Source organism: Lentzea alba, from assembly GCF_011067745.1.
Taxonomy (GTDB): Bacteria; Actinomycetota; Actinomycetes; order Mycobacteriales; family Pseudonocardiaceae; genus Lentzea; species Lentzea alba.
This window is the reverse complement of the sequence record NZ_JAAMPJ010000006.1, coordinates 225,019-579,675: the sequence shown is the minus strand read 5'-3', so window position 1 is coordinate 579,675 and position 354,657 is coordinate 225,019. Positions and strand designations below refer to the sequence as shown.

The 354,657-nt window shown below is 68.4% G+C and carries 351 protein-coding genes, 1 tRNA gene, 1 pseudogene and 1 riboswitch; of the genes and pseudogenes, 168 read left to right on the top strand and 185 right to left on the bottom strand.

Translation table 11 applies throughout. The annotated features are described in order from the left end of the window. Nucleotides 1-123 precede the first annotated feature (123 nt). On the bottom strand, nucleotides 124-795 hold the full coding sequence (locus G7043_RS24925) for a DUF4241 domain-containing protein (RefSeq protein ID WP_166049308.1): 672 nt from the start codon (nucleotides 793-795) through the stop codon (nucleotides 124-126). A 120-nt stretch (nucleotides 796-915) separates the two neighbouring features. On the opposite strand from G7043_RS24925, the gene G7043_RS24920 reads away from it, so the two are divergent. The 6 genes from G7043_RS24920 to phoU all read left to right on the top strand — a co-directional run bounded on the left by G7043_RS24920 (nucleotide 916) and on the right by phoU (nucleotide 8,362). After that, complete coding sequence (locus G7043_RS24920) at nucleotides 916-1,419, top strand: macro domain-containing protein (protein ID WP_166049306.1); 504 nt, start codon at nucleotides 916-918, stop codon at nucleotides 1,417-1,419. 77 nt (nucleotides 1,420-1,496) lie between these two features. Then, nucleotides 1,497-2,621 carry a tRNA dihydrouridine synthase DusB gene (gene dusB, locus G7043_RS24915; protein WP_313888053.1) on the top strand — a complete coding sequence of 375 codons (1,125 nt, stop codon included), beginning with the start codon at nucleotides 1,497-1,499 and terminating at the stop codon, nucleotides 2,619-2,621. Continuing rightward, nucleotides 2,614-3,066, top strand: coding sequence for a hypothetical protein (locus tag G7043_RS24910; protein ID WP_166049303.1), 453 nt, complete (start codon nucleotides 2,614-2,616; stop codon nucleotides 3,064-3,066). Before dusB ends, G7043_RS24910 begins: the two co-directional genes overlap by 8 nt. Nucleotides 3,067-3,207: 141 nt before the next feature. After that, on the top strand, nucleotides 3,208-4,056 hold the full coding sequence (locus tag G7043_RS24905; protein ID WP_166049301.1) for a GGDEF domain-containing protein: 849 nt from the start codon (nucleotides 3,208-3,210) through the stop codon (nucleotides 4,054-4,056). A gap of 301 nt (nucleotides 4,057-4,357) precedes the next feature. Continuing rightward, nucleotides 4,358-7,624: an LCP family protein gene (locus G7043_RS24900; protein ID WP_166049299.1), complete on the top strand. Its 3,267-nt coding sequence runs from the start codon at nucleotides 4,358-4,360 to the stop codon at nucleotides 7,622-7,624. Nucleotides 7,625-7,696: 72 nt separating this feature from the next. Further along, a complete protein-coding gene (phoU, locus tag G7043_RS24895; protein WP_166049297.1) occupies nucleotides 7,697-8,362 on the top strand; it encodes a phosphate signaling complex protein PhoU in 666 nt (221 codons plus the stop codon). Nucleotides 8,363-8,368: 6 nt separating this feature from the next. On the opposite strand, the gene G7043_RS24890 is transcribed toward phoU, so the two are convergent. The 7 genes from G7043_RS24890 to G7043_RS24860 all read right to left on the bottom strand — a co-directional run bounded on the left by G7043_RS24890 (nucleotide 8,369) and on the right by G7043_RS24860 (nucleotide 15,290). Next, nucleotides 8,369-9,529 (bottom strand): hypothetical protein, encoded by a 1,161-nt coding sequence (locus tag G7043_RS24890; RefSeq protein WP_166049295.1) that lies wholly within the window; start codon nucleotides 9,527-9,529, stop codon nucleotides 8,369-8,371. A 10-nt stretch (nucleotides 9,530-9,539) separates the two neighbouring features. Continuing rightward, nucleotides 9,540-10,316 carry a phosphate ABC transporter ATP-binding protein PstB gene (gene pstB, locus G7043_RS24885; RefSeq protein ID WP_166049293.1) on the bottom strand — a complete coding sequence of 259 codons (777 nt, stop codon included), beginning with the start codon at nucleotides 10,314-10,316 and terminating at the stop codon, nucleotides 9,540-9,542. A gap of 10 nt (nucleotides 10,317-10,326) precedes the next feature. Then, nucleotides 10,327-11,241, bottom strand: coding sequence for a phosphate ABC transporter permease PstA (gene pstA, locus G7043_RS24880; RefSeq protein ID WP_166049291.1), 915 nt, complete (start codon nucleotides 11,239-11,241; stop codon nucleotides 10,327-10,329). Then, nucleotides 11,238-12,302 (bottom strand): phosphate ABC transporter permease subunit PstC, encoded by a 1,065-nt coding sequence (pstC, locus tag G7043_RS24875; protein ID WP_166049289.1) that lies wholly within the window; start codon nucleotides 12,300-12,302, stop codon nucleotides 11,238-11,240. The genes pstA and pstC overlap by 4 nt, the downstream gene beginning before the upstream one ends. A 33-nt stretch (nucleotides 12,303-12,335) precedes the next feature. Next, nucleotides 12,336-13,448: a phosphate ABC transporter substrate-binding protein PstS gene (pstS, locus tag G7043_RS24870; RefSeq protein WP_166049287.1), complete on the bottom strand. Its 1,113-nt coding sequence runs from the start codon at nucleotides 13,446-13,448 to the stop codon at nucleotides 12,336-12,338. Nucleotides 13,449-13,648: 200 nt separating this feature from the next. Then, nucleotides 13,649-14,524, bottom strand: coding sequence for a mycothiol synthase (gene mshD / locus G7043_RS24865; protein WP_166049285.1), 876 nt, complete (start codon nucleotides 14,522-14,524; stop codon nucleotides 13,649-13,651). 10 nt (nucleotides 14,525-14,534) lie between these two features. Then, nucleotides 14,535-15,290, bottom strand: a complete 756-nt coding sequence (locus G7043_RS24860; RefSeq protein ID WP_242642579.1) for a response regulator transcription factor — start codon at nucleotides 15,288-15,290, stop codon at nucleotides 14,535-14,537. Nucleotides 15,291-15,466: 176 nt separating this feature from the next. On the opposite strand from G7043_RS24860, the gene G7043_RS24855 reads away from it, so the two are divergent. The 11 genes from G7043_RS24855 (at nucleotide 15,467) to G7043_RS24810 (ending at nucleotide 24,332) form a co-directional block, all read left to right on the top strand. After that, on the top strand, nucleotides 15,467-16,189 hold the full coding sequence (locus G7043_RS24855; RefSeq protein ID WP_242642578.1) for an alpha/beta hydrolase family protein: 723 nt from the start codon (nucleotides 15,467-15,469) through the stop codon (nucleotides 16,187-16,189). Then, nucleotides 16,186-17,004 carry an LmeA family phospholipid-binding protein gene (locus G7043_RS24850; RefSeq protein WP_166049281.1) on the top strand — a complete coding sequence of 273 codons (819 nt, stop codon included), beginning with the start codon at nucleotides 16,186-16,188 and terminating at the stop codon, nucleotides 17,002-17,004. Before G7043_RS24855 ends, G7043_RS24850 begins: the two co-directional genes overlap by 4 nt. Then, a complete protein-coding gene (locus G7043_RS24845; protein WP_166049279.1) occupies nucleotides 17,001-17,417 on the top strand; it encodes a thioredoxin family protein in 417 nt (138 codons plus the stop codon). The genes G7043_RS24850 and G7043_RS24845 overlap by 4 nt, the downstream gene beginning before the upstream one ends. Nucleotides 17,418-17,496: 79 nt before the next feature. Then, nucleotides 17,497-17,574, top strand: a complete 78-nt coding sequence (locus tag G7043_RS50430; RefSeq protein ID WP_352235731.1) for a putative leader peptide — start codon at nucleotides 17,497-17,499, stop codon at nucleotides 17,572-17,574. 71 nt (nucleotides 17,575-17,645) lie between these two features. Beyond that, nucleotides 17,646-18,089: a DUF4395 domain-containing protein gene (locus G7043_RS24840; RefSeq protein ID WP_166049277.1), complete on the top strand. Its 444-nt coding sequence runs from the start codon at nucleotides 17,646-17,648 to the stop codon at nucleotides 18,087-18,089. 30 nt (nucleotides 18,090-18,119) lie between these two features. Continuing rightward, nucleotides 18,120-18,965: a sulfurtransferase gene (locus G7043_RS24835; protein WP_166049275.1), complete on the top strand. Its 846-nt coding sequence runs from the start codon at nucleotides 18,120-18,122 to the stop codon at nucleotides 18,963-18,965. Between the two features lie 5 nt (nucleotides 18,966-18,970). Then, nucleotides 18,971-19,270 (top strand): DUF1416 domain-containing protein, encoded by a 300-nt coding sequence (locus tag G7043_RS24830; protein WP_166049273.1) that lies wholly within the window; start codon nucleotides 18,971-18,973, stop codon nucleotides 19,268-19,270. Between the two features lie 265 nt (nucleotides 19,271-19,535). Beyond that, the gene (locus G7043_RS24825) at nucleotides 19,536-20,168 is read left to right on the top strand and encodes an FABP family protein (RefSeq protein WP_166049271.1); all 633 of its coding nucleotides are present in this window, start codon (nucleotides 19,536-19,538) and stop codon (nucleotides 20,166-20,168) included. A gap of 109 nt (nucleotides 20,169-20,277) precedes the next feature. After that, nucleotides 20,278-20,865, top strand: coding sequence for a 5-oxoprolinase subunit PxpB (gene pxpB, locus G7043_RS24820; protein ID WP_166049269.1), 588 nt, complete (start codon nucleotides 20,278-20,280; stop codon nucleotides 20,863-20,865). Further along, on the top strand, nucleotides 20,862-21,713 hold the full coding sequence (locus G7043_RS24815) for a 5-oxoprolinase subunit C family protein (protein WP_166049267.1): 852 nt from the start codon (nucleotides 20,862-20,864) through the stop codon (nucleotides 21,711-21,713). Before pxpB ends, G7043_RS24815 begins: the two co-directional genes overlap by 4 nt. 84 nt (nucleotides 21,714-21,797) lie before the next feature. Further along, a complete protein-coding gene (locus G7043_RS24810) occupies nucleotides 21,798-24,332 on the top strand; it encodes a glycosyl hydrolase family 18 protein (RefSeq protein WP_166049265.1) in 2,535 nt (844 codons plus the stop codon). 59 nt (nucleotides 24,333-24,391) lie between these two features. On the opposite strand, the gene G7043_RS24805 is transcribed toward G7043_RS24810, so the two are convergent. Next, nucleotides 24,392-25,234: an aminodeoxychorismate lyase gene (locus tag G7043_RS24805; RefSeq protein WP_166049263.1), complete on the bottom strand. Its 843-nt coding sequence runs from the start codon at nucleotides 25,232-25,234 to the stop codon at nucleotides 24,392-24,394. Between the two features lie 71 nt (nucleotides 25,235-25,305). Between G7043_RS24805 and G7043_RS24800 the strand changes: the two genes are divergently transcribed. From G7043_RS24800 to G7043_RS24780, 5 genes are read left to right on the top strand one after another with little or no spacing between them, the layout of a single operon-like run. Beyond that, nucleotides 25,306-25,695: a Fur family transcriptional regulator gene (locus G7043_RS24800; RefSeq protein ID WP_166049435.1), complete on the top strand. Its 390-nt coding sequence runs from the start codon at nucleotides 25,306-25,308 to the stop codon at nucleotides 25,693-25,695. Further along, nucleotides 25,692-26,753, top strand: coding sequence for a CAF17-like 4Fe-4S cluster assembly/insertion protein YgfZ (ygfZ, locus tag G7043_RS24795; RefSeq protein WP_166049261.1), 1,062 nt, complete (start codon nucleotides 25,692-25,694; stop codon nucleotides 26,751-26,753). The genes G7043_RS24800 and ygfZ overlap by 4 nt, the downstream gene beginning before the upstream one ends. A 19-nt stretch (nucleotides 26,754-26,772) precedes the next feature. Beyond that, a complete protein-coding gene (locus G7043_RS24790; RefSeq protein WP_166049258.1) occupies nucleotides 26,773-27,597 on the top strand; it encodes a BKACE family enzyme in 825 nt (274 codons plus the stop codon). A 60-nt stretch (nucleotides 27,598-27,657) separates the two neighbouring features. Continuing rightward, nucleotides 27,658-28,227 carry an RsiG family protein gene (locus G7043_RS24785; RefSeq protein WP_166049256.1) on the top strand — a complete coding sequence of 190 codons (570 nt, stop codon included), beginning with the start codon at nucleotides 27,658-27,660 and terminating at the stop codon, nucleotides 28,225-28,227. 57 nt (nucleotides 28,228-28,284) lie between these two features. Continuing rightward, nucleotides 28,285-29,466 carry an MFS transporter gene (locus G7043_RS24780; protein ID WP_166049254.1) on the top strand — a complete coding sequence of 394 codons (1,182 nt, stop codon included), beginning with the start codon at nucleotides 28,285-28,287 and terminating at the stop codon, nucleotides 29,464-29,466. Here the strand turns inward: G7043_RS24780 and G7043_RS24775 are convergent. Beyond that, on the bottom strand, nucleotides 29,409-30,269 hold the full coding sequence (locus G7043_RS24775; protein WP_166049252.1) for a hypothetical protein: 861 nt from the start codon (nucleotides 30,267-30,269) through the stop codon (nucleotides 29,409-29,411). The two genes, G7043_RS24780 and G7043_RS24775, sit on opposite strands and share 58 nt — an antisense overlap. Nucleotides 30,270-30,442: 173 nt before the next feature. Between G7043_RS24775 and G7043_RS24770 the strand changes: the two genes are divergently transcribed. After that, on the top strand, nucleotides 30,443-30,631 hold the full coding sequence (locus G7043_RS24770) for a DUF3073 domain-containing protein (protein WP_086665537.1): 189 nt from the start codon (nucleotides 30,443-30,445) through the stop codon (nucleotides 30,629-30,631). 72 nt (nucleotides 30,632-30,703) lie between these two features. Here the strand turns inward: G7043_RS24770 and G7043_RS24765 are convergent, their stop codons facing one another. The 10 genes from G7043_RS24765 to G7043_RS24720 all read right to left on the bottom strand — a co-directional run bounded on the left by G7043_RS24765 (nucleotide 30,704) and on the right by G7043_RS24720 (nucleotide 41,062). Next, nucleotides 30,704-31,699, bottom strand: a complete 996-nt coding sequence (locus tag G7043_RS24765; RefSeq protein WP_166049250.1) for an NADH:flavin oxidoreductase/NADH oxidase — start codon at nucleotides 31,697-31,699, stop codon at nucleotides 30,704-30,706. A 107-nt stretch (nucleotides 31,700-31,806) separates the two neighbouring features. Further along, on the bottom strand, nucleotides 31,807-33,660 hold the full coding sequence (gene iolD, locus G7043_RS24760) for a 3D-(3,5/4)-trihydroxycyclohexane-1,2-dione acylhydrolase (decyclizing) (RefSeq protein ID WP_166049248.1): 1,854 nt from the start codon (nucleotides 33,658-33,660) through the stop codon (nucleotides 31,807-31,809). Further along, nucleotides 33,657-34,544 (bottom strand): 5-deoxy-glucuronate isomerase, encoded by an 888-nt coding sequence (iolB, locus tag G7043_RS24755; protein ID WP_166049246.1) that lies wholly within the window; start codon nucleotides 34,542-34,544, stop codon nucleotides 33,657-33,659. The genes iolD and iolB overlap by 4 nt, the downstream gene beginning before the upstream one ends. Further along, complete coding sequence (locus G7043_RS24750; RefSeq protein WP_166049244.1) at nucleotides 34,541-35,446, bottom strand: Cgl0159 family (beta/alpha)8-fold protein; 906 nt, start codon at nucleotides 35,444-35,446, stop codon at nucleotides 34,541-34,543. The genes iolB and G7043_RS24750 overlap by 4 nt, the downstream gene beginning before the upstream one ends. Beyond that, nucleotides 35,443-36,375 (bottom strand): 5-dehydro-2-deoxygluconokinase, encoded by a 933-nt coding sequence (iolC, locus tag G7043_RS24745; protein WP_166049242.1) that lies wholly within the window; start codon nucleotides 36,373-36,375, stop codon nucleotides 35,443-35,445. Before iolC ends, G7043_RS24750 begins: the two co-directional genes overlap by 4 nt. Continuing rightward, on the bottom strand, nucleotides 36,372-37,142 hold the full coding sequence (locus tag G7043_RS24740) for an ATP-binding cassette domain-containing protein (protein ID WP_166049240.1): 771 nt from the start codon (nucleotides 37,140-37,142) through the stop codon (nucleotides 36,372-36,374). Before G7043_RS24740 ends, iolC begins: the two co-directional genes overlap by 4 nt. After that, entirely contained in the window at nucleotides 37,139-38,128 is a 990-nt protein-coding gene (locus G7043_RS24735) for an ABC transporter permease (protein WP_390827926.1), read from the bottom strand. Before G7043_RS24735 ends, G7043_RS24740 begins: the two co-directional genes overlap by 4 nt. Before the next feature lie 75 nt (nucleotides 38,129-38,203). Next, nucleotides 38,204-39,187, bottom strand: coding sequence for a sugar ABC transporter substrate-binding protein (locus tag G7043_RS24730; RefSeq protein ID WP_166049236.1), 984 nt, complete (start codon nucleotides 39,185-39,187; stop codon nucleotides 38,204-38,206). Between the two features lie 14 nt (nucleotides 39,188-39,201). After that, nucleotides 39,202-40,062: a TIM barrel protein gene (locus G7043_RS24725; protein ID WP_166049234.1), complete on the bottom strand. Its 861-nt coding sequence runs from the start codon at nucleotides 40,060-40,062 to the stop codon at nucleotides 39,202-39,204. A 4-nt stretch (nucleotides 40,063-40,066) separates the two neighbouring features. After that, complete coding sequence (locus G7043_RS24720) at nucleotides 40,067-41,062, bottom strand: Gfo/Idh/MocA family protein (protein ID WP_166049232.1); 996 nt, start codon at nucleotides 41,060-41,062, stop codon at nucleotides 40,067-40,069. A 135-nt stretch (nucleotides 41,063-41,197) separates the two neighbouring features. Here G7043_RS24720 and G7043_RS24715 point away from each other — a divergent pair, with 135 nt between their 5' ends. The 5 genes from G7043_RS24715 (at nucleotide 41,198) to G7043_RS49965 (ending at nucleotide 45,382) form a co-directional block, all read left to right on the top strand. Next, a complete protein-coding gene (locus G7043_RS24715) occupies nucleotides 41,198-42,199 on the top strand; it encodes a LacI family DNA-binding transcriptional regulator (protein WP_166049230.1) in 1,002 nt (333 codons plus the stop codon). Continuing rightward, complete coding sequence (locus G7043_RS24710; protein WP_166049227.1) at nucleotides 42,196-43,689, top strand: CoA-acylating methylmalonate-semialdehyde dehydrogenase; 1,494 nt, start codon at nucleotides 42,196-42,198, stop codon at nucleotides 43,687-43,689. The genes G7043_RS24715 and G7043_RS24710 overlap by 4 nt, the downstream gene beginning before the upstream one ends. 174 nt (nucleotides 43,690-43,863) lie before the next feature. Then, complete coding sequence (locus G7043_RS24705) at nucleotides 43,864-44,226, top strand: helix-turn-helix domain-containing protein (protein WP_166049225.1); 363 nt, start codon at nucleotides 43,864-43,866, stop codon at nucleotides 44,224-44,226. Between the two features lie 383 nt (nucleotides 44,227-44,609). Then, the gene (locus tag G7043_RS24700) at nucleotides 44,610-44,876 is read left to right on the top strand and encodes a hypothetical protein (RefSeq protein WP_166049223.1); all 267 of its coding nucleotides are present in this window, start codon (nucleotides 44,610-44,612) and stop codon (nucleotides 44,874-44,876) included. Beyond that, on the top strand, nucleotides 44,873-45,382 hold the full coding sequence (locus G7043_RS49965) for a BTAD domain-containing putative transcriptional regulator (protein WP_166049221.1): 510 nt from the start codon (nucleotides 44,873-44,875) through the stop codon (nucleotides 45,380-45,382). Before G7043_RS24700 ends, G7043_RS49965 begins: the two co-directional genes overlap by 4 nt. Nucleotides 45,383-45,421: 39 nt before the next feature. Here the strand turns inward: G7043_RS49965 and G7043_RS24690 are convergent, their stop codons facing one another. From G7043_RS24690 to G7043_RS24680, 3 genes are read right to left on the bottom strand one after another with little or no spacing between them, the layout of a single operon-like run. Next, entirely contained in the window at nucleotides 45,422-46,939 is a 1,518-nt protein-coding gene (locus tag G7043_RS24690) for a tripartite tricarboxylate transporter permease (RefSeq protein ID WP_166049219.1), read from the bottom strand. Next, complete coding sequence (locus tag G7043_RS24685) at nucleotides 46,940-47,458, bottom strand: tripartite tricarboxylate transporter TctB family protein (protein ID WP_166049217.1); 519 nt, start codon at nucleotides 47,456-47,458, stop codon at nucleotides 46,940-46,942. After that, nucleotides 47,455-48,423, bottom strand: a complete 969-nt coding sequence (locus G7043_RS24680) for a Bug family tripartite tricarboxylate transporter substrate binding protein (RefSeq protein WP_313888060.1) — start codon at nucleotides 48,421-48,423, stop codon at nucleotides 47,455-47,457. Before G7043_RS24680 ends, G7043_RS24685 begins: the two co-directional genes overlap by 4 nt. 130 nt (nucleotides 48,424-48,553) lie before the next feature. On the opposite strand from G7043_RS24680, the gene G7043_RS24675 reads away from it, so the two are divergent. Then, complete coding sequence (locus tag G7043_RS24675; RefSeq protein ID WP_166049212.1) at nucleotides 48,554-50,092, top strand: sensor histidine kinase; 1,539 nt, start codon at nucleotides 48,554-48,556, stop codon at nucleotides 50,090-50,092. Then, nucleotides 50,089-50,760, top strand: a complete 672-nt coding sequence (locus G7043_RS24670) for a response regulator (RefSeq protein WP_166049210.1) — start codon at nucleotides 50,089-50,091, stop codon at nucleotides 50,758-50,760. Before G7043_RS24675 ends, G7043_RS24670 begins: the two co-directional genes overlap by 4 nt. Here G7043_RS24670 and arfB read toward each other — a convergent pair. The 6 genes and pseudogenes from arfB to G7043_RS24640 all read right to left on the bottom strand — a co-directional run bounded on the left by arfB (nucleotide 50,743) and on the right by G7043_RS24640 (nucleotide 56,249). Beyond that, the gene (gene arfB, locus G7043_RS24665) at nucleotides 50,743-51,165 is read right to left on the bottom strand and encodes an alternative ribosome rescue aminoacyl-tRNA hydrolase ArfB (RefSeq protein WP_166049208.1); all 423 of its coding nucleotides are present in this window, start codon (nucleotides 51,163-51,165) and stop codon (nucleotides 50,743-50,745) included. The genes G7043_RS24670 and arfB overlap by 18 nt on opposite strands. Before the next feature lie 736 nt (nucleotides 51,166-51,901). Next, a pseudogene (locus tag G7043_RS50425) lies at nucleotides 51,902-52,309 on the bottom strand (SigE family RNA polymerase sigma factor); the annotation flags it as partial. Between the two features lie 113 nt (nucleotides 52,310-52,422). After that, nucleotides 52,423-53,484 carry a phosphoribosylformylglycinamidine cyclo-ligase gene (purM, locus tag G7043_RS24655; RefSeq protein WP_166049204.1) on the bottom strand — a complete coding sequence of 354 codons (1,062 nt, stop codon included), beginning with the start codon at nucleotides 53,482-53,484 and terminating at the stop codon, nucleotides 52,423-52,425. A gap of 29 nt (nucleotides 53,485-53,513) precedes the next feature. Then, a complete protein-coding gene (purF, locus tag G7043_RS24650) occupies nucleotides 53,514-55,019 on the bottom strand; it encodes an amidophosphoribosyltransferase (protein ID WP_166049202.1) in 1,506 nt (501 codons plus the stop codon). Between the two features lie 145 nt (nucleotides 55,020-55,164). Next, nucleotides 55,165-55,503, bottom strand: coding sequence for a hypothetical protein (locus G7043_RS24645; protein WP_166049200.1), 339 nt, complete (start codon nucleotides 55,501-55,503; stop codon nucleotides 55,165-55,167). Beyond that, nucleotides 55,503-56,249 (bottom strand): maleylpyruvate isomerase N-terminal domain-containing protein, encoded by a 747-nt coding sequence (locus tag G7043_RS24640; RefSeq protein ID WP_207311601.1) that lies wholly within the window; start codon nucleotides 56,247-56,249, stop codon nucleotides 55,503-55,505. The genes G7043_RS24645 and G7043_RS24640 overlap by 1 nt, the downstream gene beginning before the upstream one ends. A 97-nt stretch (nucleotides 56,250-56,346) precedes the next feature. Here G7043_RS24640 and G7043_RS24635 point away from each other — a divergent pair, with 97 nt between their 5' ends. Further along, the gene (locus G7043_RS24635) at nucleotides 56,347-56,670 is read left to right on the top strand and encodes a type VII secretion target (protein ID WP_166049198.1); all 324 of its coding nucleotides are present in this window, start codon (nucleotides 56,347-56,349) and stop codon (nucleotides 56,668-56,670) included. After that, nucleotides 56,667-58,703: an alpha/beta hydrolase gene (locus G7043_RS24630; RefSeq protein ID WP_166049196.1), complete on the top strand. Its 2,037-nt coding sequence runs from the start codon at nucleotides 56,667-56,669 to the stop codon at nucleotides 58,701-58,703. Before G7043_RS24635 ends, G7043_RS24630 begins: the two co-directional genes overlap by 4 nt. Here the strand turns inward: G7043_RS24630 and G7043_RS24625 are convergent. Next, nucleotides 58,700-59,047 (bottom strand): sterol carrier family protein, encoded by a 348-nt coding sequence (locus tag G7043_RS24625; protein ID WP_207311693.1) that lies wholly within the window; start codon nucleotides 59,045-59,047, stop codon nucleotides 58,700-58,702. The two genes, G7043_RS24630 and G7043_RS24625, sit on opposite strands and share 4 nt — an antisense overlap. A gap of 88 nt (nucleotides 59,048-59,135) precedes the next feature. On the opposite strand from G7043_RS24625, the gene G7043_RS24620 reads away from it, so the two are divergent. Continuing rightward, nucleotides 59,136-60,602 (top strand): hypothetical protein, encoded by a 1,467-nt coding sequence (locus G7043_RS24620; RefSeq protein ID WP_166049192.1) that lies wholly within the window; start codon nucleotides 59,136-59,138, stop codon nucleotides 60,600-60,602. Beyond that, a complete protein-coding gene (locus G7043_RS24615; RefSeq protein ID WP_166049190.1) occupies nucleotides 60,599-62,233 on the top strand; it encodes a hypothetical protein in 1,635 nt (544 codons plus the stop codon). The genes G7043_RS24620 and G7043_RS24615 overlap by 4 nt, the downstream gene beginning before the upstream one ends. Here G7043_RS24615 and G7043_RS24610 read toward each other — a convergent pair. The 5 genes from G7043_RS24610 to G7043_RS24590 form a co-directional block, all read right to left on the bottom strand. Further along, nucleotides 62,228-63,871, bottom strand: coding sequence for a glycosyl hydrolase family 28-related protein (locus tag G7043_RS24610; protein ID WP_166049188.1), 1,644 nt, complete (start codon nucleotides 63,869-63,871; stop codon nucleotides 62,228-62,230). The two genes, G7043_RS24615 and G7043_RS24610, sit on opposite strands and share 6 nt — an antisense overlap. A gap of 50 nt (nucleotides 63,872-63,921) precedes the next feature. Continuing rightward, nucleotides 63,922-64,728 carry an ESX secretion-associated protein EspG gene (locus tag G7043_RS24605; RefSeq protein WP_166049186.1) on the bottom strand — a complete coding sequence of 269 codons (807 nt, stop codon included), beginning with the start codon at nucleotides 64,726-64,728 and terminating at the stop codon, nucleotides 63,922-63,924. Beyond that, nucleotides 64,725-65,963, bottom strand: coding sequence for a PPE domain-containing protein (locus G7043_RS24600; RefSeq protein WP_166049185.1), 1,239 nt, complete (start codon nucleotides 65,961-65,963; stop codon nucleotides 64,725-64,727). The genes G7043_RS24605 and G7043_RS24600 overlap by 4 nt, the downstream gene beginning before the upstream one ends. A 15-nt stretch (nucleotides 65,964-65,978) precedes the next feature. After that, nucleotides 65,979-66,350 carry a transcriptional regulator gene (locus G7043_RS24595; protein WP_166049183.1) on the bottom strand — a complete coding sequence of 124 codons (372 nt, stop codon included), beginning with the start codon at nucleotides 66,348-66,350 and terminating at the stop codon, nucleotides 65,979-65,981. A gap of 121 nt (nucleotides 66,351-66,471) precedes the next feature. Continuing rightward, nucleotides 66,472-67,065: a DUF3558 domain-containing protein gene (locus G7043_RS24590; protein WP_166049181.1), complete on the bottom strand. Its 594-nt coding sequence runs from the start codon at nucleotides 67,063-67,065 to the stop codon at nucleotides 66,472-66,474. Between the two features lie 150 nt (nucleotides 67,066-67,215). Here G7043_RS24590 and G7043_RS24585 point away from each other — a divergent pair, with 150 nt between their 5' ends. After that, nucleotides 67,216-69,861 (top strand): glycosyl hydrolase 2 galactose-binding domain-containing protein, encoded by a 2,646-nt coding sequence (locus tag G7043_RS24585; RefSeq protein WP_166049178.1) that lies wholly within the window; start codon nucleotides 67,216-67,218, stop codon nucleotides 69,859-69,861. Here the strand turns inward: G7043_RS24585 and G7043_RS24580 are convergent. The 3 genes from G7043_RS24580 to G7043_RS24570 are packed head-to-tail and all read right to left on the bottom strand — an operon-like array spanning nucleotide 69,854 to nucleotide 74,706. Beyond that, nucleotides 69,854-71,647, bottom strand: coding sequence for a glycoside hydrolase family 15 protein (locus tag G7043_RS24580; protein ID WP_207311600.1), 1,794 nt, complete (start codon nucleotides 71,645-71,647; stop codon nucleotides 69,854-69,856). The genes G7043_RS24585 and G7043_RS24580 overlap by 8 nt on opposite strands. 20 nt (nucleotides 71,648-71,667) lie before the next feature. After that, nucleotides 71,668-73,833, bottom strand: coding sequence for a putative bifunctional diguanylate cyclase/phosphodiesterase (locus tag G7043_RS24575; RefSeq protein ID WP_207311599.1), 2,166 nt, complete (start codon nucleotides 73,831-73,833; stop codon nucleotides 71,668-71,670). 60 nt (nucleotides 73,834-73,893) lie between these two features. Then, nucleotides 73,894-74,706 (bottom strand): SAM-dependent methyltransferase, encoded by an 813-nt coding sequence (locus G7043_RS24570; RefSeq protein WP_166049175.1) that lies wholly within the window; start codon nucleotides 74,704-74,706, stop codon nucleotides 73,894-73,896. Between the two features lie 90 nt (nucleotides 74,707-74,796). Here G7043_RS24570 and G7043_RS24565 point away from each other — a divergent pair, with 90 nt between their 5' ends. Further along, on the top strand, nucleotides 74,797-75,723 hold the full coding sequence (locus tag G7043_RS24565; RefSeq protein WP_313888052.1) for a hypothetical protein: 927 nt from the start codon (nucleotides 74,797-74,799) through the stop codon (nucleotides 75,721-75,723). Nucleotides 75,724-76,603: 880 nt separating this feature from the next. Here G7043_RS24565 and G7043_RS24555 read toward each other — a convergent pair. Continuing rightward, nucleotides 76,604-77,497: a LysR family transcriptional regulator gene (locus G7043_RS24555; RefSeq protein WP_166049173.1), complete on the bottom strand. Its 894-nt coding sequence runs from the start codon at nucleotides 77,495-77,497 to the stop codon at nucleotides 76,604-76,606. A 78-nt stretch (nucleotides 77,498-77,575) separates the two neighbouring features. Here G7043_RS24555 and G7043_RS24550 point away from each other — a divergent pair, with 78 nt between their 5' ends. Both G7043_RS24550 and G7043_RS24545 read left to right on the top strand, forming a co-directional pair. After that, entirely contained in the window at nucleotides 77,576-78,415 is an 840-nt protein-coding gene (locus tag G7043_RS24550; RefSeq protein WP_166049171.1) for an aldo/keto reductase, read from the top strand. Between the two features lie 42 nt (nucleotides 78,416-78,457). Next, nucleotides 78,458-79,261 carry a lysozyme gene (locus tag G7043_RS24545; protein WP_166049169.1) on the top strand — a complete coding sequence of 268 codons (804 nt, stop codon included), beginning with the start codon at nucleotides 78,458-78,460 and terminating at the stop codon, nucleotides 79,259-79,261. A gap of 64 nt (nucleotides 79,262-79,325) precedes the next feature. Here G7043_RS24545 and purL read toward each other — a convergent pair whose 3' ends face one another. The 4 genes from purL to G7043_RS24525 all read right to left on the bottom strand — a co-directional run bounded on the left by purL (nucleotide 79,326) and on the right by G7043_RS24525 (nucleotide 83,302). After that, nucleotides 79,326-81,581 carry a phosphoribosylformylglycinamidine synthase subunit PurL gene (gene purL, locus G7043_RS24540; RefSeq protein ID WP_166049167.1) on the bottom strand — a complete coding sequence of 752 codons (2,256 nt, stop codon included), beginning with the start codon at nucleotides 81,579-81,581 and terminating at the stop codon, nucleotides 79,326-79,328. Beyond that, nucleotides 81,578-82,249 (bottom strand): phosphoribosylformylglycinamidine synthase subunit PurQ, encoded by a 672-nt coding sequence (purQ, locus tag G7043_RS24535; protein ID WP_166049165.1) that lies wholly within the window; start codon nucleotides 82,247-82,249, stop codon nucleotides 81,578-81,580. The genes purL and purQ overlap by 4 nt, the downstream gene beginning before the upstream one ends. Next, nucleotides 82,246-82,485 (bottom strand): phosphoribosylformylglycinamidine synthase subunit PurS, encoded by a 240-nt coding sequence (gene purS, locus G7043_RS24530; protein ID WP_030465889.1) that lies wholly within the window; start codon nucleotides 82,483-82,485, stop codon nucleotides 82,246-82,248. Before purS ends, purQ begins: the two co-directional genes overlap by 4 nt. A gap of 232 nt (nucleotides 82,486-82,717) precedes the next feature. Next, the gene (locus G7043_RS24525; protein ID WP_207311598.1) at nucleotides 82,718-83,302 is read right to left on the bottom strand and encodes a hypothetical protein; all 585 of its coding nucleotides are present in this window, start codon (nucleotides 83,300-83,302) and stop codon (nucleotides 82,718-82,720) included. Nucleotides 83,303-83,371: 69 nt separating this feature from the next. Between G7043_RS24525 and G7043_RS24520 the strand changes: the two genes are divergently transcribed. Then, complete coding sequence (locus G7043_RS24520) at nucleotides 83,372-84,352, top strand: NAD-dependent epimerase/dehydratase family protein (RefSeq protein WP_166049163.1); 981 nt, start codon at nucleotides 83,372-83,374, stop codon at nucleotides 84,350-84,352. Here G7043_RS24520 and G7043_RS24515 read toward each other — a convergent pair. After that, nucleotides 84,336-85,472 (bottom strand): trypsin-like serine peptidase, encoded by a 1,137-nt coding sequence (locus G7043_RS24515; RefSeq protein WP_166049161.1) that lies wholly within the window; start codon nucleotides 85,470-85,472, stop codon nucleotides 84,336-84,338. The two genes, G7043_RS24520 and G7043_RS24515, sit on opposite strands and share 17 nt — an antisense overlap. A gap of 66 nt (nucleotides 85,473-85,538) precedes the next feature. On the opposite strand from G7043_RS24515, the gene G7043_RS24510 reads away from it, so the two are divergent. Continuing rightward, nucleotides 85,539-86,162 (top strand): MBL fold metallo-hydrolase, encoded by a 624-nt coding sequence (locus G7043_RS24510; RefSeq protein ID WP_166049158.1) that lies wholly within the window; start codon nucleotides 85,539-85,541, stop codon nucleotides 86,160-86,162. Here the strand turns inward: G7043_RS24510 and G7043_RS24505 are convergent. Then, the gene (locus G7043_RS24505) at nucleotides 86,125-86,775 is read right to left on the bottom strand and encodes a DUF2334 domain-containing protein (protein ID WP_166049156.1); all 651 of its coding nucleotides are present in this window, start codon (nucleotides 86,773-86,775) and stop codon (nucleotides 86,125-86,127) included. The two genes, G7043_RS24510 and G7043_RS24505, sit on opposite strands and share 38 nt — an antisense overlap. 50 nt (nucleotides 86,776-86,825) lie before the next feature. Continuing rightward, nucleotides 86,826-87,701 carry a phosphoribosylaminoimidazolesuccinocarboxamide synthase gene (locus tag G7043_RS24500; RefSeq protein WP_166049154.1) on the bottom strand — a complete coding sequence of 292 codons (876 nt, stop codon included), beginning with the start codon at nucleotides 87,699-87,701 and terminating at the stop codon, nucleotides 86,826-86,828. 92 nt (nucleotides 87,702-87,793) lie between these two features. Between G7043_RS24500 and G7043_RS24495 the strand changes: the two genes are divergently transcribed. Continuing rightward, nucleotides 87,794-88,228 (top strand): hypothetical protein, encoded by a 435-nt coding sequence (locus G7043_RS24495; RefSeq protein WP_166049153.1) that lies wholly within the window; start codon nucleotides 87,794-87,796, stop codon nucleotides 88,226-88,228. Here G7043_RS24495 and G7043_RS24490 read toward each other — a convergent pair. The 7 genes from G7043_RS24490 to G7043_RS24460 are packed head-to-tail and all read right to left on the bottom strand — an operon-like array spanning nucleotide 88,225 to nucleotide 93,649. Then, a complete protein-coding gene (locus G7043_RS24490; RefSeq protein WP_166049151.1) occupies nucleotides 88,225-89,022 on the bottom strand; it encodes an MOSC domain-containing protein in 798 nt (265 codons plus the stop codon). The genes G7043_RS24495 and G7043_RS24490 overlap by 4 nt on opposite strands. After that, nucleotides 89,019-90,437: an adenylosuccinate lyase gene (gene purB, locus G7043_RS24485; protein ID WP_166049149.1), complete on the bottom strand. Its 1,419-nt coding sequence runs from the start codon at nucleotides 90,435-90,437 to the stop codon at nucleotides 89,019-89,021. The genes G7043_RS24490 and purB overlap by 4 nt, the downstream gene beginning before the upstream one ends. 25 nt (nucleotides 90,438-90,462) lie before the next feature. Beyond that, nucleotides 90,463-91,215, bottom strand: coding sequence for a hypothetical protein (locus tag G7043_RS24480; RefSeq protein WP_166049147.1), 753 nt, complete (start codon nucleotides 91,213-91,215; stop codon nucleotides 90,463-90,465). Beyond that, a complete protein-coding gene (locus tag G7043_RS24475) occupies nucleotides 91,212-91,745 on the bottom strand; it encodes a SigE family RNA polymerase sigma factor (RefSeq protein ID WP_086661295.1) in 534 nt (177 codons plus the stop codon). Before G7043_RS24475 ends, G7043_RS24480 begins: the two co-directional genes overlap by 4 nt. Before the next feature lie 57 nt (nucleotides 91,746-91,802). Then, the gene (locus G7043_RS24470; RefSeq protein WP_166049145.1) at nucleotides 91,803-92,387 is read right to left on the bottom strand and encodes a TetR/AcrR family transcriptional regulator; all 585 of its coding nucleotides are present in this window, start codon (nucleotides 92,385-92,387) and stop codon (nucleotides 91,803-91,805) included. A 27-nt stretch (nucleotides 92,388-92,414) separates the two neighbouring features. After that, complete coding sequence (locus tag G7043_RS24465) at nucleotides 92,415-93,095, bottom strand: hypothetical protein (protein WP_166049143.1); 681 nt, start codon at nucleotides 93,093-93,095, stop codon at nucleotides 92,415-92,417. 35 nt (nucleotides 93,096-93,130) lie between these two features. Beyond that, nucleotides 93,131-93,649, bottom strand: coding sequence for a SigE family RNA polymerase sigma factor (locus G7043_RS24460; RefSeq protein WP_166049141.1), 519 nt, complete (start codon nucleotides 93,647-93,649; stop codon nucleotides 93,131-93,133). A 183-nt stretch (nucleotides 93,650-93,832) separates the two neighbouring features. On the opposite strand from G7043_RS24460, the gene G7043_RS24455 reads away from it, so the two are divergent. Together G7043_RS24455 and G7043_RS24450 are read left to right on the top strand one after the other, a co-directional pair. Continuing rightward, complete coding sequence (locus G7043_RS24455) at nucleotides 93,833-94,774, top strand: threonine aldolase family protein (RefSeq protein ID WP_242642640.1); 942 nt, start codon at nucleotides 93,833-93,835, stop codon at nucleotides 94,772-94,774. A gap of 1 nt (nucleotide 94,775) precedes the next feature. Further along, nucleotides 94,776-95,378, top strand: coding sequence for an HAD-IA family hydrolase (locus tag G7043_RS24450; RefSeq protein WP_166049137.1), 603 nt, complete (start codon nucleotides 94,776-94,778; stop codon nucleotides 95,376-95,378). On the opposite strand, the gene G7043_RS24445 is transcribed toward G7043_RS24450, so the two are convergent. The 9 genes from G7043_RS24445 to G7043_RS24405 form a co-directional block, all read right to left on the bottom strand. After that, nucleotides 95,322-96,047 (bottom strand): potassium channel family protein, encoded by a 726-nt coding sequence (locus tag G7043_RS24445; protein WP_166049135.1) that lies wholly within the window; start codon nucleotides 96,045-96,047, stop codon nucleotides 95,322-95,324. The genes G7043_RS24450 and G7043_RS24445 overlap by 57 nt on opposite strands. Nucleotides 96,048-96,086: 39 nt before the next feature. Then, nucleotides 96,087-96,236 carry a hypothetical protein gene (locus tag G7043_RS24440; RefSeq protein WP_166049133.1) on the bottom strand — a complete coding sequence of 50 codons (150 nt, stop codon included), beginning with the start codon at nucleotides 96,234-96,236 and terminating at the stop codon, nucleotides 96,087-96,089. A 13-nt stretch (nucleotides 96,237-96,249) separates the two neighbouring features. Beyond that, complete coding sequence (locus tag G7043_RS24435; RefSeq protein WP_166049129.1) at nucleotides 96,250-97,380, bottom strand: pyridoxal phosphate-dependent aminotransferase; 1,131 nt, start codon at nucleotides 97,378-97,380, stop codon at nucleotides 96,250-96,252. A gap of 21 nt (nucleotides 97,381-97,401) precedes the next feature. Then, nucleotides 97,402-98,568 (bottom strand): transglycosylase SLT domain-containing protein, encoded by a 1,167-nt coding sequence (locus G7043_RS24430; protein ID WP_390827862.1) that lies wholly within the window; start codon nucleotides 98,566-98,568, stop codon nucleotides 97,402-97,404. A 1-nt stretch (nucleotide 98,569) separates the two neighbouring features. Beyond that, nucleotides 98,570-98,875, bottom strand: coding sequence for a hypothetical protein (locus G7043_RS24425; RefSeq protein WP_166049125.1), 306 nt, complete (start codon nucleotides 98,873-98,875; stop codon nucleotides 98,570-98,572). A 124-nt stretch (nucleotides 98,876-98,999) separates the two neighbouring features. Further along, entirely contained in the window at nucleotides 99,000-99,737 is a 738-nt protein-coding gene (locus G7043_RS24420) for an ESX secretion-associated protein EspG (RefSeq protein WP_313888051.1), read from the bottom strand. 22 nt (nucleotides 99,738-99,759) lie between these two features. Beyond that, on the bottom strand, nucleotides 99,760-101,055 hold the full coding sequence (locus tag G7043_RS24415) for a hypothetical protein (RefSeq protein WP_166049122.1): 1,296 nt from the start codon (nucleotides 101,053-101,055) through the stop codon (nucleotides 99,760-99,762). A 9-nt stretch (nucleotides 101,056-101,064) separates the two neighbouring features. Then, nucleotides 101,065-101,652, bottom strand: coding sequence for a DUF3558 domain-containing protein (locus G7043_RS24410; protein WP_166049120.1), 588 nt, complete (start codon nucleotides 101,650-101,652; stop codon nucleotides 101,065-101,067). Nucleotides 101,653-101,654: 2 nt separating this feature from the next. After that, nucleotides 101,655-102,029: a hypothetical protein gene (locus tag G7043_RS24405; protein WP_207311597.1), complete on the bottom strand. Its 375-nt coding sequence runs from the start codon at nucleotides 102,027-102,029 to the stop codon at nucleotides 101,655-101,657. A 264-nt stretch (nucleotides 102,030-102,293) separates the two neighbouring features. On the opposite strand from G7043_RS24405, the gene G7043_RS24400 reads away from it, so the two are divergent. After that, entirely contained in the window at nucleotides 102,294-103,172 is an 879-nt protein-coding gene (locus tag G7043_RS24400; protein WP_166049116.1) for an ABC transporter ATP-binding protein, read from the top strand. Beyond that, nucleotides 103,169-103,954, top strand: a complete 786-nt coding sequence (locus tag G7043_RS24395) for a hypothetical protein (protein ID WP_166049114.1) — start codon at nucleotides 103,169-103,171, stop codon at nucleotides 103,952-103,954. The genes G7043_RS24400 and G7043_RS24395 overlap by 4 nt, the downstream gene beginning before the upstream one ends. 9 nt (nucleotides 103,955-103,963) lie before the next feature. On the opposite strand, the gene G7043_RS24390 is transcribed toward G7043_RS24395, so the two are convergent. Further along, nucleotides 103,964-104,608, bottom strand: a complete 645-nt coding sequence (locus tag G7043_RS24390; RefSeq protein WP_166049113.1) for a hypothetical protein — start codon at nucleotides 104,606-104,608, stop codon at nucleotides 103,964-103,966. A gap of 102 nt (nucleotides 104,609-104,710) precedes the next feature. On the opposite strand from G7043_RS24390, the gene G7043_RS24385 reads away from it, so the two are divergent. Next, a complete protein-coding gene (locus G7043_RS24385) occupies nucleotides 104,711-105,559 on the top strand; it encodes an AraC family transcriptional regulator (protein WP_166049111.1) in 849 nt (282 codons plus the stop codon). Here G7043_RS24385 and G7043_RS24380 read toward each other — a convergent pair. The 5 genes from G7043_RS24380 to G7043_RS24360 all read right to left on the bottom strand — a co-directional run bounded on the left by G7043_RS24380 (nucleotide 105,549) and on the right by G7043_RS24360 (nucleotide 110,983). Further along, a complete protein-coding gene (locus G7043_RS24380) occupies nucleotides 105,549-106,457 on the bottom strand; it encodes an ADP-ribosylglycohydrolase family protein (RefSeq protein WP_166049109.1) in 909 nt (302 codons plus the stop codon). The genes G7043_RS24385 and G7043_RS24380 overlap by 11 nt on opposite strands. Next, the gene (gene purD, locus G7043_RS24375) at nucleotides 106,454-107,710 is read right to left on the bottom strand and encodes a phosphoribosylamine--glycine ligase (RefSeq protein WP_166049107.1); all 1,257 of its coding nucleotides are present in this window, start codon (nucleotides 107,708-107,710) and stop codon (nucleotides 106,454-106,456) included. Before purD ends, G7043_RS24380 begins: the two co-directional genes overlap by 4 nt. A gap of 16 nt (nucleotides 107,711-107,726) precedes the next feature. Further along, nucleotides 107,727-108,704 (bottom strand): TAXI family TRAP transporter solute-binding subunit, encoded by a 978-nt coding sequence (locus G7043_RS24370; RefSeq protein ID WP_166049421.1) that lies wholly within the window; start codon nucleotides 108,702-108,704, stop codon nucleotides 107,727-107,729. Further along, nucleotides 108,694-110,583, bottom strand: a complete 1,890-nt coding sequence (locus G7043_RS24365; RefSeq protein WP_166049423.1) for a TRAP transporter permease — start codon at nucleotides 110,581-110,583, stop codon at nucleotides 108,694-108,696. The genes G7043_RS24370 and G7043_RS24365 overlap by 11 nt, the downstream gene beginning before the upstream one ends. A gap of 139 nt (nucleotides 110,584-110,722) precedes the next feature. Then, nucleotides 110,723-110,983: a UBP-type zinc finger domain-containing protein gene (locus G7043_RS24360; RefSeq protein WP_166049105.1), complete on the bottom strand. Its 261-nt coding sequence runs from the start codon at nucleotides 110,981-110,983 to the stop codon at nucleotides 110,723-110,725. Nucleotides 110,984-111,012: 29 nt separating this feature from the next. On the opposite strand from G7043_RS24360, the gene G7043_RS24355 reads away from it, so the two are divergent. Together G7043_RS24355 and G7043_RS24350 are read left to right on the top strand one after the other, a co-directional pair. Further along, on the top strand, nucleotides 111,013-112,578 hold the full coding sequence (locus tag G7043_RS24355; protein ID WP_207311595.1) for a Na+/H+ antiporter: 1,566 nt from the start codon (nucleotides 111,013-111,015) through the stop codon (nucleotides 112,576-112,578). An 84-nt stretch (nucleotides 112,579-112,662) separates the two neighbouring features. Beyond that, nucleotides 112,663-113,745 carry a glycerophosphodiester phosphodiesterase gene (locus G7043_RS24350; protein ID WP_166049101.1) on the top strand — a complete coding sequence of 361 codons (1,083 nt, stop codon included), beginning with the start codon at nucleotides 112,663-112,665 and terminating at the stop codon, nucleotides 113,743-113,745. On the opposite strand, the gene G7043_RS24345 is transcribed toward G7043_RS24350, so the two are convergent. Genes G7043_RS24345 through G7043_RS24330 form a run of 4 tightly spaced genes read right to left on the bottom strand, consistent with a single transcriptional unit; the run spans nucleotide 113,735 to nucleotide 117,306 of the window. Next, nucleotides 113,735-114,856 (bottom strand): LLM class flavin-dependent oxidoreductase, encoded by a 1,122-nt coding sequence (locus G7043_RS24345; protein WP_166049099.1) that lies wholly within the window; start codon nucleotides 114,854-114,856, stop codon nucleotides 113,735-113,737. The two genes, G7043_RS24350 and G7043_RS24345, sit on opposite strands and share 11 nt — an antisense overlap. Continuing rightward, entirely contained in the window at nucleotides 114,853-115,821 is a 969-nt protein-coding gene (locus G7043_RS24340; RefSeq protein WP_449279971.1) for an ABC transporter substrate-binding protein, read from the bottom strand. Before G7043_RS24340 ends, G7043_RS24345 begins: the two co-directional genes overlap by 4 nt. After that, complete coding sequence (locus tag G7043_RS24335; protein ID WP_166049096.1) at nucleotides 115,805-116,506, bottom strand: ABC transporter ATP-binding protein; 702 nt, start codon at nucleotides 116,504-116,506, stop codon at nucleotides 115,805-115,807. Before G7043_RS24335 ends, G7043_RS24340 begins: the two co-directional genes overlap by 17 nt. After that, nucleotides 116,491-117,306 carry an ABC transporter permease gene (locus G7043_RS24330; RefSeq protein ID WP_166049094.1) on the bottom strand — a complete coding sequence of 272 codons (816 nt, stop codon included), beginning with the start codon at nucleotides 117,304-117,306 and terminating at the stop codon, nucleotides 116,491-116,493. The genes G7043_RS24335 and G7043_RS24330 overlap by 16 nt, the downstream gene beginning before the upstream one ends. Nucleotides 117,307-117,450: 144 nt before the next feature. On the opposite strand from G7043_RS24330, the gene G7043_RS24325 reads away from it, so the two are divergent. Beyond that, nucleotides 117,451-119,895: a M48 family metalloprotease gene (locus tag G7043_RS24325; RefSeq protein ID WP_166049091.1), complete on the top strand. Its 2,445-nt coding sequence runs from the start codon at nucleotides 117,451-117,453 to the stop codon at nucleotides 119,893-119,895. Here G7043_RS24325 and G7043_RS24320 read toward each other — a convergent pair. Continuing rightward, complete coding sequence (locus tag G7043_RS24320; protein WP_166049089.1) at nucleotides 119,888-121,177, bottom strand: adenylosuccinate synthase; 1,290 nt, start codon at nucleotides 121,175-121,177, stop codon at nucleotides 119,888-119,890. The two genes, G7043_RS24325 and G7043_RS24320, sit on opposite strands and share 8 nt — an antisense overlap. Nucleotides 121,178-121,287: 110 nt before the next feature. Between G7043_RS24320 and G7043_RS24315 the strand changes: the two genes are divergently transcribed. The 3 genes from G7043_RS24315 (at nucleotide 121,288) to G7043_RS24305 (ending at nucleotide 122,881) form a co-directional block, all read left to right on the top strand. Then, nucleotides 121,288-121,896 (top strand): hypothetical protein, encoded by a 609-nt coding sequence (locus G7043_RS24315; protein WP_166049087.1) that lies wholly within the window; start codon nucleotides 121,288-121,290, stop codon nucleotides 121,894-121,896. 104 nt (nucleotides 121,897-122,000) lie between these two features. Then, a complete protein-coding gene (locus G7043_RS24310) occupies nucleotides 122,001-122,630 on the top strand; it encodes an HNH endonuclease family protein (protein ID WP_166049085.1) in 630 nt (209 codons plus the stop codon). Further along, on the top strand, nucleotides 122,630-122,881 hold the full coding sequence (locus G7043_RS24305) for a hypothetical protein (protein WP_166049083.1): 252 nt from the start codon (nucleotides 122,630-122,632) through the stop codon (nucleotides 122,879-122,881). The genes G7043_RS24310 and G7043_RS24305 overlap by 1 nt, the downstream gene beginning before the upstream one ends. Here G7043_RS24305 and G7043_RS24300 read toward each other — a convergent pair. Beyond that, nucleotides 122,790-123,950, bottom strand: a complete 1,161-nt coding sequence (locus G7043_RS24300; protein ID WP_166049081.1) for an FUSC family protein — start codon at nucleotides 123,948-123,950, stop codon at nucleotides 122,790-122,792. The genes G7043_RS24305 and G7043_RS24300 overlap by 92 nt on opposite strands. 6 nt (nucleotides 123,951-123,956) lie before the next feature. Next, on the bottom strand, nucleotides 123,957-124,367 hold the full coding sequence (locus tag G7043_RS24295; RefSeq protein WP_166049079.1) for a DUF3151 domain-containing protein: 411 nt from the start codon (nucleotides 124,365-124,367) through the stop codon (nucleotides 123,957-123,959). 250 nt (nucleotides 124,368-124,617) lie between these two features. On the opposite strand from G7043_RS24295, the gene G7043_RS24290 reads away from it, so the two are divergent. After that, on the top strand, nucleotides 124,618-125,733 hold the full coding sequence (locus G7043_RS24290; RefSeq protein ID WP_166049077.1) for a hypothetical protein: 1,116 nt from the start codon (nucleotides 124,618-124,620) through the stop codon (nucleotides 125,731-125,733). Nucleotides 125,734-125,793: 60 nt separating this feature from the next. On the opposite strand, the gene fbaA is transcribed toward G7043_RS24290, so the two are convergent. Continuing rightward, entirely contained in the window at nucleotides 125,794-126,828 is a 1,035-nt protein-coding gene (fbaA, locus tag G7043_RS24285) for a class II fructose-bisphosphate aldolase (RefSeq protein WP_166049075.1), read from the bottom strand. Between the two features lie 126 nt (nucleotides 126,829-126,954). Beyond that, nucleotides 126,955-127,758, bottom strand: a complete 804-nt coding sequence (locus G7043_RS24280) for an LLM class F420-dependent oxidoreductase (protein WP_166049073.1) — start codon at nucleotides 127,756-127,758, stop codon at nucleotides 126,955-126,957. A 38-nt stretch (nucleotides 127,759-127,796) separates the two neighbouring features. On the opposite strand from G7043_RS24280, the gene G7043_RS24275 reads away from it, so the two are divergent. After that, nucleotides 127,797-128,723, top strand: coding sequence for an aldo/keto reductase (locus G7043_RS24275; protein ID WP_166049071.1), 927 nt, complete (start codon nucleotides 127,797-127,799; stop codon nucleotides 128,721-128,723). Between the two features lie 44 nt (nucleotides 128,724-128,767). Then, nucleotides 128,768-129,619 carry an SDR family oxidoreductase gene (locus tag G7043_RS24270; protein WP_166049069.1) on the top strand — a complete coding sequence of 284 codons (852 nt, stop codon included), beginning with the start codon at nucleotides 128,768-128,770 and terminating at the stop codon, nucleotides 129,617-129,619. Here the strand turns inward: G7043_RS24270 and G7043_RS24265 are convergent. Next, nucleotides 129,609-129,893 (bottom strand): YciI family protein, encoded by a 285-nt coding sequence (locus G7043_RS24265; protein ID WP_166049067.1) that lies wholly within the window; start codon nucleotides 129,891-129,893, stop codon nucleotides 129,609-129,611. The two genes, G7043_RS24270 and G7043_RS24265, sit on opposite strands and share 11 nt — an antisense overlap. Before the next feature lie 40 nt (nucleotides 129,894-129,933). On the opposite strand from G7043_RS24265, the gene G7043_RS24260 reads away from it, so the two are divergent. The 7 genes from G7043_RS24260 to G7043_RS24230 all read left to right on the top strand — a co-directional run bounded on the left by G7043_RS24260 (nucleotide 129,934) and on the right by G7043_RS24230 (nucleotide 135,593). Further along, a complete protein-coding gene (locus G7043_RS24260; RefSeq protein WP_086661329.1) occupies nucleotides 129,934-130,497 on the top strand; it encodes a SigE family RNA polymerase sigma factor in 564 nt (187 codons plus the stop codon). A gap of 149 nt (nucleotides 130,498-130,646) precedes the next feature. Next, nucleotides 130,647-131,558, top strand: a complete 912-nt coding sequence (locus G7043_RS24255) for an ROK family protein (protein WP_313888050.1) — start codon at nucleotides 130,647-130,649, stop codon at nucleotides 131,556-131,558. Continuing rightward, the gene (gene nagA / locus G7043_RS24250; protein WP_166049065.1) at nucleotides 131,555-132,706 is read left to right on the top strand and encodes an N-acetylglucosamine-6-phosphate deacetylase; all 1,152 of its coding nucleotides are present in this window, start codon (nucleotides 131,555-131,557) and stop codon (nucleotides 132,704-132,706) included. Before G7043_RS24255 ends, nagA begins: the two co-directional genes overlap by 4 nt. 4 nt (nucleotides 132,707-132,710) lie before the next feature. Continuing rightward, nucleotides 132,711-132,905: a hypothetical protein gene (locus tag G7043_RS24245; RefSeq protein WP_166049063.1), complete on the top strand. Its 195-nt coding sequence runs from the start codon at nucleotides 132,711-132,713 to the stop codon at nucleotides 132,903-132,905. Between the two features lie 17 nt (nucleotides 132,906-132,922). Further along, on the top strand, nucleotides 132,923-133,648 hold the full coding sequence (locus G7043_RS24240) for a DedA family protein (protein WP_313888049.1): 726 nt from the start codon (nucleotides 132,923-132,925) through the stop codon (nucleotides 133,646-133,648). Nucleotides 133,649-133,658: 10 nt separating this feature from the next. Continuing rightward, the gene (locus G7043_RS24235) at nucleotides 133,659-134,093 is read left to right on the top strand and encodes a protein-tyrosine phosphatase family protein (RefSeq protein WP_166049061.1); all 435 of its coding nucleotides are present in this window, start codon (nucleotides 133,659-133,661) and stop codon (nucleotides 134,091-134,093) included. Nucleotides 134,094-134,156: 63 nt separating this feature from the next. Continuing rightward, entirely contained in the window at nucleotides 134,157-135,593 is a 1,437-nt protein-coding gene (locus tag G7043_RS24230) for an amidohydrolase family protein (protein WP_166049059.1), read from the top strand. Nucleotides 135,594-136,058: 465 nt separating this feature from the next. Here the strand turns inward: G7043_RS24230 and G7043_RS24225 are convergent, their stop codons facing one another. Further along, nucleotides 136,059-137,435: an FAD-binding oxidoreductase gene (locus tag G7043_RS24225; protein WP_166049057.1), complete on the bottom strand. Its 1,377-nt coding sequence runs from the start codon at nucleotides 137,433-137,435 to the stop codon at nucleotides 136,059-136,061. Between the two features lie 156 nt (nucleotides 137,436-137,591). On the opposite strand from G7043_RS24225, the gene G7043_RS24220 reads away from it, so the two are divergent. Both G7043_RS24220 and G7043_RS24215 read left to right on the top strand, forming a co-directional pair. Further along, a complete protein-coding gene (locus G7043_RS24220) occupies nucleotides 137,592-138,260 on the top strand; it encodes a DedA family protein (protein ID WP_166049055.1) in 669 nt (222 codons plus the stop codon). A 46-nt stretch (nucleotides 138,261-138,306) separates the two neighbouring features. After that, a complete protein-coding gene (locus G7043_RS24215) occupies nucleotides 138,307-139,296 on the top strand; it encodes a right-handed parallel beta-helix repeat-containing protein (protein ID WP_166049052.1) in 990 nt (329 codons plus the stop codon). On the opposite strand, the gene G7043_RS24210 is transcribed toward G7043_RS24215, so the two are convergent. Both G7043_RS24210 and G7043_RS24205 read right to left on the bottom strand, forming a co-directional pair. Further along, entirely contained in the window at nucleotides 139,293-139,928 is a 636-nt protein-coding gene (locus G7043_RS24210; protein WP_086661337.1) for a nucleoside/nucleotide kinase family protein, read from the bottom strand. The genes G7043_RS24215 and G7043_RS24210 overlap by 4 nt on opposite strands. After that, nucleotides 139,892-140,740 carry a PfkB family carbohydrate kinase gene (locus G7043_RS24205; protein ID WP_207311594.1) on the bottom strand — a complete coding sequence of 283 codons (849 nt, stop codon included), beginning with the start codon at nucleotides 140,738-140,740 and terminating at the stop codon, nucleotides 139,892-139,894. Before G7043_RS24205 ends, G7043_RS24210 begins: the two co-directional genes overlap by 37 nt. 33 nt (nucleotides 140,741-140,773) lie before the next feature. Here G7043_RS24205 and G7043_RS24200 point away from each other — a divergent pair, with 33 nt between their 5' ends. Both G7043_RS24200 and G7043_RS24195 read left to right on the top strand, forming a co-directional pair. Continuing rightward, nucleotides 140,774-141,751 carry a LacI family DNA-binding transcriptional regulator gene (locus G7043_RS24200; RefSeq protein WP_166049050.1) on the top strand — a complete coding sequence of 326 codons (978 nt, stop codon included), beginning with the start codon at nucleotides 140,774-140,776 and terminating at the stop codon, nucleotides 141,749-141,751. Then, on the top strand, nucleotides 141,745-142,476 hold the full coding sequence (locus tag G7043_RS24195) for a sugar phosphate isomerase/epimerase family protein (protein WP_166049048.1): 732 nt from the start codon (nucleotides 141,745-141,747) through the stop codon (nucleotides 142,474-142,476). The genes G7043_RS24200 and G7043_RS24195 overlap by 7 nt, the downstream gene beginning before the upstream one ends. Here the strand turns inward: G7043_RS24195 and G7043_RS24190 are convergent. Genes G7043_RS24190 through pyrE form a run of 4 tightly spaced genes read right to left on the bottom strand, consistent with a single transcriptional unit; the run spans nucleotide 142,466 to nucleotide 145,202 of the window. Beyond that, nucleotides 142,466-143,563 carry a glycoside hydrolase family 76 protein gene (locus G7043_RS24190; RefSeq protein WP_166049046.1) on the bottom strand — a complete coding sequence of 366 codons (1,098 nt, stop codon included), beginning with the start codon at nucleotides 143,561-143,563 and terminating at the stop codon, nucleotides 142,466-142,468. The two genes, G7043_RS24195 and G7043_RS24190, sit on opposite strands and share 11 nt — an antisense overlap. A gap of 25 nt (nucleotides 143,564-143,588) precedes the next feature. Beyond that, entirely contained in the window at nucleotides 143,589-144,254 is a 666-nt protein-coding gene (locus tag G7043_RS24185; RefSeq protein ID WP_313888048.1) for a TrmH family RNA methyltransferase, read from the bottom strand. Further along, nucleotides 144,226-144,594, bottom strand: coding sequence for a DUF2784 domain-containing protein (locus tag G7043_RS24180; protein ID WP_166049044.1), 369 nt, complete (start codon nucleotides 144,592-144,594; stop codon nucleotides 144,226-144,228). Before G7043_RS24180 ends, G7043_RS24185 begins: the two co-directional genes overlap by 29 nt. A gap of 59 nt (nucleotides 144,595-144,653) precedes the next feature. Next, complete coding sequence (gene pyrE, locus G7043_RS24175) at nucleotides 144,654-145,202, bottom strand: orotate phosphoribosyltransferase (protein ID WP_207311677.1); 549 nt, start codon at nucleotides 145,200-145,202, stop codon at nucleotides 144,654-144,656. A gap of 71 nt (nucleotides 145,203-145,273) precedes the next feature. On the opposite strand from pyrE, the gene G7043_RS24170 reads away from it, so the two are divergent. After that, nucleotides 145,274-145,825 carry a hypothetical protein gene (locus tag G7043_RS24170; RefSeq protein ID WP_166049042.1) on the top strand — a complete coding sequence of 184 codons (552 nt, stop codon included), beginning with the start codon at nucleotides 145,274-145,276 and terminating at the stop codon, nucleotides 145,823-145,825. Here the strand turns inward: G7043_RS24170 and G7043_RS24165 are convergent, their stop codons facing one another. The 5 genes from G7043_RS24165 to G7043_RS24145 all read right to left on the bottom strand — a co-directional run bounded on the left by G7043_RS24165 (nucleotide 145,826) and on the right by G7043_RS24145 (nucleotide 149,464). Further along, a complete protein-coding gene (locus G7043_RS24165; protein ID WP_166049040.1) occupies nucleotides 145,826-146,278 on the bottom strand; it encodes a hypothetical protein in 453 nt (150 codons plus the stop codon). Beyond that, complete coding sequence (locus tag G7043_RS24160; RefSeq protein ID WP_166049037.1) at nucleotides 146,275-147,192, bottom strand: WXG100 family type VII secretion target; 918 nt, start codon at nucleotides 147,190-147,192, stop codon at nucleotides 146,275-146,277. Before G7043_RS24160 ends, G7043_RS24165 begins: the two co-directional genes overlap by 4 nt. After that, entirely contained in the window at nucleotides 147,189-147,503 is a 315-nt protein-coding gene (locus tag G7043_RS24155) for a hypothetical protein (protein ID WP_166049035.1), read from the bottom strand. The genes G7043_RS24160 and G7043_RS24155 overlap by 4 nt, the downstream gene beginning before the upstream one ends. 37 nt (nucleotides 147,504-147,540) lie before the next feature. Then, nucleotides 147,541-148,314, bottom strand: coding sequence for an SDR family NAD(P)-dependent oxidoreductase (locus G7043_RS24150; protein ID WP_166049033.1), 774 nt, complete (start codon nucleotides 148,312-148,314; stop codon nucleotides 147,541-147,543). 415 nt (nucleotides 148,315-148,729) lie between these two features. Next, a complete protein-coding gene (locus tag G7043_RS24145; RefSeq protein ID WP_166049030.1) occupies nucleotides 148,730-149,464 on the bottom strand; it encodes a hypothetical protein in 735 nt (244 codons plus the stop codon). An 88-nt stretch (nucleotides 149,465-149,552) separates the two neighbouring features. On the opposite strand from G7043_RS24145, the gene G7043_RS24140 reads away from it, so the two are divergent. Beyond that, entirely contained in the window at nucleotides 149,553-150,716 is a 1,164-nt protein-coding gene (locus tag G7043_RS24140) for a cytochrome P450 (RefSeq protein WP_166049028.1), read from the top strand. On the opposite strand, the gene G7043_RS24135 is transcribed toward G7043_RS24140, so the two are convergent. Then, nucleotides 150,699-151,097, bottom strand: a complete 399-nt coding sequence (locus G7043_RS24135) for a hypothetical protein (protein WP_166049025.1) — start codon at nucleotides 151,095-151,097, stop codon at nucleotides 150,699-150,701. The genes G7043_RS24140 and G7043_RS24135 overlap by 18 nt on opposite strands. 38 nt (nucleotides 151,098-151,135) lie before the next feature. Then, complete coding sequence (gene clpB / locus G7043_RS24130; protein WP_166049023.1) at nucleotides 151,136-153,718, bottom strand: ATP-dependent chaperone ClpB; 2,583 nt, start codon at nucleotides 153,716-153,718, stop codon at nucleotides 151,136-151,138. A 147-nt stretch (nucleotides 153,719-153,865) separates the two neighbouring features. On the opposite strand from clpB, the gene G7043_RS24125 reads away from it, so the two are divergent. Next, nucleotides 153,866-154,249, top strand: coding sequence for a VOC family protein (locus G7043_RS24125; protein ID WP_166049022.1), 384 nt, complete (start codon nucleotides 153,866-153,868; stop codon nucleotides 154,247-154,249). Here the strand turns inward: G7043_RS24125 and G7043_RS24120 are convergent. The 3 genes from G7043_RS24120 to G7043_RS24110 form a co-directional block, all read right to left on the bottom strand. Beyond that, a complete protein-coding gene (locus G7043_RS24120; protein ID WP_242642576.1) occupies nucleotides 154,147-155,805 on the bottom strand; it encodes an MDR family MFS transporter in 1,659 nt (552 codons plus the stop codon). The genes G7043_RS24125 and G7043_RS24120 overlap by 103 nt on opposite strands. Before the next feature lie 176 nt (nucleotides 155,806-155,981). Further along, nucleotides 155,982-156,371 carry an HIT family protein gene (locus tag G7043_RS50420; protein WP_207311593.1) on the bottom strand — a complete coding sequence of 130 codons (390 nt, stop codon included), beginning with the start codon at nucleotides 156,369-156,371 and terminating at the stop codon, nucleotides 155,982-155,984. 65 nt (nucleotides 156,372-156,436) lie between these two features. Then, on the bottom strand, nucleotides 156,437-156,991 hold the full coding sequence (locus G7043_RS24110) for a pyridoxamine 5'-phosphate oxidase family protein (RefSeq protein ID WP_313888047.1): 555 nt from the start codon (nucleotides 156,989-156,991) through the stop codon (nucleotides 156,437-156,439). A gap of 402 nt (nucleotides 156,992-157,393) precedes the next feature. On the opposite strand from G7043_RS24110, the gene G7043_RS24105 reads away from it, so the two are divergent. Then, nucleotides 157,394-158,497 carry an FAD-binding oxidoreductase gene (locus tag G7043_RS24105; protein ID WP_086661358.1) on the top strand — a complete coding sequence of 368 codons (1,104 nt, stop codon included), beginning with the start codon at nucleotides 157,394-157,396 and terminating at the stop codon, nucleotides 158,495-158,497. A 5-nt stretch (nucleotides 158,498-158,502) separates the two neighbouring features. Further along, a riboswitch (ZMP/ZTP riboswitch) is annotated at nucleotides 158,503-158,587 on the top strand. Nucleotides 158,588-158,600: 13 nt separating this feature from the next. Next, nucleotides 158,601-159,818: a serine hydroxymethyltransferase gene (locus G7043_RS24100; RefSeq protein WP_166049016.1), complete on the top strand. Its 1,218-nt coding sequence runs from the start codon at nucleotides 158,601-158,603 to the stop codon at nucleotides 159,816-159,818. Here G7043_RS24100 and G7043_RS24095 read toward each other — a convergent pair. After that, nucleotides 159,801-160,376 carry a TetR/AcrR family transcriptional regulator gene (locus G7043_RS24095; RefSeq protein WP_166049014.1) on the bottom strand — a complete coding sequence of 192 codons (576 nt, stop codon included), beginning with the start codon at nucleotides 160,374-160,376 and terminating at the stop codon, nucleotides 159,801-159,803. The two genes, G7043_RS24100 and G7043_RS24095, sit on opposite strands and share 18 nt — an antisense overlap. A gap of 82 nt (nucleotides 160,377-160,458) precedes the next feature. Here G7043_RS24095 and G7043_RS24090 point away from each other — a divergent pair, with 82 nt between their 5' ends. Beyond that, complete coding sequence (locus tag G7043_RS24090) at nucleotides 160,459-161,358, top strand: SDR family oxidoreductase (RefSeq protein ID WP_166049012.1); 900 nt, start codon at nucleotides 160,459-160,461, stop codon at nucleotides 161,356-161,358. A gap of 392 nt (nucleotides 161,359-161,750) precedes the next feature. On the opposite strand, the gene G7043_RS24085 is transcribed toward G7043_RS24090, so the two are convergent. From G7043_RS24085 to G7043_RS24050, 8 genes are all read right to left on the bottom strand, one after another. Continuing rightward, a complete protein-coding gene (locus G7043_RS24085) occupies nucleotides 161,751-162,179 on the bottom strand; it encodes a heat shock protein transcriptional repressor HspR (protein WP_166049009.1) in 429 nt (142 codons plus the stop codon). A 5-nt stretch (nucleotides 162,180-162,184) separates the two neighbouring features. Continuing rightward, a complete protein-coding gene (gene dnaJ, locus G7043_RS24080) occupies nucleotides 162,185-163,345 on the bottom strand; it encodes a molecular chaperone DnaJ (RefSeq protein WP_166049007.1) in 1,161 nt (386 codons plus the stop codon). A gap of 183 nt (nucleotides 163,346-163,528) precedes the next feature. Next, the gene (gene grpE, locus G7043_RS24075) at nucleotides 163,529-164,170 is read right to left on the bottom strand and encodes a nucleotide exchange factor GrpE (protein ID WP_166049005.1); all 642 of its coding nucleotides are present in this window, start codon (nucleotides 164,168-164,170) and stop codon (nucleotides 163,529-163,531) included. After that, nucleotides 164,167-166,035, bottom strand: coding sequence for a molecular chaperone DnaK (dnaK, locus tag G7043_RS24070; protein ID WP_166049003.1), 1,869 nt, complete (start codon nucleotides 166,033-166,035; stop codon nucleotides 164,167-164,169). Before dnaK ends, grpE (G7043_RS24075) begins: the two co-directional genes overlap by 4 nt. A 185-nt stretch (nucleotides 166,036-166,220) precedes the next feature. Further along, nucleotides 166,221-167,063 (bottom strand): DUF4097 family beta strand repeat-containing protein, encoded by an 843-nt coding sequence (locus G7043_RS24065; protein ID WP_166049001.1) that lies wholly within the window; start codon nucleotides 167,061-167,063, stop codon nucleotides 166,221-166,223. 90 nt (nucleotides 167,064-167,153) lie between these two features. Next, the gene (locus G7043_RS24060) at nucleotides 167,154-167,708 is read right to left on the bottom strand and encodes a hypothetical protein (protein ID WP_166048999.1); all 555 of its coding nucleotides are present in this window, start codon (nucleotides 167,706-167,708) and stop codon (nucleotides 167,154-167,156) included. Between the two features lie 4 nt (nucleotides 167,709-167,712). Next, nucleotides 167,713-168,303, bottom strand: a complete 591-nt coding sequence (locus tag G7043_RS24055; RefSeq protein WP_166049406.1) for a TetR/AcrR family transcriptional regulator — start codon at nucleotides 168,301-168,303, stop codon at nucleotides 167,713-167,715. Further along, complete coding sequence (locus tag G7043_RS24050; RefSeq protein ID WP_166049404.1) at nucleotides 168,300-168,623, bottom strand: DMT family transporter; 324 nt, start codon at nucleotides 168,621-168,623, stop codon at nucleotides 168,300-168,302. The genes G7043_RS24055 and G7043_RS24050 overlap by 4 nt, the downstream gene beginning before the upstream one ends. Before the next feature lie 144 nt (nucleotides 168,624-168,767). On the opposite strand from G7043_RS24050, the gene G7043_RS24045 reads away from it, so the two are divergent. Next, the gene (locus G7043_RS24045) at nucleotides 168,768-170,987 is read left to right on the top strand and encodes a (Fe-S)-binding protein (RefSeq protein WP_166048997.1); all 2,220 of its coding nucleotides are present in this window, start codon (nucleotides 168,768-168,770) and stop codon (nucleotides 170,985-170,987) included. A 59-nt stretch (nucleotides 170,988-171,046) separates the two neighbouring features. Here G7043_RS24045 and G7043_RS24040 read toward each other — a convergent pair whose 3' ends face one another. From G7043_RS24040 to G7043_RS24025, 4 genes are all read right to left on the bottom strand, one after another. Further along, complete coding sequence (locus tag G7043_RS24040) at nucleotides 171,047-171,427, bottom strand: phage holin family protein (protein WP_166048995.1); 381 nt, start codon at nucleotides 171,425-171,427, stop codon at nucleotides 171,047-171,049. A gap of 34 nt (nucleotides 171,428-171,461) precedes the next feature. Further along, nucleotides 171,462-172,745, bottom strand: a complete 1,284-nt coding sequence (locus G7043_RS24035) for a hypothetical protein (RefSeq protein WP_166048993.1) — start codon at nucleotides 172,743-172,745, stop codon at nucleotides 171,462-171,464. 25 nt (nucleotides 172,746-172,770) lie between these two features. Beyond that, nucleotides 172,771-174,021 (bottom strand): hypothetical protein, encoded by a 1,251-nt coding sequence (locus G7043_RS24030; protein ID WP_166048991.1) that lies wholly within the window; start codon nucleotides 174,019-174,021, stop codon nucleotides 172,771-172,773. Between the two features lie 158 nt (nucleotides 174,022-174,179). Further along, complete coding sequence (locus G7043_RS24025) at nucleotides 174,180-174,731, bottom strand: MarR family winged helix-turn-helix transcriptional regulator (RefSeq protein ID WP_166048989.1); 552 nt, start codon at nucleotides 174,729-174,731, stop codon at nucleotides 174,180-174,182. Between the two features lie 235 nt (nucleotides 174,732-174,966). On the opposite strand from G7043_RS24025, the gene G7043_RS24020 reads away from it, so the two are divergent. Continuing rightward, nucleotides 174,967-175,941, top strand: coding sequence for a cation diffusion facilitator family transporter (locus tag G7043_RS24020; RefSeq protein ID WP_166048987.1), 975 nt, complete (start codon nucleotides 174,967-174,969; stop codon nucleotides 175,939-175,941). On the opposite strand, the gene dcd is transcribed toward G7043_RS24020, so the two are convergent. Continuing rightward, the gene (dcd, locus tag G7043_RS24015; protein WP_166048985.1) at nucleotides 175,938-176,519 is read right to left on the bottom strand and encodes a dCTP deaminase; all 582 of its coding nucleotides are present in this window, start codon (nucleotides 176,517-176,519) and stop codon (nucleotides 175,938-175,940) included. The two genes, G7043_RS24020 and dcd, sit on opposite strands and share 4 nt — an antisense overlap. Nucleotides 176,520-176,613: 94 nt before the next feature. Here dcd and G7043_RS24010 point away from each other — a divergent pair. Both G7043_RS24010 and G7043_RS24005 read left to right on the top strand, forming a co-directional pair. Then, nucleotides 176,614-176,684 (top strand) — tRNA-Gly (locus G7043_RS24010). A 276-nt stretch (nucleotides 176,685-176,960) separates the two neighbouring features. Next, nucleotides 176,961-177,455, top strand: a complete 495-nt coding sequence (locus G7043_RS24005; RefSeq protein ID WP_166048983.1) for a DinB family protein — start codon at nucleotides 176,961-176,963, stop codon at nucleotides 177,453-177,455. Here the strand turns inward: G7043_RS24005 and G7043_RS24000 are convergent. Next, nucleotides 177,441-177,857, bottom strand: a complete 417-nt coding sequence (locus G7043_RS24000; protein ID WP_207311591.1) for a hypothetical protein — start codon at nucleotides 177,855-177,857, stop codon at nucleotides 177,441-177,443. The two genes, G7043_RS24005 and G7043_RS24000, sit on opposite strands and share 15 nt — an antisense overlap. A 118-nt stretch (nucleotides 177,858-177,975) precedes the next feature. Here G7043_RS24000 and G7043_RS23995 point away from each other — a divergent pair, with 118 nt between their 5' ends. Then, nucleotides 177,976-178,314, top strand: a complete 339-nt coding sequence (locus G7043_RS23995; protein WP_166048980.1) for a hypothetical protein — start codon at nucleotides 177,976-177,978, stop codon at nucleotides 178,312-178,314. Here the strand turns inward: G7043_RS23995 and G7043_RS23990 are convergent. Then, nucleotides 178,304-179,815: a sodium:solute symporter family protein gene (locus G7043_RS23990; protein ID WP_166048978.1), complete on the bottom strand. Its 1,512-nt coding sequence runs from the start codon at nucleotides 179,813-179,815 to the stop codon at nucleotides 178,304-178,306. The two genes, G7043_RS23995 and G7043_RS23990, sit on opposite strands and share 11 nt — an antisense overlap. 242 nt (nucleotides 179,816-180,057) lie before the next feature. On the opposite strand from G7043_RS23990, the gene G7043_RS23985 reads away from it, so the two are divergent. Both G7043_RS23985 and G7043_RS23980 read left to right on the top strand, forming a co-directional pair. Then, nucleotides 180,058-180,702 (top strand): response regulator transcription factor, encoded by a 645-nt coding sequence (locus G7043_RS23985; protein ID WP_166048976.1) that lies wholly within the window; start codon nucleotides 180,058-180,060, stop codon nucleotides 180,700-180,702. 300 nt (nucleotides 180,703-181,002) lie between these two features. Then, complete coding sequence (locus tag G7043_RS23980) at nucleotides 181,003-182,838, top strand: acyl-CoA dehydrogenase (protein ID WP_166048973.1); 1,836 nt, start codon at nucleotides 181,003-181,005, stop codon at nucleotides 182,836-182,838. 58 nt (nucleotides 182,839-182,896) lie between these two features. Here the strand turns inward: G7043_RS23980 and G7043_RS23975 are convergent, their stop codons facing one another. From G7043_RS23975 to G7043_RS23955, 5 genes are all read right to left on the bottom strand, one after another. Beyond that, complete coding sequence (locus G7043_RS23975) at nucleotides 182,897-183,622, bottom strand: DUF1206 domain-containing protein (RefSeq protein ID WP_166049402.1); 726 nt, start codon at nucleotides 183,620-183,622, stop codon at nucleotides 182,897-182,899. Nucleotides 183,623-183,731: 109 nt separating this feature from the next. Continuing rightward, the gene (locus tag G7043_RS23970) at nucleotides 183,732-185,516 is read right to left on the bottom strand and encodes a VanW family protein (protein ID WP_390827917.1); all 1,785 of its coding nucleotides are present in this window, start codon (nucleotides 185,514-185,516) and stop codon (nucleotides 183,732-183,734) included. 282 nt (nucleotides 185,517-185,798) lie between these two features. After that, nucleotides 185,799-186,092, bottom strand: a complete 294-nt coding sequence (locus tag G7043_RS23965) for a GroES family chaperonin (protein ID WP_166049398.1) — start codon at nucleotides 186,090-186,092, stop codon at nucleotides 185,799-185,801. A gap of 36 nt (nucleotides 186,093-186,128) precedes the next feature. Further along, a complete protein-coding gene (locus tag G7043_RS23960) occupies nucleotides 186,129-187,994 on the bottom strand; it encodes an NHL domain-containing thioredoxin family protein (RefSeq protein ID WP_166049396.1) in 1,866 nt (621 codons plus the stop codon). Next, nucleotides 187,994-188,845, bottom strand: a complete 852-nt coding sequence (locus tag G7043_RS23955; protein ID WP_166048971.1) for a pentapeptide repeat-containing protein — start codon at nucleotides 188,843-188,845, stop codon at nucleotides 187,994-187,996. Before G7043_RS23955 ends, G7043_RS23960 begins: the two co-directional genes overlap by 1 nt. Before the next feature lie 119 nt (nucleotides 188,846-188,964). Between G7043_RS23955 and G7043_RS23950 the strand changes: the two genes are divergently transcribed. Beyond that, nucleotides 188,965-189,984 carry an NAD(P)-binding domain-containing protein gene (locus tag G7043_RS23950; RefSeq protein ID WP_166048970.1) on the top strand — a complete coding sequence of 340 codons (1,020 nt, stop codon included), beginning with the start codon at nucleotides 188,965-188,967 and terminating at the stop codon, nucleotides 189,982-189,984. Here G7043_RS23950 and G7043_RS23945 read toward each other — a convergent pair. Together G7043_RS23945 and G7043_RS23940 are read right to left on the bottom strand one after the other, a co-directional pair. After that, entirely contained in the window at nucleotides 189,981-190,649 is a 669-nt protein-coding gene (locus G7043_RS23945) for a dienelactone hydrolase family protein (RefSeq protein ID WP_166048968.1), read from the bottom strand. The two genes, G7043_RS23950 and G7043_RS23945, sit on opposite strands and share 4 nt — an antisense overlap. Nucleotides 190,650-190,683: 34 nt before the next feature. Continuing rightward, the gene (locus G7043_RS23940) at nucleotides 190,684-191,478 is read right to left on the bottom strand and encodes a pentapeptide repeat-containing protein (protein WP_166048967.1); all 795 of its coding nucleotides are present in this window, start codon (nucleotides 191,476-191,478) and stop codon (nucleotides 190,684-190,686) included. Nucleotides 191,479-191,667: 189 nt separating this feature from the next. Between G7043_RS23940 and G7043_RS23935 the strand changes: the two genes are divergently transcribed. Continuing rightward, nucleotides 191,668-192,441 carry an HAD hydrolase family protein gene (locus tag G7043_RS23935; protein ID WP_207311590.1) on the top strand — a complete coding sequence of 258 codons (774 nt, stop codon included), beginning with the start codon at nucleotides 191,668-191,670 and terminating at the stop codon, nucleotides 192,439-192,441. 4 nt (nucleotides 192,442-192,445) lie between these two features. On the opposite strand, the gene G7043_RS23930 is transcribed toward G7043_RS23935, so the two are convergent. From G7043_RS23930 to G7043_RS23910, 5 genes are all read right to left on the bottom strand, one after another. Continuing rightward, nucleotides 192,446-192,790, bottom strand: coding sequence for an NYN domain-containing protein (locus G7043_RS23930; protein ID WP_166048965.1), 345 nt, complete (start codon nucleotides 192,788-192,790; stop codon nucleotides 192,446-192,448). Between the two features lie 14 nt (nucleotides 192,791-192,804). Further along, nucleotides 192,805-194,172 carry a S28 family serine protease gene (locus tag G7043_RS23925; RefSeq protein ID WP_166048963.1) on the bottom strand — a complete coding sequence of 456 codons (1,368 nt, stop codon included), beginning with the start codon at nucleotides 194,170-194,172 and terminating at the stop codon, nucleotides 192,805-192,807. A 52-nt stretch (nucleotides 194,173-194,224) separates the two neighbouring features. Further along, entirely contained in the window at nucleotides 194,225-195,076 is an 852-nt protein-coding gene (locus G7043_RS23920; protein WP_207311589.1) for an NAD(P)-dependent oxidoreductase, read from the bottom strand. Between the two features lie 228 nt (nucleotides 195,077-195,304). Next, nucleotides 195,305-195,451 (bottom strand): hypothetical protein, encoded by a 147-nt coding sequence (locus G7043_RS23915; RefSeq protein ID WP_166048959.1) that lies wholly within the window; start codon nucleotides 195,449-195,451, stop codon nucleotides 195,305-195,307. 158 nt (nucleotides 195,452-195,609) lie between these two features. Continuing rightward, nucleotides 195,610-196,803 carry an ATP-binding protein gene (locus G7043_RS23910; RefSeq protein ID WP_086661392.1) on the bottom strand — a complete coding sequence of 398 codons (1,194 nt, stop codon included), beginning with the start codon at nucleotides 196,801-196,803 and terminating at the stop codon, nucleotides 195,610-195,612. A 154-nt stretch (nucleotides 196,804-196,957) separates the two neighbouring features. On the opposite strand from G7043_RS23910, the gene G7043_RS23905 reads away from it, so the two are divergent. Next, entirely contained in the window at nucleotides 196,958-197,572 is a 615-nt protein-coding gene (locus G7043_RS23905) for an SIMPL domain-containing protein (RefSeq protein WP_166048957.1), read from the top strand. On the opposite strand, the gene G7043_RS23900 is transcribed toward G7043_RS23905, so the two are convergent. The 4 genes from G7043_RS23900 to G7043_RS23885 all read right to left on the bottom strand — a co-directional run bounded on the left by G7043_RS23900 (nucleotide 197,569) and on the right by G7043_RS23885 (nucleotide 201,066). Continuing rightward, on the bottom strand, nucleotides 197,569-198,369 hold the full coding sequence (locus tag G7043_RS23900) for a hypothetical protein (protein WP_166048947.1): 801 nt from the start codon (nucleotides 198,367-198,369) through the stop codon (nucleotides 197,569-197,571). The two genes, G7043_RS23905 and G7043_RS23900, sit on opposite strands and share 4 nt — an antisense overlap. Before the next feature lie 138 nt (nucleotides 198,370-198,507). Beyond that, nucleotides 198,508-198,759: a hypothetical protein gene (locus G7043_RS23895; RefSeq protein WP_166048945.1), complete on the bottom strand. Its 252-nt coding sequence runs from the start codon at nucleotides 198,757-198,759 to the stop codon at nucleotides 198,508-198,510. Nucleotides 198,760-198,821: 62 nt separating this feature from the next. After that, nucleotides 198,822-199,802 carry a serine hydrolase domain-containing protein gene (locus tag G7043_RS23890; RefSeq protein ID WP_166048943.1) on the bottom strand — a complete coding sequence of 327 codons (981 nt, stop codon included), beginning with the start codon at nucleotides 199,800-199,802 and terminating at the stop codon, nucleotides 198,822-198,824. Nucleotides 199,803-199,860: 58 nt separating this feature from the next. Beyond that, nucleotides 199,861-201,066 (bottom strand): acetyl-CoA C-acetyltransferase, encoded by a 1,206-nt coding sequence (locus tag G7043_RS23885; RefSeq protein WP_166048941.1) that lies wholly within the window; start codon nucleotides 201,064-201,066, stop codon nucleotides 199,861-199,863. Between the two features lie 53 nt (nucleotides 201,067-201,119). Here G7043_RS23885 and G7043_RS23880 point away from each other — a divergent pair, with 53 nt between their 5' ends. After that, nucleotides 201,120-202,355 (top strand): 3-oxoacyl-ACP reductase, encoded by a 1,236-nt coding sequence (locus G7043_RS23880; RefSeq protein WP_166048939.1) that lies wholly within the window; start codon nucleotides 201,120-201,122, stop codon nucleotides 202,353-202,355. Continuing rightward, nucleotides 202,355-203,113: a MaoC family dehydratase gene (locus G7043_RS23875; protein WP_166049392.1), complete on the top strand. Its 759-nt coding sequence runs from the start codon at nucleotides 202,355-202,357 to the stop codon at nucleotides 203,111-203,113. The genes G7043_RS23880 and G7043_RS23875 overlap by 1 nt, the downstream gene beginning before the upstream one ends. Here G7043_RS23875 and G7043_RS23870 read toward each other — a convergent pair. Beyond that, a complete protein-coding gene (locus tag G7043_RS23870; protein ID WP_166048937.1) occupies nucleotides 203,102-203,740 on the bottom strand; it encodes a TetR/AcrR family transcriptional regulator in 639 nt (212 codons plus the stop codon). The genes G7043_RS23875 and G7043_RS23870 overlap by 12 nt on opposite strands. Nucleotides 203,741-203,838: 98 nt before the next feature. On the opposite strand from G7043_RS23870, the gene G7043_RS23865 reads away from it, so the two are divergent. Both G7043_RS23865 and G7043_RS23860 read left to right on the top strand, forming a co-directional pair. Further along, the gene (locus G7043_RS23865) at nucleotides 203,839-204,468 is read left to right on the top strand and encodes an SCP2 sterol-binding domain-containing protein (RefSeq protein WP_166048935.1); all 630 of its coding nucleotides are present in this window, start codon (nucleotides 203,839-203,841) and stop codon (nucleotides 204,466-204,468) included. A 15-nt stretch (nucleotides 204,469-204,483) separates the two neighbouring features. After that, a complete protein-coding gene (locus G7043_RS23860) occupies nucleotides 204,484-205,698 on the top strand; it encodes an acyl-CoA dehydrogenase family protein (protein WP_166048933.1) in 1,215 nt (404 codons plus the stop codon). A 39-nt stretch (nucleotides 205,699-205,737) separates the two neighbouring features. Here G7043_RS23860 and G7043_RS23855 read toward each other — a convergent pair whose 3' ends face one another. Further along, complete coding sequence (locus tag G7043_RS23855; protein ID WP_166048931.1) at nucleotides 205,738-206,133, bottom strand: hypothetical protein; 396 nt, start codon at nucleotides 206,131-206,133, stop codon at nucleotides 205,738-205,740. 111 nt (nucleotides 206,134-206,244) lie between these two features. Here G7043_RS23855 and G7043_RS23850 point away from each other — a divergent pair, with 111 nt between their 5' ends. Both G7043_RS23850 and G7043_RS23845 read left to right on the top strand, forming a co-directional pair. Next, nucleotides 206,245-206,976: a thermonuclease family protein gene (locus tag G7043_RS23850; RefSeq protein WP_207311585.1), complete on the top strand. Its 732-nt coding sequence runs from the start codon at nucleotides 206,245-206,247 to the stop codon at nucleotides 206,974-206,976. 94 nt (nucleotides 206,977-207,070) lie between these two features. Continuing rightward, on the top strand, nucleotides 207,071-207,490 hold the full coding sequence (locus G7043_RS23845; protein WP_166048927.1) for a hypothetical protein: 420 nt from the start codon (nucleotides 207,071-207,073) through the stop codon (nucleotides 207,488-207,490). Here G7043_RS23845 and G7043_RS23840 read toward each other — a convergent pair. From G7043_RS23840 to pdhA, 6 genes are all read right to left on the bottom strand, one after another. Then, nucleotides 207,487-207,813, bottom strand: coding sequence for a hypothetical protein (locus G7043_RS23840; protein ID WP_166048925.1), 327 nt, complete (start codon nucleotides 207,811-207,813; stop codon nucleotides 207,487-207,489). The two genes, G7043_RS23845 and G7043_RS23840, sit on opposite strands and share 4 nt — an antisense overlap. Before the next feature lie 72 nt (nucleotides 207,814-207,885). Beyond that, a complete protein-coding gene (locus tag G7043_RS23835; protein ID WP_166048923.1) occupies nucleotides 207,886-208,806 on the bottom strand; it encodes a helix-turn-helix domain-containing protein in 921 nt (306 codons plus the stop codon). A 44-nt stretch (nucleotides 208,807-208,850) separates the two neighbouring features. Beyond that, nucleotides 208,851-210,356 carry a carboxylesterase/lipase family protein gene (locus G7043_RS23830; RefSeq protein WP_166048921.1) on the bottom strand — a complete coding sequence of 502 codons (1,506 nt, stop codon included), beginning with the start codon at nucleotides 210,354-210,356 and terminating at the stop codon, nucleotides 208,851-208,853. Between the two features lie 66 nt (nucleotides 210,357-210,422). Beyond that, nucleotides 210,423-211,799, bottom strand: a complete 1,377-nt coding sequence (locus G7043_RS23825) for a dihydrolipoamide acetyltransferase family protein (RefSeq protein ID WP_166048919.1) — start codon at nucleotides 211,797-211,799, stop codon at nucleotides 210,423-210,425. Between the two features lie 14 nt (nucleotides 211,800-211,813). Further along, nucleotides 211,814-212,839 (bottom strand): alpha-ketoacid dehydrogenase subunit beta, encoded by a 1,026-nt coding sequence (locus G7043_RS23820; RefSeq protein WP_166048917.1) that lies wholly within the window; start codon nucleotides 212,837-212,839, stop codon nucleotides 211,814-211,816. Next, nucleotides 212,839-214,035 carry a pyruvate dehydrogenase (acetyl-transferring) E1 component subunit alpha gene (gene pdhA / locus G7043_RS23815; protein WP_166048915.1) on the bottom strand — a complete coding sequence of 399 codons (1,197 nt, stop codon included), beginning with the start codon at nucleotides 214,033-214,035 and terminating at the stop codon, nucleotides 212,839-212,841. Before pdhA ends, G7043_RS23820 begins: the two co-directional genes overlap by 1 nt. Before the next feature lie 355 nt (nucleotides 214,036-214,390). Between pdhA and G7043_RS23810 the strand changes: the two genes are divergently transcribed. From G7043_RS23810 to G7043_RS23775, 8 genes are all read left to right on the top strand, one after another. After that, nucleotides 214,391-215,809 (top strand): M20/M25/M40 family metallo-hydrolase, encoded by a 1,419-nt coding sequence (locus tag G7043_RS23810; RefSeq protein WP_166048914.1) that lies wholly within the window; start codon nucleotides 214,391-214,393, stop codon nucleotides 215,807-215,809. Between the two features lie 87 nt (nucleotides 215,810-215,896). Further along, on the top strand, nucleotides 215,897-218,551 hold the full coding sequence (locus G7043_RS23805) for an MGH1-like glycoside hydrolase domain-containing protein (protein ID WP_166048912.1): 2,655 nt from the start codon (nucleotides 215,897-215,899) through the stop codon (nucleotides 218,549-218,551). Between the two features lie 241 nt (nucleotides 218,552-218,792). Further along, nucleotides 218,793-219,605 (top strand): basic amino acid ABC transporter substrate-binding protein, encoded by an 813-nt coding sequence (locus G7043_RS23800; RefSeq protein ID WP_166048910.1) that lies wholly within the window; start codon nucleotides 218,793-218,795, stop codon nucleotides 219,603-219,605. Between the two features lie 81 nt (nucleotides 219,606-219,686). After that, nucleotides 219,687-220,487, top strand: a complete 801-nt coding sequence (locus tag G7043_RS23795; RefSeq protein WP_166048908.1) for an amino acid ABC transporter permease — start codon at nucleotides 219,687-219,689, stop codon at nucleotides 220,485-220,487. Beyond that, complete coding sequence (locus G7043_RS23790) at nucleotides 220,484-221,251, top strand: amino acid ABC transporter ATP-binding protein (protein WP_166048906.1); 768 nt, start codon at nucleotides 220,484-220,486, stop codon at nucleotides 221,249-221,251. The genes G7043_RS23795 and G7043_RS23790 overlap by 4 nt, the downstream gene beginning before the upstream one ends. Nucleotides 221,252-221,255: 4 nt before the next feature. After that, a complete protein-coding gene (locus G7043_RS23785) occupies nucleotides 221,256-223,364 on the top strand; it encodes a hypothetical protein (protein ID WP_207311584.1) in 2,109 nt (702 codons plus the stop codon). A 51-nt stretch (nucleotides 223,365-223,415) separates the two neighbouring features. Then, the gene (locus tag G7043_RS49960) at nucleotides 223,416-225,593 is read left to right on the top strand and encodes an NEW3 domain-containing protein (RefSeq protein WP_166048902.1); all 2,178 of its coding nucleotides are present in this window, start codon (nucleotides 223,416-223,418) and stop codon (nucleotides 225,591-225,593) included. Continuing rightward, the gene (locus G7043_RS23775; RefSeq protein WP_166048900.1) at nucleotides 225,586-226,476 is read left to right on the top strand and encodes an ROK family protein; all 891 of its coding nucleotides are present in this window, start codon (nucleotides 225,586-225,588) and stop codon (nucleotides 226,474-226,476) included. Before G7043_RS49960 ends, G7043_RS23775 begins: the two co-directional genes overlap by 8 nt. A 9-nt stretch (nucleotides 226,477-226,485) precedes the next feature. Here the strand turns inward: G7043_RS23775 and G7043_RS23770 are convergent, their stop codons facing one another. Beyond that, complete coding sequence (locus G7043_RS23770) at nucleotides 226,486-227,265, bottom strand: LamB/YcsF family protein (protein WP_166048898.1); 780 nt, start codon at nucleotides 227,263-227,265, stop codon at nucleotides 226,486-226,488. 93 nt (nucleotides 227,266-227,358) lie between these two features. On the opposite strand from G7043_RS23770, the gene G7043_RS23765 reads away from it, so the two are divergent. From G7043_RS23765 to G7043_RS23745, 5 genes are all read left to right on the top strand, one after another. Further along, nucleotides 227,359-228,045, top strand: a complete 687-nt coding sequence (locus tag G7043_RS23765) for a GntR family transcriptional regulator (RefSeq protein ID WP_207311583.1) — start codon at nucleotides 227,359-227,361, stop codon at nucleotides 228,043-228,045. Nucleotides 228,046-228,150: 105 nt separating this feature from the next. After that, nucleotides 228,151-228,417 (top strand): DUF3311 domain-containing protein, encoded by a 267-nt coding sequence (locus tag G7043_RS23760; protein WP_166048896.1) that lies wholly within the window; start codon nucleotides 228,151-228,153, stop codon nucleotides 228,415-228,417. After that, nucleotides 228,417-230,051 (top strand): monocarboxylate uptake permease MctP, encoded by a 1,635-nt coding sequence (mctP, locus tag G7043_RS23755; protein WP_166048894.1) that lies wholly within the window; start codon nucleotides 228,417-228,419, stop codon nucleotides 230,049-230,051. The genes G7043_RS23760 and mctP overlap by 1 nt, the downstream gene beginning before the upstream one ends. Before the next feature lie 71 nt (nucleotides 230,052-230,122). After that, entirely contained in the window at nucleotides 230,123-231,373 is a 1,251-nt protein-coding gene (locus G7043_RS23750; protein ID WP_313888046.1) for a hypothetical protein, read from the top strand. Further along, complete coding sequence (locus G7043_RS23745) at nucleotides 231,370-232,212, top strand: septum formation family protein (protein WP_166048892.1); 843 nt, start codon at nucleotides 231,370-231,372, stop codon at nucleotides 232,210-232,212. Before G7043_RS23750 ends, G7043_RS23745 begins: the two co-directional genes overlap by 4 nt. A gap of 286 nt (nucleotides 232,213-232,498) precedes the next feature. Here G7043_RS23745 and G7043_RS23740 read toward each other — a convergent pair whose 3' ends face one another. From G7043_RS23740 to G7043_RS23725, 4 genes are all read right to left on the bottom strand, one after another. Continuing rightward, nucleotides 232,499-232,711 (bottom strand): hypothetical protein, encoded by a 213-nt coding sequence (locus tag G7043_RS23740; RefSeq protein ID WP_166048890.1) that lies wholly within the window; start codon nucleotides 232,709-232,711, stop codon nucleotides 232,499-232,501. Nucleotides 232,712-232,825: 114 nt separating this feature from the next. Next, entirely contained in the window at nucleotides 232,826-234,637 is a 1,812-nt protein-coding gene (locus tag G7043_RS23735; RefSeq protein ID WP_166048888.1) for a phosphoenolpyruvate carboxykinase (GTP), read from the bottom strand. A 314-nt stretch (nucleotides 234,638-234,951) separates the two neighbouring features. Beyond that, entirely contained in the window at nucleotides 234,952-235,638 is a 687-nt protein-coding gene (locus G7043_RS23730) for a hypothetical protein (protein WP_166048886.1), read from the bottom strand. A gap of 43 nt (nucleotides 235,639-235,681) precedes the next feature. Continuing rightward, a complete protein-coding gene (locus tag G7043_RS23725) occupies nucleotides 235,682-235,915 on the bottom strand; it encodes a hypothetical protein (RefSeq protein WP_166048884.1) in 234 nt (77 codons plus the stop codon). A gap of 101 nt (nucleotides 235,916-236,016) precedes the next feature. Here G7043_RS23725 and G7043_RS23720 point away from each other — a divergent pair, with 101 nt between their 5' ends. The 3 genes from G7043_RS23720 (at nucleotide 236,017) to G7043_RS48490 (ending at nucleotide 237,326) form a co-directional block, all read left to right on the top strand. Next, entirely contained in the window at nucleotides 236,017-236,874 is an 858-nt protein-coding gene (locus G7043_RS23720; protein WP_166048882.1) for a helix-turn-helix domain-containing protein, read from the top strand. After that, complete coding sequence (locus G7043_RS23715) at nucleotides 236,871-237,050, top strand: DUF397 domain-containing protein (RefSeq protein WP_166048880.1); 180 nt, start codon at nucleotides 236,871-236,873, stop codon at nucleotides 237,048-237,050. Before G7043_RS23720 ends, G7043_RS23715 begins: the two co-directional genes overlap by 4 nt. A 78-nt stretch (nucleotides 237,051-237,128) precedes the next feature. After that, nucleotides 237,129-237,326 (top strand): DUF397 domain-containing protein, encoded by a 198-nt coding sequence (locus tag G7043_RS48490; RefSeq protein ID WP_166048878.1) that lies wholly within the window; start codon nucleotides 237,129-237,131, stop codon nucleotides 237,324-237,326. Between the two features lie 12 nt (nucleotides 237,327-237,338). Here G7043_RS48490 and G7043_RS23705 read toward each other — a convergent pair whose 3' ends face one another. From G7043_RS23705 to G7043_RS23675, 7 genes are all read right to left on the bottom strand, one after another. After that, nucleotides 237,339-237,914 (bottom strand): cupredoxin domain-containing protein, encoded by a 576-nt coding sequence (locus G7043_RS23705; RefSeq protein WP_166048876.1) that lies wholly within the window; start codon nucleotides 237,912-237,914, stop codon nucleotides 237,339-237,341. Then, entirely contained in the window at nucleotides 237,914-238,783 is an 870-nt protein-coding gene (locus G7043_RS23700; protein WP_313888045.1) for a cupredoxin domain-containing protein, read from the bottom strand. Before G7043_RS23700 ends, G7043_RS23705 begins: the two co-directional genes overlap by 1 nt. Before the next feature lie 21 nt (nucleotides 238,784-238,804). Then, a complete protein-coding gene (locus G7043_RS23695) occupies nucleotides 238,805-239,677 on the bottom strand; it encodes a copper resistance D family protein (RefSeq protein ID WP_166048874.1) in 873 nt (290 codons plus the stop codon). Then, the gene (locus G7043_RS23690) at nucleotides 239,674-240,255 is read right to left on the bottom strand and encodes a hypothetical protein (protein WP_166048317.1); all 582 of its coding nucleotides are present in this window, start codon (nucleotides 240,253-240,255) and stop codon (nucleotides 239,674-239,676) included. The genes G7043_RS23695 and G7043_RS23690 overlap by 4 nt, the downstream gene beginning before the upstream one ends. Before the next feature lie 227 nt (nucleotides 240,256-240,482). After that, complete coding sequence (locus tag G7043_RS23685) at nucleotides 240,483-242,303, bottom strand: dynamin family protein (RefSeq protein ID WP_166048872.1); 1,821 nt, start codon at nucleotides 242,301-242,303, stop codon at nucleotides 240,483-240,485. After that, nucleotides 242,300-242,665, bottom strand: a complete 366-nt coding sequence (gene grpE / locus G7043_RS23680) for a nucleotide exchange factor GrpE (protein WP_166048864.1) — start codon at nucleotides 242,663-242,665, stop codon at nucleotides 242,300-242,302. The genes G7043_RS23685 and grpE (G7043_RS23680) overlap by 4 nt, the downstream gene beginning before the upstream one ends. After that, a complete protein-coding gene (locus G7043_RS23675) occupies nucleotides 242,662-244,164 on the bottom strand; it encodes a dynamin family protein (RefSeq protein ID WP_166048862.1) in 1,503 nt (500 codons plus the stop codon). The genes grpE (G7043_RS23680) and G7043_RS23675 overlap by 4 nt, the downstream gene beginning before the upstream one ends. A gap of 54 nt (nucleotides 244,165-244,218) precedes the next feature. Here G7043_RS23675 and G7043_RS23670 point away from each other — a divergent pair, with 54 nt between their 5' ends. Then, nucleotides 244,219-244,656 (top strand): hypothetical protein, encoded by a 438-nt coding sequence (locus G7043_RS23670; protein ID WP_166048861.1) that lies wholly within the window; start codon nucleotides 244,219-244,221, stop codon nucleotides 244,654-244,656. Here G7043_RS23670 and G7043_RS23665 read toward each other — a convergent pair. Both G7043_RS23665 and G7043_RS23660 read right to left on the bottom strand, forming a co-directional pair. Next, nucleotides 244,641-245,009, bottom strand: a complete 369-nt coding sequence (locus G7043_RS23665; RefSeq protein ID WP_166048859.1) for a GntR family transcriptional regulator — start codon at nucleotides 245,007-245,009, stop codon at nucleotides 244,641-244,643. The two genes, G7043_RS23670 and G7043_RS23665, sit on opposite strands and share 16 nt — an antisense overlap. After that, nucleotides 245,006-245,686: a hypothetical protein gene (locus G7043_RS23660; protein ID WP_166048857.1), complete on the bottom strand. Its 681-nt coding sequence runs from the start codon at nucleotides 245,684-245,686 to the stop codon at nucleotides 245,006-245,008. The genes G7043_RS23665 and G7043_RS23660 overlap by 4 nt, the downstream gene beginning before the upstream one ends. Nucleotides 245,687-245,801: 115 nt before the next feature. On the opposite strand from G7043_RS23660, the gene G7043_RS23655 reads away from it, so the two are divergent. Together G7043_RS23655 and G7043_RS23650 are read left to right on the top strand one after the other, a co-directional pair. Continuing rightward, a complete protein-coding gene (locus G7043_RS23655; RefSeq protein ID WP_313888044.1) occupies nucleotides 245,802-246,977 on the top strand; it encodes a sensor histidine kinase in 1,176 nt (391 codons plus the stop codon). A gap of 9 nt (nucleotides 246,978-246,986) precedes the next feature. After that, nucleotides 246,987-247,643, top strand: coding sequence for a response regulator (locus G7043_RS23650; protein WP_086661435.1), 657 nt, complete (start codon nucleotides 246,987-246,989; stop codon nucleotides 247,641-247,643). A gap of 7 nt (nucleotides 247,644-247,650) precedes the next feature. On the opposite strand, the gene G7043_RS23645 is transcribed toward G7043_RS23650, so the two are convergent. Genes G7043_RS23645 through G7043_RS23635 form a run of 3 tightly spaced genes read right to left on the bottom strand, consistent with a single transcriptional unit; the run spans nucleotide 247,651 to nucleotide 249,555 of the window. Further along, entirely contained in the window at nucleotides 247,651-248,565 is a 915-nt protein-coding gene (locus G7043_RS23645; RefSeq protein WP_166048855.1) for an SDR family oxidoreductase, read from the bottom strand. Next, a complete protein-coding gene (locus G7043_RS23640; RefSeq protein WP_207311581.1) occupies nucleotides 248,549-249,028 on the bottom strand; it encodes a pyridoxamine 5'-phosphate oxidase family protein in 480 nt (159 codons plus the stop codon). Before G7043_RS23640 ends, G7043_RS23645 begins: the two co-directional genes overlap by 17 nt. After that, complete coding sequence (locus tag G7043_RS23635; protein ID WP_166048853.1) at nucleotides 249,028-249,555, bottom strand: TetR/AcrR family transcriptional regulator; 528 nt, start codon at nucleotides 249,553-249,555, stop codon at nucleotides 249,028-249,030. The genes G7043_RS23640 and G7043_RS23635 overlap by 1 nt, the downstream gene beginning before the upstream one ends. A gap of 48 nt (nucleotides 249,556-249,603) precedes the next feature. Here G7043_RS23635 and G7043_RS23630 point away from each other — a divergent pair, with 48 nt between their 5' ends. Continuing rightward, nucleotides 249,604-250,392 carry an HAD family hydrolase gene (locus G7043_RS23630; RefSeq protein WP_166048851.1) on the top strand — a complete coding sequence of 263 codons (789 nt, stop codon included), beginning with the start codon at nucleotides 249,604-249,606 and terminating at the stop codon, nucleotides 250,390-250,392. Here the strand turns inward: G7043_RS23630 and G7043_RS23625 are convergent. After that, complete coding sequence (locus G7043_RS23625) at nucleotides 250,389-250,823, bottom strand: PPOX class F420-dependent oxidoreductase (protein ID WP_166048849.1); 435 nt, start codon at nucleotides 250,821-250,823, stop codon at nucleotides 250,389-250,391. The two genes, G7043_RS23630 and G7043_RS23625, sit on opposite strands and share 4 nt — an antisense overlap. A 132-nt stretch (nucleotides 250,824-250,955) precedes the next feature. Here G7043_RS23625 and G7043_RS23620 point away from each other — a divergent pair, with 132 nt between their 5' ends. From G7043_RS23620 to G7043_RS23610, 3 genes are all read left to right on the top strand, one after another. Continuing rightward, nucleotides 250,956-251,867: an ABC transporter ATP-binding protein gene (locus G7043_RS23620; protein WP_166048847.1), complete on the top strand. Its 912-nt coding sequence runs from the start codon at nucleotides 250,956-250,958 to the stop codon at nucleotides 251,865-251,867. Between the two features lie 6 nt (nucleotides 251,868-251,873). After that, entirely contained in the window at nucleotides 251,874-252,629 is a 756-nt protein-coding gene (locus G7043_RS23615) for a hypothetical protein (RefSeq protein WP_166048845.1), read from the top strand. A gap of 94 nt (nucleotides 252,630-252,723) precedes the next feature. After that, entirely contained in the window at nucleotides 252,724-253,626 is a 903-nt protein-coding gene (locus G7043_RS23610) for an ATP-binding cassette domain-containing protein (protein ID WP_166048842.1), read from the top strand. Here the strand turns inward: G7043_RS23610 and mycP are convergent. Then, the gene (gene mycP / locus G7043_RS23605; RefSeq protein WP_166048840.1) at nucleotides 253,592-254,743 is read right to left on the bottom strand and encodes a type VII secretion-associated serine protease mycosin; all 1,152 of its coding nucleotides are present in this window, start codon (nucleotides 254,741-254,743) and stop codon (nucleotides 253,592-253,594) included. The genes G7043_RS23610 and mycP overlap by 35 nt on opposite strands. A gap of 155 nt (nucleotides 254,744-254,898) precedes the next feature. Between mycP and G7043_RS23600 the strand changes: the two genes are divergently transcribed. The 4 genes from G7043_RS23600 (at nucleotide 254,899) to G7043_RS23585 (ending at nucleotide 258,817) form a co-directional block, all read left to right on the top strand. Next, nucleotides 254,899-255,411 carry a hypothetical protein gene (locus G7043_RS23600; RefSeq protein WP_313888043.1) on the top strand — a complete coding sequence of 171 codons (513 nt, stop codon included), beginning with the start codon at nucleotides 254,899-254,901 and terminating at the stop codon, nucleotides 255,409-255,411. A gap of 68 nt (nucleotides 255,412-255,479) precedes the next feature. After that, nucleotides 255,480-256,124, top strand: a complete 645-nt coding sequence (gene trmB / locus G7043_RS23595) for a tRNA (guanosine(46)-N7)-methyltransferase TrmB (protein WP_242642614.1) — start codon at nucleotides 255,480-255,482, stop codon at nucleotides 256,122-256,124. Between the two features lie 132 nt (nucleotides 256,125-256,256). Continuing rightward, nucleotides 256,257-257,363, top strand: a complete 1,107-nt coding sequence (locus G7043_RS23590) for a nitric oxide synthase oxygenase (RefSeq protein ID WP_313888042.1) — start codon at nucleotides 256,257-256,259, stop codon at nucleotides 257,361-257,363. A 299-nt stretch (nucleotides 257,364-257,662) separates the two neighbouring features. Then, nucleotides 257,663-258,817 (top strand): sensor histidine kinase, encoded by a 1,155-nt coding sequence (locus tag G7043_RS23585; protein WP_166048832.1) that lies wholly within the window; start codon nucleotides 257,663-257,665, stop codon nucleotides 258,815-258,817. Between the two features lies 1 nt (nucleotide 258,818). On the opposite strand, the gene G7043_RS23580 is transcribed toward G7043_RS23585, so the two are convergent. Further along, nucleotides 258,819-259,025, bottom strand: a complete 207-nt coding sequence (locus G7043_RS23580) for a hypothetical protein (protein WP_166048830.1) — start codon at nucleotides 259,023-259,025, stop codon at nucleotides 258,819-258,821. Between the two features lie 221 nt (nucleotides 259,026-259,246). Between G7043_RS23580 and G7043_RS23575 the strand changes: the two genes are divergently transcribed. Further along, nucleotides 259,247-260,551 carry an amidohydrolase family protein gene (locus G7043_RS23575; protein ID WP_166048828.1) on the top strand — a complete coding sequence of 435 codons (1,305 nt, stop codon included), beginning with the start codon at nucleotides 259,247-259,249 and terminating at the stop codon, nucleotides 260,549-260,551. Between the two features lie 673 nt (nucleotides 260,552-261,224). On the opposite strand, the gene G7043_RS23570 is transcribed toward G7043_RS23575, so the two are convergent. Beyond that, nucleotides 261,225-261,902, bottom strand: a complete 678-nt coding sequence (locus tag G7043_RS23570; protein ID WP_166048826.1) for an SDR family oxidoreductase — start codon at nucleotides 261,900-261,902, stop codon at nucleotides 261,225-261,227. 14 nt (nucleotides 261,903-261,916) lie between these two features. Between G7043_RS23570 and G7043_RS23565 the strand changes: the two genes are divergently transcribed. Continuing rightward, entirely contained in the window at nucleotides 261,917-263,092 is a 1,176-nt protein-coding gene (locus tag G7043_RS23565) for an MFS transporter (protein WP_166048824.1), read from the top strand. Here the strand turns inward: G7043_RS23565 and G7043_RS23560 are convergent. The 4 genes from G7043_RS23560 to G7043_RS23545 form a co-directional block, all read right to left on the bottom strand. Further along, nucleotides 263,065-263,511, bottom strand: coding sequence for a DUF3455 domain-containing protein (locus G7043_RS23560; protein WP_242642574.1), 447 nt, complete (start codon nucleotides 263,509-263,511; stop codon nucleotides 263,065-263,067). The genes G7043_RS23565 and G7043_RS23560 overlap by 28 nt on opposite strands. A 227-nt stretch (nucleotides 263,512-263,738) precedes the next feature. Continuing rightward, nucleotides 263,739-265,832 carry a PhoX family protein gene (locus G7043_RS23555; protein ID WP_166048820.1) on the bottom strand — a complete coding sequence of 698 codons (2,094 nt, stop codon included), beginning with the start codon at nucleotides 265,830-265,832 and terminating at the stop codon, nucleotides 263,739-263,741. A gap of 129 nt (nucleotides 265,833-265,961) precedes the next feature. Next, a complete protein-coding gene (locus tag G7043_RS23550; protein ID WP_166048819.1) occupies nucleotides 265,962-267,986 on the bottom strand; it encodes a PhoX family protein in 2,025 nt (674 codons plus the stop codon). Between the two features lie 56 nt (nucleotides 267,987-268,042). Then, a complete protein-coding gene (locus G7043_RS23545) occupies nucleotides 268,043-269,209 on the bottom strand; it encodes an MFS transporter (RefSeq protein WP_166048817.1) in 1,167 nt (388 codons plus the stop codon). Between the two features lie 67 nt (nucleotides 269,210-269,276). On the opposite strand from G7043_RS23545, the gene G7043_RS23540 reads away from it, so the two are divergent. Further along, nucleotides 269,277-269,906, top strand: coding sequence for an HAD family hydrolase (locus G7043_RS23540; protein ID WP_166048815.1), 630 nt, complete (start codon nucleotides 269,277-269,279; stop codon nucleotides 269,904-269,906). Here the strand turns inward: G7043_RS23540 and G7043_RS23535 are convergent. After that, on the bottom strand, nucleotides 269,855-270,430 hold the full coding sequence (locus G7043_RS23535; protein WP_166048813.1) for a hypothetical protein: 576 nt from the start codon (nucleotides 270,428-270,430) through the stop codon (nucleotides 269,855-269,857). The genes G7043_RS23540 and G7043_RS23535 overlap by 52 nt on opposite strands. A gap of 94 nt (nucleotides 270,431-270,524) precedes the next feature. Here G7043_RS23535 and G7043_RS23530 point away from each other — a divergent pair, with 94 nt between their 5' ends. Further along, entirely contained in the window at nucleotides 270,525-271,259 is a 735-nt protein-coding gene (locus tag G7043_RS23530; RefSeq protein ID WP_166048811.1) for an SDR family NAD(P)-dependent oxidoreductase, read from the top strand. A 40-nt stretch (nucleotides 271,260-271,299) separates the two neighbouring features. On the opposite strand, the gene G7043_RS23525 is transcribed toward G7043_RS23530, so the two are convergent. Beyond that, nucleotides 271,300-272,385, bottom strand: coding sequence for an inositol-3-phosphate synthase (locus tag G7043_RS23525; protein ID WP_166048809.1), 1,086 nt, complete (start codon nucleotides 272,383-272,385; stop codon nucleotides 271,300-271,302). Nucleotides 272,386-272,415: 30 nt separating this feature from the next. Then, entirely contained in the window at nucleotides 272,416-272,952 is a 537-nt protein-coding gene (locus G7043_RS23520) for a PadR family transcriptional regulator (protein WP_166048807.1), read from the bottom strand. A 165-nt stretch (nucleotides 272,953-273,117) separates the two neighbouring features. Here G7043_RS23520 and G7043_RS23515 point away from each other — a divergent pair, with 165 nt between their 5' ends. From G7043_RS23515 to G7043_RS23475, 9 genes are all read left to right on the top strand, one after another. Further along, nucleotides 273,118-273,516, top strand: a complete 399-nt coding sequence (locus tag G7043_RS23515) for a DUF5318 domain-containing protein (RefSeq protein WP_166048805.1) — start codon at nucleotides 273,118-273,120, stop codon at nucleotides 273,514-273,516. Nucleotides 273,517-274,045: 529 nt separating this feature from the next. Next, the gene (locus G7043_RS23510) at nucleotides 274,046-276,394 is read left to right on the top strand and encodes a transglycosylase domain-containing protein (protein ID WP_242642610.1); all 2,349 of its coding nucleotides are present in this window, start codon (nucleotides 274,046-274,048) and stop codon (nucleotides 276,392-276,394) included. Between the two features lie 532 nt (nucleotides 276,395-276,926). Continuing rightward, nucleotides 276,927-280,193 (top strand): golvesin C-terminal-like domain-containing protein, encoded by a 3,267-nt coding sequence (locus G7043_RS23505; RefSeq protein WP_166048801.1) that lies wholly within the window; start codon nucleotides 276,927-276,929, stop codon nucleotides 280,191-280,193. A gap of 7 nt (nucleotides 280,194-280,200) precedes the next feature. Beyond that, on the top strand, nucleotides 280,201-281,232 hold the full coding sequence (locus G7043_RS23500) for a S8 family serine peptidase (protein WP_166048799.1): 1,032 nt from the start codon (nucleotides 280,201-280,203) through the stop codon (nucleotides 281,230-281,232). Next, nucleotides 281,126-285,142, top strand: coding sequence for an SGNH/GDSL hydrolase family protein (locus G7043_RS23495; RefSeq protein ID WP_166048797.1), 4,017 nt, complete (start codon nucleotides 281,126-281,128; stop codon nucleotides 285,140-285,142). Before G7043_RS23500 ends, G7043_RS23495 begins: the two co-directional genes overlap by 107 nt. Beyond that, a complete protein-coding gene (locus tag G7043_RS23490; protein ID WP_166048795.1) occupies nucleotides 285,139-285,612 on the top strand; it encodes a hypothetical protein in 474 nt (157 codons plus the stop codon). Before G7043_RS23495 ends, G7043_RS23490 begins: the two co-directional genes overlap by 4 nt. 22 nt (nucleotides 285,613-285,634) lie before the next feature. Further along, nucleotides 285,635-286,138: a hypothetical protein gene (locus tag G7043_RS23485; protein WP_166048793.1), complete on the top strand. Its 504-nt coding sequence runs from the start codon at nucleotides 285,635-285,637 to the stop codon at nucleotides 286,136-286,138. A 30-nt stretch (nucleotides 286,139-286,168) separates the two neighbouring features. Continuing rightward, entirely contained in the window at nucleotides 286,169-286,597 is a 429-nt protein-coding gene (locus G7043_RS23480) for a hypothetical protein (RefSeq protein ID WP_166048791.1), read from the top strand. A gap of 98 nt (nucleotides 286,598-286,695) precedes the next feature. Then, nucleotides 286,696-288,285: a glycosyltransferase family 87 protein gene (locus G7043_RS23475; RefSeq protein ID WP_166048789.1), complete on the top strand. Its 1,590-nt coding sequence runs from the start codon at nucleotides 286,696-286,698 to the stop codon at nucleotides 288,283-288,285. Here the strand turns inward: G7043_RS23475 and G7043_RS49955 are convergent. From G7043_RS49955 to G7043_RS23460, 3 genes are read right to left on the bottom strand one after another with little or no spacing between them, the layout of a single operon-like run. Beyond that, the gene (locus G7043_RS49955) at nucleotides 288,197-289,204 is read right to left on the bottom strand and encodes a GDSL-type esterase/lipase family protein (RefSeq protein WP_166048787.1); all 1,008 of its coding nucleotides are present in this window, start codon (nucleotides 289,202-289,204) and stop codon (nucleotides 288,197-288,199) included. The genes G7043_RS23475 and G7043_RS49955 overlap by 89 nt on opposite strands. A gap of 18 nt (nucleotides 289,205-289,222) precedes the next feature. Then, the gene (locus G7043_RS23465) at nucleotides 289,223-290,599 is read right to left on the bottom strand and encodes a glycosyltransferase family 87 protein (RefSeq protein WP_313888041.1); all 1,377 of its coding nucleotides are present in this window, start codon (nucleotides 290,597-290,599) and stop codon (nucleotides 289,223-289,225) included. Between the two features lie 23 nt (nucleotides 290,600-290,622). Then, nucleotides 290,623-291,393, bottom strand: coding sequence for a deoxyribonuclease IV (locus tag G7043_RS23460; protein WP_166048783.1), 771 nt, complete (start codon nucleotides 291,391-291,393; stop codon nucleotides 290,623-290,625). A 132-nt stretch (nucleotides 291,394-291,525) separates the two neighbouring features. Here G7043_RS23460 and G7043_RS23455 point away from each other — a divergent pair, with 132 nt between their 5' ends. The 7 genes from G7043_RS23455 to G7043_RS23425 all read left to right on the top strand — a co-directional run bounded on the left by G7043_RS23455 (nucleotide 291,526) and on the right by G7043_RS23425 (nucleotide 297,219). Beyond that, complete coding sequence (locus tag G7043_RS23455) at nucleotides 291,526-292,467, top strand: hypothetical protein (RefSeq protein ID WP_166048781.1); 942 nt, start codon at nucleotides 291,526-291,528, stop codon at nucleotides 292,465-292,467. 101 nt (nucleotides 292,468-292,568) lie between these two features. Beyond that, nucleotides 292,569-292,877 carry a 30S ribosomal protein S6 gene (gene rpsF, locus G7043_RS23450; RefSeq protein WP_086666963.1) on the top strand — a complete coding sequence of 103 codons (309 nt, stop codon included), beginning with the start codon at nucleotides 292,569-292,571 and terminating at the stop codon, nucleotides 292,875-292,877. Between the two features lie 29 nt (nucleotides 292,878-292,906). Further along, on the top strand, nucleotides 292,907-293,413 hold the full coding sequence (locus tag G7043_RS23445) for a single-stranded DNA-binding protein (protein ID WP_065915547.1): 507 nt from the start codon (nucleotides 292,907-292,909) through the stop codon (nucleotides 293,411-293,413). 58 nt (nucleotides 293,414-293,471) lie between these two features. After that, nucleotides 293,472-293,711, top strand: coding sequence for a 30S ribosomal protein S18 (gene rpsR / locus G7043_RS23440; RefSeq protein ID WP_030465683.1), 240 nt, complete (start codon nucleotides 293,472-293,474; stop codon nucleotides 293,709-293,711). A gap of 18 nt (nucleotides 293,712-293,729) precedes the next feature. Further along, entirely contained in the window at nucleotides 293,730-294,185 is a 456-nt protein-coding gene (gene rplI / locus G7043_RS23435) for a 50S ribosomal protein L9 (RefSeq protein WP_166048779.1), read from the top strand. A gap of 562 nt (nucleotides 294,186-294,747) precedes the next feature. Then, on the top strand, nucleotides 294,748-296,901 hold the full coding sequence (dnaB, locus tag G7043_RS23430) for a replicative DNA helicase (protein WP_313888040.1): 2,154 nt from the start codon (nucleotides 294,748-294,750) through the stop codon (nucleotides 296,899-296,901). A 54-nt stretch (nucleotides 296,902-296,955) separates the two neighbouring features. Beyond that, complete coding sequence (locus G7043_RS23425; protein ID WP_166048775.1) at nucleotides 296,956-297,219, top strand: hypothetical protein; 264 nt, start codon at nucleotides 296,956-296,958, stop codon at nucleotides 297,217-297,219. Here G7043_RS23425 and G7043_RS23420 read toward each other — a convergent pair. Together G7043_RS23420 and G7043_RS23415 are read right to left on the bottom strand one after the other, a co-directional pair. Next, the gene (locus G7043_RS23420; RefSeq protein ID WP_166048773.1) at nucleotides 297,191-298,105 is read right to left on the bottom strand and encodes a MerR family transcriptional regulator; all 915 of its coding nucleotides are present in this window, start codon (nucleotides 298,103-298,105) and stop codon (nucleotides 297,191-297,193) included. The genes G7043_RS23425 and G7043_RS23420 overlap by 29 nt on opposite strands. A gap of 10 nt (nucleotides 298,106-298,115) precedes the next feature. Then, the gene (locus G7043_RS23415) at nucleotides 298,116-299,093 is read right to left on the bottom strand and encodes a helix-turn-helix transcriptional regulator (protein ID WP_313888039.1); all 978 of its coding nucleotides are present in this window, start codon (nucleotides 299,091-299,093) and stop codon (nucleotides 298,116-298,118) included. Nucleotides 299,094-299,152: 59 nt separating this feature from the next. Here G7043_RS23415 and G7043_RS23410 point away from each other — a divergent pair, with 59 nt between their 5' ends. The 3 genes from G7043_RS23410 (at nucleotide 299,153) to G7043_RS23400 (ending at nucleotide 300,441) form a co-directional block, all read left to right on the top strand. Next, complete coding sequence (locus tag G7043_RS23410) at nucleotides 299,153-299,509, top strand: VOC family protein (protein ID WP_166048771.1); 357 nt, start codon at nucleotides 299,153-299,155, stop codon at nucleotides 299,507-299,509. A 17-nt stretch (nucleotides 299,510-299,526) separates the two neighbouring features. After that, nucleotides 299,527-300,003, top strand: coding sequence for a GNAT family N-acetyltransferase (locus G7043_RS23405; protein WP_166048768.1), 477 nt, complete (start codon nucleotides 299,527-299,529; stop codon nucleotides 300,001-300,003). A gap of 69 nt (nucleotides 300,004-300,072) precedes the next feature. Then, on the top strand, nucleotides 300,073-300,441 hold the full coding sequence (locus G7043_RS23400; RefSeq protein ID WP_166048766.1) for a hypothetical protein: 369 nt from the start codon (nucleotides 300,073-300,075) through the stop codon (nucleotides 300,439-300,441). A gap of 72 nt (nucleotides 300,442-300,513) precedes the next feature. On the opposite strand, the gene G7043_RS23395 is transcribed toward G7043_RS23400, so the two are convergent. The 3 genes from G7043_RS23395 to G7043_RS23385 form a co-directional block, all read right to left on the bottom strand. Beyond that, entirely contained in the window at nucleotides 300,514-303,543 is a 3,030-nt protein-coding gene (locus G7043_RS23395) for a chaplin family protein (protein ID WP_166048765.1), read from the bottom strand. Between the two features lie 191 nt (nucleotides 303,544-303,734). After that, nucleotides 303,735-304,505, bottom strand: a complete 771-nt coding sequence (locus G7043_RS23390) for a hypothetical protein (RefSeq protein ID WP_166048763.1) — start codon at nucleotides 304,503-304,505, stop codon at nucleotides 303,735-303,737. A 161-nt stretch (nucleotides 304,506-304,666) separates the two neighbouring features. Beyond that, on the bottom strand, nucleotides 304,667-306,844 hold the full coding sequence (locus G7043_RS23385) for a hypothetical protein (RefSeq protein WP_313888038.1): 2,178 nt from the start codon (nucleotides 306,842-306,844) through the stop codon (nucleotides 304,667-304,669). A gap of 77 nt (nucleotides 306,845-306,921) precedes the next feature. On the opposite strand from G7043_RS23385, the gene G7043_RS23380 reads away from it, so the two are divergent. Next, complete coding sequence (locus G7043_RS23380; RefSeq protein ID WP_166048761.1) at nucleotides 306,922-308,073, top strand: AI-2E family transporter; 1,152 nt, start codon at nucleotides 306,922-306,924, stop codon at nucleotides 308,071-308,073. A gap of 85 nt (nucleotides 308,074-308,158) precedes the next feature. On the opposite strand, the gene G7043_RS23375 is transcribed toward G7043_RS23380, so the two are convergent. Next, nucleotides 308,159-309,355 carry a GGDEF domain-containing protein gene (locus G7043_RS23375; RefSeq protein WP_166048759.1) on the bottom strand — a complete coding sequence of 399 codons (1,197 nt, stop codon included), beginning with the start codon at nucleotides 309,353-309,355 and terminating at the stop codon, nucleotides 308,159-308,161. 124 nt (nucleotides 309,356-309,479) lie between these two features. Here G7043_RS23375 and macS point away from each other — a divergent pair, with 124 nt between their 5' ends. The 11 genes from macS (at nucleotide 309,480) to G7043_RS23320 (ending at nucleotide 319,561) form a co-directional block, all read left to right on the top strand. Continuing rightward, entirely contained in the window at nucleotides 309,480-310,640 is a 1,161-nt protein-coding gene (gene macS / locus G7043_RS23370; RefSeq protein WP_207311708.1) for a MacS family sensor histidine kinase, read from the top strand. Continuing rightward, a complete protein-coding gene (locus G7043_RS23365) occupies nucleotides 310,637-311,299 on the top strand; it encodes a response regulator (RefSeq protein ID WP_086665946.1) in 663 nt (220 codons plus the stop codon). Before macS ends, G7043_RS23365 begins: the two co-directional genes overlap by 4 nt. Before the next feature lie 20 nt (nucleotides 311,300-311,319). Further along, nucleotides 311,320-311,829, top strand: coding sequence for a DUF1707 SHOCT-like domain-containing protein (locus G7043_RS23360; RefSeq protein ID WP_313888037.1), 510 nt, complete (start codon nucleotides 311,320-311,322; stop codon nucleotides 311,827-311,829). A 36-nt stretch (nucleotides 311,830-311,865) separates the two neighbouring features. Then, nucleotides 311,866-313,305: an SDR family oxidoreductase gene (locus G7043_RS23355; protein ID WP_166048752.1), complete on the top strand. Its 1,440-nt coding sequence runs from the start codon at nucleotides 311,866-311,868 to the stop codon at nucleotides 313,303-313,305. Between the two features lie 48 nt (nucleotides 313,306-313,353). Beyond that, nucleotides 313,354-314,385 (top strand): L-threonine 3-dehydrogenase, encoded by a 1,032-nt coding sequence (gene tdh / locus G7043_RS23350; protein ID WP_166048750.1) that lies wholly within the window; start codon nucleotides 313,354-313,356, stop codon nucleotides 314,383-314,385. Then, a complete protein-coding gene (locus G7043_RS23345; protein ID WP_166048748.1) occupies nucleotides 314,385-315,563 on the top strand; it encodes a glycine C-acetyltransferase in 1,179 nt (392 codons plus the stop codon). The genes tdh and G7043_RS23345 overlap by 1 nt, the downstream gene beginning before the upstream one ends. A gap of 47 nt (nucleotides 315,564-315,610) precedes the next feature. Further along, nucleotides 315,611-316,105 carry an RNA polymerase sigma factor gene (locus G7043_RS23340; RefSeq protein WP_207311575.1) on the top strand — a complete coding sequence of 165 codons (495 nt, stop codon included), beginning with the start codon at nucleotides 315,611-315,613 and terminating at the stop codon, nucleotides 316,103-316,105. Further along, on the top strand, nucleotides 316,090-317,088 hold the full coding sequence (locus G7043_RS23335; RefSeq protein ID WP_166048746.1) for a hypothetical protein: 999 nt from the start codon (nucleotides 316,090-316,092) through the stop codon (nucleotides 317,086-317,088). Before G7043_RS23340 ends, G7043_RS23335 begins: the two co-directional genes overlap by 16 nt. A gap of 131 nt (nucleotides 317,089-317,219) precedes the next feature. After that, a complete protein-coding gene (locus tag G7043_RS23330; protein ID WP_166048744.1) occupies nucleotides 317,220-317,564 on the top strand; it encodes a hypothetical protein in 345 nt (114 codons plus the stop codon). Nucleotides 317,565-317,678: 114 nt separating this feature from the next. Next, the gene (locus G7043_RS23325; protein ID WP_166048742.1) at nucleotides 317,679-318,722 is read left to right on the top strand and encodes an alpha/beta hydrolase; all 1,044 of its coding nucleotides are present in this window, start codon (nucleotides 317,679-317,681) and stop codon (nucleotides 318,720-318,722) included. After that, nucleotides 318,719-319,561, top strand: coding sequence for a LysR family transcriptional regulator (locus G7043_RS23320; RefSeq protein WP_166048740.1), 843 nt, complete (start codon nucleotides 318,719-318,721; stop codon nucleotides 319,559-319,561). The genes G7043_RS23325 and G7043_RS23320 overlap by 4 nt, the downstream gene beginning before the upstream one ends. Here G7043_RS23320 and G7043_RS23315 read toward each other — a convergent pair. Next, complete coding sequence (locus G7043_RS23315; RefSeq protein WP_166048738.1) at nucleotides 319,548-320,000, bottom strand: MarR family winged helix-turn-helix transcriptional regulator; 453 nt, start codon at nucleotides 319,998-320,000, stop codon at nucleotides 319,548-319,550. The two genes, G7043_RS23320 and G7043_RS23315, sit on opposite strands and share 14 nt — an antisense overlap. Nucleotides 320,001-320,073: 73 nt before the next feature. Here G7043_RS23315 and G7043_RS23310 point away from each other — a divergent pair, with 73 nt between their 5' ends. After that, entirely contained in the window at nucleotides 320,074-320,481 is a 408-nt protein-coding gene (locus G7043_RS23310) for a Rid family hydrolase (RefSeq protein WP_166048736.1), read from the top strand. Here G7043_RS23310 and ptsP read toward each other — a convergent pair. Together ptsP and G7043_RS23300 are read right to left on the bottom strand one after the other, a co-directional pair. Beyond that, nucleotides 320,478-322,109, bottom strand: coding sequence for a phosphoenolpyruvate--protein phosphotransferase (ptsP, locus tag G7043_RS23305; RefSeq protein WP_166048734.1), 1,632 nt, complete (start codon nucleotides 322,107-322,109; stop codon nucleotides 320,478-320,480). The two genes, G7043_RS23310 and ptsP, sit on opposite strands and share 4 nt — an antisense overlap. 48 nt (nucleotides 322,110-322,157) lie before the next feature. Beyond that, entirely contained in the window at nucleotides 322,158-323,003 is an 846-nt protein-coding gene (locus G7043_RS23300) for a Dyp-type peroxidase (RefSeq protein WP_166048732.1), read from the bottom strand. Between the two features lie 47 nt (nucleotides 323,004-323,050). Here G7043_RS23300 and G7043_RS23295 point away from each other — a divergent pair, with 47 nt between their 5' ends. Together G7043_RS23295 and G7043_RS23290 are read left to right on the top strand one after the other, a co-directional pair. Then, nucleotides 323,051-324,265 carry a right-handed parallel beta-helix repeat-containing protein gene (locus G7043_RS23295; protein WP_166048730.1) on the top strand — a complete coding sequence of 405 codons (1,215 nt, stop codon included), beginning with the start codon at nucleotides 323,051-323,053 and terminating at the stop codon, nucleotides 324,263-324,265. Continuing rightward, entirely contained in the window at nucleotides 324,262-324,909 is a 648-nt protein-coding gene (locus tag G7043_RS23290) for a hypothetical protein (protein ID WP_166048729.1), read from the top strand. The genes G7043_RS23295 and G7043_RS23290 overlap by 4 nt, the downstream gene beginning before the upstream one ends. Nucleotides 324,910-324,954: 45 nt before the next feature. Here G7043_RS23290 and G7043_RS23285 read toward each other — a convergent pair whose 3' ends face one another. From G7043_RS23285 to G7043_RS23265, 5 genes are read right to left on the bottom strand one after another with little or no spacing between them, the layout of a single operon-like run. Further along, the gene (locus tag G7043_RS23285) at nucleotides 324,955-325,830 is read right to left on the bottom strand and encodes a ribokinase (RefSeq protein ID WP_166048726.1); all 876 of its coding nucleotides are present in this window, start codon (nucleotides 325,828-325,830) and stop codon (nucleotides 324,955-324,957) included. Continuing rightward, nucleotides 325,827-326,744 (bottom strand): substrate-binding domain-containing protein, encoded by a 918-nt coding sequence (locus G7043_RS48475; RefSeq protein ID WP_166048724.1) that lies wholly within the window; start codon nucleotides 326,742-326,744, stop codon nucleotides 325,827-325,829. The genes G7043_RS23285 and G7043_RS48475 overlap by 4 nt, the downstream gene beginning before the upstream one ends. 29 nt (nucleotides 326,745-326,773) lie before the next feature. After that, nucleotides 326,774-327,679, bottom strand: coding sequence for an ABC transporter permease (locus tag G7043_RS48470; RefSeq protein WP_166048722.1), 906 nt, complete (start codon nucleotides 327,677-327,679; stop codon nucleotides 326,774-326,776). Then, nucleotides 327,676-329,085: a sugar ABC transporter ATP-binding protein gene (locus G7043_RS23270; protein WP_166048721.1), complete on the bottom strand. Its 1,410-nt coding sequence runs from the start codon at nucleotides 329,083-329,085 to the stop codon at nucleotides 327,676-327,678. The genes G7043_RS48470 and G7043_RS23270 overlap by 4 nt, the downstream gene beginning before the upstream one ends. Continuing rightward, a complete protein-coding gene (locus G7043_RS23265; RefSeq protein ID WP_207311643.1) occupies nucleotides 329,082-330,047 on the bottom strand; it encodes a LacI family DNA-binding transcriptional regulator in 966 nt (321 codons plus the stop codon). The genes G7043_RS23270 and G7043_RS23265 overlap by 4 nt, the downstream gene beginning before the upstream one ends. A 102-nt stretch (nucleotides 330,048-330,149) precedes the next feature. Between G7043_RS23265 and G7043_RS23260 the strand changes: the two genes are divergently transcribed. Together G7043_RS23260 and G7043_RS23255 are read left to right on the top strand one after the other, a co-directional pair. After that, nucleotides 330,150-332,174, top strand: a complete 2,025-nt coding sequence (locus G7043_RS23260) for a DUF2339 domain-containing protein (protein ID WP_166048717.1) — start codon at nucleotides 330,150-330,152, stop codon at nucleotides 332,172-332,174. A 79-nt stretch (nucleotides 332,175-332,253) separates the two neighbouring features. Further along, nucleotides 332,254-333,336 carry a YncE family protein gene (locus G7043_RS23255; RefSeq protein WP_166048715.1) on the top strand — a complete coding sequence of 361 codons (1,083 nt, stop codon included), beginning with the start codon at nucleotides 332,254-332,256 and terminating at the stop codon, nucleotides 333,334-333,336. Here G7043_RS23255 and G7043_RS23250 read toward each other — a convergent pair. Beyond that, complete coding sequence (locus G7043_RS23250; RefSeq protein ID WP_166048713.1) at nucleotides 333,267-335,390, bottom strand: MMPL family transporter; 2,124 nt, start codon at nucleotides 335,388-335,390, stop codon at nucleotides 333,267-333,269. The two genes, G7043_RS23255 and G7043_RS23250, sit on opposite strands and share 70 nt — an antisense overlap. Before the next feature lie 112 nt (nucleotides 335,391-335,502). On the opposite strand from G7043_RS23250, the gene G7043_RS23245 reads away from it, so the two are divergent. Further along, nucleotides 335,503-336,213 (top strand): TetR/AcrR family transcriptional regulator, encoded by a 711-nt coding sequence (locus tag G7043_RS23245; protein ID WP_166048711.1) that lies wholly within the window; start codon nucleotides 335,503-335,505, stop codon nucleotides 336,211-336,213. Between the two features lie 38 nt (nucleotides 336,214-336,251). Beyond that, nucleotides 336,252-336,989: a hypothetical protein gene (locus tag G7043_RS23240; RefSeq protein WP_207311573.1), complete on the top strand. Its 738-nt coding sequence runs from the start codon at nucleotides 336,252-336,254 to the stop codon at nucleotides 336,987-336,989. Between the two features lie 21 nt (nucleotides 336,990-337,010). Here G7043_RS23240 and leuS read toward each other — a convergent pair whose 3' ends face one another. Continuing rightward, complete coding sequence (leuS, locus tag G7043_RS23235; protein WP_166048709.1) at nucleotides 337,011-339,788, bottom strand: leucine--tRNA ligase; 2,778 nt, start codon at nucleotides 339,786-339,788, stop codon at nucleotides 337,011-337,013. 251 nt (nucleotides 339,789-340,039) lie between these two features. Between leuS and G7043_RS23230 the strand changes: the two genes are divergently transcribed. Next, nucleotides 340,040-340,444 carry an SdpI family protein gene (locus tag G7043_RS23230; protein ID WP_313888036.1) on the top strand — a complete coding sequence of 135 codons (405 nt, stop codon included), beginning with the start codon at nucleotides 340,040-340,042 and terminating at the stop codon, nucleotides 340,442-340,444. 29 nt (nucleotides 340,445-340,473) lie between these two features. Here the strand turns inward: G7043_RS23230 and G7043_RS23225 are convergent, their stop codons facing one another. Further along, nucleotides 340,474-341,046, bottom strand: coding sequence for a YqgE/AlgH family protein (locus G7043_RS23225; protein ID WP_166048707.1), 573 nt, complete (start codon nucleotides 341,044-341,046; stop codon nucleotides 340,474-340,476). A gap of 237 nt (nucleotides 341,047-341,283) precedes the next feature. Here G7043_RS23225 and G7043_RS23220 point away from each other — a divergent pair, with 237 nt between their 5' ends. Beyond that, the gene (locus tag G7043_RS23220; RefSeq protein WP_313888035.1) at nucleotides 341,284-342,624 is read left to right on the top strand and encodes an MFS transporter; all 1,341 of its coding nucleotides are present in this window, start codon (nucleotides 341,284-341,286) and stop codon (nucleotides 342,622-342,624) included. On the opposite strand, the gene G7043_RS23215 is transcribed toward G7043_RS23220, so the two are convergent. Beyond that, entirely contained in the window at nucleotides 342,553-342,807 is a 255-nt protein-coding gene (locus tag G7043_RS23215; protein ID WP_166048705.1) for a LuxR C-terminal-related transcriptional regulator, read from the bottom strand. The genes G7043_RS23220 and G7043_RS23215 overlap by 72 nt on opposite strands. A gap of 95 nt (nucleotides 342,808-342,902) precedes the next feature. Next, complete coding sequence (locus tag G7043_RS23210; protein ID WP_166048703.1) at nucleotides 342,903-344,339, bottom strand: CCA tRNA nucleotidyltransferase; 1,437 nt, start codon at nucleotides 344,337-344,339, stop codon at nucleotides 342,903-342,905. Between the two features lie 42 nt (nucleotides 344,340-344,381). Here G7043_RS23210 and G7043_RS23205 point away from each other — a divergent pair, with 42 nt between their 5' ends. From G7043_RS23205 to G7043_RS23165, 9 genes are all read left to right on the top strand, one after another. Further along, complete coding sequence (locus G7043_RS23205; protein WP_166048701.1) at nucleotides 344,382-344,897, top strand: NUDIX hydrolase; 516 nt, start codon at nucleotides 344,382-344,384, stop codon at nucleotides 344,895-344,897. Then, on the top strand, nucleotides 344,894-347,188 hold the full coding sequence (locus G7043_RS23200; RefSeq protein WP_313888034.1) for a DUF6049 family protein: 2,295 nt from the start codon (nucleotides 344,894-344,896) through the stop codon (nucleotides 347,186-347,188). Before G7043_RS23205 ends, G7043_RS23200 begins: the two co-directional genes overlap by 4 nt. Next, the gene (gene murJ, locus G7043_RS23195) at nucleotides 347,185-348,825 is read left to right on the top strand and encodes a murein biosynthesis integral membrane protein MurJ (RefSeq protein WP_313888033.1); all 1,641 of its coding nucleotides are present in this window, start codon (nucleotides 347,185-347,187) and stop codon (nucleotides 348,823-348,825) included. The genes G7043_RS23200 and murJ overlap by 4 nt, the downstream gene beginning before the upstream one ends. Nucleotides 348,826-348,862: 37 nt before the next feature. After that, nucleotides 348,863-350,383, top strand: coding sequence for a protein kinase family protein (locus G7043_RS23190; RefSeq protein ID WP_166048699.1), 1,521 nt, complete (start codon nucleotides 348,863-348,865; stop codon nucleotides 350,381-350,383). A gap of 67 nt (nucleotides 350,384-350,450) precedes the next feature. Beyond that, complete coding sequence (sigM, locus tag G7043_RS23185; RefSeq protein ID WP_166048697.1) at nucleotides 350,451-351,068, top strand: RNA polymerase sigma factor SigM; 618 nt, start codon at nucleotides 350,451-350,453, stop codon at nucleotides 351,066-351,068. Then, nucleotides 351,065-351,802: a hypothetical protein gene (locus G7043_RS23180; RefSeq protein ID WP_166048696.1), complete on the top strand. Its 738-nt coding sequence runs from the start codon at nucleotides 351,065-351,067 to the stop codon at nucleotides 351,800-351,802. Before sigM ends, G7043_RS23180 begins: the two co-directional genes overlap by 4 nt. Before the next feature lie 77 nt (nucleotides 351,803-351,879). Beyond that, nucleotides 351,880-352,860: a thioredoxin-disulfide reductase gene (trxB, locus tag G7043_RS23175; RefSeq protein ID WP_166048694.1), complete on the top strand. Its 981-nt coding sequence runs from the start codon at nucleotides 351,880-351,882 to the stop codon at nucleotides 352,858-352,860. Between the two features lie 26 nt (nucleotides 352,861-352,886). Continuing rightward, nucleotides 352,887-353,216 (top strand): thioredoxin, encoded by a 330-nt coding sequence (gene trxA / locus G7043_RS23170; protein ID WP_086664891.1) that lies wholly within the window; start codon nucleotides 352,887-352,889, stop codon nucleotides 353,214-353,216. Nucleotides 353,217-353,436: 220 nt separating this feature from the next. Further along, nucleotides 353,437-354,576: an N-acetylmuramoyl-L-alanine amidase gene (locus G7043_RS23165; protein ID WP_166048692.1), complete on the top strand. Its 1,140-nt coding sequence runs from the start codon at nucleotides 353,437-353,439 to the stop codon at nucleotides 354,574-354,576. Nucleotides 354,577-354,657 lie beyond the last annotated feature (81 nt).

The window sequence follows — 354,657 nt, the reverse complement described above, 5'->3', positions numbered from 1 at the left end:
AGACATCCGCGCCTGGATCGCCGACTGGAACACCCACCCACGGCCGTTCATCTGGACCAAGACCGCCGAAGAGATCCTCGAGTCACTCGCACGCTTTTGTAGGCGAATTTCTGGCGCAGGACACTAGCCTCTTTTAATCACAAAGAAATCAGTGACGAACGCGACCGGGTCGCCCGCTGTGTTGCGGCCGACCCAGGTCGGGTAGACGCCATCACCCCATCCGGTCGAGAACGCCACGACGTTCAGGCCGGACTCGAAGTCCGTGACGTTGGCGGGACCGCGGCCGCCGCCGACCTTGCCGAGCGCGTCGATGAGGTCGCAGTTGCCCACCTCGTCGTCGCTCGCCAGCCGGTCCACCGCCGGGGCGGCGGCGAGGTCGAAGAACGCGCCGGTGCTCGACTTCACCTCGTAGCCGAACTCCTCGTGCATCGGCACGAGCTGGCCGGGCAGCACGGCCGGGGTCCACGAGTACGCGGGCTCGTCCAGAACCGTCACCTTCGCCGCGGCGACGCGATAGCCCTGGCGGAGATCCGGGAACCCGTCGCCGTCGACCCACGAGACGAGGGAGACCGACACCGGGTACGTGCCGGGCTCGACCGCGTCCGTGAACGCCTCGGCGTCCTCCGGCCACACCACGAACGGGTCTGCCGCCACGAGTCTGCCGGTCGGCAGGGCGAGCTCTCCCACCTGTTGCACAGCCACGACCTGCTGCTCACCACCGCCGGTCGGCTTGCCGACGGGCCCGTCGACGAAGAACCGCTCGAACCCGGACCTGATCAGTTGAACCGCCCCCACGCTTAGGCACCTCCAAGGGCATGTTGGCAGAAGGGTCTGACACCCGATCGGGGCACCGGGTCTGTTCGCGTTGCGTGAAGTCCGCCCGGACGCAACCGCGCAGGTGCCAGGCTTGCGGGCATGGGGACGATCGAAGTGGTGCTGGGCGACATCACCGCGGAACGGGTGGACGCGATCGTCACGGCCGCGAACGAGTCGTTGCTCGGTGGCGGCGGCGTGGACGGGGCGATCCACCGCGCGGCCGGGCCGAGGCTCGCCGAAGCCGGGGCGGAGCTGGCGCCGTGCGAACCGGGGAAGGCGGTGGCCACGCCCGCGTTCGACCTCGCGCCGGTGCGGTACGTGATCCACACGGTGGGGCCGGTCTGGGAGGGCGGCGACCAGGGCGAGGACGAGGTGCTCACGAGCTGCTACCTGACCTCGCTCCACCTGGCTGCGGAACTCCACGTCGAGAGCATCGCTTTCCCCGCCATCGCGACCGGGATCTACGGCTTTCCCACCGAACGGGCGGCACAGGTGGCGACCAGGGCGGTGCGATCGTTGCCGATCATCGACCTGATCCGGCTGGTGGCGTTCGACGAGGAGACCTGCCGGGCGCTCACCGCCGGACTGGCTGAACCGGCGTGACGAACGTCGCAGCCGGGACCTGGCAGCGGTCGCTCTCGGCGAAGATCGCGGCTGGTCAGTGCCGTAACCTGAAGGGCGTGTCCGTTCCCTCCACCCTCAAGATCGGCCCGTTCGCCGTCGACCCGCCCGTTGTGCTCGCCCCCATGGCCGGCATCACCAACGTGGCGTTCCGGCAGCTGTGCCGGCGGTACGGGGCCGGGCTGTACGTGTGCGAGATGATCACGGCGCGTGCGCTCGTCGAGCGCGACCCGATGACCATGCACATGATCACGTTCGACGAGGGTGAGAACCCGCGGTCGATGCAGCTCTACGGCGTCGACCCGCGCAACGTCGGCGAGGCCACGAAGATGATCGTGGACGAGAACCTCGCCGACCACATGGACATGAACTTCGGCTGCCCGGTGCCCAAGGTGACGCGCAAGGGCGGCGGGGCGGCGTTGCCGTACAAGCGGGAGCTGTTCCGGCAGATCGTGCGGGCCGCCGTCAGGAACGCAAAAGACATGCCGGTCACCGTGAAGTTCCGCATCGGCATCGACGACGACCACCTCACGTACCTCGACGCGGGCCGTATCGCGGCGGACGAGGGTGCACAGGCCGTGGCACTGCACGCGCGCACGGCGTCGCAGCGGTACTCCGGCAAGGCCGACTGGTCGGCGATCGCCAGGCTCAAAGAGGCCGTGACCAGCGTTCCGGTGCTGGGCAACGGCGACATCTTCAGCGCCCAGGACGCGCTCGACATGGTGGCCCAGACCGGCTGCGACGGCGTGGTCGTCGGACGTGGCTGCCTCGGCCGGCCGTGGTTGTTCCGCGACCTGCAGGCGGCGTTCCGGGGTGAGCCGGTTCCCGCGGGGCCGACGCTGGGCGAGGTCGCCGAGGTGTTGCGCACGCACGCGGAACTGCTCGCGGCGCACGACGGTGAGGACAAGGGCCTGCGCGACCTGCGCAAGCACATGGCCTGGTACTGGCACGGTTTCCCGGTGGGCGGCGACACGCGCAGGGCGTTCGCGATGGTGTCGAGCCTGCAGCAGCTGGACGATCTGATCGGCACGCTCGACAAGAGCGTTCCCTTCCCCGAGCACGCCGAAGGGCCGCGCGGGCGGCAGGGGTCGGCGGCGAAGGTCGTGCTGCCGGAGGGCTGGCTGGACGACCCCGAGGACGCGACGGTTCCGGCCGGTGCGGACGTGATGCACTCCGGTGGCTGAACGCGTCGCGGTCCTCCTCGCCTCGCTCGCGCTTCTCGCGGGCTGCGCCGGTCCGGTCGCGGGCACGGCACGACCGGTCCAGCTCAGCGACGGCGACAAGGCGAAGTTCAAAGCGTTCTACGAGACCCTCAACAAGGCGGGCGACGAGGGTGCGGCGCAGCAGCAGAAGCTGTTGAAGGACACCCAGCACCCGGACTTCCGGCAGAAGACGTGCGATCTTCGCGGGGCCACCATCAAGGTCGAACCGACCTGGTCGACGCTTCGGATGGACGCCGACTGGGCACCCCCCGGCGAGAAGGCTCATCCCCGCGGGGACGTCTACGTCGTCGCGGTCACCGTCACGCTGCGGCAGGAGGACACGGTGATGGGCAGCCAGATCGGATCGCTGCACGTCGTACTCCTCGACGACGAGGTGTACGGCTTCGCGCCCTGTCTCGGTGGCTGAGCGGGTTGTTGATCATTCAAGCTCACTGGATCGGAGCAGCTGACGGTCAACCGGACGGGGGAAATCACCCCTCGACGCGTCCTACTTGCTCAAGCGCCGCCTCCAAGGGGACGACACCTGGCAAGTAAGGAGGTGACCGCGATGACCGCGCTGCGACCCGAGATCGCAGAGACCCAGCAGGCCGACGCCAGCGTCGACAGGCAGGGTCCCGGGCTGATCGGCCTGCACGAGTCCATCGCGACGTTGCTCGCCTCCCGCGGCCAGTGGCGCCAGGCGTACCAGCACCTGCGTTCCGCTCTCGACCTCGTCCACGCCGACCAGGACGAGGAACCGCACGTTCCGGAACAGCTGCGCCGCGAGGTCGACCGGCTGCGCCGGGAGCACGCCGAGGCCCGCGAACAGAGCCTGCGCGACAGCCTCACCGACTCCTACAACCGCCGCTACCTCGACCAGCGGCTGATGGACCTGCTGACCGAGCACGGCGCGTGTCGGCACGGGCTCGCGATCGCGTTGATCGACCTCGACTGGTTCAAGCAGGTCAACGACAACTTCGGCCACCTGCTGGGCGACCGCGTGCTGCAGCGCGTGGTCGAGCTGCTGCAGCAGGGCCTGCCGGAGGGCGCCTTCTGCGCCCGCTACGGCGGCGAGGAGTTCGTCCTCGTGCTGCCGCGGGTGGACGCCGCCACGGCCGTGGAGATCGCCGAGGCGGCCCGGGAACGTGTCGAGCGTCACGCCTGGCAGGAGATCGCGCCGGGGTTGCGCGTCACCGTCAGCGCGGGCCTCGCCTACGAACCGCCCGCGGACGAGGCTCCGGAACGCCCGCCGGTCGGCGCCGAGCAGCAACTGCTGCGCGCCGACAGCCTCCTGTACACGGCCAAGCAGTCGGGACGGAACGCGGTGGCGTACCGTGCGGACGGGCGGGTCCGCCTCGCAGGCGAGGCGTCTGGTCGGCGTGCCATCACCGAGACACGTGTTCTCGGTTACTACTGAGTGAGCTGGCTCACCCGTTCAGGGCAAGCGGACTGCGCGTAATCGCGTACAGCTCAAACCCGTATCACCCGGAGTGGTCGTCAGAAGTCGGCTACATCCGTAGTATCGCGGGCGCAACTGACACGCCGGTGATGCAACCCTTGTGTCCCGGGCGTCGTCACTTCGTAATGACGAACCGCTATTTGAGCTTCTGACCCAGAAGGGAGATTGGGTGCCCGACGACCCCCGACGTGGCGGCCCCTCTTCCCGTGGTGATCAGGATCCCCAAGACCAGTCGACGACCGGCCGTAGACGTCGCTCGATGGAAGGCTCTGGGGGCCTGAGCGTCTCGGACCTCATCGAGCAGCACAGCAGGACGAACATCCCCCGACCCGTCCCGCCAGGCTCGCCCGACGTTCCCACGACAGGCAGGCGCGCCCTGCCCGATCCACCTGCGACTCCACCTGCGACCGGCAGGCGTGCTCTTCCCGACCCGCCGGCCCCGCAGCAACCGCAGGCACAGCCTCAGCAACCGCGGCAGCAGCCGCCCGTCGCCCACCGGCCTGGTGAGCAGACGGGTACGCGCCCGCGGCCGCCGCTGGCCGATCCGCAGAACTTCACCGGTGACCAGACGGGCAGGCGCCGCAGGCCGGACGCCCCCGCCGAACAGACCGGTACGCGGCCCAGGCCTGCCCAGAACCCGGCCCAGAACCCCACGCAGACCGGGGCCTACCAGGTGCCCGGCGAGCAGACCGGACCGCGCCCGCGACCGGACGCGACCGGGATGCAGCGCCGACCTGAGCCGCCCGGCGTCCGACGCCCGGAAGCGGACTCGACCGGCACGAGGCGTCGTCCCGCACCTGGCGAGCTGGGTCCCAACGGCGCACCGCCGCGCAGGGAAGCACCTCCGGCCAACGGCATGCCGCCGTCGAACGGGATCGCGCGCTCTCTGGGCGGCGAAGCACCCTCGCAGACCGGCATGCCCAGGCCACCCGGTGCGGACCCGCGCCGGATGCCGCCTGGTGACGCGCCGTCGTCCAACGGCATCCCCCGGCGTCCCGGGCCCGAGGCGAACGGCATGCCCAGCGGCACCGTGCGCCGACCGGCTCCCGACGCAGGCGGCGTGCCCCCGCGCAGGCTCGGTCCTGGCGACGCGCCCTCGTCGAACGGCATCCCGCGCCCGGACGCGGCCGCCAACGGCATGGTCCGCCCGCCGGCACCCGACGTGAACGGCGCACCGCCGCGCAGGCCCGCTCCCGGTGACGCACCGCCGTCCAACGGCATCCCGCGCCCGCCTGCACCGGACACCGCCAACGGAATGCCACGTCCGCCCGCTCCGGGTGACGTGACGTCGAACGGTCTACCCAGGCCGCCGGCACCCGACGGCAAGACCAACGGGATGGCACGGCCGCCGGCACCCGACGCGACGACCAACGGCGTCCCGCGTCCCCCCGCGCCCGGAGGGACGCCGGAGCCCGGCGCACCCCGCCGTCTGCTCGCGGGTGAGGCACCGTCGTCGAACAGCATTCCGCGCCCTCCCGCCCCCGGCGAGGGCCCGGAACCGACCGGCCGCCGTCCCGTGCCCCCGAACGGGGACCTGACCGGCCGGCAGCCCATGCCGTCGCGCGCGGAGTCCAGCGGACCCCGGCCGATGCCTCGTCCCGCCGCGGCAGGTGGTGGCGCGGCCATCTCCAACCGGCTCGGCGCCACGCCGGACGCCCCGGCCGAGGAGCCCAAGGCCGACGCGCCCGGTCCCGAGGCCACCCAGATCGCCTCGGCGGCTGGGGTGGCCAAGGTCGAGAAGCGCGAAGACATGGACCCGATGTGCCTCACCACCGAGATGGAGGCCATCGGCGACGACGTCAAGAAGCGCCGCGAGGTGGACCACACCCTCGCGCGGTTCTCCGCGGTGCACGACGAACTGCTCGAGCAGGAGCGCCAGCGCAAGGAGCGGCGCGCCAAGCTCATGCCGTGGGTCAAGGACGAGGACGAGAACGAGGAGGCGACCCAGTTCGCCGACCCGGTCGTCCTCGGCGAGAGCGAAGAGGACGGCGAGAAGAAGGTCGTCGGCCGCACGCCTCAGCAGCGCAAGTTGATGCGTGGCGCCAAGGTCACGGCGATCGCGGCCGCGGCCGCGGTGTTCGCGTCGACCGGCATCGCCTGGGCCGCGACGCTGTGGGCCGACTCCAAGTTCACGAAGATCGACGCGCTCGGCGGCAACTCGCAGGCCGTGCAGCAGGCGGAGAAGCAGCTCGGTGACGAGAACTTCCTGCTCGTGGGCTCGGACACCAGGGCGGGCGCGAAGGCCGGGGACAACGTCGGCACGCAGGCCCAGGAGGGTGGCGCGCGCTCGGACGTGATCATGCTCGCGCACATCCCCGCGGACCGGAAGCGCATGGTCGTCGTGTCCCTGCCGCGGGACGTGCGGGTCGACCGACCGGCGTGCCGCAGCTGGAACCCGGACACCGGTCAGTACGCCGGACCTCTCGCACCCGAGAAGCAGGTCATGGCGAACTCCATCTACAACGACGGCGGGCCCGAGTGCGTCGCCAACATGATGACCCAGCTGTCCGGCCTCAAGATCAACCACTTCGTGAGCATCGACTTCGTCGGCTTCCGCGAGATGTCGACGGCGATCGGCGGTGTGCAGATCTGCTCGCCCACGGCGATCGTGGACGGCGAGCTCGGTGTCATCCTCGACAAGCCGGGCAAGTACACGCTCAAGGGCGACCAGGCGCTGCAGTACGTGCGCGCCCGCAAGGTCCAGGCCAAGGGCGACACCGGCACGGACTTCGACCGGATCAAGCGGCAGCAGGGCTTCCTGTCGGCGATGCTGCGCCAGGCGCTGTCCAACGAGGTGTTGCTGAGCCCGTCGAAGCTCAACAACTTCATCAACGCGCTCACGAAGTCCACGGCCGGCGACAACATCGACGTGGCGTCGCTGCTGGAGCTCGCGAACTCGTTGCAGAGCCTCGACGCGGGCCGCGTCTCGTTCGTGACGATGCCGCACGAGACCGACGACAACAAGTTGATCGACATCCCGGACGACAACATCGAGCGGCTGAAGGACGACGAGGTCAGGGCGCTGTTCCAGACGATCATCGACGGAACGCCGCTGCCGAACGAGAAGCCCGTCGAACCCAAGCCCGGCGAGCAGCCGGCGAACGCCCCGGTCCAGCCCGGCACGCTGGTCGACCCCAAGACCGTCAGCGTCCAGGTGTTCAACGGCGACCCGACGAACGGCGGCGCGGTCGCCAGGACGTCGAACGAGCTGCAGCAGCACGGTTTCGCCGTCGTCCGGAAGGACAACGCGCCGAGGTCGGCCAAGACGACCATCCAGTACGCGAAGGGCAACGAGAACAAGGCCGCGACCCTCCTGGCCGCGGTGCCCAGTGCGGAACTGGTGGAAGGGTCGGCGGACCTGGGAGGCGCGATCGTCCTGACGATCGGCGCGAACTTCGACGACAAGATCCAGGCACCGACGGCAGGTGGCACCCCGAAGGGCAACAACACCCCCCAGAACCAGGGACAACCCTCAAGCGATCTGTCCATTGTGAACGCGGCACAGGACCCCTGCGCGGCGAAGTGATTCGCCTGGGGTTCATCTCGGGTTCATCCTGGCATGTCGCTGCCGCGATGGTCGGGACGTAGGCTGAGCGCCATGCGCGAGGCCTACCACGACCAGCTAGAAGAGCTCGCCGGCCGACTTGCCGACATGACCGGCATGGTCGCCGAGGCGATGCAGAACGCGACCGCCGCCCTGCTGCAGGCCGACCTCGGCCTCGCGGAACAGGTCATCAGCGGTGACCAGAAGGTCGACGACGTCCGCTCCAGCATCGAGGAGCAGTCGTACGCGCTGCTCGCGTTGCAGGCACCGGTCGCGACCGACCTGCGCACCGTGCTCGCGGTGATCCACGCCGCCGAGAGCGTCGAGCGGATGGGCGACCTGGCCCTGCACGTGGCCAAGGCCGCGCGGCGCCGGCACCCGGCGTCGGCGGTGCCGGAGGATGTTCAGCCGTACTTCGCCGAGATGGGCCAGATCGCGGTCAAGCTCGCCCGCGAGGCCGCGGAGATCATCCGCAACAAGGACGTCGACCGCGCGCGCAACCTCGAGGACGAGGACGACGCGATGGACGACATCCACCGCCACCTGTTCTCGGTGATCATGGACAAGGAGTGGCAGCACGGCGTCGCCGCCGCGGTGGACACGACGCTGCTCGGCCGCTTCTACGAGCGCTACGGCGACCACGCCGTGTCGGTCGCCAAGCGCACGGTCTTCGTCGTCACCGGCCGGATGCCCGGCTACGGTGGCGACGAGAACCTCTGAGTTGTTTCAGCGAAACTGCCCATCGCGTTCTGCCGCGAGCTCCGGATCGGCGTAAGCCTCGGAGAACTCGGCGAGCACGGTGGGCATTTCTTCGTCCCACGCCGCCCGCGCCTCGTCACGCGGCAGGTCCCGTGCGTCGACCGTGAAGTACGCCCACGCGCGCACGATCTCGGGCAGCAGAGCCAGATCCGCGTCCGACACGTGCAGTCGCGCGGCTACGTTCAGGATCAGCACGGCCGTGAGCGACGCCGGTCCGTACACGACGGGATCGCGGTTCTGTTCCACCGCAGCACCGACGACGATCTCGGCGAACGCCCGGGCCGCCTCGACATCGGCGATTCCGTGCTCTGAAGCCAGGAACGCCGCGACGACCTCGTCCGTCCTTTCCGGACTGATGACCGGGATCTCGTACTCGGTGGGCACCAGAACGCTCACGCGGGCGTCGGCGAGCGCGATCAGCTGCACCGGGTGCCGCACGTCCTCGTCGCCCATCAGGCCCTCTTCGGCCTCCTCGTCCGGGCCGTCCTCCCAGAACTGCACGACGTCCGGCCACACCCGGTCGTAGACGCCGGTGGCGCTCAGCGGCGTGATCTCGTCCCGGAACGCGTCCGGCGTGGAGGCGATCATGTCCTCCAGCAACGCCTTGGTGCCCTCGTCCGGCGTCGCGAACAGCTCGATGGCGGTGGCCCCGAGCACCGGCTGACGCATGAACAGGACGGTCTCGCCGACACCGGCGCGTTCCTGGGTGAACGCGACGACCTCCACGTCTCCCAACAGGTTCGTGACCAGGTAGGCGTCGCGGAAGTCCGGCTCAATGCCCGGGACGTACCAGGACGGTTCGGCGGCACCGCGGGCCGCAACGGTTTCCGCGGCCTCGAAGGCGGCCGTCCGGTGCTCCGCGGAGCCCACCCCGGACAGGGCGCGCAACGCGGTGAGCGCCGCGGGGTCGTCCATCGCGGCGAGCGCGTCGATCAACGGCGCGTGGCCGGATCCGGCGAGCCAGAGCGTGGCGTACAGCTCGCTCGCCCAGGCGTCCGCGAGCAGCCAGGACTCCGAACGCAGCGCGGCCGCCGACTCGAGCAACGCCCCGTACGGGGAGTTGTTCTCGGGCCGGCGGCCGGGTGCCTTGCCTTGCTTCTTCTTGCGGCTCTTGCTTTGCGGGCTCACCCGCAGCAATTTAGCCGAACCGGCCCGAGATGTAGTCCTCGGTCGCCTTCTGGCCGGGGTTGGAGAAGATCTTCTCCGTGTCGTCCACCTCGATGAGCTGCCCGGGCTGACCGACACCCAGCAGGTTGAAGAACGCGGTCTGGTCCGACACCCGCGCGGCCTGCTGCATGTTGTGAGTCACGATGACGATCGTGTACTCCTTCTTCAGCTCCGTGATCAGGTCCTCGATCGCCAGCGTGGAGATCGGGTCCAGAGCCGAACAGGGCTCGTCCATCAGCAGGACGTCCGGCTGCACCGCGATGGCACGCGCGATGCACAGACGCTGCTGCTGACCACCGGAGAGGCCGCCGCCCGGCTTGTCGAGCCGGTCCTTGACCTCGTTCCAGAGGTTGGCGCCGCGCAACGAGCGCTCGGCCACCTCGTCGAGCTCCTTCTTGTTCTTCACGCCCGCGAGCTTCAGGCCCGCCACCACGTTGTCGCGAATGGACATCGTGGGGAACGGGTTCGGCCGCTGGAACACCATGCCGATGGTGCGGCGCACCTCGACCGGGTCCACAGTGGACGCGTAGATGTCCTCGCCGTCGAGCAGCACCTTGCCCTCGACGCGCGCGCCGGGCGCGACCTCGTGCATGCGGTTGAGCGACCGCAGCACGGTCGACTTGCCGCAACCGGAGGGGCCGATGAACGCGGTCACGTTCTTCGGCGGCACCGCGAGCGAGACGTTCTCGACGGCGTGGAACTTGCCGTAGAAGAGGTTCAGGTCCTTGATGTCGAGTCGCTTGGCCATGTCCGCCCGCTCACTTCGTCTTCGGCGCCAGCGCCCGCGAGATCACGGTCGCCAGCAGGTTGAACAGGGTGATGAGCACGACGAGCGTGATCGCCGCACCCCAGATGCGCTCGAAACCGGCCTGCGTCGGGTTGTTGCGCTCGTTCACCATCATCAACGGCAGCGAGGCCATCGGGCCGTCGAACAGGTTGTAGTTGATGAACGGGGCGTACGCGGCGAGCACGAGCACCGGTGCGGTCTCGCCCATGACGCGGGCGAGGGCCAGCATGATGCCGGTCAGGATGCCGGACAGCGCGGTCGGGATGACGATCTTGACGATCGTCTTCCACTTGGGGATGCCCAGCGCGTAGGAGGCCTCGCGCAGCTCGTCCGGGACGATCTTGAGCATCTCCTCGGTCGTGCGCACGATGACCGGCACCATCAGCAGCACCAGCGCGAGCGACACGGCGAGCGCGCTGCGGCCGAGGCCGAAGTACGTGATCCAGACCGTGTAGACGAACAGCGCCGCGACGATCGACGGGACACCGGTGAGGATGTCGACCATGAACGTCGTCGACTTCGCCAGCCGCGAACGGCCGCCGTACTCGACGAGGTAGATGGCGACCATGATGCCGATCGGCACGGAGATCACGGCGCAGACGAGGCCCTGGACCAGGGTGCCGTAGATCGCGTGGTACGCGCCGCCACCCTGCTGGCGGGCCAGCAGGCCCGACATCGACTTCTGCCACCAGTCACCGTCGAGGATGACCGGGAAGCCGCGCTGCAACACCGTGTAGAGCACCCACACGAGCGGGATGATCGCGATCAGGAAGGCGCCCCACACCAGTCCGGTGGCGAGGCCGTTCTTGATCCGGCGGGAGAGGCTGACCGACTGGAACGTCGGCGGCGTCGCGAGGCGCGTGGGGTCCGCGAGGTTGGTGCTCACTCGTACTCCTTGTGGCCGGCGACGATCGAGCGCGCGATGGCGTTCACGACGAAGGTCAGCACGAACAGCACCAGACCGGCAGCGATGTAGGCACCTGCCGAGCGCGGGTCGTTGAACTCGGGCGCGGCCAGCGCGATCTTCGAGGCGAACGTCGAACCACCGTCGAACAACGACCAGCCGAACGACGCGGTCGCGGTGCTCAGGATGATCGCGACGGCGATGGTCTCACCGAGCGCGCGGCCGAGGCCGAGCATCGAGGCGCTGACGTAACCGGCCTTGCCGAACGGCAGGACGGTCGTGCGCACCACCTCCCACTTGGTCGCGCCGAGCGCGATGGCGCCCTCGACGTGCATCGTGGGCGTGCGCTCGAAGACCTCGCGGCTGACGGCCGTGATGATCGGCAGGATCATCACGGCGACGACGATGCCCGCGGTGAAGACGGTGCCGCCGAGCTGCACGTTCACGTTGCCCTTGGCGAACAGCGGGAACCAGCCGAGGTTCTCGATCAGCCACTCGGAGAACGGGTACAGCACCGGTCCCAGCACGAACAGGCCCCACAGCCCGAAGACGATCGAGGGGACCGCGGCGAGCAGGTCGATGACGTACGCGAACGGCCGGGCGAGGTTGCGCGGCGCGTACTGGGTGAGGAACAGCGCGATGCCCAGCGCGATCGGCATGGCGATCAGCAGTGCCACCAGCGCGACGACGACCGTGACGAGCGTCAGGTCGAGGATGCCGAACCGCAGGTTGGCCGGGTCGGTGGTGTTCCACTCGCGACTGGTCAGGAAGTTGACGTTGTCCAGCCCGAGCGACGGGATGGCCTGCAGGATCAGGAACAGGCCGATCGCGCCGATGAGCACGACGATGAAGACACCGGACCCCGTCGCCAGGCCGCGGAAGATGCGGTCACCAGGCCGGACGTGAGGTGCCTTAGCGGTTTCTGGAGCTTCCGGTGTCGGGGGAATCGGAGCCTCCGAGGCGGTGGGAGCAGCCGCAACGCCCCGCTCCGCTCCGGATGCACCGGAGCGGGCGGGGCGCTTGGCCACGACGGGATCGTTCATCGCGTCAGCGTTGCTCGAAGTTTCGCATCAACCTCAGGCGATCGCCTTCACGGCGGTCAGGAGCTTGTCCTGGAACGCCTTGGGCAGCGGCACGTAACCGGCCTCGGCGAGCTGGGCCTGACCGGTGGTGGCGGCAACCGTGAGGAACGCCTTGACGGCCTTGGCGGTGTCGGCGTCGTAGCCCTTCGAGCACACGATCTCGTAGGTCGCGAGCAGCAGCGGGTATGCACCGGCGGCCTTGGAGCCGTAGATCGAGTCGAGGTCGAGGATCAGGTTGTTGCCCTCGCCCTTGATCTTCGCACCGTCGATGGCCTTGCCGGCGGACTCGGCGGTCAGCTCGACAGCGCCGGCACCGGAGTCGATCTTGGCGATCGAGAGCTTGTTGTCCTGGGCGAAGGACCACTCGACGTAGGTGATCGCACCGTCGATGGAGCCGACGGCCTGCGCGACACCGGCGGACTTCTCCTTGCCCTCGCCGATGCCACCCTTGAACTGCTTGCCGTCACCCTTGGTCCAGCCGCCGGCGACCTTCAGGTACTTCTGGAAGTTGTCGGTGGTGCCCGACTCGTCCGAGCGGTAGATGACCGCGATGTCCTTGTCCGGCAGGTTCGCGGAGCCGTTCAGCGCCTTGATGGCCGGGTCGTTCCACTTCTTGACCGCACCGGAGAAGATCGCGGCGGTGGTCTTGGCGTCCAGCACGAGGCTGTCGACGCCGGTGACCTTGTAACCGATGGCGACCGGGCCGAAGACCAGCGGCAGGTTCCACGCCGGGTTGGTCTGGCAGCGCTTCGCGGCGGCCTCGGTCTCGGCGCCTTCCTTCAGCGCGGAGTCCGAACCACCGAAGTCGACCTGGCCCGCGTTGAAGTTCTTCACGCCCGCGCCGGAACCCGACGGGTTGTACGCGAGGTCCACGCCGGGGCAGGCGGCCTGGTAGGCCTGCACGAACGCGTCGACCGCGTTCTTCTGCGCGGAGGAGCCCTCGGCGTTCAGCTTGGTCTTGCCACCACACTCGACAGGCACAGAGGCAGCGTTCGAGGTGGTGTTGCCACCCGCGGCGCCCGTGTTGTTGTCGGAGCCACACGCACTGAGCAGAAGCGCGCCGGCCGCGACGAGGCCGAGCACGGCGCCGTGCCGCTGGATCTTCACCTTGGTCCTCCACCTTGCGGAAGCGATTCAAGCGGTTCGCGACGGACGTCGCCGCTCGCTACGGAAGGTAGGTAGCCAGAGTGGACAGACCGCCTAGACAGGGTGAACGACAGGTGAACACCGAACGGGAAGTGACGGGTCACACCACCAAAAGAGTGACGGCGTGACCAGCGCGTATGCGTTTTGTGACGGTCCGTTGACTACCGGCCGTACTGGACGTCGGCGTCCCAGAGGGTGAATCCGAGCTTCGTGTAGACGCGGACCGCGGCGGCGTTGTCCGACTCGACGTAGAGCATGACTTCCTTGACGCCCTGTTCGCGCAGGTGACGCAGGCCGGCCAGGGTCAGCGCCTTGCCGAGACCGCCGCCCTGCCTGCTCGGGTCGACGCCCACGACGTACACCTCGCCCAGGTCGGGCGTGTGCACCTTCGTCCAGTGGAAGCCGGCCAGCTTCTCGTCGGCGTCGAACGCGAGCAGGAAGCCCTCCGTGTCGAACCAGTCCTCGTCCTCCTTGGCGCGGACGTCCTCGATCGACATCGAGCCCTGCTCCGGGTGCCAGTCGAACGCGCGGTGGTTCACGTAGACGACCGCGGCCTCGTCCTTGCCGGGGACGAACGGCCTGATGGTGATGCCCTCAGGCAGCTCGGCCTCGGGAAGGTCGCTCTCGACCCGCAACCTCATCCGGAGCAGCTCGCGGACCTTGCGGAAGCCGAGCTTCGCGGCGAGCTTCTCGGCGTCCGGGTGGCCGCCGTGCGCCCAGATCCGCAGGGACTCCTGCGGGAGCGCCTTCACCAGTGCCTCGCCGACGCCCTGGTGCCGGTGCTTCGGGTGCACGGCGAACTCGGCGACCTGGTGGCCGCCGGAGTCGCCGATCAGATCGACGTGCGCGTACCCGGCGAGCTCGCCGTTGAGGTGCGCGAGGAGGTGCCTGCTGCCGGTGGCGCCGGGACGCATCCGCAGTCGCACGGCCTCGCCGACCGGGGCCACGCCGTCGGTGCTCTCGGCAGCCGCCAGCAGCTGCCCGACCTCAGCGGCCAGGTCGGTCGTCAGCTCGTCGTACCAGCTCAGTTGCGCCACACAGGCGAACCTACCGCGCGATCAGGTGCTCATCCAGAACACGGGCCGAGTCGTCGAGCTCGGTGACCTCGGCGGGACGGCGCGCGGAACCGGGACGCGGCGGCCGGACGAACTTGTAGCCGACGTTGCGCACGGTACCGATCAACGCCTCGTGCTCGGGACCGAGCTTGGCGCGCAGCCGTCGCACGTGGACGTCGACCGTCCGGGTGCCGCCGAAGAAGTCGTAGCCCCAGACCTCCTGCAGCAGCTGGGCGCGGGTGAACACCCGGCCGGCGTGCTGCGCGAGGTACTTGAGCAGCTCGAACTCCTTGTAGGTGAGGTCGAGCGGGCGGCCCTTGAGACGCGCGGTGTAGGTGGCCTCGTCGATCACGAGGTCGCCGAGCTGCAGCGCGCCGTCGCCACCGGGCTGGGTCGTGCCGCGGCGCGAGCGGACCAGCCGCAGGCGGGCGTCGACCTCGGCGGGCCCGGAGTTCGGCAGCAGGATCTCGTCGACCGACCAGTCGGAGTTGACGGCGACCAGACCGCCCTCGGTGACGACCGCCACCACGGGCACGTCCACGCCCGACGAGTCGAGCAGGCGGCACAGCGAGCGCGCGCCGACGAGATCGGTGCGGGCGTCGACCAGCACGATGTCGTGGGGACCTGCTTCGAGCAGTGCGGAGACCTCGGGGCGCAGCGGGCGCACGGCGTGCGGGAGCAGCGCCAGCGCGGGCAGAACCGCCTCCGGGTCCGAGTCTGTCGTCAGCAGCAGCACGTCGATGCTCATCGCGGCGCCCTCCTAATCGGCCGTGGTCTGGTCACCTCTGACCAGCACACGGGCGTACGGTGACCGGGCCCCGTTGCCTGCGGATGACGGAGACAATACCTGTGCAACCCCAGAAAGTCCCAGGTCAAGAAGCCGTGCTCACAGTTGTTTCCACAAGCGTCACGCCTGTTACATCCATGTCACATGACGGAGTGCGCCTGCACGGCGTCCACTACAAGAGTGAAAACGACCTCGCTTTCGTTGTGGGACACGGGTTCACGAACAACGTGACCAAGCCGTACGTCTCTCGGGTGCTCGCCCGTTTGGCCACGCACGGCGGTGTCGTCGCGTTCGACTTCCGCGGCCACGGACGCTCCGAAGGACGCTGCACGGTCGGCGCGGACGAGATCCACGACGTGGAAGCCGCCGTCCGAACGGCTCGGTCGCTGGGCTACCGCAAGATCGCCACGGTCGGGTTCTCGATGGGCGCCTCGATCGTCATCCGCCACGCGGCACTGGGGGAGACCAGGCCCGACGCCGTCGTCTCGGTGAGCGGACCGTCCCGCTGGTGGTCCCGCGAGACCGCGCCCATGCGCCGGGTGCACTGGCTGCTGGAGCAGCCACACGGGAAACTGGCGGCACGAGCGATGGGGGTTCGGCTCGGCGACAGCTGGGTACAGACGCCGGAGAGTCCGCTGGAGGTGGTGGCACGCATCACACCCACCCCGCTGCTGATCGTGCACGGTGACCTGGATCACTATTTCAGCGTGGAACACGCCATGTCCCTGCACCGCGCGTCCTTGGGACATGCCGAGCTGTGGATCGAGAGCGGCATGCGGCACGCGGAATCAGCCGCGACTCCAGACCTGGTAGACCGGATGGCGGCATGGATCGCCGGTGAAGTCGAGGACGAGGAATGACTGCGCACACCCCTGCACGGCCGCGAAAGAAGAAGTCCCGGCGCGGCAAGTTCCTCATCATCACCGTGCTGGTGCTGGGCGTGCTGCTGGTGGCGGCGGACTTCGCGCTGGCGGCGGCCGGCGAGTACCAGATCGCCCAGCGGATGCGCGAGAAGCTGCAGCTCAACGAGGACCCGAACGTCCGCATCAACGGGTTCCCGTTCATCCTGCAGGCGTTGCGCGGTGACTACACGCACGTCCGGATCGACGCGCTGGGCGTGCCGATCAAGGACGAGCAGCAGGGCGTCGACCTGCGCGACCTCGACATCGGCGCCGACCTCCGGCACACCCGCGTCGAGCTCGCGGACCTGTTGGCGGGCAACGTCTCCAAGGCGACCATCGACGAGGTCGAGGGCAGCGTCAAGATCAAGGCACCGGACCTGAACCGGCTCGCGAACCAGGTCACGCCGTTCGACAAGCTCTCGATCGAACCGGACAACCGCGTCGCCACGCCGACCCCGGCCGACCCGCTGGCGCCCAAGACCACCGCCGCGATCAAGCTCTCCGGCCAGACCAACGTCGCCGGCAAGGTCGTCACGCTCACCGCGTACGGCCAGATCGCCCTGGTCAGCGGCGCCATCCAGATCAACATCGCCAACATCGAGCTGGACGACATCTCGCTCAACCAGATCGTCCCGCAGCTGCGCCAGGCACTCGCGATCAAGATCGACCCGGGCAAGCTCCCGTTCGGTGTGACGCCTACCGCCGTTGAGGTGGAGAGCGGTGCGTTCAAGCTCACCGGCAAGATCACGGATGTACCGTTGGTCCAACGATGACTGGTGTGTGGGCGCTGCTGGGCGCGCTGGCCGTGGCCGGCGCGATCGGTGTGCTGTTCAAGGTCCGCGAGGGCCGCATCTCCCGCCGGGACTCCTCGGCCGACTCGATGGACCTGCCCGTCCCCGTGCGCGACCTGCTCGCGCCGGGGGTGACGCTGGTCCAGCTCTCCACCACGTTCTGCGCGCCGTGCCGCCACGCGAAGGTGATCCTGCGCGATCTCGCCGACCGCACCGACGGCCTCACCCACGCCGAGTTGGACGTCACCGACCTCCCCGACGTCGCCGCACAGCTCGGCGTCATGCGCACCCCCACGACGTTGGCGCTGACCGCCGACGGCACCGAGGTGTTGCGAGTCGGTGGCGTGCCTAAACGCGACTCGTTGCTGGCGGCCCTGCAGCCGCATTTGCCCTAATCCGGTCGAGTGAACCTGCGTTGTTCCACCAGATGGACATACCTCCCGGACCGAGGGATTGAGGGCTACCCTCGCTGGCATGACCATGCTGCTCACGAAGCGACGCGCGGTTGACCTGTGCCGCGTGCGCAGCAGCCTGTGTCGCACGACGAGCTGATTGGGCTGCTTGACGCCCACAGCTACCTCTGACGGACTGATTTCTCCTCGTCCGAATGCCCGGAGGTCGTCGTGCCCAAAGATGCCCCAGTAGACCCGCGCGGACCGCGCTTCTCCGCCTGGATGACCACCGTCGTCCTGGCCGTCGTGCTGCTCACCGGTTGGTGGCGACTCCTCGCCGCCCAGACGGTGCTCTTCGCGATGTGCGCGTTCATCTCGCTGAAGCTCAACCCGTGGGGTCACGTCTACCGCTACGCGATCCAGCCGAGGATCACCCCGACCACCGAACGCGAAGAGGCCGCACCACTGCGCTTCGCCCAAGGCGTCGGCTTCGTCTTCGCGCTGGTCGGCACCCTCGGCTACGCCACGGGCCTCACCACTCTCGGCATGGTCGCGACCGGCTTCGCACTGATCGCAGCGCTGCTCAACGCCGCGCTCGGCCTGTGCCTCGGGTGCGAGATGTACCTGCTGCTGCGCCGGTACGCACCCGCCCTCGCACGTCCGCAATCGCAATAACGCCCAGTACTACAACAGGAGCAACTTCCCATGAGCCGTGAGAACGTGCTGGTCTCGGCCGCCTGGTCCGAGGAGAACCTCCAGACGCCCGGCGTCGTCTTCGCGGAGGTCGACGAGGACACCACCGCGTACGAAGGCGGTCACATCCCCGGCGCCGTCAAAATCGACTGGAAGAACGAGCTGCAGGACCCGATCCGCCGCGACTTCGTCGACCGCGAGGGCTTCGAGAAGCTGCTCTCCGCCAAGGGCATCTCCAACGACGACCAGGTGATCCTCTACGGCGGCAACAACAACTGGTTCGCCGCCTACGCCTACTGGTACTTCAAGCTCTACGGCCACACCAACGTGAAGCTCCTCGACGGCGGCCGCAAGAAGTGGGAGCTCGACGGCCGCCCCCTGGACAAGGAAGAGGTCACCCGCGCCGCCACCTCTTACCAGGCCCAGGAACAGGACCTCTCGATCCGCGCCTTCCGCGACGAGGTCGTCGACGCCATCGGCAACAAGAACCTGGTCGACGTCCGCTCCCCCGACGAGTTCTCCGGCAAGCTCCTCGCCCCGGCCCACCTCCCGCAGGAACAGGCCCAGCGCGGCGGCCACATCCCCTCGGCCGTGAACGTGCCGTGGTCGAAGGCCGCCAACGAGGACGGCACCTTCAAGTCCGACGAAGAACTCCGCGAAATCTACGCCGAGGCAGGCTTCGACGGCTCCCGCAAGACCATCGCGTACTGCCGCATCGGCGAGCGCTCCTCGCACACCTGGTTCGCCCTGCGCGAGCTGCTCGGCCACGAAGACGTCAAGAACTACGACGGTTCTTGGACGGAGTACGGCTCGCTCGTCGGCGTGCCGATCGAACTCGGTTCCGGCAAGGAGGCCTGATCATCATGACCAACGGCTGCGGCGCGCCCGCCCAGGGCGGCACCATCGAGTCCGACACGACCGAAACGGTCCTGGAGGGCAAGGTCCTCAACGAGGGCACCCCAGTGGGCGGCGCCTTCGTGCGCCTGCTCGACTCGACCGGCGAGTTCACCGCCGAGGTGGTCTCCTCCCCGGAGGGCGACTTCCGCTTCTTCGCGGCCCCCGGCACCTGGACCGTCCGCGCACTGCACCGCACCGGCAACGGCCAGGCCGACGTCTCGGCGTCCGGCCCCGGCGTCCACGCCGTGGAAATCGCGGTCGCCTGACCCAGCAGGTAAAACGAAGCCCCCGCCGGTGAAACCGGCGGGGGCTTCCGCGTATGCGGCGAAATCAAGCCGATGGCGAAGCCCGAGGCGCTCTTGCCTGAAACGGAGGTCCCGGTGTCCTCCACCACCACAACCCTGCACGTCATCCCACCCGAGATATCCTCTACGCCGTGGAACACATCTTCACCGGACTCCTGGTCCTAGTGACAATCGCGGTCATGTGGTTCGCGGCCTACGTCGTGTACCGCCTCTACTCCGACCAGCGATGACCAGCACCCCGACCCCGGGCAGCGGCGACGAGGCCATCCGCCTGGCCGAAGAACGAGCCGCCTCGACCCGCGAGCGCAACCTCCCGCAGTTCACCGACATGCCCATCCAGGGCGACACGGCGAACCTGCGGGAAGGCGCCGACCTCAACGACGCCCTCCTGGGAGTCCTCCCTCTGGTGGGGGTCTGGAGAGGCGAGGGAGAGATCGTCTACCCGACGATCGAGGGCCCGTTCCGCTTCGGCCAGCAGATCACGTTCGCCCACGACGGCCGCCCGTTCCTCATCTACGAGGCCCGCTCGTGGCTGCTCAACGAGGCCGGCGAAGTGATCCGCCCTGCGGCACGCGAGCAGGGCTTCTGGCGTCCCCAGCAGGACGACACCATCGAGCTGCTGCTGACGCACAACACGGGCATCGTCGAGCTGTACTACGGCAAGGTGCGCACGCAGACGTCGTGGGAGTTCGAGTCGGATGCGATCATCCGCTCCGCCACGGCCAAGGACGTCCAGGCTTCGCAGCGCCTCTACGGCATCGTCAACAACGGCGACCTCGCGTACGTCGAGGAGCGCGCGATGGTGGGCCAGCCGTTGCAGCCGCACGCGTCCGCGCACCTCAAGCGCGTCGTCGGCTAGTTCGTTCGCACCCGATTGTTCAACGATCCTTCGATCCACGGTAAGGATTGTTGAACGATCGGTGTGTCGGATTGTTCAACAATCCCACGATTCCCCGTAGCATGTGCCCATGCTGCTACGGCGCTGCGGAACCGATGCGCTCCTGGTCGAGGTCGACTCGCTGACCGAGGTGGCGGCCGTCCGCGCAGCCCTCCAAGGAATCCACGGCGTCGAGGAACTGGTGCCGGCCGCCCGGACAGTGCTGGTCAAGGGCGCTCTTCAACAGGTCAGGGACGCCCTCAAGGACATCGACCTCACCAAGGCGCCGGCAACGCACCCGCGCGAGATCACCGTCCCCGTCATCTACGACGGCCCGGACCTCGACCTGGTCGCGGAAACAGCGCAGACAACACCGGACGGGGTCGTGAAGCTCCACACCGAGGCCACCTACGAAGTGGCGTTCTGCGGCTTCGCCCCGGGATTCGCGTACCTCACAGGGCTGCCGAAGCAACTCCAGCAGCCACGCCTCGACTCCCCGCGCACGAAGGTCCCGCAGGGCTCGGTCGGCATCGCGGGCGAGTTCACCGCCGCCTACCCCAGGGCGACACCGGGCGGCTGGCGGTTGATCGGCCGGACCGAGATCGCCCTGTTCGACCCCAAGGCCGACGTCCCCGCGTTCCTGCAGCCCGGTGACCAGGTCAGGTTCGTGATCGCATGACCAGAACCGTCACGATCCTCCGCACCGGTCCGCAGGCCCTGATCCAGGACCTCGGCCGGCCGGGCAACGCGCACCTCGGCGTCCCGCCCTCCGGCGCGGTGGATCCGCACTCACTGACCCTGGCCAACCGGCTCGTCGGCAACGACGAAACCGCGGCCGGGCTCGAGCTCCTGCTGGGCGGCGCCCACATCCGCGCCGAGGTGTCCTGCACGATCGCCGTCACCGGACCGGGTGTCGAGGTCCGCATCGACGGCAGGCTCGCCGATTCACACCAACCGTTGCACCTGAAGCAGAACGCCACCCTGGAGATCGGCACTCCCGACACCGGACTGCGGACGTACGTGGCGATCTCCGGCGGCATCCAGACCCCGGAAGAACTCGGCAGCCGCTCCACCGACCTGCTCTCCGGAATCGGTCCAGACCCGTTGCGGGACAACGACGTTCTCACGCTCGGCCCACCGAAGCCGGCGAACGGCGCGGACGTGGTGCCACCGATCCGGATCCTGCAAACGTTGGTCATCCCGATCAGGCTCGGCCCACGCGACGACTGGTTCGACGACGCGGAAACCCAGCTGCGGCAAGGAAGTTGGACCGTGTCCGACCGCAGCAACCGAGTCGGCGCACGACTGCAGGGCACGAAGCTGAATCGTCGCGACGGGGAGATTCCCAGCGAGGGGATGATCACCGGCGCGGTTCAGGTGCCGCCGGACGGGCAGCCCGTGGTCTTCCTGAACGATCACCCGACGACCGGCGGCTACCCCGTCATCGGGGTCGTCGACTGCGATCACCTGCGGTTTCTCGGCCAGGCCCGGCCTGGCACGCGCATCCGGTTCCGCCCGATCGACTGAGGGCCAGAGCGTTGACGGAAGTGGTCCAGACCAAATAACGTAACCGGCAGGCCGCCGCGGACCTCTACCAATCTGGAGTTCCGCATGCGCCGAATCCCTGCCCTGCTGGCGGTTTTGGTCGCTGTGCTCGCCCTGGCGGTCCCCGCACGGGCTGCCACGGGCATCACCGCGACCTTCTCCCGCACCGGCACGAGTGGCAAGTTCGTGGTCGCCAACGCGTCCACGACCGCGCTCAACGGGTGGTCGATCAAGTTCGACCTGCCGGCCGGTGTCACGGTCGGCAACGTCCAGAACGCGACGACCACCCAGAACGGCACGCGAGTGACGCTCACTCCGGCCTTCTACATCAACAACCTTCCGCCGGGACGCAACACCGAGCCGTACAGCCCGACGTTCACGTTGAGCACCGCGGCCGACCCGACCACCTGCACGATCAACAACATGGCCTGCGACGGCAGCGGCGATCCACCGCCCGCGCCGACCGGTCTCACCGCTGACTACTCGGTCACCGGCGGCACGGCGAAGTTCATCGTGCGCAACCACACCACCGCCGCCATCACTGACTGGTCGATCACCGTCACGCTGCCCAACAGCGTGACGGTCGGCAACGGCCAGAACGGCACGGTCAGCCAGAGCGGCAACCAGGTCACGGTCACCCCTGTCCACTACAACAAGACCGTGGCCGCGGGTGGCAGCACGGAGCCCTACAGCCCGACGTTCTCGATCAGTCAGAACGTCGACCCGGTGACCTGCCGCATCAACAACGCGAACTGCGACGGCAGCGCGGACACTCCGCCCAGCGCCCCAACGGGTCTGGCCTCACCGACCAAGACCACGCGCACGGTGTCGTTGCAGTGGAACGCCTCCACGGCAGGCTCGCTGCCGATCGCGGATTACGAGGTCTACCACGGCTCCACGCTCGCGACGAGCAGCACGACCACGTCCGCGATCGTCGCCGGCCTGAACCCGAACACCTCCTACTCGTTCACCGTGAAAGCCAAGGACACCAAGGGAACCCTGTCCGCGGCCAGCGCGGCACTGAGCGTCACGACCAACAACCCCGCCGACGACACCACGCCACCCACCGCACCGGGCAACCTGCGCGCCACAGCGAAGGACGCGGGCAGCATCACGTTGGCCTGGAACGCTTCCACCGACAACCGGGGCGTCGCGAACTACGACGTCTACGTCGGCTCGACCGTGAAGACGACGGTCTCCGGCACGTCGACAACAGTGAGCGGCCTCGCGCCGTCCACGAGCTACACCTTCACCGTCAGGGCGCGCGACATCTACGACAACGTGTCCGCAGCGAGCAACGCGTTGACCGAACGCACCAGTGACATCGTCGGCGGCTACGCCCGTGTCGGGTACTTCGTGCAGTGGGGCATCTACGGACGCCAGTACTTCGTGAAGGACATGGACGCCGCGAAGCTGACCCACGTCAACTACGCGTTCGGCAACATCGATCCCGTCAACCTGACGTGTCTGCACGGCGTCACGAAGGGCACGAGCCCGAACCCGCAGGACCCGAACCAGGGTGACGGCGCGGGCGACGCCGAAGCCGACTACAGCAGGCCGATGAGCGCGGCGCAGTCCGTCGACGGGGTCGCCGACAGCGGCTGGGAACCGTTGCGCGGCAACTACAACCAGCTCCGCAAGCTCAAGGCGAAGTTCCCGGCCCTCAAGGTGCTGATCTCGCTCGGCGGCTGGACGTACTCGAAGTACTTCTCCGACGTCGCGGCGACCGACGCGTCCCGCAAGAAGTTCGTGTCGTCGTGCATCGACATCTACCTCAAGGGCAACCTGCCCGTCTACAACGGCGCGGGCGGCCCCGGCACGGCGGCGGGCATCTTCGACGGCTTCGACCTCGACTGGGAATGGCCGGGAGCGGAAGGCCACGCGGGCAACCACTTCGGCCCCCAGGACAAGGTCAACAACTCCCTGTTGATCGAGGAGTTCCGCCGGCAGATCGACGCGTACGGCGCCACGACCGGCAAGCGCTACCAGCTCACCGCGTTCACCCCGGCCGACCCGGCCAAGATCGCGGCGGGCTGGGAGCTCGCGCGGGTCGCGCAGTCGATGGACATCTTCAACGTGCAGGGCTACGACTTCCACGGCTCCGGCAGCGACAACTCGTGGGAGCCGAACCGCACCGGCCACCAGGGCAACCTGTACCCGGACCCGGACGACCCGTACCCGTTCCACTTCAGCGTGGAGAACACGGTGAACGAGTACCTCGACGCCGGGGTGCCGTCGCGCAAGATCACGCTCGGGCTCGCGTTCTACGGCCGCGGCTGGCAGAACGTGACCAACGGCGGCAAGAACGGTGAGTGGCAGGCCGCGGGTGGTGCGGCGCCGGGCCAGTTCCCGGAGGAGGCGGGCACGCGCGGGTACGCCAACCTCGTCGCGTCCGTGCCGAACTGCACCGTCTTCCACGACGAGGTGGCCGTGGCGACGTCCTGCTACACCGGCAACCAGTGGTGGACCTTCGACGACGCGTGGTCGATCCAGCGCAAGACCGCGTGGCTGAAGTCGAAGAACCTGCTGGGCGCGATGTTCTGGGAGATGTCGGGTGACCGCGGCCCTCTTATGGCCGCGGTAGACGCCGGACTCCGCTAAAAACTGCCATGGGGGGCACATTCATGGACCTGAGGTCCATGAATGTGCCCCCCATGGACTCAGTACTCGGACTCGTAGAGGCCCTGGAGTTCGGTGAGCAGGGTGGAGGAGTCCGGGAGTTGCTTGCCGTCCAGCGTGTGCACCCGCGTGATCTTGCGGACGCTGGACGCGAGGAACACGCCCTCGGCGTCGTAGAGCTCGCTGGTCTGAATCGGCTCCACGAGCACGGTCCAGCCGGCGCGCTCGGCGGCGCGGAACAACGCGTACTGGGTGGTGCCGGGCAGGATGCCGAGCTTCGACGGCGGCGTCACCAGCGTCTTGCCGCGGACCAGAACCACGGTCGAGGTCGGGCCCTCGAGCACCGACCCGCTGGAGGTCGTGAAGATGACCTCGACGGCGCCGCGGCGCTCGGCCTCGCGAATCGCGGCCATGTTGATCGCGTACGACAACGACTTGGCGCCCAGCAGCAGCCACGGCGCCCGGTCGGCGAGGTCCGGCTCGATGCCGCGGTCCAGAGTCACCGCGGACAGGCCCTCAGCGCGCTGCTTGAGCACCTTCGCGCCGATCTCCATGCCGAGCGCGAACCCGGTGCCGGTGCCGTCGCCGCCCTCGATGCCGCGGGTGTAGACGAGCTTGAGGGCGAACTCCCGGCCGCCGGCCCAGTTGCCGATGACGAGCTCGACCGCGCGCTCGAACTCCGCGCGCGGCGGTGCGGGCATGTCGAGCATGGCCGCGGACCGGTCGAGCCGGTCCAGGTGCGGTGTGAGTTCGCGGGGCTTCCCGTCGACCACGAGGATCGTTTCGAACACGCCGTCACCGCGCATGAGCCCGAGGTCGTCGACGCGGATCAGCGGCGAGTCGGGGTCAGCGAGGGTTCCGTCGAGCAGTGCCAGCACGCGCATGCGACGAGCCTACTAACATCGGTGATGTGGAGACCGCAAGAGGCCTGCGCAAAACGCTGCACGACCGCGGCATGCGGATGACGCCGCAGCGCCAGCTCGTGCTGGACGCGGTCAGGTCGCTGGAGCATTCGACGCCCGAGCAGATCTGCCAGCGCGTCCAGGAGACCGCGCCGACGGTCAACATCACGACGATCTACCGCACGCTCGACCTGCTGGACCGGCTCGGGCTGGTGCGGCACACGCACCTGGGCCACGGCGCGCCGAGCTACTCGGTCGACGACCACCAGCACGTGCACCTCGTGTGCCACGTGTGCGGTCGGATCGACGAGATCCCGTGTGAGCTTCTCGACCCGTTGGTCGGAACATTGCGGGCGCGTGACGGGTTCGAACTGGATGCAAGCCATCTCGCGCTGTCCGGCACGTGCCGCGACTGTTTGAAGCAGGAGCAGGAGACCGAGTGACCCTCCCAGGAGCCGTCCCGCCGCCAGACGATTCCACCGATGCCGGCGTCGCCTGGCACTACGGAGACCCGTTCGCCGAACAGCGTTCGGCCGCCCGTTCGGTGGTGGTCGTCGACCGCTCGAACCGCGGCGTCATCGCGGTCCCTGGCGAGGACCGGCTCACGTGGCTGCACCAGCTCACCAGCCAGCACTTCGAGCAGCTCGGCGAGAACGCGCACACCGAGGCGCTGATCCTCGACGCGCAGGGCCGGCTCGAACACCACATGGTCGTCGCGAACGTCGGCGGCACGGTGTTCCTGGACGTCGAGAAGGTCGACGACCTGCTGGCGTACCTGAAGAAGATGGTCTTCTGGTCCAAGGTCGAGCCGCGCGACGCCACGGCCGAGTTCGCGCTGTTGTCGATCGTCGGACCGGACGCGGTCGCGCTGCTGGAGAAGCTGGACGTCCCGGTGCCCGCCGCCGTCGAGCCGCTGGGTGACGGGTTCGTGCGCCGCACGTCGTGGCCTGGTCAGAGCTCGTTCGACCTGCTGGTGCCGCGTGCCGAACGCGAGCAGTGGTGGCAGCGGATCACCGACGCGGGCGCGCGGCCGGCGGGCAGCTTCGCGTTCGAGGCGCTGCGGGTCGAGGCACTGCGGCCGCGCCAGGGCGTCGACACCGACGAGCGCACGATCCCGCACGAGGTCAACCTGATCGACCCGGCCGTGCACCTGAGCAAGGGCTGCTACCGGGGCCAGGAGACGGTCGCGAAGGTCCACAACGTGGGCCGTCCGCCGCGCCGGATGCTCCTACTCCACCTGGATGGTTCTGCGGACGCCCAGCCGGAGACCGGTGACCCGGTCACGCTGGACGGGCGCGCGGTCGGCCGGGTGGGCAGCGTGGTGCTGCACCACGAGCTCGGCCCGATCGCGTTGGCGCTGGTCAAGCGCTCTGTGCCGGTGGATTCCGACCTCGTCGCCGGGGCCCCGGAAAGGGAAGTTCAGGCACGAATCGACCCCGACTCGGTGCCGCCGGACACCCCCGGTCTGGGCCGGGAAGCCGTTCGCAACCTGCGGGGATGAACCCCTAGAGTCCCGAGCTATGTCCTTGGGCACTCTCATCACGGTCGCTCCCACCGGAGCGGAGCACGCCAAAGCCGACGTCCCGCAGCTTCCAGTGACCCTGGAAGAGCTGGTCTCGACGGCGCAGAGCTGCGAGCAGGTCGGCGCGGCGATGATCCACGTCCACATCCGCGGCGAGGACACCAAGCCGTCGCTGGACCTCGGTCGGCTGAAGGCCACCGTCGAGGCTCTGCGCTCCGAGACCAACCTCGTCGTGCAGCTCTCGACCGGCGGGTCGGTGCACGACCCTGAGGAGAACCGGCTGCGCGTGCTCGACGCGATGCCGGACTCGGCGTCCTGCACGATGGGCACCGTCAACTTCGGTGACGACGTGTTCATGAACCGCTGGGAGTTCATCGTCTCCCTGCACAAGGGCATGCAGGAACGCGGCATCGTGCCGGAGTACGAGATCTTCGACATCGGTCAGCTGGCGTCGTTGAAGCGCCTGCTGGACCAGCACGGCCTGCCCGCGGGCGGGCACGTGCACGTCGACTTCGTGATGGGCGTGCCCGGCGGCATGCCCGGCGACGCCGCCACTCTGGTCGCAGCAGCGAACGCTCTGCCAGAAGGGGCAACCTTTTCCGCCACCGGGATCGGCCGGACCACTTTGCCGGTGATGTTCACCGCACTGGGTGCGGGTGGCCACCTCCGAGTGGGTATGGAAGACACGATCAGTTACTCACGTGGTGTGCCCGTGCGGGACAACGCACAGCTCGTAGCGCGCGCGGCAGGTCTGGCGAAGATCGCTCAACGGCCTGCTTTGTCGCCAGATGAGACGCGGAAGCTCCTGGGCGTGCACATTTGAGACACGTTTGGTGCATGGGATGTGTTGGCGGGTGAGGAGGATCTACCGCAGGATGGACACGTGATCGAGGTGCGTCCTGGCGGGCGCCGCCGAATCGACCGGGTGCTCGCCCCCGACTACACGGAGGGCGTCGAGCAGCGCCCGCTCGTCGAGGTGCGCGAACTCCGCGACGAGGCAGCGCAGGAAGAGACCGACCTGTCTTACCTGCGGCGGCTGTTGCACGCGCGGATCGACATCGTGCGGGCGGAACAGGAGCGCCGCAGTTCCGGCGGTTCGGCGGTGGTCGAGCAACTGGCCACGATCCTGTCCACGAACGCCGTTGGGCCGGCGACCGGTCTGGGCCGGTACCAGACCCATGAGCCGTCACGGGCTGATGCACACCAACGGCACGTCGAGGCGCTCGTCTCCGACGTGGACCTCTCCGACGTGAGCAAGTTGTCCGACGATCGCCTCGGCGAGGCGTTGGAGATCTTCATCTCGGAAGAGGCCTCGGTGTCGGTGCGGCGCCGTGAGGTGCAGGTGGTCGTGGACAAGCTCAACGCCGAGATCGCCTCGCGCTACCAGCGCGGGAGCGCGTCGGTGGACGAGCTGCTGGCGGCCGAGCGCGGACACCACCGCAGGAAGAGCTGACTCCCACATTCTGGGACGGTCGTTCCACTTTCTGAGCAGCGGACCTAGCGTGCCCTCATGGGGTATCGCTGGGTCGTGCTGTCCGTCGGAGCCTTGGCGCAGGGCACGAACGCGGCCGTCTTCCTCGGTCTGCCCGCGATCAGCCCTCAGCTGCAACAGCACTTCTCGCTGACGTTGCCCCAGGTCGGGTTGCTTCTCGGTGCCGTCAACCTGGGCACGATGATCGCCCTCGTGCCGTGGGGAGTCGTCGCGGACCGACGCGGTGAACGGCTCGTCATGACCATCGGTGGCCTCGGGGCCGCCGTCTGCCTGCTCGCCGCCGCGTTGGGCAACGCCTGGATCGCCGGACTCGCGCTGCTCGGCGCCGGGTTGTTCGGAGCGAGCGTCAACGCGGCCAGCGGCCGCGCGGTCATGTCCTGGTTCAGCAAGGGGTCACGCGGCCTCGCTATGGGCGTCCGCCAGACGGCGACCCCACTTGGAGCAGCCCTGACCGCGGCCTTCCTGCCCGGCATCGCGATCACGGCCGGCGTCCCCACCGCGTTCGTCGTGCTGGCCGGCGTCACGGCGTTCGTGGCGCTCGCCGTGGCGGTGCTCGTCCGCGAACCACCGGGTGCGGTCCGGGCGAGTTCCGAGCACGGTCTGGTGCTCAAGGACCCCAAGCTGCTGCGGCTGTCGGTCGCCAGCGGGCTGCTGGTGGTTCCCCAGTTCACCGCCACCGCACTGCTGGTGCCCCTCCTGCACGAGCACCGCGGCATGAGCGTCACGGCGGCCGCGGCGGTCTTCGCCATCGCCCAGGTGCTCGGCGGGGCCGGGCGGCTGGCGGTCGGCGTGTGGTCGGACCGGGTGCGCAGCCGGACCGGGCCACTCAAGATCGTGTCGATCATCACAGCAGCTGGGTTCGTGCTGGTCGCGGCGCTGGATCAGGCGCCGTTGCCGCTGCTCATCGCCGCACTGGTACCGACCAGCATGTTCGCCCTGTGCTGGAACGGGCTGGCGGTCACCGAGGCCGGTGAGCTCGCGCCGGACGGTCGCAGCGCCACCGCGATCGGGATGCAGAACTCGGCGAACTACCTCAGCGCCGCGACGACCCCGTTCCTCGCGAGCTTCGTCGCGGTGCACGTGGCCTGGCCTGCGGCAATGGTGCTGGCAGCGGCGGCGGCCGTGACCGCCCGCTTGCTGCTTCAGCCGTGGCGTTCCCGGCGGGCCAGCTCGCCCCAGAACTCGCGCAGCGTCTCGTAGCGCAACGCCACCTCCTCGGCGTCGCCCGCCTCGAGCGCGTCGACGATGGCGTTCACGTCGGCCGCCGAGGAGTCCTCCAGCAGGTCCTTGTCCTCCAGCAGCTGCACCAGGCCGCCGTAGTCGAGCTCGACCGCCGAGTGCGGGTGGAAGTGCTCCAGCCAGCGGCCGGTGTCGGCGAGGACCGTGGCAGGGCCCTCGTCGCCCAGCGAGTTCTTCACGACCTTGAGCGCCCGTGCGACACGGCGACGGGCGTCGGCCATCGCGACGCGCCACGACACCTGGCGTTCCGGGTCGTCCTGGGCGCTGGCCAGCACCACGCGGCGCTGGGCCGGGTCGACGAGGGCGAACCACGGCAGCGGCACGGTCCAGGTCGTGGAGATGACGTGGACGGCCCCTGCCGACAGTTCCGCCATCACGGCTGACGCGCGCGCTCGGACCGTTTCGGGAGCAACGTTGAGGGCCTCGTCCTGGAGGATCGGCGGAGCAGAGGCCAGGAAGCCCACCAGAGCCGCCGCGGAGCGCGCCCTGAGGTCGAGGGGGCAGACGAGAGGCCCTGGGCCGACACGCGCGGCGTCAGAGGTCGGAACCTCGGCGGGGCTGATCGTCATCACGTCGAACGACTCGCCCGGGAGGAGCTTTTGTCCCAACTGTGATCGCAACCACAGCTCGCGTTCCCAGTCGCCGACCTCCGCACGGGGGACAGGGCCGTTTTCCAGGGCTTTTCGGACCTTGTCCGCTAGCGGTGCGTCCAATACCGATAACGGTTCGTACACCCGTAGGTAGGCGACGAACGGTCTGGGCACCTGTGCATCCTTCCACGCGGGGGCGGCTGCGAGATTTGGCGGTACGTGTCACGCCTACCGCGTCGCGAGGAACCCCATCGGCACGGTACGGTAGTTACCAGGAACTAGTTGTCGAGACGAGTGGGGCCGCCGTTCCCCCGGCCGCCCCCGTCCCTGTGCGAGGGGGTCGAGCCATGGGGCGCGGCCGAGCGAAGGCCAAGCAGACGAAGGTCGCCAGGGAGCTCAAATACAGCTCTCATGAGACCGACTTCGCTGCGCTGCAGCGCGAGCTGTCTGGTGACGAAAGGTCGCCGAACGGGAGTAGTGGTGGCGATGAGCCACGCGACGACCCGTACGACGATTACGACGACTACCGTCGCTGAATTCAGCCTGAAGAGTTCAAGGGTTGGGCAACCGGATCATCGGTGCCCAGCCCTTGAACTCTGAGGGCGCTTTCAGAACGCCCTGGCGTACTGCCTCGGCGCGTTGACCTCCACACCCAACTGCTGTGCCGCGTGCAGCGGCCAGTACGGGTCGCGGAGCAGCTCGCGCGCGAGCAGGACCAGGTCAGCGGATCCGTCCGTCAACACTTGTTCGGCCTGCTTCGCCTCGGTGATCAGGCCGACCGCACCCGTGGGCACGTCTGCCTTGCGTCGCACCGCTTCGGCGAGCGGCACCTGGTAGCCGGGCCCGATCGGGATGTCCGCCTGCGCGGTGTTGCCACCGCTGGACACGTCGATCAGGTCCGCACCCGCGGCCTTGAGCGCCTGTGCCAGCACAACGCTGTCGTCGACGGTCCAGCCGTTGTCGACCCAGTCGGTGCCGGAGATCCGCACGATCACCGGCACGTCCGGGCCGACCGCTGCCCGCACGGCGGCGGTGACCTCGACGGGCACGGCGATGCGTTCCTCGATGCTGCCCTCGTTCGTGAGCGGCGAGTAGTACTCGTGGAGCAGGTAGCCGTGCGCGGCGTGGATCTCGACGATCCGGAAACCGGCCTCGATCGCCCTCAGCGCGCCGTCGACGAACGCCTTGACGATCTCGTTGTGGTGCGTCAGCTTCTCCGGCTGGTTCCCACCGGGGAACGGCTCGGTCGTGGGCGCCACCGGCACCCAGTCGCCGATCGCCTTGCGCCCGGCGTGCGCGAGCTGGATGGCCGGCACCGAGCCGTGCTCCTCGATGAACCTCGTGATCGGCTTCCAGGCCTCGACCTGCTCGTCGTTCCAGATGCCGACGTCCTGCGGGGAGATCCTGCCGCGCGGTTCCACGGCCGTGGCCTCGGCCATGACGAGACCGGCACCTCCGACCGCGCGGGAGCCCAGGTGGACGAGGTGCCAGTCGGTCGGCACGCCGTCTTCCTTGGTCACCGAGTACTGGCACATCGGGCTGACCGCAATGCGGTTGGGCAGCGTGACCGAGCGCAGGGTCAGCGGGGAGAACAGCAAGCTCACGGGGAAGCTCCCTTGAACAGTTCGTAGACCTAACCAACTGTTCAAGGGGTCATCGGCGGCGTGTTGTTCCCGGTTGTGAGGTCGTCCCAGTCACTGAACGGTGACGCTCAGCTCAGGTAGCGGACCTGCTTGGCCTTGCCTTCCAGCACTTCCTCGCGTGCCGACGCGATCTCCGGACGGTGCGAGACCTCCGGCACGCCGACCTCCCACCACGCCCCTGCCTCGGTCCACGACGACGGGTGCGTGCGGATCACGACGACGGCCGGGCGTTTCTCGCCGGTCGCCACCTCGCGGGCCTTGCGGTAGGCGCCTTCGAGGTCGGTCAGCGAGTCGGCCGGAAAGACCGCGCAGCCCATCGCGGCCGCGTGGGCGGCGAAGTCGGTGCGGGGTGGTTCGGGATGACTGGTCGTGCAGTCGGCGTAGAGGTTGTTGAAGCCCGCGCCGCCCTGGCCGGTCTGGAGGCGGTGGATCACCGCGTAGCCGTCGTTGTCGCAGACGACGGCCACGAAGCCGTGGCCCGCGAAGGCGGCGGAGAAGAGCTCGGAGTTCAGCATCAGGTACGAGCCGTCGCCGAGCAGGGTGGTGACCACGCCGTCGGTGTGGGCGATCGCGGCTCCCCAGGCGCCGGCCAGTTCGTAGCCCATGCAGGAGAAGCCGTACTCGACGTCCATGGTGGCCTCGCCCGAGGCGCGCCAGCCGCCGATCAGCTCGCCGGGCAGACCGCCGGACGCCGTCATGACGTAGTCGGTGGGGCCGCTCACGTCGTTCACGACACCGACCACCTGGGCGTAGGTGGGCAGGCCGTTGCCGGGGGTGCGCAGCGCGGTGATGTGCTGGTCCCACTTCGCGCGTTCGCTCTGGGCGCGGCGGGCCCAGTCGGGCTGGGCCTGCCAGGAGCCGAGCGCGTCGGTCAGTTCGCGCAGGCCCTCGTCGGCGTCGGCCACCAGGGCGAACGAGCCGTGCTTCACGGCGTCGAAGCGGGCGGCGTTGAGCGAGACCAGATGCACGTCCGGGGAGAAGACGGTCCAGGACGCCGTGGTGAAGTCCTGCAGGCGGGTACCCACCGCGATGACCAGGTCGGCTTCTCCGGCCAAGACGTTGGCCGACGTCGAGCCGGTGATGCCGAGCGGGCCGGCGTGCAGCGGGTGCTCGTGCGGGACCAGCGTGCGGCCCGCGGTGGTCTCGGTGATCGGGATGCCGTGTTGTTCGGCGAACCGCAGTGCGCGGCCGGCGGCACCCGAGTAGCGGACGCCACCGCCCAGGACCAGCAACGGCCGGGAAGCCGAACGGATCGCGCGGGCGGCCTCGGCCAGCGCGGTCAGGTCCGGGCGCAGGCGCAACGGACGGTGCACGACCTCGGCGAACAACGACTCCGGGAAGTCGTAGGACTCGGCCTGGACGTCCTGCGGCAGCGCCAGGGTGACCGGGCCGCAGTCGGCCGGGTCGGTCAGGACGCGCGCGACCTGCGGGAGCGTCGAGAGCAGCTGTTCGGGACGGGTGATGCGGTCGAAGTAGCGGCTGACCGCGCGGAACGCGTCGTTGACGGTCGCGCCGGGGTCGTGGAAGTGCTCGACCTGCTGCAGCACGGGGTCGGGCGCGCGGCCGGTGAAGGTGTCGCCGGGCAACAGCAGGAGAGGCAGGCGGTTGGCGTGGGCGACGCCGGCCGCGGTGACCATGTTCAGCGCGCCGGGGCCGATCGACGACGTGGCGACGCCGACCTGGCGGCGGTGCGAGGCCTTGCCGATGCCGACCGCGGCCAGGGCCATGCCCTGCTCGTTGTGGCCGCGCCACACCGGGATGCGGTCGCGGACCTCCTCCAGGGCGTTGCCGAGGCCGAGCACGTTGCCGTGGCCGAAGATCGCGAACACGCCGGGGAACAGCGGCGCGTGCGAGCCGTCGAAGAGTTCCGTGCGCTGGGCCAGCATCCACCGGACCAGTGCCTGCGCGGTCGTCAGCTTCAATTGACTCGCCCCTCAGCAGTCGTGACCGGACAACGCGGGTCCAGTTCCTGCGTCACCCAGCTGTCGCGAACCCAGGTGTGCGCCGGGTCGTCGCAGAACGCCATGGAACGTTCGTCGCCAGGACCGGCGAGGACGTTCAGGTAGTACATGGGATATCCCGGCGCCGCGACGCACGGACCGTGGTAGCCGCGCGGGATCAGGAAGACGTCGCCGTCCCGCACGGTCACGTCCTCGTCGATCGTGCCGTCGTCGGTGTACGTGCGGTGGAACCCGAAACCGGTGCGGGAAGGCGTGATCTGGTCCCAGTCGGCGATGCGGAAGTAGTAGATCTCCTCGTTGTCCACCTCGCACGGCTCCGAGGAGTCGTGCTTGTGCGGCGGGTACGAGGACCAGTTGCCGTCCGGGGTGATCAGCTCGCACGCGTTGAGCTTGTCCGCGTGGTCCCACACGCCCGGCACGCCGAAGTTCGTGACCTGACGGGTGGCGTTGCCGGAACCGCGCACCTCGACCGGCACACCGTCGGCTGGACCGTACTTGGGCGTCAGGCGGTTCTCGCAGCGCGCCATCGGCAGAGCGACTTCACATCCGTCCACAGAGGACAACCGGACCGAGGCGTCCCGAGGCACGTACGCGAAGTCCGTGACGCGGGTGAACACCGAGTCACGGCCCTGCAGCTCGTACCGCTCGTCGTCGACCTCGACCACGAGAGACCCGGCCAGCGGCAGAACGAACGCCTCGAACTCACCCGTCTCGATCGTGCGCACCCAACCGGCCTCGATCCGCAGCACGCGCAGACCGGTGTAGGTCCAGCTCGCGTCCTCCGGCGTCAGGTGGATGACGTCGGTGGAGGTCGAGAGCGTCCCGAGTGGACGGTGCAAGGTCATACCGTGATTCCCTTCGCGGTGCGCAGGATTTCGGCGGCGGCAGCAACGGCAGCGGCGACATCACCGTCCGGCGGGTAGAGCAGTGCACGTCCGACGACCAAGCCGCGCACGGTCGGGTGGCGCAGCGAGCGGCCCCACGACGCGAGGTCGTCCTCCGGATTCGCCGACGGCACACCGCCGAGCACCAACGCGGGCAACGCCGTGGTGTCCAGCACGACCTCCGGCTCGTTCGGCGCGGGCAGCTTCAACCACGTGTAGGCGGAGGTCGCGCCGAGCCCGGCAGCCACCGCCGAAGCACGCGACAGGGCCGCGGCGTCCTTCTGCAGCACCAGCTTGTCGTTGTGATCACGCTTGTACGGCAACGGTTCGACCATCGCCATCAGGCCGTGCTCGGCGAGTTCGGTGACGGCTCGCGCGCAGCCTTCCAGCGTCGGGATCGTGCCGGGGTCGGAGTCGACCAGGCGCAGCAGCATCTTGCCGCCGTCCAGCCCGAACGTCGCGATGGACGACGCGTCGTACGCGGTGAACCTGTCGTCGATCTCCCAGTCCGCGCCGGCGAGGCCGCCGCGGTTCATCGAGCCGATGACCACGCGCTCGTTCAGGCCGTCCAGCAGCAGCAGGTCCTCGATCACGTCCGGTGTGCCGAGCACGCCGTCGACCGCGGGGTTCGCCAGTGCCGTCAGCAACCTGTCGAGCAGCGATCGCCGGTCGGCCATCGCCAGCGGGTCGCCGCCGACGCCGAGCGCACCCCGCGCCGGGTGGTCCGCCGCGACCAGGAACAGCGTGGACTTGCCGTTCAGCAACGAATTGCGCCGCTTGCGCGACTGGTAGGCCCGCCTGATCGAGCCGGGGTCCTCGGCCCGCCGCCACAACAGTTCGCGCCACTGCCCGTCAGTGATCACAGCAGGTCCTCGATCTCTTTCTGGTCCGGCATCGCATCCGCACAGGCCAGCCGGGACGCCACGATCGCGCCCGCCGCGTTGGCGTAACGGGCGATCTTCACCGGGTCCCAGCCGGACAGCAGGCCGTGCACCAGCGACCCGCCGAACGCGTCGCCGGCGCCGAGCCCGCAGACGACCTCGACCGGGTTCGGTTCCACGGTCCAGCGACCCTCGGGAGTGGCCACGAGAACGCCCTCGGCGCCCTTCTTGATCAGCGCCAGCGAGATCCCGCGGGCCAGCAGCCGGTCTGCGGCCTCGTCGGGGTCGGAGGTGCCGACCGCGACCTCGCACTCCGTCCGGTTGCCCACGGCCACCGTCACGTAGTCGAGCATCCAGCTGATCTCGCGGCGCGCGGTCTCGACGTCCGGCCAGAACATCGGCCGGTAGTCGAGGTCCAGCACCGTGTGCCCCAACCGGGCCCGGCTGCCCAGCATCGCCCGTTGCGAACTCCGCGCGGGCTCGGCGGACACGCCGGTGCCGGTGACCCACAGCAAGGGCACGTCCCGCACGACGTCCCACGGCACGTCGTCCTCGCTGATCGTCAGGTCCGGCGCGATCGGCAGCCGGTAGAACAGCAGCGGCGGGTCCGCGGGCGGGTTGAGCTCGCAGAACACCACCGGTGTCAGCAGATCGGGCGAGGTGCCGACGTGTTCCGACGACACCCCGAAGCCTTCCAGTGCCTGCCGGACATAGGTCCCGAACCCGTCCGGCCCGACCTTGGTGAGCACACCGGCCCGGCGTCCGAGCCGCGCGGCGGCGACCGCGACGTTGGTCGCGGTGCCGCCGAGCGACTTGGCGAAGGTGCTGACCTCGGCCAGCGGCACGCCGGACTGCTCCGGGTAGAGGTCGACACCGACCCGGCCGACGGTCAGCACTTCCAGCGACGTCACGCCTCGACACCCCGCAACTCGTGAGCCAGTGCTTCCAACTCGGCGCCGCCGGCCATCTGGCGCGTCAGCTCCTCGAGGTTGATCTCCGACTTCTCGTACGAGCCGAGCGGCCGGCCGCGCTTGAGCAGCAGGAACCGGTTGCCGACCGGGAAGGCGTGGTGCGGGTTGTGCGTGATCAGCACGACGCCGAGGCCGCGATCACGCGCCTGGGCCACGTACTTCAGCACGACACCGGCCTGCTTCACGCCGAGAGCCGCGGTCGGTTCGTCCAGGATCAGCACCTTGGCGCCGAAGTGCACCGCGCGGGCGATGGCGACGCACTGCCGTTCGCCACCCGACAAGGTGCCGACGGGCTGTTCCACGTCCCGCAAGTCGATGCCCATGTCGGACAACGCCTTCTTGGTGATCTCCTTGCCCTTCTTGCGGTCCAGGAACCCGAACTTCGTCGTCGGTTCCGAGCCGAGGAAGAAGTTGCGCCACACCGACATCAGCGGCACGACCGCGAGGTCCTGGTACACGGTCGCGATGCCGTGGTCCAGGGCTTCGCGCGGCGAGGAGAACTTGATCTCGTTGCCCTCGACCTTGAACGAGCCCTGGTCGTGCTGGTGGACCCCGGCCAGGATCTTGATCAGCGTCGACTTGCCGGCGCCGTTGTCGCCGAGCACGCAGGTGACCTCACCGGCGTTGACCACAGTGGACACATCGCTCAGCGCGATGACGCTGCCGTAGGTCTTGCCGATGTTCTCGACCTCGATCAGTGACGTCATCGCTTCACCCTTTCCGCGCGGCGCCGCAGCATGTTGTTCACCAGCACGGCGGCCAGCAGCATCACGCCGAGGAACAGCTGGAACCAGTCGCTGTTCCAGCCGGCGTAGACGATGCCCTGCCGGGCCATGCCGAAGATCAGCGCGCCGATCGCCGCGCCCACCGCGGAACCGAAGCCACCGGTGAGCAGGCAGCCGCCGATCACCGCCGCGATGATGTACTGGAACTCCAGGCCGATGCCCTGGTTCGCCTGCACGCTCGCGTACCGCAGGATGTTGATCGAGCCGACCAGCCACGCCGCGAACGCCGTGGTCATGAACAGCAGGATCTTGGACCGCACGACCGGCACACCGACCGCGCGGGAACTCTGCGCGGCACCGCCGATCGCGAAGATCCAGTTGCCGAACTTGGTGCGCATCAACACCGTCGACGCGACGACGGTGAACAGGACCCACCAGATGATCGACACGTAGAAGCTGGTGCCGCCGATCTGGAACGTCGACGCGAACAGGAACCCGGCCGACTCGTAGCCGACCGTGTCGCGCATGCCCGACACCTGCACGCTGCCGGTGACCAGGCGCGTGACGCCGAGGTTGAGGCCCTGCAACGCGAGGAAGCTGCCCAGCGTCACGATGAAGCTCGGCAGGCCCGTGCGCATCACGAGCCAGCCGTTCAGCGCGCCCACCGACAACGCAAAGGCGAGCGACACCAGCAACGACAGCCAGACGTTGAGTCCCAGCTGAGTGGCGAGGAGAGCCGTGACGAGCGCGGTGGACGCGGTCATGACACCGGCGGACAGGTCGAACTCGCCGCCGATCATCAGCAACGCCACCGCGACCGCCATGATGCCGAGCATGGAGGCGTCGTCCAGCCAGGTGGCCGCGCCACCCATGCTCAGGAACTGCTCGGTGACCACGGAGAAGAACAGGAACACGAGCAGTGCGCCGAGCATGGCGCCGATCTCCGGGCGCTTGATCAGCTGATCCATCACCCTGGGCTTGCTCAGCCGTTCGTCGGCAGCCGGTGGAGCTGTGGCCGTCACGGTCATCTCCCCGCCTCCTCCTTACCTCTTGCCGTTCTTGGCGTACTCCGCGACCTTGTCCACGTTGGACTTGTCGACGAAGCCGGGACCGGTCAGCACGGGCTTGCCGCCACCGAGGGTGTTGGCGTTGTCCTTGAAGAGCTTCAGCATCACGATCGGCAGGTAGCCCTGCTCGTACTGCTGCTGGTCGACGGCGAACAGCACGTCGCCCGCCTTGATCGCGCTGACCACGTCCGCGTTCAGGTCGAAGGTCGCGACCTGCGCCTTCGAGCTCGCACCCTTGATCGCGGCGGCCGCGTTCACGGCGACCTGCGGGTTCAGCGCCAGCACACCGTCGACGGCGGTGTCGGACTGGAGCTTGGCCTTGATGCGGGCCTCGACGTCGGTCGGGTTGGAGATGTCGACCTGGAGGTTCTCCACCGCGCCGCCGAAGCCGGTGCGGGCACCGTCGCAGCGCTGGTTGAGGCCCGTGTTGCCGGCCTCGTGGATCACGCACAGCAGCTTGGTCTTGCCGGCCGCCTTGAGCTTCTTGCCGGCTTCCTCACCGGCGATCGTCTCCTCCTGGCCGACGTGCGCCATGGCACCGAACTCGGCGCTCTTCGCGCTGCCGGAGTTGATCGTGATGACCGGGATGCCGGCCTTCACCGCGGTCTCGATGGAGGTCTTGAGCGCGTCCGGGTTCGCCATCGACACCACGATGCCGCCGACCTTCTGCGACACGGCGTTGTCGATCAGCTTGGCCTGGGCGCCGGGGTCTCCGTCGGAGTTGTAGGTGACGCCGACGCCGAGCTGCTTGCCCGCGTCCTCGGCGCCGACCTTCACCACGCTCCAGAACGCGTCACCCGCGGTGCCGTGCGTGATGACGGCGACCTTGAGGTCACCCGTCGTCGGTGCGCTGTTGTTCTGCGTGCTCTGGTTGTTCGTTCCAGTGGGACCGCTACAGGCGGCGAGTAGAGCAACACCGGCGAGCGCGACGCCCGCACGGATGACCAGACGAGACTTCATCGTCTCCAGTCCCTTCAGAGGATCTTGCTGAGGTGCGCGAGGCTGCGCCCGGTGTCCTTCAGTGGCTTGTCCACTGGACTTCCGTCCTTGAGCTGGGTGTCCTGCTCAAGCACGAACCAACCGGTGTAGCCCGCCTCCTGAACGAGCTTCACCAGCGCTTCCACGTCCACGTCGCCGTCCCCGAGCGGCACGTAGATGCCCTGTTCCACGGCATCGGTGTAACTGAGCTCGCCGCTGCGCACCTTCGCCGCGATCTCGTCACGCACGTCCTTGAGGTGCACGTGACCGATCCGGTCCGGGTAGCGGCGCGCCAGCTCGACCGGGTCCGTGCCACCGATGAGGAGGTGGCCGGTGTCCAGGCAGAGCTGGAGATCGGAGTCCGCGAGGAACCTGGTGACCTCCGCCTCCCGCTCGACGTGGGTGCCCACGTGCGGGTGCAGCACGGTGCTCAGACCGTGCTCCGCGGCGATCTCCCGGATCTTCGCGCAGGTGTCGACGAGGGTGTTCCACTCGTCGTCGGTGAGCTGCGGCGTCTCGTCGTAGCCGTCCAGGCCCGTCGCGGCGGCGAGCACGAGCACCTCGGCGCCACCGGCCTTGAGGATTCCGGCCACCCGGTCGGCTTCGTCCAGAGTGGACTGGACGTCGGTGTGCAGCGTGACCGCGAGGAACCCGCCGACCAGCGTCAGTTCGAACTCGCTGAGCAGTGCCTTCAACGAGGCGGGGTCGGCGGGCAGGTAGTCGGGCGGGCCGAGCTCGGTGGCCGTGAGACCCAGCTCGTTCATCTCGCCCAGCACGGTGGTCGCGGGCAGGACGTTGCCCCAGCCCGGAACCTCGCACACGCCCCAGGAGATCGGTGCCCCAGCGATCTTCGCCATGTCCTCAGTTCCCCTCGATCTTCACCGGTGCGCCGCTGCGACGCGACTGCTCACACGCTTCGGCCAGGCGAAGGCTGATCAAACTCTCCCGCGCCGGCGACGGGTTCGCGACCTCGCCCTTGATGACCTGCGTGAACAGGTTCATCTCGTTGACGTACGCGCGGTGGAAGCGCTCCGGGAAGCCGGGGTAGGCGTCCGGTCCGGCCACGTGACCGCCGGGCTCCAGCGAGTTCAGCGGGGTCTTCGGGTCGACGCCGGCGACCAGGGAGTCCTTGCTGCCCAGCACCTCGATGCGGTGGTCGTAGCCGACCGGGTCGTGCCGCCCGCCCGCCAACGTGGCGTGCGCGCCACCAGCGAACTTCAGCATCACGACGGCGTTGTCGACGTCGTCAGCGTCCGCGAACGCCTGGTGCACCAGCACGGAACCGCTCGCGTAGACCTCGACGACCGGCTCGCCGACCAGCCACGGCACGCAGTCCAGGTCGTGGATCAGCAGGTCGCGGAAGATGCCGCCGGAGGCGGGCAGGTAGGAGAAGTCCGGCGGGTTCGCGTCGTTGCCGACGGCCCTGACCAGGTAGATGTCGCCGACCTCGCCCGCGCGGATGCGGCGGTTCAGCTCGTAGATGGCCGGGTCGAACCGGCGCTGGAAGCCCACCAACACCTCGACGCCGGACTTCTCGACGTCCTCGACCAGCGCGGTCATCGCGGCGAGGTCGCTCGCGATCGGCTTCTCGCACAGCGTGGGGACCCCTCGCCCGATCGCCGCGCGGAGCATCTCGGGGTGGGTGTCGGTCGGCGTGGCGAGCAGGACGCCGTCGACGTTGCCGAGCAACGTGTCGAGGTCGTCCACCGCCTTGGTCCTGCTCAGCTCAGCCGACGCCTGCGCAGCACGACCGGGCACCGGGTCGAAGAGAAGCACCTCGTCGACTCGATCCAGTGCGGCGAGGTTGGTCGCGTGCATGGTGCCGATCCTGCCGACACCCGCTACTCCGATCCGCATCGCAGGTTTCCCCTGTTCATCGCCGGTGATGTGTTAGAGCGCTCTATTGGTTGGAGCGCTCCAATGCTGTAGCTTCGGTCACACGGGTGTCAAGGGCGGGTTTCCTGCTCGTGACGTGAGGGGAGGTGGTTCCAGGTGGTCAGGCCGACGATGGAAGACGTCGCTCTGCGGGCGGGCGTGTCCCGTGCACTGGTGTCACTGGTGATGCGCGGTTCACCCAAGGTGAGCGAGATGCGACGCACCGCTGTGCTGAAGGCCGCCGAGGAGCTCGGGTACTCGCCGCACGCCATGGCGCGTTCACTGGCCTCGCGCACGTCGACGGTGCTCGGCGTGATGGTTTCGGACCTGCACAACGCGTTCTTCGCCGAAGTCGTGGACGGCATCGACGAGGTGGCACGCGAGCAGGGGTTCGACATCATCATCAACACCGGTGGCCGCTCGCCCGCTCGCGAACGCCGAGCCCTGGAATCGCTGCTGTCCTTCCGCCCCGCCGGTTTGATCCTGCTGTCGCCCGTGGTGCCCGCGACGGCCATCGGCAAGGCCGCCGAACAACTCCCGATCGTGCTCGTGGCCCGTTCGTCGCGGGTGTCCACTGTGGATACCGTGAACGACGACGGCGAGCAGGGCGCGCGACTGGCCGTCGACCACCTGGTGTCGTTGGGGCACAAGCGGATCGCTCATTTGGACGGTGGTGAAGGCACTCAGGCCGGACCTCGTCGGCGTGGGTACGTCACCGCCATGGAGGCGCACGGGTTGGCGCCTCAGGTCGTCTCCTCCGAGTACACCGACGCGGCCGGCGCACGCGCGATCCGTTCGTTGATCGCTGATGGTTCGTTGCCCACGGCCATCCTGTCCTGCAACGACTTCAACGCCGTGGGTGCCATTTCGGCGTTGGAAGACGCGGGTTTGCGCGTTCCGGCCGATGTTTCCGTCGTGGGGTACGACAACACGTCGCTGGCGGCGCTCCGCCACGTCTCCCTGACCACGATCGACCAGCCCCGTGCCGAGTTCGGCCGGTTGGCAGCTCTCGCTCTGCTGCAGCGAGTTCGCGACGAGCGCACCGACCCCGTGCGCCATCTCCTCAATCCCTCTCTCGTCGTTCGGAACACGACCGCCCCACCAGGAGGCTTGCGTTGAGCACCATCCCCCACTGGATCGACGGCGCCCGCACCACGGGGGTGTCGTCCCGCACGTCCGACGTCTTCAACCCGGCCACCGGCTCCGTCGCCGCGCAGGTCGTGCTGGCCGAGCAGGCCGACGTCGACCTGGCCGTCGCCTCCTCCCTGAAGGCCGCGCAGTCCTGGGCCGAGTCGTCGTTGTCGACGCGTTCACGGATCCTGTTCGCCTACCGCCACCTGCTGCACGAGGCACGCGACGAGCTCGCCGCGATCATCACGTCCGAGCACGGCAAGGTGCTGTCCGACGCCGCCGGCGAGGTGCAGCGCGGGCTTGAGGTCGTCGAGTTCGCGTGCGGCATCCCGCAGCTGCTGAAGGGCGAGCACTCCGAGCAGGTCTCGCGCGGTGTCGACGCCTATTCGCTGCGGCAGCCGCTCGGTGTCGTCGCGGGCATCACGCCGTTCAACTTCCCCGTGATGGTGCCGATGTGGATGTTCCCCATCGCCATCGCGACCGGAAACACGTTCATCCTCAAGCCTTCCGAGCGCGACCCGTCGGCATCGGTGCGGCTGGCCGAGCTGTTCCAGGAGGCCGGCCTGCCCGATGGCGTGCTGAACGTCCTGCAGGGCGATGCCTTCGCGGTGAACGCGCTGCTGGACCACCCGGACGTGGCCGCGGCCTCGTTCGTCGGCTCGACCCCGATCGCCCGGCACGTCTACACCCGCGGCACGGCGGCCGGGAAGCGCGTGCAGGCGCTGGGCGGCGCGAAGAACCACATGGTGGTGCTGCCGGACGCCGACCTCGACGTCGCTGCCGACGCCGCTGTTTCCGCTGGTTACGGCTCCGCCGGCGAGCGCTGCATGGCGATCTCCGTGGTCGTGGCGGTGGGCGAGACCGGCGACGAACTGGTCGCCAAGATCGCTGCGCGGACGCGGGACCTGCACCCGTCGGTGCTGCCCGGCACGGATCCGTCCGCCCAGATGGGCCCACTGGTCACCGGCGTGCACCGGGACAAGGTCCGGTCCTACGTGGACGCGGGCGAGGCCGCCGGTGCCACGCTGGTGGTCGACGGCCGCGGCTACGCGCCGGAGGGTCACGCCGACGGCTTCTGGCTCGCGCCGACGTTGTTCGACCACGTCTCCACGGACATGACGATCTACACCGACGAGATCTTCGGCCCGGTGCTGTCGGTCGTGCGCGCCGAGACGTTCGAGGACGCCCTCGAACTGGTGAACAGCAACCAGTACGGCAACGGCACCGCGATCTACACCGGTGACGGCCTGGCCGCCCGCGAGTTCCAGCGGCGGGTGCACGTCGGCATGGTCGGCATCAACGTGCCGATTCCCGTACCGATGGCCTACTACTCGTTCGGCGGTTGGAAGGATTCGTTGTTCGGCGACACGCACGTGCACGGCGCCGAGGGCGTGAAGTTCTACACCCGCGCAAAGGCGATCACGGCTCGGTGGCCGCAGCAGCACGGCGTGAACCTGGGCTTCCCGACGCACGGCTGAGCAGGCGCAGTCTCCAACGGCCGTCCCGAACAGGGGCGGCCGTTTCTGGTTGGTACGAACCAATTCTCAGTTCGCCGATCATGGAATATCGCCACGCGCATCACGGTTCGACGTAGAAGCTGGACACATCGGTATTATCGGCGCTCACAAAACAGCGCAGGAGGACCGAACACGATGTCGCTCAGCGAGGACGACAGTCCGTTCGCGACGGCATGCCGCGCCACCGCACGTGCCGAATTCGTTCAAGCACTGAACCAGCTGCGGAAGTGGAAAGGACTCTCGTACCAGCAGGTCGCGGACAACAGCGGCGACCTGATGTTGCCCAAGAGCACGGCGCACGCGATGTGCACGATCACGTTCCCGAAGCAGGAGGGCACGCTGCGAGCGTTCCTGACCGGATGCAGGGAGACGCCGGAGGCGCTGGAGGCCTGGGTGGAGCAGTGGCGGCGCGTGGCGGCCTCCTGCGCCAACAGAAGGCCGCACCCCGCTGCTCAGCTGGTCCAAAGCTCGGCCAGGGGTTTCTCACCGCCGGAATGAATCCGGCACGTTCGCAACCCTAACGGTCCGCAGAACCACCGGCCAGACGGTTGGACGGCATTGGACGGTGTCAATACGACCAATTGACCATCGGGTGGTCAGGAGCGTCGGCAAAGATGACAAAAGCTGGACAGTTGGACTTCGTTGGACGGATTCGGACGCCGTTGGGCAGGGACATGAAAAACCTGGACGGCGATTCAGTTGGCAATCACCCGTCTGAGTGACATGCTCGTCTTCGAGCCGCTATGCCGCAAAGTCCCGCGGCAACGCCAATAAACCGCGGGGACGCTTTCCGCACATCCGGCTTGTCGCTGTTCCGCAATCAGCTGGTCCCCCGGCGCACGGTGCCGCCCTGCGCCGGGTCCCCCCATCCAGGAGTTCTCATGACCACCCCACCGCACTCGCGCAGGCGTTGTTCGTCGTCCGGTCCCAGCTCCGTCCTGCTCGTGGTGACCGCGTTCGTCTTCACCGGCTGGATGCTCACGCAGGGCCACACCCCGGTCGTCGCCGTGGCCACCACCGGTGCCGTGATGGCCGTGACCACCACGTTGAGCAGGAGCCGGCTGATCGGCATCCGGCCGTTCAGCGCGCGGTTCGGCGTGCTGCCGCCGTCCGACCCGCCGGTGATCTGGCAGGAGAACGAGCGATGACCTGTCCCGACGGCGATCCGCTCGAGCGCCTGAACCGCCTGTGGTCGCAGCTCATGCTCGCGCTGCCCAGATCGGGCCGGCGGGCCGAGGCGCTCGCGGTCTACCGCGAGGTGCGCGTGATCCTGGGCACCGAGCTGGGCATCGACCCCGAGCCCGCGCTGCCGTTGCTCGCGACCTCGACCGCCGAGCTGCGGGCGGCGACGGCGGCCGAGTTCATCGACCTGCTGCGGACGATCCAGGTGCGGTCGGGCCTGACCCCGTCGGAGATCTCCCGCAAGGCCGGTCAGGTGCTGCCACGCAGCCAGATCTACTCGCTGCTCAAGCGCGGCAAGCTGCCGACGAAACCCGAGCAGGTGCGGGCGTTCGTGACGATCTGCGGACTGCCCGAGCCGCAGGTGGCGCGGGTGATGGAGCTGTGGGCGACGTTGCGCGAGCAGACCGAGCTCGCGGTCAGCGGCCCGGAGAACGACAAACCGTTCGCGATCCTGATCGTGCGCAGCGCGTGAAAAAGCCCCCGCCGGGAGAGCGGGGGCTTTCTCGCGCGATCAGGCGTCGACCTTCTCGCGTTCAGGGGCCGGAGCCGCAGGAGGCGTCGGCTTCGGCAGGAACTTCTTGATCAGCGGGAAGAACAGGATCACCAGGACGACCACGTAGACGATGATCGACATCGGCGTGTTCACCAGGCCGGTCAGCGAACCGTCGGAGAGCTGCAACGCGCGGCGCATCTGCTGTTCCGCGGCCGGGCCGAGGATCACGCCGATGATCGCCGGCAGCACCGGCAGGCCGTAGCGGCGCATCGCGAAGCCCAGCAGGCCGATCACGAACATCAGCAGCAGGTCGAAGATGTCCGCGTTCACCGCGTAGGCGCCGACCGAGGCGAAGAACAGGATGCCCGCGTAGAGGTACGGCCGCGGGATCCGCAGCAGCTTCGCCCACAGCGGCGCCAGCGGCAGGTTCAGCACCAGCAGCAGCGTCAGGCCGATGAACAGCGACGCGATCAGCGCCCACACCAGGTTGGCTTCCCGCTGGAACAGCAGCGGCCCGGGCTGGATGCCGTACTGCTGGAACGCCGCCAGCATCACGGCCGCGACCGCGGTGGTCGGCAGGCCCAGCGTCAGCATCGTGACCAGGGTGCCGGCGGCGGACGCGGACGCCGTCGACTCCGGGCCCGCGACGCCTTCGATGGCGCCCTTGCCGAACTCGTCCTTGTGCTTGGAGAGCCGCTTCTCCGTCACGTACGACAGGAAGGTCGGGATCTCCGCGCCACCGGCCGGAATCGCACCGAACGGGAACCCGATCACCGGGCCGCGCAGCCACGGCTTCCAGGTGCGCTTCAGATCCGCGCGAGACAGCCACGGGCGGCCGACCGGGATCGGTTCGAACGGCTTGCGCCGCAGGTGGGCCGCGACCCACAGGGCCTCGCCGACCGCGAACAACGCCACCGCGACGACGATGATGTCGATGCCGTCGGCGAGGTGCAGCGAGCCGAACGTGAGGCGCTGCTGACCGGTCATCTCGTCCAGGCCGACCAGGCCGAGCGTCAGGCCGATGAGCAACGAGGCGAACCCGCGGATCCGCGACGCACCCAGCACCGAGGTGACGGCGATGAACGCCAGCACCATGACCGCGAACAGGTCGGGCGCGCCGATGTCGACAGCGTGCTTGGCCACGAACGGCGCCAGCAGGACGATCAGGATCGTGCCGATGATGCCGCCGGTGAAATGGCCGATGGCAGCGGCGGCAAGCGCTTGCGCACCACGACCCTTGCGGGCCATGGGATTGCCCTCGAAGGCGGCGACGACCGCGGCGCTCTCACCCGGTGTGTTCAGCAGGATCGACGTCGTCGAACCGCCGAACATGCCGCCGTAGTAGATGCCCGCGAACATGATGAACGCGCCGGTCGGCTCCATGCCGTAGGTGACGGGCAGCAGCAGCGCCACCGCCATGGCCGGTCCGATGCCCGGCAGGACACCGATTGCGGTGCCCAGCAGTACGCCGACAGCGGCGAGCAGCAGGTGTGTCGGCGTCAGCGCTGTCGCGAAGCCGTTGAGCAGTTGTTCCACCTAGAACACCTCCATCAACGGGCCACCGGGGAGCGGGACACCGAGCAGGTTGTTGAACACCAGGAACGTCAGGATCGACAGACCGGCCGCGATCAACGGGTCGCGCACCAGGTTGCGGCTGCCGAGCGCGTAGGCCGCGCCCCAGAACAGGATCGCGCCGGAGATCGGGAACCCGACCACCCCGATCAGCACGGCGTTGGCGAGGAAAGCTCCGCACAGCAGGAGAACCGTGCGCCAGTCGGCGGGCGCGGACAGGTCGACGTCCTCGCCGCCCTCCGCCTCGCCGCGACCGCCGCGCAGCACGTCGCGGGCCAGCAGCGCGGCGACGAGCAGGAGCAGCGAGCCGACCAGGATCGGCACCGCCTTCGGGCCGACCGGGCCGCGCTGGGCGAAGTCGGTGGGGATGCGCAGCGCGTCGGTCAGCACCAGCACGCCGAGCACGACCAGCAGGGCGCAGATGCCCAGCTCAGAGCGTTCGCGAAGCCAGTTCCGGGGCCCCGTCTTCGTCTCGGACGTCATGCCAGCCCCAAGTCCTTCAGCACCGTTGCCACCCGCTTGTTCTCGTTTTCCAGGAAGGTCCTGAACTCGTCTCCCGGTGCGAAGGCGTCGGTCCAGCCGTTGCGCTGCAACGCTTCCGCCCACTGCGGCGTCTGGTGAAGCCGCCCGAACAGGTCGACCAGCTTGTCGCGGTCGGTCTGCGTGATGCCCGGCGGCGCGATGATGCCGCGCCAGTTGGTGAACTCGACGTCCACGCCGGCCTGCTTGAGGGTCGGCGCGTCGATGCCCTGGATGCGGTCCTTGCTCGTCACCGCGAGCACCCGCAACGTGCCGGCCTGGATCTGGTCGCGGTACTCGCCGACGCCCGAGACGCCGAACGCGACCTTGCCGCCGAGCACCGACGCCAGCAGCTCGCCACCACCGTCGAACGGGATGTAGTTGACGGTCTTCGGCTGCAGGCCGACCGCCTTCGCGATCAGCATCGGCGCCAGGTGGTCCGGGCCGCCGGGAGCCGAGCCGCCGCCCACGGTCACCGTGCCGGGGTTCGCCTTCCACGCGTCCACGAGTTGTTGCATCGACGTGTACGGCGAGTCCTTCGCGACCACGACGATGTCCGGTTCCTCGATCAGCTTCGCGATCGGGGTGGTGTCGAGCAGCGAGTTCGGCGACTTGTTCGTGTACACCGCACCGACGACGCCCAGACCCATCGACATGATCAGCTTGCCGTTGCCGCGCTCGCCGACCGTCCGGCCGAGCCCGACCGTGCCGCCGGCGCCGGGGAGGTTGAACACCTCGGCGTTGCGCAGCAGGTCAGCGTCCTCCATGGCCTTGGCCGCGGTCCTCGCGGTGATGTCGTACCCACCGCCGGGAGCGTTCGGCACGAGCACGCGCAGCGCCCTCACCTGGTTCGCGTCGCCGCTGTCCGCACCCGGCGTCAGCAGCGGTGGCACCAGCAGGACGGCGAGCAACGCCGTCGCCACCGCCACCCACACCTTCACCGACACTGTGATCCCCGCCTCTCGTCCGCGTGGTTCGACATGTTGCTCTGGTGTAAACCTTGATGTCGCTCTTGCGCTTCTAAGGTTTCTTTCGGTCTTTCTGGTCACGGGAGGTTTCATGCGCCGCCGCCGTTCCCTGGCCAGTCAACTCCTCGTGTGGCAACTCGTAGTCGTCACGTTGCTACTGTGCGCCGTCGGCGCGCTGACCGTCGTCCAGACGGGGAGCAACTTTCGCTCCAACGAGGAACGCCGCATGCTGTCGGTCGCGGAGACGGTGGCCGCGAACTCGCTGGTCCAGGAGCAGATGGGCAACTGGCGCCTGCTCGCCGCGCCCGCCGAGACGGGCCGCAGCCTGTCCGGGGCCTCCTACGTGCTGATCCTCGACGACAAGCGGCTCGTGATCGCCTCGCCGGTCCCGGACCAGATCGGGTCCACTCTGGACACCCGGACCACCGCGCTCGAGGGCAGGTCCTGGACCGGGACCGTCGGCGACTCGATCGAAGCGCACGTGCCGGTGTTCGACCCGGTCAGCCGCAAGGTGAACGGCATGGTGATCGCGGGCGCGGAGGACCAGGGAGTCTTCGCCGGCGTGCTGCAGCAGCCCGTCGACGTGCTGCGCTACCTGGCGATCGCGCTGATCATCGGCGTCACCGGGTCGTTGCTGCTGGCCCGCCGGGTGAAGAACCAGACGCTCGGGCTGGAGCCGCACGAGATCACCGCGCTGGTGGAGAACCGCGAGGCGTTGCTGCACGGCATCAAGGAGGGCGTGGTCGGCCTCGACGGGCAGCACCGGATCACCCTGGTCAACGATCACGCGAGCGACCTGCTGGCGTTGCCGGAGGACGCGGTCGGCCGTTCGGTCGAGGAATTGGAGCTCAACGAGCGGCTGCGCGACGTGCTGACCGGCCGCGCGACCGGTGTCGACCAGCTGGTGCTGCGGCAGGGCGTGGTGCTGACGTTGAACCGCATGCCGATCGAGGGCGGCGAGGGCGCGGTCGTGACGTTGCGAGATCGCACCGAACTCCTTGCGCTGCAACATGAACTCGACGCGTCACAACACGCGACGGACACGTTGCGGGCGCAGGCGCACGAGTTCGCGAACCGGCTGCACACCATCGCCGGGCTGATCGCGTTGAAGGAGTACGACGAGGTCACCAACTACATTCACCAGATCAGCTCGGCACAGGACCAGTGGCGGGCCGAGGTCAGCTCGTCGATCGGCGACCCCGCCGTGGCCGCGCTGCTGATCGCCAAGGCGTCGCTCGCGGCCGAACGCGGCACGGAGCTGCGCATGGGCCCGGACAGCGTGCTGGGCCGCGTCGACGAGGCCTTGTCCGCGGATTTGGTGATGGTGCTGGGAAATCTCGTCGACAACGCGTTGGATGCACTGAGCTCGCCGAGTGCCAACGGAGCCGGCAAGTGGATCGAGGTGGGTGTGATGCAGTTGGACGACGAGGTCCAGGTCGTGGTGCGCGACTCGGGTCCCGGGGTGGCGCCGGAACTGGCCGATGAGGTGTTCCGGCACGGCTTCACGACCAAGGCGGCGTCGCACGGCGAACGCGGCATCGGGCTCGCGCTGATCCGGCGGGCGTGCCTGCGGCGTGGTGGTTCGGTGAGCGTGTCGGGCTCGGTCTTCACCGCAAGGCTCCCCTGGTGATCCGGGTGCTCGTCGTCGACGACGACTTCATGGTGGCCAAGGTGCACAGCGGCTATGTCGCGCGCACCGAGGGTTTCGAGGTCGTCGGGGTCGCGCACACCGGTGGAGACGCGTTGCGGCTGGTGTCGTCGTTGAAACCGGATCTGGTGCTGCTCGACATCTACCTGCCCGACCAGAGCGGGCTCGACGTGCTGAAGTCGTTGCGCGCCAACGAGGACGTGGACGTCATCGTGATCACCGCGGCGACCGACGTCGAGACCGTGCGCAGTGCGATGCGCGGTGGCGTGCTGCACTACCTGATCAAGCCGTTCGACTACTCGGCCCTGCGCGACCAGCTCGCGCACTTCGCGTCGTTGCGGGAGAAGCTGCACCGGCTGGACTCGGCCGCGCAGGCTGACGTGGACCAGGTGTTCGGCGCGCGGCCTACTTCGAAACCGTTGTTGCCCAAGGGTTTGACGCCGGAGACCGCGCGGCTCGTGGAGGGTGCGCTGCGGTCACGTCCGGACGGGCTCTCGGCTTCGGAATGTGCTTCGTCTACCGGTGTCGCTCGGGTGAGTGCGCGGCGGTACCTGGAGCACTTCGTGTCCACCGGACGGGCCGAGGTTCGGTTGCGGTACGGCGGAACCGGGCGTCCGGAACGGATCTACGCGTTAGTCCCAGGAGCCTGAGCGGCCGCGTTTGGTCTCCGCGCGGCGCTTCTTGCCGGCGATGCGGCGTTCCTTCGACCCCTTGGTGGGCTTGGTCGGCTTGCGCATCGGCGGTGGCGGGGCGGCGGCACTGCGCAGGATCGCGGCGAGGCGTTCGCGGGCGGCGGCACGGTTCTGCAGCTGCGCGCGGTGCTCGGACGCGGCGATCGTGAGCACGCCGTCGACCAGCCGGTGCTCCAGGCGGTCGAGCATCCGGCGCTTGAGGTGCTCGGGGATCGACGGCGAGGCAGCCAGGTCGAACGAGAGCTCCACGCGGCTGTCCGCCGTGTTCACTCCCTGCCCGCCCGGCCCACCTGACCTGGAAAAACGTTCGCGCAACTCAGACGCCGGCAGCACCAGCGTCCGAGTCACGGTCACGTCGTTCATGCCTCCCAGGCTACGGAGTGAGGCCTGGGATTGTCGCGATCTTTATCAGCTCCTCGCGGTCGAGCACGACGTTCGGCCGCCCTGGCGTCCTGCTGTACCCCGGGTCGCCCCAGGTGCCGTCGTCGAAGGCACCCATGTTGTCGCTGGAGACGCTGACCATGGAGCCATCGGGATGGATCGCCTCGGCGTACATCCTCAGCATCTCGGGCTCGCCGGCCTGGGTGGGGGACGGGTACTGGGAAATGCGGACCCTGATGCCGTTGCGCTCTTCGATCGAGCAGTAGATGTCGTCGTCTCGACACGTGACCGTGCCCCCTGCGGGCATGGGTTTGAGCGCGATCGCGACACCGCCGACGCCCTGCGCGTCCCGCACCCTGGCCACCGCCCGCCGCAGGTTGTCGGGGGTGTTGGTGTTGGTGCGCGTGAAGAACACGAACGCCTTGGCGTTGATCTCGGGGACGTCCTCGGCGGTCTTGCCGGCCGGCAGTTGGTACGACTTCCGGAGCAGCTCGGTGAGCTGGGCGTTGCGGTCGGGCGCCGGTGCCACCCCGGAGTCCGCCGAGGTCACGCTCGTCGTGGAGGCCAACCGCGGAAGCGCCAGGTATCCGGCCGTGCCCAGTCCCGCGATCAGCACGAAGGCCAACGCGGCCGCCACTGCCGCCCGCCTCCGGGTCAGCTTGGTCTTGCCCTTCCGGATCACGTCGGAGGCGTAGATCCGCGATTCCGGCTCGTCCACCAGCAGGTCGCGCAACGCCGCGAGCCCCTTGGACGCCTGACTCTTCACCGTGCCCTCCGTCCTGCCGAGGATGCGGGCGGTCTCGGTGATGCTCAGGTCCTCCCAGTACCGCAGCACGACGACGGCGCGTTGCCCCGGTGGCAACGCGTCCAGCGCGAGCTTGAGGTCCAGGTCGGTCGAGTGGTCCGACACGGCGTGTTCGGGCACGGCGTCCGTCGTACGTTCACGCTGGAAGAAACCGCGCCGGCCCTCGTCGATGGCGGTGCGCACCAGCACCTTGCGCGCGTAGGCGTCCACGCTGTCCTTGCGCACCCGTGCCCAGGCCACGTACAGCTTGGTCAGCGTGGTTTGGACGATGTCCTCTGCGCGGTGCCAGTCGCCGCACAGCAGGAACGCCGTGCGGCGCATGACGAGAGCGCGTGCGTCGACGAACTCCCTGAACTCGCGGTCGCGGTCCAAGTCCCCTCCTCGGTCGCCGCTTTATACGCAACGACGACCGGGGAAGGTTGCCAACGAGTTTTCTAGAACCTGGGGTGGTCGCCGACGAGCGCGGCGCCGCCCTCCGGGGACTTGGTGATCTCGCCCAGCACCCACGCCGGCACGTGGCGCGCGGTGAGCACGGCCAGGGCGCGGTCGACGTCCTCGGGCGCGACGACGGCGACCATGCCGACGCCCATGTTGAACGCCTTCTCCATCTCCTCGCGCTCGACGCGGCCGCGCTGGGCGATGAGCTGGAACACCGGCGCGGGCGTCCAGGTGCCGCGGTCCAGCGTGGCGTGCAGGCCCTCCGGCAGCACGCGGGCCAGGTTCGCGGCCAGGCCACCACCGGTGACGTGGGAGAACCCGCGGACCTCGGTCTCGGCGATCAGCGCGAGGCAGTCCTTGGCGTAGATCTTGGTCGGCTCCAGGAGCTCCTCGCCGAGGGTGCGGCCGAACTCCTCGACGTGACCTTCCAGCGGCATCCGCGCGATCTCCAGCAGCACGTGCCGGGCGAGCGAGTAGCCGTTGGAGTGCAGGCCCGACGAGCCCATCGCGATCACGACGTCGCCGTCGCGCACCCGGTCCGGGCCGAGCAGCTTGGACTGCTCGACCACGCCGACGCCGGTGCCGGAGATGTCGTAGTCGTCGTCGCCCATCAGGCCGGGGTGCTCGGCCGTCTCGCCGCCGAGCAGCGCGCAACCGGCCTGGACACAGCCCTCGGCGATGCCCTTGACCAGCGCCGCGATCTTGTCCGGGACGACCCGGCCGACCGCGATGTAGTCCTGCACGAACAGCGGCTCGGCACCGCACACGACCAGGTCGTCCACGATCATGGCGACCAGGTCGATGCCCACGGTGTCGTGCTTGTCGAGCGCCTGCGCGACCGCGATCTTGGTGCCGACGCCGTCCGTGGAGGACGCGAGGATCGGCTCCTTCCAGCGGTCGAGCTTGAGCTGGAACAGCCCGGCGAACCCGCCGATGCCACCGAGCACCTCGGGCCGATGCGCCTTGGCCGCCCACGGCTTGAGCTTCTCCACCGCCTCGTCACCTGCGGCGATACTGACTCCGGCGGCGGCGTAGGTGGCCTTGGCGCTGTCGGTCACGTCAACTTCTTCCACTTGATCTGGAGGCCTCAGGGACGACGCAGTGCGTCCTCGGCACCATAGCCGTTGGCCAGGACGGGGGCGGCTGAGCCCGCCACGCCCTTGAGGCCTTCGAGCAGGTGCTTGCCGATGAGCGCGTCCGGCGGCAGTTCGATCGGGTACTCGCCGTCGAAGCACGCCGAGCACAGCCGCGTCTTGGGCTGCTCGGTCGCGGCGATGAGCTGCTCGAGCGACACGTACCCGAGCGAGTCGGCGCCGACCGAGCGGCGGATGCCGTCGTCATCCAGCCCGTTCGCGATGAGCTCCGCGCGGGAGGCGAAGTCGATGCCGTAGAAGCACGGCCACTTGACGGGCGGCGACGCGATCCGCACGTGCACCTCGAGCGCACCGGCCTCGCGCAGCATGCGCACGAGCGCGCGCTGGGTGTTGCCGCGCACGATCGAGTCGTCCACGACGACCAGCCGCTTGCCGCGGATGACGTCCCGCAGCGGGTTCAGCTTGAGCCGGATGCCCAGCTGACGGATGGTCTGCGACGGCTGGATGAACGTCCGGCCGACGTAGGCGTTCTTGACCAGGCCCGACCCGTACGGGATGCCGCTGGCCTGCGCGTACCCGATCGCGGCCGGCGTGCCGGACTCGGGCACCGGGATCACCAGGTCGGCCTCGACCGGGTGCTCCTTGGCGAGCCGGCGCCCGATCTCGACGCGCGTGGCGTGGACGCCGCGCCCGGAGATCGTCGTGTCCGGCCGAGCCAGGTAGACGTACTCGAAGATGCAGCCCTTGGGCTCGGGGGTGGCGAACCGGGTGGACCGCAGCCCGTCCTCGTCGATCGCGATGAGCTCACCGGGCTCGACCTCGCGCACGAAGCTCGCACCCACGATGTCGAGCGCCGCGGTCTCGCTGGCCACGACCCAGCCGCGGTCGAGCCGGCCGAGCACCAGCGGGCGGACACCGTGCGGGTCACGCGCCGCGTACAGCGTGGACTCGTCGGAGAACGTGAGGCAGTACGCGCCCTTGACCGTGGGAAGCAGCTCCAGCGCGGCCTGCTCGATGCCCTTGTCGGCCGCCGCGTGCGCGAGCAGACCGCAGAGGATGTCCGAGTCGGTGGTCGCGCCGTTGCGCTCGACGATGCCGAGCGCCTTGGCCTTGTCGAGCAGCTCGGCGGTGTTCACCAGGTTGCCGTTGTGACCGAGGCTCAGGCCGCTTCCGGCGGCGGTGGTGCGGAACGTCGGCTGGGCGTTCTCCCAGGTCGTGGACCCGGTGGTGGAGTAACGGCAGTGCCCGACGGCCACGTGGCCCTTCAAGCTTTGCAGGACCTGCTCGTCGAAAACCTGGCTGACGAGCCCGAGGTCCTTGAAGACGACGACCTGCGCCCCGTCACCGACCGAGATGCCCGCTGCCTCCTGGCCGCGGTGCTGCAGGGCGTAGAGCCCGTAGTAGGTCAGCTTGGAGACGTCTTCACCCGGAGCCCAGACGCCGAAGACGCCGCACTCCTCACGGGGTTCCTGTTCGGACTGGGAATGGTCGGCGACCACCGAATTGGCTCCCTCACGACGGGGCTGGCTGCAACCCGAGTGTAAGTGGAGCAGGGGGCCAACTACCCCCTTCGCACCCCCGGTGAGGTGACCAAACTCATGCCTTGAGACGCAGAAACGGCTCGGTGGAGATCGAGTTGGCGCGTCAGGCCTTCTTACACCCGCTGAGGTCGGTTTCGATGGAGTTGGCCTGCACGGCGCCCATCGTCTTCTGTTTCGCGGTGCAGATGACTTCGTCGCCCACCTTGACGTCGCCGGAGACCTTGTCCAGGGGCACGCCCGACCCGGTGAAGTTCTTCCGCTCCAGAGCGTCCTCCGGCATCTCGCCGATCAGGTCCAGGTGCACCCACATGGTGCCTGGCTGATCCGGATGCCCCTTCTTCTCCTCCAGCTCGGTGACCTTGAACCGCAGGTCCGCCTGCCAGTCCGAGGCGCACCCGGCGAGCACGAGACAACCGAGCAGTGCAGCAGCGATCTTGCGCATCAGTGGCCCTTCCCGACCTGGAGCACCTGCAGCAACTGGGAGTCACCGGACGCGGTGTTGATCGTCATCCGGTTCCACAGCCAGTAGTAGAGCAACTCGGCCTCGCCGCTGACGGAGGCAGTGCCTTCCTCACCGGGTGCGGCCGCGCGCACCTCGGGCATCTCACCGGGGCTGAAGGCGACGTGCCACGACTCGGGCACGTCGGACGGCCGCACCACGGCAACCCCGGAAGCCGTGTTGGGCACGTCGCTGTCGAGCTTCGCGGCAACGATGGTGGTGAGCACCTCGTCGATGCCGTCCGCCGCGAGGTCGGGGCTGGTCGGGACGAGCTGGCGCAGCGTCGCCTGCACGTCGAACCGGCGCAGCGTCATCTCGTGGGCGATCCGCCGGTGCCACACCCACGCGAGGTCCGGCGCGGCGGGCGAGAACGTCCACACCGGCCGGTTGCCGGGGACGGCGGGCATGATCTCGTTCGCCGCGGTGAGCTGCAGGTCGAGGTACTCCAGGGGCGACAGGGTGCCGGGAACGGGCGGCGGTCCCATCTGAACTCGGCTGCCGGTGCGCAGGTAGCCCGTGGCGGTCTCCAGGAAGCGGGCGACGTGCACCACCAGGTCCTGCAGCGTCCACCCGATGCGGGTCGACACGGCCGTGGTGAGGTCGGCGTCACCGACCGCCTTGCGGAACATGTCTGCCTGCTCCGCGAACACCTCGGTCCAGCGCTGCGCGGTCCATCCTGTCTGCACCATGCGCGACATCGTGCCCGAAACGGATCACGCATGCGGGTGGAACCGTCCATGATGTGACTGCGTCGCAGGGATCAAGGACCAACAGTGGGGGGTGGCGATGTTCGGCGTTGAGCCCGAGTTGCTGCGCAGCGCGTCCAAGGAGTTCGGCAACGGCTCAGACGCGGTGCGTGAGGCGGCAGAGATGATCTCGATGCTCAAGCTCGACGCCGGTGCGCTCGGCGAGGTCGACGCGGCCGCCGAGTTCGCCGACGCGCTGTCGAAGTTCGTGGGCACGCACGCGCAGGACCTGCAGCGCGGTTCCGCCTGGATCACCGACGCCGCGGAAGGCCTCGTGTCGAACGCCGACGCCTACCAGCGCACGGACGACGACCACGCGTCCGCGCTGACGAAGCTTCTGCAGGGACTTGGGGGCGGCAAGTGAGCTACACGGATCCCGAGAGCCTGTACGGCAAGCTCGCGGCAGGAGACGTCGGCCGGATCGCCGCTGCCGCCGACCCGATCACCGGTGCGATGAGCGCGGTCGGCCGGGCCGGTGAGTCGGTCGCCAAGGGCGGCAAGGCCGCGGTCAGCAACTGGACCGGCACCACCGCGCAGAAGTTCACCGCACGCGCCGACCTCTCCGCGACGGCCGCCAAGGCCGCCGGTGAGCGCCTGGGCGCGGGCGCCGAGATCGTCCGAGCAGCGTCCCAGGCCTACGGCCAGATGCGCACCGCCGCCGATCAGGCGATCAGCGTGTGGCGCAGCCGTCCGCCGGGCATGGACGAGGAGCAGACGCGCACGCTCGCCAACCAGGTCAACGACTCGCTGACCAAGGTCAAGTCGGGTTACGAGAACGTGCTGCGTTCCTACGCGGGCGCTCTCACCAAGATCCCTCCGGGCTTCGAGGAGTCCGCGCGCACCGACTGCGGCTGGGGTCGCGCCGCACAGGGTCGTGCCGCCGGACCGCAGGTGCCGGGACCGAACACGGACCCGAAGGCCGTCGCCGCGTGGTGGAAGTCGCTCACGCCAGAGCAGCAGCAAGCTTTGCTGCGCGACCGGTTCCAGGAGCTCGGCAAGCTGCGCGGTCTGCCGTCGGACGTGCTCGACACGGCCAACCGCAGGCGCATCAACGACGATCTCAGCAAGGCCAACGCCACGATCGACCAGTCGACGAAGGCGATCAACGAGCGGGCTGCCCAGCTCGGGCTGGACCCGAACAACGAAGCCGCGCTGCGCAACAGCAACGACCCGCAGCTGGCGAAGCTGCTGGACGAGCGGCTGGCCGCCACGAACATCAAGGAGAACTGCGAGAAGGCCAACAAGAGCCTGGACGAGGCCGACGAGAAGTCGCGGGAGAAGTTCAACGGCGAAAACGCCCGTGTCATGGCGTGGGACCCCACCGGACCACGTGGCGACGCACAGATCGCGGTGGCGTTCGGCAACCCCGACACCGCGAAGAACCTCGCGGTCTGCGTGCCGGGTACCGGCTCCGACGTGGGTGCTTTCAGCTGGAACCAGGCGGCCAACCTGCGTGAGGAAATGGGCGGTGGCCCGGACAACGCCACCATCCAGTGGCTCGGCTACGACGCGCCCGGCTGGTCGCCCGGCGAGGTCGACAACCCGGCACAGGCTCGCGAGGGCGGCCAGAACCTGGTGAAGGACGTCGACGGCTACCGCGCCGCCGGTCCCGAGGGCCAGCACCTGACCGTGATCGGCCACAGCTACGGCAGCGCCACCGTCGGCCACGCGGGCATGAACGGCCTGAAGGCGGACGACATCGCGTTCGTCGGTTCGCCCGGCGTCGGCGCGTCGAACGTCAACCAGCTCTCCGCCGGACCCGGCCACGTGTACGTCGGCGGCACCGAGCACGACCCCGTCGTGCAGGGCACCAGCTCGAACTGGTTCACCGAGGACGGTTCGTCCACCGGCCCGTACGACAAGGAGTTCGGCGGCACGCACTTCGGCACCACGGAGTCGAAGGGCATCGCCGAGGCCCACTCCGCCTACTACGACGAGAACAGCGAGTCGCTGGAGAACCTCGGCAAGATCGCGACCGGTCGCGGTGGCGAGGTCAGCAGCGACCCCTGGTACGACCGTCCGACCTCACCGAACCTGCCCGGCTCGGACCTTCCCGGGGTCGGCCCGGTGCTCGACTGGGGCAGCGGTGTCGTGAAGGAGGGCGTCGACGTGGTCGGCGACGTCTACCAGGGCGGCAAGCAGGTGGTCGGCGACATCGGCCGAGGCGACTGGGGTTCGGCCGGCGACCACGCCTGGGGCACCGCCAAGGAGGTCGGCAGCGACGCGCTCGACGCCACCGTCGACACCGTCGGCAAGGCGGCCGAACTCGGGCGCGACGTGTACGAGGGTGGCAAGGCCGTCGTCGAGGGCGGCGTCGACATGGCCAAGGACGCCGGCAACGCCGTCAAGGACGGCGCGAAGTCGGCCTACGACAACACGATCGGCCGGATCTTCTAGAAACGCACCACCGGCAGCAGGTGGGAGAGGTCGGCTCGGGTCCCGGACGCGGTGACCCGAGCGCCGTCCAGGGCGTCGGACCAGGCCAGGTCGCCGGTCGCCAGTTCCAGCCAGGTGCGGGGGTCGGTCTCCACGACGTTCGGGGGCGTGCCGCGGGTGTGGCGCGGGCCCTCGACGCACTGCACGGCGGCGAACGGGGGGACGCGGACCTCGACGCTGCGGCCCGGTGCGATCTGTTCGAGGGTGCGCAGGCTCAGGCGGACGGCGGCGGCCAGTTCGGGGCGGGAGGGCTGGTCGGCCTCGCCTCGCAGCCAGGGGAGCACGGCCTGCACGGCGGCTCGCATCTCGGCTGGATCGACGGCTTTGGCTGGCACGTCGCCCACATTAGCGAAGGGGCAGCGGCGGTCCGGGCGCTGTTGGTATATGTGGGCGGTGATCAGGAACTTCGCCGTCGTCGGTCCCGGGCAGGCGACCAGGGAGCGGTTGACGGCCGCTCTCGCGGCCGCGCCGGACACGGCGGTCTACCGGATCGGGCGGGGCGCTGACCCGTTGCCGGTGGCGGCCACGTTCGATCCGTCCGACCAGCCCGGCTGCCGGAGTCTGCTGGACTGGTTCGAGCGCGGGGCGCCGTCGGGGGCGGTGTTGCTGGTGGACGACTGGGCGTTGTGCGCCGGGCAGGACCCTGAGCTGGACCGGACCGTGGAGTGGATCGCGGCTTTGGGGCCCGCGCGTGGGGTGCAGGTCGTCGTCACGGCGCGGAAGTGGGCCGACCTGCCGGACCGGTTGCGCAGGCACCTGCTCGGCGAGCCGACGGACTTCCTCGCGCTGCACGGCATCGAGGCCGATCTGAGCAACATGTGGCAGCGCGACGACCTCAAGGCCGCCGCCGGTGTCGACGACCGGGGCTGGCCGGTCCACGTCGAGATCACGCTGGGCAGCGCCGTGCACCGCGGCACACCGGCCCAGTTGCAGAGCGCGCTGCTCGGCCTGATGGTCACGCACTCGGCCGACCACGTGCAGTACCTCTTCGTCGACGGTGACGGCAGCGGCGTCTTCGACCCGCTGGCGTTCGTGGACCAGGTCGCGTTCACGATCACGCCGGCGGCGGACGACGCGATGGTCGTCCGGCTGCTGGACGCGTTCTACGGTGAGATCAACCGGCGGCAGGAGATCGTTCACACGGAAGGGAACCGCGTCCCCGAGCTGATCATCTGCGTGTCCGGGGCGGAGGCTTTCCTGGCAAGGGAACCGAAGTTCCTCGCGGCGCTGTTGATGGCCATGCGCGCCGGTCGCTCACTGGGCATGCACGTCGTGTTCGCAGGCCAAGTGCCCCAAGGGATTCCGTACGAGCTGCCGGAGTGGCCGCTCGCCAACCCGACCCACGACTTCGCCGAGGCGCTCGACGACCTGCCGGACGTCACCGGTGGCGGACTCGCCTACGAGATCGTGCTGCCACCGCTCGAGGAACCGCTGACCCTGGGCATGCTCCCGCCCGGCGCCGTCGGCCTGCTCGACAAGCCGTACGAACACCGCCGCGACCCGTTCGTCCCGCACTTCACGACCGAGCTGCGGCACGGCGCCATCGTCGGCGCGCCCGGCAGCGGCAAGTCCACGGCGTTGCGGACCCTCGCCGCCGCGCTCGGCGATCTCAGCGCGTTCCAGCTGCTCGACGGGCCCGGCGAGCCCCTCGACCCGCAACGGCACATCGTCGTCACCGCGCACACGTGGGACCAGGTCCCGCAGTTCATCAAGGACAGCCTGGCGTTCGGCATCGAGCTCCGGCTGGACGACCCGAACACGTCGTTGATCAACGCCCGCAGCGCCTCGCACGTGCCGGACCAGCCCGGCATGGGGCTTTCCGTGCACGACAAGACCGCCGTCCAGATCGCGGCGCCGTGACCGGGCAGGTCTACCGCATCGGCCGCGGCACGCCGGCCGAGCCGGTCAACGTCTCGTTCGACCCCGCTGACCAGCGCCGCTGCCAGAACCTGCTGACGTGGTTCGAACGCGGCGCCGAGCCCGGTGCGACGCTGCTGATCGACGATTGGAAGCTCTGCGCGGCAAGCGATCCCGGGCTCGCCGAGGCCGTTCGGTGGATCACCTCGACGGCACGGGACGTCCGGGTGGTCATCACGACCGGCACGCTGACCGACGTGCCGAAGCACCTGCGATCGTTGGTGCGGATGGACTTCCTCGCCCTGCACGGCCTGAGCACCTTCACCAAGGCGCTCGCGTGGAAGGGCCGGTGGTGGAAGGTCCCGATCGGCATCGACAGCACCGGTGAGCCGGTCGTCGTCGAGCTCACCCACTTCGTGGACGGCAAGTGGCGCACGGGATCGCACCTCAGCGTCACCGCGCCGGCAGCGTTCCGGAGTCTGGTGCTGGGCCTGATGACGACGCATTCGCCCCGGCTGTTCCACACGATCTTCATCGACGCGCACGACACGGACGCGTTCGCCGGACTGGACCAGGCGCCGCACGTGCAGGCACATCACCGCAACGCGACGAAGAACCCCGCACGGATCGCGGACGTCCTGCTGGCCGAGTCCGAACGACGGCTGGAGATCGTCGGCAACACCTGGACGATCTTCGACCACCGCGGCCTGCACCAGGTGCTGCCTCAGCTTCTCATCTGCGTCACCGGTTTCCGGGACGTCGAAGCCACGGAGCTCGGCACCGCCCTCGCCGCCATCGCCCAGGACGTCGGCAGGTCCGGGATGCAGCTGCTGCTGGACGCCCCGCACGAGTCGGCGAACGTTCAGATCGACGACTGCACCACGCCGGCGAACCTGGACCAGCACGCCGGCGAGTTGCCCCGCCTGATGCGCGAGGCCGAGCCACCGCCGGACTTCTTCACCCTGCACGACATGCCGAAGTTCGACACGACGCACGGATGGCGGCCGCGTCCGGTCAAGTTGCGGTACCGGACAGCGGTGGGCGTGGACGAACACGGTCAGCCCGTCGAGATCGACATCAAAGCCGGTCTCACCGAGGACGGGATGGGTCCGCACGGCGAGGTCGTGGCGCCTCCAGAACGACGTGCGGACGCGCTCAAGGCGCTGATTCTCGGCCAGATGCTGTGGCACTCGCCGGACGAACTCCAGGTCGTCCTCATCGACTTCCACCGCACTGGTGCGTTCGCGGGTCTGGAGCACGCACCACATGTGCAACCACACGATCTGAAAGACGACCTCGAACAACGCATCAGGATGCTGGCGGATGGCGCCGCATCGCCGCGGCTGCTCGTCTGCGTGGACGGCGTGCACGGCCTGGCAGCAGCAAGGCCGGCGTTCTTCGCCACGCTGCAGACCCTCACCCAGGTAGGACGCACGTACGGCCAGCACCTGCTGCTGTCCGATTCGACGCCACCCAGCGACCTGCCCCAGCTGCACACCTCATACCGCCTGGAACTCACCGAGAACGGCTGGGTGCGCCGCATCGGCAGATCGGTGGAGAGCTTCGTGCTCCCCACCGATCTCGACTCGGTCGCACGGTCACTGCCAGTCGCGATGTACGCCGTCAGCTCATGAGCGACGCAACTTTCGTTGCGCGTCATAGAGGTTGCGCGGCGTGACGTCCGTGGTGCCGTAGAGCTCCAGTCGCGAGTTCAACGGCCCGGCGAAGTCCGGCTTGTCGACCTGACCGAAGTCGCGCACCTCGGAGATCGCCACCGTGGCACTGCACGGGGCCACCTGGTCGATGCGGACGTTGCCGGCGCGTTGGTTCGTCACCGTGACGTTCCAGTGCGTGAACCTGGCGCCGTACAACGGACCCGCGTTCGCGCTGCCGCCGTGCGCACCGACGTTGTTGATGGTGATCTCGGTGCGGACGTTCCCGAACGGCAGACCGCGGTGGGTGTCGAAGACGTCGTGGTCCATCCTGCCGCGAGTCCAGACGTTGCCGCAGGACAAGCCTTCGACGTTCAACCCGTGGTTGCCCGCGCCGGCCTGGGACGGCTCTGAAGGTGCCTCGATCACGAACCCGTCGGTGAGGTTGTCGTGGGACTGCTCGCGCGTCGCATACGCGTGGTGGTGACCGCGGCCGGACACCCGCGTGTTCAGCAGCGAGATTCCCTTGGCGGACACCAGCAGGAACCCGTTGTCGACGTCCTGCACGTGCACGTCGTCGGCCCAGCAGTCCCACGCGCACTGGAACGCGAGACCGTTGTACCCCTTGTCCTGCAGGTGCTTCGGCGTCGGCACCCGGAACATCTCGATCTTGATGCCCTCGACGCCCGCACCCGTGACGACCGGCGCCATCGTGGTCAGGCGCGCCTTCCACTCCGGTCGGATCTCCAGCGGCAACGGCTGCGCGAGCTTGACCCTGTTGCCGCGCACCCACTCCACGCGCACCGGCCACAGGAACGGGAAGTACGACAGGAGTTTGTCCTTGTCGTCCCACTTGTAGGACGAACAGCCGGGAAGGTCACCGCACATGTGTATCGGCAGCGAGTACTCGAAGTCGTCCAGCCGCAACAACACGCGCTGACCGGCGCGCAGCTTCCGTCCGTTCTCGACGGTCACGACGAACGCACCGCGCGCCGCCGAGCCGGTGACGCCGGTCAGGGTCGAGCCCTGCTCCAGCTCGTTGCCCGTCCAGCCCTCGAAAGGCCACTTGCGCGCCTTGATCGCGTCGATGAGAGACTTGCTGCGGTCGCGGTGACACACCCACACCAGACCGCCCGACCAGCTCCACGCCGAGTTCTCCGAGCCGTAGCGGCTGCGGTTGATGCCGACGATCTCCTCCAGCGACCGGGTCGCCCAGAACGTCGTCTTCGTGCTGCCCGCACCGCGCAGCACCACGTTGTCGTAGCCGATGCGGATGATGTCGTCGATCCGGTAGCGACCCGGTGGCACGAAGACGGTGCCACCACCCAGCCTGCCCACGAACTCGATCGCCCGGTTGATCGCCACCGAGGCGTCGGCCGAGCCGTCCCGGCGTGCGCCGAAGAACAGCACGTTCGCCAGCACAGGCCTACGAGCGGGCCTTTCACCGGTCCGGTAGCCGGCGTAAGCGATGTTCGGGATCTGCGGGTGGTTGTACGGGTTCGCCACGAACTCCTGCCAGAGCGAGGGGGAGGGCGCTGCGGACGCACTCCCCGTCATCGCTGACGAGCCGACCAGCGCGACTCCTGTAGCCAGCAGGAATCGTCGTCTGTCGATGTTCATTTCGCCGTCTCCAAGGGGACACGGCGGCGGTGCTCAGATCAAACCAGACATCAGGCGCTTGCGGAACGAACCGCCTCGGAGATCAGCTCGTCCACCTGGTGCATCATCCGGCGGGCGTCGGTCGGCGTGAACGTGCTCCACGGCGGCTGGCCGTTCGAGGCACGGCGTTGCTGCAGGTAGCGGCCTTCTTCGGTGTCGAAGAACGCGACCACGCGCTCGGGTCGCCACCGCTTGCCGTACTTGTCCCGGCACGCCGCACCGAAATTGCCCGTGTGCACCAGCCCGGTGAACATCTTCACCAGCGCCTTGGCGTCGTCCTCGCGCAGGCCGATGCCCCGGAACGCGGCCTCCATCGACTTCGGCGAACCGTCGGTCTGCGAGATCGCCTTCTCGATGTCCGCGCTGGGCAGCGTCACCGACAGCCCCGTGCCGGCCGGATGGGACGGCAGCACCGAGAGCACCGCGGAGGCGAGCCCGGAGCCCGCCCACGGCTGGAACGTCAACTGGTCGTCGCGCAGCGTCGCCAGCGCGCCGAAGTCACCGTTCGCGACGGCGAGAACGCGCAGGCTCCTGCCCAGCCAGAGGCGGCCGTCCGCCTCCCGCTCGGGCTTGACGAACATGCGCAGCAGCCCGTCCAGTTCGGACGACAACCCGCGCGAGTTGCCCAGGCGGCGGTGGTCCAACTGCTGGTAGACGCGGTTCTCGAGCTGGATGCGCTCGTCCCGCGTCTTGCCGGGCGTGGGAACTTTGAGCACGAGCGGCATGGGGCCGACGTTCATGCGTTCCCACAGCACGTCGAACTCCTCGGCGGAGAGAGTGATCGGCTCCCTCTCCGCCGTACCGCCGAACAAGCTCATTCCGAGAAGCCGCCGATGACGGGCGGCGCCACCATCCGGTCGTCACCGAACACGTCGTCGGTCTCGACCAGGTAGTCGGCGGCCTTGTGCTCGATGTCGTCCTCGCCCTCGCCCTTCTGGCCGTGCGCGCCACCACCGGCACCAGCACCGGCAGCACCGCCCTTGCCGGCGGCACCCGCACCGGAGCCCATGGCCCCGCCGCGCATGCCCTCGGCGCCGCCCATGCCGGGCAGGCCGCCGGGCTTCATCGGGCCCTGCTGGCCGGACGAGCCGAGCGAGCCGGACATCGGCCCGAACGCCTTGCCACCACCGAGCTGACCACCGCGAACGTTGCCGGACTGGCCACCGCGGCCGCCACCGGGCACGTCCGTGGAGGGCCGGGTGAACACCGGTCCACCAGGCGTCGGGGTCGGCTGCGGCGTCGGCTGCGGGAAGCTCGTCGGCGGCGGGGTGTGAACCGGCGGAGGCGGAGGAGGCGTCGGCGGCTGCGTCCACGACACGTGCGTGGTGTCGGTGGGCGGAGGCGTCCACCCTGTCGACACGTGCTGCTGGGTCGACGGCGGCGTCGCCCACGCCGGGTTCGTCGTGCCGGTGTTGCCCGACGGCGACGGCGCGCCGGTCGGGGTGTAGCCGACGCGCGTGCTGCCGGTGCCGGTGTCGGCGGGCGGCGGCGTGTCGATCACGACCTGCGGCGGCTGCGGGAACTCACCGAGCGTCGAGGAGTTCCAGCGGCTGTCCGACTGGTAGTCCTCCATGACCTTGACGGCCTGGGCGGCGGCGTTGTCCGCGGCCGCTTCCTGCTTCTCGTGGTCCAGCTGCTGGCCGACGACGTGCGCCATGCCGACCGGACCGGTCAGCGCGCCGACCGCCATGTCCATGAAGCCGGGCTTCTCGGTCGTGACCGGGACGACCTCGGGCATCTTCTTGCGCGCGTCGGCGATGTACTCGCCCTGCAGCCGCGCGGAGCTCTCCATGGTCGTGGCGCCCTGCTCGGCGAACCCGGCCCACTGGGCGAGCGGCGACAACGCGCCCTGCGCGGCGTCGGCTGCGTCGGACTCCCAGTCCGCGCCCATCTTGCCGAGCGCCTGGTGCAGGTCGCCGTCGATCTGGGCGAGCGTGGCCGCGATCGTCTTCCAACCCTGCTCCACCGGGATCGAGGCGGAGACGCCGGGACCAGAGTTGATCATCTTGTACAGCTCGGGGTGTCCGTACCCCTGAAAGCGGTGGTCAGTCATCGGTCAGTCCCCCTCTCAGCCTCGGTCTCGCAGGTGCTTGCCCCACATGGCCTCGTTGTCGCCCTCGGTCAGGCGGTACTGCTGTTCGATGCGGGTCAACTGGGCGATCACGCCGACGAGCTGCTCCTTGTAGACGTTCAGGGCAGCCAGCGCCTTCTCCGACGTCTGGTCGTTGAACGCCTTCGAGGTCTCGCTGCTGATCGGGTCCTGCGCCCAAGGCTTCGTGGGCAGGTCGTGCACGGCCTGCGCGATCTTGTTCTCGAACTCCGACAGCGCGTGCTCGAACGCCTTCCGGGCCTGCGGAATCGCCGAGGGATCGACCTTCAGCTTGCGCTGCCCGAACTCCGGAGGCGTCGAACCGCCACCGCCACCGTCCGCGAGATACACGGCACACCCTCCTCGGTACGGCCCCCCAGTTGGGCCGCGTGTGCATTTGGAACGACTTTAGCTCTGATGCATGACGCAGTGGACCGGTTCCCGGTAAAAGCGGAGTAGTTCTACTCAACCTTCACTTGGTCGCGAGCACGGTGCCGACGGCCTCGGCGAGCGCCTTGGCCCGCTCACACGCACCGTCCACAGTGGCAGTCGACTCACCCATCCCGGCGATTCCCGTTACCAGCAACAACTGCCCGTCATGGGCATCGACGTAAACCTCGCAGGCCCCAGCAGTTCCCGGCGACTCGGTCTTGGTGAGGTAGGCCGGGTAGCCGGCGATCTGCACCGAGGTGAGCTTGGCCTCACCGGTCGTCTGCTTCAGCCTGTCCACACCGCCGTTGAGCAGCGTGTGGATGTTGGCGATGTACTTGTGATCCGCATAGCTCTCATTGCACCGCTTGCTGCCCTCGCCGTACTCGGGCAGCGGGGTGCCCGGCTGCACGCTGCTCAGACCGAGTGCGGTCCTGGCCTCTGACGTGATCAGGGAGCACGGGTCGACGGTCTTCAGATCCACGGCCTTCGGCCTGTTCACCGGGGCGGTTCCGGCCGAAGTTCCGGTCGTCGGCGCCGCGCCGGTCTGGTTCCCCGCGGAGGGCGTCCCCGCTTCCTGCGAAGAACACCCGGTCAGGACCGCTGCCAGCACGAACGGGACGGCAAGTCGAAGCATGACGGCCAACGTATCGGATCGTCGCGCACGGAGGGTGGCGAACGGTGTGTCCCGCGTCACCCAGAAGGCGCATTGCCCGTGACCCCACTAAAAGGAAACCTTCTTTACGATACCCCGAAGCGCCGCCGCCCCGATGCGTCGAGGAGCGACATGCTGCGCAACCGACCACTGCCGACATTGGTCGTGGCCGCGGTGGGCCTGGCCCTGCTCGTGCCAGGCACCTCAGCCAACGCGGGCCCCGTGCCCGGCACGGGAGCGGCGCTCGAGGTGGCCGCGAGCCCCGGAAAGACCTCCACGATCCCGGACTGGCGCCTGCAGAGCAGCACCAAGGCCACGCAGGCCGGTGACGTGATCTCCGGACCGGCCTATTCGGACTCCGGGTGGATGACGGTGCCGGCGCGGTCCACCGTGATGGCCGGCCTGATCGCCAACAACAAGTACCCGGACGTCCGGTACTCCGAGAACCTCAAGCAGGCCAACCCCAACGACTTCAAGGTGCCGTGGTGGTACCGCAAGGTCTTCCAGGCGGACCCGCAGCCGGGCGTCAACACGTTCCTCAAGCTCAACGGCGGCATCATCTCGCGCGGCGAGATCTGGTTGAACGGCACCAAGGTCGCGGGCACCGACACGGTCGTCGGCGCGTACCCGACGCACGAGTTCAACGTGACCTCGTTGCTGCGCAAGGGTGACAACGCCCTGGCGATCAAGGCGTCGCCGTCCGACCCGCAGAACGACCTGCTGATCCACTTCATCGACTGGGCGCAGCTGCCGCCCGACCGCAACCAGGGCATCTTCCGCGACGTGCAGTTCACGCCGAGCGGCCCGGTCTCGCTGCGCAACCTGCGGGTGGACTCCGATCTGCCGCTGCCGAGCCTGAGCAGCGCGAAGATCACCACCAAGGTCGACGCCCGCAACAACACCGGTTCCTCCGTCACCGCCGAGGTGACCGCGACCGTCGCCGGTCAGGTGTTCAAGCAGCAGGTGCAGCTGAACGCGAACCAGACCAAGACCGTCACGTTCACCCAGGACCTGCAGAACCCGCAGGTGTGGTGGCCGTTCCAGATGGGCGCGCAGCCGCTGTACCTCGCGACGCTCGCCGCGAACGTCGGCACGACCGAGTCCGACACGGCGAAGACGACCTTCGGCGTCCGCGAGGTCACGTCGAGCATCCGCGGCAGCGGCCGGCAGTTCACCGTCAACGGCAAGCCGTTCCTCGTGCGGGGCGGCGGCTGGGCGTCGGACCTGTTCCTGCGCACCGATCTGCGCTACATCGAGGACCAGCTCGACCTCGTCAAGGCGATGGGCATGAACACCATCCGCCTCGAAGGCAAGCCGGAGAACGACGAGTTGTACGACCTGGCCGATCGCCTGGGCATCATGCTGCTCACCGGCTGGGAGTGCTGTTCCAAGTGGGAGAAGTACGATTCGTTCGACGCCGAGGACAACCGGGTCGCCGGTGCGTCGGCGGAGAGCGAGGCCAAGCGCATCCGCAACCACCCGAGCATGATCGGTTTCATGATCGGCTCGGACGCCGCCCCCGGCGCGGGCCTGGAGAAGATCTACCTCGACGCGCTGAAGCGGGCCGAGTGGAACCTGCCGGTGATCTCGTCGGCGAAGAACATCAGCTCGCCGCAGCTCGGCAACCCCGGCATGAAGATGGACGGCCCGTACTGGTGGGAGCCGCCGGTCTACTGGTTCACCAAGCAGAAGGGCGGCGCGGCGGGCTTCGCGTCCGAGATCGGCCCCGGCGCGACCATCCCGGAGATGGACGAGCTCAAGAAGTTCCTGTCGCAGGGCGAGATCGACAAGCTGACGAACTACAACGCGACGCAGTACCACCTGTCACCGTCGTCGACGTTCAACAAGCTCACCTTCTGGGGCACGGCGCTCGACAACCGCTACGGCAAACCGTCCGGGGTCGAGGACCTGGTCCGCAAGGCACAACTCGCGAACTACGAGACGAACCGCGCGCAGTTCGAGGCGTTCGGCGACAACTTCAACGACTCCAGCAACCCGTCGACCGGCGTCATCTACTGGATGCTCAACAACGCGTGGCCAACGCTGTACTGGCACCTGTACGACTACTACCTCGCCACGGCGGGTTCGTACTTCGGCGCCAAGACCGGTCTGCGGCCGCTGCACGCCCAGTACTCGTACGACGACAAGTCGCTGGCCGTGATGAACACTTCGCTGCAGAACGCGAACGGGCTGAAGCTCCAGGTCACGCTGTTCAACCTCGACGGCACGCAGAAGGCCGACGAGACGCGCAACGTGAACGCGACGGCCAACGGTCCCACCAAGGTGGGCTCGCTGCCGCAGCCGTCCGGGCTGTCCACGACGTACTTCGTGCGCCTGCTGCTGAAGGACGCGGCCGGCAACGTGGTCGACCGCAACGTCTACTGGCTGTCCACCAAGGCCGACACGCTGAACTACGGCGGCTCCACCTGGTACCACACGCCGCAGTCCGGCTACGCGGATCTCAAGGGCCTCAACACGTTGAAGCCCGGCACGGTGTCCTCCACGGTGGCCACCTCGCCGGTCGGTGACGACAAGCAGGTGACCACGGTGACGCTGAAGAACACCGGCAACACCGTGGCGTTCTTCGTGCGGGCGTCGCTGCGCAAGGGTCAGGGCGGCGCCGAGGTGCTGCCGACGCGGTGGAGCGACAACTACGTGACGCTGTGGCCTGGCGAGACCTTGACGCTCAAGGCCGAGTACCGGTCCTCGTCGCTCGGCTCCGCGCAGCCGGTCGTGGAGGTCTCCGGTCACAACGTGGCGAAGAAGTCGTTCAGCTGAGATAGCGATCCGCCACGACGGACGGTCGCTCGACCGGCGCACCCCGGTCGAGCGACCACGCCAGCCGCACGTACTGCGCGTGCGTCCAGGCGAGCGGAGTGGCGGAGGTGGTGCCGCGGCCGTTCCACACCTGTTCGGGCAGCATGAGACCGCTGTTGGCGGTGGCGGCGATCTCCTTCAGGCGTTGGGCGGCGTTGGCCTTTTGGTTGAGGAGCAGCTCGTACTCACCGCGTTCGCCGCTCAGCAACGGCCACAGGCGCCCGTAGGTGCGGACCGGGTTCGGCACGTTCCACGGCCCGCCATCTTTGGTCTCGCCGTAACCGTCCTGCGTGAACCGGTGCCAGTAACCCTGTTCCTTCAGCTGCTGGTCGACGACGGTGACGGTGTTGCGGACGGTCGGGTCGTCGGCGCGCTTGACGCCGAGCCGGACCAGTTCCAGGAAGCTCGGGTCCACGACCGCGCGTTGGTCGATGTCGGCGGGGTTGTTGTCGCCGAGGTTGTACTCGGTGCCCGCGTCGGGCTTTCCGTCCTTGGTGAGCCGCAGGTAGTACGGCTTGGGCTCGTACGGGCCGGTCTTCGTCGCGGTCCAGCTCTCCACCTGGCGCTGCCACGCGTCGGCGGCGTTCAGGTATTCGGCGGCGTCCTCTCCGTTGCGCTGCAACAAGTCCGCGAAGCACACCAAGCCGGCGACGACCGAGGCGATCGTGGCGGGCGAGTAACCGCTCTGGTTCTCCCACCGCTCCTGCTCGCTGAACGGCGCGTTCGGGTAGCTCAGCAGGTAGTCGGCGGCTCGGCGCAGTGAGTCCACAGTGGACTTGTCGCGCCGGTCCAGTTGCCAGGCCAGCAGCAGCGGCGCGGCGGTCTCGTCCAGCTGGACGCTCTGCCAGAACGGCGTGCCGTCGACCTTCGTGTTCTGCGGCAGGTGACCGTCCGGCTGCTGTTGTTCTCGCAGCATGAAGTCCAGCGACCGCTGAGCGAACCCGGTGTCTCCGGCCGCGATCATCGCCGTGGACACGTGGTAGAGGTCGCGCGGCCAGACCAGCGCGTACGGGCCGAGCTCCGGTGCCAGTTCCCGGTCGAACCCGAAGGCCCACGGGAAGCTCGGCGACGCGATCGACGCGCCGGGGTTGGCCTTGTCCTCCGTCGCGGCCAGCACCATCACGGACATGTCGTAGAGCCGCCGGTCTGCCGACTTCGGCCGCTTCAGACCGTCGAGGTAGGTGTGCCAGCCGCGCGCGTACTCCTTCGCGGTGGCGTGGAATCCGCGGTCCAGCGCGGCCTGGGCGACGCCGGCACCGAACCCGACCGCGAACGTGCCGCGCGCCTGCCGCACCGGCTGGGTGGGCAGAGTGCTCCTGACCTCGCTGGAACCCTTCATCGGCACGTGCTCGACCGACAACCGGACCGGGCGGTGCGCCGTGACCGTGACGTCCGCGAGCACGGCGGCCCGCTGTGGATCGGTGACGTAGGTGATCTCGGCTCGCCAGCCGTCGCCCCGCAGCCGCTGCCGGAAGGTCAGCGACCGGTCGTCGGCAGGTTCGGTGTACGCCTGACCTGGCTTTCCGTCGACCAGCAGCCGGGTCTCGCGGGTCGCGGGCGTGCTGAGGTCCGGGTGGAAGATCTCGGACAGGCCCTGGTGGCCGAGCGTGAACCACACCGGACTGGCTTTGGACCTGGCCGTGCCGAACGCCTGTTTGTCGGCGGGCAGCGGCACGACGTCAACAGCGGCGCGGACGACCGGAGTCATGGTGACGAGCAGGAGCACGACCAGGGCCAATGACTTCATGACCCAAGGTGTTCCCCGAGCTAGAGATCACCACGCAGCAAGCTGTCGATGTTCTCCGGCGGACCCGGCCGGGCGAAGAACCAGCCCTGGCCCGTGTCACAGCCGAGTCGCAACAACCGGGCGGCCTGAGCCGGCGTCTCCACGCCTTCCGCCGTGACGCCCAACGAGAGTGCGTGCGCGAGCTGGACCAGGGTTGCCACGATCTGCGAGTCGACCGGGTCCTCCTCGTTCTCCGCCCGCAGCCCCTCCATGAACGAGCCCGCGATCTTCAGCTCGTGCACGGGCAGGTGCTTGAGGTAGGCCAGGTTCGAGTAGCCGGTGCCGAAGTCGTCGATCGCGATGCGCACACCCATGTCGCACAACGCCCGCAGCGCTTCCAGCGGCTCGTCGGCGGTGCCCATGATCGCCGACTCGGTCAGCTCCAGCTGCAGGTGGTGCGGCGGCAGGGCGCACTCGTCGAGGATGCGCTTGACGTCGCGCACCAGTTCGGGGTCGCGGGACTGGCGCACGGCCAGGTTCACCGACACGAACGGGGCCGCGTCGCCGAACTCGACCAGCCAGCGCCGGGCCTCCTCGCACGCCTTGCGGAGCACCCACCGTCCTAACGGGACGATCAGGCCGGTCTCCTCGGCCAGCTCGATGAACCGGTCCGGTGCCAGGCGGCCGAACTCCGGGTGTTGCCAGCGCACCAGGGCTTCCACGCCGGTGACCGTCGAGTCCTCCAGCCGCACCAGCGGCTGGTACTCGACGTAGAACTCGCCGCGTTCCAAGGCACGCGGCATCGTCGCGGACAGCGTGAACCGCGCGACCTCACGGGCGTTGCGCTCCGGGTCGTACAGCGCCCACCGCGCCTTGCCGTCGGCCTTGGCCCAGTACAGCGTGATGTCCGCGTCGCGCATGAGGTCGGCCGACGTCGTGCTCGACAGCTGCCGTTCGACGATGCCGATGGACGCCGAGACCGACAGCTCGTGGCCGGCGATGCGGATCGGCGCCTCCAGCTCGGTCAGCACGCGCTCGGCCACGTCGACGATGTCCTGCTCGCCGGACGAACCCTCGACCAGGATCACGAACTCGTCGCCGCCCATGCGCGCGACCAGCTTGCCCTCGCCGGACACCGAGTGGTCGAGCCTGCGGCCGACCTCGACCAGCAGCTGGTCGCCCGTGTCGTGGCCCAGCGAGTCGTTGATGACCTTGAAGCCGTCCAGGTCGAGGTAGCAGAGGCCGGCTCGGGCGTGCTTCGCGCGGTTGCTGAACACGCGGCCGAGGCGTTCGAGGAACAGCGCGCGGTTCGGCAGGCCGGTCAGCGGGTCGTGCAGGGCCTGGTAGCGCAGGCGGTTCTGCAGCAGGTGGCGGTCGGTGACGTCCTCGATCATCGCGACCTGGTACTGCGGTTCGCCGTGATCGTCGCGGACCAGTGACAGCGTCAGGTGCGTCCACACCTGCTCACCGTCGGCCCGGTGGAAGCGCTTCTCGGCGCGGTAGTGGTCGCACTCGCCCGCGATCAGCTGGTCGTAGAGCCGCCACACGCTGCCCGCGTCCTCGGGGTGCATGAGGTCGCGCACGTTGTACTGGCGCATCTCCTCGACGCTGAACCCCAGCATGTCCTGCAGGGCCTGGTTGACGTCCAGTATCCGGCCCTCGATGTCGGCGATGCCGATGCCGATCGCGGCCTCGGTGAACATCGCGCGGAACCGGGCCTCGGAGGCCCGCAGCATCGCCTCGGCCTGGTCGCGGGCGTCCAGGACGGCCGCCCTGATCGCCTCCTGCTCGGCCAGCGTGCGTTCCCGCAGGGCGCGGGCGTAGCCGGCCGACAACGCACCCTGCAGAGCCGCCAGGCGGGACTGCAGGCGTTCGTCACCGGCGGCACCCAGCTCGCCCAGCAGGTCGTCGCCGAGGAGCTGGACGGTGCGGCCCAGCGTGTCCGTGCCGGTGAAGTGCGCGTCGACCAGCCGTGAGCCGATCTCGTAACCGGGTGCCGTGCGGAACGGGCTCGCGTACAGCGCCTCGACCAGCATCTCGGTGAGGTCCTGGAGGTGCTGCGCGACCTCGGCCCTGGTCATCGGGACGTAGCTCGACCCGATCACGGCCGTGGCCCAGCTGCGCGCGAACGACTCGGCACCGGCCAAAACGGCCGGGTCCAAAGGAGAACGGTCGTCACGCACCCGGTGGTCAACCCGATCGGTCATCTGTTCGGCCCTAACGCCACGAACGCGCAGCATACGGCCGGTCGCCCTGCGCAGTCATCTCTAAGCCTTTCGGCCTACCGCGGCGAACCCCGGGAATGCCCTGTCCGCGATGCCCTCGTCGTCCGGACCCTCGGGGCGCCACGCCGGCAGCCGCACCACACCGGGTTCCACCAGCTCGAACCCCTCGAACAACTTGGTGAACTCGGCGCTGTTGCGCAACGTCGTCCGCGTGACACTCCGCTCGTAGACGCGGCGCGCCGCGCGTATCTCGGGCGTTTCCTCGTCCGCCTCGAAGCCGGCGTGGGACAGCGCGAGGAAGCTGCCGGGAACGAGACGGTCGCGGTAGCCGGCGAGGATGCCCAGCGGGTCCTCCTCGTCCGGCACGAAGTGCAGGACCGCGATCATCAGCACCGCGATCGGCTCGTCGAAGTCGAGCAGGTCGTTCACCTCCGGGGAGGCGAGCACCGACGCCGGGTCGCGCACGTCGGCCTGCAGCACGTTCACCTGCTCGTTGCCGTCGAGCAGCGACCGGCTGTGCGCGACGGCGACCGGGTCCAGGTCGACGTAGACGACCTTGGCGGCCGGCTGGACGGCCTGGGCGATCTCGTGCACGTTGCCCACGGTCGGGATGCCGGAACCCAGGTCGAGGAACTGCCGGACGCCCCTGCCCACCAGGTAGCGCACGGCCCGCCGGAGGAACGCGCGGTGTTGGAGGGCGCCGGCGCGCACCTCGGGCATCATCTCGAGGGTCTTCTCCGCGACCGCCCGATCGGCGGCGAAGTTGTGCGCGCCGCCCAGCAGGTAGTCCCAGACGCGCGCGACGCTCGGCCGTTCCAGGTCGATGTCCCCCGGCGCCCACTGCGGCCGTTCCACCTGCTCACCTCTGTTCGTGTCGGCCCGTTCACCCATCATCGGCCAATCAGCCCGCGCGGTGTAGGTCCTGCTTGGCAGAATGCCGATCTCGTGAGGTTCCTGCCGGCCGCCGGTGCGCGCAAGCACCGCCGCGCGAAAAGTCTGCTGCTCCTGACCGTGCTCGCGTCGCTCGGCGCGTTCGCGCTGGTCGGCGGCGCTCTGCTGCTCATCGATCCCGGCGCGCCGAAGCACGAGGCCATCAAGACCGGTGGCCTCGCGGGCGGCGCGATCGTGGCGCTCTACGCGTTGTGGCTCAACGACCGGCGCCGCAAGGTCGAGGAGGCCCGCCAGGAGCTCGAGAGCCAGCGCATCGAGCACGACAGGTCCCGCGTGGCGGACGAACGGTTCGCGCGCGCCGTGGAGCTGCTGGGCCACGACGCGGCACAGGTCCGGGTGGGCGCGATGCACGCGCTGGCCGGGCTCGCGAAGTCCCGGCCGGAATACACGCAAACCGTGCTGGACATCCTCTGCGCCTACCTGCGCCGGCCGTTCAAGCGCGCCGACGACGACCTGGAGGACTTCGACGCCGAGCAGAACGAGATCGAACTGGAGGTCCGGCTCACCTCGCAACGGCTGATCGAGGACCTGCTGCCGCGGGTCGAGGAGAAGGACCCGGTGCGCTACGACCTCAACCTCACCAAGGCGCACCTCGAGTACATGGACCTGTCGTACCGGCACGTCGGCGACCTCGTCCTGCGGGTCGCGCACCTCAAGGAGTCCAACGCGTTCCACCACATGGTGATCCACGGCTCCCTGTACCTCACCGAGGCCGAGGTGGCCGGCCGGTTCTACCTGCACCACACCGAACTGCGCGGCAAGGCGTGGTTCAGCCGGTTCAAGGCGCACGGGCTCGCGGTGTTCACCGAGTCGAAGTTCCTGGGCGAGACCAAGTTCACGGGCTCGGAGTGGGCGGACGTGAAGGCGGACGGTTGTACGTTCGCGGTGGAGCCCGACCTGCCGGAAGCGTGGAGGAACTGACGTGCGTGCACCCTGGCTGGTGGCGGTCTTCGCCGCGCTCGTCACGACGGCGGCGACGGGGGTGGCGCTGTGGCTGGTGAAGGCACCTCCGGTCGAGATCGTGAAGACGGCAGGGGTCGCGGGTGGCGCCGTGGTCGCGCTGTACGCGTTGTGGCTCAACGACAAGCGGCGCCGCACCGAGGAAGCCCGGCACAACCTGGAGAGCGAGAAGGTCGCGGACGAACGGTTCGCCCGATCCGTCGAGCTGCTCGGCAACGACGCTGACCAGGTCCGGGTGGGCGCGATGCACGCGTTGGCGTGGCTGGCGAGGTCCACGCCGCGCTACCGCCAGACCGTCATCGACGTGCTGTGCGCGTACCTGCGCCGCCCCTTCGAACACCCGGCTCACCAAGCGAAGCCGGAAGACCCGGACCAAATGTTCATGGATGTCGACCAGGACATCCGGTTGGAACATCAGGTCCGCCTCACCGCACAACGGCTGATCAAGGACACGTTGTCGTGGGGCGATCACCAGGAACACGACCACCTGAACCTGGACCTGACCGGTGCCGTGCTGGAGTACTTCTCGCTGGACGGCAGGCACGTCAACAGGTTCGTCGCCCGGCGTGCGCAGTTCTACGGCATCACCAACCTGCGCAACATGCACGTGCAGAAGCCCGCGCTGTTCTCCGGCGGCGCGTTCCACGGCAGGCTCGATCTGACCAACGGGCGGTTCGAGGGCGGGATCTCGTTCCAGGAGACGAGCTTCGCGGGGCTGGTCGAGCTCAACGCGGAGGTCGGCACCTTCATCCACCCGTCGGCGCGACGGCCGGCTCAGCTCTCGGGTGAGCTGAAGGTGCTGCCCGGCACGCAGTTCCGCGGGCTCGTGAACGACTGGCCGCTAACCGGCAGCACGGAGGCGGCCGGACTTGGCCTCGGCGACCATGTCGAGCAGGACGCTCGCGGCGGCGCTGACGGTGTTGCTCGTGACGACAACGGTCTCGGCAACGGGAAGATCCCCGCGCAGGCCGACGAAGCACGCGCTGGTCGTCTTGACGGCGAAGGACTGCGGGACTAGCGCGACGCCGAGGCCGAAGCCCACGAAGTCGAGGAGTGAGTGCACGTCGTTGACCTCGACGGCGACGTGCCGCTCGACCCCGGCCGCGGCGAGCGTGCGGTCGACCTCGTCCCGGGTGCCCCAGTCGGCGTTGAAGTCGACGAACGACTGACCGGCCAGCTCGGACAGTTCGACGGAATCCCTTGCGGCAAACGGGCTTCCCAGCGCGCACGCCAGCACCAGCGGTTCGCTGGCCAAAGTGGACACTCGCAGGTCGTCCGCCATCTTCGGCGGACGCGTGACGAACGCTAGGTCGAGCCGGCCCGCCCGGACCTCCTCGACCAGCTCCGCGTTGCCGGACTGACGCATCCTGATCTCCACGCCGGGGTGGAGCTCGTGGAACCGCGCCAGCACCGCGGGCAGGTGCACCACGTGCAGGCACTGCAGACTGCCGACGGACAGCGTGCCGCGCAGCAGTCCCTGCACCGCGGCGACGGCGTCCCTCGCCGACTCGACGCTGCTCAACGCCCGGCGCGCTTCGGGCAGCAGGGCGCGGCCGGCCTGGGTCAGCTCCACCTGACGGGTGGTGCGCAGGAACAGCGGCGCGCCGAGTTCCACCTCCAGCGCCCGGATCGACGCCGACAGGCCCGACTGGGAGACGTGCATCCGGCGCGCGGCCCTCGTGAAGTGGCATTCGTCGGCGACCGCGAGGAAGTGCTCCAGCTGTCTGAGTTCCACGATTCATCACCCGCAGTGCTCAATGAGATCACTTCTTTGCGTTGGACAGCTTAATCCAGAGGGTCCAGAGTGGAGTTCATGCAGAAGCGTCGTATCGGAGAAGTGGAAGTCAGCGCCATCGGCCTGGGCGGCATGCCCGTCTCCGTCCAGGGGAGGCCGGACCGCGCACAGGCGATCGAGACCATCCACGCCGCGCTGGACGCGGGCGTGACGTTCATCGACACCGCCGACGCCTACTCGCTCGACGACACCGACTTCGGCCACAACGAATCGCTGATCGCCGAGGCGTTGCGCGGCCGGTCCGAAGAGGTGTTCGTGGCGACCAAGGGCGGGCACACCCGCGTGCCGGGCGGTGGCTGGGGCCTCGACGGACGGCCGGAGTACCTGCGTCGCGCCGTGGACGGTTCGTTGCAACGGCTCGGGGTCGACCAGATCTTCCTGTACCAGTTCCACCGGCCGGACCCGAAGACGCCGATCGCGGAGTCGGTCGGCGCGCTGAAGGAGCTGCTGGACAACGGCAAGATCCGCTACGCGGGCGTGTCGAACTTCAACCCGGACGAGATCGTGCAGGCCAACGAGGTCCTGGGTGGACGGCTCGCGGCCGTGCAGAACCAGTTCTCGCCGCTGTTCCGGTCGAGCGAACCCGAGCTGGAGCTGTGCGCGAAGCTCGGCATCGCGTTCCTGCCGTGGAGCCCGTTCGGGGGCATCGGCAAGGCGGGTGCGTTGGGCGGGCCGTTCAAGGAGGTCGGTGACGCGCACGGCGTCAGCGCGCACCAGGTCTGTCTCGCGTGGATGCTGGCGAAGTCCGAAGTGGTGGTCCCCATTCCGGGTGCTTCCCGGCCCGCGAGCATCCGGGATTCGGCCTCGGCCACCCACCTGCAGTTGACCGAGGAGGAGCTGACCCGCCTGGACGGGTGACCCCAGTGGCAAATTAGGACAAATGGTCGCACGATCTAGTCCATGCGGACCTTGATCAGCATCGTGGCGATCGTCGCCGGCCTCTCGCCGGCCCCCGCGTCCGCGGCGCCCTTGCCCGAGGGCTCCGCGGACCACACGGCGGGTTCCCAGATCCTCAAGCACGAAGGCACCGGTGACCTCGGGGGCGGCCTCCGAACAGCGGAGGACCCGCCGACAGAGGGCAAAGTGCCCGGCATGGACGTCAGCAGCCACCAGGGTGACGTCGACTGGAAGTCCTCTTGGGACAAAGGAGCCCGGTTCGCCTACGTCAAGGCGACCGAGGGCACCCACTACCGGAACCCGAAGTTCACCCAGCAGTACAACGGTTCCTTCAACATCGGCATGATCCGCGGCGCGTACCACTTCGCGCTGCCGGACCGTGCCGACGGCGCGGCGCAGGCGAACTTCTTCGTCAACAACGGCGGCGGGTGGTCACCCGACGGCAAGACGCTGCCGCCCGCGCTCGACATGGAGTACAACCCGTACGGCGAGACTTGCTACAACATGAGCCAGGCCGCCATGACCGCCTGGGTGAAGGCGTTCAGCGACACGGTCTTCGCGCGCACCAAGCGGTACCCGACGATCTACACGTCCACGAGCTGGTGGAACAGGTGCGTCGGCGGCTCGGTGAAGTTCGGCGACAACAACCCGCTGTGGGTCGCGCACTACAACTCGCAGCTGGGCCCGCTGCCCGTGGGTTTCGACTTCCACACCATCTGGCAGTGGCAGGCCGCCGGCCTCTTCCCAGGCGACCAAAACCTTTTCAACGGCAAGTTCGACCAGCTACAACGCATCGCCGCCAGCTGACGGCACGCGGGGCCCTTCCGTACTGTCTGATAGTACGAAAGCGCCCCGCGTGCGGCTGAAACAGCTAGTCGAACAGGGCCGGGAGGGTACCCTCCCAGGCCTCGCGGAGCTCGGGCAGTGGGAGAGAGCCGAGGTCCTGGATCTCCAGGGCGTTCGACTCCGGGTCCACCACACCGACCTTGCGCCACGGCAGGGCGCGCGCGGTGCACATGTCGGTGAACCGCTGCTCCTCCGTGCGAGGCACGGCGACCAGGACGCGACCGGCCGACTCGCTGAACAGCGCGGTGAACAGGTCGCCCTCGAGGAAGACCCGCGCACCCGTCTCGCCGATCAGGCACGTCTCGACCAGCGCCTGGGCCAGGCCGCCCTCGGCGAGGTCGTGCGCGGCGGAGACCATGCCGTCGCGGGAACCCGCGACGAGGACCTCGCCGAGCAGCTTCTCGCGCTGCAGGTCGGCCTTCGGCGGCAGACCGCCGAGGTGGCCGTGGACGTGGTGTGCCCACTCCGAGCCGCCGAACTCGGCCTTCGTCTCGCCGAGCAGCAGCAGCGTCTCGCCGGCCTCGGCCCCGATCCCGGTGGGGATGCGGCGCCGCACGTCGTCGATCACGCCCAGCACACCCACGACCGGCGTCGGCAGGATCGCCGTGGAACCGGTCTGGTTGTAGAAGCTGACGTTGCCGCCGGTCACCGGGATGCCGAGCTCCACGCAGCCGTCCGCGAGGCCCTTCACGGCCTGCTCGAACTGCCACATGACACCGGGGTCCTCGGGCGAGCCGAAGTTGAGGCAGTTCGTGACGGCGACCGGCGTGGCACCGGTGGCCGCGACGTTGCGGTACGCCTCGGCGAGCGCGAGCCGTGCGCCCTCGTACGGGTCGAGCTTGGTGTAGCGGCCGTTGCAGTCCGTCGAGAGAGCGACACCGCGGTGCGTCTCCTCGTCGATCCGGATCATGCCGGAGTCGCTGGGCTGCGCCAGGACCGTGCCACCGCGCACGTACCGGTCGTACTGGTCGGTGACCCACTTCTTGGAGGCCAGGTTGGGGCTGGCCGCCATGGTCTTGATGAGCTCCAGCAGGTTCTCCGGCCTGGGCAGGCTGTCCGGCGTGTTCGCCTGCAGCTCGTCCTGGTCGGCCGGGCGCTGGATCGGCCGGTGGTACACGGGGCCCTCGTGGGCGACGGTGCGCGGCGGCACGTCCACGACGACCTCGTCGTGGTACGTGATCACCAGGCGGTCGCCGTCGGTCACCTCACCGATCTCGGTGGCGATGACGTCCCACTTCCGGCAGACCTCCATGAACGCCTCGACGTTCGCGGGCTCGACGACCGCGCACATGCGTTCCTGGGACTCGCTGGAGAGGATCTCGGCCGGGGTCATGCCGGTGGCCCGCAGCGGCACGCGGTCGAGCCACACGTGCATGCCGCCGTCACCAGCGGACGCCAGCTCGCTCGTCGCGCAGGACAGACCCGCGCCGCCGAGGTCCTGGATGCCGACGACGATGCCCTTCTCGAAGAGCTCCAGGGAGCACTCGATCAGCACCTTCTCGGTGAACGGGTCGCCGACCTGAACGCTCGGCAGCTTCTTGCGCTTGCCCGCGGAGTCGTCGAACGTCTCGCTCGCGAGGACGGACACGCCACCGATGCCGTCGAGGCCGGTGCGCGCGCCGTAGAGGATGACCTTGTTGCCGGTGCCCGACGCGTGCGCCAGGTGCAGGTCCTCGACCCGCATGGCACCCACGCACAGCGCGTTGACCAGCGGGTTGCCCTGGTACGACTCGTCGAACACGACCTCGCCGCCGATGTTCGGCAGGCCGAGGCAGTTCCCGTAGCCACCGACGCCCGCGACGATGCCGGGCAGCACCCTGCGCGTGTCCGCGGCGTCCGGCTTGCCGAACCGCAGCGGGTCCATGACCGCGAGCGGCCGCGCACCCATCGCGAGGATGTCGCGCACGATGCCGCCGACACCCGTCGCCGCACCCTGGTAGGGCTCGACGTAGGACGGGTGGTTGTGGCTCTCGGCCTTGAACGTGATCGCCCAGCCGTCACCGATGTCGACGACGCCGGCGTTCTCGCCGATGCCCGCGAGCATCTTGCTGCGCATCTCGTCGGTCGTGGTGTCGCCGAAGTACTTCAGGTGCACCTTGGACGACTTGTAGGAGCAGTGCTCGCTCCACATGACCGAGTACATCGCGAGCTCGGCGTCCGTGGGACGGCGGCCGAGGATCTCCTTGATGCGCGCGTACTCGTCGTCCTTCAGGCCCAGCTCCTTGTAGGGCTGCTCCTGGTCGGGCGTGCTTTCGGCGTTCTTGACGGTGTCGATGCTCATGCCTTCACCACCGTGTCGAGCAGGGACAGGAACATCCCGAGACCGTCGTCGGTCGGGCCGGTGAGCGCGTCGATGGCGTGCTCGGGGTGCGGCATGAGGCCGACGACGTTGCCCCTGGCGTTGGTGATGCCCGCGATGTTGTTGCGGCTGCCGTTCGGGTTCTCGCCGACGTACCGGAAGACCACCCGGTTCTCGCCTTCGAGCTCCTTGAGGGTTTCCTCGTTGGCCTGGTAACCGCCCTCACCCGACTTCAGCGGCACGAGGATCTCGGCTTTCGCGTCGTAACGCGTGGTCCAGGCGGTGGTGTTGTTCTCGACGCTGAGCCACTGGTCGCGGCACACGAAGTGCAGCTTGTGGTTGCGGACGAGCGCGCCCGGCAGCAGATGAGCCTCGGCGAGGATCTGGAAGCCGTTGCAGATGCCGAGCACCGGCATCCCCTTGTTCGCGGCCTCGATCACTTCCTGCATGACCGGCGCGAACCGCGCGATGGCGCCGCACCGCAGGTAGTCGCCGTAGGAGAACCCGCCGGGCACGATGACCGCGTCAACGCCCTTCAGGTCGTGGTCGCCGTGCCAGAGCGGCACGGCCTCCCCGTCGGCGTACTTCACGGCCCTTTGCGCGTCGACGTCGTCGAGCGTGCCGGGGAAGGTGATGACACCGACCCTCATGCCTCGACCCTGCGCACGGTCCAGTCCTCGATCACGGGGTTGGCGAGGAAGGTCTCAGCGATCTTGGCGAGCGTGGCGTCGTCGACGTCGTCGGCGACCTCCAGCTCGAAGTGCTTGCCCTGGCGGACGGCGGTGATGCCGTCAAACCCAAGGCGCGGCAGCGCGTTCGCCACCGCCTGGCCTTGCGGGTCGAGAATTTCGGGCTTCGGCATGACGTCGACGACGACTCGGGCCACGACAGACTGCTCCCGGGTTTGAGGGGGCTGGCGGTACTCGGGGAGCCTACCTGACCTGGGTGTTCATCAACTCGACAGGTGTGCGGAGGCACATCTTCACGTGGCCTCACCATCGGGTGAACCGCCTTGTCACGGTCCGACGGTTTGGTATTCTTGCCCTAGCTTCGGCCCGTAAGCCGGAGAAGTGAGCACGGTGCCCGTCCGGACGGTCGGCCGCCGTGCTTCGCGCTTTCTAGGGCGCTCTCATGTCGATGACGTCGCCCATCAACGGCTGAACCCTCCGCAACCAGTCACCGCCGGCGCCGTAGCACCACGCCACGATGTCCGCGATCCACAGCAACGGATCGTTCTCGCTGGGCAGGTGCTCGTAGAACAAGCCCGTGCCCCATGCGGACTTGCCGAGAGCAGTTCGAATGGTCAGCAGATCGTGGTCGTCCCGGACCTCGCGACTGTCGAACACCAACCGCGTCACGCCGGCTTTCAGCACTTCATCGGTCAGCCGAGCCACACAGTTCTGCCTTGCCCGCTCTTCACCCCTCCGACAGCATGCGAGGTAGATGTCGACGTGGACCGCGGCCGGCGTCAAGGCGGACAAGATCTGTTTGCGGCGGGCCGGTGTTTCCTTCTTGAAATGCAACTCGCGCTGGTTCGGCATGCGCAGCCCCATGAGCAGCTTGCGCAGCTTGGTCAGCTCACCCGGATCAACGATCGCCGCGGCAAGCAGATAGGTGTTGTTTCGCCGAGACTCGTCGACGAAGGCGTGCAGACTCACGAAACGTTCATCTGCCGGACCCGAACGATAGTTGATCAAAGCCATCGCAACGAGGTATTTCGCCGACAGCGAGACCGCTGGCAGCCGAGCCCGATCGGACGGATGCTGGAGATCATGAAGATCCTGGTGCTCGGCGGAACCGTGTTCCTCAGCAAGGCCATCACGGCGGAGGCGGTGCGCCGGGGCCACGACGTGGTGTGCGGCGCCCGCGGCGCGTCCGGTCAGGTGCCGGACGGAGCCAGGCTGATCTCGATCGACAGAAACAAACCCGGCGCGTTCGACCAGCTGGCCGGCGAGCAGTTCGACTCGGTGATCGACGTGGCGAAGTACTCGGTGAACTGGGTGCGGGACGCGTTGGAGGCCTTCGGCGCGACCACGCCGCACTGGACGTTCGTGTCCAGCATCTCGGTCTACGCGGACCACGCCACGGGCAGCGACGAGCTCCTCCCGCCGCTGGAGGACGACCCGGCGGCGGAGTTCACCTCGGAGCGCTACGGCAGCGTCAAGGTGGCCAGCGAGAACGCCGTGCTCGAGACGGTCAGGGGGCGCGAGTTCATCGTGCGCGCCGGGCTGGTCACCGGGCCGGACGACCCCTCGGACCGGTTCGGGTACTGGCCCGCGCGGCTCAGCCAGGGTGGACGGGTCGTCGTGCCGGACAGCCCTGACCTGAGCTTTCAGCACATCGACGCGCGCGACCTCGCGGAGTGGATCTTGCTGGCCGCCGAGGAGCACATCACGGGCACGTACGACGCGGTAGGGCCGGTGATGCCGTTCCAGATGGCGATCGGGGAGATCGCGGGAGCGGTCGCGCCGCAGGGGACGCAGCTCGTGTCGGTGCCGGAGAGCGTGCTGGAGGAGCTCCAGGTCAACCCGTGGGGCGGGCCGCGGTCGCTTCCGCTGTGGCTGCCGAAGGACTTCGCGAAGATGACCAGCCGTGACGTCAGTGCGGCGCTGGCCAACGGGTTGAGGCAGCGGCCGCTGGCCGAGACCGCGCTCGACTCGCTGGAGTACGAGCGCGGCCTCGGGCTGGACCGGCCTCGCAAGGCCGGACTCACGGCTCAGGAAGAGCAGGAAATCCTCACAGCAGTGAGTTGATCTGCGCGGCGACGAGGTCGATGCGCACGCCCTGGTTCGGGCAGCCGCCGAAGTGGTGGAGCCCGATCACCTTGTGCGTGCGCCTCGACAGCACCGGCGAGCCGGACGAGCCGCCTTCGGTGTCGCACATGTAGCTGATGTCGGACTGCGACACGTTGCCGGTGACGCGCACCGCGCGCACGACGCAGTAGCCGCCGCCGTTGCTGTTGTCGCGCAACGACAACTTCTTCAGCTTCCCGGCCGGGTGGCCGACGATGTACATCTCTTCACCCACGGCCGGAACGCGCGCGTCCAGCTCGAGGTAGCCGAACGAGCTGATGGCCGTGAAGTTGTTCACGGTGAAGAGGGTGTAGTCCAGGGGAGCGTTGGTCTTGAGGACCTGGGCCGCCAGCACCTTCGTGACGGTGGCCGAGTTGGTGCCGCCGCAGGTCGGACACTGGTAGTTGAACCACACCTCGATGCCGCTGACGCTGGTGAAGCAGTGGTTGTTGGTGAGCATGCGGTTGTTCGGGCCGACCCGCCACGCCGTGCACAGCGAACTGCCGTTGCGCAGCAGTTTCGCGACGGAGGCGGTCTTGCCCCACTCGGTCGGGTTGCTGGACTGGTAGCAGACCGCGTCCTTGTAGTCGTTCGTGCCGCAGATGCTCTGCACCGACAGCTGCGAGTCCATCTCGGCCTCGGTGTAGCCCCGCGTGATCTTGTCGATCCGCACGCGGCTGAGCGGGTTCTTCAGCGACACCACGGCCTTCTCGCCGGTGATCGACATGGCCCAGAAACCGGTCCGGTCGGGCGTGGCCGTCAAAGACGAACGAAGATCCCGCGTGTACGTGTACTTCTCGGTGCCGTCAGGGTTCGACACCGTCAGCACGTCACCGGGCAGGATCCGGAGGTCCGTGAAATGGATCTTGACGTAACCGGATCCAGGCCGTTCGATCGTGGTGGAACGGTTGTTGCCACCCACTCGGACCGAGAGCGATTCCTCGGTGCCGATTTCCTGCGACTGTGACGCGTCTTGGGGCGACGCGGCCTGAGCAGGAGTAGAGGTGGTGGTAGCAGGGACGAAGGACGTCATCGGCAGGGCAAGTGCCAGTGCCGTGAGGAGTTGCAGGGTTTTCCTCATGCCTTTTGATACTTCCGACGTCACCTGACCGTGTCAGCCCGCCGAACGTCGGTAATGGAGGAATCCATGCAAGTTGTCCATTTCGGTCATGCCTGTGTGCTGCTGGACACCGGGTCGACGCGCATCCTGATCGATCCCGGCACGTTCTCCACTGGGTTCGAGGACGTGCAGGACCTGGACGCCGTGCTCATCACGCACCAGCACTTCGACCACCTGGACGTCGAGAAGCTGCCGAAGCTGCTCGCCGCCAACCCCGGCGCGCAGCTGATCGTGGACGAGGGATCAGCGCCCAGCGTCGAGAACCCGACCATCGCCCGGCCGGGTGACGTGCTCAAGGTCGGCGACACGACGGTCAAGGTCGTCGGCGGGCAGCACGCCGTGATCCACGAGGACATCCCGGTCATCCCGAACACCGGTTACGTGGTCGGCGACGGCGCGTTCTACCACCCCGGCGACGCGCTCTTCGTGCCCGACGAGGACGTCGACGTGCTCGGTCTGCCCTCCGGCGCGCCGTGGATGCGCACTGGTGAGGCGGTCGACTTCATGCGGGCGGTCAAGCCGCGCGTGGCCGTGCCGATCCACGAGGCGGTCCTCGCGATGCCGGAGATGGCCTACCGCCACTTCGAGAACCTCAAGCCGGCGGGCACCGAGGTCAGGCCGCTGAAGCGTGGCGAGGAGACGGCAGTCTGACGTACGTGGTCGGCGCGGCGTCGTGGGCGAGGGCGATGTCCACGGCGTCGAGCACGGCCTGTCGCGCACCGGGCCGGTGCAGGTCACGGGCATCGACGGTGATCCGGGTCAGGCCACCTCGGCGTGCGGACCTGGCCGCCGCGTAGACCAGCGCGAGCGACCGCAGCTCACCGAAGCTGCTGCGCTCGGTCAGCGCGTGCAGGCGGCCGATCGTCGCGAGCCCGGTGCCCAGGTCGCGGACGGCGTGCGCGTCGGCGCAGCGGCTGAACTGGTGCTTGGCGAGCGCGAGCAACGTCCCGGGCGACGCGACACAACGCCGGGGCGCGAACGTGTCGGCGTTGAGCCCGATGGCTTCCATCTGGACGCGCGCACCGGTGAGCAGCAGCCCTGCCTCGTAGGCGGGCAACCGCCGTTGGCCCAGGCCGTGCAACACGACCGCATCGCCGAGCGCGGCGCGCTGCCGCACCCATTCCTGCGCCCTGCCGAGCTCGCGAGGTATCACGAGCAGCGACAACGGCACCTGCCGCGGGTCGAGGGCCGCGGCGAGATCAGCGCATCGGTCGAGTGTCTGCGGACCGATGCCGGACAGTGAGACCACGAGCTGTGAGTGCACGCTTCGAGTGCGCCATGCCGTGGTGACATCCGCGTGAAACCGGAGCTAACTCACGCGAGCCAGTCGGCGAAAGACCGGCCGGTGAGCCGTTCGTAGGCCTCGACGTACCTCTGCCGGGTCGCCTCGACGACGTCCGCGGGCAGCGGAGGCGGCGGGGTGTCGCTCTTGCGGTCCCAGCCCGACTCGGAAGACGTCAGCCAGTCACGCACGTACTGCTTGTCGAACGACGGCTGCACACGACCGGGCTCGTAGCCCTCGGCCGGCCAGTACCGCGACGAGTCCGGTGTGAACACCTCGTCGGCCAGGATCAGCTCACCGGCGGCGTCCAGCCCGAACTCGAACTTCGTGTCCGCCAAGATCAGGCCACGTGTCAACGCGTACGCGCGCGCCTCGCTGTACAGCTCGATCGTGCGGTCACGCAGCTTGGACGCCAGCTCCTCACCGTGCTTCGCGGCGATGACGTCGAACGACACGTTCTCGTCGTGCGCCCCGATCTCGGCCTTCGACGCGGGCGTGAAGATCGGCGGGTTCAGCTCGGAGGCCTCGACCAGCCCGGCCGGCAGCTCGATCCCGCACACCGCACCGGTCGCCGTGTAGTCGGCCATGCCGGAACCGGTCAGGTACCCGCGCGCCACGCACTCGACGTCGACCATCTGCAGCTTGCGCACCAGCAACGCCCGGCCGCGGACCTCGGCGGGGATGCGCGGGTCGTCGTGGGCGACCAGGTGGTTCGGGGTGAGCCGCTCGAACCAGAACACGCTCATCGCGGTGAGCACGCGGCCTTTGTCCGGGATCTCCGTGCTCAGGATGTGGTCGAACGCGGAGATGCGGTCGGACGCGACGAACAGCAGCAGCTCGTCGTCCACGTCGTACAGGTCGCGAACCTTGCCGCGGGCGACGTGCTGGTAGTCAGCGAGCGTTGGCACGCCGGTCAGCCTACGTGCCCCGGGTTCCGGAAAACCGGCCTACACCCCCTCACCTCTACAGATCAAGCCCGACGGGCCTTAAGGTGCACCCCGTGCTCACCCGAAAGGCGTTGTGGATCCCGGCATTGGCCAGCCTGGGACTGCTCATCGTGCTGGGCGTGGCCGGGTGGGGCATCGACTCCACCCCGATCTCGTCCCCTCAGCCGGGCTCTCCGAACACGAGCACGGCCCAGTCGGTCAGCATCGTGCCGACCCCGGACGTCGCCGACATCACGGTGAAGACCGCGTCCTCCGAAACGACGACCACCACGACGACGACCACGCGGCCCAAGCCGCCACCCGTGCAGGCTCCTCCGCCCGCTCAGCAGCCCACGACGACCACGACACCCCCGCAGCGGGGACTGCTGGTCAACGAAGGTGCGCGGTGCGATCCCGAAGGCGCGCAGGGCGTCGGCCTGCTCAACGAACCGCTGGTCTGCCGCAAGGACCCCCAGCGCGGCGACCGGCTGCGCTGGCACAAGGCCTAGCCGGCGGCCCACTCCAGGACGTCGATCTTGTCGCCGACGGCGATGGTGCCGGTGCGCACGACCTGCGCCTTCATCCCGAAGGTCACCCCGCCGTCGCCGTCCCGCCGGTAGGTCGAGAGAGAACGGATCGGCTCCGGGCCGTCCTTCAACCCGGTCTCCTGATCGACCATCGGCACCGCGCACCGCACGCAGTCCTTGGCGTAGCCCAGTTCCACGTCGCCGATCACCGCGCGCCGCACCCGGTCCTCCGTGTGCGGTTCCGGCCACCCGGACACCACCACGTTCGGGCGGAACCGGTTCATCGGCACGGGTTCGCCGCCGCGCTCCAGGATCCGCTCGTTCAACCCGTCCAACGAGGACAGCGAGAGCACCAGCAACGCGTTGCCGTCCGCGTAGCCGACGACGCCGATGGTCGCGCCGGTCGTCTCCCTGCGCAGGTCCGGTGGCGTCCGCACGAGCCGCACCGACTTGCCCAGCAGGTCGGAGAAGTGAGCGGCGGCGGCGTCGCCCTGGTCCACTCCGGACCCGTTCCAGGTGTGCAGGACGACCGGCACCCGAGGCCCGTCGGCGACGATCGGGAACGACTTCCCGCCGATCGACAGCGACGAGTCCACGAGCGAGGGTCGCAGGGCGGCCATCGCGGGCACCTTGCGCTGCGACAGGAACACGCCCTCGTCGTCCACCAACATCATCATCCGATCGCCGCGCAACCCCGTGAGGTCCACGGCCGAGGACGTGACGGAGTACCCGCCACACCCCTTGATCGGGTAGACGACCAGATCGGAAACGATCACAGAATCGGCTCCGGCTCGTAGGCCGGGTACTTCTCGACGACCGCGGCGACCTGCTCGACGACGGACGCGACCTGCGCCGACGCCACGCCGGTGAACGACAGGCGGTCGGCCAGCAGCGCGTCCAGCGCGGCCCGGTCGAGCGGCAGGCGGGAGTCGGCGGCCAGCCGGTCCAGCAGGTCGTTCTGCGCGAGGCCCTGCTCGCGCATCGCCAGCGCGACGGCCACCGCGTTCTCCTTGATGGCCTCGTGCGCGGTCTCCCGGCCGACGCCCGCCCGCACCGCCGCCATCAGCACCTTCGTCGTGCCGAGGAACGGCAGGTAGCGGTCCAGCTCCCGCGCGACCACGGCCGGGTAGGCGCCGAACTCGTCCAGCACCGTCAGGAACGTCTCCAGCAGCCCGTCGAACGCGAAGAACGCGTCCGGCAGCGCGACCCGGCGGACCACCGAGCACGACACGTCGCCCTCGTTCCACTGGTCGCCCGCGAGCTCGCCGACCATCGACAGGTAACCGCGCAGGATCACCGCGAAGCCGTTCACGCGCTCGCACGAGCGGGTGTTCATCTTGTGCGGCATCGCGCTGGACCCGACCTGACCGGGCTTGAAGCCCTCGGTCACCAGCTCGTGGCCGGCCATCAGGCGGATGGTCTTCGCGACCGACGACGGCGCCGCCGCGAGCTGCACGAGCGTCGACACGACGTCGAAGTCGAGCGAGCGCGGGTAGACCTGGCCGACGGACGTCAACACCCGCTCGAAGCCGAGGTGACCGGCGACCGTGCGCTCCAGCTCGGTCAGCTTCTCCGGCGTGCCGAGCAGGTCGAGCATGTCCTGGGCGGTGCCGACTGGGCCTTTGATGCCGCGCAACGGGTACCGCGCGATCAGCTCGTCCAGCCTGCTGAACGCCACCAGCAGCTCGTCCGCACCGGTCGCGAACCGCTTGCCCAGCGTCGTGGCCTGCGCGGCCACGTTGTGCGAACGGCCGGCCATCACCAGGTCGGAGTGCTCCGCCGCGAGCCGCGCGAGGCGTCCGAGCACCGCCGCGACCTTGGACCTGATCAGCTCCAGCGACCGCAGCACCTGCAGCTGTTCGACGTTCTCGGTCAGGTCTCGCGAGGTCATGCCCTTGTGCACCTGCTCGTGACCGGCGAGCGCGTTGAACTCCTCGATGCGCGCCTTCACGTCGTGCCGCGTGACCCGCTCACGCGCCGCGATCGACTCCAGGTCGACCTGCTCCAGCACGCGCTCGTAGTCGGCGATCGCGGTCGCCGGCACCTCGATGCCGGCGGCGGCCTGCGCGCGCAGCACGGCGAGCCACAGCTGGCGCTCCAGCACGATCTTGTGCTCGGCCGACCAGAGCGTCGCGAGCGACGTGGAGGCGTAGCGACCTGCGAGGACGTTGGTGATGCGCGGCTTGGTCACGCCCCTCAGGCTAGTGCACCCGCACTCACTCCCAGCGCACGTCCGGGTCCGTGACCAGCGCTGTGAGCACGTCCACACGCACCGGCACCATCTGCCTCAGTCCGCTGCCCGTGGCGGGGTTGGCGTTGTAGCTGGAGATCTGCGCGTAGTACCCGCTCGGGAACTTGCGCAGCGTCACCGACCGCGTGATCTCCTGACCTTCGACGAACTCGGCCTCCATGACGGACGATCCGTCCTTCTGCGGCACGTCCCGGCACGTGGTCGCGCTGACGCAGATGTACTCCTCGATCGACCGGTTCTTGGTGAGGACCACCTGAAGCGAAGTCGGTCCGATGTCGTCGGTGAGGTACACGAAGCCGGACAGCTCGGGGTCGTTCGCTCGTCTCGGCGGGGTCGTCGGCGAGGACGGCTGGTAGGCGTACACCCCGGCTTCGAAGTGCGCGTAGACGTCTTTGAGGTTCGGCATCTTCAGGTCGAGCTTCTCGGCGAGCTTGTCCCCGAGGCGCTGGGCCTTCTTCTCCACCGGCTCGCTCGGGGGCGCGGACGAGGACGTCGGGTTGTCCGAGGCGAGCTGGCCGTCGTTGCCACGGGGCAGCAGGCCCGGCAGCGCGAACGACACCACGGCGATCATCGCCGTAGCCACGCCCACACCGACCAGCGCTCGGCGACGACTTTTTTTCTGTTCGACCCGCTTGATCAGGGTGTCGGGGTCGAAGTCGAGCGGCGGCTCGTCCCAGACGGCCAGCAGCATTCCCTCGCGGATCTCCTGCTCACTCACGACGCGACCCTCCCCGAACTGCTGTCGAGCTTCTCCACGATGGCGCGCAACGTCGCGAGGCCGCGCGCCGTCTGGCTTTTGACCGTTCCCTCGGTGCACCCCATGGCCACCGCCACCTCGGCGACCGACAGGTCTTCGAAATATCGCAGCACCAGCACCGCTCGTTGCCTCGGCGGCACCTGCAGCAACGCGGTGTGCACCAACTCACGTGCCCACAGCTTCGCGCTGGTCGTGTCGGGATCCACGGTGGCGTCCGCGGCGTCCGGCAGCTCCCCGTCGCGCTGCTCGGCTCTGCGCCACGGCCTGCGCTTCTCGTCCAGCCAGGTGCGCAGCAGCACCTTGCGGGCGTAGGCGATCAGGTTGTCCAGGTCCTTGATGCGCTTCCAGGCGATGTACATCTTCATCAGGCTCGACTGCATCAGGTCTTCTGCCGTGTGCCAGTCGCCACAGAACAGATACGCAGTGCGTCGCAAAGACGCGGCATTGGCTGCCGCGAACTCGCGAAAGCCCTGCTCATCGGCCTTGCGCATGCGATCCCCTCTCGCGTCCTCAAACAGGGGAACGCGTCAGGGGAACGCGAGGTTGCATCACGCCTGACGCGAAAGAGCCGAACGGAGCATCCTGGCCGCGACGCCGCGGGGATCGGGCTTCAGCTCGATGAACGCGTTCACCATCGAACCGTCGACCAGCGCGATCAACTCCTCGACCCGGTCCGGTGCGATGTCACGGCCGGAGCGGGCGAAGATGTCGGCGATCAGTTCGTGCAGCTGCGTGGACAGCACGCGCATCAACGGCCGCAGGTACGGGCGGCGGCCGGTCGCGACGAGGCGTTCGTAGCGCAGCAGCATCGTCTCGGTGTCGGTGACGTCCTGGCCGACCAGCAGGTCGAGGACCAGTTCGACGAGCACGTCGTCGTCGGTCAGCCGGTCCGAGATCGTCCTCAGCCGTTCGCGGCAGCTCGCCAGCTCCGCGTGGCCGTGGAACTCGACGGCCGCGGTGATCAGCTCGTCGAGCGAGTCGAAGTAGTAGGTGGTCGACGCGAGCGGCAGACCTGCGCGTTCGGCGACCGCGCGGTGCCTGACCGCGTCGAATCCGCCCTGCACGAGCAGTTCGGACGCGGCCTCGACGAGAGCCTGCCGCCTGCGCTCGCCTTTGGGGGTTGCTGCCGTCATAGTCGCGCCAGGGTACTTGGCGGACGGTCAGAACCTGGGGGCCAGTGCGGTCGCGATGGGCTTGGCCTTGCCCTTCAGCTCCCCGTCGCCCTGCGTGAAGACGTAGAGGTCCTGGTTCGCCGCGGTCTCCGTCTTTTCCACCTGCGCGCCGGCGGGGGGATCGAACGCCTGTGGCGTGACGATCGCGGTGATGGTCAGACCGTCGATCTTGAACGCGGCCGAGCGGGAGTCCGGTGAACACGTCACCGTCGGCGGGATCGCGAATTCCGGTGGAACCGAAAGCTCTCCGGCGAGGGCGACGGCGAGCTCTCGGTCCACACCTGCGCAGCCCTGCACTGCGCGCACGCCGGGCGTAAGGCCGGCGCTTCCCTGTGACGTCGCGTCCCCCTGCTTGGACGTTTCGTCCTTCGGGAAGTCCTTGCGCTGGTCCTGTTCCAGCGGAGTCATCGGCGATTGTGCCGCGTTGTTCTCCTGCTGCCCAGGACCAGCCACGCTCGAGTTGTTCTTGTCCTGCGCGATCCAGTTGGTACCCGCCACGGCACCGCCGAAACCGAGCACCACGGCCAGGGTAGTGCCGGCCGCGATCGAGTTGCGCCTGCGCACCGTGGCGCGTCGCGAAGCCGTGCGGACGTCACTCGCGTCGAAGGACGCCGGTGGCGCGTCGTGCGCGGCGTCGCGGAACAGGTCCGCGAGCTTCTGCTCGTCCATCTACGTCCTCCTCTCGCTCGTGTTCACGAGGCTGTTCACGACGCCGGTCGCAGGTCGTCGATGGCGTCACCGAGAGCTTCCCGCAACGCGGTCAGCCCGCGGGCGGTCTGACTCTTCACAGTTCCTTCCGAGCACTTCAGCACCTCGGCCGTGGCCGTCACGTCGAGGCCCTCGAGGAACCTCAGCACGAGCACGGCCCGTTGCCGGGGCGGGACTCTGCGCAGACCCTTCATCAACGCCTCGCGCGTCGCGACCGTCTCACCGATCTCGTTGTCCGTCGTCGGTGGTTCCGGCATCTCGTCGGTGAACTTCTCGCGTCGCCACGGACGACGCGACTCGTCGATCACCGCGCGCACGACGGTGCGCCGGACGTAGGCGTCGAGAGCCTGCTTGTCCCGGATCTTCCGCCACCTCCTGTGCACCGCCACGAACGCTGTCTGCGCGAAGTCGTCAGCGCGATGCCAGTCGCCGCACAGCAGGTATGCCGTTCGGCGCACGGCCTCACGGCGAGCCACGAAGTACTCCGCGAACTCCTGCTCGTCGCGCTGATCCACGCGGACTGCTCTCCGCTCGTTCCTCGAGTTGCACTTACCGGACGGAATCTGAGGCACCAACGGTTGCACGAACCACCGGGGAGAGCTACATCACCCCCTCGGTCGTTCACCGGATGTGATGTGATCGGGGTCGTGACCCCCATTGACCTGCGCTCGGACACCGTCACCCAGCCGGACGAGGAGATGCGTCGTGCGATGGCCTCGGCCGAGGTCGGCGACGACGTCCTGGATCACGACCCCACCATGGCGCTGCTGGAGGAGCGGGTCGCCGAACTGCTCGGCGTCGAAGCCGCCCTGTGGGTTCCGTCCGGGTCGATGGGCAACCTCATCGCGTTGTTCCTGCACCTCGAGCGCGGTGACCGGTTCCTCGCTCCGCTCGGCGCGCACGTGCTGGACGCCGAGCTCGGGACGGCGGCTTGGCTGGCGGGCGGGATGCCGCACGCGCTGCCGGTCATGACTCCCGAAGCCGTGGTGGCCGCAGGTGGTGCCGAGTCTCCTTACTACGGGCTGCGCACGACGTTGTTGTGTCTGGAGAACACGCACAACGCTTCCGGTGGCACCGTGACCACTGCCGATGAGCACGCCTTGCTGGTGTCGGCAGCCCGGTCCGCCGGGCTGGCCGTGCACCTGGACGGTGCCCGGTTGTGGAACGCGTCGGTCGCTCTCGGCGTGCCGCTCACCGCGTTGACCGCGGGGGCGGACACCGTGCAGGTGTGCCTGTCGAAGGGGCTCGGGGCGCCGGTCGGGTCGGTCGTGGCCGGGTCCGCGTCGTTCGTCGTCGAGGCTCGGCGCGTGCGGAAGATGCTCGGTGGCGGGGTTCGCCAGGGTGGCGTGCTGGCGGCCGCCGGTCTGGTCGCGCTCGACCGGATCTCGCGGCTCGCCGACGATCATTCGAATGCTTCGGCGCTGGCCGCCGGGCTGCGCGCGGTGGGCTGGGACGTGCCGGAGCCCGCCACGAACATCGTGCTGGCCTCCGTGCCGGAGCCGGACAAGACCCTGTCGTCGTTGCGCGACGTCGGGGTGCTCGCCAGTCCGATGTCCGGCAAGGTCCGGTTCGTGACGCACGGCGACGTGGACTCGTCCGACATCGCCGAGGTGCTGCGCCGACTGCGAGAGGACGCCTGAGATGCGCTGGATCGTGTTCGACTTCGGCGAGGTCATCAGTCAGCGGAATCCGGCGCTGCCCGCGATGGCCGCACGGCTCGGGGTGCCGGTGGAACGCTTCGAGGGCGCCTACTGGGACCGTGACGCCTACGACCGCGGCGGGTCGGATGCCGACTACTGGTCGTTGATCGGGTCGTCGCTGGGGCTTTCATTCGACGACGACGCCGTGCGCGAGCTGACCGCGCTCGACAACGCCGGGTGGCTGGACGACCCGGTGGCGGACACCGTTGCGCTGATCGAGGACCTTTCGGCGGCGGCGGTGCCGCTGGCGTTGCTGTCGAACGCACCGGTGACGTTCGCGCGGCTCGCCGAGAAGGTGCCGTGGGCCGAGCACTTCCGGCACCTGATCTTCTCCGGCGACCTCGGGTGCGCGAAGCCGGACGTGGCGATCTGGGAGCACCTGTGCGGTGTGCTGGGTGCCGCGCCCGCAGACCTGATCTTCTTCGACGACCGCCGGACGAACATCGACGGCGCGCTGGCCTTCGGGATCGACGCGAGGTTGTGGACGTCAGCCGCCGCTGCGCGTGTTGAGCTCCGCGCGGAGTTCGGCGATCTCGGCGCGTAGGTTCCGCAGCTCCTGCGCGGTCTCGAGTTCGGCCTCCTCGACGCCGCGCAGCTTCTCCACGAGCCAGCTGGCGATCGTGCCGGTGATGACACCGAGCAGGGCGATCCCGCCGACCATGAGCAGCCCCGCCACCAGCCGTCCCTCGACCGTGACGGGGAAGCGGTCGCCGTAGCCGACCGTCGACATGGTGGTGAGCGTCCACCACAGCGCGTCGCCGAACGTCGTGATGCTCGCGTTTTCCGCGTGCCTTTCCGCGTCCAGCACGGCGAGGCTCGCACAAAAGACGACGATCAGCGTCACGCCACCGACGTAAATGCTGACCCGCTGCCGGATTTTGTGCTGGAACTTCTTGTTCAGCAGCGTGATGACGGTGATCAACCGGAGCACCCGGAGTTGCCGCACCATCGGCAGCACGACCGCGGCGAGATCGAACAGGTGCGACTTCAGAAACTGGATCTTGTTGTTCGCGAGCGTCAGCCTGGTCACGTACTCCGCCGCGAACACCGCCCAGACCAGCCACAACACGATTTCGAGAGCGAAATGCATGCTGCCGTGATCATCGAAGACCTGCCACGCGTACGCGACGAGGAACAGCACGGCGAGAGCCGTCAGCGGCCACTCGACCTTTCGCTCCCACCGCTCAAGGCGGGCCTCGTTGGACTGCAACACCGCTTCATGGTGAGCGGTGTGTCCCGTTTAGGCCAGGGGTCATCGCTTGGATTTGATCGCACCGTAAGCGGCCGTGCCTGCGAGGAGTAGTCCTCCAATCACAGCGAGCCAGAAAAGGCCTTTCACGACGGCCCCGACGACGGCCAGCACGATCCAGATCGCCACCAGCCACCCGATGATCGCCCACATGGTTGTCTCCCCTTCAAAGCCACGCCTTCAGACGTACCAACGCTTCTTCGACGTCCTGTGTTGCACCGGCGAACGACATCCGGACGAAGTGGTGGCCGTCGACCGGGTCGAAGTCGATGCCGGGGACGATCGCGACGCCGGTGTCGTCGAGGAACCGGCGGCAGAACGCCATCGAGTCGTCGGTCAGGTGCCGGATGTCGGCGTAGACGTAGAACGCGCCGTCGGCCGGTGCGAGCTTGTCGATGCCGAGGTTCGTCAAGCCTTCGAGGAGGAGGTCCCGGTTGGTTTTGTACCTTTTCAGGTGTAGTGCGGTTTCCGCGTAGGCATCCTCGTGAAAGGCCTCGACCGCGGCGTATTGCGCCAACGCGGGCGGGCACAGCGTGAAATTGCCGGTCAGGCAGTCGACGGCCCTGCGGAGTCGTTCCGGGAGAAGCATCCAGCCGAGCCGCCAGCCCGTCATCGCGAAGGCCTTGGAGAACGAGTTGACGACGACGGCTTCTCGCGAGGTCTCCCAGGCGCAGTGCAGCGGTTCGCCGTAGCTGATGCCGTGGTAGATCTCGTCGCTGATCAGCTGCACGCCGTTGCTCTGGCACCAGTTCGCGATCGGGCCGATGTCCACTGTGGTCCCGGTCGGGTTGGCCGGGCTGGCGACGATCAAGCCCTTGAGGTCGGTGCCGAGCATCTCGACGGTGGGCTGGAAGCGCGTTTCCGGGCCGCACGGCAGCTCGACGACCTCGCATCCCAGCGCTTTCAGGATGTTGCGGTAGGCGGGATAGCCGGGCCGTGCCAGGGCGACCTTGTCGCCGGCGTCGAACGCGGCCAGGAACGCCAGCGTGAACGCACCCGACGACCCGGTGGTGACCACCACGTCGTCCGCCGTGACGTCGAGGTCGTACTCGCGCTGGTAGTGGCCGGCGATGGCGTGACGCAGCTCGGGGATGCCGAGCTGCTCGGTGTAGCCCAGGGCGTGGTCGTTCAGCGCTTTCGCGGCGGCGTCCCGCACGGGTTTCGGCGCCGGGCTCGAAGGCTGCCCGGCGGCCAGTGAGATCACGTCACCGTGCGTCCGCTGCCGTTGCGCGGCAGCGGAAAGCACGTCCATGACGTGGAAGGGCGGGACGTCGGCGCGAGCAGCCACGGTGAGCATGCCCTGAGGCTAACTCCCAGGTCAGTAGCCCTGGTAGCCGCCGCCCTGTGCCATCGCCTTGAGACCGGGGTGGCCTTCGAAGCCGCCGTAGCGCGAGAACGTGTACCGGACGCCGGCGATGATGTTGTCCACCGGGTTCCAGATGTCGTCGTGACCGGGCAGCTTGTGGGCGTTGAACGTCGAGTCGATGCACTGCATCAGGCCCTTGGACGGGTGCCCCGCCTGGTAGTTGGAGTCCCAGAGGTTGATGGCGTGCGGGTTGCCGCTCGACTCCTTCTCGATGATCTTCCAGATCTCGTCGATGTTCGCGTCGGTGACCGGGATGCCGTTGGCCTGCAGGATCTTGATGGCCTCGCGGATCCACTCCTCGACGTTGCCGGGAGGCGGGCTGCCGGAGGGCGGGCCGCCGCTGGGGCCCATGCCGCCTCCGCCGCCACCACCGCCGCCGCCTCCGGAGTTGCCACCTCCGCCGCCGCCACCACCGCCTTGGTGCTGGGCGGGAGCTGGTTGCTGCTGCTGTTGCTGCTGGGGCGGAGAGTCCGAAGAGGACGTTTTGGTCGAGTCGTCGGGCGGCGCACTCGGTGCCCACTCGATCGGCTTGCCCGGTGCCGGTGTGAAGGACTGCGTGTTCGGGTCCTCGACGGACGAGAACTTCGGCGACAGCGCGCCAGGACGGCCCTTGAGCGTGCCTGCGGCGGCGTTCACGGCGTTTTCCGCTTGGGAGATAACAGGTTTCGCGTCACTCGTGGCCTCGGCGCAGTAGCCGCGGATGATGCTGTCGACGTCCTCCTGCGGCTGGTTGTGCAGCTGCTGGCGCGTCTGCCGAGCGCGGCTCAGCAGGTTCTCGCAGATGCTCGTCATCGAGGTCTTCGCGGACTCCAACGCGTTCGCGGCCGCCTCCAGGTCGGCCGCGGCGCCGCCCAGCGCGTCGGTCATCGAGGTGCCGGCCTTCGTGACGTTGCCCATGTAGGCGACGAACCCGTCCGCCGACTTGCCCTCCCAGGCGCCGTCGAGCTGACTGACCGACCGCTGCAGGGCGTTCGTCTGGTCACCGCACTTGCCCGCCGCCTGCTTCCAGCGGTTCGCGATGTCGCGCACGGCCTGCGGTTGCGCGGTCTCGATCTTGTCCGCGAGCGCGGCCAGCTCAGCCCCTCCCGGCAGCGCCGCGACCTCGTCCATCGCGCTCACGTCAGACCGCCTTCATGGAGTTCTTGTTGACGTCCTCGACGTCCTGCACGCTGGTCTGAACGGCGTCGAGCGCGCTTTCGACCTTGCGCAACACTTTCTCGGCCGCCTCGAATTCCTGCGCGCCCGCCTGATCCATTGCGGTCACCGCGCCCGAGATGGCACCGGAAGCGCTGAGTTTTCCGAAAATGTCCGGATTGCCGTACTGATTGGAAAAGCCGTCACCGATCGCGCCGAATTGTCCGGCCTGGCTGCTCACGGTCGTGCGGCACTGTTCCATGGCTTCGCTGTTGAACTTCGCCACAGCCATGCGCGCCTACCCCCTCATGTCTCCTCGAAGACCTTAGAACGAATCGTGCCGAGCAGGGCGCCGATTCGCTCTTTCGTGCCCGCCCCTCAGGTTCGACGGGCGGGCACGCTCAGGGGTTCCGCGATCAGACCTCTTGCAGGAGCTCCCAGATGGAAGCCGCGAGGCGATGGTTGTCGACCGGCGTGATGGTGCACCACTTGCGCCCGTCACTGCTCGGCTTGAGCTGGCGCAGATAACGCCCGTTGTGCGTGTCGTGAAAAGAAACGACCCGCCCGGCCCTCCGCCCATTGCGCTGCACACCGAACTGCCCGCGCGTCGAGGTGCCGTCGAGCATTCCAGCGAGCTCTTGCGCGTCGCCGAGCCGCATTCCCTGCCGCTCCAACGTGGTGATCATCCGCTGAGCGTCCAGCCCGACGTCCTTGGCCGCGGCCACCAGATCGTCGTAGGGCAGGCTGATCGACCGCCCGTACCCGGCCGGCATGTCCCCGGCGACCGACACCGCGGCCTCGGCGAGAGCGGTCCCACGGGCCTCGATCAACCACATCTCGTCCCGATCCTGCACCGCCAGGATCGCCTCGTCCCCGATCGCCGCCGCGAGCCCGCTGATCTGCCGGTCGGCCCAGATCCACAGGTCGATGGCGGTGGTCGAGTTGGCCAGCAAGGCAAAGCCGTCAGCCAACTCGGACACCACCCGCCCGTTGTTCGCCAGCCCGCGCGCCTCCAACGACTCCCAGGCCCGCTTCACCACCTCGGCCTTCTCGGTGTGGGTGATGGAGGGAATCCGCGTGTCGAGAGCAACGTGCGCGGCCGGGAGGCGTTGCGCCTCCCAGACCACGGCGAACTCCACTGTGGACAAAACCACAGAACCTGGTGAGCTCAAGGGATTACTGGTCCTTCGGGTCTTCGCCGATGACGGACTGCACCACCATACGATCATCACCGAACATCTCGTCGGAGTCGACGCCGTACTTGCGCACGTGCTCGCCGTCCTCCTCGCCCTCACCCTTGGCCGCACTGGCCGCAGGCGACATGAGCGACCCGGATCCCTTACCGCCGCCAACACCACCCTTGCCGGCCGCCGCAGCCCGGTTGGCCTCGGGCCCGACGCCAGTGGCGCCACCAGGCGTGACCGTGCCCTTGCCGGCAGCACCGGTCGTGCCGGGTCCTCCAGCACCCGCCGCACCACCCGGGCCTGCGCCCGGACCTCCCTTGCCGGCGCCCGCGCCGATCGTGCTCGGGGCACCCTTCGGCCCGGCAGGCGCGATCGGAGTCTTCGGCGCCTGGCTAGGCCCACGCCCACCACCCACGACCTGCGCACCCTTCGCCGCACCCGCCGTGCCGGCGAGACCGCTGGCCGCAGCCGTGGCCGCGGTGAGGCCGATCGACGGGACGCCGAACGGCTTGGGCAGGCCGGGGCCGGTCGCGACGGGGGTCGGGGTGCCGGTGCCGGGGATGACGCCGGTGGCGTTGCCGGGGATGTTCGGGGTGGGGCCGACCGGGACGCCTGGGGAGCCGGGGCTGCCCGGAGAGCCGGTGAAGGCGGGGCCGCCTTGGATGCCGGGCGTGCCCGCGGTCGGGGTTCCGACGGGAGGACCGACGGGAGTGGCTACCGCGGCGCTGGTCACCACGATGTCCGGGGCCTTGTCAGGGGCGCGGAAGCCGTCGAGGGAGCCCTGGCTGTTCGACACGTAGCCGTTGAGGCTGTCGATGGCCTGCTGACGCGCGCGGTTGGTCGCCTCGACCTCGGCGGCGTGGTCGGTCTCGATGCCGAAGAAACCGCCGACCTTGTCCTTGAAGTTCTGTTCGGTGTCGCCGCGGAGATCCTGCTCAGGAGGCGTGCTGTAGCGGGCGGTGCTGGTGCTCTCGCCCTGCTGCGTCATCGCGTCCGAGTTCTGCTGCGACGCCTGGCTGCTGTCGTCGATGCCCTTGGCGACCACATCGGTGTGCTCGTGGCTCTTCTTACCGGCCTCGCCACCCCAAGCGATGTCGAGTTCGGTCAGCTGCGCACGAATCGTCTGGTCGATGGACTCGAGTGAGTTGGCCAGCGTGCGCAGTGCCTCCGAAGCCTCACCGAACTTCGATGCGATCGTGCTGCCCGCGAGCTTCTGGACCTCGTCCGCGAGTTGCTGGTTGGACCAGCCGTCGAAGTTCCAGTCATTGAGCTGCCGATAACCCGACATGGCTCCCCCTCACTTCAATGTCTTGAGCGTCGAGAGCGCGAGACCAGCGGCCTTCTCAGCCTTCCCGCACAGGACGGACTGGTCCTTCTCCTTCGTGGTGGTCGGGATGTAGCTGACCATCAACTGCTGACCGTCAGCGACGTCGACCGCCACCGAGCAATCGAATCCGGACCCACCTTTGAGCTGGACCTGCACCGCACCGTAGTCGCCAACCTTGATCACCTTCGAATCAACGTTGCCGCCGCTCTGCAGCCAGTAGGAAACGCCGTTGTGGGTGACCGCCCCGACCTGGTAACCGAACCCACCATCGCTGCTGTAATCACAGCTGGGTGACTTCTTGCCGTCAACCAGGTCCAGCTGCACCGGATCAGCGGAGACGACGTCGATCTGCTTCCTCTGCTCTGTCGTGAGAAGCTTGCAGGTGTCCACCGAATCCAGCTTGAGAGCCTGCGGACGGTCGGGCAGCTTGCTCCCCGAATCGCTGTTGGAAGTGCCGGTCGACGGCGCAGGAGTGGGGTTCCCCTTCTCGCCGCTAGTGGTACAAGCCGAAACGGCCGCCGCGATGACAACCACGGCAGCAAGCTTGGATATGCGCATCGTCACTCTTTCGACTTGCTGAACACGGCAGCAACCTCGTCATCGGTGTAGCCGTACTGCTGCGCCGACTCCTTCAGCTGGTCGGAAAGATTCCGCAGCTTCTCCATGTAGAGGGCGATTCTGTTGGCGTAGGAGTCATCGTGGAAAACCAGCCGGTCATTCCAAGCTTTTACGATGTCCTCGGTGATCTGGTCGTCACTGGACGGGATCCGCAGCTTGGGGACGTTGGTCTTGTACGCCGTCTCCAACAGGCTGAGCTGGTCGTGAATGACCTTGCCCGCCCTCATGACGGTGTCCTTCTCCACGTGGAACTGCTGACTCGACGGACCAGCAGACAGTCTGTCCATCATCGACGACGCGGCCTTGAACGCGCTCACCGCTCCAGCGATCGCCCCGCCGGCCACACCCGCGACGGCACTGAGAGCGGCATCCGCCCCCGCGCTCTCCTGTGTCACGACGTCCTACCCCCGTACGGTTGGTAACGGTTCGGTCCCGCTTCGCAGGCTACCAACGCCTGCGTAAGACGTACCTGTGGTTGGACGAAGACCACCCGGCCACGGTTCCACCGCATTTCCGCGACACGTCCGGCAACGAGACGAATCAAACCGGCGACGCACGGTGACCATCGCTACGGTGAGTTGGTGTTGACAGCGTGGGGGCTGACCAAGGCCTATGAGGGCCGCACGGTCGTCGATCAGGTGGGCTTCGAACTCCAGCCCGGCACGGTGACCGCCTTTCTCGGGCCCAACGGTGCCGGCAAGTCGACGACGCTGCGGATGATCACCGGCCTGACTCGGCCGGACCGCGGGCAGGCGACGATCGCGGGGCGCCCGTTCACCGCGTGGCCCAACCCGTCCCACGTGGCCGGGGTGCTCCTCGACGCGGCCGCTGTCCATCCTGGGCGCAGCGGCCGAGGTCACCTGCGGATGGCTGCCACGTTGTCCGGCGTGCCCGGCCGCCGGGCGGACGAGGTGCTGGAGATGCTCGGGCTGGCCGACGCGGCCACGCGCAAGATCGGCAAGTACAGCCTCGGCATGCGCCAGCGCCTGGGCATCGCGCACGCCCTGCTCACCAACCCGCCGCTGCTGGTGCTCGACGAACCCATCAACGGTCTCGACCCGGAGGGCATCCGCGCGGTGCGCACGCTGTTGCGAGGACATGCTGCCCGAGGCGGCACCGTGCTGCTGTCCAGTCACGTTCTGTCCGAAGTGGACCAGACCGCCGACCGGGTGCTGGTGATCGGCAACGGCCGGATCGTGGCCGACGGTCCGCTGGCCGGCCTGACCAGTTCTTCCCGTTCTCTGGTGCGCGCCAAGGACATGAACCGCCTGGCCGAGGCGCTGCAGCGGGGCGGCATCGCCATCCAGCCCGCACCGGACGGTTTCATCGCCGCGCACGCGCCGGTCGAGCAGGTCTCTACCGTTGCCTTCGCCGCGGGGATCCCGCTGCTGGGCCTGCGTGAGGAGCAGATGAGCCTGGAAGACCTGTTCTTCCGTCTCACCGGCGGAGGTCGGGCATGACTCTCGGCCACCCGCCGGTGCAGCAGGCACATGTTCCGTGGGCCGTCCGCGCGAACCAGTCCTCGTCGTTCTGGCGGCTGGTCGCGGTCGAGGCGCGCAAACTCGTCGGCTCCCGGTCGGACAAGATCGTGATGGCCTCGGCCCCGCTCTTCCTGATCGGCCTGATGCTGCTGTTCACGCTCCCGCAGTCGAACCTCGCCAGCGCGGGCAAGCAACTCCAGCCGATGCTCGTCGTGGTTCAGCTGGGCCTGCTGCTGGTCTTCGCGACCGTGATCAAGCTCGTCGCGGGCGAGTGGCAGTACAAGAGCGTGCAACCCACGCTGCTGGTGCAGCCCTCCAGGATGCGCTACCTGCTGGCGCAGGCCGTCGTGCTCGCCGGCGTGTGGGTGGTGTGCACGCTGGTCACGTTCATCCTGTACCCGGTCCTGATCAAGATGGCCGCGAACGGGCTCAACCACGACTACCTGCTCGGCAACCGGCCGGGCTGGGTGCTCGGCGTGGCCATGCTGTCCACCGCACTGGTGCTGCTCACGGCGCTGATCGTCTCGCTGCTCATTCCCAACACGGGCGGCTCGCTCACGGTGTTCTTCATCGTGGTGCCGCTGCTGGCCCTCGCCCGGATGCTGCTGCCCGACGTCTTCGGCCTCATCTACCCGCTCGAACCGGCCTGGCACCTGGCAGGCAGCGGCGCGGGGTGGCCGCAGACCATCTCGTCGCTGGTCGTGTGGCTGACCCTGCTCGGCATCTCGCTGCTCGTGCTCAGCCGGCGCGACGCGGGCTGAGCCGCTCACTCAGCGGGCCCGGCTGCCCCCGTTCTCGTCGATCAGCGGCAGCACCTTCTCCGCCACCTCCGTGGCTTTGGGGCAGTACTCGCGCAGAGCCCGGTCGATCGGCTGGTCGACGTCCTGAGCCCGCAGCGCGACGGCCTCGTCGAAGCCCATCGCGGCTTGGACCTCGAACGGGCGCTCAGCACCGGTGTCGACCGTGACGGTGCAGTACTCGTTCACTTCGCCGGTGATCACGGTCGTCGCGTAGTAGCGGTCCAGCAAGATCGATCGCTGGAAGTATCGACCGGCGCCGCTGTCCCCGTTCCAGACGTCGACGAAGTGCTGGGCCTTCGACTTGCGCGCGGCGCCGGGGCTGAACAGCTCGATGGAGAGGCGGCCCCAGTCCTCCTGCGCGTGGCAGCCGCCACCGACACCCGTGTTCGGCTTCTTGCCAAGGCCTATCAGCGACTGGAGGTTCGACGGCAGGCCCTCGCACGTGTTGTCGAAGACCTCCGGCCGCGACCGGTTGAAATCGAGGTTGTCGTAGGCGATCGCCTCCGGGTCCAGCTTCGGCCCCGGTGAGCCCATCGGCGGCTCCGGCGGCGTGGTGCAGGCGGACATCGCCGTCACGGCCAACAGCGCAGCGACCATCCGCTTCACGATCAACACGCGAACGACCATAGCGGCGGCTTCCGGACCTCGCTGGGAACCCGATCGAACGGGGCACAGGAAGTCGGGTGAAAGCCCGCCTGGCCCCATAGCGTTGAGCACGTGCTGGAACGACTCAACGAGGCCATGGCCCGCATCGAGGACGACCTCGCCGGCGAGGTCGACGTCAAGCTGCTCGCGCGGATCGCGGGCACCAGTGAGTACCACTTCAGAAGGATGTTCAGTGCGCTCGCCGGGATTCCGCTGAGCGAGTACATCCGCAGGCGCAGGTTGACGAAGGCGGCCGGCGAAGTCCTCAGTGGACACGACTCGCTGCTCGACATCGCGACGAGGTGGGGCTACGGGTCCAACGAGGCCTTTGCGCGGGCGTTCAAGGCCATGCACAAGGTGGGGCCGCAGGAGGCTCGGGCCGAGAAGAAGGCGTTGCAGTCACAGCAGATTCTCACGTTCAGGCTGGTTGTCGAAGGGAGCACGAACATGGAGTACCGGATCGTGGAGAAGGACGAGTTCCGCGTTGTCGGGCGGGGGACGCGGGTGCCGTTGGTGCACTTGGGGATGAACCCCGCGATCGTCGAGTTCGTCAAGGGCATCGGCATGCCGACGTTGGAGCGGATGAAGGAGTTGAGCGACGGGGAGCCGGGTGGGCTGCTCGCGGTCACCTCCAACCAGGAGGGGGTCGAGGAAGGCGATCATCTCGACTACTTCCAGGGGGTGGTGACGAGCAAGGAGGCGCCGGACGACATGGAGACCATGACGGTGCCCAGGAACACGTGGGCCGTGTTCAAGACCGAAGGGCCTTATCCCGAGACGATTCAGTACATGTGGCGGGACGTTTACACGCAGTGGTTCCCGTCGAACAGCTACCAGAGCGTTGAGGGGCCGACGATGTTGCGCACGCAGATCGACGGCGACACGGCCAAGGCCGAGCTGTGGATTCCGGTCACCAGCTGAGTGCCAGGCGTTCGATCACGTCTCGCAGTTCCAGCACGGAAAGCCAAGAATCAGGAATCACGGCAACACCATCGCGGGCGCCCAGGATGTTGCCGCAAATCGAGCCGGTCGAGTCCGAGTCGCCTGAGTGATTGACGGCCAGGCGCAACGCGGAAGCGAAGTCGGCGCCGACCAGGGCGGCGTGCAGGCCGATAGCCAGGGCTTCTTCGCCCACCCAGCCGCCGCCGAGGGACGACTCGATCTCTTCCGGGGTGAGCGGGCCCAGGCTGATCGCCTTGTCCAGCAACGAGGTTTGTTCCTCGTGACCGTCCCAGCGGACCAGCTCGGCGCGCGCCACGGCCACCGCCGCGAGCAGATCGGTACCGCCCAGCAATGCCTGCACGATCACTGCCAGCACGCCTGCGGACAGGTAGCCGCTGGGGTGGTGGTGGGTCAGGCGTGCCGTCTCCGCCGCCAAGCCGAAGACCTCGCGCGGGTCTCGGGACCACACGGCGACGGGGGCGGCGCGCATGACGCCGCCGCAGCCCTTGGAGTTGTTCTTCTCGTTGTGCTTCAAGGCGGTGATGCACGTGTGGCCCGGCGCCCGCCGTGAGTGCAGGCGCCGGTCCGCCATCAGCCAGCCGTCATCGGCGACGACGGGGCCGCCTTGCGTGTGCAGCCAACGCAGGTAAGCCGCGTGCACAGCCGGAACCGGGGCAACCCCGCGGTCACGGGCGAGCAGCAGGCCCTCCAGCGTGAACAGCGTCATCTGGGTGTCGTCGGTGATCTCCAGCTGAGGGAGATCGACAACGCCAGCCTCACCGTAGAGCCGTCGGATCACGTCGATCGACGAAAACTCGATCGGCGCGCCCAGAGCGTCACCGACGGCACCGCCCAGCAGCGATCCGAGCAGGCTCACGGCACCGTGATCGTGCCGTCGACCGCCTTCGACGCGATGTCCGTGCGGTGGTGCGAGCCGGTGAGGTGGATGTCCGCGATCCGCTTGTAGGCGCGCTCGCGGGCCTTGGCCAGCGACTTGCCGGTGCCCACGACCGACAGCACGCGGCCGCCGGCGGACACCACGGCGCCGTCCTCGCGGCGGCGGGTGCCGGCGTGCAGGACGCCCTCGGTCTCGGAGCCGGTGATCACGTCACCGGTGCGCGGACGGCCGGGGTAGCCCTCGGCGGCCACGACCACGGTCACGGCGTAGCCGTTCTCCCACTCCAACGGCGCGAGCGAACCCAGCGAGCCGGTCGAGGCCGCCAGGAACAAGGAAGAGATCGGCGACTTCAGCAAGGCGAGCACCGACTGCGTCTCCGGGTCGCCGAAACGGCAGTTGAACTCGATCACCTGCACGCCGGACGAGGTCAGCGCCAGACCGGCGTACAGGAGGCCGACGAACGGCGTGTCCCGCGCGCGCAGCTCGTCGACCACGGGCTGCACGCAGCGCGTCACGATCTCGGAGACCAGGCCCTCTGGTGCCCACGGCAGCGGTGCGTAGGCACCCATGCCGCCGGTGTTCGGGCCGTGGTCTCCGTCACCCACGCGCTTGAAGTCCTGCGCCGGGATCAGCGGAACGACGGAAACACCGTCGGTGACGCAGAACAGCGACACCTCGGGACCGTCCAGGAAGGACTCGAGCAGGACCGGGTGCCCGCCGTCGAGCAACGTCATCGCGTGCGCACGGGCCAACGCCAGGTCCGAGGTCACCACGACGCCCTTGCCGGCGGCCAGGCCGTCGTCCTTCACGACCCACGTGGGTCCGAAGCGGCCCAGAGCGGCGTCCAGGCGGGCCGGGTTGTCCACGACCTCGCTGTGCGCGGTCGGCACCCCTGCCGCGTTCATGACGTCCTTGGCGAACGCCTTGGACCCCTCGATCCGGGCCGCGGCCTTCGACGGCCCGAAGCACGGGATGCCCAGTGCTCTGACCGCGTCAGCGGCCCCGACGACCAGCGGTTGTTCGGGGCCGATGACGACGAGGTCGGCCTTCCACTCCTTCGCGAGAGCGGCGACCGCCGAAGCATCTTCGACGTCCACGCCGTAGATCTCGGAGTGGCCCGCGATGCCTGCGTTGCCCGGCGCGCACGCCAAAGCCGTCAGCTGCGGGTCGCGCGACAACGCGAGGACAAGGGCATGCTCACGGGCTCCAGACCCGATGACCAGGACGCGCACGATGGCCCAGCGTAGTTCAGCCGAGCGCCTGCTTCGCTCCAGGGTGCAGCGGAACGGGGTCGGTGGCTGACGCCTTGGCCTTGTCGATGTCCTTCACGGCCGGGTGCACCTTCTCCAGGTCGGTCTTCTTGTCGAAGATCAGCTTGGTCACCGCGCACGCGTTGTTGGCCGCGAAGTCCTCACGCACGAGGAGCAGGTTCGGCACCACGATCGTGGAGACCTCGGCGACCCCGTAGGTCGCCGCGGGGATCGGGGCGGTGTCGTAGACCGGGCTGATCTTCTTCATCTCCGGCAGCAGCGGGGTGATGTCGATGAACTTGACCTTGTCCTTCAGCGACGTCGTGATGTCGGTGATCTGCGGCGTCGGCAGCCCGCCGGACCAGATCAGGCCGTCGATGCTGCCGTCCTTCATGCCGTCCGCGGTCTTGGTCAGGTCGAGGCGCTGGGCGGCGACGTCGGAGTCGATGTTGAGACCGGCCGACTTCAGCAGGCGGCCCGCGATCACCTCGGTGCCCGACTTCGGCGACCCGGTCGAGATCCGCTTGCCCTTCATGTCCGCGACCGAGTTGATCCCGGAGTCCGCCCGGACGAGCACCTGCGTGTAGTTCGGGTAGATCCGCGACAGCGCCGCGATCTTCTCCTTCTTGCCGTTGAACGCCCCGGCGCCGTTCACCGCGTCCGCTGCCGTGTCGGCCAGCGAGAACGCGATGTCGTAGGTGCCGGACACGAGCTGCTGGATGTTCTGCACGGACGCGCCGGTCTCGGCCGACGACGCCTTGAGCTTCGAGTTGTCGGAGATCAGCTTCGCGAGCCCGCCGCCGACCACGAAGTACACGCCACCGGAGTTGCCGGTGGCGATCGTGATCCGGCCGTCGGACGCCTCACAGGACGCGCCACCGCCCGACGCGTCCGGGGTCGTGGGCGTGCGTTTGCCGCCACACCCGGAAACCACGAGCGCCAAAGCGATCGCGCCGATCGCGTACTTACGCAGCATCACGAACCCTCCCACGGGTCACCAGGTGGACCGCGACGGCCACCACGAGGAACCCTGCCCCGATGGCGATCGTCAACGGCTGCAGGTAGAGCAGGAACAACGCCGCCGGCACGCACAGAATCCGTTCCGGCCAGCGCGCGGGACCGAACAACCAACCGCCGGTCAGGACGGCAAGAGCGGCTACCCCCAGAGCGGACGCGCCGAACGTCCACACCGAGTCGAGCAACGGCCCGCGCAACAACAACCCGGCACCGTTGTCGGTCAGCACGAACGCCAGCGGCACCAGGAACGCCGGCAGCGTGTACTTCCACGTCTGCCACATCGTCTTCATGACATCGCCGCCGGTCAGCGCGGCAGCGGCCACCGCGGCCAGCGCCGTCGGCGGCGTCACCTCGGACAACACCGCGTAGTAGAAGATGAACATCGCGGTCTCGGCCGGCTCCACGCCGAGCGTGATCAACGCCGGCCCGATGACGACCCACGAGATGATGAACGACGCCGTCACCGGCACCGCCAGCCCGAGCACCGACACCGCGACGGCCGCGAGCACCGCCGTCAGCATCAGCACGACCACCGGTGACGAGGAAATCGCCGAAGCGAGGTCCACGAGCGACCCCGCAAGCGCTTGCCCCAGCCCTGTCTTGGTGATCGTCGACGTGATCACACCCGCCGCCGCGCACACCGCGATCACCGGGAACGCCGAGCGCACTCCGATCGACAGCGCGTCGGCGACCAGCCGGAACCACTCCCGCCGGTGGTTGATCAACGCGAAGAGAGCCGCCACCCCCGTCGCGTACACGACCGCGCGGTAGACGGGGATGTCCAGCGCCAGGAACACGATGATGATCCCGAGCGACAGGAAGTGGTACCAGCCGAGCTTGAACACGTCCCAGAACCGCGGCGCGTCCACGTCGACCGGCTGGGCCCCGAACCGCCGCGCGTCGGCCTCGACCGCGAGCGCGATGCCCAGGTAGTAGAGCAGCGTCGGGATGATCGCCCAGATCAGCACCGACAGGTACGAGACCTGCAGGTACTCCGCGATGATGAACGCCGCCGCGCCCAGCGTGGGCGGCGACAGGATCGCCCCGATGCCGGACGCCGCCAGCAGCCCGCCGGCGTTCTCCTTCGGATAACCGGCCTTCTTCAGCATCGGCCACGTCACCGCGCCCAGCGACACGGTCGTCGCCGTGCCGGACCCGGACACCGTGCCCAGCAGGAACCCGGCGGTCGCCGCCGTGCGCCCAGGAGCCGTCCGCGACTTGCGGAACGCGGCGAAACTGACGTCGACGAAGAACTTGCCGGCGCCGGACGCGTTCAGCACCGCGCCGTAGATCGTGAACAGCACGATGTAGGTCGCCGCCACGTCCAGCGGCGTCCCGTAGAACCCGCTGGCGTCGTTGAAGAACCCGTTGATGATCTGCGGGAAGTCGACGCCGGAGTGCGCGATCGACCACGCCGGCGGCAGGAACCCGCCGTAGTAGGCGTAGGCGATGAACGCCAGGCACACCACCGGGAGCACCCAGCCGGTCGTGCGCCGGCACGCCTCCAGGATCAGCAGGAGCAGCAGCGAGCCCGCGACGACGTCCAGCGCGGTGAGCTGACCCTGCCGGTTCAGGAACTCGTCGAAGCCCCCGAACAGCGGATACGCGCCGACGACGAACGCGACGACCGCCAGCACCCAGTCCCACCAGGGAGGCGCGTGGCCGCGACCGTACGACAGGAACACGAGCGGCAGCGTCACCGCCAGGAAGATGATCAGGTAGTACTGGCTTCCCTTGGCGAACGGGAAGAACACCTGCTTCAGCACAAGAAGCGCGATCAGCAGACCGGCGATCCACAGTGCTCGCTCCCACCGGGGTGAGAGCGAGCGCGACGGCATCTCCTCGTCGTGCTCCGCGACGATGCGGGCGAGGTCCGGGTTGGCCACGATCGCACCGTACTGTGGGGCCGATCACATGCGTAGAGGATCAATCCAAAGGGATTGCAAAGTCCTCAGAGCGCCGTGGCCCGGCGCCCACTCAGACGATGGCACTGTCCACATAGCACCAGCGCCAGTCCTCGCCCGGCTCGAACGAGCGCATGACCGGATGCTGGGACGAGCCGAAGTGCGCGGTCGCGTGCTTGCCGGGGCTCGAGTCGCAGCACGCGACGTGCCCGCAGGACAGGCACATCCGCAGGTGAGCCCAGTTGCGCTCACCCAGAGCGAGACAGTCGACGCAACCTTCGGCCGACTCCGGCGCCACCGTTGCGGACAGCGCTCCCACGTGCGAACAGGTCATGCGGTCCATCTTTACGCAAAATGAGCGGCATGGTCGGGCCTGAACTTCTGCTGCTGTTGCTCGGGGCGCTGGTCGTCACCTCCATCGCGCGCCGCCTGAACTGGTCGGCGCCGCTGGTGCTGGTCGCGGTCGGGCTCGTGGTCTCGTTCATCCCGGGCGTGCCGGAGTTCGCGCTCGATCCGCACCTGATCCTGGTGCTGGTGCTGCCGCCGCTGCTCTACAGCGCCGCGCTGGACAGTTCGTACCTCAACATCCGCGCGAACATGCGGGCGATCGGCCTGCTCGCGGTCGGGCTGGTGCTGTTCACGACGCTGGTGGTCGGCGTCACGGCGCACCTGGTCTTCCCCGACCTGCCGCTGGCCGCCGCGCTGGTCCTGGGTGCGGTGGTGGCGCCGCCGGACGCCGTCGCCGCGGTCGCGATCGGACGCAAGCTGGGCCTGCAGCGCCGGGCGATGACGCTGCTGGTGGGCGAGAGCCTGATCAACGACGCCACGGCGCTCACCGCGTTCAAGGTCGCGGTGGCGGCCGCGGCGGGCACGGCCATGCACCCGGTCGCGAGCATCTGGATGTTCCTGTACATCACGGCAGGTGGCATCGCGGTCGGCCTGGTCGTCGGCGTGCTGGTCAGGTTCCTGCGCAAACGGCTCTGCGAAGGCGTGCTGGAGAGCGCGCTCGGCCTGCTCGTGCCGTTCGGTGCCTACCTGCTCGCCGAAGAGGGACTGCACGCCTTCGGCATCCAGTTCTCCGGTGTGCTCGCGGTCGTCGTCGCGGGCCTCTACGTCGGCCACCACTCACCGCGCGGCACCTACTCGACCCGGTTGCAGGACGCGGCCGTGTGGCGCTCGGCGGACGTGCTGCTGGAGGCGTTCGTCTTCGCGCTCATCGGGCTGCAGGTGTCCACGATCATCAGGAACGTCGAGCTCGACGCGGGTCTGCTGCTGGGCGCCGCGGCCGTGCTGCTGGCCACGATCCTGGCGCGGTTCGTGTGGATGTACCCGGTCACCTACGTGCCGAGAATCCTCTTCCCGAAGATCAAGGAACGCGAGGACCGGCCGCCGCACCTCGGCCAGGTGACGGTGATCTCGTGGGCCGGCATGCGGGGTGTGGTGACGCTCGCCGCGGCCGCCGCGATCCCGGAAGACGTGCCGGGACGCGACATCATCCTGTTCTGCGCCTTCATCGTCACGGTCTCGACCTTGCTGCTGCAGGGCACCACGCTGCCGTGGTTGATCAACAAGATCGGCTTCGAGGGCGACGACGCGCGCAAGGACGCGCTGGCCGAGGCGCAGGTGCAGCACCGGGCCGCGCAGGCGGCCGTGAGCAGGCTCGACGAGGAGATCGAGGACGTTCCCGAACACGTGCGCGACCAGCTGCGCTCGCTCGCCGAGCACCGGGGCAACGCCGCGTGGGAACGGCTCGGGCGCCAGGAGGAGGAGAGTCCCGCGGCGGCCTACCGGAGGTTGCGCAGGGTGATGCTGAGCGCGGAGCGTGACGAGTTCATCAAGGCGCGGGACAAGGGCGAGATCGACGACGAGGTCCTGTTCCGGGTGCTGCGCGAACTGGACCTGGAGGAAGCCGCCCTGTCACGTGAATAGACGCTGCCTCGTGAGTAACCGTTCACCTGCTTTTCGTGTTGCGATGCTTGGGTGCGCTCTCAACACAAAACGGGAGGTCGAACGATGTATCGGAGAGGTCTTGCCGCCGTGGTCCTCGTGTTCGCGGGTGCGGTGGTGGCGTCCCTGCCCTCTGCCTCCGCACACGACGACAAGGGTCCGATCGTCATCGGGCACCGGGGCGCGTCGGCGTACCGGCCCGAACACACGCTCGCGGCGTACGAGCTCGCGGCCCGCATGGGTGCCGACTTCGTCGAGCCCGACCTGGTGTCCACGAAGGACGGCAAGCTGGTCGCCCGGCACGAGAACGAGATCGGCGGCACGACCGACGTCTCGACGAAGCCGCAGTTCACCGACCGCAAGAAGACCAAGGTCATCGACGGCACCCCGGTCACCGGCTGGTTCACCGAGGACTTCACGCTCGCCGAGCTGAAGACGTTGCGCGCCAAGGAACGCATCCCGGCGATCCGCCCGCGCAACACGCTCTACGACGGCCGCTTCGAGGTGCCGACGCTGCAGGAGGTCATCGACCTGACCAAACGCCTGTCCCGCGAACTGCACCGCGAGATCGGCATCTACCCCGAGACCAAGCACCCGACGTACTTCCAGGAGATCGGACTCGCGTTGGAGCCGAAGCTCGTCGACGTGCTCAACCGCAACGGCCTGAACCGCCGCAACGCCAAGGTCTACGTGCAGTCGTTCGAGGTGGCGAACCTCAAGGAGCTGAACAGGTCGCTGCGGGTACCGCTGGTGCAGTTGGTCAACGCTTCCGGCGCGCCGTACGACTTCGTCAAGGCCGGTGACAAGCGCACGTACGCCGACCTGGTAACCCCGACCGGGCTGCGGGAGATCCGCTCGTACGCCGACGGCGCCGGCCTGAACAAGGACCTGATCATCCCGCGCGACGCCGGCGGCTTCCTCAAGCAGCCGACGAACGTCGTCGAGGACGCGCACAAGGTCGGCCTGGTCGTGCACTCGTGGACGTTCCGCAACGAGAACTCTTTCCTGCCCGCGGACTTCCGGTCCTCGACCGACCCGGCCGCGTACGGCCGGGCCTTCGAGGAGTACGACCTGTTCTTCAAGCAGGGCATCGACGGCCTGTTCGCGGACAACCCGGACACGGCCATCGAAGCCAAGGTCAAGCGCTGAGCACCAGCGTGCGGTCCCCGTCGAGCAGCCCGCGCTGCTTCAGCAGGGGCCGCACGCCCTCGCCGAACCAGTAGGCCTCTTCCAGGTGCGGGTACCCGGACAGGACGAACTCGCTGATGCCGATGGAGTGGTACTCCTCGATCAGATCGGCGACCTCGGCGTGCGAGCCCACCAACGCCGTTCCCGCGCCACCGCGAACGAGTCCGACGCCCGCCCACAGGTTCGGGTAGATCTCCAGACCGCGCACGCCACGGCTGAGGTCACCGCCGTGCAGCGCCACCATCCGTTGCTGGCCAACGGATTCCGATGTCCGCAGCTCTTCCTGCGCCTTCGCCACCGTGGCCGGGTCCAGCGCGTCGAGCAACCTGGCGGCTGTCGCCCACGCCTCGGCCGAGGTGTCCCGGCTGATCGTGTGCAGCCGGATGCCGAACCGGATCGGCCGATCCGTCAGCGCCCGCACCCGTGCGATCTTCTCGGCCACATCGGCAGGTGGTTCGCCCCAGGTCAGGTACACATCGGCCCGCGCGGCCGCCACCGGCAGGGCGGCGTCCGACGAGCCACCGAAGTAGATCGGCGGGACCGGGTTCGGTGCGGCCAGCACGGTGGCGCCCTCAACCTGGTAGTGCCTGCCCTCGAACGAATACGGCCGGCCACTCCAGACGCCGCGCACGATCTGAAGGAACTCATCGGTGCGCGCGTACCGCTGGTCCTTGTCCAGCCAGTCGCCGAAGCGTTGCTGCTCAACGGCATCGCCGCCGGTGACGACGTTCAACAGCAACCGTCCGCGCGAGATCCGCTGGCACGTCGAGGCCATCTGCGCCGCCAGCGTCGGCGACAGCACGCCGGGCCGGAACGCCACCAGGAACTTGAGCGTCGTGGTCTGGCTGATCAACGCGGCCGTGGTCAGCCAGGCGTCCTCGCACCACGTGCCGGTCGGTGTGAGCACACCGGTGAACCCGACCTGCTCGGCCGCGCGCGCGATCTGCGCGAGATAGTCGATGTCCGCCTCGCGGCGCGATCCCGCGGTGTTCGCACGGCTGGTGTGGAAGTGCCCCACAACCGTTCGCCCGTCGCCGGAGGTCGGCAGGAACCAGTGCAACGTGATGCTCATGCCAGATCTCCCTGGAACCTCGTGTCGACGAACTTCGCGAAGTCGACCTTGCCCGGCAACGTCTTGTCCTCGGTGAACGCATCCGCCAGGTGTTGCTCGGAGGCGATCAACGCGTCGTCGATGCGCACCGGCAGGTCGCCGCTGCGGTTCACCGAGGCGAGTGCGACCTCGTACTTCAGGCCCGTCTCGGCGGCCCACGCCTTCGCCCACTCCTCGCGGTGCGTGTCGGCCCACTTCTGCGCCTTGTAGTAGCGGACCAGGTACTCCTTGAGCGCCGGGTTCTTCCCCTTGTCGTCCAACGCCTTGCGGCCCGCGACCTGGAAGCCGTACCCGTTCGCCTGGCCCTTGCCGTCGGTCAGCACGCGCGCTTTGGCCTCCTGCTGTGCCTGCGCGGTGTAGGGATCCCAGACCGCCCAGGCGTCGACCCTGCCCTGGGTGAACGCGCTGTACGCGTCCGAGGGTTGCAGGAAGTTCAACGTGACGTCCTTGGTGCTCAGACCGTTCGCGCGCAGCGTCAGCAGCACCTGGCCGTGTGCCGAACTGCCCTTGGCCACCGCGATGTTCTTGCCCTTCAGGTCCGCGACGCCACGCAGTGGCGAGTTCTCCGGCACCAGGATCGCGTCGGAGTCGACCTGCCCCTTGGACGCGCCGATCGCGGCGATCTTGGCGTTCGCGGCGGCGGCGAAGATCGGCGGTGTGTTGCCGACGCCACCGATGTCGATCGCACCGGCGGACGCGGCTTCGAGCAGCGGCGGGCCGGAGGTGAAAGTCGACCACTCCAGCTTGTACGGGAAGTCGTTCAGCAGACCGGCGGCCGTGAGCAGCGCCTTCGCCCCGCCCTTCTGGTCGCCGACCTTCAGCACGACCTCGCTCGGCGGGGTGTCCTGCGGGGTCGCGGCACATCCGGTCGTGAACAAGATCGCCGCGAGCAGGCTGAGCCATGTACGGCTAGGCAGCTGTTTCAACATCCACTCCCAGATCGGCGAGCACGCGGGTGCGTTGCTCCACAACGGAAGCCCGGCGACGCGGGCGGGGCAGGTCGACGTGGTGGGTGGCGACGATCCGGCCCTCGTCGAGCACGAGAACCCGGTCGGCCAGCAGCAGTGCCTCGTCGACGTCGTGCGTCACGAGCAGCACGGCGGGCTGGTGCCTGGTCCACAGGTCTTCCACCAGGTGGTGCATGGCCAGCCGGGTCAACGCGTCCAGCGCGCCGAACGGTTCGTCGAGCAGCAGCACGTCGGGTTCGCGCACCAACGCCCGTGCGAGCGAGACCCGTTGCGCCTCACCGCCGGACAACGTCAGCGGCCACGCGTCGGCGTGATCCTGCAGGCGCACTTCCGCCAACGCCTTCAACGCGACCTCGCGACCGTCCGGCCGGTGCAGGCCCAGCGCGATGTTCCGCCAGACCTTGCGCCACGGCAGCAGCCGGGGCTGCTGGAACGCGACCGACACCGTCCCGGGAACCGTTGCGGTGCCGTCGAACTCGCTGTCCAGCCCGGCGAGGATGCGCAGCAGCGTCGACTTCCCGCAGCCGCTGCGCCCCAGCAACGCCACGAGCTCGCCGGGCGCGATCTCCAGGTCGATCCCGTCCAGCACGGTCCGCGGGCCGAAAGCCTTGCGCAGTCCCTTGATGCTCACCGCGCTCGCCATCGCAGGATCCTCCTCTCCAGCAACCGCACGAGTCCGTCGGTGGTGAGGCCGAGCAGCGCGTAGACCACGAGGCCGACGACCACGACGTCGGTGCGGAGGAACTCACGGGCGTTGTTGATCAGGAAGCCGAGCCCGGCGTCCGCGTTGATCTGCTCGCCGACGATCAGCGACAGCCACGCGGTGCCGAGCGCGATCCGCAGTCCCACCAGGGTTTGCGGCACGGCGGACGGCAGCACGACGTGCACGACCCGTTCGACTCGGGTGTAGCCCAGCACGCGGGCGGCCTCGACCAGGCCGGGATCGGTCTGCCGGATGCCCGCGTGCAGGTTGAGATAGAGCGGGAACGCCACACCGGCCGCGACCAGCGCGAGCTTGGGCTCCTCGCCGATGCCGAGCCACAGGATGAACAACGGGATCAGGCCGAGGTGCGGAAGCGTCCGCAACATCTGGACGGGCGGATCCAGCAACGTTTCACCCCACCGGGAAAGGCCGGAAACGAGTCCGAGAACAACACCGAGCAGGCCACCGATGAGGAATCCGAAGAAGACGCGCGCGATTGACACGGCGAACGCCTCGCCCAATTGGCCATCCGCAATCAACTCACCGGCGGACTGCGCGACGGTGACGGGAGAAGCGAGCTTGTCGGGCGACAGCACACCCGTTGAGCTGGCCAGTTGCCACAGCAGGACCAGCGCCACCGGGCTGATCCAGCGCAGCGGCAATGTCAGTTTTCGCCTGATCGCCAATTGTGGCGGCGCGGTTTTCGGCCGCGCGGCCACACCTGCCATGGACAAGGTCATGAACAGGAAGTAGAGGCGAGCGGAACTCGTGAGTCAACGACGCCCAAATCGTGAAAAAGCGTCGGACGGCGAGATAATCGGTCGCGGCGGTTTCCTGCCAACGGCCGAGTGACAACACGGGGATCCAACGATCACCATTCGGACATGAACGAGGGGGAGAGATCCAGGGTGCCCTCCGGCACCACGCTGCGGTTCGCGTCGCTGGTGCTGCTGGCGGTCGCGACCACGTTGCAGATCTTCGGCCAGTACGCGTCCACGTGGCCGGTGGCCACGTCGTTCGACAGAGCCCGTTGTCAGGTGCAGTCCGGCCTCTACCTCACGTCGAAGCTGGAGGTCGAGCCCGATCAGTCCAAATGGGACGGTTATCGGGCGTGCATGGCGACGTTCCTCGGCGGCCGTGCGGCGTGGCTCCTGGGCGGACTGGTGCTGCTCTTCGGCGTGGCTCTGCTGATCTACCTGTTGCGGCCGGCGTGGTTGCGCCGCCGGCGGGACCTGGTTCCCGTTCCCGACGAACTGGTGGAGCCGCTCGCCGAGCTGGTCGAGGAAGCCGGACTCACCAAGGCGCCGACGTTCCTGCTCGACCGGACGAACCTCCGCGCGGGCGGAGTCGCGTTCGGCACGCACCGCCGCAAATACGTCGCGCTGAACGTCGGCATGGTGGCGTTGCGCCGCATCGAACCCGAGTCGTTCCGCGCGATCGTGCTGCACGAGCTCGCCCACGTCCGCAACGACGTCACGATCACCTACGCCACGCTGGCGATCTGGCGCGCCTTCGTCATCGCGGTGCTCACGCCGTACGTGCTCACGCTGTTCAACCCGATGCTGCTGTCGCTGACCCCGTGGCGGCTGCCGTCGTTGCCCGGCGACTGGTTCGCCCCCAACGTGCTGTGGCGGGTGATCGCGCTGGTGCTGCTGGTCTTCGCCGCGCGCGTCGCGGTGCTGCGGGCGCGGGAGAAGCACGCCGACGCGCTGGTCGTGCGGTGGACCGGCGACCCGGACCCGTACCGGCTGCCGCCGACGACCAGCCGGGTGCGCCGATGGCTCGGTCACCACCCCGCACCCGCGAGCCGTCAGGCCGTCATGCGGGATCCGAAGTCGTTGCTGCGGCCCGGTTTCTGGGAGACGCTCGGGAGTGCGCTGGCCGTGCAGATCGCGTGGTGGCACACGATCACCGGGCTGCGCGACCTGACCTGGTACCGCGAGGGCAACGAGTCGTTCCTGGTCATGCGCGTCGTCTGGGCGATCCCGGTGGCGGCGCTCATCGGGCTGGTCGCCTGGCGTGGTGCGGCTTTCGGCCCGCGGCGCGGCACGTTCGCGTGGCCCGGTCTCGCCATCGGACTCGGTCTGGTGCTCGGCGACCGGCTGGACACGCAGACCGTCATCCCGCTCGGTCCGCACAGCGTCATCGGTGCGGCAGCGCTGGCCGGCACCGCCGTGCTCGTGACGATCTGGGCCGGACACTGCGCGACCCTCGTGCGCACCCGGTGGCACGGCTGGTTCCTCGGGCTGTCGATCGCCGTGGTCGCCTACACCCTGCTGGGCTGGTTCCCCGAGGTCCGGATAGCGGACGCCCTGTGGCGCAACAACATGGTGCCGGTGCTGGACCTCCTGCACGGCTACGCGCGGACGTTGCCGAACGAGATCGGCCTGAAGGCCGTGGCGATCCCGTTCCTGATGAACTTCAACCGGGTGCTGACCGTGGTGTCGCTGGCGCTGCTGTGGCTCGTGCCGTTGTTGCTGCGGCGGGAGTTCCCGCGTTCCGCCGCACTGGCCGGCGTGATCGGCTGCGCACCGGCCGTCGCCGCGGTCGCGCTGCTCGGATCCGCCGGAACGCCACTGGTCGCCACGGCCTGGCAGATCCTGGCCGTGATGGCCGTCCAGCTCGTCGTGGTGCTGGTGGCCCGCGTGGATCGCGTGGGCGCGCTGCTCACGACCTGGCTGATCGGGTTGGCCGCGACGGCGGCGATCTGGCTGACACACCTGAACGGCACCGAGGTCGACAGCGTTCTGGCGACGCGCCCGCACCAGGTCCTGCCCGTGCTGGGAACGCTCGCCGCCCTGCTCGCGGGCGGACTCGGCCGCACCGGCCGGTACGTCCGGTCACGACCGATCTGGGCGGCCGGAATCGCCGCGCTGGGCGTGGCGGTGGCGACGTGGTGGCCGCCTGCGGGATCGAGTGCGATGACGCTGCAGCCGCCGACACCCGCGGGCGCCGCGGTGAACACCGACGAGGCCATCGCGATCTGGGTCTACGGGGGCGGCCAGGACCGGGTGACGACCGTGATCCAGGCGAACGACAAGGTGTTCGCCGGTGTGCGGGCCGCCGACCCCGCGGCGATCGCGGCAGGGTGCGAGGCGCTCGGTCCGGTGGTGCGGGAGAGGTTCCCCGACCCACCGGACGCGCAGATCGCCGCGACGTGGACGGAGGCGTTGCGGGCGCTGGAAAGCGGCGCCCGCTCGTGCCTCGTCGTCTTCCGCGACTCCGGCACCGACGACGGCTCGATGACGAAGGAGTTCCTGAGGGGCATCGACCAGCTGAAGGTCACGCAGAAGGCGCTGGTCGAGGCCCAGGAACGAGCTGTCAGCTGAGGACGTCGTGGCGGACGATCGTCTGGTCGCGGCCGGGGCCGACGCCGATCGCCGAGACGCGGGCGCCGATGATGCCCTCCAGGTACTCGACGTACGCCTTGGCGTTGGCGGGCAGCTCGTCGAACTCGCGGCAGCCCGAGATGTCCTCGAACCAGCCCGGCAGCTCCTCGTAGACCGGCGTCGCGTGGTGCACGTCGGTCTGCGTCATCGGCATCTCGTCGACGCGGCGACCGTCCACTTCGTACGCGACGCAGACCGGCACCTTCTCCAGGCCCGACAACACGTCCAGCTTGGTGAGGAAGTAGTCGGTGATGCCGTTGACGCGCGAGGCGTAGCGGGCGATCACCGCGTCGAACCAGCCGGTGCGCCGCGAACGTCCGGTGGTGACACCGAACTCGCCGCCCTGCTTGCGCAGGTACTCGCCCATGTCGTCGTTGAGCTCGGTCGGGAACGGACCGGAGCCCACGCGGGTCGTGTAGGCCTTCAGGATGCCGATCACGGTGCTGATCCGGGTCGGGCCGACGCCGGAGCCGACCGTCGCGCCACCCGACGTCGGGTTCGACGACGTGACGAACGGGTAGGTGCCGTGGTCGACGTCGAGCAGGGTGCCCTGCGAGCCCTCCAGCACGACGATCTCGTCGCGGTCCAGCGCCTGGTTGAGCAGCAGGCGGGTGTCCGCGATGCGGTGCACGAAGTGCTGACCGCGCTCCAGCACCTGGTCGACGACCTGGTCGGGGTCGAGCGCCTTGCGGTTGTAGACCTTGACCAGCACCTGGTTCTTGAAGTCCAGGGCGGCCTCGACCTTCTGCCGCAGGATCTTCTCGTCCAGCAGGTCCTGCACGCGCACGCCGACGCGGGCGAGCTTGTCCTGGTAGGCGGGGCCGATGCCGCGGCCGGTGGTGCCGATCTTCGCCTTGCCGAGGTACCGCTCGGTCACCTTGTCGATGGCCACGTGGTACGGCATGATCAAGTGCGCGTCCGACGAGATCAGCAGGCCGCTGGTGTCGACGCCCTTCTCCTCCAGCCCCGCGAGTTCCTCGAGCAGCACGCCGGGGTCGACCACGACGCCGTTGCCGATCACGTTCTTCACGCCGGGGGTCAGGATGCCGGACGGGATGAGGTGCAGGGCGAACTTCTGACCGCCCGGGAGGACCACGGTGTGACCCGCGTTGTTGCCACCCTGGTAGCGGACGATCCACTGGACACGCTCACCGAGGATGTCGGTGGCCTTGCCCTTGCCCTCATCGCCCCACTGGGCACCGATCAGCACGACGGCCGGCATGTGAAACTCCAAGCGCTTGGACTGGTTCGAGCGAACGCCGGTAAGCGAGGGTAGACCAGGAGATGACCGTGCACGGAATCGTGTTGGCCTGCGGAAACCCGCAGTTGCCAATGATCACTCAACGTGACGACACCCACGTGGTGCCCGCGCGCCCCGGCAAGGACCACGTCGATCAGCATCTGGACGCCGAACGGCTCGTCGTCGTGGGTACCGACGCCGACCTCGCGGCGGTCGGGGTTCGGTTGCTGCGCAAGGAGAAGCTCGGTTCGATCACGCTCGGCTACGTCCCCGTGGGCGATTCGCCCGTTGCCGCCCTGTGGGGGCTTTCGACCGATCCCGCACGGGCGCTCGACATCGCCCTGAACGGTGACGTAGATCCCGTTCCGTTCGTGCGCGACGACGTCGGCGGTGTCCTCATGGGACTCGGCGTGTTGTCGCCGGTTCGTGGCGTTGGTTACAGCGACGCGGACAACGTGCTGCGCGGCCAGGCCTCGCGGGTCGAGTGCACGCCGGACCCGGAAGGCGGCTTGGGCCTCGTGGTCCGAATTGTTAACAAACGGCTGATCGGGTCGAAGGTCCGGGAAAGCCGGCCACGCGCTTTCCAGCTCGGCTGCCTGCCCACGACCGCCGTTCTCGATGGTCACAAGCACCCGCGGCCGGTCGACAAGTGGACCTGGTACCGGCACACCGAGGACTTGAGGCTCGTACGAGGCGTCTAGTCGTGCGCTTGTCATTCACTTGAGTGTCACCCAAAGGTATTGCCTAATTTCATACCGTCACTAAGGGTATGTCCCGATCACTTCCAACAAGGAAGGTCGGGACGATGTCAAAAGTTAACCGAACCATTGGTGTTCTCGTTGCCGCGGCAACTCTCACCTTTGGTTTTGTTTCCCCTGCACTCGCGACACCGCCGAACATCCCCTCCGTCGACACCGCCAGGACCGAACTGGCCAGCCTCACGGTCGCCAGCGAAAGCTCGAGCACGGGCTACTCGCGCGACCTGTTCCCCCACTGGATCACCCAGTCGGGGAGCTGCAACACCCGTGAGGTGGTGCTGAAGCGCGACGGCACCAACGTGGTGACCGACTCGTCTTGCGCGGCCACCTCCGGCACGTGGAAGTCGCCGTACGACGGCGGTACCTGGACCTTGGCCTCCGACGTGGACATCGACCACATCGTGCCGCTGTCGGAAGCCTGGAAGTCCGGAGCGTCGTCGTGGACGACGTCCCGGCGCCAGTCGTTCGCGAACGACCTGTCGGGCCCGCAGCTCATCGCGGTCACCGACAACGTGAACCAGGCCAAGGGCGACAAGGACCCGGCCGCGTGGAAGCCACCGCTGACGTCCTACCACTGCACGTACGCCAAGATGTGGGTTCGCACGAAGAAAAACTGGGGACTCACCCTGCAAAGCTCGGAAAAGACCGCACTGACCGGGATGCTCAACACCTGCTGATGACCACACTCTCCTCGCCTTTCGTGGCCGGCCCTGGTGGCGTGATGACCGACGAGGTCGGCGTCGTCACCGGGGACCTGGAGCTGCGCACAGAGCTGTCCGACGACGGAAAGCTGCGTGCGCAGGTCCGCTACGAGGGCGCGGAGGAGTGGTACGCCATCACGGGTGGTTCGTGCGCCCTGGCTGATCCTCGCGATCACGAGCCGGTTCACTCGCTGCTGCTGGGCCTGCTGAACCGGCCGGAGGGGTGAGGGGCGGCAACGCCTCCATCGCCTCGCTCCGGCTCAACCCGGTCGCCTGCAGCAGGTCCACGGCCACGCTGCGGATCTGCGCCAGCACGACCTTGGACGAGAACCCGTCCCCACCGAGACGCCGCGCGGTGAGATGCCGCGCGGCGTCTCGCACGGCCTCCCTGGTGTCCTTGGGTGTCCGGCCCTTCTCCAGCTCGCCCTTGAGGCAGTCGACGGCGTCCGCGTAGTCCTTCAGCACGTCCGGCACGCCGTCCGGGATCTGCTCGTCCGCCTTGAGCGCCGCCATGGTCCGGCGCGCGAGCACGCGGGTGTTGCGGATCGCGTAGTCCACCGGCCCGGCCGCGGTCTGGTACCGGCTGAGCTCGTCCTTGGCGCGCCACCGGATGGGAGCGATCTTCGCGATCTCGCTGCCGGTCTGCAGTGCCGACTTGTAGTCGTCGATCGTGGCCTGGCTGGTGCGCAGCTCGGCCAGCACACCCGCGGCCTTGACCGCGTCCTTCTCGGTGAGGGCCTCGGCGAGGTTCCGCAACGCGCCGCTGAGCGTGTTCGTCAATGCCCTGAGTTGCCGTTGCGCCACGGTGACCGGGTTGGCCGGCAGCAACGCCGCCACCGCGAGCCCGACCAGGCCGCCGGTCAGCGCGTCGATCATGCGGTCGAACCCGCCGCCCGCGCTCGGCGGCAGCAGCGTCGCGACCAGCACGGCGGACGAGCCGGCCTGCAGCGCGATCACCGAGCCGCCGTCCAGCAGCACGGCCGCCGACATCGCGAGCCCGACGACCAGCGCGATCTGCCACGGACCGCTGCCGATCCAGCTGATCAGCGCGTCGCCCACCCCGACGCCGACCGAGACGCCGACGACGAGCTCACCGACGCGCCGCAGCCGTTGCCCCAGCGAGACCCCGAGGCAGACGACCGCGGCGATCGGCGCGAAGAACGGGTGCTGGTGCCCGATCACCAGGGTCGCCACGACCCAGGCGAGACCGGCGGACAGAGCACTTTGGACGATCGGCAGCGCGGCCCCGCGCCACCGCGTCAGCCCGCGCCCGACCGCTTCCCGGACAGCACCCACGTCAGGTCAGACCAGACCCAGCGCGGCCGGAGCCTTGGGGTCGGACTCGGCCAGGAACTTGCTGCAGCGCTCCCACTCCTCGTCCTCGCCGATCTCGCGGGCAGCCCTGGCCAGCGCGGCGAGCGCGCGCAGGAAGCCCTGGTTCGGCCGGTGGTCCCACGGCACGGGTCCGAAGCCCTTCCAGCCGGAACGACGCAGCTGGTCAAGGCCGCGGTGGTAGCCGGTGCGGGCGTAGGCGTAGGCGGCGACGGGGTCACCGGCGTGCAGCGAGCGTTCGGCCAGCAGTGCCCAGGCCTCGGAGAAGTCCGGGTACGCCCGCACGATCTTGGCCGGGTCGGTGCCACCGTCCGCGGCGGACTGCGCCTCAGGGCGGTCGGGGAGACGGGTCGGCTCGGGCCCGAGGAGGTTCTCAACCATGCGGCCCATCGTGCCGCACGAACGCGTCTCAGGAGATGAAGACCCTCATGACAGCGGCCACAACGGCCAGCAGCAAAGCGGTGACGAGCACTCCGGCGACGATCTTCTTGGCCATGGCCGAGAACCCTGCCGCGCTGGGCCGAAGAGATCAACGTCGTTCACCCGGTCGTGCACCCGAATGAGAAACATCAGGGTAAAACCAGGGGGCCCCGGTCTTCCTGGAAACCAGAACGCCGCTCATGATGTTCGGATGATTCAGGGGGTAAGGCAGTTCCGCGATCAGTACTGGGAGCGAGGCGTGCCGGGCAGGGAGACACCGGCGAAGCTCACGAAGCAGCTCTACCAGCTCTGGCTCGTAGGTCTGCTGTTGAAGCTGATCGGGTCGTCGTGGGACGTCTCGTGGCACTTCAAGTGGCTGCGCGACGACCTCGCGCCGCCGCACCTGATCAACACGGTCGGCACGGTGATCGTGGTCGGGCTGACGTTGTTCCACACGTTCACCGGCTACGGCGTCGACAAGCTGACGCTGCGGCTGATGCAGATCGGGTGCGGGATCTTCCTGGTCGCGCTGCCGATCGACGTCATCAACCACCGCATCAACGGGCTCGACATCACCTCGTGGAGCGGCTCGCACGCGCTGCTGTACCTCGGCACGGCCGTGATGCTGGCCGGCGCGATCCGCGGGTGGATGAAGTACTTCCCGCTCGGCACCATGCGCACGTTCGGGCTCGTCGCGCTGTGGTTCTTCTTCCTGGAGAACGTCTGGTTCCCCAACCAGCACCAGGAGTACGGCGTGCGCGCGCTGCAGGCCTACGACAACGGCAGGGCCGAGGCCGAGCCGATCCTGATCCAGTTCGCCGCGGACCAGCTCGGCGTGCCGATCGGACGTGAGGCGGTGGTGCACTTCGCGCTGCCCATCGCGGACTGGGTGTACCCGGTGTGGGGCCTGGTCGCGGCCGCCATCGTGCTGGTGATCGCCCGGCGCACGATCGACAAGCCCTGGGCGGCCACGGCCGTCGCCGGTGGCTACGTCGCGTACCGGTGCCTGATCTGGCCGTTGCTCGCGGGCATCGACTTCCCGAAGTCCGCCGTGCCGCTGTTCCTGATCCTCGTCGGGCTCGCGATCGACGCGGCGCACGTGATCAAGATGCCCACGCCGGCCGCGGCCGTGCTGGGCTCTGCGGCCGTCACGACGGTCGGGTACGTCGGCATCTGGTTCCAGCAGGAGTACCTGTGGGGACCGCCGATCTCGTTCTCTTCAGCGGCCGTCACCGCCGTCCTGCTAGCGGTTCTCTGGACCGCGGGCGACCTGCTCATCCACCGCCCAGAAGCCCAACTGCTAGCTGCGCGCCTCAAACTCAGCTAGAGGTTGATGAGGGGAGCTTTCACAAACCTCAGGTTTATGAAAGCTCCCCTCATCAAGCAATCAGCCTGCGATCATGCGGCCGGACGACTTCAGGTGCTCGCACGCCTGGGCGATGCGGGCAGCCATGGCCTGCTCGGCTGCCTTGAGGTAGCTGCGCGGGTCGTAGGTCTTCTTGTTGCCGACCTCGCCGTCGATCTTCAGCACGCCGTCGTAGTTCGCGAACATGTGCGCCGCGATCGGGCGGGTGAAGGCGTACTGCGTGTCCGTGTCGATGTTCATCTTGATGACGCCGTACGACACGGCCTCGTGGATCTCCTCGAGCAGCGAGCCGGAGCCGCCGTGGAAGACGAGGTCGAACGGCTTCGAGCCGGCCGGGAGGCCCAGCTTCTCGGCCGCCACGTCCTGACCCTGCTTGAGGATCTCCGGGCGCAGCTTCACGTTGCCCGGCTTGTAGACGCCGTGCACGTTGCCGAAGGTCGCGGCGAGCAGGTAGCGACCCTTCTCACCGGCGCCGAGCGCGTCGACGGTCTTCAGGTAGTCCTCGGGCGTCGTGTAGAGCTTGTCGTTGATCTCGTTGTCGACGCCGTCCTCCTCGCCACCGACGACGCCGACCTCGATCTCGAGGACGATCTTCGCCTTGGCGGAGAGGTCGAGCAGCTCGCTCGCGATCTGGAGGTTCTCGTCCAGCGCGACGGCCGAGCCGTCCCACATGTGCGACTGGAACAGCGGGTTGCCGCCCTTGTCGACTCGCTCCTGGCTGATGGCGATGAGCGGACGCACGTACCCGTCGAGCTTGTCCTTCGGGCAGTGGTCGGTGTGCAGCGCGATGTTCACCGGGTACTTCGCGGCGACCACGTGCGCGAACTCGGCGAGCGCGACAGCGCCGGTCACCATGTCCTTGACCTTGGTGCCCGAGGCGAACTCGGCACCACCGGTCGAGACCTGGATGATGCCGTCGCTCTCGGCCTCGGCGAATCCGCGCAGAGCCGCGTTGAGAGTCTCCGAAGACGTGACGTTGATCGCGGGGTAGGCGAACTCGTTCGCCTTGGCCCGGTCAAGCATCTCCGCGTAGACCTCGGGAGTTGCGATGGGCATCGGTCGTCCTCCTCAGGTGCCCTGAACGCCGTATCAACGGCATCCTACGAGGCGGTGTCAGGGGGCCACACCGGCGGCCGACCCGGCGACATGATCGTTCAAGGAGTGGAACGTCCCAGCTCGGAGCTACTGGCCGGTACGGACGAGGCCCAGCGCGGCGGCCAGCTCCGCGTACCTGCCGTTCAACGACTGGACGGCCACGTGGTCGGCGCCCGCGTCGAGGTGCGCTCGCAGCTTCGCCGCCACCTGTTCCGGGCTGCCGTGCGCCACCAGTGCGTCGATCAGCCGGTCCGAGCCGAGACCCGCGACCTCCTCCTCGCTGAAGCCCCAGCGCTGCCAGTTGCTCGTGTAGTTGGTCAGGCTGAAGTAGTACGAGAGCTGCTCACGGGCGATGGCCCGCGCGGCCTGAGGGTCCTCCTCCACGACGACGGTGACCTCCGGCGCGAGGATCTTGCCGCCGAGCACCGCGCGTGCGGCGGCGGTGTGCTCGACCGGCACCAAATATGGGTGCGCACCGGCGGTGCGGTCAGCGGCGAGCTTGAGCACCTTCGGGCCCAGCGCCGCGAGCAACACCCGTTCGGCGGGTACGTCCAGCCGGTCCAGGTACGAGACGAGCTTGTCGTAGGGCTTCTCGTAGGCCTGGTCGATCTGCTTGTGGCCGACGCCGACGCCGAGCACCAGCCGGTCGCTGCCAATGCGGTGGAACGACGCGGCGACGTCCTCCGGCTCGGTCTGCCAGACGTTGACGATCCCGGTCGCGACCGTGATCGACTTCGTGGCGTCGAGCAGCCGCTCGACCAGGCCGAGGTCCGATTCGGGTGAGCTGCCCAGCCAGAACGTGCCGTAGCCGAGCGCCTCCAGCTCGGCGACCTCGTCGACGCGGTCGGCCCACAGGTAGCGCGAGCCCCAGACTCCGAACGTTCCCAACATGCGAACCCCAATCGTCACGGCGGACTACCTTTCGCAGTATGCCGATCTTGAGCACCACTGACCTGAACGTGTCCAGGCTGTGCCTGGGCGGCAACGTCTTCGGCTGGACCGCCGACGAGGACCAGTCGTTCGCCGTGCTCGACGCCTACGTCGCGGCGGGCGGGAACTTCCTCGACACCGCCGACGTGTACTCGGCCTGGGGCGAGGGCAACTCCGGCGGCGAGTCGGAGACGATCATCGGCAGGTGGCTGGCCAGGCGTGGGACCCGCGACGACGTCGTGGTCGCCACCAAGGTCGGCATGCTCGCCGGGTTCAACAACCAGAAGCGCGACACCGTCCTCACCGCCGCCGAACGGTCGCTGAAGCGGCTCGGCGTCGACCACATCGACCTCTACTACAACCACCTCGACGACGCGGACACGCCGCTGGAGGAGACGCTGGCCGCCTACGACCAGCTCGTCCGCGACGGCAAGGTCCGCTACATCGCGGCGTCCAACTTCTCCGCCGAACGGCTGGCGAAGGCGCTGGAGATCCAGGAACGCGAGGGCTTCGCGAAGTTCGTGGCGCTGCAGCCCGAGTACAACCTGGTCAGCCGCGCGGAGTTCGAGGGTGATCTGCAGAAGGTCGTGCAGGACAACGGCCTGGCCACCGTGCCGTACTGGTCGCTCGCGAAGGGCTTCCTGACCGGCAAGTACCGGCCGGGCGTGGAGGTCCGGAGCGCGCGGGCCGGCGCGGCGTCCAAGTACCTGGACGAGCACGGCCTGCAGGTGCTGGAGGTGCTCGACGAGCTGGCCGAAACGTACGAGACGACGGTCGCCTCGGTCGCCCTGGCGTGGCTCGCCCAGCAGCCGACGGTGGCCGCGCCGATCGCGTCCGCGCGCACGTTGGAGCAGCTCAGCGACCTCGTGCCACTGCTGAACCTGGAGCTCACCCAGGCCGAGGTGGACCGCCTGAGCGCAATTTAACTTGCCAGTAGCTTACCGGGAGTAGGTTGCGTTACCGTGGCGGCATGGACGTCACGGGCAAGGTGGTACTGATCACCGGCGCGGCCAGGGGCATCGGCGCCGAGGTGGCGAGGCAACTGGCCGCGCGCGGGGCTCGCCTCGCGCTCGTCGGGCTCGAGAAGGCCCAGCTCGAAGAGGTCGCCCGGCAGACCGGCGGCAAGGCGTGGGAAGCCGATGTCACGGACTGGGAGGTGCTCGAACGCGTCACGACCGAGGTCGCCGAGCACTTCGGCGACATCGACGTCGTGGTGGCGAACGCGGGCATCGCGGCCACCGGGTTCGTGCGCTCCATGGACCCCAAGGCGTTCGAACGGGTCATCGAGGTCAACCTGCTCGGTGTGTGGCGCACGGTCCGCACGGCGCTGCCGCACCTGATCCGCAGCCGCGGCTACTGCCTGGTCGTGTCGTCGCTGGCCGCGATCGTGCACATCCCCGGCAACGCGGCCTACTCGGCGGCGAAGGCGGGCTGCGAGGCGTTCGCGGACAGCCTGCGGGCCGAGGTCCGGCACCTGGGCGTGGACGTCGGCACGGCGTACTTCTCGTGGATCTCCACGGACATGGTCAACAGCGCCGACGAGCACCCGGTGTTCGGCAAGCTCCGCCAGGGCATGCCCGGCGTGGCCGGCAAGAAGTACCCCGTCCGCAACGTCGGCAGGGCCGTGGTCAGGGGCATCGAGAAACGTGCGAAGGCGGTCCACGTCCCCGGCTGGGTGGGCGCGCTGAAGTACTTCCGCGCGTTCACGCCGATGGTCGTGGACCGCCAGGCGGTCGAGGAGGTGGCCGACGCCGACCGGCAGATGGCCGCGAGCGACACGTCAGGACTGGTCGGGCCGGGCGGTCAGGCCGCTAGTCGGTGAGCCAGGAGCCGAGGAGCGCGTTCCAGGCCCGGATCTCCCACTTCGCGACGACGTTCGCGGGCGTGTACGGGTCGTTGGAGATGATCTCCTTCAACGCCGCCTCGTCCGCGGCTTCGTAGATGATCAACGCGCCGGTGTCGTCCGCGTAGGGTCCCGCGGCGAGGACCACGCCTTTCTCGGACAGCGAGGCGATGTACTCGCGGTGTGCCGGGCGCACAGCGAGGCGCTTCTCGTTGTCGGGACCGAACACCAATTCGACTGCAAAGCGGGCCATGCGACCACCGTAGCGACGGTGACCGGTACCGTCCTACCTTGTGGTTGGCGAAGAAACCCCGCGCACCGTGCAGGACACCCTGACCAACCTGCGAATCAAGGACGGCGTCGCAGGACCTCCCACAGGGCCCCTCACGCTCGAAGACCTGTACAAGCAGCACCGCATGCGTCTCGTGCGGCTGGCACTGCTGCTGGTCGACGAGCCGTCGACGGCCGAGGACGTGGTGCAGGAGGCGTTCGCCGGGCTGCACCGCAACTGGAAGGGCCTGCGCGACGCACAGGCGGCCGTGGGCTACCTCCGCACGGCCGTGGTCAACGGCTCGCGCAGCGTGCTGCGCCGGCGCAAGACCGCCCGCGACTACACCCCGCCGCACGTCGCGAACGCGCGCTCGGCCGAGTCGCTCGCGATGCTGACCGCCGAGCACCAGGCCGTGGTCAAGGCTCTGCAGCAGTTGCCGCCGCGCCAGCGCGAGGTGCTCGTGCTGCGGTACTACGGCGACCTGTCCGAGGCGGAGATCGCCGAGGCCACCGGCATCTCGAAGGGCACCGTCAAGTCGACGGCCTCGCGGGCGCTGGACGCCCTGCAGAAGATCATGGCCGGCTGACTCGGACGTATTGATCAGTTAGCAAACTTGACAGTCTTTCCAGTTGAGCCGTTTTGCCCGTTGCGGACGGTTTCAGCTCGTAAGACCACACGCCGAAATCGCCACTTGGTATAGACCAATAGGGCTTCGATGCCGCAGGATCAGTCCTCGTGGCACGCAGACACGTGGTCGCCGTCGACATCGGTGGCACCGAAACCAAGGCGGCGCTGGTCGCCGGCACCCCTGACGAGGTGGCGGCTCAGAAGCACGCCCGCCGGTCGACCCCGGCAGAGCTGGAACCGCTGCTCGGGGTGATCGCCGAGCTCGTCGACGAGCTCCGGCAGGCCTCCGAGCACGCGATCGACGCCGTGGGGATCGTGGCGCCGGGCATCGTGGACGAGGCCAACGGCGTCGGCGTGTACACGACGAACCTGCCGTGGAGCCAGTTCCCGTTCAGCACGGTCCTCACCGAACGACTGGGCGTCCCGGTCGCGTTCGGCCACGACGTGCGCGCCGCCGGCCTCGCCGAATGCCGGATGGGTGCCGCCAAGGACCTGCGCAACGCGGTGATCATGCCGATCGGCACCGGGATCGCCGGCGCGCTGCTGCTCGACGGGAAGATCTTCAGCGGCGACGGCTACGCGGGTGAGATCGGACATGTGAACGTCGGCCACGGCGTGCCTTGCGCGTGTGGCCAGATCGGCTGCGTGGAGACGGTGGCGTCCTCCGCGGCGATCGCCCGCCGGTACACCGCGCGTACCGGCACCCCCGTCAACGGCGCCGCTGATGTCGCCCGAAGGGTGAAAGACGGAGAACAGGACGCCGTCGCCGTGTGGCACGAGGCCGTGGACGCGCTCGCCAGGGGGATCCTGGTGCTGGCAACGCTGCTCGGTCCGGAGGCCGTGGTGCTCGGCGGCGGGCTCGCACTCGCAGGGGACCTGCTGGTGGAGCCGTTGCGGGACAGGCTGGACGGGCTGATCGCCTTCCAGCGCCGACCGGAACTGCGGCTCGCCGCGCTCGGCGACGAGGCGGGCTTCCTCGGCGCGGCGCTGCTGGCCATCGACATGCTGGAGGCGTCATGAGCACGTGGGGTGGACCTGTCGACGTGACCCTGACCAACGGTCGGGTCGTCACGCCGGACAGGGTGCTCGAGAACGGGTGGGTCAGCATCTCCGACGGCCGGATCGTCGCGGTCGGTCAGGGCGCCGCGCCCGACGGCCCGACGACCGACGTCGGAGGCGGCACGATCGTGCCGGGGTTCGTCGACATCCACTGCCACGGCGGTGGCGGTGACGCGTTCACCAGCAGCGACCCGGTGAAGATCCGCAAGGCCGCGTCCGCGCACCGCAGGCACGGCACCACGACGTTGCTCGCGTCGCTGGTCTCCCGCCCGGTGCCGGAACTCGCCGACCAGGTCTCCGCGCTGGCCGAGCTGGTCCAGGAGGGTGTCGTCGCCGGCATCCACCTCGAAGGACCGTTCCTCTCGGCGGCACGGTGCGGCGCGCACGATCCGGCGATCCTGTGCCCGCCGGAGCAGACCGCGGTGACGAAGCTGCTCGACGCGGGCAAGGGCACCGTCCGGATGGTCACCATCGCTCCCGAGCTGGAGGGCGCGGTCCAGGCCGTCCGCCAGCTCGTGGACACGGGCGTCATCGCCGCCATCGGCCACACCGACGCGACCGAGGCGCAGGTCCGCCCGGCCGTCGACGCGGGTGCCACGGTGGCGACGCACCTGTTCAACGGCATGCGCCCGTTGCACCACCGCGAGCCCGGCCCGATCGGCGCGCTGCTGGACGACGAACGCGTGACCGTCGAGCTCATCTGCGACCTCGTGCACCTGCACCCGACCGCCGTCCGCCTGGCCGCGCACCACGCCGGCCTGAAGCGCACGGTCCTGATCACCGACGCCATCGCGGCCGCCGGTGTCGGTGACGGCGTGTACGACGTGGGCGGGCTCGAAGTCCGGGTCGTCGACGGCGTGCCGACGCTGGCGGGCGGTGCGGCGCTGGCCGGCAGCACGCTCACGATGGACATGGCGTTCCGCAACGCCGTCAACTCCTGCGGCCTGTCGCTCGTGGAGGCCGTGCACGCCACCTCGACCCGTGGCGCGGAGCTGCTCGGTCTGGACGCAGGGAAGCTCCAGCCGGGCTGCGCGGCCGACATCGTGGTGCTCGATGCAGAATTGAAGCCGAGGGACGTGTTGGTCAGGGGCGAGTGGGTCAAGGACTAGGGGCATGGCGGACGATCCGGAACGGCTGGTGACCGACGCGCTGCGAGCGCAGGCGACCAGCACCAATGCCGGATTTGCCGTGTCCGTCCCGATTGCAGAAGAACGCCCAGGTCCGCTGTCGGTGTGGTGGGTGCTGGGCCTCGCGCTGCTGTTGGGCCTGGCAGCGGGCACGGTGGCCGCAGTGATCACGCTCAGCTGACCTGTACCGTTGTGCCCGTGACGATTGCATTGGGCCCTGACTGGCTGGACCCCACCGTTCTGCTGAACGGGCTTGGCCCGTACATGCTCATCGGGCTGTGCCTGATCATCTTCGCGGAGTGCGGGCTGCTCGTCGGTTTCTTCCTGCCGGGTGACTCACTGCTGTTCACGGCAGGTCTGTTCGTCGCGGCGGGCACCATCGACACCCCGCTCTGGCTCGTCTGCGTGCTGCTGACGATCTGTGCGTTCGTCGGCAACGTCGCCGGCTACTACATCGGGCACAAGGCCGGCCCGGCGCTGTTCAGCAAGCCGGAGTCGAAGATCTTCAAGAAGGAGTACGTCGACAAGACGCAGGAGTTCTTCGACAAGTACGGCGCGCGCGCCATCGTCCTCGCCCGGTTCGTGCCGATCGTCCGCACGTTCATCACGGCGATGGCCGGTGTCGGCAAGATGGATCCGAAGAAGTACTTCACGTACTCGGCGATCGGTGGCGTGGCGTGGGCCGCGGGCCTGACGATCCTGGGCTACTTCCTCGGCCAGGTCTCCTTCATCAAGGAGAACCTGGAGATCACGCTGCTCGCCATCGTGTTCCTGTCGATCGTGCCGATCATCATCGAGGTGATCAAGGCCCGCAAGGAGAAGAAGTCGCTCCTGCAGGAAGAGGCCGACGACATCACCCAGGTCATGGAGGCGCAGATGCGCCAGGACGACTCGACGCAGATCATCCCCCGCGTCGAGCGCTGAGCGGGCTCGAATGACGAACGAGACGTGGAGCGCCGACACGCCAGGGGTCCTGCGCCTGCCCTCGGGACGGTTGATCCGCGGCCGAGGGCTGCGCAACCCTCTTCCCCCAGGCCAGAAGCCCGAGTTCGGGGTCTATCTGCAGGGGAAGGAGCCCGCTCCGGTCGAGTGGGAGAGCAAGTGGGTCAAGTGGACGGACTTCTGGCTGCCGGCCGATCGGGCGGCTTTCGTCGAGACGCTGCGTGAAGTGCTGAAGCGGTCCGAGACCGAGCGCGTCGAGATCGCCTGCAGCGGCGGTTACGGCCGGACCGGAACCGCCATGTCGTGTCTCGTCACGCTGGACGGAATCCCGAACAGCGAGGCGCTCGCGTACGTGCGCGAGAACTACAACAAGCGCGCCGTCGAGACGCCTTGGCAGAAGCGGTTCATCGGCCGTTTCTCGGGCTGAGCTGAGGTACGGCGCTGGAAAGCGTTTGAGTCTCACGCAACGTCAAGGTGTTGGTTGAACGGCATGACTGACACCACTCGACGTGAAGTGCTGGGATGGCTGGCCGGGCTCGGTGCGGCAGCGGGCGTGGGCCTGCTCGCACCGGGCAGGGCCGGCGCCTCCGTGAGCGTCACCGCCCTGCGCGGCGTCACGATCGTCGACTCCGCCGGCACTCGCCCCAACGCCACCATTGTGCTGGCGGACAACAAGGTTCTCGCGGTCGGGTCGTGCGACCTGCCGTTGCCGCGCGGCTGCACGGTGCTGGACCTGGCGGGCAAGTTCGTCATCCCCGGCCTGTGGGACATGCACGTGCACGGCGCCTACCTGGAGCGGATCACCCTGCCGTTGTGCCTGGTGAACGGCGTGACCGGGATCCGCGAGATGTGGGGCGTCCCGCAGCTCTACGACCTGCGCGACCGGATCGCGCGCGGTGAGGTCTTCGGGCCGCGGCTGACGGTCGCCAGCACGATCATCGACGGGCCGCACTCCACGCTGCCGTTCGCCCTGATCGCCGGTACGCCGGAAGAAGGACGACAGGCCGTCCGCGACGCCAAGGCCCAGGGCGCCGACTTCGTGAAGGTCTACTCGTACCTCGACCGGGCCACGCTGACAGCGATCGCGGACGAGTGCGCGAAGCAGGACATCACGTTCGCCGGGCACTGTTCGAACCACGTGCCGCTGGGCGACGCGAGCGACCTGGGACAGCGCACGTTCGAGCACATGTACGGCTTGTCGCTGGCGACGAGCTCGGCGGAAACCGAGCTGCGCCAAGCGATCGCGGACCTGCCGCTGGATCCGGCGAACTCGTTCGCGTGGTTCAAGCAGGTGCTGGAGTTCGAACGCCGGGCAACGTTGACGCACCGCCGATCCAAGGCGATTCAGCTCGCGAAACGGTTGCGGCGCAACAACTCCGCGCTGTGCCCGACGATGGTGGCGATGCGGGTGTACGCGAGCCCGGCGGACCGGTTCGCGAACGACCCGCGGCTGAAGTACCTGCCGGCGTTCTACCAGGACTTCTGGCGGGACGGGCTCAAGCCGTGGGCTCCGGTGACGCCGGAGGAGATCAAGCAGCAGGCCGAGTTCTTCAAGCGCCGCATGGACCAGGTCGCGGAGATGCACGACCTCGGCGTGGAGGTGCTGGTCGGCACGGACGCGGGCAACCCGTACGTGTTCTCCGGTTTCTCGGTGCACGACGAGCTGGAACTGCTGGTCGAGGCGGGCCTGTCGCCCAAGGCCGCCCTGAACGCGGGCACCCGCAACGGCGCGGTGCACCCCGGCGCCGACGCGAACCTCGTGGTGCTGGACGGCAACCCGCTCGGCAACATCCGCAACACGCAACGGATCCACACCGTGCTGACGCGGGGCAGGGTCCTCGGACCGGCGGAACGACGGCAGCTGCTGGCCGACGTGGAGAAGGCGGCGCAAGAACCGATTGGCGCTGTCCAGGCCCGGTGCTGCTGAGCAGCGTCGAGCTCAGACCCGGTGACTGGGGACCTTCGCATGCCGCGGACACGACGATGACCTTCTACAGCACCACTTCCGCGTACACCGATCTGCGTGAAAGACCAGCCGCTGCTGACCGGAGGCTTCGACCGGCTCAGTGCGGAGATCACCGACCCGGACGGCTGACAGGGACTGAGCGGCCGGATCGAGCTGTGGAACGAGAGCAACCCGGCCGAACGGCTCGCGCGTGAGGCCTGATCACGCTGCCCGTCCCGCTGTCGTTCCTGCGCGTCGACCAGACCTGCTCGTGGACGGCGACGGCGATCGACGGTGACCTGCGCAGCACGCCGAGCAAGCCGTGCCGGTTCATCACCGACCTCACCGCGACCGTGACGATCCCGCACGGACCAGGTGCGCACACCGTGTGGGTGCGCACCTTTGGCGCACCTGGCATCGAGTCCGAGCACGGCTCGTCGAGCTGGGTCAGAGACTGAACATCGAGCCGGGGTTGAACAGGTTCTCCGGGTCCAGCGCGCGCTTGATGTCGCGGTGGACCCGGAGGCCGACCGGGCCGATCTCCCTGGCCAGCCACTCGCGCTTGATCTTGCCGATGCCGTGCTCGCCGGTCACCGTGCCGCCCAGCGACAACCCCACCGCGAGGATGTCGTCGAACGCCTTCTGGGCCCGTGCGAACTGATCGGCGTCCGCGGGGTCGTAGACGATCGTCGGGTGCATGTTGCCGTCACCGGCGTGGCCGACGACGGCGATCTTGAGGCCGACCTCCTCGGCGATGTCCTCGCAGCCCTGGATGAGTTCGGCGATGCGCGTGCGGGGCACGCACACGTCGTCGGTCAGCCACGAGCCGTAGACCTCCAACGCGGTCAGCACGGCCCTGCGCGCGGTCAGGAGGTCACGGCCCTCGTTGACGTCGTGCGTCGCGTAGACGAGGTCGGCTTCGGAGCAGATCTCCTCGATCTTCTGCAACTCGTGCCGGGCCTGCTCACCGCCCGCGTCGGACTGGCAGATCAGCAACGCGGCACAGCCCGGACCGGCGCCGAGCTCGGTCTTGAGGTACTGCTCGACGGCCTCGATCGAGGTGCGGTCCATGATCTCCATCAGTGACGGCACCAGGCCCTCGCGGACGATCCGGCTGACCGCGGCTCCGGCCGTGGCGGTGCTGCCGAACGCGGCGACCAGCGTGGCCGGGGCCTGCGGGAGCGGTTTCAGCGCCAGGGTGGCCTTGGTGATCACGCCCAGCGTGCCCTCGGAGCCGATGAACAGCTTGGTGAGGTCGTAGCCCGCGACGCCCTTGACCGTGCGGCGGCCCGTGCGCAGCACCTCGCCGTCGGCCAGGACCACCTCGAGGCCCAGCACCGAGTCGGTGGTCACGCCGTACTTCACGCAGCACAGGCCGCCGGCGTTGGTGGAGAGGTTGCCGCCGATCGTGCACCAGTCGTAGCTGCTCGGGTCCGGCGGGTAGAACAGGCCGTTCTTCTCGACGGCACCGCGCAGGTCGAGGTTGATCACGCCGGGTTCGACCACGGCGAGGCGGTTGTCGGCGTCGATCTCGACGATCGCGTTCATCTTGGTCGTGACCAGGACAACGCAGCCGTCGATGGCGTTCGCGGCGCCCGAGAGGCCGCTGCCCGCGCCGCGCGGGACGATGGGGACCTGATGGCGCGCGCAGGCTCGCACCACCGCCTGGACCTGCTCGGTGTCCAGCGGGAACACCACGGCCAGCGGACTGCCGTGCGGCGCCAGCGGCATCATGTCGCGCTGATAACTCGCGGTGACATCGGCGTCCGTGAGCACACCGGCGTCACCCAGTGCGGTGCGGAGTTCGGCGAGCAAGGTCTCCATACCCGTCACGCTAGCCCGGTTCGACTGCTTCACTCGAAGGTGATTCCAGCCGGAGGGAGTTCACGTGGTCACCGAGTGTGCTCAATCAAGATTTCGTCATCCCGTTAGACCGATGTCGCCGTACCGCCGGCGCAGCACGACGTAGGCTGGCTCACCGTGGCGCATGCTTTCGCCTCGCTGGAGACCGCGGGTCCGCTGGCCGTGTGGGTCATCGTGCTGAGCTTCATCTTCATCGAGTGCGCATTCATCTTCGGGTTGTTCCTGCCCGGTGACTCGCTGCTGTTCGCCGCTGGTGTCGTGCTGGCGACGCACAACAGCGAGCTGTCGGCGTGGGCGTTGTCCCTCGCGGCTCTGATCGTGGCGGTCGTCGGCAACCAGGTCGGTTACTTCATCGGCCGCGGCACCGGCACGCGCGTGCTCGCGCGCAAGGGCGGCAAGGTGCTCAACCGGCAGAACCTGAAACGCGCGGGCGACTTCCTCGACCGGCGCGGCTTCTGGGCCGTCGTGCTGGCCCGCTGGCTGCCGTGGATCCGCACGCTGGCGCCGATGATCGCCGGTGCCGCGCGGATGGACCTCCGCCGGTTCACGCTGGCCACCACGCTCGGGGCCATCGCCTGGGTGCCGACGCTGGTGCTGGCCGGCTACTACGGCGCGGGCATCCTGCAGCAGCTGCCGTGGCTCGAGACGGCGGCGCTGGTCGTCAGCGTCGCGTTCTTCCTCGGCGGCACCGGATGGGGCATCTGGCGCTACCGCCAGGAGATGCAGAAGCCGGTCGACGAGAACAGCGACGACCTGGAACACCTCAGCGAGCACCACGCCGGCTGAAAATCTGCCACCCTGACCTTTCACGTAAAAGGCGGGGAGGCCTGGCATGCGAATACTGAGTGCATTTGTCGCGTTAATTGCACTGTTCGGCGCAGTAACACCGGCCCAAGCAGCAGCGATGCCGCAATGCGGTGACACGCTGAGACAAAGCGTCACGTTGACGGCTGATCTGGAATGTCCGGGAACGGCCGGACTGATCGTCGGGGCCAATGGGGTGACGATCAACCTCAACGGACACAAGCTGAGCGGTTCTCCCGCGATCAGCATGACCGACGTGGACGGCACGATGATCCGCAACGGCACGGTGGCCGCCATCAACATCGTCGCCGACAACGCGACCAACACCAGGTTCGTCGACGCGACCGTCGGCAACATGAACGGGACCTACCTGTGGAACGGCACGACGTCGGTGACGTTCGTGCGCAGCAGGATCGACGCGTGGCGGCTCTTCTGCGGTGCCCGGTGTCACCTGCTGAACAGCACGTTCACCATGAACCAGATCTACGCCGACCACCTCCTCATCCGGGGTGACCAGGGCACGATGAACGGCATCAACCACATCGGCGCCATCGAGGCCGACATCGTCAACACCAAGCTGAACCCCTTCTCGGTCGGCGGGTCGCAGCGGCTGACCATCCGCGACAGCGAGCTCGACGGGTTCGAGCTGATCGCGACCGGCCGGATCGAGCTGCTGCGCAACACGTTCAGCGGCGGCAACTGGGTCGGTGTCCACCGGCCGGTCAACGGCGTCATCCGCGGCAACAGGTTCGAGAAGATGCGCTCGGCCGGCCTGTTCGTCGACCCGAAGGAAACGCTCAGCGGCCCATTGGTGATCGAGCGCAACACGTTCGCCGAAAACGTCGGCGACGGCCTTCGCATCGACGTTCCCATTCCACTCGACATCACCGTTCGCAAGAACACGAGCGAGAACAACGGTCAACACGGAATGTGGGCGACAGCGGGCGCCGTGACCGACGGCGGTGGAAACGTGTCCACCAACGACGCGCTCGGCTGCTTCACCATTGTCTGCGCTTAAAGCACCTCGGTGATCAGCAGGTCCGCTGATCCCTTCGACGAGTTCACCATCAACGCGTTGACGTGGTCCGTGCCGTGCAGCACCCGTTCCTCCGCCTCCGACAAGGTGCGCCCGTACCGCAGGTGGCGGTCGATCAGGCGCTGCACGCGCACGTCCTCGTCGATGAACAGGAACCACGCCTCGTCCAGGATGATCCGGACGCGCTTCCACTTGTCGTAGTTGAGCAGCAGGTAGTTGCCCTCGGTGACGACGAGCGGGACGTCCGGGTGCACCGGCACCGCGCAAGCGACCGGTTCCTCGATCTCGCGGCGGAACTGCGGCGCGTAGATCATGTCCGGCCCGCACGCCTTGATCCGGCCGAGCAGGTCCACGTAGCCGGGGATGTCGAACGTGTCCGGCGCGCCCTTGCGTTCGACCAGCCGCAGCCGTTCGAGCTCGCTCTGCGCGAGGTGGAAGCCGTCCATCTCGACGAGCACCGCCTGGCCGTCGAGGGCCTCGACGAGCCGCCGCGCGAGTGTCGACTTGCCCGAACCGGGTGCGCCACCGATGCCGAGAATCTTGCGCTCGCCCTGATCGGTGAGCACCCGAGCCCGCTCTAGCAGCTCGTCGAACCTGACCTGCTGTCCTGCCACCGTGCCAGCCTCTCAACCCAGTCCCCGACCGCGCCGACGCGAACAGCGGCCGCTTGCGACGCGAAGCCGATCGCCTCCGCCACCGGGTACGCGCCCGACGCCAGCGCGTAGGCGTACGCGCCGTGCCAGACGTCCCCGGCACCGTTCGTGTCCTTCACCTCCACCGAGGGCACGGGCACCTCTCCGGTCGAGCCGTTCCGCGACCAGGTCACCGGGGCCGCACCCTGCGTGCGGATCACCAGCGGCACTCCGAAGGCGTGCACCTCGGCTGCGGACCGCTCGAACCCCGAAGCGCAGGCAGCCACGTCCACCAGCGGCAACAGGTGATCGAGGACAGGTTTCCAGCTCCCGGCGTCCAGCACCACAGGCAATCCCATCGCTTTCGCCCGCCGGGCGACGGGGAGCACCAGTCCGTCGTGGTGTCCGTCCAAGAGCACGACGTCCGCGGCGGCGAGCAGATCGGACAGATCGGGCGCGACGACCGGCACCGCGGCGTTGCGCGAAACCACCGTGCGCTCCCCATCTGCGTCTCTGACGACGACCATGCTGACCGGCGTCGTACCCGCCACCGCGGTGACTTGGACCGGGGCCAAGGACGCCCGGACGAATTCACCCAGTGCGTCGGCACCCAACGCGGTGAGCAGTGCCGACTTCCCGCCGAGCGCGGCGACCGCACGGGCCGCGTTCGCCGCCGGACCGCCGGGCGAGAGCTCCGCGCCGAGTGAGCGGATCTTCTGCCCAGGATCCGGGAAAGCGTCCACCCGTTGAGTCACGTCGAGAGTTGTGAGCCCGACACACAGCACGGCTGCCATCTGGGCTTCCTCCAAACGGGTAAGGTCCCGGCCATGGTCACCATGCGGGATGTCGCGGCTCTCGCGGGGGTCTCCATCACCACGGTGTCACACGTGATCAACGAGACGAGACCGGTCGCCGGGGACACGCGCGAGCGCGTCCAGAAGGCGATCGACGAGACCGGGTACACGGGCGACGCCATCGCGCGATCGCTGGTCATGGGCGGCACGAAGTCGCTGGGCCTGGCCGTGTCACTGGTCTCGCACCCGTACTTCGCCGAGCTGATCGCCGCCATCGAGTCCGAAGCGACCCGCAACGGCTATTCGCTCGTGCTGATCGACACGAGAGACACCCCCGAGTCCGAGCAGACAGCGGTCCGGATGCTGCGCTCCAGACGGGTGGACGGCCTGCTGCTGACCCCGTCGGCCGGCGCCGGGGCGAGCCTCGTGCTGCCGGAACTCAAGAAGCTCGGCATCCCGACGGTGCTGGTCGACCGGCTGACCGTGGCCAAGGACATCGACCAGGTCGGGCCGGAGAACGTCCAGGCCACCTCGGGTCTGGTGAAGCACCTCGCGGAGCTGGGTCACCGGCGGATCGGCATCGTCTGCGGCAAGGCGGGCGTGGCGACGACCGAGGAGCGCATCCTCGGCTACCGGCTCGGTCTCGGCCGCGCGGGCCTGAAGTGGGACGAGGCGCTGGTGTCGCAGAGCGGCTGGCTCGCGCCGCTGCTCGACCAGGACGACCCGGCGACCGCCGTCGTGGCGGCCGACCACCTCGTCACGGTCGGCATGCTGCACGAGGCCCGTGCCCGCGGTCTGAAGCTCGGCACGGATCTGGCCGTCGTCTCCTACGACGAGGTCGAGTGGGCGACGCTGATCGAACCGCCGCTGACCACGCTGGCCCAGCCGGTCGAGGAGATCGGCAGGACCGCGGTGAAGCTGCTGCTGTCCCGGATCGCCGACCCGACGAGGCCGCCGGAGACCATCCGGCTCTCGCCCTCGCTGATGCACAGGCAGTCCTGCGGATGTTGATCCCCGGCCTCGTCTCGGTGACGTTCCGGCAGCTGACGATCGAGCAGATCGGCGAGCTGGCGACCGAGTGCGGGCTGCAGGCCGTGGAGTGGGGCGGCGACGTGCACGTGCCGCCCGGCGACTTCGCGGCAGCGCGGCGGGCGCTGGACACCGGGTTGAAGGTGGCCGCGTACGGGTCGTACTACCGCGCCGGGGTGTCCGATCGAGCCGACCTGGCGGCGATCCTGGAGACCGCGGCCGAGCTGGACGCGCCGTTGGTCCGCGTCTGGGCCGGAACCGCCGGGTCGGACGAGTGCCCGGACCGCGCGCCGGTGATCGAGGCCCTGCAGCACGCCGTCGAGCACGCCGACGCGATGGGCACGAAGATCGCGTTGGAGTACCACCGGAACACGCTGACGGACACGCTGGACTCGACGGTCCAGCTGCTCGACGAGGTCGACGGCGTGGTGCCGTACTGGCAACCGCGCGGGGGGCAGGACGTGTTCTCCGCCGTGCACGAGGTGCGAACGCTGGAACCCGTGACGGCGCACGTCTTCTCGTGGGGTCCCGGTGGGTACGAGGACCGGCTGCCGCTGTCCGCGCGCCGCGACCTGTGGCGGCCGGTGCTGACCGAGCTCGCGCGGGACGGCATCGAGCGCAACGCGTTGCTGGAGTTCGTGCTCGACGACTCGCCGGAGCAGTTCCGCGAGGACGCCAAGACCCTGTTGAGCTATCTCAAGCCGTAGTCACGTCGAGGCCGTGCCGCTCCAGCAGTGCCGCGGCCTCCAGGCACATCCAGCCGCCGAGCTGGACGGACAGGTCGCGCCCCTCTCGCTCGTCCGCCGGGACCGTCCACTCCGGACCGAACAACGGCCCGCTCACCGCCATCACGCGGTTGAGCCACGCCGCTTCCGCCGACTGGACCACGAGTTCCCGCGCCAGGTCCGCGGTCTCGTGCCGGTCCGGGTCGAGGTCGGGGATCGTCAGCGCGGCCTGGGCGAGGTAGCGCGTGAGGATGCCGGCGAACAGACCGCCGTCGCCGCCGCCCTGACCCTTGATCACGCCGTTGGTGGCCAGGTCGTCGTGCACCGCGGTGATCGTGCGGGCGGCCTTCTCGAGCCACTTGTCCGGCTGGCCGTGCTTGGCCAGCTCGACGCACGCGCCGATCAGAACTCCTTGGCAGTACGTGTAGATGTTCTTCTCGTACTCGCGGATCTCGCCGTTGGGGTGGACGTGCAGACCGTCCCAGGCGAGGCCGCTGCCGGGGTCGACCAGGTTGTCCTCGATCCAGTCCACTGTGGAGCGTGCGCGGGCGAGATCGGTGCGTTCGTTCTGCCGCGCCAGGAAGATCGCGGCCGGTCCGTTGGCGGGCACGTTCTTGAAGTCGTCCTTGCGCTTCCACCAGATGCCGCCGCCGGCGTGGTCGGTCCAGCCGTCCCGCAACCGGTCCGCGATGGCGGCGAGCGCCTTGGGCTTCGCGACGCCGACCTCCTGCTGGGCGCGCTGCAGGGCCAAGCCGAGCCACGCGATGTCGTCGTAGAAGTCGTTGGTCCAGCCGAGGACGTTGCGCACCCGGATGCCCCGCACGACCTTGGTGATCGCCGCCTTGCGCAGTTCGTTGGGCGAGCGCAGATACCCGTCGATCATGCAGTCGAGCAGGTGCGCCTGCCACCAGTAGTTGAAGCTGGAGTGCAGCTTGTCCCGCAGGAGCGGGGGCCACGCCCGCGCCCCGAGGAGCGTGCCCGGCACACCCCAGACCCGCCGCAGGTGCCTGGAGTACACCGCGCGCTCCGCGACACCCGCGCGTGCCGCCAGCAGTTTCGCGATCACCACTGGGCCATGGTGAGTGCTTGACCGGTCAAGAAGCTCGGTGAATCGCCCAGTGGTAGAGACCCATCGCCACAGAAGTTGTCAGGTTGTAACTGCTGACCTTGTCCCGCATGGGAAGCCGGACGATCCGGGTGGCCTTCTGCCGCGCTTCGGCCGACAGCCCGTGGCGTTCCGACCCGAACGCCAGCACGGCGTTGTCCGGGATCGGGCCTTTCAGCAGATCGCCGTCGGCGTCGAACGCGATGAGCTCGCCGTCGAAGTCGAGGCTCTCCGCCCTGGCGACCGGCAGGGCGAAGTGCAGGCCCGCCGACCCCCGGAGAACGTTGGGGTGCCACGGATCGACGTCACCGGTGGAGATCACCCCGCCCGCGTCCAGGCCGGCCGCCACCCGGATGGCCGCACCGAAGTTGCCGAGGTTGCGCGGGTTGTCGAGCAGCACGACCGGAGCGTTGCGGTCGAACGGCAGCTCCGGCCGGTCCGCGAACCCGGCCACGCCGGTCGGATGGGTGCGGCCGACCTCCCTGACGAACGTGGCCCGGTCGACCTCGCTGGCCTGCTCGAAGGCCGCCACGAGGTCCGGCGCGTGCGACTCGGCGAGCGCGACCGCGTCGGCCAGGTTCGTGGTGAGCAACGGGCGCACCTCCGCGCCGAAGCGCAGGGCGTGCTTAACCGTGTGAAAGCCTTCGAGCAGCACGTGTGCCAGCGTAGAACCCGATCCACGAGACGATCACGATCGACCCCAGCACCAGCTGGACCAGCGTCGACGCGCTCTCCGGGAACCAGACGCCGTCGATGTAGTGGTCGATGAACCCGGTGCCCAGCGAGGGCATTCCGGCCTGCGCGCGGAAGTACTCCTCCGCGGTCGTGAGCGGGCACGTCACCGGCATCAACAGACTGAGGATCGCCCACGCACCGATCACCAGATGCGCGTAGATCACTCCGCGCCACCGCCACGCCAAGAACCCGCCCACGAGCAGGAACGCCAGCACGGCGAAGTGCAGAACCATGACCGCTTCGGCGAAGAACCTGGCCATTCGCACCACCCCGCCTTCCAGACTAAGACGGGGTGGCTCGAAGCGCTCTCGATAAAACCTCAGGCGAGCCCGAGATCGTTCAGGTCGAGCAGGTACCGGTACTTCAGCCCCTCGGCCTCGATGGCCTCCTTGGCACCAGTGCCGCGGTCGACCACGGTCGCGACACCGATGACATCGGCACCGTGCTCGCGCAGCGCGGAAACGGCCGTGAGGACCGAACCGCCCGTGGTGGAGGTGTCCTCAACAGCGAGAACGCGCTGGCCGCGCACATCGATGCCCTCGATCTGCCGCTGCATGCCGTGCGCCTTGCTCGCCTTGCGCACGACGAACGCGTCGAGCACGTCACCGTCGATGGCGGCGGAGTGCATCATCGCGTAGGCGACGGGATCGGCCCCGAGTGTGAGACCGCCGACAGCGACGAAGTCCCAGTCGCTGGTGAGCTGCCGCAACAGCTTGCCGATCAGGGGAGCTGCCGCGTGGTGGAGCGTCGCCCGCCGCAGGTCGACGTAGTAGTCGGCTTCCTTGCCGCTGGAGAGGGTTACTTTGCCGTGCACGACGGCCAATTCGCTCACGAGACGAGCGAGTTCCGACTTCGCGTTCGAGTCCAAGACCACTTCAGTTCGCACGGGTCGCTAGCTTCGCACACACGGGCCGCCGCTGCCTCGTACCCTGCATCACCGTGAGCACCCTCTACGTGGAACAGCCGTGGACCTTCATGAGCCTGTTGGCCCGGCCGCAGTACCGGGTGGAGGTGTTCGACGAGCACGACGTGCCGATCGCGGTGGTCCGGGAGCGAACCGGCCCTGGCCTGCAGCGCCCGCTGCGGCACACCGGGTTCTCCGGCTGGACGACGTTCGACCTCGACGTCGTGGCACCGAACGGCCAGCCGATGATGCACATCAGCAAGGGCTTCGGCCGGCGGCCGCACGTGCGGGTCAGCACGCCACAGGGGCAGCTGATCGGGACGATCAAGACGCACGGCGCCTGGAAGCAGTCGCTGCACGACGCGAACGGTCAGCAGCTCTGCTTCTTCGGTGACATCGCGCGGATCGAGACCGGCGCACGCGCACAGCGCAACGGCAAGCGCGTCCGCCGCGACCGCGTCCAGATCAACCCGCAGGTGACCGAGCCGCTGCGCTCGTTGGCGACCGCCTGCGCGGTCGCCTTCGACGTCGTTCGCGGTACCGGGACCAGCCACGTCAGTGGTGGCGGCGTGGACTGGCCCGCCTGATCACCAGGCGTCCTCGCGGAAGTGGCTCGGGCCGTCGTCCTCGTCGTCGTCATCACGACGCGCACGCGGCGGCTGCTGGGCCGCCGGGTTGCCCGAGGTGATGATGTCGTCGATGTCCTGACCCTCCTCGATCGCGCGGTAAGCGCGCTGGAGGTCGGGAACGCCGACGGCGAGCGCCTTCTGCACGCCCTCGTCGTTCAACGCACGACCCTCGGCGACGTCGGCCCAGGACATCTCGCCGGCGTCCACGCGCCGTTGGAGATCCTTGAGCTCCTTCGGCGCGCCCGGCGACTTCGCGAACCGTTCGATCTCGGCGAGGTCCTGCTCGGACAGCCCGCGCGACCGGCGCTGCACCTGCGACGCGGCCGCCGCGACCTTCCCGAGATCGTCGATCTTGGAGTCCACGCCGTCGAACAACGCCTGCAGTCGCGCCTGGTCGTACGGGAACGTCATTGCTGACCACCACTGGGAGCCGGAGCCGGAGCGGGAGCGGGGGCGCCGGAGCCACCACCCGAGCCGGAACCGCTGCCCGAGCCGTGACGGCCCGAGGCAGCGGTTCCGGCCTTGCCGAGACTGTAGGCACCGAGACCGACACCGATCGCACCGGACTTCGCGGCGGCCACACCGTTGTCGTACTTCTGCTTGCCGTCCTGCACGCCGTCGACCACGTCGAGGAAGTCGTTGACGTCCTTCACGTCCTTGAGCTTCATCAGCGCCGTGCCCATCGCCACGATGCCGTCGACCATGCCCTTGACGCCCTCGATCAGCGTCATGATCGACTGGATGATCTTGCGGATCGCGTCGACGATCTGGATCGCGTCGTAGACCATCCACACCGCGCGGCCCCAGCCGACGACCGGGATCACCGCGGTCATGGCGGCCTCGAGCAGCATGGTGCAGAGCTTGTCGAGCAGGAACAGGGCGATCTTCGTGGCCGACCGGCACGCGGACGCCATGGACTGGAACTTGTTGCCGATGATCCGGGCGACCTGGGAGTCCGCCTCGATCGCGACGACCCACATGGTGTCCATGCGGCGTTCGAACGCCTGCGCGGCAGCACCGTTCCAGTGCGGGTTGAGCTGGCCGACGCCGTCGCCGACGTTGTGCCGCACGGAGTCCAGGGCCTTGGCGACCTGGTCCCACGCGTTGGCGTTGGCGTCGATCTTCTCGAAGTCACCGACCAGCGGGCTGATCAGCGACTCGATCAGGTTCTCGCCGGTGACCTTCTCGTAGATCCAGTTGACGCCCTGCAGCTTCCACCCGGCAGCTTCGATGAGCTCCTTGGTGGTCTGCCGGCCAGGGCGGTCCTCGGCGGCGGCGTTGAGCGCGGCCGAGGGGTCCTGGACGTCTGCGTACGCCGTGGTCATCGGCCACCTCCGGCCTTCTGCATCAGCTGGACGCCGTGAAGGTCGACCTTCTCGTAGGAGTCTGCGGTCTTCTTGAGCGCGCCGGAGTCCTTGAGCATCATCTTGTTCGCGAAGTCCAACGTCTCCCCGTAGAGGTTCGCGACACCGGTCACGACGGGGTGCAGCAACGTCAGCAGGCCGGTGAACCCGCTGGTGTCACCGCCCTTGGAGATCGCGTGGTCCTTGATGGTCAGGAAGTGCTGGGCGTTGCGGTCCAGCAGCTCGCTGTACCCGCGCAGCTCGTTCGGCACGACATGGAACTGTTCGCTCACATGCGCTCCGACGCGCCGTTCGGCCGAACGGTTCCGCTCAGGTGCGTCCGCGGCCGCCGGCGAAGCGCGACGCCATCTTGCGCGCGAGGGGTCGAGGGAGCAGTCGCGTGATGGTGACGATGGCCTTGTACTGCAGGCCGGGGATGGACAGCGGCTTGCCGCGGCGCAGGTCGCGCAGGGCCTCGTGGACCAGCCGGTCGGCGTCGACGTAGAGCCAGTTCGGCGTCTTGGACATGTCGATGTCGGCCCGCTTGTGGAACTCGGTCCGCACGAAACCGGGGCACAGCGCCATGATCCGCACGCCGGTGCCCTCGGCCGCGAGGTTCATGCCCTCGGAGAACGTCGTCACCCACGCCTTGTCGGCGCTGTAGCTGGTGCCGCGGCCGGGCAGGAAGCTCGCCACGCTGGACACGTTGATCACGTCGCCCTTGCCGCGGTCGATCATGCCGGGAATGGCGGCCCTGGACAGGCGCAGCACCGTGGCGACGTTGACGTCCAGCTGGGCCTGGAGCTTCTCGATGTCCGCCGCGAAGAACTCGCCGGTGTTGGCGAAACCCGCGTTGTTCACGAGCAGGTCGACCGGCGACTCGGCCAGCCGCGCCTCGACCTTGGCGCGCTCGCCGTGGTCGCTGAGGTCGGCGGGCAGGACGTCGACGTGGACGCCGTGACGATCGCGCAACTTCTGCGCGAGTTCCTCCAGTGCGGACGCGGTGCGCGCGACCAGCACGAGGTCGTATCCCTCAGCCGCGAGCCTGCGGGCGAAGGCGGCCCCGATCCCGACGGTCGATCCGGTCACCAGTGCGGTTGGCATGCCACCGAACGGTAGTCGGAAAATCGCCGGGGTCGAAGGCCGCCGATGATCAAACGTCGTGTTTCGCCGGGCGACGAAGAACGACCAGGCGCAGTGCGAGGCCCGAAACGACCAGAGCGACTCCGCCGAACAGCAACCAACCGACCGAAGCACCCGTGTTGGCCAACGTCACAACGGACGCCGTGCCGGCCACAGCCGCGGGCGGAACTACCTTTCCTCCGTACATCGTGCTTTCCTCCGGGGGGGTTCGGGGACACGACGCCTTACGCACGGAGTATCTGAATCACCTGCGAATGTTTTACACAGAGTGAAGTGTGACGTAGATCACACCACTTTGGGTACGGTCTGGAATACCGCTGGCAGGCGTGGGACGACAGACGGTACATACAACCGCCGCTCACCCAGCGTTACCAGATCAGGGCTGCTTGCGACCGAACGAAGGCCGGTAGACCTCGCCGCCGTCGTCGTCCTCCGCCACCGGCTCCTCGCGCTCGGAGGGGTCGGGGTCGAACGGGTCGATGACGTCCGCGAGCTCACCGACGTCGCGCAGCAGCCGCTCCAGGCGCGCGGGCGACGAGTTCGGCGGCGCGGCGGCCAGCACCCAGTCGTTCTCCATCCAGACGACCGTGACGTCGCCACCGATCTCCTCGGCGGCGTCGATCAGGTCCGGCGTGATGATCTTGCGGGCGGCCGGGACGTCCGTGACGAACGCGTAGCGCGAGCCGACCGGGCCGAGGAGGTCCGGCATCGGCATCTTCTCGTTGTCGCGCTGGAACGGGACCGTCGACAGCCACAGTTCGATGACGACCGACAACGCTCTGCGGCAGCGCACGCCGACCAGCACCGAGTTGACCTTGCCGCCGGTCTCGTGGTCGAGCACGTAGACCTGGCGCCGGCCGTCCGCGGTGAAGGTGGAGCCCGCGACCACGTCCCGGGCGAGCCCGGTGCCGTAGTACGCGATGGCGCCCGCTTCCCAGCGTGTCGGCAGCACGTGGTCTGTTTCCTCGAACTGCCAGCCGCGCAGCGCAGCCCAACGGCGTCGTTCACGATTACGCGCGGTTCGTTGCGCCCGGTCGGTCGCGAGCAGGGCGAACCCCGCCACACCCGCCACCGCGGCGACGGTGAACCAGACCCACGCCGGTATGCCCACAGGAGAAGCCTAGTGGGTCCGGCGCGTGGAACGAAGATCACTTCCGCGCGTCGCGACCCTGGCGTGCCGATTCGACGTGGATGAGGGCATGCCTGCCTCGTTCCCCTTCACCACGCCACGGTCGCTGGACGACGAACCAGAGGCCCAGGAACTGCTCGCCTCCGGCGGCTCCGTCGTCCCCGCCTCGATGGGCCCGATCACCATCTGGCTCGCGCTTTCGTACGCCGCCTGCAGACAGGTGCTGACCGATCCGCGCTTCAGCCGCGAGGAGGCCACCCGTCCCGGCGGCCCGGTCACGATCCCGTCCGGCGCGAACCCGCTGGTCCTCACCTCGATGGAGGGCCGCAAGCACGCCCGCACCCGCAAGCTGGTGGCCGCCGCGTTCAGCCCGCGCATGGTCGCCACGCTGGAACCGCGCGTCCAGGCGATCGTCGACTCGCTGCTGGACGCGGGGCCCACCGACCTGGTCGCCGGCCTGTGCGTCCCGCTGCCCACGACGGTGATCTGCGAGCTGCTCGGCGCGCCCTACTCCGACGCGCCGGACATCCGCCGCTGGACCGGCCGCCTGATGACCGCGCGTCTAACGCCGGACGAACTGCGCGAGGCCGAGCACGACATGCAGGGCTACCTCGCCGACCTCGTGGAGTTCAAACGCCTGCAGCCCGACGACAAGCTGATCACCGCTCTGGTCGCCGTCCACGACGAGGGCGGTCACCTGACGTCGGCCGAGCTGCTCGCGAACCTGCAGCTGCTGCTGGCCGCCGGGCACGACACGACCGTCAACCAGCTCGGCAACTCACTGCTGACCCTGCTGCGCCACCCCGCGGAGATGCGGCGGTTGATCGACTCGCCCGCGTTGATCGACACGGCCGTCGACGAACTGCTGCGCTTCTCGCGGCTGATGGCGGCGACCCTGCCGCGGGTCACCACGGAGGCCGTCGAGCTGGACGGGGTGCGGCTCGACGCGGGGGCCGCCGTGCTGCCGATCATCTCCGCGGCCAACCGGGATCCGTCGGTGTTCCCGGATCCGGATCGGCTCGATCTGGGGCGCGCCGACGCGGCGCCGCTGGCCATGGGGTTCGGGCCGCACTACTGCCTGGGGGCGCAGCTCGCGAAGCTGGAGCTGCGGGTCGCGTTGACGTCGGTGCTGAAGCGGTTCCCGGGGTTGCGGCTGGCCGTTGACGAGTCGGAGCTGACCTACCGGATGGAGACCAACGTCCGTGCGCTGGTCTCGTTACCCGTGGCTTGGTGATCGCGGCACGACGACGACCTGGTCCGCGTCCTCGTAGATGACGCGGCCGGGGTCGTCGGACTCCAGTCGGCGCCACTCCACGCCATGTGCGTCGAGGATCGCCAGGTAGCCCGGGACGCGGTCCAGGAGGTGCGTCGCCGCGACCTTGAACCACGCGGCGGCGCCGGGGTTGATCGTCCGGTCGTAGACGGTCGGATCGACCTTCGACGGGTCCGCGTAGGCCGCGTCGTACCAGGCGTTGTTGGTGCGCCGGAACGCTTCCTGCTCCACGGTGAGCTGTCCGCGCCGGGCCAGACCGTTGAACAACCCGAAGATCCCGGTGAAGTTCCCGTTGGCGTTGGGCTCGACCGCCTGGTAGCGCACATAGCGAAAATCCCCCACGAGACCGAACCTACAGGTCTCGCAGGGGATTCTGCGTGTCAGGCGCTGCGGCCCACGATCAGGCCCGTGTTGTCGTCCAGCACGTCCACCCGAACCGCGTCGCCGTCGCGCACCTCACCGGCCAGCAGCTCCTTGGCGAGCTGGTCACCGATCGCCGACTGCACCAGCCGGCGCAACGGCCGCGCCCCGTACACCGGGTCGAAACCGTTCAGGGCCAACCAGTCGCGGGCCGAGGCGGTGACGTCCAGCGTCAGCCGGCGAGCGGCCAGGCGGTCCGCCAGGCGAGCGATCTGGATGTCCACAATGGACGTCAGTTCCTCGGTGGCGAGCGCGTGGAACACCACGACGTCGTCGAGCCGGTTCAGGAACTCCGGCTTGAAGTGCCGTTGCACCACCGCCAGCACGGCGTCCTTGCGTTCCAGTTCGGTCAGCGACGGGTTCACGATGGTCTGCGAGCCCAGGTTCGAGGTGAGCACCAGGATCGTGTTGCGGAAGTCCACCGTGCGGCCCTGGCCGTCGGTCAGGCGACCGTCGTCCAGCACCTGCAGCAGCACGTCGAACACGTCCGGGTGCGCCTTCTCCACCTCGTCGAGCAGCACGACCGAGTACGGGCGGCGGCGGACCGACTCGGTCAGCTGGCCGCCCTGGTCGTAGCCGACGTAGCCGGGAGGCGCGCCGACCAGGCGGGCCACCGAGTGCTTCTCGGAGTACTCGCTCATGTCGATGCGGATCATCGCCCGCTCGTCGTCGAACAGGAACGCCGCCAGCGCCTTGGCCAGCTCGGTCTTGCCGACGCCGGTCGGGCCGAGGAACAGGAACGATCCCGTCGGGCGGTCCGGGTCGGCGACGCCGGCACGGGTGCGCCGGACCGCGTCCGACACGACTCGCACGGCTTCGGCCTGGCCGACGACGCGGCGGCCGAGTTCGTCCTCCATCCGCAGCAGCTTGGCGGTTTCGCCTTCCAGCAGGCGGCCGGCCGGGATGCCGGTCCACGCCGACACGACGTCGGCGACGTCGTCCGGGCCGACCTCCTCCTTGAGCATCGCGGCGTCCTGAGTGGACTCCGCGGCGCCTTCGAGTTCCTTCTCCAGCGCGGGGATCCGGCCGTAACGCAGCTCGGCGGCGCGGCCGAGGTCGCCGTCGCGCTCGGCCCGTTCGGACTCGCCGCGCAACGACTCCAGCTGTTCCTTCAGCGTGCGCACGCGGTCGATGGAGCCCTTCTCGTTCTGCCACCTGGCCGTCAGGGCGGACAGCTCCTCGCGCTTCTCGGCCAGCTCGGCGCGCAACGCCGACAGCCGCTCCAGGGAAGCCGCGTCGGACTCCTTGGCCAGCGCCATCTCCTCGATCTCGAGCCGGCGCACGGCGCGTTCGACGGTGTCGATCTCGACGGGCCGCGAGTCGATCTCCATGCGCAGCCGGGACGCGGCCTCGTCGACGAGGTCGATCGCCTTGTCCGGCAGGAAGCGCGCGGTGATGTAGCGGTCCGACAACGTGGCCGCGGCGACGAGAGCTGCGTCCGTGATGCGCACACCGTGGTGCACCTCGTAGCGCTCCTTGAGGCCGCGCAGGATGCCGACGGTGTCCTCCACCGACGGTTCGCCGACCAGCACCTGCTGGAAACGGCGCTCCAGGGCGGCGTCCTTCTCGATGTGCTCGCGGTACTCGTCCAACGTGGTCGCGCCGACCATCCGCAGCTCGCCGCGGGCCAGCATCGGCTTGATCATGTTGCCGGCGTCCATGGCCGACTCACCGGTCGCGCCGGCGCCGACGATCGTGTGCAGCTCGTCGATGAACGTGATGACCTGGCCGGCCGAGTCGGTGATCTCCTTCAGCACGGCCTTGAGCCGCTCCTCGAACTCACCGCGGTACTTGGCGCCGGCGACCATCGAGCCGAGGTCCAGGGACACGACCCTCTTGCCGCGCAACGACTCCGGCACGTCACCAGCCACGACGCGCTGCGCCAGGCCCTCGACGATCGCCGTCTTGCCGACGCCGGGCTCGCCGATCAGCACGGGGTTGTTCTTGGTGCGCCGGGACAGCACCTGGACGACCCGGCGGATCTCGGCGTCGCGGCCGATCACCGGGTCGAGCTCGCCCTTGCGAGCGCGTTCGGTGAGATCGACGCCGTACTTCTCCAGCGCCTTGTAGGTGCCCTCGGGGTCCGCCGACGTCACCCGCGCCGATCCGCGCACCTTCGCGAACGCGTCCTTCAACGCGTCCGGCGTCGCACCGTGCCGGCGCAGCAGGTCGGCCACCTGGCCACCGTGCTGGGCCAGCCCGACGAGCAGGTGCTCGGTGGACACGTACTCGTCACCCATCTCGGTGGCGAGCTCCTGCGCCTTGCCCAGCACCCGCACGGCGTCGCGCGAGAGTTGCGGCGCGGAAACCGTCGAGCCGGACGCGCTGGGCAACGAGCGGGAGAGCTGCTCCAGTTCCTTGCGCACCTGCGTCGGGTCGGCGCCCACCGCCGAGAGCAACGGCGCGGTCAACCCGTCCGTCTGCGCCAGCAGTGCGCTGAGCAGGTGCGCGGAACCCACGTCCGGGTTTCCGTTGAGCGTCGCGGCCTGCACCGCCGCGGACACCGCCTGCTGCGTCTTGGTCGTCGGGTTGAAAGCGTCCATTCCTCCACCTCGTGGTCAGCGTTCAGCATGGACCATCATCCCGCACAACGTCAGAAAAGTTGAGCGTGTTCCGCTCAACTATGAGAACGTGACGACCGTCCCGAAAATCGCACGTCAGCTGACCAGGGCTACGCGAAGATCAGCACCATGACCTCAATCATCCACAACATCACCGTCGATGCCCGCGACTCCTACGAGATCGCGTCGTGGTGGGGCCAGGTGCTCGGCCTGCCGCTCGACCCGGAGGACAACCCTGGCGACCCGGAGTGCCTGATCCACCTGCCGAGCGGCATCCGCTACCTCTTCATCAACGTCCCCGAGGGCAAAGAGCTCAAGAACCGCCTGCACATCGACCTGCAGCCGACCGACGGCACCCGCGACCAGGAGGTCGAGCGCCTGGTCGGCATCGGCGCGACGATCTTCGACGATCAGCGCCGCCCCGACGGCACCGGCTGGGTCACCATGCGCGACCCCGAGGGCAACGAGTTCTGTGTGGAACGCAGCGCAGCCGAACGCGCCGCGACCTCCTGACCACCGTCACTCGAAAGCACCAACAGCTTGTCCACAGCGGAGACCGACTTATCCACAATCCGCTGTTCAGTATCCACAGGTGAATCAAGTTCAGTGGCGACCGTCTGTGCACCAGAACCCGTTGGGGTGACATCCACAGACTCCCGCAACGGCTGCTCCTTGATCAGCAGCACCGCGATCACCGTGAACACCGCGAGACCAGCGGCGATCAGGAACAACTCACCCATCGCGTCGCCGTAGGAGTCCCGCACCACCGGGGAGAGGGAGCCGCGGTCGAGCGTCTTCGTACTCACCTGGGCCGCCAACACGGCCCCGAGCACCGAGACGCCGGCCGTCCCGCCCAACGACCGCAGGAACGTGGCCGTGGAACTGGCCGCACCGAGATCGGCCAGGTCCACACCGTTCTGCACGGCCAGCACGAGGTTCTGCATGGTCAGCCCCACCCCGACACCGACCAGCGCCAGGTACGCCCCCATCAACACGAGATTCGTGCCGTGGTCGATCGTCCCGAGCAACGCCAGCCCGATGACCAGTGAGAACGCACCCCAGACCAGGTAGCTCTTCCACTTGCCGCTCCTGGCGATGAGCTGCCCGCTCACCGTCGACGAGATGCTCAACCCGAGCACCAGCGGCACCGTCAGCAACCCGGCCTTGGTAGGCGAGAACCCGCGCGCGATCTGGAAGTACTGCCCCATGAACACCGACGCGCCGAACATCGCCGTACCCACCGCGACGCCACCGAGCATCGCCAGCACCACGGTCCGGTTCCTGAACAGGTGCAACGGGATGACCGGCGCACTGGCCCGCCGCTCGACGAAGTAGGCACCCACCACGGCCAGCACCGCACCACCCACGAACAGCGCGCTCTTCCCGCTGATCCAGTCGAAGTTCTTGCCCGCGAACGACACCCACATCAACACGAGGCTCACCCCACCCGTGATGAGCGTGGCGCCCAAGTAGTCGATCTTCACGTGCTGCTTCTTGGTCGGCAGGTGCAACGTCTTGTGCAGCACGGCCAACGCCACCAGCGCCAACGGCACACAAACGAAGAAGCACCACCGCCACCCGGGCCAGTCGACGAGGAACCCGCCGACCAACGGCCCACCGACGGTGCCCGCCGAAATCACCATGCCCGTGTACCCGCTGTACCGCCCGCGCTCACGAGGACTGAGCAACGCCCCGACCACAACCTGGCCGAGCGCCTGGACCCCACCCATCCCGAGCCCCTGGACCACCCGGAACGCGATGAGCTGTTCCATGTTCTGACTGAGCCCGGACAACACCGAGCCGATGACGAACAACACGATGCTGACCTGCAACAACATCTTCTTGTCAAACAGATCCGAGAGCTTCCCCCACAACGGCGTGCTGGCGGTGGACGCCAGCAACATCGCCGTGATGACCCACGTGTACTGGGTCTGCGTGCCTTTGAGCTCGGCCAAGATCGTCGGGAGAGCGTTCGAGACGATGGTGGAGCTGAGGATCGCGACGAGCAGCGCCACCCAGATGCCGGACAGCGCTTCGAGGATCTCCCGATGCGACGAGGGCCGGTTCAAGCACACCTCCAGTAATTAGTTGATGTCATACAACTATATCTGGAGATAGTTAGCTAGGCCAACTAATCCGGTGGCTGATGAGTCACACCCAGGAACGCGCACCCCAGACGATCAGCCGGGGGCACCCGACCTACGAAACAGCAAGCCGCCCAACGCAAGGTCGAGCCCCAGGCCACCTATCCGACGATCGCGTCCCTCAACGCGCCCGCCAAATCCCCCTCAACCCGCCGCCCAGAAGCCTCAGGCCAAGCGAAGTACTCGTCATCCTCCCAATGAGGAACAACGTGAAAGTGCAGGTGAGGCACACTCTGCTCAGACCCAGGCCCACTGGCGTTCAACACGCAGACCCCGGAAGCCCTCAGCGCGACCTCCATGGCCAACGCAACCCGCTGAATCAGCTCCCCAGCAGCGGCAAAGGCCGCGGGCGAAGCATCCTGCACCCCGACCGAATGCTCACGCGGCACCACCAACGTGTGCCCAGGAGCGAGCGAGCCGGACGCCAGCGGCAAGAACGCAACGGCGTCCGGCGCCTGCGCCACCCAGTGAGCGGGCAGGCCACCGGACATGATCGAACAGAAGACGCACGCCATCCCGTCATGTGATCAGAGGTGCGACCTGCCGTGCGACCGGATCAGTCGTTCCCGTTGCTCGTCTTGCCGGCCTTGACCCCGAAGAAGTCGCCACCCTTCTTCTTCACGTCATCGGTCCCCCAGTGCCGAACCCGATCCACCGGCACCATCCGCGGGATGTGCTTGCGACAGTGCACGTAAGCCTCCTGCACCGTCACCACCACCCACCGCTCCACCTTCTTGTCCTCACCCGAGGCCGAGGCCAAGGACTCGAACTCCTCAAAAGGAGCGATCCGGGCGCGACCGTTCACGTGCAGCCCGATCAGGTCGTCAGCGAAGTCCACCATCAGCATCCCGACGTGCGGGTTCTCCATGATGTTGCCCAAAGACGCCATCACGCCGTTCCCCCGGTACTCGGGGTACACGACAGTCCGCGAGTCGATCACCCGCAGGAACCCCGCCGCCCCGGCCCGCAGCGTCGAGTCGCACTCCCCGTCGGCATCAGCGGTCGAGATGAAGGCCATCTCCATCCGGCCGACGAACTCGGCCATCGCGGGGTTCAGGTGGTCCAGGACCTGGTCCGAGTAGAAGCGTGTGGCGCGATCGGACGTCTCCAAGGCACATTGGAGGAAGTGCTCACCACGTGAGCCAGGCAGTGCGTCGGATCGCTCAACACCGTCGAGTGAGGTGGTTTCAGTCAACTCAGGCAGGGACACGCGGCCAACCCAAGCACGCAAGCACGCAACCCGGTACAGACGGGCCCTCACATTCACACTGTTGCGGTAACAACTAGTTGCGTACAGTAATCGGACTTCGCTCGAAGGTGGCATCAAGGAGTCAAACAGCCCGATCAGGGGTTACTGTCCACCCTGTCGGGGGACGGATGCTTGACGAGGACGACAGCGCCTTGCTGGCGCCAATGAGAACGTGGAGACTGCGCGCGGACCATGACTGCGAACGCTGTGCTGAGCCCCATCCCTACCCCGCCCCACCGAGAACCTCCGCCTGGTGTCACCGCGATGGTGCGGATGATCCGGGAGAGCTTCGCGGTGGTGGAGCCGCACTCCGAAGAAGTGGCGAAGTTCTTCTACGGAATGCTCTTCTCGCTCTCGCCTGCCACACGCGAGATGTTCCCCGCGAACATGGAGGTGCAACGCAGCCGCCTGCTGCGCGCCCTCGTGCACGTGGTGCAGATGGTCGACCGCCCGGACGATCTCATCCCGTTCCTCCGCCAACTGGGCCGTGACCACCGGAAGTTCGGTGTCATCAACGTCCACTACGAGGCCGTCGGGACCGCACTGCTGTCCGCCGTGAAGAAGTTCTCCGGTGCCGCCTGGACCCCCAAGGTCGAGATGGCCTGGGCCGAGGCGTACACGCTGATGGCGCGAGCCATGCAGGAGGCGGCCGACGCCGACAACGGGCCCGCTTACTGGCACGCGACGGTGCTGGAGCACCAGCGCGTGTCGTGGGACCTGGCGGTCGTGCGGCTGCAGCCCGACCACCCGGTCAACTACAAGGCCGGTCAGTACGTCAGCGTGGAGACGCCGCAGCGCAAGCGGTTGTGGCGGTACTACTCGCCGGCGAACGCCCCGCGTGAAGACGGCATCATCGAGTTCCACATCCGGTCCGTCGACGGCGGCTGGGTGTCGCGCTCGGTGGTCGGTCACACGCAGGCCGGTGACACCTGGCGCATCGGACCGCCGATGGGACGTCTCTCGGTCGACCGCACGGCCGGGTCGGACATCCTGATGGTGGCCGGTGGCACGGGCGTCGCGCCGATGCACGCGATCATCGACGAGATGGCGCAGTACGGCGAGAACCCGCGCGTGCACCTGTTCTACGGCGGCCGCACCCGCGAGGACCTCTACGACCTGGACAACCTGCAGCGCATCGCGACCACGAACCCGTGGCTCACGGTCGTGCCGGTGCTGGAGTCGGATCCCGGTGTCCGGGGTGTCGAGCAGGGCAGCCTGGCCGACGTGGTCACCCGCTACGGCGCGTGGGAAGAGCGTGACGTCCTGGTCTGCGGCAGCCCCGCCATGATCAGGTCGACCGTGTCCCGCATGCTGGTCGCCGGAACGCCGCTGGACCGGATCAAGTACGACCCGTTCACGCTGGACTAAACTCGGCACGTCGAAGCGACTGGCGTGCCGAGGGTGGAACTGACCACCGGGAAGCGACGGCCGAGCGCACCGAACGCCTGGGTGCCCGGCACGGAGTGATGCCGTGCTGCACGAAGTCGATCCCGAGATCGCCACCCTGATCCAGGCCGAGCAACGTCGTCAGGCCAGCAAGCTGCGCATGATCGCGTCCGAGAACGACGTGTCCGCCGCCGTGCTCGAAGCGACAGGCTCGGTGCTGACGAACAAGTACTCCGAGGGCTACCCCGGCAAGCGGTACTACGAGGGCCAGCAGATCATCGACCAGGTCGAGCAGCTCGCCATCGACCGGGCGAAAGCGCTGTTCGGCGTGGACCACGCGAACGTCCAGCCGCTCTCCGGCGCACCCGCGAACCTCGCCGTCTACCTGGCGTTCCTGCAGCCCGGCGACACCGTGATGGGCATGTCGCTCCCGATGGGCGGCCACCTCACCCACGGCTGGGGCGTCTCCGCCACCGGTAAGTGGTTCCACGCGGTGCAGTACGACGTCCGCAAGGACACCGGCGTCGTCGACATGGACGAGGTCCGCGCACAAGCCCTTGCCGAACGCCCGAAGGTGATCTTCTGCGGCGGCACGGCGATCCCGCGCACGATCGACTTCCCGGCCTTCGCGGCGATCGCGAAGGAGATCGACGCGGTCCTGGTCGCCGACATCGCGCACATCGCCGGCCTGGTCGCGGGCGGCGCACACCCGTCGCCGGTCGGACACGCGTCGGTGATCACGACGACCACGCACAAGACGCTGCGTGGCCCGCGTGGCGCGATGATCCTGTGCGACGCCGAACACGCGAAGGCGATCGATCGCGCCGTGTTCCCCGGACTGCAGGGCGGCCCGCACGACCACACGACCGCCGCGATCGCCGTGGCGCTCAAGGAGGCCTCGCAGCCGGAGTTCCGCGAGTACGCGCACACGATCGTCGCGAACGCCAAGGCGCTCGCGGACGCGTTGCTGGACCGCGGCTTCGACCTGGTGTCCGGCGGCACCGACAACCACCTGATCCTCGTCGACCTGACGTCGAAGCAGATCGGCGGCAAGCCGGCGGCGCACGCGCTGGACCGCGCGGGCATCGAGCTGAACTACAACGCCGTTCCGTACGACACCCGCAAGCCCTTCGACCCGTCCGGCATCCGGCTGGGCACGCCCGGCGTCACCACGCGCGGCCTCAAGCCGGAGCAGATGCCGTTGATCGCGGACTGGATCGACCGGGCCATCACCGCCCACGACAACGACCAGGCGCTGGACCGCATCGCCGCCGAGGTCGAGGAGCTACTCAGCACCCTCTAGCGCGGCAGCCACGATCCGAACTTCATCGAGTGCCCGGCGGGCGACTTCCGCGAAGTCCCCGCCGGCCTCCAGCCAGCGACCGTAAGCGACCCGGAGCGCCACCACGCCCAGTTCGACGGCAACGGCCGCGTCGAGCTCCGGTACCCCGCGCCGCCGCAGCGCCTCCTGCATCACGCTGGAAAATCCGGCCATCTTCATCGCGTCGCGTTCGCGCAGCTCGTCGTTGGCCGCGATCACCGCGAGCCGCCGCGGCCCGTTCGCCCGGCGCTCCTCGGTGAACGTGACAGCGATCGCCACGAGCGCCCCCTCGACCGCCGCCAGCGGTCCTGCGGACTCGGGCGTTCCGGCGATCCCTGCGACGAGCAGCTCGACCAGCTCGTCCTGACCGCCGAACAACACCTCGCGCTTGTCGCGGAAGTGCCGGAAGTACGTGCTCTTCGTGAGCCCCGCGCGTTCGGCGATCTGCGCGACCGCCGTGTTCTCGTAGCCCTGCTCGTCGAACAGGTCGAGTGCGGCGCGCACCAACCGATCCCGCGCGTCCGGTTCCCATCGACCCATGGCTCACATCATAAGTGATGGGACTTGGTCTCATCACTCTGCTACGGTTGATGAGACCAAGTCCCATCACTTGAGGAGTGACATGAAGGTCTTCGTCACGGGCGCCAGCGGCCACGTCGGCTCGGCCCTGGTCCCGGAACTGCTGCGCGCGGGCCACCAGGTCGTCGGGCTGGCCCGCTCGGACGCCTCAGCCGCGAAGCTCGACTCCCAGGGCGCCGCGGTCAGACTCGGCGATCTCGACGACCTGGACGGGCTGCGCAAGGGCGCGGCCGAGGCGGACGCCGTGATCCACCTGGCGTTCAAGCACGATGAGATGTTCGCGGGGAACTACCAGGGCGCGTCCGACGCCGATCTCGCGGTGGTCGGCGCGTTCCTCGACGAACTCTCCGGCACCGGCAAGGCGCTCGTCGGCACCGGTGGCACGCTGTCGTACTCCGGCCTGGGCCGCACCGCCACGGAGGAGGAGCGGGTGCCCGACGACCACAGCCGCGGCACCGCCCGAAACCTGATCGTCGACGCGCAGGACGTGCGCGGTGCGGTCGCGGTGTTGCCACCGACCGTCCACAGTGAACTGGACAGGGCCGGTTTCATCCCGCTGCTGGTCAGGGCCGCCCGCGCCACAGGTGTTTCCGGCTATCCCGGCGACGGCACGAACCGCTGGTCCGCCACTCACACGCTGGACGTGGCGCGGCTGTACCGGCTGGCCGTGGAGAAGGCGCCCGCGGGTTCGGTGCTGCACGCGGTCGCCGAAGAAGCCGTGACCATGCGGGAGATCGCCGAGGCCATCGGACGACAGCTGAACGTGCCGGTTGAAAGCGTTCCGCTGGAACGGGCCCAGGAGCACTTCGGTCCGCTCGCGAACATGGTCGCGCGCGACGCACCGACGTCCGGTGCGCGCACGAAGGCGTTGCTGGGCTGGGAACCGCAGGAACCCGGCCTGCTCGCGGATCTGGAGGCCGGGTTCTACTTCGAAGCGCGGTGAGTCAGCGGCTTTCCCGCCCGCGCAACCACTCCGCGAGGTGTTCGCCGGGAGCGTTGTCGCCCGTGCACTCCTCGACGAGGGCTGCACCCGACCTGTCGTGAGCCAGGCCCGGGCTTGCTCATGCGAGTCGCACTTCGCGCAAGGCTCGAACATCAGGCGGAGCCAGAAGAGCGCGTTGAACTCGCTGATGCCCATCATGCGGGAAGCGGTAGCGCACGAGGTTCTCGTCGCCGATCGTCCCGGACTTCAGCCAATACTTCTCGACAGGCCGGAAGTCATCTCACGCAGCAGAGCGTCGCTGAACGGCGCGATGTGCCGCTGCCACGCTGACGCAGGGGTACCCCCAACTCGGGAACCCCTACATCTCAACGTACTCAGAGGGTCCGACAAGATCACTTGCGCGGCTTCGGTTTCCACACCACGAGCGCGGTCTCCTGCCGGATCGGGACCAGGTCCCGCCGGTAGGAGGCGTGCACCGCGGCGGCCGCGGAATCGGCTGCTGCCAACGCGTTCGCCAGTTCCTGGGTCAGTTCGGTGACCCGCTGACGCAGCGCGTCGACCTGGTTCTCCAGGTCGATGATCCGCTTTATGCCCGCGAGGTTCACGCCCTCGTCCTGCGAGAGACGCTGAACCTCGCGCAGCAGCACGATGTCGCGCATCGAGTACCGGCGCCCACCACCGGAGGTGCGCCCGGGAGAAACCAGGCCCATCCGGTCGTAGGACCGCAGCGTCTGGGCGTGCAGCCCGGACAGCTGGGCCGCCACCGAGATCACGAAGAACGGTGTGTCCTCATCAGTCCCGGGAGGGAAGGGAAAACCCACCGAACTCACCGCCCTTCAAGGAGTGCGTTCAGTTCACCGCGCGGGTCGTGGTCCTTGGTCACGTCCGCGTACGCCTCGAGGGCCTTGCGGGCCTCGGACGACATGTTGTTCGGCACCGTGACCTCCAGGGTGATCAGGAGATCGCCCGCGGTCCCGTCCCGCTTCGTGATCCCCTTGCCCCTGGCCCGCAGCACTCGCCCGGAGGCGGTGCCGGCGGGCACCTTCAAGGTCACCTTGCCGTCCAGCGTCGGCACGGTCAACGTCGTGCCGAGAGCCAGCTCGGCGAACGTCATCGGTGCCGAGAGCGTCAGGTCGTTGCCCTGACGGCCGAACACGCTGTGCGGGTTGACGTGCACGCGCACGAACAGGTCGCCGGACGGGCCGCCGTTGCGGCCTGGTTCGCCTTGTCCCGCAAGGCGAATCCGCTGGCCGTCGTCGACGCCCGACGGGATCCGCACGGTCAGCGTGCGGGTGCGGGTGCTGACGCCGTCGCCACCGCACTCGAGGCACGGGTCGTCGATGATCCGGCCGGTGCCGCGGCAGTCGCGGCACGGCTCGCTGAACGCGAACGCGCCCTGCGACCGCGTGACCAGGCCGGAACCCGAACAGGTGGCGCAGACGTGCGGTGTGGTGCCCGGCTTGGCGCCCGAGCCGCCGCACGTCGTGCAGGCGGCGGGGGACGACAGGCGCAGCGGCACCGTCGCTCCCCTCACCGCCTCGGTGAAGTCGATGCGGACGTCGGTCTCGACGTCCTCGCCACGGCGCGGTCGCGTGGCCGAGCCGGCCGAACCGCCGCGCCGGTTGAACAGGCCGCCGAGCAGGTCGCCCAGGCCGCCGCCACCGGTGCCCTGGGCGGCCCGGCCGAACAGGTCGTTGACGTCGAAGCCGCCGGCGCCACCGCCGAACCCGCCGGGGAAGCCACCGCCGCCCGCGAACAGGCGGCGGGCCTCGTCGTACTGCTTGCGCTTGGCCGGGTCCGACAGCACGCCGTAGGCCTCGGACACCGCCTTGAAGCGGGCCTCGGCCTTGGCGTCACCGGGGTTCGCGTCGGGGTGCAGCTCGCGGGCGAGCTTGCGGTACGACTTCTTGATCTCATCCGCCGACGCGTCGGAGGAGACACCCAGTTCGCGGTAGAAGTCCTTTTCGATCCAGTCCCTAGCACTCACCGGACGTCTCCTCCTTTCCAGTGCCGTGGCCGTCGGGCTTTGCCTCGTATTTCGCCGGTCAGACGGGTGGATCGCGGTGCCGGCCCCGCGTCCTCATGCTGGACCGCATGGGGGCGCGGGGCCGGTGCCCCGAGCCACCCTGCTGAGCGCCGAAAGACGCGGTGAAGACCGGCGGCCACGGCGCTAGCTCTCTTCGGCCTGCGGTGCCGCCGGCGCGGGCTCGTGGTCGGTCACCGCGACGAGCGCGGGCCGGACGAGCTTCTCGCCGAACCGGTAGCCGCGGCGCAGGACGGCGGTGACCGTCGGTCCGTCGACGTCCGGGGACGTGCTGTGCTGCACGGCCTCGTGCACCGACGGGTCGAACGCCTCGCCCTCGTGCGCGAACGGCTCCAGGCCGGTCTTGGCCAACGTGGAGACGAGCTTGTCCGCCACGGCCTTGAACGCGCCGGTCAGGTCGCCGTGCGCGGCGGCCCGTTCGACGTCGTCCAGCACCGAGAGCAGCTCGCCGGCCACGGACGCCTTCGCGTTGTTGATCACCGATTCCCGGTCGCGTTCCACCCGCTTGCGGTAGTTCGCGTACTCGGCGGTGAGCCGCTGGAGGTCGGCGGTGCGCTCGTCGAGCTGGGTCTTCAGCTCGGCGGCCACCTCGTCGACGACCTCAGCGACCAGGGGCTCGTCGGCCGGAGCAGTGCCTTCTTCCGGGCTTCCCTCGGCAGTGTGGGCCGGCGGCCGGACCTCACCCGTTTCGGGGTCGATCCGGCGCCGGTCGTTCACGACCACCTGAGGCTGCTCCTCGTCAGGGGCTGCGTGCCTCGGCTCGGTCACTTCTTCTCGTCCTCGTCCACGATCTCGGCGTCGACGACGTCGTCCTGGCCGGCCTTCGCACCGGCACCGGCGCTCGCACCCGGCGCGTCGGCACCAGGAGCCTCGGCGCCCGCGGCACCCGGAGCGTTGGCGTAGATGGCCTGGCCGATCGCCTGGGACTCGGTCGCGAGCTTCTCGACCGCCGTCTTGATGGCGTTGATGTCGGTGCCCTTGAGCGCCTCGTTCGCCTCGGCGATCGCGGCGTTGACCTTGTCCTTGATCTCGGCCGGGAGCTTGTCGTCGTTCTCCTTGACGACCTTCTCCGTCTGGTAGACGAGGGTCTCCGCCTGGTTGCGGACCTCGGCCTCCTCGCGGCGGCGCTTGTCCTCCTCCGCGTGGGCCTCGGCGTCCTTGACCATGCGGTCGATGTCGTCCTTCGGCAGCGCGGAGCCACCGGTGATCGTCATCGACTGCTCCTTGCCGGTGCCGAGGTCCTTCGCCGACACGTGGACGATGCCGTTCGCGTCGATGTCGAAGGTGACCTCGATCTGCGGCACGCCACGCGGGGCGGGCGGCAGGCCGGTCAGCTCGAACATGCCGAGCTTCTTGTTGTGCGCCGCGATCTCGCGCTCGCCCTGGAAGACCTGGATCTGCACGGACGGCTGGTTGTCGTCGGCCGTCGTGAAGGTCTCGGAGCGCTTGGTCGGGATCGTGGTGTTGCGCTCGATGAGCTTGGTCATGATGCCGCCCTTGGTCTCGATGCCGAGGGACAGCGGGGTGACGTCGAGCAGCAGGACGTCCTTGACCTCGCCCTTGAGGACACCGGCCTGGAGAGCCGCGCCGACAGCGACGACCTCGTCCGGGTTCACGCCCTTGTTGGGCTCACGGCCGCCGGTCAGCTCCTTGACGAGCTCCGCCACGGCGGGCATGCGGGTCGAGCCACCGACGAGCACGACGTGGTCGATGTCGCCGACGGAGATGTTGGCGTCCTTGATCACGTTGTTGAACGGCGCGCGGGTGCGCTCGAGCAGGTCGTTCGTGATCCGCTGGAACTCGGCGCGCGACAGCGTCTCGTCGAGGAACAGCGGGTTCTTGTCCGCGTCGACCGTGATGTACGGCAGGTTGATCGAGGCGTTGCTGGAGCTCGACAGCTCGATCTTGGCCTTCTCCGCAGCCTCGCGGATGCGCTGGAGGGCCATCTTGTCCTTGGTCAGGTCGATGCCGTTGGCCTGCTTGAACCGGTCGACCAGCCAGTCGACGATGCGCTGGTCCCAGTCGTCGCCACCCAGGTGGTTGTCACCGGAGGTCGCCCGGACCTCGACCACGCCGTCGCCGAGCTCGAGCAGCGAGACGTCGAACGTGCCGCCACCGAGGTCGAAGACCAGGATGGTCTGCTCCTTCTCGCCCTTGTCGAGGCCGTAGGCCAGCGCGGCGGAGGTCGGCTCGTTGACGATGCGCAGCACGTTGAGGCCCGCGATCTGGCCAGCCTCCTTGGTGGCCTGGCGCTGCGCGTCCTCGAAGTAGGCCGGGACCGTGATGACGGCGTCGGTGATCTCCTCACCCAGGTACGCCTCGGCGTCGCGCTTGAGCTTCATCAGCACGCGCGCGCTGATCTCCTGCGAGGTGTACTGCTTGCCGTCGATCTCGTCGGTCTTCCACGTGGTGCCGATGTGGCGCTTGACCGAGCGGATGGTGCGGTCGACGTTGGTGACGGCCTGGTTCTTCGCGGGCTGACCCACGAGCACCTCGCCGTTCTTGGCGAACGCGACGATGGACGGGGTCGTCCTCGAGCCCTCCGAGTTGGCGATGACCGTCGGCTCACCGCCCTCGAGAACGGCGACGACGGAGTTGGTCGTCCCCAAGTCGATGCCGACTGCACGCGCCATTGGAGTTCCTTCCGCTAGTACTTGTTGAGCGATGCTGGCTCAAGTTTGCCATCCCACCCAACCTTGAGCCTAACCGACTCAAGCTTTCTGACTGACCCAACGGCCGAGAAGATCTGGTTGTTCCCTCACAACGCGCCGAGGGCCACCCCTTGTGGAGTGGCCCTCAACACATCCCCCGATCGAACTCAGACCCCGAGCACGTCCACCCGTCCCGAGCCGGTGGTGACCTTGAGCTCCAGCGTCGCGTTCGGATCCGTCGGCACGTTGATCCTGCGTTCATCGCCGCTCGACGACCCGCTGACCTTGTACGGACCTCCTGGCACCTTCACCTTGACGTCGCCGGAGCCGGTGTCGACCCGCACCGACTTGGCCGCGGTCAGGGCCAGCTCGATCCGGCCGGAGCCGGCGTCCGCGGTCACCTCGTTCTCCAGCGCGGTGCCGTCGATGTCACCGGAGTCGGTGCTGACCAGCACTTTGCCCTTCACCGAGTCGAGCTGGATGCGGCCGGAGCCCAGGTCGGCGGTCACGGCGCCGTTGACCCTGGTGGCGGTGAAGTCACCGGATCCGGCCTTCGCCTTGACGTCCCCGGAGATGTCGCGGGTGGTGATCCTGCCGGAGCCGGTCCGGAAGTCGACGGAGGCCAGCCCCTCCACGGTCACGTCTCCCGAACCGGTGTCACCGATCACCGAGATGTCCGCGGACGGGACCACGACGTCGTAGTTGATCTCGCAGTCCCTGCCGCAGCCGTCCAGCACCAGCGTGCTGCCCTCGACGCGGTGCGCGATGCCCGAAGGCTTGTTGTCCCTCGCGTGCTCGACCTTGCGGTGGATCTTCGTCTCGGTAAGCCCCTGCTGGTACCGGATCGACACGTTCCCCGAGCCGTCTTCGCCACGCACCTTCACCGACGTGACCTTTTCCGAGACGACGTTGTCGTCCTCGAACTCGTACTTCATGATGCGAATGCCACAGGACGACAGCACTGTGAGCACCGCCCCCGCCACCAATGCCACCAGCGCCGTCCTCATCATGAGCACAAAAGTAGAGGTGGTGGCACTCAGCTACACGGCAGACAACCCCCGAAGGCGGGGTGGGGTTGTCCCTACCTGTGTCGAACAGATTCAGACCAGGTCTTCGAGGACCGCGCGCAGGGCCGGAGCGGTGCGGGCGGGGTCGTTCAGGAACCGCGTCGACGCGAGCACGTGGGCCGGCGCGATCCGTTCCCACAGCAGGCCGTCGACCGGCACCTCGACGATGTGCAGTTCCACGCTCTGCGCCCACCGGCCGATCCGCGACTCGATGCCGCGCAGCACGTCGCCGATCGGCAACGCCGCTGGGCTCTGCACGCGGTGCAGCTGTTCGATGCCGGGCTTCAGCGCGAGCACCGCGGCCCTGCTGGCCGGCCGGGTCAGCAACGCCTCGGCGTCCTCCGGCGTGGGCGGCTCGGCTCCGCGCGTGCACGCGTCCAGCGCGTCGGCCCACCAGCCCGGCCACTCGGCGGTCACGGCGGCGCGGTCGACGCCCGCGGGCACCTGCACCGGCAGCGGGGGCTCCAGGCCCGGCACGTGCGGCTCGACGTCGACCGACAGGGCCAGGGCGTCCCGCACGTAGAGCGCTGCCAGCAGCCCCAGGCTCACCCCGTGGCTGATGCCGGACACCTCTCGCGCGAACTTCATGACCTCATTGTTCCCTCGTCGCGGCCGGGAAATCGTCGCGGCCGCAGATCAAGAAGGACACGATTGGCTCCAGCTCCTCCTCGTTCGGAGCAACATCGGCTATCAGGCCCTGGATCAGCAGCCCGTCGACGGCCGCGAGGAACGCGCGGAACGCCACCGGGTCCGCCGGCCGGACCGCCTCCACGGCCAGGTCGAGCCACCGGCGCGCAGCCGCCTTCAGCTCGGGACGCCGACCGGCCAGCAGGTACAGCTCGTACTCGGCGAGCGTGCGGCCTCGGTTCTCGTTCAGGGCCTTGGCCAGGCTCGCGGCGATCGCACGGGCGGTGCCACCACTCGCGACGACCTTCAGCATCTCGTCGCACAGCGCTTCGGTGGACCACAGCAGCGTCGCGATCAACAGGTCGTCGAGCGACGCGAAGTAGTAGGTCGGCGCCGTCGTCGGCACGCCTGCTTCGCGGGCCACGCTGCGGTGCGTCACACCGGCGATGCCGTCGCGTTCGATCACGCGCAGGGTGGCCTCGACGATGGCCTGGCGCTTCTTCTCGCCACGCGCCCGGCGGCCGTCGATCTTCGGACTGTCTGCGACTGTGGTCAGTGCGTCCTCCCGAGTTCGAGCGTCACCACGCCTCCGATGATCAGGGCCAGCCCGATGACCATCGTGGGGTTGAGGGTCTCGCCGAGGAACTTCCAGCCGATGATCGCAACGGCTGCAACACCGACAGCTGACCACACGGCGTATGCGACGCCTACGGGCATACCCAACTTCAACGCGCGCGAAAGGGCCGTGAAGGCGATGGCGTAACCGACGACGACCACGACTGACGGCCACAGTCTGCTGAATCCCTCGGACAGCTTCAACGACACGGTGGCGGCGATTTCACCCACGATCGCCGCAGCGAGATACAGGTACAACACGGCGACCTCCGGCAGCTCAGGGCAACTACTTGAACGATTGTTCCATAAGTTTTTGATCAAGTTCCGGATACTTGACCGGTACGCGAGGAGACACCGGCCACGTCCAAGTGGTTACTCACCAGTAACGTGGCCTAGACTCCCGCCATGACCCTCCAGCTGGTTCTCGGACTCGTCGCCGTGGCGGTGAGCGTCGTCGCCTGGGGCGTGTTCGTCGCCGCCGTGCTGAAGCAGATCAAGATCATCCGGCTCGGCCAGCCGGACGGGACCCGCTTCGGGCCGTTCGGGCCGCGGCTGAAGACGATGATCGTCGAATTCGTCGCGCACACCAGAATGGCGAAGTTCCGTTCGGTCGCCCCGTGGCACTGGATGGTGATGTGGGGCTTCCTCATCGGCTCCGCGGTGCTGTTCGAGGCCTACGGCGAGGTGTTCGACCCGCACTTCCACTGGCCGATCATCGGCACGTGGTCGGTCTGGCTGCTGCTCGTCGAGCTGCTGGGGCTCGGCACCGTCGTCGGTGGCGTGGCGCTCGCGATCATCCGCCAGCGCAACCACCCGCGCCGTGCCGACCGGGTCTCCCGCTTCCAGGGTTCCGACTTCAAGTCCGCCTACTTCGTCGAGGCGGTCGTGATCATCGAGGGTGTCGGCATCCTGATGGTCAAGGCGTTCAAGCAGTCGAGCGGCCTCGAGGTCGCGCCGCTGTGGACGTCGTTCGTGTCGCAGCCGCTCGCGCAGATCCTGCCCGCCGCGCCCGTCTGGGTGTCGGTGATGGCGCTGGTCAAGCTGCTGAGCGGCATGATCTGGCTGATCGTGGTCGGCCGGAACCTGACGATGGGTGTCGCCTGGCACCGGTTCTCGGCGTTCTTCAACATCTACTTCAAGCGCGAGGACGACGGCGGCGTCGCGCTCGGCGCCCTGAAGCCGATGATGTCCGGCGGCAAGGTGCTGAACCTGGAGGAGGCCGACCCGGACAAGGACGTGTTCGGCGTCGGCAAGGTCGAGGACTTCACCTGGAAGGGCGTTCTCGACTTCTCCACCTGCACCGAGTGCGGCCGCTGCCAGTCGCAGTGCCCCGCGTGGAACACCGGCAAGCCGTTGTCGCCCAAGCTGGTCATCACGCAGCTGCGCGACCACATGTACGCCAAGGCGCCGTACCTGCTGGCCGGCGGCTCGCGCGACATGGCCGGTGACGAGGTCGGCCTGACCGAGGACAAGTACGAGGACTACAAGAAGCGCCTCGAGTCCATCGACGTGCTGGCGATGGCGGAGTCCGAGCGCCCGCTGGTCGGCGGCCCGGACGAGCTGGGCGTCATCGACCCCGAGGTGCTGTGGTCCTGCACCACCTGCGGCGCGTGCGTCGAGCAGTGCCCGGTGGACATCGAGCACGTCGACCACATCGTCGACATGCGCCGCTACCAGGTGCTGATCGAGTCGAACTTCCCGACCGAGCTCGGCGGCATGTTCAAGAACCTGGAGAACAAGGGCAACCCGTGGGGTCAGAACTCCAAGGACCGCCTGGCGTGGACCGACGGCCTCGAGTTCGAGGTGCCGGTGTTCGACGGCGAACTGGGCGACGCCGAGTACCTGTTCTGGGTCGGCTGCGCCGGTGCGTTCGAGGACCGCGCGAAGAAGACCACCCGCGCCGTCGCCGAGCTGCTGCACACCGCCGGGGTCAAGTACACCGTGCTCGGCCCGGAGGAGACCTGCACCGGTGACCCGGCCCGCCGCGCCGGCAACGAGTTCCTCTTCCAGATGCTCGCGCAGCAGAACGTGGAAGTCCTGAACTCGGTCTTCGAGGACCGGCCTCTTGGCCAGCGCAAGATCGTTGTCACGTGTGCGCACTGCTTCAACACGCTGGCGAACGAGTACCCGCAGGTCGGCGGCACCTACGAGGTCGTGCACCACACGCAGCTGCTGAACAAGCTGGTGCGCGAACGCCGTCTGGTGCCGGTCGCGCCGGTCACCGAGGACGTCACCTACCACGACCCGTGCTACCTGGGCCGTCACAACAAGGTCTACGAAGCACCGCGTGAGCTCATCGGGGCGTCCGGCGCGAAGCTGCGCGAGATGCCGCGGCACGAGGAACGCTCCATGTGCTGCGGTGCCGGTGGCGCCCGCATGTGGATGGAGGAGCGGATCGGCAAGCGCATCAACGTCGACCGCGTGGACGAGGCGCTGTCCACCGCGCCGTCGAAGATCGCGACCGGCTGCCCGTTCTGCCGCGTGATGCTCACCGACGGCGTGACCGCCCGTCAGTCCGACGGCCAGGCGGGCGCGCACGTCGAGGTCGTGGACGTCGCGCAGATGCTGCTGGAGTCCGTGAAGCGCGGCCAGCCGGCGCCGGCCGCCGAGGACGCCAACGCCTGATCCAGGCCAGAGAAATGCCCTCGGTCCGCTGTGGACCGAGGGCATTTTCCGTTGGTGGGTCAGTCCTTGTCTGTGATCTTGTCGTAGATCACGTTCAGCACCCAGCCGGTCAGGGCGACGATGATCGCGCCCCAGAAGGCCGGCCAGAAGCCGTCGACGCGGAACGGGAGGTCCAGCTGCTCGGCGATCCACCCGGTGAACATGAACAGCAGCGCGTTCACCACGAGCCCGATCAAGCCGAGCGTGACCAGGTAGAACAGGCAGCCGAAGAACTTCACGAGCGGCTTCACGACCGCGTTCACCAGGCCGAAGATCACCGCGACGCCGATCAGCGTGAGGATTCTCGAACCGGTGGTGCCCTCGCCCAGGTCGATGCCGGGAAGGGCGGTCGACACCCAGACCGCCACGGCGGTCAGCAGCACATGCACCAAGATGCCCATGCCGCGCAGACTAGCCGTGACGGGTCCTAAGTGGTCAGGAACGTCGGCGGCGCGCCACGAAGAACGCACCCGCACCGGCCGCGAGCAGCAGTGCGCCGAGGCCCAGGAAGCCGAGCGGCGACGCGCCGGTCGACGCGAGACCCGACTTGTTGCCCGCCTGCGTCACGGCCGGCGTGGTCGTGGTGGTCGGCGCGGCGGTCTGCGAGGTCGAGGACGGTGCGGACGGCGCGCTCGTGACGGCCTTCTCGACGACCTTGATCTTCGTGCTGACCACGTTGTTCTTGTGGTCGACGTCCGGCAGGCCGCCGCTGTGGATGAAGCGCACCATCGCGTGCACCTCGTCGTACTTGATGTCGTCCAGCTCGATCTTCAGAGCGACCTCGATCTGCTGACCGGGGAGGATCTTGTTGATGACCCTGAAGTCGTCGTCGGTGCCCGGCTGCACCGTCACGTTGTCGCTGTGGGACACGAGCTTCGCGAAGAAGCTGCCCAGGACGACCTCCGGCGCGACCGGCACGTCGCCCTTGTTCGACAGCGTGAGCTTGAGGTCGATCTGCTCGCCGCGGGTGTAGACGTCCTCGAGCGGCGTGATCGCGGACGCGATGGCGATGTCGGCCTTGGCTTCGAAGTAGCGCAGATCGATTCGCTGCGTGCGGTCGTTGAGGTTCGGCGACACCGCACGCGTGCCGGTCAGCCAGTCGACGTCGTAGTCGGTCTTCGGCTTGGCCAGCGCCAGGCCGCTCTTCTTGATCTCCGGCGCGATGACGGTCAGGTCGCCGATGGGGAGGTCGAGCAGGTAGGAACCGTCCGCGGCGGCCTCGGCCTCGACGTTGAGGTCGGCACCGGTCTGCGTCTTGCCGGTGACCTTGACCTTGCCGCCGTGCGTCTTCTCGGTCTCCTGCTTCACGCCGTCACCGTTCGCGTCGACGAAGGTGAAGCCGTTGAGGAAGGTGCCGCGCAGCGGGAAGTTGGCGTCCGACTTGGACTCCGACGTTTCGTAGCCCAGCTTGGTGGTCGTGAAGTCGTACATGTCGTTGTTGTTGACCGCGTACTTCGGGCCCTTCGGCAGGACGGCCTTGAACTTGCCGTCCGCACCGGTCGGGAAGCTCCCGACCAGTTCGTTGGTGCCCTCGACGTAGATCCGGACGCCGTTGCCGTTGGCGCGGACGCTCTCACCTTCGGTGAAGGTGTTGTCGCCGTTGCGGTCGAGGAAGAACAGACCCTCGATGGTGATCTTGTCCTCCTGCGCGAGGGCAGGAGTGCCCGCCGCGGTCAGGGCGAGGCCTGCGGTCAGTACGACCGCGAGGTGCTTCTTCACGTTGTCCCCCAAGGACATTGGTATGTCAGGAACGGCGGCGACGCGCGACGAAGAACGCCGCGGCGCCGGCCGCGAGCAGCAGTGCGCCGAGGCCCAGGAAGCCCAGCGGCGAGGCGCCGGTCGAGGCGAGGCCGGAGCTGTTGCCCGCCTTGGCCACGGCCGGAGTGGTCGTGGTGGCCGGCGCGGCGGTCTGCGAGGTCGAGGACGGCGCGCTCGGCTCGGTGGTGGTGCTCTTCTCGACGACCTTGATCGGCAGGCGCACGACGTTGTTCTTGTGGTCGACGTCCTTGAGGTTGCCGAAGTTGAAGCGCGCGATCGGCCACACCTCGTCGAAGGTGACGTCGTTCAGCTCGACCTTCAGCGTGACCTTCACCTGCTGTCCGGGAAGGATCTTGCTGACGGTCTCGAAGTCGTCGTCCCTGCCGTTGAGCATCTTGATGTTGTCGCTGTGGGACAGCAGCTTCGCCATGAACTCGGCCATGACCACGGACGGCACGATCGGCACGTCACCCTTGTTCGTGAGCGTCAGCTCGACGTCGATCTGCTCGCCGAGGACGTAGGAGGCCTTGGCCGGCACGACCGCGGCCGCGACGGCGATGTCCGCCTTGGCCTCGAAGTACAGCACCTCGAGTGGAGCCGGCCCCTCGAACTCGCCGAGCGTGAACTCGAGAGTGCCGGTGGCCCAGTCGATCGGGTGCGTGCCGGTCGGCTTGACCAGCGCCAGGCCGCGCTGCGTGTAGTCGGCCGCGACGAACTCGTACTTGCCGAACGGCAGGTCGTCGACGCTGAACTGACCGTCCTCGCCGGGCATGCCGATCGGCTTGCCGTTCAGCGTCCCCGGCGACAGCAGTTCCTCGCCGGTCTGCCGGACACCGTCCCGGTTGCGGTCGTGGAAGGAGTGACCCGCGATGCCTTTGCCGCGCACGCCGAAGTCGACGGTCCCCCCTTCCGACGTGACGGTCCGCGAAGTGGTGGGCGTGTACCGCGCGCCGGACACCTGCACGTCGTACTTGCCGGTAGGCAGATCCCGCGCCGCGTAGCGACCCTTGTCGTCGGTCGCGTACTCGCCGACGACGTCACCGCCGCCGTGCTTGCTGATCTTCACGATTTTCGTCTCGCCGGCGAGCACCGCTTCACCGTCGAACTTCTTGTCACCGTTGCGGTCGAGCCAGACCAGGCCCTCGATGGTGATCTTCTCGTCCTGCGCCGCGGCCGACGTGGCCGCGGCAGGCAGCACGAGAGCAGCCGTCATCGCGACGGCGAAGAACTTCTTCACTGATCCCCCAGCGTTCGATTGCTCCACTTAGGACATCGGAACACCGGGGGTTCAGCGTTGCATGATTCCCGTCACTCGGACAGTGGATAGCCGCCCATGTCGTACCCCTCCCTCTCGCGCCAGTTAGCACGATATCGGATAGTACGAGTTCGTAGCAATTACTCCTTGCTGTCGAGCGCGAGCCTGGTGCGACGGTGCGCGGGCCCCAGTTCACCGCTCAGCACTTCCATCACCTGACGCAGCAGGTCGCGCAGGTTCTCCAGATCGCCGCCGGGCAGCGCGGTGAAGAGGTCTCGCTCCCGTTCGGCCTGGCCGGCGACGATCTGCAGGAAGATCTCGCGCCCGGCGTCGGTCAGCGTGGCGGGCAACGACCGGCGGTCACTCGGGTCGAGCTCGCGCAGGACGAGCCCCGCCTTCTCCAGCCGGTCGAGGCGGCTCGTGATCGTGGTGGCCGGGCTCAGCGTGCCGTTCGCGAGCTGCTTGGGCGTGAGCCGGTGCGGCGGCCCGATCCAGAAGAGCCGGGCGAGGATCTCGTAGTCGGCGCGGTTGAGCCCGTGCGGCGCGGCGATCTCCGTGGCGAGGAAGTCGAGGTACTTGCTGATCTGGTGCACCCGGTCGACCACGCCTTCGACCACCGGATCGATCGCCGGAACCATGGCCCTCCACGACTCGACCTCGGCATCGGTGTCGTCCGCACCACGCTTGCCCATCCCACGATGGTAGTTGCGCTGGTTAGGTCGCCCCGACATGCAGAACGGCCCGCGCCTCTCCCGAACGCGGGCCGTTCCGTCTTACCCCCTGGTGATCAGCGTTCCCCCCGGTGCAGATCCCAGCCTTAAGACACCGCAGACCTTCCAGATGTTGCCCCGGGATTGGAATGTCACTCGAATGGCCTAACCACTCGCTGCCGCGCCCGGCGCCCGGCGCCCGCCTAGGCTGATCGTCATGAGCGAGAAGCCGCAGGGCTCAGGCGAAAGCACACTCACCGTCGTACTCGCCCTGCTGGTGAATCTGGCGATCGCGATCATGAAGGCCATCGCGGGCGTCCTGACCGGTTCGGCCGCCATCCTCTCCGAGGCCGCGCACTCGGTCGCCGACACGTTCACCGAAGCGCTCCTGCTGACGGCGCTGCGCCGTTCCGACCGTCCCGCGGACCGCCGCCACCCGTTCGGCTACGGCAAGGAGCGCTACTTCTGGTCGTTGCTGGCTGCCGTCTCGATCTTCGCCTCGGGCGCGATGTTCGCGTTCTACGAGGGCTTCCGCACGGTCTTCGGCGAGCCGGAGGAACAAACCCGCCCCCTGGTCGGCTACCTCGTGCTGGGCCTGGCCTTCGCCATGGAAAGCGTGTCGTGGACCCAGGCGTTCCGGCAGGTCCGCTCCGAATCCGCCGCGCACGGCCGCGGTTTCTGGGACTTCCTGCGAGTCTCCGACGACCCGACCGTGAAGACGGTGTTCCTGGAGGACTCCGCCGCCCTGATCGGTCTGCTGCTCGCCTTCGCGGGCCTCGGCCTGCACCAGCTCACCGGCTCGTCGCTGTGGGACGGCCTCGCCTCGCTGGCGATCGGCGTGCTACTGGCCCTGGTGGCGTACGTGCTGGCCCGCACCAACAAGGGCCTGCTGATCGGCCGGCAGGCAGACCCGGTGATGGTGAAGGCGATCTGGCACCAACTGGCCGAGGCGCCCGAAGTGGACGCCGTGGTCGACGTGCTGACGATGCTGATCGGCACCGACCGCGTGCTGCTGTGCGCGCGACTCGACTTCACCGACACCCTGACGGCGTTCGAACTGGAGAACGCGTGCGTGCGCATCTCCGCCGAACTGCGTTCGTCGTTCCCGGACCTGGACGAGATCTTCCTGGAACCCGTACCGCGCACAGACCCCGACCTGCGCCGCCGCGTCCTGGAGCGCTACGGCTTCTAACGTCGCGTGTCGGTGCGGTGGAAGTTGAGGTAGGCCCGGCTCGGCGTGGGCCCGCGCTGCCCCTGGTACCGGCTGCCGGCCTGCTTCGACCCGTACGGGTGCTCCGCCGGGCTGGACAGCTTGAACAGGCACAGCTGCCCGATCTTCATGCCGGCGTGCAACGTGATCGGCAGGTTCGCGACGTTCGACAACTCCAGCGTGATGTGGCCGGAGAAGCCGGGGTCGATGAAGCCGGCCGTGGAGTGCGTCAGCAGCCCGAGCCGCCCGAGGCTGGACTTGCCTTCGAGCCGCCCTGCCAGGTCGTCCGGCAGCGTGACCAGCTCGTAGGTGGACCCGAGCACGAACTCGCCGGGGTGCAGCACGAACGGCTCACCCTCCGGCGTCTCGACCAGGCTCGTGAGGTCGTCCTGCTGGATCGACGGGTCGATGTGGGTGTACTTCGTGTTGTTGAAGACCCGGAAGAACCGGTCCAGCCGGACGTCGATGCTCGACGGCTGAATCATCTCGACGTCGAACGGGTCGAGGTGGAGACGGCCGGACTCGACCTCTTTGCGCAGATCCTGGTCACTCAGCAGCACCCCGACAGGCTAACCGAGTTGGCTCCGTTGGCCAGCCGGGACGGTGGGACGTCACGCTGCCACTCTGTGTATGATCGGCGACGAGCTTGCTCATGCGGGTGTAGTTCATTGGTAGAACGACAGCTTCCCAAGCTGTAGAGGCGGGTTCGATTCCCGTCACCCGCTCGAAACCGGTGACCGGCGTGTGTCCGCGAAAAGCGCGGACCTCGCCGGTTTCGGTGTTTTCTGGGGGCCAAGCCCCCAGACCCCAGCCGGCGGGCGCCGCCCCCGGACCCCCGTCCCAGGTCGGTCGACCTGGGCCCTCGTTGTGATGTTGCAAGCACGTCACGGCATGTTCATCGCCGTCGAGGTGCTTGTCAGCTGTACGGCTTCGGCGGCGGCAATGTGGGGTCAAGCGGACGCTATCGCTGCTTCTCTCGTTTCACCGGTAGGTTCGGGACCGTGGCTGACTCCCGACGCGACCTGCTGCGCTGGCAGTTCGAGATGACCTGGTCGCTGTTCGAGTACCACCTGGAGCTGCTCGACCCGGCCGACCTCCTCTGGGAACCCAAGAGCCCGCACGTCTTCACCATGCGCCACAACGGCACGACCTGGGACAGGGACTGGCCGACTCCCGAGCAGGAATCCGTCGGGGTGGCGACGATGGCGTGGCTGACGTGGCACATCGGCTGGTGGTGGGCGGGTGCGATCGACCACGTGCAGGAGAACCAGCCGCGTGAGGTCACCTGGCCAGGCCCGGAGCAGGCGATCGGCTGGCTGCGCGGTCTGCGCGAGGAGTGGCTCGGCACGCTCGAAAGCGCGGACCTCGACGCGGAGGCCACCTTTCCGTGGCCTGACGGGTCCATGACGGTGGCGCACACCGCGGCGTGGGTGAACGCCGAACTGATGAAGAACGTGGCCGAGATCGGGCAGCTGCGACGTCTAGTCGACCGGTAGGCCCCACGGCCGGCGGTCCAGCTCCACCCAGCCGCCCCCACGAGCCAGCGCCGCCCGCACCCCCGCCACGTGGTCAGCGAACGACGCCAGATCCCCGTGCAGCAGCTCAGCGCGTTCAACATCCAGCGGATGCGTGTCGTCGTGCCACAGATCAACCGCGAACGAGGCCACGAACGACATGGACTGCAGCAGCTGCAACAGGGCCACGGAAGGCCGTGCGGTCTCGGCGAGGTACGAAAGCCGGATGTCCTCGCACACCGCCAGCAGCGCGCGCACCTGACGGATGGCGTCGGCCGGGGTGCCGTCCCACGACGGGTCCGGCCACACGCGGTCGCTCAGCTCCAGCCAGAGCCGCCACCCCGTGGCCAGTTCCGCGTCGTCTGCAGGACACCACTTACCCATGCATCCACTGTGCATGCGAAAGAGCGCATAGGTCTCGTGACGATGACGCACGCCACGGGAACCGACGGGTGACATATACGTCCTGTAACGCATGACGCGTGCCTGGCAAGGACAAAGCGTGAAGAGCCTCGCGTTCGGGCTCGGGATCGGCGCGGTTCTCACACTGCTCGCGCTACCTGCGCTCAAGTACGAGGCGGCTGACCACGCCAATCTCGCCACCCGGATCCTGGCTTACGGCTTCCTGCTCGTGCCCATCGCCGTGGTGACGGTGCTGCGGAGTTCGTTCCCCGTCACGCACACGACCGGGCTCGTGGCGGGTGCTACCACCGTGCTGGCGCTGAGCACGATGACCTACACCGGCACGCCCATGCCCTACGTCTGGCTCGCGGCGGCGACCCTGTTCGGGTGCGCCGCCGCGAGGATCAGGCAGAACGAACGCGCCGCGATTACGCCTTGACGGCTGCCACGTCGGGCTCGTCGGACTTCAGCGAGTCGATGAGCGCGTCGCGTTCGGCGGTGGGTTCCGGCTTCAGGAAGCCGACCGCCAGGTACAGGACCAGCGAGACCAGCAGCGGCGTCGAGACGATCAGGGCCTGCGAGACGACGAAGTCCTTCAGGAACTGCTGTTCGACGTAGAGGAAGATCCAGGTGCTGAGGCCACCGATGGTCGACGTCAGGGCTGCCGTCGGGCCGATCTTGCGGAACCACGGGAGCAGGCCGAGCATCAGCGGGATCGCGATCGGGCCCATCGTGGCCGCCACCAGGGCGATCACGACCTTCAGGACAAAGCCCTTGGTGTCCGCGGTCAGTGCGATGGTCATCGACAGGCCGATGAACAGGAACGTGGTGATCCGCGCCAGCTTCAGCTGTGCTTCCGCGGTCATCTCACGGGCGCCCTTCCAGATGCGCGGAAGGATGTCGCGGGTGATGACGGCGGTGATGACGTTGGCGTCGGAGGAGACCATCGCCATCGTGTGCGAGAAGAAGCCGGCGAGGACGAGGCCCACCATGCCCGCGGGGAGCATGGCCTTGCCCATCTCGACGTAGGCCTGCTCGGCGTTGGCGCCCATGCCCGGGACGATCAGCGGGGCCGCCCACATCGGGAAGAACAGGATGAGCGGCCAGACGAGCCACAGGGCGGCGGACAGCAGGGCCGAGCGCTTCGCCGCGAAGCCCGACGGGGCCGCCATGTAGCGCTGGGCCAGGTTCCACATGCCGCCGTTGTACTCAAGCGTCTTGATCAGGAAGAGCGCCATGAAGAACGTGAGGGTGTAGGGGCCGGTCAGCGGGTCGCTGTGGCTCGGCGGGAGCTGGTCCCAGATCGTCCACATGAAGTTGATGCCGCCGAAGTGCGACGCCACCGCGAAGAACATCGCGAAGCCGGCGAGGCCCTGGATGATGAACTGGCCGAAGTCCGTCAGGGCGTCCGCCCACAGACCGCCGAGCACCGAGTAGACCATCGTGACGACGCCGACGAGCGCGATGCCCCAGAAGATCGGGACTCCGGCGAAGCCCTGCAGCAGCAACGCGACGGCGACCCACTTGGCCGCGATGTCGACGACCTTCAGGCCTGCGCCCGCCCACGCCATGAGCTGCTGCGTCGGCACGTTGTAGCGGATTGCCAGGTACTCGAGCGGCGACTTCACGTCGTGCTTGGCGCGCAGCCGGTTCCAGGCGGGCGCCCAGAGGAACGCGCCGATCCCGACACCGATTCCGATCGTCAGCGACCACCAGATGTAGACCGTGAGGCCGAGCCGGTACGCCTCCGCCGCGAACGCGACGAACATGACGGCGCTGTATCCGGACATGTGGTGCGAAATCCCTGACAGCCACCACGGCATCTTGCCGCCTGCGGTGAAGAAGTCGGCGATGTTCCTGATCCGCCCTCGGGACCAGAGCCCGATGCCGACCATCACCACGAAGTAACCGGCGACCACGATCCAATCGAGGGTGCCCATGTGACCTCCTTGCGTGCACACACGTGTGCCCGCGAGAGCACCAGGCCTCATGGCGGCGGAACCTGGCACATCCGCACGGGATATGTGACGTAGGTCTTACGAGACTGTTGCCCCGCGGCGGAAGACCTTCAGCTGTCTTGAATCACATTCGTGATCCTTGTTCACCCACGTGAACCGGCTATTCCGCGTCACACGTCCGAGGGAACGACGTCTCTTCTGCGGAAGCACGAACGGAGGTGCTGATGCTCTCGTCTGGCCGGCCTGCTCCCGGCGTCGCGCTGATCGACCCCGTGCCGTTGTACCGCGAAGGCCTGTCCGCCCTGATCAGGCGGACTCCGGGGCTGCGCTGGCTCGGTTCCACGGGCGATCTGCACGCGGCCGTTCGCCTGCACGAACGACTGCGCCCCGACGTGCTGCTCATCGACTCCGTGCTCGATCCGGTGGGCCACCTGGCCCGGCTGCTGGTCGAGCGCGACCCGACTTTGCTGATCATCGGACTGGTCCGCGACGCGCACTCGCACGCGAACTACGTGACGAGCGTGCTGGAGGCGGGGGTGCACGGCGTCGTGCCGCGAAGTGCCCAGCCCGAGCAGATCGTGCGGGTCATCGCCGAGACGTGCAGGTCACGCGGTTACGTGCACCCCGACCTGCGCCCGAAGGAACGGCCGACGCTCACCCGGCGCGAGTACGAGGTGCTGACGCTCATCGCGGACGGCTTGGAGAACCAGCAGGTGGCGGACGAGCTCATCGTGTCCGTGGAGACCGTGCGGACCCACGTGAAGGGCATCCTGCGCAAGCTCAGCGCCCGCGACCGGACGCACGCGGTGTCGCTCGCGTACCGGTCAGGGCTGCTGATCGGCACCGCGCGCACGCCAGGCGTCGAGTAGGAGGGCACCCAGCACCGCCAGGCCCGCACACGCGCCCGGAAGCCTCGATCGGACCTCGGGATCGACGTACTCGCGCATCTCCGCACGCTGGCCCCGGCAGTGCCCGCTGAAGTCGCTGTCGCGATCCCGAGCGCCCGATACGCGCCTGACCGGCTCTCATGCCCGATTCAGGTCCCCGAGAGGACTGTCTGTTTCGCCACCAGTGGGTGGTCGCCCTTGCCGGGGTTACTGTCGGGTAATACTCTGTTGTTACCGGTCAGTAGGCGACCCCGCCGCGACCCTGAGGAGTGAGCTGACGAGATGGGCCACTACAAGAGCAACGTCCGGGATCTCGAATTCAACCTGTTCGAGGTCTTCAACGTGCAGGACCACCTCGGCAAGGGGCCGTTCGAGCAGTCCGACGAGGACACCGCGCGCGGCGTTCTGTCCGAGATGAAGACTCTCGCGGAGGGTCCGCTCGCGGACTCGTTCGCCGACGCCGACCGGAACCCGCCGAAGTACGACCCGGCGACGTTCTCGGCGACCCTGCCGGAGTCGCTGAAGAAGTCGTACCAGGCGATCTGGGACGGCGAGTGGTACCGGATGTTCCTGCCCGAGGCGCTGGGCGGCTTCGGCACGCCGCCGTCGGTCGCCTGGGCCGCGTCCGAGATGATCCTCGGCGCCAACCCTCCGATCTACATGTACCTGGCCGGCCCGAGCTTCGCGACGGTCGTCTACAACAACGGCACCGAGCGCGACCAGCACTGGGCGCAGCTCATGATCGACCGCGGCTGGGGCGCCACGATGGTGCTGACCGAGCCGGACGCCGGTTCCGACGTCGGCGCGGGCCGCACCAAGGCGATCAAGCAGGACGACGGCTCCTGGCACATCGAAGGCGTGAAGCGCTTCATCACGTCCGGCGACCAGGACCTCACCGAGAACATCATGCACATGGTGCTGGCGCGTCCCGAGGGCGAAGGCATCGAGGCGAAGCCCGGCACCAAGGGCCTCTCGCTGTTCCTCGTGCCGAAGTTCCACTTCGACCCGCAGACCGGTGAGCTGGGCGAGCGCAACGGTGCCTTCGTGACCAACGTCGAGCACAAGATGGGCATCAAGGCGTCCACCACGTGCGAGCTGACGTTCGGCCAGCACGGCGTCCCTGCCCAGGGCTGGCTGCTGGGCGAGGTGCACGACGGCATCGCGCAGATGTTCGACGTCATCGAGTACGCCCGCATGATGGTCGGCACCAAGGCCATCGCGACGCTGTCGACCGGCTACCTGAACGCGCTGTCCTACGCCAAGGAGCGCGTGCAGAGCGCCGACCTGACGCGCATGACGGACAAGACCGCCCCGCGCGTCACCATCACCAACCACCCCGACGTGCGCCGCAGCCTGATGCTGCAGAAGGCGTACGCCGAGGGCCTGCGCGCGGTGTACCTGTACACCGCGACGTTCCAGGACAAGGTGATGCTCGGCGGCGAGGACGCGGAGCTCGCGGCGAAGGTCAACGACCTGCTGCTGCCGATCGTCAAGGGCGTCGGCTCCGAGCGCGCGTACGAGCAGCTGGCGCAGTCGCTGCAGACCCTGGGCGGCTCCGGCTTCCTGCAGGAGTACCCGATCGAGCAGTACATCCGGGACTCGAAGATCGACTCGCTGTACGAGGGCACCACGGCCATCCAGTCGCTGGACTTCTTCTTCCGGAAGATCATCCGCGACAAGGGCCAGGCGCTCGCGTTCATCAACGGCGAGATCCAGTCCTTCCTCGACAACGAGGGCGGCAACGGTCGCCTGAAGGAGGAGCGCGCGCTGCTCAAGCAGGGTCTCGAGGACCTGCAGGGCATGCTCGGCTCGCTGGTCGGCTTCCTGACTTCGTCGCAGGAAGACGTCCGCAACCTCTACAAGGTCGGCCAGAACTCGGTCCGCCTGCTGATGACCGCGGGTGACGTGCTCGTCGGCTGGCTGCTGCTGCGGCAGGCCGAGGTCGCGCTGCAGAAGCTCGACGGTGCGCCGTCGGCCAAGGACAAGGCGTTCTACGAGGGCAAGATCGCCGTGGCGTCGTTCTTCGCGAAGAACGTGCTGCCGGAGCTCACCGCCCGCCGCAAGATCGCCGAGACGACCGACAACGCGCTGATGGACATCGACGAGAGCGTCTTCTAAGCGCTGCAACGGAAAACGGGTCCGCTCACCTCCTGCCCGAGGTGAGCGGACCCGTTTCTCATTCCTTGAGTGCGCGTGCGGCGACGAAGCAGTAGACGCCGAACGCGGCGATGCCGATCGCGACCGCGGTGAGCAGGAACATGCCGTAAGGCTGTGCTGCCAAGGTCTTCAGCGCCTTGTCCATGCCGCCGGCCTGCTGCGGGTCCGCGTTGATCGCGGCGAGTCCGATGAGGACACCGATCACGCCGTACGCGAAACCCTTGCCGATCCAGCCGATCCGCCCGACAGGTTCGATCCACGACGGCGCGCGGCTCATGTCGAGGTCCTTCTCGAACGACTTCTTGAAGCCCTTGTAGGCGATCACGCCCGCCGTGACGATCACGCCGATCGCGATGGCGCCGACGATGAACTGCCCGCCTGGCAACGAGAGCACCTGCGCGGTGAGTTCCTGCTGCTGCTGGTTCTGGTTACCGGAACTGCTACCCGTCGCGTACTTGAAGGCACCGAGCGCGATGCCGATCGCGGTGATGGCGCGCGCCACGGAGCCGATCCGTTTGGAGATGCGCTTTCGCTTCTTCGGCACGTAGGTGTAGCCGACGCAGGCGAGGATCAGTTGCCACAGGGCGAAGAACACGAGCCCGATGGCGATCGTCCACAGCAGCCAGGCACCGGCCTGCGCCAGGTCGCTCAACGCGCCTTTCGAGTCGGCCTGTTCGGAGTCACCGAACGCGACCTGGATCGCGAGCCACGCCACGAGGACGTGCACGCCGCCGTAAATCACCATCCCCACCCGCCCCAGCGTCTGGACGGCGGGGTGTCTTCGCGCCTCATGCGCAACAGTGGCCACGAACGGGTGAATACCCGCGCGTGGCCACTGTGAACCAGAGTTTGTCTCAGCCGCCGGGCGGCGGCTCACAGATGATCTTGAACTGCGGGTCGTAACGAACCGTGCGCGACTCGCTGCGGGTCTGGCCGGTGCGGCGGTCCTTGATCGTGCGGGTGTCCGTCACCGAGAAGCCCGGGGCGCCGTTGCTCGGCGAGCACCCTTCCTTGCTGACCTTCTTCTCCTGCGGCTGGGTGGGGTTGAACTCACCGCTGGTGGAGCCGGTGACGTCGTAGTTCTTGGTGCCCCAGAGCCTGATCGTGATCGACGAGCCGGTCCAGATCGTCTGGATGGCGACGCCCGTGTCGTCCGGGTTCGTGAACGCGATGTCGATCAGGCTGTTGCCCGCGCCGTCCATGAACACGGTGGCCTCACGGCCCTTCGGGTACCGCGTGATCCAGTAGCTGTGCTCCTTGTGGCCCGCGTCCTTCATGCCCGCGTAGTAGTACGCGTTGTAGAGCGTGGTCGCGAACTGCGAGATGCCGCCACCGACCGCCTTGCCGGGGATGCCGTTCTCGATGATGCCCGCCTCGACGTAGCCCTGCGCGGTACCGCGGGGACCCGTGTACTTGTTGAGGCTGAACGTCTCCTTGGGCTTCACGATCGCGCCGTTGACCTTCTCGGCCACGACCCGGATGTTGACGCCCGAGGCGGGGGCGAAGCCACCGGTCTGGAACTCGCCGATGACCTCCTTGATCCCCATCTTGTTCGCCTGCTCGGTGGTGACCTTCGCGGGCGTGTGCTTGTACTCGAACTTGATCTCGCGCGCGTCGGTCTTCTTCAGCGTGTCGAAGTAGGGCTGGAGGTTCTTGTCCCAGTCGAGGTCGAGGCCGTCCACCGACGGCTTGACGGTCGGCTTGCCGCCCTCGAAGACGATCTCGGCGTCCTTGCCCTGCTTGACCGTGTCCTTGAGCTGCGGCGTGGTCACCTCAGCGAGCTTGTCCTTGTTCGGCGCGACGGTCAGCGCACCGCCCTCGCCGGGAGCGAACGCCAGCGTGGCGAAGATCTGCTCCGGCGTGAGCGTCGCGTCCTTGCCCTCGCCCTTGATGACGACCGGGCCGGAGACCGCCGTCTTGACGATCTCGTTGAGCGCCTTCTCGACGCCCTCCTTGGTCGTCTTCACCGGGGTGAAGTCCATCGGGACCTCGACCGGGTTGCCGGACGCCCAGTTCGCGACGACGGCGCGGGAGGCGTCTTCGGTCTTGAGCTTCTGGCCGGCGTGCGGGTCGACGGCGACGGCCGCGGCGTTCTCGAACTTGATGGTGCCCTCGAGCGGCTCGTGGTCGAGCTTCGGGCGCATCGCCTCGAGCGCGGCGGTGACCTTCGCGTCGTCGGCCTTCGTCGCGACGCCGACCTCGCGGCTGGTGAAGAACGAGGTCACGCGCGTGATCGGGCTGAGCGGCTGGCTGCCGGCGCGGTCGATCGTGCCGTTCCAGTCGAGCTCCAGGCCGGCCGCCGCCGGGTCGAGCTCGGCGTTGACGTCACCGGCCTTGAGCGCGACCGGCTTGCTCAGTCGCGGGCCGATCTCGTCGCGCAGCTTCTTCTCGGCCTCGCCGTGGCTCATGCCACCGACGTCCACACCGGCCACGGTCACGCCGCGGGGCACGTTGCCACTGGACACGAGGATGTCGAGCCCGTAGAGCAGCCCGAACGCGCCGACCACGGCCGCGGCCACGATCAGGGCCTTCTTCCGGCCGTTCTTCGGCTGTTCCTCGTCCTCGCCCGGCTCGATCATCACCGGCCCGTAGACGCCCGAGTCCTCCGGCTGCGGCAGTGGCGGAGCCACCGGCGCCATGTACTCGGTCGCGGCGTCGGCGGCCGGGAAACCGACACCCGGCACGGCCGCGGTGACGGTCGCCTCGTTGTCCGGTTCCTCCGAAGGCCACGCGTCGGTGGCCGCGCCGGTGGTGACCGGGCCGATCTTCGCCGTTTGCTCGGAGGCGGTGCCTCCGGGGTTGACCGGCGGCATCGCTCTCGTCTTGTCAGCGTCGTACGGCACAGCTCTCCCCATTGCCCTGTCTCTCGCGAGGCGGCATATGTGTGTGTAGCTATCAGGCGCAGATCACGAACCGGCGGCTCATAGGTACAGACCAGTACCGTGCTCGGTGAGCTCGCTGGCCACAGCGTGCAGGTCGCGTTCCCTCATCACGAGATACGTGGTGCCGTGCACCTCGACCTCAAGCTGATCTTCCGGGTTGAACAGAACCCGGTCGCCCACCTTCACGTGCCGCACGCTGGTACCGACCCCGAACACATCGCCCCACGCCAACCGCTTCGCCATCTGGGCCGTCGCGGGGATCACGATGCCACCGCTGGATCGCCGCTCGCCGTCCTCCGGCGAGATGCGCACCATGACACGGTCGTACAGCATCTGGATCTCGAGCTTGACATCAGGCACCAGCAGAGTCTACGTGGCCGCTGGACCAGCCTCGTCCATGCCGCCCATCAGCAGGGGCAGACGGGTAGGTGCATCGGCAACAACTTGAACTGGCACCCCCCAGTCCTGCCTGGTCAGGCGACAGACCGGGTGTTCGTCGGAAGGATCGTCACTGCAACTGGCGGCCTGCGCTACGACATGCAAAACGCCGTTCGTGACCTGATCGTTGATCCGCAACGCCCGTACCAGTTCGGTGCCGACCCCCGCGCCCTCGAGAATCAGCTCGGGCGGCGAGCTGGTGATCTCCAACCGAGTGGACGGTCCGTACCTTTCGTCCAGTTTGGTCCCGGTCGGCGGCGTGAAGACGACCGCCAGCTCCAGCGCTCCGGGCGCGATGTCGGTGGACGGCCGCTTGACCGCGTGCTCCACGCCGTCGATCTTCGTGGCGGCCGCGGAGAACCGTTCGAGCCGGTGGGCCGCGCTGGCCACGACGACCAGTTCGTTGTGGACGACGAGGGCGTCGGACGGTTCGGCGATGTCCGTCGCGATGGTGGTCAGCGTGTTCGTCTCGGGGTCGAACCGCCTGATCGCGTTGTTGTAGGTGTCCGAAATGGCCAGCGAGTGGTCATTCAGGACGGTCACGCCGAGCGGGTGCTGCAGGAGCGCCTCCTCCGCGTCGCCGTCCTTGTGTCCGAACGCGAACAATCCCTTGCCGATGACGGTGCGGACCTCACCGTTCTCGAGGTACCTGAGCGCGCTGGTCTCGGAGTCGACCATCCACAACCGGTCGCCGTCCGCGGCGAGCCCGGACGTCTGCGCGAAGAAAGCGCCTTCCGCCGGACCGTCGTTGATGCCTTCGACCGTGGTGCCCGCGAGCCTGCTGACCGTGTTCGTCGCGGGGTCGAAGAAGCCCAGCGTGTGGTTGCCGGCCATGGCGATGGCCACGCCACCGTTCCACCACGCGACGTCCCACGGGCTGGTCAGGTCGATCTTGTCGGCCGGCCCGTCGGTCTCGCCGTCGCGCCACTGCTCACCGGTGCCCGCGAGCGTCGTGACCTCACCGGTTTCCAGGTTGAGGCCGCGGAGCAGGTGGTTGACGGTGTCCGCGATGACGACGTCGTAGCCGTGGGTGTTGGGTACTTCTGCGAGACCTGCGGGCTCCGAGAAGGTGGGCGTGAGGCCGTCTTCCCTGCCTCGTTCGCCGGTGCCGATGCGACGGATGACGGTCTCGCCGTCCGCTTCGAGCTCAACGATGCTGTGGTGGGCGGAGTCGCTGACCAGGATCGTGCCGCTCGGCGTGACGATCGCCTTGGCGGGGAACCTGAGCGTGGTGTTCGCCGGTTCGGGAGCCTTGTACGGGCCGGAGCCGCGGTGCAGCGTGCCCTTGGCGTCGTGCTCCTCGATCAGCTCGCCGATGATGGTCCGCAGGGCCTCGACGTGACCTTCACCGGCGGCGACGTGCACGACGTAACCCTCGGGGTCGACCAGGGTCAGCGTCGGCCATGCCTTCACGGCGTAGTGCTGCCAGGTGGTGAGCTCCGGGTCGTCGAGGACCGGGTGATGCACCTCGTAGCGCTCGACGGCCGCCTTGAGCGCCTCGGCGTCGGCCTCGTGCACGAACTTCGGCGAGTGCACGCCGATCGTGACGAGGACGTCCTCGAACTCCTTCTCGAGGGGGCGCAGCTCGTCGAGGACGTGCAGGCAGTTGATGCAGCAGAAGGTCCAGAAGTCGAGGAGCACGATCTTGCCGCGCAGGTCCTTGAGGCTGACCTGTTCTCCGCCGGTGTTGAGCCAGCCGCGTCCTACCAGCTCAGGGGCACGGACACGGGCACGGCGCTGCACAGTCGTCACGACCGTATCCAACACGGTGGGACAGTTTCGTGTTCCGGCGTCCATCATGTGGACGGCAGCTTGAGCCCCGGCTTGTCGCCCTCGTCGAACACCGGCATCACGGTGATCTCCGCCTCCGACAGATCGACCTCACCGCCGGTGAACCGAGCCCCTCGGAACGACACCTCGCCGCCGTTGAACTCCGCGCCCTCGAACCGCACGCGACCGGCGGCGAACTCGGCCCTGTCGAACGTCACCCGCGCCCCTTCGAAGGTCGCGCCGCCGAACCACACCTCGCCGCCACAGACTTTCATGTCGTCGAACGAGATCCAGCCGCCGGGAAAGCGCGCCAGGCTGAGGAAGAACGTGCCGGACGACATGCGGATGCCGGAGAAGTCGGCGGCTCTCAGCACCGCGCGCACCAGGTCGAAGTCGTGGCCCTGCCAGCTGACCGGGGCGCCGTCGCGGAGGTGGCGGGCGATCAGGCTGGTGATCGCCAGGCGCACCTCGGACTCGGCGTCGTGGTACCACTCCGAGTCCAGGGCCGGCTCGTACGCGATGCGCAGGTAGGAGCAGAGCACGTCGATGCAGACCTGGCGTTGTTCCGGCCACTCGTCGGCCAGTGCGGCGAGGGCGTAGACGCCTGCCAGGCGGACGGTCGGGGCCTCGTTGCCGATCTGGTTGCAGGCGGCGCCGAAGCGTTCGTTGAGCAGTTTGATCCGCTCGCGGGTCTCGGCGGACTCGCTGACGCGTTGCTTGCGGTAGGCGACGACCAGGGCGACGACACCGCCGACGCCCGCGACGACGGTCAGGGCGACCTTGATGATGTCGAGCCTCGCGGCCGACGCGGTCGGAAAGCCCAGTGCGGCCCACAGAAGTGCGGCCGCCAGGGCGAAAACCGTTACACCGATCAGCACAACGAGACTGATGTGCCTTTTGACTGACCACAGCAGGCCGGAATCCACGATGATGGACGGTAACCGCCGGTTTGAACCTTTGCGCCGTGTTTGGCGTAGAGGACGCCGGGAGGTGCGTGATGGTGGAGTACCTGGTGATCGGTGCGGGTCCGGCGGGCCTGCAGATGGGGCGGTTCCTGCACCGGGCGGGCCGCGACTACCTGATCGTCGAGGCGGGGCCGGAGCCGGCGAGCTTCTTCCGGGTCTTCCCTCGACATCGGGTGCTTTCGACGGACGACAACTCGTTGTTCGAGGGAGCGCCGTTTTCCCGCTACAGCAAGCGGTCCTTCCCCAACGCGGACGACCTGGTGCGCTATTTGGAGGACTTCGCGGCGCCCTTGAACATCCGCTACAACACGCCTGTCACCGACCTGGCGCAGCACCGGGCGCGGCACGTGATCATCGCGACCGGCAAGAAGGCCCACGTGCCAAGCATTCCGGGCATCGAGCACGCCGAGACGTACGCCAGCGCCAACACCGACCCGACCGAGTACGCGGGCAAGCGGGTGCTGATCATCGGGCGCGGGCGCAGCGCGTTCGAGACGGCGGACAACATCTCGGCGACGGCGCGGGTCACGCACACGGTCGGGCGGACCGTGCAGCGGATCGTCAAGGACGGCAACGAGTTCGTCGCGACGATCGACGGCACCGGCGAGCTGCGGTACGACAAGGTGATCGTGTGCGCGGGCTTCCGCAGGGACACCGCACTCGACGTGCCGCACGCGCACGTCGTGACCGGTGACTCGATCAAAGCGATCAGGCACTCGGCGCGAGCCCTGCACCGAACGCTGGAGGCCCAGCACCACGGCGTGCCGTGGCCGCACCGCAAACTGCGCAACCGCCCGGACTCGCTGGCCGCGACCGTCGCCATGCGTGCCACCGAGATCCCGGACGGCCTGGCGGACGTCGTTGTCCCGCAAGGCCAGCACGCGCTGCTCTACGACGAGATGCCCACGACCGAACGCCACGGCTTCGTGGTCACGCGCACCCAGATCAGCCACTACCGGCGCAACGAGCTGATCGCCGTCGAACACCGCCTGCACCGCAAGCCGCTGGAGAAGTTCTTCTCGCAGCAGCTCGCGGTGCCCTGCATCGCCTAGGCCGGCAGCGTACGAGCGAGGAACTGCGCGGTGAGGTCCCACGCGCGGTCAGCGGCGTCCTCGTCGTACCAGGGAGCGAGGTGGTTGAGGAACGCGTGGCCCGCGGGCTCCAGGTGGATCTCGGCGTTGGGCCGGTCCTGCACCGCGTCCACGACCTTCTGGTACCCGGTGATGAACGAGTCCTCGGTGCCGAAGTGGAACAGAATCGGGCAGGACACCTGGTCCAGCGTGCCGATCTGGTCCGGCACGCCCGAGCCGTAGAACGACACGGCCGTGTCCGGGTCGGAGGCCGCGGCCGCCGCGTACGCCAGGGTGCCGCCGAGGCAGAAGCCGAGCACGCCGACGCCACCCGTCACCTCGGGCAGGCCGCGCAGGTACTGCACCGACGCGACGACGTCCTGCACGGCGAGCGGGAAGTCGAGGTTCCCGACGACCTCCATCGACTTCTGGATGCCGGCCTCGTCGTGCGTGCCGACCCAGCCGGGCTGGAAGCGGTGGAAGAGCTCCGGGACGGCCACGACGTAGCCGAGCGCGGCGAGCTTCTCGGCGATGCCCTGCAGGTACCCGTCCAGGCCGAAGATCTCCTGGATCAGCACGATGCCGGGGCCGGAACCGGACTCCGGGAACCAAACCGGCAACGGCATGTCGTCAACTCGATGGGTCATAAGACGATCCTGCCTGAGAGAGCGGGGCGGCGGATCACCAAGCGGGCGCCTGCGCGTAGTTGTCCGGCGGCGCGCAGAAGATCTTCGTTGTCGTCGCCCGGCTGACCCCGTCTTCCTGCTCAGGCGTCAACACGACATCGGTCATGGTGGCGAAGCTGAGATTCACCTGCCACAACGTCGTGTTCTGAAAGTTGGGCGCCATCAACTCGGCACCTGTCATGTCGGTGGCGACGAGCGTGGACTCCGAGAAGTTCGCCAGCACGATCGAAGCGCAAGTGAAGTCGGCTCGCATCAGGAACGAGCGGCTGAAGTTCGTCCGCATCAGATAGGCGCCCGCGAACCGAGTGCCGTTCAGCAGGGCTCCGCTGAGGTTCGATCCTCCGAGGTCAGCCCTGTCGAAGGTGTGACCTGACAGGTTCGCCCCCTGGAGACAGGTCGAGCGCAGGTTCAACGCATAGCCTGGAGAATCCTTGCCGGGCGACCGATAGTGCTTGCCGATCGAGTCCAACGCTGCCTGGATGTCCGGCTTGACCGTGCCTGGGGTGTCACAGGCCTTCGCGGGTGCCTGCTCTCGGACAAAACCGGCGAGCATGCCCACCACCGATTCCCGGAACCCGGGAGAGTCGTTCACCAGACGATCGAAGGACATGATCGCACCAAGTCGGACTTCCAGAGCCGTCTGGTTGCCCAGCCTCTCCACGGCTCGATCGAACCTGTCCTGATGTTGACCTTGCTCGGTCAGGTCGGCCTGCCGGTCCGAGACCTGGAGGTTCCAGTACCCGACGAGCGTGGCGACAACCGCGGTGACGGCGGACACCAGCGCGATCATGGTGGTGCCTCTGTTCCGCTGGACACCCGCCGACTCGTTCTGTTCACGTGACGCCCGTCGATCTCTCGACCGATTGCGCTTTCTGCCGTTCCTGCTCATCTCTCCTTGCGGTCCCGCTCTCTTCGTTGATTTGTGACCGAACAGATTACTCCTTCGTGCCCACGAAGGGTCCTGCCCGATAATCGGCCGATGATCAGACTGATCGCGACCGACCTCGACGGCACGTTGCTGCAACCGGGCGGAGTGCTGAGCGACCGCACCCGCGCCACGCTCGACGCCGTCGATGCGGACGTCGTGGTCGTCACCGCGCGGCCGCCGCGGTTCGTGCAGGACCTGGCGCTGACCGGCACGGCGATCTGCGCGAACGGCGCGATGATCTACGACCTGACGAGCCGAGAGGTCACGCACGCGCAGACGGTGCCGCTCGATGTCGTGCGGAAGGTGGCGGACGCGCTGGCGGGCGTGATCCCGAACGTCGGCATCGCCGTCGAGACGGGGCTGGAAGTCCTGTCGGAGCCCGGTTTCCTGGGCTTCGGCCAGAAGTTTCCACACAGGACGCTCGAGCTGCTCGATCACGTCGTCGAGGAGGCGCAGCAGGTGGTGCAGATACTCGCGTGGGCGCCGGACAGCGAGGCCGACCACATGATGGAGGTCGCCAGAGCGGCGGTCGGACAACACGTCACGGTCACCCACTCCGGCGGGATCGGTCTTCTGGACATCAGCCCGCCTGGTGTCACGAAGGCGGCGACGCTCGAATCCCTCTGCAACGCCAGGGGAATCGGCAAGCACGAGGTGATCGCGTTCGGTGACATGCCGAACGACCTGTCGGTGCTCGGGTGGGCCGGCACGGCGTACGCGATGGGCAACGCGCATCCGTTGGTCAAACAAGCGTGCAACAACCACGCGCCGCCGAACACCGAGGACGGGGTGGCGCAGGTGCTCGAAAGGCTCTTCGGGATCTGAGGGGCTAACGGCGCGGCACCGAGGTGGGGCCTGTCACCTCGGCACCGAGCGCCGTCACCCGCCGGCGCAGTTCCCGGTCGGCGGTCACCACGACCACGCGACGTCCGGGGCCCTCGGCGCGGACCACCTCGACGATGGTGTCGTCGCCGTCGCCGGCCGCGGAGACCACGCGGACTTCGGGGATGCTGGAGACGTTGCGCGCCTTGCCTTCCACGACGAGGACGACCTCTTCGTCGCGGCCCTGCAAAGCGTCGCGGAGACGTTCGGCCGCTGCCGCTCTGTCGTGCCACCAGCCGTCGGGCACCGATCCGACGACGTTGGCTGCATCGACCACGAGCAACGGCTTCACGAACCCAGGGTGCCTCAGCCCCGGCGTGCTCGCAGTGCGTCCAGGGAGTCGGGGTCGTCGCCGACCGCGAGAGACGCGACCGAACCGGAGACACCGGCCCAGCGCTGCACGGCGGCGGTTGCGGCCAGGCGCTCCTTCTCCGGCAGCTTCGCGATGTTGGAGCCGTGGTTGCCGCCGGGCACCGAGAACGACAGCGAGTCGCGCGTGCCTGGGCCGAGGCGGAACGGCTCGGCGCTCCACGGGTCGTTCTGGCCGTTGACGAACAGCAGCCGCGAGCCCTGGTAGCGCACCCACGAGTCGATGTCACGCATCGCGAACCGGTTGAAGCGCGGGAACGAGATCTCCGGCGACACCATCGTGCGCGGCACCGAAACGCCGGGGTAGCGCAGCAGGTCGCGCACGGCCGACTCGTCGGCTTCGGGCCAGCCGAGCTGCGTGCCGGCTTGGTAGTAGTACGGCGCGTAGGGCGCGACGCCCGCGTCGGTGTAGAAGTCCCAGCCGACGGTCTTGTCCATGAACGTCCACAGGTCGTCCACGGAAGCACCCGCACCGGGAACCAGTGCGCACTGCTCCTGGGTGCCGTACTGCCAGAACGTGAACGGCGTGTCGAGCACCAGGACCTCCAGCGCCCGGTGCGCGTTGCCGAACTGCTTGTACGTGTAGCCCTTGGCTTCCAGGCGCGTGACGATCTCGTCGCGGTGCTGCAGGATCTGCCGCTGCACGCCCTCCAGCCGCCGGTTGCACGTCGGGTCGTTGCCGACGTTGCGGATGAATTCGCCGTAGACGTCGCGGTCGTTCACGACGTCGTTCGGTGCGACGTACGCGATGGTCGCGTCGACGTCACGCGGGAAGAAACGGCGGTGGTAGATCGACGTCATGCCGCCCTTGCTGGCGCCGGTGGAAAGCCAGCGAGAGTGGTAGATCTTCTTGAACGCCAGCACGATCCGGTGGTGGTCGTTCGCGGCCTGCCAGATGTTCAGGTCGTCCCAGTCGGCCGGCGCCGGACGCGACGGCTTGAAGAACCGCTGCTCCACGCTGAGCTGGTTGCCGTCGACGAGCCGCGCCGGTTCGGACGCGCTGATCGTGCCCGGCAGGTTGTAGCCGGTGGTGTGCAGCACCATCGGCTTGGAATCGTCCTTGTGCAGCAACGAGAACCGCTGCTCGAACCGGGTACCGCGCGGCTTGCGGTGGTCCGCCGGTTGCTGGATGCCGAGCACGAACGTCCGCGCGGTGCCGGACGTTGTTTCGCTGATGATCCGGACACCGGGCAGCGCGGCGATCCGGTCCTTGATGTCGGGGGCGGCGGAGACGACCGAGGCGACAGCCAGAACCTGCGAGGATGCCAGGCCGAACGCCAGCAGGGAGCGTACGAGTCTGTTCACTCAGCCAAGCTATTGAGCCCGCACGCCCTGCCGGACCGGCCGATCGTCGGGCTTATTTGTAGCTGGCGTAATAAGACGCGGCCATGTCTTCGTCGCCGTGCCCCTTGGTGACGGCGCGGTTCAGCCGTGCGCTCGACGCCTGCGCCACGTCGAGGTGAACATTGGCGTGCACCGCGGCCTCGTTGACCAGCAGCGCGTCCTTCAGGGCGTTCTGCACGGTGAACGCGGGCGGGAACTCCCGCGCGATGATCGCGTTGCCCTTCATCTGCAGGTACGGGCTGTCCATCGCACCGCCGGAAACGGCTTCCAGGAACAGCTTCGGGTCGAGCCCGGACGACTCGGCCAGCGCCACGGCCTCGCCCACCGCGGCGGTCAGGGCCAGCACGTAGCTGTTCGCGACGAGCTTCAGCCGTGACGACGCACCGGCCTCGCCGACCCACATGGTGCGCGCGCCGATCACGTCGAACACCGGCTGCACGCGATCGCGCAGTTCTTCCGAACCGGAGGCGAGCACGACGAGCTTGCCCTCGGTCGCCGGCTGCACGCTGCCCAGCACCGGGGCGTCGACGAACTCCAGGCCGAGCGAGCGGGCCAGCGCGATGTGGTCGTCGATCGCGTCGACACCGACCGTGGACACCTGGATCCAGACCGCGTCGTGCGGCAACGCGTCGGCGGCCGCCTGCATGGCCGAGGTGACCGCGAGGCCGTCGTTGAGGACCGTCATGACGACGTCCACACCCTCGACGGCGAGTGCGGGCGTGTCGGCGACGACCGCGCCCCGAGCGGCGAGCGGTTCGGCTTTGGCGCGCGTGCGGTTCCAGACCCGGACCTCGTGTCCGGCTGCGGCGAGATTGGCTGCGATGGGGGCACCCATGAGGCCGGTGCCGAGCACGGCGATCTTCATGTTCCCCAGCAAACAAGAAACCTCGCGGTGCTGCCAGGTCGGGGGTCCGACAGCACCGCGAGGTCAACAGTGACATCGGCGGACCGACGTGCGCTGTTACAACGCCATCATACTGTGGCGCGGATCACGTTTAACAGAATGAAACCCCTGGAGCGCGGGAGGTGCTCCAGGGGTTTCCGTTTGGGGAGGCACTCGCGACGGGGCGCCGTGCGAGTGCCGGGTCAGAAGTCAGCGCAGGGTGGTGACCTGAGCCTGGGCGATGGCCATCAGCTCGTGACGCATGGACGGGGTGGTCGCCATGTCGATCGCGCGAGCCACGGCCTTCCGGTTACGCGCCTGGGCACGACGGGCGCGGAGCTTCGCTGCGAAGTTCATCTCGGTCTGCACTTCCCTCTGTGAGGTCTGTTTGGTTGGTGACTTAAGTATGCACCTTCCTACCCGCGAACGCACGCGATTATCCGGTGAGTTGGGGCACAGGCCGATGAATCACCGGCCGACAACGTGAACGACCGGACAACGACCGGTGCCCCGCGTCACTCCTCGCGACCGAGCAGGAACCTGCCGAAGTGCGGCACGGTGAAGGCGATCTGACCCCGTTCCGCGCTGTAGACCAGGCCTTTCTTGATGAGCGAGTCCCGCGCGGGCGACAGCGACGAGGGCTTGCGACCCAGGTGGTCGGCCACCTGGGCGGTGTTGACGCCCGCATCCTTTCCGTCGGTCAACTCGGCCATCGACCGGAGATACTCGCGTTCAGCGGGCGTCGCACGCTCGTATCGGGAGCCGAAGAAGCCGACGGCGAGCTCCGCGTCAGCCTCCGGAGCGGCCACGGACACGTCCAGCGCGCTGATCGGATCGGCCGGCGCGGCGTCCCAGGCGGCCTTGCCGTAGGCCTGGATGAAGTACGGGTAGCCCCCGGACGCGTCGAACAACGCGTCGAGCGCCTCGTCGGTGATGCCCGCGTCCTCCCGTTCGACCGGAGCGAGCACCGCGCGGTCGGCGTCCTCGCGGCTGAGCCGGTCGATGCGGACGTACCGGAAGAGCCGTTCCGAGTACGACTTGCTCGCGCTGAGCACGGCGGGCAGGTGCGGCAGGCCGGCACCGACGACCACGAGCGGCGCGCCGAGCTGCGAAAGCTCGTGGCACGCCGCGCACAACGCGCTGATGTCGTCCGGCTTGAGGTCCTGCATCTCGTCGATGAGCAGCGCGACGCCCGTGCCGACGTCCTGCGCGAGCTCGGCGACGTCCGTGAACAGCTCGACCAGGTCGATCTCGATGTCACCGGAGTCCGCGCGCCCGCTCGCCGCCGGCACGTCGATGCCGGGCTGCCAGCGGTCGCGCAGCTTGGCGCCGTCCGGAGCGGCCCTGAGCGCGAAGGCTTTGAGTATGCCGAGGATGGCCTCGACCCGGTCCGGCGCGCGGTGCCGGACGGCGAGGTCCCTGATCGCCCGGTGCAACGCTGCCGAAAGCGGTCGTCGCAGGTCAGCGTCGGGCCGCGCCTCGACCTTGCCCGCACCCCAGCCGCGTTTGACCGCCATGGACCGCAGCTCGCCGAGCAACACCGTCTTGCCGACGCCGCGCAGTCCGGTCAGCACGAGGCTGCGTTCGGGACGGCCGCGGGCCACGCGTTCGAGCACCACCTCGAAGGCGGCGACCTCCTTGTCCCGGCCGGCGAGCTCAGGAGGCCTCTGGCCTGCACCGGGGGCGAACGGATTGCGCACCGGGTCCATGCCTCGCACCGTATCCGCGTTTCTAGAGCCGGTCCTAGAGACGCGCAGACGAACCTCGAAGTGGCTCCAGATGCCCGCGTATTCAGCTTTCTAGTGATTGAGCAATAGAGCGCAATAGTTGCGGATGAACCGGAGCACCGGTTGGCTGAGCCACGTGGCTGAAGTCGTGACGAAGGGGACCGGTGAGGTCGAGCGAACCGCCGACCGCGCCCAGGTGGACGTGACGTTCGAGGCGCTCGGCGCCGAACGCTCCGAGGCGGTGAGCACGCTCAACCAGCGCATTTCCGCCGTCGAACCGTTGCTCGAGAACTTCGAGGTGCGGTCGCGGCAGCTGTCGGTGCACGACAACTGGGACAACAACCAGCGCGTCGGCAGCCGCGCTCAGCAGCAGTACGTGATCTGGGTGTCCGACCTCGACAAGCTCGACGGGCTGCTCGCGGAACTGGTGCAGGCCGAGCCGTCGTGGATCAACGGGCCGTCGTGGACGCTCGTCGACGACACCGAGGCCATCCGCGAGGCGCAGCGGGAGGCCGTGGCGGACGCGTTGCGACGCGCCGAGGGCTACGCGTCGGCGCTGGGGCGGCGGCTCGGGCCGTTGCTGCGGATCGGCGACACCGAGGGCGGTGCGCACTATTCACCTCGGATGATGAGCGGCGCGGCGTCGTTCGAGATGGCCGGTCCGGCGGGGATGGTCGACCAGCTGAACCTGAAGGCGCAGCAGATCACCGTGTCCGCGTCGTGCACAGCCGCGTGGTCGTTGCTCGATTAGTTCCAGGTGATGCCGTAGAAGAAGAACCGGCCGCCGCTGGACGGAGAGCTAGGCAGCACCTGCACCTCCAACGACGCGTACCGGCCCACGCTGCTGCGTCCACACAGCTGGCTACCCACATGTAGCTCGCTGAAGTCCACCCGGAGCCGCCACGTCGTCACCTTCGAGCAGCGGTCGCGGTTGGCCAGCGGGGTGTCCGCAATGACGGCGAGCGCGGCGCCGACCGCGGTGTGGACGCCCTTGGCGTCCATCTGCACCTCGCCGGGTTGAGCCGGGTCCTGCCGCCAGTATTCGATGTCGACCCAGTTGCCGCCGGTCTGCGGAACGAGCTTGACGACTCGCTGCTCCTGGACACCTTCGTAGCGCCCAGGATCCTCGGCCGGCGGTTTGGGGCCGTCGGAAGTTTGCGTCGTCGTGGTCACCGGCGGCTGACTGGTCGACGGGCGTGGGCCTGTCGTCGAGGTGGGCTGCGGACCGCTGGTGGCCGAGGTCGCGGACGGGCCTGAGGAGCTGGTCTCCGCCGTCGTGGGCACCGTCGTCACCGAACTGCTCGGTCCGGCAGAGGGCGCTGCCGGCACGCCGACCACGTCGTACAAGACGAGCGTGACGGCGGCCAGTGCGAGCACGCCGGCCGTCGCGACGAGCACCTCCACCCGTCTCCAGATCGGTCTTCGCGGTGGTTCCTCGGGGGTCTCCGCCTCCTGCTCCGCCGACACGGAAGGCAGACCGCGGAACGATGCGCGCACCCGCACGCCGTCCTGGTTCCGCGATTCTTTTTCGCCACTCTCGGCAGTCACGGACAAAAGCGTAGGAGATCCACCAATCTCCTCGGCGGCCACTACCCGTATACGCCCTGACCTGCTAGAAGTCGCGTTGACCATTGGTCAACAAAATCGCTTCCAGGTCAATTCCTGACGAGCCGTGAAATTGTTCGTCTAGCTCGCCTGGAGTGCCACCACGGCCGCCTGCACGGCAGCCGCGTCGCAGTCGTCGGGCCTGGCTTCGCGCCACTTGGTCAGCCACACGTCCCGTCGCGCGGCCGCCGCGGCCAGGGTCAGGACGATGTACGTGCGGCGTTCCCACTCCTTCGCGGACGCCATCGCGTCGGCGGCCGGCCGCCACTCGTCGCGCAGGGTGCCGACGAGGGCGCGAGCCAGCACCGGGTCTTTCTCGGGATCAACGTTCATCAGTCCCACCCCCAGCACCGCCACGTCGCGGTGCTGGAAGTGTGCATGATTGACCGTTCAATTTACATAGCTTCGCTCGCGGCGTACCGCCAGAAGTCGCGCATGATCTCGGTCGGGGTGGGACCGGTCATGGCGGTGCGGGTGAGCAGAACGGCGACCATGTCCTGCGACGGCACGACGTGCGAGGTGGTGCCCGAACCGCCGACCCAGCCGTAGCGGCCGCGGACGTTCCACGGGTCGATCTCGGCGATGTCGACGCTGCCGCCGAAGCCCCAGCCCTGGCCTTCGAGGAAGAGCTGCCCGGCCTCGCGCTCCTCGGCCGACGTGGTGTCGACCGCGAGTCGCGAAACCAGATCACTGGACAACAGGTAGCGGTTGAACGCCAGCAGATCGTCCACAGTGGAGTTGAGGCCGCCGGCGCCGGACGGAAGAACGTCGCTGATGAAGGCGGTGTTCGTCATGCCGGCCGGTGCGCAGAGGTGTTCGGTCAGGAAGTCCGGGAGCGAGCCCGTGGCGCGGTGCAGCAGCACGCCGAGGACGTCGTAGGACGTGTTGTAGGTCCAGCCGTCGCCGGGCTGGTGCAGCAGCGGCACCTGGGCGAGGTGCTTGAGCCATTCCTCCGGGGCCGGGAGATCCGGGCGGCCGTGCAGGTGCGCCTCGTCGAAGAGCTTCCTGGTGGCGGGCAACGAGAAGTCCGCGGTGAAGCCCCAGCCGGAACGGGACGCCAGCAGGTGCCGGACGGTGATGGGCCTGGCCGCGGGGACGACGTCGTCGATCTCGCTGGCCGGCGTGCGGACGACCACCGGGTTCGCCAGTTCGGGCAACCAGTCCGCGATCGGGTCGTCGAGACCGATCTTGCCGTCCCGCACCAGGAGCACTGCCGCCGTGGCGACGATCGGCTTGGTGACCGAGGCGATCGGGAAGACCGACTCGCGGGTGTCCTCGCCGATCGCCGCGAACTCGACGTCGTCGCCTCGGGCGATGAGCGCGACCGCGGTGGGCACGGCCTCGCGGTGAGCGTCCAGCACTTCCTGCAGCGTCATGATCGCCATCCTTGTCCTGATCGGGTTCGGATGGGTTGACTTCAGGAGTTCGCGAAACTCATCGCTCCAGGATCGCCGTGATTCCCTGACCGCCCGCCGCGCAGATCGACACGAACCCGCGCCCGCTTCCCTTCTGGTGCAGCAACTTCGCCAAGGTCGCCACGATTCGGGCACCGGTGGCGGCGAACGGGTGGCCGGCCGCGAGCGACGAGCCGTTGACGTTCAGCTTGGTCCGGTCGATCTCGCCGAGGTCGGTCTCCCAGGCCTTCAACGTGGCGAGCACCTGGGACGCGAACGCCTCGTGCACCTCGTAGAAGTCGAACTCCTGCAGCTTGAGGCCCGCCTTGTCGAGCATGCGCGGCGCGGCGTGCACCGGGGCCATCAGCAGGCCCTCTTCGCCGTGCACGTAGTCGACGGCGGCGGTCTCGGCGAACGTCAGGTAGGCCAGCACCGGGAGTTTGCGCGCACGCGCCCACTCCTCGGTGGCCAGCAGGACCGCGGAGGCACCGTCGGACAGCGGGGTCGAGTTGCCGGCGGTCATGGTGTCGCCGAAGACCGGCTTCAGCTTGGCGAGCTTCTCGACGCTGCTGTCCGGGCGGAGGTTCTGGTCGCGGGTCAGGCCGAGGTAGGGCGTGACCAGGTCGTCGAAGAAGCCCTCGTCGTAGGCGCGGGCGAGGTTCTGGTGGCTGCGGGCCGTGAGCTCGTCCTGGTCCTCGCGCGTGACGCCGTACTTGGCCGCGGTGATGGCCGCGTGCTCGCCCATCGACATACCGGTGCGCGGTTCGCCGTTGCGGGGCAGGTGCGGCACGACGTGGCTCGGGCGGAGCTTCGTCAGCAGGCTGACCTTGCGGGTGCGGTTGAACTCCAGCAGGAGCTTGCGGAAGTTCTCGTTCACGCCGATCGGGGCGTCGCTCGTGGTGTCGACGCCGCCCGCGATGCCCGCCTCGATCTGGCCGAGCGCGACCTTGTTGGCCACGGCGATGATCGCCTGCAGCCCGGTGCCGCACGCCTGCTGCAGGTCGTACGCGGGCGTGTCCGGGCTGAGCTTGCTGCCGAGGACGGACTCGCGGACGAGGTTGAAGTCGCGCGAGTGCTTGAGCACGGCGCCGGCGACGACCTCGCCGAGGCGTTCGCCCTGCAGGCCGAAGCGGCTGACCAGCCCGTCCAGCACCGCGGTGAACATGTCCTGGTTCGAGGCGGTGGCGTACGGGCCGTTCGAGCGGGCGAACGGAATGCGGTTGCCGCCGATGATCGCTACTCGCATGCCGACATACTACCTACTAGCGGGTAGACTTACTAGCGAGTAGGTTGTGTGACGTGGACAGGTACCAGAAGTTCGCAACGTCGGGGCTGGGTCGCCAGCTCGTCCGCAGGCTCGGCCTGCCGAACCCGCATCCGCTCCGGCGCGACGCCGCGCTGGCCACACCCGTGCTGACCGGCGGCGCTTCCCGGCTGCCCTTTCTCAAGCAGCTCGAAACAGGATCCGCTCCCTACGGCGCGTTGGTGTTCGACGCGTCCGAGATAACGACGGTGAGCGAACTGCGGCAGCTGCACGACTTCTTCCACCCGGTGATCACGCAGCTCGGGCCGTGCGGACGGGTGATCGTCATCGGGCGGTCGCCGGACTCCGTGGCGCAACGGGCGCTCGAAGGCTTCGTGCGGTCGGTCGGCAAGGAGCTGCGGCACGGCGGCACGGCGAACCTTCTCTACGTGGCGGACGGCGCCGAGGACGGGGTCGAGTCGACCCTGCGGTTCCTGCTGTCCGGACGGTCGGCGTACGTGTCCGGCCAGGTGATCCACGTTTCCGACAACGCTGCCACCGGCACGATGGAGGGCAAGGTCGCGCTGGTCACGGGTGCCTCCCGGGGCATCGGCGAGGCGATCGCCTCCACCCTCGCCCGCGACGGCGCGCACGTGGTGTGCCTGGACGTGCCCGCGGCAGGGGAAGACCTGTCCAAGGTCGCGAACGCCATCGGCGGGTCGGCGCTGCAGCTCGACATCACCGGCGACCCGGCGAAGCTGACCTCGTACCTGCTGGAACGGCACGGCGGCGTGGACGTCGTCGTGCACAACGCGGGCATCACGCGCGACAAGACGTTGGCGCGCATGGACTCCTCGCTGTGGGACTCCGTGCTGGAGGTCAACCTCGCGTGCCAGGAGCGGATCAACGACGCACTGCTGAACGGCGACGTGCTGCGTTCCGGCGGACGGATCGTCGGGGTCTCGTCGATCGCCGGCATCGCGGGCAACGTCGGCCAGACCAACTACGCCACCTCGAAGGCGGGCGTGATCGGGATGGTTCGCTCGCTGGCGCCCGTGCTGGCCGCGCGCGGCGCGACGATCAACGCCGTGGCGCCCGGTTTCATCGAGACGAAGATGACCGCGGCGGTGCCGTTCGCGACGCGCGAGGTCGGCCGCCGGATGAACAGCCTGTCGCAGGGCGGTCTGCCGGTCGACGTGGCGGAGACGGTGGCGTGGTTCGCGTCGCCGGGTTCCGGTGGCGTGAACGGCAACGTCGTGCGGGTGTGCGGCCAGATGCTGCTGGGGGCGTGATGTTGGTGCGCGCCGCCCTGACGTCGTTCCGGCGCGGGCAAACCCTGGCGGCCCAGCCGGTTTCGGCCACTGTCGACGTCTCACTGAGGCATCTCACGACCTACAGCTCGGTGTGCGGGTTCGGGTTGCGCGACGCGTTGCCGCTGACCTACCCGCACGTGCTGGGCTTTCCGTCGCAGATGAAGCTGATGACGGGCGCGGGGTTCCCGTTCCCGTTGCCGGGTCTGGTGCACATCGCGAACCGGATCACCCAGTCGCGGCCGCTGACCCTGGACGAACCGCTGGAGATCACTGTGACCGCGCGCGATCTGCGGCCGCATCCGCAGGGCACCCAGGTCGACGTGGTGACGTCGGTTTCCGGTGTCTGGGAAGGCGTGTCGACCTACCTGCGGCGGACCGGATCGGGGCCGTCGTCGGGCGAGGAGCTGGAACGACCGGTCGGTTCGGCGGTGTGGCGCGTGCCCGCGGACATCGGACGGCGCTACGGCGCGGTGTCCGGTGACCGCAACCCGATCCACCTGTACCCGTTGAGCGCCAAGCTGTTCGGCTTCAAGCGCGCGATCGCGCACGGGATGTGGACGAAGGCGCGCTGCGTCGCGTCGCTGGAAGGCCGGCTGCCCGAGGCCGTCACCGTGGACGTGAAGTTCAAGAAGCCGCTGCTGATCCCCGGTCGCGTCGAGTTCTCGGCCGTCGAGAAGGACGGCTGGGAGTTCGCGGTGTGGGGCAAGGGGCCCCATCTGCTGGGGTCAGCGGCGTGACGGTGGATGCCAGACGTTGCCGTCGACGAGGTCGCCGAAGCCCATCCAGACGAGGTTCATGAGACGGGCCGCGACGACGCCGGCGGGTTCCTCGGGGTGGTCGAGCCACCACTCCGCGAGCGACTCGCCGGCCCCGACCAGCGCGGCGGCCAGCGACTCGGCCTCCAGCTTGGTCGCGGGTGCCTTCGTGGACTGGGTGAGCAGCGCCGCGACCAGCGACACCGCTCGGCTGCGCATGTCCGTGAGCTCGACCGCGAACGGCCCGCCCTGGGTCGACGCCTGCCGGTGCAGCACCATCCAGCTCGTCCGGTTCTCGCCGACGAACCCGAAGAACGCTCTGAGCCCGCTCCACAGCTGCACGTCGGGTTCCTGGTCGGGCTCGACGCCGGTCGCGATCGCCTCCATCATCCGGGTGGCCTCACGCCGGATGCAGGTCGCGAACAGCTCTTCCTTCGAGCCGAGGTAGGCGTAGAGCATCGGCTTGGAGATGCCGGCGACCTCGGAGATCTCGTCCATCGACGCCGCGTGGAAGCCGAGCCTCGAGAAGACGTCCACGGCAGCGTCCATGATCTGCCGCTCACGCACCGCGCGTGGCAAGCGCTTGGCTCGACCTTCTGTGCGCATCATTACCCCTCGGTTCGGAGCAACAAGATTATCCGATCGGCTTGCCGCCCAATCTACTCGCCAGTAGTCTTACTCACGAGTAGGTATCAGGAGGTGTGTCAATGACGCTCGACCTCACCACCGAGGCGATCGCGAAGCTCAGTCCGACTGAGCTGATCAGCACTTTGCAGCAGATCTCGCCGGACGACCCCGCTCTGGCCGACGTCGACATCGACGTCATCGCCCGCGGCATCGACCCCAAGAAGCTGGGCAAGGACGACTTCGCGGCGTTGCTGAACGCGCTCGGCGAACTCGCCGACGGAGGCGCGGACCTCGACCTCTCGAAGATGGACCCGTCCAACTTCGCCCGCATCATCTCGCGCGCCTCGAAGGACCAGATAGAGGGCGTCGTGTCCGATGCCGCGCTGCGTTCGCGCGTGCTCGACGAGGTGTTCCGCCGCATGGAGGTCCACTTCCGCGCGGACCGGGCGGGCGCCACCCGTGCCGTCGTGCACTTCCACGTGCTCGAAGACGTCTACGAGGCGATCATCGAGAACGCGACGTGCACCATCAACAAGGGCGTGACCCGCGAGGCCCGTGCCATCGTGACGCTCACCCCGGCGGATTTCCTGAAGCTCGCGACCGGCAACGCCTCCGCCCCCGTGCTGTTCATGACGGGCAAGCTGAAGGTGAAGGGCGACCTGGGGTTCGCGGCCGGGTTCATGAGCCTGTTCAACATCCCGAAGGCCTGACGGAGAGGTTTTGCAGTGGGTGGCTTCTCGCTCGAACTGAACGAAGACCAGACCGACCTGCGCGACTGGGTGCACGGTTTCGCTCGCGACGTGATCAGGCCGGCGGCCTCCGAGTGGGACGAGCGCGAGGAGACGCCGTGGCCGGTGATCCAGGAGGCCGCGAAGATCGGCCTCTACGGCTTCGAAGCGCTCGCGACCTGGTTCGCGGACCCGATCGGGCTTTCTCTGCCGATCGCGACCGAGGAACTCTTCTGGGGTGACGCGGGCATCGCTCTCTCGCTGATGGGCACCGGTCTCGCGGTCGCCGGCATCTTCGCGGGCGGCGAGCCCGAGCAGCTGGCCGAGTGGGTGCCGGAGTGCTTCGGCGACGAGTCGGACCCGAAGCTCGCCGCGTTCTGCGCCTCCGAACCCCAGGCGGGCTCGGACGTCGCCGGCTACCGGACGCGCGCGCGGTACGACGAGGCCACCGACGAGTGGGTGCTGAACGGCCAGAAGGCCTGGGCCACCAACGGCGGCATCGCGAACGTGCACGTCGTGACCGCCGTCGTCGATTCTTCGCTGGGTGCCCGCGGCCAGGCGGGCTTCATCGTGCCGCCCGGAACGCCGGGGCTGTCGTCGCCAGGAAAGATCAAGAAGCACGGCATGCGCGCTTCCCACACCGCCGACGTCTTCCTGGACGACGTGCGGGTGCCCGGCCGTTGCGTGCTGGGCGGCCGCGAGCGCCTGGAGGCACGACTGGCTCGGGCACGCGAGGGCCTGAAGGCCGGCGGCCAGGCCGCGATGGCGACGTTCGAGACGACCCGCCCGACCGTGGGCGCGATGGCCGTGGGCGTTGCTCGTGCCGCGTACGACTACGCGCTGGAGTACGCGAAGGACCGCGAGGCGTTCGGCCGCAAGATCATCGAGAACCAGTCGATCGCGTTCGACCTCGCGAACATGCGGATGGAGATCGACGCGTCGCGGCTGCTGGTGTGGCGCGCGGCGTGGATGGGGCGCAACAACGTGCCGTTCACCGCGGGTGAGGGCTCGATGTCCAAGCTCAAGGCGTCCGAGGTGTCGGTGTGGGCGACCGAGCGGGCGATCCACATCCTCGGTGGGGCCGGGTACACGCGGGAGCACCCGGTGGAGCGGATGCACCGGGACGCCAAGATCTTCACCATCTTCGAGGGCACTTCGGAGATTCAGCGGCTCGTGGTGTCGCGGATGATCTCGGGGATGCAGATCAAGTGACGTCTGGCGGGCCGGGGCTTCGTGCCCCGGCCCGTTCGTTCAGCAGGACGAGCCGCTGCGCCCCTTCAGCGCTTCCTCGCCGATCTGCATGGTGGCCTCGGCCGCCGTGCACTTGTCGTTCAGCGCCTTGCTGAACGTCCACACGTCGCGCTGGCCCCGTGCGCCCTGGGTCGGCGGGGTGAACGAGCCTCCGCCGACGAGGCGGATCGACGCGCGGAACAGGTTCACGCCCTCCACGCGGACGTGGCCGTACTTGCCACCGCAGCCTTCGAACTGGGTGATGGTGGCCATCAGCTCGGTGCCGCGCTTGATGACACCGGTCGAGCCGATCTGCACCGCGCTCGGGCAGCTCGGCGGGGTCGGTACTGCTGCTTGCGCTGTTCCCCCGAGGAGCAGGGCCACGCCGGTCGTGACGATTCCCAATTTGATCAGCACGGACGTGAACCTAGGTCGCGTTGGTTAGCCGACGGTAAATCGTCGAACGCGTGCAGTAACGCCCTGTCCCGCTGCTCCGATCAGCCCAGTAGATCGGCGTGAGGGGGAATCGTGATGCTCCCGAATGTGTTCGTGATGGCTGCCGCGGTCCTGGCCGGTGCCGCGAGCAGTGCCTACGTCGTGACGGTCGTGGAGCGTCCGAAACCGGTGGTGGTGAGCCAGGTCGTGCGCGTGGTCGACGCGGAGACGGTCGAGGTGCGCGAGGGTGGTCGCGTCGGCCTGATCAAGCTGGTGAACGTTGCCGCGCCCGCTGCGGGCGAGTGTCTGCACGAGGAGTCCACGAAGCGGCTCAGGGAGTTGCTGCCGGAAGGAACGGCGGTCACCGTCGTGAAGGAAGGACAGTTGGCCGCTCTGTCCACACAGGACGGGAAGCTGGTCAACGCCGAGCTGATCGCGGCCGGGCTGGCGGTGCCCACGGTGAACGGGACGCGCTTTCTCAGCCAGGCCAAGACGGCGAACGCCGAGGCGGCCCAGCAGCTGAAGGGCTTGCACTCGCCGGAGGTGCCGTGCACGTTGCCGGGGCAGGTCAAGGTGATCACCGAGGCCGCGGCGGTGGTCGAGGCGCAGCCGTTGAAGGCGAGCAAGACCGAGTTGACGGTGGCGGCGGACACGGCCAAGACCGCGATCGGGCTGGTGGACCAGCTGGCCAAGCCCGGCGGGCTGACGTGGGACGCGGTGGCGCCGGTCGATCAGACGGTGTTGCTGGCGAAGGTCACCAAGGCGGTGCCGACGTTGTACCGCAAGGAAGCCGAGCTGCGGAACGTCGTGAATGGTTTGAAGTGATGGCCCGCCGTACCCCTGAGCCGGCGGGCCGGTCACAACATCGCGTTTTGCGGTTATGGGACGGTAAACGTCCTGGTGGACTTATCCTCCGGTGGTGAAGCTCTTGCCGCTGCAGTGGGCTGCCGTCGTGGTCATCGTGATCGACGCGATCGTCGTCGTGACGGGTGCGGTGACCGGTGCCGCGCTGTTGGCCGCGCAGGCCAACCTCGTGCTGGTGCTGGCCGGGGTGGCGCTGCTGGTGATGTTGCTGGTGCAGACCGGCGGCGGGTTCAGCGTCGACGGGTCTTCGGCGCTGCGGCTGCTGCGCGAGACCTTGCCGAAGTGGGCGATCGCGCTGGCCGCGGTCGCGTTCTACGGCGGCTGGCTCATCGCGGTTCTGGGCCTGGTGACGGGCAGCGTGGAGACCGGCGGCGAGGCGGCGATCCAGCGCGTGTGGGCCGGGTTCAGCGTCGCGTTCGCCGGTGCTGTGCTCGGGTTCGCCGGAATCGCCCGCAGGATCAAGAAAACCGACTAGAGCGGCAGCGTCAGGACAGCGCCCACGCGCTTGAGCTCGCGGCGGTGCACGGCCAGCAGCACCACGTCGGTGGCGCGGCGGAAATGCAGCACCACGAAGTTCGGGTGCGGCGGGTCCTGGTCGACGATCTGCTCCACGCGGCCCTCTGCGTCGCTGAAGACGATGCGCTCGGCCCAGATGATCTTCGTGGGACCGAAGAACAGCTCGCCCTCCTGCCATTCGCCGTCCAGGAAGACGTCGCCGTCGCCCCGCGAGTTGTCTTCACCACTGGGCCCGAAGGCCTCCGCGAGCACGCCCCCGAGCATCTCGAACAGAACAGACATGACAATCCCCCTTCGTTGCCACAGGAACGAGCTGGGCGCCCAGCTGGTTCCCGCAGTGCACTTCGGAGTGATCTAGCCGAACGGCTGACCGGCCTCGCGCAGCCAGGCGCGCTCAGCTGAGTGGTCCGGCATCGCGGGCCAGCCGTTGACCTTCGCGATCAGCACCCAGTACCGCTCGGCACGCGGGTCCGCGAAGTCGGAGAGTTCGCGCAACCGCTCGACGAGCCGTTCGTCGTTCGGCAGGTTCAGCGCCTGGGCCCAGTTGGCGTTCACGCGGTCCACGACCTCGCGAGCCTCGGCGGCCCCCGGCGCGATGCCGGCGTCGAGAGCCGCACGGGCCTGAGCGATCGCGAAGTTGAACGCCTCCATCTGGTTGTCCCCAGGAGGGCTCATGTCCGCGCCACCGCGGCGCTGTTCCTCGTGCTGCTGGGACATCCGCTTGACCGCCGCGCGGAAGTCCGGGTCCTGCACGAGCTTCGCGAGCTCGACCCACGCCTCCAGCTGCTCGGTCGTCGGGTCGTCCGGCAGCTCGACCCGCACGGACCGCATGTGCTGCTCGAACTGGGGATCCAGCTCGTACGGCCCGAACACCTCCTCGAAGAAGTCGTCGAGGATGCGCTGACGCTCCTCGTCCGACATCCGTGCCAACTCGTTCATCAGTTCCATCTCCCCTCCCTTGGCGACGGCGCGCAAGACGGCACGGCGCAGCCGCAACGTCTTCATCTGCGCGTCGATCGCATCCGCATGAGCACGCGCCACGTCGGTCACCGTCACCTCGCGGGCGAGTACCCGTCCGGCGGTCGGCAGGTCCACACCCAGATCTCGCAGGGTGCGGACGAGCTTGAGCTTGGCGACCGCCTCACCGTCGTACGTCCGGTAACCGCCGACCGTTCTCGCTGTGGGCGGGATGAGGCCCTGGTCGGAGTAGAACCGGATGGTTCGGACGGTGAGGCCGGTCATCCTGGCCAGCTCGCCGATCTGGTAGCGCGTCACGGGGACAACTCTGAACCCTCCAGTGACTGGAGAGTCAAACCCGATTAACCGATCGAGTTCCAGAAGGAGCAGTTGTGCCTGGTCAGGCCGTTGATCTGACCGATCTGGCCGAGCGAGTACTCCTGGACGTCACCCGTCGAGTACCTCGGCCAGCCGGGCTTGCCGGTGCGGGCGAACGTCGTCCAGTCGCGGATCATCGTGGATGCGAGCCGCTGCTGGGCCGGGTTGAGGTCGAAGGTCGGGATGTCGAAGAAGTAGGCGAGCTCGAACGAGTGCGGCGCGCCGGCCGGGAAACCCTCGGAGAAGAGGTTCTTGAACCACCCCATCGGCGCGGTGCGGTCGGCGAACTCGTAGCCGTACGTCGGCGTGTAGCGGGAAAGCAGCCGATCATCGGCCAGCTGGTTGCACACCCACACGCCGTCAGTCAGCACAGCGCCGTACGCCAGCCTCGCGTTCCCGTACGCGCTCACCGGGTACTCGGCAGCGATCCTCGCGGCCTTCTCCGCACCGAACCCCTGCTCCAGCAGCCCCTGGTAGTCGAACGGCTCCGGCACGGTCGCGGACGTGAGCCTGCCCTCGTCACGGGTGTTGCCCCAGATCACCGGGACGCGGTTGAAGCGGCCGGACCTCAGCGCGTCGACGGGGTTCACCGGCAGCACCCGGTTGCCGGTCACCACCGGGGTCGCGCCGCGGTCGATGGCCGTGAAAGCCGTGGGAGGCAACGCACGCAGGCACGCGATGTCCGAACAGCCGAGCTGCGCGGAGATCGCCACCGCGTCGGACTCGGCCGCGGACTTCGTGATCCAGGGGGCGCCGGCCGGCTTGTCGTGGATCACGCCGTTGGCGCCCCACGTCGTGGAGCAGCCACCGCTCTGCGCGATGGCCTTGTGGAACAGCCCTCGCGACAGCGGTGACGTCACGTGCGCACACACGTCGAACGCGCCGCCGGACTCGCCGAAAACGGTGACGTTGCGCGGATCCCCGCCGAACGCGGCGGCGTTGCGCTGCACCCACCGGAGAGCCGCCTGCTGGTCCTCGATGCCGTACGCGCCCGAGTTCGGCAGGTCCGGATGCCCGAAGAAACCGAAGAAGCCCAACCGGAAGTTGATGGTCACGACCACCACGTCGCCCTGCACGGCCAAGCGATTCGTGCCGAACCCGGCGCCGGACAGATAGCTGTTGCCGCCGCCGTGCACGTACACCATGACCGGCTTTCGCCCGTGCCGCGAAGGCGTGGTGACGTTGAGGTACAGGCAGTCCTCGGTGCTGCTCGGCGAACCGGCGCCGTCCGCCTGAGCACAGGCCGGGCCGGGCTTGGTGGCGTCACGGGGTGTCGTCCACGGCGTGACGGGTTGCGGTGAACGCCAGCGCAGCTCGCCCACGGGCGGCGCCGCGTACGGAATTCCCTGGTAGAGCTGGTGATCAGCGAGAACGGTGCCGCGCACCGGACCGGAGTCGGTCCGCACCAGGCCGGGCTCGGCCGCCTGTGCCACACCGATCGGGCTCGCCAGCAAGGCTGCGGCGATCAACAAAGACAGTCGCTTGTTCATGCATAGGCGTCGAAGAAAGGGCCCGCGGATCGACATCCGCGGGCCCCTCGCATACCGAACTGTCTGTCAGTAGGTCATCGCGAAGCCGGGGTCGGCCAGCAGCGCGCCGACGTCGGCCAGGAACTGCGAGCCCTGCTGGCCGTCGACCACGCGGTGGTCGAACGACAGCGCGAGCTGGCAGATCTTGCGAATCTTGATCTCGCCGTCTACCACCCACGGCATGTCGCGGATCGCGCCCAGCGCGAGGATCGCGGACTCGCCGGGGTTGAGGATCGGCGTGCCGGTGTCGACGCCGAAGACGCCGACGTTGGTGATCGTGATCGTGCCGTTCATCATGTCGGCCGGGGCGGTCTTGCCGTCCCTGGCGACGGTGGCGAGCTCGTCCAGCGCAACCGCGAGTTCCTTCAACGACATGCGGTCGGCGTCGCGGACCTTCGGCACCACCAGGCCGCGCGGGGTGGCGGCCGCGATGCCCAGGTGGACGTAGTCCTTGTAGACGATCTCGTTCGCCGCGCTGTCCCACGTCGCGTTGACGTCCGGTGTGCGGCGTGCGGCCAGCACCAAAGCCTTGGCGCAGAACGCCAGCGGCGTCAGCTTCACGCCGCGGAACTCACGGTCGTTCTTCAGTCGCGCGCGCAGCTCCATCATCGGCGTCACGTCGACCGTCAGGAACTCGGTGACGTGCGGTGCCGTGAACGCGCTGTCCACCATCGCCTGCGCGGTCGCCTTGCGGACGCCCTTGATCGGCACCCGGCGCTCCCGCGAGCCGTTGTCCACAAAGGACAAGGCCGACGGGGCAGCGGGGGCGGAGACGGCGCTTTCGACGTCCTCGCGGGTGATCACGCCGTCCGGGCCGGAGCCCGTCAGCGCGCGCAGGTCTACGCCGAGGTCCTTGGCCAGCTTGCGGACCGGCGGCTTGGCCAACGGCACGTAACCGCCGGGAGCCTGGACCGGAGCCGGAGCAGTGACAGGCGCCGCAACCGGAGCAGGAGCAGGCGGAGCCACGACGGCGGCAGGCGCAGCGGCCGGAGCCGGAGCGTCCTTGCGGGCACGACGCTTGGCCGCACCGGACTTCGGGCCGTAGCCGACGAGCGTCGCGATGCGCCCGCCCGGCATCTCCTCGCCGATCTTGCCGGACGAGGTGCCGTTGGACTCGGCAGCGGCCGGAGCCGGCGCGACCGGTGCGGCCGCGCCACCGGGGTCGGTGTCGATCGTGATGATCGGGACGCCGACCTCGACGGTCTGGCCGGGCTCCGCGAGCAGCTCGGTCACGACGCCGGCCCACGGGCACGGCAGCTCGACGGCGGCCTTGGCCGTCTCGATCTCGACGATGATCTGGTTGACCGTGACGGTGTCACCCGGCTTGACGTGCCAGGTCAGGATGTCTGCCTCGGTCAGCCCCTCTGCCGTGTCGGGCAGGGGGAATTGCTTGTACTGCGGCATTTCCGTTGTTCCCCTTACCAGGCGAGAGAGCGGTCGACGGCGTGCAGCACCCGGTCGAGGTCGGGGAGGAACTCCTCCTCGAGCTTCGACGGCGGGTACGGGGTGTCGAAACCGGTCACCCGCAGCACCGGCGCCTGCAAGGAGTAGAAGCACTCCTGCTGGACCTTGGCTGCAATCTCGCTGGCGATCGAGGACTCGGACGGCGCCTCGGACACGACGACCAGCCGGCCGGTGCGGCGCACCGACTCGAACACGGGCGCGAGGTCCAGCGGCGACAGCGTGCGCAGGTCGATGACCTCCAGCGACGTGCCGTCCTCGGCGGCCGCACCCGCAGCGTCCAAAGCCGTGCGGACCATCGGGCCGTACGCGACCAACGTGGCGTCCGTGCCGGAACGCAGCACCCGCGACTGGAACAGCGGGCCGGGCTGGGCCGTGGTGTCGACCTCGCCCTTCTCGTAGTAACGGCGCTTGGGCTCGAAGAACAGCACCGGGTCGTCGCAGTCGATCGCCTGCTGGATCATCCAGTACGCGTCGGCCGGGTTCGAGCACGAGACGACCTTGAGGCCGGCGGTGTGCGCGAAGTACGACTCGGGCGACTCCGAGTGGTGCTCGACGGCACCGATGCCGCCACCGAACGGCACGCGGATCACGATGGGCATCTTGATCTTGCCCTGCGTGCGGTAGTGCAGCTTCGCGACCTGCGACACGATCTGGTCGAAGCCGGGGAAGATGAAGCCGTCGAACTGGATCTCGCACACCGGGCGGTAGCCGCGGATCGCGAGGCCCACGGCGGTGCCGATGATGCCGGACTCCGCGAGCGGCGTGTCCAGCACACGCTGCTCACCGAAGTCCTTCTGGAGACCGTCGGTGATTCGGAAGACACCGCCGAGCTTGCCGATGTCCTCGCCCATCATGATGACCTTGGGGTTGGCCTCCATGGCCGCCCGCAGGCCCATGTTGAGCGCCTTGGAGATCGTGAGCGTCTGCACCGGGGTCGCCGGAGCCGCGGCGGTCGAACGATCCATCGTCGGAGCAGCCATCAGTGCTCACCTCCAGCAAAACCCGAGACGTAGTCGAGGAACTCATCGCGCTGCGCTTCGAGGACGGGGTTCCCCTCGGCGTACACGTTGCTGAAGATCCGTTCAGCGGGCGGATCGGGCATGTTCGTGCAGAACTCCCGCAGCTCCTCGCCCAGCTTGTCGGCGTCCGCCTCGACGCTCTCGAAGAACTCGCTGTCGGCCCACTGCTGGCGGACCAGGTAGACCTTGACCCGCTCGATCGGGTCCTTGAGCTTCCACATCTCCAGCTCGTCCGACAGCCGGTAGCGCGTCGGGTCGTCGGAGGTGGTGTGCGCGTCCATCCGGTAGGTGAACGCCTCGATCAGGATCGGTCCGTTGCCGTGGCGGCACTCGTCCAGCGCCCACTTGGTGACGGCCAGCGTCGCGAGGACGTCGTTGCCGTCGACCCGGATGCCGGGGAAGCCGTAGCCGCGGGCGCGCTGGTACAGCGGCAGGCGCGACTGGCGTTCGGTGGGCTCGGAGATGGCCCACTGGTTGTTCTGGCAGAAGAAGACGAGCGGCGCGTCGTAGACAGCCGCCCACACGAAGCCCTCGTGCACGTCGCCCTGGGAGGTCGCGCCGTCGCCGAAGAAGCACATGGTGGCTTCTCCCTCGTCGTCGCCGACCTTGCCGTCGAACTTCTGGCCCATCGCGTACCCGGCCGCGTTGAGGACCTGGTTGCCGATGACGATCGTGTACGGGTGGAAGCGCTTCTCGACCGGGTCCCACGTGCCCTGGTCGGTGCCGCGGAAGATGCCGAGCAGCTCCGTCGGGTTGATCCCGCGGGTCCACGCGATGCCGTGCTCGCGGTAGCTCGGGAAAGCCATGTCGGTCTCACGCATCGCGCGGCCGGCGCCGATCTGCGCCGCCTCCTGGCCGAGCAGCGGCACCCAGATGCCGAGCTGGCCCTTGCGCTGCAACGCGTTCGCCTCGCGGTCGACCCGGCGGATCAGGACCATGTCGCGGTACAGGCCGCGCAGTTCCTCCGGCGTGATGTCGATGTCGAAGTCGGGATGCGTGACGCGCTCACCCTCGGGGGTGAGGAGCTGCACCAGGTCGGCGCCGCCCTCGTCTGTCGCTCGCAAGCCTGCGATCACCTGTTCCGCTGTCGGTTTTGCGGCAGTGGCGGCCGGCGCTGCGTCCGGCTCAGGGTGCGTCCATTGCTCAGGGGACGACATGCGCCTTCTCCTCTGTCTTCTCCGACCGCCTGATCGCTCGTGACGACCTCGTGCGGCGACGTCGGCGGTCGCCGCCAACCCTGTGGGGCCGGAGGCAGCCGTCGACGGTGACGGTGGCTTACGACCACATCCTGACACGGCCTCACCCGTGTTGGTGAGACCCGTCCCACTTCGTAACACACGAGTCAACGTTCTGATCAGCGACAACAGTCGGAGGTTCGACCTTTTGTCCTCCGAGTACGCCGTCCGATTATCGGACGGTGCTGTCCCGGTTACCGATCGTTAACTTCTGGGGAGGCCTCCTGGTAAGAGGCTAAGGACGCGAGCAGAGGCGGAGTCGTGACAGGATCGAGAGGTGGACCGCTCCGTTGTGACCAGCACCGTCCGGACGCTTTGGGACGAGAACATCGTCCCGAGCTTGTCTCAGCTCGTCGCCGTGCCGGCGATCTCGCCCGCGTTCGACCCGGCGTGGGAAGAACACGGCGAACTGGCCGCCGCGATCGAGCACGTGCGCGGGTGGATCACCTCGCGGGAGATCCCGGACGTGACGCTCGAAGTCGTCCAACTGGCGGGACGCACGCCACTTCTGGTGGTCGACGTCCCGGCGTTCGGCAACTCGGGCGACGACACGGTGTTGCTCTACGGACACCTGGACAAGCAGCCGCCGGTGGGCGGTTGGGGTGAAGGACTCGGCCCGTGGACCCCGGTTCTGCGTGACGGACGTCTCTACGGTCGCGGCGCGGCGGATGACGGTTACTCCGGATATGCCGCGATCGCCGCGATCGAGGCCGTGCGCGCGGCGGGCGGCTCGCACTCCCGGTGCGTCGTGCTGCTGGAGACCGGCGAGGAGTCGGGTTCGCCCGATCTGCCGGCGTACCTGGAGCACCTGTCCTCGCGTCTGGGCCGCGTGTCGCTGGTCGTCTGCCTGGACTCGGGCGGCTCCGACTACGAGCGCATGTGGCTGACCACGTCGCTGCGCGGGCTGGTGCAGGTCACGATGACCGTGCGGGTGCTGGAGGGCGGCCTGCACTCGGGCATGGCGTCCGGCATGGTGCCGTCGTCGTTCCGCATCGCGCGCGTGCTGCTGGACCGGCTGGAGGACTCCGTCACCGGCGAGATCCTCGTGCCGGAGATGCACGTCGAGATCCCCGCGCACCGGCTGGCCGAGGTCCGCGAGGCCGTCGAGGCCGCACCGGGTGCGCTGTGGGGTCCCGTACCGCGGGTCGGCGACCTGCAGCCGATGTCCTCCGACGAGGTCGAGCAGGCGCTGGGCACCGGCTGGCGGCCGACGCTCTCGGTCACCGGTGCCGAGGGTCTGCCGCTGCCGGACGACGCCGGCAACGTGCTGCGGCCGTTCACCTCGCTGGTCCTGTCGTTCCGGCTGCCGCCGACGGCGTCCGCTTCGGCCGCCCTGGAGGCGGTCAAGGAGAGGCTGACCACCGACGTGCCCTACGGCGCGACCGTGGAGCTCTCGCGCGTCGAGTTCGCCGACGGCTGGAACGCGCCGGAGCTGGCGCCGTGGCTGTCCGCGACGCTGGACGACGCCGGCAAGGAGGTCTTCGGATCGCCGTGGCGGACCGTCTCGCTCGGCGGGTCGATTCCGTTCATGGGGCTGTTGCACGAGGCTTACCCGGAGGCTCAGTTCCTGGTCACGGGCGCGGTCGGGCCGGACTCCAACTGCCACGTGCCGGACGAGTGGCTGCACGTCGCGCACGCCACTCGGGTCACCGAGGCGGTGGCGCTGGTGCTGGAGGCGCAGTCCAGGCAGGGCTGAGCTCTTCCACCCGTCTTTTAGTGAGGAACAACTCAGACCTGACCTGGGCGCAACCAGGCATGCGACGAGGTGTCCCACACTGGGCCGATGGGCGAACAAGCGGAACGGGCACGTCTCGCGGAGTCGGAGAACCCGACTTCGCCGTGGCGGCTGTGGGGGCCGTACCTGTCGGGTCGCCAGTGGGGCACCGTCAGGGAGGACTACTCGCCCGAGGGTGACGCGTGGGCGTCGTTCCCGTTCGACCACGCGCGAGCGCGCGCGTACAGATGGGGTGAGGACGGCATCGCGGGCATCTGCGATGTGCACGGGTTCATGAACTTCGCCGTTGCACTGTGGAACGGCAACGACCCAATCCTCAAGGAACGGTACTTCGGCCTCACCAACAACGAGGGCAACCACGGTGAGGACGTCAAGGAGCACTGGTGGGTGACCGACGGGACACCCACCCACTCCTGGATGCAGGTGCTCTACCGCTACCCACAACGCGAATTCCCCTACGGCCAGCTCAGAGAGATGGCGCGCAACGCGGGGCGGGAGAACCGCGAGCCCGAGCTGAGCGACACCGGGGTGCTCGACGAGAACCGGTTCTTCGACGTCCAGGTCACCTATGCCAAGGCCGACACGGACGACATCTGCATCGAGATCAAGGCGACCAACCACGGGCCTGAGGACGCGCCGCTGCACCTGCTGCCGCAGTTGTGGTTCCGCAACACCTGGGCGTGGGGACGCGACCAACGGCCGTGTCAGCTCGTTGCGAGCACCACGAGCGGACGCAAGGTCACGGCGGATCACGGCAACCTCGGCCGGTACACGCTGCACCTGGACGACTCGCCGTCGATGCTGATGACGGACAACGAGACCAACGAGATGGCGTTGTTCGGGGCTGAGCGCAACCCGTCGCCCTGGACCAAGGACGGCATCTGCGACTACGTGGTGCGCGGGTCCACGTCCACGTGCCAGGTGGTCGGGCCGGACGACGCCGGTGCGGCGGGCACGAAGTTCGCGGCCTGGTACTCGTTCGACCCGGTGGAGCCGGGCGAGACGGTGACGATCCGGCTCAGGCTGATCGGTGGCGACGGGCACGTGGACCCGTTCGGGCCGAGCTTCGCGGAGACCATGAGCGCGCGCAAGCTCGAGGCCGACGAGTTCCACGACGACATCGCGCCCAACAGCAGCCCCGAGCAGAAGCACGTGCTGCGGCGGGCGCTGGCCGGGTTGATGTGGACCAAGCAGCACTACCGGTTCCGGACGCGCGACTGGCTCGACGGCGACCCCACCAAGCCCGAGGCGCCTTCGTCCCGCAGAACACCCGAGGCGCGCAACGTGCACTGGCGGCACCTCGACGTGGCCGACGTGATCTCCATGCCGGACGAGTGGGAGTACCCGTGGTTCGCGGCGTGGGACCTCGCGTTCCACACGATTCCGTTCACGTTGGTCGATCCGGCGTTCGCCAAGGAGCAGCTGCTGCTGTTCTGCCGTGAGTGGATGATGCACCCGAACGGCCAGATTCCCGCCTACGAGTGGGAGTTCGGTGACGTCAACCCGCCCGTGCACGCGTGGGCGGCGTTGCAGGTCTACCGCGCGGACGGCAGCAGGGACCGGCAGTTCCTCGCGAAGGTCTTCCACAAGCTGCTGCTGAACTTCTCGTGGTGGGTCAACCGCAAGGACGCGGACGGCAGTTACCTGTTCGAGGGCGGGTTCCTCGGCATGGACAACATCGGGCCGGTCAACAGGTCCGAGCCGATGCTGGGCGAGTGGCGGCTGGAGCAGTCGGACGCCACGTCGTGGATGGCCGCCTACAGCCTGCACCTCATGCAGATGGCGCTGGAACTGGCGCGCGACGACGAGTCCTATGAGGACGTCGCGACGAAGTTCGTCGAGCACTTCCTGTCGATCGCGGAGGCGTTCACGCACTTCGGGTCGCACGGCGGCGGCATCTGGCACGACGAGGACGGTTTTTGCTACGACCGGGTCTCGCGACGGCATCCGGACGGCTCCGTCGAGTCCGAGCCCGTGCGGGTGCGCTCGATGGTCGGCCTGATCCCGTTGCTGGCGAGCGCCGTCCTCGAACCGTGGGTGCTCAGCGAGTTGCACGGGTTCACCAGCCGGTTGGAACACCTGCTCAAGCGGCGGCCGGAGCTGCGGCAGTTCATCACGTTCCACTACGAGCGCGGCGCGTTCGTGTCGTTGCTGGACGAGCACAAGCTCAAGCGCGTGCTGCACCGGATGCTCGACGAGCACGAGTTCCTTTCGCCGCACGGAATCCGCTCGCTGAGCGCCGCTCACCGCGAGGGCCTGGAGGTCAACGTCGCGGGCCAGGACCACCGGATGGGGTACGAGCCCGGCGAGTCGCACACACCGATGTTCGGCGGCAACTCGAACTGGCGCGGACCGATCTGGCTGCCCACCAACGCGCTCCTCGTCGAGGCGCTCCGCACGGTCTGCGCGTTCCACGACGGCGTGTTCCAGGTCGAGATGCCGACGCACTCGGGCCGCTGGGTCACCGCCGGTCAGGTCGCCGACGAGTTGTCCGACCGGCTCATCGGGCTCTTCCTGCCCGACCACGACGGGCGCCGGCCGTCCGACGGCAAGCGGATCGAGGCCTCGGAGTCACCGCTTTGGCGCAGGCACGTCACGTTCAGCGAGTACTTCGACGGCGACACGGGCGAGGGCCTCGGCGCGACCCACCAGACCGGGTGGACCGCCCTGGTGGCGGGTCTGCTGACCGAACGCACGCGCTGAGCAGCGGCGTCGTGATCAAATCCTGATCAAGGACACGCTCGCAGATGGTTATCATTCGAGTGCAATACGTGAAGACGTTGTGTGATCTTGCCTATTTCGCGCAATATTTTGCGGCTTATCACCGCATTTGACGCAAAGTTGTTGCAACGCAGTGGCCTGTAACACGCACGTGCTGTCCACCACGTCACCCGAGTGGCAGGATCCCGTTCACTCGTCCGCGACAGTTACGAGGAGTGACGCAGTGGCTAGTCGAACCAGGCAGTTGATGGCCATGATCCCGGCCTTGGGACTGGCCGTGATGGCAGCATCGGGCTGCGCGACTCCCGTGAACCAGGGCGCCGGCGACTCGGGTGTTCCGCTGGTCCAGAGCGGGAAGCTCGTCACCTGCACGCACCTGTCGTACAAGCCCTTCCAGTTCAGCGAGGGCGACAAGACCGTGGGCTTCGACGTCGACCTCGTCGACCTGGTCGCCAAGGACCTGGGTGTCACCCAGCAGATCTTCGACACCCCGTTCGAGACGATCACCTCGGGCACGTCGTTCAACGCGAACCAGTGCGACCTGGCCGCCGCGGGCATGACGATCACCGACGAGCGCAAGCAGGCGATCGACTTCTCCGACCCGTACTTCAACGCCGAGCAGGCGCTGCTGGTCAAGAAGGGCTCGAACATCAAGGCCCTGGCGGACCTCAAGGGCAAGAAGCTCGGCGTCCAGCAGGACACCACGGGTGAGAAGTACGCCAACGACAACGCGGCCGCCAACGGCTACACCGTCGTGCAGTTCGAGGACCTCCCGCTGTCCGAGACGGCCGTGCGCACCGGCGCCGTCGACGCGGTGATCAACGACAACGGCGTGCTCTACGACTACGCCAAGGAGTTCCCGGACACCGAGGTCACCACGGAGTTCCCCACCAACGAGAAGTACGGCATCGGCGTCAAGAAGGGCAACACCGCCCTGCTGACGAAGATCAACGACGTGCTGAAGAAGGCCAAGGAGAACGGCGAGTACGACAAGATCTACGAGAAGTGGTTCGGCAAGAAGCCGACGTCCAAGTAGTCGCTTCTCCGGGGCCGGCGCGCCGTTAGCTCGTCGCGCCGGCCCCGCCGCTTGTCCGCACCACATTCGCTAGGAGCCGCAATGGCCATGTCCAAGCGCAAGCGCGCGGAATACATCCGCTACGCGCAGTACGGCATCTTGCTCGTCGTGGTCGTCCTGGTCGCCGTCCTGGCCGACTGGGGCCAGATCCAGCGCGCGTTCTTCAACGTGGACATCGCGAAGTCGATGTTCCCCAGCGTGATCACGGTCGCGTTGAAGAACACGATCATCTACACCGCGCTCGGCTTCGGGTTCGGTCTCGCGCTGGGTCTCGTGCTGGCGCTGATGAAGCTGTCGTCGGTCGCCCCGTACCGCTGGATCGCCACCGTCTACATCGAGTTCTTCCGCGGTGTGCCCGCGCTGCTGGTGTTCATCGGCATCTACTACGGCGTGCCGATCGCGTTCCAGATGCAGTTCCCGCCGCTGACCACGGTCATGCTGGCGCTCGGTGGCGTCGGTGCCGCGTACATGGCCGAGACGATCCGCGCCGGCATCCAGGCCGTGCCGAAGGGTCAGGTCGAGGCCGCCCGCTCGCTCGGCATGTCGCAGAGCCGCGCCATGATCACGATCGTGATCCCGCAGGCGTTCCGGATCATCCTGCCGCCGCTGACCAACGAGCTGATCCTGCTGACCAAGGACTCCTCGCTCATCTACATCCTCGGCCTGTTCCGCGAGCAGTACGAGCTCACGAAGTTCGGCCGGGAGACGCTGAGCCGCAGCCCCTCGCTGACGCCGATCCTCATCGCGGGTCTCTGCTATCTGATCATCACGCTGCCGCTCGGTTACCTCTCGCGGTACCTGGAGCGGCGCGGCACCAGCGGTAGGAAGAAGGTGTCCGCATGAGCGACTCGTTCGTCGAGATCACCGGACTGAAGAAGTCGTTCGGCCCGCTGGAGGTGCTCAAGAACATCGACCTGCAGGTCAACCGCGGTGACGTGGTCTGCATCATCGGCCCGTCCGGTTCCGGCAAGTCGACGTTGCTGCGCTGCGTGAACCTGCTGGAGGAGCCGAACGACGGCAAGATCGTCGTCAACGACGTCGAGCTGACCCATCCGGACGTCGACATCGACACCGCGCGCACGAAGATCGGCATGGTCTTCCAGAGCTTCAACCTGTTCTCCCACCTCAACGTGCTGGCCAACCTCACGGTGGCGCAGCGCAAGGTGCTCAAGCGCTCCGAGGAGGAGTCGCGCCGGATCGCGTTGCACAACCTCGACCGCGTCGGGTTGAGCGACAAGGTCCACTCGATGCCCGCTCAGCTCTCCGGTGGCCAGCAGCAGCGCGTCGCGATCGCCCGCGCGCTGTCGATGGACCCCGAGGTGATGCTGTTCGACGAGCCGACCTCGGCGCTCGACCCGGAGCTCGTGGGTGACGTGCTGGGCGTGATGCGCCAGCTCGCCGACGAGGGCATGACGATGCTGGTCGTGACGCACGAGATGCAGTTCGCCCGCGAGGTCGCCGACAAGGTGATCTTCATGGACGGCGGCTACATCGTCGAGGAGGGTCCCGCGGCCGACGTGATCGGCAATCCGCAGGAGGAGCGCACCCAGTCGTTCCTGGCTCGTGTGCTCGACCCGACGCACCACGGTCCGAAGGACCCGGAGTAGCCAGGTGGCCAGGGGGAAGGTCGCCGCGGCGGACGTGCTGCGGGGGCTCTTGGGGGAGAACGACAACTCAGGTGGTGGCGGGTGGCGGTTGCCTCGACGCAAGCCGAGCACCCCGCCCGTCATCCGCGTGGTGGACCGGCTGGTCACCGATGTGCTCGACCTGCGGGCGGTCGAGGTGCCGTACGTGCTGGAGTTCGAACGCTGCCAGTTCGAGGCGGCGCCGGACCTGCGGCAGGCGAACCTCGCCGGCGTCTCGTTCACCGACTGCGACCTGCCCGGTCTGGAGGCTCGCAACCTCAGCAGCAGCAACGACGTCTCGTTGCTCGGCTGCCGGGTGTCCGATCTCGTCGACCTGACCGACGCCGAGATCGCGGGCTCGGTCCTGTTGCGGGACAGCAGGTTCAGCGTGCCCGGCGGGCTGTGCGTGCACGGCGACCGGCTGACGGTGGCGGGCGCGCTGCTCGCGTTCGGCGTCCACACCGAGGGCGAGGTCCGGCTCGCGGGCGCGCGCATCGGCGGCAACGTCAACCTCGGCAGCGCGGTGCTGGAGAACCCCGACGGCTACACGTTGAACGGCAACGGCATGCAGGTCGGCGGCAACTTCCTCGCCACGTTCACCTCGCACGGCGTGATATTCCTGGCCAATGCTCGGATCAGCTCGGCGCTGTCGTTGCGCGGGGCGATGCTCTCGCGCGGTGAGAGGCTCGACGAGACCAGCGACCCGCACGCGGACCCGTCCGTGACGCTGATCCTGGACCGCGCCGACGTCTCCGGTGACCTGGAGCTCGACCGCGGCTTCACCAGCGCGGGCACCGTCCGGGCTGTGAACACGCGCATCGGCGGCACGTTGTCGCTGGCAGACGCCGTCCTGGACGCCGTGTCACCGCCTGCGGTCGGCACCGACCCGACCGGTTCGGGCCGCGCGCTGCACGTCGACGGCGCGGAGATCGGCGGTGACGTCGTCGGCCGCGGCGTGCGGATCAAGGGCCAGCTGCGCATGGTCGACACCCACGTGCGCGGCAGCATCACGATCGAACGGGCCACTGTGGACAATCCGGCCGCGGACGCCGTGCTGGCCAACCGTTCGCAGATCGGCAGCAACTTCGTGGTGCGCGAGTCGAACATCTCCGGCGGCCTGGAGCTGCGCGGCATCACCGTGGGCGCGAACCTGGACCTGCGCGGCAGCCGCCTGATCAAACCGGGCAAGTACCGCCACCAGCCGCGCGAGAAGCCGTCACTGGACATCGGTGGCGCCACGATCGGCCGCGACCTCATCTGCGCGCGCGGCGACAAGGAGTTCGTCGCGCACGGCGGTGTGCGGTGCCGTCGCGCGACGATCGGTCGCATGGCGAACTTCAACGGCGCGGTGCTCGGCTACAAGCTCGACAGCCACGCGCTGAACGCCATGGGCATGCAGGTCCATGAGCTCATGCTCAACGTCGTGTCGCCGCCCAAAGGCCTGGTGACGTTGCGCCAGGCGCGCTGCACGTCGTTGGACGACAACGAGAACTTCTGGAACGCCACGGGGTTCATCGACCTCGACGACTTCCGCTACGACTCGCTCGCCTATCCGATCGACGTGCGCGACGACGCCCAGGTCCAGCAACGGCTGCGCTGGCTGCGGCAGGCCATGCGGCGCAGCTACCACCCACGCCCGTACGACCACTTCGCCGAGATGCTGACCGCGGCCGGCAACGAGGAACACGCCTCGACCGTGCTGATCGAGAAACAGCGGTTGCGCTACCGCGCGGTCGCCGAGGGCATGCGGTTCTTCGGGCCTTTGGTGCTGGTGTGGAGCTTCCTGCAGCGCTCGATGGTCGGCTACGGCTACCGCCCGGCGCGCGCCCTGGGGTGGCTGATCGCGGCGTGGGTCGTGGGCAGCATCTGGTTCCACTTCAAGGGGCCGCTGATCGAGATCAACGACGACGACCACCTGCCGTGGAACGCGTGGCTCTACACGATCGACCTGGTGGTGCCGATCGTCGACTTCGGCAACAAGAACCGCTGGCAGACGCCCGGTGCGTCGCAGTGGATCGCGTCCGGGTTGATCGTGACCGGCTGGATCCTGGCGACGACCGTGGCGGCCGGCCTGACACGAATGTTGAAACGATGACACCACCATCGGGGTATTTCGTCTGGTGGTGAACGATGGTGCGATCGTTCGGTGATCGCCGCCGAGTCCACCGAGCTCTTCGTCGGGCCTCGGACCGCGCTGCTGCAGGTGGTGCGGCTGACCTCGCCCACGTTGGCGGGCCCGGTGCACGCGCACGTCTCCGGTCCCGGCCTGCACTCGCCGCGCCACGGCGGTTCGCTGGTCGCGGGGCCGTTCGGGTACGAGGTCGGTGTCGACGTCTCGTCGCACTCGCCTGGTTCGGTGGTGCCCGCCCAGGCCGTCGTCCGGGCTGACTCGGGCGAGGAGACCTGCACGTTCTCGCTGGTGGTGGGCTCACCGGGGTGGACGGTGCACCTCATCGGACACGTGACCGGCGACGCGCCGTTCGCCGTGTTGCGGGCCCATCTCGACCTGGCGCTGACCGATCCCGCCTACCGGTTCGCGGTCACGTCGGTGGAGTTGCTGCAGCCGTACTGGGACACGTTCCCGCAGCACCGCTCGCTGTTGTTGCGGCTGATCTCCGAGGGACGCGTCGAGGTCGTCGGCAGCGAGTCCAATGTGGTCGGTGTGTCGCCGTTGCTCTCGTCGCTGCCCAACGGTTCGTCGCTGGCTGTCTCGTCGTTGGCCGAGGCCGAGCGTTCGGTCTACTCGTCGTTCCTGGAGTTGCGTGGTAGAGCGCGTGCACCGCACGTGATGCTGCCCGTCGGCTCCTCACGTTCCGCGCCCAACCCTTGGGTAACCGCGATCCACCACGACTGGAGCGCGCGCTACACGTGGCCACGCGTCGTCTGCTCGTTGCCGCGCGACTACTACGTGCGCGGTTCTGTGCCCCTGCCTCCCGCTCCTGCAGACGAATCCCCAGCCGCCGTGTTCGCCTCACACGCGGCTCGGCTGACCGGCGCGACCTTTCCCGCTACGGCTTTGGCCCGTGCCGCCGCGGCACATCCGCGCGAAGCCTTCGACCTGCACTCGGACATCGTCGCGCGTTCGCTGGCCGCCCTGACGTCCACTGTGGACTCCTCGGTCGTCGTGTGGAACCCGCTGCCGTCGCCGTGCACCGACATCGTCTCCGTGCACCTGCCTGCCGCGCGGAACGTGCACGTGGAGTTCGAGGGAGAGGTACTGCCGACGTTGGTCGACGGGTCGACCGTGACCTTCCTGGCGCGTGATGTGCCTTCTTGTGGTTGGCGCACCTACTCGTTGGTCGAGGACAACATCGACCACGGCTGGAAACGCGGCTACGGCACGGAGATCGCGTCTACTCACTACGTCCTGTCGTACGACCCGATCGCTTCTCTGGTCGCTGTCGACGGCCCGGCGCTGCAACCGCCCAAGCTGACCGGCCCGGTGACCGTCTGGCACAGCGAGGTCGGCGAGAAGATGGTCGGCTCCACGACCTTCACCTTGTGGCACGAGGTCGGCCACCTGGGCCCGTCGGAACTGGTGGGCGTGCTCGGCACCCGCACGCCGACGTCCGGCACCCTGCCTGCCGTGGCCGCCCGCCTGTCGTTGGCCGGGCCGCCGCTGGGCCCTGTCTCGCCCACCGTCACGCCGGTGTTCGCGCGGTACTGGCTGCACGAGCCCGCGCCGTTGGGCGGCCTGCCCGCGAACGTGCACCTGGAAGTGCTCGGCCCGACCCGGCTGCGGGTGGTCGCCGTGTCCGACGGTCCGGCGTTCGACGGCGTCGTCCGGTTGTCGCTGCCCGACGGCTGGTCGGCGTCCTGGGACTCGCTGCCGGTGTCGCTGCCCGCGGGCGGTTACGTGTCGGCCGACGTGCACCTGACGCCGCCGCGCACTCCCGGCTGCCACCCGGTCCGCGCGACTTTGCACGGCCTGCCGTTCGAGGTCTACGACATCGCGCTGCTGACCGTGCCGGAGTGGGACGGTGAGGACCCGGTCGAGGTTCTTTGGGTGGCCTCGGTTGCGCCGGTCGTCTCGGTGGCTCCCGGATCGTCCGCTTTGCTGCGCGTGGTCATGGCGTCCGGCGCACACGGCGACCTGCCGCTGCAGGCCCGCGTGCTCTCGCCCCGTGACACGTGGGAGTTGGTGGGCCCGTTCTGCGTCAGCGGCGTTCTGCCTGCTCAGGGTCGTACGTCACTCGATTTCACGGTCTCCGCGCCTACCTGGGCTCTTGCCGGGTCGTGGCCGGTGGTCGTCCGGGTGACGGCCGGCCCGCTGGTGCGGACCACTCCGGTGATCCGCCTGGTTACCATGGCCCACCGTGACTGATCTGGTGCTGGCACTGGACTTCGGCGGCACCAAGATCGCCGCTGCCCTCGTGGACCGTTCCGGCGCCGTGGTGCGCTCCTCGAGGGTGCCCACACCTTCTCTTGATCCGTGGGACGCCGTCGTCTCGGTGGTGTCCACAGTGGTCCGGGGCGATGTCGTCTCGGGAGTCGGCATCGCCTCAGCCGGCCCGGTGGACACCGTGCAGGGCACCGTCTCGCCGATCAACGTGCCCTCGTGGGAGGCCTTCCCGCTGCGCTCCGCCGTCTCGTCGCTGTTCCCCGGAGTGCCGGTCGAGTTGGCCGGGGACGGCGTCTGCATGGCTTTGGGCGAGCACTGGCGCGGCGCCGGGCAGGGAAGCACGTTCATGGTCGGCCTGGTGGTGTCGACCGGCGTCGGCGGCGGCCTGGTGCTGGACGGACGGCCGTTCGGCGGGCGGACGGGCAACGCCGGGCACATCGGCCACGTCGTCGTGGACCCCGACGGCGCCCCCTGCACGTGCGGCGGCCGCGGGTGCGTCGAAACCATCGCCGGCGGCCCGCGGATGGTGGCCTGGGCGCGCCGCGCCGGCTGGCAGGCGCCGGACGACGCGGACGCGGCGTTGTTGGCCGCCGCTGCGCTGGCCGGCGAGGAGATCCCGCTGGAGGCCTTCGAACGTGCTGGTCAGGCGGTTGGGATGGCGATCGCCGGGGCTGCCGCGGTGTGCGACCTGGAGCTGGCGGTCATCGGTGGTGGGGTGGCGCAGGCCGGGGAGCTGTTGTTCGAGCCGGTGCGGCGGACGCTGAAGACCCACGCCGGGTTGTCGTACCTGGCGGGGTTGGAGGTGCGGGCGGCCGAGCTGGGCGGGGAGGCCGGGCTGGTGGGGGCGGCGGCTCTGGTGCGCTGAGCCGGTTCGTCAGACTGCCTGGCGGCTGTGGCGCAGCGGCGACTCCACCCGCGCCACCGTGACGCCCGCCGCTTCCAGGGCCGCGCGGACCGTCCGGGCGATCTCCACGGCGTTCGGGGTGTCGCCGTGCACGCAGATGGAGTCGGCGGCGATCCGCACCGGCCGTCCTGACGCGGAGCGCACCCAGCCCTCGGTGGCCATTTGCACGCAGCGGGCGGCGATCTCCGCCGGGTCGCGCAGCACCGCGCCCGGTTCGCCGCGCGGGACCAGCGTGCCGGCTGCTGTGTAGGCGCGGTCGGCGAAGGCTTCGTGCCACACGCGCAGGCCGGCGACCGACGCTCGCTTCAGCCAGACTGCGCCCGGTGGGCCCAGGACGGCCAGGGCCGGGTCGAACAGGCGCACCGCGTCCACCACGGCGTCGGCCTGGGCCTCGTGCCGGACCAGGGCGTTGTAGAGGGCGCCGTGTGGCTTCACGTAGGAGACGCGGGTTCCAGCGGCGCGGGCGAAGGCCGTCAGCGCTCCTAGTTGCGCCAACACCTCGTTGGTCAGGGTGTCTGGAGCTACGTCGATGAACCGGCGCCCGAAGCCCGCCAGGTCGCGGTAGCCGACATGAGCGCCCACCGCTGCGCCGGCCGAAGCGGCCAGGGCACACACCTCGCGCATCGTGTCGGCGTCGCCCGCGTGGTAGCCGCAGGCCACGTTCGCGCTGGTCACGACGTTCAGAAGGGCTTGGTCGTCGCCCAGGGTCCAGTGGCCGAAGCCCTCGCCGAGGTCTGCGTTCAGGTCCATGGCCGTCCTCCAGCGCTCGGTTTGTTGGATCGTTGGATTGTTGAACGATTCTACGATAGTGCAATGGAACGATCCTGCAAATAGACTTGGCAGGTGACCGAGACGTGGGTGTCGACGCTGGCGCAGGGCAAGGCCGACCTGGAGCGGGCGAGCACCGCGCAGAAGGTCGCGGACATGCTGCGCGAGCGAGTGCTCGACGGTGAGCTGGAGCCGGGGCTGCGGCTGAGCGAAGAAGCGATCGGCGGGGCGCTGGGCGTCAGCCGCAACACGCTCCGCGAGGCGTTCCGACTGCTCACCCGCGACCGGATCCTGGTCCACGAGCACAGTCGCGGGGTGTTCGTGCGCCGGCCGACAGGCGACGACGTGCGCGACCTCTACGCCGCCCGCCGGGTGATCGAGTGCGGCGCGCTGAGGCTCTGGAACGACGTCAGCGAGGCGCAGCGCGAAGCGGTCAGGTCGCCGGTCCGGCAGGCCGTGGCGCGCGCCGAGAAGAACGACTTCAGCAAGACCGGCACCGCGAACATCCAGTTCCACCGCGGCATCGTCGGCCTCGCGGGCAGCACCCGGCTCAGCGACGAGTCCGACCGGCTGTTCGCCGAGCTCATGCTGGCCTTCCGCGTCGCACGCGAGATGGACGCGTTCCACCAGACCTACCTGCCGTGGAATCGTAGGATCGTAGAATTGTTGAACAATGGGACGGTTGAACAAGCGGTCGTCCAGTTGGACGAGTACTTCGCAGCCGCTGAACAGGATCTTGTCGGCCGCCTGTCGGCCGATTAGTCCAAAGAGAACGTTAAGCAGAGTGCAACGATTCTGATCACGAAGCTGACGGCACGTCCTATCAGGCCTAACATCCGCGCAACACCGCGTACACGGAGGGCCACCATGCCGTCGGATCACAAGACCGGCTTGCGCTGGAGCAACTGGAACCTGCTGCTGATAGTTCCGCTGCTCATGCTCATCACGCCGTGGTTCAACCAGGACGAGCCCCGCGTCTTCGGGCTGCCGTTCTTCTACTGGTACCAGTTCGCGTTCGTGCCGCTCGGCGTCCTGTGCGTCGGCCTGGTCTACGTCAAGACCAAGGACAAGCCGGTGGTCACCGGCAAGCCGGACAAGCTCGGCGTCGACGACCTGGACGAGGGAGCTAAGTGATGCAGTGGACTGAGCTGATCGTTTTCAGCGCCCTCTTCCTGCTCGTCACGGTCATGGGCTTCGTGGCGGCGCGGTGGCAGAAGGGCGAGACCCTCGACCACCTCGACGAGTGGGGTCTGGGCGGCCGCAAGTTCGGCAGCTGGATCACGTGGTTCCTGGTCGGTGGCGACCTCTACACCGCGTACACCTTCGTGGCGGTGCCGGCACTGATGTTCGGCGCGGGCGCGACCGGGTTCTTCGCGTTGCCGTACACGGTGATCCTCTACCCGATCGTCTTCCTGCCGCTGGTGCGGATGTGGTCGGTCAGCCGCGTGCACGGCTACGTCACGCCCGCCGACTTCGTGAAGGGCCGCTACGGCTCGCACTGGCTGGCGCTGCTGATCGCCATCACCGGCATCGTCGCGACCATGCCGTACATCGCGCTGCAGCTCGTCGGTCTCGAAGCGGTGCTGCGGTCGATGGGCCTCAACGGCAGCGGCATCCTCGGCCACCTGCCGCTGTTCATCGCGTTCGTGATCCTCGCGCTCTACACCTACCAGTCGGGTCTGCGGGCGCCGGCGCTGATCGCGTTCGTCAAGGACATCCTGATCTACATCGTCATCCTGGTGGCGATCGTCTACCTGCCGTCGAAGTTCGGCGGCTGGGGCGAGATCTTCAACGACGCGCAGGCCAAGTTCGACGCCACGCCGGCCAAGACCGACGGCATCCTGCTCAACAGCAACAACCAGCTGCAGTACGCGACGCTGGCACTGGGCAGCGCGCTCGCGTTGTTCATCTACCCGCACTCGCTGACCGGCATCCTGGCGAGCCGCGGCCGCAACGTGATCAAGCGCAACATGGTGGCGCTGCCGGCGTACTCGCTGGTGCTGGGCCTGCTGGCGCTGCTCGGCTACGTCGCGATCAGCGCGGGCACCAAGCCGATCGTCAACCAGGCGACCGGCCGTCCCGACACCAACACGATCGTGCCGGAGCTCTTCGGCGCGAACTTCCCGTCGTGGTTCGCGGGCATCGCGTTCGCGGCCATCGGCATCGGCGCGCTGGTGCCGGCGGCGATCATGTCGATCGCGGCGGCGAACCTGTGGACGCGCAACGTCTACAAGGAGTATCTGAAGAAGAACGCGACGCCGGCGGAGGAGGCCAAGCAGGCCAAGCTCGCGTCGCTGGTCGTGAAGTTCGGCGCGGTGGCGTTCATCGTGTTCGTCGACCCGCAGTTCTCCATCGACCTGCAGCTCATCGGCGGCGTGATGATCCTGCAGACGCTGCCGGCGGTCGCGATCGCGCTCTACACCCGCTGGTTCCACGTCTACGGCCTGGTCGCGGGCTGGATCGCGGGCATGGGCTACGGCATGTGGCTGCTCTACAACATCGGCAACCCGGCCATCAACAAGGCGCACTTCGCCGGTTCCGCGCTGCCGCTCGGCAAGTTGTCCATCTTCGGCTGGCACCCGTTCGGGGAGTCCGCCATGACGATCTACGTCGGCATCATCGCGCTGGCGGTGAACCTGATCGTCGCGGTGATCGTCACGCTGATCGCCAAGAAGGCCAAGGTCTTCAACGGCACGGACCAGACCGATCCGTCGGACTACCACGTCGACGAGGACAGCCCTCGGGTCAAGCCGGTGGCGGCCCACTGAGACGCGAGAGTTAACGCCAGGGGCCACCCGTCGGTTTCGGCGGGTGGCCCCATGCGTTAGAGATCAGTGACGTGAAACCCATCGCCGGACTGGTCGGACTGACCGCACTCGCCCTGGTCGTCGTCGCACCTGGCACCGCCCAGGCGCAGGACGCGAACTGCTACGACACCACCGCCCCGCTGACCGTCGAGGAACAGCGGCTCGACGACACCCTCGTGACGGGCGGCCCGGCCGTCGGCCCCGCGCTCGTGAAGCTCGCCGGATTCGACGGCCGCGTCACCGAGTTCACCGCCAAGCTCTGCCACCAGGTCGTGGCGAGGCAGGCTCAGCAGTTCGTGGAACGCGAGGGCACCGCGCTGTGGAAGGCCGCCGTCGCCCGCGCCCAGAGCACAACACCCCTGGCCCACGACGCCTACGACGACCGGCCGCTGTACTGGGCGCGCCTGCAGCTCTCCTCCGCGCTGCGTCAGTGGAAGCCGCGCTTCTCCTTGCCCGTCAACGAGCGCGCGAAGTTGATCCAGAAGTTCGACTGGGCCTCGCGAGGACTGAGCGACTCGGCGTTCCCGGCGAAGCCCGGTGTGCGCCGGATCGCCGTGACCGGGTTCGACCCGTTCCAGCTCAGCGGCGTGAACGTGCGGCGCGCCAACCCCGCCGGTGCGGCGGCGTTGCAGCTCGACGGCAGGGAGATCTCCACGCCGTCCGGCAAGGTCGTGCTGCAGGCCGCGGTGCTGCCGGTGCTGTGGGGCGGGTTCGACGAGGGGATCGTCGAGCAGTTCTACGGAAACGCGCTGGCGCAGAAGCCCGACGCGTTCGTGACGATCAGCCAGGGCCGGCCGGGCCGCTTCGACGTCGAGCGGTGGGCGGCGCGCTGGCGTGGTGGCTTCGCGGACAACAACAACGTCAACTCCTACGGCAGCGTCCCGAACGCCGCGGGCTGGCCGCAGCCGGCGAACGAGTTCATCGAGACCTCGCTGCCGTTCCAGAAGATGATCGACGCGGGCACCGGGCCGTTCGCCGTGAACTTCAACCGTGCCTTCTGCGAGTGGGTCGTCGTCGGTTCGCAGCAGTCGTGCCGCACGGACGAGCCGACTCCGGGCAGGGTCGCGGCGTCCGGTGGCGGCGGTGACTACCTCTCCAACGAGAGCATGTACCGGGCGAACCGGCTGCGAATTGGTTACGGCGCAACGAATGTCCTGGGTGGACACCTGCACACACCGGTGCTCGGCCAGCCCGCCGACCCGGTCGCGCTGACCGATCCGGCCTTCGAAAAGCAGCGTCGGGACATCGCCGATCAGGTCAAGGCCCTAGTCTCTGTGGTGTGACTCGTGTGCGGCTGGCGGTGGCGATCGTCCTGAGCTCGTGGGCGCTGTCCGCGTGCGCGATCCAGGTTGGAGGACAAGCGGTTCCCGGACCGCTGCCGTCCACGGCCTCCGCCTCCGCACCCGCGCTGCCCAAAGCCGGGCAGTGCATGAACGCCTACGAGCTGACGGTGCTGCAGTGCACCGACTCGCACGAGGCCGAGGTCATGAGCGTCGGCGAGCTCACCGGCCTGCCGACGGTCTACCCGGACAACCAGGCGCTGCGCAAAGCCGCGCTGCCGCCGTGCCGCCAGGCGCTCACCGACTACCTGGGCAGCGGTGACGCGGACTCGACGCGCCTGCGGGTCTGGGCGTTCTGGCCGAACGAGCAGGGCTGGAAGGACGGCCAGCGCTGGCGGCTGTGCACCGTCGTGGAGATCAGTCCCGACGAGAAACCGCTGGCGCGCAAGGGTTCCGTGAAGGGAATCCTCGGCGGCAACGGCTTCACGACGTTCCAGACCTGCACCCAGGGCTCGCCGTCGAAGGACCAGGAGGTCAAGGTCGTCGCGTGCAACACCGCGCACCTGGCCGAGGCCGTGCCCGCCGGTGTCGTGTCGCTCGGCAAGTCGACCGACCCCGCTCCGTCCACGGAGCAGATGAACGCCATCGCCAAGAGCAAGTGCACCAAGGCCGTGCACGACTACCTGGGTTCGTCCAAGCGCAGCGACGTGTTCCCCGCGTGGCGGAACCCCGGCTCCCAGGCCTGGTCAGAGGGTTGGACCAACGCGGTCTGCTACGCCGAGGCCAACAAGGCCTTCAACGGCACTCTCTTCGGCATCCGCGACAACCCGCTCCCGAACTGAGTTCGCCACCACGACCATCAGCACGGCGGCCAGGGACAGCACCAGCATCGCGATTCCTGCGATCCCCACGGCACACCTCCCTTTCCGCCTTCGGTGACGATCTTTGTGACCGCCATCACATACCTAAGACGTTCCCGGAAGGGGCCAGGTTCATTCCTGGAGCAAGACCGTTTTCGGAACCTGTGGAGAAGTCCCCAGGGCTGTCCACAGCTATCCACAACATGTGCACAGAGCCGTCCACACCTGTGGACAACTTCGTCTCAAATGGACGATGAGCTGCACTGATTCAGAGGAAATTGCTGCACAGGACCACGCCGGCAGCTGTCCCGATGGCGAGCCCGAGGACGAACACGAGCGTGTAGCGCCACCACGGCGTGCGGGCCGGCGGGGCGGGCGGCACCGGGTAGTAGCGCACGATGCCCGTGGTCGGGCCGACCTCCACATCGCGCTTCGAGCCGTCGAAGTTCAGTCCGCCGAGGAAGTCCTCGTCCTGCGTCACACCACAGTGATACCTCACCCAGGTGACCCAGTCACTCACCGCACCTGCTGGAAATGCACGCGGGGACCCTACGTACCGTCTGACGGTACGTAGGGTCCCCGCGTGCAGTCAGGGTCAGCCGAGGCGCTGCTTCAGAGCTGCAAGCTCGTCACGGAGCGTGGTCGGGACCTTTTCGCCGATCTTGGCGAACCACTCCTCGACCAGCGGGATCTCGGCGCGCCACTCGTCGGCGTTCACCTCTAGCGCGGCCTCGATGTCCGCAAGAGGCGCGTCCAGGCCCTCGAGGTCCAGGTCGGCGGCGGTCGGCACGTGACCGATGGGGGTCTCGGTAGCGGCGGCCTTGCCCTCGATGCGCTCGATGGCCCACTTCAGCACGCGCGAGTTCTCGCCGAACCCAGGCCACAGGAAGCGCTTGTCGTCACCGCGGCGGAACCAGTTGACGTAGAAGATCTTCGGCAGCTTGTCGGCGTCGGCGCGCTTGCCGAGGTCGACCCAGTGCTGGAAGTAGTCACCGGCGTTGTAGCCGATGAACGGCAGCATCGCCATCGGGTCGCGGCGCACGACGCCGGTCTTGCCGACCGCGGCGGCCGTGGTCTCCGACGACAGCGTGGCGCCCATGTAGGTGCCGTGCTGCCAGTCGCGCGACTCGGTGATCAGCGGGATCGTCGTGGCGCGACGGCCGCCGAAGAAGATCGCCGAGATCGGCACGCCCTTCGGGTCGTCCCACTCCGGCGCCTTGATGTCGCACTGCTCGATCGGCGTGCAGTAGCGCGAGTTCGGGTGCGCCGCCAGCTCGTCGCCGTCCGGGGTCCAGTCCTGGTGCTTCCACGAGGTCAGGTGGGCCGGCGCCTCGCCGATGCCCTCCCACCAGATGTCGCCGTCGTCGGTCAGCGCGACGTTCGTGAACAGCGAGTTGCCCTTGGCGATGGTGCGCATCGCGTTCGGGTTGGTGTGGTAGTCGGTGCCGGGCGCGACGCCGAAGAAGCCGTTCTCCGGGTTCACCGCGTAGAGGCGGCCGTCCTCACCGAAGCGCATCCAGGCGATGTCGTCGCCGAGCGTCTCGACCTTCCAGCCGGGGATGGTCGGCTCCAGCATGGCGAGGTTCGTCTTGCCGCAGGCCGACGGGAACGCGGCGGCGATGTAGTACGCCTTGTTCTCCGGCGAGGTGAGCTTGAGGATCAGCATGTGCTCGGCGAGCCAGCCCTCGTCGCGCGCCATCACGGACGCGATGCGCAGCGAGTAGCACTTCTTGCCGAGCAGCGCGTTGCCGCCGTAGCCGGAGCCGAAGCTCCAGATCTCGCGGGTCTCCGGGAAGTGCGAGATGTACTTGGTGTCGTTGCACGGCCACTGCACGTCCTGCTGACCGGGCTCGAGCGGCGCGCCCAGCGAGTGCAGCGCGGGCACGAAGTCCGCGTCCTCGCCGAAGACCGCGAGGGCCTTGGACCCCATGCGGGTCATGATGTGCATGGAGACGACGACGTACTCCGAGTCCGTGATCTCGACGCCCAGCATCGGCTTCTCCGCGTCGAGCGGGCCCATGCAGAACGGGATCACGTACATCGTGCGGCCACGCATGCAGCCCCGGTAGAGCTCGGTCATGATGGCCTTCATCTCTGAAGGGTCCATCCAGTTGTTCGTCGCGCCCGAGTCCTCCTCGCGCACCGAACAGATGTACGTGCGCTCCTCGACGCGTGCGACGTCGCTGGGGTCCGAGGCGGCCCAGAAGGAGTTCTGCTTCTTCTTCAGCGGCACGAACGTGCCGGCGTCGACGAGCTTCTGCGTGAGGCGGTCCCACTCACCCTGGGACCCGTCCGCCCAAACAACCTCATCGGGGCAGGTCAGCTCAGCGACTTCCTGAACCCATGCGAGCAAGCGCGCGTGGTTGGTAGGTGCGTGTTCGAGACCGGGAATGGTCACTGCCGTCATCTCGTCTCGTCTCCTGACTGAACGCCTCGGCTGCCCGAGGACGTAGCTGGGTCCGGCTGGGGACTTCGTCGTCCTCGGGAATAGCTCCACAACGCCCGGTGGGGCCGGGCGTGCGTGGAAGGGGATGGACCGAGGTTAGCCCGGTGAATGGCAGGTAAAGCACCCCCAGCCTGTCGCTTCCCTCACAAAACCGATTCTGGAATCGATTCAGCACTCGGACGGCGTTAAGGCGCGCTTGAGGTGGGAAAAACACAAGAGGCCCCGGTGCGGTTCTCACCACACCAGGGCCTGTGACCTGCGCTTCAGTTCAGACGTCAGTTCGGGCTGATCCACTGCCCGGTAGTGGAATCGATTCGGACCACTCCGTCGAACCGTTCTTCCTCGAACCAGTCGTCCGAGTCGTCCAAAATGCCGCTCTTGGAGTCCGTCACGTACCGGCCGTCGGACTCGATGTGCCCGTGCTCGACCTCGACCCAGTCGTCACCACGGTGTTCCGACATCGTGACCTCGCCCGATCGTGTGATCTCGGTCGCCACGTCGGCCCGTCCGTCGCCGTTCTTGTCGGTGAACAGCCAGGTGTCCCCGTCGTCGTCACGCACGACAGCGGTGTCGGCCTTGCCGTCGCCATCGGTGTCCTCGGTCGCCTTGCCGACGTTTCGATCGCCTTCGTCGGTGTCCACGACAATGGTCTGACTCGGCGAGGAATTGGTCTTTTGTTCGTGCGAGTCGTTCGGGTCGACCGCAACCCACTCGCCGGAATTCTCCTCGAACCGAGCCTGGCTCAGCAGATTGCCGTCCTTGTCGAACGTGCTCATCAGATCGGCATCGCCGTCACCGTTGCTGTCGGTGAACGCCAGATGACCACCGTCGTCCGTCTCGACCACCGCGGAGTCGTTCACGCCGTCGTGGTCGAGGTCGAAGGTGACGTCGGCGGTGTACTCCTCGTCCTCGACGGTCACCTTCAGCTCGGCGTCGGCCGCACCGTTCTCGTCGATGTACACCGGGACACACCTCCTGCGCTCTTGCGTACCGGTATGACCCACGTTATGCCGGTTCGGTTCCCTCGCCAACCGTGTGACGCGCGCGGTCGATCTCGCTCTGGCCGATGGCGGCGTCGAGGGCGGCGCGGAAGTGCGAGATCTGGGCGCCTTCGAGGGTGAAGGCCGGTCCGTCGGGGCCGGCGATCTCCACCGCACCCGCGCTCACGCTGACCTCGCAGACCGCTCGGTCCGCGTAGCTGTCGCTGCAGTGAAGGAGCCACTCGCGCCTGTCGCCCATGGTCAACCTCATCTTCACCCCAGGCCGCCCGAATTAGGCTTAACTTTAGCCCTACTTGAGACTAAAGTCGCTCGCCTAAGCGTATGAAGGGAGGCAGCCACGTGGGTCAGGCCAGGCAGACCGTGGAACGCCTCCAGCTCGGACTCACACTCCAACGCCTGCGCATGGCGGCGAACAAATCGCAGCAGGAAGCGGCCGAGGTCATCGGCCGGAGCGCGGGGCGGCTCAGCCAGGTGGAGAACGGCAAGGGCGCCCTCGGCTCGACGGAACTCATCCGGTTGCTGGACTTCTACGACGTGGAGGGTGACGAGCGTTCGACCGTGCTCGCACTCGGCCGAGCCAGCAGGCGCCGGCAACCCCGTCTTGGCTACGTCGACACCCTGCCGGACTCCTTCCCGCGGTTCATGGACCTGCTTTCGGCCGCACGGCGCATCAGCTGGTACGAGTGCGGAGTCATTCCAGGACTCGTGCAGTCGAAGGGATACGTCAAGGCGATCATCGGGGCGGGAGCGTACATCTCGTCGGAAACGGAGGTCTCCGAACGCATCTCCTTCCGGCTCGCACTCCAACAGGTGCTGCACTCGGGTCTCGCCGAGCGGATCGACATCGTCTTCACCGAGGACTCGCTGCTGCACGTCCTGGGTGATCGCTCGGTGATGCGCGAGCAGGTGCTCCACCTGTTGCAGCTGCTCGAGCAACACCCGGCCCTGAGCATCCGGATCGTGCCGCTCGACGCCATGAACAGTCCCGGCAACGGCGGCGGCATGGTGGCGCTGGAGTTCGACACGTCCGACCCGATCACGTTCAGTACCGTGATCTACGGGCCCTCCGTCTATTACGATCAACCGTCCCATACGGAGCCCATGCGTCAGCTCTTCGAGCAGGTTCAGAACCTTGCGTGGAACGGCAGGGACACGCGTTCCGCCCTGATCAACTTCCTGCAAGGAGCCCCTGATTGACCGCGTGGTGCAAGAGCAGCCACAGCTCTACCGGAGGCGATGCCTGCGTGGAGGTCAGGTTCAACCAAGTCATCGTCGGGGTTCGCGACTCCAAGAATCCTGACGGGCCGCGGTTCGACGTGTCACCCACCGCGTGGCACGCATTTCTGAACACGGTCACTCACCCAGCGGGGTGAATGTCGAGCACGTTCCAGCCGACGCAACCGATACGTCGGCGGTACAAGCACGTCCATCAACCGGCAAGGAGCACCTAGGTGAGCCCGTGGCGGGAGAACAAGCAGAGTTCTGATGGCCCCGACGACCGTCGTGACGCGGTCGAGGTCGTGCAAGACGACGAGGACGTCTGGGTACGCGACCCCAAGGATCCGGACGGGCCGAAGCTGCACTTCACGCTGCAGCCGTGGCAGAGGTTTCTGGACTGGGTCGCGGCCGAGCCTGACCCGGCCGCCTGACCCGACTCCACGTCACGGTGACTCGCGCTCTGGACGTGAACCGATGACGAGCAGGCACAACGTCGTCACCGCGGCCACGAGCCCGGCCAGCAGCAGCATCGGCTGCAGCGAGGGCGGCTCGGCCGGAGGCGCGGCGATCACCGCGGGTTCGGTCTCGACCGACGGCGGTGCGGTGGTCGTCGGCGGCTCCGTCGTCGTGGTCGCCACAGCGGGCTGGGGTGCGGGCTCGTGCGTCGCCGGATGCTGCGGTGCCACCGGCTCGGCCGGCTGCACGACGATGCGTGCCCGCATGTCCGGGTGGATCGAGCACACGTAGTCGAACGTGCCCGGCTGGGTGAAGGTGTAGCTCCAGGACTGGCCGGTCGACAGCATCGGCGAGCGGAACGTTCCCGCTGCCACGTCGTGCGGGGCCTGGTCCTGGTTGGTCCACGTCACGACGTCGCCGACGCGCACGGTCATCGACGCTGGCTGGTACTGGTGCTGGGCGATGGGGATCGAGTGCGTCTCGGCGCCGGTGGCGGGCGCCGTGCTGAACAGGATCAGCACGGCGAACGCGGCCAGGACGGCGCTGGCCAGGCCGCGCCGCATCAGCAGATCGCCTGGTTGAACGCCGGGTCGAGCATCTGCTCGAGCATGACGGTGTGGGCCTTGACGTAGCTGTCGAACGCCACCGCGTCCTGAACCTGTTGCAGGGGTGACGTTTCCAGGTGTGCCGCCTTCACGTGCGCGATGAACGGCTTAAGCACGTCCTGGGGCAGTGAGCTGGCGAGTGCCGGATCGAGCATCTTCTCCAGCAGGACCGTGTGCGCCTTGACGTAGCTGTCGAACGCCAGCGCGTCCTGAACCTGCTGGAGGGGCGAAGTCTCCAGGTGCGCCGCCTTCAGGTGCGCGACGAACGGTTCGAGCGCCGCCTTCGGCACGCACTCACCGCCGGCCGGTGGAGCGGTGGTCGGCGACGGGTGGGTCGGGTGGCTGGTCGGAGGTGTCGTGGTCGGCGGGGTCGTCGGTGGGGTCGTGGGTGGCGTGGTGGTCGGGGGTGTGGTGGTCGGCGGGGTCGTGGGGACGTCCCCGGACACGGTGACCGAAGCCTGCATGTCCGGGTGGACCGAGCAGTAGTACGAGTACGAACCGGCCTTGGTGAAGGTGAAGCTGTAGGACTCGCCCTTCTGCAGGGTCGGCGAGGTGAACTTCTCCGGGCCCGAGGTGACGACGACGTTGTGCGGGGCGGTGTCGTGGTTCGTCCAGACGACCGTGTCACCGGGGGCGACGGTCAGTGCCGCGGGCTGGAACGCGTAGCCCATGATCTCGACGTTGGTCGTCGCCGCTGCCTCGCCCTGTACCGCGGCGAGGCCTACGGCCGGTGCGGCCAGTCCTGAGCCCGCCTGGCTCAGGCACAGCACCGCACCCACGATGCCGAGCGCGGCCACGAGTGCCGCCAACCGGTTTCGTTTGTCCACTGTGGATTCCTTTCGAACGGGTCAGCGACCGGGACCGGTCGTGACGAGCAGGGCGGCCACGGCGAGAACGGCGACGGCGAGCACCGCTTCGGCCGTGACCGAGTAGACGAGGGCGCGGGTGCCGTCGGCGGTGTGCAGTCGCCGATCCACCCAGCGCTTGCTCGCGAGGCCCAGGAGGAGGAGAACGGCGAAGATCGAGAGCTTGGCCAGCAGGATCTGGCCGTATCCGGTGTGCAGCAACGCGTCCAGCGAACCGACCAGCCGCCACGCCAGCAGCGATCCCGCGACGGTGAGCACGCCGACGGAGACCACGGCGAGGCGGGAGTAGCGGGGCAGCACGGTGGTGAGCGCGGCGCGGTCGGGCAGCGTGACGAACAGCAGCATCACGAGGCCCCCGATCCACAGGCACACCACGAGCAGGTGGGCGAAGATCGCGAGCTGGCCCCAGACGGGCAGGTCGAGCGCGTGGCCGGTCATGCCGTTGGTGCGCAGGATGCCCAGCCCCACCGCGCCCGCACCGGCGCGCCACGCCCACGAACGCGCCGCGCGGGCACCGCGGCGGGCCAGGTCGGCGAGCACCACCAGCGCCAGCACCCACAGCAACGTCCGCGCGAACCACACCCGTCCGAACGGCGCGTCGAGCAGCGGGCGGACCACCTCCCAGCTGAACGCGGGCGGGCGTCCGGCGACCCAGGCGGCGTTCAGGAACAGTCCGGTGACAGTGCCCGCGACGCCGCACAGCCAGCCGAACGTCACCAGGCGCCGCGCCCGGCTGGTGTCCGCGCCGTCCGGCCACAGCAGCGCGAAGAACGCCGCACCGCCGACGAACAGCACCGTGCCGAGGTAGTCGAAGGTCCTGGCCAGCACGAACCACGACTTCGCCGCCTCGGTCACGGCGTGCTCAGCAGCGCGGTGATCTTGCCGGTCTCGTCGTCGGCGACGAGCGAGCAGCCCGGACCGAGCAGGTCGCCGGTGAGATCGCCGACCAGCTTCGCCGGATCGCCGAGCTTTCCGAGCAGCGGAAGGTCCACATCGGACTGCCGCTCGACCTCGTGCGTACCGGGCAGCAGTTCGCCGACGACCGGAAGCTCGTCGACGTCGAGCAGCTTCAGCAGTTCGGTGACCGCCGCGCCCTCACACGGCTTCGAGGGAGGCGTCGTGGTCGGCGGAACCGTCGGTTTCGACGGCGGAGAAGTCGGTGCCGGGTGCGGATGTTCGAGCGCGGGCGCAGGGACGTGCGGACCCTGCGCGACCGGGAGAGGAACCGCCGCGGGCACGACGTACTGCTGTTGCGGTGGCGGCTGTTGCGGGCGCACCGGAGGTGTCGTGGTGGCGGCGGGCGGGTGCCGTACGGGCGGAGTCGGCCCGCTCTGCGCCACCGGTACGCCGCCGATGCCCGACGCGAACCCGAGCACGACGACCACGGTGCCCACCAGGCCCGCCGCGACGACCTGGTCTCGCTGCAGTTTCATGCTTCAAGAGCGAATCAGTGCCGAATTAACCGGCATTCCCAATTCATGACGAAACAGTGAACTCATATCGGACACAAATACTTTGTACCAGTGCATGTCCTGAAACGTGCAATTAAGTTGCCCCGACAACCGTGCCATGACCAGCCAAAATGAGTATTGCTCAATTAAGTTTGAACGAGTTCACCGTGGAGCCGTAACCCCTGTGCGGACCGCTCGTTGATGGTCTTTCAGGCCCTGTCGCGAACCGACCGAATTCGCCCCAGCAACTCTTCCGCCTTCGCGCGCCCCGACTCCACCTCGGCCAGCTGCCGGGTCACGGACTGCAGCTCGCGGCCCCGCTCGCCCGCCTCCATCCGCAGCGCGCGGTCCACCTCGCGCAGTTCGGCCTCGATGGCCTCGATGCGCTTGGCCAGGGCCTCGTCCAGCGCCAACGACAGCGCCTGCTCGGCTTCGATGAGCTGTTCGGCGGCCAGTTGGTCCACTGTGGAGCGAGCGTCGGCGATGGCGTCGGACAGCCACTGCTTGACGTGCTGTTTTTCGGCGGTGTGAGTGCGCGTGCGGGCCATCCACCAGCCCGCGCCGAGGCCCAGGGCGATGGTCACGGGCAGCACGATCGGGTTCAGGACGGCGATGCCCAGGCCGGCCAGGGGCATGACGGCCAGTTTGCCGGCGCCCAGGCCGCCGGAGACGCCCATGAACACCAGGAGCTTGTCCTCGGCTGTGGGTGGGCGCTTTTCCTTGGGGCGCAACACGACCGGGGGTTGCTCGCCGCGGGCGAACTGGCCGCGGATCAGGGTCAGCTCGTCGGCGCTGAACAGGGATGCCAGGACGGCGTCGGCGACCTGGGCGAGGCGCACGGACAGCGCGGTGGAGATGCGGCCGGACACCACCTGCAGGGCGGTGTCGACCTGCTGCGGCAGGGACGCCAACGCGGTGCGGTCGGCCTGGTCGATGGCCTGGCGGTACCAGGTTTGCAGGTCGCGCATCTGGCGGGAGATCTCGTGGGAGTTCTCCACGCGGGCGCGTTGGATCTCGCCGCGCAGGCGGACCTGCCAGCCTCGGGTGGAGGACCGACGCTCGGTTTGCAGTTCCTCGCGGCGGGCGCGCAGCACCACAGCCTCGTCCTCGCCCACGGACAGAGCGCGCTTCTCGTGTTCCAAGCGCACAACAAGCTCGTCGAGCACGGTGGACAGCGCGCGCAGGGCGTTGGCTTCGGCGAGCATGCCGGCGCAGCCGCTGACCAGTTCCTGCAGCGAGGTCTGCAGCGAAGCGATGCCGGAACGTTCGCGGAGCATGGCGGCGGCGTCGGGGTTGGGAGCACCCGAAGCCATGTCGAACATGCGCGACGACACCGGGAAGAAGGTCGCGTCGGCGAAGCGCGGGGCGTGTTCGGCCAGGCGAGCGCGGTCGGCGTCGAGGACCTGGCGCCAGCCGCGGTACTGGTCGGTCTTGGTCAGCGCGAACACCACGGTTTCGACGCGGTCGCCGACGCGCTTGAGGAAGTCGAGCTCGCCGCGGGTGAACGGGGACGAGGCGTCGACGACGAAGACCAGGGCCGTGGCCGAGGTGACGGCTTCCAGAGCGAGTTCGCCGTGCACCGACTCGAGGCCGCCGACGCCTGGAGTGTCCACAACGGACATTCGTTCCAGCAACGGGATCGGGGCGTCGACCTCGACGTAGCGCGGGGGCAGTTCGCCGGGAGGCAGGTCGTGGGCCGCGGACACCCAGTTGATCAAGGCGGGCAGCGGGAACGACACCGGTGCGAGCAGGCCGGGATAACAGGCGCGGGCCGCCCAGGCAGGGCCGTGCTGGAAGACCAGGTAGGTGGAGGTGGCCACGTCCGCGTCGACCGGCGACAGGCCCGGAGTGGCGAGCAGGGCGTTGACCAGCGAGGACTTGCCGCGGTTCGTCTCGCCGACGATCACCACGGACGACACCTCGGGTGCCGCACGACGATTGACCCAGTCGGCCAGCGCGGGGTCCAGCTCGCGCACGAGAGAGGTGAGGCGTTCGCGCGTCTGATGGACGGTCTGGGAGAGGTTGCTCATCGCGCCGTGTAGACCGTCACGATCGGGGCCCGCAGGACGCGGCCGCGGTCGCAGAAGCCCGGCACCTCGGTCTCGGCGACCAGGCCCAGCAGCGACTTGTCGTCCGTCGGCACGGTGCCGGCGGCCTCGTGCTGCGACGGGTCGAAGCGTTCACCGTCGGCGCGCAGGGCCACGACTCCTATGGACGACAGACCTTCCTCGATGCGTGCGACCACGCCGGCACTGGCGCGGTCCAGCGCGTACAGGCACAGCTGGACCAGCGCGCGGCGTTCGGCCAGCGCCTGGTCGAGCAGCTCGTCGGCAATGGTCTCCACACCGTCATCCGACGTCATTTCGGTCGGATCGGTTCCGTTCACGCTCATCGGTGCCCCCCAGCACGTAGTTGCTGCCAGATGAGGAAATACGCCCGGTGGACGACGTGCGCCACTCGAGCCTGCGCCGGCGTGGCGCCGAACGACGCGAACGAACGCCACCAACCGGCCCGTTCCAGCGCGTGGGCGACCAGGTCGGCAACAGGACGGCCGCGCAGACCCAGCTGACCGGCCACGTCCGGGGTGCTGCCGAACCGCAGCACTTCCTCGGTCAGGTCCGGGGCCAGCGTCACGGCGCCGGACGACACCAGCGTCAACGCCTCCAGCAGCCGCAGCTGGTGTGCTTCCGGCCGGGCCAGCAGCACCTCGATCGCGTCGTGCACCCGCTGCCGTTCGCCGGGATCGCCCGAGGCCAGCGAGGTGACGGACGCCAGCGCCGCCGCAGCCTTGATGCCGTCGGCCCGCGCCCGGAACACCGCGTCCAGCCGGCCTCGGACGGCGGCGAACCCGGACGCGTCGAACAGCACCCGGCGCAACGCACCGGTGGTCAACGAGGGTTCGGCGTCCAGAGCGGCGAGAGCGCGCCCGATGCCGTAGAGGTCGAGCTTCTCCAGCAACCGCGACCGCAGCCCCGCCGGGACGTCGCAGTCCCAGGAGGTGAAGAGGTCGCCGGCCATCAGCATCATCGTGCGGGTGTCCGCGTCCAACCCCGCGAGCTGCCGCAACGCCTCCGCGTCCGCCGAGGTGAACTCGCCCGTCTCGGCCGACTCGGCGAGCAGGCTGATCACCGGCAGCACGTCCGCGACCCGCGGCTTCAGCAGCTGTGCCTGCTTGCCGGCCAGGATCTCCGCGGCCCGCCACACGTCCCCGTCCGAACCCTCGACGGTTTCCGGCGCCACGGCGTCGACCTTGTTCAACGCGGCGATGGCGTTGACCGGCCCCGCCTCCCGGGACGCGGTGGCTGCGGTGAACGCGGCCAACGTCGAGTGGTCGTCCGCGCGCACGCCCTGCGTCACGACGTAGAGAACCGCCTCGGCACCGGCGACCGCGTTGCGCGACACGGGGTCCAGCAACTCCTCGGTGCGCGCGACCGACGCCGCGTCCAAGGACCCCAGCCCCGGTGTGTCGATGACGGTGAAGTCCCGCAGCACGGCGTTGGTCAGGTACGCCTCGATGTGCGAAACGCCTTCCACGCCAAGAGAAGCGGGGATCATGCCGTTCGCGTCGAACGGCAGCACCTGACGTCGTCCGTCCTTGAGAACGACTTCGATGCGGTCGACCGTTCCGTATTGATAGCGCGTGACGAGTCGTGTGCACTCACCGATGTCGGTGGGCGCGACCCGGCGCCCGATCAACGCGTTGACCAGCGTCGACTTGCCGGACTTGATCCGCCCGGCCACCGCGACCTGCAACGGCGCGTGCAACCGGCGCAACACTTCCTGGAAACCACGAGCGGTCTGCTGAGAGACCTGAGGTTGCAAGGCAACACACAAGTTGGCCACCGCCGCACATAGCGGTCCGGCCAGTTGTTGTCCTTGCAACGCTGTCACGGGCACTGATCGTGCCACGGTTTGTACGCGTGCGTGCGCGGGTAGCCACAGCGCATGGGTGACAGCTACGTGACGTTCCTAGTGCTGGGGATCGTCCTGGTCGTGGTCGACGGCCAGCTGATCTACCACAGCGGCAAGGGATATTTGAAGCGCGCCGCGTACGACGACGAACAGGCCGGCGCCATGATGAAGTTGACGGCCGTCCTGTTCCACCTCGTCGTGCTCGGCCTGCTGGCGCTGGTGTCGATCATCAACGTCGAGACCGGCGACCCGGTGAAGAACGTGGTCGTGAAGCTGGGCGTGGTGCTGTTGCTGCTGGCACTGGCTCACGGCGTCACGATGGCGATCCTGGCCAGGATTCGGGATCGCCAACTGCAGCAGCAGCTAGCGGACCAGATGGCCGAGGAACACCGCATCTACGAGGAACGCCACGCGCACGTCGGCGAACCGCGACCCGCGCCCAAGATCGAGTCGCCTTACTCACCCACGTAGTGGGCTCGCACGGCGTTCAGTGCCTCCCCCTCACTGGCGCCGAGCGACCGAGCTACGGCGACGTACTCCGCCGCGGCGGCGGAGAGCGGGTCCGGTGCATGCGAAGGCAGGGCAGCCACCACGGTGCCCTGCCTTCGTCCTGTCGTGAGCACGCCTTCGGTCTCCAGCTCCCGGTACGCCCGCGCGACGGTGCCCGCGGCCAGCCCGAGGTCGGCGGCGAGCTGGCGGATGGTCGGCAACCGCGACCCGATCGGCAGCACCCCACCGCTGATCAACCGCACCAGCTGGTCGCGCACCTGACGCCAGGGCGCGACGCCGTTGTCGACGTCGACGACGATTCGCGGAGCACTCACTTCGCGATCTTCGCCGATTGCGGAGTCGTGTTCGCCATCGAGATCCACGCGAGCAGGCCGAGCACGCCCACCCAGGGATGGACCAGGCCGCCCACGACCGCCGTACCGAGCCCCGCCGCGACGTGCACGCTGCGGGTGCGCAACGCCAGGTCGACGGCCTGGTCACCGCCGGCCGGCCGCACGACGGCCGTCCAGATGATCAGCCCGACCGCGAGCACGGACCCCGCGAGCCAGGCGAGCGCCGTCCACCGCGGGTGGATCACCAGGTAGATCGCGGCCCCCAGCACGAACACGGCGTACGAGCCCACCACCCACTTCGACGCGAAGTCGAACAGCCCACGCGGGGTGAGCAGCGCCTCACGACGAGCACCGCGCTGCGGGCGCAGCGCCAGCAGCTCCGCGAGCAGAGTGCCGGCGAGCACGACGACCATGATCTGGTCCACGTCGTCGCCCCACTTCGGCACGAAGTAGAGCGCCGCGTAGAGCCACGGGTAGAGCAACCGGCGGCGCCTGAGGTACAGCAGCCCCTCATGCGCCTGCGCGGCGTCCGGCTCGGCCACACCCCACTTCTTCAGCAGACGTGCGCCGTTCGCCTCGTTCGGCCACAGGACGGCCAGTATCAACAGGCCGGTGGCGACGAACGCGGCCATGGCGATCCACGGATTGATCTCGCGCACGGTTCCCCCAAATCTTTGTATCGACCCCTCGATACAATAACTCACACTCAAGTCGTACGCAGCGTCATTCCGTGGCGCGACGCGCGGAAGTTCGCACCGGACCTAACCTTGTCCGGTGCGGAGGTTCAGCCTGTGGATGAAGGCTCACCCGGCGTTCGGGGACTCCCTGATCACCGGGCTTTTACTGATCTTCGACCTGGGTGTCGGCATCAGCGGGATCGACCGCGGGGTGTCGTTCTCGGCGTTCCTCGCCGTCACGTTGCTGATGCTCGGACCGCTGCCGTTCCGGCGCTACCACCCGCTCGGCACCAGCTACCTGATCCTCGCGGGCGGGTTCCTGCAGCTCTTCACCCACGGCGGCGAGGCCGGCATCCCGGTCCGGATGTCCGACTTCGCGCTGGCCATCGCGCTGTACACGCTGGTCGCGTACATCGGCCGCAAGTCGGCGTTGATCTATTCGGCCTGGCTGCTCGCGGGCACGTTGCTGTGGGCGATCTTCCAGGTCGGCGACCTCCAGGCCATCCTCCTCGTCTTCATGATCTTCGTGATCTTCGGGTTCAGCTGGGCGATGGGCGAGTTCGTCGGTGCCCGCCGCGCCTACCAGGGCGAACTGGAACAACGCCTCAAGCTCCTGGAGACCGAACGCGACCAGCAGGCCCAGATCGCGGTGGGTGAGGAACGCTCCCGCATAGCGCGCGAACTGCACGACGTGGTCGCGCACGCGGTCAGCGTGATGATCGTTCACGCGGACGGTGCCGCCTACACGATCAGGTCACAGCCCGAGGTCGCCGAGAACGCGGTCCGCACGATCGCCGAGACCGGCCGGCTCGCGCTGACCGAGATGCGACGGCTGCTGGGTGTGCTGCGCAGCGAGGACGCCGAAACGCAGTGGGCTCCACAACCCGACGCACGCGGTGTGGTCGAACTCGCCGAGAACACCCGCGCGGCCGGCGTGCCGGTGCGCCTGGAGATCAACGGTGACGTGGACGACCTGCCCGTCGGCGTGGGGCTGAGCGTCTACCGGATCGTGCAGGAAGCGCTGACGAACACCATCAAGCACGCCGGAGCGGGCTCGACCGCGACCGTCCGGCTGGCGCGTTCGCCGGAGGAACTGCGGCTCGAAGTCGTTGACAACGGCTTCGGCACGCCGCACGACGTGGTCAAGGTCTCGGGCGGCAACGGACTGATCGGTATGAGGGAAAGGGCTGCGGTGCTGGGTGGCGAGTTCGAGGCAGGCCCCAACCCCGGCGGGGGCTGGCGCGTGCGCGCGGTCTTCCCACTGGCCGCATAGGGTGATCGAGTGATTCGGGTGCTGCTGGTCGACGACCAGGAACTCATGCGCATGGGCTTCCGCATGGTGCTGGGGGCGCAGGAGGACATCGACGTCGTCGGCGAGGCCGCCGACGGCCTGGACGCCGTGCAGATGGCGGACAAACTGCGCCCCGACGTCGTGCTGATGGACGTCCGCATGCCGGTGCTGGACGGCGTCGAGGCGACCAAGCGCATCGCCGCGGCCGACACCGCCAAGGTGCTGGTCATGACGACGTTCGACATGGACGAGTACGCGCTGTCCGCGCTGCGCAACGGCGCCAGCGGGTTCCTGCTGAAGGACACCCCGCCGTCCGACCTGGTGTCGGCGTTACGCGCGGTGGCCTCCGGCGACGCGGTGGTGTCGCCGTCGGTGACCAAGCGCCTGCTGGGACGGTTCCTCGGCGACGGCGGCGGTGAGCTTCGGGACGCCTCGATGCTCGACGTGCTGACCGAACGCGAGCGCGAGGTGCTCGTGCTGATCGCGAAGGGCCTGTCGAACACCGAGATCGCCCGGAAGCTCTTCCTGTCCGAGGCGACGGTGAAGACGCACGTCGGACGGATCCTGGCCAAGCTGGAACTGCGAGACCGGGTGCAGGCCGTGGTGCTGGCCTACGAAACCGGTCTCGTCCGGCCCGGCGACGCCTAGCGCGTCACTAACGGTACTTCGAGACGTCCACAGTGGACCGGTCCAGCCCCGGCTCCACCACCTCGTCGTGCCAGCGTCCCCAGTCGGGCTGCGAGCCGTCGAGGTCGGTGAACCCGTACTCGCGCATCAGCCGCCACGACGACAGGCACTGCCCTGCGAACCTCTCGCGGTCCTTGTCCGCAGCGAGGTGCGCGAGGCCGCGGCCGAGGTAGTGCGGTGTCTCGGACAGCGCGTAGTCCGGCACCTTCTCGACCGCGTCGCGCCAGTTCGCCTCTGTCACTCCGAAGTTCTCCAGCATCTGCTCGGACCTGAGGAAACCCGGGGTCGCGGAGAACGCGGTGACGCCGGGGACGTCCTTGAGATCCCTCGCCAGAATGTCGCCGAACCGACGCACCGATGACTTCACCGCGTCATAGGTCAGGTTCACGTAGTAGGGCTTGCCGTCCTCGCCATCGGTCACCTCGACCACGAGCCCGTCGTCAGAGCGCACGAGGATCGGCATCAGCTTGTGCAACGCCACCAGGTGCGTCTCGACGCCGTTGCGCCACATGTGCAGCTGCTTGTCGAGGTCGTGCTCCCAGAACTTGCCCCATTCGACGAGGTTCTCGCCGCCCCAGGCGTTGTTCACGAAGATGTCGAGCCGGTCGACGCGCGCGGCGAAAGCGTCCACATCGGACGGATCCGTGAAGTCACACCGGACGGCGATGCCCTCGCCGCCGGCTTTGGTGACCAGTTCCGCGGTCTCCTCGATCGTCTCGGCGCGGCCGACCTCGGACTGCTGGTCGCGCGTGGTGCGCCCACCGACGAACACGGTGGCTCCAGCCGCACCCAACTCGACCGCGATGGCCCGTCCCGCACCTCGCGTGGCGCCGGTGACGACCGCGACCTTTCCGCTCAGATCGGGCTCACTTCTTCGTGACACGTCGAGTTCCCCTTCCCTCGTGCCAGGAGAGGACGATCATCCCGTCGCCCTCGACGGTGAGCGACACGACCTCGGTGACGTCGAACCGGAACAGGTCGATCTCCTCGGGCTTCGGCTCCCAGCCGGTGCGGTCGAACAGGTCCTTCAGGTAGACGTCCTTGTCGGTCCAGAACTCGGCGGTGCCGCTGATCTTCGCGTCGCCCGCCTCCGTCATCGAGGCCGTCGTCGTGTTGCAGTGCAACGAAAATCGCGGGTCGCGGCGCAAATCGCGCGACTTCAGCGAGTCGGGCATCATGCCCGCCCACAGCTCGCCGCGGGTGAAGTCCGGTTCGACGCCGCTGATCCGCGGCGCACCGTCCTTGCGCAGCGTCGCGATCAACGCGTGCCGGTCCGCGGCGAACCTGCTCTCCACGAACGCGGCCAGGTCGGGCTGTTCAGACGCGAACTCCGCCCAGGTAGCCATCAGCGCATCCCTTTCAGCACCAGATCGATGTCCTCTGCCATGCGTGTCAGCAACTCCCCCCGCGGGCGCACCGACCAGTCCATCGAGATCCCGTACACCTGCGCGGCGAGGACGCGGGCCGCGTTCGGCGGCAGCCCCTCGGCCGCGCACAGGGTCTCCAGTTCCGTCTCCAGCACCGCGTAATGCCTGGCCAGCAATGCCCGCAGGTCCGGGTCGATCAGGTCGACGCCGAGTTGCGCGAGGTTGTTCGTCGCCACCACCGGGTCGGCCAGCCGGTCGAACCAGGTGAAGAGCGCCTCGCGGACGGTGCCCGCCGCGCGCATGCGGCGGACGACCTCCTCCGTGCCCGCCCTGGTCAGCGCCTGCAACAGGCCGCTCTTCGACCCGAACCGCTTCGCCACCGCCCCGACCGACACCCCGGCCTCGGCTGCCACGTCCGCGACCGTGAACTCCGGTCCGCGCCGGTCGATGACCGCCGCGACGGCGTTCAGGATCCGCTCGTCGGTGATGGTGCGAGGTCGTGCCACCGCATTAGTGAACCACAATTCACTAACCATCGCATAGGGTGGCGACACGTGAACTGGAGACCGCGCTTGGTGGCGCTGGACATCGACGGAACCCTGACCCATGTCGGCTCGAACGACATCTCCCCGGCCGTCAAAGCGGCCATCACGCGCGTGACCGAACACGGCTCGCTGGTCGTGCTCAGCACCGGCCGCAGCGTCATCGGCACCACCCCGATCGCCGCCCAGGTGCCCACCTCGTTCGCCATCTGCTCGAACGGCGCGGTGTGGTGGGACCCGGCGCGGGCGGAGGTCACCAAGCGCACGACGTTCGACCCCGGCCCGACGATCAAGACGCTGCAGGCGCTGCTGCCGGACACGGTGTTCGCGGTCGAGCAGACCGGTGTCGGCAGCCTGTCGCTCGGCGAGTTCCTGCCCGGCGACCTGTGGGGCACGACGAGGCAGGCGACGTTCGACGAGCTCGCGGCCACCCCGACGCCGCGCCTGGTCATGCGCTGGCTCGACCACACGCCGGCCGAGCTGTCCTTTGCCTTGCGGGACCTCGAACTACCCGGCGTCGAGTGGTCGGTCGACCACACCGAGGCGTGGCTGACCGCGGTGCCGCTGAACGTCTCGAAGGGGTCGGCACTGGAGGAGCTGCGGCAGGAGCTGGGGATCTCCGCCTCGGACACGCTGGCGATCGGCGACGGCGGCAACGACGTCGAGATGCTGCGATGGGCGGCGCTCGGGGTCGCGATGGGGCAGGCGCCCGCGCGGGTGCACGCCGTGGCCGACGAGATCGGCCCCAGCGTGCTCGAAGACGGTGCGGCGCAGGTGCTGTCCCGCTTCTTCCCCGCCTAGTCGGAGACGTTGTTCTTGGCGACGATCTTGTCGATCTTCACCCGGACGACCATCTCGCCCGGCACGCCGTTGCGTTCGGCGTACACGTCGGCCTGGTCGGCGCCCATGTAGCGCGCGGCCGTGCGGCCCGCCCAGTACCTCAGCTGCTCGGGGTCCTCGTCGGTGACCGCCTGGCCGGTGATCGTCACGAAGTTGAACGGCGGGATCTCGTCGTCGAAGCACAGGGCCACCCGGCCGTCGCGCAGGATCGACTTGCCCTTGATGGTGTCGCGCGAGGTCAGGAAGACGAGATCCGGGCCGTCGAGATCCACCCAGACCGGCGCGACGTGCGGTGATCCGTCCTTGCGGGTGACCGCGAGCTTGCCGGTGCGGGCGGGCTTGGCCAGAACGAACTCGCGCCACCAGCCTTCGGGCGCTTCCGTGTATCCCATGTGGCTCATTCAACTACGACGGAGGTAGCGGCACCGGGCGACGGAAGTTGACGTCGGCCGAAGACCGCAGGTCGATGTGGCGGACCCCCTCGGAGCAGGAGAGTTGTCTCCAGCACCGAGAGGGGAAAGCTGATGATCGAGGCAATCGGCCTCACCAAGAGATACGGCAGGACGGTCGCGGTCGACGACCTGTCGTTCACCGTCCAGCCTGGACGGGTGACCGGGTTCCTCGGTCCGAACGGCGCCGGCAAGTCCACCACCATGCGGATGATCCTGGGGCTCGACCGTCCGACGGCAGGCCGCGTGCTGATCGACGGCAAGCCCTACGCCGAACTGAACCGTCCACTGCGGACGGTCGGCGCGCTGCTCGACGCCAAGTGGGTGCACCCGAACCGCTCCGCCCGCGCTCACCTGCGCTGGCTCGCCAAGTCCAACGGCCTGCCGGACAAGCGCGTGGACGCGGTGCTCGAAGCGGTCGGCCTCACCCAGGTCGCGGGCAAGAACGCCGGCGGGTTCTCGCTCGGCATGTCGCAGCGGCTGGGGATCGCCGCGGCACTGCTCGGCGACCCGAAGGTGTTGCTGTTCGACGAGCCGGTCAACGGCCTGGACCCCGAGGGCATCCTCTGGATCCGCACGTTCATGCAGAACCTCGCCGCCGAGGGCCGCACGGTCCTGGTGTCGAGCCACCTGCTGTCCGAAATGGCCCTGACGGCCAGCGAGCTCGTGGTGATCGGCCGGGGGAAGCTGATCACCCAGAGCAGCACCGCCGAGTTCATCGACCGCTCGACGGGGAACTCCGTCCTGGTGCGCAGCCCTCAGCTCTTCAAGCTCGGCCCGCTGCTCGTGGACAAGGGCTTCACGGTTCGTGACGGCGCGGACGGCGCGTTGTCCGTATCGGGTGCCACGAGTGACCAGATCGGTGACATCGCCGCTGCCAACGGTGTCGTTCTGCACGAGCTCAGCCCGCAGCGTGGCTCGCTCGAAGAGGCGTTCATGCAGTTGACCGGCGATGCTGTCGAGTACCACGCAGAGATCGGGAAGTGAGTGGCGATGACCCTGTTGGCAGTTGAGAGAATCAAGCTCTTCTCGACCCGTTCGCCGTACTGGTGCAGCGCGCTCGCCCTGATCCTGGGCGTGGGACTCACCGCGATCATCGCGGGCACCACCGAGAACGGCCAGATGTCCATCGGCCTCACCCAGTTCGGCAGCAGCCAGCTCGCGCTCGCCGTGGTGCTGGTCATGTCGGCGCTCGCGGTCACCACCGAGTACCGCTTCAGCACGATCCGCGCCACGTTCCTCGCGGTGCCGAACCGGATCTCCGCGCTGGTCGCCAAGACCGTGGTGGTCGCGTTCATCGCGGGTGTCCTCGGCGAGATCATCGCGTTCGGCTCGTGGGCCCTGGCCAAGGTGATGTCGCCGACGTCCGACCTCGCGATCAACACGGGCGCCGAGTGGCGGCACGTGGCGGGTGTCGGTCTGCTGTTCGGGATCGGCGCGATCCTCGCGATGGCGGTGGGCATCCTGGTCCGCCAGACCGCCGGCGCCGTGGCGATCCTGCTGGTGTGGAACATGCTGCTCGAAGGCCTGATCGGGATCATCCCGAAGGTCGGCGTGAAGATCCAGGCGTGGCTGCCGTTCCAGAACGCCAACCACTTCCTGGCGCTCGGCGGCGCCGACGCGGCCGAACAGCCCGGAGCCGGGATCGACTTCAAGCTGAGCCAGTGGGGATCGCTGGCCTACTTCGCCGGCATCGCGGTCGCGCTGCTGGTGGTCGCACTGATCGTCGCGAAGCGACGGGACGCGTGACCAGTTCCGAATGAAGGGGGAGCGGGACCTGGGTCGTCCATCGGGGGGACGACCCAGGTCCCGGTCAGTTCTGCTGAGCGAACCGGGAGAGGCAATGATCGAAGCAGTGCGGTTGCGCAAGCACTACGGCCGGACCAAGGCCGTCGACGACCTGTCGTTCACCGTCCGGCCCGGCCGCGTCACCGGGTTCCTCGGACCGAACGGCGCCGGCAAGTCCACAACGATGCGGATGATCCTCGGCCTCGACACGCCCACCGCTGGTGACGTCAAGATCGACGGCAGGCACTACGCCGAGCTCAAGCAGCCGCTGCGCAAGGTCGGCGCGTTGCTCGACGCGAAGTGGGTGCACCCCAACCGTTCCGCGCGATCGCACCTCAAGTGGATGGCGGTCTCCAACAAGATCCCGGTCAGCCGGGTCGCGGAGGTGCTGGAGATCGTCGGCCTCACCGAGGTCGCGCACAAGAACGCCGGCGGGTTCTCGCTCGGCATGTCGCAGCGGCTCGGCATCGCGGGCGCGTTGCTCGGTGACCCCGAGGTGCTGCTGTTCGACGAGCCGGTCAACGGCCTCGACCCGGAGGGCATCCTCTGGATCCGGCAGTTCATGCACCGGCTCGCGGACGAGGGCCGCACGGTGTTCGTGTCGAGCCACCTGCTGTCCGAGATGGCCCAGACCGCGCAGGACCTCATCGTGATCGGCAAGGGCCAGCTGATCTCGCAGACCACCACCGAGCAGTTCATCGCCGACGCCACCCAGGACCACGTCCGGGTGCGTTCACCGCACGCCGTGAAGCTGCGCGAGATCCTCGCGGCCGACGCCACGGTGACCGAGGACGCGGTGGACGGAGCCCTTGTGGTGCACGGGATTCCGGCACCGCAGATCGGTGAGATCGCGGCGGAGAACCAGATCGTGCTGCACGAGCTCAGCCCTCAGCGCGGCTCGCTGGAGGACGCCTTCATGCAGCTCACCAAGGAGTCGGTGGAGTATCACGCGCACTGACAACGGGTTCGCGGCGCCGTGACCTGATGGCGGGCAAGGCGATCAGCAGTCCGGTCATCAGCGCGGTGCCACCCGCGACGCCCGCGACGAACGGCAGCCGGTCCTTCATCTCGACGACCGGCTGCACCGGTTGCTGAGCGGCGAGCGTCGGAGTCGGTTGCGTGGTCGAGGGTTTCGGCTCGGGCAGCAACGGGTTCCGGGCCACGGGCGGGAACTGCGCGGTGAGCGCGCCCATCGGGTTGACCATGCCGAACCCGGTCGCCTCGTCCCGGCCGGGATCCGCCAGGTCCTGCGCGGTCTTGATCAGCGCGTTGACGACGTCCTTCGCGGGCATCTGCGGGTGCTTCGCCCGGACCAGCGCCGCGACCCCGGACACGATCGCCGACGCCGCGCTCGTGCCGTCCATCTCGGCATAACCGCTGGAGTAGACGCTTTCCGGCGCCGTGGTGACGATGCTCACCGCCGGCGCCGCGAGCACCGTGTCGGTGCCGACGTTGGACGACTTCCACGGCTTGCCCTCGCGGTTGGTGCCCGCGACCGCGATCACGCCGGCGATGTTGGCCGGCGCGGAGACCTCCTTGCCCTCGTTGCCGGTGGCGGCGACGAGGACGATGTCCTTCTCGATCGCGTAGTTCACGGCCTTGACCAGCGACGGTGTCATCGAGCTGGAGAAGCCGAGCGACATGTTGATGACCTTGGCACCGTGGTCGGAGGCCCACCTGATGCTCTCCGCGACGACGTCGAGGGCGAACTGCTCCTTCTCGTCGGCGCTCGCGATCGGGAGGATCTTGGCGCCGGGCGCGATGCCGAGCGCGCCGCCGTTGCGGCTGTTCGCGGCGATGATCCCGGCCATCCCGGTGCCGTGGCCGTCGACGTCGGTCGTGCCGTCCGTGCCCTTCGAGCTGCCGAACCCGGTTCCGGGTAAGACCCGTCCGGCGAGGTCGGGGTGTGTGGCGTCCACTCCGGAGTCGATCACCGCGACGATCACGCCGTCCCCGCGCGACTGGTCCTGCGCCGAGTAGACGTCGAGCGCGTCCAGGTGCCACTCCTGCTCCTCGATCGTCTGCGCGGCGAGCAGCAGCGGCAGCACGACGGCGAGCGCGGGGAGCAGGGGCACGTCAGCTACATCGTGTTTCCACTTCACAGCGCAACGTGCCTGGCGTCACAGGTTTCGTAAGGGCCCTGTTAACAAGCCGTGAAAAGCCGCTTTCTGGACAACACCGGCGTTTGGATTCGCGTTCAATTGGGTTATCCCGGTGCCGGAGGTGGCCTGTGGCGGTTCACGTCGAAGCAATGCTCAGCCTCGAGTGGTCTGATGCGCTCGAAGTTCCGAACTCTCCCGAGCTGGCCAGCGCGCCGGCAGAGGTCCGTCGATCCTGGGTCAACCAGGCCGACGAAAAGCAGGTTCTCGCCGCGTACCGCGCGGTGAACGCCGTCGGTGACGCGCCCGCCCCGTGGTGGCTGCGCGCACTGGATCGCGGCAAGCTCGCCTCACGTGCCGAAGGTCACGCGATCGAGGACGCCGTGACCGAGCTCCTGTCCGCCCGCCCCGGCTGGGTCTTCGTGCCGTGGGCCGACTTCGGCGAGATCGGCTACTGGGAGTTCGTGCCGTCGGAAAGCGGCGTCTACGGACCCGCGACGCCGACGACCGTGCAGTTCACCGACTCGCACCGCGGCTGGATTCACCTGGTTCCGGCCCACCACGGGCCCGGCCACGCCCGCCCCATCGACTTCACGGTCGCTGACCTGCGGACTCAAATCGAGGACATCGAACTCATCGCTTAGGCTTTCCGGTCGTGACCAGGCCTGAGTTCCCCCGTTCCATCGTCAGCTTCGTGCAGCGCGGCGAGCGCATGACCGTGGGACAGGAGCGTGCCTGGGACACGTACTGGGAGAAGATGGGCAACGACGTCAAGTCGTTGCCGGAGGGGCCGCTGGACTTCGACTCGTGGTTCGGCCGTTCCGCGCCCGTGCTGCTGGAGATCGGGTCCGGCATGGGCGAGACCACCTCGCAGCTGGTGGCCGCCGCGCCCGAGCTGAACTACGTCGCCGTCGAGGTCTACAAGCCGGGACTCGCCCAGTTGTTGCTGCGCGGCGAACACCTCGGCGGGCTGGACAACCTGCGCGTGTTGCGCGGTGACGCCGTCGACCTGCTGACCTCACACATCGCGCCGGCCTCCTTGCACGGCGTGCGGATCTTCTTCCCGGACCCGTGGCCGAAGAAGAAGCACCACAAGCGCCGGCTCGTGCAGCCGGAGTTCGTCGCGCTGCTCGCCTCGCGGCTGGAGCCCGGCGGCGTGCTGCACCTCGCGACGGACTGGGAGCACTACGCGGAGCAGATGCTCGAGGTGTGTTCCGGCGAACGTTTGCTGACCAATGTGTACGACGGCTGGGCGCCCCGGCCGGACTGGCGACCCGTCACGAAGTTCGAGCAGCGGGCGGTGAACGAGGGCCGCGTGTCGCACGACCTGATGTTCCGGCGGAACGACCTCACCTGATCGAGGTCTCAAGCCGTACGGGTGAACACGGTGGGTCTGGCTTTCACTCGTTCAGGTGGCGGGTGTTGATCACCCGAAATGCCCCGAGTGGCAGTGACGCGTGAGGCTGTTCCGGCCTTAGCGTCTCGCTCCGTGACCCCCGACGTCCTCCCCGTCGCGGAGGAGTTCGTCCGCATGTTCCACGCGGCGCACTCCGACGCAGGCTCGCTGTCCGCCCGCATCGCCCAGGTGCGCGCCGAGATCGCCGAGACCGGAACCTACCGCCACACGACCAACGAACTCGCGTACGGCGCGCGCATCGCGTTGCGAGATTCCGGTTGGTGCACCTCAGGTGTGCCGTGGCGCCGGCTCAAAGTCCGCGATCTGCGCGGCTATCGCAACGCCGCCGCGGTCGCGGGCGAATGCGTGGAACACCTGCGGCTGGCCACGAACGGTGGTGAGATTCGGCCGCTGGTCACGGTTTTCGCACCGGACGCCCCCGGTTCTCCCGGGCCGGTGATCTGGAACGAGCAGCTGATCCGGTACGCCGGATATGCCGACGGGATCGGCGACCGCCGGTACGCGCAGTTCACCGAAACCATGCAGGGCATGGGATGGCGGCCGCCGGCCCGCCGGTCGCGCTTCGACCTGCTGCCGTTGGTGGTGGAGACGCAGCACGAGGGCCCGCGGCTGTTCACGCTGCCGTCCGAGATCGTGCACGAAGTTCCGTTGGAGCACCCGACGCTGCCGTGGTTCGGCGAGATGGGCCTGCGCTGGCACGCGGTTCCGGTCATCTCGAACATGCGGCTGACGATCGGTGGCGTGACCTATCCGGCGGCACCGTTCAACTCGTGGTTCGTCGGCGCCGAGATCGGCACGCGCTCACTGGCCGAGGAAGGTGCTTACGGCGTCGCGCGTCAGGTCGCCGAAGCGTTGGGTTTGGACACGACGTCCGAACGCACGCTGTGGCGGGACTTCGCCACCGTTCACCTGAACGCGGCAGTGCTGCACTCGTTCGACAAAGCGGCCGTCACCATCACGGACCACCACGCGGAAGCCTTGCACCGCCTCGCGTGGTTGCGCTCTCGCCAGCGCCCTTCCGCGGCCAGGCCCGCTTTCCGCCTGGACCCGGCCGCCGCGAACCGCGCCCGCGCCGGTGCACCGGCACAGTTCACGGCCGCGTTGGACGAGACCCGTCCGCAACCGACCAGCAGGCTGGCGGAGCTGCTCCGCCAGCAACATTCCCTGACCAGCGCCTGACTTCCCCATCACACGCTGGTTCCTGGTGGGTCCTAGCGCTGAGAGTCGATCATCACGCCCGACAGGGCCATCAGCGCAAGGACCAACAGGCCGACCACCGCGGCGGCCCAAGTGAACACAACTGACAACATGGCGTCCTCCGTTCCCCGACTATCGCTCCTCCAGAGTCCGTGACCGGGGCGTGATCCGGCATCCGCCGGGAGGGTATTTCCGCAGGTCGCCCAGTCAGCCTTCTGGCTGATGCCGGGTTAGCCTCCGGTCGGACGCGGCGTGCCCCTTTCGGCTTTACTGTGTGTCGCGTGGAGAGCACAGATCTGACCTGGCGGTTGCTCGCCAAACGCCAGTGGCCACTGGCGCTCTCGCTCACCGGCATCGCGGTGCTGGAGACCGGCTCGATCTCGAGTGGTCTCGGCTGGTGGCAGGTGCCCGGTGTGGTGGTGATCTGCGTGATCGCCGTGCTGGCGCCCCGCAGGCCGTTCGACGCGGCGCTCTCACTGGCGTTCGCCATCGTCTGCGTGGCGCTCTACATGCGGTTTCTCGGTGTCATCCTCGAACCGCACTTCTTCTTCAGCGGTGCCAACATCTCGATGACCGGTGCCGCGATGGCGACGATCGCGGTGCTCGTGCGGGAGTCCTCGCGCTGGCGAGCGGTGAGCGGCACGGTGCTGGTGGTGGCGGCGATGGTCGGCGCGGAGGTCCTCGGCTGGCCGATCGTGGCGCCCGAGTACCGGGAGTGGCAGCCGGACGTGAGGTCGTACCTGTTCGGCGCGACCATCATGCTCGTGCTGGCCATCGGCACCGGGCTGTACTTCCGGGCACGGGACAACGAACGCAGGTCCCAACTCGCGGCTTCCGTTGCGGCGGCCCAGAACGCCGAGCGGATGGCGTTGGCGCGGGAGCTGCACGACGTCGTCGCGCACTACGTGACCGCGATCGTCGTGCACGCGCAAGCAGGTCAGCTCAACCGCGAGGTCGACGTGCTGCCGGCCATCGCCTCTTCCGGCACCGAGGCGTTGACCGCGATGCGGCGTCTCGTCGGGACCATGCGGGACGGATCGTCGGCCGGGCCCGCCGCGTCTTCGTCGTTGATGGACGACGTGCGCTCGCTGGCCGTGGAATCCGGGCTGCCGGTGCGGCTTTCGTTCGACCTGCAGGACGCCGTGCCACAGGAGCTGGCCCGATCGGTGCTGCGGCTGGTGCAGGAGTCCTTGACCAACACCCAGAAGCACGCGTCCGCGGTGTCCTCTGTGGACGTGTCACTGTCCTCGAGCGACGGCGTGCTGCGATTGGGCGTCGAGGACGACGGCGTCGCTTCGGGCGTTCCCGTTGGGGGCTCTGGAGGTTACGGGCTCGTGGGCATGCGCGAGCGCGTGGAACTGCTGGGAGGCACGTTCTCCGCAGGCCGGCGCGAACCCACCGGGTGGAAGGTCCGCGCCGAACTGCCGATCTCTTAGTTCACCGCTCGTCGCGGATGACGTCGAACTCCTGCGTCATCTCGACATCGCTGAACTGGTCGTCGTTCTGTGGGTCGATGTCGGCCACTGATGCCTCCGCGTGATCACGCCCGTACCGTGCGGTGTGATCATGCCAACTCAGCGGCGAGTAGGCGGCTTGGGGGTCGCGGGCTTCTGCGCGCGCCGGAAGGATCCACTGGACGTGCACGGCTTCTTCGACATGATCTTGTGACGTCCCCGCTCTCGTGTTGGTTGCTCGGGAAGCACAAAGGGCCCGCCGGTTAGTGCTCGGCGAGCCCCTTGGTCAGGGAGAAGTTTTTGGCCGGGGCGGACCCTGGGGGTCGGCCCGCGCCCGACAGAACGAGGATTCCCACGCTTCGCGGATCCATGCATGCTTGTGATCGGCATCACAGTGGCAGGATTCTCCGCATGTCACTGCGCCTCCACGCCCCGGTGGTCCTGCCCTGCGACCCGTCCTGCTCCGTGCTGAGGGACGCGGTCGTGGACGTCGTCGACGGCCGCATCACCTACGTGGGTGGTGCCGCTGACGCACCCGCGTTCGACGGCGAGGTCCGTTCGTTGTCCGGCATCCTCCTGCCGGGCCTCGTGAACACCCACGCGCACAGCCCGATGACGGTGCTGCGCGGCCTGGGCTCCGACCTGCCGCTGCTGCGCTGGCTGCAGGAGCAGATGTGGCCGAACGAGGCACGAATGACCGCCGCCGACGTCGGCACGGGCATGCTGCTCGGCGCCGTCGAGATGCTGCGGCACGGCGTGACGACCTCCGCCGAGATGTACTTCCACGGCCCCGAGCTGGTGTCTTCGGTGCGGGCCGCCGGCTCGCGCGTGGTGTTCGGCGGCGCGATCCTCGACGTGCCGGGCATGTCGTGGCGCTCGCTGACCGACGAGATCTCCACGTGGATCGACGCCGACGGGCTGGTTTCCGCGGACGGCCGGATCGAGCTGGCGTACGGCCCGCACTCCGCCTACACGCTGTCCGCCGCCCAGCTCACCGCAGTGGCTGTCGAGGCGCGAGCTCGCGGGGCGCTGCTGATGGTGCACGTCGCCGAGTCGCCGTTCGAGGACGAGGCACAGCGAGCGGAGTACGGCTCGGTGCCGGCGTTGCTGAAGGCTTCGGACGTGCTGGGTGGGCGCGTCCTGTCCGCACACTCCGTGCACCTGTCCGACGACGACATCGCGCTGTACGCGTCGTTCGGCGTCGGCGTGGCGCACTGCCCCGGCTCGAACGCGAAGCTGGCCTCGGGAATCGCGCGCGTGCCGGAGATGCTGGCCGCCGGGGTGTCGGTCGGGCTGGGCACGGACGGGCCGGCGTCCAACGACGACCTGGACCTGTTCGAGGAAGCTCGGCTGGCCGGACTGTTCGCGCGGGTGTCCAAAATGGACGCAACGGTGCTCGGGGCGGCGCAGGCGTTGCTGATGGCGACTCGGGGTGGGGCGTCGGCGCTGGGGCGTACCGACATCGGTTCGCTGGAGGCCGGGCGGTGGGGCGATGTCGTGCACATCGCCGCGGACGACCCGGCGTTCGCGACCGGGTTGGACGCGCCGGACGCGCAGCTGCTGGCGAACCTGGTGTGGGGGTCCGGGTCGCGGCGGGTCACCGACGTGTGGGTGGGTGGGGAGCACGTCGTGGCCGGCGGGGAGTCCACCCGTGTGGATCGGCGGGAGGCGCAGGCGGGCGTGAACGCGGTGGCTGGTCGACTGCGGAGCGCATAGGGGGCGTTAGTAGCGCGCAGCAGGTGCGCGCCGGGCTCCGGCTCGGCAACCACGTGGCGGGGAGGGACAGGGCCCCGGCAAGTCGTTTCTGCTGGTAGGCGTCTGCAAGTACTACCAACCCTTGATCAAATCGCCGCTGACTACACCCAACATGTTCGACAGTTACCGAACATGACTGAGCTGGGAGCGGTATGGCGGCGGGATCGACAAGGCCAGTTGGTGGTGAGCCTTTTCCAACTTGTTCGTGCTGGTCCGCGATGTTCCCTCACCAGCAGATGGCGAGATGGTAGTAGAAAACTGCCGACGCAAGCGTTTGCTGATCACGCCAGCTACTACCAACTTCCCTCACCAACACCATGAGAGCGCGACCAGCCCGACATTCTCGTTCCGATGGGCATGACCAGCTGAAACAGGATGGAAAAGGCTCGGTACTTGCACACGCCATCGGCAGCCAGGCGGATGGGCTGACGGGACTTTGCCGGGGCCCTGGGGTAGGTCGGCCCTGACACACCGGCGCGAGACGCACGCGGGCGTCACCACGTGACAGCCCGGCTGCGGAGTGCATAACAGCCGTTAGCGGCGCGCAGCAGCAGATGCGCGCCGGGTTCCCCCAATGTTAATTTTACTGTCCGTTACAGCTGACCACAGGCTGTTGATGGATCTGTGGACAACTTCAGTGCGGCCGCGACCGCACGTTGATCTCGGTGATGTGGGCGTCGGGCGTCGCCAGCACGGCCGACGCCACCGCGCGCCCCAGCGAGGCCGGGTCGAGGTACTTCGACGGGTCGTACTCGCCGCCCTCCTGGCGTCGGACGTCCTCCTGCATCGGCGTGGCCGTGCGGCCGGGGTAGACCGTGGTCACCCGCAACGTCGGCTCGTCGCCGCGCAGTGCGTCGGCGTAGGCCCGCAGCGCGAACTTCGACGCCGCGTAGACGCCCCAGCCCGGGTTCGCGTTCAGGCCGGCGCCCGAGTTGATGAGCACCACGTGGCCGGAGGCGGCGCGGAGTTGTGGCAGGACCAGGTTGGTCAGTTCGGCTACGGCGAAGACGTTCACGTCGAACGTGTGGCGCCAGTCGTCCTGGGAGGCCTCGGACAGCGGGCCCAGGAGGGCGATGCCGGCGCTGTGGACGATCACGTCGAGGCGCGAGACGGCGCCCAGGTCGGCCGAGGCCACGTTCGTCAGGTCGAACGGCCAGGCGGTCGCGCCGGGGAGTTCCGCAGCCAGCACGGACAGGGACGTTTCGTCACGTCCGCCTAGCAGAAGATCGTGAGTCGGGGCCAGACTTCTGGCGATGGCCGAGCCGATTCCGCTGGATGCCCCGGTGACGAGGGCGACCGGACGATCACTCATGGGGGAAACATAACGTGCCCAAGAAGCTCATCCTCCCGTATCTCTGCCTGCTCTACTTCATCAACTACCTCGACCGGGTCAACATCGGGTTCGCCGGGCCCAACGGCATGTCGGAGGAGTTGAAGCTCTCGGCGACGGTGTTCGGGTTCGCGTCCGGGGTGTTCTTCATCGGGTACCTGATCCTCGAGGTGCCCAGCAACCTGGCGTTGCACAGGTTCGGGGCGCGGCGGTGGATCGCCCGGATCATGATCAGCTGGGGGATCGTGGCCACGGCCATGGCGTTCGTGCCCAACGGGACCGTGCTGATCGTCCTGCGGTTCCTGCTCGGGGTGGCGGAGGCCGGGTTCTTCCCCGGGATCATCCTGTACCTGACGTACTGGTACCCGGAGAAGGAGCGGGCGCGGATCGTCGCGCTGTTCATGGTCGCGGTGCCGATCTCGACGGCGCTCGGGGCCACGTTCAGCGGGTTGCTGATCCAGTGGACCGACTGGCGCACCATGTTCCTGATCGAGGGGCTGCCGGCGATCGCGCTGGCGTTCGTGACGTGGTTCTGGTTGCCGGACAAGCCCGAGACGGCGATCGAGGAACCGCAGAAGGAGCACTGGCCGCTCAAGAAGGCCCTCACGCACCCGCGAGTGCTGGCGTTGAGCTTCGTGTACTTCGGGATCGTGTACGGGCTGTACACGCTGGGGTTCTTCCTGCCGACGATCATCAAGGGGCTCGCGCCGGAGGCGAACATCGTCGAGCGCGGGCTGATCAACGCGATTCCGTACGTCCTCGGCGCGGTCGCCATGATCCTGTGGGCCAGGCACGGCGACCGCACCGGAGAACGGAAGTGGCACGTCGCCGCGCCGATGTTGCTCGGCGGAGCGGCGATTCCGGTGGCGCTCTACCTCGACAACCCGATCGCCGCGATGGTCGCGGTGAGCGTGTGCGCGATCGGTGTGTGCGCTGCCCTGCCCACGTTCTGGGCGCTTCCCACGAGTTTTCTGGGCGGCACGGCCGCGGCGGGCGGGATCGCGTTGATCAACTCACTGGGCAACGTGAGCGGGTTCGTCGCTCCTTACGTGACTGGGTGGTTGCGCGACCTGACCGGGACCCAGAAGACCGGCCTCTGGGTCGTCGGCATCACGATGGTCAGCGCGGCGGTGGTCGCCCTGGTTCAGCGGGCGGGGACGGAGAAGGTGTAGAGCGCCTCGTAATGCACGGAGGTCTGGGCGCCTTCGGTACAACCGCCTGCCGGTGCGAGACCGCCCTTGGTGGCGAGGCGCTGCACGTAGCTGACGCCGGCGAACGTGCCGGCGCCCCTGGTCGACTTGGCTTTCAGCAGAAGCTCCGGAACCGCTCCGGGCACCTCGTTGCGGGCGCCGTCGACCGGGGCGGCCTCGACCGCGCTGCCGTCGACGGTGGACACCCAGATCGGGCCGCGCGAGTGCAGAGCGACCGCACGGCCGAGACGGTCTGCCAGGGTGGCGGCGGGTTCCAGACCCTTCCAGGCTCCCGCTGTGCAGCTGTAGGTCTGCACGCCCTTGGCGTAGAACTTTGCGACGAGCTTGTTGCCAGGCGGGACCTGAACCGCGGGTGCGACCCTCGCGTCGGATCCGTTCATGGCCTCTGGCGTTGATGCGGCGGTGGATGCGACGCTTCCTGCGGCGACGCTGAGCAGAGTTGTGGCAACGAGCACGAGATGAGCACGTTTCATCACTCACTCCAATGTGGACAGAACAGACAGTGCGACGTGTCTTGGCCGTCCGCGGTGCAGCCACCTGTGTAAAACGTACTGATGGCTGCACCGGTTCAAACGACTCCACCAAGTGAGACGGTGCCTACCGTGCGTCAGTCGCAGATCTTGCGACGGTCCTTGCGCCACACCACCGCGACGGACGGACGCGGTTGCGAGGTGCCGCCGTCCGGCCAGTGCGAGAGCGGGTTGTTCGCCGACGCCCCGTCGATCTCACCGGGGTGCTGCACGGACACCAGCACGAAGTCCTCGGTGATGACCGGGCCGCAGGTCTCCGCACCCCTGGGCACGGTGAGGAACTGCTTCACCTGCCCGCGGCGCTTGCCGGAGACGGGCACCGCGAACAGACCGTCGTTGGATCCCAGGGCGTTGCCGTCCGTGGAGATCCACAGGTTGCCGTGCGAGTCGAACGCGACGTTGTCCGGGCACGAGATCGGGCTGACCTGCGACTTGTCGAAGCCGCCGAAGTACGTGCCGGGGTCCTTGGGGTCACCGCAGACCAGCAGCAGCTTCCACGAGAACGTCAGCGCCGTGTTGTCGCCGCGGCGCTCCTCGATCTCCAGGACGTGGCCGTGCTTGTTGCCGTTGCGCGGGTTGATCTCGGTCGGGCCTTCCTTGCCCGCCTTGCCGCGATCGGTGTTGTTGGTCAGCGCGGCGTAGATCCGGCGGTTGTGCGTCGAGGGCTCGACGTCCTCCGGGCGGTCCATCTTCGTGGCGCCCATCTTGTCCGCGGCGAGGCGCGTGAAGACGTAGACCTCTTCGGCGGTGAAGCCCGGCACGAACGACTTGTCGTTGTGCGCCAGTGCGATCCACTCACCCGAGCCGTCGAACTCGCCGTCCGCGGGGAGCTTGCCGGTGCCGTCGATCTCTGCGGCCGGGCTGTCGCCGGTGAACTTGGCGACGTAGAGCGTGCCCTTGTCCAGCAGGCGCTTGTTGTGCTCGCGGGCGCGCTTCGAGTCGCCCTTCTGCATGCGCTCGTCCGTGACGAACTTGTACATGTAGTCGAAGCGCTCGTCGTCACCCATGTACGCGACGACACGGCCGTCCTTGGCGACGATGACGTTCGCGCCCTCGTGCTTGAAACGACCGAGCGCGGTGTGCTTGACCGGCGTCGACTTGGGGTCGAGCGGGTCGATCTCGACGATCCAGCCGAACCTGTTGGCCTCGTTGGGTTCCTGGACCAGATCGAAGCGCTTGTCGAAGTTCTCCCACTTGCGCAGCGACGCGCCGCCGCTGATGCCGTAGCGGGCGAACTTGGCCTTGGTGTCCGGGTCGGTGACCAGGCCGCCGTTGGCGAAGTACTGGTTGAAGTTCTCCTCGCCGGACAGGATCGTGCCCCACGGCGTGACGCCGCCGGCACAGTTGTTCTGCGTGCCCAGGACCTTCTTGCCCGTCGGGTCGGCGGAGGTCTTGAGGAACTTCGACCCGGCGGCGGGGCCACGCACCTCGAACGGCGTGGTGAGCGTGATCCGGCGGTTGTACTTCTTCATGTCGTCCTTGCAGACGACGAGCTTGCCGGTGCGGTGGTCGCGGTCGACCATCACGACCGAGAGGCCGTGCGCGGCCCACGCGATCTTGGCGTGCTTCTCGGTGATCTTGTCCGGCGCCCAGTCCTTGAACATGGCCGACTCGGTCGTGTACTCGTGGTTGCTCACCATGAGCCAACTGTCCCAGGAACCGGGCACCGGGACGAGGCCGCAGAAGTCGTTGTTGAAGCCGAACTGCTTGGCCTGCGCCTCGGGCGTCTGGTTGTCGAAGTCGAACTTCGGCGCGTCCGGCAGCACCGCGTCACCCCAGCGGATCACGACGTCCTGCTGGAACCCCTTCGGCACCGTGACCTGGTCGAGGGTGTTGGGCGCCACCGGCTCGAAGTTGAGCCCGTCCTTGTTGTTGCCGAAGCCGAGGTTCAGGTCGACGTCGACGTCGACCGGAGCAGCGGCGGCCGAACCGGACATGGCGAGCGCACCGGCGCCCGCGACCGCGACGACCGCGCCGGCCTTCAGCATGCCGCGGCGGCTCACGACCTCCTGGACGACGTCGCCGAAGTACGCGTTGCGCGAAGAGTTGGGCGCCTCGTGCGCACACGCGTTGCCGCAGCGGAACTCGCAGGTGATGGCCTGACGCCCGAGCGGGTGGTTCGTCGGGAGCAGGGGCAGCAGGCGGCGGCCCCGATCGGTGGGTGAGGACACGCAGGCCTCCGAGATCGGTCAGTGTGGGAACTGGCCGAAACTAAGAGCCCAACGAGATCGCCTGCCGTCCACGAGATGAACGGCAGGCGAACACGCGCTACACCCGAACGATCAGGGCACGCAGGGTGATCAACCGATTTCACCCAGCTGACGACGGCCCTTGCGCCACACCGCGACGACCGACGGACGCGGCCGCGAGGTGCCCCGGTCCGGCCAGTTGGAGACGGGCTTGTCGGCACTCGCGCCGTCCACCTCACCGGGGTGCTGGACGCACACGGTGATCACCCGCTCGCCGATGATCGGACCGCAGGTCTCGCCACCGCGCGGCACCGTGAGGAACAGCTTGAGGTGACCGCGTTCCGGACCTTCCAGCGGCACCCCGTAGAGGCCGTCGTTGAGTCCGTCGAGCTTGCCGTCGGCGTCCGTGGAGATCCACAGGTTGCCGTACCGGTCGAACGCCACGTTGTCCGGACTGGAGATCGGGCTCACCTGCGACTTGTCGTACCCGCCGAAGTACGTGTTCGGGTCGTCGGGGAAGCCGCACACCAGGAACAGGCCCCAGTTGAACGTCAGCGCGAGCGCGTCGCCGCGGCGTTCGGTGAGCTCCAGCACCTGCCCGTGCCGGTTGTTCACCCGCGGGTTCGGCTCGGTCGCGCCTTCCTTGCCCGGGGTGACGCCGCGCTCGACGTTGTTGCTGAGCGCACAGTAGACAGTGCCGGTGCGCGGGTGGCACTGGATGTCCTCGGGACGGTCCATCTTGGTCGCGCCGACCTTGTCCGCCGCGATGCGCGTGAAGACGTACACCTCTTCGGCGGTCATACCGGGCACGAAGGACTTCTTGCCCGCCGCCAACGGGATCCACTCGCCGGTGCCGTCGAACTTCCCGTCGCTGGGCAGCTTTCCGGTGCCGTCGATCTCGCTCGCCGGGCTGTCGCCCTTGAAGCGCGCGACGTAGAGCGTGCCGTCGTCGAGCAACGTCATGTTGTGACGGCGCGCGGCCTTGCTGTTGCCGCGCTTCATCTTGCCGTTCGAGATGAACTTGTAGATGTACTCGAACCGCTCGTCGTCACCGGAGTACGCGACCACCCGGCCGTCGTCGGCGACACGGATGTTCGCGGTCTCGTGCTTGAACCGGCCGAGCGCGGTGTGCTTGATCGGCGTCGAGTCCGGGTCGTTGGGGTCGAGCTCGATGATCCAGCCGAACCTGTTGACCTCGTTGGGTTCCTGCGCGAGGTCCCAGCGCTTGTCGAAGCGCTCCCACTTGCGCGTGGTCGCGGTGCCGGTGACGCCGTAGCGGGTGAGCCTGGGATCGTTGCGGCCGGCGGCGTTGGCGAAGTACTGGTTGAAGTTCTCCTCGCCGGACAGGATCGTGCCCCACGGCGTGACGCCGCCGGCGCAGTTGTTGATCGTGCCGAAGACCTTCTTGCCGGTCGGGTCGACGGAGGTCTTCAACAGGTCGCTGCCCGCGGCCGGACCGCGCACCTCGAACGGCGTGTTCAGCGTGATGCGGCGGTTGTACTTGCTGAACCGCGGCCGGTAGTGCCCGGAGAACAGCGAGCGCTTGATCATGAACACCGAGAGGCCGTGCGCGGCCCAGGCGATCTTGACCTGTTCCTCGGTGGGGTTCGCGGCGTTGTAGCCGCGGAACATGAACGGCTCGCTGGTGTACTCGTGGTTGGTGACCATGATCCCGGTCAGTTCCAACGGGTCCAGCGGCAGGATCGCGGCGAAGTCGCAGTTGAAGCCGAACTGCTTCTCCTGCTTCGCGGCGGTCTGGTTGTCGAAGTCGAACTCCGGAACGCCGGGGAAGAGCGGGTCGCCCCAGCGGATCACGATCCCCTGCTCGTACCCCTCGGGGACGACGACCTCGTCCTTGGTGTTGACCTCGACGGGCTTGAAGTCGAGTCCCCTGGGTGGGCGGCCCTTGGACTCGGGCGCGGCAGGCGCGGCGGCCGCGGTGGCCGGCATCGCGACGGTCGCGGCGGCGGCGACCACCGCACCGGCCTTGAGCGCGGTGCGGCGGCTGACCAGATCACCGAAGTAGGGGTTGTCAGAGGTGTTCGGGACGTCGTGGAAGCACGCGTCCCCGCAGCGGTATTCGCATGTCACCGCTGCTCTGCCGACACGATGGTTGACGAGTGGCAGAGGGATCATGTGGTGGCCTCCTACGGTCGGTTCGGGAACCGGAACCGACCGTAGTTCACCGTTGGTTAACCGACTAGCTGCTCACTGGCAATCACGACTTCTGTCGGTATCTCGCGCGTGTCGGTGCGGTTGAACGCAAGGAGCACGGCAGCGATCGCACAGAGAACGGCCGCGACGACGAACGGCTGGGCGAGGTGGCTCACGAACGTCGCCGCCAGCGCACCGCCGAGCCAGCGCAGGAAGTTGTACCCGGCGCTCGCAACCGGCCGCGGCGCGTCGCTCACGCTCATCGCGGTGCCGGTGAACAGCGTGTTCAGCAGGCCGGAGACCAGACCGCTGACGATCACGGCGACCACCAGCAACGGCTTGCCGGGCACCGCCATCAGCAGCATCAACACGGCGAACGCGAGCACGGATCCGATGATCGCGGCCTTCTCGCCGACGCGATCCGCGAGCCGCGGCGCGAGGAAGACGCTGGAGACCGCGACGCACACGCCCCAGCCGAAGAAGATCAGTCCGATCTCGACAGCGCTGTACTGCAGGACGAACGGCGACCACGCGAGAACCGTGAAGAACGCGGCCGTGTACAGCGCGGCACCGATCGACGTGCGCAGCAGCACCGGGTGCCTGAGGGCCTTGAGCGGGTCGAGCACGCTGATCTTCGGGCGTTCCTGGTTCGAGTCCTCGGCCAGGAACGTTGCACAAAGGATCAACGCGACGGCCATCAGGATCGCGGTGCCGAGGAACGGCCCGCGCCAGGAGATGCTGCCGAGCAGGGCGCCGAGCAGCGGTCCGACGCTCAGGCCGAGACCGAGCGCGGCCTCGTAGAGCAGGATCGCGGCCTTCTGCCCGCCGCTCGCCGCGCCGACGATGACGCTGAGCGCCGTCGCGATGAAGAACGCGTTGCCGAGCCCCCATACGGCCCGCAGTCCGACGAGCTGGCCGATGCTCCCTGCCGCCGAGCACGCCAGCGTGGCGATGACGATCAGCGCGAGCCCGCCGACGAGCGTGCGCTTGGCCCCGAACCTCGCCGTCGCGGCGCCCGTGAAGAGCATCGCCACGACCTGAACACCGAGGTAGGAGGAGAAGAGGAGGGTGACCTGCGCGGGTGTTGCGTGCAGACCCTCCGCGATGGACAACAGGATCGGGTCCACGAGCCCGATCCCCATGAAGGCGATGACCGCGGCGAACGCCGTGATCCACACCTGCTTGGGCTGAGCTTTGAAATTCACTTAGCCATCCTAACCTTCTTTGGTTAGCATGGCGAAGTATTCTGTGCCACAGGGTACGGTTCTGCTCGTGGATGCGGTGATCTTCGACCTCGACGGCGTGCTGATCGACTCCGAGCAGGTGTGGGACGACGTGCGCCAGTCGTTCGCCGCTGCCCACGGAGGCGTGTGGACCGCTACCGCCACCCGTGACATGCAGGGCATGTCGACGCCGGAGTGGGGCGCGTATCTGGTGTCGGCCGTGGGCGTGCAGTTGTCTCCCGCGGAGGCCTCGGCAGGCGTGATCGCGGAGATGGAGAAGGCGTACGCGGCGCACCTGCCGGTGATTCCTGGCGCGGTGGACGCGGTTCGTGCCGCCGCCGCTCGTTTCCCGGTGGCGATCGCGTCGTCGGCGCCGGCCGTGCTGATCAAGGTGTTCCTGGACGTGACCGGCCTGCCCGTGCCCGTCGCGGTGTCCTCGGAGGAGTGCGCCGCGGGCAAGCCGTCGCCGGACGTCTACCTGCTGGCGGCGTCGCGGCTCGGGGTGTCCCCGGCTTCTTGTTACGCCGTCGAGGACTCCACGAACGGACTGCGCGCCGCACTGGCAGCCGGCATGACCGTGCTCGCCGTGCCGAACCCGCACTTCCCGCCCGCCGCGGACGTGCTGACTCAGGTGCGGGTGCTGTCCTCGATCGCCGACCTGCCGGCCGCGCTGACGTAGCTCGTCGCGGCCATGCCGATCGCGATGCAGGTGCAGGCGATGACGCCCTTGGGCCAGTAGATGTGGCTGTTGAGGAACAGGAAGCTGCCGGCGAGCAGGAAGACGGCTCCCGGGATCGCCTTGAGCCTGTGCTTGAGCAGCGCGCACCCCGCGATCGCGATGCTGACGGCGAAAAAGCACCACGCGCCAACGGTTCCGAGCTGGTTGCCGATCCTGAAGACCGGAGCGGCGGCCTCGCGGGCGCCGTTCAACGTCATCGCGCCGCCGCCGATGCCCGCCAGCGCGTCGAGTGCGCCGTAGAAGACGACGTAGCCGAACGAGACGACCCTGGCCGGGTAGCGCACGTACTTCGGGGTGTCTTCGAGCAGAACCCATTGCGCGGCACCGAGAAGCGGGAAGATCACCGCCAGGACGACGTGCATGTTCTGCCACCACAGCGCGGTGGACGCGTCGAGGTGGTGCGGGTGGGTCAGGCCGATGCCGGCGAGGACCAGGCCGGGGAGGGCGACGAGCAGGGTGCGCACCGCCCGAACCTAGCGGAAGCAGGACTTTCGCTGAGACTCCGAACACACGAACGTGACTGTGCCTGAACGGCTGCCGCTGCCTAGCGTGGCGCTCATGACGCAACGAGTTGCTGTGGTCACCGGCACGGCGCAGGGCATGGGACTGCGGATCGCCGACGTGCTGCGCGAGGACGGGTTCACCGTCGTCGGCTTCGACCTGCAGGAGAGCAAGAACGGCATCGTCGGCAACGTCGCCAGCGCCGCGGACGTCCAGCGCCTGACCGACCACGTCACGGACACCTACGGCCGGGTCGACGTATTGGTCAACAACGCGGGGATCGCCGGCATCGTGCCGTTCGAGGACACCACACTCGAGCAGTGGGAACGGATCATGGCGGTCAACCTGACCGGGCCGTTCCTGCTCACGCAGGCGCTGGGCAGGGTCATGCTCCGGCAGGGCAGCGGCAGCGTCGTCAACATCGCGTCCGTCGCCGGGCTGCAGGGGGTGGCTGACCGGGCCGCGTACAACACGACCAAGCACGGGCTGATCGGGCTCACCCGGACGCTCGCGGTCGAGTGGGGTGGCCGCGGGATCCGGGTCAACGCGGTGTGCCCCGGCTGGGTCAAGACCGAGATGGACGTCGAGTCGCAGGCCGGCGGTTACTACGTCGACGAGGACATCACGGACCACGTGCCGGCAGCCAGGTTCGCCGTGCCCGACGACATCGCGCAGGCCGTGCGGTTCCTGGCCGGTGACCACTCCCGGTACGTCAACGGGGTGGCGCTGCCCGTCGACGGCGGGTGGACCGCGGACGGCAGCTGGCAGAAGCTCAGGCTGTCGAAGCGGTGAGGCAGCGGGGCCGCCGCGGGCAGCGGCGGCCCCGGCGGCATCAGGCCTCGCCGCGGATGAACGCCTCCACGGCCTCGTGAGCCTCGGAGTCCGAGTACTGCACGGGCGGGGACTTCATGAAGTAGGACGACGCCGACAGGATCGGGCCGCCGATGCCCCGATCCAGGGCGATCTTCGCCGCGCGGACCGCGTCGATGATGATGCCCGCGGAGTTCGGGGAGTCCCAGACCTCCAGCTTGTACTCGAGGTTCAGCGGCACGTCACCGAAGGCGCGGCCTTCCAGCCGGACATAGGCCCACTTGCGGTCGTCGAGCCACGCCACGTAGTCCGACGGGCCGATGTGGACGTTGCGCTTGCCCATCTCGCGGTCCACCTGGGACGTGACGGCCTGCGTCTTGGAGACCTTCTTGGACTCCAGGCGCTCGAGCTCCTTCATGTTCAGGAAGTCCATGTTGCCGCCCACGTTCAGCTGCATGGTGCGGTCGAGCTGGACGCCCCGGTCCTCGAAGAGCTTCGCCAGCACGCGGTGCGTGATGGTGGCGCCGACCTGGGACTTGATGTCGTCACCGACGATCGGGACACCGGCCGCGCGGAACTTCTCCGCCCACTCCGGGTCCGACGCGATGAAGACCGGCAGGGCGTTGACGAACGCCACACCGGCGTCGATGGCGCACTGTGCGTAGAAGCGGTCGGCCTCTTCCGAACCCACCGGCAGGTACGACACGAGCACGTCGACCTCGGCGTCGCGCAACGCCTGAACGACGTCGACCGGCTCGAAGTCGGACTCCTCGATCGTCTCCCGGTAGAAGCGACCGAGACCGTCGTAGGTGTGCCCGCGCTGCACGACGACGCCCAGCGGCGGCACGTCCGCGATCTTGATGGTGTTGTTCTCGCTGGCCCCGATGGCCTCGGCGAGATCGACACCGACCTTCTTCGCGTCGACGTCGAACGCTGCGACGAACTCGACATCGCGCACGTGGTAGTCACCGAACTGCACGTGCATGAGACCGGGCACGCGGGTGCTCGGGTCGGCGTCACGGTAGTAGTGGACGCCCTGCACCAGCGACGCCGCGCAGTTGCCAACCCCGACGATGGCCACTCGAACGGTGCGGCGGTTTTCGCCCATTGCCGAGTCCTCCTTGATCAAAGATGAGTACTACTCGTCCTGCTCGGACTTCTCGTGCGCGATGAGCTCGTTGAGCCACCGCACCTCGCGCTCCGTGCTTTCCAGGCCTTGGCTGTGCAGCTCACGGGTGTAGCGGTCGATCTGCTCACCCGTGCGGGTGAGCCGCTCGCGGAGTCCCTCCCTGCGTTCTTCGACACACCGCCGGCGGCCTTCCAGGATGCGCATCCTGACGTCGGCCGGCGTGCGCGAGAAGAACGCCAGGTGGACACCGAACGAGTCGTCGTCCCAGGTCTGCGGCCCCGCGTTGGCCAGGAGATCGGCGAACCGCTCCTTGCCCTCGGAAGTCAGCTTGTAGACCTTGCGAGCCCGACGTCCCCAAGAAAGAGCCGACTCCTCCGGCCCCTCCTCCACGATCAGGCCCGCACGTTGGAGTCGCCGCAAAGTTGGGTACAGCGATCCGTAGGAGAACGCGCGAAACGCTCCGAGCAGGTCATGCAAGCGCTTGCGCAGCTCGTAGCCGTGCATGGGCGCCTCGTGCAGCAGGCCGAGCAGCGCGAACTCGAACACGAGTCACCTCCCCGCACCTGCACCGATAGGTGAGGTGATTATATCGCTGCGATACATCGTTCGCCCCTCTTCACTGTGGGATGTGGCACACCGTCATATCGCGCCGGACTCCGCTGCCCTGAACGGCCCATCATCGCCAAAGCGGTCGGCACGTACTCTGGTCACGTGTTGACCCAACGGCAGGTGGTGGACTACTCGCTGCAGCGGCGTGCGCTGCTGGCGGAGGTCTATGCCGGTCGGACGGGCACCATGGAGGTCTGCGACGCGTCCCCGTACCTGCTGCGAGCTGCGAAGTTCCACGGTACGCAGACGGAAGTGCCTTGCCCTGTGTGCCGCAAGGAACCCCTCACGAACGTGTCTTGGGTCTACGGTGACGAGCTCAAGCACGCGACCGGCTCAGCTCGGACACCTGAAGAACTGGTGAAGATGGCAACCCTCTTCGACGAGTTCACCGTGTACGTAGTTGAAGTCTGTCGCACATGCAGTTGGAACCACCTGGTGCAGTCATACGTCCTGGGGAAGCGTGGGCTGGAAAAGCCACGCAGGAGGACTGCGGCGGAATGACCCACAGGTGACACTGCTCCGAATGAAGTACGACCACCGAACCGCGTGCTGATGTACGCCGGTCTGGGAGGCCTTTCACGTGAACGACCAGCATGATGACCGGCAGCGCGGAGGCGAGCCTCAGTGGCCGACCGGGGACGACCCGGACGGCGGGGGCACGAGACGTGATGTCCCGAATCAGCCACGACCGGGAACCCCACCCGGCGGTTTCGCGCGCCCTCCTCAGGGTGGCACGCCACCCGGTGGTTTCCCACAGCAGCAGCCACCACGCCGCCCGAACGGACCAGGCGGTCCTCAGGGCGCACCCGGGGGTCCTGGCGGCCCTCAGGGCGGCCCAGGGCGTCCGCCGGGGCCTGGCGGGCCTCAGGGCGGGCCTGCGGGTCCGGGTGGGCCCGGCGGCCGTCCCCCGACGCCTCCCGGTGGTATGCCCATCGCCCCGCCTCCCGGTGGCCGTCGCCCCGGCGGTCCGGGTGGCCCTGGCGGCCCCGCGGGTGGTCCTGGTGGTCCTGGTGGCCCTGGCCGTCCCGGCATGCCCCCGCGCAACCCCGGTCAGGACCGGACCACGCAGCTGCCTCCGGTCAACCGGCCGACGCAGCGCGAACCCGACCTGCTGACGCACCGCGAGCCGGACGACGAGTTCCTGATGGCCGGCGTCGATGACGACGACGACGAGTACTACGACGACGAGCCGGAGCTCACCGAAGAGGAGGAGCGCCGTCTGCGCAAGAAGAAGATCTGGAAGCGCGTCCGGATCGGTGCCTTCGTCGCGCTCGGCCTGATGATCCTCGGCCCGGTGATCGCGGTCGCGGTCGCGTACCCGCTGGTCGAGTGGCCGAAGCCGAACGAGGTCGCGGAACGGCAGGACAAGACGGTCACCCTGCGCTACTCGGACGGTTCCGAGATGGGCAAGATCGCCTCGCCTGGCCAGAACCGCACGATGCTGACGTACGAGGAGATCCCCGACAACGTCAAGAACGCGGTGCTCGCGGCCGAGGACGCGAACTTCTACGAGAACCCCGGCTTCGACGCCAAGGCCATCGTGCGCGCGGTCTGGATCCAGGCGACCGGCGGCAGCTCCGGTGGTTCGGGTCTCACCCAGCAGTACATCAAGAAGGCGACCAACAACGAGGCGCCGACGCTGACCCGTAAGTTCACCGAGGTCGTCAAGGCCTTCAAGATGAGCAACGAGTCGGACCACAACACGATCCTCACCGCGTACCTCAACACGGTGTACTTCGGTCGTGGCGCGAACGGCTTCAAGGCCGCCTCGCAGGTCTACTACAAGAAGGAAATGAAGGACCTCACGCCTTCCGAGGCGGCGCTGATCGCGGGCATGATCCAGACTCCGTCCTGGTCCGAGGACAAGGAGTACGCCCAGAAGCGCTGGGAATTCGTGATGGGCCAGATGCTCCAGAAGAAGTGGATCAGCCAGCAGGACTACGACGCCCGCAAGTTCCCGCTGCCGCTGCCGTTCGAGGAGACCCAGCCCGCCAGCCTCGAAGGGCCGCTCGCCCGGGTGAGCCAGCAGGTCCAGAACGAGATCGACAGCGACACGGTCGGCATCACGATGGAGAAGGCGCAGAAGGTCGGCGTCACCATCTACACGACCATCGACCCGAAGATGCAGCAGGCGGCGGTCGACGCGGTGAACTCCGTCATGGCGGGCCAGGACCCGGAGTTGCGCACGTCGCTCACCGGGATCGACCCGCAGACCGGCGCGGTCCGTGCCTACTACCCCGGCAAGGACGGCCTGAAGGGCATCGACTACGCCAAGGGCACGATCCAGGAGGCCGGCTCGTCGTTCAAGCCGTTCGACCTGGTCGCCGCCCTGAAGATGGGCAAGGGCATCGGCGACACCTACGACGCGACACCGCGCAAGATCGCCGGCGTGGAGATCCGCAACGCGAGCAACACCACCTGTGGCAAGCAGTGCACGATCAAGCAGGCCATGAAGGAGTCGCTCAACACCGTCTTCTACGACATGGTGGCGAGCCCCAACGGCACGGGCACCCAGGCCGTCGCGAACGCCGCTCACGCGGCCGGTATCCCGAAGAGCGTCCCGATCGAGGGCAAGATGCGGGACCTGCTGGTCGGTGAAGGCGGCAACCCGCCCAACGCCGGTATCGCCATCGGTGCGGACAACGCTCAGGTGCGGCCGTTCGACATGGCGTCGGCGTTCGCGACGTTCGCCGCGCGCGGCATGTACCGCGAGCCGTTCTTCATCACCAAGGTCGAGGGACCCAACGGCGACATCCTGTACCAGCACGCGGACAAGGCGACGCCCGCGTTCGACCCGGTGGAGGAGAAGAGCCGCGACATCGCGGACAACGTCACCGAGACGCTCAAGGACATCCCTCTCGCCTCGAGGATCAACCTCGCGAACAACCGCGAGTCCGCCGGCAAGACCGGTACGCACGAGCTCGCTGACAGCATCTCCCAGAACTCGAAGGCCTGGATGGTCGGCTTCACGCCGCAGCTCTCGGCGTCGGTCTGGGTCGGCAAGGACGCCGGTAACGTGGCGATCAAGGACAAGGCCGGCAACCCGATCTTCGGCAGCACCATCCCCGGCCAGATCTGGAAGCGGTTCATGGACGGCGCACTGCAGGGCATTCAGCCGGAGAAGTTCGCCAAGCCGAAGCCGCTGAACAACTTCAACCCGCCGAAACCGTCCAACACCCCGTCCAACACGCCTTCGAACACGCCGTCCAACACCCCGGTCGTTCCGCCTCCGTCGACGGACCCCAGGCCGACGAAGCCCTCGGGTGAGCCGTGCCAGGGCCTGCTGTGCCCGACGCCGCCGACGAACCCGAGCACGTCGAACAGGCCGAACCCCGGTGGGGACCCCGGCAGCGGTGGACGCGATCCGGGCGACACGTGACAAGAAGGACTGAACGGACAAACTGAAAAAGATCATGAAACGGGGCTGACGCACACGCGTCAGCCCCGTTTCGCAATTGGACGGCTCCTGTGCTACTGCGAAAGGCGGCCTTGACGTCGCCTTGTGCAGCCGGTTGAATCCAATCCGACGGAGTGCCTTTGGGGAGGTACTCCGCACACCGGGCCTCGCGCCCACTGGGGGCTTCTCGGAGAGCACCGAGCCGAGCACTTGTCGGGTTCTGGTTGCGCATTTCGGCAACCTTTCTGCGTTCACCGCCATCGTCATGCCTGCGTAGCCGCAGGCAGCTTCATCCTGCCCACAAGGCCTGTTCACGCACGTGTTCGTGCAACCGCAGGCCTGTTCGGCCTGCGCAAAAACATCTGGGGGATGTGAATTGCCCGCAAATCGTGCACTGAGAAGACGTGTCCTTGTCGCATTGAGCACCGCGACATTAATGCTTGCGTCGCTGGGTCAAGCCGACGCCAAACCTGTTCCGGTCGTCCCGTCGGGAAATCCCGACGCACCGGGCACGATGAAAGCCAAACCGCCCGTCGAACCACCCGTGGTACCAGCGGAAAAGCGCCAGGAACTGCTCGGTCAGGGCTGGCAGCAGTCGGGTGACCGGCTCTGGACCACGTCCGGCGACGGCACCGGATTCCACGTGCTGGTGGCGGAGGCCAAGACCGGTTACTCGTGGCGCACCGTCGCCACGCTGGGCACCAAGTCCGTGGAAACCGACAAGTGGATCGGCAACGCCTGCGTCACCGGCGACGGCAACAAGGCCGTGGTGGTGTACGCCCCGCGCACGTTCACCAACAAGGACCAGCTGTTCTCGCGCGGCGGGCTCACCGCTGTCGTCGACCTGGTCTCCGGTGAGGTGAAGCACCTGCCGGTGAAGACGACGCTGGCGTACTTCAACCCCGGCTGCGGCACCGGTGACACCGTCGCGCTCACCCAAAGCGGCGACGAGGACCGCGGCAAGACTCGGTTGCTCACCGTCGACACCAAGTCCGCCCAGCTCAGCAAGCCGACCGACCTCGACGGCCAGCTGACCTCCGCCGTTCCGTACGGCGACGGGTTCGCGGTCGCGAGCATCGGCGGCGTGCTCAAGGTGGGCAGGGACGGCGCGAAGAAGCGGCTCTCCCAGACCAAGGGCACGCCGTCGTTCCTGCGGCCCGATGCCGAGAACGGCGTGGTGTACGTCGCTCCTGAGGACACCACCAAGGTGAGCATCCAGCGCGCCACCGCCGGCGTCGGCGCGAAGGTCACCACGCTCGCGACCGGCAAGGCCGGCGAGCTCGCCGTCGCGTCGGGTACCGCGGGCAAGGTGTTCATCACCGGCAAGGCGGCCAAGGTCGAGGCGCTGCCGCAGTTCGTCCGCAAGCTCGACGTCGGGGTCCGCGCCGAGGTGTCGACCAACGGCGAAACGGCGATCACCGAGCACCTGCCGACCCGTTCGGCGGTGCAGGGCGAGCCCCAGGCCTGGCATCTGAAGACGAAGAGCCTCAAGACGGGCAAGGAGGTCGGCTTCACCGTCGACGCCACCGCCGCGCTCAAGCCGCGCGAGGTCGAACCCGGCTACACCTGCGCGATTCCCCGCAACGACACCTCGATCCAGACCTACCAGCCGAAGCCGAAGCAGGCGGAGTGGGCCGCGAACATGGCGGTCAAGAACCACCTGCGCATCACGCGCCCGGCGAACTGGAACGGTCTGGGCATGCCGTCGTACAGCCCGCAGTCCGTCTTCCCGCCGCTGTCGATGGTGAACACCAACGGCAACGGCAAGGTGCCCGCGCAGATCCTGCTCGGCATCATGGGCCAGGAGTCGAACATGTGGCAGGCGTCCCGGCACGCGTTGCCCGGCGAGTTCGCCAACCCGCTGATCGGCAACTACTACGGGCTGCCGATCTACGACAGAAACCCCGACAACGACTGGGACGTCGACTTCGCCGATGCCGACTGCGGCTACGGCATCACGCAGCTGACCGACGGCATGCGCAGGACGGACCCGGACCCCCTGTCGTACTCGAAGAAGGCGGTCGCCACCGACTACGCGGTCAACATCGCCGCGGGTTTGCAGAAGGTCCAGGAGAAGTGGAACCAGGTCCAGAACGCGGGGATGAGGGTCCACGACAACGACTTCTCGAACATCGAGAACTGGTTCCTCGCGGTGTGGGCCTACAACTCGGGCTTCTACGCACCGGGTGAAAGGGACCCGAACGCGTGGGGCCTCGGCTGGTTCAACAATCCGGCCAACCCGAAGTACAACCCCAACCGCGGTTCGTTCGGCGAGGACCCGCGGGACTTCGCCACTCCGCAGAACTGGCCGTACCCGGAGAAGGTGATGGGCTTCGCGGCGAACCCGCCGTCGGGCTTCGAGGACGAGAACACCGAGGTGCCGTTCTTCCGCCCCGCGACGTGGAACGGCCTCGACGGTCCGGCCGGAATCCCCGGCACCGCCGCGAACAACCGCCGGAACGTGAAGCCCGACAGGTGGACGTTCTGCAACGCCAGCAACAACTGCGTGAAGGACGGCCAGTACACGCCGAACAAGCCGGACAACCCCAACACCCCGGAGGACGAAAGCACGATCGGCGAGCCGACCGGACCGTGTGCGCACCAGGACGCCTCCGGGTACTACGACCTGAGGTGCTGGTGGCACACGTCGGCGTCGTGGAAGGAGGACAACTGCAACCGCACCTGCGGTTTCGAGTTCATCCGCTACGACTACCCCGACTTCGCGGCCGAACCGGCAGGCGGGATCAGCTACCCGTCCACCTGCAACCTGTCGAACCTGCCCAACCCCACCACCAGTCTCATCGTCGAGCACCCCGCCCCGAGTCTGCGTGATCCCAACTGCGCGCGACCGGCGTCGTCAGGTGCCATGTCCTTCCGCACCGACGGAAGACCCGCCGCGATGGTCGATCTGCACCAGATCGGCAGCGGGCTCGGCGGCCACATGTGGCAGACCACGGTCAAGAGCAACAGTCCGACCGACCAGAAGGCCGCCATCACCGCGGAATGGCAGCTGAACAAGATGTTGAAGGGGAAGGTCACCGTCTGGGCGTTCATCCCCAAGCACGGAACGGGCAAAGCGAAACAGGCCCAGTACAAGGTCGAGACCGCGGGTGGGGTGCAGACCGCGACGGTCGACCAGTCGCTGTACAGCGGCAACACCTGGGCCATGGTCGGCACGTTCGTGTTCAACAACGTGCCGAAGGTGAGCCTGAGCTCGATCACGCCCAACGGCGGGCCTGCCAACAACGAGATCATGGTGTTTGACGCGCTCGCGTTCAGCCTGCCGACGTTGCCAGGTCCGGAGACGTACAGGTCGACCCCGATCATCAACAACCAGACCGGGAAGTGCCTGACCGTGTCCGACCAGTCCGGCGGGCCGGGAGACGTGGTCCAGTCGGCCTGCGCGGGCTCGATCACCGATCACTGGCTGGTCAGCAAGACGGGTGGGCTGACCGAGGAAGCACCGGCGGGCACCTCTCCGCGCACGTGGTGGAAGTACCGGGTCGTCCACCGCGGCACTGGACTGTGCATGGCGATCAACGGCAACACGTACGACCCCGGCGCCAAGGCCGTAGTGCGCGAATGCGACGACACGACCTACATGTACTGGTGGAACGAGAAGTTGCTCGACTCCTTTGTGGACAACGGCTATCTGTTCTCCAAGCCGGGAATGGCTCTCCGTCCGCGGGACAACAGCACCGAGGACATGACCATCCTGAAACAGGAGAAGGTGGACGTGAACACCAATCCGCAGAGCGGTTTCCTGATGTGGGACTACTGATCCGGCGATGAAGTTCCTGCTCGCACTGGTGATGCTCGCGGACCTCTCCGGGCAGCTCGATCTGGAGCACGCCTGGCAGGTGTCCAAGGGCGCCGGGGTGGTCGTCGGAGTCGTCGACACCGGCGTCGACGACGGCCGCCCCGCACTCGCCGGTGCCGTGCTGCCCGGTGCCGAGTTCCCGGAACTCGGCACCGGCACGCGCGACCGGCTCGGCCACGGCACCGACGTGGCCGAGCTGGTGGTGGGCGTCGCCCCGGAGGCGAAGATCCTGCCGGTCAAGCTCAGCGGCAACAGCGTCGAAGCGAACGCCGCCATCAGGTGGGCGGTCGACCACGGCGCGCGCGTGCTGAACCTGTCACTCGGCAGCTCGGCGAAGGGCACGTTCGACGAAAGCCTTCGCTACGCGGCCGAGCACGACGTCGTCGTGGTGGCCGCCGCCGGAAACGCCGGAACCGACGACGGGGTTACGGCTCCCGCCAACGGTTTTGGCGTGCTGGCGGTGTCCGCGGTGGACGGTTCCGGGAAGTTCCGGCCCGACGTCAGCGTCGAAGGTCCGGAGGTGGCCCTGGCCGCACCGGGGGTCGAGGTGACGTCGTCCGGGCGTTCCGGGACGAGCTTCGCGGCCGCGATCGTGTCGGGCAGCGCGGCGCTGGTTCGTGCCGCGCATCCGGAACTGTCCGCACCGGAAGTGGTCGACCTGCTCACCTCCACCGCCCGGGACGCCGGCCCGCAAGGCCGGGATCCGCAGTACGGGCACGGAATCGTCGATCCGGCGCGAGCCGTGACGTCAACACCCGCGCACGACGCGGGAGCTGGCTTCGTGTGGTGGTTGGTCGCGGGCGTGCTCGGCCTGGCCGGGGCGTTGGCGGCTCTCCTGCACCGCAAGAAGAAACGCACTGATCAGTCGCTGCAAACACGTCCTGGGGGAGTGAATGCGCAGAAAACCGAGAACCACAGCAGCCGTGGTGGCCGCGGTGGCCGCGTCGTTGCTGGTCTCCACCGCCCAACCGGGCACAGCCGCACCCGACAAGACCGCTGACATCGCCGCACCGCCCGCCACGCAGACGAGCACCGAACCGCCTGTCGTGCCGCAGAAGAAGCGCGATGAGGTGATCGGCAAGGACTGGCAGAAGTCCACCGACGTCGCGTGGACGACGAGCGGTGACGCCAACGGGTTCCACGTGCTGGCGGCCAGGGCGAAGGACGGCTACGCCTGGCGCACCGTCGCTTCCCTGTCCGAGCAGGCGTTCGACGCGGACCAGTGGATCGGCAACGCCTGCGCGACGGCGTCCGGCAAGAAGCTGGTCGTCGTGTACGCGCCGCGCACGTTCACCAACAAGCCTGATCTGTTCGAGCGCGGCGGCTTCACGGCGGTCGTCGACCTCGAGTCGGGTGCGGTGAAGAAACTGCCGGTCCAGAGCACACTCGCTTACTACAGCCCCGGTTGTGGCAGCGGCGAGCGCGCGGTGCTGAGCCAGCACGGAACGGAGACCCTCGGCAAGACCCGGCTGCTCGAAGTCGACGCGGCCGCCGGAACCGTGGCCGCGCCGATCGAGATGCCCGGTCAGCTGACCTCGGCGATCCCCACCAAGGAGGGAATCGTCGCCGCGGACTCGGTCGGACTCGTCACGGTGGACGGCAAGGGCGCTCGACGGCTCCTCGCGAAGTCCACGTCGCTGCCGTTCAACCTCCGCGCCGACGACGCCGGTGGCGTGGTCTTCCTGGACCACGAAGGCACCACGTCGTTCGTGCGACGGGTGGAGCGCGTCGCCAGGGACGCCGCGGTGACGACGCTCGCCCAGGGTCCGCTGACCGAGCTGGGACTGACGGCGAGCGCGACCGGCAAGGTCTTCATCACGGGCAAGACGGACAAGGTCGAGAAGCTCCCGGCCGCTGTCGTCAAGGCCGACGTGCCGAAGCTCAGCACGGTGTCCGTGCAGGGCGGGCTCGCGGTGACGTCGGTGCAGCGGGCCAAGACCTCCGACCCCGGTACCGCGACTCCTGACCCGTCGGACCCTCGTCCTGTCCGGGTCGAGGCGAAGGTCTCGTCGACCGGCAAGGCCACCGCGTTCACGGTCCTGCCGGGTAGCGCACCTTCCGCGGCCGGGCAGGCTGCCAGTCCGAAACTCCCCACGACCAGCGGTGAGATGACCGCGTCCGGGTCACCGAACAACCCGGTGGACTCCGAGTCGCCCTGCTCCATCGCTCGCAACGACCCGAACCTGCAGGTCTACCAACCGACTCCGCGCCAGGTGGAGTGGGCGGTGAACTACGCGGTGACCGGCGGTCTGTTCGAACAGCGCCCGGCGAACTGGAAGCAGTCCGGGATGCCCGTCGCGTGGAAGCCGCAGGAGATGTTCCCGTCGATCCCGCTCGAGGGTGGTGGCCAGGTTCCCTCCCAGGTGATGCTCGGCATCCTGGCCCAGGAGTCGAACCTCTGGCAGGCGGCGCGCTACGCACTGCCCGGTGAGACCGCGAACCCGTTGATCGGCAACTACTACGGCGTCGACATTTACAACGGCACCGAAGGCGACGACTGGGACATCAACTGGGGCAAGGCCGACTGCGGGTACGGCGTCAGCCAGGTCACCGACGGCATGCGCAAAGCCGGTCAGACGAAGCCGGGGGAGACCGCGCTGGCGCCGGAGAAGCAGCGTGCGGTGGCCGTCGACTTCGCGACCAACATCGCCGCCGGTCTGCGCATCCTGCAGAGCAAGTGGAACGAGACCCGCCGCGCCGGGCTGACCGTCAACAACGGCGACCCGAAGTGGCTGGAGAACTGGTACTTCGCGATCTGGGCCTACAACTCGGGCTTCAACGCGCCGTCCGGCAACAACCCGTGGGGACTCGGCTGGGCGAACAACCCCGCGAACCCGCACTACCCGCCGAACCGGGCGGCGTTCCTCGAGAACGGGTACTCGGACGCCGCACACCCGCAGGACTGGTCCTACCCGGAGAAGGTCATGGGCTGGGCGGGCCATCCGATCGAGGCCGTCGTGTCGCCCGGCGTCACCGCGTCGGGGTACATGTACACCTACTGGCGGGGCTGGCGGGAGAACATCGACCAGCCGGTGGCCGGCAAGCCGAGCGCCGAGCAGAACCGCCGCAACGTCAAACCGCCGACCTACTTCTTCTGCGAGCCGGCGAAGAACAACTGCGACAAGAACGTCAGGATCACGCCGAACAAGCCGGACGACAAGAACACGCCCGAGGACGAGAGCACGATCGGTGAGCCGCCCGGACCGTGTGCGAACAAGGACGCGGCCGGCTACTACGACCTGAGGTGCTGGTGGCACTACCCGGCGACGTGGAAGCCGGACTGCGACGCCTACGAGTGCGGTGTCGAGACGAACAGGTTCCGCGACCCGGACGTGCCGTACCAGGCGGACGGCATCAGCTACCCGCCGAACTGCACCCGTGCCGGACTGCCGGCGGGGACCGTTGTCGTGGACGACAGCACCGCGGCTCCGGTGCCCAGTGCGGCGAGACCCTGTGGTCGTCAGCAGACCGAGGGGTCGTTCGACCTGCAGTTCGCGGGCGACGCTCCGGACAAGTACCCGTCGAAGATCGACTTTCACCAGCTCGGAGCCGGGTACAACGGTCACTTCTGGTTCTCGCACACCAACGGCAACGACACGATCGGCCAGCGACTCAAGATCACCGGAACCTGGAAGCTGAACAGGCCGATCAACGGCTGGTGGCGGGTGCTCGTGCACACGCCGGACCACGGTGCGCACACGCAGCAGGCCAAGTACGAGGTCAACACCGGCCAGGGGTGGAGCAGCGAGAACTTCCGGTACCTGTCGCAGGGGACCGAGTCGAACCAGTGGGTGTCCATCGGCGTGTACGAGTTCGCCGGCAACCCCGAGGTGCGGCTGGACAACATCAACGAGTACGAGGGTCGCGGTGTGAACGACGTCGCGTGGGACGCCATCGCGTTCCAACCGCTCCCGGCCAAGCCGAAGCACGTCGTCGCGGTCCTGGGCGACTCGTACTCGTCCGGTGAAGGTGCCGGCGACTACTACCGCGAATCGGACAACAACCACGGCACACCGGACTGGGCCGCGTGCCGGCGCAGCCGGGAGGCCTGGGGCCGGAAGCTGATGCTGCCCGGCGCCAACAGTTCGCTCGGCAGCCTCGTCGACGCCAAGTCGAACTGGGCCGAGCTGGGCTTCGTCGCCTGCTCCGGCGCGAAGAACTGGAACGTCAACGGCATCTACGGATACCCGTCCGCATGGCCCCGCAACGAGAAATGGGGACAAACAGACGGGCAGTTCCGGGAGGTCTCCCAGGTGAAGTCCGGCGTGTTGAACAAGAACACGACACTGGTGGCACTGACCATCGGCGGCAACGACGGAGATGCGTTCTCCGAAGCGCTCAGCACGTGCATGTCACCCGTTTTTGGCGGCGCCTGCGCGAATCCCATCACGTCCGACAAGTACAAAGCGATCATGGACAAGACCAAGACCAGCACCAAGGAGACGCTGACCAAGATCGCCGACACCGCCATAAACGCGAAGATCGTTTTGATGGGATACCCGGTCCTCCTCGATTCGTACTCCTGCACAGTCGGCATCGACAGCGCGGAGGTGATGATGCTGCGTGACCTCGCGAACTACATGACGCAGAAGCAGAAGGAAGCAGTAACAGAACTCGGCCTCAGCCGGGTCACTTTCGCGGATGCCATTCCAACGTTCGATCAGCACCAGGCGTGCGAAAGGGATCCGTGGCTGAACGGCATCAAGATCGGCGCGAACGGAAACGGAGACTTCCACGAAGGTGACTTCGACTATCCGGACGGCGGGAGCAAGTTCTGCGTCTTCGTGAGGATCAACGCAGACGACCTGTGCATCAGCCGCGAAGGCTTCCACCCGAACGGCGCCGGTACGGCCGCTTACGCCGACCTGCTGAAGCGGAAACTGGCTGAAATAGGCTATCAAGGTTCATGACCACAAGCCGTCCTTCGACCTCTTCCCGAGCCCTCACCATCATCGTGTGGGGGCTCGGGATCACCCTCCTCGTCGTGCTCGGCCTCGTGATCTGGTTCTCGATCGGCTTGCAGAGCGCGAACAAGAGCGCGGAAGACGAGGCGGAGCGAAGCATCCGCGAGAACGCCGAAAAGACCATGGCACAGCTGCGGCAGCGCGCGGAGGACGGTGAACTGACCGATGCCGACATCGCCGAATCCACCGGTGCGTCCCAATCCGTCCGCGCGGTGAACCGCACCGCCGAGGAAATCACCATCACCTCGGAACTGATCGGCGTCAGCTCCGGCGTGTTCGGATCACGAGGGTCGGAGCTGTGCGTGGTTTTCACGTTCAAACAGCCACTTGGACGCAACTCGGAGTCCAGTTACCGAGAAATTCCTTCCTGCCCAGAAATCAGGTTCAGTCCGACCACACAGCCAAGTCAGAGTTGAGATTCACACCTGGGGGAATGCAATGCGTAAAATCGCTCCACTCGGCGTGCTCGTCGGAGCACTGCTCTGCTCGTTCGCCGTACCCGCGGATGCGGCGGCTGGGCAGAAGTACTGCGTCGCGGTGACCAGTGCGGACAAGCAGAACACCGTGATGACGTGCGACAGCCGTCAGAACTCGCCCAAGCTGAAGGCTGCTTCCGCCTCCGCGGCGGCGGCCGCCACGTTGCTCATGACCTGGTACGACAACTGGCACTACAACACCGACAACGGATGGATCAACTGGTACGGGTACGCCGGCACCTGCGATTCGAGCGGCTACGTCGTCGATCTCGACGCGACGAACTTCACGGCGTGGCGCAACCGCATTTCGTCGTTCGAGGTGCACGGGTCGTGCGGATACACCGTCGCTTACGTGCAGGATCACAACCCGAATTCGTCCAGCAACGGGTACAAGGGCGACACCTGGTACGTCGACGACGAGTTCAACGACCGGATCAACCGGTTCAGGGTCAGGACCTTCAACTGACGAGTCGAGTAGCGAAACCTGGGGGTACACATGTCGTTCAAACGCATGCTCGCATTGCTCTTCTCCGCATTTTTCGCCATGTCGCTGCTGACGGTTTCTCACACCGCCCAGGCCGAGCCCATCACCACCGCGCCGGAGTTCAGCGCGTTGGAACAGGGAACGTCCTGCGTCAACATCGGCAACGGTGACGTCTGCATCCGTGTCGGCGACATCGTCAACAACCGCGCGGACATCAGCGTCTGGTTCACCAAGAAGGCCGGTGACCCCGTGTTCGTGCGCCTGGCCTGGTTCCCCGGGCCGAGGTACGACGAGGGCGGCTTCTGGATCAGCGCGGGCGAGGTGCGCGGCTACATCTGGCGCAACCAGCTGCTCTACGACTACTACTGCTTCACGGGCGCGATCCTGATGGATCCGCCGAACTGGCTGGTCTCCATCAACGGCGGCACGGTCTGCCGATAGCGCTCGCACCGACAGGGCCCCGGGACACTCCGGGGCCCTGTCGCGTCGGTCCAGGGATGTTGACCACGGCGAAACGGTGTTGCCCGTAACATCCGCACGTGCCCAGCAGCCCTGCCGAGCTTCCCGCAGAGGACACCGACTCGCTCACCCACGAGGAGCGCGTCGCGCCCACGTGGACGGAGTCGCTCGCCCGCACCCTCAGCAGACCGTTCGGCGGTCCGCTCGGCGAGCACGCCCAGGTCGGCAGGAACTACTTCTGGACAGCCCTGCGGGTGGTGTTGTTGTTCGCCGTGCTGACGTTGCTCGGCGGGTGGGTGCAGAAGTCGCCGTGCATCCAGCAGTACGTGGACGACAAGGGCGTCGTGCAGCTGGACTGGCGGGGGAGCAAGCAGTTCACGGCGCTCTGCTACTCCGACACCGTGCCGCTCTACACGGCGGAACGGCTCGACCAGCGCGGGTCGTTCCCGTACATCACCTCGTGGAAGGACGACGAGGGCAAGCCGACCGAGCACGTCCGGTACATGGAGTACCCGGTCGTCACCGGGGTGTTCCAGTGGCTCAACGCTCGGGTGGCGCAGGGGCTCGTGGCGCTCATCCCCGGCCTGCCGATGACGGTGATCGTGTACTTCAACGTCACGGCGTTCTGGTTGGCCGTGGCGTGGCTCGTAACCGTGTTCTCCGTTGCGAGGATCGCGCGGCGGCGGATGTGGGACGCGGCGTTGGTCGCCGTGTCGCCGTTGGTCATCGTCCACGCGTTCACGAACTTCGACACGATCGCGACCGCGCTCGCCACGGCCGGTTTGCTGGCGTGGGCGCGTAAGAAGCCGATGCTCGCCGGTGCGCTGATAGGTCTTGGTGGCGCGGCGAAGCTCTATCCGTTGTTCCTGCTCGGGCCGTTGCTGCTGCTGTGCTGGCGTTCTGACCGCTTGAAGGCGGGCCTCACCACCACCGCGTCGGCCATCGGGGCGTGGGCGCTCGTCAACGCGCCGATCGCGTTGAACCCGGCGTCGCACACGGGGTGGAAGGAGTTCTTCCGCCTCAACACCGAACGCAACGCGGACCCGGACACGATCTACAACGTGCTCGTGCAGTGGACCGGGTGGAAGGGCTTCGACCCCGGACTGACGCAGGGGCAGCCGCCGACGGTGCTCAACACCGTGAGCTCCGTGCTGTTCCTCGCGTGTTGCGCCGGCATCGCTTACGTCGCGCTGAGCGCGCCCACCAGGCCGCGGCTCGCGCAGCTCGGGTTCCTGGTCGTGGCGGCGTTCCTGCTGACGAACAAGGTGTGGAGCCCGCAGTACTCGCTGTGGCTGGTGCCGCTGGCGGTGCTCGCGTTGCCGCGCTGGAAGCTGCTGCTGGCGTGGATGACGCTCGACGCGCTCGTGTGGGTGCCGCGGATGTACTTCTACCTCGGCACGGACAACAAGGGCCTGCCGATCGACTGGTTCCTCGGCGCCGTGCTGCTGCGGGACGCGGCCGTCATCGTGCTGTGCGTGGTCGTCCTGAAGGAGATCTACCACCCGGAGCGCGACAAGGTGCGGATGTCGGGTGACGACCCGTTGGCGGGTGTCATGGAGGACGCGCCGGACCGGCGGATCGTCACACCCGCACGAGGCGAGCCATTGCACCGAATGCGGACGCGTTCGGATGCAGATGATCACCGGAGTCGAACTCCGGACGCAGTCTGAGCGGGTCGGCGGGGTCGCGCACGGCCGCGTCGAAGTCGACGTGGCCGGGGAAGGTGGCGCGGATCCACGCGTTCACCTGCTGGCGCTGCCGTTCCCTGTCCTCGGTCCAGTTCACCCAGCCGCGCCACGGCGTGATGGTGCCGACGTTGAACTCCACGCCCTCGTTGCGGCACCGCTGCTGAACCGTGCGGATGCCCGCGATGACGTTCTCCGCGCTGACGCCGCTCTGGATGTCGTTGATGCCGCCGAGCATCACGACCTTGCGCACCTCGGCGCTGTAGAGGACGTCCCGGTACACGCGGGTGACCATCGGCGCGGCGCCCAACACCACGCCGTTGCCGCCGATGCCCGCGTTCAGCACCGCGTAGTCGCTCTCCACCAGCGACGGCCAGCTGCCCTCGGCGTACCCCTCGGTGATCGAGTCACCGAACATCACCGCGGCGCCCGGCGCGGTGAAACCCGCGACCTCGACCGCCGACACGAGACAGACGTACGCGCGCGCCGACGTGATGGTGTTCCACGCGCGCGCCTGACACGGTGTGCCGTCCGGGGTGGTTGTGCTGATCTCCAGCGTCTTGGTCACCGGGAGCTGCACGGCGTCGCTGTAGACCTCGTCGCGCGCCCTGATCGTGATGCCGCGCGACCGGCCGAACGTCAGCTGCCGCGACTCGCCGTTCGCCGTCACGGTGACCTGCTCGATCCGGACCGGCTTGATGCCCATCAGGTTCGACAGGCGCACCCGGACCGACGTGCCGCCCGCGGCGAGGTCGACCGTCGTGCGCACGACGTGGTCCGGCACCCCGGCCGAGAGCGTCGGCACGGCCTGCCACACGGGCAGCCAGCGGATCGCCTCCGACCGCGCCGGCACGCCGGAGGCACCGCAGACCAGCAGCAACGCCAGCGCGATGATCACCCTCACACGTGCAGTGTGCGGCGATCAGCCCTTCGCGGCTACTGCCCCGCGGATGAATTTGAGATCTTCGTGGTCGTCCTCGGTCACGTCCTTGGCCTTGAGGAACGCCACGAACAGCGCGACGAGCAGCGCCGCACGACCCCACACGCCGATCATCACGGCCTGCGCGGAGAAGCTGTCGTAGATCCCGGCCGGCTGACCGAACTCGATCGCCCAGAACCAGCGGAAGATGCCGATCCCCATCGCCAGGTCGACCACGAAGTAGGCGTACGCCCACATCAACCGCACGCGCAGGAGCACCAGGAACGGCACCAGCCACAGCGTGTACTGCGGCGAGTGGACCTTGTGCAGCAGCATGAAGCCGCACAACATCGCGCCCGACACCGCGATCCACGGGTAGCTGCCCTCGCGGGTGAACCGCCACCAGCCGTAGCCGGCCGCGATCGCGAACGACACCAGGATCGTGATCGGCGAGATGACGCCGACCAGCGACTGCATCGCGTCGTCACCGATGAACGGCCGCAGGCCCCAGTACCAGATCGAGTTCGTCGTGATGTCGACCCGGCGCAGCTGCTGGAACTCGAACGACGCGAGCCAGCCCTTGCTGCCCGCGATCGCGAACGGCAGGTTGACCAGCACGACCGTGACGATCGAGGCGAGCCCGACCTTCACCGCGCCGGCGATGTCGACCTTCTTGCCCTCCGGCATCTCCTGGCCGCGCCAGCCACCGGTGGCCACGAAGAGCATCAGCGGCAGCACGAAGGCAGCCGGGTAGACCTTGAACGCGAACCCGAGCCCGAGCAGCACGGACGCGACCGTGGCCCGTTCGACGAGTGGTCTGTTCCAGCGGTGCACCACGAAGACCGCGGCCACCGAGCACAGCACGACCGGCAGGTCCCAGTTGTGGAACGCGTACAGGATCAGCGGTGGCCCGATCGCCCACAGCAACGCGCGCCAGCGGGCGAGCTTGCCCAGCATCCAGCCGGTGAGCAGGCCGAACGGCGCCATCAGCAGCGACGAGTAGAGCAGGTACTCGGCGTCGTTGTGCGCGAAGATCGCGCCCGCCCAGATGATCAGGCCGGAGAGCACCGGGTACTCGACGGAACCGCCGATGAGGATGCCCTTGTCGTTGATGTCGCCGTCGACGTACGGGAAGACGTGCCGGTCGATGTCACGCCCGATCCAGAGGTGCTGGATGTCGGAGTAGCAGACGTCTTCCTTGTTGCGCTCGTCGTAGTCCGGCTGCGTGCGGCCCCACTGGTCGAACGACGGACCGGTGCAGCGGTCCTTGTTGATGAAGCCCAGCAGCAGCGTGAGCCCGCACAACAGCGTGAGCACCACGAGGGCCGCGCTGCCGAAGCGGTTCACGAAACGCCCGCCGTCGCCTCGCTCGGGCGTCACGCTCACCACCTCGTGCACGGTCTTCACCGGCCGGCGCGGTCGCGCAGGAAGGCGATGTCGTCGGCCTGGCCCTCGTCCGGTGTCTCCACCACGACGGGGCATCCGGCGTTGGCGACCACGGCCACCAACTGGTCGGCGTCGATGGTGCCAGTCTTGATGTTGTCGTGCCGATCGCGTGCGGAACCGAACTCGTCGCGCGAGCTGTTCAGGTGCACCAGATCGATCCGGCCGGTGATCGCCTTCACCCGCTCGACGATGCCGACGAGGTCCTCACCAGCGGCGAACGCGTGGCAGGTGTCGAGGCAGAAGCCCGACCCGAACTCGCCGACCGCGTCCCAGAGGCGCTTGATGTTGTCGAACGAGCGCGCCATCGCGTTGTCGCCGCCCGCGGTGTTCTCGATCAGCACCGGGACCGCGAAGCCGCCCTCGGCGACCTGCCGTTCGAAGAACTTGCGCCAGTTCGCGAAGCCCTCTGACGGGTCTTCGCCCTTCGTGACGTGCCCGCCGTGCACGATCAGGCCCTTCGCGCCCACGGTCGCGGCGGCCTCCGCGTGCTGGATCACGTTCTTCCTGGACGGAATCCGGATCTTGTTGTTCAGCGACGCAATGTTGATCATGTACGGGGCGTGGACGAACACCTCGAGGCCGGAGGCGAGCAGAGCCTCCGTCTGCGGGTGTGGTTTGGGCTTCTTCCACCCCTGGGGATCCGACAGGAAGAACTGGACGACCTCGGCCCCGCGTTCGGCCGCGGCGCCGACCGGGTCGTCGTCGCGAACATGGGCCCCGATGCGCATGAACAAGGAGGGTAGTCGGCGTCCATAACGCCATCGCAGCCGCCGCCGATAGGAGTAATTGCGAAAACTGGGGATGGTCTGCGTCACGACCAGGACCTACGGTCGTTACTTGAGAGTAGGAAAGGGGTTCACATGCGACTGCTGAGCGTCACCGCCGCGACGCTTCTGACGCTGGTCTCCGCCGCCGTGGGAGTCACTCCCGCCACGGCCGCCGAGCCGATCGTCGTGGGCAGTTGCGCCACATCGGTGCAGGGCACGCCCGGCACGCCCGTCTCTCTCAGCCCCGCCGCGGTCACGCAGCCGATCACGGACCTGATCCGCGCCGTCCCGTTGCTCGGACCGCCGCTCGCGGACCCGTTCAAGCAGGCGTTCGCGCAGGCCAAGCCGATGCCGATCGGCGCAGTCCAGGTCGGCACGACCACCATCAGCGGTGCCACGATCGCGAACGCGGTGATGGCCGAGCTGCAGAAGCTCCCGCTGCTCGGACCGATCCTCGGCACCCTCGACCAGACCGTCCGCGCGACGCTGACCAGCGGCTGCCAGATCACCGTGACCGGCGTGAACCAGGTCGCCGCGCCGATCCAGGACACCTCGAAGGGCCTCGCCGACGCCTCGCAGCAGGCCGTCGGGGCCATCCCCGGCGCACCGAAGCCTCCGGCCCAGCAGCCCCAGCCGCAGCCGGGCACGCAACCCGGCCAGCAGCCCGGTGTGAACCCCGGCACCACCCCCGGCGTGCCGGCGGGCTCGCCGAGCAACCGCGACTTCTCGCTCTACCCGCTCGGCACGAACTTCGGCCGCGTGCCGCTGTTCAGCTACGGCTCGCTGCCGTTCGCGATGCCCGGCCTGTACTCGCCGTCGCCCGGCGTCCGGTACGGCTCGCAGGTGCCGCGCGCGTCGAACGGCAACAGCTACGAGAGCGACCAGGTGCAGGCCGCCGGTCGCGCGACGGCGCTGCCCAGGCTGGGCGGCGGTCCCGGTGGCGTGGGCGCTCCGGTGCTGGTCGCGGTGCTGATGCTGGCCCTGGTGACGGGCGCGCTGGTGCGAACCTGGGTGCTCCGCCGCACCGTTGCGTAGTCGCCGGACGCGCTCTGTTACCCTTCTTCAGTTGCTGACGCGACGACCCTCCTGCCACGGAGAGCCCGTGGCCGCGAGTCCACAGGAGGTGAGTGGTCCTCATGCGTCATTACGAAGTGATGGTCATCCTCGACCCCAGTCTCGACGAGCGCACGATCGCGCCGTCTCTCGACACGTTCCTCAACGTCATCAAGACGTCGGGCGGCAACGTCGAGAAGGTTGAAGTGTGGGGCAAGCGCCGGCTGAGCTTCGAGATCAACAAGAACACCGAGGGTATCTACGCGGTGCTCGACCTGACCTCGACGCCGGACGCGGTGAAGGAACTGGACCGCCAGCTCGGTCTGCAGGAGACGGTGCTCCGGACGAAGGTCCTGCGCCGCGAGCCCGCCAAGTCGGCCGCCAAGGCCTGACGAACCTCGATTAGGGGAGCTCCCAAGACATGGCTGGCGAGACGACGATCACGGTGGTCGGGAACCTGACCGCCGACCCCGAACTCCGCTTCACCCAGAGCGGTGCCGCGGTGGCGTCCTTCACGGTCGCCTCCACGCCCCGCACCTTCGACCGCCAGTCCGGCGAGTGGAAGGACGGCGAAGCGCTGTTCCTGCGGTGCAACGTGTGGCGTCAGGTCGCCGAGAACGTGGCCGAGTCGCTCACCCGTGGTTCGCGAGTGCTCGTCTCCGGACGGTTGCGCCAGCGTTCCTTCGAGACGAAGGAAGGCGAGAAGCGCACTGTCGTGGAGCTGGAGGTCGACGAGATCGGCCCCTCGCTGCGCTACGCGACCGCGAAGGTCAACAAGGTCAGCCGTGGAGACGGCGGCGGTGGCGGCGGCTTCGGCGGCGGCGGCGGTCAGCAGTCTCGTGGTGGCGGTGGCGCACCTGCAGACGACCCGTGGGGTTCCGCCCCGCCGGCCGGCTCGGGTGGCTTCGCCGACGAGCCCCCCTTCTAGACCGACTGCACCGGTCATCCAGAACCTGATCACTGCGTATTCCAGGAGTTAGAGACACATGGCCAAGCCGCCTGTGCGCAAGCCCAAGAAGAAGGTTTGCGCCTTCTGCAAGGACAAGAGCGCGAACCTGATCGACTACAAGGACACGACGCTGCTTCGGAAGTTCATCTCCGACCGCGGCAAGATCCGTGCCCGCCGCGTCACCGGCAACTGCTCGCAGCACCAGCGCGACGTCGCTGTTGCCGTGAAGAACGCCCGTGAGATGGCGCTGCTGCCCTACACCTCGACCGCCCGCTAAGAGAAGGGAACATTCGCGATGAAGCTCATCCTCACCGCTGACGTTTCCGGCCTTGGCGCGCCCGGCGACATCGTCGAGGTCAAGGACGGCTACGGCCGCAACTACCTGCTCCCGCGCGGTCTCGCGATCGTCGCGACCCGCGGTGCGCAGAAGCAGATCCAGGTCATCACCCGCGCGCAGGACACCCGCCGCGTGCGCGACCTGGACCACGCCAAGGAGATCAAGGCCGCGCTCGAGGGCCTTGGCGGCGTGACGCTGACCGCGAAGGCGGCGGCCGGCTCGAAGAAGCTGTTCGGCTCGGTCACCAACGCGGACGTGGCGGCTGCCGTCAAGTCCGCCGGTGGTCCCGTGCTGGACAAGCGCGCCATCGAGCTGCCGGGTCACATCAAGACCGTCGGCAAGCACTCCGTGACGGTTCGCCTCCACCCCGAGGTCACCGTCGCCCTGCCGCTGAACGTTACGGCCGGCGAGTAAGGCTCGGGGGCGACCCGGGGCGGCGAATGCTGCTCGCTGCTGACGCAGCTTCGCCATAGCCCGCAGTGTCTGTTGCGGGGGCCGAGCCCCCGCAGACCCCACGGGCGACCTCGCGTGGTGGCCGCTGGCGTTACCGCCGGCAGGCAAGGCACGCAACGCGAACCGCGTGACGTGACCCCCTCGGGGGCACTTCACGCTGGTTGCGATTGCTGAAGCGCCATCCACCCGGAATGCTCCGGGAGGGTGGCGCTTTCGCTCGTTCGGACGAGCGTCGCCCTGTCCACGTCCTGTGGATAAACCGTGTGCCGAGCGCTGTCGCGACACGCCGAAGAGGGTGTTTTACGCGACACGCCGAGGGTGTGGCGCACAACTTTTTCCACAACTTGTGCACAGCCTCTGAGCTGCAGTTACTTCTGTCACTCCACCGGTTGTCAACAGGTTGTCCCCAGCGCCCCCACCCCTGTGGGCAACCATCCACAGGTTGTCCCCCAGTTGTCCACAGGGCGATCCACACGCTGGTTTGCTTGCTCCGGACGGGTCCCTCTAGCGTCGCGGCACGGGGATGGTCATCGCACAGCGTGGCCGCCCGGAATTGTCGGTGCCGCGCTGTACAACTAGGGGGCAGGCACCGGCTCTCGACTTCTTTCGCAGGGGTGATTCGGCAGTGGCGCTGGTGGACGACCGGGGTATGGCGGAGCCCTCATTCGAGCGTCAGCCGCCGCAGGACCTCGCCGCCGAGCAGTCGGTGCTGGGCGGAATGCTGCTGTCGAAGGACGCCATCGCGGACGTCATCGAGGCGCTCGCGCCGAACGACTTCTACCGCCCGGCGCACCAGGCGATCTACGACTGCATCCTCGACCTGTACGGCCGCGGTGAGCCGGCCGACCCGATCACCATCTCGGCCGAGTTGGAGCGACGCGGCGAACTGCTGCGCGTGGGTGGTGCGCCGTACCTGCACACGTTGATCGCGACGGTGCCCACGGCCGCGAACGCCGGCTACTACGCCGAGATCGTGGCCGAGAAGGCGGTGCTGCGCCGTCTGGTCGAGGCGGGCACGCGCATCGTGCAGCTCGGTTACAACGGTGCCGAGGGCGCGGACGTCGACGAGGTCGTCGACCGCGCGCAGGCCGCGATCTACGAGGTCACCGACCGCCGCACGTCCGAGGACTACGTGGCTTTGGAGGACCTGCTCCAGCCGACGATGGACGAGATCGACGCGATCGCGTCGCGCGGTGGCATCTCGCAGGGCATCCCGACGGGCTTCGCTGACCTCGACGAGCTGACGAACGGCCTGCACGGCGGCCAGATGATCATCGTCGCCGCGCGTCCCGGTGTCGGCAAGGCGCTGGCGCTCGACACCCCGCTGCCCACGCCGTCCGGCTGGACCACGATGGGGTCGGTCGCCGTGGGCGACTTCCTGATGGGCGCCGACGGCCGCCCGACCCGCGTGGTCGCCGCGACCGAGGTGATGACCGGCCGCCCGTGCTTCGAGGTCGAGTTCTCCGACGGCACGGTGATCGTGGCCGACGCCGAGCACCAGTGGCTGACGGAGTCGTGCAGCGAAACCGGTGGCTTCTGGGCGATCCGCACCACGGCGCAGCTGTTCGAGCGCGTCGGCGTGTGCCGGATGTTCGTGCGCATGTCGGCCGCGTGGGAGCTGCCCGCAGCCACGTTGCCATTGCCTCCGCGCAAGCTGGGCCTGTTCCTGTCCGGCCTGGGCGACCTGGAACTGACGGACGACGAGCTGCGCGTGGCCAAGGAGCTCGACCTGGCCGACGACCCGCACATCCCCGCCGCCTACCTGCGGGGTTCACGCCGGCAGCGGGCCGAGCTGCTGGCCGCACTGCAGGTCGACGGCCGGTTCGCGCGACTGCGCCGGGACGTCGACGAGCTGATCGCGGGCCTCGGCGAGCACGACCAGGTGGAGATCGCGTCGGTGCGCCCGGTCGCGTCGGTGCCGGTGCGGTGCGTGGAGGTCGACAACCACGACCACCTGTACCTCGCGGGCGAGACGATGATCCCGACCCACAACTCGACGCTGGGCCTCGACTTCGCCCGTTCCGCCTCCATCAAGCACGGCCTGACCAGCGCCATCTTCAGTCTGGAGATGAGCCGCACCGAGATCGTGATGCGCATGCTCTCCGCCGAGGCCCGCATCCGCCTCGGCGACATGCGCGGTGGCCGCATGAGCGACGACGACTGGACCCGCCTCGCCCGCCGGATGAGCGAGATCAGCGAGGCGCCGCTGTTCGTCGACGACAGCCCGAACCTCACGATGATGGAGATCCGCGCCAAGGCTCGTCGCCTCAAGCAGCGGCACGACCTCAAGCTGGTGGTCGTCGACTACCTCCAGCTGATGAGCTCCGGCAAGAAGTCCGAGTCCCGCCAGCAGGAGGTCTCGGAGTTCTCGCGAAACCTGAAGCTGATCGCCAAGGAGCTCCACGTCCCGGTCATCGCGATCTCCCAGCTGAACCGAGGCCCCGAACAGCGCACCGACAAGAAGCCGATGCTCTCCGACCTGCGTGAGTCCGGCTCGCTGGAGCAGGACGCCGACATGGTCATCATGATCAACCGCCCGGACGCCTGGGAACGCGACGACCCGCGCGCCGGCGAGGCGGACCTGATCATCGCCAAACACCGTGCCGGTCCGACCGCCACGATCACCGTGGCGCACCAGCTGCACTACAGCCGCTTCACCGACCTCGCTCAGGGCTAGCTCACAAAAGCAGGTAGTAGATCTCGGTCCACAGCTCCGCGGCATCGTCACGGTGTGGCCCGTAGATCTCCCACCGCGGTGGACGGTCATCGCCGCCTGGCCTGCGGGCAGCGTCGATGCCACCACCCGTCCGGTGAGCGGGCACGGCTGGAGCAACTCGACGCCGACCTCGACCTGCGGCACGTCGTCGCGGTCGAGCATGACTGCCACGTCGTCGTGGCGACCACCGCCGTCGGACGGGCCACGACGTCCACGACGGTCACCTGGTGGACCACTGTCCCTCCAGGCACTACATCCGTGCGCGTAGTGCCTGGATGAACCAGTTCAGGGCCGGCGTCAGGCTTTCCGGGGCCTGCCAGCCGTTGACCACGGCGAGCAGCTGAAGGTACCGCTCCCGGCGAGGGTCGTTCGCAATCTCCAACCGGGTCAGCAGCCGACGTCGAAGGTCGACGTCGTCGAGGCCGCCGGAGACGTGGGCGCACTGGGCCATGACCGCCGCGACGACCGGATCGGCGTGGCGTGAGACCGGGTCGACGTCGGCCGCCAGTGCCGGCCCGACCTCGTCACGAACGATCGCGACGGGGTCGCGCCGCACGCCGGGGGCTCGCGAGGCCGCGTGGGAGTCCACGATGCGGCGCATGCTGGCGCGAAAGTCCAGGTCCTGGGACAGCTCGGCCAGCTCCACCCACGCCTCGACCTGGTGTGCCTCGGGATTGTCGGGTAGTTCAGGGGTCATCGAGCGAATGGCTCCCGCGAACTCGGGCTGAGCGTCACCGAAGGCGGCCCCGAGGAAGTCGTCGATCAGGCGGCGGCGTTCGTCGTCCGAGAGCTTGGCCAGTTTGTGCATGAGATCCATCTCCTCGAGGGTGGAACCGCGTTTGGCCACCGTCGTCAGCACCGCGCGTCGCAGTCGCAGCACGCGGATCTGCACCTCCAGGGCTTCGGCGTGGGCCGCGGCGACCTCGGGGAGCGAGATCTCGTGGTCGACGACCTGCCGGATCGTGGCGAGGTCCATTCCCAGGTCGCGCAGTGTCCGCACGAGGTCCAGGCGCGCGACGGCTTCGATGCCGTAGAGGCGGTGGCCCGCCGGGCTGCGGTCGGTCGGCGGCACGATCCCGCGGTCGGCGTAGAACCGGATGGCCTTGACCGTCAGCCCGGTCCGCCGGGCCAGATCGCCGATCGAGTAGAGCGCGTCGCCGTTCACACCGCCACCCTCACACCTCCCCCTGCGGGAGACGCAAGTCGGCGTGGGCGGCCAATCGCCCGGCGAGTTCTTTGATCAGGTCACGCAGCTCGTCGGGCTGCGTGACGACGAACGGCCGATCGAGGGCGGCGAGCAGCGGCGGTATCCAGTCGAGGCGCTCTGCCCGGATCCGGACCCGCGTCCACGAGACGTCGATCTCCTCCAGCACCGCGACGGACGGTGGGAACACGGCACGGATCTCGTCGGGCGTCGATCGCAGCCGCACGGCCACCTCGTGCTGGTAAGGCGCCTCGGCGAGCGAGGTCAGCACCTGCTCGCCGGGGTTGAAGCCGGCCGGCACGTCGAACGTTCCGGCGATCATGGAGGCGCTGGTGATCCTGTCGACGCGGAAGGAGCGCACCTGTCCACTGGCCGAGTCCGACCCGGTCAGGTACCACCGCCCGGAATGCGCCACGACTCCGTAAGGGTGGACGACCCGTTCGCTGGCACCGCCGTGGCCGGCGAGGTAGGAAAGCGCGACCGGCCGCCGTTCCCGCGCCGCTTCCGCGACGGTGAGCAGCACCTCGGCATCCGTCGTGAGCGCCGACCGCTCGGGAGCGGTGAAGTCGGCTTCCAGCACCGCGTCCAGCCGTGAGCCCAGTGCTGCGGGCAGCACTCGCCGGACTTTGGCGACCGCGCTCTCGACGGCCGCGACCGAAGTGCTGATCAGTCCGGAACGCCGGCCCGCGACCAGCCCGAGCAGGACGGCGAGCGCTTCCTCGTTGCCGAGCATCAACGGCGGCATCCGGTAACCCGGCTCCAGCCGGTATCCGCCGTACCGTCCGCGCACCGAACGGACCGGGATGTCGAGCTCCAGCAGGCGGTCCACGTAGCGGCGGACCGTGCGTTCGTCCACGTCGAGGCGTTCGGCGAGTTCCGCGACGGTCCGGGTGCCTCCGCTTTGGAGGATCTCCAACAACGCCAGCACGCGAGCGATCGGACGGGTCACGCGAAGATCTTCCGGATACCGGGCGGATCCTGTCCACTATTCGACCTAGCGTGCCTCTCATGAAGCTCGTTTCACTCCGTGTCATCACTCACGACGTCGCTCGCCTTGTCGAGTTCTACGAACGAACGACCCGCCTCGAAGCGCACTGGCGCACCGAGCAGTTCGCCGAGCTCGTGGGGCCGTCGTGCACGCTGGCCATCGGCAGCGCCAACACGACCGGGGCCGCGGTGCCCGAGTCGAACCGGACGGCGATCATCGAGTTCCGCGTCGAGGACGTCGACCGGGAGTACGAACGGCTGGCCGGTCAGGACGTCGAGTTCGTGCAGAAGCCGACCACGATGCCGTGGGGAAACCGCTCGCTGCTGTTCCGCGACCCCGACGGCAATCTGATCAACTTCTTCGCGCCACCTGCCTGATCAGGCAGGATCGACAGATGACGCACGGACTGAAGATCCGGCCGGCGACGCGCCACGACGTGCCCGCCCTCGTCCGGCTGCGCCTCGCCAACGCCGAACGGCACGTCCAGCTCGCGCCGGAGGAGTTCCGCGTCCCCGACCCACTGGCGGTGCGGTGGCACTTCGAGGTCGTCGTGGAGCGGGCGCTGATCTCGGTCGCCGAGCTGGACGGCGAGGTGGTCGGCATGGCGGAGGTCGTGCCGTTGCCGACGCCTCCCGATCACCAGATCCTGGTGCCGCGCCGCGGTGCGGACATCCACACCGTGGTCGTGGACGGGCATCGCGGCCGGGGTGTCGGTGCCGCTCTGGTGGCCGAGGCGGAACGGGTGGCCGCGGCGCACGGGGTCGAGATCCTCTTCGCCGGCATCTTCGCGGCCAACGAGGACGCGGTCCGGTTCTACGCCAGGGCCGGCTTCGGGCCGCGCGGGATCATGCTGAGCAAATCCCTCGGCTGACTCACCCATGAGGGGCTGATCAGGGCCGCGATGCTGGTCAACGGGCCACGGCTCGACTAGAACCGGACTGTGCTGCACGACCCGCTCACCGGCCTGCCCGGCCACGCGCTGCTGCTCGACCGCCTGGAACAGTCGCTGATCCGCGCCCGCACCCGCGGCACGCTCGTGACACTGGTGCTGATCACGGCACCGGACTCCGTGCTGGGCGCGGCCAAGGCCCTCCGCGCGGGTCTGCGTCCGGACTTCACGGTCGCCCGGTACGGCGACGCGGTGCTGGCCGTTCTCGCCGAGCACGACTTCGGGGACGGCTCGCCCATCTCGTCGCTGATCAGGCAGCTGGTCGGGGACAGCCCGCAGATCCACTGGGTGACGAGCGACGGCGACAGCGATCCGGACGACGTGATCGCGACAGCCGAAACACCCCCCGCACGGCACTGAGCCCCGGCGACACCGTCGTGTCGCCGGGGCTCAGCTTCTTACCGGAGGGAGGGTGTTACAACCTGCGGGGTGTTACAGCGAGCCGGTCACCGTCTCGAACAGGTGAGCCGGGTCGATCAGGGTCATCGCCGGAGCGGCGACCGGGAGCTGCGGCAGCGAACGCTCGCCGGCAGCGGGCGCCAGGCCCTGGGTCGGGTTCAGGTTCAGACCCGAGAGGGACGCCGGGCCGTCGAGCGGCAGCGCGGGCAGCGAGCGCTCGGTCGGCAGGGCCGGCAGCTGCACCGGCAGGGCCGGGGCGGTCACCGGGAGGGACGGGACGGCGGGCAGCGAACGCTCGGCCGGCAGAGCCGGGAGCAGACCCTGAGCGGCGTCCAGCACCTGGCCCAGGGGCAGGCCCTGGACGTTCGGCGTGATGCCGGCGGTGCCACCGTTGATCGGCAGAGCGGAGCGCTCCTGCGCCACACCGGGCAGAGCCGGGGTGGGCAGCTGGCCCGCCATGGCGGCCAGGTCGGCCGGGTTCGGCAGCGTGTTCACGGGCAGCTGGTCGATGCCCTTGATGCTGTCGATGCCGTGGAACGCCGGGATCTCGTTGGCCTTCAGCAGACCGTCGACGCCCTTGGGGAGCTCGAGGCCCTTGAGCTGCGAGGCGCGCAGCGTGCCGGTGTCCTCGCCGGTGAGCTGGCTGTCGTCGCTCGTGCCGGTCGTGATCGCCTGGCCGAGGACCTCCACGGGGATGCGGCGGAGGTTCGCCACGGCCTCGACCGGGACGGTCATCTCACGCGCGGACAGCGGGCCGCTGCCCTCGGTGAACATGTCGCCGCCGGCCTCGGTGTTCGAGACCTTGTCGGTGGCCGTCGTGGCGTTGCCCGCAGCCGCGATCGCGTCCGCGTACACGCCGGCGACGACGGTGGCGGGAACGTGGATCAGGTTGCCGGACACCGAGGCGTCGTCGGCCTTGGAGTAGCTGTCGCCACCGGACACGACGTTGGTGTCGGTCACCACGTCGGACGTGGTGATGCCGGCCGCCGAGACGGTGTTGCCCGGAACCGCGGGGAGCGCGGCGGGCTGCGCGGCGATCAGGTTGCCCGAGACCGAGCCCTTGTCACCGTTGCTGTTGACGTCGCCGCCGGCGACCGAGTCGAGGTCGTTGGTGGCGACCGAGTCGACGTTGCTGCCGCCGCCGACCGACCAGCCGAGCACCTGGGTGCCGGTGGCGACCGGAGCCGAGATCACGTTGCCGGCGATGGAACCCTGCTCACCGGTGGTGAGAGCGTCACCGCCCGCCTTCATGTCGGTGGCGTTGTCGCCCGCGGTCTTGTTGTTGCCGACCAGCGTGGCACCGTCGGCGAAGACCTGGGCCGGCGTCGAGGTCGGGACCTGGACGATGTTGCCGGAGGCCGAGCTCTTCTTGCCGTAGGCCTTGGGGGCCTCGCCCGCGGTGACCGACGTGTCGTTCGACGTGTCGGACGTGGTGTTGCCCACCAGGCCGGCCGTGACGGCGAAGACCTGGGCCGCGACGGCGGTGGGCGCGGTCACGACGTTGCTCGAGACCGTGCCGTTGTCGTCCTGCGTGTTCGGCTGACCGCTGGAGCGAACGTCCTTGGTCTCGTCCGCCGAGCCGTAGGCCTGGCCACCGGCCGCGGCCGCGAGGCCGTAGACCTCGGCCGGAGCGGCGAGCGGGGTCTGCGCCAGGTTGCCGGACAGGACCGAGTCGTTGCCGGTCGTGCCCTGGTAACCGCCGGTCTCCGAGTCGACGTCGTTGTCGCAGGTGCCGGTGGCCTGACCCGCGAGGGTGGCACCGTTACCGCACACGTCCACGGCCGAGGCCGGGGGAACGTCGGCGATGTTGCCGGACAGCACCGACTTGTCGCCGAGGGTGTAGACGTCGCCACCGGCGTTGGAGGTCGCCTCGTTGGCGTGGTCGGTCAGCGCGTTGCCGACCACCGAAGCACCGTTGCCACCCGCCGCGACGGGCAGCGAGATCGGCACGCCGGCGACGTTGCCCGAAGCCGTGGAGCCGCGGCCGTCGGTGTGGATGTGGCCACCAGCGTCCGACCAGTTGGACGTGTCGCTGATGGCGGCCGCGTTGCCACCAGCGGCAGCGGCGTTGTCGTCGACCGTGATCGGGCCCGCGAGAGCAGGCGCGACGACGTTGCCGGCCAGGGTGGCCGGGTCGCCGTTGGTGTCGGTCTTGCCACCCGCGTAGGCGGTGCCGGTCTGCACCGAGTCGGTGGCGGCGTTGCCCGCACCGGCGGCCGAGTTGCCGTTCACCTCGAACAGCGGGGCCAGCGGGATCGGCACGGCGTTGCCGGAGATCGAGCTGTTCTTGCCGCTGGTGGCGACGTCGCCCTCGGAGGAGGCGAACGTGTCGGCGACCGAGTTGGCCTCGGCGATGCCCGCCGCGCCCACGGCGTTGCCGGTGATCTGGACCGGGGTCGCGCCCTGCTCGGCGACGACGTTGCCGGAGATGGCGCCCTGGTCACCGTTGGTGGTGATGTCGCCGCCGGTCGTCGAGACCTGCGAGGCGTTGGTGTTGGTGGCCGAGTTGCCACCCGCCGCGATCGCGTTGCCGGTGATCTGGATCGGCAGGATGTGGTTGACGGCCACGACGTTGCCGGCCAGGGCCTGGCCCGCGCCGTCCGTGACGATCGTGCCGTCGCGGTGCGTTTCCTGGGTGCACTCGCCGGCTGCTTCGCCGTTCGCGAGGACCGCGATCGAGTTGCCGCAGATGTTGATCGGCACATCGACGTGTGCCTGAACCGTGTTGCCGCGCACGAGGTTCTGCAGCGCGGTGCCCTGCAGACGCTCGCCTGCCTGGCGGATCAGCGGGTTCGCGACGGGCGTGGCCGTGCGGGTGGGCACCGCGCTGGTGACGCGGTCCGTGCTGATCGTGCGGTCAACCTTGGGAACGGTCAGTTCCTTGACCGGCGTGGCCAGCTTGTTCTGGTCAGCCTTGAGCGGAACCGAAGCCGCGACGTCGACGGCCGGCGGGGCGGCGTCCGGGTCGACGTTCTCCTGGGCAGAAGCGATGCCCGTACCGAGCATCAGCAAACCACCAGTGACAAACGCGGTCTGAAGTCCGCGCTTTGCCCAGGTCTGCATTGGGTCTCCTTCTTCCAAAGTCCCCTGTAATCAGGGGGGTTCATGGGGGTGGGGCCGGGCGCGCAGGGGAAGGCGCGCCATCACCGGGGGAGTCGCACGCGGTGATCGACCGAGGAGAGCGCAAGAAAAAAGCGCGACGGTCGATTTCCGGACAGCCGGGGGAGAGGGCTGTCGCGAACCGCGCGCTGGAATCAGTCGGGGTTGATACCGGGCTGCTTGCCCGGCGTGACGGTCACCTCGTCGGTGGACGGCGCGAGAGCGCGCGTCACCGCGGTGCCGTGTGCGTTGCCGGACGCAGCGAGAGCAGCGCTGGTGCTGCCCTTGGCAGAACCAGAACCGTCGGAGCACGAAGTGCACTGCACCGGCGCGGGGGCCGGGACGGGCAGCTTCGGCATCGGGTTGCTGGGCAGGGACGGACGCTGCTTGGAGGGCACGACGAAGTCGTTGTGCTCCAACAGGTCCGTCCACGAGGTACCGGACGGGCCGGCGAACTGCGAGACCACCGGGGCCGACACAGCGGCCTCGGTGGTGGCCGGGGTCTCCGGGAAGATCACGTCCATGGACCGCTCGGTGGCGGGTGCCTGGGCCTGACCGATCCTGGTGACCTGCGGCAGGATCCGCTCGGCGATCTGTTCGACCGCCGTCTGGACCTGCACGTCCGGCAGAGCGGCACGAGCCTTCTGCTGCTCGGTGCGCAACGTTTCGTCGATCTTGTGCACCGCGGTGGCAGCAGGGTCGACGACCGGCAGCTTCTCGTCCGACTTGGCGACGATCTTGCTGACGACGTCGAACTGCTGGACGTCCGCGGAAGGCACCGTCTCCGCCGCGGTGGCGGAAGACGTGGTGAGCGCCCAGGCAACGGCCGTTCCCGCGATCGCACCGCCGACGGCGAGCAGCGCTCGGGTGGCGAACCGGCGGATGCCGTTCGCTCCCGTCTTCGCTCGCAGATCGGCGGAGAACAACGCAGGAAACCTCGCTACTCGGTGGCGCTCAAGGGATTCACCGACGATCAAGTGATCAAGTCGACGTCGGCGACTCTGCCAGTCCCACTGCCCCGAATGCACGCTCAGAGCGCTCGGTTAACTACATCGTGTGAACGACGGTGCCGATTCCCCGGCCAAGATCACACTCGCTTGAGCACCCGAGCCGCACCCGCCGCGGCGGTCGACGCGAGCACCCAGCCCACGGCCACGAGCAGCGACGAGATCCACTGCGACGCGCCCGTGAACTGCCACTTCCCGTCGTGGCCGAAGTCGATGATCGGGATCAGCAGGTCGAGCGCGAGGAGCGAGGCGTTCCACACCGGGTCCTCGTCCTTGTTGAGCTTGACCATCGGGTGCCAGTGGAACCACAGCGCGCCGCCGAGCCAGAACACGCCGAGCCAGCAGATCGCGAGCCACGGCCGGTAGCCGTACCCGACCGTCCACCGCTGCACCGCGCCCCAGACCCGCCCGGCGCGGCCGAGTTCGGAGTAGCGGCGGCGTTGTTTCTCCAGCTGGACCTTCTGCGCGAGCTCCTCCTCGCCGCCCTGCTGGTAGACGGCGGCGAGCTGTTCGTACGGTCCGGGCGCGAAGTCCGGCTGCACCTTGAGCAACCACCGCAGCCGCGTCTCGACCGGCACGTCGGGATCGGCGGTGATGCCGGCGAACTCGAAGTCGTCGACGGCGACGCCGCCCTCCGCGTGCCACAGACCGGGGCCGTCGGTGACCGACACCGCCTTCAGCCTGCTCAGCACGACCTTGCCCTTGGGCTGCTGGCCCTCGGGGATGTGCAGCCGGAACTGGTGCACGGTGAGGCCGTAGGCGTTCAACGCGATGTCCGCCGCGGTCGAGCCGAGGTGCGAGTCGCTGAACGTCGCCATCTTGCCGACCTCGCCCAGCCGGATCCGCACGCCGCCGACCGCCGTGAACCCGCGGCTGCACAGGAGGTCCTTGCCGATCGTGATGGCACGGGCGTCGAGCGACGGCTTCTGCGTGCCGTTCGCGCGGAGCCGCGGCAACGTCAGTTCGGCGCCGGACATGTCGAGGGTGGAGCCGATGTTCGCGTTCTGCAGCCGGATCGAGCCCTTGGCCCTGAGCTCACGTAGGAAGAGCGTGCCGCCGATCTGGAGCCGGTCGGCGAACAGGACGTCGATGCCGGGCCCGTGCAGCGAGACGCCGGACATGCTGGCGCTGCCCTGGATCTGCGCGTTCGACAGCCGGACCTGGCCGTAGGTCTGCAACGGCGGGGTGCGCGTGCCACCGTTGTTGGCCGCGCTGCGGGCCTCCACGTCACCCCTGACCTGCATGCCGTCCGCGTGCAGGGCGACGGGGATCCGGTTGGTGACGTCACCGGCGAGTTCCTCGGCGACGTCGCGCGGCCCGATCACCGCGCCGGACAACCGCAGGTAGCCGCCGACGATCGCGTTCGGCAGCCGGACCGTGCCGGTGGAGGTGAACCCGTTGTCGAGCTCGACGTTGCCCTCGACCCGGATGCGGTCGGCCACCAGCGTCGCCGCCTCGTCGGCCAGCCCGTGCGGCAGCACCAGCACCTGGTTGTCGACCTGGTGGGTGGAGTTGAGGCGGGCGCCGGTGAACTCGAGGTTCCCGCCGACGCGCGCGCCGTCGAGCAGCACCCGCCCGTCCGCGGTGAAGCGGCCGCCCTCGGCGTTGCAGAAGACGTTGCCCGAGACCACGATGCCGGACGCCTCCAGGGCGTCCCGGCCGGCGTTGACCAGTCGCGCGCCACCGAGGTGGACGCTGCCGCCGATCACCGCGCCCCGGAGCCGGACCTCGCCGTTGGCCCGCATCGCGATGGCCTGGACGGACCCGCTGACGCGCAGGCGGGCGCCGAGGAAGGCGTGGTCGCTGTTGGAGCGGAGGACCGCGCCGGCGAGCCGCAGCGTTCCGTCGACGGCCGCGTCGGTGAGGTCGACCGTGCCGGTGCAGGTGAAGCCGGCTTCGAGGACCAGGTCGCTGAACACGCGCAGGTTGCGGCCCTGCAGACCGGGGACGCGGGTGCCGCGCAGCCTCAGTCCGATGAGGCGGGCCATCCGGAGGTCGAGTGATTCCTCGAAGGTGCAGTGGGTGAGGTCGATGACCCGCGTAACGCGGGTGCCCTCCAGTTCGAACTTGCCGGTGATTCTCGCGTTTCGCAGTCGCAGAGCGGGCAATCCCTTGCGCGGCACCCGGTACATGCCGGTCAGCAACCCGGTGAGCACCTCACCGCGCACGCTCTGTCCGGTCAGGTCGATCTCGGTGCCGCCCGCGTAGGCCCCTGCTACCTGGCGTTCGACGTCGGTCAAGTCTTCCGGCTTGATCACTTTCGTCCTCCCCTGACGAACGGATCATCCCATCAGGTTCCGCGTTGGCCAGGGCCCGAACAGTTAACGTGAGGTACGTGAGCGCACCGGAGTCGGAGATCAGCAGCCGTGTTCCGCTGCTGCTACGGGTAAGTGCCGCCCTGAGCTGGCGTTTCGTCGTTGTGGTGGCCGCGTTGTACGTGGTCGCGTACGTGTTCGGCTTCCTCGCCTCGATCGTGATCCCCGTCGCAATCGCGCTGTTGCTGGCCGCTCTGCTCTCGCCCGGCGTGGCGAAGCTCGTGGAGTGGCGGGTGCCGCGCGGCGTGGCGACGACGGTGATGATGATCCTCGGCATCGGCGTGCTGGGCGGCGTGCTGACGTTCGTGATCAGCGAGTTCTCCCGCGGCCTGCCGGAACTGCAGACGCAGGTGGCGGCGTCGCTCGACACGATCCAGCAGTGGCTGAAGGACGGGCCCGCCCACCTGTCCGACCAGCAGCTGCAGAACTACGTCAACGAGATCGTGAAGACGATCAAGGAGAACCAGGCCGAGATCACGTCCGGTGCGCTGACCACCGCCGCCACCCTGGGCGAGGCGCTGACCGGGCTGCTGCTCGCGCTGTTCACATTGATCTTCTTCCTGCACGACGGCGACGGCATCTGGCGGTTCGTGACCCGTGCGGTGCCGCGCGACGTGCGTCAGCGTGTCGACGTGGCCGGACGTCGCGGGTTCGGCTCTCTCGTTTCTTATGTGCGCGCGACGGCGGCTGTCGCTGTCGTCGACGCCGTGGGTGTCGGCATCGGGCTGGCGATCATCGGCGTGCCTTTGGTCGTGCCGCTGTCGGCGTTGGTGTTCCTCGGCGCGTTCATCCCGATCATCGGTGCGGTGTTCACGGGCGCGGTGGCGGTGTTGATCGCGTTGGTGACCAACGGGCCGATCGCTGCTTTGGTCGTTCTTGCCGTGCTCATCGGCGTCATGCAGCTGGAGTCGCACGTGCTGCAGCCGCTGCTGCTGGGTCGCGCGGTCAAGCTGCACCCGCTGGCCGTGGTGCTGGCGATCGCCGGCGGGTTGGTCGTGGGTGGCATCGCCGGGGCGTTGCTCGCGGTGCCGCTGCTGGCGGTGCTGAACTCCGGGATCCGGTCGCTGGTCTCGGAAGCGGACGCCGAGCAGAAGCCGGAGAAGGTGGACGTGCTCGAACCGCAGGACACGGCGCCGAAGGACGACGACAGCGAGCGGGTGAAGGAGCTCTAAGCCCGTCCCGCAGGACGTTGATGAGGGGAGCTTTCCCAAACCTGAGGTTTGGGAAAGCTCCCCTCATCAACGTCGGATCGGGCTTCTAGGCCATCGAGACGAGGTTGCGGCCGTACGCCTTCGCTGCCAGTAGCGCCGCGTCGGCCGCCACCAGCAGGTCCGGCAGTTCATAGCCGAACCTGGTCGTGGTCGACACGCCGATCGACACCGTCAGCCCGTGCAGCTCGTGCGGTTTCCCGTCGGTGGCCATGGTCGGCACCCGAAGCGCCGCCACTGCCTGGCGCACCCGTTCGGCGACCGACTCGGCCTCGTCGGGCGTGGCCTCGGGCAGCAGCACCACGAACTCCTCGCCACCGAACCGTCCGACGAGGTCGCCGCGGCGAACGGTGCCGCTCAACAACAGCGAGATCGCGGCCAGCGCTGCGTCGCCGGCCAGGTGGCCCACCTCGTCGTTGACCCTCTTGAAGTGGTCGAGGTCCATGAGCATCACGGCCATCGGGCGGGCGCGGCCGGCGCCCTTGGTCAGTTCGTAGCGGGCTCGGCTGTCCCAGTGCACGGCGTTGGCCAGGCCGGTCTTGGCGTCGCGCTGGGCCGAGCGACGCCACTGCGGGAGCTGGGCCGCTCGTTCCAGCAGGGCCAGGGGCGGGCCGGCGATCAGGGCGTGGATGGCGTTCGACTCGGCCACGCAGCCCATGAGGCCGCCGATGGACACCGCGACGATGCCCAGGACCACGTCGATGGGTTCGCCGACGTTCTCCTCGAAGCTCGCGGACGGGGTGCGGAGCTTCAGCCCGATCGCGATCAGCGCCGCGCGCAGGGCCAGCAGCACGGCCGCGCCGCCCACCATCATCAGGAGGTTGGCGTGCGGGTTCGCCCAGCCGAGCAGGTAGCGGGTGGCGAAGACGGCCAGCGAGGTGGCGCTCAGGGTGAACAGCCAGCGGTGCGTTTCGGGACGTTGCGTCAGCAGGCAGTGCAGGGCCGGGCCGAAGAGCAGCAGGACCATCAGGTTCGGCGGCAGGGCGAGGACGCCGGCCGTCAGGTAGCAGAGATGCGCTGCCCACGGGTTGCGCTCGGTCTCGCCGAGACGGTGGCTGTAGATGGAGCTGCCGATGATCACCGCGCCCGCCGTGCCCGCGATGGCCGCGAACCTGGCGATCTCGGAAGGTGACGGGGTGGGCGTGCAGATCACCACGCTGACCACCGTGGCGAAGGCAACGATGTCGATGAACAGCCAGTAGCAGAGCGCGGGCCGCCGCAGTGTCCACACCGGCCAGTCGCGCACCTGTATGCCCTCCCCACCTGAACCCGGAGAGCGTCGCACATTCCTCCGTTCGGCAGAAGACGGCCACCTGGGGGTTAGCCAGCGCACGTTCACGCGGCAGGATGGTGTCCGAAAGGAGCACAGCGTGCGCAAACTGCCTGCCGAACGTGTGACGAAGGCGATCGACGACCCGGCCACGCCGCTGTGGCGCGGGGCGATTGCGCTACGCATAGTCACATTCCTCTTCGCGGCGGCGAACGTGATCACGAACCAATCCGATTACATCCGCCCGTGGCTCGCGTGGACGACGCTCGGGGTGATGGCGCTGTGGTCCGTCTTCACCAGCCGCGCCTACAGCACGACGTGGGGCAGGCGCTGGTCGCTGGTGCTGATCGACCTGGCGCTGACCTGCGGACTCATGTCGCTGTCGCAGTTGATCATGTCCGACCACCAGTTACTCGGCCTGAACGTCCCGCTGATCACCACGATCTGGGCGTGCGTGCCGGCGGTCGCGCTGGGCGCCTTGGCCGGGCCCGCGGCCGGGTTCGGCGGAGGGCTGACGGTCGGTCTCTTCACCTACCTGTCGAAGGGCGTGCCGAGCCTCGACCTGCTGCGCGACATCGTGCTGCTGGCCGGCGCGGGCATGGTCGTCGGCATGGCCTCGGCCACCGCACGGCGTTCCGCGGTGCTGCTCGCCCAGGCGTTGCGCGCGGAAGCGGCGACGGCGGAACGCGAGCGGCTCGCCCGTTCCATCCACGACAGCGTGCTGCAGGTCCTCGCCCGCGTGCGCAAACGCGGCCTGGAGGTCGGTGGCGAGGCCGCCGAACTGGCCCAGCTCGCCGGTGAGCAGGAGGTGGCGCTGCGGAATTTGGTCGCCGCCGCGCCCACCGACTCCACTGTGGACGGCGAGATCGACCTGCGTCCCGGACTGCAGCTCCTCGCCACCCCGAAGATCCAGGTCTCCACCCCCGCCACCCAGGTGATGTTCGCGGCCGGGGCGGCCGGCGAGCTCACGTCGCTCGTCCGCGAGGCACTGTCCAACGTGGACAAGCACGCCGGTGACGACGCGCGGGCGTGGGTGCTGCTCGAAGACCTCGGGGAAGAAATCGTGTTGAGTGTCCGGGACGATGGACCCGGTATTCCGGACGGCCGCATCGCCTCCGCCGCGGCGGAAGGCAGGATGGGGATCGAGAAGTCGATCAAAGGCCGGGTGGAATCGCTGGGGGGCACGCTCGAACTCCAGACCGGGCCAGGGGAGGGCACGGAGTGGGAGGTTCGGGTGTTCAGGAAGGGGGCGGCAAGATGACGGTCTCGGTGATGGTCGTGGACGACCATCCGATGTGGCGCGAAGGCGTAGCGCGCGATCTGCAGGAACGAGGGTTCGAGATCGTGGCGACCGCGGGCGACGCCGCCTCGGCCGTGCGCATCGCGAAGGCCGTGCGGCCCAACGTGGTGCTGATGGACCTCAACCTCGGTGAGCTCTCCGGCGTCGACGCGACCCTGATGATCACCAGCGAGCTGCCGGACACGCGCGTGCTGGTGCTGTCCGCGTCCGGCGAGCACGACGACGTGCTGCAGGCCGTGAAGGCGGGCGCGTCCGGCTACCTGGTGAAGTCCGCGTCCTCCGAGGAACTCGTCGAGGCCGTGTCCCGCACCGCCGCCGGCGACGCCGTGTTCACCGCCGGCCTCGCGGGCCTGGTGCTGGGCGAGTACCGGCGGATGGCCGCCGCGCCCGACGACTCGGAGGAGAAGCCGCAACTCACCGATCGGGAGACCGAGGTGCTGCGGCTGGTGGCCAAAGGCCTGACCGCACGACAGATCGCGAACCGCCTGGTGATCTCCCACCGCACCGTCGAAAACCACGTCCAGTCGACTTTGCGGAAACTTCAACTGCACAACCGGGTGGAGCTGGCGCGTTATGCCATCGAGCACGGTCTCGACGCCGAACCGGAGGCAGAGAAATGACAGACCCCAGAGAGTTACGCGTGTCCGACGCGGAACGTGAGCACGTCGTCAGCCTGCTGAACAAGGCGGTGGGCCGCGGCATGATCACGCTCGACGAGTTCACGGACCGCACGGACACCGCCCTCGCGGCCGTGACCAGGGCAGACCTGAACGCGGTGCTGATCGACCTGCCCGGCATGGTCAACAACGAGCTCGCGACCGCCCGCACCGAGCTGAAGAACACGATGGGCACCACGACCCGCAAGGGCCACTGGGTGGTGCCGCGCGAACTGGTCATCCGCAACACGCTCGGCACCACCAACCTCGACTTCACCCAGGCCGAGGTGCCGCCGCTGGTCAACGTCGACCTGGACGTGTCGCTGGGCTCGGTGAAGCTCGTGCTGCCCGCGGGGTCGTCGGTCAACGTCGACGCCGTGGAGATCACCGCCGGCGAGCTGAAGGACAAGGTCCACAACGCCGTCGGCAACCCGCACTTCCAGCTCAAGGGCGCGGTGCGGGGCGGGACCGTGGTGATCAAGCGGAAGCGCTGATCTGCGGCTGACCACCACAGCGCCCAGGATCGAGGCATGCGATGCCTCGTGACCGGCGCGACCGGGTACCTCGGCGGCCGGCTGGTCCCCCGCCTGCTGGCCGAGGGTCACGAGGTGCGCTGTCTAGTGCGGTCACCGGAGAAGCTGCGCGACGTCCCGTGGGCCGATCAGGTCGAGATCGTCGAGGGTGACGTGCTCGGCGACCTCGACGACGCCATGCGCGGCATCGAGGTCGTCCACTACCTCGTGCACTCGTTGCACTCGAAGGACTTCGCGAACGCCGACCGCAAGGCCGCCGAGAACACCGCGAAGGCCGCCGAACGCGCGGGCGTGCGACGGATCGTCTACCTGGGTGGACTGCACCCCTCGAACACGGAACTCTCGCCGCACCTCGCCTCCCGCAAGGAGGTCGGCGAGGTGTTCCTGCGCTCGCGGACGCAGGCCGTGGTGCTGCAGGCCGCGGTGATCATCGGGTCGGGGTCGGCGAGCTTCGAGATGGTGCGGTACCTGACCGAACGGCTGCCGGTCATGGTCACGCCGCGCTGGGTGCACAACCGGATCCAGCCGATCGCGGTCCGGGACGTGCTGCGCTACCTGGTCGAGGCGACCACGCTGCGGCAGAACCGGACGTTCGACGTCGGCGGGCCGGACGTGCTCACGTACCTGGAGATGATGCTGCGGTACGCCGAGGTCGCGGGCCTGCCCAAGCGCCGCGTCCTCCCCGTGCCGGTGCTGACGCCGGGTCTGTCCTCGCACTGGGTCAACCTGGTCACGCCGGTGCCGAGGTCGATCGCGAGACCGTTGATCGAGTCGCTGGTGCACGAGGTGGTGTGCCGCGAGAACGACATCCGCGAGCTCCTGCCCGGCGAGAACGTCGGCTACGACAAGGCGGTCGAGCTCGCGCTCACCAAGATCCGCGACGCCGACGTGGAGACCCGCTGGTCGGGTGCCTCCACGCCCGGCGCGCCGAGTGAGCCGCTGCCGACCGACCCCGACTGGTCCGGCGGTTCGGTCTACACCGACGAACGTGTGCGCCACACGCACGCGTCGCCCGAACGGCTGTGGGAGGTCGTCGAGGGCATCGGCGGGGAACGCGGTTGGTACTCGTTTCCGCTGGCCTGGGCCATCCGCGGCTGGCTGGACCGGCTGGTCGGCGGCGTGGGGCTCCGGCGCGGCCGCAGGGATCCGCACAGGTTGAACGTGGGTGAGGCGCTCGACTTCTGGCGGGTCGAGGAGGTCGAACGCGGCAGGCTGCTGCGGCTCAGGGCCGAGATGAAGGTGCCAGGGAAGGCGTGGCTGGAGCTTCGAGTGGCGGGCAACGGGGGACACGGGTCCACTTACCGCCAACGCGCCGTGTTCGTGCCCAAAGGGCTCGCCGGACATCTCTACTGGGCGGTCGTCTGGCCGTTCCACGGCGTGGTGTTCGGCGGCATGGTGCGCAACATCGCCAATGAAGCTGAACTGCACAAGAAATGAAGAAAGTCCTGATGGACTGCACAAGCAGCAAAGGGTGAGACTTCCCGCATGAAGGCTCTCGTCAAGGTCGCCGCTGGGCCTGGCCTCGAACTGACCGACGTCCCCGACCCCACGCCGGGTCCGACGGACGTGCTGGTCAGGGTGCTGCGCACCGGTATCTGCGGCACCGATCTGCACATCGACTCGTGGGACGACTGGGCGGCGCAGAACATCAAGGCCCCCCTCACGCTCGGGCACGAGTTCGTCGGCGAGGTCGTCGAGATCGGCAACAGTGTCACCGGCGTCAAAACTGGCGACCTGGTCAGCGGCGAGGGCCACCTCGTGTGCGGGACGTGCCGCAACTGCAAGGCCGGCCGACGGCACTTGTGTGCCAACACGCATGGTCTGGGCGTGCACTCCAACGGCGCGTTTGCGCAGTACGTCGTGTTGCCCGAGCAGAACGCCTGGGTGCATCGCGCGCCCGTCGACCTGGACGTGGCGGCGATCTTCGACCCGTTCGGCAACGCCGTGCACACCGCGTTGAGCTTCCCGGTCATCGGCGAGGACGTGATCATCACGGGCGCCGGGCCGATCGGGATCATGGCCGCGGCCGTGGCCAAGCACGCGGGTGCGCGCAACGTCGTGATCACCGACGTCTCCGAGCACCGGCTGGACCTCGCGCGCAAGGTCGGCGTCGACCTCGCGGTGAACGTCGCCGAGAAGTCGATCGAGCAGGCACAGGCCGAACTCGGCATGGCCGAGGGCTTCGACGTCGGCATGGAGATGTCCGGCAAGCCGTCGGCACTGCAGAGCATGATCGCGAACATGGCGCACGGCGGTCGCATCGCGATGCTGGGGCTGCCCGCGGAGGAGTTCCCCGTCGACTGGAGCAGCGTCGTGCTGAAGATGCTGCACATCAAGGGGATCTACGGCCGCGAGATGTTCGAGACCTGGTACTCGATGACCGTGCTGTTGCAGCGCGGCCTCGACCTCGCGCCGGTCATCACGCACCGGTACGACCACACCCAGCACGCGGAGGCCTTCGCCACCGCGCGCGAAGGCAAGTGCGGCAAGGTCATCCTCGACTGGACGGGAGCCTGATGTACGGCGAACTGAAGAACGACCTCCTCAAGACGATCGGGGAGATCAGGGAGGCCGGGCTCTACAAGTCCGAGCGCGTGATCGGCACCCCGCAGAACGCCGCCGTCCGGGTCGGCCAGGGCGACGAGGTCCTGAACTTCTGCGCGAACAACTACCTCGGGCTCGCCGACCACCCGAAGCTGATCGAGGCCGCGAAGAAGGCCCTCGACGACTGGGGCTTCGGCATGGCCTCGGTGCGGTTCATCTGCGGCACGCAGGAGCCGCACAAGGAACTGGAGCGCAAGCTCAGCGAGTTCCTCGGCACCGACGACACGATCCTCTACAGCTCGTGCTTCGACGCCAACGGCGGTCTGTTCGAGACGCTGCTCGGCGCCGAGGACGCGATCATCTCCGACGAGCTGAACCACGCGTCGATCATCGACGGCGTGCGGCTGAGCAAGGCCAGCCGGTTCCGCTACAAGAACCGCGACATGGACGACCTCGAGCGCCAGCTCAAGGACTCCGCCGACGCCCGCTACCGGCTGATCGCGACCGACGGCGTGTTCTCGATGGACGGCTACCTCGCGCCGCTCGACGAGATCTGCGACCTGGCCGAGCGGTACAACGCGCTGGTCATGGTCGACGACTCGCACGCGGTCGGCTTCACCGGCCCGACCGGGCGCGGCACTCCGGAGCTGTTCGGCGTGCAGGACCGCGTCGACATCGTCACCGGCACGCTCGGCAAGGCGCTGGGCGGTGCGTCCGGCGGTTACACGTCCGGTCGCGCGGAGATCGTCGAACTGCTGCGTCAGCGCTCACGGCCGTACCTGTTCTCGAACTCCCTCGCGCCGTCGATCACCGCCGCCGCGATCGCCACGCTGGACATGCTGTCGAGCTCGTCCGAGCTGCTCACCCAGCTCAGGAGCAACACCGAGCTGTTCCGCCGGCGCATGACCGAGGAGGGCTTCGACCTGCTGCCCGGCGAGCACCCGATCATCCCGGTGATGATCGGCGACGCGGCCGAGGCGGCCAGGCTCGCCGACCTGCTGCTGGACCAGGGCATTTACGTCATCGGCTTCTCGTACCCGGTGGTGCCGCACGGCAAGGCGCGGATTCGCACGCAGATGTCGGCCGCGCACACCACGGAGGACGTGAACCGGGCGGTCGACGCGTTCGTCGCTGCCCGCGCCAAGATGTGACCCCGGTCACGCACCGGTAAGAATCCCAGCGGTCGGCGCACTACCTCGTGAAGAGGGAGGGGGCGATCGTGGAGGACTTCTCCGCTGTCTACCGCGAGTGCTATCCGCGGGTGCTCGCGTACGCGGCGAGCAACGCAGGACCGCGACTCGCCGAGGACATCACCAGCGAGACCTTCACGATCGCCTGGCGAAAGCTCGACCAGATGCCGCCGAACGCGCTGCCGTGGCTGCTCGGCATTGCCCGCAACCTCGTCCGCGCCGCTCGCCGGCAGACGTGGCACGACGAGCTCACCGACGTGGCCTCGGACGACGACTACGCCGTGATCGAGCTGCGGGCAGCTCTCGCGACCTTGTCCGAGGCGGACCAGGAGGTGCTCACGCTCATCGCGTGGCACGGACTGGTCGCGACGGAGGCCGCGCTGGTGCTCGGCTGCACAACGGCGACGTTCTTCGTGCGTCTCCACCGCGCCCGACGACGGTTGCGCGCCGCTCTCTCGACATCGAACTTCGACCGTGCGAGGGAGTCATGGAAGACCTCATGAAGCACCTGGCTCAGGCCAAGCCGCCCGCTCCCGAGGTCGATCCCGAGCGGATGGAACGCGATCTGGCGCGCATCATCGCGATGCCCCGACCAGCCAAGGTCCGGACCTCGCTGCGGCGCTTCGGGCCCGTGCTGGTGGCCGCCGCGGTGATCGCGCTGGCCGTCATGTTGCTGCCGCGACCCGGTCCGACCGTGCAACCGGCCGCGGCACCTCAGCGGTGGCACGTGCTGACGCAGGAGTGGGAACTGATGATCGTCGGTGAGCCAGCGAACCCGTACACGGTGATGCTCAGTGCCACGAAAGAACGGTGGGCGGCCGCCGACAGGCAGTTCGACGTCTTCCAGAAGAACGGCGAAGTCACGCCCTTCTCCCCGGACGACGAAGCCAAGTGGGAGGCAGCGGGCAAACCGTCCACAGCGCCTCAGCTCGGGGGACACGGCTCGGTGCGCATCGGGCCGATGCAGCTCGGCGTGCGGAGGATCGACGCCCCCGAGTCCAACCCGTTCGCCGGTCTGCCCGCGGACCCGGTGGAGCTCAGGAAGACGCTGCAGACCATCACCGGGGACAACGGCTCCCAGGACAGCCTCACCTACCGGACCGCGATGCTCGCCATGCAGATGACGACCGCGAACGTACGCGACGACCAGCGCCGCGCGGCGTTCGAACTGATCAAGACCCTCGACGGAGTGCGTCTCCTCGGCCAGACGCAGTTGCGGGACGGCCGCTCCGGCATCGGGGTGGCGATCCCCGCGCCGCCGACGTTCCAGTTCACCGGCTTCGAGACCCAGCTGGTGGTCAACCCGGAGACCGGCCTGCCGATGGTCAAGCGGAACGTCCTCACCGCGCCCCAGCACGGCCTGCCGGTGAACACGCCGATCTTCGAGGAGCTGTACCTCCTGCTGGAGCGGACGACCATCGACCCGATCCTGCCCCAGGGCGTCACCGTGAACGGCAACGTGGAATCCCCCATCATTGAGCGGTGATCCGCGAGCGCTACCCGCGTGCTGCGCGGTCGTTCACAGCGCACGGTCAGCCCGCTGAATCGACCATGCGGACGGTTCTACTGTTCGATACTGAGCAGCACCGGCGCCTGTCCAGGTTCTCCTGGACAGGCGTGGCGGAACTGGACCGGTGGTGGGCGGGAGGTCCCGGTACCGCGCCGATCACGGCAAGCGCCGAGCACGTGTTCGCGGTCGCACGGGTGACGATCTCGCAGCGGCCGACCACCGAGAGCCGGTGGGAGGTCCAGGTGAAGGTCAAGCTGCGTGGGCGCTCCGTCCTCCGGCCCTTGGCGGCGCTGGTGATGTTGTTCGCCGCCGGCGAGATGCGGAAGTCGTTCCGGGAGGCCCTCACGGAGTTCGCGGCGAAGTGGAACGCGGAGATCCCCCGGCTGCTGCGGAAGAACTCGGACGAACTGCGCGCAATGCTGATCGACGCGATCGCGGACGAGTCCCCCTGATCAGAAGTACGCGGAAGTCGTTCCGAAAACGTTCCAAGATCGACACACCTGGTCGCGCGGGCGGTGAACGATCTGTCCGTGTCCAGGAGTTCACGACAGAGGATCGCCCTGCGCATGGCCACCCTCGGGGCGAGGGCCGCGTTGTGTCTGCCCGACCGGGTGATTCGTGCGATCGTCGGCGTGCCCGTTCACGTCGAGGGTGCACAGCTCAGTCCCACGGCGCAGCTGCTGATCGCGCTGGAGCGGCTCGTGCCGAGGTCCGCACCTCAGGCGGTTCCCGACCTGGTGGCGGTCCGCAGGGACTACGACATCGTGTCGTCGGTGATGCACGCCGGTGTCGCGCGTGACGTGGGAGTGCACGACACCGTCGTGACTGGCGCACGCGGCCCGATTCCTGCGCGGGTGTACAGCCCGCCCGGTGCGTCCGGGCCGCTTCCGCTGCTGGTGTTCTTCCACGGCGGCGGGTTCGTGCTCGGCAGCGTGGCCAGCCACGACGGCATCTGTCGCTTCCTCAGCCGGCATGGTGGCGTGCGGATCGTGTCCGTCGAGTACGCCCTCGCCCCCGAGCACCCCTATCCGGCCGGGGTAGATGACGCTTACGCGGCGTTCCTGCACATCGTCGCCAACGCGGAACGCTTCGGCGGGGCCGGCCTTGCGGTGGGGGTCGGTGGTGACAGCGCGGGCGGGGCGCTTTCGGCCGTCGTGGCGCAGCGGTGTGTCGACGACGCGGTGACAAAGCCGGCCTTCAACCTGATGCTCTACCCGGCCGTGGACGGGCTGGGGGAACACCCGGCACGGCAGCTCTTCGGGCGCGGCTACTTCATCGAGACCGACACGATCGACTACTACCGCTCCTGTTATTCACCGGACCTCGAGCGGTTGTTCGAGCCGTACGCCTCACCGTTGCGCGCTCCCGATTTCCGCGGGCTGCCGCCAACCTGCGTGGTCACGGCTGGTTTCGACCCTCTCCGGGACGAGGGCACCGAGTACGCGGACCGGCTGAGCGCCGCCGCGGTGCCGGTGACCCACCTGCGCTGCGACGGCCTGGTGCACGGGTTCGCCTCGTTCCTGTCCTGCGACCGGCACGCTCGGCGAGCGATGCTGAACATTGCGAAGGAACTGCGTTGCATGGCGGCTACGGCCATCATGAGCGGGTGATCGACCCACGACGGCTCCGCGTGCTGCGCGCACTCGCCGACCACGGCACGGTGACGGCCGCTGCTGCTGCGCTGCACCTCACGCCGTCAGCGGTGTCGCAGCAGCTAGCGGCCCTGGAGTCGGAGGCAGGACATCCGTTGCTGCTGCGCAAGGGCCGCAGGGTCTCGCTCACTCCCGCCGGTGAGCTTCTGGTCACGCACGCCCATGTCGTTGCCGCGGAACTCGAACGTGCACAGGCCACTTTGGACGCTCTCGCCTCGGGCTCGTCCGGCCGGGTCGCGGTCGCCGCCTTCGCCTCGGCGATCACCCAGGTCGTGGCACCCGCGTTGGCGGCGCTGAAGGAACGCTCGATCGAACTGTCCGTGCGCGACGCCGAGGGACACGAGAGCGTGCGGTTGTTGCTGGACGGCGAGATCGACGTGGCGATCACCGAGGAACACCGGACCACCGACCGCTTCACCCGGTTTCCGCTCTACACCGAACCTTTCGACGTCGTGCTGCCGCCGGACCACCCGGCGACCGGACCGGTGGACCTGGCCGCGTTGGCCGACGAGGACTGGGTGGTGACGCTGCCCGGCAACCCGCTGCGGGACGTCGTGGAGATGGCGTGCGCGCAAGCCGGGTTCGCGCCGCGCATCAGGCACACGTCTGACGACTTCCGCGCGATCCAGGCGTTGGTGGCAGCGGGAGCCGGGGTGGCGTTGGCGCCGCGGAACGCCGTGCGCGGAGTGCCGGTCGCCGGCGTGGCGCCGCTGCGACGAGTCGTGGCGGCGGTGCGCAGGGGGTCGGAGGAACACCCGCTGATCAGGGCGGTCCTCGAGGAACTCAGCCAGCACTAGGAATCCTCAGCCGCAGCTTGGCCGCGATGCGCGTCAACGCCTGGCGGTCGGCGGCGGTGAGAGGGTCGAGCACGAGCTCCCGGACCGTGCGCAGGTGCGTGGGCGCGGCGGCTTCGACGACCTCGAAACCCTCGTCGGTGAGCGAGGCGACCGTGTAGCGACCGTCGTCGGGATCAGGGGAACGCACCACCCAGCCACGCTGTTCGAAGCGCTTGACCACGTTGGACAACCGCGACAGCGACCCGTTCGCCAGGTGCGCCAGCTCGCTCATCCGCATGCGGCGGTCCGGCGCCTCCGAGACGTGGCTGAGCACCAGGTAGTCGAACAGGCTCAGCCCGGACTCCTGCTGCAACGGCGCTTCCAGCCGACCCGGCAGCAGCAGCATCAACGAGGCCAGCCCGTTCCACGCTTCCTTCTCGTCGGCGTTCAGCCACTCCATGCCGCGCAGCTTACTTCACGCTTGAAGTCATGTACGGTGGACTTCAAGCGTGAAGTCATCGAAGGGACAGGACATGAGCAAGCCGGAGTTCTTCGCCACCCCCGGATACGGCGAGACGCAGCTGAAGAACATGCGCTACAGCCAGGCCGTCCGCATCGGCGACAGGGTCGAGACCTCGGGTCAGGGCGGCTGGGACGACGAGTTCGGGTTCCCCGAGTCGCTCGAAGAAGAGATCGTGCGTGCGTTCGAGAACGTCGAACGCACGCTCGCGACTGCAGGCTCAACGTGGGCAGACGTCGTGCACGTGAACTCGTACCACGTGCTCGGCAACGACTCGTTCGACGAGCACAACCGTGTGATGGTCGAGCAGTTCCGTGCGCGGATGGGCGAGCGCGCACCGATCTGGACCGAGAGCGGGGTCACCGCCCTCGGTCACCCGAAGATGCGCATCGAGATCCGCGTGACCGCGGTGAACGGCTAGTGCGGGGCGCGGGCAGCCAGCTTCGCGGTCCCCGGGTCGCCCGCCGCCAACGCACCACGAGCCGCGAGCTGGCAGATGTCCATGCTCGAGGTCGCGAGCTTGGCGCCGACATCGGCCAGAGCCGTGTGGTTCATCGACAACGACGTCACGCCCATGCCGATCAACACGCACGCCAGCAGCGGGTCAGCCGCCGCCTCACCACAGACGCCGATCGGCTTGCCCGCCGCCGTCGCCGCCTCGCCGACCTGCGCGATCAGGCGCAGCAACGCGGGCTGCCACGGGTCGTTCAGCGCGGCCACACCACCGAGCTGGCGGTCGGCGGCGAAGACGTACTGGGCCAGGTCGTTGGTGCCGATGGAGATGAAGTCGACGACCTGGAGGATCTCCCGCGCCGACAAGGCGGCGGACGGGACCTCGACCATCACGCCGGCCCGCGAAATCCCCGCCTGACGGGCACGGGCCACGAACCACGCGGCCTCGGCGGCGGTGGCGACCATCGGCGCCATGACCGACACGTCGGCACCCGAGGAAGCAGCAGCGGCGGCAATGGCCTGGAGCTGGCGGTCCAGCACCTCCGGACGGTCGAACGCGACCCGCAGGCCGCGGACTCCCAGCGCCGGGTTGGGCTCGGGGTCCGGGCTCAGAAACGCCAGCGGCTTGTCCGCGCCCGCGTCGAGGGTGCGCACCACAACGGGTTTCCCCTTGAACGGCGCCAGCACGGCCTCATAAGCAGCAGTCTGCTCAGCAACGGTCGGTTCCTCCGCGGCGTCCAGGAAGCAGAACTCCGTGCGGAAAAGACCGACGCCTTCCGCACCGGCTGCGGCGGCGGCCGCGGCATCGGCGGGCGAGCCGACGTTGCCGAGGACCTTCACGCGGAGGCCGTCCTTCAGCACACCGACGCCGTTCCACGTGGCCTTCTTGCCGGTGCCGGCGGCGCGGACCTTGCCGTCGGACTCGCGGACCTGGCCGGTGTCGCCGTCGACCTCGAGCGCAGTGACCTCCAACGCCAGGATGCCGCGACAGGCCACGACGGCCGGGATGCCCAGCGACCGCGCGAGGATCGCGGTGTGCGAGGTGGGGCCGCCCTCCTCCGTCACGAGGGCGAGCACCTTGGAAGGGTCGAGACCGGCGGTGTCGGCGGGCGCGAGATCACGCGCCACCAGCACGGACGGCGAGGTCAGATCCGGGACTCCAGGAGCGGGCAGGCCGAGAAGTTCGGCGACCACGCGGTCGCGGACGTCCTGGACGTCGCGGGCGCGTTCGGCCATGTAGCCACCGGCGGCCTGCAGTGCGGCGATGAACTTCTGCGCCGCCTGGTACACCGCACGGGCGGCGGGCAGCGACTCGTCGACGACGAGCTTCTCGGCGGACTTGATGAGCGACGGGTCGCCGGCCATCGCCGCCGTCGTTTCCAGCACGGCGCGGGCCTCGCCCTCGACGGTCTTCGCGCGCTCCATCAGGCGCTGCGCCACGACCTCGGTCGCGGGACGGATGCGGGAGGCCTCCATCTTCGTTTCCGCAGGTCGGGGACCCAGCGGAGGCTCAGGAAGAGCCTCGGCCACCCTCACGACCGGGCCGGAAGCCCGGCCGCTGCTGACACCGACACCGCTCAGCCGCGCGCTCGACATGGTCTAGACCATACCCTTCCACCGGGAACCGACGACAGCACAGTCTGACTAATTCAGAGGCGGAATGCGGAACGCCGCGGAGCTGGTCGTCGTGGCGTAACGCAGAAGTGCGTCTCCATCGACCATGCGATACATCGTGTTCACAAACGTCTTGAGCTCACGCTGGTACGAGATGAAGAGCAGACCCTCGGCGTAGTTGTACGAGCGGCGCAACATCAGGCCGGCGCCCGCCGTCAACGGGTGCGCCCGCCGCACGTGCGCGTCGGCCGGGATGACGTACTCGCCGTCGGGGGTCTTTGCCGACAAATCGACCTCCTCGCCACCGGACAACGGCACGGCGTCGTGCTTGCGCCGCCCGAACACCCGCTCCTGATCAGCCACGGGCATCGCCGTGAACGCGGCGACGTCGAGCTTCATCCGGCGCACGACGGCGATGGTCGACCCGTCCGGCAGCCAGACCTCCTGGTCGAACTCCTCGGCGGTCTTGGGCACGACGATGCCGTCCTGGAAACCCAACCCGTTCGTGCGATCCGAGTTGCAGAACCCCTGCTCACGCCACCGCAACCGCCCGTCGGGCCGCAGCCGCGTGGCCGCGTCCCGCACGGCGTCCGGATCGTCCCCGCAGATCTGCAGGAACAGCCGTCCACCCAGGTCCTGCGGCAGGACGGCGTCGCCGGGGAACTCCGGCAGCCCGTCGATCCCGTGTCCGTACGTCACCGTCACTGTAGAGCTGACCTGCGCAGACGGTGGCCCGGCGGCGTCCCAGACGGAGATGTCGGCGTGCAGCTGCTGTGGCGTGGCGATGCCCGGCTGGCGTTCAGCTGAGCCGCAGCCGCCGAGTAGCCCAATGGCAGCAGCGCCGTGCAGCAGACGGCGTCGTGAGATGTGGACCACAGGGGCAGTGTGACAGTAGGCCGAACGGAGCAGTACGGTGACCGGCTGTGCGCGCTCCGTACGCCTTCGCAGCAGTGCTCCTGGTCGCCGGATGTTCGTCGGCGGCCCAGCCGAAGCTCGGTCCCGAGATCAACGTCCCGGCACAGCTGAGCACGATCCAGGCCGCCGTGGACGAGGCGCAGGAGGGCGCGACCATCCTCGTCGCCCCCGGCGTCTACAAGGAGACCGTGCAGGTCAGAACCAAGGGCCTCACGATCAGAGGAGCCCAGCGCGGCAGCGTGATCATCGACGGCGAGGTCAAGCGCGCCAACGGGATCGTGGTGACCGCGCCGGACGTGTCGGTGCAGAACCTGACCGTCCGCAACCACACCCTGAACGGCGTGCTGGTCACCGGACTCAGCCAGGACGGCGGGATGGGCCGCGGCAGCAACGGCTACACCAAGCTGGACACGCAGAAGTTCCCGCCGTTGCAAGGGTTCCGCATCTCGTACGTGACGGCCAGCAACAACGCGCTGTACGGCATCTACGCGTTCGACGCCCAGCACGGCGTGATCGAGCAGAGCTACGCGAGCGGCAGCGCGGACTCCGGTTTCTACGTCGGCCAGTGCAAGCCGTGCGACATCGTGGTGCGCGGCAACGTCGCCGAGCGCAACGCCGTCGGTTACGAGGGCACGAACGCGTCCGGGCAGATGTACGTGCTGGGCAACAGGTTCAGCGGCAACCGCGTCGGCATGACCTCGAACTCCGACTACCAGGAGGCGTTCGTGCCGCAGGAGGACGCCACGTTCGCCGGCAACCTCGTCTCCGACAACTCCGAGGCGCTCTCGCCCGCGCAGGCCGACGGCGCGTTCGGACTCGGCGTGGGCATCGCGGGTGGCACGCGGAACCTGCTGACCCGCAACCTGATCACCGGCAACCCCGGCATCGGCGTCGCCCTCGGGTCGAGCGAGGACCTGGCCCCGCTGGACAACCGGTTCGACGGCAACGTGATCAGCGGCAACGGCGAGGACGTGCGGTACGCGGCCACGCAACGCGCGCCCGGCAGGAACAACTGCTTCGACCGCCAGCGTTGCTACGAGGGTGTCGGCGAGCCGTTGAAGAAACCCGCGGCACCGCGCGGAATCCCGTTCAACCAGGTCGCCGCGCCGCCCACGCAGCCCGACATGCCGGACGGCCCGTTGCCGAACAAGGCGCCGAACGTCGAGAAGTACGCCGTGCCGACCGAGGACCTGTTCGACGACCGCGCGGCGGTGCGGTCGTGAAGAAAGCCCTGGCTCTGCTGCTGGTCCTGACCGCCTGCAGCGCGACGCCCGACCCGCGGCCGCTGTCGATCCCCGAGGCGGAACGCCTGGCGCTGGTCCGGTTCTCGAACTACACGACCGGCGTCAGCGCGTTCACCGCGTCCGTCCCGTCGCCCGGCGGCAAGCTGCTCCTGGACGGCCGCGTCGACTTCGTGCACCACCACGGCTACGCGGGCATGCGCACGGACGGCCGCTCGGACGAGTTCTCCCAGGGCCTGGTGCAGTGGAACCTCAGGCGGATGGCGTTCGCGACGGCGCCGTCGGCCGACTGGCAGGTCCGCGATCTGCAGGAACGCGGCTCCGAACTGGACGGCGCGCTGCGGCTGCTGCTGAACCTCGGCGCGGACCGGCCGGAGAACGCCCAGCTGCTGCTGCAGAGTTCGGCGCGCTGGCTGCGTGCGGACCGGATCGGTGACACGGCCGTCGACGTCTTCGAGGGCCCTCGCCAGAAGGACGCGACGGACTCCCGGCTGCGCTACTGGCTCGACCCCGACGGCAAGCTCCGCCGACTCGAAGCCAAGCTGGGCGCCCAGGAGGAGCCAGCCGTCTTCGACTTCACCGGCCCAGCCCGCCCAGTCCAGCTCATCCCCCAATTGGGTGGTTGATGAGGGGAGCTTTCACAAACCTGAGGTTTGTGAAAGCTCCCCTCATCAACCTAGCGATGCGATCTGGGCAGCGGTCGGGTAGGACGGCTGGGCACCGGCCTTCGTGACGGACAGCGCGGCGACCTTCACGGCGTACTTCGCGGCCTGCAGGATGTTGTCGCCCTCGGCCAGCCGCGCGGAGAGCGCGCCGGCGAACGCGTCACCGGCGCCTGTCGTGTCGACGACCTCGTCGACCTCGATCGACGGCACCTCGACCACGCCGGCCTGCGCCACCACCGCCGCGCCGCGCGAGCCGAGCGTGACGATCGCCGACGTCGGGCCGAGCCTCAGCAGGTCACGCCAGTCGGAGCCGACGAGTTGCGCGGCCTCGTGCTCGTTCACGATCAGGACGTTCAGCTGCCGCAACGTCTCCGCGGGCAGCTCGGCGACCGGCGACAGGTTCAACACCGGCCGGACACCTGCACGGGAAGCGGCGTCGATCGCGTGGATCACCGTCTCCAGTGGCACTTCCAGCGAGCACGTGAGGACACTCGCGCCCTCGAACGACAGAGCGTCCACATCGGACTTCGAGACGTCCGCGTTGGCTCCTGGGGAGACGACGATGGAGTTCTCGCCGTCCGGAGTCACGGTGATGTAAGCGATCCCGGTGGGTCGTTCGGAAGTCTTCACCAGTGCCGTGTCGACGCCGGACGACTCCAGCGACTCACGCAGCAGCGCGCCGTACCCGTCACCACCAACGGCACCAACGAGTGCGACGGAAGCACCGACGCGAGCGGCGGCAACGGCGGTGTTCGCGCCCTTGCCGCCGGGCAGCACGACGGTGTCGCCGCCGAGGACGGTTTCACCACCGGCGGGCCGCCTGCCGACCTCGACCACGAGATCGGCGTTGGCGGACCCGAGGACGAGCAGAGTCTGGGTCACTTGACGAACTCTGCCACGTTCTGCTTCGTGATGACCTTGACCTCGACGTCCACGACCTGCTGAACCGCCTCGCCCTTGGCCGCCTTGACCGCCTGCTCGACGGCCTTGGAACCGAGCAGCTTCGGCTGCTGCGCGATGGTGGCGACGAGCGTGCCGTCCTGGATCGCCTTCAGACCGTCCGGCGTGCCGTCGAAGCCGACGACCATGACGTCCTTGCCGGCGCGGGCGCCGAGGGCCTTGATCGCGCCGAGCGCCATCTCGTCGTTCTCGGCGAAGATGCCCTTGAGGTTCGGGTGGCCCTGCAACAGGTTAGTGGTCTCGTTGAGGCCCTTGGCGCGGTCGAAGTCCGCGACGGCGGTGGCGACGACCTTGATGTTGCCGCTGTTCAGGCCCTGTTCGAAGCCCTGACCGCGGTCACGCGACGCCGACGCGCCCGAGATGCCCTTGAGGTGCGCGACCTCGCCCGAGGTGGCGCGCCCGAGCTCGATGGCGGCGAGGCTGCCGCCCGAGACGTTGTTCGACGCGACCTCGGCGGCGACCTTGCCCTCGACCGAGCGGTCGACCGAGATCAGCGGGATGTTCGCCATCTCGGCGGCCTTGGCGGCGGGCGCGGACTGCTTGGAGTCGACCGGGTTCAGGATGATCGCCTTGACGCCCTGGGTCACCAGCGTCTGCACCTGGTTGACCTGGTTCGTCGCGTCGTTCTGCGCGTCCATCACGGTCAGCTTGGCGCCGAGCTGGTTCGCCATCTCCTGCGCACCCTGCTGCAGTTCCACGAAGAACGGGTTGTTCAAAGTGGACACGGCAAGGCCGATGGTGATCTCGGAACCTCCGGACGCCCCTGTTCCGCTGCACCCGGTTGCCAGCAGTGCCGCGGCACCGAGGGTCAGCGCGATCCGTCGGGTCACCTTCATTGGTGTCTTCCTTACCTGTTGCGGGATTCTCAGCGACGGCGAAGTGAGTCGAGCAACGCGGCGAGAGCGATCACCGCGCCGATGACGACCTGCTGCCAGAACGGCGGCACTTGCAGCAGGTTGAGGCCGTTGCGCAGGACGGCGAGCACAAGTGCGCCGACCAACGTCCCGGTGGCGCGGCCAACGCCACCGGACAACGACGCACCGCCGATGACGACCGCGGCGATGGCGTCGAGCTCGTAGCCGACCGCTGCCTGCGGACCGGCGGACCCGAGCCGTCCCGCGAGCACGAGGCCCGCGGCGGCGGCGAACAGGCCGGACAGCGCGTAGATCCAGAGCTTCTGCTTGCGCACGTCGATGCCGCTGAGCTTCGCGGCCTCCTCGTTGCCGCCGATCGCGTACATGCGACGGCCGAGGTTGGTGCGGGTGAGGATCAGGCCGGTGATGCCGAAGAACGCCAGCATCAGCAGCAGCGGCAACGGAACCATCGGTGCGAGGTTCGAGCCGAGGAACGTGACCACGGCGTCGGTCTCGTGCGGCTGGCCCTCCGAGAACACCAGCGTGAGACCGCGGGCGACGCTCAGCATGGCCAGCGTCGCGATGAACGGCGGCAGCTTGCCGTAGCTGACCAGCGCACCGTTGACCAGGCCGCACACCGCACCCACGACCAGGCCGAGCGGCCCGGCGGTGAGCGCGCCGACCATCGCGGCCAGCGCGGCGATGCTGCCGACCGACAGGTCGATGCCGCCCGCGACCACCACGAACGTCATGCCGAACGCCATGATCGCGATGACCGCGGCCTGCACGCCGACGTTGAGGAGGTTCTGCGCGTTGAGGAACGCCGGCTGCATGATCGCGATGACCAGGGCGAGCAGGAGAAGCCCTGCCAGCGCGCCGTTCTCACTCGCGTACTTGCGGATGCTGATCGTGGTCATGCCGAAATCTCCTGCACGGCGAGTGCCATCACCTGGTCTTGGGTCGCGCCCTTGGGCAGCTCACCGGCCACCCGGCCGTGCGCCATCACGACGACGCGGTCGCTCATCCCGATCACCTCGGGCAGGTCGCTGGACACGAGCAGCACGGCCCGGCCCTGCGCGGTCATGCGGTTGATCAGCTCGTAGATCTCGACCTTGGCGCCGACGTCGACGCCGCGCGTGGGCTCGTCGAGGATCAGCACCTTCGGGTCGGCCAGCAGCCACTTGCCGATGACGACCTTCTGCTGGTTGCCGCCGGAGAGTTCCTTGACCGGCTGCTCGACGCGGCCCTTGATCCGGAGCTTGCCCGCGATGTCGTGCAGGCGTTTCTGGTCGCGGTTATCGAGCGTGACGAGTTCGAGGTTCTGGCCGACGGTCGCCGTGAGGACCAGGCCCTGGCCCTTGCGGTCCTCCGGGACCAGGCCGAGACCTGCCTTGATGGCGGCCTGGACGTCGTGGCGGGGCAACGGTTTTCCGTCGACCGCGACCGTGCCGTGGTCGTAGCCGTCCACGCCGAACGCGGCCCGCGCGACCTCGGTGCGTCCCGCGCCGACCAGACCGGCGATGCCGACGACCTCGCCCGCGTGGACCTCGATGTTGATGTTCTCGAACACGCCGCGCTTGGTCAGGTTCTCGATGCTCAGCAACGGCTGACCCGGTCGTTGCCGGGCGCGCGGGTATTGCTCGTCGATCGGGCGGCCGACCATCAGCTCGATCATGTGCTGGGTGGTGGCGCGGGGTCCGAGGACACCGACCGACCGGCCGTCGCGCAACACCGTGATGCGGTCGGCGATGCGCTGGATCTCGTCGAGGTGGTGCGTGATGAAGACCAGGCCCACGCCGTTCTCGCGCAGCTGGGCCATGATCTCCAGCAGGCGGTCGGTCTCGGTCTCGGTGAGCACCGCGGTCGGCTCGTCGAGGATCAGCACGCCGGCGTTCTTGTCGAGCGCGCGAGCGATCTCGATCATCTGCTGCTGGGCGATGCCGAGGTCCTTGACCTTGGCGTTCGGGTCGACGGTCAGCCCGACCCCGTCGAGCAGCTTCGGCGCCCTGCGACGCATCTCGGCGCGGTCGACGAACCCGTACCTGCGCGGGAGCCGGTTGAGGAACAGGTTCTCCGCGACGGTCAGCTCGGGGACGAGCGCCAGTTCCTGGTGGATGACCGCGAGACTGGCGTTGCCCTCGATCGTGCCTGCGTCGTGGCTGTGGATGCCCGCGAGCACCTTGACCAGCGTGGACTTGCCCGCGCCGTTCTCGCCGAGCAGGACGTGGACCTCGCCCGCGTTGATGTCGAGATCGACGCCGTCCAACGCCCTGGTGGTGCCGAACTGCTTGGTGATGCCACGGGCGGTGATCAGCGCGTTCACAGCTCGGCCTCCCCGAGCGAACCGCGCAGCACGAGCTTCGCGGTGAGCCGGACGTCGTCGGGCTGCTGGCCGTTGATCAGGGCGAGCAGGCTGCGGGCGGCGGCCCGGCCCATCTCAACGGTCGGCTGGGCGATGACCGTGATCGGTGGGTCCAGCAGCGGGAACCACGGTTGGTCGTCGAACACCGCGAGCGCGATGTCGTGCGGGATCCGCAGGCCGCGGGTCTTGATCTCGCCGAGCGCGCCGAGCCCCATCAGGTTGTCCATCGCGACCAGCGCGGTGGCACCGCCGTCGATCAGCTTGGCGGCGGCCTGGCTGCCGCTCTCCTGCCGGAAGTCGCCGTGCACGACCTGCGCGAGGCCGCCGAGCGCCCCGACGAGCACGTCGGATCGTTCTCTTCCAGTGGAGGTGTTCGGCGGTCCCGCGATCACACCGATGCGGGAGTGGCCGGCGCCGACGAGCCGCCGGGCGAGCGCGGTCAATGCCTCGCTGCCGTCGGCGCGGACGACGGGGCATGTGGCGCCCCTGACCGTCCGGTCGAGCAGGACGAGCGGAACGCCACCTGCGCTCACTTCGCGAACCAACTCAGGGTCGTCGGTCGCGGGGCACAGCAGGAGGCCGTCCACCCGGCGGTCGAGCAGGGTGCGCACGTACGTCGCCTCCTGCTCGGCGCTCTCGTCGGCGTTCCCGATCACGACGCAGTACCCGTGTGACCGGGCTTCGTCCTCGACCGCTCGCGCGATCTCGGCGAAGAACGGGTTCAGCAGATCGCTGATGACCAGACCGAGGGTCTGGGTGCTGGTGGTCCTGAGGGATCGCGCCAGGGCGTTGGGCCGGTAGCCGAGCTCCTCGATCGCGGCGAGCACCCGCTCGCGGGTCTCGGGGGTCGGCGCGGCATGGCCGTTGAGCACGCGCGACACGGTGGCCGTGGAGACGCCGGCGTGCTGCGCGACGTCCTTCATGGTCGTCACGAGGGCGTAGTTAATCGATTACACACCTATCTAGTCAAGCGGATGAGTAGGTGTACGGATGTCACCCGGCGTGGTCTGCCTCACCCTGATCACATGGACGGACAGGATCGCCTCGGGTACGAGCAGCGACTCTCGCTGGAGCTCGCGGCCATCGGGCAGCGGCTGGTGATGATCAGCTCGGAGATGCGTGAGCACTCGGGCTCGGTGGCGACCGCGGCGACCGCCGTGGCCGAGGTCGTGGCGCCGCCACCCGGCCCAGACGCCCCGGTCTCCGCACCTCTGCCGCCGCAGCACGCGGGGCCCCCGCGTCCTGTCACACAGTACGAAAGCTCCCCGCGTGCGTTCGAGCAGCAGCCGAACCCGTGGTCACAGGGGAACGCGGGGGCCCCACGTTCCCCTGAAGGAAACGAAGGGCCCCCGCGTTCCGTCGGGGAAGGGCAGCCGCCGAATCCGTGGTCGCAACAGGCCGCCGCCTCGGCCCAGATGCCTCCTGGCCAGCAGTTTCCGCCGCCTCCCCAGGCGCAGTGGCCGCACCCGCAGCAGCAGTGGCCCGCGCCTCAGCCGCGCGAGACGCTGTTCGAGAAGTTGGGGAAGGACGGTGCGGGGGCGAAGCTGCTGGCCTGGGTCGGTGGCGCGATCACCGTGCTCGGCTTCGTGCTGCTGCTGATCCTCGCCGTCCAGCGCGGCTGGCTCGGCCCGATGCCGCGCGTCATCGGCGGCGCGGTGTTCAGCGGCGCGCTCGTCGGCATCGGCATGTGGCTGCACCGCACCCCGGCGGGCCGCACCGGGGCGCTCGCGCTGGCCTTCACCGGTTTCGCGGGCCTCTACCTGGACGTGCTCGCCGCCACGAGCCTCTACCACTACCTGTCGCCCGGCGTGGGTCTCGTCGTCGGCCTCGCGGTCGCGGCGGCTGGTGTCGTGCTCGCGCTGCGGTGGGACTCGCAAGCGCTCGCGGTCACCGTCGTCGCAGCGTGCGCCCTGTGCTCGCCGATCTTGACCGAGGGCTTCACGGTCCTGCTGGTCGCGTTCCTGCTGGTGCTGAAGATGGCCAGCACGCCGGTGCAGATCCAGCGCAACTGGCCTGGTCTCGCGATCGCCGGTGGCTTCGGGCCGATCCTCGCCTCGCTGCTCACCACCGCGAACGCCATCCCGAACGACTTCGAGTGGACCGTGGTCGGCGTCGCCGGTGCCACGACCGTCGTCGGCATCGCGGTCGCGCTGCTGACCATCCGCAGGCGTCCGGACGACGTCGTCGCGATCGCGCTGGTCGCGGGCTCGGCGTTGCCGGCGATGTTCGCGACCACGCTGCTGGACGACCCGGCCGACTCGATGCTCGCTGGTGCGGTCGCCGCGGTGCTGCTGGCGATCTGGATGGTCCCGGACCTGCCCCGCGCGTTCACGACGGCGGCCGGCGCGACGGGCATGCTCGCGTTGTTCCAGACGACCGTGATCGCGCTCGACGGCAACGTCCGCACCGCGATCGTGCTGGCCGAGGCGGTGCTGCTCGCGTTCCTCGCGGCCCGGCTCGACAAGAAGAGCGCGCTGGTCGGGTCGATCGTGTTCGGCGTGGTCGGGTTCCTGATGACGGTCGGTCAGGCCGTGCCACTCACGTGGCTCGTGGACGAACCGCGCTTCTTCAACGACGTCCAGCCAGGCGACTACGCGGCGGGTCTGGTGACGGCGATCGTGCTGGGCGTCTTCGCCGCGGTCCTGCCGTGGGCGGCACTGAAGATGCGGGTGTTGCGCGAGCCGGCCAAGCACCCGGTGCCGTGGATCCTTTCTGGACTCGTGCTGCTCTACGGCGCGGCGGGTGCGGTGCTGTGCGCGGCGCTGCTGGTGTCGCCGGACGAGAGCGGATTCCTCTTCGGACACTCCGTGGTCACCGTGTCGTGGACGATCGCCGCGTTGTTCCTGCTGGTCAAGGGGATCAACAACAAGGCGCTGCGGATCTCTGGCCTGATCCTGGTCGGCGCCGCGGTGGTGAAGCTGGTGCTGTTCGACCTGGCCGCGCTCGACGGTGTCGCCCGCGTGCTGGCGTTCCTCGGCGCCGGTCTGGTGTTGCTCACCGCCGGCACCCGTTACGCGAAACTGGTGGCCACCGCGCGAACCCCGGAGTAGCACTCGACAGGGCAAAGATTTCGCTCGACCGGGTGACGGAAGTGGATCGAAAGCACCCGGAAGTGTTCCCATCGGGCGTATGGCAAAGCCACGCCTCGTGGCCGCGGTTCTAGCGCTCTCAGCGGCCTTCGCGGCGACGGGTGTTCACCAAGGGCACGAGTACACGACCACTTCTTCCGCATCGCAGGCTCCGCGCGCGTACGTGGTGGGCAGGACCGGTCTCGTGCAGGTCGTCGACACCAAGAGCGGCACGGTGCTCGCGCAGGCCGACACAGGGGGTCGCGCGACGGGTGTCGCCGTGTCTCCGGACGGGCGACGCCTGTACGTGGTCAACGGGTGGACCGGCGCGATCACCGTGGTCGACCCGGACACCGGGGCGATCCTCGACCGGATCTTCACCCAGGTCCCGCTCACGCACGCGGCCATGCGCCCGGACGGGCAACGCCTCTACGTCTCGGCCAGCGGCGGTGTGGCGGTGGTGGACCCGGAGAACTTCCGGCTGGTCGCGGCGGTCAAGGTGCCCGGCCAGCCGCAGGGCCTCGCCGTCCACCCGAACAACCAGATCCTCTACGTGGCCAACGCGCAGGACGGCACGGTCGGCATCGTCGACACCGCGACGGCGTTCCAGACCTCGTCGATCCAGGTCGGCGGTCTGCCGCAGTTCCTGGCGATCTCACCGGACGGCAAGCGCCTCTACGTGAGCAGCATGCGCCTCGGCGAGAAGACGCCCGGCACGTTGTCGGTGATCGACACGACCACGAACCAGGTCGTCGGTTCGCTGGAGGTCGGCAGGGGAGCGGGCAGCATCGCCGTCACCCCGGACGGCGCCAGCGTCTACCTGACGCTGCCGAAGGAGAGCTCGGTCGTGATCATCGACGCGGCCACCACGACGGTGCGCGAACGTTTGCCCTTCGACACGCAGGGCGTCGCCATCGCGCCGGGCGACCCGAGGGTCTTCTTCGCGACCGGCGCGACGACCACGGTGCTGGACAGCTCGAACGCGGTGCTCGCCACCTACCGGATGAAGTCGGGCGAGCTGCGGGAGGCGAGGCCGCGCCAGTTCGACGCGGCCATGATCGCCTTCCCGCCCGGTCAGCCGACCGCGACCGGTTTGCGGATCTCGTCGTCCCAGTCGTCGAGGTCGTCGACCGGCTCGTCGTGAAGCGCGAGGCGCTCCTGGATCCGCTTGAGCGGGCCGGGTGACCACCACGCGGCGTTGCCGAGCAGCTTGAGCACGGCCGGCACGAGCAGCATCCGGACCACGGTCGCGTCGAGTGCCAGCGCGAGGATCATGCCGACGCCGACGAACCTCATCATCGCCACCTGCGAGAACGCGAACGCGCCGGTCACCACGATCAGCAGGAGCGCGGCCGAGGTGATCACCCGGCCGGTTTTGGCGAGACCGGTGGTCACGGCTTCCTCGGTGGACGCGCCCTGGCCGCGGGCCTCGACCATCCTGCTGAGCAGGAAGACCTCGTAGTCCGTCGACAGACCGAACACGATGGCCGCCATCAGCACGACGATGCCGGACTCGAGCGGCCCCGGCGTGACGCCGAGCCAGTCGGCGCCGTGGCCCTCCTGGAAGATCCACACCAGCACGCCGAACGTCGCCGACAACGACAACGCGCTCATGAGCACCGCCTTGATCGGCAGCACGACCGAGCCGAACGCCAGGAACATCAGGATCAGCGTGGCGCCGACCAGCAGCGCGATCATCAACGGCAACCCGGCCGCGATGGCGTCGAGCGAGTCGCTGACCGTGGCGGTGTTGCCGCCGACCAGCACTTCCGCGTTCGGCGGGGGCGTGATCGCCCGGACGTCCTTGAGCGCCTGCTTCGACTCGTCGCTCAGCGCGTCGTGCTCCAGCCCGGCGGCAGCGGCCGTGACGCCCTTGTCCGCGCCCATCGGCTGGACCTCGCCGACACCGGGGACGTCCTTCACCTTGCCCAGGTACTCCTGGACCGCGGCTTGGTCACCGCCCTTGACGACGATCTTGAAGCCGGTGTTGGAGAGCGCCGAGAAGTTCTGGTTGATGTTCTCGGTGGCCACCCGCACGGTGTTGCCCTCGGGCAGCACCTTCTCGGTGACCTGGCCGAACTGGACGTTCAGGAACGGCGCGCCGAGCGCCGCGAGCACCGCGATCAACGGGATGGCGAACAGCAGCGGCCGCTTCATGACCTTGCCGCTCAGGCTGCGCCAGCCGCGTTCGCTCGGCTCCTTCTTGCGCCACGGCATGGCGAGCTTGTTGACCCGGTGGCCGAGCACGCCGAGCAACGCGGGCAGCAGCGTCAGCGAGACCACCGCCGCGATCGCGACCGACGACATGCCGCCGTACGCGAGGGACTTCAGGAAGCCGTGCGGGAAGAGCAGCAACCCGGCCAGCGCGATGACCAGCAGCGTCGCGGAGAACATGACAGTCCGGCCGGCACTCGCCACCGTCCGGCCGACAGCTTGTTCGGTGGTCCGGCCCTGCGCGAGCTCCTCGCGGAACCGGCCGACCATGAACAGCCCGTAGTCGATCGCCATGCCCAGGCCGAGCAGCGAGGCGACGTTGACCGCGAACGAGTTGACCTCGGTGAAGATCGCGATGCCGTGCAGCACGCCGAGCGCGCCCATGATCGCGAGACCGCCGACCACGACCGGCAGACTGGCCGCGACCAGGCCGCCAAAGATGATCACGAGCAGCAGCAGGACCAGCGGCAGCGAGAACATCTCCGCGCGCGTCAGGTCTTCCTGCGACATGTCGTTGATGGCCTTCTGGGTGGGCACGAGCCCACCGACCTGCTGGGTGAAGCCGTCGATGTTCAGCTGCTTCTGGATGTCCTCGAACTGCTTGATCTGCTCGTTCGAGTCACCACTCGTGAGCGTGATGGCGACCAGCGCCTGCTGCTGGTCGTCGGACGGCACCGGCCCGACGGTCCTGAGCACGTCGTCCTTGGGGAAACCGCTGATGTGGTCGGCGACCTTCTTGAGCTCGAGCGGGTTCGCGAAATCGCCGCGGTAAATGACGATCACGTCACCGTTCTGCCGCCCGAACGCCTCCTCGGCTACCTTGTCGGCCCGCGCCGCCTCGCTGGAAGGAGCCTCGTAGCCACCCTGGCTGAGCTTGTCGAACACGCCCAAGCCCCACACACCGCCGAGCACGGTGAGCAGTACGGTCGTGATCAACACCACCCACCGGCGGCGATATGCGATCGAGCCCCACTTCGCGAACATCGACGACGGCCTCCTGGGTTACCGTGCTGTTAATCCCGTGAACTCTTGTAAACACCGTTCACTGAAACCGTACGGGCCCGTGGACGGCGTCTACAACCGGATGGAGTGACATATGACCGAGGCCACTCGCCGAGAACGACTCCGCGTTGAAACCGAGCGGGAGATCCGGCAGGCGGCCCGCGCCCTTTTGGTGGAAAGCGGCCGCGACGCGGTTACCCTGCGTGCCATCGCGCGCAAACTCGGCATCACCGCGCCCGCCCTCTACCGCTACTACGACTCCCACGACGCGCTGCTGCGACAGCTCTGCGACGACATCTGCGCGGACATGGAGGGCGTGCTGTACGCGGCCCTGGCGGCGGACACGTCAGGCCAGGTCGGCTGCCAGGTCAGGGCGGTGTGCCGCAGCTTCCGCCGCTGGGCGCTGGCCCACCCGCAGGAGTTCGCGCTGGTCTTCGCCTCGCCGCGGGACCCGCTGGGCGCCGACCAGTTCGGTGCGGTGTTCCTGCAGCTCGCCGGACGGCTGATCGCCTCGAACCTGGTCGCGAAGCACGCGGACGACGAGGTGCCAGAGGTGCTGCACGAGGACCTGGTCAGGTTCCAACAGGTCCTGATGGCCGCGGTGTCGGTGCACGGCGTCACGATCGAGGAAGACGTCCTCAACCTCGGGAAGATCTACCACGTGGTGCAGTCGTGGGTTCGGCTGTACGGGCACGTGGCGCTGGAGGTGTTCGGGAGGTTCCCGTTCGCGGTGAGCAACCCGGAGCCGATGTTCGACAGCATGCTCGATCAGATGCTGATGGACATCGGTTTTCAGGACGAGTGAGGGTGTAGCGCCGGTCGGGTGTGCGGCGACATAGGACCATGGTCGACGCCAAGAACTCGGCAGCATCTCCTGATCTACCCGCCACCCTCGACGAACCGGAGTCGTCGGGTGGACCGGGCCAGGCCATCCTCGACCTGGTGGACAAGGCCATCGGTCTGCAGACGTCGATGGTGCGCAAGAACATCGCCCGCGCCCGCCAGCGCAACCCGGAGGCGACACCGGCAGAGGTCATCGGCACTCTGGAGAAGATGTACGTCAGCGCCCTGGCGAGCACCGGGGCCGCAGTCGGAGGTGCCGCGGCCGCGCCTGGTGTCGGCACCGGGATCTCGCTGGCGTTGTCGGCGGGTGAGGCGTTGTCCTCGCTCGAACTGAGCACCCTTTACGTGCTCTCGGTCGCCGAGGTCCACGGGGTTCCGCTCGAGGAGATCGAACGCCGCCGGACTCTCGTTCTCGGAATCCTGCTCGGCGAGTCCGGCTCCAAGAGCATCGGCAAGGTCGCCGAGCGCACCGGCCAGCACTGGGCCCGCCAGCTCGTCAGTGCAGTGCCCACCGCAACGCTGAAACAGATCAACAAAGTCCTGGGCAAGAACTTCATCACCAAGTACGGCACCAAGCAGGGGATCATCGTGCTCGGCCGGGCAGTCCCGTTCGGCATCGGTGCCGTGATCGGGGGCGCTGCCAACGCCACCGTCGCCACCCTGGCAGTCCGGGCCGCCCGGCGAGCGTTCGGCCCGGCGCCCGAGTCGTGGCCGGAGGCAGAGCCGGCGCAGCCTTAGCCGCGCCGGCTCGTCTCGTTGCTACAGAACGACGTTCACCAAACGGCCGGGGACCACGATCACCTTGCGCGGCTCGCCGCCGTCGACCAGCTCGGCGATCTTCTCCTCGGCCAGCGCGGCCGCCTTGATCTCGTCCTGCGACGCGGACGCCGACACGACGACCCGCGAGCGGACCTTGCCGTTGACCTGGATCGGGTACTCGACCGTGTCCTCGACCAGGTACTGCTCGTCCGCCTTCGGGAACGGGCCGTGCGCCAGCGTGCCGTCGTTGCCCAGCTTCGCCCACAGCTCCTCGGCCACGTGCGGGGCCTGCGGAGCCAGCATCAGCACCAGGGGCTCGGCCAGCGCGCGGGGCGTGCCGGCGGCGTAGTGCTTGGTGACGTAGTTGTTCAGCTCGATCAGCTTCGCGCCCGCCGTGTTGTAGCGCAGGTTCGCGTAGTCGTCGTGCACGCCGGCGATGGTCTTGTGCAGCAACCGCAGCGCCTCGACGGACGGCTCCTCGTCGGTGACGCGCAGCGAGCCGTCGGTCTCGTCGACCAGGTTGCGCCACAGACGCTGCAGGAACCGTTGGGCACCTACGACGTCCTTGGTCGCCCACGGCCGTGACACGTCCATCGGGCCCATGGACATCTCGTAGAACCGGAAGGTGTCGGCGCCGTACTTCTCGCACATCTCGTCCGGCGTGACGACGTTGTTCAGGCTCTTGCCCATCTTGCCGTACTCGCGGTTGACCTCCTGGCCGTTGTGGAAGAACTTGCCGTTCTCCTCGACGACCTCGGCCGCGGGCACGTAGATGCCGCGCTCGTCGGTGTACGCGTACGCCTGGATGTAGCCCTGGTTGAACAGGCGGCGGTACGGCTCGTCGCCGGTCAGGTGGCCCAGGTCGAACAGGACCTTCTGCCAGAAGCGCGAGTACAGCAGGTGCAGAACCGCGTGCTCCACACCGCCGATGTACAGGTCGACCCCGCCGGGGTCCGTCGGGCCGTGCTCGGCCGTGCGCGGGCCCAGCCAGTACTTCTCGTTCTCCGGGTTGACGAACCGCTCGCTCTCGACCGGGTCGACGTAGCGCAGCTGGTACCAGCACGAACCCGCCCAGTTCGGCATGGTGTTCGTGTCGCGGCGGTAGGTCTTGACCCCGTCGCCCAGGTCCAGCTCGATCGTCGTCCACTCGGCCGCACGCGACAGCGGCGGCGACGGCTCGGTGTCCGCGTCCTCCGGGTCGAAGGTGCGCGGCGAGTAGTCGTCGACCTCGGGCAGCTCGATCGGCAGCATCGACTCCGGCAGCGCGATCGCGGTGCCTGCCTCGTCGTAGACGATCGGGAACGGCTCGCCCCAGTAGCGCTGGCGGCTGAACAGCCAGTCGCGCAGCTTGAACTGGACGGTGCCGTGGCCGTGGCCGTTCTCCTCCAGCCACCCGATGATCGTCTTTTTGGCGTCGTCGATCGCCATGCCGTCCAGGAACCCGCTGTTGACGGCGGGTCCGTCACCGGTGAAGGCCTCGCCCTCGAAGCCTTCCGAGGGCTGGACCGTGCGGATGATCGGCAGGTCGAACTTCTTCGCGAAGTCCCAGTCGCGCTGGTCCTGGCCGGGCACGGCCATGATCGCGCCGGTGCCGTAGCCCATCAGCACGTAGTCGGCGATGTAGACCGGGATTTCCTTACCGTTCACCGGGTTCGTGGCGTACGCCCCGATGAAGACGCCGGTCTTCTCCTTGTTCTCCTGACGATCCAGTTCGGACTTCAGGGACGCGGCGCGCCGGTACGCGGCGATGTCTGCCACGCGATCGGGCGTCGCAATCTGGTCCACCAGCTCGTGTTCCGGTGCCAGGACCATGTAGGTCGCGCCGAACAACGTGTCCGGACGGGTCGTGAAGACCTCAATGTTCTCGTCTCCCACCGCAAATCGGACTCGGGCACCGTGCGAGCGCCCGATCCAGTTGCGCTGCATGGCCTTGACCTTGTCCGGCCAGTCCAGCCGGTCCAAGTCGTCGATCAGCCGGTCCGAGTACGCGGTGATGCGCATCATCCACTGGCGCAGGTTTTTCCTGAACACGGGGAAGTTGCCACGTTCACTGCGACCGTCCGCGGTGACCTCTTCGTTCGCCAGCACAGTACCCAGTCCGGGACACCAGTTGACGGGCGCCTCCGACAAGTAGGCCAGCCGGAAATCGCCCAAGATCCTTTGCTGGTCGGCAAAAGACAGCTCAGACCACTTGCGACCGTCCGCGATGTCCCGCTCGCCAGACTCGAACTGAGAGATCAACTCGGCGATCGGACGAGCCTTGCGGGCGTCCGGGTCGTACCAGGAGTTGAAGATCTGCAAGAAGATCCACTGGGTCCACTTGTAGTACTCGGGGTCGATCGTCGAGATGCGGCGACGCTCGTCGTGGCCCAGGCCCAGCCTGCGGATCTGGCGCAGGTAGGTGTTGATGTTCTCCTCGGTGGTCTTGCGCGGGTGCTGACCGGTCTTCACCGCGTACTGCTCGGCGGGCAGGCCGAACGCGTCGAAGCCCATGGTGTGCAGCACGTTGCGGCCGTTCATGCGGTGGTACCGCGCGAACACGTCCGTGCCGATGAAGCCCAGCGGGTGGCCGACGTGCAGGCCGGCACCGCTCGGGTACGGGAACATGTCCTGCACGAACAGCTTGTCCGCGGGCACGTCACCTGCGAGCGCGCCAACGGGGTTGGGCGCGTGGTAGGTGCCGTGGTTTTCCCAGTACCGCTGCCACCGGTCCTCGATCTGGTTCGCCAGCTCGGCGGTGTAGCGGTAGGCGGGGATCTCCGCCGCGTCCGTGCTCATTCTCAACGTCCCTCTCAACATCGATCCTGCCCCTGACATGACGAAACCCCCCAGCCCAGATGGGCATGGAGGGCGGCCGCGCCGACCGTCTTCCGATCAGGTCGTCGCGGCTAGATAAGGAGCAGGCGGGCCGTGCTCATGTCCTCAACGGTATCAGCGCACCGCAAGCGGCATGCACGGGGCGGTGGCGTGCGGCACATCAGACCGGGGTGACTGTCAGGTGAACCACGGATCCGTCTTACCCTCATGGGGTGAACATCGTGCTGTCGGTCGTCCTGGGTGTGCTCGGCGTCGCTCTCGACGCGGTCGGTCTGCTGGGTCTGCAGGGCAAGCTGCGGCGCAACCGCTTCGTCGGTGTGCGCACGGCGGCGGCACTGCGCGACGAGGAGACGTTCGCCCTGGCCAACCGCGTTGCGGGGGTGCCGAACGTCGCGGCCGGTGCGGTCGCGATCGTGTCGGGCACGATGGCGTTCGTGATGGCCGACCTGGCCGTCACCGCTGGGATCATCGGACTGGTGGGCGCGCTCACGATCGCCTTCGCCGGCGGGATCGCGGGCAGCCGGGCGGCGGCGCTGGTGCCGGAGCCGGTCAAGCCCAAGGGCTGCGGTGGCTGCGCCTGCGGTGGTGGCGGTTGCTCCCCGCTCGCCGGGCTGTGACCCGAAGTTTCACGTGAATCAACGTTGACTCAGTTCTCGCGGACGTCCTTGGGGTAGGTGGACAGCAGCGCCAGCGGCATGCCCTGCCGGCGCAGCACCCGGCCCCACAGGTCGACGTTCGCACCGACGAGCACGTCGTCGGCCAGTCCGGTCACGACGATCCAGTCGCCACGATCGATCTCGCTCGCCAGCTGACCCTCGCCCCACCCGCTGTAGCCCGCGAACACCCGCAGGCCGCGCACCAACGGCATCAGGTCGTCCGGCTCCGCGTCCAGGTCGATCAGCGCCACCGGGCCCTGCACGCCGACCAGGCCCTCCACTGCGGACGGATCGGTGCCCGCCTTCAGAGCCGCCAGGCACAGCGCCGTCTTCTGCTCGACCGGGCCGCCGATGTAGATGCACTGCGGTTTTGTGACGTGCTCGCCCCACGGCGGCAGCACGTCGTGCACGGCGACCTCGGAGGGGCGGTTCAGCACGACGCCGAGAGTCCCCTCAGGACGTTGGTCGATGATGTAGACGACGGTGCGCGTGAAGTTCGGGTCGTTCAGGCTCGGAGCGGCAACCAAGAGGGAGCCTGGCTCGACTTCGGCATCGGGACGCACGTCACCATGAAATCACCCGTGATCGCCGGAACAACTCAGGGCCGCGCCCCGTTAGACTCAAGTGTCGGATGTCTTTGTGTCCCCCGGGCTCAACAGACAACTGCCTTCGCGGAATACCGTTCGGCTGGAGCCGCGTAGTGCATCGCGCCGTGAGGCGACCTGGCATCCGATCCAGGGGAGCCGGACCGCGAGGTCCGGCTTTCGTGGTTTTCACCACCACGCGCATAGAGTGCAACGGTGACAACGCTTGCGGTGGAGAAGCACCACTGGGGATCACGCCGGTTCCTCGGCATCCCCGCGTACCGCAGGCTTCTCGCCACTCGCCTCGCGTCCCAGTGGGGTGACGGGCTCTTCCAGGCCGGACTCGCCGGTGCCGTGCTCTTCAACCCCGAACGGCAGGCCGATCCGGCGGCCATCGCGGCCGGGTTCGCGGTCCTCCTGCTGCCTTACTCGTTCATCGGGCCGTTCACGGGCGCGCTGCTCGACCGCTGGGACCGCAAGAAGGTCATCGTCGTGGCGAACGTCACGCGGGCGGTGTTCATCCTGCTCACCGCCGCGGCGGTCGGGGCGGGGCTGAGCGGGCTGCCGCTCTACATCTCCGCGCTCATCGTCATGGGCATCGGCCGGTTCGTCGGATCCGGGCTCTCCGCGTCGCTGCCGCACGTCGTGCCCGAAGACCACCTGGTCGAAGCGAACGCGCTGGCCACGACGGCCGGCGCGATCATGGCCGTGATCGGTGCCGCCTGCGCGATCGGGTTCCGCACGGTGCTCGGCGCCGGTGACGGCGGGTCGGCGTGGACCACCAGCATCGCCGTGATCGGCCTGCTGCTCAGCGCGTTCATCGCCAGCCGGTTCAAGGCCGGTGTGCTCGGGCCGGACGAGGTCGACGAGCCGCACAACGCGTTCAAGGCCGTCGCGCGAGGTCTGCTGGACGGCGCGAAGGCCACCTGGCACACCCCGAGCGTCACGGCCGCCCTGGCCGCGGTGCTGGCGCACCGGGCGGCGTTCGGCATCAGCCTGATGATCACGCTGCTGCTGATGCGCTACAGCCTGGAGGACGTCGGCATCCTCAAGGCCGGTATCGGCGGGCTCGGCGAGGTCGCCGTCGCGGGTGGCGCCGGTGTGCTGCTCGCGGGCATCCTAACCGACCGGATCGTCGACAGGTTCGGCGTGACGCGGACCGTCTGCGGAGCGTTGCTGCTGTCCGCGGCCGCGCAGATCGGGCTCGGGCTGCCGATGACGCTGCCGACCATCCTGATGGCCGCCTTCGTCATCATCTTCGCCGGTCAGATCGTCAAGCTGTGCGTAGACACCGCGGTGCAGCACGACATCGGCGACGAAGTGCGCGGCAGGGTGTTCTCCCTCTACGACACCCTGTTCAACATCGCACAGGTCACCGCGGTGTCCATCACGGCGACGGTGGTCCCCCTGAACGGCCGCTCGCACGGCCTCATGATCGCCGCCGCCTGTCTCTACCTGATCGGCATGGCCGCGTTCCTGCTCCTGCTAGCGCGGAAACGGCAGGTGCAACATCCCGGCCTCGTGCGCGAAGACGACAGCAGCCACCCGATCGGGTAGGTCCAGTCGCCGCAGGATGTCGGCCACCTCGTCGGCCACCCGCTGTTGCCCGAAGCCGAGCACGCGCGCGATCTCGTGGTCTGCGTGACCGCGCGCGAGACACCGCAGCACGGCCCGTTGGTCGTCGGTCAGCACGTCCAGGTCATGTACCGCCGGACCTGCGGAAAGTCCCCAAGTGAACATCTGCACCACCCCCGTGCGCTCCCCTAGCGCACACCCATGGTGCAACCCCGCGCTGTCAGATCGCTAACGCGGGGATTTCATCCGCTCACAATGAGTCATCGCGCCGGGGGAGTGATCCCTTGCTCGCGCGCCCAGTCGAGCAACGCCGCCTCGGCCTCGTCACGGTCCAGCGGGCCCCGGTCGAGCCTGAGCTCCTTGAGGAACTTCCACGCGGCACCGACCTCGCGGCCCGGCGGCAGGCCGAGCAGCTTCATGATCTCGTTGCCGTCGAGGTCCGGCCGCACGCGCGCGAGGTCTTCCTCGGCCGCGATGCGCGCGATGCGTTCCTCGAGAGAGTCGTAGGTCCGGCGCAGCAGGTTCGCCTTGCGCTTGTTCCGGGTCGTGCAGTCCGCACGGACGAGCTTGTGCAACCGCGTCAGCAGGTCACCGGCGTCGGTCACGTACCGGCGCACGGCCGAGTCGGTCCACTCGCCGTTGCCGTAGCCGTGGAAGCGGAGGTGCAGGTAGACGAGCTTCGCGACGTCCTCGGTGATCTCCTTCGAGTACCGCAACGCCCGCAAGCGCTTGCGGACCATCTTCGCGCCCACGACCTCGTGGTGGTGGAACGAGACACCGCCGCCGGACTCGAACTTCCGGGTCGCCGGCTTGCCGATGTCGTGCAGGAGCGCGGCGATCCGCAACACCAGATCGGGTGAATGATCAACATCTTCAAGATCGATTGCCTGTTCCAGCACAACCAGCGAGTGGTCGAAGACGTCCTTGTGCTGATGGTGTTCGTCGATTTCCAGCTTCATGGCCGTGAGCTCTGGCAGCACGACGTCTGCCAGGCCGGTCTCGACCATGAGCTCGATGCCGCGGCGGGGATGCGCCCCGCACAGGAGCTTGGAGAGCTCCACCTGCACGCGCTCCGGCGTGATGCGGGTGAGTTCGCCTGCCATCGACCGCATCGCCTCGACCACCCGCGGCGCCGGGGTGAAGCCGAGCTGGGAGACGAACCGGGCCGCGCGCAGCATCCGCAGCGGGTCGTCGCCGAACGACTCCTGCGGGGTCGCCGGTGTGTCCAGCACGCCGTCGCGGGCCGCCTGCAGGCCTCCGGTCGGGTCCACGAACTCGCGGGCCGCCACGTCGAACGCCATAGCGTTGACCGTGAAGTCGCGGCGGACCAGGTCACCGTCGATGTTGTCGCCGAAGGTCACCTCGGGGTTGCGGGTGACACCGTCGTAGACGTCCGCGCGGAAGGTCGTGATCTCGATGATCTCGCCGTGCTTCGAGGCGCCGACCGTGCCGAACGCGATTCCGGTGTCCCACTGGGCGTCCGACCAACCGGACAAAATGCCCTGGATCTCGGCGGGGCGCGCGTCCGTGGTGAAGTCGAAGTCGTTCGTCGGGCGTCCCAGCACGGCGTCGCGCACACTCCCACCTACGAGGTAGAGGCGCTTGCCCTCGGCAGCGAACCGAGCGGCGAGCTCAGCGACGACGGGTGTGATGGCGGGCTGTTCCACCACCGCATTCTGCTGGAGCGATCGAGACACGAGAAACCAGCGTACTTAAGGTTCGTAAGTACGATCGGCCGTATGCCCCAGTCAGCCGCGCGTTCCGGGAGTCCCAAACCGGGGCGCCGGAAGAAGCGGCGGGGCAGGAGGCTCAAGACCGTCGACGAGACGTCGGCGGGTGGCCTGGTGCTCGACGGTGAGCAACGGGCGGCGGTGATCGGCAGACTTGACCGGCGAGGCCGGTTGCTGTGGTCTTTGCCGAAGGGTCACATCGAGGCCGGCGAGACCGCGGAACAGACCGCGGTGCGCGAGGTCGCCGAGGAGACCGGTATTCATAGCAGGGTGCTGCGCCCGTTGGGGTCGATCGACTACTGGTTCGTCGCGGACGACCGCCGGGTGCACAAGACGGTTCACCACTTCCTCCTCGAAGCGCTGGGGGGAGAGCTTTCCGACGAAGACGTGGAGGTCACCGAGGTGGCGTGGGTGCCCCTCGGCGAACTGGACGAGCGACTCGCGTATGCCGACGAGCGCCGCCTGGTCCGCCGAGCCGCCGAACTGCTCGCCGACCGCTGCCCTGACGGGGTGGAGTCGGCGTGAGCCTGAGGAAGCTCGTCTGCACAGCCGCTGTCGCCACGTTCCTGGTGATCGCCGCGCCGCCCGCGGGCGCCGTCGAGCAGTCACAGCAGGACGGGATCGACGCGCTGCCGTTCACCACGCCGACAGAGGTGTGGGCGACCAGATCCCTCTCCGCCCAGCCGGGCCAGCAGACGCCGCAGTTCCTGCGGCTCGACATCGCCCAGCTCACCCCCAGGTTCGTGACCAGCGACTCGCCGGGCACGGTCAAGATCACCGGCAAGATCGTCAACATCGGTGACCGCAAGGTCTCCGACATCGTCCTGCGCCTGGAGCGCGGCGAGCCGCTCGCCACCGAGGACGACCTGCGCAAGGCGTTGCGGGAGCCTGCGGCGGCCGAGTCGATCCAGCCCAAGTTCACGCCGATCGCGGAGGCGCTGGAGCCGGGCCAGCAGACGGACTTCACCCTCGAGGTGCCGCTGCGGGGGACCGAACCCACCTCGCTCGAGGTCGAGCAGCCGGGCATCTACCCGGTTCTCGCCAACGTCAACGGCAAGCCGGACTTCGGCGGCCAGGCGAGGCTCGCGGCGTTGTCCACGCTGCTGCCCGTGCTCGGCGTGCCCGGTGGCGAGACGAAAGGCAGGTCGGGCGCACCGGCGAAGCTCACCGTGCTGTGGCCGATCTCGGACCGGCCGCGACTCGTCCGGCTCGGCGGTGAGGGGCAGTCGGAGCTGATCGACGACGACCTCGCCACGTCGCTCTCGGTCAACGGCCGCCTGTACGGCGTGCTGCAGGCCTACGAGCAGGCGATCTCGTCGATGAGCACGGCCATGTGCGTCGCCATCGACCCGGACCTGCTGCGCACCGTCCAGGCCATGAGCACCGGGTACCGGGTGCGCGGTGGCGCGGAGGGCAAGGGCAAGACCGAGGCGAGGCTGTGGCTCGACCGGCTCAAGATGGCCGTCACCGGCCGTTGCGTGGTCGCGCTGCCGTACGCCGACGCCGACCTCGTGGCGTTGAACAGGGCGAAGCTCGGCACGATGCGCACGCTCGCGGTGACCGACGGCCCCAAGCTCATCCAGGACATCCTGTCCGTGCAGCCGCTGCCGAACCTCGTGTGGCCAGAGGACGGCGTGCTGGACCAGTCGACGTTCGACGAGCTGGTCACGCCGCAGCCGGACAAGAAGTACCCCGGCATGAAGTCGGTCCTGCTCGACCCGACCGGCCTCACCGACGCGCCGGGCACCGCACCGGTGGGCATCGGCGGCAAGAACCCGGTGACCGCCGTGAAGATCGACTCGATGGTCTCGGACGCGCTGCAGGGCAGCGACTCCCGGCCGCGCACGCTCTCCGGGGTGACCGCGCCGGTCGAGAACCAGCCGGTGTCCGTGCAGAACGCGCTGGCGGTGCTGGTGTTCCGCGCCGGCTGGCAGGGCGACGGCCGCACCGTGCTGGTCGCGCCGCCGCGCCGGTGGAACGCGCCGATCTCGGAGATGACCGAGTTCCTGACCGCGGCCCAGAAGCTGCTCGCCGGTGGTTACGCGGCCCAGACCGGGCTCGCGGAGCTCACCAACGCCACCCCGTCGACGACGAACGCCAAGGTCGCCTACCCGCCGGAGGCCGGTGCGCGGGAGATCTCGGCGATCATCGCGAACTCCGTCACGAACCAGAGCGCCGAGCTGAACGGCCTGGTCGCGGCCATGCAGCAGGAGGACACCCAGCACGCGTCGCCCGCCGACCTGGCCGACCCGCTGTGGCTCGGCCTGCTGCGCGCGATGTCCGGCGCGTGGCGGTCCAACGAGCAGGGCGCCCGGTCCGCGGTCGAGATCAGCCAGGACGAGCTCAACGCGCTGACCGGCATGGTCGCCGTCACCCAGCCGAACAGCCCGATCCTGCTCGGTTCGGGAGACAGCCCGATCCCGGTCACGATCACGAACAAGCTCGACGTCCGGGTGACCGTGCGGATCACGCTGGCCGACACGCCCGGCATCAGGAAGCTCGACCTCGCCGACCAGGTGCTTCCCGCCCGCGGTGAGCGCGTCGTGCGGGTGCCGGTCGAGGTCCTGCGGTCCGGCCGGTTCCCGGTCAACGTCCGGCTGACCACTCCCGAGGGCGTCGCACTGGGTGACGCTGTCAAGCTGGAGGTGTCGTCGTCCGCCTACGGCACGATTACGGTGATCATCACCGTGATCGCCGCGATCGCGCTCGTCCTGCTTTCCGGGCGGCGCATCTACAAGCGGGTCCGCGCTCGCAACGGCGAGAGCGGTGACGCACCGTCCATCGAGAACGTGACACCGGAGAAGTCGAGCGCGTGAGCGAGACAGCCACGACCACCGAACCAGAGCAGCAGAAGCAGGAGCCGTCGGTCGCCAGGGCCAGTGGCTCGATGGCGATCGCGACGATCGTCAGCCGCGTCACCGGCCTGCTGTCCAAGGTGCTGCTGGTCGCGGCACTCGGCATCGGCACCCTCAACGACTCGTACCAGGCGGCCTCGACGCTGCCGACGATGATCAACGAGTTGCTCCTCGGCGGCATCCTGACCAGCGTGGCGATCCCGCTGCTGGTCCGTGCCGAGAAGGAGGACGGCGACGGCGGCGAGTCGTACGCCCAGTGGCTGATCAGCATGGGGACGGCGATCCTCGGTGTCGGCACGGTGATCGCCGTGGCGTGCGCGCCGCTGCTCACCTCGCTGTTCATCGCCGACTCGCCGAACGCGAACCGGGACCTGGTCACGGCGTTCGCCTACCTGGTGCTGCCGGGCATCGTGTTCTACGGCCTGACGGCACTGATCGGCGCCGTGCTCAACGCCCGGCACGTGTTCGGCCTGCCCACCTGGGCTCCGGTCCTGAACAACCTGGTCGTGATCTGCGTCCTCGGCGTCTACTGGATGCTTCCCGGCGAGATCACGCTCAACCCCGTCTCCATGACCGACAGCCACGTGCTGGTGCTCGGTCTCGGCACCGCACTCGGTGTGGCGGTGCAGGCGTTGGTGCTGTTCCCGGCGCTGCGCAGGACCGGCTTCCGGTTCAAGTGGCGCTTCGGCTGGGACGCCCGGCTCGCCGAGTTCGGCAACCTCGCCTTCTGGGTGCTGCTCTACGTCGGCCTCGGTTTTGCCAGCATGACGGTGCTGACCAAGGTGGCCACGCACGGCGACGGCGCGCTGGCGGCGTTCAACTTCCAGTGGCTGATCGCTCAGGTGCCCTACGGCGTCCTCGGCGTCTCTCTGCTGACCGCGCTCATGCCGAAGATGAGCCGGGCGGCGGCGAACAACGACAACGACGCGATCGTGCGCGACCTGCTGTTCGGCAACCGCATGTCGTCGATTCTGCTCATGCCGTTCAGCGTCCTGATGACCGTTTCCGGTGTGGCGATCGGCCTCGCCGCGTTCGGGTTCGGCAAGTCGGGCGTGGAAGGTGGCACGGCGGTCGGCCTGGCGCTCGCGCTGTCCGCGTTCGGTCTGGTGCCGTACGCGGTCACGTTGCTGCAGCTGCGGGTCTTCTACGCGATGAAGGACGCGCGCACGCCGACGTTGATCCAGGCGCTGATCGTGGCCGTCCGGATCGGTCTTCTGTACTTCTTCCTCGCGGTGTCCCAGCCCGAGCAGCTCGCCGTCGGCGTGTCGCTCGCGATGTCGCTCAGCTTCGTCTTCGGCGCGGTCGTCGGTCAGGTCTGGCTGCGGATCCGCCTCGGGCGGCTGCGCACCGGCTTCACCATCTGGACCGTCTGTCTCACGGTGGTGGCGTCCGCGCTGGCCTTCGCGGTCGCCAAGGGCGTGAACTCGCTGCTCCTGGACTTGATCGGGTTCTCGAAGCCGGTTGTGGCCGCCTGGTTCGAGACCATTGTGGTGACTTTGATCGGTTTGCCGCTCGCGTTCGGCCTTTTGGCGGCGTTCCGGGTACCCGAGATGAAGCCGGCCATCGACAAGATCAACCGTTTGGTGCGGCGGCGGTGACTCCGGCCCGTGAGCGTCTTCCCGTACCCTCGTGCCCGTGAGTAGCGGAGTTCACGCCGCCCTTGTCCCCGGCGGCGTCATCGGCAACGGCCGATACCGCCTGCTCGCGAAATCAGGCGCGGACGCCCGGTCCAACGCCGAACTGTGGCGGGCGAGAGACGGTCAGCTCAACCGGGACGTCGCGATGACCGTGCTGCTCGGCGACCTCGCGGACAACGAAGCCGCGGCCCGTGCCCGCCGGACCGTCGAGCGCGCGATGCACGCGGCGTCGTTCACACACCCCGGCGTCTCCAGGGTGATCGACGTGCTCACGCCGGGCACCGGCATCCGCCCGGACGAGGGCATCCTCGGCATGGTCATCGCCGAGTGGACCCAGGGCACCGACCTGATGGACCTCATCGCGGAGGGTCCGCTGCCGGCGGGCGCCGCGACCCGCCTGCTCGAACCGCTGGGCGCCGCCATCGAGGGCGCGCACCACGCCGGTCTCGTGCTGGGCGCCGACCACCCGCAGCGCATCCGGGTCACCTCGGACGGCCGCCTGCGCCTCGCGTTCCCCGGTCCTCGGCCGGACGCGATCGCGCGCGACGACGTCAAGGGCCTGGGCGCGATCCTGTACCTGCTGCTCACCGGGCGGTGGGCGCTGCCGGGCGGTCCGCAGGGCGTGCCGGTTGCGCCGACCGGGCCCGATGGCTCCGTGGTCGCACCGAACGCGTTGCACCCGTACCTGCCGCACGACCTGTCGTCCGTCGCGGTGCGTTCGCTGGAAGACACCTCGGTGGGTGGCATCCGCACGTCCGCGGCGATCCTGCAGGTCCTCGACCAGATCGCGGCCGAGGAAGCCCAGACCTCGCTGATCCCGGCCGTGTCGTCGAAACGAGATGACGACGACGACCAGGTCGTGTGGACGACACAGCGTCCACGGCAGGACAAGCAGCAGAAGAAGAAGCTGTGGATCAGCGTCGCGGTGCTCGCCGTCGCCACGCTGACCGTGATCGTCTGGCTGAGCGTGCAGATCGTCGGGTTCTTCAGCGACGAGCCGTCCAAGGGCGGCGGCCCGACCGTGGTGATCAACCAGCCGGGGTCGAACGGCCAGTCCGCGCCGGTGCCCACGCCGGCCGGACCGGTGCAGCCGGGCCAGATCGGCGTCTACGACGTGACGAACCAGCCGGACAACGCGAACCAGGCGAGCCGGGCGGTCGACAACAACGCGACCACGTTCTGGCGGACGGACAACTATTTCCAGCAGTTCCCGGCCATGAAGCCGGGCATCGGGCTGATGGCGTCGTTCGCCGAGCCGGTGAAGCTGGCGTCGGTCACGATCACCTCGCCCAGCAAGGACACGCACGTCGAGATCCGGGTGGCGTCGTCGCTCGACGCGCCGCTGGAGGAGACCAAGGTCATCGGGGTCGCGAACCTGTCCGACGGGCAGACGCAGATCCAGCTCAACGAGCACGATCCGACCGCGCACGTGCTGATCTGGATCACGCAGCTGACGAACTCCGGCGGCGGCAAGAACCAGACGGAGATCCGCGAGATCCTCTACACGAGGGCCCAGTAGAACTACGCGGGCACTCCGGGTAGACCTGTCCGGGTGATCTGTGATCACGCTCGCTAAAGTGCGTTGCGTGACCGCCGCAGCCAGCTCGGACGCCGATCTCATCTCGGCCCACGCCGCAGGTGACCCCTACGCGTTCTCGGAGCTGGTGAAACGGCACCGCGACCGGATGTGGGCGGTGGCGTTGCGCACGCTGCGCGATCCCGAAGAGGCGGCGGACGCCCTCCAGGAGGCGTTCATCTCGGCCTTCCGGGCGGCAGCGTCGTTCCGCGCGGAGTCGCAGGTCACCACCTGGCTTCACCGGATCGTGGTCAACGCGTGCCTCGACCGGATGAGACGGCGACAAACAAGACCGACAGTGCCGCTGCCCGAGGCCGGTCCCGGCGAGCCCGTCGCGCCGCGTGACGCGATGAGCGACCGCGAGACCAGCCTGATGGTGCAGCAGGCGTTGATGGAGTTGCCGGAGGAGCAGCGGGCGCCCATCGTGCTCGTCGACGTCGAGGGCTATTCCGTCGCGGAAACGGCGCAGCTCCTGGGCATTGCCGAAGGCACGGTCAAGAGCCGGTGTGCGCGAGGTCGCGCCAAGCTCGCCAAAGTTCTCGGGCACCTCAGGAACCGAATCGCAGATGCGAACGTCCCAGCTGACGGTGTGAATGTGCAAGAGCAACGTCAGTGGGAGGGCCGATGACCGGCATGGAGCGCGTGCCGATGGGTCCGCCGTGGTCTGTGGACCTCATCGCGGACCTGCACGCGGGCGTGCTGCCCCCTGAGGTCGCCGCACAGCTGCGTCCGAGGGTCGAGGCGGACCCTGAGGCCAGGGAGGTCCTGCAGGCGCTGGACGCGACGCTGGCGGACCTGGAGGCGTTGCCCCCGATCCCGATGCCGGACCACGTGGCCGCCCGGATCGACGCGGCGCTGGCGGCCGAGGCCCGTCCGGCCGCACCCGTCGTGTCGCTGGACGAGGCCCGCAAGCGCCGCAACCGCAGGCTAGGCCTCGGCGGTGGCGTGCTGGTGGCCGCCGCGGCCGCGTTCGGCGTCGTGTTCGCCGTTTCCCCTGGTGGACAACAGGCGAACACCCCCGGTGACGCCGCGCCCGCACCGACGACGAACTCGAACGTCTCTGCTCCGCTGAGCTTGAAGCGGGACGAGCTGGGCTCCGCGGTCGGTGAAGTGCTCAAGGCGCAGAACTACGGCCCGCTGGAGACGCCCGACCGGTTGGCCGGCTGTCTGAAGGGCGGCGGCATCACCAGTTCGGGCAACCCGCTCGGCATCAGCCCGATCAACCTCGAGGGCAAGGACGCGGTGATGGCGATCCTGCCGGCCGGTCTCGGGAAATACCGCCTGGTCGTGCTGGACCCCACCACCTGCGGGCCGGACCAGCCGGCGGGCGTTCTCGCGGACACGACCGTGGGCCAGAGGTAGTCGTTCAAGTCACGGAATTAGCTGCACCTACGATCCGTTGAGCCAGTCAGACGACGAGATCGAGGAGTTGCAGAGCCGTGAGCGTGCGCAACGTGATCATCATTGGATCGGGACCGGCGGGCTACACCGCGGCGGTCTACGCGGCACGCGCGCAGCTGGAGCCCCTGGTCTTCGAGGGTTCGCAGTACGGCGGCGCCCTGATGACGACGACCGAGGTCGAGAACTACCCGGGCTTCCGCGACGGCATCATGGGCCCCGAACTCATGGAGCAGATGCGCGAGCAGGCGACGCGCTTCGGTGCCGAGCTGCGCGCGGAGGACGTCGAGTCCGTCGAGCTGACCGGTGAGATCAAGAAGGTCGTCGCGAACGGCGTCGAGTACGAGGCCCGCGCGGTCATCCTCGCGATGGGCGCGGCGGCCCGGTACCTGAACATCCCCGGCGAGCAGGAGCTGCTCGGCCGCGGTGTGTCGGCCTGTGCCACGTGCGACGGCTTCTTCTTCCGCGACCACGACATCGCGGTGGTCGGCGGCGGCGACACGGCGATGGAGGAAGCGACGTTCCTCACTCGCTTCGCCAAGTCCGTCACGCTGATCCACCGCCGCGAGGAGTTCCGCGCCTCCAAGGTCATGCTCGAGCGCGCCCGCGCCAACGAGAAGATCAAGTGGCAGCTGAACACGCAGGTCACCGACGTGCTGGGTGACGGCACGGTCTCGTCGATCAAGGTCAGGGACACCCGGACCGGCGCCGAGTCCGAACTGCCCGTCACCGGCTTCTTCCTGGCGATCGGCCACGACCCGCGCTCGGCGCTCGTCAAGGGTCAGGTCGACCTGGACGAAGAGGGGTACGTCGTCACGAAGGGCAAGACTTCCTACACGAACCTGGACGGCGTGTTCGCCGCCGGCGATCTCGTCGACCACGAATACCGCCAGGCCATCACCGCCGCGGGCTCCGGTTGCAGCGCCGCGATCGACGCGGAGCGGTGGCTCGCCGAGCACGGCGAGGAGCACGCCGAGATCGCGGCCGAGGCCGTCGGTGGCGGCTACGGCAAGAGCAACTGAAGTTTCTTCGAGTTCTAGGAGAGAACATGGCAGGCGCCACCGTCACGGTGACCGACAAGTCGTTCGCGGACGACGTGCTGACCAGCGAGAAGCCCGTGCTGGTCGACTTCTGGGCGACCTGGTGCGGCCCGTGCAAGATGGTTGCGCCGGTGCTGGAGGAGATCGCCGCTGAGCACAGCGAGAAGCTCACCATCGCCAAGGTCGACATCGACGCCAACCCGTCGATCGCCCGCGACTACCAGATCATGTCCGTGCCGACGCTGATCCTGTTCCAGGGCGGCCGTCCGGTGAAGCAGATCGTCGGCGCGAAGCCCAAGGCCGCGCTGCTCAACGACCTGCAGGACGTTCTGGCCTGACAAAAAGTTGCATGAGCTAAGAAAGTCTCTTGCAACGCGCAACATGACCCGCCCGTCTATCGATAAGACGGGCGGGTCATGTTCGTTTTTCGGTACCGGGAACGTGATCTCGGTACGACTGTGAGTAGCCCTGCATCGATCACTGAGCGCAGCAGGGCACAATGAGGGCTTCCCAACTGACGCGCCGACCAGGTTCGGCGCCCTAGTCGAGCGAGGGTGCATGCAGCTGCTCCGCCGCGGGGACGTCGGAAGTGATGTTGCCGAGATCCGGTCGACCCTGACCAGGCTCGGAATGCTTCCGCCTACCGACCCCCAGGCGCCGCCGGTGTTCGACCAGCAGGTCGAGCACGCCGTGCGCGCGTTCCAGCAGCAGCGGGGGCTGATCATCGACGGCATCGTCGGCCCGGCGACCTACCGCGCGCTGCGCGACGCGACGTTCTCACTCGGCGACCGTCCGCTCGCGTTCCTGATGTCGCAGCCGACCACCGGCGACGACGTGCTGATGCTGCAGGAACGCCTGCTGGAGCTCGGCTACGACGCCGGTCGCGCCAACGGCGTGTTCGGCCAGCAGACCGAGCAGGCGCTGAAGAACTTCCAGCGCGACTACGGCCTGATCGTGGACGGCATGTGCGGCCCGGACACCGTGCGCGCGTTGCGCCAGCTCCAGCCGAAGGTCCGCGGTGGCCGTCCGGTGCTGCTGCGCGAGCAGGAACGGGTCCGCAGCGCGGGTTCGCGGTTGTCGGGCAAGCGCATCGTCATCGACCCCGGACACGGCGGCCAGGACCGCGGTGTGGTGGTGGACGGCGTGTCCGAGGCCGACCTGATGCTGGACCTCGCCCGCCGGCTGGAAGGCAAGATGGCCGCCACCGGCATGGAGGCGCTGCTCACCCGCGGGCCGGACAACTGCCCGGACGAGGCGGAGCGCGCCCGGTTCGCGAACGAGGCCGGCGCCGATCTGATCCTGTCGCTGCACGCCGACGGCAACTCGTCGCCGAACGCGCAGGGCGTGGCGACGTTCCACTACGGCACCGGCAACGGCACGTCGTCCACGGTGGGCGAGGCGCTGGCCGGGTTCATCCAGCGCGAGGTCACCGCGCGCACGTCGATGTCGAACTGCGGTTCGCACCCCAAGACGTGGGACCTGCTGCGGCTCACCCGCTGCACGGCCGTCCGCGTCGAGGTCGGGTACCTCACGAACACCGAGGACCGCGCGCGCCTGGCGACGCCCGGCTTCCGCGACATCGTGGCCGAGGGCATCCTCGTCGCCGTGAAGCGTCTCTACCTACTCGGCAAGGACGACCAGCCAACAGGCACGTTCACGTTCAACGACCTGCTGCGCTACGAGATGGCCAAGGGCTGACGTTCCGGACGCAACGCGGGGGCCCCCCCGTTGTCAGGGGGGGGCAGTGGGGCCCCCCCCGGGAGTGAGGACGGGGGGGGC

Coding starts and splice junctions, on each gene's coding strand:
- G7043_RS24920 (WP_166049306.1), top strand. CDS start 916: ATGGGGACGATCGAAGTGGTGCTGGGCGACATCACCGCGGAACGGGTG.
- G7043_RS24905 (WP_166049301.1), top strand. CDS start 3,208: ATGACCGCGCTGCGACCCGAGATCGCAGAGACCCAGCAGGCCGACGCC.
- G7043_RS24900 (WP_166049299.1), top strand. CDS start 4,358: ATGGAAGGCTCTGGGGGCCTGAGCGTCTCGGACCTCATCGAGCAGCAC.
- phoU (WP_166049297.1), top strand. CDS start 7,697: ATGCGCGAGGCCTACCACGACCAGCTAGAAGAGCTCGCCGGCCGACTT.
- pstB (WP_166049293.1), bottom strand. CDS start 10,316: ATGGCCAAGCGACTCGACATCAAGGACCTGAACCTCTTCTACGGCAAG.
- pstC (WP_166049289.1), bottom strand. CDS start 12,302: ATGAACGATCCCGTCGTGGCCAAGCGCCCCGCCCGCTCCGGTGCATCC.
- G7043_RS24860 (WP_242642579.1), bottom strand. CDS start 15,290: ATGAGCATCGACGTGCTGCTGCTGACGACAGACTCGGACCCGGAGGCG.
- G7043_RS24855 (WP_242642578.1), top strand. CDS start 15,467: ATGTCACATGACGGAGTGCGCCTGCACGGCGTCCACTACAAGAGTGAA.
- G7043_RS24850 (WP_166049281.1), top strand. CDS start 16,186: ATGACTGCGCACACCCCTGCACGGCCGCGAAAGAAGAAGTCCCGGCGC.
- G7043_RS24845 (WP_166049279.1), top strand. CDS start 17,001: ATGACTGGTGTGTGGGCGCTGCTGGGCGCGCTGGCCGTGGCCGGCGCG.
- G7043_RS50430 (WP_352235731.1), top strand. CDS start 17,497: ATGACCATGCTGCTCACGAAGCGACGCGCGGTTGACCTGTGCCGCGTG.
- G7043_RS24835 (WP_166049275.1), top strand. CDS start 18,120: ATGAGCCGTGAGAACGTGCTGGTCTCGGCCGCCTGGTCCGAGGAGAAC.
- G7043_RS24830 (WP_166049273.1), top strand. CDS start 18,971: ATGACCAACGGCTGCGGCGCGCCCGCCCAGGGCGGCACCATCGAGTCC.
- G7043_RS24825 (WP_166049271.1), top strand. CDS start 19,536: ATGACCAGCACCCCGACCCCGGGCAGCGGCGACGAGGCCATCCGCCTG.
- pxpB (WP_166049269.1), top strand. CDS start 20,278: ATGCTGCTACGGCGCTGCGGAACCGATGCGCTCCTGGTCGAGGTCGAC.
- G7043_RS24815 (WP_166049267.1), top strand. CDS start 20,862: ATGACCAGAACCGTCACGATCCTCCGCACCGGTCCGCAGGCCCTGATC.
- G7043_RS24810 (WP_166049265.1), top strand. CDS start 21,798: ATGCGCCGAATCCCTGCCCTGCTGGCGGTTTTGGTCGCTGTGCTCGCC.
- G7043_RS24805 (WP_166049263.1), bottom strand. CDS start 25,234: ATGCGCGTGCTGGCACTGCTCGACGGAACCCTCGCTGACCCCGACTCG.
- G7043_RS24800 (WP_166049435.1), top strand. CDS start 25,306: ATGCGGATGACGCCGCAGCGCCAGCTCGTGCTGGACGCGGTCAGGTCG.
- G7043_RS24790 (WP_166049258.1), top strand. CDS start 26,773: ATGTCCTTGGGCACTCTCATCACGGTCGCTCCCACCGGAGCGGAGCAC.
- G7043_RS24780 (WP_166049254.1), top strand. CDS start 28,285: ATGGGGTATCGCTGGGTCGTGCTGTCCGTCGGAGCCTTGGCGCAGGGC.
- G7043_RS24770 (WP_086665537.1), top strand. CDS start 30,443: ATGGGGCGCGGCCGAGCGAAGGCCAAGCAGACGAAGGTCGCCAGGGAG.
- iolB (WP_166049246.1), bottom strand. CDS start 34,544: ATGACCTTGCACCGTCCACTCGGGACGCTCTCGACCTCCACCGACGTC.
- G7043_RS24740 (WP_166049240.1), bottom strand. CDS start 37,142: ATGACGTCACTGATCGAGGTCGAGAACATCGGCAAGACCTACGGCAGC.
- G7043_RS24735 (WP_390827926.1), bottom strand. CDS start 38,128: ATGGATCAGCTGATCAAGCGCCCGGAGATCGGCGCCATGCTCGGCGCA.
- G7043_RS24730 (WP_166049236.1), bottom strand. CDS start 39,187: ATGAAGTCTCGTCTGGTCATCCGTGCGGGCGTCGCGCTCGCCGGTGTT.
- G7043_RS24725 (WP_166049234.1), bottom strand. CDS start 40,062: ATGGCGAAGATCGCTGGGGCACCGATCTCCTGGGGCGTGTGCGAGGTT.
- G7043_RS24720 (WP_166049232.1), bottom strand. CDS start 41,062: ATGCGGATCGGAGTAGCGGGTGTCGGCAGGATCGGCACCATGCACGCG.
- G7043_RS24705 (WP_166049225.1), top strand. CDS start 43,864: ATGTCGCTCAGCGAGGACGACAGTCCGTTCGCGACGGCATGCCGCGCC.
- G7043_RS24700 (WP_166049223.1), top strand. CDS start 44,610: ATGACCACCCCACCGCACTCGCGCAGGCGTTGTTCGTCGTCCGGTCCC.
- G7043_RS49965 (WP_166049221.1), top strand. CDS start 44,873: ATGACCTGTCCCGACGGCGATCCGCTCGAGCGCCTGAACCGCCTGTGG.
- G7043_RS24685 (WP_166049217.1), bottom strand. CDS start 47,458: ATGACGTCCGAGACGAAGACGGGGCCCCGGAACTGGCTTCGCGAACGC.
- G7043_RS24675 (WP_166049212.1), top strand. CDS start 48,554: ATGCGCCGCCGCCGTTCCCTGGCCAGTCAACTCCTCGTGTGGCAACTC.
- arfB (WP_166049208.1), bottom strand. CDS start 51,165: ATGAACGACGTGACCGTGACTCGGACGCTGGTGCTGCCGGCGTCTGAG.
- G7043_RS24645 (WP_166049200.1), bottom strand. CDS start 55,503: ATGCGCAAGATCGCTGCTGCACTGCTCGGTTGTCTCGTGCTCGCCGGG.
- G7043_RS24640 (WP_207311601.1), bottom strand. CDS start 56,249: ATGGTGCAGACAGGATGGACCGCGCAGCGCTGGACCGAGGTGTTCGCG.
- G7043_RS24635 (WP_166049198.1), top strand. CDS start 56,347: ATGTTCGGCGTTGAGCCCGAGTTGCTGCGCAGCGCGTCCAAGGAGTTC.
- G7043_RS24625 (WP_207311693.1), bottom strand. CDS start 59,047: ATGCGAGCCGCCGTGCAGGCCGTGCTCCCCTGGCTGCGAGGCGAGGCC.
- G7043_RS24610 (WP_166049188.1), bottom strand. CDS start 63,871: ATGAACATCGACAGACGACGATTCCTGCTGGCTACAGGAGTCGCGCTG.
- G7043_RS24605 (WP_166049186.1), bottom strand. CDS start 64,728: ATGAGCTTGTTCGGCGGTACGGCGGAGAGGGAGCCGATCACTCTCTCC.
- G7043_RS24600 (WP_166049185.1), bottom strand. CDS start 65,963: ATGACTGACCACCGCTTTCAGGGGTACGGACACCCCGAGCTGTACAAG.
- G7043_RS24590 (WP_166049181.1), bottom strand. CDS start 67,065: ATGCTTCGACTTGCCGTCCCGTTCGTGCTGGCAGCGGTCCTGACCGGG.
- G7043_RS24585 (WP_166049178.1), top strand. CDS start 67,216: ATGCTGCGCAACCGACCACTGCCGACATTGGTCGTGGCCGCGGTGGGC.
- G7043_RS24580 (WP_207311600.1), bottom strand. CDS start 71,647: ATGAAGTCATTGGCCCTGGTCGTGCTCCTGCTCGTCACCATGACTCCG.
- G7043_RS24575 (WP_207311599.1), bottom strand. CDS start 73,833: ATGACCGATCGGGTTGACCACCGGGTGCGTGACGACCGTTCTCCTTTG.
- G7043_RS24550 (WP_166049171.1), top strand. CDS start 77,576: ATGCAGAAGCGTCGTATCGGAGAAGTGGAAGTCAGCGCCATCGGCCTG.
- G7043_RS24545 (WP_166049169.1), top strand. CDS start 78,458: ATGCGGACCTTGATCAGCATCGTGGCGATCGTCGCCGGCCTCTCGCCG.
- purL (WP_166049167.1), bottom strand. CDS start 81,581: ATGAGCATCGACACCGTCAAGAACGCCGAAAGCACGCCCGACCAGGAG.
- purQ (WP_166049165.1), bottom strand. CDS start 82,249: ATGAGGGTCGGTGTCATCACCTTCCCCGGCACGCTCGACGACGTCGAC.
- G7043_RS24525 (WP_207311598.1), bottom strand. CDS start 83,302: ATGGCTTTGATCAACTATCGTTCGGGTCCGGCAGATGAACGTTTCGTG.
- G7043_RS24520 (WP_166049163.1), top strand. CDS start 83,372: ATGAAGATCCTGGTGCTCGGCGGAACCGTGTTCCTCAGCAAGGCCATC.
- G7043_RS24515 (WP_166049161.1), bottom strand. CDS start 85,472: ATGAGGAAAACCCTGCAACTCCTCACGGCACTGGCACTTGCCCTGCCG.
- G7043_RS24510 (WP_166049158.1), top strand. CDS start 85,539: ATGCAAGTTGTCCATTTCGGTCATGCCTGTGTGCTGCTGGACACCGGG.
- G7043_RS24475 (WP_086661295.1), bottom strand. CDS start 91,745: ATGCGCAAGGCCGATGAGCAGGGCTTTCGCGAGTTCGCGGCAGCCAAT.
- G7043_RS24470 (WP_166049145.1), bottom strand. CDS start 92,387: ATGACGGCAGCAACCCCCAAAGGCGAGCGCAGGCGGCAGGCTCTCGTC.
- G7043_RS24465 (WP_166049143.1), bottom strand. CDS start 93,095: ATGGACGAGCAGAAGCTCGCGGACCTGTTCCGCGACGCCGCGCACGAC.
- G7043_RS24455 (WP_242642640.1), top strand. CDS start 93,833: ATGCGTCGTGCGATGGCCTCGGCCGAGGTCGGCGACGACGTCCTGGAT.
- G7043_RS24450 (WP_166049137.1), top strand. CDS start 94,776: ATGCGCTGGATCGTGTTCGACTTCGGCGAGGTCATCAGTCAGCGGAAT.
- G7043_RS24440 (WP_166049133.1), bottom strand. CDS start 96,236: ATGTGGGCGATCATCGGGTGGCTGGTGGCGATCTGGATCGTGCTGGCC.
- G7043_RS24435 (WP_166049129.1), bottom strand. CDS start 97,380: ATGCTCACCGTGGCTGCTCGCGCCGACGTCCCGCCCTTCCACGTCATG.
- G7043_RS24425 (WP_166049125.1), bottom strand. CDS start 98,875: ATGGCTGTGGCGAAGTTCAACAGCGAAGCCATGGAACAGTGCCGCACG.
- G7043_RS24415 (WP_166049122.1), bottom strand. CDS start 101,055: ATGTCGGGTTATCGGCAGCTCAATGACTGGAACTTCGACGGCTGGTCC.
- G7043_RS24410 (WP_166049120.1), bottom strand. CDS start 101,652: ATGCGCATATCCAAGCTTGCTGCCGTGGTTGTCATCGCGGCGGCCGTT.
- G7043_RS24395 (WP_166049114.1), top strand. CDS start 103,169: ATGACTCTCGGCCACCCGCCGGTGCAGCAGGCACATGTTCCGTGGGCC.
- G7043_RS24370 (WP_166049421.1), bottom strand. CDS start 108,704: ATGCTGCGTAAGTACGCGATCGGCGCGATCGCTTTGGCGCTCGTGGTT.
- G7043_RS24365 (WP_166049423.1), bottom strand. CDS start 110,583: ATGCCGTCGCGCTCGCTCTCACCCCGGTGGGAGCGAGCACTGTGGATC.
- G7043_RS24360 (WP_166049105.1), bottom strand. CDS start 110,983: ATGACCTGTTCGCACGTGGGAGCGCTGTCCGCAACGGTGGCGCCGGAG.
- G7043_RS24355 (WP_207311595.1), top strand. CDS start 111,013: ATGGTCGGGCCTGAACTTCTGCTGCTGTTGCTCGGGGCGCTGGTCGTC.
- G7043_RS24350 (WP_166049101.1), top strand. CDS start 112,663: ATGTATCGGAGAGGTCTTGCCGCCGTGGTCCTCGTGTTCGCGGGTGCG.
- G7043_RS24345 (WP_166049099.1), bottom strand. CDS start 114,856: ATGAGCATCACGTTGCACTGGTTCCTGCCGACCTCCGGCGACGGGCGA.
- G7043_RS24335 (WP_166049096.1), bottom strand. CDS start 116,506: ATGGCGAGCGCGGTGAGCATCAAGGGACTGCGCAAGGCTTTCGGCCCG.
- G7043_RS24330 (WP_166049094.1), bottom strand. CDS start 117,306: ATGACCTTGTCCATGGCAGGTGTGGCCGCGCGGCCGAAAACCGCGCCG.
- G7043_RS24325 (WP_166049091.1), top strand. CDS start 117,451: ATGAACGAGGGGGAGAGATCCAGGGTGCCCTCCGGCACCACGCTGCGG.
- G7043_RS24320 (WP_166049089.1), bottom strand. CDS start 121,177: ATGCCGGCCGTCGTGCTGATCGGTGCCCAGTGGGGCGATGAGGGCAAG.
- G7043_RS24315 (WP_166049087.1), top strand. CDS start 121,288: ATGATCACTCAACGTGACGACACCCACGTGGTGCCCGCGCGCCCCGGC.
- G7043_RS24310 (WP_166049085.1), top strand. CDS start 122,001: ATGTCAAAAGTTAACCGAACCATTGGTGTTCTCGTTGCCGCGGCAACT.
- G7043_RS24305 (WP_166049083.1), top strand. CDS start 122,630: ATGACCACACTCTCCTCGCCTTTCGTGGCCGGCCCTGGTGGCGTGATG.
- G7043_RS24295 (WP_166049079.1), bottom strand. CDS start 124,367: ATGGTTGAGAACCTCCTCGGGCCCGAGCCGACCCGTCTCCCCGACCGC.
- G7043_RS24290 (WP_166049077.1), top strand. CDS start 124,618: ATGATTCAGGGGGTAAGGCAGTTCCGCGATCAGTACTGGGAGCGAGGC.
- fbaA (WP_166049075.1), bottom strand. CDS start 126,828: ATGCCCATCGCAACTCCCGAGGTCTACGCGGAGATGCTTGACCGGGCC.
- G7043_RS24280 (WP_166049073.1), bottom strand. CDS start 127,758: ATGTTGGGAACGTTCGGAGTCTGGGGCTCGCGCTACCTGTGGGCCGAC.
- G7043_RS24275 (WP_166049071.1), top strand. CDS start 127,797: ATGCCGATCTTGAGCACCACTGACCTGAACGTGTCCAGGCTGTGCCTG.
- G7043_RS24270 (WP_166049069.1), top strand. CDS start 128,768: ATGGACGTCACGGGCAAGGTGGTACTGATCACCGGCGCGGCCAGGGGC.
- G7043_RS24265 (WP_166049067.1), bottom strand. CDS start 129,893: ATGGCCCGCTTTGCAGTCGAATTGGTGTTCGGTCCCGACAACGAGAAG.
- nagA (WP_166049065.1), top strand. CDS start 131,555: ATGAGCACGTGGGGTGGACCTGTCGACGTGACCCTGACCAACGGTCGG.
- G7043_RS24245 (WP_166049063.1), top strand. CDS start 132,711: ATGGCGGACGATCCGGAACGGCTGGTGACCGACGCGCTGCGAGCGCAG.
- G7043_RS24235 (WP_166049061.1), top strand. CDS start 133,659: ATGACGAACGAGACGTGGAGCGCCGACACGCCAGGGGTCCTGCGCCTG.
- G7043_RS24230 (WP_166049059.1), top strand. CDS start 134,157: ATGACTGACACCACTCGACGTGAAGTGCTGGGATGGCTGGCCGGGCTC.
- G7043_RS24225 (WP_166049057.1), bottom strand. CDS start 137,435: ATGGAGACCTTGCTCGCCGAACTCCGCACCGCACTGGGTGACGCCGGT.
- G7043_RS24215 (WP_166049052.1), top strand. CDS start 138,307: ATGCGAATACTGAGTGCATTTGTCGCGTTAATTGCACTGTTCGGCGCA.
- G7043_RS24205 (WP_207311594.1), bottom strand. CDS start 140,740: ATGGCAGCCGTGCTGTGTGTCGGGCTCACAACTCTCGACGTGACTCAA.
- G7043_RS24200 (WP_166049050.1), top strand. CDS start 140,774: ATGGTCACCATGCGGGATGTCGCGGCTCTCGCGGGGGTCTCCATCACC.
- G7043_RS24195 (WP_166049048.1), top strand. CDS start 141,745: ATGTTGATCCCCGGCCTCGTCTCGGTGACGTTCCGGCAGCTGACGATC.
- G7043_RS24180 (WP_166049044.1), bottom strand. CDS start 144,594: ATGGCCAGGTTCTTCGCCGAAGCGGTCATGGTTCTGCACTTCGCCGTG.
- G7043_RS24165 (WP_166049040.1), bottom strand. CDS start 146,278: ATGACGTTCCCGTACGACCAGGCGCGACTGCAGGCGTTGTTCGACGGC.
- G7043_RS24160 (WP_166049037.1), bottom strand. CDS start 147,192: ATGACCACGGCGTACGCAGACGTCCAGGACCCCTCGGCCGCGCTCAAC.
- G7043_RS24150 (WP_166049033.1), bottom strand. CDS start 148,314: ATGCCAACCGCACTGGTGACCGGATCGACCGTCGGGATCGGGGCCGCC.
- G7043_RS24140 (WP_166049028.1), top strand. CDS start 149,553: ATGCCTGCCTCGTTCCCCTTCACCACGCCACGGTCGCTGGACGACGAA.
- clpB (WP_166049023.1), bottom strand. CDS start 153,718: ATGGACGCTTTCAACCCGACGACCAAGACGCAGCAGGCGGTGTCCGCG.
- G7043_RS24125 (WP_166049022.1), top strand. CDS start 153,866: ATGACCTCAATCATCCACAACATCACCGTCGATGCCCGCGACTCCTAC.
- G7043_RS50420 (WP_207311593.1), bottom strand. CDS start 156,371: ATGTCCGGTGGCCTGCCCGCTCACTGGGTGGCGCAGGCGCCGGACGCC.
- G7043_RS24105 (WP_086661358.1), top strand. CDS start 157,394: ATGGTGCGGATGATCCGGGAGAGCTTCGCGGTGGTGGAGCCGCACTCC.
- G7043_RS24095 (WP_166049014.1), bottom strand. CDS start 160,376: ATGGGTCGATGGGAACCGGACGCGCGGGATCGGTTGGTGCGCGCCGCA.
- G7043_RS24090 (WP_166049012.1), top strand. CDS start 160,459: ATGAAGGTCTTCGTCACGGGCGCCAGCGGCCACGTCGGCTCGGCCCTG.
- dnaK (WP_166049003.1), bottom strand. CDS start 166,035: ATGGCGCGTGCAGTCGGCATCGACTTGGGGACGACCAACTCCGTCGTC.
- G7043_RS24065 (WP_166049001.1), bottom strand. CDS start 167,063: ATGATGAGGACGGCGCTGGTGGCATTGGTGGCGGGGGCGGTGCTCACA.
- G7043_RS24060 (WP_166048999.1), bottom strand. CDS start 167,708: ATGAAGTTCGCGCGAGAGGTGTCCGGCATCAGCCACGGGGTGAGCCTG.
- G7043_RS24045 (WP_166048997.1), top strand. CDS start 168,768: ATGACCCTCCAGCTGGTTCTCGGACTCGTCGCCGTGGCGGTGAGCGTC.
- G7043_RS24040 (WP_166048995.1), bottom strand. CDS start 171,427: ATGGGCATCTTGGTGCATGTGCTGCTGACCGCCGTGGCGGTCTGGGTG.
- G7043_RS24025 (WP_166048989.1), bottom strand. CDS start 174,731: ATGGGCAAGCGTGGTGCGGACGACACCGATGCCGAGGTCGAGTCGTGG.
- G7043_RS24020 (WP_166048987.1), top strand. CDS start 174,967: ATGAGCGAGAAGCCGCAGGGCTCAGGCGAAAGCACACTCACCGTCGTA.
- G7043_RS24000 (WP_207311591.1), bottom strand. CDS start 177,857: ATGGGTAAGTGGTGTCCTGCAGACGACGCGGAACTGGCCACGGGGTGG.
- G7043_RS23990 (WP_166048978.1), bottom strand. CDS start 179,815: ATGGGCACCCTCGATTGGATCGTGGTCGCCGGTTACTTCGTGGTGATG.
- G7043_RS23985 (WP_166048976.1), top strand. CDS start 180,058: ATGCTCTCGTCTGGCCGGCCTGCTCCCGGCGTCGCGCTGATCGACCCC.
- G7043_RS23980 (WP_166048973.1), top strand. CDS start 181,003: ATGGGCCACTACAAGAGCAACGTCCGGGATCTCGAATTCAACCTGTTC.
- G7043_RS23975 (WP_166049402.1), bottom strand. CDS start 183,622: ATGGTGATTTACGGCGGCGTGCACGTCCTCGTGGCGTGGCTCGCGATC.
- G7043_RS23970 (WP_390827917.1), bottom strand. CDS start 185,516: ATGGCGCCGGTGGCTCCGCCACTGCCGCAGCCGGAGGACTCGGGCGTC.
- G7043_RS23965 (WP_166049398.1), bottom strand. CDS start 186,092: ATGCTGTACGACCGTGTCATGGTGCGCATCTCGCCGGAGGACGGCGAG.
- G7043_RS23960 (WP_166049396.1), bottom strand. CDS start 187,994: ATGGACGCCGGAACACGAAACTGTCCCACCGTGTTGGATACGGTCGTG.
- G7043_RS23950 (WP_166048970.1), top strand. CDS start 188,965: ATGGTGGAGTACCTGGTGATCGGTGCGGGTCCGGCGGGCCTGCAGATG.
- G7043_RS23945 (WP_166048968.1), bottom strand. CDS start 190,649: ATGACCCATCGAGTTGACGACATGCCGTTGCCGGTTTGGTTCCCGGAG.
- G7043_RS23940 (WP_166048967.1), bottom strand. CDS start 191,478: ATGATCGCGCTGGTGTCCGCCGTCACCGCGGTTGTCGCCACGCTCGTC.
- G7043_RS23935 (WP_207311590.1), top strand. CDS start 191,668: ATGATCAGACTGATCGCGACCGACCTCGACGGCACGTTGCTGCAACCG.
- G7043_RS23920 (WP_207311589.1), bottom strand. CDS start 195,076: ATGAAGATCGCCGTGCTCGGCACCGGCCTCATGGGTGCCCCCATCGCA.
- G7043_RS23915 (WP_166048959.1), bottom strand. CDS start 195,451: ATGAACTTCGCAGCGAAGCTCCGCGCCCGTCGTGCCCAGGCGCGTAAC.
- G7043_RS23910 (WP_086661392.1), bottom strand. CDS start 196,803: ATGGACCCGGTGCGCAATCCGTTCGCCCCCGGTGCAGGCCAGAGGCCT.
- G7043_RS23895 (WP_166048945.1), bottom strand. CDS start 198,759: ATGAACGTTGATCCCGAGAAAGACCCGGTGCTGGCTCGCGCCCTCGTC.
- G7043_RS23890 (WP_166048943.1), bottom strand. CDS start 199,802: ATGACGCTGCAGGAAGTGCTGGACGCTCACCGCGAGGCCGTGCCCACC.
- G7043_RS23885 (WP_166048941.1), bottom strand. CDS start 201,066: ATGCGAGTAGCGATCATCGGCGGCAACCGCATTCCGTTCGCCCGCTCG.
- G7043_RS23875 (WP_166049392.1), top strand. CDS start 202,355: ATGTTGGTGCGCGCCGCCCTGACGTCGTTCCGGCGCGGGCAAACCCTG.
- G7043_RS23870 (WP_166048937.1), bottom strand. CDS start 203,740: ATGATGCGCACAGAAGGTCGAGCCAAGCGCTTGCCACGCGCGGTGCGT.
- G7043_RS23865 (WP_166048935.1), top strand. CDS start 203,839: ATGACGCTCGACCTCACCACCGAGGCGATCGCGAAGCTCAGTCCGACT.
- G7043_RS23840 (WP_166048925.1), bottom strand. CDS start 207,813: ATGTCTGTTCTGTTCGAGATGCTCGGGGGCGTGCTCGCGGAGGCCTTC.
- G7043_RS23830 (WP_166048921.1), bottom strand. CDS start 210,356: ATGAACAAGCGACTGTCTTTGTTGATCGCCGCAGCCTTGCTGGCGAGC.
- G7043_RS23825 (WP_166048919.1), bottom strand. CDS start 211,799: ATGCCGCAGTACAAGCAATTCCCCCTGCCCGACACGGCAGAGGGGCTG.
- G7043_RS23820 (WP_166048917.1), bottom strand. CDS start 212,839: ATGGCTGCTCCGACGATGGATCGTTCGACCGCCGCGGCTCCGGCGACC.
- pdhA (WP_166048915.1), bottom strand. CDS start 214,035: ATGTCGTCCCCTGAGCAATGGACGCACCCTGAGCCGGACGCAGCGCCG.
- G7043_RS23805 (WP_166048912.1), top strand. CDS start 215,897: ATGGGCGAACAAGCGGAACGGGCACGTCTCGCGGAGTCGGAGAACCCG.
- G7043_RS23795 (WP_166048908.1), top strand. CDS start 219,687: ATGGCCATGTCCAAGCGCAAGCGCGCGGAATACATCCGCTACGCGCAG.
- G7043_RS23790 (WP_166048906.1), top strand. CDS start 220,484: ATGAGCGACTCGTTCGTCGAGATCACCGGACTGAAGAAGTCGTTCGGC.
- G7043_RS23770 (WP_166048898.1), bottom strand. CDS start 227,265: ATGGACCTGAACGCAGACCTCGGCGAGGGCTTCGGCCACTGGACCCTG.
- G7043_RS23760 (WP_166048896.1), top strand. CDS start 228,151: ATGCCGTCGGATCACAAGACCGGCTTGCGCTGGAGCAACTGGAACCTG.
- mctP (WP_166048894.1), top strand. CDS start 228,417: ATGCAGTGGACTGAGCTGATCGTTTTCAGCGCCCTCTTCCTGCTCGTC.
- G7043_RS23735 (WP_166048888.1), bottom strand. CDS start 234,637: ATGACGGCAGTGACCATTCCCGGTCTCGAACACGCACCTACCAACCAC.
- G7043_RS23725 (WP_166048884.1), bottom strand. CDS start 235,915: ATGGGCGACAGGCGCGAGTGGCTCCTTCACTGCAGCGACAGCTACGCG.
- G7043_RS23705 (WP_166048876.1), bottom strand. CDS start 237,914: ATGCGGCGCGGCCTGGCCAGCGCCGTCCTGGCCGCGTTCGCCGTGCTG.
- G7043_RS23690 (WP_166048317.1), bottom strand. CDS start 240,255: ATGAAACTGCAGCGAGACCAGGTCGTCGCGGCGGGCCTGGTGGGCACC.
- G7043_RS23685 (WP_166048872.1), bottom strand. CDS start 242,303: ATGAGCAACCTCTCCCAGACCGTCCATCAGACGCGCGAACGCCTCACC.
- grpE (WP_166048864.1), bottom strand. CDS start 242,665: ATGAGCGTGAACGGAACCGATCCGACCGAAATGACGTCGGATGACGGT.
- G7043_RS23670 (WP_166048861.1), top strand. CDS start 244,219: ATGGGTGACAGCTACGTGACGTTCCTAGTGCTGGGGATCGTCCTGGTC.
- G7043_RS23640 (WP_207311581.1), bottom strand. CDS start 249,028: ATGGCTACCTGGGCGGAGTTCGCGTCTGAACAGCCCGACCTGGCCGCG.
- G7043_RS23625 (WP_166048849.1), bottom strand. CDS start 250,823: ATGGGATACACGGAAGCGCCCGAAGGCTGGTGGCGCGAGTTCGTTCTG.
- G7043_RS23620 (WP_166048847.1), top strand. CDS start 250,956: ATGATCGAGGCAATCGGCCTCACCAAGAGATACGGCAGGACGGTCGCG.
- G7043_RS23615 (WP_166048845.1), top strand. CDS start 251,874: ATGACCCTGTTGGCAGTTGAGAGAATCAAGCTCTTCTCGACCCGTTCG.
- G7043_RS23610 (WP_166048842.1), top strand. CDS start 252,724: ATGATCGAAGCAGTGCGGTTGCGCAAGCACTACGGCCGGACCAAGGCC.
- trmB (WP_242642614.1), top strand. CDS start 255,480: ATGACCGTGGGACAGGAGCGTGCCTGGGACACGTACTGGGAGAAGATG.
- G7043_RS23575 (WP_166048828.1), top strand. CDS start 259,247: ATGTCACTGCGCCTCCACGCCCCGGTGGTCCTGCCCTGCGACCCGTCC.
- G7043_RS23570 (WP_166048826.1), bottom strand. CDS start 261,902: ATGAGTGATCGTCCGGTCGCCCTCGTCACCGGGGCATCCAGCGGAATC.
- G7043_RS23560 (WP_242642574.1), bottom strand. CDS start 263,511: ATGAACGGATCCGACGCGAGGGTCGCACCCGCGGTTCAGGTCCCGCCT.
- G7043_RS23550 (WP_166048819.1), bottom strand. CDS start 267,986: ATGATCCCTCTGCCACTCGTCAACCATCGTGTCGGCAGAGCAGCGGTG.
- G7043_RS23530 (WP_166048811.1), top strand. CDS start 270,525: ATGACGCAACGAGTTGCTGTGGTCACCGGCACGGCGCAGGGCATGGGA.
- G7043_RS23525 (WP_166048809.1), bottom strand. CDS start 272,385: ATGGGCGAAAACCGCCGCACCGTTCGAGTGGCCATCGTCGGGGTTGGC.
- G7043_RS23510 (WP_242642610.1), top strand. CDS start 274,046: ATGCCCCCGCGCAACCCCGGTCAGGACCGGACCACGCAGCTGCCTCCG.
- G7043_RS23505 (WP_166048801.1), top strand. CDS start 276,927: ATGAAAGCCAAACCGCCCGTCGAACCACCCGTGGTACCAGCGGAAAAG.
- G7043_RS23500 (WP_166048799.1), top strand. CDS start 280,201: ATGAAGTTCCTGCTCGCACTGGTGATGCTCGCGGACCTCTCCGGGCAG.
- G7043_RS23495 (WP_166048797.1), top strand. CDS start 281,126: ATGCGCAGAAAACCGAGAACCACAGCAGCCGTGGTGGCCGCGGTGGCC.
- G7043_RS23490 (WP_166048795.1), top strand. CDS start 285,139: ATGACCACAAGCCGTCCTTCGACCTCTTCCCGAGCCCTCACCATCATC.
- G7043_RS23485 (WP_166048793.1), top strand. CDS start 285,635: ATGCGTAAAATCGCTCCACTCGGCGTGCTCGTCGGAGCACTGCTCTGC.
- G7043_RS23480 (WP_166048791.1), top strand. CDS start 286,169: ATGTCGTTCAAACGCATGCTCGCATTGCTCTTCTCCGCATTTTTCGCC.
- G7043_RS23460 (WP_166048783.1), bottom strand. CDS start 291,393: ATGCGCATCGGGGCCCATGTTCGCGACGACGACCCGGTCGGCGCCGCG.
- G7043_RS23455 (WP_166048781.1), top strand. CDS start 291,526: ATGCGACTGCTGAGCGTCACCGCCGCGACGCTTCTGACGCTGGTCTCC.
- rpsF (WP_086666963.1), top strand. CDS start 292,569: ATGCGTCATTACGAAGTGATGGTCATCCTCGACCCCAGTCTCGACGAG.
- G7043_RS23445 (WP_065915547.1), top strand. CDS start 292,907: ATGGCTGGCGAGACGACGATCACGGTGGTCGGGAACCTGACCGCCGAC.
- rpsR (WP_030465683.1), top strand. CDS start 293,472: ATGGCCAAGCCGCCTGTGCGCAAGCCCAAGAAGAAGGTTTGCGCCTTC.
- rplI (WP_166048779.1), top strand. CDS start 293,730: ATGAAGCTCATCCTCACCGCTGACGTTTCCGGCCTTGGCGCGCCCGGC.
- dnaB (WP_313888040.1), top strand. CDS start 294,748: ATGGTCATCGCACAGCGTGGCCGCCCGGAATTGTCGGTGCCGCGCTGT.
- G7043_RS23410 (WP_166048771.1), top strand. CDS start 299,153: ATGAAGCTCGTTTCACTCCGTGTCATCACTCACGACGTCGCTCGCCTT.
- G7043_RS23405 (WP_166048768.1), top strand. CDS start 299,527: ATGACGCACGGACTGAAGATCCGGCCGGCGACGCGCCACGACGTGCCC.
- G7043_RS23395 (WP_166048765.1), bottom strand. CDS start 303,543: ATGCAGACCTGGGCAAAGCGCGGACTTCAGACCGCGTTTGTCACTGGT.
- G7043_RS23365 (WP_086665946.1), top strand. CDS start 310,637: ATGACGGTCTCGGTGATGGTCGTGGACGACCATCCGATGTGGCGCGAA.
- G7043_RS23355 (WP_166048752.1), top strand. CDS start 311,866: ATGCGATGCCTCGTGACCGGCGCGACCGGGTACCTCGGCGGCCGGCTG.
- tdh (WP_166048750.1), top strand. CDS start 313,354: ATGAAGGCTCTCGTCAAGGTCGCCGCTGGGCCTGGCCTCGAACTGACC.
- G7043_RS23345 (WP_166048748.1), top strand. CDS start 314,385: ATGTACGGCGAACTGAAGAACGACCTCCTCAAGACGATCGGGGAGATC.
- G7043_RS23335 (WP_166048746.1), top strand. CDS start 316,090: ATGGAAGACCTCATGAAGCACCTGGCTCAGGCCAAGCCGCCCGCTCCC.
- G7043_RS23325 (WP_166048742.1), top strand. CDS start 317,679: ATGGCCACCCTCGGGGCGAGGGCCGCGTTGTGTCTGCCCGACCGGGTG.
- G7043_RS23315 (WP_166048738.1), bottom strand. CDS start 320,000: ATGGAGTGGCTGAACGCCGACGAGAAGGAAGCGTGGAACGGGCTGGCC.
- G7043_RS23310 (WP_166048736.1), top strand. CDS start 320,074: ATGAGCAAGCCGGAGTTCTTCGCCACCCCCGGATACGGCGAGACGCAG.
- ptsP (WP_166048734.1), bottom strand. CDS start 322,109: ATGTCGAGCGCGCGGCTGAGCGGTGTCGGTGTCAGCAGCGGCCGGGCT.
- G7043_RS48475 (WP_166048724.1), bottom strand. CDS start 326,744: ATGAAGGTGACCCGACGGATCGCGCTGACCCTCGGTGCCGCGGCACTG.
- G7043_RS48470 (WP_166048722.1), bottom strand. CDS start 327,679: ATGACCACGATCAGCATCCGCAAGTACGCGAGTGAGAACGGCGCGCTG.
- G7043_RS23265 (WP_207311643.1), bottom strand. CDS start 330,047: ATGAAGGACGTCGCGCAGCACGCCGGCGTCTCCACGGCCACCGTGTCG.
- G7043_RS23260 (WP_166048717.1), top strand. CDS start 330,150: ATGGACGGACAGGATCGCCTCGGGTACGAGCAGCGACTCTCGCTGGAG.
- G7043_RS23255 (WP_166048715.1), top strand. CDS start 332,254: ATGGCAAAGCCACGCCTCGTGGCCGCGGTTCTAGCGCTCTCAGCGGCC.
- G7043_RS23250 (WP_166048713.1), bottom strand. CDS start 335,390: ATGTTCGCGAAGTGGGGCTCGATCGCATATCGCCGCCGGTGGGTGGTG.
- G7043_RS23245 (WP_166048711.1), top strand. CDS start 335,503: ATGACCGAGGCCACTCGCCGAGAACGACTCCGCGTTGAAACCGAGCGG.
- G7043_RS23240 (WP_207311573.1), top strand. CDS start 336,252: ATGGTCGACGCCAAGAACTCGGCAGCATCTCCTGATCTACCCGCCACC.
- leuS (WP_166048709.1), bottom strand. CDS start 339,788: ATGAGCACGGACGCGGCGGAGATCCCCGCCTACCGCTACACCGCCGAG.
- G7043_RS23215 (WP_166048705.1), bottom strand. CDS start 342,807: ATGTTCACTTGGGGACTTTCCGCAGGTCCGGCGGTACATGACCTGGAC.
- G7043_RS23205 (WP_166048701.1), top strand. CDS start 344,382: ATGCCCCAGTCAGCCGCGCGTTCCGGGAGTCCCAAACCGGGGCGCCGG.
- G7043_RS23180 (WP_166048696.1), top strand. CDS start 351,065: ATGACCGGCATGGAGCGCGTGCCGATGGGTCCGCCGTGGTCTGTGGAC.
- trxA (WP_086664891.1), top strand. CDS start 352,887: ATGGCAGGCGCCACCGTCACGGTGACCGACAAGTCGTTCGCGGACGAC.
- G7043_RS23165 (WP_166048692.1), top strand. CDS start 353,437: ATGCAGCTGCTCCGCCGCGGGGACGTCGGAAGTGATGTTGCCGAGATC.